Raw genomic sequence first — 461373 nt, 5'->3', positions numbered from 1 at the left:
CTAAGATCACCAGCGGCGGCAAGAAGGTCTGCGATGCGCAATTGAAACTGCGCACCATGCCGTTTTCCGAGGTGCCGCTCGGCGATATCGTGAAGAAACGTGCCGGCGAGATCGGGCTTCTCGAAGCGATCGCGGCGCAGGGAGTGATTGGATGAGCAAGGCTGCAAACGACGTCGTCATCTCGGGCATCGGCATCGTCACCTGTCAGGGCGTCGGCAAGGATGCGCATATCGCGCTGCTTTCGTCCGCAAGCAGCCCGAAGGCGATCGTCGAGACCGAGAAGTTCAAGCCCTACCCGGTGCATCCGCTGCCCGAGATCGACTGGTCACAGCAGATCGCCAAACGCGGCGACCAGCGGCAGATGGAGAACTGGCAGCGCATCGGCGTTTTCGCCGCCGGCCTTGCGCTCGACGATGCCGGCTTCAAGGACGATATCGAGGCCTGCGGCACGATGGATATGATCGTGGCGGCCGGCGGCGGCGAGCGCGATATCAATGTCGACACATTGATCGTCGATGAGGCGCTGAAGCGCAATGACCGCGAATTGCTGCTAAACGAGAAGCTGACGACCGAGCTGAGGCCGACTCTGTTCCTCGCCCAGCTTTCCAACCTGCTCGCCGGCAATATCTCCATCGTGCACAAGGTTACCGGTTCGTCGCGCACCTTCATGGGCGAGGAAGCAGCCGGCATATCCGCCGTCGAGACCGCCTTCTACCGCATCAAATCAGGCGAATCCTCGCATGCACTTGTTGGAGGCGCCTTCGCGGCCGAGCGGCCTGACATGATCCTGCTCACCGAGGCGATCGGCGCTCATGCGCGCGGCGACTGGGTGCCGCTCTGGTCGCGCAAGCTGAGCGACGGCGGCGGTATGATCACCGGTTCGGCAGGCGCCTTCCTGGTGCTGGAATCGCGCAAACACGCTGGAGCCCGCGGCGCCCATATCTATGCCGTCATCGACGCGGTCGAGGGCGACCGCGGCAACCGCAATTCCGGCAATCTCGAAGTTCGGCTGGAGCGGCTTTTGGCACCGGCTGCAGGGCTTGCCACTGAGAGCACGGCGATTTTTTCCGGATCGACCGGCATGCACGATCTTGCCGCTCGCGAGCGGGCGGTGCTCGAACATCAATTGCCCGACGTTGCGATCCGCGGCTTCGGCGGGGTCACCGGCCATACGATCGAGACGCAGTTCACGCTCGGTCTGGCGCTCGCAGCCCTTGCCGTCGATGGCAAGGTCAAGGTTCCGCCCTTCGATGCCGCCCATGAGGCGCCGATGCGGGCAGGCGCCACCGCCGCCGTCGTGACCACGGTCGGACACCAGCGCGGCGAGGGCGTTGCCGTTCTTTCCGCAGATGCGTGAGGAGTGAGAGATATGACAGCTTCCGTTTATAGAGATCACCTTGGCCGTCCGATCGTGGCTGTTACCGGCATGGGCATCATCACCTCGCTCGGTCAGGGCCTCAGCGACAACTGGGCAGCGCTTTCGTCTGGCACGTCGGGCATCCACGAGATCAACCGCTTCCCGACCGAGGGCCTGTCGACGCGGATCGCCGGCACCGTCGATTTCATCGGCATCCCGGTGCCGAACGCCGTCGAGCGCTCCTATGCCTTTGCCCGCGAAACGACGATCGAGGCGCTCGCCGATGCCGGCCTTTCCGGCGATTTCAACGGCCCGCTATTCCTCGCCGCTCCGCCGATCGAGCCGGAGTGGAGCGCGCGCTTCGAACTTGCCGACCGTTCGCCGGGCTCCGACCATCCGGGTGACGCTTATGAGCGATTCCTGACGGCGCTGCGCCAGCGTCCGGACCCGGCCTTCCATGAGGCAGCACTGTTCGGCGCTATTTCCGAGCGCCTTGCCGACCGGTTCGGCACCCGCGGCCTGCCCGTGACGCTGTCGACCGCCTGCGCCTCCGGCGTCACGGCGATCCAGCTCGGCATCGAGGCAATCCGCCAGGGCCGCACGGATCGCGCGCTGACGGTCGCGACCGACGGGTCGCTGAGTGCCGAAGCTCTGATCCGCTTCTCGCTGCTCTCAGCCCTTTCGACGCAGAACGATCCGCCGCCCAAAGCTTCCAAGCCATTCAGCAAGGATCGTGACGGCTTCGTCATCGCCGAAGGTGCTGCGACCCTGGTGCTGGAATCGCTGGAATCAGCAGTCGCCCGCGGCGCCAAAGTGCTCGGCATCATGAAGGGCGCCGGCGACAAGGCCGACAGCTTCCACCGCACCCGGTCTTCGCCCGATGGCGGCCCGGCAATCGCGACGATCCGCGCGGCGCTTGCCGATGCCGGCATCGACGAGAGCGGCATCGGTTACATCAATGCGCACGGCACCTCGACGCCGGAGAACGACAAGATGGAGTATGGGGCGATGTCCGCCGTCTTCGGCGAACGGATCGTCGGCATTCCGGTTTCGTCGAACAAGTCGATGATCGGCCACACGCTGACGGCGGCGGGCGCCGTCGAGGCAGTGTTCTCGCTGCAGACGATGTTGACCGGAACGCTGCCGCCGACCATCAACTACAACAACCCCGATCCTTCGATCGTTCTCGATGTCGTGCCGAACAAGAAGCGGGAAGCTCAGGTTTCAGCCGTGCTTTCCAATTCCTTCGGCTTCGGCGGGCAGAATGCCAGCCTTGTCATGGCGCTCGAACCGGCTTAAGCGGTTCCCGACAATTTTTATGACAAGAAGAACGCCTTCAAGGCGAGGGATTTTGCCATGCGCGCTTTGCAACTGATCGACGACCGCAAGCTTGAGATCACCGATCTGCCGGAACCGGATGCCCCAGGTGCCGGCGAGGTGACGCTGCGCGTCAAGGCGGTGGCGCTCAACCATATCGACGTCTGGGGCTGGCGCGGCATGGCATTTGCCAAGCGCAAGATGCCGCTGGTCATCGGTGCGGAAGCTTCCGGCGTCGTCGAAGCGATCGGACCGGGCGTCGCGAATGTGCTGCCGGGCCAGCTGGTGGCGATTTATGGCGCGCGCACCTGTGGCCTCTGCCGCCCCTGCCGCGAAGGCCGCGACAATCTCTGCGAACATGTCTCCGGCGTGCACGGCTTCCATCTTGACGGCTTTGCGCAGGAGAAGGTCAACCTGCCGGCGCGCCTGCTGGTGCCGGCCCCTCCCGGCGTCGACGCGATCGGCGCGGCGCTAGCGCCCGTCACCTTCGGCACGGTCGAGCACATGCTGTTCGACAATGCCAAGCTTGAGCCGGGCGAGACGATCCTCGTCCATGCCGGCGGCTCCGGCATCGGCACGGCGGCGATCCAGCTTGCCAAAAAGATCGGCTGCACCGTCATCACCACAGTCGGTTCGGACGACAAGATCGAGAAGGCCAAGGCGCTCGGCGCCGATCACGTCATCAACTACCGCACCGACCGCTTCGAGGGCGTGGTGCGCAAACTCACCAAGAAGAAGGGCGTCGACGTCGTCTTCGAACATGTCGGCAAGGACACCTGGGCGGGCTCGATGCTCTGCATGAAGCGCGGCGGGCGCCTCGTCACCTGCGGCTCGACCTCGGGTGTTTCCACAGAGATGAACCTGATGATGCTGTTCCAGCAGCAGCTGAAGCTCTTCGGCTCCTTCGGCTGCCGCATGGAGAACATGGCGGATGCGATGCAGAAGATGGGCCGCGGGCTCGTCCATCCCGTCATCGATACCGAGGTCAGCTTCAGCGATATCGACCGGGCGCTGGAGCGGATGGAATCGCGGCAGATCTTCGGCAAGATCATCCTGAAGATGGATTGACCGCGTGAAACTGTTCATCACCCGGATCGTTCTGGCGCTCAGGAATTTCCAGCAATGGCTGGTGGCGCAGGTGATGTTCGGCTTCCTGAATTTCCTGAAGCTGTTTCCGGCCGACGGCGCGATCCGCTTCGCCGACAGGATGATGCGACGCCTCGGCCGGCTGACCAGCCGCCACAGACTGATGCTGACCAATCTGCGCAACGCCTTCCCTGAGAAGAGCGAGGCCGAGATCGAGGAGATCGCGCTCGCCAGCTGGGGCAATATGGGCCGGCTTGCCGCCGAATACGTCTTCCTCGACCAGCTGTTTGACTATGATCCCGAAAAATCGGAGCCGGGCAGGGTGGAGGTGTCGGGCGTCCCGATCTTCCTCGACCTGCGCGATAATCCGCGACCCTTCATCGTCTTTACTGGCCATACCGCCAATTTCGAGCTTTTGCCGGTGGCGGGTGCTGCCTTCGGGTTGACGGTGACGGTGCTCTTTCGGCCGCCGAACAATCCTTATGTCGCCAAGAAGGTGTCCGACTTCAGGAGCGCGCGCATGGGCAAGCTGGTGCCGTCGCATGCCGGCTCGTCCTTCGCGCTTGCCCGTCAGCTGGAAGCGGGCCAGGGCGTGGGCGTGCTGGTCGACCAGAAATTCCGCAAGGGGCTGAAGGGCACCTTCTTCGGACGCGAGGTCAAGACCAATCCGCTGCTGCCGAAGCTGGTGCGCCAGTTCGACTGCGAGGTCTATCCGGCGCGCTGCATCCGGCTGCCGCGAAATCGCTACCGGCTGGAAATCGAGCCGCGGCTGGATATGCCGCGCGACGCCGTGGGTAATCTCGACCTGCCGGCCGCCGCCCAGTTGCTCAACGACAAGGTAGAGAGCTGGGTGCGTGAATATCCGGACCAGTGGCTCTGGTATCACGACCGTTGGCAGATCAAGCAGACGCTCGCGCCTTAGAACAGAATGATCTAAAATAATAGTTTGAGCGTGATGTCTGGCGAAAACCGCTCACACTTTCGGCATCATGCTGCAAAAACGCCCACCCTCATTTATCAGCGGTGAAAAGCGGCAGGTGCTCTCGGATTGAAACTGAGGGCGCTTCATGTTACTCGTCACCACCAAGCCGCGAATAATGTCTACCGGAAGGCGCATTTTTGGGAAATGCAGCCATGTGAGGTTTCGGACTCGTCTCTTGGGACAATGGGAGTGGAGTCGTCTTGCTGGAGCTTTTTCGAGCTTTTTCTTTGCGTTGCGTGCAAATCGAGGAAGCCATACGCCTGGGCGACGACCGGCGCGTCACGGCGCTCGACCGTCATGTCGAGCCGCTGGTCGAGGCAATCCTCGCCTGCCGGGCAGTTAATCTGCTCGAAGTTTACATGCAGCTGCAGTTTGTGAGCCATCTGATCAGCCAGGATGCCGACGACAGCGCCAGCGTCACGGAGCACACGTCGGTGCTTTCCTACCTGCTCGACCGTTATTTCGGGGCGCATGGGCCGGACTGGCGCGTGCCTTCGCCGCAGGATGTGCGCATCGAGCCGCCGCCGGCCTATGTGCCGGATACCGATAACGGTCAGTTCCTCAACGCGGTGATCCTCGAGAGCCTGCCGGATCGCGTGGCGGTGCTGACCAGGGACTATCGCTACCTCTATTCCAATCCAGCCAACAGCACCCATCTCAACAGGAAGCCGATGGAACTCATCGGCCGCCACCTTTCCGAATTCATCGGCGAGGAGCGGTTTGCCGAATGCGCCAAGCACAAGCTCGACGCCTGTTTTGCCGGTGATCAGATCGACTATACCTATGAGCGCTCAGACAGCAGCGGCGGGTCGCGGCAGGTGCGCTGTCGCATGTCGCCGCTGCGCGATGCGGGCGGCACGGTGATCGGCGCCCTGCTCGTCATGGAAGATCTCGATCGGCTGTCGCAGGCTGCCTGATCCCGGTCGGCGGCCTTAGGCAGCCTGACCAACTCGGCTACCTTGGGTAGTCTGGTTAAGCAGCCGCCCAGACGGCGAGCTCGTAACCATCGCGGTCGAGGAAGTGGAAGCGACGGCCGCCGGGAAAATCGGTGATCGGCCGGCAGATCGTGCCGCCAGCTCTTTCGACTGAGGTCAGCACTTCTTCCAGATCATTGGCATAGACGACGACCAGCGGGCCGCCCCCCGTCCGCACCGGTCCGAAATCGGTAAAGCCTCCCTTCAGCCGGCCATCGTCGAATTCGCAATAGTTCGGGCCGTAATCGGTGAAACGCCAGCCGAAGGCCGAGCCGTAAAAGGCTTTGGCGGCAGCGATGTCGGCGACGTTGAATTCGACATAGTCGATGCGGCGATCGTGGTTTTCTGTCTTCTCGGCCATCTATCTCTCCATCAGGGCTTTCAGCATGGCGAGGTCCTTCTCGACATGGGCGGCATCGGCGGAAAACTGCGCGTCGGTCATGCCGGGCAGACGCAGCAGCGTGAACATGACCTCGCAGCCATCGCCGTTCGGCACGATGCGCAGCGCATTATAGACCCTGAGGCCGGATTCGATCGTCACCGTATGATCGATCACGCCGAATTCATTGGCAGGCACGAAGCTCACCTTGACGCTGCCAAGAGCGCCGTGGGCGATCCAGTCGGCGCCGTGCCGTTCGAGGCCGGTCGCAAGGCCGGAAGCCCAGAGCGGCATGTTCTCCGGTTTGCCGGCGAAGTCATAGACGTCGCGCCAGTCGCGCTCGATAGACAGGTGGATGATTTTCGCAGGCATTGTCGTCATCGGCTGCAGGTCCCTGTCATTTCGTTTCGTCAGAATAACGAACCGGCCGGCAGCGTCTTGAACAAAACGGTCAGTCGGCTCTTTGCCGCAAGCTGAGCTGGTCGAGAATGACCGCGGGCGTCAGCGTCGAGAGCTCGCCGACCTCGCGCGTCATGTGGGACTGATCGGCAAAGCCCGCTTCGAGCGCAAGACGGGCAAGCGGCATCGTCTCCGACCTGCGGCAGAGGTCGAGGAAACGCTGGAACCGGTGGATCCGTTCCAGTGTCTTTGCGCCATAGCCGAAATGGTGGTGGCAGCGGCGCCGCAACTGCCTTTCGCTCATGCCGAGCCTGTCGAGCAGACCGGACGCCGGGCGAGTGCTGTTGGCGGCGGCGAAGATCATGGCGGCGTCGCGGGCGGGCTCCTCCGCATCGCGCGCGGCCTCTTCGAGCAGGCGGCCAAACAGCGCCGTCGCGGCCGAGGGGTCGGGACTATCCGCAAGCTGCGCTTCGAATTCGGCGGTGTCCTTCCGGCCGATGTCGGCAAGGGGCACCGAGCAGCCGACCAGCGCCGAGAGCGGCGTCTTCAGCCAGGGTGCTGCGGCGCCGGGCGCAAAACGTGCGCCAATGACAGTCGCGCCCGGCCGAATGACGGGAAAGGCCGCCGCCCTGTCGGGGCCGGCGACGACCAGCCGGCCCTCGATCCAGAGGAGATCGCAATAGCCGTCCGGCACGATCGCCACCATTGCCGGCGGTCCGTCATGCAGCGCATGCGACCAGAGTCGGCTGAAATGGCGTCGCAGCGCCGGCGGCGGCATAGACTCACGGTAGCAGCCGGCGCGGGCCGCCAGGAGAGCCGTCTCTTTTCGTTTTCCCGATGCCAATGCGATATCTCCCGAGGCACTGATGATACCATGAGATAGGGCATTGCGGGCGGGACGCGCGAAAAACTTGCGGCTTCCGGATTGGGCGGGCGCCGGCGAGTTGTCGGACAAGCGAGGGAATTGCAAGCCTCATTTCATTGGCATTTGCGAACCGATTAGACCCTTGCGAGACTTGCCGTTTGACCGAGACAGTGCCACAACACCGGTCCAAATGACACATCGGAGGTTTGTCGTGGAAAAGGCAGAAATCGGACTGATCGGCCTTGCGGTCATGGGCTCCAACCTGGCGCTCAACATCGCGGAGAAAGGCAATAAAATTGCGGTGTTCAACCGCACGCCGGAGAAAACCGACGAATTCTACGAAAGCGCCGGCGATCTGAAAAAGCAGATTATTCCCTGCAAGACCATCGAAGAGTTCGTCGATGCGATCCGCCCACCGCGTCCAATCATCATCATGATCAAGGCGGGCGAGCCCGTCGACCAGCAGATGGAGCTGCTGCGTCCGCATCTCTCCAAGGGCGACATCATGATCGATGCAGGCAACGCCAATTTCCGCGACACCGTCGCCCGCTTCGACCGGCTGAAGAATACCGATCTGACCTTCATCGGCATGGGTGTTTCCGGCGGCGAAGAAGGTGCGCGCCATGGCCCGTCGATCATGGTCGGCGGCACCGAAGAGTCCTGGAAGCGCGTCGAGAAGGTGCTGACATCGATTGCTGCCCGCTACAATGACGAGCCCTGCGTCGCCTGGCTTGGCAATGACGGCGCCGGCCATTTCGTCAAGACCATCCACAACGGCATCGAATATGCCGACATGCAGATGATCGCCGAAATCTATGGCATCCTGCGCGACGGCCTCGGCAAGAGCGCCTCCGAAATCTCCGGCATCTTCGGCGAATGGAACAAGGGCCGGCTGAACTCCTACCTGATTGAAATCTCCGAGAAGGTGCTTGCGGCCACCGATCCTGTCTCCGGCGGACCGATGGTCGACATGATCCTCGACAAGGCCGGCCAGAAGGGCACCGGCAAGTGGTCGGCGATCGAGGCGCAGAACATGGGCATTCCGGCAACGGCGATCGAAGCCGCGGTCGCCGCCCGCAGCCTCTCCTCGATGAAGTCGCAGCGTGAAGCCGCTGAGAAGATCTTCGGCACGCAGGCTGTGTCCTTCCCGATCGCTTACGGCCCCGAGCTCAATAAGGATCTGGAACTGGCGTTGTTTGCCGCCAAGATCGGCGCCTATGCGCAGGGCTTCGCGGTGATGGCGGAAGCATCGCGCGAGTTCAACTGGTCGCTGCCGATGCCGACGATCGCCCGGATCTGGCGCGCCGGCTGCATCATCCGCTCGCAGTTCCTCGACGAGATCACCTCGGCCTTCACCAAGGCACCTGACGCTGCCAACCTGATCGTCACGCCGGCTTTCTCCGACATGGTTAAGGAATCGATCCCGGCGCTGCGCCGCGTCGTCGGTGCCGCGATTGCCGCCGGCCTGCCGGTTCCGGCACTGACCTCGGCGCTGACCTATTTCGATGCCTATCGCCAGGGCAGGGGAACGGCAAACCTCATCCAGGCACAGCGCGATTTCTTCGGCGCCCACGGCTTCGACCGCTTGGACGGCAAGGATTTCCACCACGGCCCCTGGGGCAGCGGTGCCTCGACCTTCTGAGGTTCAGCCAGATTTTCAAGGAGAGGCCCGGCCACTGCGCTGGGCCTTTTTGCTGAGATGCCGCGGCCGAGAAACCGGAGATCTAAGTGACGAGCATTCGGATAGCCGCCGCGCAGACGCCGGAATTTCGCGAGAATGTTGGGGCGGCCTTGGATTATGCCCGCGGCATCGCCGCTCGTGCCGAGGACGAGGGTGTTGTCCTACTGGTCTTTCCCGAAGGTTTTCTCCAGGGCTACCTGACCGATGAGGCATCTGCGCGGCGCGTTGCCCTCGATCTCGCATCGGCCGAGTTCGCGGCGATACTCGATCGGTTGCCGAAGTCGGGACCGGTGCTGGTCATAGGGCTGATCGAGATCGATGACGGGCAATTGTTCAACACTGCCGTCGTCGTCGAGCGCGGCGTTCTCCTCGGCCGCTACCGGAAGGCCCACCTGCTACGCGGCGAACAGGCTTTCGAGGCAGGAAAGGAGAGCCCGCTCTTTGCGATCGGTGCCCTGCGCTTCGGGATCAACATCTGTTACGACACGAATTTTCCCGAAGCAGCGGCAAAGGTCGCCGCGTCTGGCGCGTCGCTGATCGTATGCCTCTCCAACAACATGATGCCACGGGAAAAGGCGGAAATATTCAAGCAGACGCATAATGCCGTTCGCGGCGAAAGATGCCGCCAGACAGGTCTGTGGCTGATATCGTCCGACGTAACGGGTGAGCGCGATGGGCGCATCGCCTGGGGACCGACGGCGGTGCTGGACCGGCAAGGGCAAGTCGTGGCGCAACTGCCGCTGGAGGAGCCCGGCTTGCTGGTCTTCGACTTTCCTGCATAGCACCTGTGAACTATGGCGCTTGAGGATTGATAGAGATGCTCATCCGATACGAAACGCCTGATGATATCGATGCGATCCATGATCTGACCTCGACCGCATTCAAGCCGATGCCCTACAGCGACGGTACGGAAGCGGAGATTGTCCGAAGACTTCGCGCGAAGGGCGATCTCAAAATATCGCCGGTAGCAGAGGAGGACGGCGAGATTCTCGGCCATGTGGCGTTTTCGCCGGTGACGATCGAGGGCGCGAATGATGGCTGGTTCGGGCTGGGGCCGATATCGGTCAAGCCGGAGAGACAGCGGCAGGGTATCGGCAAGGCGATGATTGCACGGGGTCTCGAATTGTTGAACGAGATGGGCGCCAGCGGATGCGCCCTGATCGGCAGTCCCGAGATATATAGCCGCGTCGGTTTCAGCAGCGACGGACAACTGAAGTATCTCGGCCTCGATACGCGGCTCGTGCAGAGGATTGTCTTTCGGGGATCACCACCAAGCGGGACGTTGCAATTCGCCCCGGCATTTGAAAGCTAGAATATTCCGTTCAACGGTCGAAACTCCAAACCCAACTTGACAGAGAAGGCGACGACATGTCCGAAGCGGGCACGGTGACCATTCGAACCGAGCGTCTCAAGCTCCGCATGCCTGATATCGGCGATTTCGTCGCCTATGCTGAGATCATGGCCTCGCCGCGATCGGTCGGAATGGGCGGCCCGTTCGATCTGCGCGCTGCTTGGGGAATGTTCTGTCACGACGTCGCTCTGTGGCAGCTTTTCGGGCACGGAGCGCTGACGATCGAGCTCGGCGAAACCGGCGAATGCGTCGGTCAGGCGGGATCAATCACGGACCACTCTTTCCTGAGAAGGAACTGGGCTGGTTCGTCTATGAGGCATACGAAGGCAGAGGCTATGCGACCGAAGCGGCGCTCGCGCTGCCCAACTGGGCCTTCGCGACGCTCAAGCTGCCGTCGCTCGTCAACTATATCGCTCTCGGCAACGCGGCATCCGTTGCCGTTGCGGAGCGGCTGGGCGCGCGTCTCGATCCCGCAGCACCCCGAACGGAGCCTGCCGATCTCGTTTACCGTCACCTCGCGTCCTGAAACGCGGAACATGGTCTTGGGCGCACTGCGATTGGTTGCAGACGTCTCAGTTCTTACATGTTGATCAGCTACTGCTCAATTCAAAGTGCTACAGCGTCCTTTGCGCGTCTGAAAAGACGCTCGGCGCTGTAGGATATCGGGCTCGGCAAGAGATGGGGATATCGCATGACAGGCGAGAAGCGGGAACACTGGGACGAGGTCTACCGCACGAAATCTGCCGACAGCGTCAGCTGGTATCAGCCGATGCCCGGGCCTTCCTTGCGGGCGCTTGACGAGCTGCAACTGCCGGCCACGGCCTCGCTGATCGATGTGGGCGGCGGCGCATCGAGCCTTGTCGACTGTCTTGTCGAGCGCGGGTGGTCCGACCTCACCGTCCTCGACATCGCCGCGCCGGCGCTCGAAGTCGCCAAGGCGCGGCTGCGGGATGAAGCCGCCCGCATCGCCTGGGTGGTTGCCGACGTCACGTCATGGCAACCCGACCGCCACTACCATGTGTGGCACGACCGCGCCGTTTTTCACTTCCTCACCGAGCCCGAGCAGCGGCTGGCCTACCGCCGCGCGCTCGAAAGCGGCACAGCGCCAGGCAGCGTCGTGATCATCGCGACTTTCGCGCCGGACGGGCCGGAACGGTGCAGCGGCTTGCCGGTCCAGCGTTACGACGCGGTGGCGCTTACGACCGAATTCTCGTCCACCTTCGCGCTTCAGCGTGACTGGCGGGAGGAACACACGACACCCGGCGGTGGCCGGCAGTCGTTCCAGTGGTGCGTTTTTCGCAGGCCCTAAACCCTTTTTGAGAAGGCGGGCGGCTGAGCAACACATCTAACGATGTCGTCTACTGCTGCCTCGTTTCCCGAGAGAGGCAGTCGAGGATGAAATCCGCGCGGTCGGCGACCACGATTTTCGGCAGCGTGACAACGTCGTAGCCGAGCTTCGGATAGACGGCGGCAAGTCGATCATATTCGGCGACCGCCTCGTCGAAGCCATGGCGCCGCTCGGGGTCGGTCGTATAGATTTCGGGCCACGGCGGCGTGAGAAAAACCCTCGGGTGATAGCGGTGGGCGGCGCTCAATTTTTCCAGGACCGGTTCTCCAGTCAGGTGCTGCAGCGCTGCCGCCGCATCGATCAGCCCGCGATCGAAGAACGTCCAGCCGGCCTGCTCACGCGCCGTCGTGTAGTCAGCCATCGCCATCTCGATTGCGCGGCGGGCAAAGGCCGCCATGTCGACCCAGGGCAGGGCTGCGCAGTCGCCCTCGAGTTCCTGTTTGACGATTCGCCGGCCGGGCTCTTCGATGATGGCATGACCGCGGGCGGCAAGTTCTGCAAGCAGTGTCGATTTTCCACCGCCGGAACATCCCGAAATCAAGATCAGCCTGTTCATGATCAAGCTCGCGTCTCAGGCGGTCCGGCAGGCGCGCGCCAGGCCGTGGTCCACCAGTCGGTCGATGATTTCGGCATAGGTGACGCCGCTTGCCGCCATGGCCTTGGAATACATGCTGATATCGGTAAAGCCGGGGATGGTGTTGATTTCATTGACGAGGAATCGCATGTCATCCGTCAGGAAGAAGTCGATGCGGGCCATGCCGTCGCAGCCAACGGCTCTGAAGGCTTTTGCGGCCACGTCGCGCATGGCGGTCTCGATCTCCTGCGGCAGTTCGGCCGGCACTTTCAGCGCCGCACCTTTCTCGTCGACATATTTGGCATCGTAGCTATAGAAGCCGTGGCTCTCCGCCGGCACGATTTCGCCCGGCCGGGAGACGAAGAGTTCTCCTGCTGGATCTTCCAAGACGCTGAATTCGATCTCACGGCCGCGCACGAATTCCTCGGCGAGCAGCGTGCGATCGTGGCGGAAAGCCTCAGCAAGGGCGGGCGCGAATTCCTGGCTGGCATGGACCTTGGCAACGCCGACCGACGATCCCTGGCGCGCAGGCTTGATGAAGAGCGGCAGGCCGAGCTCACCTTCCAGGGCTGCCAGTGAAGGGGCGGCACCTTCATGGATCGTCACCGCGCGCGCCACCGGCAGGCCCGCCGCCCTCAGCAGGCGCTTGGCGATGTCCTTGTCGAGCGCTGCGGCGGAGCCGAGGATGCCGCAACCGGCGAGTGGAACGCGAGCCACTTCCGCCGCGCCTTGTACCGATCCGTCCTCGCCATACTGGCCGTGGAGGACGGGAAACAGGATGTCGACCTTTGGCAGGTCATGCGGCGCCCCATGAGCTGGGATTGCCAGCACGCGGCCGCGCCCACCCGGCACCAGGCAGATTTCCGTGCCCGATGAAGGCGTCGCCAGTATGCCGTCCTCGAAACTGCTCAGCAGCCATTGCCCCTCGCGGGTGATGAATACAGGGATGGCGTCGTATTTTTCGGGCTTGAGCGCGCCCATGACGTTGGTAGCTGAGAGCACAGAAACTTCATGCTCGGCCGAGCGGCCGCCGAAGAGCACGGCAATGCGCAGCCTGTTTGGGGATGGGGTCATGAAAGCCTCCGAAACGATCTGGTTTTGTTGAATAGGTCAGGCGTCGATCGATATGCCGCGATTGGCGAAGAAACGGTCGAAGACCGCAAGCGGCAGAGTCACATCGGCCTGGCTCGCTTCGTCGTGGCCGGACGGGTTGTGAAAGCGAATCGTCTCCTGCGAGGCTGACGTCACCAGCACCAGGTGTCCGCCTTTCGACGGTGGTTCTCGCTCCGGCCAGCGGATGCCTGAGTTCACCGAGGCGATAAAGAACGGCTGCTTCGACAGCAGCCCGAGAATGGCCGATGTCTCGACGCCGATGATCGTCTCCGCGCTAAGTCCGAAGCGGTCGGCTGCCAAGCGGACGAAGGGCGCGTAAATCAGCCCTTTGATCGAGGCATCGATCTCGCTGACGACATAACCGCCAAAGGCAGTGCAGGCGCGGGCAAGTTCGAGTGTCGGATGGATCTCGCCGCGGGCGGCAAGGATCATCTTCAGGCAGGCCATGCCGCAGACATTGACCGCCCAGCGCGCATATTCCTCGATAGTCGCGGCTCCCGAATGGCGCCAGAGCGGATCGCTGAGCAAGGCCTGCGATCCCTGGGCAAGCACCGGCAACGTCATGCCCGGTGTTTCCCACTGGCTAAAATAGGGCACACCGTTTTGCTGCATCCTGTCGATTCCCCTGTGGCTTGTCTCTGAGATGGCGGGCAATCTGGGCTTTTTCGAGCCGATGCGGCACACCCTGATCATCTAGTCGCTGGCGCCATCCGTCCACCGCGCTATCCATGCGGTGACGCGGCGCGGCGAGGCAGTCATCCGAAGATCGCGGCGGTGCTCCGATCAGCTGGTAAGAAACCTGGCGGATCTGAACGGAGCTTTTCGTGCAAATACACTCTTGGCATGAGCGATCTTATCGGGCACTCTTGGCTTGTGACTATGGCAACTCAAGCACCAATCGCCCGCAGAAGCGGTACACGACTTATGACCACGGCCTCCTGATCGGAGCCGGGTCGACGCTGTCGTTTGCTTTCCGTTTATTTGCCTGAGTTACCATCCATGGACATCAGATCGTTTCCCAAGCCGTATTGTGCTTTTTCCGTTCTGCAGGCGGTAATGAGATTGCTTGCTGCAACTCCGCACGTGCTTCGACTTAGCCGCGGCTGCCGGACGTCACCGGAGCACCGGCAGCTGTAGCTGCTCCTGAACCAAAGAACGCCTCCATTTTTCAGGACACGCCGCCGCAAAGCCGGCCGGCGCCAGGAGTAATTCATGCCTTATGATCCCACAAAGATCGAACCGAAGTGGCAGGCCTATTGGGCGGACCACCATATCTTCCGAGCGGAAATCGATCCGGCCAGACCGAAATTCTACGCACTCGACATGTTTCCATATCCGTCCGGTGCGGGCCTGCATGTCGGCCATCCTCTCGGCTATACGGCCACTGATATCATGTGCCGATACAAACGCATGCGCGGCTTCAATGTCTTGCATCCGATGGGATGGGACAGTTTCGGCCTGCCGGCGGAGCGCCACGCGATGCGGACTGGCGTGCATCCCGATATCACGACGAAGCGCAATATCGAGACGTTTCGCGGGCAGGTGCGGAGGCTGGGCTTCTCCTATGACTGGAGTCGTGAGTTTGCCACGACCGACCCCGCTTATGTGCGCTGGACGCAGTGGATCTTCCTGAAGCTGTTAGAGAAGGGCCTCGCCTATCAGGCGGAGGTCGCGGTCAACTGGTGCCCGGCCCAGAACGCGGTGCTTGCCGACGAGGAGGTCAAGGACCGGCGTTATGTCGAGACCGGCGATCCCGTCATTCGGCGCAGGATGCGCCAGTGGATGCTGCGCATCACGGCCTATGCCGATCGGCTGCTGCAGGGATTGGACGGCCTCGACTGGCCCGAAAACCTGAAAACCATGCAGCGCAACTGGATCGGACGCTCCGAGGGCGCCGAAATCCGGTTTCCGCTCGAGCACGGCAAAGAGGTCATCACCGTCTTCACGACGCGCCCCGAGACCCTGTTCGGAGCAAGCTATATCGTGCTCGCGCCGGAGCATCCAGCAGTTGCCGCCATCGTCGAGCCGGAAATGCGCGAGGCGGTGGCCGCCTATATTGCCGAGGCCGAAGGATTGGAAGAGACGGCGCGGGCCGATGCCGGGCGCGAGAAGACGGGCGTCTTCACCGGCGCCTATGCGATCAACCCTGCCAACGGAGCCCGGCTGCCGGTTTGGGTGGCCGATTACGTGCTGGCTGGCTACGGCACCGGCGCCCTGATGGCGGTGCCGGCTCATGACGCGCGCGACCACGCTTTTGCCCATGCGCACGAGCTGCCGCTTATTCGCGTGATCGACAGCGAGGACGATATCGAAAAGGCGGCTTATGAGGGCGAGGGGACGATAGTCAACTCCGGCTTCCTGAATGGTCTGGCCTCGCCGGAGGCTAGGAAAGCTATGATCGCTTGGATGCAGGCGAGCGGCGCAGGCTGGCCTAAGGTCATCTATCGCCTGCGTGACTGGTTGTTCTCCCGCCAGCGCTACTGGGGCGAGCCGATCCCGGTGCTGCATCTGGCGGACGGCTCGGTGATGCCGCTGCCCGAGGAATGCCTGCCCCTGCTGCCGCCTGAACTGGACGACTACGCTCCGACGCCGGATGGCGAACCGCCGCTTGCCCGTGCGCAGGCCTGGGTCGAAACGATCGTGCCGGGCACCGACATTCCGGCACGGCGGGAGACCAACACGATGCCGCAATGGGCGGGCTCCTGCTGGTATTATCTCAGATTCCTCGATCCGGAGAACACCAGCGAACCCGTCGGGCGCGAAGCCGAGCGCTATTGGATGCCGGTCGATCTCTATGTCGGCGGCGCCGAACACGCGGTCCTGCATCTGCTCTATGCCCGCTTCTGGCACAAGGTGCTTTACGACATCGGCGTCCTTTCGACGGAAGAGCCGTTCCAGCGGCTGTTCAACCAAGGCATGATCCTTGCTCATTCCTACCGCGACGCGGCAGGCCGGTATTACGAGCCGTCTTCCGTCGTCGGCGAGGAGGGTAGATGGTTCGCTGGGTCGGTCGAAGTGCAGCGCGCCGTCGAGAAGATGTCGAAGTCGCAGCTGAACGTTGTTAATCCCGACGATGTCGTCCATCAGTTCGGGGCCGACGCCTTGCGCCTGTACGAAATGTTCATGGGACCTCTGGACGCGGCAAAACCCTGGCAGACCGCTGGCGTGATCGGCGTGCGTCGGTTTCTGGAGCGTGCCTGGCGTATTGTCTGCGACGAGAGCGACGGATTGTCTCCAGTGGTGCTGGAGGTGGCTCCCAGCCCGCAGCTTCTGCGCTTGCGCCACCAGACGGTGAAGGCCGTGACGGCGGATATCGAAGCAATTCGGTTCAATACCGCGGTTTCCCGGCTGATGGAACTGGCCAACGCACTGACGTCGGAAGCAGCGCGTCCGCGCGAAGTGGTGGAGACATTCGTGCTGTTGCTCGCACCCTTTGCGCCTCACATTGCGGAGGAGTTGTGGAGCAAGCTTGGTCACGGGGAAACACTGACATGGGTTTCCTGGCCCACCTTCGATCCTGCAATGATCGAGATGGAGACCCGCGAATATGTCGTGCAGATCAACGGCAAGGTTCGCCACCGCTTCGAAGCCGCCGCCGATCTCGGCGAGGCGCTGCTTGCAGCAGCGCGATCCGAACCTTCCGTCATGGCCTTACTCGACGGCAAAACGGTGGTCAAGGAAGTTCTGGTCCCGGGGCGACTGGTGAATTTCGTCGTCGACGACCTGTGATGATCCAAAGCTGATCGTCGAGATTTGGGCCCGACGATCCGTTCCCTCAACCGACCGCCTACCTGCTGCTCTCCGGCCAGGTCGGCTGGCTTACGCTCTGCAGCAGTTCCGGTTCGACGCCGTCGATGCGGGCGATGACGGCTTTGGCCATTTCGCGGCCGGCTTGGCGCACGTCTTCCTGGGCGGTGATGATCTCGGGGCGGATCCAGTTCAGGATCGGCACCGATTGCTTGGAGACCATGTCGAGATCGCGACCGAGTGCCTTGCCGGCGGCCTCGATGCCGGCATTGACGGCGATTGCAGCACTGCCGGCCGAACAGACGATGCCGTCAGGGGCGTTGGCCGAGCGCATCATCACCTCGACGATGTCGCGGATGTCGGCGAGCGGTGCGTCGGTGTTGACGCGCAACGGCACTTCCTCGGCGCCGTAATCATGCAGGCCGGTCTGGAAGCCGATGCGGATGTGGGCGTAGTAGGTGAGCTTGCTCGGCGGCTGCAGCAGGGCGATGCGGCGCCGGCCGCGCTTGACGAGCTTTTCCACGGCCTGATGGGCGAAGGCCTCGTTGTCGAAATCGTGGAAGGGGTGCGTGAGACCCGCATCGGTGCGCCCATGCGTGGCAAAGGGCATGCCGCGCTCGCTCAGCAGCTTTACGCGCGGATCGTCCGGCTCGATGCGGGAGATGATGACGCCGTCGGCCGAGCCGGTATCGAGGATATAGCGCACCGGCAGCATCGGGTCCTTGCTGTGGGAATGCGGCGTGATGACGATATGATAGGGCGTGCCGGATAGCACCTCGGAGATGCCGAAGACCATCTGGCTCGAGAAGCCCATGATCTCCTCGTCGATGCTGAGAACAAGGGCGATGACGTTGGTCTTGCCGGTGCGCAGGCGCACACCTGCCCTGTTCGGCTGGTAGCCGAGCTGGCGGGCGACCATGCGCACGCGCTCCTTGGTTTCCGCCCCAATATCCGGCGCATCCTTCAGCGCGCGCGACACCGTCGTCACGCCAAGGCCGGTCATGAAGGCGATCGTCTTCAACGTCGGGCGCTCGCGCGCTGCCGGCGTCGATGCCGCGTTCCCGAAATTTCCCTTGTTTTCCATCCCTTTAGGCCGTCCTGCGCGAATTGGTGACGCTTATAGAGGCTTTTTCCAGCGTCGTAAGCCCGCCGCATGCCAAAATCGCACCTCCCTGAGGAATGCAATCTGTAACGATACAGTAGAAATGTCGAGTGCTTTTTGTTGTGTGCATTGCAGCATCATACGCATAGGTTGAATCGCCAATTCGTGCTCTGTTTTTTTGCGATTGCGAAGAGGCTAAATCGCTCGGCTAAATTTATCATGTAAAATTATTGTGTAAATTCAATAGCTAAATTGAAAACGCATGTGCGAGAGCGGCCGACTGAATATCGCTTCAGGGGATGCGGCGCCTCTGATGGAAACAGCCAAAAGTAGCAATTCCCGTTATCGCGGAAAAATTTGCCTGCGGGCAGTTGCGTGGAGAAATCGATTGATCTAAGTTTTTCCGGCAACGTTTCAGTGAGGGAGGAGAACTCATGAAAATCCGTATATTGGCGACCATGCTTGCCGCCTCGGTCGCGCTTCCGTTCGGCGCCGCCAACGCCACCGATCTCGAAGTCACGCACTGGTGGACTTCGGGCGGTGAATCCGCTGCCGTCGCCGAGCTGGCAAAGGCATTCGACGCCACCGGCAACCACTGGGTCGACGGTGCTATCGCCGGTTCCGGCGGCACTGCCCGTCCGATCATGATCAGCCGCATCACCGGCGGCGATCCGATGGGTGCCACTCAGTTCAACCATGGCCGCCAGGCCGAGGAACTCGTTCAGGCCGGCCTGATGCGCGATCTGACCGACGTGGCGACCGCCGAGCACTGGAAGGATATCATTCGTCCGTCGAGCCTGCTCGATTCCTGCACCATCGACGGCAAGATCTACTGCGCTCCCGTCAACATCCACTCCTGGCAGTGGCTGTGGCTTTCGAACGCTGCCTTCAAGAAGGCCGGCGTCGAAGTTCCGAAGAACTGGGATGAGTTCGTCGCTGCGGCTCCGGCTCTCGAAAAGGCCGGCATCATTCCGCTCGCCGTCGGCGGTCAGCCGTGGCAGGCGACAGGCGCTTTCGACGTGCTGATGGTCGCGGTTGCCGGCAAGGATACCTTCAACAAGGTCTTCAAGGACAAGGATGCGGAAGTTGCCGCCGGTCCTGAAATCGCCAAGGTGTTCAAGGCGGCCGACGACGCTCGGCGCATGGCCAAAGGCAGCAACGTCCAGGATTGGAACCAGGCCACCAACCTTGTCATCACAGGCAAGGCCGGCGGCCAGATCATGGGCGACTGGGCACAGGGTGAGTTCGCGCTCGCCGGTCAGAAGGCCGGTACCGACTATACCTGCCTCCCGGGCCTCGGCGTGAACGAGATCATCTCGACCGGCGGCGACGCCTTTTACTTCCCGCTGCTGAAGGACGAAGAAAAGTCCAAGGCGCAGGCGGTGCTTGCCAAGACCCTGCTCGATCCCAAGACCCAGGTTGCCTTTAACCTGAAAAAGGGTTCGCTGCCGGTTCGCGGCGACGTCGATCTCGCTGCCGCTAACGACTGCATGAAGAAGGGTCTCGACATCCTGGCCAAGGGCAACGTGATCCAAGGCACCGACCAGCTGCTTTCGGCCGACAGCCAGAAGCAGAAGGAAGACCTTTTCTCCGAATTCTTCGCCAATCCGTCGATGACGCCGGAAGACGCTCAGAAGCGTTTCGCCGGGATCATCGCTTCTGCTGACTGATCAGCAGATTCGCTGCCCTTGCGGTCCGGCTCCCATGGGGCCGGATCGTTCCGGACGGTCGGTGATGGTCCGGCGGGCGGCGGCGTCTCTCTGGTATCTTCAGCAGGTTTCAGAGGTGGAGACGACAGGCGGCGCCTTGCCGTTCTGTTAGTTGTCGCAGTTGCGATTGAGGAGAAGTGTTTATGACGGGTCAAGCGCGAGCAGGCCGGCCAAACAAGTTGCTGCGCAATCTGAATGCCAAGATTGCGTCCATCCCGATGATCCTGACAGCGCTGGTGATCTTTGTCGGCGGCACGTTTTGGACGATCTTTTATTCTTTCACAAATTCCAAGCTCCTTCCGCGGCTGAGCTTTGTCGGATTCGATCAGTACCAGCGCCTCTGGGCGGCACCCCGCTGGGTGACAGCGATCGAGAATCTGGCTGTCTACGGCATCCTCTCGCTGATCTTCAGCCTGGTCATCGGTTTCATGCTCGCCGCGCTGATGGACCAGAAAATCCGCTTCGAAAACACCTTTCGCACCATCTTTCTCTATCCCTTCGCGCTGTCCTTCATCGTGACCGGCCTCGTCTGGCAATGGATTCTGAACCCCGATTTCGGTATTCAGGCGGTGGTCCGCTCGATCGGGTGGACGAGTTTCACCTTCAATCCGCTCTATACGCCTGAAATCGTCATCTACGGCATTCTCATTGCTGCGCTGTGGCAGGGAACGGGTCTCGTCATGTGCCTGATGCTTGCCGGCCTGCGTGGGATCGACGAGGACATCTGGAAAGCGGCGCGCGTGGACGGCATTCCGATGTGGAGGACCTATCTCTTCATCGTCATCCCGATGATGCGGCCGGTCTTCATCACGACGATCGTGATCATCGCCTCCGGCATCGTCAAGGTCTACGACCTCGTGGTCGCGCAGACATCGGGCGGGCCGGGCATCTCTTCGGAAGTGCCGGCGAAATATGTCTACGACTACATGTTCCAGGCGCAGAACTTGGGGCAGGGCTTTGCTGCCTCGACCATGATGCTCGTCACAGTCGCGATCATCATCGTTCCATGGGCTTATCTGGAATTCGGCGGAGGGCGCAAACGTGGCTGATATAGAAACGCTCAACACGGTTGTTGCCGGGATGGACGCCGTTGCACCAAAACTCGGCGAAGGCCCCAGCGGCCCCCGGCCACGCCCGGCACTGTCGGCGCGCAACATCATGCTCTACGGCACGTTGATCATCGCAGCGCTTTACTATCTGCTGCCGCTCTATGTGATGGTGGTGACTTCGCTGAAGGGCATGCCGGAAATCCGGCTCGGCAACATCTTTTCGCCGCCGGTGGAGGTCACCTTCGAACCCTGGGTGAAAGCCTGGGCGCAGGCCTGCACCGGCCTCAACTGCGATGGCCTGTCACGCGGTTTCTGGAATTCGGTGCGCATCACGGTGCCGTCGGTCATCATCTCGATCGCGATCGCCTCGGTGAACGGCTACGCGCTGGCCAACTGGCGCTTCAGAGGCTCTGAGCTTTTCTTCTCAATCCTCATCATCGGGGCATTCATTCCCTATCAGGTCATGATCTATCCGATCGTCATCATCCTGCGCGAAATCGGCATCTACGGCACACTGACCGGCCTCGTCATCGTGCATTCGATCTTCGGTATGCCGATCCTGACGCTGCTCTTCCGCAATTATTTCGTGTCGCTGCCGGAGGAACTGTTCAAGGCGGCGCGTGTCGACGGGGCGGGCTTCTGGCAGATCTTCCTGCGGATCATGCTGCCGATGTCGCTGCCGATCTTCGTCGTCGCGATGATCCTGCAGGTGACCGGCATCTGGAACGACTTCCTGTTCGGCGTGGTCTTCACCCGGCCGGATACCTATCCGATGACCGTGCAGCTCAACAACATCGTCAATTCCGTCCAGGGCGTGAAGGAATACAACGTCAACATGGCGGCAACGATCCTGACGGGTCTCGTGCCGCTCATCGTCTACTTCGTGTCGGGACGGCTTTTCGTCCGCGGCATCGCCGCCGGCGCAGTGAAGGGTTGATCTCATGAATATGAATGCAAGCGTCTCCATCAAGGATCTGTCCCTGAACTTCGGTGCGGTGAGCGTGCTGAAGGATCTCAACCTCGACATCAATGACGGCGAATTTCTCGTGCTGCTCGGCTCGTCCGGCTGCGGCAAGTCGACCTTGCTGAATTGCATCGCCGGCCTGCTTGATGCCTCGGAAGGGCAGATCTTCATCAAGGGCAAGAACGTTACCTGGGAAGAGCCTAAGGACCGCGGCATCGGCATGGTGTTCCAGTCCTATGCGCTCTATCCGCAGATGACCGTCGAGAAGAACCTGTCCTTCGGTCTTCGCGTCGCCAAGGTGCCGCAGGCAGAGATCGACAAGCGGGTGGCGCGTGCCTCCGAAATCCTGCAGATTCAGCCGCTGCTGAAGCGCAAGCCGGCCGAGCTTTCCGGCGGCCAGCGCCAGCGCGTGGCGATCGGCCGGGCACTGGTGCGCGATGTCGACGTTTTCCTGTTCGATGAGCCGCTGTCCAATCTCGACGCCAAGCTCCGCTCGGAGCTGCGCGTCGAGATCAAGCGCCTGCACCAGTCGCTGAAGAACACGATGATCTATGTCACCCACGACCAGATCGAGGCGCTGACGCTTGCCGACCGCATCGCCATCATGAAGAGCGGCATCATCCAGCAGCTCGATGATCCGACGACGATCTACAACAGGCCGCGCAATCTGTTCGTCGCCGGTTTCATCGGCTCGCCGTCGATGAATTTCCTGCACGGCGAGCTGGTCAAATCAGGCGGCGGCATTGCCTTTTCAGCCAACGGCGTCATTTTCTCGCTCGCTGCCTACGACGCTAGCGAGATGCTACAGCCCGGCCGCAAGGTGGTGCTCGGCGTTCGTCCAGAACACATCAAGGTCAACGAGAATACCGGCGGCGAAGAACATGACGCCACCGTCGATATCGAGGAGCCGATGGGCGCGGACAATCTGCTGTGGCTGAAACATGCCGGTCACACGATGTCGGTACGTGTCAACGGCGCACGCCGCTTCAATGTCGGAGCCAAGGTTAAGCTCAGCTTCGACATGACGGTCGCCTCGGTCTTCGACGCCGAAAGCGAGCTGCGTCTCTAGAAGGTTCTGCGGGCGGGGCGAGTTCGGCGAGAGGGCCAACTCCACTCTCGTCATCCTCGGGTCAAGCCCGAGGATGACGAGAGTGAGGCGGCCGGAAGGAGCCCTGACGAACGACAACTACCGGACGACGACCAAACGCCGTCTCTTTCAAAATCATAAATCGGAAACGATATCGTGACGCATCGATCAACTACTCCCAACATCGACCTTTCCGGTTCGTGGCAGCTTGCCTCCGTCGACGGTGAGATCCGCACGGCGATCATGCTGCCGGGCGACGTGCACACGGCGCGCTCACCGGGCAGGACTGATCCCCGATCCCTATTTCGGCCGCAACGAGGAAAAGGTGCAGTGGGTCGCCGAGCGCGAATGGGCGGTCGAGCGCAGCTTCACGCTTCAGGAGGTCCAGGGCGACTGGTATCTCGATATCGACTATCTCGACACGGTCGCCAGCGTCCACGTCAACGGCTTCCTGGCACTCGAAGCCGATAACAGCTTCCGCCGCTATCGGCCCGATGTCTCCAGCATGCTGAAATCAGGCGACAACAGCATCCGCATCGTCTTTGCCTCCAACATCGCCGTCGGCGCTGCGCGACAGAAGCAGCAGCCCTTCTACATTCCCTACAGCACGGGCAACTCGCCGATCCCCGACGGCAACATGCTGCGCAAGCCGCAATGCCATTTCGGCTGGGACTGGAATATCGCCATTGCGCCGCTCGGCCTTTACGGGATGATCGCGCTGAAGAAGCTCGAAACCGCGCGCATCGAACATGTGGTCACCCGCCAGACCCACAATAACGACGGCTCGGTGGACCTCAAAGTGACGGCGACGCTGTTTTCCAAGGGGCCAGACATTGCCCAGGTCTATTTCGAGCTCGACGGCGAGCGCGTGCGCCTGGATGTCGGTGTCAATGGCGAGACCCATGTCAACCACCTCTTCCATATCGACAATCCACGCCTCTGGTGGCCCTCCGGCAGCGGCGAGCAGGCGCTCTACAGGCTTTCCGTCGAGTTGCCGACCGATGAGGTGACCAAGCAGATCGGTCTTCGCACCGTCGAGCTGATCACCACGCCGGATGCGTCAGGCAGCCGCTTCGCCTTCAAGGTCAACGGCCGCGAGATTTTCTGCCGCGGCGCCAACTGGATCCCGGCCGACGCGCTGTTTTCGCTGTCTTCGCCTGAGAAGACCGAGGATCTGCTGCAATCGGCCAAAGCCGCCAATATGAACATGATCCGCGTCTGGGGCGGCGGCTTCTACGAGCAGGATCATTTCTACGATCTCTGCGACCAGCTGGGCCTCATGGTCTGGCAGGACTTCATGTTCGCCTGCAACCTCTACCCCTCGACCGAGGACTTCCTCGACAATGTAACGATCGAGGTCGATTACCAAGTGCGCCGGCTTTCCTCGCATCCGTCGATCGCGCTCTGGTGCGGCGACAACGAGCTGGTCGGGGCGCTGACCTGGTTCGAGGAATCGAGGAAGGACCGCGACCGCTATCTCGTCTCCTATGATCGGCTCAACCGCACGATCGAGCAGGCCGTGAAGAAGGCGCTGCCCGGCGCGCTCTGGTGGCCGTCGAGCCCGGCGTCCGGCTATCTCGATTTCGGCGATGCCTGGCATGCCGACGGTTCCGGCGACATGCATTACTGGTCGGTCTGGCACGAGAACAAGTCGTTCGACAATTACCGTTCGGTGCGTCCGCGCTTCTGCTCGGAATTCGGCTTCCAGTCCTATACCTCGCTGCCTGTGATCAGGACCTATGCCGAGGAGAAGGACATGAACGTCGCTTCCCCCGTCATGGAGCTTCACCAGAAGAATGCCGGCGGCAACGAGCGCATCGCCGCCACGATGTTCCGTTATTTCCGCTTCCCCAAGGATTTTCCGAACTTCGTCTATCTGTCCCAGATCCAGCAGGGGCTGGCGATCAAGACGGCGGTGGAATACTGGCGGTCGCTCAAACCCCATTGTATGGGTACGATCTACTGGCAGCTCAACGACACCTGGCCGGTGGCATCCTGGTCGAGCCTCGATTACGGCGGCCGCTGGAAGGCGATGCACTACCTCGTCAAGCGCTTCTTCCAGCCGGTCGCGGTCGCTGCCATTCCTTCCGATGACAGAGAGACGATCCGCCTCTCGCTGGTCAATGACACGCTTGCCGATGTCAGCGTTGATCTTGCAGTCTCGATCCTGACGGTAAAGGGCGAACGCCGGCACCTGAAGGACGTGCAGGCTGTGTGTTCGCCGGATGCGGCCGTCACTGCCACGAGCATTGACGTCTCCGATATTCCCGAGGGAACGCTGCTTGCCTGGCACTTCACCGCGTCGAACGGTACGGGCGGCGAGGGGCATTACGTCAACGGCACATACAAGGCGCTGGAGCTGGAGCCCTCGGGCCTGACAGTTACCCACGAATATGTCGAGGAGAATGGTTCCGTCGACATCAACGTCACCGCTAGTGGACTTGCGCTTTTCGTGATGATCGAAACCGAGACCGACGGCAAATATTCCGACAACGCCTTCGATCTTGCGGCCGGCGAGAGCCGCCGCATCACCTTTACCCCGGCACGGCCGCTTGATCGTGGCGCGCTTCCGGAGTTCCGGTTCTACGACCTGTATTCCTGCCAGTCGGCGGATTGATCTTGCAAGAATGGGCACGAGGCCCAAGGAGAACATGATGACGAAACTCAGCTACCAGCTCTATAGCGCCCGCAACTTCCAGCCCTATTCTGTGATTTTCGAAAAGCTCGGCAAGGCTGGCTATGCCGAAGTCGAAGGCTTCGGCGGCATCTATGCCGATCTCGACGATGCCGGGCTGAAGAGCCTTCGCGCCGATCTCGACAAGAATGGCCTGGTCATGGCGACCGGCCATTTCAGCCCTGATTTTCTGGAGAAGGAAGTTCAGAAGTCGCTTGATATTGCCAAGATCCTCGGCATGGATTCGATCTATGCGCCACATCTGGCGGCCGAAGAACGCCCGTCCGACGTTGCCGGCTGGGTCGCCTTCGGCAAGCGCCTGCAGGAGATCAGCAAGCCTTATAAGGCTGCCGGCTACGAATTCGGCTGGCACAATCATGATTTCGAATTCTTCAAGCTGCAGGACGGCTCGCGGCCGATCGAGCACATCTTCGAAGGCGCGCCCGATATTTCCTGGGAAGCCGACATTGCCTGGGTTATCCGCGGCGGCGCCGACCCCTTCGCCTGGATCGAGAAGCTTGGGTCCCGCATCACCGCCGTGCACGTCAAGGACATCGCGCCGGCTGGCGAGGCGACGGATGAGAGCGGCTGGGCCGATGTCGGTCACGGCAAGGTCGAGTGGGCCAGGCTGATGACGGCGTTGCGCGCCACCAAGGCCAAGCACTACGTCGTCGAACACGATAACCCGAATGACATCGATCGCAACATCAGCCGCTCGATCGCATCCTTCCAGACCTACTGAGGCTTCATCATGACCAAGGAACTTGGCGTCGGCATCATCGGATGCGGCAACATCTCCACCACTTACTTCTCGCTGGCACCGCTCTTCAAGGGGTTGAAGGTGCTCGCCTGCGCCGATATCAACGTGCAGGCGGCCGAGGCGCGGGCCGAGGAATATGGCGTCAAAGCGCAGACGATCGACGAGCTTCTCGTCAATGACGAGATCGACGTCATCGTCAACCTGACGATCCCGGATGCGCATTTCCGGGTATCGAAGGCGATCCTCGAGGCCGGAAAACACGTCTATTCCGAAAAGCCGTTGGTGCTTTCGCTCGAAGAGGGCGAGGAGCTTCGTCGCATCGCCAAGCAGAAGAACCTCGCCGTCGGCTGCGCCCCCGACACGTTCCTCGGCGGCGCCCATCAGCTCGCCCGCAAGTTCATCGACGACGGCGGCATCGGCCGGGTGACATCGGGCGCCTGTTACGTGATGAGCCCCGGCATGGAAATGTGGCATCCGAACCCGGATTTCTTCTTCCTGGCGGGGGGCGGCCCGATCCTCGATCTCGGCCCATATTACATCGCCAATCTGATCAACCTGATCGGCCCGGTCAAACGGGTGGGCGGCATGACCTCGATGGCGTCGCCCACCCGCACGATCACCAGCGCGCCGCGCAATGGCGAGATCATCCCAGTCAAGACGCCGACGACGATCCAGGCGCTGCTCGAATTCGTCAACGGCGCCACGGTGACGCTGACGGCAAGCTGGGATGTGTGGTCGCACCGCCATGCCAATATGGAACTCTACGGCACCGACGGTTCGCTCTACGTTCCGGATCCGAACTTCTTCGGCGGCGTGGTTGAGGCAAGCGGCCGTGACAAGGACATCAAGCCGCTCGATGCCTGGGAGCATCCATTCGGCAAGATCAACCAAGAAAACCCGAGCGGATCGCGCGCCAACTACCGCACCGCCGGCTTGGCCGACATGGCGATGTCGTTGATCGAGGGCCGCGATGCGCGCTGCTCGCTCGACCGCACGCTGCACGGCGTCGACGTCATGAAATCGATCCTGAAATCGGGCGAAGAGGGCCGTTTCATCGACCTGACCACGACCTGCACGCAGCCGGCCGCGCTTGGTATCGAAGAGGCGCAAGCGCTCTTGAAGTAGAGAGCACGCGCGCCTTGGGCTTGGCGTATCGGCGCGCTTGCTACAATAGTTTCGTCAACCGTGGGCCTGTCCCACGGCTGTGCTGTTCGCGCCGATGGCTGCCCCTCACCCTAACCCTCTCCCCGTAAAGACGGGGAGAGGGGACGCGCCAAACGCAGCGTCGAGGTTGAGGAAGGCGGCGCGGCTTGTCCCTTCGCCCCGTTTACGGGGAGAAGGTGGCGGCAGCCGGATGAGGGGCGGGTGTCGGCAATCTCTTGGGCGATAATGTCGCACGACGAACCTTATAGCTATTTTATCAAGGAGACATTCGGATGAGCTGGCAACCGGCCGCAGACCGCTATTCGAAAATGAAATATAACCGCACGGGCCGTTCCGGCCTGAAGCTGCCGGCCGTCTCGCTCGGCCTCTGGCACAATTTCGGCGGCGACACGCCGCATGACCGCAAGATCGATATGTGCCGCACGGCCTTCGACCTCGGCATCACCCATTTCGACCTCGCCAACAATTACGGCCCGCCGCCCGGCAGTGCCGAAACTGCCTTCGGCGAAATCCTGCGCACCGAATTCGTCGGGCTTCGCGACGAGCTGATCATCTCCTCCAAGGCCGGCTATGACATGTGGCCTGGCCCTTACGGCGAATGGGGCAGCCGCAAGTATCTGATCGCCTCCTGCGACCAGAGCCTGAAGCGGATGGGCCTCGATTATGTCGACATCTTCTATTCGCACCGCTTCGACCCGGAAACGCCGCTGGAAGAGACCTGCGGCGCGCTCGATCATATCGTCCGTTCCGGCCGAGCGCTCTATGTCGGCATCTCCTCTTACAATTCGCAGCGCTCGCGAGAAGCCGCCGCAATCCTCAAGGAGCTTGGTACGCCGTGCCTGATCCATCAGCCGAGCTATTCGATGCTCAACCGCTGGGTCGAGGACGACAGGCTGCTCGATACGCTGGATGAGATCGGCATGGGCTCGATCGTCTTCTCGCCGCTTGCCCAGGGCATGCTGACAACGAAATATCTCGGCGGCATTCCCGAAGACAGCCGCGCGGCGCAGAACCACTTTCTCAAGCGCGACTACATCCGCCCCTCGATCATCGACAATATCCGCAAGCTCAACGAGATCGCCGAAAGGCGCGGCCAGACGCTGGCGCAGATGGCGATCGCCTGGGTGTTGCGCGGCGGCCGCGTGACCTCGGCGCTGATCGGCGCCAGCCGCTCGTCGCAGATCGTCGATTGCGTCAAGGCGCTCGACAATCTCGATTTCAGCGTCGAGGAACTTGCCGAGATCGACGTTTATGCCCGCGAGGCCGACATTAACCTCTGGGCCAAGTCGGCCGAACGCGACTAGTCATCTCAGGCCCGGAGGCAAGTCTTCCAGGCCTTTTTCTGCTATAATCTGACGTACGTACAGCAAAAAGCACCGCTGGTCGGAGGAGACCCTGTCATGATCCGCAACCCCATCCTGCCCGGGTTCAACCCCGATCCGTCGATCTGCCGCGTCGGTGCGGATTATTACATCGCCACCTCGACCTTCGAATGGTATCCCGGCGTGCAGATCCACCATTCGCGCGACCTGGTGAACTGGACGCTGGTGCGCCGGCCGCTGGAGCGGCGATCACAGCTCGACATGCGCGGCAATCCGGATAGCTGCGGCATCTGGGCGCCGTGCCTGTCCTATGCCGACGGGCAGTTCTGGCTGGTCTATACCGACGTCAAACGCTACGACGGCAATTTCAAGGATGCGCCGAACTACATCGTCACGGCACCTACGATCGAGGCCGATTGGTCCGAGCCGGTCTATGTCAATTCCTCCGGCTTCGATCCCTCGCTCTTCCACGACGATGACGGCCGGAAATGGTTCGTCAACATGCAGTGGAACCACCGCACCGAAAGCTATGGCGGCTCGCCGAAATCGCCGGCCTTTGACGGCATCCTGCTGCAGGAATGGGATCCGGCGACAAAGGCGCTGAAGGGTCCGATCAAGAACATCTTCGCCGGCAGCCCGCTCGGCCTCGTCGAAGGACCGCATCTCTTCAAGCGCAACGGTTGGTATTACCTGACCACGGCCGAGGGCGGCACCGGCTACGACCACGCCGTCACCATGGCGCGGTCGCGTGATATCGACGGGCCCTATGAGATGCATCCGAACATGCATCTCATCACCTCCAAGGATCATCCGGGCGCAGTGCTGCAGCGAGCAGGGCATGGCCAATATGTCGAGACGCCGGAGGGGGAGGCCTATCACACCCATCTTTGCGGCCGGCCGCTGCCACCGAAACGGCGCTGTACGCTGGGGCGCGAGACGTCCTTACAGAAATGCGTCTGGCGCGACGATGACTGGCTCTATCTTGAAAACGGCACCTCAGTGCCCGATGTCGATGTGCCGGGCCTCTTTGGCGCGGTGCCGGTGGAAAAGCCGATGCGCAGCGAATACAGCTTCGATGGCGGCACGCTGCCCGCCGATTTCCAATGGCTGCGGACGCCAGAGCCCGCGCGCATCTTCAACCTGACGGATCGTCCCGGCCATCTGCGCCTGATTGCGCGCGAAAGCATCGGCTCCTGGTTCGAACAGTCGCTGGTTGCCCGCCGCCAAGAGCATCACAGTTTTCGCGCCGAGACCGTGATCGAGTTCTCGGCCGACACCTATCAGCAGGTGGCGGGGCTGACGCATTACTACAACCGCCACAAATTCCACGCCGTCGCCGTGACGCTGCACGAAACACTCGGCCGCTGCGTGACGATCCTCTCCTGCAACGGCGACTACCCGAACGGACGGCTGAGCTTTCCCTCAGAAAGCGGCGTGGCGATTGCCGCCGAGGGCCGTGTCCAGCTCGCCATGGAAATCCGGGAGAACGACCTGCAATTCTTCTGGCAGACCGAAGGCAAGGGCGCCTGGCAGCCGATCGGCCCGGTCCTCGATGCCGGCGTGATCTCAGACGAGGGCGGACGCGGCGAACACGGCTCCTTCACCGGCGCTTTCGCCGGCGTGTTTGCCTTCGATACGTCAGGCCGGGCGAAGATCGCGGATTTTGACTGGTTCAATTACGACGAGCTGTGAGGAGCGCCCCTGGTCGCATTCATCCGCGGTGGACCACGGAAAGGATGAGGTGCGGAACGAAAAAAAGAAAGCCGGCGCAAGGCCGGCTAAGACGAACGCGGCTGAACAGGGGATACTGGCCGGTTCCAAGCACTTCGTGACTGAACAATAACTTTCTCTACATGCCGAGGCAGCAAAAATGGGCGCAACGAGAACACCCGGAAACGGCTCCGCAAAGGAGTGGGCGGCGGGGCGGATGCCGGTGCTGACCTCGGCTCTCTTATCGGGCACGAAGATCACCGGATGATGACATCTGAAGCCGGTCGCAGCCTTTCTTTCGCCGGCCAACCGCTTCGGCAGGCCTAACTGTGTTCGCAGCGCGCGAATGCAGTGTTCATGGGCTTAAGGATGTTAAAGCGTTACAAAGGGACTATATAGCGGGCCGAAGTAACCTCCGAGAATCCGCAAGAGTCCTGCATGGCCCCCATCATTTCCGTTCAAAATCTTACCAAGACCTACGCCAATGGGTTCGAGGCCCTGAAGGGCATCAATCTCGACGTCGAAAAGGGTGAGATTCTGGCGCTGCTCGGGCCGAACGGCGCGGGCAAGACGACGCTGATCTCGATCATCTGCGGCATCGCCAATCCGAGCGGCGGCCGGGTGCTGGTCGCCGGCCACGACGTCGTGAAGGATTTCCGCGCCACCCGCGGGATGATCGGGCTGGTGCCGCAGGAGCTGACCACCGATCAGTTCGAAACGGTGTTCAATACGGTGAGCTTTTCGCGCGGTCTGCACGGCAAGAAAGCCAATCCTGCCCATATCGAGAAGGTGCTGCGCTCGCTCTCGCTCTGGGAGAAGAAGGACAATATGCTGCGCCAGCTCTCAGGCGGGATGAAGCGGCGGGTGCTGATCGCTAAGGCGCTATCCCATGAGCCGGATATTCTTTTCCTCGACGAGCCGACCGCCGGCGTCGACGTGGCGCTGCGCAAGGACATGTGGCATGTCGTCGAAGAGCTTCGGGCCTCCGGCGTCACCATTATCCTGACCACCCATTATATCGAAGAGGCCGAGGAAATCGCTGACCGCGTCGGCGTCATCAATGGCGGCGAATTGCTGCTCGTCGAGGACAAGGCGGCGCTGATGGCCAAGCTCGGCCGCAAGCAGCTCATCCTCGATCTCACCGAACCGCTCAACCGGCTGCCGGATTGTTTTGCCGGCAATGGACTGACGCTGGAGGCAGACGGCAACCGCCTGACCTATGATTTCGACACTGACGACGAGCAGGAAAGCATTGCAGCTCTGCTGACCAGGCTCGGCGAGAACAATATCCATTTCAAGGATCTCTCGACGCGGCAAAGCTCGCTCGAGGACATCTTCGTGGCGCTGGTGGGAGCGAGCAAATGAACGTCGAGGCCGTCAAATCCATCTATTTCTTCGAGATGGCGCGCACGCGCCGCACGCTGCTGCAGAGCGTCATCTCGCCCGTGATCTCAACCTCGCTCTATTTCATCGTCTTCGGTGCCGCTGTGGGATCACGTATTCAGGAGGTGGAGGGCGTGTCCTACGGCGCCTTTATCACGCCCGGCTTGATTATGCTGACGCTGCTTGGCCAGTGCATCAGCAACGGCTCCTTCGGCATCTATTTCCCGAAATTCACAGGCACGATTTACGAGGTGCTTTCGGCGCCGGTGGCGATGACTGAGATCCTGCTCGGTTATGTCGGGGCTGCGGCGACCAAGGGCATGATCATCGGCTTCATCATCCTCCTGACTGCCAATCTCTTCGTCGACGTCAGGATCGAGCATCCCTTCATGATGATCCTATTTTTCTTGTTGACGGCGATCACCTTCAGCCTGTTCGGCTTCATGATCGGCATCTGGGCCGGTAATTTCGAGCAGCTGAACCTCATTCCCATGCTGGTCGTGCCGCCGCTGACCTTCCTCGGCGGGAGCTTCTATTCCGTCAGCATGCTGCCGCCGTTCTGGCAGGCGGTCAGCCACCTCAACCCGGTGCTCTATCTCGTCAGCGGCTTCCGCTGGAGTTTTTACGGGATCGCCGACGTCAACCCGGCGATCAGCCTGGCGATGATCACGGTGTTCCTGGTGATCTGCCTGGGAACGCTCGGCTGGGTATTCAAGACCGGCTACCGGCTGCGGAACTGAGCTGGCCCTGAAGAACGCCGCAATTTCAACATGAAAGATTGCTCAGCAAGACGTCATCGGTCATGGGGCAATCAATGGTCAGCAGCAATGTGCTTGGATGTCTCGCAATCGCCTCCATCCATTGCCTAGCCCCGCAGCAAAGTCGGTCGCAGGAGGCCGCCGACCCCATCAAGGTTACCTTTGCTGTGGTGGTCGAGGGAACGGAGCCTGTTTCTGCCGAGGTGTCATGCCTTCCAGTTCAGCTGCCAGATCCGGTCCTCGCCGTAAAGCGGCGGAGCCGCAACTAGTCGCGCATGCGGAGTTCGTCGGTCCGCATCTGCAGCGAGCCCAGCGTTTCCAGGAAGCTCATGCCGAGCAGGCTCTGGTCGAGCCGGCCGTCTTCGGCGACGCTGGCTGCGACATTGTTACGGATGATCGGGCCGATCGCCACCTGGTCGAGGGTGACGGGTGCCGCCCGGCCGCGGCCGTTGGCGGTCATGACCGTCATGGAATAGGTGAGGCGGGAGAGATCGATGCCGATCCGTTCGGCATCTTCGCGCGACAGCGCCACCATGCTGGCGCCGGTGTCGACGAGCATCTCGATCGTCTGGCCGTTGACCGCAACATCGGCTTCGAAATGGCCGTTCAGCAGCTTGTGCAGAATGATCTCCTGGCCGCCCTCGCTTGTCGTGACGACGACGGCGCGGCCGGGAACGAGGCCGGCGAGCAGCCTGTTGCCGACGCCGAGCGCTTCCTGGCGATAGAGATAGACGGTCACGAGTGCCAGGATGATGACCAGCCAGATCATCATATGTCGCATCGTTTCGCCGACGCTGCGCCGGCTCGCCCAGATGCCGGCCGATAGCATCAGCGCGATCGGCAGCAGGTAGACGACACGGCCGAAGTCATCAGTCTGCAGGCCGACGATGCGGCTGCTGTCATTGTTGACGATCAGCACGGCAAGGCCGATGCCGATTACGACGAGGAAGACGGTCAAACGAATCATAAAGGCCGCTCCGGCCCGGCGACGAGGCTTGATTTCATATGGTTCGACACCGTGGCGGCGCTTCCGAGCCTTGCCGGCAGCAGTGCCATGATCCGTCTTCGCTCGGTGTCGGAGTAGCTCATCCAACTGCCGATTTCCTCAAGGGTCCGGCCGCATCCGGCGCAAAATCCGGTGGCGGAAACGAGGGAGCAGAGGTGAATGCAGGGTGTTTGCATGAAGGATATATCGGAATTTCAAAGAGCCGTGGCAAGGGCGCAAAGAGTGGCGATCTCGCAAATCTGCTGCGTCGCGCCCAGCGTATCGCCGGTGTGGCCGGCAAGCTTGCGGCGGATGAAAGCGGTGAAGGCAAGACCTGCGATACCGGTGGCGAGCAGGCTTGCGATGAGCGGCCGCAGGCCGAAAGCCGGCCAGATCAGAAGCGCTGCGACGAGGCCGGCCGAGGCGAGCGCAAACTGCATCGCCGCCTCGTCCGGCTGGCCGGTCGAGGCGGCGACGCCATCGGCCTTTGCCGGCGGCAGCCGTTGCCAGTGCCAGGCGATGGCGCCGCGACTGAGGGCCGCGACGGCGGGAATGGCAAGGACGGCAGCGAGCGGCGAGGAATGGCCGGCGATAGCGGCAAGCGCGGCTGCGCGGATCGCGAAGGAGAGGATCAGCGCTATCGCGCCATAGGTGCCGATCCGGCTGTCCTTCATGATGAGGAGGCTCTGCTCGCGGCTCTTGCCGCCTCCAATGCCATCGGCCGCATCGGCCAGGCCGTCCTCGTGCAGCGCCCCGGTGACGATGACCTGAACGGAAAGCGCGATCAGGGCCGCCATCAGCGGATCGGCGCGCAGCCCCAAAAGCAGGAGGAGGGCGAGTGCGGGGACGAAACCGATGACGATGCCTGCGAGGGGAAAGGCGCGCACCAGCCGGCCAAGCCTGCCGTCATAGCCTTTGAACAGCGATTGCGGCAGGGGAATGCGGCTGAGGAAGGCGACGGCGCGGGCGGTATCGACCGCATGATCCTTGATCTTCATTCTACTTCGTTCCGGCCGGAGGCCTCGGCTTATGGTCGCGGCGGCGCTTTTGGAGTTGTTCGCCTCGTCCGCCCGCTTTAAGAGAGTTGCCACCCGCAAGGAAGCTGATTTGCGTGGAAAAGACAAGAATACCCGGATTCATAGGAAAACCGCACAAATGAGCGTTTCAGGCCTGCCGTTCGACGATTTCCGTATCCTGCTCCGCGACCTGCCGGGGCCGGATGCCCGCGCGCTGGTGGCTGCCCGCGAACGCGACGCGCAGCTGACCAAGCCGCCGGGCGCGCTCGGACGGCTCGAGGAGATTGCCTTCTGGCTTGCCGCCTGGACGGGCCGCACACCCGCCGTCAATCGGCCGCTGGTGGCGATATTTGCCGGCAATCACGGTGTCACCAAACAGGGCATCACGCCCTTTCCGGCCACGGTGACGCAACAGATGGTCGAGAACTTCGCGGCCGGCGGCGCTGCGATCAATCAGATCTGTGTTGCCTATGATCTCGGGCTGAAAGTCTTCGACCTGGCGCTCGATTATCCTACCGGCGACATTACCGAGGAGGCAGCGCTTTCCGAGCGCGATTGCGCCGCGACCATGGCCTTCGGCATGGAGGCGATCGCCGGCGGCACCGACCTGCTTTGCATCGGCGAGATGGGCATCGGCAATACGACGATTGCGGCGGCGATCAACTATGCGCTCTACGGCGGTTCGGCGCGCGACTGGGTGGGACCCGGCACCGGTTCGGAAGGCGAGATGCTGGAGCGCAAGATCGCGGCGGTGGAAAAGGCGGTGGCACTGCATGGTGACCATCTCGATGATCCGCTCGAGATCATGCGCCGGCTCGGCGGCCGTGAGATCGCGGCGATGGCCGGCGCCATTCTTGCCGCCCGCATGGAGCGCATCCCGGTACTGATCGACGGTTATGTCGCGACCGCGGCGGCGGCGATCCTGAAAGCCGCCAATCCATCCGCCCTCGATCATTGCCTGATCGGACATGTCTCCGGCGAGCCCGGACATTTGCGCTCGATCGAGATGCTCGGCAAGACGCCGCTTCTGGCGCTCGGCATGCGGCTCGGCGAAGGCACCGGTGCGGCGCTTGCCGCCGGTATCGTCAAGGCGGCTGCTGCCTGTCATTCCGGCATGGCGACCTTCGCTCAGGCCGGTGTGTCGAATAAGCATTAAGACCGCGGTGGGCGCCGTCGATCCGTACGCGTTCGCTTGCGCGCCTCAAGTGGATTCGGTATTTGCGTATTCGCTCATCAAAGAGGAGACGGCAAAGCCTCTCCTTGTCTGTGATGCAACGGGAAGAGGAGAGGGCATCTTGACGAAGCCTGCGGTGACGAAAGAGACCGGACTTCGGCATTTCATCGCCGCCGCCAGCTACTCTTGGGCGGGCTTCCTGCGGGTGCTGAAAGAGGCGGCCTTCCGCCAGGAACTCGGTTTCTTCGCCGTTTCGATCGCGGCGTTGGCGCTGGTGGGAGCGACTGCGGGCGAGATCGTCGTCGCGGTGCTTCTGTTTCTCGGGCTCTTTTCGATGGAGGCGATGAATACCGCCGTTGAAGAGGTGATCGACCGGATTTCGCCCGAGATTTCAATCGTCGGCAAACATGCCAAGGATCTCGGCTCCTTCGCGGTGACCTGCATGATCGCCGCCTGCAGCCTCTATCTCGGCTTCGTCCTCAGCAAGCACATGTTCTTTGAATCCGGATGATTTCACGCTGGATCGGCCTGAAGTCATCCGGATCCAGGTCTAAAAATTGGAGCATGATGTTGCCCGAAAACCGCTCACAGTTTTCGGCATCATGCTTTAGCTGAATCAGGCAAAACTCTTGCGTTTGCGCGCGACGGCCTGAGCCTCCTCGACGGCCGGCAGGCTCTGGAGCACGCGCTTGGCAGGCAGGATGGCGATAACTTCGGTGCCTTCGCGCAGCTTCGATTTCAGCAGGAACTGTCCGTCATGCTTGGCAAGGATCGCCTGGACGATCGGCAGGCCGAGGCCTGTACCCTGTTCGGCGCTCTTGATGGCGATCGAGCCCTGGCCAAAGGCCGACAGGACGACGGGAATCTCTTCTTCCGGAATACCGGGGCCGTTGTCCTTGATCGAGATGTACTGTCCGCCGCCAGCTGTCCAGCCGACCTTGACGTGGATCTCGCCACCCTGCGGCGTGAACTTGACCGCATTGGAGAGAAGGTTGAGCACCACCTGGCGCATCGACTTCTCATCCGCCCAGATGGCCGGCAGCTGCCGCTCGAACTGGTCCGAAATGGCAATGTTCTTGGCGCGGGCGCGCAGCTGGACCATGCCGATGCAATCTTCGGTGATATCGAGCAGCGAAATCGCCTCTTCGCTCAGTTCGTATTTGCCAGCCTCGATGCGCGACAGGTCGAGGATCTCGTTGATGAGATCGAGCAAATGCTGGCCGGAGCGGTGGATATCGCCGGCATATTCCTTGTAGGTCGGATTGGCGAGCGGTCCCATGACTTCGGCCGACATCACCTCCGAAAAGCCGAGGATGGCGTTGAGTGGGGTCCTGAGCTCGTGCGACATGGAGGCAAGGAAGCGCGACTTGGCGAGGTTTGCCTCCTCGGCGCGGCGGCGAGCCTCGTCCGACATCGATTTCGCCACTTCCAGCTCGGCGATCAGGTCGTCCTTCTCCGACTGATAGGAGAGAATCCTGAGGTTCGACTTGAAGAGCCGATCGCTGATATAATTGAAGAAGACAAGGGTGGTGGTGAAGGCCCCGGTCAGGCTGATCTCGAGGAGGTCGCGTGACAGGCCGCTCTTGGCGGCGAGTGCCAGGACCGCAGGTGAAAAGGCAGCGAGCACGGCCGGCGTCAGCATGAAGTTCGACATCGCCGTGACGGAGAGCGCAATCAGCAACGTCGCGCCCTTATAAAGAATGAAGCTCGACGGCGCGCAGGTGTCGCAGCCCTGCAGCGCAAAGACGGCCCAGCAGCAGCCGAGGAGGAACTGGCCGGAGAGCAGCAGCCGGCGCCATTTGCGGGCGCTGTCGGAGGTAATCTCCTGCCGGCGCGCGCGCCTTGCGAGCAGGATATTGCCGGCGTGGCAGGTGAGCGTCAGCAGCGCCCAGAAGAGCAATTGCGTATCTTCAGTGAAATAGACGCCAAGCGCGGTGATGATGACGACGAAGAGCGGCATGATCGTCGCGCTCTGCAGCACCGACGCCACATACATCTTGAGCACGTCAAGATCGAAGGAGGAATTGGACGCGTGACCGGACTGAAGACGTTCGCGCGTCTGCCGCACGGCCTTGGAAACGGCCTTGTTGCGGTGGCTGCGCGACCTGTCGACGATGATCTTGTCGGTCGATGTGCTTACGCCGGTACTCATGTGCACGTTGAAACTTCATCCCAGGGTGGATAAGAGCTTAACCGACAATTCTTAAGAAGATGTTTGCCATCTTTGCCAAGGATTTGTTTTTTAAGGAGGCGAAAGCGTGACAAGGGGCCTGCGCCTGATTCGCGACGGCGTGACCGCTTTTGCTCTGCTGGCGCTCGTGGCGCTGATTGCCGCCAAGCTCAACGATGCAGCAAAAATCGAGCATACCGGCGCCTTTCATGCTGCCGACGGCGACAGTCTGACATTGGGAGACGAACGTCTGCGCCTCGAAGGCGTCGATGCGCCGGAGCTCAACCAGAGCTGCGAGCGGGCGGGGAAAGCCTGGGCCTGCGGGCGCGCGGCGCGCGCGGCGCTGCAGGAGATGGTGCTGGCATCGGGAACACTCTGTCAGGGCAGCCGGCGTGACCGCTACGACAGGCTGCTCGTCATCTGCCGGAGCGGGGCAGGCGGCGACATCAATGCCGCCATGGTGCGCGAGGGCATGGCCATTTCCTATGGCGATTATGGCAAAGAGGAGGCCGAGGCGAGAGCTCGGAAGGCGGGCCTCTGGGCCGGAACTTTCGAGCGGCCGCGCGACTTGCGCGATCATGCGCGCCAGAGGTCTGGTTTCGACGGCGCCTTGCGCTTCATCGCGCAGATCGTCGGATGGGAGTAAAGTCATGACCGACGAAGCCATGCTGGAGACGCTCCGGCGGGAGATCGCCTCCTGCCGGATCTGTCGTGACGCACCGGCGAAAGGCCCCGAACACCGGCTGCCGCACGAGCCGCGGCCGGTGGCGGTGATCTCGTCGAGCGCGCGCATCCTGATCGCCGGGCAGGCGCCGGGACTTCGGGTGCATGAGAGCGGCCTGCCATTCGACGATGCCTCGGGCGACCGGTTGCGGTCATGGCTAGGCGTTGACAGGGCAAGCTTCTACGACCGCGGGCGATTCGCCATCGTGCCCATGGGCTTCTGCTTTCCTGGCTATGACGACAAGGGCGCCGATCTGCCGCCGCGGCGCGAGTGCGCGCCGTTCTGGCGGCAAAGAGTGATCTCAGCCATGCCGCAAATCGAACTGGTGCTGGTCATCGGCCAATATGCGCAGGCCTGGCATATGGCCGGTGAAAGGCGGGACAATATGACCGAGACGGTGCGAGCATGGCGTGACTGTCTTCTGTCCGACCGATCGCCGGCCGTGCTGCCGCTGCCGCATCCGAGCTGGCGCAACAGCGGCTGGCTGAAGCGCAATCCCTGGTTTGAGAAAGAATTGCTCCCGGTCTTGCAGGAACGGGCGAAAACGCTGCTTTCCTGAAACAAAATTCTTTTAGTTGCGCGGAATCGAGTTATACAAAGAAAATAATTCGAAAGGACTGTTGTGCGCATGGACCGCCTCGACCGAAAAATACTGCGTCTTCTGCAAGAAGATTCGACGCTCGCCGTTGCCGATCTTGCCAAGAAAGTGGGTCTCTCGACGACGCCATGCTGGCGGCGCATCCAGAAGATGGAAGAAGACGGCGTCATCAAGCGCCGAGTCGCCATCCTCGATCCGGAAAAGGTCAATACCAAGGTCACCGTCTTCGTGTCGATTCGCACTGCCACCCATTCGATCGAATGGCTGCGCCGCTTTTCCGAGGTGGTCGCCGAATTCCCCGAAGTGGTCGAATTCTACCGGATGAGTGGCGATGTCGATTATCTCTTGCGAGTCGTCGTACCCGATATTGCCGCCTATGACGCCTTTTATAAGCGGATGATCGCCAAGATCGAGATTCGCGACGTTTCCTCCGCCTTTGCGATGGAGCAGATCAAGTATTCGACGCAGCTGCCGCTCGACTACATGATTCTCGATAATGCCAAATCCAACGAGGATTGAGGTCAAGCGTGCGGCCGTGACCGCACGCGAGACTGCAAAGTCCAGCGCGGCCTCATACCAGGCGTGAGTCTGCGACCTCGGATATGCCCGTTGGAGGCGACTTGTGACATCCTGGCCGCACGTGGGAATGCCAGTTAGGAAGGCCGAGTTTGGGATGTGCGGTCCCCCGACTGAAAAAAGCCTCAAAAATAGCGAAAAAACGCTCAAATCGAACTAATTTCCTGGAAAAATGAATAGCCTGGTAAGGATTCTGGGGTTATAGTCGATGAAACCAGTGGGTGATATGTCATAATTTTGTCTCATTGGTATCGAATTCAGAACACTATGTTCTAAACCGCCACCTTGTTTGTGCTTGTTAGCCGGCGGTAGAGTTTATGTGCTTCACCAGTATGTTCGACGGGGTCGGACGGTGGAGAATTTGACAATGGGGTGTAGCGTGTGCGGCTTGCGATGGAGGATTTCCGTCGCGGAGCTGTTTTGCATGTTTTTTGTATAAATATTTGAAATTGTTGTATAAAGATCACGTTGCCGGGGAAAGTAGCCCGTGAGAACCCATCTGGCGTGTATCGAGAATTGCTTGATAGAGCCTTGTATGTGATGACGGTTTGGCGGTTCGATCGATCCGCACGCCGAGATGGCTGTTCAAACTGGGCCGGCTTCAAATCGACTACCCGATCTGAAGCCAGCCCCGATCGACAAAGGAATGGATTGGTAAATGAACATCAGAATGGTTTTGCTTGCATCAGCAGCAGCATTTGCTGCATCGACGCCGGTTCTTGCAGCTGACGCTATTGTTGCTGCTGAGCCGGAACCGGTTGAATATGTTCGCGTCTGCGACGCTTACGGCACCGGCTACTTCTACATCCCGGGCACCGAAACCTGCCTCAAGATCGAAGGCTACATCCGTTTCCAGGTCAACGTTGGCGAAGATGTCGGCGGCGATTCGGATTGGGATGCCGTCACCCGCGGTCAGGTTCAGTTCACGGCCAAGAGCGACACCGAATATGGTCCGCTGACCGGCGTCATCGTCATGCAGTTCAATGCTGACAATGCCACCGATCAGGAAGCCATCCTCGACTCCGCTTACCTCGACGTCGCGGGCTTCCGCGCCGGTCTGTTCTACAGCTGGTGGGACGATGGTCTCTCTGGCGAAACCGACGACATCGGTTCGGTCGTAACGCTGCACAACTCGATCCGCTATCAGTATGAAAGCGGCACCTTCTACGCCGGCCTCAGCGTCGATGAACTGGAAGACGGCGTTTACCAGGGTACCTTTGCTCCCGGCGTCATTCCCGGCACCACCGTCTTTACTGCGGACGATGGTCCGAACAATGTCGGCGTTGCCTTCGGCGTTGGCGGCAAGGCTGGTGCGTTCAGCTACCAGGTCACTGGCGGCTGGGACGTCGACAACGAAGACGGCGCTATCCGTGCAATGGGTACGGTTGACATCGGTCCCGGCACGCTCGGCCTCGCCGGCGTATACTCTTCCGGCCCGAACTCGTACTACTCCTCGGCTGAATGGGCTATCGCTGCCGAATACGCTATCAAGGCAACCGACAAGCTCAAGATCACCCCGGGCGTTCAGTACTACGGCAACTACTTCGGCGGTGGCACGGAAGTTCCGGAAAACTTCGACGGTCTCGGCGATGCTTGGAAGGCTGGTCTGACGGTTGATTACCAGATCGTCGACAACTTCTACGCCAAGGCTTCGGTTCAGTGGCTCGATCCGGAAGACGGCGACGACACCACGACGGGCTACTTCCGTCTGCAGCGTTCGTTCTAATCCACTTGGTAGATATGCTCCCGGTCTTCGGACCGGGAGCACTTAAATCAGTTTCTGATCCGAGTGACCTCCGATCAGCTACGGGGACGGGTCCGGTCTTCCCTGCCGGACCGTCCTTGCAGCGTTTTTGACGCACAGTCTTCAAGGCAGTCTTTCTGGATCGTCTTTTCAGGTGAGCCGAACGGGTACGTTTTGTATCGTATGTCGGCATTTTGTTAGCCTCGGCTATTGAGGCACCCCGTTTTCAATTTTTCAACCGAGCTGGATCGGCCGAGATATTGCCGTGCGGACGGCTGTCGATTGATTGACTTCGTCCGCATCGGCGAGCTTGCCGCAACGGGTCGTGAAAAGAAAATCCAATGCCGACAATGTGATTACAGCTTTTTGGGAGAGAGGATGCAACCTTTGCTGAGGGCTGGCATTAATTCACACTCTCGGATAGCTTGTTCTTATGGACGATCTCAACGACTACTATTATTTCGCCGCTGTCGTCTCCAGCGGCGGTTTCGCGTCTGCAAGTCGCGATCTCAAAATACCACGTTCGAAACTCAGCAGGCGGGTCAGCCGTCTCGAGGATGGGCTTGGCGCAAGGCTTATAGAACGCTCGACGCGTCACTTCCGGGTGACAGAGATCGGCCAAGCTCTTTACGAAAGATGCCGGACCGTCCTGCAGGAGGCCGACCGCGCCAAGTCGATCGTCACCGAGGCCCAATCCGATCCGCAAGGCGTGGTGCGGATGGGGTGCCCGCTCGCTCTCGTCGACATCTCGGTCGGGGGCATCCTGCCTGAATTCCTGGAACGTTACCCGAAGATCAAGCTGCAGATCATCGGCTCCGAGCGGCGCGCCGACCTCATCAACGAACGGATCGATCTCGAGGTGAGAGCGACCAACGAGCCGGAGACGCAGACGAGCCTGACGATGCGCAAGCTCGACCGGGCGCGACGCATCCTGGTCGCAAGTCCCTCGCTCGTCGAGCGTACAGGCAGTTTGAATTGTGTTGACGAGCTCGCCGACCTTCCGACGCTGGCAATGACGTCATGGGTGTCGTTCCACACGTGGGAACTGGTCGGTCCGAATGACGCCAAACAGGTGATTCGTCATCAGCCGCGGCTCACCTGTCGCAGCATGACCGCCATCCTCGACGCGGCCCGGGCCGGTCTCGGCTTCGGGCTCCTGCTCGAAAGCGCCTGCGAGGCCGATCTCCAGGCTGGCAAGCTGGTGCGGGTGCTGCCGGAATGGCAGTCGGAGGAGAGCCAGTTCTACATCGTTTTTACGACGGCCAAGGGCATGCCGCCGGCGGTGCGGGTGCTGATCGATTTCCTGGTCGAAAAATCCAGGCAGCATTGACGAAGAGGCGAGGGGCTTCAGCTAAAGCGCGTTGCCATCCGTTCAGATTCGCTTCTCGCGCTTTAGGGCGTTATTTTACGCATGTCGTTATCGCGAAACCGCTGTTGAGTTTTGCGCGACATGCTTTGGGCGCTGACATCCGCCTTATCTCAAGCGCGTCAGCAGCTTTTCGCCGGCCAGTTCCCTGACGGCATCCTTGCCGATCCAACGGGCGGTTTTATCAGGGCTTTCCGCCAGGGCCCTTGCGAGTGCCAGCGCCGGCGCATGGCAGGCCAGATTGCGCTTGCCGACATTGCGCAGCGCCCAATTCACCGCTTTGCGCACGAAGTTTCGGGGGTCGCCGGAATGAGTCTTGATCAGCGGCAACCAGGCAAGAATGGTGGCGTCGGGGTCCTTTTTCCGGTGGACGGCACCGCCGGCAATCATGGCGAAGGCTGTGCGTCGGACGAATTCGCGCTCGTCGGCAGCGAATTCCCAGATGAGCTTGTCCAACCGGGCCTCGACAAAGAGATCGGCGGCGCAATCGACGATCTCCCAGGAGTTGAAATCATCGGCCCAATTTTGGGCTTCTTCTGTCGTCAACCGCTTCGGCTCGGCTGTGTAGAGGGCAAGCAGGCGGGCTTCGCGAATATCGCTTCTCCAGAGCTGCATTGCCCTGACGTGATCCTTCTTCGCCACCCTGGCGACCGCCCTGATATCGGGATTGGAGATACCGAGGGCGCGATCGGTGACGATGCCGAAGCGCGCCATGCCGGCAATATTCTCCTCCGAGCGCAGCGTTTCGAGATGCGCGATCAATTCGGCCGCATCGGAGGAGGGGCCGATCATTTCTCCAGGCGGGCAAGCAGCGAGGATGTATCCCAGCGATTGCCGCCCATTGCCTGCACGTCGCCATAGAACTGGTCGACGACGGCGGTGACCGGCAGTTTGGCGCCGTTGCGGCGGGCTTCGGTGAGCACGATGCCGAGATCCTTGCGCATCCAGTCGACCGCGAAGCCGAAGTCGTATTTGCCTGCGTTCATGGTCTTGTGGCGGTTTTCCATCTGCCAGGAGCCGGCTGCACCCTTGGAGATCACCTCGACCACCTTTTCTATATCGAGGCCGGCGCGCTTGCCGAAATGCAGCGCTTCGGCAAGTCCCTGGACGAGGCCGGCGATGCAGATCTGGTTGACCATCTTGGTCAACTGGCCCGAGCCTGCCGGCCCCATCAGACCGACCATGCGGGCATAGGCTTCGATGACAGGCCTGGCGCGTTCGAAGACGGCCTCGTCGCCGCCGCACATGACGGTCAGGACGCCGTTTTCAGCGCCGGCCTGGCCGCCGGAGACGGGTGCGTCGATGAAATCGACACCTTTCTCCTTTGCCGCCGCATAAAGTTCGCGGGCGACCTCAGCGCTGGCGGTGGTGTTGTCGATCAGCACCGTACCGGACTTCATGCCGTGTAAGGCGCCGTTCTCGCCCAATGTCACCGATCGGAGATCTTCATCGTTGCCAACGCAGACGAAGACGAAATCGGCGCCAGCGGCGGCCTCGGCCGGAGTAGGGGCCGATTTGCCGGAGAATTTCTCGGCCCAGGCGGCGGCTTTTGCCGGCGTGCGGTTATAGACGGTGACATCGTGGCCGCCTTTCGTCTTCAAATGCCCCGCCATGGGGAAACCCATGACGCCGAGACCGATGAACGCGACTTTTGCCATATGTCCTATCCTTTTCCTCAAGTGCAGGCCCGAGGATTAACCGAAACGGCGCGAGCAGAAAAGCCCGTGAAGACGGACTTCCTTGCGATTGACGCATATGAGGCTGGCTACCGTTGGCCGAGCCCTAGATTGGAGGGAAGGCATTATGTTCCGGGGGTGACATGAGCGAATTCCGACGATCAAGCCACGGTGCAAAGGCCGCAACGGAATGCAGGCGATGCTTATTCCATCGCAGCAGATGGTCGCAAAGCAGATTCGATCGGCACCGGAAAGTGTCCTCACCGAAGTCGGCCTCCTCCGCCGCCGTCTTGCCGCTCAATATGGGGCGGACGCCTGTTGTCCGGTGACCGTGCAGCGGCAGTTGCGTGTGATCGCCGAGCTGTCCTTCGGCGCGCTGGAGAAGGGCGAGCCGGTTTCGACGGTTACGCCCTATTGGCGCATGATCGATCCCGCAAGCCTGCTTGCGAAGCGTCTTGCCGGCGGCCCACCTTCATCCGCGAGCGGCTGGCCGCGGAAGGTCGGGAGTGAGCCGGGATTGTCGGCAGTATAGGGGGACGCGCGAAAAAATTCCGCTCAAGGGCGATTTCCGGGCCGCAAAATTTCAGCAAGGGCGGAATCTTGCAAATAAAGTTGGCGATAAAATTATAGATTTAATCATCATGGCATTCATCACTGACAGGGTCGACCAGCCAAAAACAGGCCCGGCACCACCAAAAAAGGGGAAAGTCATGATTTCACGTCGACAAACGCTCGGGCTTTTCGCAGCCGCTGCGACCACGGCAATCCTGCCGGCTGTCCGGCCGGCACGCGCTGCCGCCACCGAATTCCGTATCGGCTGGCAGAAGAACGGCGTGCTGGCGCTCGCCAAGCGTCGCAGCGCACTTGAAAAGCGGCTTGCCGATCACGGCATTACCGTCAGCTGGTCGGAATTCACCTCCGGCCCGCCGCTTCTCGAAGCGCTGGGCGCCGGCGCTCTCGATTTCGGCGCGACCGGCGATGTGCCGCCGCTCTTTGCCCAAGCGGCCGGCGGGCAGCTCTATTATGTCGGTCTCTACAAGGGCAGCCCGGCAGCCTCGGCTATCCTCGTGCGCAAGGATTCGTCCATCAAGACGCTTGAAGACCTCAAGGGTAAAAAGGTCGCTTTCAAGCGCGGCTCCAGCGCGCATAATGTAACCGTCAAGGTTTTGCGCAAGGCAGGCCTGAAGCCCGAAGACGTCGAGCAGCTCGATCTTTCGCCGCCGGATGCCGCCGCTGCGTTCAAGAATGGCAGCATCGACGCATGGTCGATCTGGGATCCTTATCTGGCGATTGCGGAAGCTGATCCGGAGACACGTATCCTAACGACCGCTGAAGGAATTGTCGATTCCTATAGCTTCTTCCTTGCCAATCGCGATTTCACCGATGCCAACGGGCAAGTGGTCGTCGACGTGATCGATGAGCTCGCCAAGGTCGGGAAGTCGGCACAGAGCAATCTCGACGAAACGGTCGAGGAGCTTTCCGAAATTACCGGCGTGCCGGCCGACGTGACGCGCGTGACATTGACGCGTAAGGGCGCCGATCTCGGCAGCGTCTCGACCATCACCGATGCCGCCGCCGCCTATCAGCAGGCACTCGCAGACGAATTCCATGGGCTCGGCATCCTGCCGAAGAAGCTCGCAACCGGCGATATCGTCTGGCGTCCCAAGGCGAGCTGATTTTCCGCCCGGTGCCAAGATTTCCGCGAGGCGGCATGGAGAGGGCCTCCATGCCGTTAAACCGGAAAAATATTCTCCAAAACGGATTACAATAGCAAATTGACATTGTCGATATAATTACTGGTCTATGTCAGTATCCTCTCGATCGGAGCGGATACCGAAAAGTATCGGCCAGCCGCCATCCGATCGACAGGGACATTTCAGATGCTCACGCACAGTCAGACAGCCGGCCTTACTACAGCCTCCGCTACCACCACCATGATCCTCCCAAGCATCCGTGCGGCGGCGTTATGCGGGCAGACGGTCTGTGCGTCGTCACGTGCAGAGAGCCATCTCGACCGCGAATTCCGTAGCTAAAGGACCGTCTTCCATGACCACCACCTCCCAAACAGGCACATCTGAGCCCATCAATTTCCTCTGGTTCATCCCGACATCGGGCGACGGCACCTATCTCGGCTCCTCCGAGCTCAACCGCGCGCCGGAAATCGGTTACCTTACGCAGATCGCCCAGGCCGTCGACCGGCTCGGCTATTCCGGCGTGCTGCTGCCGACCGGGGTTGCCTGCGAGGAGTCCTTCGTGACGGCGGCAGCCCTTGCCGCCAAGACCGAGAAGCTGCAGTTCCTGGTGGCAATCCGCCCCGGCACGGCGTCGCCTGCCTATTACGCGCGTCTTGCAACGACGCTCGATCGTATCTCCAATGGCCGGCTGCTGCTCAACATCGTCGTCGGCGGCAGCCCAGCGGAGCTCGCCGGCGATGGCATCCATCTCGAGCATGACGAGCGCTACGCCCATGCCGAAGAGTTCTTCACCGTCTTTGAGGAACTGCTGGAAAAGGGAACGGCAAGCTTCGACGGCAAATACATCAAGGCGACCAATGCGCGTCTCGGCTTTCCCTCGGTGCAGAACCCGCGCCCGCCGCTCTATTTCGGCGGTTCGTCGGATGCCGGCATCGATTTCTCCGTCGGCCGTGTCGACAAGTACCTGACCTGGGGCGAGCCGCCGGCACAGGTTGCCGAGAAGATCGCCTACGTGCGCAAAGCCGCCGGCGAACGCGGCCGCGAGGTGAGCTTCGGTATTCGTCTGCACTTCATCGTGCGCGAAACCGATGATGAGGCATGGGAGGCCGCCGAGCGGCTGATCCGCCATCTCGACGACGATACGATCCGCGAGGCGCAGGAGCGCTTCGTCCACGAGTCCGACTCGGTCGGCCAGAAGCGTATGGCCGCCCTTCATGGCGGGCGCCGCGACAAGCTCGAAGTCTCGCCGAACCTCTGGGCCGGTGTCGGCCTGGTGCGTGCCGGTGCGGGCACGGCGCTTGTGGGATCGCCGAAGACGGTGGCTGCGCGCCTTCGCGAGTATCAGGAGATCGGCATCGATACGGTGATCGGCTCCGGCTATCCGCATCTCGAAGAGGCCTATCGCGTCGCCGAACTGCTTTTCCCCGAGCTCGGCATTACCCGCAACCAGCAGCGCCTTGGTTTCAACAACGAGTTCGGCCGCAAGCAAGTCTTCGCAGGCGGAAGCCATGGCGGCAATCTGAAAGTCGTCTCCGGCTCCTGATCTCGAACGAAGACGCAGAGCGTGACGCCGTCGCAAGCCGCTTAGGGCTTGCGACATCCTGCTCCCGATAAGCGCGAGGACAATGCATGTCGACTTTCGATACTCCCTTTATACGGTCGGTCACTTCCGAAAAGGCCGGGAAGGCGGGGTTCCGCCTGCCACTGCCCGGCCTGGAGAAGCTGACGCCCTATCTGGTGCCGGTGGCGACCGTGGCGTTCTGGCAGCTTGCCTCCTCGGCCGGCTGGATCTCGTCGCGCATCATGCCGTCGCCGGCCGATGTCGGCCTCGCCTTCTGGTCGACGACGGTTTCCGGCCAGTTGCCGAAGGACGTGCTGGTGAGCGCCGGCCGCGCCTTTGCCGGCCTTCTCGTCGGCGGTTCGATCGGCTTCCTGCTCGGTATCGCCAATGGCGTATCGCGTATTTCCGAGCAGCTGACGGATACCACGCTGCAGATGCTGCGCACCATTCCGCACCTGGCAATGATCCCGCTCGTCATCCTGTGGTTCGGGATCGGCGAAGAATCGAAGCTGTTTCTCACCTCGCTCGGCGTGCTCTTCCCCGTTTATCTCAACACCTATCACGGCGTGCGCAATGTCGATCGCGATCTGATCGAGATGGGCAAGGTCTATGGCATGGGCAACTGGACGCTCTTCCGCAAGGTGATCTTTCCAGGCGCGCTGCCGTCGATCTTCGTCGGCCTGAGATATGCGCTCGGCATTATGTGGCTGACGCTGATCGTATCGGAATCGATCGCAGCATCCTCAGGCATCGGCCACATGGCCAACAATGCCCGCGAATTCATGATGACTGATGTCGTCGTGCTCGCCCTCGTCATCTATGCCGTGCTCGGCAAGCTTGCCGATGTCATCGCCCGGATTCTTGAGAGGCGGCTGCTCGCCTGGAACCCGGTCTATCAGAAATAGGAGAGACGCCATGACATCGATCGCGCATGAGCGTTTTCACGCCGTCGCCGACGAGCCCGCTTATACGCGCGAAAGCGCGCCCGCGGGCGGTCGTAGTGCGCCCGCGGCGATCAGCCTGACGGGGCTTGAAAAGAGTTTTGGGGCCAACCGCGTGCTGCGCGGCATCAATCTGCTTATTCCGGCCGGCCAGTTCGTCGCCGTGATCGGCAAGAGCGGCTGCGGCAAGAGCACGCTGCTGCGCATCCTGATGGGCCTCGACGAGCCGAGTGCCGGCGCGTTGCATTTCGAGGATGCCGATGGCGCGCAGGTGAGGCCGAACGCGCGTATCGTCTTCCAGGAGCCGCGGCTGCTGCCCTGGCTCAGCGTCGCTGACAATGTCGTTGTCGGGCTCGGAGACGGCATCGACAACCGGGCTGCGGCGAAGGCGGCTGAGTCCGTGCTTGCCGAAGTCCAGCTCGGCGAAAAAACCGGGGAGTGGCCGGCGCGGCTCTCCGGCGGGCAGCGGCAGCGCGTGGCACTGGCGCGGGCGCTGGTGAGCCGGCCGGGCGTGCTGGCGCTCGACGAGCCGCTCGGCGCGCTGGATGCGCTGACGCGGATCAGCATGCAGGAACTCATCAACCGTGTCTGGCGCGAACTCGGCTTCACCGCCGTGCTCGTCACCCATGATGTCAGCGAGGCGGTGCATCTCGCCGACCGGGTCGTCGTGCTCGACGAGGGGCGGATCGCACTCGATCTTCCCATTCCCTATCCGCATCCGCGCCGGCACGGCCATCCTGGCCTTGCCGAGCTGGAGGGCCGACTGCTTGCCGCGATCCTCGGCACCGACAGCGGCGGTTGATCCCAAGGCTATTCGCGACGCTACATGACCTCGGCATAGACGAGGCGTGTCGGTACGAGCATGCATCACCAATGGCGAAGATGTATAGCCGCATGGGTATGAGGGAATCAGCCGTCTCTGTCGAGATGCGGCTGCGGCACGCGTCAAAATCAGCAACAATAGTTTCCCTAGCTCGCCCCACGTCCAGCTTGACACACTCATACCTTCGTGGCTATACGTTAATCTATAGCCAACAGGATATGGATTGTAGATGTCGGACACCCAAGACGTGCTGTTCAGAACGCTCGCCGATCCGACCCGGAGGGGTCTTTTCGAACGGCTGTGCCGCGAAGGAGAAAAGACGGTCGGGGCTCTGACGGCTCGGGCCGGGGTCTCGCAACCGGTCGTCTCAAAACATCTCGGAATCCTGAAACAGGCCGGATTGGTGCGTGATCGTCACGAAGGTCGCCAGACGCATTACAGCGCGCAGCTCGGTGCGCTGGCGCCGCTGGTCGACTGGACAAGTGAGATGGCCGGCTTTTGGCAAAATCGATTTGACCAGCTGGAAGATCTACTGAAAAGGATGGACCAATGACCGAAATATCTACCGAGACTCGTTCCATCGTCGTCGAACGAGAAATCCCCTTTCCGCCGGAAAAGATCTGGCGCGCGCTCACCCAGCCACATCTGATCGCGGACTGGCTGATGAAGAACGACTTCGTGCCGGTCGTGGAACACCGTTTCAAGCTGAGCGCGGATTGGGGCTCTGTCGATTGCCAGGTCCTGGAAGTCGAGCCGAACAAAACCCTATCTTACACCTGGGCTGCCTATGATCTCGCGAGCGTCGTCACCTGGACTCTCACGCCCACAAGCGCGGGCACGCAGCTGCGTATGGAGCAGTCGGGCTTCCGACCGGATCAGCGGCAGGCCTACGGGGGCGCCAGGAGCGGGTGGGAGCGGTTCTTTGCAAATCTCGAGCAGGTCCTGGCGCGGATAGAGTGAGGCCGCGCCCAAACGGATCACGCCATCCGCTTCGTCTCGTTTTCGCAGGAGGCTCCGTTGAATTGGAATAACCGGCTTCGGCAGATCCACCGTTGGCTGTCCATTGCCTTTACGCTAGCCGTCATAATTAATATCATCGCGATGGTGCAGGAGAAATTATCCGTCTGGGTGGGGATCATGGCGCTGCTGCCGCTGACCTTGCTCCTGCTCACTGGTCTCTACTTGTTCGCGCTGCCGTATGCCACCAAGTGGCGCAGCGCGGGACGCAGCGGAGGGTAAGAGTGAAGGCAATGTCCGGGAAGACATCCAAGACCGCAGCGAAGGTTACGAAGAAGACAGCTGCCACGCCGGATACCGCTGGGCCGACCCTTCTCTCGGGCGGCAACCCTCAGATCGCCAAGGGCTACGGCGACGCTCCCGTGCAAGCCTACATCGCCGCCATGCCGGGCTGGAAAAGCGACATCGGGCATCGCCTCGATGCGCTCATCACGCGCACGGCGCCGGGGGTGTATAAGGCCGTGCAATGGAACTCGCCGCTCTATGGCATGGAAGGGCAGGGCTGGTTCCTCGGTGTCCATTGCTTCGCGAAATACATCAAACTCGCTTTCTTTCGTGGCACGTCGCTCAGTCCCATCCCGCCCGGCGAGTCGAAGCAAAAGGAAGTGCGTTACTTCCACATCCATGAGGAAGACCAACTCGACGAGGCTCAGCTCGCCGCCTGGGTGGAGCAAGCCAGCCAATTGCCCGGTGAACGAATGTAAGCGGATGCGTCGATTTAAAGCGTTAGAGCGTCCTTTGTGCGTCCAAAATGACGCACGGTGCTATAGGTCATCAGCACTTAAGGGATGGAGGAGCGATATTGATGAAGAGAGCCATGGCAACCATGAAGAAGAGCGGCACCAGCGAAGAGAAAGACGGAGACTCTCCTTCTCGTTTGATCGACGCGAGAATCGAGGAGTTGAGTGATTGGCGAGGCGAGACGCTCGCCCGGGTCCGAACTCTGATCCGGCAGGCCGAGCCCGACGTGATCGAGGAATGGAAGTGGAGAGGCGTTCCGGTCTGGGAGCACGCCGGCATCATCTGCACCGGCGAGACCTACAAAAGCGTGGTGAAGCTGACCTTCGCCAAAGGCGCATCGCTGGAGGACCCTTCAGGCCTCTTCAACTCCAGCCTTGACGGCAATACCAGGCGCGCCATCGACTTCCATGAGGGCGATGAGATCAACGAGCAGGCACTGAAGGCGCTCGTTTGCGCCGCCGCCGCACTCAACACATCAACGCGGGCTGCCGCTCGCACCGCCGGCGCCCGAAAAAAACCTAGCAGCGCTTGAGTTTGGCAATATCGCCTGAAACGCGTCGCACCGAACTTGATTTGGCGACATGTGTCAGTGGATCGGGCTTTCCTCGCGCTCGAGGAAGAGTTGCAGATTGTCGAGGCCGATTTCGGTGCCCTGGAGGCGAGCGCCGTTGTCAGCGTAGCCGTCGAGGAAGACCACCTGTTCGATGAAGACCATTTTCGTGCCGCCGGGTTCGGCTTCAAAGGCGACGGTTGTCAGCGATGCGGAGATGCGGCTTTCCCCAAGCTTCATCTCATAGGCATAGATGATGCGGGCATCGGGCACGATATCGATGTAATGGGCATCATAGGCGTGCAGAAGGCCGTCAGTATCGGCGACGTAGTTCCGTTCCGTGCCACCGGGGCGGAAATCGAGCTCGTAGTCCAGCGGCACCCATTCGCCGTGGCAGGCGAACCATTGGCGTTTGGCCTCTGGCGCCGACCAGGCGCGGAAAACGCGGGCGACGGGCGCCTTCAGGTGACGCTCGATGACGAGAGTGGCGTGTTCGGCGGATGGTGTCGTCATTCGGGAAATGTCTCCGGTTCATCAGCAAGAAATTGGTCGAGGCGGTCGAAGGTGGTGGTCCATTGGATCTTTCGCTGTTCCACCCAGCGCTCCACGGTGGCAAGCGCGTCCTGCTGCAGGCGGTAGGTGCGCACGCGACCGGCCTTTTCGGAAAGGACAAGACCGCTTTCCTCCAACACCTGCAGATGTTTCAGCACCGTCGGCAGGGCAACGGCAAGCGGCGCCGCCAGTTCGGTGACGGAGGCGGGGCCGCGACCGAGCCGGTCGATCATACCGCGGCGGCTGCGGTCGGAGAGCGCGTGGAACATGCGGTCGAGATCCGCCTGGCTTTCGATCATCCGGCCGCATCCCGAAAGCGCGCCGGAAGCCTTTCCTTATAGGGATAGAATTTGAAGTAGGGGCGTGCCTCTTCCAGCACCCGTCGAAAGGATGGCCGGGCGAGCAGCCGATCGTAATAAGCATGAAGGTTTGGCTGCTCCGAAGTGAAGGGCATCAGCGTCTCGGCATAGAAGAGCGCTGGGGCCGCTGCGCAATCGGCCACGGTCAAGCCGTCGCCTGATATCCATTGCTTGTCGGCGAGCTGCTTTTCAATCATTGCATAGGCGGTGGCGAGTGTCGCCTTGGCGGCGGCCACTTCGGTTTCGTCTGCCGTGCCCTCGGGGCGCCGACGATTGCTGACCAGCGTCTGCATCGGTGCCTGGACATAGAGATCGAAGAAGCGGTCCCAGAGACGGACCTGCAGCGCCCGGTCGATCTCCAGCGGCAGCAGGCGAACGGGGCCGGGATAATATTGCTCGAGATATTCGATGATGATCGATGTCTCGGGAATGGTGCTGTCGCGCGCCTCGTCCCGCAGCAGCGGCATCTTGCCGATCGGCCAGAAGCGAAAGAGATCGGCGCGCGAGGCTTCGTCGGAAAGATCGACGATGCGATTGTCGAAAGGGGTAGCGTTTTCATAAAGCGCGATCAGCACTTTGTGGCAGAAGGAGGCGAGCGGATGCCCATAAAGCACGAGCGACATGCGGCGACCTTTCCTATCGTTGCGGTAAACTTTACCGATCGACTAACTATCTGGTCGCGACACATTTTGCAACAAATACTTCGCCAATCGTGCAAGTATTCCGTCAGCCAATATATCAGGTGTCGGCGTCAGCCAATATACCGGGCGATCACCAGATGGCCGGGTGTCGGCTGGCCGTCTTCCATGCGCACGTTGATATCCGATATTTCGACGAGTTCGAAACCCGTGGCCGTCAGGCGTTCTCTCACATAGGCGTCGGCATGGGAGAAGCGCTGGTGCGGGCCGACCATATAGGCGCGGCCGGCGAGTATTTCCTCGGGCAGGGTTTCCGAGGAGAAGATGAATAGGCCGCCCGGCGTCAGGTTCTCGGCGGCGCCGAAGAACAGCGGTTCGAGCGCGCCGAGATAGGGCAGCACATCGGTGGCGGCGATGATGTCGAAGGCTTCCTCGTCGTTGTCGTCGAGGAAATCTTCGACCTCGGCGACGAACAGCGTCTCGTAGAGATCCTTCTCATGGGCGATCTCGACCATCTTCTCCGATATGTCGATGCCGGTCATATCGGCGCAGAGGTCGCGTAGCGCGCCGCCGGTGAGGCCCGTGCCGCAGCCGAGATCGAGCAGCCGCTTGAACGGTCCAAGCTTCAGCGCCTGCAGGCGCTGGCGCACCAGCATCGGCACATGATAGCCGAGCTGCTCGACCAGCACGTCCTCGAAAACCTCGGCATGCTGGTCGAACAAGGTCTCGACATAGGCGTCGGGCGCTTTGACCGGCGTTTCGCCGCGGCCCATCGCGGCAATGCGCACGGCCGCACCGCCGTGATCGTCGGGATCGATTGCCAGGACTTCCTGATAGGCTGCAACGGCGGCATCGACATCGCCGGCCTTTTCCAGCGCCAGCGCGCGGTTATAGGCCTCGCCAAGAGCTTCTTCGTCGATCTTCTTTGCCATCGCAGTCCGTCGTCCTTTTGTTTCAGGCCGTCCTTTTGTTTCAGGCATGCGTCTAAGACGGCTTTCGATGTTTTGCAATGGCGCGATTGCGGGCGCAGAATAGCCGAAAAGAAGACCAAGGGAGGAAAGGCCATGAAAACGGAGCCAGAGAGGATATCATCGGCAAGGGAAGAAGATGCCGGCCGGGCATTCCTGCTGCCTAGTACACCAGGCGAGATCACCAACACGCTCAGCCATTATTACCGCGGTGAACTCGGGCGGATGACGAGCTGGCGCGACCGCATCGACCGGACGTCCAACTGGGCGATCACCGTGGTCGCCGCACTCCTCTCGGTGTCGCTGTCGACACCGACCTCGCATCACGGGGTGCTGCTGTTCGGGATGATGCTGGTGACCCTGCTTCTGATGATAGAGGCGCGGCGCTACCGCTTCTTCGATATCTATCGCGCCCGCATTCGCCAGATCGAGCGCTGCTATTTCGCGCAAATCCTGGCGCCCGATGCCAATGCCGGCAGCGAATGGGCGGTGGTGGTCGCCAGCAGCCTGCGCAAGCCGCGCTTCCTGCTCAGCTATCAAGAGGCGATGCACCGCCGGCTCAAACGCAATTACGGCTGGATGTATTTCATCCTGTTGCTCGCCTGGTGCCTGAAGATCTCGACGCCGAAACTGCAGACGGAAGGCATGCCGGCGTTGCAGGCGCAGTCATGGAGCTACGTCATCGACAATGCCGCACTCGGGCCGGTTCCCGGCCTTGCGGTCATTGCCATCGTCGTCGCCTTCTATCTCGGCATTCTCGGTTTCGCGCTTCGCCGGGATCGCGACGAAGGCGAATTCGGCCATGGCGAGGCGCATGTCTGACGCGGTCAGAACATATCGCCTGAACCGTTCATACTTTTCGGCATTATGCTCCAGAGCCGATCAGTGCAGGATGAACTCGCCCTTCAGTGCCCGCCACTCGGTTGGCGAGATCAGCTTGCGGTGGATGTAGCGCACCGAATGCAGTGGCCCGTCCAGCTTCTCTTCCCAGAATTTCAGGAAGCCGCGCATTTCGGGAAAGTCGGGGGCGAGGTCGTAATCCTGCCAGACATAAGTCTGCAGGATCACTGGGTGGTCCGGCAGATGATAGAGGATCTGGGCGGTCGTCAGACCATAGCCCTTCAGTTGTTTTTCCATGTCCTTGTGCATCGTATTCCACTTCTTCTTGTTCCCACTCGCGCGCTTATTAGCGCTAGATGATATGGAAACATGCGAGTGGTTAACGGAAGCTTTACAGATACTTCGTAAAAGGACAATTTATTTTTAATATCAATCGTTTGGCAGCAGCATTCCGAGAGTGCTGCCAACTGGCTCTTGTTTGATGAATGCCGTTGTCCCAAAGCCGCGACACAGTTTTCGGCGTCACGCATCAGCGCTTGAGATGCCGGGTCAGGCGGCGCTCGAACCAGGCCCAGAGATGACGCAAGGCCTCGACGATGGTGAGATAGAAGATCGCCGCCCAGAGATAAGTCTGGTAGTCGAAAGTGCGGGAGAAGGCATAGCGGGTTTCGCCCATCAAGTCGAGCACCGTGATAATGGCGACGACCGCCGAGCCCTTGATCAGAAGGATGATCTCGTTGCCGTAAGGGCGAAGTGCGACGATGAGAGCCTGCGGCAAAATGATCTTGCGGAAGGCGATGAACTTGTGGATGCCGAGAGCGGCGGCCGCCTCGTGCTGGCCATGCGACACGCTTTCGATGGCGCCGCGCAGGATTTCCGCCTGGTAGGCCGCGGTATTGATGGTCATGGCAAAGAGGCCACAATACCAGGCATCGCGGAAGAACCACCAGATACCGACGGACTCAAGCTGCGGCCGGAATACGCCGAGGCCGTAATAGACCAGGAACAGCTGGGCAAGCAGCGGCGTGCCGCGGAAGAAATAGATGTAGCCGTAGGCCAGCGCATTCAGCAGACGGTTCTTTGACATGCGCGCCACGGCAAGCGGCAGCGATAGGATGGCGCCGCAGATGACGGAAATGAAAACGAGGCTCAGCGTCACCCCGAGGCCGTGGAGGTAACGCGGCCCGTAGCGGATGAATTTTTCCGGATCCCAGCCATTGATGACGGAAATGACGAGAAGTGCTGCGAGCACAGCCCAGATGGCCACGAGAATATAGCCGGCCATGCGGGCCGGCGTCATCGGCTTCATCACCGCACGGGGCGCGGGCTGCGGTTGGATCAGCGTTTCGGCGTAGCTCATCGACGGATCTCCGAACGCTTGGCCCAACGCTCGACATAGACGAGCAGAAAGGAGGAGAGGATGGCGAGCACCAGATAGAGACAACAGGCCAGACCATAGAAAAAGAAGGGTTCTTTGGTCACCCGCACCGCGACGCTCGTCTGGCGCAGGATATCGGCAAGGCTGATGATCGAGACGTAGGAGGTGTCCTTCAGCAGCACCATCCAGAGGTTCGTCAGGCCCGGCAGCGCGATGCGCACGAGTTGTGGCAGGACGATGAGGCGTAGCGTACGGCCGCGATGCAGCCCAAGCGCGTCGCCTGCCTCATATTGACCCTTGGGAATGGCGCGGAAGGCCGATAGCAGTACTTCCGAACAGTAGGCGGAGAAGACGACCGAAAGCGCGATGACGCCGGCGAGGAAGGCGTTGATCTCGATCGGCGGCCCATAATAACCGACGAAGCTCAGCAGAGACTGGATCAGCATCTGCATGCCATAGTAAATGATGAAGAGCGTCAGAAGCTCCGGCAGGCCGCGGAAGATCGTCGTGTAGATGCCGGCCGCCAGCCGCAGCGGCTTTTCCTCCGACTGCTGGCCGAGCGCCACCAGGAAGCCGATGGCGAGGCCGATCGGCAGGGTGACGATCGCCACCGAAACGGTGACCTGCAGGCCAAGCGCGATCTCGTCGCCCCAGCCGGTATCGCCACAGGCAAGGATCGTCGACCGACCCAACCAAGTGAAGATGCCAACGGGTCCGCACAGCGGATCGAAAATGTGCACAATCCAGCTCCAGAAGGAGCCCAGCGCGGAAAATAATCCGCCCATGCGAGAATTCCCCTCACGGCTTTTGCCGTTTTGATCTTGCCATCTTTGTCAAACAAAAATGGCGGAAGAGCAAGCCTTCCGCCATTACCTTCATCGGCCAGATAACGATTTTCTTATTCGCCGTAAACGTCGAAGTCGAAGTACTTGTCCTGGATCTTCTTGTATTCACCGCTGGCGCGGATCGCAGCGATCGCCGTGTTCAGCTTTTCCTTCAACGGGTCGCCCTTGCGGATGGCAATACCTGCGCCGTTGCCGTTGATTTCCTTGTCGACCGGCAGGATCGTCAGGATCTTGCAGCAGGCGCCGGCGTCGGACTTGACCCATTCGGAAAGAACGACGACGTCGTCGATGACGGCGTCGACACGGCCGCTGGCAACGTCGAGCTTGTATTCGTCAGCAGTCGGATAGAGCTTGAGCTCGGTGTCGGCGAGATGCTTCTCGGCGTAGTTGGCGTGCGTCGTGGAGGTCTGCGCGCCGATCACCTTGCCCTTGAGGCCGGCGACGTCCGATATCGTCGAATCCTTCGGCACGGCAATGGCCGGCGGGGTGTTGTAGTACTTGTTTGAGAAGTCGACGAGCTTCAGACGCTCCGGCGTGATCGACATGGAGGAGACGATCATGTCGAACTTCTTGGCGTTGAGCGCCGGGATGATGCCATCCCAGTCGGTGCTGACGAAGGTGCATTCGGCCTTCATCTCAGCGCACAGCGCCTTGGTGATGTCGATGTCGAAGCCTTGGATCGTGCCGCTGGCGTCGACGAATTCGAAGGGCGGATAGGTCGAATCGGTGCCGATCACATATTTCTCGCCATCGGCCATGGCCGATCCGGCAAAAAGGGACATCGCCGCGATCGAGGCTGCCGCGAAGATACGGGTAGGGTTAAGCATGAGGATCCTCTCTGTTGGTAGCCGTCGCTCCTTTTTCTGTTGGGCTGACGGCGCAGTTCAACGGTGCTGAGACCGCCTTGCGGCGATAATCAGACTTTTTTTCATGGAATTGCAACACAAATCCCATCGCAATTGGGCGGTGCAAATAGCAGGGGAGATGAACGTCGGCAGACTGCAACATTCACGCGAGGTTAATCCGCGGCTTCCTAGAACTGGAACAAATCGGCGGCTCGGCGATTGCCATTTCGCCGTTCCGCCTCATTGCGACGTTAGGGGCGGAAGCAGGGCCTGTCGGCCTTCAGGAAGCTCAAACAGGATCGAGGAAACCCGATGGGCAAGAAATCAAGTTTGTTTGCGAGCGCAGCCTTCCCGCTGCTATCCCTCTCGCTGGCGCTGCAGCCGGCATCGGCAATGGCCGCCGCGCGCGACGTCACGACTCAGGCTCAGTCCGTACGGCAAGTCGAGCAAGGCAGTTTCGAGGTGGCGCAGGATGCGCCACAGGATGCGCCTTCCGAGGAGGAGTTGCTGAAGAAGAAGCGCAAGCAGAAGGAAGAGGCTCCGGCCGAAAAGGCGCCGGCCGCCGAGCAGCCGAAGGAGGCGCCCGCCGAGAAGCCGAAGGCCGAGCGCAAGGAGGCGCCGGCGCCCGAACCCAAGGCAGAGCCGGAACCGCCGAAGGCCGAAGCGCCGAAGGAAAAACCCGCCCCGCAGGCCGAAAGCAAACCCGAGCGGAAGGCCAAGCAGGAAGCCCAACCCGAGGCCAAGCCGGAGGCCGCGCCGCAGCAGGAGCAGCCGGTAACGCAGGAGAAGCCGAGAAAGCCGAAGAAGCAGGCCGAGCCGGAGGTTCAGCCGCAGCCCGAACAGCAGCCGGCGGCAAAGGAAGCGCAGCCGGAGACGGAGCAGGCGCAGCCGGAAGCCAAGCCGGAAGGCGGCAAGCGGGCCAAAGGGCAGGACAAGGCCCAAGGCAAGGATAAAGGCAAGGGCAAGGCCGAGACTGCGGCTCCCGAAGCCGTGACGCCGGCCGAGGAGCAGGCCAAACCCGAAGTCAAGCCGGAGGCAAAACCCGCCGCCGAAGCACCGGCTGAGAAGAAGCCGGGAAAGGGCGAAACGGCAGTACCCGCGGCTAAGCCGACCGAAGGCAAGGCAACTGAAGATAAGGCAACCGAAGGCAAGCCGACCGAAGGCAAGCCGACCGAAGATAAGGCGGCGGTACCAGAGGCCGCACCCGCCGAAAAGCCGAAGGACGGCACCGCGGCAAAGCCTGCCGGTCAACAGCCCGCCGGCGAACAGCCGGCTGCGCCCGCGACTGACACTGCGCAGCCACTGCCCGATGCCAAGGGCGGCCAGCAGGTGGAGCAGGCCATTCCGGCGCCGGAAAAGGTTTCACCCGAAGAGCTGGAGCGCCGCAAGAAGATTGCTGCGGATCCGGCCAAGAGCAACGAGACCGTCGTGCTGCCGGTCGAAAACGGTGCGGCGGTGCTCGACAGCGACAAGGATGCCGACCGCAGCAAGGGCCGGGAAGGGCGCCGCGACCGCGACAAGATGCGCGCCGAGACCCAGGAGGTGAAAATGCCGACCTCGGATGCGGATGCTCAGGCCGCCACCGGCGCCAAAGCGCCGGCGCCGGTCAAGCTCGAAGCGGTGACCAGCGAGAAGGGCAGAAAGCTTGAAGAGCGACCGCAATTCGTCCGTCCTGACGGCGCGCAGGTCAGCGACAGCCATGACGACAACCGCGTCATCATCCAGTACGCCAACAGGACGATCGTGCGCGGCGACGACGACAGGCGCTTCCTGCGCGACGGCGAGCGGCCGAGCTACGAGGAGCTTTCGGGCGACCGCTACCGCGAGACGATCGTGCGGCCGGAAGGCTATCGCATCGTGACGATCCGCAACCGCTACGGTGACATCATCCAGCGGTCGCGCGTCGATGCCCGCGGGCGCGAGCATGTGCTCTATTATTCGCAGGACCTCTACGACGATCCGGACCGCGACTATTTCGAGGATCCGGGTGCCGACCTGCCGCCGATGCGGCTGCGCGTACCACTCAACGATTACATCATCGATACTCGCAGTGACCCGGACCGGGATTATTACGAGTTCCTGAGCGAGCCGCCCGTCGAGCCGGTGGAGCGTGTCTACTCGCTTGACGAGGTGAAGTATTCGGCCCGTATCCGCGACAAGGTGCGCCGCATCGACCTCGACACCATCACCTTCGCGACCGGCAGCGCCGATATCCCGATGACGCAGGCGCGCACCCTGCGCAAGGTTGCCGACGCGATCAGCCAGGTGCTGAAAAAGGATCCGAGCGAAACCTTCCTGATTGAGGGTCATACGGATGCCGTCGGAACCGATCAGAGCAACCTGGTCCTCTCCGACCAGCGGGCGGAATCAGTCGCGAACGTGCTCTCCGACGTCTACGGCATCCCGCCGGAGAACTTGGCGACCCAGGGCTATGGCGAGCAATATCTGAAGGTCAACACGTCAGGCCGCGAACAGGAAAATCGCCGCGTCACCATCCGCCGCGTGACGGCGCTGGTTCGGCCGGTGGCTGCCAACCAGTAAATATCGTTGCCCCTCTCCATTATGGGGAGGGGCATTCCGTTCTTGCGTCTCTTCTTCCGATCGGTGATCGGAAGTCAGATGGGATGGTCACTCGCCAGCTTGCTTGGCGGCCGTTTCAATGGCGTCGGCGACCTTTTCCGGCTGCGATGCGAAGACGGCGTGACTTGCCTTGATTTCAGTCACGCCGCTGCCGGCACGTTTTGCCATGTCACGTTCCAGCTCGGGGTTGATGGAGCGATCCTCGGTGGCGATGATCGACCAGCTTTTCTTGGTCCGCCACGCAGCCTGATTGATCTTGGCAGAGAACGCCTGCTTTGCGGCGAAGACCTGTGACTTTGCCATGAAATCGGCTTCGGCTTGTGGAAGGTCGGCTGCGAAATCCGCGGCGAAGGCGCCCGGATCGAGATAGAGATATTTGCCGTCCTTCGTTTCCTTTATATCCATGCTGCCGGCGGGCTTCGAGCTGGCGAGGCTGAGCAGGCTTTCGCCCTTGTCAGGCTGGAATGCCGCAACATAGACCAGGCCCGCGACCGCGGGATCGTTGCCGGCTTCGGTGATCACCATGCCGCCGTAGCTGTGGCCGACGAGCAGGACCGGTCCATCCTGAAGGTCGAGGACCCGCTTGGTCGCCGCCACATCGTCGTCGAGCGAGGTGATGGGCTGTTGGACGATGGTGACGTTGAAGCCGCGCTTCTCGAGAATGTCCGTCGCCTTGCGCCATCCCGAACCGTCGGCCAGCGCGCCGTGGACGATCACGATGTTCTTGACCGCGGCAGCCTCCGCCGCGAGTGCGATGGCGGTCGTGGCAAACGCAAGGGCTGCGGTGAAAATAAGACGTTTGTTCATGGGTATCACTCCTTTGGGTCGTTGTTGATGATTGGGATAGTGGTGCGTTTCAGGTTCAGCCGAATGTGAAGGCATAGGCCTGCACGCCGGGTTCGAGGAAGCGGATCTCGAAGTTTCGGGCGGCGACCGTGCCGGACTGGCGGACGAGCTGGTAAAGCCTGGTCGCGGTCACCGTGCCGTTGCCGTCGGCATCGACGTCTGACCCGTGGTCGAGCCCCGGCGCCTTGCCGTCGATCTTCACCTGGAAGCGGATCGGCTTGTCGCCGGCGCCAGGCCCAAGAACGAGATGCAGATCGCGGGCGCTGAAGCGATAGGTGATGCCGCCGCCCGGCTGATCAAGCGTCGCCTGATCCCGGCCGACGATCCAGGTTCCAGACAGGCCCCAGCCATTGAGGCCGGGTTCGGCGATCGAATAGTTTTTCGCCGTGTCTGCCTGCAGCCCTTCTGGAGAGGTGAAGTTCGCCGCCTGTTCGTAGCCGAGATAGGTTTCGCCGGAGCGGATATTGCCGAGATCAGGACCTGCTTCCACGCCCCTGGCATCCGGCACGACCGGCGCACTTGCCGTCGTTTGGCTGCCGGCTTCGCGCAGCAGGTCCTGAATGGCCTTTTCGGTCCTGTTGTAATTGCCTTCGCCGAAATGGTGGTAGCGGATCTGGCCCTTGGTATCGATCAGATAGGCGGCAGGCCAGTAGCTGTTTTCGAAGGCGCGCCAGATGCTGTAGTCATTGTCGATCGCCACGGGATAGCCGATCTGGAAGTCGCCGATCGCCTTCTTGACGTTGTCGATCTTCTTCTCGAAGGCAAATTCCGGGGCGTGGACGCCGATCACCACGAGACCCTGATCCGCATATTTTTCGGCCCAGGCCCTGATATAGGGGAGCGTACGAATGCAGTTGATGCAGGAATAGGTCCAGAAGTCGACCAGCACGACCTTGCCTCGCAGCTGTCCCGTGGTGAGAGGCTCAGAGTTCAGCCATTCGACCGCGCCTTCGAGCGAAGGGGCGGGGCCTTCGACTGGCAAGTCGCTACGAAAGGGCTTCTTCGCGTCAGCTGCGGCAATCATCACCTCGTTGTTCGCCAGCTCGGAAGATGCGCCACTCAGCGGCTTTGCATGCAGCCTGTCGAGCACGGCCTGTTCCAGCGATGCAGTGCTGGCGTAGGAGAGCCGGGCGAGCAGACTGGTATCGAGGCCGAGCGCGATGACGGCGACGCCTGCCAGTACGGCAGCGCCGAGTACCTGGCGAATCCGGTCGCCAAACCCGAGGGAGCGCTTCATGGCGGCAAAGAGCTTGCCGCCGACAACCAGGGCGACCGCAAGCGAACTTGCAGCACCAGCGGCATAAGCGATCAGCAGCAAGGTCGTCTGCAGATTGGCGCCCTGCAACGCAGCTCCGGTCAGCACGAGGCCGAGGATTGGACCGGCGCAGGGGGCCCATAGCAGGCCGGTGGCGACGCCGAGAAGAAGCGCGCTCTTCACGGTAGTGGTGCCGCGCCCGCCGCCGGTGGCGTTCATAAGATTGTTGCCAAGGTCGACGACTGGTCGGGCAAGCGTGCTTGCGAAACGCGGCGAAAGCAGACTGGCGCCAAAGAGCGCGAGCAGGACAATGGCGGCAAGGCGGCCATATTCGTTGGCGCGAATGGCCCAGCTGCCGCCGACCGCGGCCAGTGTGGCGACCAGCGCGAAGGTGGTGGCCATGCCCGCCAGCATCGGCAGCGTACTTCTGACGAAGGGCTGCCCGGCGCGGGCGAAGACGAAGGGGAGGATGGGGAGGATGCAAGGGCTGAGCATCGTCAGCGCGCCTCCGAGATAGGCAATGATCAGAAGTGTCATCATCGTTTCCTTTGAAACCGATTGATCGGGCTCTGGACGGCGATGGGGCCTGAACCAGCAACGGCGGGGATATGGCCGGGCCGACGTATCCCCGGTGTGTCCGGTTCTGCGGGAAAATGTATCGAAGTGTTGCAGCCGACCGGCGGCGATACAGAGCGACACAAAGTGCCGGTGCGGCGGCGGAGAGCGGTGAAAACGGCTGCGGGCGAACCTATGTGTCGCTCCGGCGGCGCGATTGTATCAAACTGTATCCTGACGGCCGGAAGCTACATGCATATTCAAAATCGACGACTCGCGACATATCAGGGATACATGCGAAGCGCCTTTTCGGGACCGAGATCCATTCGACAGGAGAGACCGATGTCAGAGCAAATCAACCATCACCGCCGCCGTTTCTTCGGCATGACGGCAGTCGCCCTTGCGGCGGTCGAGTTCGGCGTGGCCGGCACGGCCGCCGCCCAGTCGGCGCCCGCCGCATCCCTGCCTGATGTAAAGGCCGGAACCAACACGTCCTTCGAAGCGCTGAAACAGGTCAAGGCAGGTGTGCTCGACATCGGCTATGCCGAGGCGGGGAAGGCGGATGGCCCTGTCGTATTGCTGCTGCATGGTTGGCCCTATGACATCTACAGTTTCGTCGATGTCGCACCGCTGCTTGCCTCGGCAGGCTACAGGGTGATTGTGCCTTATCTGCGCGGTTACGGGACGACGCGCTTCCTGGACGACGGCACACCTCGCAACGGCCAGCCGTCAGCGCTCGCCGCCGATATGATCGCGCTTCTCGATGCGCTCGATATCGAGAAGGCCGTGATTGCCGGTTACGACTGGGGCGGGCGGACCGCCAATATCATGGCGGCGCTCTGGCCCGAGCGCTGCAAGGCGATGGTTTCGGTGAGCGGGTACCTGATCGGCAGCCAGGAGGCCAACAAGAAGCCGCTTCCGCCGAAGGCCGAACTTGCCTGGTGGTATCAGTTCTATTTTGCCACCGAACGCGGTCGTCAGGGATACGAGAGCAACACCCATGATTTCGCAAAGCTCATCTGGCAAACGGCATCGCCGAAGTGGAATTTCGACGATGCGACATTCGACAGATCGGCCGCTGCCTTCGACAATCCCGACCACGTCGCCATCGTCATTCACAATTATCGCTGGCGCCTGGGGCTTGTTGAAGGTGAGGCCAAGTACGATGCCTACGAGACGACGCTCGCCGCAACGCCTGTCATTTCGGTGCCGACCATCACCATGGAGGGCGATGCAAACGGCGCACCGCATCCCGAGCCTTCCGCTTATGCCGGAAAATTCTCCGGAAAATACGAGCATCGCACGATTGGCGGCGGCATTGGCCACAATCTGCCTCAGGAAGCGCCGCAGGCTTTTGCGCAGGCGGTCATAGACGTCGATCGCTTCTAGGTCGACGATGCCGGTTGCAGAGCCGCGTTGCTCCGGCCGGCGGAATATGCGTAGCTCGCGTCTGTCGCTTCGGCCGGGAACGAAGCGACCGGCGCGGCCGCTTCTATCGTTGGGGAATAGGAAATATGGATCATGTCGATCATATCCTGATCGTCGATGACGATCGCGAAATCCGCGAGCTGGTATCGGGCTATCTTGAGAAGAATGGGTTGCGCACCAGCGTTGCCGCGGACGGGCGGCAGATGCGCAGTTTTCTCGAAGCCAATGCCGTTGACCTGATCGTGCTCGATGTGATGATGCCCGGTGACGACGGGCTGGTGCTCTGCCGCGAGCTTCGCGCCGGCCGGCACAAGGCGATCCCGATCCTGATGCTGACGGCCCGCACCGACGAAATGGACAGGGTCCTCGGACTGGAAATGGGCGCCGACGACTATCTTCCCAAGCCCTTTGCTGCGCGTGAGCTTCTTGCCCGCATCAAAGCGGTGCTGCGGCGGACGCGCATGTTGCCGCCCAACCTGCAGATCAGCGAGGCCGGACAGTTGCTGACTTTCGGCGCCTGGCAGCTCGATACGGTCGCGCGGCATCTCCTCGACAGGGAAGGGACGGCGATTGCGCTCAGCGGCGCCGAATACCGTCTGCTCCGGGTCTTCATCGATCATCCGCAGCGAGTGCTCAATCGCGACCAGCTTCTGAGCCTGACGCAGGGCCGTGACGCCGATCTCTTCGATCGATCGATCGATCTCCTGGTCAGCCGCCTTCGTCAGCGGCTGGGCGACGATGCGCGCGAACCGACCTATATCAAGACGGTGCGCAGCGAAGGTTATGTGTTTTCGATTCCGGTCGAAATATCGGAGCCGCGCCGATGAAGGCGGCAATCCCATTGCGTTCGGGCCTGACGTGGCCGAGCACACTGCGGTCGCGGATCTTCCTGATCCTGCTGATCGGACTTGCCTTGGCCTACGGTCTGTCCTTCAGTGTGCTCTATATGGAGCGCACCATGTCGGCCAAGGCGGTGATGCTCGGCACGCTGGAAAACGACGTGGCAACATCGATCGCGGTTCTCGATCGGCTTCCTCCCGCGGAACGCGGCGACCTGCTCGACCGGCTGAGCCGCGGCAATTATCGTTTCGTGCTCGGACCCGGCCTTCCCGGCGTGCCTGACACATCAAGCAAAGGGGCGGAGATCTCAGGAAAGATCGAGGAGGCGATCGGGCACCGCTTCCCAATCCGTATCGAACGAATTCCTGGCGATGTGAACCGATTGCAGGCGCATCTGACGCTGAGCGACGGAAGCCCTTTGACAATCGACGTCACACCGAAGGGCGTCATGCCGATCGCCGCGTGGCTGCCCTATGTCTTCGTCGTCCAGATGGCGCTGCTCATCCTCTGTACCTGGTTTGCGGTTCGCCAGGCGATCCGGCCGCTTGGCGAGCTTGCCGCCGCCGTCGATGCACTCGATCCGAACAAGGACGGTCCGGCTTTGAGCGAGGCGGGGCCGAGGGAGGTCGCGCATGCGGCGCTGGCTTTCAACGCGATGCGGGAAAGGATCGCCCATTATCTCGAAGAGCGCGTCCAGATATTGGCGGCAATCTCGCATGACCTGCAGACGCCGATCACCCGCATGCGGTTGCGCGCCGACATGGCGGAGGAGTCGCCGGAGAGGGACAAGCTGGTGCATGATCTCGGCGAGATCCAGCGCCTCGTCCAGGACGGCATAGCCTATGCGCGCAGTGCGCACGGCAATGGCGAGAAGAATGCCCGCATTGACCTTGCCTCCTTCATCGACAGCATAGCCTACGACTACCAGGACATTGGAAAGGCCGTCACCGTCGTCGGCCTGGCTGAGGGTGCCGCTTTCACCAAGCCGCATGTCCTTCGCCGCATTCTGTCGAACTTCATCGATAATGCGCTGAAGTTTGCCGGCGCCGCCGAGATCAACGTCGAGCGCAGCCCAGAAAACGATATCGTCATCACGATTATGGACCGTGGGCCTGGAATCCCCGACGATATGCTCGATGCCGCCATGCAGCCATTCTTCCGGCTGGAGCAATCCCGAAACCGGGAGACCGGCGGCACCGGTCTCGGCCTTGCGATCGCCCAGCAGCTGACGGCCAAGATCGGTGGGTCGCTCCGGCTCTATAATCGTGCCGGCGGCGGTCTGGCGGCGGAAATCACCATTCGTTGACGTCGGCGGTCCGCAAAATTCGAGATGTTTGTATGCAAGGATGTCTTCGATATCGGATGCTACATTTTGTGACATTTCGGGCGATTTCGGAAACATGGCGGATATATCCGTCGGCCAAACCACACTCCTTCAACCCGGCCGCGCAGCGCGGCCAGTCGCGTGCAGCGACGCAACACAAGGAGTGTTCCATGACAAAGATCGACAAGGTTCTCTATACCGGCAAGACCCACACGACGGGCGGGCGCGACGGGCGCGTCGCATAGCGACGACGGGCAGCTTGATATCAAGCTTTCGCCTCCGGGCGGCAACCGTGCCGGCACCAATCCCGAACAGCTTTTCGCCGCCGGCTGGTCTGCCTGCTTCATCGGCGCGATCGGCATTGCTGCGGCTAAGCAGAAGATCAGGCTTCCCGCAGATCTTGGCGTCGATACCTAGGTCGATCTCGGGGCGACCGACGGCGACTATTTCCTGCAGGCTCGCCTCAAGGTCAGCCTGCCGGGCATCGAAGCGGATCTGGCAAGGGCGCTTGTGGATGAAGCGCACCGCACCTGCCCCTATTCGAAAGCAACCCGCGGCAATATCAATGTCGAATTGAGCATTGCCTGACTGATGGGATCGATCGCCAAAGGAAACATGACGAGGCCGGTCGGGCCTCGTCGATGGAGGAACTAAATGAGACTGATGATCATCTGCATTCTGGGGGCGACGATTTTCGCAGCGCCCTGCATCTACGATGTAAGCTCACAGGAGCCGTCGCCGCTTGCCGGCCTCGTGACGGCGGCATCCGCAGCTTCATCCTCAGGAGAGCGGCCGCCGCTCCAGCTGCTCTTTTAGATCACCCGGGAGAAAGACAGTGAAACTCTATCAGAACGAAATTTCCTCGGCGACATCCCGAGTCCGCGTCGCGCTCGCCCTGAAAGGACTGACGGCCGAAGCGCTGCCGGTCACCATTCTCGGCGAAGATTCCGAGAGCCGGCAGGCCGGATATCGCAGTGTCAATCCGCAGGGACTCGTGCCAGCCTTGCTGACGGATAGCGGCGTTCTCCTCACCCAGTCACTGGCGATCGTCGAATATCTCGATGAGCTTCAGCCTAGACCGCCATTGCTGCCTGATACAGCGGAAGATAGGGCGCTGGCGCGGTCGATCGCGCTTGCGATCACAGCCGAAATCCATGCGTTGTTGCCGCCACGCATCGGCCTGCATCTTCGCGCCACGTTCCAGGCTGATGCCGATGCCATCATCGCCTGGGATCGTCATTGGGTGGGCGAGGGAATGGCGGCTGTCGAGACGATGATCGCCGGCCGCAGGCAAGGGATCTTCGCCGTCGGCGATCGCCCGAGCATTGCCGATATCTTTCTGTTCCCGCAGTCGATCGGCGCCCGTCGCCTCGGCTTCGATCTCACCCGATGGCCCAATATCGCCGAGATTGTCACCAAGCTGGAGGCGATACCGGCTTTTCGGGATAATGCGCCGGCACCGAGACGATGATGCAATCGATGAAGAAGCGGCCGCAGGTGACTGTGGCCGCTCGCTTCTCTTGTTCGGATGAGAAGTCGCCTTGACGCCCGTTTGCCGCTTTTAGCGGTCGACCCTTGCCTGTAGATGCGCGGGATAACGATCGCCTTCCACCTTGATCGTGGCGAGCGCGCTTTCGATGCTGGCGAGATCCTCGGCCGTCAGTTCCACCTCAGCGGCCTGGATGTTCTCCTCGAGGCGATGCAGCTTGGTGGTGCCGGGGATCGGTACGATCCAGGGCTTCTGCGCCAGCAGCCATGCCAGAGCCACCTGGGCCGAGGTGGCCTTCTTGCGCGCGGCAATCTCCGCCAGAAGATCGACGAGCACCTGGTTGGCCTTTCGCGCCTCCTGAGAAAAGCGCGGCACGACGTTGCGGAAATCCTTGCTGTCGAAGGTGGTCGTCTCGCTGATCGCGCCGGTGAGGAAGCCCTTGCCGAGCGGGCTGAAGGGCACGAAACCGATGCCGAGTTCTTCCAGCGTCGGCAGGATTTCCTGCTCAGGCTCGCGCCACCACAGCGAATATTCGCTCTGCAACGCCGCCACCGGCTGGACGGCATGGGCGCGGCGGATCGTCCGGGCGCCTGCTTCCGAGAGGCCGAAATGCCTGACCTTGCCTTCAGCGATCAGTGCCTTGACCGTGCCGGCGACATCCTCGATCGGAACATCGGGGTCGACTCGATGCTGGTAGAAGAGATCGATGACATCGGTCTTCAAACGCTTCAACGCCTGGTCGGCCACCGTCCGGATCTGCTCCGGCCGGCTGTTCATGCCGCTCTGGCCGCCATTGGCATCGAAGTTGAAACCGAATTTCGTAGCGATCACCACCTCCTCGCGGAAGGGCGCGAGCGCTTCTCCCAGAAGCTCCTCGTTCTTATAAGGGCCATAGGCCTCGGCCGTGTCGAAGAAGGTCACGCCGCGTTCAAACGCCCGCCGAATCAGTGCTGTCGCTTCCTGAATATCCGTCGCCGGGCCATAACCATAACTCAGCCCCATGCAGCCGAGACCGATGGCCGAGACTTGAAGTCCGCTCTTTCCAAGTTCACGCTTCTGCATAGACGTTTCCCTTGCTAACCTTGGTATTGCGTGTCGGTGACATGCTCCATCCAGTCGACAACCTTGCCGTCGAGCTGCTCCTGGATGGCGATATGGGTCATTGCCGTCGTCGGCGATGCGCCGTGCCAATGGCGTTCACCCGGTGCGAACGAGACGACGTCGCCGGCGCGGATTTCCTCGACGGGGCCGCCTTCGCGCTGAACACGGCCGCAGCCGGATGTGACGATCAGCGTCTGGCCGAGCGGATGAGTATGCCAGGCGGTACGGGCGCCGGGCTCGAAGGTGACGCTGGCGCCAGCCGCGCGTGCGGGGTTGGTAGCGGTAAACAGCGGGTCGACATGCACGCTGCCGGTAAACCAATCGGCCGGTCCTTTGGCCGAAGGCTGCGAACCGCTTCGCTTGATCTCCATCTTAGTTTTCCTTTCAATGTCGGGGCGGACATGTCCACTCAAGTAGCAAGGTATTTAGCGCGTGCGCCTGGTCGCGATTAGATGGTATAAACGGCAAGAACCCATGAGAAATTTTCATCAATGCCGCGCCCCGTCGTCAATGACCTCATCGCCTTCCTCGCCATCGCGCGCGCTCAAAGCTTCACCAAAGCGGCGGGCAAGCTCGGTGTGTCGCAATCGGCACTCAGCCACACCATCCGCGGGCTCGAGGAGCGGCTTGGATTGCGATTGCTGACACGCACGACGCGCAGCGTCGCGCCGACGGAGGCCGGCGAACGCCTGCTCCTCTCCATAGGGCCGCGGCTCGACGAGATCGAGAGCGAGCTGGCTGCCTTGAGCGCGTTGCGGGAGAAACCGGCAGGCACCATTCGCATCAATGCCGGCGAGCATGCGGCGGATGCCGTCCTCTGGCCCGCCTTGGAAACGCTCTTGCCCGATTATCCTGATGTCAATGTCGAGATCATCGTCGACTACGGTCTGACTGACATCGTCGCCGAGCGTTACGATGCGGGGGTGCGGCTTGGAGAACAGGTGGCGAAGGACATGATTGCGGTGCGTATCGGCCCCGACATGCGCATGGCCGTGGTCGGCGCTCCGGCCTATTTCGACACCAGGCCAAAGCCGATGACGCCGCAGGACCTCACGGATCACAATTGCATCAATCTGCGTCTGCCGACCTATGGCAGCGTTTATGCCTGGGAGTTCGAGAAGGACGAGCGCGAACTTAGGGTTCGCGTCGAAGGGCAATTGGTTTTCAACAATATAGCGCTGCGGCTGAACGCAGTACTGGCAGGCATGGGGCTCGCCTACATGCCGGAGGACTTGGTCGAGGCACATCTTGCCGACGGGCGGCTGGTGCGAGTCCTCGAAGATTGGTGCCCACCGTTTTCCGGCTATCATCTCTACTATCCGAGCCGCAGACATACGTCGCCGGCATTCGCCCTCGTCGTCGATGCGCTTCGATATCGGGGTTAGATCGCCGATCCCAGCCCCGGATCAGCACGTCGGGATCATACGAGCTTGACTATTTGACATTCCGTCGGTCGCCACTAATTCCCGGTATAAACCGAAGGAAACAATGAATGAATACTGCGATACCTGCCATGAAAGCCCGGACTGGAGTGTCCGGTTTGGACACAATTCTGGCAGGGGGCCTTTCGCCAGGGCACGTGTTTCTCCTGGAGGGAAATCCAGGGGCGGGCAAGACAACGATTGCGCTGCAGTTCCTGATCGAGGGTGCGCGGCTTGGCGAGCAGGGGCTCTACGTCACCCTTTCCGAAACCGAGAGTGAACTCCGCGCCGGTGCCGCATCGCACGGCATGGTGATCGACGGCAATATCGAGGTCTTCGAGGTCGTGCCTCCGGAAAGCCTGCTGGATGCCGACCAGCAGCAGAGCCTGCTTTATTCATCAGACCTAGAACTCGGAGAGACGACAAAGGAGATCTTTGCCGCTTTCGAGCGGATTAAGCCAAGTCGCGTGGTTCTCGACAGCCTGTCGGAGATAAGGCTTCTAGCTCAAAGCTCGCTGCGCTACCGCCGCCAGATCCTTGCGCTCAAACACTACTTTGCCCGGCAGGGGGCGACAGTCCTTTTGCTCGATGATCTGACGTCCGACGTGCTTGATAAAACTGTGCATAGCGTCGTTCACGGAGTCATCCATCTTGAGGAGATGGCGCCGAGCTATGGCGCTGAGCGCCGCCGCCTCAGGATCACGAAATACCGTGGGCAAGCTTTCCGCGGCGGTTTCCACGATTTCACCATTCAAACTGGCGGCGTCGTTGTCTTTCCACGTCTCGTCGCCGCCGAACATCGCTCGAGTTATGTCCGCGACGAGTTATCCTCAAATATTCCGGAACTGGACCTCCTATTAGGCGGTGGGTTGGAGAGAGGTTCCAGTACGCTTATCCTCGGTCCATCCGGTACCGGTAAGAGTACTTTCTCATTCCAATTCTTGGTCGCGGCTGTTGCGCGTGGCGAGAGAGCGGCGGCCTTCATCTTCGACGAAGAGCTTGGCCTGCTTTTTACGCGGCTCAAGGCGCTCGGAATCGATCTCGAGACGCTCAGGAGCAGCGGCCTAATTCACATTGAACAGCTCGACGCCGCTGAACTGTCACCAGGTGAATTCGCGCATCGCGTGCGCGAGTGCGTGGACGAGTCGAATGCCAAGACCGTCATCATCGATAGCATCAACGGCTATCAAGCATCCATGCCGGATGAAAATTCGCTGATCCTTCACATGCATGAGTTGCTTCAATATTTGAACAGGCAAGGCGCCAATACCTTCCTTACCGTTGCACAGCATGGGCTTGTCGGCGACATGAAGGCGCCTGTCGACGTGACCTATCTTGCGGACACAGTCATACTGCTGCGCTACTTCGAGGCTGCGGGGAAGGTGCGGCGAGCGGTCTCGGTGATCAAGAAGAGAACTGGGCTGCATGAGGATACAATCCGAGAGTATCGTATCAACAGTTCCGGGCTGACGTTCGGGGATCCTCTGGTCGGGTTCCAAGGTGTGCTTCGCGGCGTTCCCGAATTTGTTACCGGCGCAGAGCCACTCCTATCGACTGATGGCGGGGGTCGCGGCAATTCCTAACTCCGTAAAGCCGAAAGCATTGATCTATGCTCCCGCCGGACGCGATGCCCAGGTGGCGGTATCGCTAATCGAAGAAGCCGGCCTATCATCGATTGCGGCTGCCGACCTGAATGTCTTTGCCTCTTCACTGAAAGATGACATCGCACTTGGCGTGCTGACCGAAGAGGCCGTTCGCTGGAGCGATTTGAAGCCGATTGCCGCCTGGGTGTCCGCCCAGCCAAGCTGGTCGGATCTGCCATTCATCGTGCTTACCACGCGCGGCGGCGGGCCTGAACGAAATCCGGCCGCTGCGAGGCTTTCCGAGGTTCTCGGCAATGTCACCTTCCTGGAAAGGCCGTTCCATGCGACCTCCTTCATCAGTATTGCGCGGACCGCATTAAAAGGGCGCCTGCGCCAATATGAGGCTCGAGCTCAGCTCGAGGCTTTGGCCGAGGGCGAGCGACGGCTGCAGACGGCGCTTGCAGCCGGTCGTCTTGGGGCGTGGGAGCTGGAGCTATCCTCGATGGCCTTATCAGCCTCGGCCACCTGCAAAGCGGTTTTCGGCCGCAGTCCGGATGAGGACGTCACACGCGACGACCTCATCGCAAGCATCCACCCCGACGACCGGGATCTTGTGCTGGAACGCCTGCGCCGGACGATTGATACTGGACGTGACTATTCGATCGAGCACAGGACGATCTGGCCGGATGGATCGCTGCATTGGACCGAGGTCCATGCGCAGCTCTATTCCGACAGATATGGTTCCGCCAGGAAACTCGTCGGCGTCTGCTCCGATACTACCGCCCGCAAGACCATCGAGGAAAATCTAAGACGGCTCAATGAAAACCTCGAAGAGCGTGTGCGGGAACGGACCAAAGAAGTTAACGCCGCTCACCAAACGCTGCTCGAGGAAGTCGCCCAGCGTGAAAGGGCCGAGGAGCAGCTTCGCCAATCGCAAAAGATGGAGGCGATCGGCCAGTTGACCGGCGGCGTTGCCCACGATTTCAACAATCTGCTAATGGTCGTTCTTGGAAATCTGGAGCTGCTCGGCAAGCATGTTGTCGGAGATGCCAAGGCGACGCGTCTGGTCGATGGGGCGCTTCAGGGGGCGCGGCGCGGGGCGGCGTTGACGCAACGGCTGCTGGCTTTTGCCAGACAGCAGGATCTGCAGGTCAAGCCCGTCGATCTGACCGAGCTGGTCTCCGGCATGAAAGACCTGCTGCGGCGCTCGGTTGGATCCTCGATCAGCATCGAAATCAATGTGCCGACAAGCCTGCCGCCGGCACTGGTCGATGCGAACCAGCTCGAATTGGCGCTGCTCAACCTGGCGGTCAATGCCCGCGATGCGATGCCGGACGGAGGGACGCTGTCCATCTCGCTGCGCGAGGAAAATGTTGCCGGCGATAAGGGTGATCTCGGCGAGGGCCCCTATCTTGTTTTGGCGGTGGCCGACTGCGGCACCGGCATGGACGCGGAGACCCTGAAGAAGGCCGTCGATCCGTTCTTCTCGACCAAGGAACTCGGAAAGGGCACGGGCCTGGGCTTATCGATGATCCATGGACTTGCCGTTCAGCTCAATGGCGCACTTCGTCTGACAAGCGAGCTTGGGGTGGGAACGACTGCGGAATTGTGGCTTCCGGCGACGGCCTGGCGAACAGAGGTGCTGGCCGAGTCGGAGGTGACTGTTGAGCAAGCCGCATCCAGACTGAAGATCCTCTTGGTCGATGACGACGCCTTGATCGCCATGAGTTCGGTCGACATGCTTGAAGATCTCGGCCACGAGGTCGTCGAAGCAAATTCCGGCTCGCAGGCACTGGACCTGATCAGCAGCGGTCAGCATTTCGACCTTGTCATCTCTGACTATTCGATGCCTGGTATGACCGGCGCGCAGCTTGCCCAGGCCGCGCGGGACATTTATCCGGCGTTGCCGATCGTGCTGGCGACAGGTTACGCCGATCTTCCCTCTGGCACCGATATCGATCTACCGAGATTGGCAAAGCCCTATAATCAGGCTCAGCTCGCCAAGGAAATCGCCAAGGCGATGGCACGCGAAACGGCTCCGCTTCCTAGATCCGGCGGCGGCGACGCAGGTGGTTCAAAGCCTCGCCTGTCCAAGGCCAACGATGTCAGTGATGAAATCGGCGATGGCGCCTGTGTCGTCTAGATCGAAGACCGGCAGGGCCGTATCGATTACGGCATGATCGGCGGCGATGGCGCAGATATGGGGATCGCTCGGCGCCAGCGGTTCGCGATTGGCGGCCTCCAGGCGGCGGGCCTCGATCTTCGGGATCGGCTCACGCTTGTAGCCTTCGATCAGCACGAGGTCGCAGGGGGCGAGGCGGGCGAGGATCTCCTCGAACTGAGGTTCAGGCGCGCCGCGCAGCTCGTGCATGATGGCGTAGCGGGTGCCGGAGACGATGGCGACCTCGTGGGCGCCGGCCTGGCGGTGGCGGTAGCTGTCGGCCCCGACCTTGTCGATGTCGAAATCATGATGGGCGTGCTTGATCGTCGAGATCCTGTAGCCGCGGCGGGTGAACTCCGTCACCAGCCGGACGGCGAGACCCGTCTTGCCCGAGTTCTTCCAGCCGGCGATGCCGAAGATTTTCGGTGCGGTCATCCGCGAAGGGCCTCCAGCCAGCGTTCCGCCTCGACGAGATCGTCGGGCGTGTTGATGTTGAAGAAGGGATCGAGCAGGCTGGCACGAGTCGGATGCAGCGGGAACGCCACTTCCGTTACGTCATGCCGTAACAGGAAGTCACGCACACGCCGCTTCTCGTCGCTGGCGATCCAGGCCTCGAGATCGGCGGCCAGCGTCACCGGCCAAAGCCCGAAGACGGGATGGCTGCGGCCCTCGGAGACGGCAATGGCGATTTGCGAGGGGTGTTCGACCGCTGCGGTAAGCCGGGCGACGAGATCGGCCGGGAAGAACGGGCAATCGACCGAGACCGTCACGACATGGGTGATCGAGGGAAGGCCGGCGGCATAGGCCATCGCCGCATGGATGCCGGCCATCGGCCCGGCCTTGCCGGGAAAACGGTCGGGAACGACAGGCACGTCCCCGGCGGCGGCATCGGCATTGACGGCAACGAGCAAGGCCTGCTGCGAGAGCCGGGTCAACACATGGCGGAGCAGGCTCTCGGTCCCAAGCATCACGCCTGCCTTGTCGCGGCCCATGCGCTGCGAGCGGCCGCCGGCCAGCACGACGCCTGCTATGTGAGATTTATCCAACGAGAATTCAGCCATCATCCTTCCTCAGCCATCATCTGCTTCAGACGGGCGCGCGCGGCGCGGATTCCTGCGCAATCGGCGACACACGGCGCTTAGCCTCACGATAGAATGTATAGAGGCCGGAGGCGATGACGATCGCAGCCCCGACGAGCGTCCAGCTGTCAGGCACTTCGGCGAAGAAAATGAAGCCGAGCAGAGAGGAGAAGATCAGGCTGGTATAGCGGAATGGCGCGACGAAGGAGATTTCGCCGGTGCGCATGGCGAGGATGACCGACTGGTAGCCGACGAGCACCAGCACCGATGCGAGCACGAGATGCCCAAGGGCGTTAGCGCTGACCGGCTGCCAGCCGCCGAGCACCGGGATGAGGAGCGCGCCGAAGAACGAGGCTGATATGGCTGTGATGACGGTTATCATCAGCGAGGGAATCTCCGGACTGATGCTCCGGGTGGCGAGATCGCGGCCGGCCGTCGTCAACACGGCGGCGACGCAGAGGAGGGCGGCGGCAGTGAATCCCTCAGGGCCGGGGCGGATGATGATCATCACGCCGACGAGGCCGACGAGGATCGCCGACCAGCGCCGCCAACCGACCGGCTCGCTGAAGAAGAGCGCCGCACCGAAGGTGACGACCAACGGCAGCGATTGCAGGATCGCCGAGGCATTGGCGATCGGCATCATGCCGAGCGCGGTGATATAGGTGACGGCGGAAAGCGTCTCGCAGATGATCCTGAAGATGATCATCGGCTCTAGCATGATGCGCCAGGAACGCAGCGCGCCCATTTTCCAGGCGATCAGATAGACAAGCAGGCTGGTGAAGAGGCCGCGCAGGAACATGATCTCGCCGGCGTTCATATAGGCGATCACCGATTTGGACAGAGCGTCGCTTGCAGAAAAGCCGGCCATCGCCATGCTCATACAGATGGCGCCCTCAGTATTGCGTGACCGCGGCATGAAGAGATTCCCGTTACCTGTGCGCTCCTTTTAATCGCGAAGATTCATCAAGGGAATCGGATGAATGTCACACAAAGCATAAATCGATGATGCGGTGCACAATGGTGCTGACGTCGACGCAGGCGCGTCGGTGGAGATCGCGACAAATCACCGTTTGATAAGGTGAATTCCGATACTTCCAGCGCAGCGATCAAGGTTCAAACCTGTCCCGCGGTGGCTGACGCTCAGACCGACATCGTCGGTCGTAAGCGGTTTTTCTTTTCCTGCGCGGGAAACGGGTGGCTGCATCGCCTGATGTTTGAGATCTCAGATGCCGCAAAACGAAGGAGAAACCGACATGACACTTCTGAATGGCAAGATCGCCATCATCACCGGCGCAAGCTCCGGCATCGGCCGCGCGGCGGCGAAACTCTTTGCGTGGGAAGGCGCCAAGCTCGTGGTCACCGGCCGGCGACAGGACGCGCTTGATGCCGTCATTGCCGAAATCGAGGCGGAAGGCGGGCAGGCCGTCGCCATATCAGGCGATGTCAGGGACGAGGCGCTGCAGGCAAGGCTTGTCGAGACGGCGGTCTCGCGCTTCGGCGGGCTCGATATCGCCTTCAACAATGCCGGCGTCATTGGCGAGATGGGGCCGGTGACAGGGCTTTCGCTGGAGGCATGGCGCGAGACGATCGAGACCAACCTCACCGCCGCCTTCCTCGGCGCCAAGCACCAGGCGGCGGCAATGGGAGCGCGCGGGGGATCGCTGATCTTCACCTCGACTTTCGTCGGCCACACCGCCGGAATGCCGGGCATGGCCGCTTATGCCGCCGGCAAGGCGGGGCTTATCGGCCTCGTGCAGGTGCTCGCCGCCGAACTCGGGAGGCAGAACGTTCGCGTCAACGCACTGCTGCCCGGCGGCACAGACACGCCAATGAGCATCACCAACGCGCCGGACGCCACGCCGGAACTGCTCGCCTTCGTGGTGGGACTGCATGCGCTGAAACGCATGGCGCAACCCAAAGAGATCGCCAATGCAGCGCTCTTCCTGGCCTCCGACATGTCGAGCTTCGTGACCGGCACGGCGATGCTGGCGGATGGCGGGGTTTCGATCAGCCGGACTTGAGGCGGACAAACGAAGTGCCGTCAGAGTCATCACTGCGGCACGTTCTTTGTTGCGGCGGCCTATGCCGCCGCAACAAAGGCATCGATCAGGCGACTTCGCGGACGTCTTTTGCCGCCTGGCGTTCGAGATAGGCAACCAGATCCTCGATGGTGACGAGCAGGAGGTTATGGCGTTTTGCAAAAAGGATGAGGTCGGGGAGCCGCGACATGGTTCCGTCGTCATTGGCGACTTCGCAGATGACGCCGGCCGGGGTCTTTCCGGCGAGGCGGGCGAGATCGACGGCAGCTTCGGTGTGGCCTGGACGGCCGAGCACGCCGCGGGGGTTGGCGCGCAACGGGAAGATATGGCCGGGGCGAGCGAAATCGGAGGGCTTTGTGCGATCGTCGACCAGGGCGCGGACAGTCGCGGCGCGATCGGCTGCCGAGATGCCGGTCGTTGTGCCCTTGAGATAGTCGACCGAGACCGTGAAGGCGGTTTTGTGCGATTCCGTATTGTTGGGCACCATCAGCGGGATATCGAGCGCATCGAGACGCTCGCCTTCCATGGCGATGCAGACGAGTCCGCGAGCATGGGTCATCATGAAGGCGATTGTTTCAGGTGTGACCGCTTGGGCGGCGACCACGATATCGCCCTCGTTTTCCCTGTCCTGGTCGTCGACGACGACGACCATCTCACCACGGGCAATGGCTGATATGGCATCTTCAATTCTTGCGATAGTCATGCTGTCTGGCCTTTCAAGGGTTATGTCAGCGGGCTGACATGGTCTGCTCGGCTCAATCCGTGAGCGAGCCTTCTTCCCTTGGGCGAACAAACGTCAGCCGACTCCGGGAGGGAGTACGACTGCCCGTGTTGTCCTCTTCCATCCGGACTATACCGTCGGCTCCGGCATCTCACCGGATCTGCTGACCTTCAGGCAATTCAAAGTGCTGCAGCGTCCTTTACGCGTCTGAAAGACGCGCGGTGCTGTAGTGCCGGAAGCGCTCGCGGGCTCCAAGATTGCTCCTGATACCGCCGGTGGGGAATTACACCCCGCCCTGAGAACATTGCAAAGATAGGATCAAAAACAGGCCGGTGGCAAGGTCACTCGACCGGCAAAAATGCAAAGCTGCCCTAACGCCGATGGACACACTGTTCACACGGAGGCGACGACCGTGTCGCCTTCCGCGCTTGTTCCATGCATGTCGTTGTGCCAAAACCGCTGCACACTTTTAGCCGACCTGCATCAGGACATGATCAGGCCACCGTCGACATTGATCGTCTGGCCGGTGATATAGGCGGCATCCTCGCTGGCGAGGAAGGTCACCAGGCCGGCGACGTCTTCGCCGGAGCCGGCCCGTTTCATCGGGATGCCCTCGACCCATTCCTTCATCAATTCGCCGGGAGCGTAGTTGCCGAGCAGCTTGCCCCAGGCCTGGTCGTTATAGGCCCACATGTCGGTCTCGATGATGCCGGGGCAGAAGGCGTTGACCGTGATCTTCTCGGTCGCGACTTCCTTGGCCAGGCTCTGGGTGATGCCGACGACCCCCATTTTCGAGGCGGCGTAATGCGGCGTGTAGATGAAGCCGTCACGGGCCTGGCCGGAAGCGGTGTTGATGATGCGGCCGCCGCGCTTGTGCTTGCGCATTCTTGATATCGCCTCCTGGGCGCACAGGAAGACCCCCTTGGTGTTGACGGCCATGACCTTGTCCCACTCATTTTCGGTCAGATCCTCGATGCGGGCAATGGTGATGACGCCGGCATTCTGGATCGAGACGTCGACCGAGCCGAATTCCCTCTCGGCGGCATCGTAGAGGGCGGTGACGCTCGCCTTGTCGGTGACGTCGCCGATGAAGGAGATCGCCTTGCCGCCTTCGGCCCGGATCTGTTCGGCAACGCCGTGAACCAGGTCCTCGTTGGCCGAGACGACGAGATTGGCGCCCTCGCGCGCAAATCGTCTAGCGATGGCGGCGCCGATGCCGCGGCTACCCCCGGTAATGACGACGGTCTTCTGCTCAAAGCGTTTCATGCTCTTTCCTTGTCCATCGATAAACAGCAAATCTGGGTGCGACCTACCGTGCGATCATTATTGGATCTCAACCGCTTGTCGCGAATTCAGGCAGTCTTGAGCGCCGATGACGGCCCGAGCCCTCATTCCGTTCGATCAGCGCGAAGGGCGGGCAGACGACGATATCGCACGCCGTCATACCCGTTAGTCCCTTCAGCGCCTCGATCTCAGCTAGGGAGGAAGCGAGACCGGTCACTTTCCAGCGGCGGTAATGAGCTTTCTCATCACCAGCAGCAGAAACCGCCGTCGACGAGAAGATCGACGCCGGTCACGAAACTTGCCGCATTCGACAGCAGGAACACAGCCGGACCGACCATCTCGTCGACTGTTGCCATGCGCTGCATCGGCGTCTGCTCTTCGAAGAGCTTGGTCTGGTGGACCATCTCCGGGCGGGTGTTCATGGGCGTTGCCGTGTATCCGGGGGAGATGGTGTTGACGCGAATGCCGCGGTCGACCCATTCCATCGCCATAGACTTCGACATATGGATCACGCCCGCCTTGGAGGCGTTATAGTGCGCTTGGTTCAGCCCCCGGTTTACGATCACACCCGACATAGAGGCGATGTTCACGATGGAGCCGCGTCCGTTCTTCAGCATGGCGCGGGCCTCGGCCTGGCAGGAAAGAAAGATGCCTTTGAGGTTGATATCCATCAACGTCTGATATTGGTCCTCCTCCATCTCTTCCGCCGGGTTCGCGTTAGCGATGCCTGCAGCGTTCACAGCAAGCGTCAGCGCGCCGAGATCCGCTTCGGTCCGTGCTACGGCCTCTCCAAGGGAAGATTTGCTCGTGACATCCGCCGCGATCTGGATCGAGCGGCGACCGGCGGCGCGAATATGTTCAGCCGTCTTGACCAGTCCGTCGTCGGTTCGGCGGTCGAGCAGCGCCACGTCGGCGCCGCATTGCGCAAGGCCGATGGCAATGTGCTGACCAATGCCGCTGCCGGCTCCGGTAACGATGGCAACCTGGCCGCTGAGATCGAAAAGCTTCGGGGCGTTCAGAGTGATGTCGGACACCGCTCTTCCTTTCTCTGTCTGTTTAGATGGTCGCTAGCTCCATGACCGAAACGTCGTTTGCCTGGTCACGATTGAGAATCCCCGCCTGCTTGCCTTGCGCAAGCACGAGAATGCGATTGGAGACTCCAAGAACTTCTTCGAGGTCAGAGCTTACGACGATGACCGCGACGCCCTGTTTGGCAAGATTGACGATGATGTCGTAGATGCCCGCTCGGGCGCCGACGTCGATGCCCCTCGTCGGTTCGTCGAGCACGACGACCTTGGGATCGCGCATGAGCCACTTCGCGATCACGACCTTCTGCTGATTGCCGCCGGACAGGTCCGAGGCGTACTGTTCAGCACGGCCCTTTACGCCGAACTTGGCAACTGCTTTTTCTGCAAAGGAGCGTTTGACGCGCGGCGTGATCCAACCGCCGCCGAGTTTGTCAAGATTGGCATAGATAATGTTCTCGCTGATCCGGTGCCCGACGATCAGGCCCTGCTCCTTGCGGTCTTCCGGAACCATCACGATACCCTTGGCGATCGCGTCCGCCGGATCGCGCAGCCTCAGTTCCTCGCCTTCCAGCTTGATCGAACCAGCACTGATTGGATCTGCTCCCGAAATCGCACGCACCAGTTCGGTGCGGCCGGCGCCGACCAATCCGGCGATGCCCAGAATTTCCCCGGCGCGGACCTCGAAGGTAACGTTACGGAACGCGTTGTCCGGCGAGCTCAACCCGGACACCTGGAGTACCGGACGATCTGTCGGAACCGGCAGGGTAGGGAACAAGCGGTCAAGCGGGCGCCCGACCATGCTCTCGACAATCGTTCGCACCGGGGTGGCGCTGTCGGAGAATTCCTGCACCCGCTCGCCGTCACGAAGAACGACGATCCGGTCGGTTATCTGCTTGATCTCTTCCATGCGGTGGGAAATATAGACGATGCCGACGCCTTCTGAGCGAAGCTTCCGAACCTGTTCGAAGAGAGCTTCCGTCTCCGCTCCGCCAAGGGCGGCTGTCGGCTCATCGAGGATCAGGAGTTTTGCGTTGAGAGCCAGCGCCTTGGCGATCTCGATGAGTTGCTGATTCGCCGTGGAAAGGCCGGCGACCGTCCGCGTTGCAGGAATGCGAAGGTTCAAGCGAGCGAGCTGGTCCTGGGCCCGGCGAACCATCTGGGCGCGGTCGACGACGCCGTTCTTCATCGGCCAGCGTCCGATGAAGACGTTTTCCGCGATCGACAGCTGCGGCAGCAGCTGCAGTTCCTGATGTATCAGGACAACGCCCTTGTCGATGGCTTCCCTTGGAGTGGCCGGGGCATAAGGCTGCCCCAGCCATGTCATTGATCCTTCGGAGGGCGAGCGTGACCCGGCAATGATGCCCGACAACGTCGACTTGCCCGCTCCGTTTTCACCGAGAAGTGCAACCACTTCGCCGGGGTAAACGTCCAAGCTGACATCCTTCAGAACCTGGAGTGGCCCATACCATTTGGATATGCCCCTCAGGGAAAGAACGGGATCAGTCATTGGCACACCTCCTCAAGACCTCGACTTCATTACGGATGGCTGGCGATGAAGCCTGCGACGTTTTCCTTGGTTGTCAGCGTGGCGTCCATAAGCTGCACCGGCGGTACTTTTTCTCCGGCGACAAGCTTGGCGGCATTTTCGACCGCATCGCGGCCCATCTTCTGCGTCTGCTGTGTCGCCGTTACGTTGAAGACGCCCTTGCTCAGCGCTTCGAGAGCCGCTGTGTCGCCATCGAAGCCGCCGACCACGATCTTCTGCGACGGATTGGCGACCTTGATCGCCTGGGCGGCGCCAAGTGCGAGGCCGTCGGCCTGCGCGAACACGATGGAAACGTCAGGATTTGCCTGCAGCATATTCTGCATGATCTGGAAGCCTTCGTCCTGGCTCCAGATGTTTGAGAACTGTTCGGCGACAACCTTGACGTCCGGATATGCCTTGAGAGATTCAGCGCAGCCCTTCGAGCGGTCGACTTCCGGCGTCGTGCCCTTCTGGCCGTGGATGATGACCATCTTCCCCTTGCCGCCGGCTTCCTTCAGGATGTAGTCGCAGACGGCCTTGGCAGACGCGACGGAATCCGTTGCAAGGAAGGTATCGCCGGGTGCTCCCTCGGCGTTGCGGTCGACGTTCACGACCGGAATACCGGCGCTCTTTGCGAGTTTGACCGGAACGGTCGCAGCCGCCGCGCCGGCCGGAATGTAGATCAGCGCGTCGATTTTCTGGGTCAGAAGATCCTGGATCTGGTTGACCTGCGTCGGCCCGTCGCCCTTCGCGTCGACGGTGATGACTTCGATGCCGCGCTTCTTGGCTTCGGCTTCGACCGATTGCTTGATCTGGTTGAAAAAGTTTGCCTGAAGGTTGGCAACGGCCAGGCCGAGCTTCTTCAGTTCCGCCGCGTGTACGGGGCCGAGCGTGAGGCCGAGCAGTGCAGCGGACGCGAGCATGGTGCGCGCTATTTTCATTATATTTTCCTCCGTTGTTTGATGGAACCCTCGGGTATGTCCTCCCCCTCGGGGTATTGATCCGCCCCAAATTTTGGGGCGGAATTCCGGGTCTGCCAACGCGGCGGACCCCGCTCGTCAGGCGCGACGCCGACGAATAGTCTCTGCGCCGACCGCGAGCACGATGACGATGCCGATGATCACCTGCTGCAGGAACGGCGAGACGTTGAGAAGGTTGAGACCGTTGCGAAGCACACCGATGATAAGAACGCCGATCAGCGTTCCACCGATGCCGCCCGCGCCGCCGGAGAGCGAAGTCCCGCCGATGACGACCGCAGCGATGGTGTCCAGTTCATAGCCCAGACCACTGGACGGCTGGACGGAATCCAGCCGTGCGGCGAGCACGATGCCTGCGAGCCCCGCAAGGACGGCACTGACGACATAGACGGCTATCGTCACGAGCGGGACGTTGATACCAGCCAGGCGCGCGACTTCGGCGTTTCCGCCCACCGCATAGAGCATGCGACCTTCGGACCGGAAGTGCAGGAAAAGCCACGCGGCAAGAACAACCGCAAGCATGAGGAATACCGTGGCAGTCATGATGCCGAAATGGCGATCGATGGCTAGCATCATGAACCAGTCGGGGAATCCGACGATCTGCTGACCGTCCGTGATCATGTTTGCAACGCCGCGAGCCGCGGACATCATCGCAAGAGTGGCAATAAAGGCTGGAACCCGGAACTGCGTCACCAGAAGTCCTACGATCAGGCCTGATACCGCTGAGGCGATGAGAGCAAAAGCGATCCCGACGGGCAGCGGTAGGCCGGCGACGTTGGCGGTCCAGCCCATGACCATCATCGCGAGCGCGAGTGCCGAGCCGACGGAAAGATCGATGCCGCCGATCAGGATGACGAACGTCATTCCCACCGCCATGATGCCGAGAACAGTGATCTGGTCGAGGATGTTGAGGCCGTTTCGAACCGAAAGAAACGTATCTGTGCTGAGGCTCAGAAAGACGCACAGTGCGAGCAGTCCGACGAGGGGGCCGGTAGCTCCCTTGAGCTTGCTCAGCCAAGCTCCGGACGAAAGCCTCTGTTCATTGATATCGAGCGCCACCATTGCTCCTCCCTATGCGTAGGCTTGTATCCGATATTTGCTCAGGGTAGAATAATTATTCATGCCTGCTGGAAAATTCATTAACAACTTGCTATCCGGCTGTCAATAAGCTTTCTTCGGGCATGTGCTCTTAGGAGCGTCTTAAGGGGCTTGACTAATCGGCTTGTTGTGCAAAAATATTGATAATTGAATATTTATGCACGGAGGAATTTATGGATCTGAGAGAACTTGAGCGCATCGCCCGCCAGGTCCGATTGCGCGATCTCCAGGCGGTCTTTGAAGCGGGCGCCGGCCATATTGGCGGCGAGATGTCGGTCATCGACATTTTGACGGCTCTCTATTTTCGTGTGCTGAATGTCTGGCCGGATCAGCCCAAACATCCCGACCGCGACAGGTTCGTTCTTTCTAAGGGGCATACGGCATGCGCGCTGTATGTAACGCTCGCAAAACGCGGCTTCATCGCGGAGGATGAGATTTCCTCCTTCTTGAAGCCGCATTCGAGGCTGAACGGGCATCCAAATTGCAACAAGGTTCCTGGCGTCGAAACGAATACCGGGCCGCTCGGCCACGGTCTTCCGGTCGCAGTAGGAATGGCGATAGCCGCCAAGCTCTCAGGCGCGAAATATCGCACCTATGTCGTCACCGGCGACGGTGAGATGCAGGAGGGCTCAAACTGGGAAGCGATCATGGCGGCAGCTCAGTTCAAGCTCGATAACTTGACGTTGATCATCGATCACAACAGGTTCCAGCAGGGCGCTGCCCTGGCCGAAACCAACGATCTCGCCCCGCTTCGTCCGAAGCTTGAAGCGTTCGATTGGGAAGTTAGCGAAATCAACGGAAACAATATGAGCGAAATCGTTCCGGCTCTCGAACACCGCGGGTCAAGACCGCATTGCATCGTTGCCCATACCAACAAGGGCCATGGAATATCGTTCATGCAGGACCGGGTCGACTGGCACCACAAGGTACCGAGTAAGGAACAATACGAAATTGCGTTGGCAGAATTGTCGGAGGCACTGTAATGAATGCGCCAATAAACCCACCCAAGCTCTACGATTGCCGCGACGCATTCGCTGCTACGCTTGACCGGCTGGCAGCCGAAAACGAAACCATCGTTGCCGTCTGCAACGACTCCGTGGGTTCCTCCAAGCTCGGCGGCTTCAAGGCGAAGTATGCAGAGCGCCTCGTCAATGTCGGCATCGCAGAGCAGAACATGGTGGGGGTTGGAGCAGGCCTCGCCAACGGCGGACGCCTTCCATTCGTGTGCGCCGCCGCTCCGTTTCTCACGGGACGGTCGCTGGAGCAGATCAAGGCCGATATTTCGTATTCGAATGCCAACGTCAAACTGGTCGGCATTTCTTCCGGAATGGCGTATGGCGAACTCGGCCCGACCCATCACTCGATCGAAGACTTCGCCTGGCTGCGGGTTCTGCCTAATCTTCCGGTCATTGCGCCTTGTGACCGCATCGAAACGGCTGCTGCGGTTGAGTGGGCCGCGGCCTACAACGGCCCCTGTTTTCTGCGTCTGTCTCGTGTGGGTGTGCCGGATCTCCTTCCGGAGGGTCACAAGTTCGAACTCGGCAAGGCAAATCTCCTTCGCCAGGGTTCCGACGTCACCCTTATCGCCAATGGCACTTTGACTCATCGCATCTTGAAGGCTGCCGAGATCCTCGCAGACCGCGGCATCAACGCCAGGGTGCTCAATCTTGCAACGGTTCGTCCGATCGACGAGGAGGCTATCATAGCAGCGGCGAAGGAAACCGGAGCGATCGTCACAGCCGAAGAGCATTCGATCTTTGGCGGGCTCGGTTCCGCGGTAGCCGAAGTGGTGGTCGACAATGCCCCGGTCCCGATGAAACGTCTCGGAGTTCCCGGGGTCTATGCCCCGACCGGTTCGGCAGAGTTTCTGCTCGACGAATTCGGAATGGCGCCGTCCGCAATCGCCGACGCCGCGCAGTCGTTGATCAGGCGCAAGTAAAATCGCGCGACTTTTGTTCTTATGCAATTCCGGACGGAAAACCGCTTGGCACTTTTCCTGGAATTGCTCTAGCCGGGACGCTTTTTGTCGCCTCGGCCGCCACCTGATCTGGGGAGGATAGAATGCGGGCAATTCTGGCAATCGACCAGGGTACGACCAATTCAAAGGCAGTTCTGGTTTCCGAAAACGGAGAAATCGTCGGCAGAGGTTCGGCTGCTGTCGGCATTTCCTATCCGAAGCCTGGTTGGGTCGAACAAGACCCACGCAGGCTCTACGCATCGGTCCGCGAAGCGATCGACGCCTGCCTGAAGGCCAGTCCCGATGTGGCTATCGAGGCGGTGGCCATTTCCAACCAGCGCGAATCTGTCACTGCCTGGGACGCCAAAACGGGAGACGCGCTTGGACCGGTGGTAAGCTGGCAGTGCCGTCGTACGGCACAGGATTGCGAGCGTCTCATTGCCGAAGGCCACCTTGACCGTGTGCAGGCGCTCACAGGCCTGCCATTGGATCCGATGTTTCCGGGTTCGAAATTCCGATGGCTGCTCGACCGTATTCCGGCCGGGCGATCGGTGCGGCTGGGAACGGTCGACAGTTGGCTCGTCCACTGCCTGACCGGCGGGCGTCGGCATGTTTGCGACGCTTCCAATGCCGCCAGGAGCCAGTTGTTCGATCTCCAGGAGCAGAGATGGAGCGATGAACTTGGCGAGATCTTCGGCGTCGATATCGCGCTCTTGCCCAAGGTGCTCGACAGTTCTGCCGATTTCGGCCGAACGCAAGGATTGCCTGGGGTGCCGGATGGCACTCCGATCATGGCGGCGATCGGAGACAGCCACGCAGCCCTGTTCGGTCATGGAGCATTCAAGCCGGGCGACGGAAAGGTGACCTTTGGAACCGGCTCTTCGGTCATGACGACGCTGCCGCGATTCATTCCCCCACGCAACGGCGTCACAACCACCGTCGCATGGCGTATCGAGGGAAAGCCGACTTTCGCTTTCGAAGGCAATATTCTCGTCTGCGCCGCCAGTCTTCCCTGGATGGCGGAGATTCTCGGCTTGGCGGATGTGGCGGCCCTTGTCGAACTTGCGGCGAGCGCTGAGCCGGGCGGACCTGGCTTCGTGCCGGCATTCGTGGGACTGGGCGCACCCTATTGGAAGTCCGACGTCCGTGCTCTGTTCTCCCAGATCAACTTCAATACGACACGTGCGCAAATGGCTCGGTCGGTCACAGACTCCATCGCTTTTCAGGTGCATGACGTGATCGCGGCCATGCGGGCACAGAGCGGCGGCGCGCTTGGCGCGCTCTATGTGGATGGCGGACCGAGCCAGAACCGCTTTCTGATGCAGTGTGTCTCGAACCTCATCGAACATCCGGTGATCCAATGCGAAGCACCCGAGGCGTCAGCTTTGGGCGCTGCTTACCTGGCGGGGCTTTCGCTCGGCCTATGGAGCGATCTTCAGACCGTCGCGGAGTTGCCGCGAAACACTGAGATCATTGAGCCGCAACCCGTGGATCGCGCGCTGCTTCTCGATACCTGGAATGATGCGCTTGCCCGCTCGACGGTCCGCGAAACAAAGGCTAAAGGTGAATAAAAATTCACTCTGGGAATAGCGATGACTCGCCTTAACGAACTCCGCCTGATTTCAAGGGTCGCCCAGATGTACCATATGGAGGGACGGCGACAGGCGGAGATCGCACAGCACCTTCGCCTGTCGCAGGCGACGGTGTCGCGCATGCTTAAGCGTGCCGAGGCCGAAGATATCGTGCGAACCAGCGTGATCCCTCCCGCCGGCACCTACAGCGAGCTCGAGGGCGCGCTTCGCGAGAAATACGATCTGCCGGAGGCGATCGTCGTTGAGTGCACGGAAGATCGGGACGGAGCGATCATGGCCCGTATCGGCGAGGCAGCGGCTCATCTCTTGGAGGTGACCCTTGCGCCAGGGGAGATCATCGGCGTTTCGAGTTGGAGCCAGACCATTTTCAAGATGGTCGAGAACATTCATCCTCAGAAGAGCGCTCAGGCGAAATACGTCGTCCAGACCCTTGGAGGCATGGGGGATCCTTCAGTGCAGACGCATGCGACGCAGCTTACCACGCGGCTTGCACGGCTGACCGGCGCCGAGCCGAAACTGCTTCCCGTGCAGGGCGTTACCTCGTCCAGAGAGGCAAAGCTTCTGATGCAGGCCGACCCGTTCGTCCGCGAGACGATTGACCTGTTCGGCAGCATAACGCTTGCGATAGTCGGAATCGGAGCAGTCGAACCGTCCGAACTTCTCGCACGGTCCGGCAACATCTTTTCGTCCCGCGAACTGTCTGATCTCGCGGAAGCGGGAGCCGTCGGCGATATCTCCCTTCGCTTCTTCGATAAAAACGGCAAGCCGGTCAAGACACCCCTGGACGACCGAGTCATAGGCCTTCCACTTGAGGATCTCGAACGAGTGGACCGGGTCATTGCTCTTGCCGGCGGGTCCAAAAAGACCGACGCGATTGCAGGGGCGCTCCGCGTGGGAGTCATCGACATGCTTGTTACGGACAAGTTTACCGCGCAGCGATTGATTAGCTGACGAGCAGACTGTTGCCAGCCTCAATGCGCCGTCCCATCCACAATCACATGGTCGTACTCCATCGAGCATTTCTCGACCCGGGCCTCGACCCTGTAGATCTCGCGCAGCATCTCGGCGGTGACGACATCCCTTGGGGTGCCGCAGGCGTGCATGCGACCGTTGGCGATGACGAGGACCTTGTCGGCAAAGCGCAGTGCCTGGTTAAGATCGTGGATGGCGATCAGCACGATCATGCCCTTGGCGCGGGCCTGTCGGCGCATGAAGTCGAGGACCTCGACCTGGCGGTGGAGGTCGAGCGCGCTTGTGGGTTCGTCCATCAGCATGATCTCGGGTTCGCGGACCAGCGCCTGGGCGATCGAGACGAGCTGGCGCTGGCCACCGGAAAGCGCGCCGAGATCGCGGAAGGCGATGGCTGACATATCAAGCGCCTTCATGACCTCGTCGATGAAGCGCAGGTCGCTGTCGCTGACGGCCCAGGACTGACCCTGCTTGCGGGCGAGCAGGATGGATTCGTAGACCGTCAGCACCGCGTTGGCCGAGGTATCCTGCGGCATGTAGCTGATGGCGTTTTTCGTTTTCGATCCTTCGACGACGACATGGCCCGGCCCTTTGAGCAGACCGGTGATGCGCTTGAAGAGCGTCGACTTGCCGGCGGCGTTCGGGCCGATCACCGCGACGACCTCGCCCGATGTCATCATTGGCGTCGTCACGTCTTCGACGAAGAGTTTGCGGCCGTGATAGGCGCCGACCGATTGCAACTGAAGCGCTACCATGACCGGCTCCTGTTCGAGAGGATGAGCGAGAAGAAGAAGGGCACGCCGACCAGTGCGGTGATGATGCCGATCGGAAAGATGACGCCGGGGATGATCGACTTCGAGACGATCGAGGTCTGCGACATCAATAGCGCGCCCGACAGGATCGAGCCCGGCAGAAAAAAGCGCTGATCCTCGCCAAGAATCATGCGTGATATATGCGGCCCGACCAGGCCGACGAAACCGATGGTGCCGACGAAGCTGACGGGGACTGCGGCAAGCAGCGAGACCACCAGCATGGTCTGCAGCCGGATGCGGCGGACATTGACGCCGAAGCTTGCGGCCTTGTCCTCGCCAAGCCGGATCGCCGTCAGCGCCCAGGCGTTGCGGGCAAAGAGCGGCAACGCGATCAGCAAGACGGCGAGCGTCACCCAGATTTTCGGCCATGTGGCCTTGGTGAGGCTGCCCATCGTCCAGAAGACGACGGCCGACAGCGCCTGTTCTGAGGCGAGATATTGCAGGAAGGCGAGGGCCGCATTGAAGGTGAAAACGAGGGCAATGCCGAGCAGCACCACCGTCTGCACCGAGACGCCGCGGGCCTGCGAGACGAAATGGATGAAGAGCGTGGCGATCAGCGCCATGATGAAGGCATTGACCGGCACGAGCAGGCCGGCTGCAACAGGCAGAAGCGGAACGCTGGTGACGATCGCCAGCGCTGCGCCAAAGCTTGCCGCCGCCGAAATGCCGAGGGTGAAGGGGCTGGCGAGCGGATTGGCGAGGATCGTCTGCATCTGTGCGCCGGCGACGGAGAGCGAGGCGCCGACGACGATCGCCATCACCGCAACCGGCATGCGGATGTCCCAGACGACGGCCCGCACCTGATCCGAAACGGAGGAGGGGTCGAGGAGGGCGGCCACGACCTCACTTAGGCTGTAGCGGGCCGGGCCCCAGGCGAGATCGACGGCAACGGACAGGCAGAGTGCTGTCGTCATGGTGGCGAGGATCAGCAGCTTGCGCCGGGCGAGGGCACGGTAGCGCTCCCTCCCAGCTTCGGCTTCGATCGATAGTGCGGCGATCTCTGCCATTTCGGATTACCGACCCGCCTTGGCGTCGACCCAGTAACCCGGCTGGTAGGCGACCGGCAGGAATTTTTCGTGGAATTCCTTGAAGGTGGCATCCGGATCGAGATCGGCAAAGAGGTTGGGATGAAACCACTTGGCCAGTTGCTGAACGGCAACGAACTGATAGGGGCTGGTATAGAACTGGTGCCAGATCGCATGGACATTGCCGCCGGCAACCGCCCTGGAGCCGGTAAAAGCAGGGTTTTCCATCAGCGTGTTCAGCGACTTGCGGCTGTCGTCAAAGGTGGCGACGGCATTCGGGCCGACATTCACATAATCCTTGGCATTCTTGGTCTGGCTCCAGTTGGAGCCGGTGACGACGATGACATCGGGATTGGAGGCGACAACCTGCTCGGCATTGATCGAGCCGGTATAGCCCGGCAGGAAATCGGAGCCGAGATTGTGGCCGCCAGCCCAATCGACCATCAGGCCGAAATTATCGGGACCGAAGGTGCCGCAGCATTCCACGAGGCCGGCGGCGCGGTACATGAACACATTCGGCTTTGGCGGATTGGCCGCCTTCAGTCTGTCGGTGACGCGGGCCATCTGCTCTTTCCAGAAGCTGGCGACGGCTTCGGCGCGGTCCTCATGGCCGAAGATCTGGCCGAGGATCTTCAGGCTCGGCTCGGTGTTGGCGAGAATGTGCTCGCGGAAATCGATATAGACGATCTTCACGCCGATGCCGCTGAGCATCTCCTCGAGCTTCACCTCGTCGGCCGCCGTCTTGTTGCCGATCGGCAGCAGCAGCACGTCGGGATGCAGCTTGACGACCGTCTCGGTCTGCAGCGTGCCGTCCGTCAGGTTGCCGAGGAAGGGCAGGTCCTTGCCCTTGGGGAACTTCTCGACATAGGCGTTAAAACCGTCCTTGTCGGTGGTCCAGAGATCGTTGCGCCAGCCGACGATCTTGGCGAAGGGATCTTCCTTCTCGATGGGTGCTACGGCATAGAGCATGCGACCTTCCCCTAGGATCACACGCTCGACCGGCTTGTCGAAGGTCACTTCGCGGCCCGCGACATCCTTGACCGTGAAGGATTGCGCCCAGGCCGAAAGCGGCATCAAGCCGGCAATCGCAGCTGCGGAAACTGCGAGCATTTTCACGAAATTCATCTGGAAATTCCCCTGACGTCTGAATAATGTCCGCAGGCATAAGAAATATGACTTTGTGAATCAAGTTATATGTTTTAGAGCATTTCCAAACTGATCCGATGCCGGGGTGCCTCAGATGAATTCGATGAACACGAACTACTCCATCCGCGACGAAATCCGCGACTTTTGGTCGGAACGGGCGGCAACCTTCGACCAGAGCGTCGGCCATGAAATCTTTTCGGAAGCGGAGCGGAAGGGTTGGCAGCGGCTGATCCGAAAACATCTGGGCGAGGGCCAAGGGCGCGCTGCCCTCGATCTCGCTTGCGGCACCGCCGTCATCTCACATCTGATGCATGGTGCCGGCTTTGCGGTCACCGGCCTCGACTGGTCGGATGCGATGCTGGCGCAGGCACGCGCCAAGGCGAAGAAGCGCGGCACCGATATCCGCTTCGTCGCCGGCGACGCCGAAAACACCATGGAGCCCAAGGACAGCTACGACGTGATCACCAACCGCCATCTCGTGTGGACGCTGGTGGACCCGGCTTCAGCCTTCAAGGAATGGTTCTCGGTATTGAAGCCGGGCGGCAAGGTGCTGATCCTCGACGGCAATATGGGTAAGGAAACCTGGGTCAAGGGCCTGCAGAAGCTCTGGACGAAGGTGACCGGCAAACCGCCGGCGAGCCACATGTCGCCGGAGATGATGGCGCGGCACCAGAAGATCCGCTCACGCGTGCATTTCTCCAGCCAGATGGCGGCCGAAGCAGTCGTCGATCTTTTGCGCCAAGCCGGTTTTACGGATATCGTCATCGACCGCAAACTCGCCGACATCCATTGGGCGCAGGCGCGCAAGATGCCGTTCCTGCGCGGGCTGGAGCGCATGGTGCAGGACCGGTTTGCGATTTGTGCGCGTAAGCCTTGGTGATTGGCGCTGAAGGGCGAGGCGTGCTCCCTCTTCTCCCCAGCGGGGAGAAGGTGGCCCGCAGGGTCGGATGAGCATCTGTGTTTGGTGTCAAGGTGGATTTGGTGTCCAGATGCGGTTTTTGGTGATGAGGGTGTTTGCCAGGACGATGAGCTTTCTCATGACGGCGACGAGGACGACCTTATTGGGTTTTCCGACTTTCTTCAGCCTTGCGGCGAAGCGTGCGAGGTCCGGGTTGTGACGAGAGGCGGACAGGGCGGCCATGTAGATGGCGTTCCTGGGTGCTGGGCGTCCGCCCCTGATGGAGCGATGTCCGGCCCGCTCGCCACTTTCGCAGGCAATCGGCGCAAGGCCGGTCAGCATGGCGGCCTGCTTGCCGGAGCAGGCGCCAAGTTCGCAAAGGCCAGCGATCAGGCTTGCGGCGGTGACGGCTCCGATGCCAGGAATGGAGATGAGGATGTCGAGGCGGCGGCGCATCTCGAGATCGGCGCAGATGCTGCGCTCGATCTCGGCGTCCAGTCTTGCGATATGGGTGTCGAGCGCGGCAAGCCGGCGCGTCAGTTCCTTGCGCAGGAAAGCGGTCACGGCCGTCTTCATCCGGTTGGACAGGGCGGTGCGTTCGCCATTGGCGGCAGATCGGGCATTGACCAGTTCCTGCAGGGTTTCCAGCGCTTGGTCCGGCGGTGGGGTCTGTGCGGGCTTGAGGGCTTCTCCCATGATGGCCAGAAACCGCGCATCGAGCCGATCGGTCTTGGCGAGAAAGCCGCAGGCTTTGGCAAACAGCCGGGCGCGCAGCGGATCGACGACCGACACGTAAAAGCCATCGGCATGCAGCGAGCGCTGGACGGCGCGATGCCACTTGCCGGTCGCTTCCATGACGATACGCAGCGCCGAGCGCGGCATCTGGTCAAGCGCATCGAGCTCCCGCTTGAGGCGGCGCAGGCCGGCCGTGTCGTTGGTCACCCGAAAACTGCGGCCGAGAGGATGCAGATGAATGTCCAGCCACTCTTTACAGACATCGATGCCGACATAAACTGTCGCCATCGCGGTGCGTTCGGACGATACCTTGCCTTGCATACGGGACCTGCTCCCCACTATCTGTTCAGGACAAACGCGAAGGACGGGCGGACCAGGCTCATCCCCGGTTCACGCCAAGGGGGTTACGGTCCCGCCCGTCCGACCCCTGGGGGATGGCCATCCCCCAGGGGTCGCACCCATCATCAACGGATGCAGTTTGAACATGCAAGGGGGCCACTCGGCACAGCGTTGATTGCCCTTCGCTTGCGCTCAGCGCATTCGCGGCTTCGCCGCTCACCCCCTTCATCTGCCCTAAAGGGCATCTTCTCCCCGCTGGGAGAATAGGGAGCAAGCCGCACCGTACCCCGGCCCTTCGCATGGCTCTGGGCGTTCGGCGCTGCAATCGATTCACTGGATCGATTGCTCCCGCTTTGCGGGACCGCTTCTCACCCTCCGGTGACACTCATATGCCTGGCCACCGCCGGGCGATTGTGTGTGCGGTCGATGATGAAGTCGTGGCCTTTGGGTTTGCGGGTGATGGCCTCGTCGATGGCGGCGTGGAGGAGGGCGTCGTCTTCGGTGGCGCGGAGTGCGGCGCGGAGATCGGCGGCGTCGTTCTGGCCGAGGCACATATAGAGCGTGCCGGTGCAGGTGAGGCGGACGCGGTTGCAGCTTTCGCAGAAATTATGGGTCATCGGGGTGATGAAGCCGAGGCGGCCGCCGGTTTCTTCGACCCTGACGTAACGGGCCGGGCCGCCGGTCTGGTAATCGATGTCCGCAAACGTGAACTGCTCTTCGAGATTAGCGCGCAGCTTTGAAAGCGGCAGGTACTGGTCGGTGCGGTCTTCTTCGATTTCGCCCATCGGCATGGTTTCGATGACGGTCAAATCCATGCCGCGGCCATGGGCGAAGCGCAGAAGCTCCGACATCTCGGCATCGTTGAAATCCTTCAGCGCCACGGCGTTGAGCTTGATCTTCAGCCCGGCTTTCTGAGCCGCGTCGATGCCTTCCATGACCTTGGCGAAATCACCCCAACGGGTGATCTTGCGGAACTTGTCGGGGTCGAGCGTATCCAGCGAGACGTTGATCCGGCGCACGCCGCAATCATAGAGCTCCTCGGCATGGCGCGAAAGCTGTGAGCCGTTGGTGGTCAGCGTCAATTCGTCGAGGCCGGCACCGATCTTCTGGCCGAGCTGGCGAACCAGATACATGATGTTCTTGCGCACCAGCGGCTCGCCGCCGGTCAGCCTGATCTTGCTGACACCCTTGGCGATGAAGGCGGAACAGAGCCGGTCGAGCTCTTCCAGCGTCAAGAGATCCTTCTTCGGCAGGAAGGTCATATTCTCAGCCATGCAATAGGTGCAGCGGAAATCGCAGCGGTCGGTGACGGAGACACGGAGATAGGTGACCGCCCGCCCGAAGGGGTCGATCATCGGGTGCGCACCTGCCACCAGCGGCGATGCATTGCCTATCGTTCCAACTCTGGTGTTCACCTGTATCTCCGTACTCCCATCAATGTGGACATATGCTATTGTCGCGTCAAGGGAAACAGCCCGCGCGAGCATACCAATTTCAGCTTGCGCCGAAAAAGATCAGCGCCTACTCCTCGCATGAGAAGAGGACAAAATGATGAGCGATATCTGGCCGACCGAACTTCGCGTCTCGAAAGACAGGCAGCGGCTGGTGGTAACCTTCGATGACGGTCAGAGCTTCGACCTGTCGGCTGAGCTCTTGCGCGTTCTGTCGCCCTCGGCCGAGGTGCAGGGCCACGGGCCAGGACAGAAGGTGACGGTGCCGGGCAAACGCAATGTCGCGATCATCTCGATGATGCCGACCGGCAATTACGCGGTCCGCATCGGCTTCGACGACATGCACGATACCGGCATCTACACCTGGAACTATCTGCGCGAACTCGGTGAACGGGGTGCTGAGCTATTTTCCGCCTATGAGGATGAGCTCCGCGAAAAGGGCATGAACCGCGATACGGCGGAAAAGCCGCGCTGAGCGCCGCTACACTTTCAATCCACGCATAATCCAGCCATCGGGGGCCATATGGCGAAGACGAACGGAAAGAACTGGCTGCGCGCCAAGGGCAGCGCCAGCGGCAGCAAGGTGACCTTTCTCGAACTGTTCTTCGACCTGGTCTTCGTCTTTTCGATCTCGCAGCTCTCGCATGCGCTCGCCGCCCACTACACGCCGCTCGGTGCCGCCGAAGCGGCGCTGATGACCTTCGCCGTCTGGTGGGTGTGGATCTTCACCGCCTGGGTGACGAACTGGCTCGATCCGGACAAAATGCCGGTGCGCGGCATGCTGGTGGCGCTGATGATGCTCGGGCTGCTGCTGTCTGCCTCCATCCCCGAGGCCTTCGGCGACAAGGGGTTGCTATTTGCCGGCGCCTATGTGGCGATGCAGGTCGGGCGCTCGCTGTTTACGACCTATGCGATGACGCGCGTCGACCGCCCCAACACGCTGAATTTCGTCCGCATCAGCACCTGGCTCGTGGTTGCCGGGGTCTTCTGGATTGCTGGCGGGCTGCTCGAGCATGAAGCCCGGCTGATCGCCTGGGTGATTGCGCTGGCGATCGAATATGCCGGGCCGGCCGCGGGCTTTGCCGTGCCCGGGCTCGGGCGCTCGACGGCGCGGGACTGGGACGTTTCCGGCGCGCATATGGCCGAACGCTGCGCGCTCTTTGTCATCATCTGCCTCGGCGAAGCGATCCTCGTTTCCGGCCGAACCTTTTCGGAGCTGCCGTTCTCCGGGCTGACCAGCGTCGTCTTCGTCACCGGCTTCGTCGGCACGGTCGCCATGTGGTGGCTCTATTTCCGCTTCGGCCACGGGCGCGCCGCCCACCGCATCGAGCATGAAGAGACGCCGGGCAGCTTGGCGCGTCTGGCCTTCACCTATGGCCATATCCCGATCCTTGCCGGCATTATCGTCCATGCAGTGGCGGTCGAGTTCATGTTCTCGCATCCGCACGAGACCGGCAATCTCGGTATCGCCGCGGCCGTGCTCGGCGGCTCCGGCCTGTTCCTGATCGGCAATCTCTGGTTCAAGGGCGCGACCAGCGGCCAGCTGCCGCTATCGCATCTTGCCGGCCTGGTCCTTCTGATCCTGCTCGCCTTCGCCGCACCTTTCATCGAGGTTTATCTGATGGGCATTCTGGCGACGCTCGTGCTGATTATCGTCGCCGCTTGGGAATATCGCTCGCTGACCGGTACGGCGGCGGCGCCGACGCTGCATTGAACATCAGTCCTCGTCACGCAGATCTTTCAGCAGCATGGTGATGATCCGCTCCATCGAATCGGCGGTCGCCGTGCATTGCTCTATCGGCTCGTCCGACAGAACGCGGTCGATGAGGCCGGTCTGGATTGCCATGGCTTCTTCACTCAGCTTTCGACCGTCCGGCGTCAAATAGAGGCGCAGCACGCGCTTGTCGCGCTCGTCATCGCGGCGGAGGATCAGACCGCGCTTCTCCATCTGCGGCAGCAGCATGCTCATATTGGAGCGGCCGACCAGCAGCTTGCGCGCCAGCTCCTGCTGGGAGATGCCCTCGAAACGATAGAGATTGACAAGGATATCGAGGTGCGGCGGCTTGATGTCGAGATCGGCAAGCGAGCGGGCAAGAGATTGTTGCATCAGCTGGCAGGCGCGAGCCACCGCGATCCAGCTGCGAAAACGCGGATGATCCCAGGGAAGGGATTGATTTTTGTTCATCGTTGTACTTTATTGTTCAGTGTTGAACAGTCTTTTGGAATCCCACTATGGCAAACTTTGCGCTTGACGTCACCCGCCTCGGGTTTTCGGCTCTGCAGGCGATTTCGCCCGATCTGGCAGGCAGAGCGGCGTTCCAGCTGTTTTGCCGGACGCCATCGGCAAAGCCGAAGGGAGCAAAGGCGAAGGCAGCGCATGCGGCGGGTGCGGCCCGGCTTGCCGGCGCCGAATGCTTCACCCTCAGGCTTGCCGGCGGGCGCCAAGCGCATGCCTACCGGCTGAACGGCGGAGCGAGAGGCAAGCGCCAGCGCTATCTGGTGACCCATGGCTGGGGATCGAGCGCGGCATATATGGCCGAACTCGTCTCGATGCTTGCGGCAACGGGCGCGGAGGTCGTGGCACTCGATTTTCCCGGCCACGGCCGTTCCGGCGGGCGCTTCCTGCATATGGGGCTCGCGGTCGAGACGATCGCGGCGGCCGAGGAGCGCTTCGGCGCCTTCGATGCGACGATCGGTCATTCCTTCGGCGGCGCGGCGCTCATGGTCTCGGCAGCGGAGCTGCTGCCTCGCGTGGCGCCTGTCAGCGGTGAGCGCCTGGTGCTGATCGGTGCGCCGAGCGAGATGGGCTGGCTGTTTACCGACTTCGGCCGGATGGTCGGTCTTCGCTCTGCGGCGCAAGCGGCACTGGAGAACGAGGTCCACCGAGTCACCGGACGGAGGCTTGAAGACTTCGACGCCGGCGAAGCGGCGGGCGAGATCGGCCGCCCGGTGCTCGTCATCCATGCCGAGGACGACAAGGAGGTGTCGCCTCTCCATGCCAGGCGCTATGGCGCGGCGGGAAGGGGCGTTCGGCTGTTCTGGGCGAACGGCTTCGGCCACCGGCGCATCGTCGGCGCCGCGCCGGTTCTTGCCGCGATCGCGGCGTTTCTCGACGGCAATCGGGAAGCTGGTGAAGCGCCTGATGAAAACATCAAAAATGATGCGGAGATCATTCCGTTTTTTGAGCTTCCGGCAAGGCGCGCAGCATTGTAGCGTCCGTCGCGAAGATCAAGCCGCGGCGGGACGCCTCATGAAAATCATCAGCAGCATCGAAGAGCTCAATACGATCTATGGCGCCGGACTTTCGCCGGCCTCCGTCACCAAGGTGACGAAGCAATTGACCCCGCTCTATCGGGAGATGATCGCAATCTCGCCGTTCGCGGCGCTTGCGACCGTCGGGCCGGAAGGGCTCGATTGTTCGCCGCGCGGCGATCTTGGCGGCGTTGTGCGCGTCGCCGACGACGAGACGCTGCATTTGCCGGATTGGCGCGGCAACAACCGGGTCGATTCGCTCTCCAACATTGTGCGCGATCCGAGACTGGCGCTGATGTTCCTGATCCCCGGCTCGAACACGACGATGCGCATCAACGGCCGCGGCGTCGTCTCCGATGATGATGCGCTGCTTTCAAGTTTCGAGATGGACGGCAAACATCCGCGCACCGTGGTCGTGATTTCGATCGACGAGGTCTATTTCCAATGCGCGCGCGCTGTGATGCGGGCCGAGCTCTGGAATGGAGAGCACTTCGCCGATCCAGCGAAGCTGCCGACGCCCGGGCAGATGCTGAAGGCCGCGGCCGGCGATTTCGACCAGGAAACCTACGACCGGGAATGGCCGGGGCGGGCGGCAAAGACGATGTGGTAGGGTGTGGCACTGAGAAGCGAGTGTCGGCTAAACCTTCTGCTGGCGTTGCAGCTTGCTCCCTCTTCTCCCCTCGGGGAGAAGGTGGCCCGAAGGGTCGGATGAGGGGGGCGCACGGCACTCCATCCATTGTTACCCTTCGCTTACGCTCAGTGCATTCGCTCCTGTCGTCGCTCAGCCCCCTCATCCGCCTGCCGGCACCTTCTCCCCGCTGGGGAGAAGAGAGACATGGCGCCGCCTTGCGCCATTCTCATCCGTTGTGGATCGGTCAAGGCACGCACGGCGACTGATTTCAGGTCTTGTAGATCAGCCAGCTCTTGGTGAAATCCTTTTGCATGCCATCCTGATAGAGGATGGTGCAGTTGCGGCCGGCATTCTTGGCGCCGTAGAGCGCGATGTCGGTCTTGCTGTAGAGTTCGCCGGCATCATCGGCATTGGAGGCCATGCAGATGCCGATCGAGACGGTGACCGGACCGTAATTCACCCGCGTGCGGGAATTCTTGAAGGGCGTCGTCTCCAGTGTGCGACGAATGCGCTCGGCGATCGCGGTGACTTCCTCGGGCGTATTGCCATCGACAATGAGGGCGAATTCCTCGCCGCCGGTGCGGGCGACGAAGACGTCGCGGCGGACATTGCTGCGGATCACGGAGGCGACGGTGGCGAGCACCTTGTCGCCGACGGGATGCCCGTAGGTGTCGTTGATCTTCTTGAAATTGTCGATGTCGCAGAGCAGCAGCGCCGTCACTGGTCGCATGCTCGAATTGTCGAAGATGGCGGCGAGGCGGTCGTCGAAGGCGCGGCGGTTGGAAAGCCGCGTCAGCGAGTCGGTGTTGGCGATGCGCTTGTATTCGTCGAGTTCCTTGCGGACTTGATCCATCTCGTGCGAGCGCTGGACGACGTCCTCAACGGTACGTTCGCCATGCGCCATGGTGTCACCGGTCGCCTGGCTCAGGAGATCGATGGCGTTTTCGATCAGTTCGACGCTGGCATTGCTCTTGGAGGTGATGCGCTTGTGCGTCTCGCCGAGCAGCCTGGTATAGCTTTCGAGCGAGCTCTGCTCCTGCCTCAGGATCCGCAGCAGGCCGTCGAGTTCGCCTGATATGCGCGTATGGGCATCGTCGAAGACGCGGGCCGGGCTGTGGGTGAAGTACTGCGCGCCGAGAGCATCGAGTTCGGCCTGAGTCACCTGGCCCCCGAGGGCCGCGAGCTCGCGGGTGAGAGCTGGATTGGAGCCGATATAGGCCTCGTAGAAGAGTTCGTAATTGCGCGGTATCGGCGCAACGCCCATGGAGCGCATGGCATAGGTGATCTGACCCGCAACGTCGGGAATTTGCACCTTGGGCGCGACAGCCGTATTCATCCGGCGAACTCCTCATGTATTCAAAGGCAATATTCTATTTGTTAGCTTAAATTTCTTGGGAAAAGATTAAAGCGATATATACCAAAGATTACATACGATAAATGCCGCATAGGGCAATACTTCGATCAGGCCTATGATTCTCCACGGAAAAACGTATTTTTAGTGAGACAGTGCATACTCGCTGGGCGGGAGCGGTGTCTGAAAAACTTACAGTTCTTCTGTGCCGGAGAGCGTATTCATCTTGTCGACAGCTGGTTTTGGTCGTTTCGTATTGCAGCGCCGATATTTCGCAATGATATTTCCTGGGCAGCGGACGCGATCGCAGCTCGCAAACCAGGGCGGGAGATGATGGAAACGTCGCGCTCTATTTCTTTCACCATCCTCGCCCTTACCGTTTTCGCCGCTGGGGCCTTGCTTCTGGAGCACACCGGCTTCTCCGCCGAGGCTTTCCGCGCGGATATCCTGGCAAGGGTCGATGACGCGCAGAACACAAGCGCGTCGGATAAGGCGTCGGCTCGGTAAAGCAGGCGGCAAGGCAGCCCGCCACTCACCCCAAATTTAGCTCCTGGAAAAAATCATTGCCCTTGTCGTCGATGACGATGAAGGCAGGGAAGTCTTCGACGTCGATCTTCCAGACGGCTTCCATGCCTAGCTCGGGATATTCGAAGACTTCGACCTTGCGGATACAGTCCTGGGCAAGACGGGCGGCGGGGCCGCCGATCGAGCCGAGATAGAAGCCGCCATGTTTCTTGCAGGCCTCGCGCACGGCGCGCGAACGGTTGCCCTTGGCGAGCATAACCATCGAGCCGCCGAAGGACTGGAACTGGTCGACGTAGCTGTCCATGCGCCCGGCCGTCGTCGGGCCGAAGGAACCGGAGGCGTAACCGGCAGGCGTCTTGGCAGGACCGGCATAATAGACCGGGTGGTTCTTCAGGTAATCCGGCATGCCTTCGCCCTTTTCCAGCCGCTCGCGGATCTTGGCATGAGCGAGGTCGCGGGCAACGATGATGGTGCCGGTCAAGGACAGCCGCGTCTTGACGGGATGCCTGGAGAGTTCGGCAAGCACGTCGGCCATCGGCCGGTTGAGATCGATGCGCACTGTCGATTCCGACAGTTTGGCCTCGTCGATCTCAGGCATGTATTTCGACGGATCGGTTTCGAGCTGCTCGATGAAGATGCCATCGCGGGTGATGCGGCCCTTGGCTTGGCGATCGGCGGAACAGGAGACGCCGAGACCGATCGGCAGCGAGGCGCCGTGGCGGGGCAGGCGGATGACGCGCACATCATGGCAGAAATACTTGCCGCCGAACTGGGCGCCGACGCCCATTTGCTGCGTCAGTCGGTGGATTTCCTTCTCCATCTCGATATCGCGGAAGGCGTGGCCGCTCTCGGACCCTTCGGTCGGCAGCTCGTCGAGATAGCGGGTGGAGGCGAGCTTGACCGTTTTCAGGTTCATCTCGGCCGAGGTGCCGCCGATGACGATCGCGAGATGATAGGGAGGACAGGCTGCCGTCCCTAACGTCAGGATCTTCTCCTTGAGGAAGTCGATCATGCGATCGTGCGTCAAGAGCGAGGGCGTGCCCTGGTAGAGAAAGGTCTTGTTGGCCGAGCCGCCGCCCTTGGCGACGAAGAGGAATTCATAGGCGTCGGTGCCTTCCTCGTAGATGTCGATCTGGGCCGGCAGATTGTTCCTGGTATTCTTCTCCTCGAACATTTTGACCGGCGCGAGCTGCGAGTAACGCAGGTTCTTCTTCTCATAGGCATCCATGACGCCGCGGGCGAGCGCTGCCGTATCCTCGCCTTCGGTCCACACCCTGCGGCCCTTCTTGCCCATGATGATCGCCGTGCCGGTATCCTGGCACATGGGCAGCACGCCGCCGGCGGCGATATTGGCGTTCTTCAGGAGATCGTACGCGACGAAACGGTCATTGTCCGTGGCCTCGGGGTCGTCGAGGATCGAGGCAAGCTGCTTCAGATGGCCGGGGCGCAGCAGATGGTTGATATCGGCAAAGGCGGTTTCGGCAAGCAGGCGGATGCCTTCCGGCTCGACGGTCAGGATCTCCTGGCCCTTGAACGTATCGACTGAGACATGGTCGCCACTGATCTTGCGATAGGGGGTGGCATCCTTGCCGAGGGGGAAGAGATCGTCAGCCATCGAAGTGACCTTTCTGGTGGGGCGTCGCTAGATTGGAACCGGTCTAAATCCGCTGCCCGGCAAATGCAATCGGGATGGGCCGGAGTTCGGCCACGGCCGCGTCGTACTTGCGTAGCCGGTGCATTGCGTGCGGTTGATAAGACGAAGCGTCGAAATCGGCGATAGCCTCGAAAACGACGACGCCAAGTTGCCTTCGGTTCAATGCCCGTTCATAGTCCCAGCGGCGTTAACTTGCTGGAGCTTCCGATGACGAATGCAAAGCCAACTGCTAACGACGACCTCTTCATTTCCTTCGAGCATGACCCGATCAGCGGGAATCTGCTGTCCAACGATAGCGATCCTGAGGGGGCGACCCTTTATCTTCGCTCTTTCGACGGTGTCCGGGTCGATGCGAAACACGGTTTGACGCAGGAAACGATCATAAGAGGGGACTACGGCACCTTCACCGTGCGGCCCGACGGTCATTTTACCTACGAGCTGGATTACACGCTCGACGTGGTGAAGAACCTGCGGGCGCACGAACAGCTGATCGAAAAGATCAGCTACAAGATCTCCGATGGCGCAGGCGGGACGGATGTCGGCGTTTTCACCCAGGCGATCGACGGCGTCAACGAAGAGGACAAATACCACGAAGTCCTTGACTTCGATGATCTTGGCGTCACATCGAGGGCAGATAATTTCTCCCTCCCTGACTATCGGGGCTTTGCGCTCTCGGTGAACGGCAGTCACGAGTTCACGCTTCTGAACGGGTATGTCTATGACACTATCCCAGGCGTCGACGCTATCACCGAAGACGGTTTCAGCGATACCGTTCTCTCCCCAGGCTCGGCGCCCGTAACCTTGAAATTGGTCGATGGCGGGGACTTCACTTTTCAGGGCGTTTCAATCGCCGAATTGTCGGCATCGCCGTTTCACCTCACGCTGACTGCCCTGAACGACGGCTTGATCGTCTATCAGCATGAACTCGAGATCACCGACCCCAATCTCGAGGTCAGCATCGAAGACATCGATGAAATCCGGTTTGATTTCATGGGCAACTCGGTGGTGATGGATAATTTTTCGCTGTTGGTCTGACGCTTGCCGGGTATGGCGAGGGTTGCCGGCAGACGGATGTGGGTTTTTTCTGCGTTGGCAGGACAGCAACTCGGTCCGATATATCTTGCTCCGGCTGAGGAGATAGGGCACGGCGTTGCTACACGTCTCTTCTCCCCAGCGGGGAGAAGTGCCGGAGCGCTAGCGAGGCGATGAGGGGGTGAGCGGCAGAGCCGCGAATGCTCGGAGCGCAAGCGAAGGGCAATGAACGGTGTGCCGTGCGGCCCCCTTGCATCCGCCTGCCGGCACCTTCTCCCCGCTGGGGAGAAGAGGGAGCGAGATGGGAGGCAGCAGACCACCTCAACCATCCTGCTTAGGCCCGATCATCGTTTCAGGACGCACGATCGCGTCATACTCTTCCGACGTCACCAGGCCGCTGGCGAGGGCTTCTTCCTTCAGCGTCGTGCCGTTCTTGTGCGCTGTCTTGGCGATCTTGGCGGCTGCGTCGTAGCCGATCTTCGGGGCAAGTGCGGTCACCAGCATCAGCGAGCGTTCGAGGCCGGCCTTGATATTCTCTTCGCGTGCCTCGATGCCGACCACGCAATTGTCGGTGAAGGAGACGGCGGCGTCGGCGAGCAACTGCACCGACTGCAGGAAATTATAGGCCATCATCGGATTGTAGACGTTGAGCTCGAAATGGCCCTGGCTGTCAGCGAAGGTCAGCGCCGCGTTGTTGCCGAAGATATGGATGCAGACCTGCGTCAGCGCCTCACACTGGGTCGGATTGACCTTGCCGGGCATGATCGAGGAGCCGGGCTCGTTTTCCGGCAAGGCCAGCTCGCCGAGGCCGGCGCGCGGGCCGGAACCGAGCAGGCGGATATCGTTGGCGATCTTGAAGAGGGCGGCAGCAGCCGCATTGATGGCGCCATGGGAAAAGACCATGCTGTCATGCGAGGCGAGCGCCTCGAACTTGTTCGGCGCGGTGACAAAGGGCATGCCTGTGATGGCAGCGATCTCTTCGGCGACCTTTTCGGCAAAACCGACCGGCGCGTTGAGGCCGGTGCCAACGGCAGTGCCGCCTTGGGCGAGTTCGCAGAGGTCGGGCAGGGTCATTTCGATGCGCTTGATGGCGGAGCCGACCTGAGCGGCATATCCCGAAAATTCCTGGCCGAGCGTCAACGGCGTCGCATCCTGGGTGTGGGTGCGGCCGATCTTGATGATGTGGCTGAACTCGGTGACCTTCATGTCGAGGGCGGCATGCAGGTGCTTCAGGGCTGGCAGCAGGTGATGGGCGATCTGCTCGGCGCAGGCGATGTGCATGGCCGTCGGATAGGTGTCGTTGGACGACTGGCTCATATTGACGTGGTCGTTCGGATGCACCGGCTTCTTGGAACCCATGACGCCGCCAAGCATTTCTATTGCACGATTGGAGATTACTTCGTTGGCATTCATATTGGACTGTGTGCCCGAACCGGTCTGCCAGACGACCAGCGGAAAGTGGTCGTTCAGCTTGCCGTCGATCACCTCCTGGGCGGCGTCGCCGATCGCTTTGCCGAGGGCAGGATCGAGTTGGCCGAGCGACACGTTGGCGCGGGCGGCTGCCTGTTTGACGATGCCGAGCGCACGCACGATCGACAGCGGCTGCTTTTCCCAGCCAATCTTGAAATTGCCGAGCGAACGCTCGGCCTGGGCGCCCCAATATCGGTCGGCCGCGACGTCGATCGGGCCAAAAGTATCGGTTTCAGTGCGGGTTGCGGTCATCGGCCTTGCCTTCCCTTTGGCTGCTGTTTTCGGGCATTTCCGAAAGATGAGGTCTTATAGGTTGGAAAGCCCGGTAAGAAAACTGCACGTCGTGCAAAATATTGAAAGCGGAAGTCATGTTTGCCCTGGCCTGGCGGCGTGCTTTTTCGGCCACTTTGGATATTTTATGCGCCGCGGCGTTTTCGCTGCACTGGTCTGCCGGGATAAATTCGGTAAAAAATTAACTAATAATTTCATTATTTTGTGTGAACTGCTGCGCGGCGCTGTGCAGGATCTCCGTCACATAGAATTGAGTCCGCCGGCGCTGGCGGCGCAGGCCGGTTTCTGATCAATGAGCCGGACGTTGCTTGAGTTTCGCGGGATTTGAGCTGAGAACAGCATGACACCGGGACTGGAATATATATGACCTTCGTTTTTAAAAGCGCGGTATCCGCGTTGACAATTTCCTGCGGCATGGCTGTGATGAGCGCCGCTCCCGCGCATGCTTACACACTGATGGATATGCTGCGCGGCGACAGGCAGCGGACCCAGAGCACCATCTTCATGGACCAAATGCCGCCCGGCCGTGTAGGCCAGCGCGGCGGCATCGGCGGATCGCTCGGCGGGCTCGACCCTGAGGCGCCGCTGCCGAAGGTGAGCGGTCCGCGTTATTATACCTACAAAACCGAGACGCTGCAGTTCGTCGATACGGGCAAGTTCGCCGATCCCGTCGTCACCGGCGCAGTCGCCGATGTTTCGGGCAGCGGCGATTCCAGCGCCGAACCCGCCGTACAGCGCCGTTTCCTGGCGCAGGCCAAGGTGCGCGCCAATGCCGACGTCGCAAAGGCGCTCGAAGCCTATTACGGCGACAGCCGCAATCCGCTCGTCTGGGTCGAGGGCAACCGGATCAACGACCGCGCCAAGTCGGCGATGTCAGTTCTTGCCGATGCGGCCGTCGTCGGCCTCGACCCAGAAGATTACGCCGTCCAGGCTCCTGATATCGACCCGGCCAATCCCGATCCCGCCTTCCGCGACCGGGCGCTGACACAGTTCGAACTCGAACTCTCCGCCAAAGTGCTTGCCTTTGTGCAGGATACGGTGCGCGGCCGCATCGATCCGAACAAGATCTCCGGCTATCACGACTTCCAGCGCAAGGTGGTCAATCTGGCCCCGGTGCTGAAGCTTGCCCGCATGAGCCCCGATGTCGGTGCCTACATCGCCAGTCGCTCGCCTGATAGCCCGCAGTTCCTGGCGCTCAGGGCGGAGCTTGCAAAGCTTCGCGCCGTCGATGGCGGCAATGAGGAGCGAATCGTCGTTTCGCTCGACAATTTGCTGAGGCCTGGCGACAGCTCGCCCGAGATTGCCAATATCGTCAAGGCGATCGGCAAGCACGGCTCCGAAACGTTGAGGACCGATCATGCGGCAACGCTTGCTGCTTACGCAGGCAGCAGCGACTATTCGCCTGATATCGTTTCGCTGGTCGAGGACTTCCAGAAGGAGCGCGGGCTGAAGCCCGATGGCGTTATCGGCCAGGCGACCGTGCGCGCCATGACCGGCGGCGACACCAATGCGTCGAAAATCGACAAGCTCGTCGTCGCTATGGAGCAGGCGCGCTGGCTGCCGGAAGATCTTGGTTCCCGCTACGTTATGATCAACCAGCCCGCCTACATGGTCTACTACCACAATGACGGCAAGGAACAGCTGTCGATGCGCGTGGTGGTCGGCGGCAAGAACAACCAGACCTATTTCTTCGACGACGAGATCGAGACGGTGGAATTCAACCCTTTCTGGGGCGTGCCGCAGTCGATCATCATCAACGAGATGCTGCCGAAGCTGCGCTCGGATCCGAACTATCTCGACCAACTCGGTTATGAAGTCGAGGTGAACGGCCATGCCGTCGCCTCTTCAAGCGTCGACTGGTACGGCTCGACCGATAACGTCTCGGTGCGCCAGCCGCCGAGCAGCGACAATGCGCTCGGCGAACTCAAGATCCTGTTCCCGAACAGCCACGCGATCTACATGCACGACACGCCGTCGAAGAGCTTCTTCAAGCGCGACATGCGGGCGCTGAGCCACGGTTGCGTGCGCCTTGCCGATCCGCGTGCGATGGCGGCTGCGGTGCTCAGCACGACGGTCGACGATGTCGCCAAGCAGATCGCCAGCGGGCAGAACCATGCGGTGCGCGTGCCGCAGAAGATCCCGGTCTACGTCTCCTACTTCACGGCTTGGCCGAATAAGGACGGCGTCGTGGAATATTTCGACGACGTCTACGGCCGCGACGCTTATGTCGACAAGGCCTTCGACGCGACGACGAAGGCGCGTGGGGCGCAGATCTGACGCTAGTTTCTATGGAATTTTGCGGGCGGTCTTCGGGCCGCTCGTTTTGTTTTTTGGCCGCGAGCACAGAAACAAAGTAGAGAGGGCGTACCGTGGCACCCCCCTCTGCCCTGCCGGGCATCTCCCCCACAAGGGGGGAGATCGGCAAGCGGCCCGACCTCCGGCCCGTCTTCCGCTTCGCCGGTTGCGACGATGATTGTTTGGAGAAGCCGGCGCGCCCATCAAATCTCCCCACCTGTGGGGGAGATGCCCGGCAGGGCAGAGGGTGCCACACTGTAAGCCAGCAGAAAGTAAGGAACGGCTAGGCCTCAGACGGCAACCTTCTCGGCGTATTCCCGTAACAGCCTTTCCACCAGTTCCGATGTCAGCTCATCGAAATGGGTGATGATAACATCCGGATCGAGGCTCGAAACCGGCACGTCGGAATAACCGAACGGCACGGCAATCGAGGGCACGCCGGCATTCTTGGCCACGGCGATGTCGTTGATGCTGTCGCCAATCATCACCGTGCGCGCGATGTCGCCACCGGCGCGTTCGATGGTGCCAGTGAGGTGGCAGGCGTCGGGCTTGCGCACGGGAAAGGTGTCGCCGCCTGATATCGCGTCGAAATATTGGGTGAGGTCGAGCTTTTCGAGCAGGCCGAGCGCCAGGCTCTCCATCTTGTTGGTGCAGACGGCGAGGCGGTAACCCTTTGATTTCAGCCGGTCCATCGCGGCGACTAGGCCCGGATAGGGCTCGGTGCGGCCGGGCATGTTGCCGGCATAATGGGCGATGAAGCGCTCCATCAGTGCCGACAGGGCGTCGCCTTCAAGCGGATGGCCGCGCAGCCGGCAGGCGCGCTCTATCATCACGCGCGCGCCCTGGCCGACGAGATGGGTGAGGTCGTCGTAGCTGACCGGTTCGAGATCAAGGGCCGAGATCGTATGGTTCAGGCTCTCGACCAGGTCCACATGGGTATCGAGGAGGGTGCCGTCGAGATCGAAGACGACAAGCGCTGGGGGAGCGGGGGCAGGGGTCAAGGGCATGTCTCTTTGAGCGATGGTCGGCTTGAGGAGCGATGGATCGTCCTGGGGAACAATGGATCGTCCCTGGGGAACGATGGATCGTCCCTGGGTAGGCGATCGCGCGGCGGAAAGCAACGTCCGGCGATGGCTGGGAAGGCCGCAGGCCTCTGTTTCGGCTTTTCATTTTCCGTGATGATTTTGACTTTCGTTTGCCAGGCGAGCCGTGTAAACAGCACATCCAACGCAATATCAGGAGCTGGCGGCGCATGGATGCCCGCGAAATGAAGATCAAGGCCGCCGAGGCCGCACTCGCCCATGTCGAAAGCGGGATGCGTCTCGGAATCGGCACCGGCAGCACGGCGGAAGAATTCGTTCGCCTGCTGGCGGAGAAGGTCGCGGGCGGCTTCAGGGTCGAAGGCGTCCCGACGTCCGAACGAACCGCGCGACTCTGCGTCGAACTCGGCGTGCCGCTGAAGTCGCTCGACGAGCTGCCGGCGCTCGACCTGACGATCGATGGTGCCGACGAGGTCGATACGGGGCTCAGGCTGATCAAGGGCGGCGGCGGTGCGCTGCTGCGCGAAAAGATAGTCGCAGCCGCCTCCGAGCGGATGATCGTCATTGCCGACGAGAGCAAGCTTGTGGAAATGCTCGGCGCCTTCGCGCTGCCGATCGAGGTCAATCCGTTCGGGCTCGTCTCGACGCGCATCGCGATCGAAAAGGTCTCGGCCCGGCTCGGTCTCTCGGGTGAACTTAATCTGCGCCAGTCGGGTGACGGAGAGTTTACCACGGATGGCGGCCATCACATCATCGATGCATCTTTTGGCCGCATTCCTGATGCAGAGGCGCTTTCGAGCGAGCTGAATTCCATACCCGGCGTCGTCGAACACGGGCTCTTTATCAATATGGCGGCACTTGCGATCATTGCCGGTCCTGCGGGTGTGCGTACACTGCAGGCAAACAGATAACAGGAGCATATACTCATGATGAACATTGCAGGTCTTGGCCGTCTCGCCGCTGCGACCGTCGTTCTTTCCGGGCTTGCCTTCGGCTCCGCCGTTAAGGCGCAGGAAGTCTCCGAGGAGCAGTTGAAGGCGTCTCGCGCGGCGATCGACGCCATTGGCGCCACTGCCCAATTCGACAATATCCTGCCCGGTCTCGCCGAGCGCCTGAAGGCCGGCCTTATCCAGGATTCGCCGAATTACCAGGACATCATTTCGTCGACGGTCGACGCGCAGGCGCTGGCGCTGGCGCCGCGCCGCGGCGATCTGGAGAAGGAGGCTGCACTCACCTATGCCAAGACCTTCACCATCGATGAGCTGAAGGCGATCGCTGACTTCTATAATTCCGACGTCGGCAAGAAGCTGCTGCGCGACGGTCCGGTCGCTTCGCGCGAGACGGCGAAGGCTGCCGACATCTGGGCGCAGGGCATTTCCCGCGACCTGGAAAAGCAGAGCAACGCCGAGCTTTCCAAGGTCATCAAGGCGCCGCCGCCGGCAACCGACAGCCCCGCCGCTCCGGCTCCCGCACCGGCTGCCCAGCAGTAAGGCTTGCCCATCAAATTTGCGAAAGCCCGGCATCGTCCGGGCTTTTTTGCTATGATGCGGCAAATGCTGCCGGCGATGTTTCAGGTGATTGCAGATGTCCGATCATGATAAGGCCGTCCGAGTGCGAATATCCGGCAAGGTCCAGGGTGTCGGTTTTCGCTATTGGACACGCGATGAGGCGGTACGGCTCGGTTTGACCGGCTGGGTTCGCAATGAAGAGGACGGCGCTGTCGTCGCTGTGATCGCAGGATCCGACAGCGCCATCTCGACGATGATCGAGCGTTTCAGGCGCGGGCCTTCGGGGGCGTCGGTTTCGGGCGTCGAGACGGGAGCAGCCCAGCTTGAAAAGATCCCGACGGATTTCCGCATTACCCGCTGACAGCAACAATCGCTAGAGCATGATGCCGAAAAGTGTGTGCGGTTTTCGGACGACATCGTGCTCTACTTCTTTGATGTAGATCAGGATTCAGATTTCAGGCCGATGGGGCCTAAAATCATCCCGATCTAGGCATCTGCAATTGGCATCGGATGTGCGCCGGAACTCAGTCCCTAGGCGTTCGGGTTCTTTGCAAGTTGCCACACACCCTCCTCATCCGGCTCCACGCGCTTGTTGCCGCGGTAGAAGATCGGCAGTCTCGTCTTCTTGTCGATCGAGAAACGGCTCGGCGTGTATTTTTCGTCCTCATGGCCCTGAATGGCAAGGCCAAGCGCTTCCTTGAATTTGCCAGCCCTGCACAGGTTGGCGAAGAGAGTTTGATCCATTTTTTGCTCCGGCATTCTTTTCCATCCCATGGATTGCCTGCCAGCCTTCGGCGACCGGTCAATCGCAGCCGTTTACAACGAAGATTCGGCGATGGGAACGGGATGACGCAGGAGCGGGCTTTTGTTTTCGTGATGATCGCCCCTATATCAGGGACATCCTTCCTACGATTCCCTTCCGGAGCTCCTCATGTCTTCCTACGACTACGACCTCTTCGTCATCGGCGGCGGCTCCGGAGGCGTGCGCGGCGCGCGTGTCGCCGCCTCGCTCGGCAAGAAGGTGGCGATCGCCGAAGAATACCGCTACGGCGGCACCTGCGTGATCCGTGGCTGCGTGCCGAAGAAGCTCTTCGTCTACGCCTCGCAGTTCCATGAGCATTTCGAGGATGCAGCGGGCTTCGGCTGGACGGTCGGCCAAAGCAGCTTCGACTGGAAGAAGCTGGTGGCAGCCAAGGATGTTGAAATCGCCCGTCTGGAAGGCCTCTACAAGAAAGGTCTCGCCGGCGCCAATGCCGAAATTCTGGAAACGCGCGCAGAGCTCGTCGATGCCCATACGATCCGGCTGCTGAAGACTGGACAGACGGTGACGGCCAAGACGATCGTGATCGCCACCGGCGGACGGCCGAACCCGCATGCAGCCCTTCCCGGTCACGAACTCTGCATCTCCTCCAATGAGGCCTTTCATCTCGAAGAGCTGCCGAAATCGATCGTCATCGCCGGCGGCGGCTATATTGCCGTCGAATTCGCCAATATTTTCCATGGCCTCGGCGTCGAGACGACGCTGATCTATCGCGGCGCCGAGATCCTGTCGCGCTTCGACGAGGATCTGAGACGCGGGCTGCACGAGGCTATGGTCGCCAAGGGCATCCGCATCCTCTGCCACGACACGCTGCAGAAGGTTTCGAAGGGTGAGGACGGGCTCATTCTGGAGACGCTGAACAACGGCACGCTGCAGGCCGGCGTCGTCATGCTGGCGCTCGGGCGCGATCCGAACACCGAAGGCCTCGGCCTCGAGGCGGCCGGCGTCGCCGTCAACGAACGCGGCGCCGTTATTGTCGATGAATATTCCCGCACCAATGTCGAAAACATCTATGCGCTCGGCGACGTCACCAACCGGGTACAGCTGACGCCAGTGGCGATCCACGAGGCGATGTGCTTCATCGAGACCGAATACAAGAACAATCCGACCCGGCCGGACTACGAGCTGATCCCGACCGCCGTCTTCTCGCAGCCGGAGATCGGCACTGTCGGCCTCTCGGAAGAGGATGCGGGCAAACGCTACGGCGAGCTCGAGGTTTACCGCGCCCAGTTCCGGCCGCTGAAGGCAACGCTTTCCGGCCGGGCCGAGCGGATGATCATGAAGCTGATCGTCGATGCGGCGAGCCGCAAGGTGGTGGGCGCCCATATCCTCGGCCACGACGCCGGCGAGATGGCGCAGTTGCTCGGCATCACGCTGAAGGCCGGCTGCACTAAAGACGATTTCGACCGTACCATGGCGCTGCATCCGACCGCCGCCGAAGAGCTCGTGACCATGTATGCGCCGAGCTATCGGATCCGCGACGGCAAGCGGCTTTGACCCGCGGCGGGCTTTAGCTCTTTGTTTTATGCATGTCGTTGACCCGAAACAGCAGCACACTTCCGGCGACATGCATTAGGTGCGCCGTGCGTCCTTTCGAACGTACAAAGGACGCTCTAACTTTCTGAATCTACGCATCGGCCCGAAAATCGATTTCGATTTTCGGGCCGATGCGCTAGCTGGTGATGCGCGGCGCTCGGATGACCTTCAGGAAAAGCGCCTTCATCGCATCGGCGATACCTTGGGTCGGCGTCACCTCGAAATAGAGGCCAGGCGAAGCGCATGCCTGCATCTTCGTCGGAATCTCGCTCTGGAAGGGGCTGATCCATTTGTTGTACCAATCGTTGCTCGGTAACGGCAGGTAGGTGGTGTAGAGCACGGCGATCTTGACACCGCGATCCTTCAACGGCTTGCAGAAGGAGGTGTCGATCGGTTCCTGACAGCGGCCGCCGGTCGTCTTCTTGGTGCATGTCGACGGCTTGTAACTGTCGCCGACGCCATCGGAAACGAAGAACAAGATCTCTTCGGGGCTGATATTCGACGTGCCGTCACCGGCCGGATCGATGATGGTATTCATCTGGGTCAGGGCGCTATCGAAGCTCGTGAGCTGGTCCTGGTTGTAGTTCTGGTAGGGAATGGTCATCAGATCGACGGCGTCGGTGTAGTTCTTCACCTTCGTCAGGTCGGATGTGGGGCTGGAGATCGTCGTCAGCTTAGCGTCTTCGGCCTTGGTGCCGAAAGTATAGACGCCCATGCGGAACTGGTCGCTGCTGACGCGTTCGGTCTTGGCCGTATCGGTCAACGCCTGAGTTGCCTGGCGCACGACGTCGATGCGCATGGCGACGCCGAGGCTCTTGGCGATAGTGTAGTTGTTGGTGCTCTGGTCCATCTGATGGCAGGCGAAGGCGCAGCCTGTTTTGGCCTGCAGTTTGGAAACATCGGTCGCGGTTGCGCCGACGCCCATGGAAGGCGTGTTGTCGAGCAGGATGTAGAAATCCATGAAGGCGGCGGTTTGATATTCAGCCGTCGCAACGCCCGAGATCGTGATCGAGTCCCGGCCGAGGATGCGCATGAAGGTGGTGGGCACCGTCGCGCTGAAGGAAACCTGCGAGTTCAGCTTGTTGGCAGTCTTGATGACGTCGATGCCGAGATCGACATGAACGTCGGTCAGCTCGCCGGACATTTGAGACATGAAAATGCTACGGGCGTCGTCTTTGCCGAGCGAGATCGTGCCGTTGCCGCTCATGGTCATGGCGGCCGCGACCGCGCCGGATTTCTCGGCGATCGAACCGACGGCGGCGGCATCGGCGGCGGTATAAAGCTGTGTCCTCAGGCTGAGCGCATGGGCGAAATCCACGGCCATGCCGGCCGCGCCGAAGAGCGGCACCACCAGCAGCGCCGTCATGATGCCAAAATTGCCCGAGCGGTCCGATATGAACCCGGGCGGAAGGATCGCCATGCCATGTCCCCGATGTTGAAACTCTTTGCGGTTCTACATTGAAAGTCTAAAATATGGGGAAATCGACATGGTATATGCGGGTTTAACCAGACAGCGGCGAGCGGCGGCGGTGAGGCGACAACTGTCGGCGATTGGTCTTTGCAAGCCGGATCTAAAGGTCTATAAGCCGCCGCATATTGAGGGCATCCTGAGGTATGGATGTGAGAACAGGTGAGTGAGATGGCAGACAATTGGACCCCGAGCAGCTGGCGGCAAAAACCGATCCTGCAGGTTCCCGACTATCCCGACGCGGCCGCTTTGGCGGCAACGGAAGCCACGCTCGCCAGCTATCCGCCACTTGTCTTTGCAGGTGAAGCGCGCCGCCTGAAGAAGCATCTCGCCAATGTCGCCGAAGGCAACGGCTTCCTGCTGCAGGGCGGCGACTGTGCCGAGAGCTTCGCCGAGCACGGTGCCGACAATATTCGCGATTTCTTCCGGGCTTTCCTGCAGATGGCGGTCGTGCTGACCTTCGGCGCGCAACTGCCGGTTGTCAAGGTTGGCCGCATCGCCGGCCAGTTCGCCAAGCCGCGTTCGTCGAATGTCGAGAAGCAGGGCGACGTCACGCTGCCGGCCTATCGCGGTGACATCATCAACGGCATCGAATTCACCGAGGAGTCGCGCATTCCGAACCCAGAGCGCCAGGCCATGGCTTATCGCCAGTCGGCGGCGACGCTGAACTTGCTGCGCGCCTTTGCGATGGGCGGTTACGCCAACCTCGAAAACGTGCACCAGTGGATGCTCGGCTTCGTCAAGGACAGCCCGCAGGGCGAGCGCTACCGCAAGCTTGCCGACCGCATCAGCGAAACCATGGATTTCATGAAGGCGATCGGCATCACCTCGGAAAACCATCCGGCTCTGCGCGAGACCGATTTCTTCACCAGCCACGAGGCGCTGCTGCTCGGCTACGAAGAAGCGCTGACCCGCGTCGATTCCACCTCGGGCGACTGGTATGCGACGTCCGGCCACATGATCTGGATCGGCGACCGCACGCGCCAGGCGGACCATGCGCATGTCGAATATTGCCGCGGCATCAAGAACCCGATCGGCCTGAAATGCGGCCCGTCGCTGCAGGCCGACGACCTGCTGCAACTGATCGACATCCTGAATCCTGCCAACGAGGTCGGACGCTTGACGTTGATCTGCCGCTTCGGCCATGAGAAGGTCGCCGACAGCCTGCCGAAGCTCATTCGCGCCGTCGAGCGCGAGGGCCGCAAGGTCGTCTGGTCCTGCGATCCGATGCACGGCAACACGATCACGCTCAACAACTACAAGACCCGTCCCTTCGAGCGGATCCTGTCGGAAGTCGAAAGCTTCTTCCAGATCCACCGCGCCGAAGGCTCGCATCCGGGCGGCATCCATATCGAGATGACCGGCAAGGACGTGACCGAGTGCACCGGCGGCGCCCGCGCGGTCTCCGCAGAAGACCTGCAGGACCGCTACCACACGCATTGCGATCCGCGCCTCAACGCCGACCAGGCGCTGGAGCTTGCCTTCCTGCTTGCCGAGCGCATGAAGGGCGGGCGCGACGAAAAGCGCATGGTCGCCAACGGCTGAGATCAGTCTGAAATGAATGACAAAAAACCCGGCGCGATGCCGGGTTTTTTGTTGATAGCTGCCCCTCTAGCCCTCTCCCCGTAAACGGGGCGAGGGGACGTGCCAAACGCAGCGTCGAGTTTGGGGGAAGCGGGTGCGGCATGTCCCTTCGCCCGTTTACGGGGGTCCGAAGGACGGGTCGAGACCCGTGGCTCGACCCTGGTCGGTGCCGGCAGGCGGATGAGGGGCTGACACAGACGCTCATATACTCGCCTGGACGCTGTGCAGGTTGGCGTAGACGCCGTCTTGCGCCATCAGCTCGTCATGGGTGCCCTGTTCGACGATGCCATCAGCCGTCAGGACCAGGATGCGGTCGGCGTGGCGGACGGTCGACAGGCGGTGAGCGATGACCAGGGTGGTTCGCCCGCTTGCCAGGCTGAGCAGTGCCTGCTGCACCGCCCGTTCGCTTTCGTTGTCGAGCGCGCTGGTCGCTTCGTCGAAGATCAGAATCTGGGGATTCTTGAGGAAGGCACGGGCAATGGTGAGGCGCTGTCGCTGACCGCCCGAGAGCTTGACGCCGCGCTGGCCGATATCGGTGTCATAGCCCTGAGGCAGGGCGATGATGAAGTCGTGCGCATTGGCCGCGCGCGCGGCCGCTTCCAGTTCGGCATCGCTGGCCTCCGGCCGGCCGTAGCGCAGGTTTTCCGCCACCGTGCCGGCAAAGAGGTAGACATCCTGCTGCACCACGCCGACATGGCGGCGGAGCGAAGTCAGCGTCACGTCGCGGATATCGGTGCCATCGATACGGATCGCGCCAGCCTCGACATCGTAGAAGCGCGGTATCAGCGAACAAAGCGTGCTCTTGCCGACCCCCGAGGGGCCGACCAGGGCGACGAACTCCCCGGGGGCGATGGTGAGCGATAGCTGCTCGAGCACCCGCGGGCCATCGCCCTCGTAGCCGAAGGCGACGTCGGAAAAACGGATCTCGCCCGTTGGCGCCGGCATCGGACGGGCGGCCGGCCGGTCCGTGATATCGGGGGCGATCTCCAGGATCTCCATGGCCCTGATGAAACCGGTGTAGCCCTCCTGCCAGAGGCGCACGAAATTGGCGAGCCGCTGCACCGGATCGACCAGCACGGCGACACAGAGCAGAAAGGTCAGCATATCGGAGACGGTCAGTTCCGCCGTCAGGATGCGCAGGCCACCGATGACGATAACGATTATGGTGATGAGCTGGGCGAAAGTTTCGGTGCCGACCGAAAACCAGGCCTCGCTGCGATAGCCCTCGGCGCGGCTTTGCAGGAAGCGCCGGTTCTGCTCGGCGAAACGTTCCTTCTCCAGCGCCTCGTTGGCAAAGGACTGGACGACGCGAATTCCCGAAAGAGCATCCTCGACGCGCTCGTTGACGGCGGCGACCTGCCGTTTGCTGGCTTCGAGCGCGCGGTTCATCCGCCGGTTGAAATAGAGCGCATAGGCCACCGCCACCGGGGTGAGCAACAGGATCAGGGCCGCCAATGGCGGATCGATGAAGAACAGCACCAGCATGGCGCCACCATATTTGAGCACGGCAATGGAAAGATCCTCGGGGCCGTGGTGAAAGAGCTCGCCCAGCCACAGGCTGTCATTGGTGATGCGGCTCATCAACTGGCCGGTGCGCTGCTGGTCGTAGAAGCTGAACGAGAGCTTCTGGCAGTGCTCGAAGAGTTCCTGCCGCACCGTGGCCTCGATGCGGGCGCCCATCACGTGGCCGCGATAGTCGACGAAGAAGATGGCAACGATCTGGACCGCCAGAACGGCCAACATGATGCCGCCCATCGCAAGGATTTGTGCGAAGGCCTGCGGCGCATCGGGCAGAGCGAGAAGACGGCTCGTGACGATGTTGGCGCAGAGCGGCAAGGCAACCGCCGTGCCAGCGACGAGGATGGCACAAAGCAGATCCGCCAGCAGCAAAGGCAGATGCGGGCGATAGTAGGAGAGGAATTTGCGCATGCGCGACCAGCGCCGCCTGCGGTCTGCGGCATTCGCGTCGTCGCGGAAGAGTTTCGGGAAGCGATTATGAGGTCGCGAGCTTTTCCTCGCGCGAGAGAACGAAATGTTCATGAAGCTGAATGTCCTTGTGGGGGATGTTTCCTTTCTGTTCGGACAGGATCGCTCTCATGTCAGTCTCCCGAGGGTCGGATGAATTGCTCCATAAGTATCGCCGACAATGGTGGTCGATTCAATGCTGTGATGCGAAGAGCCCTGCGGGTGTTGTCGACCAGCAACAGGGGTAATCGCTCCGGCCAAATATGCACAAGGTCGACGACCCTCAAGATTTTTGATTTCGTTGAACGGAATGGATTTGACGCCGCGGGCGATCGGCGGCAACATCCCGTCATAAACGGGAGGGCGACCATGACCGAACGGCATACAGGCGGCTGCCTTTGCCGCGCCGTGCGATTTTCGACGACGACGAAGCCAGGACCTGTCGTCGGTTGTCACTGCTCGCAATGCCGCCGGCAGACGGGGTTTTACTACGCTGCGGTCAACGTGGCCCGCGCGGCTCTTTCGGTTGATGGCACTGAGGCGGTCCGCTGGTACCGGTCGAGCGAAGAGGCGCAGCGCGGCTTCTGCTCCAATTGCGGCTCCGCGCTGTTCTGGCAGGCGGACGGATCGGCGGAAGTTTCGGTCATGGCAGGCGCCTTCGACACGCCGAGCGGCCTGGCCTTCGGCCATCATATCTACTGTGCCGACAAGGGCGATTTCTACGAGATAACAGATGGCCTGCCGCAATATGCGGTGAATCCGGTTTAGCCCTTGGCAGCGAATTCGGCGCTGAGGCGGGCAACGTCCTCGCGCAGCGCCGTCAGTTCGGTCAGCACGCGCATGTCGATCTTCTGGTGCAGAGAGAGCACTTCGAGCTCGGCCTTGAGATTGACCTCGTAATCCTTGGCGGCCTCGAAGCGGTCGCGTTCGGCCTGGCGGTTCTGCGACATCATGATGATCGGCGCCTGGATGGCGGCGAGCATCGACAGGATCAGGTTCAGGAAGACGAAGGGATAAGGGTCGAAGGCGCCGCTCACCAGAATGATGGTGTTGATCACCGTCCAGGCGGTGAGGAAGACGAAGAAGGCGATGATAAAAGACCAGGAGCCGCCGATGCGGGCGATGCTGTCGGCGATACGCTCGCCGAAGGAGGCCTCGGCTGAGAAGGCGGCGTTGACGTCGGTCGAGATGACCTTGCGTTGGTGCGCTTTCGCCAGCACGCGCTTTTCGACGTCGCCGAGTTCGTCGGCCGGTTTGTCGAAATGATGGTGCACGAATTCCGAGAGATTAGACATGGCCTGTTTCCGATACCCGTTATCGATGCGGTCGCTTCCGGCGCAAGTATTCCGCTCCGGAGGTAAATTGCAATGCGCATCAATGCCGCGTGGCGCCATGCGCAATCCGTTCATAAAAATTTCGTCACCGCGGGGCGCCGCTTTTGGCACCAACATGTTGCGGTCGCGAAAGGCGCAGGCTAAACAAATGACATGACAGAGGAAAACGCCCTTTCTGATATTTTCCGCATCGCCATCGGCCAGCTCAATCCGACGGTCGGCGATGTCGCCGGCAATCTCGCCAAGGCGCGCGAGGCGCGTTTTGACGCGGGACGGGAGGGCGCGCATCTGCTCGTCCTGACGGAGCTTTTCATCTCCGGCTATCCGCCTGAAGATCTGGTGCTGAAGCCCGCCTTCATTCGCGCCTGCTGGAAGGCGGTCGAGACTCTCGCGGCCGATACCGCCGATGGCGGGCCGGGCGTCATCATCGGCTTTCCCCGGCAGGACGAGACCGGCCGCTACAATTCGGTCGCCGTGCTCGACGCCGGCAAGGTGATCGCGGTGCGCGACAAGATCGACCTGCCGAATTACGGCGAGTTCGACGAGAAGCGCGTCTTCGACCAGGGCGCCATGCCGGGGCCGGTGAATTTCCGCGGCGTGCGCATCGGCATTCCGATCTGCGAGGATATCTGGGGCGATCTCGGCGTCTGCGAGACGCTGGCCGAAAGCGGGGCCGCGATCCTGCTGTCGCCGAACGGTTCTCCCTATTATCGCGGCAAGGTCGATATCCGCCATCAGGTGGTGCTGAAGCAGGTGATCGAGACCGGACTGCCGCTGATCTATGCCGCCCAGCTCGGCGGCCAGGACGAACTCGTCTTCGACGGGGCGAGCTTCGCCTTCAATTCCGACAAGTCGCTTGCCTTCCAGATGAGCCAGTTCGAGACGGCGCTAGCGGTGACGACATGGAAGCGCGGCGAAAGCGGCTGGCATTGCGACGAAGGGCCGATGGCGCATATCCCTGAAAGCGAGGAGGCCGATTACCGCGCCTGCCTGCTCGGCTTTCGCGACTACGTCAACAAGAACGGCTTCAAAACCGTGGTGCTCGGCCTTTCCGGCGGCATCGACTCGGCGATCTGTGCGGCAATCGCCGTCGATGCGCTGGGCGAGGAGCGGGTGCGCACCGTCATGCTGCCCTATCGCTATACTTCCGAGGATTCGCTGAAGGATGCGGCCGATTGCGCCAAGGCGCTCGGCTGCCGCTACGACATCGTGCCGATCGAACAGCCGGTGACGGGTTTCAGCAGTGCGCTCGCCAGCCTTTTCGAAGGCACGGGCAGCGGCATCACCGAGGAGAACCTGCAGAGCCGGGCGCGCGGCGTCATCCTGATGGCCGTCTCGAACAAGTTCGGCTCGATGGTGGTGACGACGGGCAACAAGTCGGAAATGTCGGTTGGCTACGCCACGCTTTACGGCGACATGAACGGCGGCTTCAACCCGATCAAGGACCTCTACAAGATGCAGGTCTATGCGCTTTCCCGCTGGCGCAACGAAAACGTGCCGCCGGATGCGCTGGGGCCGTCGGGCGAGGTAATCCCGCAGAATATCATCGACAAGGCGCCGTCGGCCGAGCTGCGTCCCGACCAGAAGGATCAGGATTCGCTGCCGCCCTATCCCGTGCTCGACGATATCCTCGAATGCCTTGTCGAGAAGGAGATGGCGGTCGAAGAGATCGTCGCCCGCGGCCATGACGTGGCGACCGTCCACCGGGTCGAGCACCTGCTCTATCTCGCCGAATACAAGCGCCGGCAATCGGCGCCGGGTGTTAAGATCACCAAGAAGAATTTTGGCCGCGACCGGCGTTATCCGATCACCAACCGTTTTCGGGATCGCTAGCGCAATCGAGATCGCTAACGCAATCGAGATCGCTGACGGCAGCAATTCAAAGCGTTACGGCGTCCTGCGTCTGGAAAGATGCGCGGCCTTGCAAGATTTTCGGGAGGAAACATGCGCAGTTCGGTTGAGATCTACAATGTCAGGACGGGCAGGGCCCGCGAGGTCTGGCAGACGGACAGGCTGGTCGAGGCGCCGAACTTCTCGCCGGATGGTTCCTACCTGCTTATGAACGGCGACGGGCTGCTCTATCGCCTCCCGCTCGATGGCGGCGAGGTGGTCAAGGTCGATACCGGCTTTGCCATCAACTGCAACAATGATCACGGCATTTCGCCCGATGGGACTGAAATTGTCATCTCCGACAAGACCGAATTCGGCAAGTCGGCGATCTATATCCTGCCGATCGAAGGCGGCACGCCGCGGCTCATCACGCAGAACCTGCCATCCTACTGGCATGGCTGGTCGCCGGACGGGCGCCAGCTTGCCTATTGCGGCATCCGCGACGACCTCTTCGATATCTACACCATCTCCGTCGATGGCGGCGCCGAAACGCGGCTGACGCATGGCGAGGGACGCAATGACGGACCGGATTATTCCGCCGACGGCCAATGGATCTATTTCAATTCCAGCCGCACCGGGCTGATGCAAATCTGGCGCATCCATCCCGATGGCACCGGGCTCGAGCAGGTGACATCGGACAATCAGGGCAATTGGTTCGCCCATCCATCGCCTACCAATGACAAGGTGCTGATCCTGTCCTACGACCCTTCGGTGTTCGACCATCCGCGCGACCTCGATGTGCGGCTGCGGCTGATGGACATGGACGGCGGCAATCCGAAGACGCTGTTCGAACTCTTCGGCGGGCAGGGCACGATCAATGTGCCCTGCTGGTCTCCTGATGGCGAGGAATTCGCCTATGTCAGGTATTTTCCGGTGAGATCTTGAGACTGGCGCACCGCCATTTTATGATGGGGTGGTGGGTATTTGATGATATCGCGAGACCGCCTACTCGAACACTTTGCTTGGAATCGTTTCAGAAACGGGCTGTCTTTTAACGCCAGCGGCGGCCACCAGCCAGAACAGTCCACCAGCAGCAAAGCCGAATACAGCTGTCACTGCGAGCGATTTGACGGTCTCTAGCAATCCCCACCATGTCATCATGCCGTTTGGTAAGTGATGTGGTCACCAGCATAAGCCTCGTCAGGGCCGAAAAATGCAACTAGGCACATCCAGGGGAAGGTCGCAACAAAGGCTCCAACCATCGCGCAATTTGCAAGGGGCGGCCCTACACGTCGCCTGAAGTAGAATAGCAATGGAATCCCCAACACAGCAGTTGGCGGATACGCACCAATGAGCGCGACGGCCTGAGTTGTTCGGATAACGCGCTCGGTCATATCCGGCAGGCCCTGATACAGTGGGCTGTAAACAGCGTATGCGAAGGACGCGATTTAGGGAACTACGATCAACGCAATCGTTACTCTCCACCAAGGTGGAGATGGAAGAGTTTTTACAGGCATGCGTCCCCTATCGAAAAAGTTTATTCGGCAGGATTGCACGTCACAGTGTGAGTAACAACGTCGCGCCCGGCCTCATCTTCGAATTGCTGATGCGCACGCTTTTGAGGGGTGGGTGATTGGGGGCTCCCAAGTTTGATTGCAGTAGCTGCCTCTAGCTCCGTGTAACTTGCCGAAGCGGACGGGGTATTCTATTTCAAGATGAGCTGTGGCTTTATTCATCTTCCTAATTGTGGGGGAAATATTGTGACCTGAATATCAGTGCTATTCTGGCTGGTAACGACGCCCAATGCTCCAACCCGCTCTTTTGGCATCCGCGAACATGAGGATGAACCTGGAGGTATAGACTTGCTGGCTGTCTTGAGATGCGCGTGGACGCTGCGTGGTTTCACGGTCGCCGGCTCCTTGGTGGCAATGGGTTTCACGCTCGCAGGTTGTTCATATCTTTTTGTCCGTGGCGTCGAGGGAAGCTACCTCGCAACGGGTACTCCGGTGCTCGGAAAGGTGACTGCGAGGGACGAGAGTGAGGAGATGGGGGGGACGATTGAGATCGGCTCGGCCGAAAGGCAGCAATGCAAGGGTCGCTACAGCGTATCGCAGGTGAAGACGAATTTCCGGAAGCTTGAGACCGGCGAGCGAACCTACCGCGGGAAGATCTACTGTCTGGATGGTCGAGCAGGGGCGTTTGAACTCATATCGAAGGATAAGGGGAAAACCGGCTCGATTACCGGCGAAATCAATGGCGAGGCATTTCAACTCGATATGTTCGGATCGAAGAGCCGTGAGTGCATGACGGAAGAATGCAGATGGGGCTTGAAGTGGACTTACGAAAAAGAGCGCGACGACATGCGTACCTATTACAGGGTCGCGACTGAACACGAGCCCGATTCAATGCATCCATGGCTCTATTAAATCTACTCCTATTCCGCGTGCCGGTGATCCGGTCCCGAGCTCCGCCCATGATGGCGGGGCGGTGGGTTAGTAACCCCACGCTGGTTGGGGATCGGCGACTTCGCGTATGATTGGACGAGAAATCTGATATTGGCCTTGGTTCCAACCAGCCTACCGGTACCAACAGCAGCGCCATAGTAATTGTTATAGCCGACCTCGCTGTTGGCAATTGCGGCGAACTTAGCGCCCATCGCGAGCGGCATTGCGGCCAGCGCCACGAATGCGACGACAGGCCCGAGCACCGGCGTAGTGGTGACGATCGATTGAGCACCGTTGATAGCCGCCTCCACAAGACGAAGGTATTTTCCGACCAAGCCGGCTCCGACGACAAATGACGTGCCCGCGAAATATGCGCCTGTGTCGGCCCATCTGGTCGCTCCATCATCAGACACCTGCATTTGGCGGCTGTGGCTCGTTGGGATGAATGGGCATGAACTGGCGGTCACAGCCAACGGCAGTGTCGCCATCGGCGTCCCGTGAGATAACCGGGTTGCCCCCACCGCCCTGTAATGGGCGGCGGGTTTCTGCCCGCTGCGTTTAATGCTGACTATCAGGCTGCGACGGCTGCCTTGCGCCGGGCGCGGGCGGACTGCGCCAGGTCTTCCAGCGTCGCCACCGACATATCCCAGTCGATACAGCCGTCGGTGATGGACTGGCCGTAAACCAGCGGCTTGCCGGGAACGAGGTCCTGGCGGCCGGCGACGAGGTTGCTTTCGATCATCATGCCCTTAATGTCGCTGTTTCCGGCGGCAATCTGGGCGGCAACGGATCTGACGACGAGCGGCTGGTTCATCGGGTCCTTGCCGCTGTTGGCATGGCTGGCATCGATGAGGATGCGCGGGGCCACGCCGAGCTTGACGGCTTCGCTCGTGACGGATTCGACATCGGCCGTCTCATAGTTCGGCCGCTTACCGCCGCGCAGGATGATGTGGCAGTCCTCATTGCCTGTCGTCGAGGCGATTGCTGCCTGTCCGTCTTTGGTCACTGCTGGGAAGTGATGCGGCTGCGAGGCGGCGAGGATGGCGTCGAGCGCGACGCGCACACCACCATCGGTGCCGTTCTTGAAGCCGATCGGGCAGGAAAGGCCGGAGGCAAGCTGGCGGTGGACCTGGCTTTCGGTCGTGCGCGCACCGATCGCGCCCCAACTGACGAGATCGGCAATATATTGCGGCGTGATGGTGTCGAGGAATTCGCAGCCGGCCGGAAGGCCCATGGCATTGATATCGAGCAGCAGTCGTCTCGCAATCCTCAGCCCTTCCTCGATGCGGTAGCTGCCGTCGAGATGCGGGTCATTCATCAGGCCCTTCCAGCCGACGGTCGTGCGGGGTTTTTCGAAGTAGACGCGCATGACGATCTCGAGATCGCCGGCGAAGCGGCGGCGCTGTTCCGCCAGCCGTTCGGCATATTCACTGGCGGCAACGGGATCGTGGATGGAGCAGGGGCCGATGACGACGATCAGGCGGTCGTCTTCGCCTCGGAGAATCTTGTGGACCGCGTTGCGGTTGCTGGTCACGGTCTTACTGACATCAGCATTGCGGGGAATTTCCGCGATGATATCGGCGGGTTTGGTCAGCGGGGTGATTTCGACGATGCGCAGATCGTCAATGGTATCAGACACGGTATGGCTCCTGTTTGGTCATACCGGCGGAACAAAAAAGCCGCCAGGTAGACTAGCGGCTGTTCGGGTTGTCGTCGCGTCGAATTCAGTTACGCATGGACCCGCATCCGCTGAGAGTAGCGGTACCAATAAAATCGCGAGGCGCAGATTGATGTGATCGACATGAGAGGTATGTAGTGTCACGGCGACGCGTTGTCACGCGGAATTTTCCGCCTGAAAATCCGGCGTTCCCCGAGATGGCAACGGCTTCTGCGGAAGGGACACCCCCGGCGAGGCAAGAAGCGCGTCGCACTCGATCTCGTGCAGGCGACGCGCTCTAAGCTTTGTTTAAACCTGTCGCCCTAAAGATGCTTCCGGGCGACGGTCGTTCGCACTGTTCCAGAAGACTCAGTTCCTGAGATCACAGGGCGTCGACGTTCACGCCGACGGTGATGGCGCCGATCGGGGTTCCCTTGTCGTCTGATATCGTGACGCTTGCCTGCGACTGCAGTGTCTGGGTCGACTCATCCTTTTCGATCTCGTCGACGAAGACGGCGTCCTTGCCGGCTCCGAAGGACTTCTGGAACTTGGCCTCGTCGCCCTGCCAGTAATCCGATGTGGTGTCGCTTTGACCGACATTCAGGCCTTTTGTATCCATGACGAAGATTTCCGTGATCTTGCCGCCGGAAGCCTCCTTCTTCCCCTGAAGGAATTTCGACAGTGCGTTGTTGAGCACATCATCGATCATCGAGTGGTCTGAGCCATCGACTTCGGCACGCCACTTCTTGTCAAGGGCGTCGACATCAGCAGCATTGAGATTGGCGTTGGCAGCGTTCTGCGCCTTGATAGCCTCGATGATGGCGGGGTCGTTAAGCCAGGGCTTTACATCGCTCGTCACGTAGTCGGAGATCGGGGCAAGCTTGGCATCCTGTGCCATGGATACGCCGATCGGCATGGCAAATGCGGTGCAGGCCAAAAGAAATGCGGGCACGATTTTCTTCATAGGCGTTTCCTTCCTGATTATAGGTTGCTGAGAACTAAGGCTTATCGGATGCAGTCGACGTCAGAACTCCTCCCAGGCACCGGGAGCAGCGGCAACGGCGGCATTACCTGCATGACGCTGCGTGAAGGCTCTAGTATCGGGACGAGCTTGGCGGGCGGCTTGAATGGGTTTGGGCTGGCTGGCGGTAGACGCACCGACTACGAACCTACCGGCCGAGTCCTGCAACAGGCGTCCTTGCGACAGCAGTTCGTGGCAAGCTGCGTTGGTTTCCTCGACCATTGCCGCGTTCTGCTGTGTCGTCTGATCCATCTGGTTGATCGCGCTGTTGATTTCCTGCAGGCCCGTCGCCTGTTCGCGATAGGATTGGACGATGGAAGCGATGCTATCGCTGATGCGGTTGATCTGCTCCTCGATCTTCAGCAGGGCGTCACCAGTTTCGTTCACCAGCCCGACGCCCGCGGCAACTTCCTGGCCGGATACGTTGATCAGGTTCTTGATTTCCTTTGCGGCATTTGCCGACCGCTGGGCGAGTTCACGCACTTCCTGCGCGACGACAGCAAAACCCTTGCCGGCCTCGCCGGCGCGCGCCGCCTCGACACCGGCGTTCAGCGCCAGCAGGTTCGTCTGGAAGGCGATTTCGTCGATGACGCCGATAATGCGGCCGATCTGGCTCGAGGAGGTTTGAATCCGGTCCATCGCGCCGATTGCATCGCGCACCACCGTCGCCGAGACATGAGCGCTCCGCTTTGTCTCCTCGACCAACTGCCCGGCATTTTCAGCCCGTTGCGACGATGTTCTGACCGTGGTGGTCACCTCATCCAGTGCCGCAGCGGTCTGTTCCAATGCTGCTGCCTGTTGCTCGGTCCGCCTGGCGAGTTGATCCGCGGAGTTCGCCAGCTCGCTGGAGCCGGTTTCAACCGCCACGGAAGCGGTCTTTATCTCTGTCAGAGCGGCCGCGACCGCATCGACCATGTTGTTAAAATCCTGCCGCAATTTATCGAATTCGGGACCGAGATCGGCCAATTGTATCGAGAAATCGCCGGCGGCAAGCTTTTCCAATGCATTTGCGAGAGAGGTCATGACCAGCCGCTGGGTGTTGCTGGCTTCTTCGGTGAACAATACATTGCGCGCCCGTTCGGCGTCGAGCGAAGCGCTCTGCTCGGCAGCGGCCTGCTCTCTCTCGACCTTCGCAATCGCCTCGTGGCGGAAGACTTCCAACGCGCGTGCCAGAAAGCCGATCTCGTCGCCATTTTCCCTGTAGGTGACGGGAGAGGCCAGGTCGCCTTTCTGCAACGCGCTGATTCTCTCACTGAGTATCCTGATGGGCCGGCCAACGAGGCTGCGCATGGCGAGAAGGAAGGCAACGACGGCTATGGCGGTGATCGCGGACTGCGTGAGCAGCGAAATGAGAACTTTCTGCCTGACTTCGGAAGCGATTTTTTCGACGGACCAGTTCGTGACGACGTAACCGGTGGCCTTGCCCGACTTATCCAGCGGGAGCGGCGCGATGATCGTCACGACGCCGGCAGATATTCTACCGTCATCGATGGTCGTCTTTTCCGGTTTCGCGCTCAGGCTCTTCGCCAGATCGGTTGGTGCCGGCAAACCACTGACGCCATCGCGCGCCCAGGTATCGACGGCGGCAGGTTCGGCGTTGAATGCGGCAAACTGCACGAGATCGAGCGAGGGGTCGTCGCGGTAGAGCGAATAAGCCTCTCGAACGGCGTTCGCCTTCCCCCATTTCACGCCGCCCGCTGCCAGAGAGGCAAATTGCTCGGCATCCTTGGACCAGTTCGCCTTGGCGCCATCGATCAAGGCCCGGGTTTCGTACATCCAGGTATAGGTGGCGAAAGCGGAAATGCCGCAGAGGTTCACGGCAACGATAATCGCCGCCAGCTTGGCGGTCAGAGGCATCGTTTTCAAAAATTGGAACATTCCGCGGCGGCCTAGAATTGCGGCTCAGTCGGACATGTTCCGGACTGGCGTATCAATACGGGCATCGACGCTGACGGTCACATCATGAGCCCTCATGCCCATGTCCTGATAGCAACCCAAAACGCGTAAACGCAGTGTGTATTTGATGTGTGAATAAATCATAAAGTAGAATGGGTGCTGGGGTACATGCGGGTCGTTTCACCCTGGCGCCTGCGGGCGCCAAGCCCAGCGAACCGGCGGGTACTGTCGTATCGTGCTGGACGGTGGAGGGATGGAGATACGCTGGGCAACGGCATTGATCGCGGTTGCCTGGCTGCTGTCGGCGTCATCGACATCGCCGAAGGCCATGCAGCGTGTCGGCGGCGTGCGGGCCGCCTTGCCGCCACCGCGCTTTCCTGAAATAGATGCGCCGTCAGGTGCCCGCCGGTAAGGCGGGAGAATCGGGAATCCGGTGCAAAGCCGGAACGTGCCCAACGCTGTAAGGCCGACGTTTGCCGCTTATCACGCCACTGGCTTCTTGCCGGGAAGGCTGCGGCAGACGGATGACGCCCAGTCAGAAGACCGGCCTGGCTAGATAGACCGATCCGCGCGGACGGCGGGGCGGTTGCGTTGTTGGGGATTTGACGATGCGACCCTTTGATGAGGATGCCCTTTCGGCGGCGTCCGGTTTTTCCTTGGCCGAACGCGAGGCCGTCTATCATGCGATCATGACGCGGCGCGACGTTCGCAGCCAGTTCCTGCCTGATCCCTTGCCAGACGATGTCGTGGAGCGTCTGTTGACGGCCGCCCATCACGCGCCGTCGGTTGGTTTCATGCAGCCGTGGAATTTCATTCTGGTGAAAAGCCCGACTGTGCGGGCGCGCGTCCGGAATGCCTTTGCCAGCGCCAACGAGGAGGCGGCGCTGATGTTCGAAGGCGAACGGCGGCAGGCATATCGTTCGCTTAAGCTCGAAGGCATTACGGAGGCGCCGCTCGGGATCTGCGTGACCTGCGATCCCACCCGCGGCGGCAGCGTGGTGCTGGGGCGTACGCACAATCCGAGGATGGATAGCTATTCCACAGTCTGCGCCATCCAGAACCTCTGGCTTGCCGCGCGGGCGGAAGGGGTCGGCGTCGGCTGGGTCAGCATCTTTCATGAAGGCGACCTGAAGAGCATTCTCGGCATACCCGAGCATATCGAGGTGGTCGCCTGGCTCTGTGCCGGTTTCGTCGATCGGCTCTATGACGAGCCGGAACTCTCCGTCAAAGGCTGGCGGCAGCGGCTGCCGCTTGAGGAACTCGTCTTTCATGATGGATGGGGACGAAGCGAGCCCTAAATAAAGTGCGTCGCATCGAAGACGCATGTCGTAGTCCCAAAACCGCCGCGCGGTTTGGGTGGCTTGATTGATATCACTGCTGTTGTTGTGGTTGCGGGCCCGGCGTTGCCGGATTGGTGAGGTCGATCGAGCCCTGATCGCCGGCGAGAAACTGGGGGCCGACCTGACGGACGCGGTTCTGCGTCGGATCGTAGGGGCGCTCGGGAACGGATGGTTGCGGCGCAGCTGCGGCATCCTTCGCCGGGGGATTGGTGCGGATAGTGGTAATGGAGCTCTGCTGCGGTGGTTCGCTCACCACCTGCTTGCCGCGCATCTCCTCATAATAGGCGGTGAGATTGCAGGCGCAGGAGGACTTTTCCCCGGGCGTGCGGTTCTTGTAGGCAAAGGCATTTTTCATGGCGCTGTAGGGCGTGCCCGTTGCGACCGAGATCATGTTCGAGGCTTCGGTGCTCGTCACGTCACGATAGAACAGTTCGGTCTCGATGCCCGGGCACATCTTGGCGCAGGTCTGTGCGTCGCGGCCGAAATCGACCGATGTGGCGTTCGAACTGATCGGAAAGAAGCCGCCGTCACAGCTGCGCACGCACATGGTGCTGACCGGCGAGAGCATTTCGGCCCGCGGCACGCCGTAACGCGGATCGACCTCTTCACCGCCGCCGAGCGGAATAAAGGTGTCGGTGCGCATCGCCTGTTCTTCGACGCTCGGGGCGAGGTCGTCGGCGCTGCGATCGCTCGGGGCATAGAAGTTTTCGCTGTTGCAGCCATTGCGGTCGAGAGCGGCGGTCAGCTCGCGGCGCGCGTCCTCATTGCCGTCGGTCTGGTTGCGCAGCTCGTCACGGCGGTCCTGGAGATAGCGGATGTTGTCGATCATCCGGGCTTCGGACTGCGACAGCTCGGCGCAATAATCGGCATTTTCGCCGCCGATGACGACCATGCTGCCCGAGGTGCAGCCGTTGCCGCGCAGCTCGTTGCGGACCTTGCGCAGCTCGAGGTTCTGCTCGGCCATGGCGCTGGCATATTGGCGCGCTTCCGGACCGTTGGTATTGCCGATCGACCGCGGCAGGTCGGCGAGGCGGCCACGCAGATCCTCACAGATAGTAATGGACTGCCCGGCAGCGGGCGCTGCGAAGACAAGGAAGAGGGCAAGAGACAGGTTTCGGCGTTTCACGGCGTCGTCCCGGAATGAGCAAAGAATCGATCGGTCACTGTCGGCGTCCATCCGCCGCGCCTTGCCTCTTAGCTTGTTTCTCTTAATAAGCTTGGAGATATTCCTAGCGTATTTTCGGGATTTTATCCAGCGGACAGCCAAAGACCCAGTGTTCGATTATGAAGAAGCTGCCGATGGTAATCAACGAGGCCAAGTGCCCACTCCAATCTCCTGGGGCGCTTGAGAAACGTACTCATATCCGGACGCTGAAAATGACAGGAATTGCCAATGAACTCAGCTCCCGCAACGATAGTCGGGCTGCCGGAAACCCAACACGGCTTCCACGTCTTCGTGGACGGCTGTTATGAACCCGGTTCTGGGCACGGAGGTTGGGCATTCGTCGTTTATTGCGATGCCGCGGAAATTGCGTCCGGCTTCGGTGGCGCGGAAGATTCCGCCAATAATTCGATGGAAGTGATGGCCGTCCTCAAGGCTGTGGTTTGGATCAACAGCGAGGCAAGCGGCGAGCCCGCGACCATCTGGTCGGATTCCATCTACGCCATCAAAGGCTGCAACAGCTGGCGACATATCTGGAAGAACAACGGCTGGAAGAAAAGCAGCCCGAATGGGAATGCGCGAAGGCGAACGATCGCCAATGCGGAACTCTGGAAGGCGGTCGATCTTCAACTATCCCAGAATGGCCTGGTGACCATTGCCTGGTGCAAAGGCCATTCCGGCATTGCCGGCAACGAGCGCGCGGATGCGCTCGCGGATAAAGGACGTCTGTCGATACGGAGTGCCTGGTAGGGCATCATGACATGTGTCGGAGCGGCTTCAGGGGCCGCTCGTACTATCCCACGCCCCGGGCCTCATATCTGCTCGATATCAACCGGCTGCAGATGCTCGGGACAAGCCCGAGCATGACGAAAGAGGCGTTGCCGGCTTTGTCGGCAGTCTGAGCCGGCTCAAGCCGGTTGCGATGCCTCGACGACGGCGAGTGCCGCCATATTGACGACGCCGCGGGAGGTGACCGAGGGGGCGAGAATGTGGGCGGGCAGGGCGGTGCCGAGCAGGATCGGGCCGACATGCAGGCCGTCGGTCATCGACTTGACCACACCGAGGGTGATGTTGGCGGCGTCGAGGTTCGGGAAGACCAGGAGGTTCGCCTCGTCGTGCAGGGTCGTGTCCGGCATGACGCGCTTGCGCAGCGCTTCGGTGATGGCGCTTTCGCCGTGCATCTCGCCGTCGACCTCGAGGTCGGGCGCGGCTTCGCGCACGAGCTGCAGGGCGTTGCGCATCTTCGTGGCGCTTTCGGACTCACGCGAGCCGAAGTTGGAATGCGAGACTAGCGCGGCGCGCGGCGTGAGGCCGAAACGGCGGATTTCCTCGGCCGCCAGCACCGTCGCCTCGGCAACCTCCTCGGCAGTCGGATTGAAGGTGACGTAGGTGTCGGTGAAGAAGGTGGCGCCGCGCTGCGAAATCATCAGGCTGAGTGCGGAGAAATCGCGGACATTCTTGCGCTTGCCGATGATCTGGCGGACGTCGCGCAGGTGCTTCTCGTAGCGGCCTTCGAGGCCGCAGATCAGCGCATCGGCCTCGCCGCGCCTCAGCGCCAGCGCGCCGATGACGGTGGTGTTGGTGCGTACGATCGTGCGGGCCGCTTCCGGGATGACGCCGCGGCGGCCGACGAGGGAGAAATAGAGATCGACATATTCGCGGAAGCGCGGATCGTCTTCCGGGTTGATGACCTCGAAATCCTGCAACGGCCGAATGCGCAAGCCGTAGCGCTTCAGGCGCGTCTCAATGACTTGCGGGCGGCCAATCAGGATCGGTTCGGCAAGGCCTTCCTCAAGCAGCACCTGGGCGGCGCGGAGCACGCGCTCGTCCTCACCTTCGGAGAAGATGACACGCTTGCGCTCTGCAGCCTTGGCCGCGGTGAAGATCGGCTTCATGACGAAGCCGGAGCGGAAGACGAAGCGGTTCAACTGGTCGAGATAGGCGTCGAAATCCTGGATCGGGCGGCGCGCGACGCCGCTCTGTTCGGCGGCCTTGGCAACGGCAGGCGCGATGCGCAGGATCAGGCGCGGATCGAAGGGCGAGGGGATCAGGTAGTCGGGGCCGAAGACCGGAGTTTCACCGGAATAGGCGCGGGCGGCGACATCGGACGGCTCTTCGCGGGCAAGGGCTGCGATGGCGCGCACCGCCGCCATCTTCATTTCCTCGTTGATCGTCTCAGCGCCGCAATCGAGCGCGCCGCGAAAGATATAGGGAAAGCAGAGGACGTTGTTGACCTGGTTGGCGAAATCCGAACGGCCGGTGCAGATCATTGCGTCGGGGCGGGCGGCACGGGCGAGATCGGGCATGATCTCCGGCGTCGGATTGGCGAGCGCCATGATCAGCGGCTTGTCGGCCATCTGCGCCAGCAGCTCGGGTTTCAGCACGCCGGCGGCCGAAAGGCCCAAAAAGACGTCGGCGCCGCCGATGTTTTCGGCGAGCGTGCGCGTATCGCTCTTCTGGGCGTAGATGGATTTCCATTCGTCCATCAGCTCGACCCGGCCCTCATAGACCAGGCCTTCTAGATCGTGGACCCAGATGTTTTCGCGCTTCGCCCCGAGAATGACCAGCAGGTTGAGGCAGGCAAGGGCGGCAGCACCGGCGCCGGAGGCGACGATCTTGATGTCGGCGATGTCCTTGCCGGCGAGTTCCAGCCCGTTCAGGATCGCGGCGGCAACGATGATCGCCGTGCCGTGCTGGTCGTCGTGGAAGACCGGGATTTTCATCTTCTCGCGCAGGCGCCGCTCGACCTCGAAACATTCCGGCGCCTTGATGTCCTCAAGATTGATGCCGCCGAAAGTCGGCTCCAGCGAGGCGATGGTCGAAACCATCTGGTCGACGGCTGCGGCGTCGATCTCGATGTCGAAGACGTCGATGCCGGCGAATTTCTTGAAGAGCACGGCCTTGCCCTCCATGACCGGCTTGGAGGCAAGCGGGCCGATATTGCCGAGGCCGAGCACGGCGGTGCCGTTGGAGATGACGGCGACGAGATTGGCGCGCGAGGTATATTCGGCCGCCATTTCGGGATTGTCGCGGATGGCAAGGCAAGGGGCGGCAACGCCCGGCGAATAGGCGAGCGCCAGGTCGCGCTGGTTGCCGAGCGGCTTGGTCGCCTGGATCTCCAGCTTGCCGGGGCGGGGATAGCGGTGGAAGAAAAGCGCCTGCTCGTCGAGATCGCCGCTCGTCAAGTTCTTTTCCGTCTTCGATTTTTCCAGGTGATCCATCGCCGCCTCCGTGCACGTCTTTTGAGCTCCCTCCATACATCAATCGGCTACGGGCGACAGTATGGAAATGCGGGGTGGCTCAAGTTTTCGCAAAGGGTCAAATGGCACACCCGCTCTGCCCGCGAATCAGAGGGGTCGTCGGACCAATTCGATTGCGATCGTTTCAGTTAGCTAATCCTTCTGGAAGCTTGTCTGGCCGCGGCAACGGGCGCAAAATGCCGGCCGCGACGGTGCGGGGCGCCGGTCGCATGGAGGAAACCATGGACAATTTGAACCTGACGACCCTGCAAAGGGGTCAGACGATGGTCAATGACGTGGCCATCGATGCCTTTGCCGCCGGATTTCGCGGCAGTCTTCTGACCAGTAAGGACGTGGATTACAACGAGGCGCGGGCGATCTGGAATGCAATGATCGATCGCCGGCCGGGGCTGATCGCGCGCTGCGCAGGTGCTGCGGATGTCGTGCGGGCGGTGCGGTTTGCGCGTGACAATAATCTGCTCGTTTCGGTGCGCGGCGGCGGCCACGGCATCGCCGGCAATGCCGTCTGCGAGGGTGGCGTCGTCATCGACCTGTCGGCGATGAAATCGGTGCGGGTCGATCCGCAGACGCGGCGCGCCAGGATCGAGCCGGGCGCAACACTTGCCGATGTCGACAAGGAAACGCTGGCCTTCGGGCTGGCGCTGCCGACGGGCATCAATTCGACCACCGGCATCGCCGGGTTGACGTTGGGCGGTGGCTTCGGCTGGCTGACCCGCAAATTCGGGCTGACGATCGACAATCTGCTTTCGGTAGATGTGGTGACGGCCGACGGCGAGTTGGTCAAGGCGAGCGAGACGGAAAAACCCGACCTCTTCTGGGCGCTACGCGGCGGCGGCGGCAATTTCGGCGTCGTGACCTCGTTCGAGTTCAAGCTTAACCCTCTCACCACGGAGGTTCTCGCCGGGCTGGTCGTACATCCCTTCGCCGATGCGGAAACGGTGCTCAAGGAGTACCGGCAGGCGCTGGAGGCGGCACCTGACGAACTGACCTGCTGGGTGGTGATGCGCCAGGCGCCGCCGCTGCCGTTCCTTCCCGCCGAATGGCACGGAAAGGAAATCGTCGTGCTGGCGATGTGTTATTGCGGAGACATCGCAGCGGGAGAAAAGGCGACGGCCAGATTACGTGCGATCGGAAATCCGATTGCCGACGTCGTCGGCCCGGTGCCGTTCGCCGGCTGGCAGCAGGCGTTCGACCCGTTGCTCACGCCAGGTGCGCGCAATTACTGGAAGAGCCAGGATTTCGCCTCGCTTTCGGATCCGGCGATCGACGTCCTGCTCAATGCCGTGCGCAAGCTGCCCGGCCCGGAATGCGAGATCTTCATCGGCCATGTCGGCGGTGCGGCCGGGCGTGTTCCGACCGAAGCCACCGCGTTTCCGCAGCGCAGCTCGCATTTCGTCATGAATGTGCATGCGCGCTGGCGGGAAGCCGGGATGGACGGAAGCTGCACCGGCTGGGCGCGTGAGCTTTTCGAGGCAACCAAGCCGCATTCGGTCGGTACCGCCTATATCAACTTCATGCCGGAAGACGAAACCGATCGGGTCGAAATAGCATACGGGACCAACTACCACCGCCTTGCCGAAATCAAGCTGCGCTACGATCCGAACAACCTGTTCCGCATGAACCAGAACGTCAAACCCGTGGCGGCCGTGCGCGCCGCCTGACGGGGTGGCGAAATCAAGGCCTTGAATCACTCCGTCGCGCGCTTGCTCAACGCGCGGCGGCACGAGGTTCTGGCGCTCGTAGCATAATGTCCTTGGCCGGTGACATGCCGATCGTTTCGGTCCGGCGTCGCTACCTGCCGGGCTTCGGCGTGATCGTCACGTCCGCGCCATAGGCATCGCGCAGTTCGCCTTCCTGTCCCGGCTGCCGGTCGGCGGCCTGATGCAGCAGGATCGACTCGTATCCTTGCGAGCGCGTCCCCTCGATCAGGGTGATATCGGCGTTTCCGGGATTGTCGGAGTGCTCGAACCATTCGACAGGGCGGTGCAGGAAATTCATTTCGACCGCCCGGTTGGTGACGCCATGACCGACGATCACGACGTTGTGGTCGCTATTTTCGGCATCGTGCATGACGGTCTGGAGGAACAGGCGCACCCGCTGGGCCACATCCGCCCGGCTTTCGCCATCCGGCGGCCGTGCGTAGAACTTGGCGCTGTTGCTGCGCAGCCTCGCCCATCTTTCGAACTCTTCGGGAAACTTCCGCTTCTGTTCGGCGCGGTCGTAGATTTCGGTGAAGAGACCGAAATCCTGTTCGCGCAGCAGATAGTCTTCCCTGATATCGCCGATGAAGCTTGCCGGCAGGGCTTCGAGCAGCGCATCCTTGCTCTGCCGCGTCCTCAGAAAGGGCGAATACCAGATATGCAGCTTGCCGAAACCCGCGCTCGGCAGTGCTTGCAGATAGGAGGCGATCACGCCGCCTGCTTCGAGCGCCTGCCGATGGCCCCACTGCGTCAGCGGCACATTGTGATCGCCGAATTGGCGGTAGGCCTGTTCGTTGATGTTGCCGAGGGATTCGCCGTGGCGAACGAGAAAGAGACGCATCAGCCATCCCGCATTGTCGGATATGGAATCGCCGTCATCATGAACGCCCTGAATGCGCACGGCAACCTCGTCAGTGGGCTTGGCGGCGACGGGCGTGCTGCACGCGCGGCGACGGCCAGGCGGCCGCGCGGAATGGACGGGTTGCAGGGCTTTTCCCCAGCTTGTCATCTTCCTGAAACACGAGTCTGGTTTTGGAAGGCTAGATGAAAGATGGGACATGAGCGGCAGCTCGTGAAAGACATGATGGAACCCAGACATTTCCGCACGCTCTTCATTTCCGATGTCCATCTCGGCTCGAAGGCCGCGAAGGCCGACTTCCTGCTGGATTTCCTGCGCCACCACGAGGCCGATACGATCGTGCTCGTCGGCGACATCGTCGACGGTTGGCGCCTGAAGCGCAGCTGGTACTGGCCGCAGGTCTGCAACGATGTCGTCCAGAAGCTGTTGCGCAAGGCGCGCAAGGGCACGCGCGTCGTCTATATTCCCGGCAATCACGACGAATTCCTGCGCGCCTTCCCGGGCATGCATTTCGGCGGCATCGAAGTCGTCGAGCGCATGATGCTTGACGGCGCCGACGGCAAGAAATACCTGATCCTGCACGGCGACGAGTTCGACATCGTCGTCCGCAACGCCCGACTGCTGGCCTATCTCGGCGACTGGGCCTATGACACGGCGATCCGCATCAACGTCATCCTGGCGGCGGTGCGCCGCCGGCTTGGCATGCCCTACTGGTCATTCTCGGCCTGGGCGAAGCTGCAGGTCAAACATGCGGTCAATTTCATCGGTGAATTCGAGCGCGTCGTGGCCGAGGAAGCCCGCAAAAACGGCGCCGACGGGGTGATCTGCGGACATATCCACCATGCCATCATCCAGGACATGGACGGCATCCGCTACATCAATACCGGCGATTGGGTGGAAAGCTGCACGGCGGTCGCCGAGCACGAGGATGGCACGTTCGAACTGATCACCTGGCGGGCGCTTGCCAGTAGCGTGCCGGCGCTTGCCGCCATCGAAATGCATGATGAGGGCGAACTGGCCCCGCAGGCCGCTTGATTCTGGCGGCGGCGCATCCGCGTTTGCGCTTTACAGCGCCGCGCGTCTTTTCAGACGCGTATAGGACGCCGCAAACACTTAAGATAAAACAGTAGGTATTTGGCCGTTACCGTTTGGCGACAGGCCTTGTTTATTTTCTAAAACGTTTCAGAACGGCTATTTCTCGCAATAGTCGCCTCCAGGGTGGTGTGTTAGGACAGCGTCCAGTTTCCTGCAGGTCCACCTATGATTCCCGCTCAAAATTCCCCGACGGGTGAGGGAGCGCCGCCGCGTTTCCGGCTGCTCAGCGCGCTTTCCTATTGCGCGCCGCTGCTCGTCAACGGCATCGTCCTGCCGTTCTTTCCCGTCTGGCTCGCAACCCACAGCTTCAGCGACCACGAAATCGGCATCATCCTTGCCATACCGATGGTGGTTCGCGTGCTGGTGGCGCCTGTCGTCGCCATGATCGCCGACCGCTTGAAGGAGCGCGCCGACGTGCTGCTTTGGTCGGGCGGCATGTCGCTGCTGACGGCGATCGCGCTCTTCTGGACGACGACCTTCTGGCCCGTGGCGATCATCTATGCGCTGCAGGGCGCCACCTTCGCGCCCTATGTGCCTATCGTCGAATCGATCGTCATCTCAGGTGTGCGCCGCTGGGGGCTCGATTACGGGTCGATGCGCGTGTGGGGCTCGATCGCCTTCATCGTCTCGACGCTGGTTGGTGGCCAGATGATCAGCCGATGGGGCGGCGGGATGGTGCTTGATGTCATGGTGTTCGGCTTTATCATGACCGTTGTCATGGCGATCTTCTGTCCGCGCATCGGGCCGACGCGGCGCCGCGGCCAGCCGATCAACATTCCGGCCGCCACCGGCAGCGGCCTGCGCGAGCCGCACCTGCTGCTGCTTTTGATCGGCGTCGCCATCCAGCAGTCGAGCCATGCGGTGCTCAACGCTTTTTCCTCGATCTATTGGCATCAGCTCGGCTTCTCCGGCACTGAGGTCGGGCTGCTCTGGAGCGCCGGCGTCGCTTCGGAAGTGACGGTGTTCTTCCTGTCGAAGCGTCTCAACCGTCGCTTCGACGCCTGGACGCTGATCCGCTTCGGCTGCGCCATCAGCGTCTGCCGCTGGATCCTGTTTCCGATGAATACCGGTTTTGCCGGTTTCTTCCTGCTGCAATGTTTCCACGGCTTTACCTACGCCTTCGTGCATACCGGCGTGCAGCGGCGGATCATGGCGACGGTTCAGGAAACGCAGGAATCATCAGCGCAGGGCGCCTATTTCTTCTATGTCGGCATGGCGATGGCGCTGATGACCCTGGCGTCGGGTTATCTCTACGCCTGGCTCGGCGTTGTCAGCTATTACGTCATGGCGCTGATCGCGTTTTCCGGCCTCTGCCTCGTCATCTCAGCCTATTACCTTCAACCCCAGAGGGTGCTTTCGGGCGGAAAGACCAGCGAAGCGGCGTAGCGCAGGCCGGGTTCGCGGTCGCGGGCCAGCAGCAACGGGCCGTCGAGATCGACGAAATCGGCATTTTGGGCGAGCAGAACGGCGGGCGCCATGGCAAGCGAGGTACCGACCATGCAGCCGATCATGATGCTGAATCCGAGCCGTTCGGCCTCGACCTTCATCGACAGCGCCTCCGTCAGTCCGCCGGTCTTGTCGAGCTTGATATTGATCGCGTCGTAGCGGTCGGCGAGGCTCGCGAGATCGCCGGTATGGTGGACGCTCTCGTCGGCGCAGACGAGGAGCGGGCGGTTGATTTCGGCGAGCAGCCCATCGCGGCCAGCCGGCAGCGGCTGCTCGACGAGGGCGATGCCTGCTTCTGCGGCAATATGGAGATGACGCTCCAACACGGCCTCCGGCCAGCCCTCATTGGCGTCGAGAATGATGGCGGCGTCGGGCGCGGCGACGCGGACGGCGCGGATGCGGCTTTCATCGTCGCCGGTGCCGACCTTGACCTTCAGCAGGGCGCGGCCGGCATGCTCGCGCGCCTGGGCGGCCATCACCTCCGGCGTGCCGAGCGAGATGGTGTAAGCGGTGGTGAGCGGCTGCGGAGCGGCAATGCCGAGGCGGGCGGCGACGCTGTCTCCTGTCTGTTTTGCCTGGAGATCCCAGAGGGCACAATCGACGGCGTTACGGGCCGCGCCCGGCGACATGGCCGATAGCAGGTCGCTGCGCGAAATGCCGGCCTCGATCAGCGGTCGCGCCGCGTCGATCTGGGCGAAAACGCTCTGCATGGTCTCGCCGTAGCGGCGGTAAGGCACGCATTCGCCGCGCCCCTGCGCACCCTTTTCGACAAGCGTGCAGGTGATCACTTCGGCCTCGGTCTTTGCCCCGCGCGAGATAGTGAAGGTCCCGGCAATCGGAAAGGAATTCATCTGGATATCGAGGGTGCGCGGCATTATTGCTCTCCTACGAGCATGGAAATTGCACGGTGCTTCTGTATATTGACGCGCCGGGCGACGAACGATCTGCTTCGCGAGTCGGCAATGTCGCTATAAGCCTTGAAAGACACAAGTATCTTGAACGCCGAGAATCGCAACGCCGCCTCCCTTGATGTGGACGACCAGGCTGATGGCTCGGGACAGCGTGTGCGTCTTCAAGGAAATTGGCGCAGCGCCTACATCCATCTGGTGCTGCGCGATTTCGAAAAGCTGCTGCAGAAAAAGACCGGTGACTTGACCGTAGACCTCTCGGACGTTTCGGATATTGACACCGCCGGCATCTGGCTGCTGTGCCGGCTGAAGAAACAAGAAGAGGCGAGCGGCCGGGTGGTTCGCTTCGAAGGCACCAATCCGCATATCGACGAAATGCTGGAGATGTTTTCCGAGGAGCCGGCCAAGCCCGAGCCGGAGCAGACGGAGAAAGTCTCGCTTATTGCGCGCATCTTCGCGCCGATCGGCAAAATGACCTATGAGATCTGGGACAATTTCGCTGCCGCCATGTATATCCTCGGCTCGGCGGTGCGCGGCGCCCAGATGAAATTCGGCCGCGGCAGCGGCGTTTCACCGGCCTCAATCGTCAACCAGATCGACCATATGGGCGTTCGCGCCGTCCCGATCATCCTGCTGATGTCGTTTCTGATCGGGGCGATCATTGCCCAGCAGGGCGCCTTTCAGCTGCGCTACTTCGGCGCTGAGGTTTTTGTCGTCGATCTCGTCGGCATCCTGCAATTGCGCGAAATCGGCGTGCTTCTGACCTCGATCATGATCGCCGGCCGCTCGGGCAGCGCGATCACCGCCGAAATCGGCTCGATGAAGATGCGCGAGGAGATCGACGCGCTGAAGGTGATGGGGCTGAACCCGATCGGCGTGCTGATCTTCCCGCGGCTGGTGGCGCTGACCATTGCGCTGCCGCTTTTGACGGTGCTGGCAAATTTCGCTTCGCTGGGAGGGGCTGCCGCTGTCGCCTGGGGCTATTCCGGCATCACCTTCGCCAACTTCCTGTCGCGCCTGCACGAGGCGGTGACGCTGTCGACCGTGCTGTCGGGCATGATCAAGGCGCCGTTCATGGCGCTGGTCATCGGCATCGTCGCCGCCGTCGAGGGGCTGAAGGTGGGCGGCAGCGCGGAATCGCTCGGCCAGCATGTCACGGCCTCGGTGGTGAAGGCGATTTTCGTCGTCATCCTGATGGACGGGCTTTTTGCGATGTTCTATGCAGCGATCGACTTCTAGCATGGCGAATCGCGTGGACGAGAAACCGATCGATACGGAAGACAAGGACGAAAGGGACATCGTGCTGTCGGCGCGCGACGTCACCGTCGGCTTCGGCTCCAAGGTCGTGCTCGACAATCTGAACCTCAATATCTACCGCGGCGAGATCCTCGGCTTCGTCGGCGCGTCGGGCACCGGCAAATCGGTGCTGATGCGCACGGTGCTCCGGCTGCTGCCGCGCCGCTCCGGCACGATCAAGATCCTCGGCCAGAATTTCGACGAACTCGACGAGCCGCAGCGCAACGCGCTCGACATGCGGCTCGGCGTGCTGTTCCAGCAGGGAGCACTGTTTTCGTCGCTGACGGTCAAGGAAAACATCCAGGTGCCGATGCGCGAATATCTCGACTTGCCGACCTCGCTGATGGATGAGCTGGCGCATCTGAAGATCCGTATGGTCGGGCTTGCAGCCGATGCCGCCGACAAATATCCCTCCGAACTGTCTGGCGGCATGATCAAGCGCGCAGCCCTTGCGCGCGCGCTCTCACTCGATCCGGAACTGGTCTTCCTGGACGAGCCAACCTCCGGCCTCGACCCGATCGGCGCGGCCGAATTCGACGAACTGATCGCCAGCCTGCGCAATAGTCTGGGATTGACCGTGTATATGGTCACGCACGACCTCGACAGCCTGTTTTCGGTCTGCGACCGTATTGCCGTGCTCGGAAAGAAGCGAGTAATGGTGGAAGGCACGATCGACGACATGCTGGCCTATGACGATCCGTGGGTGCAGGCCTATTTCAAGGGCAAACGCGCGCGGTCGATCGTGCCGCAGAACGCTACTGCCGCGCGGCACGACAGCAGCGGAAAGTGACCGGATAAGATGGAAACCAAAGCCAATTACACGATTGTCGGTTTTTTCACCGTGCTGGTGATCGCGGCTGCCTTCGGCTTCGTCTACTGGATGGCCGAATATGGCCGCGGCGGCCCGATGACGGAACTGATCGTGCGTATTCCGGGCTCGGCCAACGGCCTCAGCGTCGGCTCGCCGGTGCGCTTCAACGGCATCCAGATCGGCTCGGTGCAGACTTTATCGATCGATGCCGACGATCCGCAATATTCACTGGCCTTCACCCAGGTGCGCACCGATGCGCCGATCTACCCCTCGACCAAGGCCGCCCTTGAAATCCAGGGCTTGACGGGCGCCGCCTATATCGAACTGTCAGGCGGCCGGAAGGGCGAGGAAAGCATCCTCCAGCATGCGATCGACAACGGCAAACGCGCCGTCATCGTCGCCGACCAGTCAAGCGTCACCAATCTTCTGGCAACCGCCGACAAGATCCTCGATCGTGCCAACGACGCGGTTGGTGAACTTCAGGGTTTCATCGAAGATTCGCGCGGGCCGCTGACCGAGACTTTCAAGAATGCCGAGACGTTCTCGGATGCGCTTGCCAAGAATTCCGGCAATATCGACTCCTTCCTGCAGAGCGTGGGTGAACTCTCCAATACGGTGAAGGCGGTCTCCGGTCGTGTCGATTCGACGCTGCAAGCGGTCGAAAAGCTGGTCAAGGCGGTCGATGCACAGAAGATCGACAACATCGTCTCCAATGCCGAGAAGATTACCGCCAATGTCGCCGATGCTTCGGGCGACCTCAAGGGCGCGATCCAGAAGTTCGACGAGACGGCCACCACCTTCAACGATTTCGGCAAGCAGGCGCAGGCGACACTCGACCGCGTCGATACGCTCGTTGCCCAGATCGATCCCCAGAAGGTGAAGGGTTCGGTCGACGATATCGCGCAGGCGACCAAGGATGCGCGCGTCGCCGTCGCCTCGATCCGCGATGTCGCCAACACGGTTTCCGCGCGTCAGAAAGATATCGACCAGACGATCCAGGACGTGTCGCAGCTTTCCAACAAGCTGAATTCGGCCTCGACCCGCATCGACGGCATTCTCATCAAGGTCGATGCGCTGCTCGGCACCGACAATACGCAATCGCTGTTCACTGAGGCGCGCGATACGCTGGAATCCTTCAAGAAGGTGGCGGACAACCTGAATTCGCGCATCGGGCCGATCGCCGACAATCTGCAGAAATTCTCGAGCGGCGGCTTGCGCGACGTGCAGACTCTCGTCAACGACATGCGCGGAACCGTGAGCAATCTGAACGACACGATCACCAACTTCGACCGCAATCCGCAACGCCTGATCTTCGGCGGGGAAACGGTCAAGCAATATGACGGCCGGACGCGGCGTTAAACTGGGGAAGTCAGGGGTAGCCGAATATGGTCGCATCGCATCTGTCGTCACGCCGTTCTTGGATCAGGGGAACGGTGATCGCACTGCCGCTGACGGCGCTGATCCTTTCCGGGTGCGGCACCGCGGCCAAGAACGATACCTATGACCTGTCCGCCGCCGTCGACGGGGGTGGACCCGCAGCCAAATCTCGCCAGATCTTGATCGCCAGCCCGACGGCGCTGAGAGCGCTCGACAGCGAGCAGATCGTTATCCGTGTTTCGCCGTCAGAAATCCAATATCTCTCGAAGGCGCAGTGGGGCGACAAGCTGCCGCGCATAGTGCAGTCGAAACTGGTGGAAGCCTTCGAGAACTCCGGCAAGCTCGGCGGCGTCGGCATGCCGGGGCAGGGGCTGGCGATCGACTACCAAGTCGTTACCGATATCCGCTCCTTCGAGATCGATGCTTCGAACGGCAACCAGGCGGTGGTCGAGATCTCCGCCAAGATCCTCAACGACCGCAACGGCTCGGTGCGCGCCCAGAAGGTGTTCCGCGCCATGGCGCCGGCCGGCGGCGGCAATGACGGCTTCGTCAAGGGCCTCGACCGCGCCTTCTCCACGGTCGCCAGCGAAATCGTCAGCTGGACGCTGAAGACCATCTAAGCTTGCGGGCTAAGCTTTCGGGCTACTTCGTCGGTTGCGAATCCGTCATCGTCGTTCCCGGCTGGCTGCCGGGTGTCGTGGAAGCTGTGGCGGTCGATGACGACGACAGAGCGCTGTCCAGCAGGCTTGCCATCTTGTCGTCGCGTATGCTCGCGGTCTTTTCGCCCATGACGACGCCGACCACGCGGCGGCCATCCTTCAACGCCGAGGTCACGACATTGTAGCCCGATGCGTCGGTGTAGCCGGTCTTGATGCCGTCGACGCCGTCATAGCGATACATGAGGTTGTTGTGGCCGCGCAGCTTCATGCCGCGGAACTGGAAGCCGCGCATCGAGAAGAGCTTGAACTCCTCGGGAAAGTCCCGCATCAGCGAAACACCAAGTGTCGCCATATCACGCGCCGTGGTGACTTGCTCAGGATCGGGAAGGCCCGACGGATTCTTGAAGACCGTGTCCTTCATGCCGAGCTGGCGTGCCTTGTCGGTCATCGCCTTGGCGAAAGCCTGTTCGGAGCCGCCAAGCTGCTCGGCGATCGCCACAGCAGCGTCGTTGGCGGACAGCACCACAATTCCTTCGACCGCTTCGCGCAGCGTCACCTTACGGCCGGCCCCGACAGCGAGCTTGAAGGGCTCCTTGCTCTCGGCATTTTCCGACATTGTGAGCTTCTGGTCCCAGTTGAGGCGTCCGTCATGCAGGGCCTCGAAGGCGAGATAGAGCGTCATCATTTTGGTCAGTGACGCCGGATAGTTCAGATCGTCCTGATTGGAACCTTCGAGGACCTGGCCGGACTGCGCATCGACGACGAAACTTGCCTGGCCGGCCTCAGCCAGCGTGACGGCGCCCATCAGGAAAGCAGAGGAGAGCGCGGTGGCAAGGAGCCTGGATGTCGTCTTGGTCATCAATGTTGCTGTCTCTATCGTTTGGTTATGAGCTTGAACGCAAGGGGATTAAAAAGGTTTGTGACGGAATGAAGGAACGGGGGCAACAAAAAAGGGTCATCCACAGATGATCCCTTTTGTCTCACCATGTCCTTCGACCGACGTCCGGCTCGCTGCGGCCGTTTGACAATGTCCGGCTGGGCACGTAGAGAATTTCGCCATGAGCACGAAGCGCGCGCCCATCTCCCGTCATATCAGCACCTGCCCGCAGGTTGCGATCTTGCGCGCTTTTGACGGACGAGGTCTCCGCGTCCTGCTGTGACGTACGGGCGCTATCGGCGTCCGGCGCGCTGCTGGACGTAAAGCCCCTCACCACGTCAATCAAGGCTGCCAGGGAGACAGGCACCGTGCTCAATATTTATCATGTCAATTCGCTCGTCCATTGGGAGGAGCGCGAGATCCATCTGCGCGATCATATGATCGGCTTCTTCTCACAAGAAGTCCGCAGTTTTCTCAGATCCGTCAATCCGGCCTGGGATGTCAGGAGGGTCGAGGCGCCGGCGCTGATGCCGCGGTCACTTGTTTCAAGCGCCTATTCGAAAGCCGATATCTGGGTCCAGGAGCAGCTCTCCACCAGCGATACCGCGCTGGTGCTGAGACCGGAGACCACGCCGTCGACCTACATCTATATGCAGCATATTCTCGGCAATCACACCAAGACACGGCTGCCGCTCTGCGTCTGGCAAGCCGGCAGATCCTATCGTCGCGAGCAGGAACAGCCGACCAAACACATGCGGCTGAAGGAATTCTGGCAGCTTGAATTCCAATGCGCCTTCACGGCCGATAGCGGTAACGACTATCACGCCGCATGCCTCGATCCGGTCCGTCGGATGATCGCATCGCTGATCCATCTGCCGACGCGGATCGTACCTTCCGACCGGCTGCCGGGCTATTCCGAGGTGACGATGGATATCGAGGTCGACAATGGCGACAAGTGGATGGAGGTCTGCTCGATCTCGCGACGCACGGATTTTCCGCAGCCTTACCGGTCGCAGCCGAAGAAGGGAGCTGCCTTCGACCACGACGTGCTCGTGCTTGAGATCGCCATCGGTCTCGATCGGTGCATTTATAACTGGAGCATAGCCGCCGATCGGTGAGATATCGGAATCCGGTGCTGCCAGGCGGTCCCGGTTCTCATGTGGTCTGAGAATTTATGAAAACTCGATCTCGGCGGCGAGGCGGATTTCTACCGTTGCCTTGCCGGCATCGAAACCATCGAGCGTTTCATTGTGATGGGCAATGATCTCGGAGAAGGTGAAGGTCGCTGTGTCGCCGGTCATGTGACCATCGGCAATCAACGTCACATCATATCCGAGCGACACGGCTCGCCTGACTGTGGTGTCGACACAGAATTGCGACATGCATCCACCGACGACGAGGTGAGTGATTGATCGCTCGTGCAGGCATTCGGCAAGATCGGTCTCGAAGAAGGAGTCGGCGCTTTTCTTGCGCACAACGACCTCGGCCTGCCTTGGCGCGATCTCGTCGCGCAGGGCCCAACCCGGCGTGCCGACCGCCAACCGATGGCCAACGTCGCCGTCATGCTTAACGAGCACGACCTGCGCGCCCGCCTGCCGAGCTTTTTCTTGCAACACTGCCAAGCGCGCAACGGTCTCGTCGAGTGCGGTATCGACGTAAGGCTGCCGCTCAGGCGAGGCTTTGCCGGCGAGGATCGCGTTCTGCACGTCGATGATCAGAAGGGCCTTGGTCATTTCGGGGAGGTTTCCGTAACTGGACGGTGGATGGTTTCGTTCGGAATGCTTTGCTTTTGTATATCTGCAGAGAGGCCTGGTCACGCTCGCAATATAGAACGAAAGCCGCCTGACACGTGTTCAAGCGGCTTTCCAAACCGCAGGTCCCAGTCAGGCTCAGCCGAGCCTGCCTGCGGCATGAGCGAGCATGGTGTAGACCTTGCCCGTATCCGAGGTGAGGTAGGACTGCGTCACCGTCCGGTTCGGGTCGGTGCGGGCGACGTCGGCGAGCAGCTTTTCGAAATCACCGATATAGCGGTCGACGGCGGTGCGGAATTCCGGTTCGCGGTCGTATTTGCGCTTGATCTCGTCGAAAGTCTGCTGGCCCTTCAGCGTATAGAGGCGACGAGTGAAGACGTCGCGCTCGCCGCGCTGATAACGGCGCCAGAGATCGACCGAGGCGTCGTGGTCGATGGCGCGAGCGATATCGACCGAGAGCGAGTTCAGCGATTCGACGACGTGCCGCGGATTGCGGCTATCGCTGTTGCTGCGCGTCGCAGGGGCGGCGGTTTCCGCTTGGCGGGCCGGGGCGCGGGCAGGCGCTTCGTCGGCGGCCTCGTCACGCGATGCGCCGCGCAGGAGATCGCTGATCCAGCCGCCGCCTTCGGCGCGCGCCGGTTCCTGGCGGGCTGGCTCCTGGCGAGCGGGGGCAGGCTGCGGCGTGGCGCGCGGAGGGGCGGCAGCCGGCGCAGACGGTGCAATCGTTCCGCGCAGGCCCGTCGCTTCAAGCGGCGGCGGCGCTGCCGGCTGCGGCGGCTGGGCTGCGACCGGCTGGGTGGGACGCGGGGCCGGCTGCGCCTGAGCAAGCGTGCGGGTGACAGGTTCGGAGATCTCAAGCTGCTGGCTGGAGCGGCCGACGAGCTGGGAGATATCCTGCAACGCCTTGATCTGCTCGGCGACCGCCCGGCGCATGGCCGAGGCGCTTTCCTTGGCTTCCTCGGGAAGATCGAAGGCGCCGCGCTTCAGTTCGGCACGGGTCGCGTCGAGTTCACTGCGGATGTCGGCGGCAGAGCGGCGGATATCTTCGGTGGCGCCGGAGAAGCGGCCGACTGCATCGTCGATCGCCTCGCGCAGCGCTTCCCGCATGTGCTGGGCGGCACCGTCGGAGGCGCGGCCGGCTTCGCCGAGCATGCGCTCGACGTCCGACAGCGAGGCGGTGAGACCGCCGCGAATGCGATTGGAGAGATCGCCGGAACGGCGTTCGACATTGGCGAAAGTGCCGTCGATCGTCGTATTGGCCTCGTCGCCGGCGCGGGTGATCGCCTCGCGCATCGTTTCTGCCGCTTCCTGGGCGCGCTTCTCGGTTTCGGTGAGAATGCGGCCAATGTCAGCAAAGGAGGATTGCACGCCTTGGCGCAAATTGCCGGTGACCTGGCTGGAGCGCTGTTCTGCCCGCTCGAACACGGTCTCGATCATGCCGCCGAGGCCTTGCATGGTCTTTTCGATCTCGGCGGAGCGCTGGACGAGGCCGACAGAGAGTGTCTGCAGCGCGCTCTCGCGTTCCTCGAGCGTCGAGGCGAGGTTGGACTGGGCGGCGCCGAGAAGCTGCGAGGCCTGGGTCAGGACCTTGGAGTGTTCGTCGAAGCGGCCGATGATGCCGCCGACCTGCGCCAGCGTCTGGCCCGAGATGTCGGAGAGGCGGTCGATCTTGCCTTCGAGAAGCCTGGTGGAGGCGGAGACCATCTCGGCGGCCTTGGTGGCGGAGTCGGCAAACCGCGTAGTGGTATCGCCGAGACGACCGTCGACGCTGGTCAGCTGCTCGGCGGCGCGGTTCATCATCATCGCCATCGCCGCGCTGCTTTCCGACATGCGCTGGACGAGGCCGTTGACGTTGCCGACCAGGCTGTTTTCGATGGCGCTGACGGCATTGGCGACATTCTCGGTGCGGGCGGCAACTGCGCTGGCGAGCGCTTCGTTTTCGGCGCGCAGACGGTCTGCGCTGAGGTTGGCTGCGGCGGTGATGCGGGCGGCGGCCTGCTCGCCGGCATCAGTGTAGCGGTCGATGATCGGGCGGGCCGTCTCGTCGAGGATGCGCGTCAATTCGACCGAACGGCCTGATAACATCGAGTTGAGGTCGCGGGTGCGCTCCTCGAGCGTCGAGCGGATCGAGTTGCCGCGCGCTTCGAGCGCCCGGTCGATCTCGGAGAACGTCGTATCGATCTCGCGGGCTCGCTCCTCGAGATTGGTGCGAATGGCGCTGCTGCGCGCTTCGAGCGCCCGGTCGACATCCGCCATGGTTGCGGAAATCTCACTGCCGGCGCCCGTGAGCGTCGAGCGGATGGCGTTGCCGCGTGACTCCAGAGACTGGCTGGCATCCGACAGCACCTTGGAGATGGCATTGACTTGCGTGCCGACGATGGTCTCAGCCTCGGCGACTTTGTTGACGATGGCGTTGCCGGCTTCCGAGAAGGTTTGGGCAACGGCAGCGGCCTGGCTTGCCAGCCGGTTCTGAGCTTCGGCGACGCGGGTGACGATCTGCGACGAGCGCTCATCCATGGTGCGGGTGAATTCGTCGCTTTTCACATTGAGATCCTCGGCGAATTGCTGGCCTGTCTTGCCAAGCAGTTCGGTGGTTCTCGTCGCTTCGCCTTCCATTCCCTGGGCCGCGTCGGCAACCGCACTGCGCAGCGTCGAGGCGAGACCAGCGGCCTTGCCTTCGATGGTCCGGTTGACGGCATCGAGGCCGACGGTCAACGCACGGTCCATGGTGGAGAGGCGTTCCTCGATGCGTTCATTGCCGCGGTCGAGCGTTTCGGCGAGGCTCGCGGTTCGGCCATCGATAGCGCCGGTCAGGCTGGTGGTGCGGCTGTCCAGCGTCTCGGCCAGATTGGCGGTGCGGCTGTCGATCGCCTGAGTGAGGTTTGCGGCGCTGCCTTCGAGCGTCGCCGAGATGCGCTGTGTGGCGTCGTCGCTGAGCGCGCCGAGACGAGAGACGCCGTCGGCAAGCACGCCGGACAGCTGGCCGCTGGCCGCTTCGACCTTTTCGGCAACACCGCCGACGCCGTCGCGGATGCGGGTCTCGATCGCCGCAAGACCGGCTTCCACACGCGATCCGGTTTCATCAAAACGGCCCGTCAGGTTTTCGACCGACCGATCGAGACGGGTGGACAAATCCTGGGTGGAGCTCGAAATCGCACTTGCCGCCTCCTGGAAGCGGCCGGCGATCTGGCCGGCGCCGGCATGCATGCGATCTTCCAATCTCTGGGCGCCGGCATCGATCGCCTGGCGGATTGCGGCTTCACGGTGCTCCAGCGACAATTCGAGCATGCCGACGCTCGTCGCCACCGAGGTGCCGATGCTGGTCGCCTGTTCGGCCAGCGTATCGCTGATCAGCGCATGGGCCTGGTTCAGCGATAGGTCTATGGCGTTGGCGCGGTCTTCGAGCGTCGTGCGGATGCGCTCATGGGCCGAGGCAAGCCCGCCCTCGATGCGCGCCGCGGCTTCGTCGGCGAGGCCGCCGAGCCGTGTATGTGCATCGGTCAGACGGCCTTCTATACGGCCGGTCAAGCCGCCGACGAGGTCCTCGAAGCGGGCGCCGCCGGCATCGAGAACGCCCGAGAGGGCGGCGCTATGTTCGGAAAGCGCATTTTCGAGCCGCTGCTGATTGTCGGTATAGGCGGTGCGGATCGCATCGGTCTTGTCGGAGAAGGCACCGGCGACTCGTGCCTCGGCACCGGAGACGGCCTCCATGATGGCGTTGCTGCGGGCTTCGAGCACGCTGTCGAAGCGGCTCTGGTTATCGTCGAGCGAAATGGCGAGCGCCATGGTCTTTTCATCGAGCGTATCGGTGAGCCGGTCGTGGGTTGCAGTCACGGCGCCGATGATTGCGGCGGTGCGGTGCCCCAATGCTTCCTCGAGGCGGGCCTGGCCTTCGCGCAGCGAAGTGGCGAGGGCGGCGGCCTTCTGGTCGAGTACACCGTTCAGGCCAACATGCGTGCCGGAAACCGCATTGGTGATCGCATCGGCGCCTGTTGTCAGCGTCTCCTCGAGACGGCTCTGGCTCTCGTTCAGCGAGATGGCAAGCGCCATCGCCCGGTCGTCAAGTGTCTCGGACAGGCGGTCGTGGGTGGCAGAGACCGCATTCAGGAAGGATTCCGAGCGGCTCTCCAGAGTATCCTGCAAGCGGCTCTGGCCCTCGTTCAGGGAGGCGGCGATCGCCGTCGCCTTTTCGTCGAGCGTTTCCGAGAGACGGTCGTGCGTGCCGGACACGGCCTTGAGGAAGGCTTCGGAGCGTGCTTCCAGCGTGTCTTCGATCCGCGACTGGCTCTCGTTGAGCGAGATGGCGAGCGTCATCGCCTTCTCGTCCAGCGTCTCGGACAGACGGTCATGCGTGCCGGAGACCGCATTCAGCAGGGCTGCCGAACGGGTTTCCAGCGTGTCTTCGATACGCGTCTGGGTTTCGTTGAGCGAGATGGCGAGTGCCATCGCCTTTTCGTCCAGCGTCTCGGAGAGGCGATCATGGGTGCCGGAGACGGCGTTCAGCAGCGCCGCGGAGCGGGTTTCGAGCGTATTCTCGATACGGGCATGGCCTTCGCTCAGCGAGGTGGCAAAAGCTGCCGCCTTGCTGTCCAGCGTCTCGGAGAGACGGTCATGGGTGCCGGAGACGGCGTTCAGCAGAGAGGCTGAACGGGTTTCAAGCGTCTCCTCGATACGGGCCTGGCTCTCGTTCAAGGACATGGCCAGCGCCATCGCCTTCTCGTCGAGCGTCTCGGCAAGACGGTCGCGCGTGCCGGATACAGTGTTCAACAGTGCCTCGGCGCGTGTTCCAAGCGCATCCTCGATGCGGGCATGGCGCTCGTCGAGCGAGGTCGTCAGGGCCGCCGCCTTGCTGTCCAGCGTTTCCGACAAACGATCATGCGTGCCAGACACGGCGTTGAGTAAGGCCTCGGAGCGCGTCTCAAGTGTATCCTCGATGCGGGCATGGCTCTCGTTCAGAGAGATGGCAAGCGCCATCGACTTTTCATCGAGCGTCTCGGCAAGACGGTCATGGGTGCCGGAGACGGCATTGATGATGGCGTCGGAGCGGGTTGCCAGCGTTTCCTCGAAGCGGCTGTGATGGGTGGTCAGCGCCTCGACCAATGTGCCGCCGCGCTCTGCCATGACGCTGTCGATGCGGCCGTGGGCCGTGCCGAGCGCCTCGCTGATTTCGGCCGCACGCGCAGCAAGCACGCCGCTGAGCTCCTCGGCGCGACCGCCGAAGGCAGCGGTCACCTGTTCTGTGCCAGCGGCAACGGCAGTCGTCAGATCGGTGGTGGTGGTGCGCAGCGTGTCGCGGAATTCTGCCGAGCGCGTCTGAAGGTTGTTCTGCAGTTCGGAGGTGCCTGATGCAAGGGTCAGCGCGATTTCAGAAGTCGCGCTCTGCAGCGCAGAGGACAGTTCACCGGTGCGGCTGGTGAGTGCCGTGGTGATTTCATCTGCGCGGCTGCCGAGCGTGCTTTCCAGCACTTCGTGGCCGGTAGCGAGCGCGGTGGCGAGCGCCAGCGACTGGTCTGATAGCGACGAACCAAGCCGGTCGATGCCGGAATTCAGGATGCCGTCGATCGAATCCGAGCCGCCGGTCAGCGTCTCGTTGATACGAGCGAGGCTTTCCATCAGCTTGGTGTCGAGCGAGCCGGTTCGCTTGTCGAAGGCGCTGGTGAACTCGGCGACGCGTTCGTCGAAGGCGGTCGACAGTTGGGCGACGGTCGTCTGCAGCCGCTCCTCGAAGAAGCCGGAGCGCACATCGAGATCCATGACGGCGTCGTCGGCGGTGGTCTGCAGGCTCTGGCGGAAGCTTGCGCCTTTTTCGTCGAGCGCGCTGTTCAGCTTCGACAGCACGTCGTCAAGCGTGCCGCCGATGGTACGTTCGCCTGACGTCAGGCTCTCGTTGATCTCGCGGGTGCGGGCGATCAGGATCTCGTTGAGCTGGTGCGTGCGCTCGTTCAGCGCCGCATTCAGCTTCTCGGTGCTGCTGTCCATGGTCGAGGCGCGCGTTTCGAACTGGCTGAGCAGTCTTTCGCCATGGTCGTTGAGATTGACGGAGAGCGCTTCGAGGCGGTTGTCGAATTCTGTGGCGAGCGCAAAACCCGATGCGTTCAGGGTCTGCAGCAGGGTATCTGTCTTGGCAGAGAGCAGGCTGCCCATCGACTGCAGGGCGCTGTCCGATTTTTCCAGGATCGTCGCGGCGCGCGTATCGATCAGCGAGGCGAAGGCTTCGCCGGATGTGGCAAGCCGCACCGCGATCTCTTCGGTCGCCAGCGACAGCTCTTCCTTCAGCTGGTCGTGCACACTCCCGATCGAGGTGCGGATACGATCGGCATGGTTGACGATCGCCTCACGCTCGGAGCCGAGTTCGTGGACGAGGCCGCGCACGCGCAACTCGTTGTCGGCATAGGAACGTTCAAGCGCATTGACTTCGGAATGGACGAGCGTTTCCAGCTCGGAGGCACGCGCGATGGTGCGCTCGATGCCCTCGTTCATGGCCGAGACCTCACGGCGCACGGCCTGGCCGACGGTCATGATGCGCTCGGAGGCGATGGTTTCCGGCTCTGCCAGGCGCAATGCCACCTCTGCCATGGAACGGGCGGCGTTGCGCATGTCCTGGGCGCGGGAGATCATGATGGCGAAGGCGTAGAACATCATCACGGGAACGATGATGCCGACGAGGCCGGCGATGACGCCGGGCAGGGCGACGAGGTCGGCGAGCGAACGGATCTGCCAGATCTGCGGAGCATAAAGCAGCGACATCAGGCCAAGGCCGGCCATGACCCAAAGCACGGAAAACAAGGTGGCGGTGCGCACCGCCGAGCGGCTGGAGGCGCCGTCAAAGGATTTCAGGATCGAGGCGGGCGTATTGCGGCTGGCATCGTTGGCGGGCGTGAAGGCCGGACCCCTGGAAGTCTGCTCGCCGGCGGCACCGCGGCGGCTGCGGCGCTGCGCTTCGTCCTGAGCCTGCTGATTACGCGCATTCGATGGATCAGACACATTAGCCTCCGGGGCCTGGGGCGCGTCGCCGCGGCGAGACGGTACGTTATCCTTGCTAAAGTCGATCTGGAGCGCCTCGTCCAATGCCTTGAACGCCTTGTCCTCAATTGACTCGTTGTATTTGTTGTTCGCCATTCGGGTATGCCTCGTTACTGTCAGCCGGCCCAACCGCGCATCCCTGGCTTCCGCCTCACCCGGGAACAACTTTGCCGCTCCAGCCTTCCATCCCAACGAAGGACGGATAAGCATGTCATTTCAGAGTAGATAGCCGCTTTTTCAAACGGAAGGTATCAAAACACTACCATTATCCACTCGCTCGGCAAAGGCGCGTACCATAAACCCGCTCCACCAGTATCGTAGTGACACATCTGAGGTCCTCACACAATTAATGAAGGCTTGAGATTCACGGCTCGTTAACCCGTTGTTAACATCTTTGAATCCGAGGCATCGCTTAAAAACCAATAATTTAGGGATATTTAACGGACGTTAACCATATGGCGAGATTTCCGCCCTGAATGTGCCCGAATTTAACGTGATGGCCACTCTCCGGACGCAGAACTGTTGCAACTGCGGACGATAGAGACGGGAGAATTGGCAATGGCAGCCCAGATGGCAGCATTGAACATCGTATTCGAGGCGCCGGATAATGCAAAGGGACCGTGTCCTTCGAAGGTCCGGCCGATCGATCTGGTCCATCTCGCAAAGCAGACGATGGGCGACAAGACGTTGGAAATCGAAGTCCTTCAGATGTTTGCGCGCCAGGCCCGTGCCTGCCTCCAGGATATTGCAAGCGGCGAAACCATCCGTATTGGCGCAGCCGCGCACCGGCTGAAAGGTGCGGCAAGCTCCGTCGGCGCGTTCCGCGTGTCGCAGACGGCGGAAGCCGTCGAGGAAACCGGCGGTGATGCCGGCGCGACGGCAGCGCTCGGCGCTGCCGTTATCGACGCCGAGAATTTCATCCTGAAGCTCTGCCGCGGCTGATCTCTAGGTCTTCACCGACGCAGGTCGCTGTGCCAAAACCGCCGCATATTTTTGGGCGATATGCCTGAGGTACCGTTCGAACGAGGCCCGTTGTTCCATTGCGGAACCACGGGTCTTTTTGCGACGTCCCTGATGACGCTTTGAAGACGGCGGGCGAAGGCCCGATCTGCGAGGCTGTCGCGGATTTCCCAATGTTGACTGACGCGTCGAATTGTCGGAAGAAAATCCGCCCATCCACCTGAAGACCGGAAATAGTTCTGATGCCCAAACTTACCATCGTCGCCTTCGACGGCACGCGCTTCGACCTCGACGTCGACCAAGGCTCCACCGTGATGGAGAATGCCGTGCGCAATTCGGTGCCCGGCATCGAGGCCGAATGCGGCGGCGCCTGCGCCTGCGCGACCTGTCATGTCTATGTCGACGAGGAGTGGACGGAGAAGGTCGGCCAGCCGGAAGCGATGGAAGAGGACATGCTCGACTTCGCCTTCGATGTACGCCCGACCTCGCGGCTGTCCTGCCAGATCCGGATGAAGGCCGTCTATGACGGGCTCGTGGTGCACGTGCCGGAACGCCAGGCCTGAAGCGCAGCGCTTCAAACGTCGCCGAAAAATTCGATATCAAAAAAGACGCCTCGCGCGCTAGAGCGAGCGAGGCGAGGCGGGCGCATTACCTACGGATGAGGGAGGAACATCCGCGGCTTCGGAACGCGCCAGGAGAACCCAGCGATGAAAGTGCAGATGCCGTACCTGAACTTTCGAATGTGTTCATATTAACGCGTTCCGGTTGAGTCTGCCAGGATGAAAAATGACCATTCAATCGCTGGGGAGGGTGCAAGTTTCGCACAAGTTTCGTTGTGCAGCTAAGGTTTTCCGCTCGCAACAAGACTGAAAAAGCCTTATTTTGCGCCGGCTCGACCATTGATTCGATTGTTCAGCAACCTCAACATGCGCTTCTGAAAATTGACCGCCTCGACCCGGTCGAATCGCGCCTGCTGCCGGTCGTGCTCCTCTATACCGCGAGCTGATTCGCCGGAGACGAGTTCCTGCATGGCTTCGCAGCTGCGCTGCTGCGGCAGCGCCCGGATGGCGCGCTCCATGGCGCGGGCCTGATCGCGGGCGATCTCGGCATGGCGCTCCTCGTGGCGCTTGATATCGCTCGACAGAGCGTCCCAGATCATCGACAGCTCCTTGCTGGCGCCCTTGCGGCTGCTCCAGCGCGGCAGGATGATCTGGGTGTGAACCGTGACCTTGACGTTGCCGACGCGGCAGCGCCCGTTATCCTGAATGTAGGTTGCCTCGCCGCCGAAGCGGATCTTCGTGGCGCCGGGATGACGCGCCGAAGAGCCGCTCGCTGTCGGCCCGCGCCGGCTGAGTTCGCGGTCGAGCTCATCCGCGGTTTTGCCGCGAATGTCGAAATAAGAATAGCTTTTCGATGCGATCACTTCGGCTGCCACGGGGCTGCAGAGGGAAAGAGCAATGGAAAAGGCGATAGGAAGGACCATATAACGCACTGCAAGCGGCATTCTGAACGCAACCCGTGTTGAAATCGACGGGAGCTTGGGGCATAGCCACCACAAGCGCAATATCGGATGGCGCTTTTTTCGTCTCCAATGGGATAAGTCTGGTGACAGGGCTCGAAGGCAGATTGTGGCGTGTCGGCCATGGCCGAGAGATCGAACTCGGCCGTCGTTCGACGATCATGGCGATCATCAACGTGACGCCGGACTCCTTCTCCGACGGCGGACGCTTTGAAACCGTCGATGCAGCAGTCGAACAGGCGTTGCGGGCGGTGAGCGAGGGTGCCGGGATTGTCGATATCGGCGGTGAATCGACCCGGCCGAACGCAGCAACCGTCAGCCCTTCCGAGGAGCAGGCGCGCGTGCTGCCCGTCATAGAGGCGCTGCGCGGCCGCACCAAGGCGCTGATTTCCATCGACACCTATCGCGCCGAGACGGCGCGGCTGGCAATCAGTGCCGGCGCCCACATCGTCAACGACGTCTTCGGGCTGCAGAAGGAGCCCGATATCGCCGATATAGCCGCGGTGACCGGAGCCGGACTCTGTATCATGCACACCGGTCGCGACAGGGTAAAACTTGTCGATGTGATCGCCGACCAAGTGCATTTCCTCGAGCGGTCGCTTGCGATCGCCGCTTCGTCAGGCGTCAACAGCGATCGCATCGTGCTCGATCCGGGCTTCGGCTTCGCCAAGGAGACTGCGGAAGAAAACCTGGAACTGATGGCGCGGTTTTCCGAACTTTCCCGCTTCGGTCTGCCGCTGCTCGCCGGTACGTCGCGCAAACGTTTCCTCGGCGCGGTGACGGGGCGTGAGGCGCAGGACAGGGATGCTGCGACGGCTGCGACCAGCGCGCTGCTCAGACTTCAAGGGGCTGCGGTTTTCCGCGTGCACAATGTCGCAATCAACAGGGATGCGCTTGATATCGCCGATGCTATGCTCAATGCGCGCCAGGAATTCGAGAGGAAGCGGCCGACATGACCACCTACACGATTACGCTGCAGAACTGCGCCTTCTTCGCGCGCCACGGCGTGCATGACGAGGAGGAGTTCCTTGGCCAGCGCTTCTTCGTCGATGCCGAGCTCGATGTCGTCGCCGGCGAGGCGCTGGAAAGCGATTCGATCAACGATACCGTCAATTACGGTGTCGCCTTCACCGTGATTGAGCAGATCGTCACGGGCAAACGGCGCTACCTGATCGAAGCACTGGCGCTCGATATCGCCAAGGGGCTCTGCGAGACATTCCCGCAGGTGCGGCGGGCGAAGATCACGGTGCGCAAGCCGAACGCGCCGGTCCCTGGCGTGCTCGATTTCGTGCAGGTGAGCGTTGAGCATTTTGCCTGAGGCCGCATTGCAATCCGCCACACTCGGTCTCGGCGGCAATATCGGCGATCCCGTAAAGGCGATGGCGGCCGCGCTGCAGAGGCTGGACGGACGGGACGACTGTCGGGTTACGGCGGTCTCGCGGCTCTATCGCACGCCGCCCTGGGGCAAGACGGACCAATCCTTCTTCTTCAACGCCTGCGCCGCCGTCGAGACCAGGCTGGGGCCTGAGGCTTTGCTCGATGTCTGCCTGTCGATCGAACGCGAAATGAAACGCGAGCGCATCGAGCGCTGGGGGCCGCGCACGCTCGATATCGACGTGCTGACCTATGGCGATGTGGTCCAGGACGCGCCGCGGCTGGAACTGCCGCATCCGCGCATGACCGATCGCGGTTTCGTGCTGATGCCGCTTGCCGATATAGCGCCGGGTCTGCTCGTCAGGGGCAGGGCGGTGAGTGAGTGGCTGTCGGATGCGGAGGTGACCGGAATCGAGGTCGCAGACGATAGTCGCGACTGGTGGCTGAGCGCCTGAAGCAAGGGGACCTGAAACGCAAAACGGCGGGAACCCGCCGCTTCAGGAAAATCCGCTGTAGGATTTGCCTACTCGATGGAACCGACGGCCATCTCGTCGACCTGGCGGGTCAGCGTCAGGCCGATGACCGGCACCATCTGGCTTTCGACCTTGACCGAAACGGTGACGTTCATCGTCTTGTCGTCGCGCACGCGGGCGATCATTGCGCCATTCAGCTTGGCGCGGTTGATGCCGACGACGACGGTATCCTCGGAGACGGCGCCGGAGACGACGTCAAGGCCCTTGCCGGCGGCGCCGTCGAGGAACTTGCCCTTGTAGGTCGAGCCCGACTGCGAGATGACGGCGGTCATCGGCTGCTTGAAGACGCCGACGCGGCAGGTGCCGTCGAGTTTGATGCCGGCGCTGCTGTCGCCTGTGGGCTCACCGATCAGGTTGCAGGTGAATTTCGTGCCCTTATATTTGCCGGCGACGATTTCGCCGGGGCCCTTCCATGAGCCGGCGACGGAATCGAAGAAGGCCTTGTCACGGGTTGCAGCAGTGGCTGCCGGAGCGACATCTGCGACGGGAGACAATGCCGCGGCGGCCAAGCCGCATACGATGAGAAACTTGCGCGAATACATGGATTTTCCTTGGCAAACACCACTCACGAACTGGCTGCAAGTTTTGCCGAAGAATGGTTAATCCTTCCTTTCAATTGTGCCGAAATGCGAGGCGGCGTAAGGCTTTCGTGCGACGGCGATTTTAAACTCCCGTCACTAGATCATTGAATCTGTTGAAACTTCTCTGGCATTACGCAGGGAGTCGAAAGCTGCGGAATCGCTGTTTCGTTCAAGGATTGTTGCCGCGCGGCGACATGGACGGGGTGAGATCGCCGATGAAATCACCGATTCCCGGCCGCTTCAGGGCGCGGAAGGCGAGCGGACGGCAGAGATCCATTGCCGCGATTCCAATGCGGGCAGTCATCAGCCCGTTGATGACGCCTTCACCCAGTCGGGCTGAGAGCTTGGACGCCAGTCCATGGCCGAGCACTTGCTGCACCAGGCTGTCGCCGACGGCGATCGAGCCGGTGACGGCCAGATGCGCCAGCACGTCGCGCAGCAGGCGGAACATGCCGAGCGTGCCGGGACGGCCGCCGTAAAGCTCGGCCATGGCGCGAATGAGGCGCACGGCCTCATAGAGCACGTAGAGCAGGTCGACCACGGCGCGCGGGGTGACGGCGGTGACGATCGAGACGCGCTTGGAGGCATTGACGATCAGGGCGCGGGCCTTGCGGTCGAGCGGAGCGAGCAGTTCGCGTTCGGCCAGCGCGATCAGATGCGGGGGATCGATGACCTCGCCCTCGGTCGCCTTCAGCGTCGCACGGCCCTTTGACGTCTCGGGATTTGCCGAGAGCAGCGCAGTCAGCTGGGCGACGACGGCGCGCGCCTTGGCCGGCCGAGTCTCGAGGATCGCCGCCTCGGCCTCGGCCTTGATCTTCTGGACGGCGGCAAGGCGCATCATGCCGATGGTTTCGCGGATGGCGAGGGCGAGTACGGCGAGAATGCCGACCGCCAGCACGGCAAGGGCCGCATAGCCCAGCCAGTCGGCGCGGGTGAAGAGATCGCGGATCAGGCTATCGGTCCAGAGGCCGATGGCGAGCGACAGCAGGATGCCGAAGGCGCCGGCGGCGATCTTGCCGAAGGAGGTCCGCCGCTTGCGCGGTGCTGCAACGGGGACCGCGCTCAGATCCTTGTCGGGATTGAGGAAGGGATCGTCCTCATCAGGCGTCACGACGATATGCTCCGAGAAGCTTTCCGGCTTGCGCCGCTCACCTCCTTGCCGGCCGTTGTCACGCCGCTCGGTGGCTTCGTCCTCATAGCTGAAGGCGGCGGGCGCGCGGCGCGGCGGATCGGACGGGGGCTTGCTCATGCGAGACGGTCTCCGAACAGAAACTGCATGGCACGGTCGAGGCGAATATGCGGCACCGACAGCTTGATGCCGCCGCCGGTTTCCTCAAGATGCGGCGGGCGGAACCTGACGACATTGACATCGGGCAGCTGCACACTGGTTACACGCGAGGCGATGCGGTCGAACAGGCTTTCCGGATCCTCCGGCAGGTCGCCGGGAAAGATCGCGGTCTTTCTCTGGCCGTCGAAGCGCTCGCCGGCAATGGCTTCGCCCTCCATCGGCGTACCGACGATGACCGGCAGTTCATGGCCGTCACGCTTGACGGTCGCCTCGCGGGTGGCCCGCACGGAGGCAAGCGCCATGACGTCGATGCCGGCGCCGGCGATGCCGATGCGGTCGATGGCGCGGTCCACCAGGCGGCGGGTCAGCGCGTCGAGCCGGTCGTGGCTTTCATGGTGGAGATGATCGGCCTTGGTGGCGGCAACCAGTACGCGGTCGATGCGCCGCCCGAGCAGGGAGGAGAGCAGCGAATTGGTGCCGGGGCGGAAGCAGGCAAGCACGTCGGTCAGCGCGCGCTCCAAATCCTGCACGGCTTCGGGGCCGCGGTTCATCGCCTGCAGCGCATCGACCAGGACGATCTGGCGGTCGAGGCGGGCGAAATGCTCGCGGAAGAAGGGTTTGACGACGACGGATTTATAGGCCTCGTAGCGCCGCTCCATCATCGTCCAGAGCGAGCCGCGGCCGGGACGTCCGTCCGGCGGCAGAGCCAGCGGTGCAAAGGTCAATGCTGGCGAGCCGTCGAGATCGCCGGGCAGGAGCAGGCGGCCAGGCGGCAGGGTGGAAAGCGAGCGTTCGTCGGCCTTGCAGGCTTTGAGATAATCGGCAAAAGCGGCGGCGAGGTCGCGGGCGATCATCTCGTCGGCGCCGGCATGGATGTCAGTGGCGCGCGTCAGCGCCAGCCATGGGCGCGACAGCTCGGAGCGGACGCCGGTTTCGGCAAGTGCCAACGTTTCCTCGCTGAAGGTGCGGTAATTCTTGCCGAGCAGCGGCAGGTCGAGCAACCATTCGCCGGGATAATCGACGATATCGATCGACAGGCGGCCGGGCGAAAACAACCGGTTCCAGCCGCTGGCGCTCTGATAATCCAGCGTGATGCGCAGCTCGGAGATGGCGCGGGTCGAATCCGGCCAGATACGGTCCTTCACCAGCGCGCGGATATGGTCCTCGTACTGGAAGCGCGGCACGGCATCATCCGGCTGCGGTTCCAGCCGCACCGCCGAGACGCGGCCGGATTGGACCGGCTCGAACAGCGGCAGTCGGCCGCCATGCAGCAGATTGTGAACCAATGAGGAGATGAAGACCGTCTTGCCGGAGCGGGAGAGCCCGGTAACGCCGAGCCGCACGGTCGGATTGACGAGGCCGCTCGCCCGGTCGGCGAGATTGTCGAAGGCGATGCGGGCGTCATCGGCAAAGGATGTCAGTCGTGGCGGCAAGGCGCAATTCCGGTTGGTGACTGACGGCAATATAGGAAGGGCGCGCCGCCCGCGAAAGAAGCGGCGCGAAAGTCTTCAGACGACCACGAAATCGGTGAGGCGCCAGACGGCGGCGGAAGCGTCGTAATCGACGACGGCAAGGCCTGCCGTCGGGAAGCCGCCGGGAAGGGCGCCTGCCATAGCCTCGTGACCGATCAGCGCCTCCAGCGCCTGCTCCATTGTCGGATTGTGGCCGACCAGCATGACAGCAGCCTCGTCCTGCGAATCGATGATCTCGAGATAGTTGTCGACCGTGGCGTTATAGAGCGCGTCGACATAACGAACTTCGAGCGTAAGGCCCATCGCCCGGTACACCGCATCGGCGGTATCGCGGCAGCGCAGCGCCGTAGAACTGATCAGAAGATCGGGACGGTAGCCCTTGTCGGCGGTCTTATCGGCGATGATTTCGGCATCGCCGAAGCCCTTTTCGTTGAGCGGCCGGTCGAAATCGCGCTGCCCGGGTTCGGCCCCGGCGGCCTCGGCGTGACGCAGCAGATAGACGCGGTTGGGCGGAGGCAGGGGTACGGTCATGGCCAATCCAAGATCCAGCGGGCCTTTTCAGTAGCGGTTGCAATCGGCCGGCGTCAACCGTCAGCGCTGCTCCAGCTGCCCAAAACGCGGCCGATAACACGGCGTTTTGAAGGCGAAGCAAAAAACGCAGGCCGGAATAATGATGAGAAAATAGTCTCTTAGCCGAAAACTGTGACAGATTTAAAAATCTGTTTACCTGTCGTATTTGGCTTGAATCGCGGCTAGCGCTTGGGATATACACCCCGCCAGATGAGATGTTCTTCAGGAGAATCGCGTTGAGTGAGAAGATCGATCTTAGCAATTACGTTCCCTCGGAAGAGGAAGAGTTCATGAACGTAAACCAGCGTGCCTATTTCAGGGCCAAGCTGGTTGCATGGAGAAATGATATCCTTAGAGAAGCGCGCGAGACACTCGACCATCTGGCCGAGGAAAGCGCAAACCATCCTGATCTCGCTGACCGAGCGTCGTCGGAAACAGATCGGGCGATCGAACTTCGCGCCCGTGACCGGCAGAGAAAGCTGATTTCCAAAATCGATGCGGCACTGCAGCGCATCGAAGACGGCACCTACGGCTATTGCGAGGAAACCGGCGAACCGATCGGCCTCAAGCGCCTCGACGCCCGCCCGATCGCGACACTGTCGATCGAGGCGCAGGAGCGTCACGAACGCCGCGAAAAAGTCTATCGCGACGAATGAGAGTTTTCATGCAGGCATGAGAGCAGAATAGGCGCCGCGATCCGATCGCGGCGCCTTTTACAATTACGGTGCGCTTCCGGTCGCCACAGACCTCCACCATTGCTCCCGGCCGGTCTCGGCGGTGACGTCGACTGCAAGCTTGGTGCCGTTCTTGATCCGCCGCCGCAAAACGTCGGCTCGATTCGAATCCGTCCGTAGCATGCCACCATCGTGAAGAGCTTGTAGCCGGGTGCGTGAAACTTGCAACTCGGACGCCAGCAGGCGGTCGAGGCGCGTGCTTGATGGAAACGGGACCATCAGTTCGATTTCCAGTCTCGTCCAATTGGCAATGTCCTGCTGCATCTCTTTTGCGATTTCAAATTCGGCAAACTCGTCGACGCGTTGCGACTTGCGCCTGAGAGCTTCGAGGTTGAACGCTTCTGCCCGGATCCAATCCGGATCGTTGGACTGTAATGCCTCGAAGACTGTGGGATCGATATCGCGAACATTGCGACGCTCGAAGATCGGACGGTTCCACGTCTTTTCGCAGGTCGAGCATTTGTAGATAAGCCAGGCATCGAGCGTGCGGCCATTGGCGTTGAGCCGGATCTTGTCACTGCATCGGAAAGCTCTGAGGCCCCCGCAGCCACTGCATACAATCCAGGGCTGGGGCGCTGTTTTCGGTAGAATGGTCCATCGGACCCGAAGGGTATTGCACATATCGTGTTGGTCTTCCGTTCGGAAGTCCACCAGGATGGTGCTTGAGAAAACCCCTACGGGCGCGGTGTGGCGATGTTGTGGGCGACTGAAGAGCTGAGACAGCGGAGCTGCACATGGCACATTGTAACAATGCCAGACCGGTCTCTCGCCACCACCCGATGAACGTGTTCATACGCCGTCAGCGTGTCGCTGTCCGGCAGTACGGGTGAAACTGGAGTGAGACCGGTATTTACTTAGGCAAAGTATGACCTCGACGCGCCAATGCTCTTCAACCGAAGCGATAACAAATTATCAGCACAAGATGGAGCCCCCTGACACATCGGGAACTGAAAGTCGCCGCATTGCGGCTTTTATGCAACTTGAAGCCGGACTGCGTTTCCGCTCACTTGTCGCGGTTGACGCTCATCTCGCCGAAGATGCGGGCGACTTCCTTTTGCAGATCGGTATCGGCGCCGGTGATCGGGGCCATTTCCGGATCGCGGCGCGGCAGGTTTCCGGGGTGCGGCGCTCCGTGCCGGGGCGCCTGGTTTGCCGGCGCCGGCACGATGCGTTCAGCCGTCAGATTGTTCGACATTTCCTGTTCCAGCACCCGCTGGAAATCAAGACGGCTCGCTGCTGCCGACTGCGTAGCCGAATCGTCTTCGGCGCTACCAGGTGCGGCGCGTGCGGCCGCCGGCATCTCCTGGACAGGCGGGGCGGAGACCTCGGGTTCGATGCGGTGCTGCGGCAGCACGCGCTGACGGGCGGCTTCGAGGATCTCGGCGGCACTTGAGGTATCGTGGAACGGTGCGGGCTGCGCCGCTGGGGGAGCGGCGGGACGCTCCGGCGGGCGTGGCTGGGGCGGGGCAGCACGAAGATTGTCGCGTTCGACGGCCGACAGCGGAGCAGTCACCGGCTCTGCCGGAAGAGGGCTCGTGACCACCGGCGGTGCCACGGCCGGCTGGACAGGCGGTTGGGTCGATGGCTCTGGGCGCGGGCGCGGCTCTGGCGAAGCCGGCGCAGCGAAAGAGGGCTCGGCGGCGGGCTCGACGCGGGCTGCGACCGGTGGGCGCGGTGGCGAAACCGGTGGCGTTTCCTGTGGCATTTCCGGCGGCGCGACGGATATCGGCCGCTGCTCGACGGGTTGCGGGCGGCTGGCGCCGTCCGGCTGTTCGGCCGCTGCCGGCAAGATACGGCTTTCGATGACGATATCGCTCGGGCCGCCGATCATGATCAGGTGCTCGACGTCGTCGCGGCGCACCAGCACCAGCCGGCGACGGGCATCGACGGCTGCGGCATCCAGCACCTGCAGGCGCGGCTGGCGATTGCGGCCGCCGCGCACGAAGGGCGAGGGCGCCCGGCTGCGGATCACCCAGAGCACGATGATGAGCACGAGAAGCGCCAGACCGACGCCACCGGCCGCAAGCAGGAAACGGCTGCCATAAGCTCCGACAACATCATCCAACATAGTCACTTACTCCATTTCGCATTCGGCACATATTGACGACTTTTCCGTTCCTTAGGCAAGGGCCGCCGGTGCTGTCCAGTCACGGGAGAACGCGATTTCGTGTTCCGCTGCTTGGCACCCGGCGACCTTGCGCACGGGTGGCAGCGTTGGCTTCCGGGGCAGATGGCGCTGTTGCCTGTGAATTCAAGCAGTCTTGCCGGCTAGCGGTGTTTTTGCCGACGCGGCAAATTGCTAAGAAGGTAAAGAGTGCCTGATTCCTGCTTCGTGTTCGTGCTACGAAGCAGGAGGGCTTATGTGAGGAATATATGACGAAACCGCGTCAGGCCGACGACTATAACGCACCGCTTGTGGATCGTGGGGGGCGTTCTGGCACGGTCTTGCGCATTCTTCTGCTGGCGCTCGTGCTGATCGCGGCTGCCGGCGCCTTCGTTTTCTTCAAAAAATCGCTCGACAACGAGGTCGTGCTTGGCGGTCTCGGCGTGCTCGCCATGGTCGGCATCTTCTTCCTGGTATCCTCGGTCATCGGCTTCATCGAGGTGATGCCGCAGCGCCAATCCGACAGCCTGGCGCGCGCTTTCCTCAACAGCCATCCCGATGGTACACTGATCACCGACGAAAAGGGCCGGATCATCTATGCCAATGCCGCCTATGGCGCGCTGACCGGCGCGCGCAAGGCGACCGAGGTGCAGACGCTGGAAACGTTGCTGTCGCGCCACCGCGAATCCAACGAGGCGCTCTACAGGCTGGTCAACGGCCTGCGCGAGGGCAAGGAAGGCCGGGAGGAATTTCGCCTGCTGCGCGCCGTCGGGCCTGGCGGCAACAGCTCCGGCGCGCATTGGTACCGGCTGAAGGCGCGGCTGCTGCGGCCGGAGGAGAACGGCGGCAAACCGCTGCAGATCTGGCAGATCACCGACATCACCACTGAGCGCGACGACCAGGAGCGCTTCTTCAAGGAATTGCAGAACGCGATCGATTATCTCGACCACGCGCCGGCCGGCTTCTTTTCCGCCGGCAGGAAGGGTGAGATCTTCTACCTGAATGCGACGCTTGCCGAATGGCTGGGCCTTGACCTCACCAAATTCGTACCGGGCTCGATGACGATCGGCGACGTCGTGGCGGGCGAGGGACTGGCGCTGATCCAGTCGGTGCAGGCCGAACCGGGTCTCAAGAAGACCGTGACGCTCGATCTCGACCTGCGCAAGAGCAACGGCCAGAGCCTGCCGGTGCAGATCGTCCATAGCGTCACCTCGATGCGCGACGGCGCGCCCGGCGAAAGCCGGACGATCGTTTTGGCGCGTGAAAAGAGCGATGCCGCCGGCCAGTCCGCTTCGGCCGCCGCCATGCGCTTCACGCGCTTCTTCAACAATACGCCGATGGCGATCGCCTCGGTCGACGGCAACGGGCGCATCTTGCGGACCAATGCGCCGTTCCTGAAGATGTTCTCCGGCGTGGTTTCGCGCGATGATCTCGAAAAGGCGCCGCATCTTGAAACCATCGTGCAGGAGAGCGACCGGCCGCAGCTGGCCGCGGCGCTGGCGGCGGCCAAGGACCGGCAGGGCGACATCGCGCCCCTCGACACCCGCACGCCGACCGACGAGGCGCGCTATTTCCGCTTCTATGTCAATGCCGTCATCGACCAGAGCGACGAGGCGCCCGAGGAGGCGGCGATCGTCTATGCCGTCGAGGTGACCGAGCAGAAGGCGCTGGAAGCGCAGATGGCGCAGACGCAGAAGATGAATGCTGTGGGAACGCTTGCCGGCGGCATCGCGCATGATTTCAACAACGTGCTGACGGCGATCCTGCTTTCCGCCGACCACCTGTTGCTGCAGGCGCGGCCGGCCGATGCCAGCTTTGCAGACCTGATAGAGATCAAGCGCAACGCCAACCGCGCCGCCGTGCTGGTGCGCCAGCTGCTCGCCTTCTCGCGCAAGCAGACGATGCGGCCTTCAGTGCTGAACCTCACCGATGTCGTCGGCGACTTGCGCATGCTGGTCGACCGGCTGCTTTCCGGCACCAATGTCAAGCTCGACGTGCAATATGGCCGCGACCTCTGGCCTGTCAAAACAGACCTTTCGCAGTTCGAGCAGGTGCTGATCAATCTCTGCGTCAATGCCCGCGACGCAATGCCCGACGGCGGCACGCTGACACTCCGCACCCGTAATCTGACCGCCGCCGAGGTCTCGGCTTTCAACTATTCCTACATGCCGGCCGAGGACATGGTGCTGGTCGAAGTCGCCGATAACGGCACCGGCATCGCGCCTGAGATCATGGACAAGATCTTCGAGCCCTTCTTCACCACCAAGGATGTCGGCAAGGGCACGGGACTTGGCCTCGCCATGGTCTACGGCATCGTCAAACAGTCGGGGGGCTATATCCAGCCGGAATCCGAAGTCGGCAAGGGGACAACCTTCCGCGTCTTCCTGCCGCGCCACATCCCGGAGCCGGCAGTGGCGGCAGAAGCGGGTTCGATCGACGGCGCCATCGCCGGCGCCGAAGTGGTGCCGCTGCCGGTGTCGCCGCAGCAGCCGGAAGACCTGACCGGATCGGCCGTCATCCTTCTCGTCGAAGACGAGGAGGCGGTGCGCCGCGGCGGCAAACGCATGCTGGAAACGCGCGGCTATACCGTGCACGAGGCGGGCTCGGGCGTCGAGGCGCTGGCCATCTTGGAAGAACTCGACGGCAAGGTCGACATCGTCGTCTCCGACGTCGTCATGCCCGAAATGGACGGCCCGACGCTGCTGCGCGAGCTGCGTAAGACCTATCCCGACATGAAGTTCATCTTCGTCTCGGGTTATGCCGAAGATGCCTTCGCCCGCAATCTGCCGCCGGAGGCGAAATTCGGATTTTTGCCGAAGCCGTTTTCACTGAAGCAGCTAGCTGTTGTGGTCAAGGAGACGTTGGACGGGTGAGGGGCGGTGGGCGTCGGAGGGCACGTTGTGCCGTGCCGCACCCCCCTCTGCCCTGCCGGGCATCTCCCCCACAAGGAGGGAGATCGGCTGGGCGCGCCGGCTTCCCCAACCAAATATTCATTGCAGCTCGGCGAGACGTTGATGTGATGCGAAGATCTCGCAGCTTGTCGTCTCCCCACTTGTGGGGGAGATGCCCGGCAGGGCAGAGGGGGCTTACACGGCATGCCCGTTTTGAAGGCCATGCTGGCCCCAGCCCCATCACCGCTCATTCACCCAGCGCCACCGCAATCTCAGCCGCAAGCCGCGCATTATTCTCAACCAACGCAATATTGGTCTTGAGGCTCTGGCCGTCGGTCAGGTCGAAAATGGTTGAGAGCAGATAGGGTGTGACCGCCTTGCCGGTCACTTCGTCGCGTTCGGCGCTATCAAGCGCCCGCTCGATATAGATTTCCATCTCCTCGCGCGCGATCTCGTCGGCCTCCGGCACGGGGTTGGCAACGAGCATGCCGCCGTCGACGCCGAGCTGCTCGCGCACCGTCTGGAAATTGGCGATGGCGGCCGGGCTGTTCAGCGACAGCGGGCTGCGGATGCCCGAGGAGCGCGACCAGAAGGCGGGGAATTCCTCGCTCTCATAGGTGACGACAGGCACGCCGCGGGTTTCCAGCACTTCCAGCGTCTTCGGAATGTCGAGGATCGCCTTGGCGCCGGCACAGACGACGATGACGCCGGTGCGGGCGAGTTCCTCGAGATCTGCTGATATATCGAAGCTTTCCTCGGCGCCGCGATGCACGCCGCCGATGCCGCCTGTGGCAAAGACGCGGATGCCGGCGCGCGCCGCCGCGATCATCGTAGCCGCAACTGTGGTGGCGCCGGTGCGGCGCTCGGCGATGGCGAAGGCGAGATCGGCGCGCGACACCTTCATCACTTCGGTCGCCTTGGCGAGTTGCTCCAGTTCTCCGGCTTCAAGGCCAATATGCAGCGTGCCGTGAATGACGGCGATCGTTGCCGGCACCGCACCCTGTTCGCGGATGATCGCCTCGACGCTGCGGGCCATCTCGATATTGCCGGGATATGGCATGCCGTGGGTAATGATCGTCGATTCCAGTGCCACCAGTGGCGCGCCGCGCTGCTTGGCGCTGGCGACTTCTTTCGAATAGGCGATCGGCAGAAGAGGGGAGATGGGCTTGGTCATGGTCTTGTCCTGTGATCGACAGAGCATGATGTCGAGGTGCGAGCGGTTTTCGGACGACATCATGCTCAACTATTTAATTGGCCGCTTCAATGCAGAATTCTGACCTTCGGAACAAGGGCAAGCGCCTCATTCAGCAGATCGGGCGTCAGATTTTCGTTGACGGCATGCCGCGACTGGACGGTCAGGGTGGCGGCTGCGGTGCCGTGACGAACGGCTTCTTCGAGCGGCAGGCCTGATATCAAGGCGGCGAGCGTGCCGGCCGCAAGACTATCGCCGGCACCCGTGACATCGGCGACGGTGTCGGCGATCGGCGGCTGCAGTGTTACGGCGCGGCCCTCGCAAAGTGCGACGAGCTCGCGCTGACCGCGAGTAACGACGGCGTTCCGGATGCCGATCTCGTTCAGCAAAGGTGGCCAGCCGGCGGCGTCTTCCGGCAGTGCACCGGCAAGGGCGGCGGCTTCAGCCTCATTCAGGAACAGGTAGTCGATATTCCTGATGCAGGGTTTCAGCCTGACGACCTTGGCCGGCGAGATGGCGATTGCCGCAACGGGCTTGCCTAGCGAATGCGCCTTTGCGACGATCGCCGCGACCGTCTCTTCCGGCAGGTTGGCGTCGAAGAGGATGAAATCATGCGCGGCGAAGGCCTCTCGCACCCAGCGGATGGAGAGACGCCGCGGCACGAAGAAGCGGTAAAGATCCATGTCGGCAAGGGCGATCACCAAATTGCCGTCCTTCTCTATGATCGCCGTGTAGCTCGGCGTCTTGCGGTCGAGGAAGACGAAGGGCCGGTCGTCGATGCCGGCGAAATCGGCAGCTTCTCCAACCGTCTCGCCCATCGGATCGCCGCCGCGCGGCGAGATCATAGTCACCTGAAAACCGAGCCTTGAGAGGTTGCGCGCCGCATTGAAGCCGCCGCCGCCCGGCTCCTCGAACCATGTGCCGGGATTGCTGGCGCCAGGCGCCGTCTCGCCGGAGATGCGGCCGCGCCGGTCGATATGGGCGCCGCCGAGAACAAGAATCTTTTTCTTCATCCGATCCGCTCTCCCGATGCCCGAAGGACGAATCGATACAGCGCGCCCTTCCGCGGCCGAGTCGGCATTTCTGGCCTAAGCCGTTGCTTTTTATCGATAAAACAAATGCAGAACACGTGTCGTTTTACCTTTTTCTTTCAACTGTTTGATCGCCTATTGCGAGAATGGAACAAATGAAGTACAAACTCGACATTGCTAGAGCGGCTTCAATAACCTAAAGGTGGATGGGATGTCTCAGAATTCATTGCGGCTGGTAGAGGACAAATCGGTGGACAAAAGCAAGGCGCTTGAAGCGGCACTCTCACAGATAGAGCGGTCGTTCGGCAAGGGCTCGATCATGAAACTCGGCTCCAACGAGAACGTTGTCGAGATCGAGACGATCTCGACCGGCTCGCTTGGCCTCGATATTGCGCTCGGCGTCGGTGGCCTGCCGAGGGGCCGCATCATCGAAATCTACGGACCGGAAAGCTCCGGTAAGACGACGCTTGCACTGCAGACGATTGCCGAAGCGCAGAAGAAGGGCGGCATCTGCGCCTTCGTCGATGCCGAACATGCGCTCGATCCCGTCTATGCCCGCAAGCTTGGCGTCGACCTGCAGAACCTGCTGATCTCGCAGCCCGATACCGGCGAGCAGGCGCTCGAAATCACCGATACGCTGGTGCGCTCCGGCGCGGTCGACGTTCTCGTCGTCGACTCCGTCGCGGCCCTGACGCCGCGCGCCGAAATCGAAGGCGAGATGGGCGACAGCCTTCCCGGCCTGCAGGCACGACTGATGAGCCAGGCGCTGCGCAAGCTCACCGCTTCGATCTCGAAGTCGAACACCATGGTGATCTTCATCAACCAGATCCGCATGAAGATCGGCGTCATGTTCGGTTCGCCGGAAACGACGACGGGCGGCAATGCGCTGAAATTCTATGCCTCCGTGCGCCTCGACATCCGGCGCATCGGCGCGGTCAAGGAGCGCGAAGAGGTGATCGGCAACCAGACCCGCGTCAAGGTCGTCAAGAACAAGATGGCGCCGCCCTTCAAGCAAGTCGAGTTCGACATCATGTACGGCGAGGGTGTTTCCAAGACCGGCGAACTGGTCGATCTCGGCGTCAAGGCCGGCATCGTCGAAAAGTCGGGCGCCTGGTTCTCCTATAACAGCCAGCGCCTCGGCCAGGGCCGCGAAAACGCCAAGACCTTCCTGCGCGACAATCCGGATCTCGCCCGCGAGATTGAACTGTCGCTGCGTCAGAATGCCGGCCTGATTGCCGACCGCTTCCTGCAGAATGGCGGACCGGACCCGGATGATGGCGACTCCGCCGCGGAAATGTGATTTTCACGCTCGGTTCTTTCAAACATCAAAGCCGGCCGCATTCCCTGATGAGAATGCGGCCGGCTTTGTTTGTCTGCTGGACAGTGGCGGAGGCGAACGTTAAAAGCCGATGGATTTGTATTTACCTGCCTCCGGCAGCATTGAAGGGCATAGCATGAGCGGCGTGAACGATATCCGGTCGACCTTCCTCGACTATTTCAAGAAGAACGGCCACGAGATCGTTCCGTCGAGCCCGCTCGTGCCGCGCAACGACCCGACGCTGATGTTCACCAATGCCGGCATGGTGCAGTTCAAGAACGTCTTCACCGGCCTCGAAAAGCGTCCCTATTCGACGGCGACGTCTTCGCAGAAATGCGTGCGAGCCGGCGGCAAGCACAACGACCTAGACAATGTCGGCTATACTGCACGCCACCTGACCTTCTTCGAGATGCTCGGCAACTTCTCCTTCGGCGACTATTTCAAGGAGAATGCGATCGAGCTTGCCTGGAAGCTCGTCACCGAAGGCTTCGACCTTCCGAAGAACCGCCTGCTGGTGACCGTCTATTCCGAGGACGAAGAAGCTGCGACGCTGTGGAAGAAGATCGCCGGCTTTTCCGACGACAAGATCATCCGCATCCCGACATCCGACAATTTCTGGCAGATGGGCGATACCGGCCCCTGCGGCCCGTGCTCGGAAATCTTCATCGACCAGGGTGAGAATGTTTGGGGCGGCCCTCCGGGCTCCCCGGAGGAAGATGGCGACCGGTTCCTGGAGTTCTGGAACCTCGTCTTCATGCAGTTCGAGCAGACCGAACCCGGCGTTCGCAACCCGCTGCCCCGCCCGTCGATCGATACGGGCATGGGCCTGGAGCGTATGGCCGCCGTTCTGCAGGGCGTTCAGAGCGTGTTCGACACCGATCTCTTCCGCACGTTGATCGGCACCATCGAGGACACGATGGGCGTCAAGGCGGAAGGCAGCGCCAGCCACCGCGTCATCGCCGACCACCTACGTTCCTCGGCCTTCCTGATCGCCGATGGCGTGCTTCCGTCGAATGAGGGCCGTGGTTATGTACTGCGCCGCATCATGCGCCGCGCCATGCGCCATGCACAGCTGCTCGGCGCCAAGGAACCGCTGGTCTACAAGCTGCTGCCGACGCTGGTGCAGCAGATGGGCCGCGCCTATCCGGAACTGGTGCGCGCCGAGGCGTTGATCTCGGAAACGCTGAAGCTGGAGGAAAACCGCTTCCGCAAGACGCTGGAACGCGGCCTGTCGCTTCTGTCGGACGCGACGACGGATCTTTCCAAGGGCGACATGCTGGATGGTGAGACCGCCTTCAAGCTCTACGATACCTACGGCTTCCCGCTCGATCTGACGCAGGATGCACTGCGTGCCCGTGAGATCGGCGTCGACATCTCCGGCTTCACCGATGCGATGCAGCGCCAGAAGGCCGAAGCCCGCTCGCACTGGGCCGGTTCCGGCGAGAAGGCGACGGAAACCGTCTGGTTCGAGCTCAGGGAAAAACACGGCGCAACCGAATTCCTGGGCTACGACACTGAAACGGCTGAAGGCGTCGTGCAGGCGATCGTCAAAGAAGGCGCGGTTTCGACCGAGGCCAAGGCCGGCGACAAGGTGCAAATCGTCGTCAGCCAGACGCCGTTCTACGGCGAATCGGGTGGACAGATGGGTGATACCGGCGTGATCTCGTCCGACCACGGCAAGATCGAGATTTCAGATACGCAGAAGAGGGGCGAAGGCCTGTTCGTGCATCAGGGTACTGTCGTCGACGGTGTGGTCAGGGACGGCGACGCCGTCGTGCTGACGGTCGATCATGCCCGCCGGTCGCGGCTGCGCGCCAACCACTCTGCGACCCACCTGCTGCATGAGGCGCTGCGCGAAGTGCTCGGTACTCATGTGGCGCAGAAGGGTTCGCTGGTGGCGCCCGAGCGCCTGCGTTTCGACGTTTCGCATCCGAAGCCGATGTCGGCCGAGGAACTGAAGATCGTCGAGGACATGGCAAACGAGATCGTGCTGCAGAATTCGCCGGTTACCACGAGGCTAATGAGCGTCGACGATGCGATCGCCGAAGGCGCGATGGCGCTGTTCGGCGAGAAATACGGCGACGAGGTCCGTGTCGTTGCGATGGGCGAGGGCGTGCGCGGCGCCAAGGCCGGCAAGCCCTATTCGATCGAACTCTGCGGCGGCACGCATGTCGGGGCCACCGGCCAGATCGGCCTGATCCGCGTTCTCGGCGAAAGCGCCGTCGGCGCCGGCGTCCGTCGCATCGAGGCCGTCACCGGCGAGTCGGCACGCGAATATCTGGCCGAACAGGACGAACGCGTGAAGGCGCTCGCCGCCTCGCTGAAGGTGCAGCCCGGCGAAGTGCTGTCGCGTGTCGAAGCGCTGATGGACGAGCGCCGCAAGCTCGAAAAGGAACTGGCTGACGCCAAGCGCAAGCTCGCCATGGGTGGCGGGCAGGGCGGCTCGGTCGATGCCGTGCGCGAAGTCGCCGGCATCAAGTTCCTCGGCAAGGCGATTTCGGGCGTCGATCCCAAGGATTTGAAAGGTCTTGCCGATGACGGCAAGACCAGCATCGGATCGGGCGTCGTCACGCTGATCGGCGTTTCCGACGACGGCAAGGCAAGTGCCGTCGTCGCGGTAACGCCGGATCTGGTGCAGCGCTACAGCGCCGTCGATCTCGTCCGCATCGCCTCGGCCGCCCTCGGCGGCAAGGGTGGCGGCGGCCGCCCGGACATGGCGCAGGCCGGCGGCCCCGACGGCTCGAAGGCCGACGAAGCGATCGAGGCGGTTGCCGTGGCACTTGCCGGCTGAACTGCCGGTTCACCAGTGATTTTCGAAAGGCGGAGGCTCGGCTTCCGCTTTTTTCGTTCTCTGATTCAAAGCCCAGAGCCAATTTCCGCAGGATTTGTCAAATCGGACTATGGTTCTCTCAAGCCGATCGATTTGCACGAGGTTCCGACATGAATGGCGAAACGGCATGGGTACTTTATGAAAACCGTCTGAGACGGGTTTCGGCCTATATTCACGACCACCTCGACGAGGAGCTGGATATGGAGCGGCTTGCCGAGATCGCCTGCATGTCGAGCTATCACTGGCACAGGATCTACCGGGCGATCTACGGTGAGACGCTGGCGGCCACCGTCAAGCGGCTCAGGCTGCATCACGCGGCGGGCGAGATCGTCCGCACGGAGCTTGCCGTCAGCGAAATTGCGAAGCGATCAGGCTATCCCAATCTCCAATCCTTCAATCGTATCTTCAAGTCGGTCTACGGCATGCCGCCGGCGCGCTGTCGGAAAGGGGGAAGCCACACAGCCTTTGAACCCTCACCCAACGGAAAGACCAAAGTCATGTTAAACGTTACCATACGTGAGATCGGACCGATCGAGCTGATCGGTGTGCTTCATACCGGTTCCTACATGCATATCGACAAAGCCTTCGAGACGCTGTTCGGCACGCTTTACGCCCGCGGCCTTGCCAAGCCCGAGATGCGGATGATCGGCATCTATCTCGACGATCCCGATATCGTGCCGGAGGAAAAGCTGTCGCTCGATCGCCTGCGTCACCGGCGCTGCCGACGTGCCGGCGGCGGCGCCGTTCGAGCGGCGCACGATCGACGGCGGCGATTATGCGGTGCTGCGCCACAAGGGTCCCTATGCCAATATGCCCAAGTCTTATCAATGGCTCTTTGCAGAATGGCTGCCGAAATCCGGTCGGCAGCTGAAGGACAGGGTCATGTTCGAGGAGTATCTCAACAATCCGCGCGAGGTGCCGCCGACCGAGCTTCTGACGGACATTCACATGCCGCTTGTCTGACGGCGGATATCCCCGGCGCGGTCTGGCAGCCGCGCCGGTTTCAGGGTCAAGCGGCCTGCATCGTCTTGCCTGCCTCGTTGTCCAACTCATTCGCGCGCTTGTAGGCCTCACGCTCGCTGATGCGGCCGAAATAGTCGACGAAGGCCTGGCGCTTTTCGATGCTGCCGAAACCAAGGCCCCAGCCGATATGGGCGCCGACATAGACGTCGGCGGCGGTGAAGCGCTCGCCGGCGACATAGGTCGAGCCCGAGACCGCCATTTCAAGCGTGTTCATGACATCGCCGAAACCGCCGCAGCCGGCCATGCGCAGGCGTTCCTTCGGAATTTCGAAGCCGAGCGCCTTCATCGTCACCGCCGATTCGAGCGGACCGGCGGCAAAGAACATCCAGCGGTAATAGCGGGCGCGCTCCTCCGGCCTCGGCGCCAGGGCCTTTTCGGGGAAGGTCTCGGCGAGATAGGCGCAGATCGCCGCGCATTCGGTGACGATGGTATCGCCGTGGCGGATTGCCGGCACCTTGCCCATCGGATTGACCGCGAGATATTCCGGCGCCTTCATGGTCTCGCCGAAGGTCAGGAGTTCGGTGCGATAGGGCTGGCCGATCTCCTCCAGCATCCAGCGCGCGATGCGGCCGCGCGACATCGGGTTCGTATAGAATACCAAATCTTCAGTCATGAGATCCTCCTCGTGTTCCCGTTATTCTGCGGCCTTGCCGTTCCCCGGAATCAATAGTGCGGCGGGGCCCTTGTGCAACCCCAGGCCTTTAAAGCGTCTTGCGGTACTGGATGAAACCCGAGCGCTCGGCGATCCTGTCGTAGAGCCGGCGGGCCGTTGCATTCGTTTCGTGCGTCATCCAATAGAGTCGGCCTGCACCGTTTGCGCGGGCAAGATCGGCGACGGCCTCGATCAATGCGGCACCGGTGCCGAGCCCGCGGTGGCTGTTGTCGACATAGAGATCTTGCAGATAGCAGGTCCATTGCGGCAGCCAGCAGGAGCGGTGAAAGATGGCATGGACGATGCCGACAAGATGGCCGTCTTCGTCGAAGGCGCCCAGCGCATGCATCGGTTCGTCAGGATCGTGGAAACGAGCCCAGGTGAGATCGGTGGTTTCGGGCGGGATGACCACTTCGTAGAAGCGCTGATAGGCCTCCCACAAGGGTTCCCAAGCGGCGCGGTCCGAGGATTCGAGCGGTCGCAGGATGGCCGTCATCGGTTCATTCTCCCAAAATGAAAACGGCGGGGAAATCCCCGCCGCTTCGATGTTATCTCGGAAAGGCCGGCTTACGCCATGGCATTCTGCAGGTTCTGGTCGATCTTGTCGAGGAAGGCAGTGGTCGAGAGCCACGGCTGGTCGGGGCCGATCAGCAGCGCCAGGTCCTTGGTCATGAAACCGGATTCGACGGTGTCGACGCAAACCTTTTCGAGCGTCGCGGCAAAGCGGGCAAGCTCGGCATTGTCGTCGAGCTTGGCGCGATGCGCCAGGCCACGGGTCCAGGCGAAGATCGAGGCGATCGAGTTCGTCGAGGTTTCCTGGCCCTTCTGGTGCTGGCGGTAGTGGCGGGTAACCGTGCCGTGAGCGGCTTCGGCTTCGACCGTCTTGCCGTCGGGCGTCAGCAGAACCGAGGTCATTAGGCCGAGGGAGCCGAAGCCCTGAGCGACGGTGTCGGACTGGACGTCGCCGTCATAGTTCTTGCAGGCCCAGACGTAACCGCCCGACCACTTGAGCGCCGAGGCGACCATGTCGTCGATCAGGCGGTGTTCGTAAGTGATGCCGGCTTCCTTGAACTGATCCTTGAATTCGCTCTCGTAGACTTCCTCGAAGATGTCCTTGAAGCGGCCGTCATAGGCCTTGAGGATGGTGTTCTTGGTCGACAGATAGACCGGCCACTTGCGCATCAGGCCGTACATCATCGAAGCACGCGCGAATTCGCGGATCGATTCGTCGAGGTTGTACATGGCCATGGCAACGCCGGCGCCCGGTGCGTTGAAGACTTCCTTCTCGATGACGGTGCCGTCTTCGCCGACGAACTTGATCGTCAGCTTGCCCTTGCCGGGGAACTTGAAATCGGTGGCGCGGTACTGGTCGCCGAACGCGTGGCGGCCGACGACGATCGGCTTGGTCCAGCCGGGAACCAGGCGCGGCACGTTCTTGCAGATGATCGGCTCGCGGAAGATGACGCCGCCGAGGATGTTGCGGATCGTGCCGTTCGGGCTCTTCCACATTTCCTTGAGGTTGAATTCCTTGACGCGGGCTTCGTCCGGCGTGATCGTCGCGCACTTGATGCCGACGCCGTATTTCTTGATGGCGTTGGCGGCGTCGACGGTGACCTGGTCGTTGGTGGCGTCGCGGTTTTCGACCGAGAGGTCGAAATAGTCGATGTCGAGGTCAAGATACGGATGGATCAGCTTATCCTTGATGAGCTGCCAGATGATGCGCGTCATTTCATCGCCGTCGAGATCGGCGACGGGATTGGCGACCTTGATCTTGTTCATGTATCTGCCTCGTTCGAGCTTGGATGGGGACGGGGTCCCAGGTGGGTAACGTGATGAGGAGCGCTATAGCATTGTGAACCGGGAACGCAAAGCTGCAACCGGTTTCGGAATGCGTTTTTGCCGCCATTGCCAAGTGTCAGATTTCGGCTAGTGTCCGGCCCAACTGCTGCCCCGGAATATTCGACCATGAAGACAATCGCCGTTGTTATCGCAAGCCTTATCGCCTTTTCCGGCAAGGGTCACGCCGCCGACATCATTGCTCCCGTGAAGGAGATCATGGAGGCGACCAAGAGCAACTGGGCCGACAATAACAGCGACTGGACCGACATCTTCGATGCGAGACGCCTCGACCATCTCTACAGCCGCGATTTCGTCGCGAAATACCAGGCGGCGGCGCAGTTTCCCGCCATCGACGACGACGGCATTTCGCCCTTCGACTACGACGTCATCGTCAACGGCCAGGATGCCTGCCCGCTGGAGGATCTGACGATGGCGGCAGCGCCTGTGGTCGACGGCGTAGCGGAGGTGGCCGTGCGCTTCAAAAAATCCGCCTGCTCGGACGCTGCTGACGCCAAGGACTATACGACCGTTCATTTCCTCGTGGTCGAAGAAGGCGGCAAACCCGTCATCGACGATATTGTCACCGAGAATATCGAAACGCAGGCACGCGATTCCCTGAAGGCGACAATGGCGCTGATTGCCAAGGGCCAATAGGCGAGCGACATTCAAGAGCATCGGGATTCGATCTCGGGCGGTTTGATTTCCGCTCTTGCGGCGGTATCTGTTGATCCCTGGGCGGCATGAGGGGCTTTTGCATTTGTTTTCCGGTTTTCAGTTCCGCGACTGGCTGCTTGCCAACGATCCGGCGCTTTCGCGCCTGCGTATGGCATCGCGGGTGACGCTGACGATCGTTTTCTCCTTTTTGGTCCTCCTCGCCATCCAGATGTTCATCGTACCGTTGCCGACGGCGGCTTTCGGCCTTGGCATCGTGCTGTCGATCGAGGGTGGGGTGGCGGTTCGCGACAAGGGCAATACGCGACAACTGGTGACGCGGCTCTTCGGTTGCGTCGCAAGCCTCGGCGTCGTCGCCATCGCGGCGGGCCTCGAGGATCGCCGTTTTCTCTCCGATCTCGTCTTCCTGGTGGTGATCGCGCTCGCATCGGCGGGCCGCGTTTTCGGGCCCCGCGGTTTTGCGATCGGCATGTTCGCCTTCACCTCCTATTTCATGGGGTCTTATTTCCGGCCTTCTCTTGCCGAGCTGCCTGATGTGGCGATCGGCCCCGTTGTTTCGGTGCTCTTCGGGCATCTGGTGAGAGCTGTGCTCCTGCCGGATGATTGGCGGCGCGACCTGCTGCGCTCGCTCGAAAGCGTGCGCGGCCGGATCAACCAGATACTCTTCAAGCTCGCCGCCCTAGCCGGTGACGCCGAGATCGGCGAAGCCGACAGGCAGGAGCTGCGCCAGCTGGAAGACCGGTTGAAGGAAGTGGTGCTGATGGCCGAAACCTTCATTCCGCGCCCGGCCGGCGGGGTTTTCGATGCCACCGCCGATCCCGCCGCGGAGCTGGCGATCCGGCTCTTCGATGCGCATCTTGCCGCCGAGAGTGCGATCGTGCTGAGCTTCCAGAGCCAGCCGCCCTTCGCACTCGTCCATGCGGTGATCGAGGCGGATGCGGCCGAGCTTGCAGCCTATAGCGCCATGGCGGAAGCCATCAGGGACGAGCCGCAAGGCGAAACCGTGCGGGCGCTTCTCTGGCTCGGCGAGGCGCGGCAGCAGCTAACGCAGGCGATCGGCGAGGGGCAGACCTCCGGCTTTGCCGGCATCGATGCCGTCAGGGACACTGCGCAGTCTGAAAAGATCGACTTTTCCTTTGCCAATCCGCTGCTGCGGTCGGCGCTGCAGATCACGCTCGCCTCGGCGCTCGCCATGGGCTTCGGTCTGCTTCTGTCGCGCGAACGCTGGTTCTGGGCGGTGCTTTCCTCCTTCCTCGTTTTCACCAACACCAATTCGCGCGGCGACACGGCGATGAAGGCGCTGTCGCGCTCGCTCGGCACGGTGTTCGGCATCGCGATCGGCCTTGTGCTGGCGACGCTGATTTCGGGGCAGCTGGCGATCGCCATTCCGGTTGCGGCCGTCTGCATTTTCCTCGCCTTCTATTTCCTGCAGGTTTCCTACGCGACGATGACCTTCTTCATCTCGATCGTGCTTTGCCTGGTCTATGGCATGACCGGCGTGCTGACGCTCGACCTGCTGCAGCTGCGCATCGGGGAGACCATGATCGGCGCGGTGGCCGGAACGGCAGTCGCCTTCCTGGTCTTTCCGGCCCGCACCCGGGGTGCGCTCGATGCGGCACTTGCCCGCTGGTTCCAGGCGCTGGAGGACCTGCTGAACGCGATCGGTGAGGGCAAGAGCGGCTTCGAGTTGATCGCCCTGTCACAGAAGATCGATGCCTGCTACCGCGACGTGACGGTGGCCGCCAAGCCGCTCGGCTCGTCCTGGTCGGTGGTGACGCGGCCGGGCCAGATCCGCCAGACGCTGGCGATCTTCCTCTCCTGCACTTATTGGTCGCGCATCCTGGCGAAGAGTTCCACAGCGCCGGCCGAGGCCGACGCACTGAAGAGGCTGATCGCGACGGATCTGGCGCTGATGAAAGATGCGGCCGCGCAAGGCTCGACCGCTTTCTTCATCGAGCGCAAGGCATCGCGGACGACAGGACGGCATCTGCCGCTGTCGCGCGAGGGCACCAGGCTGGGGCTCGAAATGATCGGTTCGGCGCTGGAAAGGCTCTATCCGCAGGCTGACGTCTTGCCGTTTGCACCGGGCGAGGTTATTGCGCGCTCGAAACAGGGATAGAACCATGGCAGGCACGAACAGCGAGCGTCAACTTCTGGCCGAAGGGCCGGCCATCATTCTGGTCGAGCCGCAGATGGGCGAGAATATCGGCATGGTGGCGCGTGCCATGGCGAATTTCGGCCTTGCAGAACTGCGCCTCGTCAATCCGCGCGACGGCTGGCCGAACGAGAAAGCCTTGGCGACTGCCTCCAAGGCCGATCACGTCATCGAGGCGACAAAGGTCTACGATACGCTGGAGCAGGCGGTCGCCGACCTCAATTTCGTCTATGCGACGACGGCGCGCGAGCGCGACGGTTACAAACCGGTGCGTTCGCCTGTCATCGCCGCCGAGACGCTCCGGGCGAGGTTTCGCGCTGGCGAGGGCACCGGCATCCTCTTCGGGCGCGAGCGCTGGGGGCTGACCAACGAGGAGGTGGCGCTTGCCGACGAGATCGTCACCTTTCCCGTCAATCCGGCCTTCGCCTCGCTGAACATCGCCCAGGCGGTGCTGCTGATGTCCTATGAATGGATGAAATCAGGCATGGAGGATCTCGGCGCCGTGCCCTTCCAGGCGATGGGGCAGACACCTTCGACCAAGGAACAGCTGTTCGGCCTGTTCGACCAGCTGGAGGAGGCGCTCGATGTGCGCGGTTATTTCCACCCTGCCGGGAAAAAGCCGAAAATGGTCGACAATCTACGCGCTGTTCTATCCCGCCGGGCTTTCACGGAGCAGGAAATCAGCGTGCTGCGCGGCGTCATCTCCTCCCTCGACCGCTTCTCGCGCAAGAGCCCGCGCGGTGGCCGGTTCCCCATAGCGGCCAAGGAAACACCGCCCGATGACAGCGCCGACGCATGAGCTGAAACCCGTCCTCGTCTTCGATTCCGGCATCGGCGGGCTCACCGTCTTGCGCGAGGCGCGTGTGCTGATGCCGGAACGCGGTTTCATCTATGTCGCCGACGATGCCGGCTTTCCCTATGGCGGCTGGGAGGAACAGGCGCTGAAGGAACGGATCATCGGGCTTTTCGGCCGGCTGCTCGAAGAGCACGATCCCGAAGTCTGCATCATCGCCTGCAACACCGCCTTCACGCTGGTTGGCGCCGATCTCCGCGCCGCTTTTCCCCAGATGACCTTCGTCGGCACCGTGCCGGCGATCAAGCCGGCGGCGGAGCGTACGCGCTCCGGCCTCGTCTCGGTGCTCGCGACGCCGGGCACAGTCAAGCGCGCCTATACCCGCGATCTCATCCAGTCCTTCGCCCAGCAATGCCATGTGCGGCTCGTCGGCTCGGAGAACCTTGCGCGCATGGCGGAAGCCTATATTCGCGGCGACGCCGTCTCCGACGACGCCGTGCTTGCCGAAATCGACCAGTGTTTCGTCGAGAAGGACGGCCGAAAGACCGATATCGTCGTGCTCGCCTGCACGCATTATCCCTTCATGGCCAATCTTTTCCGGCGGCTTGCGCCCTGGCCGGTCGACTGGCTCGACCCCGCCGAAGCGATCGCGCGGCGCGCCCGCACGCTGGTGCCGCTGGTTGCAGACGCTGTGCATCCCGACAATGTTGACTTCGCGGTGCTCACCTCGGGCGATCCCGATTTTGCGACCCGGCGGCTGATGCAGGGATTCGGCTTGAGGGCGTAGCTCGGCGAAGAAGCGCGATCACGGCGCTGGATCAGTTTCTCGGATGAAGCCAGGAATTGTCCTGTGGGTTGGCGAAATCCAGTCCTGAAAAACCGCGCATTCTTTGATAGACGGGGCGATGCCGTTTCGGAAGAATGGCGCTTCATTCATGTGAGTCTCTTCGTCGCGAGGATATGCATTGCAGGTTGGCATCGATATGGGATTGGCGTCCGGCAGCCCGGCGACGCTCGATATCGAGGAGCTGCTGGCGACCCGTCTGCTCGTGCAGGGCAATTCCGGATCGGGCAAGTCGCATCTACTGCGCCGCCTGCTCGAGCAGTCGGCGCAATGGGTGCAGCAGGTCATCATCGATCCAGAGGGTGATTTCGTCACCCTCAGCGACAGGTTCGGCCATGTCGTGGTAGATGGTGAACGCACAGAAGGGGAGTTGGCGGGCATCGCCAACCGCATCCGTCAGCATCGCGTTTCCTGCGTGCTGACGCTCGAAGGCCTCGATCTCGAAGACCAGATGCGCGCCGCCGCCGCCTTCCTCAACGGCATGTTCGATGCCGATCGCGAATACTGGTATCCGGTTCTCGTCGTGGTCGACGAGGCGCAGATGTTTGCGCCGTCGGTCGGCGGCGATGTCTCGGAAGATGCGCGCAAGATGTCGCTCGGCGCGATGACCAATCTGATGTGCCGCGGGCGTAAACGCGGCCTTGCCGGCGTGATCGCGACGCAGCGGCTTGCCAAGCTCGCCAAGAACGTCGCCGCTGAGGCCTCGAACTTCCTGATGGGCCGCACCTTTCTCGATATCGACATGGCGCGCGCTGCCGACCTGCTCGGCATGGACCGGCGCCAGGCCGAGATGTTCCGCGACCTGAAGCGCGGCAATTTCGTCGCCCTCGGACCGGCGCTATCGCGCCGGCCGCTGCCGATTCAGATCGGCGCGGTGGAGACCTCGGCGCGCTCTTCCAGCCCGAAGCTGATGCCGCTGCCGGATGCGCCTCAGGATGTCGAGGATCTGATCTTCACGCCCGATCCGGAGGAATTCCAGCGGCCGCTGGTGCGCCGTGCCCCGCCGGCGCCGCGGCCGACGACCGATATTCTGGCCGAACTCTCGCGCTCGACGCCGGCGGCATCGGCGGTACCTGCCGAGGCGAGGGCGAGCCAGGCGGAAGTCTCCGCCGAGGAGCGGAAGGAGCGCCTGGCTGGCGTGCTTGCCGAAATCCTCGACGATCCCACCTCCGCCTTCCGTACCGATTCGGTGCTCTACCAGGATTTTCTGGTAAGGCTGCGCATGCGTCGCGTGCCGGGACCGCCGATCGCGCTGCCGGATTTCCGCCGGCGTGTGGCGATCTCACGTTCCGGCGTCGACGCAACGACAGCTGCGACCGATGCCTGGGCGACGGCGCTGTCGCTGTCTTCAGGTGTCACCGACGACCTGCAGGGCGTCTTCCTGATGCTCGCCAAGGCCGCCGTCTGCGGCGAGCCGTGCCCGTCGGACGCCCGCATAGCCCGCGCCTACGGCACCCACTCCGCCCGTCGCGCGCGGCGCCTGCTCGGCTATTTCGAGGAGCAGGGCATCATCGTCGTGCACGCCGATTTTTCCGGCAAGCGTATCGTCGCTTTCCCGGACATGGACTGCCAGACGGCGCCGGGCGACGCCAACGCGCCTGATGCTGGCGGGGACCAACCGCTGGCGGCGGAATAGTGGCGCTTTCCGGGTTTGCCGCTGTTGACATTTTCATGACGGCCCTCTAAAGACCGCCGCAAGCACCGGGCAGCAATGTCCGGTGTTTCATTTGACATGTCCCGTGGATCGTTTCTGTTCGCTAACCGGAACATCCTGTCGGATCTCGGCAGAGATCAGAGGAGGGCGTGTTTCCTTCGTGCGGTTTGGCAACAAACCGTCTTAAACCTTTGAAAGGAAATACGATGAGCAAGCGCGAATCGTCCAAGTACAAAATTGACCGCCGTATGGGCGAAAACATCTGGGGCCGTCCGAAGTCCCCGGTGAACCGCCGCGAGTACGGCCCGGGCCAGCACGGCCAGCGCCGCAAGGGCAAGCTCTCGGACTTCGGTGTGCAGCTGCGCGCCAAGCAGAAGCTCAAGGGCTACTACGGTGACCTGCGCGAAAAGCAGTTCCGCGCGATCTTCGCCGAAGCCGACCGCCGCAAGGGCGACACCTCTGAAAACCTGATCGGCCTCTTGGAATCGCGCCTCGACGCGATCGTCTATCGCGCCAAGTTCGTTCCGACGGTCTTTGCTGCCCGTCAGTTCGTCAACCATGGCCACGTCTCGGTCAACGGCGTACGCGTCAACATCGGTTCCTACCGCTGCAAGGCCGGCGACGTCATCGAAGTTCGCGAAAAGTCGAAGCAGCTGGTGATCGTTCTGGAAGCCGTCAGCCTCGCCGAGCGCGACGTTCCCGACTACATCGAAGTCGATCACCATAAGATGGTCGCAACCTTCGGCCGCGTCCCGACACTCAGCGACGTTCCGTTCCCGGTCGTCATGGAACCGCACCTGGTCGTCGAATTCTATTCGCGTTAATGCATTGGTCTCGCAGTCGAAACCGATTGCGAGACAACAGCATGCGTCGATATACGGAAAGCCGCTCTTTCGAGCGGCTTTTTTGCGATCTGGAGAGAAGCAATGGCAGATTTGCAGGCGACCCTCGATAGCATCTACGCCGATATCCAGCCGCGGATCGGCGAGGGCAAGGTCGCGGACTATATTCCCGAGCTCGCCAAGGTCGACCCGAAGCAGTTCGGCATGGCGATCGTCACCGTCGACGGCAGGGTCTATCGTGTCGGCGATGCCGATATCGCCTTTTCGATCCAGAGCATATCGAAGGTCTTCATGCTGACGCTGGCGCTGGGCAAGGTCGGCGAGGGGCTGTGGAAGCGCGTCGGGCGCGAACCTTCCGGATCGGCTTTCAACTCTATCGTCCAGCTCGAACACGAGAGCGGCATCCCCCGCAACCCCTTCATCAATGCCGGCGCCATCGCCGTCAGCGACGTCGTCATGGCCGGCCATGCGCCGCGTGAGGCAATCGGCGAGCTGCTGCGTTTCGTGCGCTATCTTGCCGATGACGAGTCAATCACCATCGACGACAAGGTGGCGCGCTCGGAAACGCAGACCGGATATCGCAATTTCGCGCTTGCCAACTTCATGCGCGCCTACCGCAATCTCGACCATCCCGTCGATCACGTGCTCGGCGTTTATTTCCATCAATGCGCCTTGTCGATGAGCTGCGAGCAGCTGGCCCGCGCCGGGCTGTTCCTGGCGGCGCGCGGCAGCAATCCGACGACCGGCCATTCGGTGGTCTCGCCGAAGCGGGCGCGTCGCATCAATGCGCTGATGCTGACCTGCGGCCATTACGATGGCTCGGGTGACTTCGCCTATCATGTCGGCCTGCCCGGCAAGAGCGGCGTCGGCGGCGGCATCTTCGCGGTGGCGCCGGGCATTGCCTCGATCGCAGTGTGGTCGCCGGGGCTGAACAAGGTCGGCAATTCGCAGCTCGGCGCCGCGGCGTTGGAAATGCTCGCAGCGCGCACCGGCTGGTCGGTTTTCGGCGATTGACGCTGTGTTGCCAGGCGGGTTTCTGCTAGAGCAAGTGTGGAATTTCTGTAGGACGAAGCAATGAATATCGCAGCCAATATCGCCGATGAGTTGGAGAGTGGCGAAGCCGACACCAGCGGCCATGCGCTGTTTGCCGATGCGCCGCGTTCCGTCTCTTTCAACAAGCTGCGCAAGCGGCTGCTGCGGCAGGTGCGCCAGGCCTTCGACGATTTCGATATGCTGAAGGGCCAGAAGCGCTGGCTGGTCGGCCTTTCCGGCGGCAAGGATTCCTACGGGCTGCTCGCGCTGCTGCTCGATCTCAAATGGCGCGGGCTGTTGCCGGTCGAACTCATCGCCTGCAATCTCGACCAGGGCCAGCCGAACTTCCCGAAACACGTGCTGCCGGACTATCTCACCAAGATCGGCGTTCAGCACCGGATCGAGTATCGCGATACCTATTCGATCGTGAAGGAGAAGGTGCCTGAAGGCGCCACCTATTGTTCGCTCTGTTCGCGGCTGCGCCGCGGCAATCTCTATCGTGTCGCGCGGGAAGAGGGTTGCGATGCGCTGGTGCTCGGTCATCACCGCGAGGACATTCTCGAAACCTTCTTCATGAATTTCTTCCATGGCGGCCGGCTCGCCTCGATGCCGGCGAAGCTTCTGAACGACGAGGGCGATCTGATGGTGCTGCGGCCGCTGGCCTATGCAGCTGAGGACGACCTCGCGAAATTCGCCGTCGCCATGCAGTTTCCGATCATCCCCTGCGATCTCTGCGGTTCGCAGGACGGGCTGCAGCGCAATGCGATGAAGGACATGCTCGCCGATATCGAGCGGCGGATGCCGGGCCGCAAGGATACGATGCTGCGGGCGCTGTCGCATGTGAACCCGTCGCATCTGCTCGACCCGAAACTCTTCGACTTTTCCACCCTTGGTGTCACCGATCCTTCATGAAAAGCCAGCTAAGCAGGCTGCTCATTATATGACGGACAGGATTTCGCATGACTATTTCAGATCAGGATATTCTCTTTCTCGGCGATTGCGTCAGGGAGGCGGCGCGCGCCGAAATCATGCCGCGTTTCCGCAATCTCGACGCTGCCGATGTTTCGGAAAAGACGTCGGCAATCGATCTGGTGACGCAGGCTGACCTGCTTGCCGAACAGCGGATCACCGCGGCGCTGAGAGAGCGCTTTCCCGCAGCACTCATCGTCGGCGAGGAGGCTTATGACGCCGACCGGTCCGTCGTGCCGGCCCTTGCCGATGCCGAGCTCGCCTTCGTCATCGACCCTGTCGACGGGACGTTCAATTTCGCCGCCGGGCTTCCTGTCTTCGGGACCATGTTGGCGGTGACCGTCAGGGGCGAAACGGTCGCCGGCATTATTCACGATCCCGTTCTCGGCGACACAGTGACCGCGATCAGGGGGGCAGGCGCCTTTCTGAAACGTCGGGACGGGCAGTCGACAAAGCTGAAGGTCGCCGAGCCTGCTAGCCTGAACCAGATGGTCGGTGGCCTGTCATGGAGCCACATGGACGAACCGGATCGCGCGCGTATCTGCGCCAACATGGCGAAGATCCGCATGACCTTCGCCTTCAACTGCTCGGCCTACGAATATTGGATGGTCACTTCCGGCAAGATGCATTTCATCGGCCATGCGAAGCTGATGCCCTGGGACCACCTGGCCGGCGTGCTCGCGCATCAGGAGGCCGGCGGCCATACGGCGAAATTCGACGGCACGCCCTATCGCCCCGGCGAGACGACGGGTGGGATCATCTCCGCGCCAGACCGGGAGAGCTGGCAGCTCATTCGGCGCGAGATCGTCGGCATCTGATTCAAGCTTCTCCTGAGAGACCTAAGCGTGAGGATTTGACATGACTTCGACTGTCGACGTGACCGTTCTGGCCGATCTGCTGCGCCGCGCGGCGAAGGCGGAGATCCTGCCGCGATTTCGTCGGCTTGGTCAGGACGACGTGCGCGCCAAGAGCGAGGCCACCGATCTCGTCACCGAGGCCGATGAGCAGGCCGAGCGGATGATCAAGGCGGAAGCTGCGCAACTCTGGCCGAGCGCGCTGTTCCTTGGCGAAGAATCGGTCGCGGCCGATCCTGATTTGCTCGGCAGCCTCGAACATGCCGATCTCGCGATCGTCGTCGATCCGGTCGACGGCACCTTCAATTTCGCCGCCGGCATCCCGGCCTTCGGCATCATGGCATCCGTTATCTCCGGCGGCGAGACGATTGCCGGCATCATCTATGATCCGATGGGCGACGACTGGGTGATGGCGGAAAAGGGCGGCGGTGCCTGGCTGCGGCGGCCTGATGGCGGCGCCGAGCGGCTGTCGGTCGCAGCGTCCGTCGAACTGGAGCACATGGTCGGCATGGCCTCGACCGGCTACCTGCCGAAGGAAAAGCGCCGCGAAGTGCTCGCCAACCTCGCCAAGGTGCGCTTCCTCACCAATTACCGCTGCGCCGCCCACGAATACCGCACCTTTGCCGGCGGTCATGTGCATTACCTCATGTACAACAAGCTGATGCCCTGGGATCACCTTGCCGGCACGTTGATCTCGCAGGAGGCAGGCGCCTATGCGGCGCGCTTCGACGGCTCGCCCTACCTGCCGCATCATCTCGACGGCGGGCTGCTGATTACCCCCGACAAGGCCTCCTGGGACGTGCTGCGGCGTGAGGTCTTCACGGTTTGAACGCATAGAAACCCGACAGATCGGGTCCGCGATGACAGAGCCATTAATTGCCGGTCTGCAAAAGCTTCATTTTGTTGCCATGGATCAGAAGCGCGCTGAGTGTGCCCGTTTCACAGGCGCCTGTGTCCAAATTGATTCTGTGCTGGTTGCCAAGAGCAGCCTCAGCGACTGGTGTATGGCCGTGAATGACAGCCAGACCATCTTCATACGGCCCTTCCGAAGACAGCCAGGGCTCGCGAATCCATGCGAGCGTGTCGGCGGTCTGGCTTTCTATAGATATGTTGGGGTCTAATCCTGCATGAACAAAGAGCAGCTTTCCGAACTGCAGCTTTAGGGGCAAAGAATGTAGCCATTCAATAAGCTGCTTACCCAAGTGCTTTGCTACCGGCTGTTCCCACCGACCATTGGGATCGACGCCCAATTCCTCGAAGAACTCTGCGCCGCCATTTTTCAGCCAGCGCTCCATCATTTCGGCGTCCGGCATTTCGAGCAGTTGAAGCAGGCGGTGTTCATGATTGCCAATGAGCGTGTGGCTCTCTATGCCTGCGATGCCTTCCATTGCCAGCTTCAGGGCGCGCAAGCTTTCCGGACCGCGATCGATTAGATCGCCCAAATGGACACAGTGAGCGGCATCTGGCGAGATCAGGTCAATTTCTCTGGCGATGCTGAAATGAATCTCCGCCAGAAGATCGGCACGTCCGTGAACGTCGCCTATTGCACACACAGCAACAGCTGGATCGATCTCGCGAATAGCGGGCAACCATTCGGAGTGAGCAACGGCCATTTCGTTCGTCCTTGCCTAGAACAGGATGATTTTAGGCCTGTTCGGCCTAAAATCTGAATCCTGTTCTAATTTAAATAGTTAGAGCATGATGTCGTCCGAAAACCGGTCACACTTTTCGGCATCATGCTCTGGTGTCTTCTGAAAGGGCATACCGAAAATCGTTATCGTGGCAAGGCCACCCGACCGTCCTGAGGTTCGCAGAGCGTCGCAAAATCAGTCTTTTGCGACGCTTCCCATTTCAGAAATGAGCAGCACCCGAATCGAGCTGCGGGCTGTCGCCGGGGTGAGTGAACAGCTTGCCGTTTTGCGCCCAGAGGGTGGCTGCGATCGTCACCGCGCCGAAGAGCGCGAAGCCGCCGAAGAGCGGCTGCACCGTGCCGTTGAACATCTGGCCGACCAGGCCGCCGAGGATGGCGCCGGCCGTCGTCGAGACGAAGCCGGTGATGGCGGTTGCCGTGCCGGCGAGATTGCCCATCGGCTCGAGGCTGATCGCGGTGAAATTGGTGGCGATCACGGCAAACATCATCAATACGATGGTGAAGATGCCGTAGGCGACGGCGAAATCCGGCTTGCCGGCCAGTGCGAGGAAAAAGCCGACAGCCGACAGCGCCGTGAAGATCAGCAGGGCGGCGTGCGAGATGCGACGCATGCCGAATTTGCGCACGAAGAATCCATTGGCGAAATTGGCGACGGCGATGCCGCCGGCGGTGGCCGCAAAGGCGATCGGCAGCCAGTCGCCAAGGCCGTAGACCTCGCCGAACACCTGCTGCACAGAGATCACATAAGCGCTGATGACGCCGGTGAACATGGTGAGGCCGATCATATAGCCGCAGGTGATGCGGTTTGTGAGCACGGTCTTGAAGCCATCGACGACAGAGCCGACCGACAGCGGCAGCCGTTCTTCCGGCGGCAGCGATTCCTTCAGCCGCAGGAGAGCCCAGACGAACAGGATGGTGGCGATGATGCCGAGCAGGATGAAGATCCAGTGCCAGTTGGCATAAAGGATGATGAGCTGGCCGACGGAGGGGGCAACGATCGGCACGATCATGAAGACGATCATCACATAGGACATGACGCGGGCCATTTCGCGGCCACCGAAGCAGTCGCGTACCATGGCCATGGTCGTAATGCGCACAGCAGCACCGCCCACACCCTGAACGAAGCGCATGACGAGCAGCATTTCGAAGCTGCCGGTTGCTGCGGCGGCAAACATTCCGACAACATAGCAGGCGAGGCCGCCGAGCAGGATGTTGCGGCGGCCGAACGTATCCGAAAGGCTGCCGAAGAAGATCTGCGAGACGCCGAATCCCAAGAAGAACACGCCGATGATCAGCTGCGCGTCGTTGGTATTGGTGACGCCGAGAGAATGGCCGATATTGGGCAAAGCCGGCAGCATGCTGTCGATTGCCATGGCGACGCTGGCGGTCATGATGGCAATGGTGACGACGAATTCGCCAAAGCCCATGCCGATGCGGCCGGAGCCCTGGTTTTCCTGGTGCGGTTTATGCGACGGCGTCATGTAATTGAGATTCCGAATGCGAGGGAGGCCGGCCGTTCAGACGGCCGGGTTCTGCTGTTGGAAGAGGCGGCCCTTCTCGGCGATCAGCACAAAGACAAGGCCAATGATCGACACAAAGAAATAACCCGCGACCATCGGCAGCGCGGTGCCGTCGAAGGCCTGGCCGATGCCGGCGCCGATGAGGGCGCCGCCGACCGTGCTCATGAATCCGAGGACCGAGGAGGCGGTGCCGGCGACGTGGCCGAGCGGCTCCATGGCGAGCGAATTGAAGTTTGACCCGATCCAGCCGAACTGGAACATGGCAAGGCCGAAGAACGAGATGAACAGTGCGAAGGGCATCGGCTCAGTGCTGGCCATCTGGACGATCAGCCAGATGGCGTTGATGGCGATGAAGCCGATGAGCGAGCCGTGCGACAGCCGGCGCATGCCGAGCTTGCCGACAAAGCGTGAATTGAAGAAGGACGACAGCGACATGAAGATCGCCACGCCGGCGAAGGCGAAGGGGAAATAGACGCCGAGATCGTAAATGCCGACATAGACCTGCTGGGCCGAATTGATGAAGCCGAACAGCGCGCCAAAGATGAAGGTGCTGGCGATGGTGTAGCAGAGCGCGACGCGATTGGTCAGCACCAGCTTGAAGGCGCCGAAGATCGAGCGGGCGGTGAAGGGACGGACATTGGCGGGATGCAATGTTTCCGGCAGGCGGAGATAGGCCCAGACGGCAATACCAGTCGCCATGGTGGCTATGAAGAGGAAGATCAGGTGCCAGTTCCCGAAGAACATGACGATCTGGCCGGTGCCGGGCGCAATGACCGGTACGATCATGAAGACCATCATGATCAGCGACATGACTTCGGCCATCTGCCGGCCGCCATAGATATCGCGAACGATGGAGACGGTGATGACGCGGGTTGCGGCCGAACCGACGCCCTGCACGAAGCGCAGGGCGAGCAACCCTGCAAAGGACGGCACGAAGACGATACTGATGGCGGACAGGATATAGATGACGAGACCGATCAAAAGCGGCGTGCGGCGACCGAAACGGTCAGAGAGCGGCCCGTAGAACAGCTGGGCACAGCCGAAGCCGAGCAGATAGGTGGAGACGACGAATTGCCGGTGATTTTCGCTCTCGACGCCGAGGCTGGCGCCGATCTGCTGCAAGGCCGGCAGCATGATGTCGATCGCCAGAGAGTTGACGGCCATCAGGAAGGCGGCGAGCGCGATAAATTCTCGCTTGCCCATGGGCAGGCGGCCCGCGGACACGGCTTGTGATGAATCTGTCACAATGAAATTCCCATAAACAGGCTAAGGCGCTGCTTGCCGCAGCGCCTCGGACTCAAGATACAGATTTGGAAACCGGGCGGACGCCCGGTGACCGGTCAGGAGGCGGCGCGCACCGCGATGCCGTTTTCCTGGAGGTGCTGCTGCAGTTCACCAGCCTGGAACATTTCCCGGACGATGTCGCAGCCGCCGACGAACTCGCCCTTTATGTAAAGCTGCGGGATTGTCGGCCAGCTGGAGTATTCCTTGATGCCCTGGCGGATTTCCGAATCGGCGAGCACGTTGACGCTCTTGTAGTCGACGCCGATGTAATCGAGAATTTGCACGACCTGGCCGGAGAAACCACACTGCGGAAACTGCGGCGTGCCCTTCATGAAGAGGACGACGTCGTTGCTCTTGATTTCGTTGTCGATGAATTCGTGAATACCGCTCATGGGACCTAATCCTTTCAACAGGCGGGTTAAAGGCCCACCGTTTCAATCGTTGCCTTTAAATAGCATGCGACAGCAGGAATTCCAGCCGCCCGAACCAAAAAAAGACCAATTCGGGCAGGCCGTTGCCGGGTTGTTGCCGTCGCGTTACGGTTAGTGGGCGAGATAGATCTGAATCTGCTCGATTTCAGCATCGGTGAAGTGGCTGAAATCCCATTGTGAAACCTGCGTCATCACGCCGAGATCGCGGTCGCCGACACCCTTGCCGGTGCGCAGCAGCGTCTTGAAATCGGCAGCCGAATAGGATTGCGCCAGGGGCTTAAGCGCCGGTGCCAGGAACGCTTCCGACTGCTTTGCCGTATCGAGATTGTGGCAATGGCTGCAGTCGGTCCTGAAGGCATATTCGCCGATATCGGCCGGACGCGTGGCGGCAGGGGTGATGACGGCGGGCACCAGATCGGCTTCGAAGGGGATTTTGTCGAGCGCCAGGCCGATTCGCCCGAGCGGTCCCCATTGCGTCGTTCCCACCAACGCGTCGGGAAGCTGCTTCAGACTGCGCAGCCAGGCAATGATCGCCGCCATGTCGTCATCGGTGATATTGGCGAAGTTGCTTGCCGGCATGATGAAGACACCGGTGCCGTCTTTCTTGATGCCGTGGCGGATGAGGCGCACGAGTTCAGCATCGCTGTACATGGGCACGAAGCGGGTCAGGTTCGGCGCGACGATGCGGCCGACGCCCGGCTCGTCGATGAGCACGTTGCCGGCATCGTGATGACAGCCGCCGCACATCAGCGTACGGGCGCGGCGTTCGGCTTCTTCCGCAGACAGCGTCGTCTTGACGGTGAAATCGGCCGCTGCGACGTCATAGGTCCTGGAGAGACGCATCTCCGACAGGGCGTATACGCCGGCAACGGCGATGAGACAGATCGCGACGATGGCCGCGAGAATGATTTTCACGATGCGCATCGTCGCTTCATGCCCCCAATAGCGCCGCAGAACTCGTCCGAAAACTGCTCACATTTTCATTGCACCTCAACTACGGCGTTGACGGCTGCGGCCGGCGGCGGTGCGGCGCTTGCTGACTTGTTTGCGGGGAGGCTTGGGTTTGGCCGAGATCGTCTTGCGCGCAGCTGTGGTCGTCGCGGCGGGGCGTGTCTTACGCCTCCTGCGCTTCGTCGTGGCGCGGCCGGTGGTTTTCTTCAGGATCTCCTTCAGCACGCTGTCGACGACGCCCGATATCAATTCTTTGACTAGGTCGGCCACAAAACCCCTCCGTTCGTGGTGGAATCGACATGGATGCTATTGAATTCCGGAAGAGTTCGGTTAGCAAGACGGCTTCGAGATCATAGCTGCCTTTTTTGCCGATATCAGCGGCACAGCAGCCGGATCGCAGCAACATGCCGGCCATTTGCCCGGCCGGAAGAGCGGAATGAAACTGATCGAGAAGCGGGTCGTCCTGCATTTCCCGGGCTTCGAGCCGCTTGACGGCGTTGCTCACAGGGCGCGCTACGAGCGTTCGGCGAGGCAGAGTGCAGCCGTTTGGGGCTATTCGGTGGAGACAGGGGCAGCGGACGGGAGGAGCGATCCGGTCAGTTTCGTGGTCACGACGGGTGAGAAGGCTACAGCGCCGGAGGCAGGGGCCGGATCCCCCGGCTGGCAGACGAAGAGCCGGATCCATATGGTCGATCACGATGCACTGGTGCGCAGACTGCGTGCCGGCAACACGCTGAGCCAGATCATAGCGGGCTTCCGAAGCTGCGCCGAGATCATGCTCGAAGGCGGGATGCGGGGCTATTTCCGCCATGCCTGGCGCTTCGGCCTGTTCTTCCTTTTCCCGTTCCTGCTGACCGCGCTGGCGATCGCGCTGACGGCGCAGATCGCCATCCTGCCCTATGCTCTTAGCTTTTCGTCGTGGCACATGCTCTGGAGCGGGCCGCTGGCGCTTTGTTTCTTCATCTTCGCCTTCCTGCCGTTTTCCGAGCGTTTCCATACGCTGCATCTCTTTGCCGATTGGAAAATGGCCGTGGCGCTCGGCCGTATGGACCGGGCCGATTTCAACAGCTGGCTGGAAGACCGGGCCGCTGGCGTGCGCAAGGCGCTTGACGAAGAGGTGGACGAATATGTGATTTCCTCGCACAGCATGGGATCGAGCGTCGCCGCCCATGTCGTCGGCATATTGCTGGAAAGAGAGCCGGAGATATTCAAAGGCAAGCGCGTGGTGTTTGCCACCCTCGGCAGCGCCATCCTGCAATGTGCGCTCATGTCATCGGCAAAGCTGCTTCGCGCCCGTGTCGGGCTGATCGCCCGCTGTCCCGAGATTTCCTGGCTCGATGTGCAGTGCCTGACGGATTCGATCAATTTCTACAAGGTGCCGGTCGTCGCCGTCTCCGGCCATGCGGATGCGCCTCAGGCGAAGATGATCCTGATCCGCGTCAAGCAGATGCTGACGCGCGAGCACTACCGTAAGATCCGCACGGACCAGCTGCGCGTCCACCGGCAATATGTGCTTGGGCCGGATTTGCAGGCGCCCTTCGACTTCACACTTTTGACATCCGGGCCGATGCCGGCCTCGGTCTTTGCCGATCCCGACGAAAAGAGAATGGCCGGCTGAGGGCCGGGCATCGTCCGTCCGGATTGCGTCGGCTCTATTCCGGCGCCGAGGTCTGCAGCGCCAGCGCATGCAACACGCCGCCCATATTGCCCTTCAGCGCCTCGTAGACCATCTGGTGCTGTTGCACGCGGCTCTTGCCGCGAAAGGCTTCGGCGACGACTTCGGCGGCGTAGTGATCGCCGTCGCCCGCCAGATCGCGGATCGTCACTTTGGCACCGGGAATCCCAGCCTTGATCATGTCTTCGATATCGCCGGGTTTCATGGCCATGATCGTTACTCCTTGCGCATCATTCCGCAGCGGCAAGTTCGCCGCGGCCTTCCATGAAGTCAGGGAACCATGATTCATGGGCATCGCGCAATTGCTGAATCGGCAGCGAGATGAGATCGCCGACGACGAGCGCCGTTCCTCCGACCGTGCCGAGGCGGCGGAAAGGAACGCCGCCACCTTCTGCATTGACGCAGACGAAATCGGCAACATCGGCAGGCAAGGTGAGGATGTAGCGCGCCTGATCCTCACCGAAGAGCAGCGCATGTGGTGCACCTCTGCCTTCGCTCAGATCGATCGTCAGGCCTTTGCCCGAGGCCATCGCCATTTCGGCGAGCGCCACGGCAAGGCCACCCGAGGAGATGTCGTGGCAAGCGGTCGCCTGGCCGTTGCGGATGACGGAGCGAACGAAATCGCCATTGCGGCGCTCGGCAAACAGATCCACCTCCGGTGCCGGACCTTCGCGGCTGGAAAGCACGTCTCTCACATAGACGGACTGGCCGAGATGGCTGCCGTCGACGCCGATCATGATCACCTTGTCGCCGTCGTTGGCAGTGCCGATACGAGCCATCTTGCGCCAGTCCGGCAGCAGGCCGACGCCTGCGATCGTCGGGGTCGGCAGAATGGCGACGCCGTTGGTCTCGTTGTAAAGCGAGACGTTGCCTGACACGATCGGGAAATCCAGCGCGCGGCAGGCCTCGCCGATGCCCTTCACGGCCTCGACGAGCTGGCCCATGATCTCGGGCTTTTCGGGATTGCCGAAGTTCAGATTGTCGGTAGCGGCGAGCGGTTCGGCGCCTGTCGCGGTGATGTTGCGCCAGCATTCGGCGACCGCCTGCTTGCCGCCTTCGAAGGGGTCTGCCTCGACATAACGCGGGGTGACGTCGGAGGAGAAAGCGAGCGCCTTGGAGGGATGGCCGTCGACGCGCACGACCCCGGCATCGCCGCCCGGAAGCTGCAGCGAATTGCCCTGGATCAGCGTGTCGTATTGCTCATAGACCCAACGGCGGCTCGACTGGTTGGCGGAGCCGACGAGTTGCAGCAACGCCTGGCCATAATCCTCGGGTGCGGCGACAAGATTGGCGGGCAGGGGGGCATGCTTGCCGGATTCGCGCCAGGGGCGATCATATTCCGGCGCCTGGTCGCCCAGATCCTTGATCGGCAGGTTGGCGACTTCCTCGCCCTGGTGCATGACGCGGAAGCGCAGATCGTCGGTCGTCCAGCCGACGATGGCAAAATCGAGGCCCCACTTGACGAAGATCGCCTTGGCTTCCTCTTCCTTCTCCGGCTGCAGCACCATGAGCATGCGCTCCTGGCTTTCCGACAGCATCATCTCGTAGGCCGTCATCCTCTCTTCGCGCACCGGCACCTTGTCGAGTTCGAGCAGGATGCCGAGATCGCCCTTGGCGCCCATCTCGACGGCCGAGCAGGTGAGGCCGGCCGCACCCATGTCCTGGATGGCGATGACGGCGCCGGTCTGCATCAGCTCGAGGCAGGCTTCCAGCAGGCACTTCTCGGTGAAGGGGTCGCCGACCTGAACGGTCGGGCGCTTCTCGTCGATCGATTCGTCGAATTCGGCCGACGCCATCGTCGCACCGCCGACGCCGTCACGGCCGGTCTTGGCGCCGAGATAGACGACCGGAAGACCGACGCCCTTGGCTTCGGACAGGAAGATGGCGTTGGACTTCGCAATACCGGCGGCAAAGGCGTTGACGAGGATGTTGCCGTTGTAGCGGGCGTCGAATTCGACCTCGCCGCCGACCGTCGGCACGCCGAAGGAATTTCCGTAGCCGCCGACGCCGGAGACGACGCCGGAGACGAGGTGGCGGGTCTTCGGATGATCCGGTTCGCCGAAGCGCAGCGCGTTCATCGCGGCGATCGGGCGCGCGCCCATGGTGAAAACGTCGCGCAGGATGCCACCGACGCCGGTCGCAGCCCCCTGATAGGGCTCGATATAGGAGGGGTGGTTGTGGCTCTCCATCTTGAAGACGACGCAATCGCCGTCATCGATGTCGACCACGCCGGCATTTTCGCCTGGGCCGTGGATGACGCGCGGCCCCTTGGTCGGCAGCGTGCGCAACCATTTCTTCGAGGATTTGTAGGAGCAGTGCTCGTTCCACATGGCCGAGAAGATGCCGAGCTCGGTAAATGTCGGTTCGCGGCCGATCAGATCCAGAATGCGCTGGTACTCGTCCGGCTTCAGGCCATGGCTTGCGATGAGTTCCGGCGTGATCGGGATGGTGTTTGGAATGGTCATGAGCGGAAAGTCCCTGGCGCGTTTTGCGCTGTCTTTAGCTTATGTAGCGGCGACGCGCGACAGGAAAATGCCCGCCGTCAACAGAGGGCGGGCAGACCTATCCAAAAGAGCAACCACTCAGAACTTGTAGCCGACCTGCAAGCCGGCGCGCGTCATGCCGTCGTTCGGCCCGTCGCAGAGATCGGCGTGCGAGGAATGGGCGAACTGGGCCATGACATTCCAGTGGGCGTTGAAACGATAGCCGGCGCCTAGGTATTCGTGGAAGAGGACGCGACAGCCGAGTTCCGGGCCGTCATCATCGCCCTCGAGATCGCCGGTATGGATGACGCCGCCGAAGCCGGCTTCGGCAAAGAGCTTCTCGTTGAAATCGACCGTCCAGGTGAAACCGGTGAAGAACTGAGTGGCTTCGCCCGACGTACCGATCGAGGTGCCGAGATGGACGCGGGGATGCAACAATTTTTGCTGCCAGCCGACCGCCGTGTCGTAGCCGAAAGGATCGAAGAGAGCGGTAATTTCGGGAAAGACGCCGTCTTCCCTGGAGTGGCCCGATTGCACCGAGGCCGAAGCGCCGAAGCGTAATTCATCAAATATCTGCTCGCCTGCACTTGCGAGCCGGCTACCGCTGCCACTGACGCTATACCCAACAATAGCAGAGCGACTTTTCCGAAGTCGATCGTCATATGCTGTCCTTTGATTCCCTCACCTGAGGGGATGACAAGAGGTAGCATGACGGTTCGAGGGGTAAAGCGGCAGGACCCTGGCGAGATGATTTTGACGTGTATTTGCAACACATCATATTTCGCCATCATAGGCGGAGCCGCCATTTTCCAGCAGCCGGCGCAGGATCATCAGTCCCGAGATCAGTTCCTGCCCTGTCTTCGGCGAGGAGAAACCGACGCGAACGCGATGATAGGGCCTCTCTCCCCGCGCCGCCTTGAACTCGTCCTCGTCGTCGACGAGCACGCCATCGCGGAAGGCGGCATTCTTGAAGGTGCCCGACATCCAGGGCTCCGGCAGTTTCAGCCAGAGGAAGGGCGCGTGCGGGTGCGATTCGAAATCGAAGCCCTGCAACTGTTCGCGGGCGAGCCGGACCCGCCGGGAGAGTTCCTCGACACTTGCCTTGCGGATCTCGTGCGCCATTCCGCTTTCGACAAGGCGCGCGCAGGTCTCCGCCAGGATGAAGGGCAGGCCGCCGGTGATCATCCTGTGCGTCACTTTGATGCGCTGGGCAAAATGCGGCGGGCAGGCGACCCAGCCGCCGCGCACGCCAGCGGCGACCGCTTTCGACAGGCCGTTGACGAGGAAGGTGCGATCAGGCGCAATCGAGGCGAGCAGCGGCGTGTCGTCGTCGGCCATGCCGCCGTAGAGGTCGTCCTCGATCAGCCAGACGCCGTGCTTCCTGGCGATTATAGCGATTGCAGCGCGCCGGTCATAGGGCATGATCGCCAGCGTCGGATTGTGGACGGTCGGCATCAGGAAGGCGATCTTCGGATGCTGCTGCTGGCAGAGCCGCTCGAAATCCTCGGGGATCACGCCGAGCTCATCGGAATCGACCGTCAGCGTGCGGCGGCCGAGAAGGCGGGCGCTACGGCTGACCTGGGTATAGGTGAGATCCTCGAAGACGATCTTGTCGCCCGGCGCCGAGACGGCGGCGACGACTGATATCGCCGCCGCATGAGCGCCGAGAGTCGGCACGATGTTTTCAGCGTCCGGCGTCCAGCCGCTGCGGGCAAGCCACAGGCGGCCGGCCTCAAACCAGTTGCGCGGGAAACTCCGGGAATAGGAAGAGATTTCGGATAGATGCTGCACGCCGATCTCGGCAAGGATGCCCGCTATGACCTTGCCCTGGCCGAGATCCGGCGCGGCTGTCGTGTCGAAGCGGATCTTGTTGGCCGGCGCATCCTGGATGCGGGTGCCGCCGAGCGAGACGGTCAGCGGATCGATTTGCTCTCCGGGCGGCGTCTCAGAGCGGTTCAGCACATAGGTGCCGCGCCCCACTTCGCCGGCGACCAGGCCGCGCTCATGTACCAGCGCATAGGCACGGCCGATCGTGCCGATCGTCACGCCGATATCATAGGCGAGGTTGCGCTGCGGCGGCAATTTGCTGCCGGCGGGCAAGGCGCCGCTTGATATGGCGGATTCGATGCTGTCGGCAAGCCGGAGATAGACCGGACCGGAACCGCGGGAAATGTCGGGAAGCCAATTTGTCATGGTGACAATTGTATATATTGGCACATTGTACCCGTCAAGAGTAAGGACAATCCAACGGACGAACCGAGAGGATTCATGGAATGTCTGCCTTGCCTGAGATCAATATGCCAATTGTACCGATTGTCTCTTATGAGGACAGGAGGCAGGTCGTCTTCCCCGACGCGCCTGCCGAGGCGACGACGCGCCTGGACCGGATCTGGTCCGCAGTTCTTCTCTGGCATCAGAAGCGGGAAGGCCGGCGTGCGCTGAGAGGGCTGACGGCGACCGAACTCAAGGATATCGGGGTGTCGCAGTCAGATGCAGCGCGCGAAGTCGGCAAGTCGTTCTTTTGGGACTGAAACGTGCTTTCGGAACTGACCGGGTCGGTCAGTTGCAGGCCTTGTTGCCACCTGACCAGCGGTTAAGGTCGGTGGTGATGCGGCCGGCGACCGGTTCCGACATCATCGGACCGAAGGCCTGCAGGCGCGACGGGCTTCCCTCGGCCTGCACGACGAGCAGCGGCCGGCTCTCCGGGCTGCCCTTGTGGACAAGCAGGATGCGCGGCCGGCCGGAGAAGGAATTGAGCTCCGGCGCGAGCTTATAGGCTGCAAAGGCCGGATCGCCCGATTTGAACCAGCAGGCATTGGCGCCGAGCGCCACGCGTTCCATGGTCGGCAGCGCGGCGCGGTTCGGGCCTGTCGGCGCCGGCGTCTGGCAGGCTGCGACCATGGTTGCGACAGCGGTAAACAGGGCGGCGTTTGCGAGGCGAGGGCGCATCAATCGTGCTCCAGATCCGGACGGAGGATTTTTGGGTGCATGCCGTTGCCCACGACCGCTGTGTTTTGGGCAAGGCACTGGCTCAGGCGGCGATGACGTCGAGCGCCGAGGCGAAGAGGCCACGGCCGTCCGAGCCGCCATGGGCAGCTTCGATCAGGTTCTCGGGATGCGGCATCATGCCGAGCACATTGCCCTTTTCATTCATGACAGCGGCGATGTCGTTGATCGAGCCGTTCGGATTGGTGCCCTCGGCATAACGGAACACCACCTGGCCATTGCCTTCGATCGCGGCCAGCGTCGCTTCCTCGGCGAAATAATTGCCGTCGTGATGGGCAACCGGGCAGCGGATGACCTGGCCCTGCGCGTAGGCGCGGGTGAAGTCCGTCTCGGCGTTGACGACTTCGAGCTTGATCTCACGGCAGACGAATTTCAGCGAGGAATTGCGCATCAGCGCGCCGGGCAGCAGGCCGGCCTCGACGAGGATCTGGAAGCCGTTGCAAACGCCGAGCACCTTCACGCCCTTTGTAGCCTTGTCGATGATCGCCTGCATGACCGGCATGCGGGCGGCGATCGCGCCGCAACGCAGGTAATCGCCATAAGAGAAGCCGCCGGGGATGACGATCAGATCGACGTCGGGGATCTCTGTTTCCGTCTGCCAGATCGTCACCGGCTGCTTGCCGGAGATCTTGGTCAGGGCGGCGATCATGTCGCGGTCACGGTTGAGGCCCGGAAGTTGAACGACGGCTGATTTCATGGGGTCCCTGCGTCTAACGAAAGATACTGAACTGGAATGCTTTCGGCGAGCCATACTCCATTGTCGGAGACAAAGAAAGAATGACCCTCTGAAAACATGCGGGCCGCGTCCACACGCAGGATGAGATGTTCACCCTTACGGCGGGCTGCGACCATTTTTGCCGTTTCGACATCCGCCGACAGATGAACGTGGTGCCGCTGCATCTTCTTCAAGCCTTCGCGCTCGATCGACTGCCAATTCGTCAGAGACGTGCCGTGAAAAAGAGCGGCGGGCGGTTCAACCTGGTTCAATGCGAGATCGACGTCGACGCTATGACCTTGGTTTGCGCGAATTCTGCCATCGGCGATCGTGAAACGCTTCTTCGGATTGTTGTCGACAATCTCGATAATATCGGCGCGGGAAACATTGTATTTCGACGCCAACACCTTTTCGAGCTCATCGAACGACACCCAACCCTCGCTATCAAGCGTCAAACCCGCGGCATCAGGCGCATGACGTAAAACATAGCTCATATACTTGGAGACTTCCGTCTCCAGCTTTGCTTTCATCATGACGCCAAATCCTCAAAGTCCACCGGACGACGGGTCTGTGATCGTCAGTCGATCGCGATTGCGTAGTTCTCGATCACCGTGTTGGCGAGCAATTTTTCGCACATGGCCTTGAGGTCGGCCTCGGCCTTGCCCTTGTCGGCTCCTTCCAGCTCCAGGTCGAAGACCTTGCCCTGTCTTACATGGCCGACGCCCGAGAAGCCGAGGGCGCCAAGCGCACCCTCGATAGCCTTGCCCTGCGGATCGAGAACGCCGTTTTTCAGCGTGACGGTGACACGAGCCTTGATCACTTTGTCTTTCCTGCCTTACTTGACGAGAACCGGGCCGGTGCCGCGCACAGGCTCGTTTTCATTGATGATGCCGAGACGGCGCGCAACTTCGGAATAGGCTTCGAGCAGCCCGCCGAGGTCGCGGCGGAAGCGATCCTTATCCATCTTCTCGTGGGTTTCGATATCCCAGAGCCGGCAGCTGTCCGGCGAGATTTCGTCGGCGAGGATGATGCGCATCATATCGCCTTCGAAGAGGCGGCCGCATTCGATCTTGAAATCGACGAGCTGGATGCCGACGCCGAGGAAGAGGCCGGTCATGAAGTCGTTCACGCGGATGGCAAGCGCCATGATGTCATCGAGTTCAGCGGGGTTTGCCCAGCCGAAGGCGGTGATGTGCTCTTCGGAGACCATCGGATCGTCGAGCGCGTCGGACTTGTAATAGAATTCGATGATCGAGCGCGGCAGCACGACGCCTTCGTCGATGCCAAGGCGCTTGGCGAGAGAACCGGCCGCGACATTGCGCACGACGATCTCCAGCGGGATCATCTCTACTTCCTTGATCAACTGCTCGCGCATGTTGAGCCGGCGGATAAAATGAGTAGGGATGCCGATCTTGTTCAGATGGCTGAAGATATATTCGCAGATGCGGTTGTTGAGGACGCCCTTGCCATCGATGACTTCGTGCTTCTTCTTGTTGAAGGCGGTGGCATCGTCCTTGAAGAACTGGATCAAAGTGCCCGGTTCCGGGCCTTCATACAGAATCTTTGCCTTGCCCTCGTAGATACGGCGGCGACGGTTCATCGTGGTCATTCTCTATTGTTGGCGCTCTTGGGATAGCGCGAGTGGATCGATCTCGTGGCGTCCCCTTAAAGGAAAAGAGAGGGTTTCACAATCCGCCTGTCGCTCCTTCCCTGGTTTCCAGATTTCGTGGCCCCGGTTTCCAGATTTCGCGGTCCCGGTTTCCGATTTTACGGAATACTGCCAAGAGAATCGAATGAATTCGCGAGAGGAGTTTAGCGCCTTTTCCTCTACGGTGGAATGAAGGCGAAATGGCGGGCCGCTTATGCAGGTTTTTATTTGGCGGCTCTGCCTGGCAGCGCGCGGCGAAGCTGCGTCTGCAGCGCGCGAGCGGCGGTTTGCCCGTGGCGCCAGCTTCCGGCGCGGATGAAGGAGGGGATCTGCATGGCCGGCATCGGCCGGGCGAGCGCGTAGCCCTGCAGCGTGTCACAGTCGAGTTCTTCGAGAATCCGGATATGATCCGCCGTTTCGACACCCTCGGCGATGACGAGGATATCAAGCGAGCGGCCGATATCGATGATCGAGCCGACGAGTTTGCGCTGCTCGGCCGATTGCGGCAGCATGCGGATCAGCTCGCGGTCGATCTTCAGCGTCTTCGGGCTCAATCGCAGCAGGCTGACGATCGAGGCATGGCCAGTACCGAAATCGTCGATCTGGATGTCGATGCCGAGCTTGCGCAGCTTTTTCAGGTTGGCGGCCACCGCCTCGTCGCAATCGTCGAGCGAGATCGATTCCAGCAGTTCGAAGGAGAATGTGCCGGGCTTGATCTTCAAGGCGCGAAGCTTCTTGCCCAGATCGGGATCGGCGAGCCGCCTGGCGGAGACGTTGACCGATATCTTCGGAATCGGTAGCCCGTCCTTCAGCCACGCCTTCCTGTCGGCAATGGCGCGCTCCAAGATGAGGGCGTCGATAGTCGAGACGACGTCGAGATCCTCGGCGATATCGAGGAAGCGGTCGGGCGTCAGCAGCCCGTGCACCGGGTGCTGCCAGCGGGCAAGCGTTTCGACACCGGTGACATCCAGCGTGCGGGCATCGAACTGCAGCTGGTAGAAGGGCACGAATTCGTTGCATTCGAGGCCGACCAGGATCTCGTCGGCGAGATGCTTGGCGGAAATGATATCGCGGCGGGCCGAGGCCGAGAAGAATTCGAAGCGATTGCGGCCGAGGCCCTTGGCGCGATAGAGGGCGATATCGGCGTCGAGCAGTATCTGCTTGGCGTCGAGCTTCGGTCCGCTGTCGATGGCGATGCCGACGCTGGCGCCGAAACGGCAGTCGTGCCCCTCATATCTGACCGGTTTGCGCAATTCGCGGATAAGACGTTCGGCAAGGCCGCCGATCTTCTTCGACGCGGGATCGACGGCGCAGAGGATGACGAATTCATCACCGCCAATGCGAGCGACAAAATCGGCGGCGCGGACGGAATTCCTCAGCACGCTGGCGGCATGCTGCAGCATGGCGTCGCCGGCCCGATGGCCGAGCGTGTCGTTGATCTGCTTGAAGCGGTCGAGATCGATATGCAGGATCGCCAGTGCCGCGCCCTTGGCCTGGCATTCGGCCGAACGCTCGCCCAGCATCTTGTCGAGATAGCGGCGGTTCGGAAGGCCGGTGAGGTAATCGTGCAGCGCCAAGTGCTCGATGCTCTCCTTGGCGGCTTCGAGCTCGCGGTTGCGCGCCTCGGCCAGATCCTTGGCGCGCTGCAGCTCGTTGCGGAGCGCGACTTCCTCGGTGACGTCCCAGTTGGCGCCAATCAGCTTGCGGTGGCCGTTGCCATCGATGAAGAAGGCCGAGCGGGCGCGGATGACACGTTCGACGCCGTCGCCGCGGATGATGCGGTATTCCTGCTGGAAATCGCGGCCGCTTTCGACGCTGCGATCGGATAAGCCAAGCACGCGCTCGCGATCGTCGGGATGCAGGCTTTTCGCCCAGGCGTCGCTGGCGATCTGGCGCGAGGCGCCCTGCAGCCCGTAAATGGCGATAAGGCGATCGTCCCATTCGACGCTATCATGCTCGATATCGGCCTCGAAGACGCCGATGCGGGAAACCTCCAGCGCCAGATCGAGCCGGCGCGACAAACGCGACAGCGTCTCCTCGGCCTGCTTGCGGGCGGTGATATCCGTATCCGTGCCGATGATGCGCGTCGGCACGCCGTTCTCGTCCCATTCGACGCAGGCGCCGCGACACTCGATCCAGACCCAGTGACCGTCCTTGTGACGCTCGCGATATTCGAAGATCTGGTAATCGGGATCGCCGGCGTTCTGTCGGTCAATAGCGTGGACGACGAAATCGCGATCGTCGGGATGGACGAGCTGCAGCCAGGCGTCGTAATCGCCGTCGGCTTCCTCGTCGGGCGCCATGCCGCGAATGGTTTTCCATGTCGGCGAGTAATATTTCGTGTCGAGACGGTAATTGTGATCCCATACGCCAAGGCCGGAGCCAACGAGCGCATGGTTCCAGCGGCTTTCGCGCTCGGCCGGATCGGAATCGTCGGCTGCTCCATTGCCGATGCCTGTCTCGGCCGCTGCGGCATAGCCGTGCGGATCACCGGCCTCTGGATGGGCTTTCTTCACGGGCATTCTCGCTTACTTCACCTCGGTGCAGTCTGCTGTCATTCCATTAAGAAAGACTTAGAAAGCACTTGCTCAACAAGCGGGATGGCGCCTTTTCCTCGATTAGGCAGGGAGCCGGCCGAGGAACTGGGCAAAGACCATGGTGCCTTCGGGCCATGGGCCGTGACCGGAATCGGCATTGATATGACCGGCCTCGCCGGCATCGACGAGGAAGGAGCCCCAGCTGCTGGCGACATCGTCGGCATGATCGTAGCTGCCGAACGGATCGTTGCGGCTGGCGACGGTGATCGACGGGAAGGGCAGCGGGTCGCGCGGATAGGGGCCGAATGTCATCAGGTGTTTCGGGCGGATGTCGGGATTGGCGACATCGGGCGGGGCGACGAGAAAGGCGCCGGCCACGGGCTTGCGGAAATGCGGGATGGCGTGGATCACCGAGGGTACGCCCAGCGAGTGGGCGACGAGAACGACCGGACGGGTCGAGGCGTTCACCTCCTCGGCGATGCGGGCGATCCAGTCCTCGCGCACCGGCTTCGTCCATTCGGCCTGTTCGACGCGCCGCGCCGTGCTGAGCTTTGCCTCCCAGCGGCTCTGCCAGTGGCCCGGGCCGGAATTGGTGTAACCGGGGATGATGAGGATATCTGCGTCTGAGGCTTTCATGATGCCGCCGATGTGAGAAAGCTGGTCCAAGATGTCAAGAGGGGAATGTCAAGGGAGGGAGCGACACGGGCCGTGAAAGTTGCTATATTCCTCCAGTGCCGGTTGCGGATTTCGTGTCGGCTTGCCCGCCGATGCTGTCCGCCGCCGATCAGGTCTCGGCTGAGGAGGAGAAAGCCATGGCGGCATTTCACGTCATGACGGGTGCAAGCGAAAGCTTCGCGCGGCCCGTTGTCAATCGCATCGGTATCGCTGACGTTTTCGACGCGCTGAAGCGCGGATATGAAGATTTCATGGAGAAACCGTCCCATTATGTGTTCCTGTGCCTGATGTACCCGATCGCCGGCGTCTTCCTGACGCTATGGACCTCGGGCGCCAACCTTTTACCGATGGTCTTCCCGCTGATGGCGGGTTTCGTGCTGATCGGCCCGATCGCGGCGATCGGCCTCTATGAGATCAGCCGCCGGCGCGAGGCCGGCCTCGACGCGTCGTGGACGCATGCACTCGAGGTGCGCCATTCGCCGGCGCTGCCGTCGATTGTGGGGGTCGGGCTGATGCTCTTGGGCCTCTTCGTCGTCTGGCTGGTGACGGCGCAGACGCTCTACATCAACCTGCTCGGCGAGGTCTTTCCGCGCAGCATGGCGGATTTCTTCCGCCAGGTCTTCGGCACGTCAGAGGGCATGCAGCTGATCATCTGGGGCAATCTCATCGGCTTCGTCTTTGCGCTCGTCGTGCTGGCGATAACCGTCATCACCTTTCCACTGCTGCTCGACCGCGATGTCGGGGCGGTGGCGGCCGTCACAGCGTCGATCCGCGCGACGATTCTCAATCCGGTGCCGGTGCTGCTCTGGGGCCTGATCGTCGCCGCGCTGCTCGTCATCGGCACGATCCCGGTCTTTGCCGGGCTTGCGCTCGTCATCCCGATCCTCGGCCATGCGACCTGGCATCTCTATCGCAAGCTGATTGCGCGGGAAGCGACCGCATAACCACGGCCTTGCCTGCGGCGAATTCCGGACCCCCGGGGGAATATCGGATCCCTGGGGGAACCTCGAACCTGCCTCGGAGTTTGTTTAGCCGAGAGCGTGATGTCGTCGACATCATGGTCCGGAGGCCTCGAGGGAGGATTGCAGAGGTGACGATGAAGCATCTGTTCGCCCAGTTCGCAACAAAGGTATCGGAATGGGCGGGCAAACCCGTCATCTTCATCCTGGCACTGATCGTGGTCGTTATCTGGGCGGCACTCGGCCCCTTCTTCGACTATTCGGAAACCTGGCAGCTGATCATCAATACCGGCACGACGATCATCACCTTCCTGATGGTTTTCGTGCTGCAGAACGCCCAGACGCGCGACACGCGGGCGATCCAGGCCAAGCTCAACGAAATCATCCTGACCAGCCATGCCGAGAACCGTTTCATCGGCATCGAGAATCTCGAGGAGGAGGAGCTGAAGCACCTCAACCACCTGGTCGCCAAGGCCGCAAAGGGCAGGGGCGAGACGGAGGCCTGCAGGACATCGGAGGCAGCGAATGCGGCACCGCCGAAAAAGGCGGATGCACCTAAGCGCTCTGTGGCTGCCAAGGCGTCGAAGCAGAAGCAGCGGCCACTTGAGAAAAATTGAATCGCTAAATACAGTTCCAAGACGATGAGTTCGTATTGCGTAGGGAAGATGGTCGATTCCGAACTAAGAGAGCCCAGACTGAGCTGTTCTTTCAGGCCTATCTGCTTGGAATAACGGTTGGTCATCTGCCATTTTTCTTCGGAGATCTGGCCATGGGCACTTTGATCGCGAAGTTTATTTTCTCGCTTCCCTTCATTTTTATATTGTTTATTTCCTATCGTATTAAATATATCGAAATGAATTCGCGGGCGTGTTTCTGGGCGTTTATTGTTTTATTGGCACGCTGTCTTTGATTGCAGCAGTGTTTCTGTCGTTGTCTGGTTTCGGAGAAAAAGAGCTCGTCTTTTTGTTGTTCGTTTTGGCCTACTGCCTTCCTTCTATCCTCGTCGACTGTATCGCGTTCCCAATTATGTTGAGGCTGCGGGTAAGGAGAAACCAGCTAATAAATAACAACAGCGAGATATGTTGAAGACGGCGCCGAGCAGGGGCGCCGTCACTGCGTTGACCGCGACCCTCAAGCCGTCCCAAAGACCCGGCGGAAGATCGTATTGACATGCTTGGTATGATAGCCGAGGTCGAACTTCTCCCGAATATCCTCTTCCGACAGTGCAGCGCGGACCTCCGCATCCGCCAGCAGCTCTTCCAGAAAATCCTTGCCCTGTTCCCAGACCTTCATGGCGTTGCGCTGCACGAGGCGATAGGCATCCTCGCGGGAGGTGCCGGCCTGGGTCAGCGCCAGCAGGACGCGCTGCGAGTGGACGAGGCCGTGGAATTTGTTGAGGTTCTTTTCCATATTTTCGGGATAGACCAGCAGCTTTTCGATGACGCCGGCGAGCCGCGAAAGTGCGAAATCCAGCGTCACGGTGGCATCGGGGCCGATCATGCGCTCGACCGAGGAGTGGGAGATATCGCGCTCGTGCCAGAGGGCGACGTTTTCCATTGCCGGCATGGCGTAGGAGCGGACCATGCGGGCGAGGCCGGTCAGGTTTTCGGTCAGAACCGGGTTGCGCTTGTGCGGCATGGCAGAGGAGCCCTTCTGGCCAGGCGAGAAATATTCCTCGGCTTCCAGCACCTCGGTGCGCTGCAGGTGGCGGATCTCGGTTGCCAGCCGCTCGATCGACGAGGCGACGACGCCGAGCGTGGCGAAATACATCGCGTGGCGGTCGCGCGGGATGACCTGTGTCGAGACCGGCTCGGCCTTCAAGCCGAGCGCTTCGGCGACATGTTCTTCGACGCGCGGATCGATATTGGCGAAGGTGCCGACGGCGCCCGATATGGCGCAGGTCGCGACTTCCTCGCGGGCGGCGACGAGGCGCTGGCGGCAGCGCTCGAATTCGGCATAGGCGAGCGCCAGCTTGACGCCGAAGGTGGTGGGCTCGGCATGGATGCCGTGCGAACGGCCGATGGTGACGGTGTCCTTGTGTTCGAAGGCGCGGTTTTTCAGTGCTTCGAGCAGCCGGTCGATATCGGCAAGCAGGATGTCGGTGGCGCGGACCAGCTGAACGTTGAAGCAGGTGTCGAGCACGTCGGACGAGGTCATGCCCTGGTGGACGAAGCGCGCATCCGGGCCGACGATCTCGGCGAGATGGGTGAGGAAGGCGATGACGTCATGCTTGGTGACAGCCTCGATCTCATCGATGCGGTCGACATCGAAGGTGGCGGCGCCGCCTTTTTCCCAGATCGTCTTTGCCGCCGATTTCGGGATGACGCCGAGTTCGGCCAGCGCGTCGCAGGCATGCGCCTCGATCTCGAACCAGATGCGGAACTTGGTTTCGGGAGACCAGATGGCGACCATTTCGGGCCGGGAATAACGCGGGATCATGGGCGGCTGCCTTCACTTCGAGAGGTTTGTTAGCGCCCCTGTAGCAAAGACGGGCGGCAATCTCAACGCATGCGTTTGGCAAGATGATAGCTGCTTGCGACAAGACAGACGAGGCCGAGCGGCAGGAAGAGGCGCAGGCCGATCACCAGGAACTGGTAGACGGCGCTGATACTGGTGAAGACGAACTGGAAGGCCCAGACGATACTGCCGAAGGGCGCGTGCCAGCGCGAATAGAAGATCCGGTATTCCATGGCGAAGAGGAAGGCGGTCATCAGGATCGTAGCTGCGGTCAACGTCACGAAAAAAGCGGCAAAACGCGCTTCCGGCGGCCTGCCATAGGCAAGGAAGCGGGCAACCGGCAGGGCGAACGGCCAGGCCAACAGGCCGCCGGCGAAATAAAGTGCTGTCACCTCGGCAAGGCGGCCCGTCTGCAGGCCGTTGCGCAGGTAAAGGCCGAGCATGGCGGCGGCGAGCATCTGCATGCCCCAAAGCAACGCGCCGGCGATCAGATCGGGGTAGGGCGGCCATGCAGCTCTTAGACGATCTATCCGGGGGCGATCCATGCTTAGGGATGAACAGGAACGGCGATCCAGCGGCCGTTCCTTGTCGCATCGAAGGCCAGGACGAGGGCGATGTGAACCTGGTTTCCGCCTTCCGGCTGATAGACCACCGCGCCGCCGATCCGGTATTCGACCGAGCACGTGCGCTCGGCCGGAACCGTGCTGGCCTGGCGCGCCGCCTGCCGGTTCGGAGCGCCTTCCTTTTCGATCATCTGCAGGCTGAAGCCGATGACGCGTTTATCGATCGCGGCGCAATCCTTCGGCGTCGGCACCGGCATCTCGCCGAGCGAGAGCGTATAGGGCGCCTTCGGCGGACCGTCGGTCGCAAGCGTCGTGTAGCGGATCGTCTTCGAAGGCGAGCCGAGTTCGGTCGGTGGATTGAAGGCGGCGATCAGGCCGGGATTGGTCAACAGATCGTATTTGTCCATCTGGCTGCGCGCCGCCGTCAGGTTCTGCCGCCGCGCCTTGGAGAGATTGGCGTCCTTATCGGTCAGTTCGGTGCGGAAGGGTGTGCCCTCGAGATAGTGGCCGTCTTCGGTATCGACGAAATAAGTGTTGGAGTAGGGGACGCTCTGCTTGATGCCGAATTCCTGGAATCCGAAAACCTTGCCGTCAGCGGAAAAACCGATCGGCTGGATATTGGCGATGTCGCCGGCAAGTGACAGGCCGGGCAGGCCGGCAAATGCTGCGGCAATGATGCCGCCGATGATGAGACGCTTCTTCATGCTCGTGCCCCTTCGGCTGCCTGACGCAGATCGGCGACGGTCCGGCGGTAATCCTCGACCGTATCGCCCTTGAAAATTGCCGAGCCGGCGACGAGGACGTTGCCGCCCGCCCGCGCGATATCAGGCGCCGTTTCCACCGTGACGCCGCCGTCGACCTCGAGTTCGATCGGCCGATCACCGATCAGTGACTTCGCCGCCGCGATCTTCTTCGCCATCGCCGGAATGAACTTCTGCCCGCCGAAACCGGGATTGACCGACATGATCAGGATGAGGTCGACATCGTCGAGCACGTTCTCGATGGCGCTGAGCGGTGTCGCCGGATTGATCGTCACGCCGACCTTCTTGCCGAGGTTGCGGACAGTCTGCAGCGAGCGGTGCAGATGCGGTCCGGCTTCGGTATGGACGGTGATGCGGTCGCAGCCGGCCTTGGCGAAGGCTTCGAGATAGTCGTCGACCGGCGAGATCATCAGGTGGCAGTCGAACGTGGCTGATGTATAGGAGCGCAACGACTTGATGACATCGGGGCCGAAGGAGATGTTCGGCACGAAATGCCCGTCCATCACGTCGAGATGGATCCAGTCGGCGCCGGCGGCCGTCACGTCGCGCACCTCCTCGCCGAGCCTGGCGAAATCCGCTGCGAGGATCGAGGGGGCAATGCGAATGGGCAGCGTCATCAAAACTACTCCGTATAGGGCGCGCGATTTCACTGCGGCGCCAGAATTCAAAGCTGGCGGCCGCTGCTCATTGCGTCGGCGCCGCAGGTGGAAAAAAGCCGTTGCCCCGCCATTCGAGCAGGCGGTAGGGATTTTGCGAAAGTTCATGCGCACCGGTGAAGGCAATAGCGCCGACCGGCGTCTGGAATGTCGTGCCGAGAAGCGTCTCCTGGAGGGGCTTGCCCGCCGCAACGGCGGCTTGCCCGGCCTGGCCGGCAATGAGGGCGGCGGCCAGCGACGGCAGGACATAACCTTCCGGCTCGACGCCTTTGGCATGCAGCGCGCCGGCAGCAGCCGTGCCTTCCGGCAGGGTAGCGTATTCGGGCAGGGCGACGGCGCGCACGCCTGAATTCAGCGGCAGCGGCTGGTCGGCAGCGCGCATGGCATCGCCGCCGAGGATGGAAAGCTGGATGTTCTCGGCCTTGGCGTCGCGGGCGATGACGGCGACGTCGTTGCGGTCGCCGCCGATGAAGACCCTGGTGGCGCCGGCCCGTTTCAGGCGGCGGACCAGGGCAATCTGCTGCTCCTGTCCCGGACGGTAGGTATCGGTAAAGACCGGCTTCAGGCCGTTCTGCTCCAGCGCATTGCGCACCGATTCCGTTAGTTCGCGGCCATGAATGGTGCCGTCCTCGATCAGGGCGATCGGATCGGCGGCCCAGTCCTTCAGGATCACCTCAATGATCTTTGCTGCCTCGGCGCCGTCGGCGGGCGCCGCCCGGAAGAGCGGCCAGCCGTTCTTCAATGCATCCTCCATCAGGATGCGGGAGCGCACGGAGACGGTGATCGCGGGAATGCTGGCGTCCTTCAGCTTCGGCAGCGCGCCTTCGAGCGTTTCGCTGCAGAGAAAGCCGATCGCGACCTGCACCTTGGCGCTGACAAGCGCGTCGGCAACCGCAGCACCGCTATTGTCTTCGCAGGTCTCGTTGATGGCGACCAGAGTATTTCCCGACTGCTGGATCTCGAAGCCGGCGCCCGAGGCAATCTGGGCGCCGAGGAGGGCGAGCGGGCCGTTCTGAGGAGCGACGACGCCGATCGTCACGCCAGCCGCATGGCTTTCAGCCGCCGCTCCCAGCAGCGCCAGAAAAGCTGCTATGCCACGCAGGTTGATCATGAAAGGCGGACATCCCTAGCCATCGTCCATGCCCTTTTATCCGCAAGGCCGCGATCGTCAAAGAAAAACAAGCGCAACACGGCGCTTTTCACCGGTCCTATTGTAGAAAAGGTAACCGATGCTCGCCATATTGGCGCGATGGCAAAACAATCCAGGCAAAAAGCGCGCGCACGGAGAAGCAGGTGTTGAACAGGCAGCATATCGACCCCGGCCTGTATCGCGACGCCATGAGCCGTTATGCCGGCCATGTACAGCTCGTGACGACGGCGATGGAAGGCGTGCGCCGCGGCGTTACCATTACCGCCGCCTGCTCGGTCTCGGACAATCCGGCCTCGGTGCTGATCTGCCTCAACAACACCAATCCGAAAAACGAGATCTTTTTCCGCAGCGGCGTCTTCGTGCTGAACACGCTCGGCGCCCATCACCAGGCCGTTGCCGACGCTTTCTCCGGGCGCACCCCGCTTTCCAATGACGACCGCTTCGCCAGCGCCCGTTTCGACACACTCGTCACCGGCGCGCCGGTTCTCTTCGATGCGCTCGCCGCCTTCGATTGCCGGGTGACCGACATCAAGGAAATGCCGACGCACAATGTCGTCTTCGGTGAGGTCGCGGCCGTCCGCTTCAGCGAAAAACACCCGGCGCTCATCTATATGAACCGGGATTATCACGCGCTGTGATTTTCGCAGCGATCGAGATTTCAAGGGGATAGAGGATGGACAATGCCGGGATCGAGGAAATGTTTCAGGGGCTCGGGCCAGTCACGATCAAGCGCATGTTCGGCGGTAAAGGCATCTATCATCTCGGACGGATTATCGCGCTTGAAGTGCGCGACGAAATGCTGTTGAAGGCCGACGAGACGAGCGCGCCTGAATTTGCCGCCGCCGGAGCCACGCAATGGACCTATGAGGGCAAGAAGGGCAGGCCGGTAAAAATGCCCTACTGGTCGATCCCCGACGAGGCCTATGACGATCCCGATCTAATGGCGAAATGGGTGCGGCTTGCCTATGAGGCGTCGCTTCGCGCCGAATAGCTATTCGCCCCATGCTGCAGGCAAGGCTGCTATCGCGGCCTTGGTGAAGGCCGACAGCGGCTCGGGCAAATTGGTCAGGGGAAACCAGCCGAAATCCGAAAGCTTGTCCGGTTCGGTCAGTTGCGGCTCGCCCTCGATGTCGCGGGTGACATAGAGCAGAGAGATCCAGTGCTGGCGGTCGGCGTCGATGATCTGCTCGGTCATGCCGAGCCGTTCGACACGGCCGATCACGAGGCCGGTTTCTTCCTCGGCCTCGCGGCGAGCGGCTTGCTCCGCCGGCTCCATGTGATCGACCTTGCCGCCGACAATATTCCAGTAGCCGGCTTCAGGTGCGCGCAAGCGCTTGTAGAGAAGGATTTTGGCGTCGCGCAGAATTACCAGGCCTACGCCGAAGCCCGGAAAATCAAGGCCGGGCCTGCCCATTGGATGTTCAGGCCTTGGCGCTGCCGGCGATCAGCATGAAGGCCGGGATATCGTCGCCGAAGCCGACCGGGGTCGGGCCGTCGTCGTGGTCGCGATGACGGCGGCGGTCGCGGCTGTCATCATTTGCCGGGTAAGGCCGACTGTTACGCGCATTGTTCTGCGGCTTCTGCTCTGCTTTGCGCTCGTTCTTCACGATGTCGGCCTTTACTGGTGCTGCTTCAATCACGTCGACGCCATTATCCTGTATGTCGTTGTCAGATTTATGACTCGCGGCGGCGCGATTGCCGCGTCCGCGTCCACGATCCTTGTCGCCATTCTCTCTCGGCGCACGATCCCGGCCTGCACCATCTCTGGCGCCACGCTCGCGGCTGTTGCGGCGCGGGCGTTCGCTGTCCCGGCTGTCTTCTGCCGGCGGCGGCAGCGACGTCAGGTCACCGCTCAGCCATTCGACCTTTTCGCCGATCAGCTTCTCGATGGCATCGACGAACTTCGTGTCGCGCTTGGTGACGAGCGTAAAGGCGGCACCCGAGCGGCCGGCACGGCCGGTGCGGCCGATGCGGTGGACGTAATCCTCGGAATGGATCGGTACGTCGAAATTGAAGACGTGGCTGACATCAGGGATATCGAGGCCGCGGGCGGCGACGTCGGAAGCGACCAAAAGCTGGAGGTTGCCGTCACGGAAGCTCTGCAGCGTCATCGTGCGGGAACGCTGGTCCATGTCGCCATGCAGGGCGCCGACCGAGAAACCATGGCGTTCGAGCGAACGGAAGAGATCGGCGACATCCTTCTTGCGGTTGCAAAAGATGATGGCGTTCTTGAGCTCGGTCTGGGCGCGGACGAGTTCGCGCAGGACGGCGCGCTTTTCGTAATCCTTGCCGTGCGAGGCGACGAAACGCTGCGTCACGGTCGCTGCGGCGGAAGCCGGCTTTGCGACCTCGATGCGCTCGGGGTTCTGCAGGAAGCGGTCGGCGAGCTTCTGGATCTCCGACGGCATGGTTGCCGAGAAGAACAGCGTCTGGCGGGTGAACGGGATCATCTTGGCGATGCGTTCGATATCGGGGATGAAACCCATGTCGAGCATGCGGTCGGCCTCGTCGATGACAAGGATCTCGACGCCACTCATCAGGAGCTTGCCGCGCTCGAAATGGTCGAGCAGGCGGCCGGGCGTGCAGATCAGCACATCGGCGCCGCGCTCGAGCTTGCGGTCCTGGTCTTCGAAGGAAACGCCACCGATCAGGAGGGCGACGTTGAGGCGGTGGTTCTTGCCGTATTTCTCGAAATTCTCGGCGACCTGAGCGGCGAGTTCGCGCGTCGGTTCGAGAATCAGCGTGCGGGGCATGCGCGCACGCGCACGGCCCTTTTCGAGAAGCGACAGCATCGGCAGCACGAAGGATGCCGTCTTGCCAGTGCCGGTCTGCGCGATGCCGCAAATATCGCGGCGCTCGAGCGCAAACGGGATGGCTCCCGCCTGAATAGGCGTGGGGATCGTGTAGCCCGCATCCGTAACAGCGGATAGCACTTTTTGGCTCAAGCCAAGGTCAGCAAATTTCGTCAAAGGGAAAACTGTTTCCATTCAGGTTCGGCCGAACTCTGAACGAGTCGGCGGGATTGCATGCCGCAATGCAGCGCGACATAGCCCCGAATGGCCGGCAAGTCAAGAATTAGAGACGCCGCACCCATTGCAGAGTGAAGCGTTGGTTACCGGGCAGGAGTTACTTGATATAGGTGGCGAGTTTAAGGCCGGCATTCATGAAATATACTGGATCGACGGCATTGCCGTCCTGTCGCACTTCATAGTGCAGGTGGGTGCCCGTCGAGCGGCCGGTGCTGCCGGCAAGGCCGATGACGTCGTTGCTATCGACTGTGTCGCCGACCTTGACCAGAACCTCAGACATATGCCCGTAGCGCGTCGAGATGCCGTTGCCGTGATCGACCTCGACCATGTTGCCGTAGCCGCCGGTCCAGCCGGCCGAAATCACCTTGCCGGGCGCTGTCGGGCGGATCCTTTCGCCCGGCGAAAAGCGGAAGTCGATGCCGGAATGGAGCGCGAGGCGGCCGAGGAACGGATCACGGCGGTTGCCGAAGGGGCTGGTCACGTCCTTGCCGATAGCGGGATTGCGGAACGGCAGGGATTCGGCGGTGCTGCGCACTGCCTCGAGCCGGGTCAGTGCGCCGTCGAGCGCAACCAGCGAATTGTTGAAGCCGTCGTTGCTTTCAGGCTCGACATAGGGGCCGCCGACCGCATCGTCATCGTCTTTCTCGGCAGCGCTCTCGGGCATCGGAATCTTGAAGCGGGTCAGCACGGTCTCGATGGCGTTGGCGGCATTGCCGGCATCGCTCGTCAGCTGTTCGACCCGGCTGCGCTGATCCTGTTCGACATCTTTCAGCGATAGCGTCACCTTGGAGAAGATGCGGTCGGCACGGTCGCCGACCGTATCAGTGGCCGGCACATAGGCGAGCGTCGAGTTGTCCGGTGTCGCATCGGCGGGCGCGCCGCTCGCCAGTTGTTTCTCGATCGCCTCGACGCCGCCACGGTTAAGCGATGCACGCTTGTCCTTGCTATCGGGCGCATAAGACTGAACCGGGGAAGTCGGCGCGGGCAGGGCGCCGTCTTTTTCCGTCAGGCCGGAGCTTTCGGCCCGGTCGAGCAGATTGTCGAGTTTGCCATGGCGCGAGGTGAGCGCCATTTGCTGCTCCATCAGCTTGTCGACTTTGTCTTCGACCACCTGCTGATCGAGAAGCTGGCGGGAGGTGATGCGGTCGACCTGCGCGCGGAGGGCGGCGATGCGGTCTTCATAGTCGTGCTGCATGCGCGCCTGGCGGGCCATGGTGGCGCCGATCAGATCGTCGCGCAGCACGAGATAGGACGTGGCCAGGAGATAGCCGATCGAGAAGACGCCGACGAAGCAGAGGGTCAGCGCAGCCATCCACGGCCGGACCGTCATATGGCGGACCTTGTCGCCGCTTGCCAGGATGAGGATATGTTCCTGCGCCCGTCTGCCGAATACCCGGTGCTGATGTCCGCTGTTCACGCAGGCTCTCCCGATTGATGCTCTACGCCTCTTTCGGAAATTAGACACCGTTATGGTTAATGAATGCTTTCATTGTCGCCGGCGCATCATAAATTTCAGTGACTTCAAGCGTGGCTGATCGATGCGAGCGAGCGGTAGAAGGACGGCGTCAGCCCAGCCTCGGCGCGGGCAAGATCGTTGAAAGGCGGCTTCAGCGGTCCGCGGAAATTCGCCCGCACCAGCTCCTGGAAGGCTTTTGCAGGGTCGCGCTTCTCGCGGGCGCAGAGGAAGCGGAACCATTTGGCGCCGACGGCGACATGGCCTTTCTCGTCGTTGTAGATGACGTCGAGGACATCGGCACTTTCGAGATCGCCGGTCTGGCGCATCTTCGCCTGCAGCGACGGCGTGACGTCGAGGCCGCGGGCCTCCAGGATCAACGGCACGACGGCGAGCCTTGCCGTCAGATCGTTGCGGGTCGAATGGGCGGCCTGCCAGAGCCCGTCATGGGCGGGCAGATCGCCGTAATCGGCGCCGAGATCGTTGAGCCTGGCGCGCACCATGCGGAAATGCTTCGCCTCCTCGAAGGCGACCTGCATCCAGCCGTCGAAAAAGGAATTCGGCACCTGCTCGGTCGCGAATCGTGCGACGATGTCGAGCGCCAGATCGACGGCGTTGAGTTCGATATGGGCGATGGCGTGGAGCAGCGCGATCCGCCCTTTGAGCGTATGCAGCGAGCGCTTCTCCACCTGGGTCGGCGGCGTCAGCACCGGTTTCTCGGGACGGCCGGGCCTGTCGGGCAGCGCCGCATCGAGCGGCGAGCGCAGCGACACCCGGCGGGTGAACCAGCGGGTGGCGCTTTCCTGCGCAAGTGCCGTCTTGCGGTCGAGATCGGCCGAACAGATCGCATCGATGGCGCCGCCGCGCAGCGAGGTTATCGTGAGATCGCCGGTCACGCCGCCAGGTTCCTCACGGCCTCGAGCACGGTTTCTGCATGGCCCTGCACCTTCACCTTCTGCCAGATGGTGGCGATCGTGCCGTCCTGGCGGATCAGGAAAGTGGTACGCTCGACACCCATGAAGTTGCGGCCATACATGCTCTTTTCCTTCCAGACGCCATAGGCCTGCAGCGTCGTCTTTTCCTCGTCCGAGGCGAGCGCCACCGAAAGACGGTGCTTCTTGATGAACTTGTCATGGCAGGCGGCCGAATCGGGCGACATGCCGATGACGGCGGCACCCGCCGCTTCGAACTCGGCTGCCAACGCGGTGAAAGCCAGTGATTCGGCGGTGCAGCCCGTGGTGTCGTCCTTGGGGTAGAAGAACAGCACGAGCGGTTTGCCGTGGAATTCGGCCAGCGAAACGCGGCCGCCGCCGTCGCGGGGAAGGTTGAAATCAGGGGCAGAGACGCCGATGCTGGGAACCGCCATTGGGAAAACCTTTCTTTTGCCGGGTTTGTGGATGACACTTACTCTCCCCGAATTATATAGTGGACGGATACCCGTCCAGCATGGCCGGGTTCAATTCTTCAGTTAAGGGAGAGCCCAAGGGCGCATGTCAGCCATCCGCGGCGAAAAGGTCACGTTTCGCAAGAAGGATATCGTTGCGCTGGACCGCTTGCCGTCCGCCCAGGCCGAGGATCCGATCATCGTTCATTGCCCGCCGCCGCGTTCGCCGATGCGCCGCACGGTGAAGCTGAGCTCAGGATTTCTGGGACTGATCCTGCTTATTCTTGCTGCCATCGTTTTCACCGTCGAGAGCGGCCTATTCGACAAGCCGCTGTCGCAGCAGGCGCAGGCGGCGCTGAATGGCGTGGCCGGACCGCGCTACCGCGCCGAGGTCGGTTCCACCGTCATCCGCTTCACCTCGGATTTCCGGCTGGCGCTTGAAGCGCGCAACGTCAACATGATCGACCAGGAGAGCGGCCAGCACCTGTCGACGACGGGTTCGGTGCGCCTGGGGCTCGATCCGCTGCAGCTTTTCCGCGGCCGGATCGCAGTGACGGACATCGAAGCGGAGGATATCGCGCTCGATACCGCGCTTTTGCCCTCCGGCAATCCCGTCAAGCTCGATGATCTGCGCATCGACGCCGTGCCGGCGGCGATGGAGAAAATCTTCTCGCAGTTCGACATGTTCGATAGCATCGTGACGCGCGGCTCGACGAATTCGATGCGCATCTCCGGCATCGACATCAAGCTTGCCGATACCGCCAACGGTCCGCTGTCGCTGGTCATCGACAATCTCGTCTTTGCCCATGCCGGCCCATCCTCGCTGCAACTGACCGGCGAAGTCGCGCTGAACGGCGAAGTGGCGGAGCTCGATGTGCTGGCCGAGAAGGAAGACGGCCACGTGTCGAAGGTCGTTGCGACGCTGAAGCATGCCGACCTCACGCCCTTCGGGCTGAAACGCAACGATCAGGGCGCAATACGGCAGGGGCTCAGCGCCTTTGCCGACCTCACGGTGTCGGCCACCAGAGGGCGCGATGGCGTGCAGCCGGCGCTTGCGGCGACGCTCGACATCGATCCCGGCCTGATCTATGCCGACGGCGATCCGCAGGAGCTGTCGGGCGGGCAAATCAATCTCGTCTATGATTTCGCCAAGCAGACGATCGAGATCGCCCGATCGAACGCCCGGTTCGGCGCGACGACGCTTCCCATCAATGGTGCGCTGATCGATCTCGACAAGCTCGACTCGCAGGCCGGCAAGGGCTTCGGCATCGACCTGCTCGTCAGCGGCGGCACGGCAGCCCCCGGCGGCTCCGGCGAGCCGACGCTCTCCTTCGACGTCCAGGCGACGGGGCGCTACATGGTCGCCGGCCGTGAATTCCAGTTTCCCAACATAACCGCTTCCAGCCCGCTCGGTGCGCTCTACGGGTCCCTGCACGTCAAACTCGGCGACAAATCGCCGGAAATCAGCTTCGCCGGCCAGTCGGCGCAGTTGCAGACGACAGCGATCAAGCAGCTCTGGCCGTTCTGGATGGCGCCCAAGGTGCGCACCTGGGTGCACGGCAATCTCTTTGGCGGCACCGTCACCAACGCCACCATATCGGTCTTCATTCCCTTCGGCAGGCTGGATGAGGCAGCCGGCGGCAAGGGATTGAAACTCGATGCCAACCAGATCCGCATCGGCTTCGACATTGCGGGAGCGCGGATGAATGTCGCCGGCGACATTCCGCCGATCCGCGACACGTCAGCGCATTTCGACCTGAGCGGCCCGGTTGCGACGATCGCGATCAAGAACGGCACGTCCTATTTCCCGTCCGGCCGGTCCGTCGGTCTCGGGCAGGGGACGTTCATCTTGCCCGCCACCTACGATAAGCCGCTGATGGCCGATATCGATCTCGCGGTGTCCGGCCCGGCGGATGCCGTCGGCGAACTTCTGACCTACAGGCCGATCCGGGTGCTGCAGCGCGCCGGCTTTACGCCCGACGATCTCAAGGGCCGGATCGAGGCGAATGTGAAGGCCCATTTCGGCCTGCTCTCCTCGCAAAACCCGCCGCCTGCCGAATGGACAGCGGCAATGAAGCTCACCGACGTCGATCTTGCCAAGCCGTTTTCCGGCCGAATGATCAGCAATCTCGACGGCACGCTGAACGGCAATCCGAAACGGATCACGCTCGACGCCAAGGCCCAGATCGACGGTGTCCCGGCCGATATCGATTTTACCGAACCGGTCGAGGCATCCGATACAGCGGCGCGGCAGCGGGTGATCACCGCGACGCTTTCCGAGGACCAGCGCAACAAGCTGATACCCGGCCTTTCCGGCATCGTCGCCGGCAGCGTGAAGATGGTGCTGACGCGGATCGACGACGGCCGGCAGGACGTCCAGCTCGACCTCACCAAGTCGCTGCTCGAATTGCCTTGGATCGGCTGGTCTAAAGGCAGCGGCATCGCCGCCACGGCCGAGTTCGAAACGTCAGGCCCGGCCGACAATACCCAGATCATGAACTTCCGCCTGAAGGGCGACGGTTTCGGTGCCAGCGGATCGTTGAACATCGGCAAGGGCGGGCTGATCTCGGCCGATTTCGATAGCGTCAAGCTCTCCTCGCTCGACGATTTCGCCCTGTCGGTGAAACGCAGCAAGGGCAATTTCGACGTCTCGGTCTCCGGCGACAGCGCCGATGCGCGGCCAGTCATCCAGCGGTTGAAATCGGGCTCGGGTAACGATGGTGATGGGGATGCCGGCGACACCGGCGTATCGGTGCGCGCCAGGCTGAAAAACGTCATCGGCTTCAACGACGAGAAAGTCGGCAATTTCCAGGCGCAAATATCACTGCGCGGCGACAAGCTGCAGACGCTCAATTTTTCCGCCGTTACCGATAGCGGCGAGGCGGTGGTCAGCCAGATGCAGGACGGCGGCGTCATCAACATCACCAGCGGCGATGCCGGCGCGGTATCGCGTTTCGCCGATCTCTACCAGCACATGCAGGGCGGCCTGCTCAATCTGGCGATCCGGCTGGGGGCGGAGGGCGGCTGGGACGGCTCCCTCGATGTGCGCCGCTTCGCGATCGTCAACGAACAACGGCTGCGCTCGATTGTCTCGACGCCCGTTGGAAGTGAGCAGCGCAGCCTCAACGAGGCCGTCAAGCGCGATATCGATACCTCGTCGCAGCGCTTCCAGCGCGGCTTTGCCCGTGTCGTTTCGCGCAATGGCATGGTCGGCATCGAAAACGGCGTGCTGCGAGGCGACCAGATCGGCGCAACCTTCCAGGGCATCGTGCGCGACCGCAAGGGCAACATGGACATGACCGGCACCTTCATGCCGGCCTACGGCCTCAACCGCCTCTTTGCCGAACTGCCGTTGATCGGCGTTATCCTCGGCAATGGCAGCGACCGCGGCCTCATCGGCATCACCTTCAAGCTGACAGGCAAGTTCGACCAGCCGAACCTGCAGATCAACCCGCTGTCGATCATCGCGCCGGGTGTTTTCCGGCAGATCTTCGAATTCCAGTGAGGCGGGAAGCGGTCACGGCAGTGGTCGTGGCGTGACGTAGCTAAATCTCTCTCCGCCTGAGGAGATAGTCGAGACCGCCGACGCGATACCAGCGATAAGCGTAGGCATCGAGCACGACGATATGAAATCCTTTCCCGTTTGCCTTGCTGCTCGCGCCATCGGCAATATCGATCAACTGTCGTCCGTCTTCACCGATGTCGGGATCGAAGGTCACTTCCGTCGGCTGCGGGTGCAGGTTATGCAGGATCAACACCGAATTGCCGCGCCAGTCATAACGAAGCGCCAGCACGCCATCGTTGCCGGTGTCGATCACCGAAAAATCGCCCCAGCCGATCTCAGGGGCTTCTTTGCGCATCCGGATCATCCGCTCGGTCCAATTCAGCAGCGAATTGGGATCGCGCCGCTGTGCAGCAACATTGACATGCTGGAAACCGTAGGGGCCGTCCTTGATGACCGGCGAGATCGGCTTTTGACTTTTGGTGAAACCGCCCTCCGGTTCGGTCGACCACTGCATCGGGGTGCGTGCGCAATTACGCTCCGGCAGACAAAGGTCATCGCCCATGCCGATTTCGTCGCCGTAGCGGATGACAGGCGTTCCAGGCAGCGAAAACAATAGGCTGTAGGCCATTTCGATCCTGCGGCGGTCGCCACCGAGCATCGGCGCCAAGCGACGACGAATGCCTCTGTCGTAGAGCTGCATGTCCTTTTCAGCTCCGAAGGCTGCAAATACCGCGCCGCGTTGTTTTTCCGTCAGCCGACCGAGATCCAGTTCATCATGGTTGCGGAGGAAGAGGCCCCATTGCGCGGTCGCTGGGCGCGGCTTTGTGGCGTCCAGGGCCTTCTTGAGCGGGCGCGTATCGGCGCTGGCGAAGGCATAAAACAGCGCTTGATTGACCTGGAAATTGAACATCATCTGCATGCGGTCACCGTCATCGCCAAAATATTCGAAATTGTCCTTCGGCAGGATATTGGCCTCCGCCAGAATGATTGAATCGCCCAGGCGCCACTGCAGGAATTCGCGAAATTTCCTCAGCATGTCGAACTGCTCTACAGGCTTGGTAACGTCGGCGCCTTTCGTCGCGATGATGAAGGGAGCGGCATCCATCCTGAAACCGGAGACGCCGAGCTGAATCCAGAAGCCCATGATCTTGAGGATTTCCGCCTGCACCTCGGGGTTCGACGTATTGAGATCGGGCTGATGATCGTAGAAGCGGTGAAAATAATAGGCCTTGGCTTTGTCGTCATGGGTCCAGGTCGTCTTCTGGACGCCGGGGAAAACCATGCCCTGATCGGCATTCGCCGGCTTTTTCTCGGACCAGACGTACCAGTCGCGATAGCGCGAGCGCGGATCGCTCCTGGCGTCCTGGAACCAGGGATGGTCCTTGGACGTATGATTGATCACCAGATCGATCAGCACCCGGATACCGCGCTGCTTGGCGCCGTGGGTGAATTCGACGAAATCGCCGAGCGAGCCATAACGCGGGTCAACATTGTAATAGTCGGAGACGTCGTAACCATCATCGCGACCGGGCGAGGCCTGGAACGGCATGAGCCAGATCGCCGTCACGCCAAGGCCGGAGAGATAGTCGAGACGCCGCATCAGGCCTGGAAAATCACCCACGCCGTCACCGTTCGCATCCATGAAGGTCTCGACGGACAGGCAGTAGATGATAGCGTTTTTATACCAGAGGTCGTTGATCATGCCGGCGCTCCAATCCACAGGTCGCAAATCCCGGCGGGCGGAAAAGGTTCCGACAAAGTATTCGTTATGCGGGTCGTGGCGCTTCGCAGTAGAGAAATGCGTGGGCTCCGCCACGACAAAGCCAATTCCAAGCCAGGCTGACAAATCCGGCATTGATGCTTTGCCTATTTTAGGAAAATCTGATGTACTATACTGTCCCGGCCAGGAAGCAACGGCCGGTGCAATGTCGGAGGATGCCATGCAGTGCGCCCGGACAGTTTCTTTCGCATCGGCCGCGATGATGGCCGTCACGATTGCCGACGTGTCGCTTTCCGCGGAAAAGGGCGTACGGCTGAAATCGCAGGAGGCGGTGATCCGTTCCGACCACGTCCTGATGGTCCCTCTAGACGCGGAAATGACGCCGCCGATCTTCTCGATCAGCTGGTGGTCGCGGGTGAAGCCCGCTTCAAGCGTCGATCCACCCGGCTATCTTCTTAAGAAACCAGACGAGATGACCCGAAATGCCGGCGTTGAGCTGAATGATCTTGCTCGCCGGCCCGAATAGTGAGGCAAAGAAGAAGCCGGCGCAGGCGCCGGCTTTGATATCGGTTCGGAATTGAAGCCGCTTACGCCGCGCGGCGGATCAGGATGTGCTTCTTCTTGCCGAGCGAAAGCTTGATGACGCCGTCGGTCGTGATTTCGCCGCTGCCGATCATCTTGCGCTCGTCGCTGACCGCCTCGTCGTTGATGCGGACGGCGCCGCCCTGGACGTGACGGCGGGCTTCGCCGTTCGATGAGGCAAGGCCGGCGCGAACGATCAGCGACAGCAGGCCGATGCCGGCGTCGAGCTCGGAGGCGGGCACGTCGACCGACGGCAGGTTTTCCGAGAGGCCGCCTTCCTCGAAGGTCTTGCGCGCCGTTTCGGCGGCCTGTTCAGCGGCCTCGCGACCGTGCAGGATTGCCGTTACCTCGGTCGCAAGGATCTTCTTGACCTCGTTGATCTCCGAACCGCCGAGTGCCGAGAGACGGGCGATTTCATCCATCGGCAGCGTGGTGTAGAGCTTCAGGAAGCGCGAGACGTCGGCATCCTCGGTGTTGCGCCAGTACTGCCAGAAATCGTAAGCCGAGAGCATGTCAGCATTCAGCCAGACAGCGCCCGTCGCCGACTTGCCCATCTTGGCGCCCGACGATGTCGTCAGCAGCGGCGATGTCAGCGCATAGAGCTGCGGTGTGCCCATGCGGTGACCGAGATCGATGCCGTTGACGATATTGCCCCACTGGTCCGAACCGCCCATCTGCAGGCGGCAGTCGTAGCGCTTGGCAAGCTCGACGAAGTCGTAGGCCTGGAGGATCATGTAGTTGAATTCCAGGAAGGACAGTGACTGTTCGCGGTCGAGACGCGTCTTGACGCTGTCGAAGGACAGCATGCGGTTGACCGAGAAGTGCTTGCCGACGTCGCGCAGGAATTCGAGATACTTCAGCGAGCGCAGCCATTCGGCATTGTTGATCATCAGCGCGTCCTTGGGACCGTCGCCGTAGTTCAGGTAGTTGGAGAAGACGCGCTTGATCGAGGCGATGTTGCTTTCGATCGTATCGACGGTCATGAGCTGGCGCGCTTCTTCCTTGAAGGAGGGATCACCGACCATGCCGGTGCCGCCGCCCATCAGCGAGATGGCGCGGTGACCGGTCTTCTGCATCCAGTGCAGCATCATGATCTGGATCAGCGAGCCGGCATGCAGGCTGGGCGCCGTCGGATCGAAGCCGATATAGGCCGTCACGGTTTCCTTGGCGAACAGGTTATCGAGGCCGCTTTCATCGGAGACCTGATGAATGAAGCCGCGCTCTTTCAGCGTGCGGAGGAAATCGGACTTGAACTCGGACATGGCCTTCGTCTCTTGATATCTGCGCTCGCCCATCCGGCCTCGCGCAAGTTCGTTGTTGTTGATCTGTCGCGGCGCGTTTAGCACTGTTTTTATCAAAGTGCATCCGGGAATCGCGGGAAGGAAGCCTCATGGATGTCATCAGGACCGCGATCGGTCTGATGAGCGGCACGTCGATGGACGGAATCGACGTCGCGCTGATCAGGACCGACGGCCGCGGCTTCATCGAGCGCGGGCCGTTCATGGGCGTGCCCTATGACGCCGATTTTCGCGGTCGGCTCAAACGGGCGCTGGAAATCGCATGTCTGCTGAGCGACAGGAGCCAACGACCCGCCGAGCTTCGTGACATCGAGCTTGAACTTACCCTGCGGCATGCAACTGCCGTAACGGCATTCCTGGAGCGTTTCGGGCTTTCCGCCGCTGGCGTCGATGTTCTCGGCTTCCATGGCCAGACGGTGCTCCATCGCCCTGATGAGGCACTGACGATCCAGATCGGCGATGGGCAGGAACTTGCGAAGAGAACTGGGATATCGGTGGTCTACGACATGCGCGCCAACGACATGGTCCATGGCGGGCAGGGCGCGCCTCTGGTGCCGGCCTATCACGCCGCACTTGCGGGAAAATTCCAGCAGCAGGGACAGGCGGTCTGCTTCGTCAATATCGGCGGCATTTCCAATCTGACCTTTATCGGCACCGACGGCCGGATATCGGCCTTCGACAGCGGTCCGGGCAATACGCTGATCGACCAGTGGGTGGAGATGCAAACCGGCAGAACCTATGATCCCGGCGGCGAGATCGGTGGGCGCGGCAAGGTCGTGGCCGGCCTGGCGGAGCGTTATCTGCAAAGCCAGTTCTTCCGCGGCAATATCCGCCGGTCGCTGGACCGCGGCGATTTCGCGCCGCTTCGGCCGGAGGAGGCGAGCCTTGAAGACGGCGCCCGGACGCTGGCGCATGTCGCGGCTGCCTCGATCATCAAATCTGCCGGCTTCCTGCCCGAGACCCCAGCGATCTATATCGTCTGCGGCGGCGGGCGGCTGAATGCCACCGTGATGGCGGAGTTCTCGGCCATGGCCGGAGGGCTGGGATCGAGAATATTGAGCGCCGAGGAGGCGGGCTTTGACGGCGATGCGATCGAGGCCGAGGCCTGGGCCTATCTCGCCGTCCGCTCGCTGCACGGGCTGCCGCTGACATTTCCCGGCACGACAGGGGTGGCCGCCCCGGTCAGCGGCGGCGTCATCGTGGAGGCATGATGTCGGAGACGGTCATTCTCAAGACGTCCCGGATGCGCTTCGTCATGTGGGACGAAGGCGATGCTGCCCTGGTGCAGCAGCTGCATTCGACGATGGCGACGACTCGATATCTGTCCGGCAATGCGCCGTGGAGCCTGGAGAAGGCTGAAGAGCGGCTGCGCGGCTGGTTCGGGGAGCAGGCGCGCGACGGCACGACCAAATACAAGCTCCTGGCCGAAGATGGTCAGTTTCTCGGCCGTGCCGGGATCTCAAAGTTCAGGAACGAGCAATTCGAACTCGGCTACTCCCTGCGCGAGGAGGCGTGGGGCAAAGGCCTGGCAACGGAAGCGGCGAGCGTGCTGGCTGACTGGTTCTTCGAAAGGCAGTTTGCGCAGGGCTTCATTGCCTTCACGCATCCCGACAACATCGCTTCGCAGCGTGTGCTGAGGAAGATCGGCATGCGCGAAAGCGCGCCGATCCTCATCGATGGAGTGCTGGACTCGGCTTTCGAGCTCACCGCCGAGATGCGGCCGGCAAAGCCTGAGAGCCTTTCCTGACCAGGAAAGGCCTCTAACTCTTTACAGCGACCGGCCGGACGTTGGATTCGCGTCCAGCCTGATGGCCATCCTCGACGCCCCTGACCTGGGCGATGAAGGAGAACTTCTTGCGAAGGCCAAGAATGGGCTTCTCGATGAAATGCCAGGACAGCACCGCAACGGCGAGAGCCGATGGCAGACCGACGAGATAGAGCGCCAGCGCACCATATTTCGGATAGAGGAAAACCGACGGGAACGAGCTGATCCAGATCTGCAAAAACGGGTCGTGATAGAGATAGACGCCGTAGGAGTAGTCGCCTTTCCTGAAAAAGGCCGGGATGGGCACCTCGGACAGGCCGACGAAGACGGTGATGTAAACGAGAGAGGTGATGACCAGGGGCCGGTTCATCACCGACTCCGTCGCCCGGCTGTCCAGGGTGAGGATAGCAACGATGCAAACCAGGCAGGCGGCGGCGAACAGCCATCGGGAATGCGGAATGACCGCTTTGAACTGAAAGGCGACGATGCCCATCATGAAAGCCGTTATCAGCTGGGAACCTCGGCTCATGAACAGGAAGCGCGCGATCGGCTTGATTGTATCAGGCAACAGATGGGGCATCTTCTGCACAATAAGGCCGATGACGATGTAAGCGATCGTCACCGCGAGCAGCTTGTAGCGCGTCTTGACGATGGCGGTGATCATCAGGAACGACATGATGATGTAGCAGAAGATTTCCCAGGGAACCGTCCAGAGAGCGCCGTTGACGCGCTGGCTCGGATTATCCTGGAAGACGCCCGGCAGCTCGTAATGGATCCAGCCGACGATATTCAGGAAGTATTTGAAAAACCGCTGATCGGTAAAATATTCGGCGTGGTACACGACCGTAATGATCGGCCCGATAATCAACGAGCAGACGACGATATCGACCGCAAGGGCCGGGACGATGCGCAAGCCTCGGTTGATCAGGAAATTCCGGAGGCTCAGGCGCTGTGCGCTGCCGGCGATCAGAAATCCGCTCAAAGCGAAGAACATCGGAACAAGAGCGTATTCAGTAAACCAGAATACCGACCCCCTGATGAAGTCAGTGTTCTCGGTTAACAAAAAGGAATGGGTCAATACGATGGAAAAGGCGAGCCCTATTCGAAGAAAATCGAACCCCGGACCAATACCCCTATACTTATCCAGGACTTCCCCGAACGACTTGGTCATTGCGGACCTCGCTTTTGTTAGGATCGCGAGGACCCTACCGCACTGCAATATGGATTGCAACTCGATAGGTGATCTGTTCTGGCACATCCGGCCCGGTTGTGTTCCGGGCCGTCACGGCATCGATGACGCCTGGATTTCGTGGTGTCAGCGGATCCGCTTGGCGGCCGGTTCCGGCACCAGTTCGCCGTTGAGGCGCCGGTCGAGATAGTCCTCGCATTCGCCCATCAGCGTTTCCACCTGGCCGTTGAAGAAGTGGTTGGCGTTGGCAACTGTGCGATGGGTAATGAGGATGCCCTTCTGGGTCTTCAGTTTCTCCACAAGGCCATTGACATCCTTTTCCGGCGCCACCTTGTCGGCCTCACCGTTGATGATCAGGCCGGAAGACGGGCAGGGCGCCAGGAAGGAAAAGTCGTAGGTGTTCGGCTGCGGGGCGATCGACATGAAGCCTTCGATCTCCGGCCGGCGCATCAACAACTGCATGCCGATCCAGGAGCCGAAGGAATAACCGGCGACCCAGCAGGTCTTGGAATCGGGATGCAGGCTCTGCACCCAGTCGAGCGCCGAGGCGGCATCCGAGAGTTCGCCCGCGCCGTGGTCGAATTCACCCTGGCTGCGGCCGATGCCCCGGAAGTTGAAGCGCAGCGTCGTGAACCCGCGCTTCTGGAACATGTAGAAGAGCTGATAGACGATCTGATTGTTCATCGTGCCGCCGAACTGCGGATGCGGATGCAGAATCAGGGCGATGGGCGCGCTTTTTTCCTTGGAGGGCTGGTAGCGGCCTTCAAGACGGCCGGCTGGGCCGTTGAAAATAACTTCGGGCATTGGTACTCCGGGTTTTATTTCGCGTTCGCGCTGCGTTGGACGACAACATGACTTGACTAGTGTTGTCAGCTTTTCTAAAACGCAGTTTAGAACAATTCGAAACTTGCATGGCGATCCACGCATCGTGGAACGTGTCATAAGGCAAGCCCGGCGGAAATTTCAAGAAAAATGAACCGCGGCCGCTGAAGCAAGCTCGTCAAGCGCAGGACTGAAGATCATGGCGCCGCCACGCCTTTATCTCGACTGGAATGCCACAGCGCCGCTGCACCCCGCAGCACGCGCGGCGATCATGCGCGCCATGGACGTGTTTGGCAATCCGAACAGTGTGCACGGAGAGGGTCGCGCGGCGCGTGCCGCCATCGAAGGCGCACGACGCAAGGTGGCGGCATTTGCCGGCACAGATGCCGGCAATGTGGTCTTTACCAGCGGCGCGACCGAGGCCGCCAATCTGGTGCTGACGCCGGATTTCCGCATGGGCCGCACGCCGCTTCGGCTTGGCCATCTTTATTTTTCGGCGATTGAGCATCCCGCGGTGCGCGAAGGCGGCCGCTTCGCCAGGGAGAGTATGACGGAGATCCCGGTGACGGAAGCCGGTGTCGTCGATCTCGACGCACTCTCCAAGCTGCTCGATGCGCATGACAAGGCCGCCGGCCTGCCGATGGTCGCCGTCATGCTCGTCAACAATGAGACCGGCATCGTCCAGCCGGTTGAGGCGGCGGCAAAGATCGTCCACGCCCATGGCGGCCTCTTCGTGGTCGATGCCGTGCAGGCTGCCGGCCGCATCCCGCTTGACATCGAAAAGATCGGCGCCGATTTCATTATTGTTTCCTCGCACAAGATCGGCGGGCCGAAGGGGGCCGGCGCGCTCATTGCGCGCGGTGAGGCGCTGATGCCCAGGCCGCTGATCCAGGGTGGCGGGCAGGAGCGGGGTCACCGCTCAGGGACACAGAATTCGCTGGCGCTGATCGGCTTCGGCGCAGCGGCAGAAGCCGCGGCCGACGGACTCGAGGCGCGCAATGCGGCCATCGGTGCGCTACGCGAGCGCTTGGAAGCCGGCATGCGTGAGGCGGCAGCCGATGTGATGATCCACGGCGAGGGCGGCGAGCGAGTCGCCAATACGGTCTTCTTCACTCTGCCGGGGCTGAAGGCCGAGACCGGACAGATCGCTTTCGATCTCGAAGGCGTTGCCCTTTCGGCAGGCTCGGCCTGCTCATCCGGCCGGCTCGGCGAAAGCCATGTGCTGACGGCGATGGGCCGTGACGCCAAGCTCGGGGCACTGCGCATCTCGCTTGGCTTTTCGACAACGGAAGAGGATATCGACAGGGCGATTGCGGCTTTCGCGAAGATCGCCAACCGACGCAGGTCGGCTGGCGAGGCCGTTTGCCCCGTGCCAAAACTTGCGGAAACGCAAATTTCCGCTTGCCATTCGGGCTGAAAAGTCCCTTTTGGCCTCTTACATGAGGGGTAAGGTAATTGCCCCAACGCTACAAGCTGCCGGACCTTGTATCCGGCGAGATTGGAGAATGAGATGGCTGCCGTGCAGGAAACAATCGACCGGGTGCGCCTGATCGATGTGGATCAGTACAAATACGGTTTCGAGACCGTCATCGAGATGGACAAGGCGCCGAAAGGCCTGTCCGAGGATATCATCCGCTTCATTTCGGCCAAGAAGCAGGAGCCGGAATGGATGCTGGAATGGCGTCTCGAGGCCTATCGGCGCTGGCTGACGCTGGAAGAGCCGACCTGGGCGCGCGTCAACTATCCGAAGATCGATTTCAACGACATCTATTATTACGCCGCACCGAAGAGCACGCCGGGTCCGAAGTCGCTCGACGATGTCGATCCGGAGCTGTTGAAGGTCTACGAAAAGCTCGGCATCCCGCTGCGTGAGCAGGAGATCCTTGCCGGCGTCGAGAAGCCGAAGATCGCCGTCGACGCCGTTTTCGACAGCGTCTCGGTCGTTACCACCTTCAAGGCAGAGCTGAAGAAGGCCGGCGTGATCTTCATGTCGATCTCGGAAGCAATCCGCGAATATCCCGATCTCGTCCGGAAATATCTCGGCTCGGTCGTGCCGACCTCGGACAATTATTATGCGACGCTGAATTCGGCTGTATTCACCGACGGTTCCTTCGTCTTCGTGCCGAAGGGCGTTCGTTGCCCAATGGAGCTGTCCACGTATTTTCGCATCAATGAGAAGGGCACTGGCCAGTTCGAGCGCACGCTGATCATTGCGGAAGAGGGCGCCTACGTCTCCTATCTCGAAGGCTGCACGGCGCCGCAGCGCGATGAAAACCAGCTGCATGCCGCCGTGGTCGAGCTGGTTGCGCTCGACGATGCCGAGATCAAATATTCGACGGTGCAGAACTGGTATCCCGGCGACAAGAACGGCAAGGGCGGCATCTACAACTTCGTCACCAAGCGCGGCGATTGCCGGGGCGACCGCTCGAAGATTTCCTGGACGCAGGTCGAAACCGGCTCGGCGATCACCTGGAAATATCCGTCCTGCATCCTGCGCGGCGATGACAGCCGCGGCGAATTCTACTCGATCGCCGTTTCGAATGGCCATCAGCAGATCGACAGCGGCACCAAGATGATCCATCTCGGCAAGAACACGTCGAGCCGCATCGTCTCCAAGGGCATCGCCGCCGGCGTTTCCAACAACACCTATCGCGGCCAGGTCTCGGCTCACCGCAAGGCATCGAATGCGCGCAACTTCACCCAGTGCGATTCGTTGCTGATCGGCGACAAGTGCGGCGCCCATACCGTGCCCTATATCGAGGCGAAGAATTCGACGGCGCAGTTCGAGCATGAGGCGACAACCTCAAAGATCTCCGAGGACCAGCTGTTCTACTGCCTGCAGCGTGGCATCCCGACCGAAGCGGCGATCGCCCTGATCGTCAACGGTTTCGTCAAGGAAGTGCTGCAGGAACTGCCGATGGAATTCGCCGTCGAGGCGCAGAAGCTGATCAGCATCTCGCTAGAAGGCTCGGTCGGCTGACATGGAAACTGCGCAGTTTATTGATCAGGTGGCCACACCGATTGGCGTGGCGGTTGCCAGTCTTTTCGTTTTTCGCCGCAAACGGCCGAACGCGGAGAGAATGAGCTGGATAATGAGCATTGCGGGAGCCGCCATGGTGCTTATTGCCTTTGTGGCACTTAAGCGCCTCTTATAAACTGATCTTCACATCCACTTTTGTACAGACGCTGGGTCGCTTGTGCCCGAGTACACAGGAAAAACGAAATGCTTGAAATCAAGAACCTCCATGCCCGCATCGCCGAAGACGGCACCGAGATCATCCGTGGCTTGAACCTGACCGTGAAAGCCGGCGAGGTTGCCGCGATCATGGGGCCGAACGGCTCCGGCAAGTCGACGCTCTCCTATGTGCTGTCCGGCCGCAGCGATTACGAAGTCACCGAGGGTGACATTCTCTACAATGGCGAGAGCATTCTCGAGCTTGATCCCTCCGAACGCGCCTCCAAGGGCATCTTCCTCGCCTTCCAGTACCCGGTCGAAATCCCGGGTGTTGCCACCATGCAGTTCCTGAAGGTGGCGATGAACGAGCAGCGCAAGGCGCGCGGCGAGGACGAGCTGACGACGCCGGACTTCATGCGCCGCGTCAAGGATGCCGCCGGCAAGCTGCAGATCAATACCGAGATGCTGAAGCGGCCGCTGAACGTCGGGTTCTCCGGCGGCGAGAAGAAGCGCGCCGAGATCCTGCAGATGGCGCTGCTCGAACCGAAGCTCTGCGTGCTCGACGAAACCGATTCCGGGCTCGACATCGACGCGCTGAAGATCGTCGCCGACGGCGTCAACGCGCTGCGTTCGCCGGACCGCGCGGTCGTGGTCATCACCCACTACCAGCGCCTGCTCGACTACATCGTGCCGGATACCGTCCACGTGCTCTACAAGGGCCAGGTGATCAAGTCGGGCGACAAGACGCTGGCGCATGAGCTGGAAGCCAACGGCTATGCCGACATCATCGGCACGGCGGCCTGAGTTTCGGGTGGAAAGGACGACGTCCATGAATATGCAGACGACGAGCCGCCTGACTGCGGCCGAGACGGCGCTGATCGAGGCCTTCAATCAGCAGATCGGTGAGCTGCCGGGCAATGGTGCGGTAACAGCACTGCGGGACCGGCTTCTCGACGATCTGAAGAAAGCCGGCCTGCCGACGCGCCGGATCGAGGCCTGGCACTATACCGACCTCAAGAATCTTTTGCGCACTGTGCCGTCGCAGGCGGGTGATGCCGGCTCGGACGCTTTGGAGCCGATCATTGCTGATGCCACGGTGCTGGCGGTGATTCAGGGCCATTCCAACCAGAAGGCTGCCGCTGACGGTCTTGGCGTTTCGCCCTATTCCGAACGTCTGCTCGACGGCTCCGCCGCGGACGGCCTGAATGCGCTCGGCAGCGACGACGCGGTCGGCCGCATCAATGGCAGCTTCGTGCGCGACGGCTATGTCGTCGACGTGCCTGCCGATACCGAGCTTGAAAACCCGCTCGAAATCCAGTTCATCCATGCCGGTGGGCAGACGCACACGCGTCTTCCTGTTTCCTTCGGCGCAAACGTCAAGGCGACCGTCATCGAGCGTCACCTTGCGGTGACTGGCGACGCAGCCTTTGTGTCTCACGTCAGTGACATCGTTGTCGGCGAGGGCACGGAGCTGACCTGGATCATATTGCAGCAGCAGGGAGCCGACGATACGCATCTCGGCCAGATCCGCATCGATCTCGGCGCCGACGCCAAGCTTCGGCTTTTCGTCATCAATGCCGGCGGCAGGCTGGTGCGCCAGGAGCTCAACATCAAGGTGACGGGCGAGGGCGCAGACCTGACGCTGCGCGGCATCAATCTGCTCGGCGGCGACACGCATACCGATGTGACGATGGTGCTCGGCCACGACGTGCCGAATACCGGCTCGACCGAAGTGATCCGCAACGTCGTCTTCGACCGCGCCAAAGGTGTGTTCCAGGGCATGATCCGGGTCGCGCCCGATGCGCAGAAGACCGATGCCAAGATGGCCTGCAACACGTTGCTGATGTCCGACGATGCCGAATTCTCGGTCAAGCCCGAACTCGAAATTTTCGCCGACGACGTCCAGTGCGGCCATGGCGCCACGGTGACCGATATCGACGCCAACCATCTCTATTACATGATGGCGCGCGGCATTCCGGAGAACAAGGCGCGGGCGATGCTCGTCAACGCCTTCGTCGCCGAAATCGTCGAGGAACTGGAAGATGAGGACCTGGTCGAGGCGCTTGAAGGCGTGATTTCGGCCTGGCTCGAAAAGCACGCCTGATCGGATATATCAAATGGACAAGATCGTGCCGGCCACGCAATACGACGTCGAAGCCATCCGTCGGGATTTTCCGATCCTGGCGGAGAAGGTGTATGGCAAGCCGCTGGTCTATCTCGACAACGGCGCATCAGCGCAGAAGCCGCAGGTGGTGATCGACGCCATCTCGCATGCCTATAGCCATGAATATGCCAATGTGCATCGTGGCCTGCACTATCTCTCGAATGCAGCGACGGATGCCTATGAGGCAGCGCGCGAGAAGGTCCGTCGCTTCCTCAATGCGCCTTCGGTGAACGACATCGTCTTCACCAAGAATTCGACGGAAGCGATCAACACCGTTGCCTATGGCTGGGGCATGCCGAAGATCGGTGAAGGCGACGAGATCGTGCTGACGATCATGGAGCACCATTCCAACATCGTGCCCTGGCACTTCATCCGCGAGCGGCAGGGGGCCAAACTCGTCTGGGTGCCCGTTGACGACGAGGGCGCCTTCCATATCGAGGATTTCGAGAAAAGCCTGACGGAGCGCACCAAGCTCGTTGCCATCACCCATATGTCGAATGCGCTCGGCACCATCGTTCCCGTCAAGGAAGTCTGCCGGATCGCGCACGAACGCGGCATCCCGGTGCTGATCGACGGCAGCCAGGGCGCCGTGCATCTGCCTGTCGACGTGCAGGATATCGATTGCGACTGGTACGTCATGACCGGTCACAAACTCTACGGCCCGTCGGGCATCGGCGTGCTCTACGGCAAGAAGGAGCGGCTTTTCGAGATGCGGCCGTTCCAGGGCGGCGGGGAGATGATCTTCGAGGTCGCCGAGGATATGGTCACTTATAACGACCCGCCGCATCGCTTCGAGGCCGGCACGCCGCCGATCGTGCAGGCGATCGGGCTCGGTTACGCGCTCGACTACATGGAGAAGGTTGGCCGCGAGGCGATCGCCCGCCATGAGGCCGATCTTGCCGCCTATGCGATCGAGCGGCTGAAATCCGTTAATTCGCTGCGCGTCTTCGGGACGGCACCCGACAAGGGAAGCATCTTTTCCTTCGAGCTTGCCGGTATCCATGCCCATGACGTCTCGATGGTGATCGACCGGCAGGGTATTGCGGTCAGGGCCGGCACGCATTGCGCCATGCCGCTCTTGAAACGCTTCGGCGTCACCTCCACATGCCGTGCATCCTTCGGCATGTACAATACCCGCGCCGAGGTCGATGCCCTGGCCGATGCGCTTGAATATGCGCGCAAGTTCTTTGCTTGAGGAGTGTCCGTGATGAGCCTGGACGAAAGCGAACAGAAGATCGACGTGCGCGAAGGCATCGTGCATTCCAGCATTCCGGCCGATGAACTGGCGCGGCTGAGCGACGACGTCATCAGCGCGCTGAAGACCGTCTACGATCCGGAAATTCCAGCCGACATCTTCGAGCTGGGTCTGATCTACAAGATCGACATCGAAGAGGACCGGATGGTGAAGATCATGATGACGCTGACCGCACCCGGGTGCCCGGTTGCCGGCGAGATGCCCGGCTGGGTCGAAAATGCCGTCGGTGCCGTCGAAGGCGTGTCCGGCGTCGAGGTAGCCATGACCTTCGATCCGCCGTGGACGCCGGATCGTATGTCCGAAGAGGCGCAGGTCGCCGTCGGCTGGTACTGAGAGGATCGGTATTGATCCGTTTACCTCGGACGACTACATTTGAATCACGATGCACCGGATCTTGACCCCGGTTGCGGAAGGAGAATGAGCCGATGGGCTTTGCAATCATGAGCATGACGGACGGTGCCGCGGCCCGCGTCAAGGCGATCGTCGAGAACTCAGGATCGGATGCCAAAGGCATTCGCGTCGGCATCAAGAAGGGCGGCTGCGCCGGGATGGAATATACCATTGACCTGGTGACCGAGCCCAATGCCAAGGACGATTTGATCGAGCGCGACGGCGCCAAAGTCTGGGTTGAGCCGTCGGCAGCCCTTTATCTGCTCGGCACCGAAATGGGTTTCGAGACGACGACGCTGCGCTCCGGCTTCACCTTCACCAATCCGAACCAGACCTCGGCCTGCGGCTGCGGTGAATCCGTCGAACTGAAGCCTGCCGATCTGGCGGCCCTTGCCGTCCAGCGCCAGGTCGAGCCGGCGCACTCCTGATAGTCGCGCCCTTCAGGCTGGCGGGAAAATCTCAGCCAGCCAATTCTCGATGAAATCGGGGCGTGCTCAGTCGCGCTTGATGCTCATAAGCATTTCCCACATGTCGGCGCCGGTTTCGAAGACCACGGCGTTCGCCTTTTAGCTCTGCTCGGCTTCGATCAGATCGGTCAGCTCGGTGGCCGGATCGACATCGGATGCCGTCGGGCTGACGATGGCCTGGACGCCGCCTGACACAACGGAGGTGAGGCTGGTGTTCAGCCTGGCATAGCCCGGCGTGCTGCTATTGGCGATGTTGTTGGCAATTGCGCCGACACGCGTCGTCTGTGCTCGCATCCCCGAAAGAGCAGTGCTCGCAATGCCCATCAGCCGTTTCCCCAGAACTGGATGGTAACCTTGTAGCTGCGAGGGTTTAGGAAATGCTGAAGGCATTGCATTAGCAAAGACCTATAGCTGAGCGCGTCTTGCCGTCCATCTGTTTCGGATCGGCACGGAAGGATATCGGAGGGGCGCAGAACCATGGACAGCGTCGCTATCGCGTCGCCACCCAGTCGTGCCAATCGTTTTCGTTGCCGTTGAACACGTTGAGGTCGATCTTGCCGTCAACGCCTTCGGAAAGGCCGGAGCCGGAATACTGCCAGAACAGCCACTTGCGGCCGGGGTACACATTGGAGGGATGAGCGGCCACCGAGCGCAGCCAGAAGGGATAGTCGAGCATTTGGCCCTTCAAATTATCGCGGTAGAAGTCCGGCGCCGTGTAGATGATTGGGCGTTGGCCGTAATGGCGTTCCAGCTTGTCCATGAAAACCTGCATCTTTTCCCGGACGCGGGCGGGGGAAATGCGCCGCTTGCAGCTCGATTCGCCGTTCCATTCGACGTCGATAACAGGCGGAAGGGCATTTGCTTCCCTGGGCACGTTGCGGATGAACCAGTCGGCCTGTTCGCCGGCGGTCCGGCACCAATAAAAGAAATGATAGGCGCCGTGTTTCAGGCCGGCTTCCTTGGCCCGGCGCCAGTTCTTCTTGAACATCGGATCAAGATGGTCGCCGCCGTCCGTGGCCTTGATGTAGACGAAATTGGCGCCTTGCCTGCGCAGCGTCTCCCAGTCGATCTCGCCCTGCCAGCGCGACACGTCGACGCCGTGCACGGCAAGCTTTCGCGGCGAGGTGGAGCCGAAGTTGATGGGCTTGGCATCACGGAAGCGGTGGCCGTAAATCTGCCCGCGTGTCGGCGATCTCGCGGCGACATCGGGCATTGCATCGCCCGCGGGATTGGCCGGCATCAGCAGGGCGACCGGCTTCTCCGTCGGCAGCGGCATCCCGACCGGCCTGTCTGCGGGCACGAGCGCCTGCGGCTCGGGAACTTGTCCTGCCCAGCTCAACGCCTGCTGTGGCGGGCTTGCCTGCGGCGCAGGATCACCAACAGCGGCGGCAGGGATCGGGCCGCTCGGCTGCGCGATGGCATTGGTCGTTTCCGGCGATGGCACGTTGCCCAGCACATCTTCGGCGCCAGAACTGGCAGCGCATCCCGACAGGAGCAGGGCGGCGAGGAGGATTGCTGGCACGGCCGAGGGACGCATGAGAACCTGCACGCAAAACAAGGGACCAGCGGTGATCCATGTTGATGGAAGCCGCCTTTCTGAATTGCTAACAGAGACTTGCTAAGAAAGGTTAAATTTGATCCTTCTGCCCCAGAAGCGGCAAGCCCCTCCCAACTCGTGGGAAGGGCTTGCCGAATGGCTGCTACTCCGCCGCCTCGGCGTAGCTTTCCACCGGCGGGCAGGTGCAGATCAGGTTGCGGTCGCCATAGACGTTGTCGACGCGGTTGACCGGCGACCAGTATTTGTCGACGCGGAAGGCGCCGGGCGGGAAGCAGGCCTGTTCGCGGCTGTAAGGACGATCCCATTCGCCGACGAGATCTTCCACCGTGTGCGGGGCGTTCTTCAGCGGGTTGTTCACCTTGTCCATGCGGCCATCCTCGATGGCGCGGGCTTCCTCGCGGATCGCCAGCATCGCCTCGCAGAAACGGTCGAGTTCGGCCTTGGTCTCGCTTTCCGTCGGCTCGATCATCAGCGTGCCGGCGACCGGCCAGCTCATGGTTGGCGCGTGAAAGCCGCAGTCGATCAGGCGCTTGGCGACGTCGTCGACCGTGACGCCCGCGCTGTCGACCAGTGGGCGGGTGTCGATGATGCATTCATGCGCGACGCGGCCGGTCTCCGATTTGTAGAGCACGTCATAGGCGCCCTTCAACCGGGCGGCGATATAGTTGGCGTTGAGGATCGCCACCTTGGTTGCCTGCGTCAGGCCTTCGCCGCCCATCATCAGGCAATAGCTCCAGGAGATCGGCAGGATCGAGGCCGAGCCGAAGGCGGCGGCTGAAACCGCACCCGAACGCCCGTCGGTTTCGGGATGGCCGGGCAGATAGGGTGCCAGATGCGCCTTGACGCCGATCGGGCCCATGCCGGGTCCGCCGCCGCCATGCGGAATGCAAAAGGTCTTGTGCAGGTTGAGATGCGAAACGTCGGAGCCGATGTCACCGGGGCGGGACAGGCCGACCATGGCATTCATGTTGGCGCCGTCGAGATAGACCTGGCCGCCATGCTCATGCACGAGATCGCAGATTTCCTTGACGGTCTCCTCGAAGACGCCATGCGTCGAAGGGTAGGTGATCATGCAGCAGGCGAGGTTCTCGGCGTGCTGCTCCGCCTTGGCGCGGAAATCGTCAAGATCGATATCGCCGTTTTCGCGCACCTTGACGACGACCACCTTCATGCCGGCCATCTGGGCCGAGGCCGGGTTGGTGCCGTGTGCCGAGGTCGGGATCAGGCAGACGTCGCGATGGCTATCGCCATTGGCGATATGATAGTTGCGGATGGTCAGCAGGCCGGCATATTCGCCCTGCGCGCCGGAATTCGGCTGCATGGAGAAGGCGTCGTAGCCGGTGACGGCGCAGAGCTTTTCGATCAGGTCGTCGATCATCTCGCGGTAGCCGAGTGCCTGATCAGCCGGCACGAAGGGATGGATGTCGGAAAATTCCGGCCAGGTGATCGGCAGCATTTCCGCCGTCGCGTTGAGTTTCATCGTGCAGGAGCCGAGCGGGATCATCGAGCGGTCGAGCGCCAAGTCGCGATCGGAAAGCCGGCGGATATAACGCGTCATCTCGCTTTCGGCGCGGTTCATGTGGAAGATCGGATGGGCGAGGTAATCGCTGGTTCTGAGCAGGCCCTTCGGCAGGCGATAGGAGGGCTCGAAATCGGCAATGGTGAAATTGCCGCCGAAGGCGCGCCAGACGGCTTCGAGCGTCGCCGGCCGGGTGCGTTCGTCGAGGCTCATGCCGATTTTCGTTTCGCCGACCTTGCGCAGATTGACGCCTTCGGCGACGGCGGCACGCATGATCAGACCCTGCATGTGGCCGACGTCGACGGTGATGGTGTCGAAGAAGGTGTCGGGTTCGACCTTGTAACCGAGCTTTTCCAGCCCCTTGGCCATCAGCACGGCCTTCTGGTGCACCTGCTGGGCGATCGCCTTGATGCCCTTCGGGCCGTGGAAGACGGCATACATCGAGGCCATGACGGCAAGCAGCACCTGGGCGGTGCAGATGTTCGACGTCGCCTTCTCGCGGCGGATATGCTGTTCGCGGGTCTGCAGCGACAGGCGATAGGCGCGATTGCCGCGGGCATCGACGGAAACGCCGACGAGGCGGCCGGGCATGGAGCGCTTGATGGTATCCTTGACCGACATATAGGCTGCATGCGGGCCGCCGTAGCCAACCGTGACACCGAAGCGCTGCGAGGAGCCGACGGCGATATCGGCACCCATTTCGCCGGGCGATTTCAGCAGCGTCAGCGCCAGGATATCAGCGGCGACCACGGCAATGGCGCCGGTCTGGTGCAGGCGCGAGATCAGGCCAGTGAAATCATGCACGTGACCGTGCGTGCCGGGATACTGGAAGATCGCGCCGAAGACGTCGACGGGATCGAGATCGGTGAAGGGATTGCCGACGATGACGCTCCAGCCGAGCGGCTCGGCGCGGGTGCGGATGAGGGAGATGGTCTGCGGATGGCAGTCTGCATCGACGAAGAAGGCCTTCGCTTTCGACTTGGCGACGCGCTCGGCGATCGCCATGCCTTCGGCGGCGGCGGTTGCCTCGTCGAGCAGCGAGGCGTTGGCGACGTCGAGGCCGGTCAGGTCGCAGATCATCGTCTGGTAGTTCAACAGCGCTTCCAGGCGGCCCTGGCTGATCTCCGGCTGATAAGGCGTATAGGCGGTGTACCAGGCGGGGTTTTCCAGGATGTTGCGCTGGATGACCGGCGGCGTGATGGTGCCGTAGTAACCCTGGCCGATCAGCGAGACCAGCACCTTGTTCTTGTTGGCGGTCTCGCGCAGCTTGTCGAGCGCCTCGCGCTCGGTCATCGGCGCGCCCCAGACGAGCGGCTCCTTCTGGCGGATCGAGGGCGGCAACGTCGCGTCGATCAGGCCGTCGAGGCTGTTATAGCCGATCACCTTCAGCATGTCGGTCATCTCGGCCGGCGAGGGGCCGATATGACGGCGATTGGCGAAATCGTAGGGCTGATAGTCGGTGAACTGGAATTCTGTCGGCGTCGTCATTACGCAGTGAGCTCCTTGTAGGCCGCCTCGTCGAGCAGGCCATCGGCGTCGGCAGCATTTGCAAGCTTCAGCTTGAAAAACCAGCCGGCGCCCTGAGGATCGGAATTGACCAGCGACGGATCTGCAACGATGGCCGGATTGACCTCGGTGATCTCGCCATCAAGCGGACAATAGACGTCGGAAGCAGCCTTGACGGATTCAACGGTTGCGGCATTGCCGTTCTTGGAGAAGGTCGCGCCGACTTCCGGCAACTCGACGAAAACCAGGTCGCCGAGTTGATCGACGGCATAGTTGGTGATGCCGACCGTCGCAACGCCGCCTTCGATCTTCAGCCATTCGTGTTCTTCGGTAAATTTCAGCATTGTTCGTCCTCTCTGGAAAAGGTTTAGCGTTTGTAGGTCGGTGTGACGAAGGGCAGGGCGCTGACGGTGATCGGCAGATATTTGCCGCGCACCTCGGCGTAGACGAGCGTGCCTGGCGCAGCGTGGGAGACCGGCACGTATCCCATGGCGACGGGGCCTTCGACGCTGGGACCGAAGCCGCCCGAAGTGACGTCGCCGATTTCGACCTTGCCCTCAGCATCGGCATAGAGCTTGGCATGGCCGCGCACCGGCGCCTTGCCTTCCGGCTTCAGGCCGACGCGGCGGCGCGCGGCGCCGTTTTCGAGTTCGGACAGGATGCGGCCGGAGCCCGGGAAGCCGCCGGCGCGCGCACCGTTGCCGCGCCTTGCCTTCTGCATGGCCCATTCCAGCGCTGCCTCGACCGGCGAGGTGGTCGTATCGATGTCGTTGCCATAGAGGCAGAGACCGGCTTCGAGGCGCAGCGAATCGCGGGCGCCGAGGCCGATCGGCTGGACATCGGGATGTTCGAGCAACCGCATGGTGACATCTTCGGCCTTGTCTGATGGAATCGAGATCTCGAAGCCGTCCTCGCCGCTATAGCCGGAGCGCGAGACCAGACAGGAAACATCGTGCAGGCGGCAGTGGCGCACGTCCATGAATTTCATTGCCGCGACATCGGCCCAGAGTTCGGCAAGAACCTCGACCGCGCGTGGTCCCTGAAGCGCGATCAACGCGCGGTCGAGGACGGTGACATCACACTGGTCGCCGATATGGGCCTTGAGATGGGCTACATCAGCTTCCTTGCAGGCGGCATTGACGACGACGAAAAGGTGGTCGTCGAGATGGGTGATCATCAGGTCGTCGAGAATGCAGCCGGTATCGTCGGTGAAGAAGCCGTAGCGCTGGCGGCCTTCGGCAAGGCCAAGGATATCGACCGGCACCAGGCTTTCGAGCGCTAGCGCCGCATCTTCGTAGCTGCCCGATTTCGCCTTCACGATGACCTGGCCCATATGGGAGACATCGAAGAGACCGGCTTCGGCGCGGGTGTGAAGATGTTCCTTCATCACGCCGGCGGGATATTGCACCGGCATGTCATAGCCCGCGAACGGCACCATGCGGGCGCCAAGCGAAAGATGCAGGGCATGCAGCGGGGTTTTCTTCAGGGCAGCAGTATCGTCCAAAAGACGCCTCCGGGGTTTGCGCCTTCCCCAGAAGGCGCGGGCTCAAATCTGAAGGCGCGGTTGCGCACTTCTCTCCTGAGCCCCCTCTGTCCCTGTGCCTGAGATTGTTATCCCTTCGGCGAGCGTTTCGAGAACGCTTCTCTCCAGAGTTCCGTCTGCCCCTTGCTGGTCCTTTTGCCTGAGAGTTTCCGGGGCGGTTGCTCCTTCGGCACCGGCAAAAAACGCACCGGCTTCTCCCAACAAGGTTGGCGCAATTATCCGGTGGGTGCAGCACTTGGCAAGACCAAATGTCGTGACCGGGCAAATTTTTGTCGTCTTATTCCCAGCAAGCGTTGATCTCAGGCAAATCTGCTTTTGCATTCCGTGCTAAAACCGGCTATCGCGGCCTTCTGTTGAAGGGGATCTCATGCGGCAGACCGGACTGAAAGCGACGCTCTTCCTGCGCATGCTTTGCGCATTGAGCCTGCTTTTGCTCGGCCTTGCCCATCAGGCGCCGCAGGCTGTCGCTGCCGAAGGCTACGATGCCGCGGCCTATGTGCTGCCCGACGGCACCTTCGCCTCGCTCTGCGTCACCGTCAAGGATGCCGACGGCAAGACCATTGCCTTCAAGCCGAATTGCGAAGCCTGCCGGCTGTCGGTCTCCACCATCCTGCCGACGCCGGATGCGGACTCTTGGCTCGAGCGCGAACTCGCTGCGCTGATCAACGCGCCGATCGAAACATCGGCCGTTTCAGGCGCAAGCGCCGTCTGGCGGCCGAATTCGCGCGCGCCTCCCATTCTCGTCTGATCTTCCTCCACCGCCTATGATTCAGCATGCCGGTCCGCCCGAGAAAATACCGCGGCCGGCGAGGAGATATCCGATGAAGACCATCAAGACTTTTGGCAAGACATTCGGCAAAACGCTAGGGCTTGCCGCCCTTCTTTCCGCAACCGCCATTGCCGGCGCCGAGGCCCATGTGAGCTTCCTCGACAAGCAAGCGACGCAGGACAGCACCATTCTCGCCACGCTGCAGGTGCCGCACGGCTGCGACGGCAAGGCGACCACGGAAGTGCGGGTCAAGCTGCCGGAAGGCTTCGTCTTCGCCAAACCGCAACCGAAAGCCGGCTGGGAGCTCGAGGTGATCAAGGGCGACTATCAGAAGACCTACGACAATCACGGCGACAGGGTGAACAAGGGCGCGATCGAAGTGCGCTGGAAGAACGGCAATCTCGCCGACGATTTCTACGACACTTTCGTCATCCAGGGGAAAGTATCAGGCGTCGAGGCCGGCACCTCGCTCGCCTTTCCGGTGACACAGATATGCGGCGATATGGTCACGGCCTGGGACCAGGTGGCAAAAGAAGGCGGCGATGCGCATGGGCTGAAAAGCCCGGCACCGCTTTTGAAGGTCATGGCCGGCGAAGACCACGGTCACGACCATGAGGATATGGCCGGCATGGACATGTCCGGTATGAACATGAGCGGGACGGCGGGCATGGGCGCTGCTACACCGGTTGTCGAAACGGTCAAGGCCGGCGATCTCGAAATCTCCGGCGGGTTCGCCAAGGCAATGCTGCCCGGCCAGCCGGTCGGCGGCGGCTTTTTCACAGTGAAAAACAACGGCAAGACGGACGATCGCTTGCTGTCCGTGACGTCGCCTGTATCAGGCGAGGTTCAGATCCACGAGATGGAGACCAAGGATAACGTCATGCGGATGCGCCAGCTGAAGGACGGTGTCGCCATCGCCGCGGGCGAGACGATCAAGCTTGAGCCCGGCACCCTGCATCTGATGTTCCAGAAGGTGAAGACGCCGTTCAAGCAGGGCGACACGGTGCCTGTGACGCTGACCTTCGAAAAGGCCGGCAAAGTCGATCTGGTCCTGCAGGTGCTCTCCGCCCAGGGCAAGTGAGAGGCCATTCAAAGTGCTACAGCGTCCTTTGCGCGTCTGAAAAGACGCGCGGCGCTGTCGTTAAATCAGAAAAGCCCGCGACTGTAACCGCAGTCGCGGGCTGTCGTTTGGAAGGCGATCGCCTCAGAAGTCTTCGTAGGATCGCAGCGCCTGTTTCAGGCCGGCCTGCGGCTGGCGGTTGCCCTTGGCCATCAGGTCGAGTGCCACTTCGGTCGACTGGATGATGCTGGAGGGCTCGTCTATTTCCTCAGTGCCTTCGGGCTTCAACTGCCGGTCGGCAACGCGCCGTGCGTCGCGCGCCGCAGTGCTCGTCGCGACACGCTGCGGGATTCGCAGCGACTCGAAAGCAATGGCGGCGGTATTGGCCGATACGGACAGGAGCTGGGTCATGCCAATCACCGTATCGGCGTGATCTTGGTGCCTTCATAAGAAAATCATTGGCATTTTACAAAATGGTAAGAATTCATATGAGCTCGATTGGAATCACTTTCACAACGCGGTAAATCCGGCTCATGATCCAGGCTCTCCTTGTCGCCTTCGGCGGCGCTATCGGTTCCGTTCTCAGGTATTATGTCGGCCGGTGGGCGCTGAAACTGATGGGGCCGGCATTCCCCTGGGGCACGCTTACCGTCAATGTCGTCGGCTGCTTCGTCATCGGCGTCTTCGCAGAACTGATCGCGCGGAAATTCAACGCCTCGGTGGAATTGCGCCTCCTGCTGATCACCGGCTTCCTTGGCGGCTTCACTACCTTCTCGGCCTTCTCGCTGGACGCCATCTCGCTGTTCGAGCGCGGCGAGACCGTCGCCGGGGGTATTTATATCGCTGCGAGCGTCGGATTTTCAATGGCGGCCGTCATAGCCGGGCTCGCCACCATGCGCGCTTTGGCCTGATTTCGATTCCGGTTTCCGTTTTGCGTGAAAATGCTCTAAAGGCTGCGGCAAGAACGCCGGCTCGGCCTGCGCTGCAATTTCCGAAAGATTTCTTATGGCTGGCATAGAACATATCAAGATTGAACCTGACGAAGCGGGCATGCGGCTCGATCGCTGGTTCAAGGTGCACTTTCCGGGGCTCGGCTTCGGTCCGCTGCAGAAGCTATTGCGCTCCGGCCAGGTGCGCGTCGACGGCGGACGTGTCAAATCGGATGCGCGCGTGCAGCCCGGCCAGACGGTGCGCGTGCCGCCGCTCGACGTCGATGCGAAGCTGAAATCCGGACCGATCGCCGGCAAGGATCTCAAGCATTCGACGGATTTCGAGCTGCTGTCGCGCATGGTGCTGCATGAGGACGAAAAGGTAATCGTGCTCAACAAGCCTCCTGGTCTTGCGGTGCAGGGCGGCTCGGGTGTGGCCAGGCATATCGACCAGATGCTCGAAGCCTGGACCAGCCCGAAGGGCGAGAAGCCGCGGCTCGTTCACCGTCTCGACCGCGACACATCGGGTGTTCTCGTCATCGCCCGCACACGCGGCGCAGCACAGAAACTGACGGCCGCCTTCCGCGAGCGCGATACCAAGAAGACCTACTGGGCGCTGGTCAAGGGTGTGCCGCGCAAACACGAGGACAAGATCTCGACCTGGCTTGTCAAGGAGCCGACGATCGACGGCGACCGCATGCGGATCGCCAAACACGGCGAGGACGGAGCAGATCACGCCGTTTCCTTCTATCGCGTGCTCGAAACCGCCGCCCAGAACCTCGCCTGGTTGGAGATGGAACCCTATACCGGCCGTACCCATCAGCTGCGTGTGCACGCGCTGCATATCGGCCATCCGATCATCGGCGACCCGAAATATTTCGACGACGATCCGAATTGGGATTTTCCAGGCGGCGTCCAGAAGAAGCTGCATCTGCACGCACGTCGCATCGACATCCCGCACCCCTCCGGCGGGCGCCTGCGCGTCACCGCGCCGCTGCCGTCGCATATGGTGCAGACCTGGAACCTTCTCGGCCTCGACCTCGCCGGTGCCGAAAGGGACGCCGAATGAAACTGGCGCTTTTTGATTGCGACGGCACACTGGTCGATAGCGCCGGTCTGATCCACGAAACCATGCGCAGGACCTTCGACAAGTTCGGCAAGCCGGAACCGCGCTTTGAAGACACCAAGGCCATTATCGGCCTGTCCCTCGATATCGCGATTGCCCGCATGCTGGGCAGGCCACATGTTGAGCAGGAAGACGTCGACATGACGGCGCATTACAAATCGCTGTTCTCGATCGTGCGTCAGGATATCGATTACAAAGAGCCGCTGTTTCCCGGCATCGGCGAGATGATCGATGCGATCATCGGGCGCGACGACCTGCTGATCGGCGCGGTCACGGGTAAATCCCGCCGCGGGCTCAATCTCGTGATGGAGACGCATGGTTTCGACAAGCATTTCATCGTCGCACGCACCGCCGACGATTGCCCGTCCAAACCGCATCCGGCCATGGTGACGGAATGCTGCGATGAAACCGGCATGAATGCTGCCGACACCATTGTCATCGGCGATGCGGTTTACGATATGCAGATGGCAAAGGCTGCCGGCGCCAAGGCAATCGGCGTTGCCTGGGGCTATGCCAGCGTGGATGAGCTGATCGCCAACGGCGCTGATGCGATCGCCTACCATCCGAACGAGATATTGCGTCATTTTTCCTGAGGTGAGCCCATGCGCGATTTGCTGAACGACCTTTCCGAAGGCCTGAGCCATCCCGATCCCATCCGCCGCGCGCAGATCCAGATGAAGAAGCCGCTGCCGAAGCGTTTCTATACCGATGTCGCCGTTGCCGAGCACGAGGGCGGTTTTGCGATTACGCTCGACGGCAAGATGGTGCGCACACCGGCGCGGCAGGTTCTCGCCGTGCCGACCGAGGCGCTGGCGCGGCTTGTCGCTGCCGAATGGCAGGCGCAGGGCGAGGAGATCAATCCTATGAGCATGCCGGTGACGCGGCTCGTCAACACCGCACTCGACGGCGTTGCCGCCAATGCGCAGGCGATCTTCGAAGATATTCTGCGCTTTTCCGCCAGCGACCTCATCTGCTACCGCGCCGAGGAGCCGGAACTGCTGGTCGAGCGCCAAGCCGAGCGCTGGGATCCGGTGATCGACTGGGCGGCGAATGATCTCGGCGCCCGGTTCATCCTCGTCGAAGGGGTGATGCCGCATGAGCAGCCGCGCGAGGCGACGGCCGCCTTCGCCGTCACACTCGCGAGATATGATAACCCGATGGCACTTGCCGCGCTCCACACAGTCACCACGCTGACCGGCTCGGCGATCCTGGCGCTCGCCTTGGCCGAGGGCCGGGTGACGGTGGAGGAGGCCTGGTCGCTGGCCCATCTCGACGAAGACTGGACGATCGAGCATTGGGGCAGCGACGAGGAAGCCGAGCAGCGGCGTGCCAAGCGCTTTGCCGAGTTCAAAGCCGCAGCGGATGTTTTTTTCGCCCTAAGCGCCTGAAACATATTGCCTTCCAATGCATTATGACGAAGTCTGCGACTCCAACGGGGTGGTGCGGGATTTTGCAATGAATTGGCTGAGGTCGTGTTTTTGCCGGGCGACACTCATCTGTGTCGCGCTCACGGCCTGCGGCAGCCTCTCGGCCACCAAGCCGGCGGCGCCGGTCTATGATGTGCGCAGCGCCGTCGTTCTCTCCGGCCCTAACATGCCGGCCGAGCTGCTTTCCGGCGTCAACGATCGCGTCAACGCGGCGATCAACGCTACCGTGCGCGACACCGTGCTGCCGCGGGTGGTGCTGACGATCCGCGTGGTTTCCGTCCAGAAGGGCCTCGGCTTCCAGAAGGACCGCAACGTCGCCAAGATCAGCATCGATGCGGCCTCGGTCGAAGACGGCTCGGTCATCGCCGTCAGTGCCTTCGACGTGACCAGCATCGCCGCCGATCCCAAGCTTGCCGACGAGATTCTGGCCGATGACGTCGCGGCAAGGATACGCTCGGTTTTCTCACTCAGCGGGCGCGGCGCTAAATAATTGGAGCATGATGTTGCCCGAAAACCGCGCACACTCTTCGGCATCTTGCTCTAGCGCATAATCTAACCGCCGGATTGCCGCCCGCAGCGGCGAGGGAGATCGCATGAAGGAAATTCTCGAGGAACTGGAACGGCGCCGGGGCATTGCCCGCCTCGGCGGCGGCGAGGCGCGTATCGACGCCCAGCATAAGCGCGGCAAGCTGACGGCGCGCGAGCGCATCGACCTCTTCCTCGACGAAGGCTCGTTTGAGGAGTTCGACATGTTCGTCGAACACCGCTCCACCGATTTCGGCATGGATAAGAGCCGTATTGCCGGCGACGGCGTCGTCACCGGCTGGGGCACGGTCAACGGCCGAACGGTGTTCGTCTTTGCCAAGGACTTCACCGTGTTCGGCGGCTCGCTATCGGAAGCGCATGCCGAGAAGATCATGAAGGTGCAGGACATGGCGCTGAAGAACCGCGCGCCGATCGTGGGTATTTATGATGCGGGCGGCGCCCGTATCCAAGAGGGCGTGGCGGCTCTCGGCGGTTATGCGGAGGTATTCCAGCGCAATGTGCTCGCCTCCGGCGTCATACCGCAGATCTCGGTGATCATGGGTCCCTGCGCCGGCGGCGATGTCTATTCGCCTGCCATGACCGATTTCATCTTCATGGTGCGGGACACCTCCTACATGTTCGTTACCGGTCCCGATGTGGTGAAAACCGTCACCAACGAGACGGTGACGGCGGAAGAACTCGGGGGCGCTATCGTGCATACGGTTCGCTCGTCGATTGCCGACGGCGCCTACGACAATGATGTCGAAACCTTGCTGCAGGTGCGCCGGCTGATCGATTTCCTGCCGCTTTCGAATACCGCGCCGCTGCCCGAGATCGAATGCTATCAGTCGGTGACGGAGGTCGACATGTCGCTCGATACGCTGGTGCCGGCGAGCTCCAACAAGCCTTACGACATCAAGGAACTGATCCGGAAGGTGGCGGACGAGGGGGATTTCTTCGAGATCCAGGCGAGCTTTGCCAAAAACATTGTCTGCGGCTTCGGCCGCGTCGAAGGCTCCACCGTCGGTGTCGTCGCCAACCAGCCGATGGTGCTGGCCGGCGTTCTCGACAGCGACGCCTCGCGCAAGGCGGCCCGGTTCGTGCGCTTCTGCGATTGCTTCAACATTCCGATCGTCACCTTCGTCGACGTGCCGGGCTTCCTGCCAGGGACGGCGCAGGAATATGGCGGCCTCATCAAGCACGGCGCCAAGCTGCTCTTTGCCTATGCCGAGGCGACGGTGCCGAAGCTCACCGTCATCACCCGCAAGGCCTTCGGCGGCGCCTATGACGTGATGGCGTCAAAGCATCTTCGCGGCGACCTCAACTATGCCTGGCCGACGGCGCAGATCGCCGTGATGGGCGCCAGGGGTGCTGTCGAGATCATCTTCCGCAAGGATATCGCCGATCCCGAAAAGATCGCCGCGCATACGAAAATGTATGAGGACAGGTTCCTCTCGCCCTTCGTCGCCGCCGAGCGCGGTTATGTCGATGAGGTGATCATGCCGCACTCGACCCGCCGGCGGCTGGCGCGCGGTCTAAAGATGCTGCGCAACAAGGATCTCGCCAATCCGTGGAAGAAACACGACAACATTCCGCTTTGACGGCTGGCCGACGAATAAAACTGTCCGCTCAGGTGTTTAGCTGTCGAAAAAGTGAACGGCCGTCAGCGATCCGTGTGTTCAATCCCTGCGGAGGACAGGCTAACGCTCGACTCTCATTGTTTTAAAGGAGAGGTTTAATGTCAACTTTCGAGCGTCTTTCTGCCTATCGCCCCTATGGGCTGGCCGCTCTCAGAATCATCACCGCGCTGCTGTTCATCGAACACGGCACGATGAAGCTTTTCGCTTTCCCGGCTGCGCAGATGGCCGGCCCGTTGCCGCCGCTGATGCTTTTCGCCGCCCTTCTTGAGCTGATCGGCGGTATCCTCATTCTCGTCGGCCTGCTGACGCGGCCTGTCGCCTTCCTGCTGGCCGGCGAAATGGCGGTCGCCTATTTCATGGCGCATGCCCCGAACAGCTTCTTCCCGGCCGTCAACCAGGGCGACGCCGCGATCCTGTTCTGCTTCGTTTTCCTCTACCTGTTCTTCTCCGGTCCCGGCGCTTTTGCCGTCGATAACCGCAAGGCAGCCTGAACGATACACTGAGGGGCGTCGGCGACGCCCCTCAACCTCACATCAGGCGGTAAGCTTGAGACCGGCGATGCCGGCGACGATCAGCGTGATGCAGGCAAGGCGGGAGACACTTGCCGGATCACCAAGCAGCCAGATGCCGAGACATACGGTGCCGACCGTGCCTATGCCGGTCCAGACCGCATAGGCAGTGCCGATCGGCAGATGCTTCACCGCCAGGCCGAGCAGCACGATGCTGATGACCATCGATATGACGGTCAGCGCCGTCGGCAGCGGCCGGGTGAAGCCACCGGTATATTTAAGGCCGATTGCCCAACCACATTCGAAAAGACCGGCGAGAAATAGCAGAAACCAGGCCATGCGACTCTCCTTGTTGAAGAGCGAGGCCGTCCCCGCGACAGTTGCATCCTGGAGGATGCCGCAGTCGTCTGCGATGAAGCCTATATGCGTGAGGAAGCGGCGGTGTTCAAGATCGGAATCGGCACAGCTGCCATGCCGGCCGCTTCTTGTCGCTTACAGCGCCGCGCGTCGTTCAGACGTGCAAAGGACGCTATCGCACCTTTAGTTGCTGCATCACGGCTGCCCGTCAGCCTCCGCGGCAAGGCTTTTGGCGCGGCGGCAGAGGCGATCGAAGGTTTCGAGGAAGCGTGAGCGGTCTTTCGGGCTGAAGGCGGCGTTGTAGCCCTTGCTCTCGCCGGTTTCGCGCAGGTGCGCGCCGAGATCGCGCATGGCGCTTGCCATGCCGATATTGGTCTCGTCGAAGACGCGCCCTGTGGGTCCGCTGACGAAGGCGCCGGTCGCGACGCAGCGCACGGCGAGCGGCACATCGGCGGTGACAACGACGTCGCCCGTGCCGGCGCGTTCAGCGATCCAGTTGTCGGCGGCATCGAAGGCGTTGGAGACGATGATGTTGCGGATCATCGGATCGCGCGAGGGGCGCAGGCCGGAATTGGCAACGAAGGTAACTTCGAGGCCGTGGCGTTCGGCTACCTTCAGGATTTCCGGCCTTACCGGGCAGGCATCGGCGTCGACATAGATCAAAGGCTGTTTACCTCACTCAGGGCACGAGGCCGAAAAGTGTGCGGTTTTCGCAAGACATCATGCTCTAATTCTTTGATTTAGATCCGGACCTAAAAACTTCCGGATCCAATGCCGACGCCTGATACGCGCGGTTTACTCACGAGTCCAGATTTCGCTCGAAACCTTTTCCGAGCCGCCATAGGTCCAGACACCCTGCCAGCTGCCGTCCGGCTGCTCGAAATACATGGCGATGCCGAAATTCTCCTTGGAGACGTAACCGACGGAGATCGCCGTGTCCTCGTCGCTTGCCGGACCCATTTCGAAACGATCGCCACTGAATTTTGCGCCGAGGCCGGTGCCGATCGACTCGTTCTTGCCGATCATCCAGTCGACGATATAAGTCTCGCCGTTGCGAAGCACCTTGACGGTGCCCCGATACTCGCTGCCGTCCTCGCTGGTGCCGGCGACCTTGTAGGAACCTGTGGGGTCCGCAAGTGCGATGGCGGGCAGTAACACAAATGCGCAAGCCGAAATAACAGTCCGAAAGATCATAGGGTCCCCTTTGCCAAAGCATGAGTGCCAAGCACCGAAGCGGTAACACGAAAGGGCTTCACACTTGGTGAAGCCCTTTGCAGATCCGGCCAGTTATTTTTGGGGTAGCGGGCAGTTTTACTTCAAGCCCGCAGTCTTTATGGCAGTGTTTAGTACAAGACCACGCAGCGGATGCTCTTGCCCTGGTGCATCAGCTCGATGCTTCTGTTGATGTCTTCAAGCGGCGTCGTTGTGGGTGATTATCGGCTCGGTTTGGCTCTTACCTCGCAAGTACCAGGCGACGATCTTCGGCAGTCGGCCGGTGACAAGATGGAGGTCTCCTGGCCGGCGCCGGCCTGCCGATGACCACTGACTTGGGCAAGCCCCGACGCGAAGGTCGACGAACTCGGCTCAAGCGAAAACAGCCATTCGCCCGGTCTCTTCCTCTCAGGCGAATTCCATGATCACGGCATCGACGGCCAGGCTTTCGCCGGCCGCGGCATTGATCTTCGAGACGACGAGATCGCGGTCGGCGCGCAGCACGTTCTCCATCTTCATCGCTTCGACGATCGCAAGCGTCTCACCGGCCTTGACCTCCTGGCCCTCGGCAACTGCGATGGCGACGACGAGGCCGGGCATCGGGCAGAGCAGGAGCTTGGAGGTATCGGGCGGCAGCTTTACCGGCATCAGCCTGTCGAGTTCGGCATGACGCGGCGAAAAGGCCTTGGCAATCACCGAAAGCCCCTGCCAGTCGATACGCAACCCGTTTAGAACGGGGCGAATCTGCGCGGCAATGTCGCGACCTCCGACCTTGCCGCTCCAGACTGGGTCGCCGGGTCTCCAATCGGTGACAACGCTGTTGTTCTCGCCCTCGATCGCGATGTCCATATCGAAGGGGATGGTGACGAGACCGTCGAGCAATCGTGCCGCGACGTACTTGTCGCCGATCTTGACCATCCAATCTTCGCGCAACGCGCCCGATGCGGCGCGCAGGCGATCGGCGAAACGTTCGCGGCGGTTCGTCTCAATCAGCGAAGCGGAGAGGGCAATGCTCGCAAGCACGGCTTCTTCCGCCGGGTCCGGTTTCATCGGCGCAAAACCATCGGGATATTCCTCGGCGATGAAGCCGGTGGACAGCCGGCCTTCGCGCCAGCGCGGATGTTTCATCAGCGCCGACAGGAAAGGAACATTGTGCTCGATGCCATCGACGACGAAGCCGTCGAGCGCCCGGCCCATGGCGTCGATCGCCTCAAGCCGTGTCGGCGCCCAGGTGCAGAGCTTGGCGATCATCGGATCGTAATACATCGAAATCTCGGCACCCTCGAAGACGCCGGTATCGTTGCGGAGGACGACATTGCCGGTCCTGCCTTCCGCCGGCGGGCGGTAACTTGTCAGGCGGCCGATCGAGGGCAGGAAGTTGCGGTAGGGATCTTCGGCATAGAGCCGGCTCTCGATCGCCCAGCCGTCGAGCCTGACATCCTCCTGGGTGAGGGGAAGGGGCTCTCCCGCTGCGACCCGGATCATCTGCTCGACAAGATCGATGCCGGTGATGAGTTCGGTTACGGGATGTTCGACCTGCAGGCGGGTGTTCATTTCGAGGAAATAGAAATTGCGGTCGTGGTCGACGATGAATTCGACCGTGCCGGCGCTCTGGTAGTCGACGGCCTTGGCCAGCGCCACCGATTGCTCGCCCATCGCTTTGCGGGTGGCATCATCGAGGAAGGGCGAGGGCGCCTCTTCCGCCACCTTCTGGTTCCGCCGCTGGATCGAGCATTCGCGTTCGCCGAGGTAGACGACATTGCCATGCGCGTCGGCCAGCACCTGGATCTCGATATGGCGGGGTTCGACGACGAACTTCTCGATGAAGACGCGGTCGTCGCCGAAGGAGCTTTTCGCCTCGGAGCGGGCACGCTCGAAGCCGTCGCGCACTTCTGCCTGGTTCCATGCAATGCGCATGCCCTTGCCGCCGCCACCAGCCGATGCCTTGATCATGACGGGATAACCGATCCCGCCAGCGATCACCTCCGCATGGGCCGCATCCTCGATGATGCCAAGATGGCCAGGCACTGTGGATACACCGGCGGCATTGGCGAATTTCTTCGATTCGATCTTGTCGCCCATCGCCATGATGGCCTTCGGCTTCGGGCCGATGAAGACGATGCCCTGTTTTTCCAGTTCGGCACAGAAGGAGGCGCGTTCGGACAGGAAGCCGTAACCGGGATGCACCGCCTCGGCGCCCGTCGCCTTGCAGGCCGCGATGATCTTTTCGGCAGCCAGATAACTCTCCGACGCTGCGGCCGGGCCGATATGAACAGCCTCGTCGGCCATCTCGACATGCAGCGCGTCCCGATCCGCATCCGAATAGACCGCGACGGTCAGAATGCCCATGCGGCGCGCAGTCTTGATCACGCGGCAGGCGATTTCGCCGCGATTCGCGATCAGGATTTTCTTGAACATCGAGACTCCACCCAGAAATGCATTCCGGAGTTTTACGCATAAAACACCGGAACGCACAATCAGGCTTGCGGAGCGTCAAGCGACAGCGGCTTCCGAGACGGGTTCCTCGTCGACGATGCGCAGCCAGCGGCTGCGCCGCGGCTCGGCATAGTCGCGCAGCTTGACGGCGGCCATGATCCCCGCCCAGTGCGGATGATTGGCGCAGGCCAGAGTTGCTTGCTCGATCTGCTGGAGCACACCATATTCGACCGACGAGACGGGGATAACGCCGCCTTCGGCGACGCTTCTAAAGATGCGCATCGTGAAATCGATGTCCTGGCGGGTGATGGCCCGGCGATCGACGGCACGCGACAGCTTGTAGCCACCGATATTGTCGGTGATCGCCAGGCGGAGCTGATCGAGGGCGAGCGCTCTCAACTCGCCCGGGACATCGGCCGAGATCTCCATGACGTGAAGAATGAGCTCGAGTTCCAGCGCCGAGTTGACGACACTATCGGTCGTAAACATGCGCATGATCCAGGCGACGTTGATTTCATCAAGCGAGCCTTGCGGATAGGTATAATGAACGATGAAGCCGGCGAGCTGCTCCACGAAAAAAGCGTTCCAAGCGGCACATTTTTCAGGGCAGGAATTATTGAGCGCCAACATCGCCACGACATCGTCGGATGTCCGGATGCCCTCCGGAAAAGCATGTTTGCGCAGCAGCACTATATCTTCGGCCGTCAGCCGATGCTTGCCGGCCACCACACAGGCCGGAAAAGCGAGACGAAATTCGCTCATGTTTTAACTCCAGGCTTCATCATGAAACCGGAGACAATTTTAGCGCCGGCGAATTGACGATCCCTCAAGAAGAGGAGTTAACCCGACATTCCCGAGGTCAGGAAGATTTTAACGATTGCGCCTGCAGCCGCTCGCGCCAGATGATGAAGAGGCCAGAGGCAACGATGATGAAGATGCCGATCCATTTGGAAAAGCTCGGGAAATCGTTGAACAGCGCATAACCGAGAACGGTCGCCGAGATGATCTCGAAGTACTGGAACGGCGCAAGCAGCGACAGCGGCGCGAGCCGGAAAGCCCGGACCACCAGCATATGCGCATATCCCGAGATCGAGCCGAGGGCGAGAAGCAGGACAAGGCCGAGCATGGAGGAGGGCAGGGAGACGGTAAAATCGGCATTGCCGGAACTGCTGCCGACGAGAAGGGCAGCCGCCATGAAGACCGTTCCGCCGATGCCGGCCATTGTCTGCATGGTCAGCGGCGAATCGGCCTCGCCGATGGCGCGGTTGAGGAAGAGATAGAGCGAGAACAGAAAGGCGCAGGCGACCGGCAGCAGCGCCTTCAAGCCGAAAATTTCGTAGCTTGGCTGAATGACGATCATGGCGCCGGCGAAACCGACGACGATCGCTGTCCAGCGCCGCCAGCCGACCTTGTCGCCGAGAAACAGCGCCGACAGGGCGGTCAGCATGAAGGGCTCGACGAAATAGATGGCGAAGACATCGGCGAGCGGCATGTATTTGACGGCGACGAAGAACAGCAGGCTTGCAGCACCGTGCAGCACACCGCGCAGCAGGTTCATCCATGGCCGTTTGGCCGAGAGCGCCTTCAGCCCGAAAAGGGCGAAAAGAATCGGCAGGGTGCAGGCAATCTGGAAGAAGAATCGGTAGAAGGTCACCTGACCCGGCGACATCGCCTCGAAGGTCGCCATATATTTGGCGATCGCATCCATGGTCGGCAGGATGAGCATGGCGCCGGACATGATGGCCATGCCCTGCAGGGGATTTTGATGGGACGCTGACATGGCCGCTGATTCTTGCGAGGATGACGCCATCAACCATGAGAAGGCCGGGCGATCAAGCCGAGCAATCGCAAATGGCTTCGAGGTGAAAACGAAATCTTCGCTTAGAAAGCGTTTCCCCGAAGGGAAATGGTGCGGTCGAGAAGACTCGAACTTCCACGGGTTGCCCCACAGCGACCTCAACGCTGCGCGTCTACCAATTCCGCCACGACCGCATCGTGGTAGGTGCCGATTTGCGTCGGCGGGGCAGCATGTAGCAAAAGCATCTGGGGTGCACAAGGGCGATATGACAGTTTTTTTGAAAACCGGTCACAGCATTTGAATTGGCCCCGAAACGGGTCCATATAGCTGTCCGGCCGCCCCTATTTCACAGGCATTTCGGGGAGAGCGGCAAGGAATGGCCATGCTTCGCACCGATCTCGAATTCTCCATGCTTCCCCAACTCGGCACGCGGCCGGTCCGTTGGCGCATCGCCGATGGCCTCATTCCCTATGAGGAGGCGGTGGAGACGATGGAGCGCGAGGTGGCGGTGATATCAGATGGCGGTGATGAGCTCGTCTGGCTCGTCGAACATCCGCCGCTCTATACTGCCGGCACCAGCGCCAATAAGAGGGACCTCGTCCAGCCGGACCGTTTTCCGGTCTTTGCGACCGGGCGTGGCGGTGAATACACTTATCATGGGCCCGGCCAGCGCGTCGCCTATGTCATGCTCGATCTGAAGAGGCGGCGTCAGGACGTGCGCGCCTTCGTTGCCGCCCTTGAAGATGTCGTCATCCGCACGCTCGACATGATGAATGTGCGCGGTGAGCGACGTGAAGATCGCGTCGGCGTCTGGGTGCGCCGGCCGGAAAAGCCATTGCTGGCCGATGGGACGATGGCCGAGGACAAGATCGCCGCCCTCGGCATAAGACTGCGGAAATGGGTGACCTTCCACGGACTGTCGCTCAACGTCGATCCCGATCTCGATCATTTCGGCGGCATCGTGCCCTGCGGGATATCGGCCTATGGCGTGACCAGCCTCGTCGATCTTGGCTTGCCGGTGATGGTGGCTGATGTCGATATCCGGCTGCGCACCGCCTTCGAAGCGGTTTTCGGCGAAACGACCGGCGAGACCTGACTGATCGCGGCGACCGGGGCAATTTGTATCGGAAAGAAAGGCTGGTTTCGGCTGTTTCTAGGGGAACAATGCTTCGTGGAAGCTTTGGCGGTCGCGTGGCGTTGAGGTCGCTGTCGAGGAACCCTTGGACGTTCGAGTCTTTCTACAGTCAGGCTCGGCAATCGCTTCACCATCAGATCTGAGCCAGCGTTTTAACCGATAATTAGCGGCGGAAATATATAGGACATCACAGCAGTGTGAATATGGAAGTCCGAGGACAATGAGAAAAAAAGCAGCGGCAAGCTGGTCGTTCCTCGATGTGTATTTCGTTGTCGATATTATCGAGAAGGTTCTCATCGGTTATTTCTTCGTTGGGATCGTCATGCGGGTCCTGCCGCAGATGCAGGACGATCGCGCGATCATCGACTGCCTGCTGATCGTTTCGGAGGGAGCTGCCGCATTCCTCATCCTGACCCGCCGGCCGACGAGAAATGCGTCGCTACGCTTCTTCGACTGGACGGTTACCGCCATTGGCACGATCTTTCCGCTGCTTGCCGCGCCCTCCGCGACACAGCCGCTAGCGCCGCTCGCATTCTGCGGGACGGTGATGGCGCTCGGTTTCATCTTGCAGATATCGGCAAAGCTGACATTGCGGCGAAGCTTCGGCCTGGTGCCGGCCAATCGCGGCGTCAAGATCGGCGGGCCTTACAAATTTATCCGCCACCCGATGTATGCGGGATATCTGATGACACACATCGGCTTCTTCCTGGCTCATCCGAGCCTTTGGAATTTCGCCATCTATGCGACGGCCCTGGCCGCACAATGTTTCCGCCTCCTGGCGGAAGAAGGTCTGCTCAAGCAGGATCCTGCTTACGAGGCTTTCATGGCCACGACCCGTTACCGGCTCGTTCCATTGGCATTCTAAGACGACATAAAGATGGATTGAAAAGAAAGGGCCGGTTTCCGGCCCTTTCTTTTGTCGGATCCCTTTCTTTAATCGGATCCAGGTCTTCTATCGGTTCAATGCGTCGCGCGACATGCTTCGGTGCGGGAGGCGCCGCTGTCGGCACCTTTGGTGTGGGAGCCCTTCGGGCCGATCATGCTGTGGCATGGGGGCAGCGGCGTGATGCTGGCCGTTGCGGTCTTGTCGACGGCAGGGGCTGCCATGGCGCTCGGTGCAAAACCATCGCTGTCATTGGTATAGTCGCTGGAATAGGCCGGGGCCTTGCGGCTGCTGTAGTGGACCGGGGCCGGTTTCGACGTCGGGCTCGGCGCGAAGCCGTCGCTGTCGTTGGTGTAGTCATCGGAATAGGTCGGCTGGGCGAAGGCAGCGCCTGCAAGGCTGACGGCGAACAGGGAAGCGGCAAGGGTAAATTTGATGCGCATGGGTCTATCTCCTCAATCTGTTGTTGAATTCCACAACATAAACTAACCCTCGGCAAACACGAGTTCGCGCCCCAATTCAGGCAATTTTGTGATAAAAAGGCGACGCAGCCGCGACCTTTTGTCCAAATGAAATCACGGTGTTATCAACGAAATTGACGTTCGCGTTACAAAACCTGCCTAAGTAAAACGGCAAAATACGGTACCTCAAAAGCCGTATCGGGCTACAATCTGGAATTGTTAACTTTTGGTAATGTAACAGGCGGGCGGGAGGGATCGGCGCCTTCCGCCGATTGTCCGTATGCGTGACGCTAGTCCTCGTTCGGGATATGCGCGTCGACACCGGTCAGCTGCAGTTTGTTGCGCACATGATGGACACCGTCGACCGAAAGCGCGGCGAGTTCGACCTTGCGGGCGATGCCGATCGTTTCCACCGAACCTTCCAGGGTGACGACGTGACCGTCTGCATGAACCTCGATGCTGTCGATATCGACATCAGGGATGTTTTCGAGATTGTCGTTCACCCGCGCTTCCAGCTCGTCACTTTCATCGCGTTCGATCGTATCGGCGCGCAGCGAATCCTTCAGGCGGTTCTCGTTGCCGTCCTCATCCGTGCCGTCTATCCGGAAGCCCTTGTTGGGATCGCTGTCGAAATTGGCCGCAGTCTCGCCGTAAGGGCCATTATCCGGGCCGCCGGTGCCGGCGCCGCTGTCATCGGCATAGGGCCAGCCGTCATCGAGGTTGCGTTCTTCGAGGTCGCGATAATCCTCTTCACGGGAAAGCTCAGGCTTTTCCCGGGAAATCGGGGTTTTGTCACCGATCCTTGCCATTGCAGTCGCTCCTTTCTTGCTTTTGCTGGAAACGCCGGCAGCGGCGAATGGTTCGGTGCGGACGGCGATTTGTCAGCCGTGATTGTCAGTTGTGATTGTTAACTCTCGGCCCTCTCCCATTTCTTCACGAGACGGTCGCGCTTCAGCCGCGAGAGGCGCTGCAGCCAGAAAATGCCATCGAGCTGGTCGACTTCGTGCTGGATGCAGATGGCAAGGAAATCTTCGGCACCGTCCTCGTGCACGGCGCCCTCGGCATCCTGATAGCGGAAGCGGATTGCTCGCGGGCGCGTCACCTCGTCGGTCGCGCCAGGCATGGATACGCTGCCTTCGGTATGGCTCACCGTCTCCTTCGAAAACCAGGTGATATGAGGATTGACATAGAGGCGCACGCCGTCGGCCTTGTCGAGTTCCAGCACCGTGACACGGCTGAAGACACCGATATGGGCGGCAGTGATGCCGACGCCGGGGGCTGCGCGCATCGTCGCCAGCAGATCGTCGGCAAGCGTGGCGAGCGAGGAATCGAAGGCCGTCACCGGCGCGCAGACAGTCTTCAGGCCCGGATGTGGATAGCGCAGAATCGGACGGATGGGCATGGGGCAGGCTTCCTCTGCTTGGACGGGTGAGGAAACTATCGCCGGCCGCGGGCCTTGTCATTACGAAGCGCGGTTTGCCGCTTTACGACACCGGTGCTTTGGGCTAGCAGGGGCCAAGAATTCCGGCCGCGGGAGCCTCGCGCTGGATTCACTTATCCGCTTGTTGATAATGTGTTTTCGGCCAACATTTGCGAATGCGGCGCGGCAGTCGTTGAAATTCGAACCAGATGCGAGGGCGGCAGATGACGACGACCGATGGGGAAGACCGCATTCGCAGGCGTCCTGATGACGAGGAAGCCGATATCTACGACGAGGACGGCAATGTCCGCGGCGATTTCCTGGCGCTTGTCGGCGCCGCAATCGCCGATCGCGACACGCTGTTCCTGCGCCAGAATGTCGCCCGGCTGCACGAATCCGAAATAGGCGATCTGCTGGAGGCGATCCAGCCGGATCAGCGCCTGGCGCTGGTACGCCTGCTCGGCGACGATTTCGACATGACGGCGCTGACCGAAGTCGACGAGGCGATCCGCCGCGAGATCGTCGACCAGATGCCGAACGACCAGATCGCCGCCGCGATCGGCGAGCTCGATTCGGACGACGCCGTCTACATTCTCGAAGACCTCGATAAGGAAGACCGGGAAGAAATTCTCGCCCAGCTGCCGTTCACCGAGCGGGTGCGGCTGCGCCGGGCGCTCGATTATCCCGAAAGTTCGGCCGGGCGCCGCATGCAGACGGAATTCGTCGCCGTGCCGCCGTTCTGGACTGTGGGACAGACGATCGACTACATGCGCGACGAGGAGGATCTGCCCTATTCCTTCTCGCAGATCTTCGTCATCGACCCGACCTTCAAGCTGCTCGGCGCCGTTGATCTCGATCAGATCCTGCGCACCAAGCGGCAGACGAAAATCGAGCAGATCATGCGCGAGACGAACCATCCGGTTCCAGCCGAGATGGATCAGGAGGAGGCTGCCCAGCTCTTCGAGCAGTACGACCTTCTCTCGGCCGCCGTCGTTGATGAGAACGGCCGGCTGGTCGGCGTGTTGACAATCGACGACGTCGTCGACGTCATCCACGAGGAGGCGGACGAGGACATCAAGCGCCTCGGCGGCGTCGGCGACGAAGAGCTTTCGGACAATGTGCTCTCGACGGTGCGTTCGCGCTTCCTGTGGCTTTTGATCAACCTTGGCACGGCGATGCTGTCGGCCAGTGTCATCGGGCTGTTTGACGGCTCGATCGAGAAGATGATTGCGCTTGCCGTGCTGATGCCGATCGTCGCCTCGATGGGCGGCAATGCCGGCACGCAGACGATGACGGTGACGGTGCGCGCGCTCGCGACCCGCGATCTCGACATCTACAATGCCGGCCGCATCATCCGCAGGGAGGCGGGCGTCGGCATCCTGAACGGCATCGTCTTCGCGACGATCATGGGCGCCATCGCCGGGATCTGGTTCCAAAGTTACCAGCTCGGTGCGGTGATCGCAGCGGCGATGGTCATCAACCTGATGGCAGCCGCTCTTGCCGGCATCCTTCTGCCGCTGCTGCTCGACAAGATGGGCGCCGACCCGGCGATCGCCTCTTCCGTCTTCGTCACGACAGTGACCGATTGTACCGGCTTCTTCGCCTTTCTCGGCATCGCTACCTGGTGGTTCGGCATCTGAACGGCCAAAAATTGACTATTACGTAAAAGTCAATATTATCGTCTGTCCGACGACGGGGAACACATGCCGGTGAACAAATATTATAGCATAACGGAACTGACGCGCGAATTCGGGGTCTCGACGCGCACGCTCCGCTTCTACGAGGACGAGGGACTGATCCATCCGGAGAGGCGCGGGCGCACCCGTCTGTTCCGGCAGGCCGACCGGCGCCTCATCGGGGAAATCCTCCGCGGCCGGCGCATCGGTTTCACCATCGCAGAAATCCGCGAGATCATACAGGTCTACAAGGAGCCGCCGGGCGAACTCGGCCAGCTGAAGCTCCTGATGAAGCGCGTCGACGAGAAGCGCGACGACCTGCGCCAGAAGCGCAAGGATATCGACGACACGCTGGCGGAACTCGACTCTATCGAAGAGACCTGCCTCGGCCGCCTCGCCGAAATCGGCGTCACCACCTGAAAAGCGGCTACGGGGTTGCCAACCTCTATTGTGCCTCGGCGCTGCATTCGGCGGCGATCGTCTGGACCCGCTCGTCGTTCCGAATATCGATCTTTCCCGCCTGCAACGGCGTGAACAGGGCTTGGGCCTGCAATTTGTCCAGCGTGCACTGGCAGAAGCCACGGCAAAGCGCTTCGCCTTGCTGCATGACGCAAGAGGCGTTGCATTGCCTTAGGTAAGTCGCGAGCGGATCCGGCGCCTGCGGCGGGACGACGAGGGAAAGCCCATAGGCGATGCCGATCAACACCGGCTGATGGATGAGATAGAAAGCAAGGCTGTGGCGGCCGAGCCTTGCCGGCCACCAGGAACCGGTGCCAATGGCGGCAAGCCGCTGGGGCAGCCTGGTTTTGATGGCGATCGAGGCGATACTCAATCCAGCGAGGAAGGGCACTGCCCAGGGAAATAGCGGGACGTAGTCGTTAGAGCGTTCCGGCGTAACGGCAAGGCCGATCCAAGCGAGATATCTGGGATCGAAGAAGGATGAGCGAAGCAGGCCGGGCGGCCCGAAATTGTCGGTGATCCAGGCGGCAAAGAGCGCGAGCGTGGCGATGAGCGTGAAGGCGAGCGGCAACCTCAAAAAAACGACGCCGATAAGCGTGAGCACCGCGATACAATGCAGGATGCCGAAATAGATCCACTCGTTCGGCATCGCGATGCGCGTGGCGATCGAGATCAGCGCGGCTGCCGCGGCGATCATGCCGAAGCGCTTCCAGTAGGAGGGCCAGCGAATCTCGGGCGTGCTCGAGAGCACCAGGCTGATGCCGACGATGAAGAGAAAGGTCGTGGCGATCGCCCGGGCATAGATCTTCAGCCAGCCGGTTTCGGCCGTGCCCGGCGCGAGATAGCCCATGAACTCCATGTCCCAGCTGAAATGGTAGCTCGCCATGGCGATCAGCGCGACGCCGCGCGCCGTATCCAATAGACCGATGCGCGGCGGTTTTACCGCCGCATCGGCTTTCGTTGCCGGCAATATCATCAAAGTCCCTCGGGCAAATCATTTCCGCCGCTCGACGGACTATCGCGGCCAATAGCAGAAAGGTGGAGATTTGAAGGCGGACCGGCATCCATGATCGCCAGTCGCGCCTGCGAGAAAAATTGCCGGCGTGTCAGCACGAAGATGACGATCGCCGTCGTCATCATGAAGACATAGGGGTTGATGAACCAGCCGAGATAGCCGATCGACAGGAAGATCGCCCTGAGCCCCTCGTTGAAATTGCTGCCGGCAATAACGTTCATGCGGATGACGCGTTCGGCCGCCCGCTCGGCGGCGATGACGTCGCGCTCGCTGTCGCGCATCATCGGGATCGAGCCGAAGAGAATTGTGCAGTAGTTGAACAGTCGATAGGACCAGCCGAATTTGAAGAAGGCGTAGCCGAAAAGCGCTGCCAGCCCACCGACCTTCATCTCGAAGACGGCATGGCCGCCATGGAAGACGAAGGGCAGGTCGGCGAAGACGGCATCGACCTTCTCCGTCGCGCCGAGCAAAGCAAAGCAGCTGCCGATCGCGAAGATCGAGGTCGAGGCAAAGAAGGCGGTGCCGTTCTGCAGGCCGGCCATGATCTGCGTGTCGATCATCTTCAGGTCGCGGCGCAGCGAATTGTAGATCCACTCCCGGCGCCGTTCGGTCATCGCATGGGTCAGGCTGGTGCGTCCGAAGAAGGTGCGGCCGTGGAGCAGCCAGGAATAGCCCATCCAGACAAAGGCAAAGAAAGTCAGAGCGATATAATCCGCCGTCGTCATCAGTGATTCGGTCTCCGCATGAACGCGACCACTATGCCGCAAGTCGGATTATGCTGCATGGCCGAGTTCGGCGGCTTTACGCGAGTTTGGCCATGCGGCAGTTCGGCATAATCGAGCCGTCGGGAAACGACAAGGCTTGGCGGATAGCCGACCGGCATCTTCTGGGCCTAAATGAAGCAATGCGGTGATCCGTCAGCCTGGGGATTAGGGATGGAACCCAAAGAACGAGAAAAGGACGGCGCTACCCCTCCCGCGCCTCAATCATCCCCACCCGCGTCGCATGCCGGCCGCCCTCGAAACGAGCGGTCGGGAATGCATCGACGATATCGAGCGCCAGCCCTTCGCCCACCACGCGCACGCCAATCGAAAGCATATTGGCATCGTTGTGCTGGCGGATCATGCGGGCTGAGAACGGGTCTGCGCAGACGCCGCAACGGATGCCCTTTACCTTGTTCGCCGCCATCATGATGCCTTGGCTGCTACCGCATAAAATGATGCCCAAAGCGGCAATCGCCGGAGGCGACAAGACGCGCCGCCGCTTGGCCGTGGTGAGGATAGTGTGTGCTCTCCGGCGTTTTCGGTCCGATATCGACCGCTATCCAGCCTTGCGGCGCGATATGACCGGCAATAGCCTGCCGGAGCTGAATGGCGGCGTGGTCGCTGAAGAGGGCGATGCGGTTGGTGGCTGTCATGGAGAAGTGGTTCCGTTTTCCAAAGCAATTTGCCGTCTTGACGATGCATGCTCGCGCCGCACCAGTCTAGAGGTGCGCGAGCAGGGCGTCGTGTTAACCGCTTGTAAAGTCGTGATGGCCAATTGTTCAGGACTGAACCTGAACTCCGAATTCACAAGTGACCCATGAGTCGGCCGGATTACATCCCGAGTCTCGATGGCCTGCGCGGTGTCGCTGCGCTTCTGGTCGTTGGAGCCCATATTGGCCTTATCTTTCCGATCACAGCTCCGCATCTCGTGACGATGGGCGACGAAGCTGTCGGTCTATTTTTTGCTCTCAGCGGCTTCCTGATGGCTCATCTCTACGGCTCACGGCCGGTTACGAGAGAAAATGTGCTGGATTTTCTGGTGAGCCGCTTTGCCCGCATCTATCCGGTTTACCTGGCGGCTGTCATTCTCGTGGCGATGCTGTCGAGCATGCAAAATCTGGATTTTATTCAGCCGATCGTTAGTGGCACGGACTTTGTACGTCATATCTTTCTTCTCGGCTCGAGTGGTGTTTTCTGGTCGATACCACCCGAGATCCAGTTCTATCTGCTCTTTCCTGTCCTGTGGCTTTGCTTGGCCCAGCCGCACCGCTATAGCGGCATAATTGTGGGCCTCACCGTGGCCGTCGTCGTGGATGGCCTGGGAGGATTGCCAGGCCCGGGAATCCTGCTCGTCTCCAAGCTCCCTTACTTTCTGTTCGGCGCACTTGCCGGAATGATGCATTCCTACTGGAACAGCTGGATTCCATCTGCCCTCACAGGCATTTTAACGCTCTTCGCTCTGGCGGTGTTTTTCACGTACCGGCATATCTTGCCCGGCTTTTCCCCGGAATTTTGGAGCCTGCAAAGTGCGGTGGCCGCGGCCGTCATTGTCGGGCTCGTCGCTCGACAGCCTCCCATCGCAGCCCGTGTCCTGGCAGCTGGGCCGGTACGGTTTTTCGGAAAGATCAGCTTTTCACTTTACCTTTTCCATGTGCCCGTCATGTTCCTAGCGCGTCTGACTTTTGATGCATTGATGCCGGAGTCGGCGCTCATCATGGTGACGCTTTTCGTTGCGGCAGTCGGGGCATGGTTCATCCACGAGACGATCGAGGTTCCAGGCCGAAGGTGGCTGGTCCAGCTATGGCAGGATAATCGCTCGCGTCTGGTTTGGCGCGAGACTCCAGTTGGCCAAATGAACCGCGCTATCCTCGACCTGCAGGAGATCGAAAAACGCCTGCTGAACGGGGCAACGTCAACCATGGTCGATCAACGACAGATCTCGACGACGTCCACCCCACCGGATGGAGCTGACGGCACGGTCATTCAAGATGATCGTAACGAGAAGCTTCGCGCATAGCGCAGTTGCCGCTCGTCGTCATTGACTTGGTATTGCGCTCAGAGTTCTTGGGCCAGTCCGATGAGAAGCCCTTCAGGCCCGCGGATGTAGCAGAGCCGATACGTGTCTTGATAGTCCACGACTTCGCCTACGAGCTGCGCGCCGCGCTTGCGCAGCCTATCAAGCGTCTCATTGATGTCGTCAACGGCGAACATGACGCGGAGGTAGCCGAGCGCGTTGACCGGGGCGTTGCGGTGATCTGCGACGACAGGCGGCGTGAGAAAGCGGGAGAGCTCGAGCCGGCTATGGCCATCCGGTGTGCGCATCATGGCAATCTCGACATGCTGATTGCCCAGTCCAGTGACACGTCCGGCCCATTCTCCCTCAATCGTGGCCCGCCCTTCGAGCTCGAGGCCGAGCTCGCGAAAGAAATCAATCGTCTCTTCGAGGTCATCGACGACGATTCCTACGTTGTCCATCCGTTTGAGCGCCATGTGTCCAATCTCCCAATCTGCAAGGTTCTAGCATCGACGTCAGCAGGACATTGAGAGTCGGTGCAGACTGTCAAGATAAAGGCAACCGGTTCTTCCTCCGCCTAGGCTTCATTGAATGCAGCAATCATTGGTAAGGCGGACCGCTTGGTTTAGCGCGTGACCCCCGAAAATCGGATTCGATTTTCGGAAGGGATTATGCGCACACTCAAAGTGCCAGCGCGTCCTATGGGACACGCGGCGCTCCAGTGCGCAGCCGGAATGTCGCACCAGCTCCATGCGATGTCGGTGTGCTGCACGGATTCGAAACCGACCTCGCTTAAGCTTGCATCCTCATATTCAGAAGGCGCACCCATGTTTCTCTCGGTATTTGATGTCTTCAAAATCGGTGTCGGGCCGTCGAGTTCACACACGATGGGTCCGATGTCGGCCGCCAACCGGTTCCTGGAGCTGATCCTGTCGAACGAATGGCCGCGCCCGTCATCGGGCGCGCAGGTCACGGCCATCAAGGTCAGCCTGCACGGCTCGCTCGCCCATACCGGTATCGGCCACGGCACGGGCAGGGCTGTCATTCTCGGATTGATGGGCGAGGTGCCCGACAGCGTCGATCCCGACAGGATGGACGGCATCGTCGACACGGTGGAGCGCACCGGCCGCATCACGCCGGATGGGCATCCCGCGTATCAGTTCCAGCCGAAAACCGACTTGGTCTTCGACAAGAAACAGCCATTGCCCGGCCATGCAAACGGCATGGTTTTTTCCGCCTATGACAGGGACGGCCGGCTGCTCGTCAAGCGCGTCTATTATTCGGTCGGCGGCGGCTTCGTCGTCACCGACACCGAGCTGGAACAGATGCGAGCGAAGAAGAACGCGGCCGGCGGCACGCGCGTACCCTATCCCTTCTCCACCGCCAAGCAGATGCTCGAAATGGCGGAGCGCTCCGGGCTGTCGATCGCGCAGATGAAGCGGGCGAACGAGGAGAGCCAGCGCTCACGCGAGGAGCTCGATCAGGGGCTCGATCGCATCTGGGAGGCGATGCGGTCCTGCATCGAGCGCGGCCTCAAGGTCGATGGCATCATGCCCGGCGGCCTCAACGTCAAGCGCCGCGCCCGCAGGATTCACGACAAGCTGGAGGAGGAGTGGCGCAGCAACCGCGTCAACCCGCTGCTCGCCAATGATTGGCTGAGCGTCTATGCGATGGCCGTCAACGAGGAGAATGCAGCCGGCGGGCGTGTCGTCACGGCGCCGACCAACGGGGCGGCCGGCGTCATTCCGGCAACGATCCGCTACTATGAGCATTTCCACGAGGACTGGGACCAGAACGGCATCCGCGACTACCTGCTGACGGCCGCTGCCATCGGCGGCATCATCAAACACAATGCCTCAATCTCGGGCGCCGAGGTCGGCTGCCAGGGCGAGGTCGGCTCGGCTGCGGCGATGGCCGCCGCGGGCCTTGCCGCCGTCATGGGGGGCACGCCGGAGCAGATCGAAAACGCTGCCGAGATTGCGCTCGAACATCATCTCGGCATGACCTGCGATCCAGTCGCGGGCCTGGTGCAGGTTCCCTGCATCGAGCGCAACGCGCTCGGCGCGGTCAAGGCGGTCACTGCGGCATCACTTGCCGTCAAGGGCGACGGCCAGCATTTCGTGCCGCTCGATGCCTGTATCGAGACGATGCGCCAGACCGGCCACGACATGAGCGAGAAATACAAGGAGACCTCGACCGGAGGTCTTGCGGTCAACGTCGTTGAATGCTGAGTTTGTGGACGCTTGACGTTGCAGCACCATGCGTCCTTTCAGACGCGCAAAGGACGCTTGTAACACTTTGAACTGCTGCATAATTTCATCCTTAGATCGATTCCGGTCTAAGAATAAAATTATGCTCGAGGTGCTTGACGCTCGCTGCCAAAAGGATTTCAACGGCGGCATGGCATTGCATCTCATCAAACTCTGCGTCGGCGCCGACTCGATCGACGATCTGCGCGAATGGGTGGCGGAACGCTCGCTGCGCGCCATTGCCGCCGGCCTCGAGCCGCATTCGGTGCATACGACGCGCATGGCGCCGAAACGCATGGAGGAATTGCTTGACGGCGGCTCGCTCTACTGGGTGATCAAGGGGCAGGTGCAGGCCAGGCAGAAGCTGCTCGGCATCGAGACCTTCACGGACGGCGAGGGCATCTCGCGCTGCCGCCTGATGCTCGGCCCGGAGGTCATCGAGACGGCCGTGCAGCCGAAACGTCCCTTCCAGGGCTGGCGTTATTACACTGAAGATGACGTGCCGCGCGACCTGACAAGTCTTGGCGCCGGCATTGCCGAAATGCCCGCTGATCTTCGCCGCGAACTCACGGACCTTGGTCTGCTCTAATCCCCGGAAATCGAAGCGGACTTCCGGAAAGGTTTATGCGTGGGTTGAAGGTGACGGCGTGCCCCGTTCGGGCACGCGGCACTCCGCAGCTCAGCGCAGGCGCAGCTGCACCGGCGCGCTGCCGCCGGGGGATGTCACATGCAGGTGGATGCGGGCTTCGGGTTGGGAGTAGCGCCAGGCGCGCGCACCATGGCACAGCAGCAGATTGATAAGATCCCGGGTCTTCGGAGACTTCGCCTTCGGTCGTTGCAGGCCAATCTCGGCAAGGCGCAAAGCCGCCTCGTGCAGCGGATGCAGAGATGAGCGCCCCTTGGCCGCCATGCGGCGGTCTGAAGGCATTCCTGGAAAATTCTCATTAATCGCCATTGTTTTCCCCGTACGCAATACTGATCGAGTTCAAGAATGGTGGCCGGAAACGCAAACACCGATTCCGGCCGTCACCAATGCCGCCGGCGATTTTGCAGGCAGCATCGAATAGCTCATTGGGCAGCCGCCCAGCACTTGATGCCGGCCTTCTTCAAGGCCTTGCAGGCGTTGACGGCATCGCGCTGATCGTCGAAGCCGCCAAAGCGAGCGCGGTAAAGCTGATCACCACCAGCGGCGTAGGCGACCGCGAAGGGCTTCGCCGAGGCCAGCGCTCTACCGCCCTTGCTCTTGGCGCTCTCTAGGAGATCCATGGCCATCTGCCGGTTCGGCGAGACGCCGACCTGCACAACCCAGCCGCTGGGACCATCGCTGGTTGAAGCGGCGCCAGTCGAAGCGGGAGAAGTGGGAGTGGTCGAGGCGGTGGTGACCTCATCGACCGAGGTATCGCCCTGTTCCGGCGGCATATAGGCGGGCGCCGGCGTCGGCACGGCGACCGATGCCTGCTGCTTGAAGGTCATCGTCTTGACTTTGGTCGGCGCCGGCATCGGCTGGGCTACCAGCGGATTGTCGGATTTCGACTGAGCGGTCTCGGCGTAGGCAACCTCGGTCTCGGCGGCCTGATAACGCGCATCCGGCAGCGGGCCTTTGTGCGGCAGGCTGAGATCGGCGGCTGCGGCCGAAACTGGCGGCTGCGCTGCGGTGATCGTCTTTGCGATCTGCTGTTGGGCCATTTGCGGCTGAACTTTCTGCTGGACCTTCTGCGGCTGGACCGGAGCGGGTGTCTCGATCATCGCCGGGGCAGGGGCTGCCTGGGCAATCAGCGCCGACGACCCGCCGCGGCTCGATGCCTTCGGCAGATAGGTGGCGATCAGATTGCGCATCTGGGCATCGCGGGCGGGCGTCGAGGCGCCGCCGAGCACGACGCCGACGATCGACTTGCCGTCTACCTGCACCGAGCTCACCAAATTGAAACCGGCAGCGCGCGTGTAACCAGTCTTGATCCCGTCGACGCCGCGCACCGAACCGACCAGGCGGTTGTGGCTGCGGATCGTGCGGCTGCCGAACTTGAAGGCGCGAGTGGAGAAATAGCCGTAATATTGCGGGAAATGCTGGCGAAGGGCGATGCCGAGGCGAGCCTGATCGCGCGCCGTCGTCATCTGCGCCGTATTCGGCAGGCCGTTGGCGTTGCGATAGGTGGTGCGCGTCATGCCAAGCGCATGCGCCTTGGCGGTCATCAGCTGGGCGAAACGATCCTCGCTGCCGCCGCCCAGCATTTCGCCGAGCGCGGTTGCGGCATCATTGGCCGACAGGGTAACGAGACCGAGAATGCCCTGCTCGACGGTGATCGTGCCGCCGGCGCGGACGCCGAGCTTGGTGGGCGCCTGGGCTGCCGCATGAGCGGAGAAGGGGACGGGCGTATCGAGGCGAATGCGGCCCTGCTCCAATGCCTCGAAGGTCATGTAGATGGTCATCATCTTGGTCAGGGAGGCGGGGTATTGCAGCCGGTCGGCATTCTCGCTGTAGAGAACGTTGCCGGTCTTGGCGTCGACGACGATGCCTGCATATTTCGAATTCGCCGCTTCTGCGTCGGCATTTACCGAATCGACCAGGACGATCGTGACGGCCACCGAAAGGATCGCCAGCAGCTTTGCCAGAAAATTGCCGGATCGGGACGATGATACGGAGGAGGCTGACCTTGACACTATTCCACTCTTCTCTTGCATTTCAGATATTTGGCATTTCAGATTTTGGCAGGAACCGCACACCTCCCGCCGCACAGCTCGTCTTCTAAAATTACCGGCTGGGCGTTACCAATCCGTTTATGATGAATCGTTTATTTCGCTGTCCGGGGAGCATTTTAGGGTGTTGTCGCAGAACGGTTCACAAGACGCGTTTCCACAAAGGTGCGGATAGCGGCATCAATATGTTCCCAGTCGTCGAGATGGCTGCTCGAAAAGCGGTAGAGAACGCTGAGATCCCTGCCGACCTTGATATCGCGTTGACAATCTCCGCTCGCCGCCTTGTCCGGGGCTGAAGGCAAAATGCAGCGCACGACGTAATTCGGCCCGCCCTCGACGGGCGCCGTCAGCAGTACCTCGTCGCCATAACCCGCATCGGCGCGAAGACGATGCAGCGTCAGGCGGTTGCGGAAGGGCTCGGCCGGTCCTTCGATCAGATGCGAATAGATCGGTTCCAGCCGCCCGGACATGTCGCGCGACATGGTGCTCTGGGTAACCTGCAGGAAGATCAGCCCGGAGGATTGGGCGACATCGTCGAACCGAAGGTGGTTTTCCTTGCCGTAACCCTGCATCTCAGGCCAGGCGAGGTAGAGATCGACGCGTTCGGCGGCGCCTTCATGCCTCTGGCTCGGAAAGCGGATGGCGTTCTCGGGGAATTTCACGGTGTCGCGGCCGATGGCCAGCATGATTTCAACCGTGCTGTCGGTGTTGCCGGCAAGCGAGATGTGCCGGCCGAACCAACGGCCGCCGATGCTGATGACAACTGTCAGGACCGCCAGGACAGCGATCGCCGCCATCGTGCGGAGGAGAAATCTCATGGAAAAAAGCGGCTGCTCGTCGGGTGCGCTGCGCGCGGCATGGCTCATGGCGGTTCTTCGCGTTTCGGTCCGCCGCAGGAAGAACATGAGCCGCCGGTGCCGATGATGAAACTCATCGTCATGATCGAGCCGGCAGGGTTAACAATTCGCTAAGATGCTGGTGAGGTAAGGCTGTAAAAGAGGGCGAGCCGTTCCCGGGACAGCGGGAACGGCTCTTGGGCACCGGTCGGGGACGGGATGCGGGGACTGACCGGGCCGCAGGCTGGCAGCCGGCTAGAACAGGATAATTTTAGGCCGGTCGGCCGAAAAATCTGAATCCAGTTCTAATTAGACAGTTAGATGTTAGAGCATGATGTCGTCCGAAAACCGCTCACACTTTTCGGCATCGTGCTCTAACCGGCAGGCTGTTCCTACTTGACGCTACCGACCGCGACAGCGCGGCCGTCCTGAAGCTTCGACCAGCGGGCCGGATCGTCGGCGGACTGGCGCTTCAAATAGGTGTATTCGGTATCCGACCACAGCAGCACCTTGTTGCGCATGTTGTCGAGGATGAAGTCGCCGTGATCGGTGCGAACCGTCAGTACGGCATGGCCTTCGCCATTCGGCTGCAGCACGACGGTGATCAGCGTGTCGGAGGGTGAGAAACCGTCGTCGATCAACATCTTGCGCTTCAGCAGGGCGTAATCCTCGCAATCGCCGACGGTGCGCGGATACGCCCAGTGCTCCTCGACACCGTAGATCTGCTCGTCCGTCATCGGCTGGATCGTCGAGTTGACGGTGTAGTTGACCTTGAGAATTTCCTTCCAGCGATCCTCGGTGAGGATGGCCGGTCCGGCATCGCCGCCAACTTCGACGCATTCCGTCGGATTCGCCTTGCAGAATTCGTAATGGCCGATCGGCGGGCTGGCATTGCCTGCCAGGGCCATGCTGGCGGGCATCGCCTGTCCCGAACCCGCCATGGCCATCATGATGGCTCCGGCCAGAAGGCCGCCTTTCAGGATATTCGCGCTTGTCATTGCCGTCTCCCCGTAAGTTGAGGTGACAATGGCACAGACGTTTTTATCTCACGGAAAATTACGCAATAGAATTAAAGGCTTAGTTGATTCAAATGCCGATAAAACTTGGCTAAAAACAAACTTGAATGCGACTAAAATTCGATGCGGATTTGTCTCGAATTCGATTAAAATTGTAATCCACGCAACAAGGCTTTCGCCCGCGAAAAGGTTGCGTTGCCGTCCTCATGTTAAGGATTTTCGTTGAGCCGGTTAACTTCCGGCGGCCGGCCGGCGACGTGCGGTCGACCGTCGACGCCGCCGGGATCGACCGATTCGACCGGTTCAAAAGCAGAATGTCGCTCAGATCGCCGATTCCGACGGGAAAATTATTTTTGAGGAAAATCGCGAAAGCGATCGGTGGCGGCGACGATCGCCGCGCTCATATCGGGATTTGAGGTGGAATGGGCAGCATGCGGAAGGATGCTGAGCTCGCTTTGCGGCCAGGCGCGGGCGAGTTCCCAGGCAGTGACAAGCGGCGCCTCGATGTCGAACCTTCCCTGCAGCAGGATGCCGGGAATGCCGGTGAGCCGCGTGGCATTCTTCAAAAGTTGGGCGTCCTCCAGCCAGGCGCCGTTGCTGAAGTAGTGGGTGATGATGCGGGCGCGCGTCAGTAAATAGGTGGGGTCGGCCCAGCGGCGCGGCAGGCCTTGGGGATCGGCGAGCAGAATCGAGGCCGCCTCCCAATCATGCCAGTCGCGCGCCGCCTTGAGGCGCGTTTCCGGGTCCGGATCGTTGAGGAGACGATGACAGGCGGCCACCATGTCCTCGTCTCCTCCCTGAATCGCTGGGGCAGCCGCCTGGCGGAAACGGTGCCATTCTTCCGGAAAGAGCGGCGCCATGCCGCGATAGAGCCAGTCGATTTCCGAGCGCCGGGTGGTGGTCACGCCTGCGATGACGATCGCCGCCACCCGCTCCGGATGGGTTTCGGCATAGGCGAGCGCCAGCGTCGAGCCCCAGGAATTGCCGAAAAGGAGCCAGGTGTCGATGCCGAGACCGGCGCGCAGCCGTTCGATATCGGCAACGAGATGCCAAGTGGTGTTGAGGGAAAGATCGGTTTGCGGATCGGCAGCGCTCGGCAGGCTGCGGCCGCAATTGCGTTGGTCGAACAGAATGATTCGATAGGCTTCAGGGTCGAAATAGCACCTCGCCATGGTCGAACAGCCGGAGCCAGGGCCGCCGTGCAGCACCAGTGCCGGGCGGCCCGCCGGATTGCCGCAGGCCTCCCAATAGATCAGATTGCCGTCGCCCGTATCGAGCAGGCCGTGATCATAGGGTTCGATTTCGGGATAGAGAGCTGACATGGGCGCACCTGCGATCGAGCCGGGCCTTATCCGTCATATCCGTGACGAACGAATGACGAGCGAGGGCGAGGCATTTTCGAACGCAAAATCACTGCACATTTTGGGCGACCTCATTGGGCGCAGATCGGTGTCGCAGCTTGTTCCACTCATAATATTATCTGCCGACTGGGTGGAACGACTTGCGACAGGATTTCGCGCCTGCTTTCCAAAGCCCGATTCGTTGCCGCTTGCAAATCTCTTGCCGTGACGTGCAGGCCTTTCAACACGACCTGACCGGGTGCGCCGGACCTGGCAATCGCCTTCGATGAACGTCCGTCGAGAATTGCACCCCGCCGCGGAACCCCGGCAAGGCAGCGCCATCTTCCGGAGCTTTTAAAGGAATTCGCGCAACGTCTCGCGGGACTGGATCGACAGGAATTCGATTGCCACACCTTCGACGAAGTGGCGTACGACGCGACCGCGCATGTTGCCGAGCCGCACCGCCGTTCCGATCGAAGGGCGCATTTCGACGTCGACGGCAGCGCCCGACAGCGAAAGGTCCATGATGCGGCAGAAATAACGCGTGCCGTCCTCGAGCGTCAGCTCGGTCTTCGTGTCACGTGGGGTCAGGCGGTCGTGGCGCCGATCTTCCGGCAGGCCGAGTTCATGCTTGTTGGCAAGCCAGGTGAGCTGGGCCGCGAGCTTCTCGCGTTTCCGGTCGGTGGCGTTGATCGACATGGTGAAGCCGCGGCCATCGATCGTCTGGACATAACCTTCGACACGGCCGAGATGGTCGATATAGGCGACGACGCGTTCGTTGGCGCGCGGCCGGCCGGGGCAGGTGACGTACATGTCGCCAGGCGACATGTCGATCACCATGCATTCGAATTCCTCGTAGTTCGCAAGCATCAGCCGGCCCTGCATATTGATGGGCACGCGCTGGAAAACGCCCTGTTCAGGGCGCGGCGCAGGTCGTTGCGTCTGAGCTGGCTGGAACGAGTGCATCAAAGGGCTTCTTCATGAAAATCGCAGAGACCGATCTTTACCTGCAATCCATTAACAGAAGGTTGTTTCGCGCCGTCCCGACATAGCGGAAAACGAGTATATCCGGTGTCCTAAAATGGGACCCTCAGCGCGCCTCCACGCTCAGCAGCTGCGACACCATGCGGCGCATGACCTGGCCGAAATGGATGCTTTTGCCAGCGACGATCTTGTTGATCGGTCGCAGCTCGGCCGGTGCTGCATTGGCGAACTTTCCGGGGAGCAGGCGGCTGCGGTCGAGCGCCAGGAATTCGAGCGGTACGATCTCCAGCCAGCTCGCCGCCGCTGTCGGCGCGATCGCGCCGAGCAGCCGGTCGCAGGCCCCGTCCGGCGAACGCAGCGGCATCATGATAATCTCGAAGGAGGCCTGATGACCGACGGTGCTATAGCCGGTGGCGTTGAACAGGGCCGGCATGGCATGATCCATGACGCCCATCGCCGTGCGTTCGATGTCCGTGTGCTGACCATTTGCCCAGAGAGACGAAAAACGTTCGCTGCGCAGATCACGCCCGAAGAGATCGCAGATGCGGGTGCCGGCCAGCCGGAAACCGATGTCTCCGCCGTCGCGCCTCTCAAGAATGAACAGATTCTGGAGCAGGTGGGGGACGGCGGAGGGCTCGACCTGTGATTTCAGCGGCGCATCGGCAGCGCCGCGGATACGGTTCCAGTAGTCAAAAATTTCGATGGTCGTTTGCACACGCATTTCACACCAACCTGTCTCATTCCGGAGCATTTTCGGGCAGTCATTGCCCGTACAGACTCTACCTTGCGGATTTCATGCCAAATCACGGCGGTTAAGGTTAAGAGATGGTTTCGGTTGAGATGCAGTGCCTGTCGTGACACTGTCCCGCATCGCTTCGACTTTCGGAGTTCAGCACAACCTGCCCGGGCCCAAGTCTTTCCTTGAGCTCCCGGTCCGCCGCCCGGCACTTCGGGCGGCTTTTTTTTTAACAGGCGCTCCTGTATGGCTGTGGCCTCAACGAGGCAAAACACAGATGAATGAGCAGACGGCCGAGCCGCATAAGGCGCCAGAACCTCCCGAGGTCCAGCCGCCGGCACGGCCACCGCGCGAACCGGTCTTTAATCTTCCACCGGCACTGCTCTTCAGCCTTTGCCTGCTGGCCGTGATTTATGCGGTGCAGGAACTCGTGCTGTCCGACGATGCGCTGAACTGGCTGTTCTTCACCTTCGGCTTCGTTCCCGCCCGTTATGTGATTCCGCTGTCGCAGCAAGGACCGGAGCTGTTCTGGACGCCGGTCACCTATTCGCTGCTGCACGGCAGCGTCCAACATATCCTCTTCAACGCCTTCTGGCTGATGGCCTTCGGTGCGCCGGTCGTGCGCCGCATCGGGACGCTACGCTTCGTGCTCTTCTGGGTTTTTTCCGCCATTGCATCAGCCGCCCTGCACGCGATCCTGAACTGGGGGGACGTGTCGGTGCTGATCGGCGCGTCGGGCGTGATCTCCGGGCTGATGGGCGCCGCCTGCCGATTCGCCTTTCCGGCCGAACGACGGCCGATGGCACCGGCGCATCTCAACCCCCGGCTTTCCATCGTCGAGGCGCTGAAGAGCCGCACCGTCATCATCTTCATGCTGCTCTGGCTGGTCGGCAATGCGCTGATCGCCGTCGGCATCCCTCTCGTCGGCGATAGCGACCAGCCGATTGCCTGGGACGCACATATCGGCGGCTTCGTCTTCGGCTTCCTGCTGTTTTCGCTGTTCGATCGGGCGCCGCGCCCGCCTGTGATGGAACCCGCCGGAACGGAGAAGGATATGTTGCAATCCTGAGCCGGGCAGTGCACGATCTACCTATCCGCGATGGGGGGAGAAACCGCCGCGGATGCCTGTGACAAGTGTTTCACGGACATAGGAGGTTCGAATGACCAGTTCAGTCAAAGCAATCCTCGACCTGAAGGGCAGGGACGTCGTCACCGCCGGGCCGAACACCACCGTCGCCGAGGCTGCCGCCATCCTCAGCAAGAAGAAGATCGGCGCCATCGTCGTCGTCGGCATGGAGAACCGGATTTCAGGCATGTTCACCGAGCGCGATCTCGTGCATGCGATCGCCAAACACGGCAAGGACGGCTTGGACCAGGCGCTGGCCAAGGTCATGACCGCGAAGGTCTACCGCTGCCATGAGGAGACGACCGTCAACGAGCTTATGGAGCTGATGACCAGCCGCCGTTTCCGTCACGTGCCGGTGGAAAGCAACGGCAAGCTTGCCGGCATCATTTCGATTGGCGACGTGGTGAAATCGCGCATCGCCGAAGTCGAGCGTGAGGCCGAGGAAATCAAGGCCTATATCGCCGGCTGAGGTTTTCGCCGGCCATGCTCGACCGATGTCGTTGTCGCAAAACCGCTGCAGGCTTGTGGACGGCCTGCATCAGGGGTGGCTGGCGTAGACTTCCTGCATGCGCTTGATCTCGGGGAGCCTGGCTCTGGCTTCCTCGTAGCCGCGTTCGATCGCCTCGCCAGCCCGGTGAAATTCGGAAAGGCCGATATAGCTGAGACGCGGCTGCAGCGAAATATCAGGCGGGTCGCCGGCAAGGCGGGCGCGGGCAATCCTGTCCTGGATGATGTTGAAGGCCTGCACCATGACGCCGGTCATGCCGAGGCGCGCATAGGGCGCTTCTTCCTGTTTCTGCACTTCCTGGGCCGACAGGCTGGCATTGTGCCGGACGACGGCCGAGCGGCCGTAGAGATCGTAATTGAGATTGACGGCGACGACGAGCGGCTGCTCGTAGGCGCGGCAGACGGAGACGGGGACGGGATTGACCAGTGCGCCGTCTACCAGCGTGCGGTGATTGCTGCGCACCGGCTCGAAAATGCCAGGCAGGGCATAGGAGGCGCGTAGCGCCGTAATCAGCGAACCATTGGCGATCCAGACCTCGTGACCGGTATTGACCTCGGCCGCGACCGCAACGAACGGCCGATCGAGATCCTCGACGTTCAGGCCTTCGAGATGTTCCTGCATGCGCTTGGTCAGCCGCATGCCGCCGAACAGGCCACTGCCGCCGATGGTGAGATCAAGGAGACTTGCGATGCGGCGCATTGTCAGCGAGCGCGCGAAGCTTTCGAGTTCATCGAGTTTGCCGGCGAGATAACAGCCACCGACCAGCGCGCCGATCGAGGTGCCGGCAATCATGCCGATCTCGACCCTTGCCTCGTCGAGCGCGCGCAGCACACCGATATGGGCCCAGCCGCGGGCAGCGCCGCCGCCGAGTGCCAGCGCGATCTTGATTTTCTTTTGAGGCGCCGGAGGTGGGAGCATCTCGAGCGTCGTCGACATATCGGAACCGGAACCCTCGCCTTCAGAGCTTTGACGATGCAGACTCCAGCTCAGCATGGCGCTCTCCCCTCCCAGCAGAACACTTGGTTCCCGATAGTGTGCCCGATCAGTTTCCAAATGGTATATAGAAGCTGTTTCTGGCGCAATAAGGAGCAAATGCCGGGAAATTCTGGCTATTTTCCGTAGACATCATGCGGATCGAAATGAAGCTCGTCGTCGACGATATCAAGCATCGGCTTTCCGTCTCGAAGCGTGATCGTCCGGTAGAAGCAGGAGCGGCGGCCGGTGTGACAGGTGGCGTCGTGGCCGGCGACCTCGACCTTCAGCCAGATAGCGTCCTGATCGCAATCTGTGCGGATTTCTTTGACCGTCTGGAGATTGCCCGAGGTCTCGCCCTTCTTCCAGAGCTTGCCGCGCGAACGGCTGAAATAATGCGCCGTGCCGGTCTGGATGGTCAGCGCCAGCGCCTGGGCATTCATATGCGCCACCATCAGCAGCTCGCCATCGCCGGCGTCGGTGACGATCGCGGTGATCAGGCCACGGTCGTCGAAACGCGGCGTGAAATCGCCGGCGTCTTCCAGCGCCGACTTGTCCTCGGATGGTTGATTGAAGATCAGTTGACTCATCGCGGCCCTCCTGAGGGAGCCGGTGTCAGCGGCTCCGCACCATGGTCATGAAACGGGCCTGATCGGCCGGCTCGGTCTTGAACGTTCCCGTAAACGTCGTCGTCAACGTGGTCGAGCCCTGCTTCTGAACGCCGCGCATCGCCATGCACATATGTTCGGCCTCGATCAGCACTGCGACACCGCGCGGATTCAGCGTATCGTCGATTGCCCGGGCGATCTGGGCGGTCATCGTTTCCTGGGTCTGCAACCGGCGGCCATAGATCTCGACGACACGGGCAATCTTCGACAGGCCGAGCACACGCCCGTCCGGCATGTAGGCAACGTGGGCCTTGCCGATGATCGGCACCATGTGATGTTCGCAATGCGAGTAGAACGGAATATCCTTGACGAGGACCATGTCGTCGTAACCGGCGACCTCCTCGAAGGTGCGGCCGAGCACGTCTTCCGCCGCCATGTCGTAACCGGAAAAAAGCTCGCGGTACGATTTGACGACGCGGGCCGGCGTTTCGAGCAGGCCTTCACGCGTCGGGTCGTCGCCGGCCCAGCGCAACAGAACGCGAACGGCTTCCTCCGCCTCCTGCTGGGAGGGGCGATCCGAGTCGCGGTTCGTCTGCGGAAAGTTTTTTACGATGGCGTCCATGAACAATGGTCTCCTGGTCCGCACCGCGGACCCATCTGTCGGAATCGCCACTGGTCATCCCATGCGGGAATTCATGCACCTTTGGCAGGCTCCGGGGCTTTCAGGGCACATTCAGCCCGTCCGGCACGGTTTCCCAATCAAACTTACACGAGGCCATTGCATTTTCATGGCCTTCGAACGACATACATATAGGAAGACGGCCATTATATGTAAGTATCCTCAGACGACACGGTGTGTTTTTTGTTTTGACGACAAAAACACCCCCTGCAGAGGCCGATCCGCAGCGATTTTGGAGCGGAAATCCAGTATGGACGACATCTATAACAGCAAAATCCTCGAATTCGCCGGCAATATTCCGTTGACCGGCACGCTTGATGATGCCGATGCGACCGCCCTGGCCTATTCCAAGCTCTGCGGCTCGAAGGTGCGGATCTGGCTGAAGATGGACGGGGATACCGTGACCGGCTTTGCCCATGACGTGAAGGCCTGCGCGCTCGGACAGGCTTCGTCTTCGATCATGGCCCGCCATGTCGTCGGCGCCACATCGGGCGAATTGCGCCAGGCGCGCCAGGACATGCTTGCCATGTTGAAGGCGGACGGGGCCGGGCCTCAGGGACGCTTCGAAGACATGCGTTATCTGCTGCCGGTGCGCGACTACAGGGCCCGCCATGCCTCGACGATGCTGACCTTCGATGCGGTCGTCGATGCGATCGGGCAGATCGAGGCGAAACGGGCGGAAGTTGTCGAGGCATAACCGAGATGTGCGAATTCTGCGCCCCGCAGGCTGACGATGAGGATGACGGCGGCGCCGCCGGACCCGAAAAGCCGCGCGAAAAGGCCGCACGCACCTCCCGCAACTATGCCGGTCCGTTCCGCAAGACCCCCGACCGTCTGCTCGGCATGGGGCTCGTCCGCCTCTACCAGCTGACGCTGTCCGGCTTCATCGGCAATTCCTGCCGCCATATCCCGACCTGCTCCGAATATGGCTACGAGTCGATCGCCCGCCACGGCCTTTGGGCCGGCGGCTGGATGACGCTGTTTCGCGTCGGCCGCTGCGGCCCGGGCGGCACCAGCGGCCTCGACCAGGTGCCGGAGATGCTCGGCGACAGCTTCCGCTGGTGGACGCCGTGGCGTTATCTCGCCCTCGGACGCAAGAGAGGCTGACCGCCGTGACGATGCCCGGCGAATACAGGCGTGCATCGGAAGACTTTGACCATTATCTCGATGATATCAGAGCCGATACGCTGATCGACAGCCGAAATGTGGTCTACATCATGACCCAAGGGGTCTTTCAGACGTTCCGCCGCCGCCTCGATGTGGCAGACGCGCTCCGGTTCGCCGATGTGCTGCCGCCGGTGCTGCGTGCGATCTTCGTCGCCGACTGGAATCCCGACGAGGCCAAACGGTCCTTCGAGGATCGTGCGCCGATGACGCGGGAGGTGCAGTCACTGCGCGGTGACCATAACTTTTCCCCCGACACAGCCATCCGAGACGTGGCGATGGCTGTGCGAAAACATGTCGACGCCGCCGCATTCGACAGAGTGCTGAAGACCTTGCCCGACGGCGCAGAGGAGTTCTGGCAGCCATGAGCACCTTCATCGCCCTTCTGCACAGCATTGTCCTGGCGCCCGACCGCCGCGTCGTCATGCAGGATTTGCGCGCACTTGCCGAAGAGCTCGGTTATCGCGAGCCGCGCACGCTGGTTTCCACAGGCAATCTCGTCTTCGAGGCCGACGAGATGCGGCCGCACGAACTCGAAGTAGCCCTCGAGGAGGGGTTTGAAGAAAAGTTCGGCAAACATGTCGATATCATCGTGCGCAGCGACTGCACCTGGATGGCGCTTTGCAGCACCAATCCCTTCAAGGACGGCAATGGTGACCAGGTCATCGTCCGGGTGATGCGCCTGCCGGTCGACCCCAAGAAGGTGGAGGCGCTGAAACCGCTGATGACGGAGGGACAGCGCATCGCCGTCGTCGGCGGCGATCTCTGGATCGATTTCGCCGGCAAGCCGAGCCAGTCCAAGCTGCTTTCGGCGCTGACCACCAAGCGGCTCGGCGTCGGTACGATGCGCAACTGGAACACCGTGCGTGGGCTGACTGAAATGATCATATAGCCCGGGCTTCGTCTTTACTCAGACAGCAAATCTGGCTATCAGGCGGCTGCGCATTCAGCTCCGCGGAGGCGCTTTCATGTCAACCACCCGCATTCGTTGGCGGGACTGGACAAGGAGAATTTCGATGTCCCAAGCTATTTCCCTGACATTTCCCGATGGTTCCGTGCGCGGCTACGATGCCGGCGCAACCGGCCGGGATGTCGCTGAATCCATTTCCAAGTCGCTCGCCAAGAAGGCAGTGGCCGTTGCTATCGACGGCACCGTGCGCGACCTTTCCGACCCCGTGACGACGGGCAGAATTGAGATCATCACCCGCAATGACGACCGCGCGCTGGAACTCATCCGCCACGACGCGGCGCATGTCATGGCGGAAGCCGTTCAGGAGCTGTGGCCCGGCACCCAGGTGACGATCGGCCCGGTCATCGAAAACGGTTTCTACTACGACTTCGCCAAGAACGAGCCCTTCACACTCGACGATCTGCCGAAGATCGAAAAGAAGATGAAGGAGATCATCGGCCGCAACGCCGCCTTCACCAAGCAGGTCTGGTCGCGCGAAAAGGCGAAACAGGTCTTCGCCGACAAGGGCGAGCAGTACAAGGTCGAACTCGTCGACGCGATCCCGGAAGGGCAGGATCTCAAGATCTATTACCAGGGTGACTGGTTCGACCTCTGCCGCGGTCCGCACATGGCCTCGACCGGTCAGATCGGCAACGCCTTCAAGCTTTTGAAGGTGGCCGGCGCCTATTGGCGCGGCGACAGCAACAATCCGATGCTGAGCCGCATCTACGGCACGGCCTTCGCCGAGCAGTCGGAGCTCGACAACTACCTGCACATGCTTGCCGAAGCCGAAAAGCGCGATCACCGCCGCCTCGGCCGCGAGATGGATCTCTTCCATTTCCAGGAAGAGGGGCCGGGCGTCGTGTTCTGGCACGGCAAGGGCTGGCGTGTATTCCAGACGCTGGTCGCCTATATGCGCCGCCGGCTTGCCGGCGATTATCAGGAAGTCAACGCGCCGCAGGTGCTCGACAAGTCGCTGTGGGAAACCTCCGGTCACTGGGGCTGGTATCGCGACAACATGTTCAAGGTAACGGTTGCCGGCGACGATACCGACGACGACCGCGTCTTCGCACTGAAGCCGATGAACTGCCCCGGCCATATCCAGATCTTCAAGCACGGGCTGAAATCCTACCGCGAGCTGCCGATCCGGCTTGCCGAATTCGGCAATGTCCACCGTTACGAACCGTCGGGCGCGTTGCACGGGCTGATGCGCGTGCGCGGCTTCACGCAGGACGATGCCCACATCTTCTGCACCGACGAGCAGATGGCCGCCGAATGCCTGAAGATCAACGATCTGATCCTTTCGGTCTACAAGGATTTCGGCTTCGACGAAGTCACCATCAAGCTCTCGACAAGGCCGGACAAGCGCGTCGGTTCGGACGAGCTCTGGGACCGTGCCGAAGACGTGATGATGGGCGTGCTGGAGACGATCCAGCAGCAGTCCAACAACATCAAAACCGGCATCCTGCCGGGCGAGGGCGCTTTCTACGGGCCGAAGTTCGAATATACGCTGAAGGATGCGATCGGCCGTGAATGGCAGTGCGGCACGACGCAGGTCGACTTCAACCTACCGGAACGTTTTGGCGCCTTCTACATCGACAGCAACTCCGAAAAGACGCAGCCGGTGATGATCCACCGCGCCATCTGCGGCTCGATGGAACGCTTCCTCGGCATCCTGATCGAGAACTTCGCCGGCCACATGCCGCTCTGGGTATCACCGCTTCAGGTGGTGGTCGCAACGATTACCTCGGAAGCCGATGCCTACGGGCTTGAAGTGGCCGAGGCGCTGCGCGAGGCCGGTCTCAACGTCGAGACCGACTTCCGTAACGAGAAGATCAACTACAAGGTCCGCGAGCATTCGGTCACCAAGGTTCCTGTCATCATCGTCTGCGGCAGGAAGGAAGCCGAGGAGCGCACGGTCAACATCCGTCGCCTCGGCAGCCAGGAACAGGTTTCGATGGAGCTTGACGCTGCCGTCGAGAGCCTTGCCCTTGAAGCGACACCGCCCGACATTCGTCGCAAGGCCGAAGAAAAAAAAGCCAAGGCGGCCTGAAATAAGCCGGATTTGACAGCGCCGGGCGTGGCGCTGTCAGAAATCCGATATGCAACCGCAATATAGCCACCGTGAACGTACGACGCCGTCTTCTCGATGGTGTCGCCGTGCTGCGTCGTCATGAGACGCAGCTGATCAAACGAAACCAGTAAAGCTAAAATCAATCGAGGCTGGTGTCGTCGCCGCCCTGCGGCACGAGCTGTTCGTAGGAGGGCAGTGGCGCCACCGGGGCCGGCTGGACGCCTGGCGGGGGCGGCGTGCCGACTGGCACTTGTTGCACCGTGCGGGCAGCATCCACCGGTGGCTGCGGCTGCTGGTCCTTCATCAGAACCTCGACATCGGTGTTCCTGCCGGCGACGACGGTGAAATCGCGCTGGTAGATCTTGTCCTTGTTGCGGGCGACGGCGGAATATCCGCCTTCGGCGAGGACCATGGTCGGGAAGGCACTGACACTTTCGCCGACGCTGTCGCCGGCCGCGGTCAGAATTGACCATGCCGTATCGGCGATCGCCTCGCCGCCGGCATCGGAGACCAGCTTGAAGGTGATCTGCGCGGCGCGATGCTGAATCGTCGCCTCGGTCAGCTTGCCGGCCTCGACCTGGATGTCGGCGCGGATCACGGCGTTGACGCTGCCATATTCGGAAACGATGTGATAGGTGCCGGCATTGAGGCGGACGATGGTATTCGGCGAGACATCGGCCATGACGAGGCCGCGCTCGCCATCGTCGCGCACTTCCGAAGAATAGATCGAGAAGCTCAACTGGTCGGGGCGGATGCGGGCGTCGGTGCCGGAGACGGCATTGAGCAGCAGGCCGCCGGCATCGAGCACCATCACCTGCTTGTCGACCTCGCCTTCAGCGGGCACGGTCAATTTCTTGGTGACGCCGGCGCGGCCGAAAGAGACGTTGACGAAATAATCACCGGGGGCGAGCTGGAAGGCGGCAGGTCCGCCCTTGGCGCTGGCGATCAGCGGCAGCTTGCCGTCGGCTCCGGCGATCGGGCTGAAGACGTACCAGGAGAGGCCTTCCTCAACCGGCGCGCCGTCCGCCGTCAGCTTGGCCTCCATCGGGACGTCGTGCAGCTTGACCCCTTCGGGCACCGTGCCGGGCGCGATGAAGGCATCGAGCTTCGGCATCTTCGGCGTCGATTCAAGCTGTTTGAATCCCTTGAAGGCATCTTGAGCGCCGGCGCCGAGGGGCATCAATACCATCAGGGCAATGGCAAGGCCGATGCGTGCAAAAGGCAAAATGCCAAACATCTGTTTCGTGAACCGATTGACTTCTGAAATCGCAAAGGCCACTTCAAGACCAACGCGGTGGCAAATTCAAGACCCACCCTTTGCAGCAGCATAAATAATGAGAGCCTCTCCCGCATGAAATCCGATATCAAGCTGATCGACTACCTCGCCGTGCGCCGCTCCATCCCCGCTTTCCAGATGTGCGAACCAGGCCCCGAGAAGGCCGAGATCGAGGAAATCCTGCGTCTTGCCTCGCGTGTTCCCGATCACGGCAAGATCGCCCCCTGGCGCTTCATCGTCTATCGCGGAGAGCAGCGCGTGCGTCTCGGCGAGGAGCTTCTGACGCTGGCACTTCATTCAAAACCCGACCTTTCCGAAGAGATGATCGAGGTCGAGCGCAGCCGTTTCACCCGCGCGCCCGTGGTCGTCGCCGTCGTCAGCAAGGCGGGGCCGCATATCAAGATCCCGGAATGGGAGCAGTTGATGTCGGCAGGCGCGCTTTGCTTCAATGTCATTCTCGCCGCCAACGCCAACGGTTATGTCGCCAACTGGCTGACGGAGTGGTTCGCCTATGACAAGCGCGCCTATCCGCTGCTTGGCGTCCGGCCTGATGAAAGGGTGGCGGGCTTCATCCATATCGGCTCGACGACATTTCCGGCAATCGAGCGGCCTCGGCCGGAGCTTGGCGACACCGTGACCTGGGTCGGCGGAGACGATTGATGTTCTATACCACCGATAGCAACCGGCATGGGCTTGCGCATGATCCTTTCAAGGCGATCGTGTCGCCGCGCCCGATCGGCTGGATCGGTAGCAAGGGCAGGGACGGCTCGATCAATCTCGCGCCTTATTCTTTTTTCAATGCCGTTGCCGATCGGCCGAAGCTGGTGATGTTTTCTTCCGCCGGAAGCAAGCACAGCCAGCGCAATGCGGCCGAGACCGGCGTCTTCACCTGCAATTTCGTCAGCCGCGATCTCGCCGAGAAGATGAACCTTTCCTCGGCGGCGCTGGCCTACGGCGACAGCGAATTCGATTTCGCCGGCCTGACGCCGAAGCAGGCCGAACTGATCGACGCGCCCTATGTCGGCGAGGCTTTCGCGGTGCTCGAATGCAAGGTGACCGAAATCATCGAGCCGAAGACGCTGTCGGGCGCGCCGTCCGAAAACGTCCTGGTCTTCGGCGAAGTGATCGGCATCCGCATCGACGAAGCGATCGTCAGGAACGGCCGCCTCGACATGTCGATTGCCCGGCCTCTCGCCCGCATGGGCTATATGGATTACAGCGATGGCAGCGATGTTTTCGAGATGGTCCGGCCGCAACTTCCACCAATTGAAGGCTAATCGCAAGGCATACAAAGGCTTAAGAAATATGGTGAACCAATCTTAAACCTTTTGCCGCTACGGTCGCAGCATTGAAAAGAGCGCGAAAGAATCGCGTTGAAGTGCTGGGGCGTCGCGTGATCGTAGAAGCTTTTCTTCGTTGGGTCGAAACGGCCAAGACAGGCGACCGGGCCCGGGCCGCAAGCGCTCTCGGGCGAGCCTATCTGCAGTCCGAAATGTCCGGCGACGAACGGGTGGCGGCCGAGATGGCGATGACCTTTCTTCTCGACGATCCGTCGCCGCGCGTGCGGCTTGCGCTTGCCGAGGCGATCGCCTGGTCGCCCAATGCGCCGCGCAGTCTGATCCTTTCGCTTGCCGAGGACCAGCCCGAGGTTGCCTGCCACGCGGTGACCTGTTCGCCGCTTTTGAGCGATGCCGATCTGGTCGACCTTGCCGCGCGCGGCAACGGCGCTACCCGCATGCTGATCGCGGCGAGGGCGCATGTGACTCGCCCGGTTTCCGCCGCCCTTGCCGAGGTCGGCGACGAAGAAGAGCTGCTCTGCCTGCTCGAGAACGACGGGGCGGCGATCTCCACTCCGTCGCTGAAACGCATCGCGGAGCGGCTTGGCGACTGCTGTGACATCCGTAACCTGCTTCTGGACCGCAGCGATCTTCCGGCCGATGCCCGCCAGCTGCTCACCCAGCATGTCAGCAATGCGCTGGTTAACCTGCCGCTGGCGCAGGCGGCGATCGGCCTGCAAAGGCTGGAACGGATCAGCCGCGAGGCGACCGAGGCTGCCATCGTTTCGATCGCCGGCGACGTCGCGCCGCGCGAAATACCCGATCTCGTGACGCATCTGCGCCTTAGCGGCCGGCTGACGCCGTCCTTCCTGATGCATACGCTCTGCGCCGGCAAGGTGGATTTCTTCGCCGGCGCGATCGTCGACCTGACCGCGTGCAGCGAGCGCCGCGTGCGTTCGATCCTGGCAACCGGGCGCATGCATGCCGTGCGTGCGCTCTATGAGTCCGCCGGCCTGCCCAGGGATATCAGCGTCGTCTTCGTCGAGGCGACGATGCTGTGGCGCGACGCCGCCAGAAAAGCGCCGGCGAGCGTGCTCGGCAATGTCTGCGGCCGTCTTCTCGAAAAATTCCGCCATCACGACGCGCATGGCGCGATCGGCGAACTGCTCGACATGGTGGAAAAGCTTAGTGTCATCGAGCAGCGACAATCGGCCCGCATCTATGCGGCGCTTGCGGCGGCCTAATCAGCTAGCCGCGTCGCCACCCAGGAATAGCTGGCGGAGACGAAATGCAATGGCTTGCTGAGTGTGTCTCTGACGCTTCTGCCCGAGGGCAGATGGGCGCGGACCTCGCCGGCGATGCCTTCAGCAAAACCGGCGATCCTTCCTGCTGGTTCCTCGGGCGCTGCGACAGCGACCTCGGGCGCCGCGGCGGGCATGGGCGCCGGCTTCGGCGGCTCGGCGACGGCGATGGCTTTCGGCGCCTCGCACACTGCGATCACCGAGGGATAGTTGACGTTCACATAAGTCTTCAGCCGTCGTTCGGCCTCGGCATCGCAGGCGGCAACGGTTTCCCAGCGTTTATCGACCGTCGCGACATAATTGCACTGGCTGATGGAATCGTCGCAGCCGAGAATGGTCATCGCGATCAGCAACGCTTGCATCTTCTGCTTCCTTGATTATTGAGCACTTCATCGTCTTAGAGGGAGCAATTCCAACCGAATGAAGGCAACGACATTAACTCTTCGTCATATCGGGGAAATTGTGCCCCGCGCCAGTAGAAGGAGCCAGCATGTCTGTCACCATTGCCCTGGAGCCGCCGCGCCAGGAGGGCGTCATCCGGCTTCTCGATCTTTCCGATGCCTATGCGCAATCGCTCTATCCGGCAGAAAGCAACCATCTGGTCGACCTCTCCTTACTGGAGAAACCTTCGGTGAGCTTCCTCGTTGCGCGTAACGGCGATGCGATCGTCGGCTGCTGCGCGCTGGTCGAGGCCGGCGATGGCACGGCGGAAATCAAGCGCATGTTCGTCGATCCCGAGGCGAGGGGGCTGAGGATCGCCAGTGGCCTGATGAATGCGCTCGAAGCAATCGCCGGGGAAAAGGGGCTGACGGCGATCCGGCTCGAAACCGGCATCTACCAGCCGGAGGCAATCGCGCTCTACCGCAAATACGGATATCGGGAAATCGAGCCTTTCGGCAGCTATCTGCCGGATCCGCTCAGCCTGTTTATGGAAAAGCGGCTGGGGTAACCCATCTGCGAAGCTATGTTCAGCCTTCGGCGACGCGCGGCATGGCCTTCGGCGAACCGGGGACTGGCGGCGGGGCCTGATCGTCGATAATGATCTGCGGTCCGCTTTCGCTCTTGTCGGCATTGCGGGCTTCGTGGATCCATTCGCGCCAGATGGCGACGATCAGCGCCATCAGCACCGGGCCGATGAAGATGCCGAGAAAACCCATCGTCTTGACGCCGCCGACAAGGCCGAAGAAGGTCGGCAGGAAGGGCAGCTTGATCGGACCGCCGACGAGTTTCGGCCGCAGCGTCTTGTCGACGATGAAGAGCTCGACCGTGCCCCAGACGAAGAGACCGATGCCGGCGACATGCGAGCCGCTCGCCAACAGATAGATGGAGACCAGCGAGAAGGAGAGTGGCGCACCGCCCGGTATCAGCGCCATCACGCCGGTCAGCACACCGAGCGTCACCGGCGAGGGCACGCCGGCAATCCAGTAGGCAAGGCCGAGCACTATGCCTTCGCCGATCGCGATCAGCGTCATGCCCATGACGGTGGAACTGATCGTCGCCGGCACGACGCGGGAAATGCGCTCCCAGCGGTTCGGCAGGATGCGCTCGCCGAGCATATCGATCTGCTTGGAGAAGGAGAAACCGTCGCGATAGACGAAGAACAACGCGATCAGCATGAAGAGCAGCGTCAGCAGCAGGTGGAAGGCGCCGCCGCCGGCCGCAAGTACGGCGCGGTAAATGTTGCCGATATTAGCGCCGCTGACCGCCTGGATGACTTCGCCGAGCGCGCCGGGACTGCCGATATATTTTGTCCAGACTTCATCGAGATAGGCGCCGGCCCAAGGCAATGCGACGATCCAGTCAGGCGTTGGGGCGCCGGCGCGGTTGGCGTGGATTGCCCAAGTGACCCAGGTGCGTACTTCGCCCGTCGTATAGGTCACAGCAAGCCCGATCGGGATGACCAGGAAAGTGATGATCATGATGATGGCGATGGTCGCGGCGATCGTCGTATTACCGCCGACGCGGGCAAGAAGCTTGCGGTAGAGTGGCCAACTGGCGAAGCCGATGACGAGGGCTGCGAGCACCGGCACGAGGAAGCCGTAGAAGAAATAGACGCCGGCAGCGACGACCAGGACCAGCAGCCAGCGCGCCGCCGAAATGGAGGGAATCAGCGGCGTGCGCGTCTGCGCCGACGATCCGAGCCATCGCGGTTCATGATTGCTTTTCTGACGGTCGAACACACCCACGCGCGCCTCTTCTTTTTCTTGTACTCTGGTTATGGGCCATCAACCCGGCGGTTTCAAGGTCCGCACCATGAAAGCGTATACAAAGCGTCGCTATTCGACCCTCAGACCCGGGCGTCTTACTGCTGCGGGCGGCTGAGAATCTTGAAGGCGTAGAATTGCGTCTTCTGGCTGGTCGAAAAATTATTATCGGAGCCGAGAATGAGAACATCGGTGCCGTCCTTGGCCTTGCCGAGCGACATGGCCTCGATATTGTCGGGAACGAGGCCGATCGCCCTCAAATCGAGGACCTGGCTCTTGCGGGCGGGACGACGCGCTGGTCGTTTTTGGCGAGGGACGCGATGGCGGATACATCGGTGGCGTCAGTCAGATCCATCATCATGATCTTGATGCTGTTGCCGAAGCCCTGGGCATAACTGCGCTCGACGGCGAGCAGGCGGTGATCGTCGAGGGCGAGCATCTCCGACATGCCGTTGTCATTGCCGCTGTCGGCCTTGGTGGCGGCCTGCGGGATCGGCGAGACCGGATAGACGTACTCGGCCTTCGGCTCGCCGGTGGCGCTGTCGTAACGGACGATGCGCGACAGGCTGCCTGACGTCAGCGAAGGGTTCGGGCCATCCTGGTAAAGGGCCGCTTCGACACCGACAAAAACGTCGCCTGAGGGCGCGATGGCAAGATCCTCGAAGGCGAGGTTGTCACGGATGCCGGTCGACTTGTCCGCGGTCGGCGCAAAGCCCTCCGGCAGCTTGAATTCGCGGACAAAGGAACCGTCCGGCGAAGCGACGCGGACGAAGGGCGGAAGCAGCGCCTTGCCGTCGCCTTCGCTGCCCCAATAGATGCCGTCCTTGCCGCGGCGGATCGATTCCGGATCGACGGTCCGGGCAGCGAAGGGCTCGCCGTTCTTATCTTTCAGCGTCACCTGCTTGACGACCGAAACGCCCTTGAGGCCCGAGGCATCGAGATCGACGTCGAGTTCGTAGAAGCGGGCCGGGCCTCTTTCCGAGCGGTCGTCGCTGATGGCGAGATAGTGGCCGGTGGCGGCATCGAAATCGAGGCCGGAAATGCCGCCGAATTCGACGCCGTTTTCCATGTGGCCGGTGGGAATGACGAATTCACCGAGATAGGAGAGCGAAATGCCGGCGGCACAATCGCCGAAGGGGCAGGCGGTCGCGAAGGTGGCCCCAATATCTGTGGTGCTGGCGGTGACGGTGCTGGACAGGAGAATGAAAGCGGCAGCCGCGAGAAAACGCTTGGTCATGACAAATATCCGGCAAGGGTTGAAAACGGTTCGACCGGCGCAAATGCTCCCAGGGGAAGGCGCGCCGACCGCTTCATGCGCCGGTTGTTTGACGGAGTTGTTACGGTTCTTCGTCAGTTCCGTGAAATCGTGAATACTAAAATGCGTGGCGACGAACCCGTGTCTGTCCGACCGCTCGGCGCGCTCGATGGCATACGCTAGATATCGAGATTCTCCGCGAAAGCCGCGCGATCCTGGATGAAGCGGAAGCGGGCTTCGGGCTTGGTGCCCATCAGATCGTCGACGGCGGCGCGCGTGCCTTCGAAATCGATCTCGTCGATCAGCACCTTGAGCAGGGTGCGCTTGGACGGATCCATCGTGGTTTCCTTGAGCTGAGCGGGCATCATTTCGCCGAGGCCTTTGAAACGGCTGATCTCGACCTTGGCCTTGCCCTTGAACTCCGTCTGCATCAACTCGGCGCGATGATTGTCGTCGCGGGCATAGGCGGATTTCGAGCCTTGGGTGATTTTGTAGAGCGGCGGCACGGCGAGGAAAAGATGGCCGCCACGCACCAGTTCCGGCATCTCCTGATAGAAGAAGGTGATGAGCAGCGAGGCGATGTGGGCGCCGTCGACGTCGGCATCGGTCATGACGATGATGCGCTCGTAACGCAGGTCTTCGTTGCGGTATTTCGACCGCGTGCCGCAGCCGAGCGCCTGGACGAGATCGGCGAGCTGCTGGTTGGCGCCGAGTTTTTCGCGGCCGGCGCTGGCAACATTGAGGATCTTGCCGCGCAGCGGCAGAATGGCCTGGTTGGCGCGGTTACGCGCCTGCTTGGCCGAACCGCCTGCCGAATCGCCCTCGACGATGAAGAGCTCGGCACCCTCGGCAGTGTTCTGCGAGCAGTCGGCGAGCTTGCCGGGCAGGCGCAATTTGCGCACCGCAGTCTTGCGGTTGACTTCCTTTTCCTTGCGGCGGCGCAGGCGCTCCTCGGCGCGTTCGATCACCCAGTCGAGCAGCTTGGCCGACTCGTTCGGGTTATCGGCAAGGTAATGGTCGAAGGGATCGCGCAGCGCGTTCTCGACGATACGCTGGGCCTCGACGGTCGCAAGCTTGTCTTTGGTCTGGCCGACGAATTCCGGCTCGCGGATGAAGACCGACAGCATGCCGACGGCCGAGATCATCACGTCGTCGGTGGTGATCTGCGCGGCGCGCTTGTTCTGCGTCAGCTCGGCATAGGCTTTCAGGCCCTTGGTCAGCGCGATGCGCAGCCCCGCCTCATGCGTGCCGCCTTCGGGCGTCGGGATAGTGTTGCAATAGGAATGCACCTGCGGATCGCCGCCATACCAGGTGATCGCCCATTCCATCGAGCCGTGGCCGCTGGTCTTCTCGGTCTTGCCGGCAAAGATCTCGCGGGTAACGGTGAACTCCTTGCCCATCGTCGCCTGGAGATAGTCCTTCAGGCCGCCGGGGAAGTGGAAGACGGCCTTGTCAGGCACCTCGGAACCTTCGGGCAGCACGCCCGTCTCGCAGCTCCAGCGGATTTCGACGCCGCCGAACAGATAGGCCTTCGAGCGCGCCATGCGAAAGACGCGGGCGGCATCGAACTTCATATGATCCCCAAAGATCTGGGGGTCGGGATGGAAGCGCACGCGGGTGCCGCGGCGATTGTGGACGTCGCCCAACTCTTCGAGACCGCCCTGCGGCAGGCCGCGGGAGAAGCGCTGGCGATAGAGCTTGCGATTTCGCGCCACCTCGACCTCGAGGTCGTCGGAGAGCGCGTTGACGACCGAAACGCCGACGCCGTGCAGGCCGCCCGAGGTCTCATAGGCCTTACCGTCGAATTTGCCGCCGGCATGCAGCTTGGTCATGATGACTTCGAGCGTCGACTTGCCCGGCACCTGCGGATGGTTCTCGACCGGAATGCCGCGGCCGTTGTCGGAGACGGTGAGATAACCCTCGAGGTCGAGATAGACCTCGATGAAATTGGCGTGGCCGGCGACCGCCTCGTCCATCGCATTGTCGATGACTTCGGCAAAGAGGTGGTGCAGCGCCTTTTCATCGGTGCCGCCGATATACATGCCAGGGCGCATGCGCACCGGCTCGAGGCCTTCAAGGACGCGGATCGACGAGGCGCCGTAATCATCCGAGTTCGAGGCGGCGGGCGCGGGACGTGCTGAGGCTCCGGCAGCAGGGGGTGCTGCGGCGACCGGCGCAGCCGGAGCCGACGGCCGTTCGGCGGGCGCCGCAGGCTTCTGCGCCTCCTCGCGTTTTTCAGAGAGGGGCATTCCGGAAAAGAGGTCGTTGCTATCGTCCATGGAGCCGTTCAGATCTTCATCCTGTCTTAGGTCTGGCTTGGGCGGGCATCCGCCGCCGACCCAAAATCACCGCATTTCATGCCACGTTTGCGAATCAGGCAGATTTTGCCAGAAAGCACATCTATACGCGACACCGCCTGTTTTGGCGGGCTTTTCCCAAATGATTTGCGTTGCCGGGTGCGGAATGGCAAGCGGCAGCAGGCTTCAGGAACCATCCGAATGCGAATGTCCACAAGTCATTGCACCATCTTGACGGCAATTGCGGCGTTTTTCTTGTCCGCGGCCATCCTGTCCGCTGTTGGCCCGGCGCAGGCAGCCGATGCTTTGCCGCCTTTCAAGGACGACCTGTTTTCGAAGCAGGCCGTGCTGCAGACGGGCGATGACGGCGCCTTCGAGGTCATCGACTATGACGAGATGCGAGATATCAACGGCCGCGATCAGGTCCCGCAGAAGCGGGTGCAGCAGAAATATGTGGCGCTCGCCATCCGCAAGACCCAAGCGGACGAGACGCTGTCTGTCGACGGTATCAAGCTCGATGTCACCAGGGTGGGACCGGCCGCGAATGCCGCCTTCACTGTGATTTTCGTCCATGGGCGCGACGGTGACCGGCGGCTCGGCGCCAATGACTATAGCTTCGGCGGCAATTTCAACCGGCTGAAGAACCTCGTCGCCGGCAATGGCGGCGTTTATTATTCGCCGACGGTCAAGGGCTTCGACAGCAACGGCGTTGCGGCGATCGCCGGCCTCATCCGATATGCCAGTGCGCAATCACCCGGTCGGCCGATCATCCTTTCCTGCGCCTCGATGGGCAGCCAGGTCTGCTGGGGCATTGCGCGTGACAGCGACAGCGTCAAGCGGCTGAAGGGCATGCTGATCATGAGCGGCGAGACCGATCCCGATTTCACCAGGAGCGCCCTCTACAAGGCGAAGCTGCCGCTCTGGTTCGCCCATGGCAGCCGCGATCCTGTCTATGCCGCCGCCGCCCAGCAAGCGCTGTTCGAAAGCCTGCACAAGGCAAAATATCCGGCGCGTTTCACGCTGTTTCAGACCGGCAATCACGGGACGCCAATCCGGATGATCGACTGGCGCAGGGTGTTGAACTGGATTCTCGCCGGCTAGAGCGCAGCGGGCCGATGCGTGAATTCAAAATGCTACCTCAGCGTGCCTGATAAGACGCGCGGCGCTATAGCGGACGATTTTCGGCAGAAATATGCGCGGGATCGCAGAGATTCCCCTTACGTCAAGGGCATGATGCTTTTCTTTGCTGCAAGCTTTTGATATTGCCCAAGGCATAAGCAGATTGTGGAAGGCCGGCATGACCCCTGACGTGCGCCCGCTTGTGGCGGGAAATTGGAAAATGAATGGCATGCGTGCCTCCCTGGATCAGATCAAGACGATCGCCGAGGGTGTTCGCCCGCCGCTGGCCGACAAGGTCGAAGCGCTGATCTGCCCGCCGGCGACGCTGCTCTATGTGGCGACGGCGCTGTGCACCGACAGCCCGCTGGCGATCGGCGCTCAGGACTGCCATCAGAACCCATCAGGCGCACATACCGGCGACATCTCGGCCGAGATGATTGCCGATTGTTTCGGCACCTATGTCATCGTCGGCCATTCCGAGCGGCGCACCGACCATGCCGAAACGGATCATCTGGTGCGCGCCAAGGCGGAGGCTGCCTTCGCCGCAGGGCTGACGGCGATCATCTGCATCGGCGAGACGGCGGATGAACGCCGGACAGGCCAGGCGCTCGACGTCATCAAGCGCCAGCTTTCCGCCTCGGTTCCGGACGGCGCCACCGCTGAGAGCACAGTCATCGCCTACGAGCCGATCTGGGCGATCGGCACCGGCGTAACGCCGACATCAGGTGATGTCGAAAAGGCGCATGCCTTCATGCGGGCAGAGCTTGCGGCCCGCTTCGGCGACGAAGGCCGGAAGATGCGTCTTCTCTATGGCGGCTCGGTCAAGCCGGCCAATGCCCATGAGCTGATGGGCATTGCCAATGTCGACGGCGCGCTGATCGGCGGAGCGAGCTTGAAAGCGGCCGACTTCCTCGCCATCTACCGGGCCTATGAGGCGCTGCTCGCCTGAGGCATTTTTTATTCCTGGGTTTATTCCCGAGTTTATTCCTGGCCGAAGGGCTTGGAATAGATGAAAGCCTCATGTAAAGAGCCGCCAGAATTCTTAACTTTGTCCGTCTCCAGGCGGGCAGGACTGGACCCATGCAGACCGTATTGATTGTCATCCATCTCATGATCGTGCTCGCCCTTGTCGGCGTCGTGCTCATCCAGCGCTCCGAAGGCGGCGGCCTCGGCATCGGCGGCGGTTCGGGCTTCATGTCGGCCCGCGGCACGGCCAATGCGCTGACGCGCACGACCGCGATCCTTGCGACCCTGTTTTTCCTGACCTCGCTCGGCCTCGGCATCCTGACGCGTTACGAGGGCCGTCCGAGCGACATTCTCGACCGCATTCCGGCAACAGGCGGCCAGGGCAACGGTATTCTCGATTCGCTCGGCGGCGCGCAGGCTCCGGCAACCCCGCCGGCCGGCAACGGCGTTCCGAGCAGCGGCGCGGCAGCACCCGCACCGCAGGCTCCCGCCGCTCAGGCGCCAGCAACTGGGGCGCCGGCAACTGGCACTCAGGCCCCGGCGGCCACCGCGCCTTCAACGACCGCTCCGGCAACGACTGCCCCGGCAACGCCCGCAGCTCCGGCCGCGCCGGCACCGGCTCAGCCCTCCGGCGTCCCGACGGGACAGTAAGCCGGTCTTCGACATAAACCGCCGGCAGGCCCTCGGGTCTGCCGGTTTTCTTTTGTTCAGATTCCTGCGCCACGCATCGAAAGTTCTGGAAAAGAATTTTTGGGCTGGTGGAATCGTTTTTGAAAAGGTATCCGGTGACTCCCATGGCGCGATACGTATTCATCACTGGCGGCGTGGTTTCCTCTCTCGGAAAAGGAATTGCGGCCGCGGCTCTCGGAGCGTTGCTGCAGGCCCGTGGATATCGGGTTCGGCTTCGCAAACTCGACCCCTATCTGAACGTGGATCCGGGCACGATGAGCCCGACCCAGCATGGCGAGGTCTTCGTCACCGACGACGGGGCGGAAACCGATCTCGATCTCGGTCACTACGAACGCTTCACGGGGCGTTCGGCGACCAAGACCGACAACATCACCACCGGCCGCATCTACAAGAATATCATCGACAAAGAACGGCGCGGCGATTATCTCGGCGCGACGGTGCAGGTCATCCCGCACGTCACCAACGAGATCAAGGATTTCGTCGTCGAGGGCAATGACGACTACGACTTCGTCATCTGCGAGATCGGCGGCACGGTCGGCGACATCGAAGCGATGCCGTTCATGGAGGCGATCCGCCAGCTCGGCAACGACCTGCCGCGCGGCACCGCCGTCTACGTTCACCTGACGCTGATGCCCTACATTCCGGCGGCCGGCGAGCTCAAGACCAAGCCGACGCAGCATTCGGTGAAGGAACTGCAGGCGCTCGGCATTCATCCCGATATCCTGCTGGTGCGGGCCGACCGCGAAATTCCGGAAGCCGAACGCCGCAAGCTCTCGCTGTTCTGCAACGTTCGCCCGTCTGCCGTCATCCAGGCGCTCGACGTCGCCAACATCTACGATGTACCGATAGCCTACCACAAGGAAGGCCTCGACGACGAGGTGCTCGCGGCCTTCGGTATCGAGCCGGCGCCGAAGCCGCGGCTCGACCCGTGGGAAGAGGTCTGCAACCGCATCCGCACGCCAGAGGGCGCGGTGACGATCGCGATCGTCGGCAAATATACCGGCCTCAAGGATGCCTATAAGTCGCTGATCGAGGCGCTGCATCACGGCGGCATCGCCAATCGCGTCAAGGTCAACCTTGAATGGATCGAGTCCGAGGTCTTCGAAAAAGAAGATCCGGCGCCCTATCTCGAAAAGGTGCACGGTATCCTCGTGCCGGGCGGCTTCGGTGAACGCGGTTCGGAAGGCAAGATCCACGCTGCCCGCTTTGCCCGCGAGCGCAAGGTGCCGTATTTCGGCATCTGCTTCGGCATGCAGATGGCGGTCATCGAGGCGGCGCGCAATCTCGCCGACGTGTCCGGTGCCTCCTCGACCGAATTCGGCCCGACGAAAGAGCCGGTGGTCGGCCTGATGACCGAATGGGTCAAGGGCAACGAGTTGCAGAAGCGCACGGCAGCCGGGGATCTCGGCGGCACGATGCGCCTCGGCGCCTACAAGGCGGCGCTGAAGAAGGGCACGAAGATCTCGGATATCTACGGTTCCACCGATATTTCCGAGCGTCACCGCCACCGCTACGAGGTCAATATCGACTACAAGGACCGGCTCGAAAACTGCGGCCTCGTCTTCTCCGGCATGTCGCCGGACGGCGTGCTGCCGGAGACGATCGAATATCCCGATCATCCCTGGTTCATCGGCGTACAGTACCACCCGGAACTGAAGAGCCGGCCGCTCGACCCGCATCCGCTGTTTGCCAGCTTCATCGAAGCAGCGACGGAACAGAGCCGCCTCGTCTGACGACTGACAGCCCCAGATCGCGTTGTTTCAGGCGCGATCTGGATAACATCCGTGCCTGCGCTAACTTGCCGGCATGACCCCTTCACGCAGCACCACCCTCTCACGCTTCATCGCAGCGCCGCGCGAGCGCATCTACCGCGCCTTCCTCGATGCAGATGCGGTCGCCACCTGGCTTCCGCCCGGTACGATGAAGGGCATCGTCCATGCCTTCGAGGGCAGGGAAGGCGGTGCCTTCAGCATGTCGCTCGTCTATCCCGACGACGAGGCATCGCAGCCGGGCAAGACCTCCGACAAGACAGACAAGTTCGAAGGCCGCTTTGCCAAGCTCGTGCCGGATGAACGAATCGTCTGGGCAACGGTCTTCGATTCCGAGGACGAGGGTTTTTCCGGCGAGATGACCGTCAGCACGATGTTGTCGCCTGTGGATGGAGGCACCGATGTGACGATGGTCTGCGACAATATTCCGTCCGGGATCCGCCTCGAAGACAATGAGGAAGGGTGCCGCTCGACGCTCGGCAAGCTGGCCGCCTTCGTCGGCGGTTGAGGATCGGCGGCAGGATATGCTGCCGCCGAATTCAACTTTCACGCAGCCGCCGGCAGCGGCCCGATATAGACCGAGCGTGGCCGGATCAGCCGGCCGTCGAGCGCCTGTTCGCGCGCATGCGCCAGCCATCCGACGGTGCGGCCGACCGCGAAGACGCCGGTGAAGGCCTCACGCGGAAAGCCGAGCGCTTCGAGCAACAGCGCGGTATAAAATTCGACATTGACGTCAAGCGGCCGGTTCGGCTTGCGCGCCTTCAGGATCGCCAGTGCAGTGGTCTCCACGGCTTCCGCCAGAGCGCCGCGGGCGCTGTTCACCTGGCCCGTTGAGATCAACGGCTTCAGCGCGCCCTTCAGCGCATCAGCGCGCGGATCGCGGACGCGATAGATGCGGTGGCCGAAGCCCATCAGCCTTTCGCCGCGGTCGAGCGCTTCCTCGATCCACGGATAAGCATTCTCCGCCGTTCCGATCGCATCCAGCATGTCGAGCACGGGACCGGGCGCGCCGCCATGCAGCGGCCCTTTCAGCGCGCTCACCGCCGCGAGTACGGAAGAGGTGAGGCCGGCCTGCGTCGAGGCAATGACGCGCGATGCGAAGGTCGAGGCATTGAGGCCATGGTCCGATATCGTCACGAGATAGGTGTCGAGTGCCGCTGTCTGCTCCCTGGTCGGCAATTTTCCAGTCAGCATGCGCAGGATATCGGCCGCCTGCGGCAGCGAGGCGTCCGGCGCGATCGGTCTTTTGCCGCGTTGCTTGCGAAGGATCGCCGGCAGGAAAACTGCGGGCGCAGCCAGAAGGCTGAGAGCGGTATCGAAATCCTCGCCGTCGGGAAGGCGGGCGATCAGCGCCCGCATCGCATCGACCGGAGGCAAAGCGAGCAGGGCGGCGTCAGCGGCCTTGATGTGGCCGAAAATCCTCGTTCGCGCCTGCGCCAACCAGTCGCGCAATTCCGCTTCGTCGAAGCTTTTTTCCATCAGCCCATCGAGCAATAGGGCGGCGACGCCTTCATAGGTGCCGTTTGCAATCAGGTGATCCAGCGATACGCCACGGATGATCAGTCGTCCCCCTTCGCCATCGACATCCGAAAGCTGCGTTTCGGCGGCAATGACATCTTCCAAGCCGTTTTTCATGTTGTTTCTCCTTTACGACCGGGATGATCCGACCTAGTTTCATTGACGTCAATCTTGACGCAATTGATCAATGTGAGGCTCCGATGCCGTGGCTGACCGCCGAGGAGGTGCTGCAGGCGCTGAAGACCAAGCCGCAAACGCTGTATGCCAACGTCAGCCGCGGACGAATCCGCGCCAAGCCCGATCCCGCCGACCCGCGCCGCAGCCTCTATCAAGCTACCGATGTACAGCGGCTTGCCGAACGCCATGCCGGCCGCCGCAAGACCGAAACGGTCGCCGCCGAGGCGATCCGCTGGGGCGATCCGGTTCTGTCGTCGGCAATCTCCACCATCATCGGCGGACGGCTTTTCTATCGCGGAAAGGATGCGGCCGGTTTCGTGGAAGCCGCGACGCTCGAGCAGACGGCGGAACTGCTCTGGAACGGCGCGGAAACACTCCCTGGTGGCAACGAGACCCGCCATGCCTCGCCGTCGCTTCAGGCGGCATTCCAGGCGCTGGCAGGGCGGGTGACATCGGATCTGCCATCGCTCGGCCGCTCGCAGGCAGCACTTCGCCGCGAAGCAAGCGGCGTCCTCCGCACCATCGCCGATGCACTGGCGCCGGGGCCTTTCGACCAGCCGCTGCATCTCAGGCTTGCGATAAGCTGGCAGCGGCCGGATGCCGCCGATTGCCTGCGCCGCGCGCTGGTGCTGCTTGCCGATCACGAACTCAACGCCTCGACCTTTGCGGCGCGGGTCACGGCATCGGCGGGGGCGGCCCTTTCGGCCGCCGTGCTGTCCGGTCTGGCGACGCTGACAGGGCCGCTGCATGGTGCCGCCTGGCAAGGCGTCGACGCCTTGATAGAGACCGCTTCCACCATTGGGGCGGAGAAGGCGATCCGCCGCACGCTTGCCCAGGGCAATCGCCTTTCGGCCTTCGGCCATCCGCTCTATCCGGATGGCGATGCCAGGGCCTTGGCGCTGCTGTCGCACTTCCCCCTGCCGCCGCAATTTGCCGAGGTCCGGAAAGTGGGCGAGGAGATGGTCGGCGAGAAGGTCAACGTCGATTTTGCGCTTGCCGCAATGGCCGCCGCCTTCGATCTCCCGAGGGAGGCGCCGATCATCATCTTTTCGCTCGCCCGTTCCGTGGGTTGGCTGGCGCATGCTATGGAGCAGATCGACAGCGGCGAATTGATCCGGCCGCGGGCGCGTTATGCAGGACCGACGCCTGAAACGGGCACCAAAACTTGAATTCCGCCTCCGATTGCGCTGGTTAGCTTTTTTGCCTAGGGAAATATCCGAATTCGGCTATCATGCTTCACATGGAAGAAGACGGTTGGCGGACGCTTTCGACAAGAGCCGTCCGCACGGTCAAGGGGACTTTCCATGAATATGACGTTTCGCAGCCAGCTTGCCGCCATACTCGCTGTCGGCCTCATTCCGCATGGGTCGGCCTTTGCGCAGTCTGCCGGCTGCACGGTATTGCGTGATGCCGGCGCCCGCCAGGTGCTGAGTTGTCCAGGCGGCGTCACTGTGACGGCAGAGGCCGGCGCTGCCTATAGCCTCGTCGACAGCAACCGTGACGGCAGCCCCGATTCGGCATCGCTGCGCCGCAAGGCCATCCTCGTCGATGTCGATAACACCCAGCACGCCGGTGGTTTCCAGGTCGTGACGCCGCAGGCGATCGCCGCCGTGCGCGGCACACAATGGGCTGTCGATGTCGCGGGCGGCAAGACCTCTGTGCTGGTCGTCAGGGGCAGCGTCGCGGTCCGCCGGCCGGCCGGCGAGGCAGTGGTGCTGTCGCCCGGCGAGGGCGTCGACGTCAGCGGCGGGACCGAACCTCTCGTCGTGCGTCGCTGGCCAGCGCCGCGCGCCGCCGCCCTTCTTGCCCGGCTCGGCCAATAAATCCCATGAACCATCGCCCGCTGACCGTGATCGCGCTGCTGCTCGCCGGTCTTTGGGGAGCTGCGCTCGGCTATACCAATCTCGATGCCGGAAGCGGCCTTCTCGACCGGATGGAGGCCTCGCTTGCCGATATCCGCAGCGCCATTGTCGGTGCGAAGACACCGCCTCCCGTCGTCTCGATCGTCGCGATCGACGACCGCACCGCTGGGGCGCACGGCTATCCGCTCGATCGGGCGACACTCGCGCGCCTCGCCGACGCGATCACCGCGTTGAAGCCGAAGGTCCTGGCGATCGATATTCTGCTGGTCGATCCGGGTCCGGAGGCGGGTGATGCGGCGCTGACATTAGCCCTTCGCCAGGGGCCGAGCGTGATTGCAGCCGCGGCCACTTTTGCGCAAAGCAGCCAGCGGGTCACCGATGTGGCCGAGGATCCGCTTGCCGCGATCCCGGAGGCAAACCAGCTGCTATTGCCGCTTCCCCGCTTTGCCGAGGCTGCCGCGGTCGGGATCGTCAATGTCGCAACCGACCAGACCGGCACACCGCGCTTCATTCCGCTGATCTCGCGTGCCGCAGACCGGCTGGATCCGGCTTTTCCGCTGCGTGCCGCATCGGTGGCGCTCGGCGTTGATCCCAGGATCGAACATGACGCCATCATGCTCGGAAAGCTGCGTATTCCCACCGATATCGGCCAGCGTCTGCCGGTGACCTTCTATGGCGGGCACGGCAGCATCGCCACCTTCAGCGCCGCCGATGCGCTGGACGGCAAGCTTTCGGCGGATGCGGTGGCAGGCCGGATCGTCGTCATCGGTTCGACTGTCACCGGCGGCGGCGACGTCTACCCGACGCCGTTCGATCCCGTCATGCCCGGCGTCGAGGTAATGTCGACGGCGATCACCCATCTCGTCACCGGCGATGGCATGGTGCGTGACCACAGGATGCGGCTGATCGATGCCGCCACCGCCGTCGGACTGCCGATCGTGCTCGTGTCGCTGGTCGCCTGGCGCCGGAGTGCGGCAGGCTATCTCATCATCGTGCTGACGCTGGTCCTCTGGGCGATGCTCAATCTGTCGGCCTATGCACATGGCTACTGGCTGAGTGCGGCGCTGCCGATCGCCGCAGCGCTGCCGCCGGCGCTGATCTTCGGGGCGGCCGAGCTCTGGCTCGACCGCGGCCGCGCCCGCCATTTTGCCGAGCAGAGCGCGCTGCTGCAGCGCATCGAGGCACCCGGCCTCGGCGAGTGGTTGGCGCGCGATCCGAATTTCCTCGCCGCGCCTGTGCGCCAGAACGCCGCCGTCATCTTCATCGATCTCTCGGGTTTCACCGGCCTCAGCGAAAATGTCGGGCCAGTAGCGGTGAGCGAGATGCTGAGCGGCTTCTTCGAACTGGTTGACGAGGAGGCGCGGGCCCATGGCGGCGCCATCACCAGCTTCATGGGCGACGGGGCGATGATCCTGTTCGGCCTGCCGGAGCCTGCCGATGACGACGCCGCACGCGCCGCTGCCTGCGCGGTCAGCCTCTGCGAGCGCACACGAGCCTGGCTTCAGGCGCATGCTGGCTTTGCCCCGAAGAAGATTGGCTTCAAGGTCGGCGCCCATTGCGGCCCGATCGTCGCATCGCGATTGGGCACCGGCGACCGGCAGCAGATCACGGCGGCGGGCGACACCATCAATGTCGGCAGCCGGCTGATGGAGGTCGCCGCCCGCCATGGCGTCGAACTGGCGCTGAGCGCCGAAATCGTCCGCGCCGCCGGTCCCGATAGCGTGCTCACGCAGTCCGGCCGCATGGAGGGACCGTTGGAAACGGCGCTGCGCGGCCGGGCAAGCCGCATCGACGCCTGGCTGTGGCGCAGCCGCACACTTTGACAATCGCCGCGGGAGGGGCTAGGAACGGCGCAAATACCCCGCCGGCTGGCTCCGGCCATGGCGCAGCAACGCGCCTGACAGCTCCGAAAGATCGAACTCATGACAGAATTCAACGGCGTCGTTCCGGCGATCGCCAAGGCGTTGCAGAAGCGCGGTTACGCCGAACTTACCCCGGTGCAGAAGGCGATGCTCGATCCGGCGCTCGCCGCTTCCGACGCGCTGGTCTCGGCCCAGACCGGCTCGGGCAAGACCGTCGCCTTCGGACTGGCGCTGGCGCCGACGCTGCTCGAAGGCAGGGAGCGCTTCGGCAATGCTGGAGCTCCGCTCGCCCTCGTCATCGCCCCGACGCGCGAACTTGCCCTGCAGGTGAAGCGCGAGCTCGAGTGGCTCTTTGAGATGACCGGCGCGGTGATCGCCAGCTGCGTCGGCGGCATGGACATCCGCAGCGAGCGCCGGACGCTCGAACGCGGCGCCCATATTGTCGTCGGCACGCCTGGCCGGCTCTGCGACCATATTCGCCGCAGGGCGCTCGACATGTCGGAACTGAAGGCTGCCGTGCTCGACGAGGCCGACGAGATGCTCGATCTCGGCTTCCGCGAAGACCTCGAATTCATCCTCGACGCGGCGCCGGACGAACGCCGGACGCTGATGTTTTCGGCAACCGTGCCGGCGGCGATCGCTAAGCTTGCCAAGAGCTACCAGCGCAATGCCGTGCGCATCAGCACCGCGGCCGAGGAAAAGCAGCATATCGACATTGAATATCGCGCGCTGATGGTTGCCCCGAGCGACCGCGAGAATGCGATCATCAACGTGCTGCGCTATTACGAGGCGACCAATGCCATCGTCTTCTGCTCGACGCGTGCTGCCGTCAACCATCTGACGGCGCGGTTCAACAACCGCAATTTCGCCGTGGTGGCACTGTCCGGCGAGCTGACGCAGAACGAGCGCACTCACGCGCTGCAGGCGATGCGCGACGGGCGCGCCCGTGTCTGCATCGCGACCGACGTTGCCGCCCGCGGCATCGACCTGCCGGGACTCGATCTCGTCATCCATGCCGACCTGCCGACCAATCCGGACACGCTGCTGCACCGCAGCGGCCGCACCGGCCGGGCCGGACGCAAGGGCATCAGCGCCATGATCGTGCCGCTGAATGCACGGCGCAAGGCCGAGCGCCTGCTCGAGAATGCCGGTATTTCGGCTGCCTGGGCGCGACCGCCCTCGGCCGAGGAGGTCAGCGAGCGCGACGACGAGCGGCTGCTTGCCGATCCGATCTTCAACGAAACGCCGCAAGAGGAAGAGCAGGGGCTGGTACAGCAGCTTCTCGCCAGCCACGGCGCCGAAAAGCTCGCCGCCGCTTTCTTACGGCTTTACCGCACCAATCATTCGGCGCCGGAGGACCTCATCGAGGTTACCGTACAGGACGAGCGCAGCCGCAAGCGCCGCGACAATGCCGAGCCCTACGAGCCGGCGCAGAAGGGACCGCGCGAGGATTTCGGCGCCAGCGTCTGGTTCTCCGTCTCGGTCGGGCGCAAGCAGAATGCCGAGCCGCGCTGGCTGATCCCGATGCTCTGCCGCAACGGCAATGTAACGAAGCGCGAAATCGGCGCGATCAAGATGCAGCCCGAGGAAACCTATGTGGAGATCGCCGCGGCGAGTGCCGAAAGCTTCCTGGCGGCGATCGGTCCGAACAAGGCGCTCGAACGCGGCATCCGCGTGACCAGGCTTTCAGGCACGCCGGATTTCAGCCGGGCGCCTGCGTCAAAACCCTATGCCGGCAAGCCATCCCGTGACGACCGGCCGGACGATTCGTTCCGTGGCGAGCGGCCGAAGAACAAGTTCGGCAAGGGTCCGGGCGGCGGATATGCTGCAGCCGACAATAGCGGCGGGGACAAACGGGATAGCAAGCCCTGGAGCAAGAAGCCGGGCAAACCCGCCTTCGATGGCCCGACGTCCGACAAGCCGAAATACGACAAGCCGAAATTCGAAGGCCCCAGATCCGAAGGCCCCAAATATGAGGGCAAGGGCGGCGGCGCACCGAAGAATAAGTCTTCAAAGAAGAAGCCCGGCTGATTTTGCCGGCAGCCCTTCGCTGGTCCGGCGGAGGGCTTTGGGTCTTATCCCTGAGGGAGGCAAGGATGGTGATGGAAACGGCGATTCTCAGCGTTCCGGTTTTCAGTGCGCTCTGCAATGAGGCCTTCCGGCTGCGGCGCGCCGTTTTCGTGCATGAGCAGAAGGTTCCCGAAGCCGAGGAATTCGATGCCGACGATCTCAGCGCCCATCATCTCGTCGCCGTCATCGCGGGCGAAGTATCCGGCACGCTGCGAGTCATCTACGCCGAAGAACATGTGAAGATCGGCCGGGTTGCGGTTGCCGGCCGATGGCGCGGCCAGGGCATTGCAGCAGCAATGATCGGGCGAGCGATGGAACTGCATCGCGGCGCGCGCCACAATCGCTTCTATCTCACAGCGCAGGCCGACAAGCTGCCGCTTTACGAGCGTTTCGGCTTCTTTGCCTATGGCGCGGAATTTCTTGACGGTGGCATGCCGCATCTTGCCATGAAGAACTACTGAGCTTCGTCGGCAGGAGCGGACGACCATGAAACGCCCGGGCACGCCGCAACCCGATCCCGCCGCCTTCATTCAGGCCAACCTGCCGATATCACCCGTTCCATCCATCCCCGAGATCCGGCTCCATACGGCAGGACCTGCGAGCGGGCTCTGGCGGCTTGCCGGTCGTGGAGAGGCCGATCCGCCGCCTTACTGGGCCTATCCCTGGGCCGGCGGCGCGGTGCTTGCCCGCCATCTGCTCGACCGGCCGGAAATTGTGCGCGGCCGCCGGGTGCTCGATCTCGGCGCCGGCTCCGGGCTCGTAGCCATTGCCGTGGCCAAGGTCGGCGCAGCCACGGTGACCGCTATCGACATCGATGCCAATGCCGTTGCCGCGATCTGTCTCAACGCGGCGATCAACGGCGTGGATATCGCGACCGTCGCCGCCGATATCATCGAGGCTCAGCCACCAGCGACTGACCTTCTCGTGGTCGGCGACCTGTTCTACGATCCCTCGCTAGCCTTGCGGGTGATGGCCTTCTTGCGGCGTTGCCAGGCCGCCGGTATCGAGGTGCTGATCGGCGATCCCGCGCGCGACTACCTGCCGCAGGGCGAACTCAGCCGGATCGCCACCCATGCGGTTGCGGATTTCGGCGGGGGCACTGGCGGTCGTGCCGTGCCGGCGGGCGTCTTTGCCCTCCGGCAAAGCTGAAGGCGAGATTATGCCAGGAGGTCGGGCCGCAACAGCATGACCGGGCAGGGCGCTCCGGCTGGCAATTCCGGCGCATGCGGCGGGCGGATGACGAGGCAATCGGCTGCGGCGAAGACCTTCATCATCGAGGAATCCTGCTTGCCGAAAGGTTCGGCGAGCCAATGATCGGCGGCGGATTTCGAGAGCTTCGCCCTGATATAGTCCTGCCGGTGGTCGTTGGCGCGCAGCGTGACAGCCGCCTCCACCGTTGCCTCGCGCCGCACCGGCGGCAGGAAGGCGAGCTTGCGGATCAGCGGCTCCAGGAAGAGCAGCGAACAGACGAGGCTCGAGACCGGATTGCCGGGCAGGCCGAGCACATGCGTCTCGCCGAAGCTGCCGACCATCAGCGGTTTGCCGGGGCGCATGGCGATGCGCCAGAAATCAAGCTGCATGCCGGCTTCGATCAGCGTGGCCTGCACCAGATCATGGTCGCCGACCGAAGCGCCGCCGAGCGTGACGATCACATCGACCTTGGCGCCCCGCGCCATGTCGATCGCCGCGCTGATCTTGGTCTTGTCGTCAGGCACGATGCCGAGATCGAGTACATCAGCGCCGGCTTTGCGGGCAAGGGCTGCAATACCAAACGTATTGGATGCGATGATCTGTGAAGGGCCGGGCGTGCTTCCAGGCGGCAGCAGTTCGTCGCCGGTTGCAAGGATGGCGATCAGCGGGCGGCGCAGCACCTCGACATCAGGCCGGTTCATGCCGGCGGCGACCGTCAGCCGCGAGAAATCAAGCACGGTGCCGGCCGACAACACGGCTTCGCCTTCGGCGAAATCCTGGCCCCTGGGACGCACATGCTGGCCCTGCCGCACAGGGAAATTGGTTCTGATGCCGCCTTCGATCTTCTCGGCATCCTCCTGCAGCAAGACGCTATCGGCGCCCGGCGGAACAGGCGCGCCGGTGAAGACGCGGACGGCTTCACCCTGGCTGACGCTTCCCTCGAAGCCATGGCCGGCGGAAGACATGCCGATGACCTTCAGCTCGGCGCCCGGCTCCGGCGCGTCTTCGCGGCGCAGCGCATAGCCATCCATGGCGGAGGCATTGAAGGGCGGTTGGGTCAGGCCGGCCGTCAAGTCGACGGCCAGGACGCGGCCCTCAGCCTCGGCAAGCGGCAGCGTCTCGGACGCAGCAATGGGCTTCGCGCTGGAGAGCAAGCGGTTCAGGGCCTCGGCAACCGGGAGAAGATTCATCTTGCCTCCGGATGACGGAAATCGCCGGATTTTCCGCCGGACTTTTCAAGAAGTCTGATGCCGCCGATCTCCATTGTCTTGTCGACCGCCTTGGCCATGTCGTAGATCGTCAGACAAGCGACCGAGACGGCGGTCAGCGCCTCCATCTCCACACCGGTCTTGCCGGTCAGCTTGGCGGTTGCCGTAACGCGCAGACCGGGCAGGGTGGTATCTTCCTCGATCTCGACCGTGACCTTCGTCAGCATCAGCGGATGGCAGAGCGGGATGAGATCGGCGGTGCGTTTTGCCGCCATGATGCCGGCAAGGCGCGCCGTGCCGATGACATCGCCCTTCCTGGCATCGCCTTGGCGGATGAGAGCGAGCGTTTCCGCCGCCATCTTCACATGTCCCTCGGCAATGGCGATGCGCACCGTCTCGGCCTTCTCGGAGACATCGACCATATGCGCCTCGCCCGAGGCCCCGATATGAGTTAGCTTTGGCTTTTGGCCGCTCATATCATTCGGCCGCGATAGCGGCTTCGCCAAAGAGCAGCGCGCGGGTGGCAGCGGCGACGTCGTCCTTGCGCATCAGGCTCTCGCCGACGAGGAAGGTATTGATGTCGACGGCCTGCAAGCGCTTGCAATCGGCGTGGGTGAAGATGCCGCTTTCGCCGACCAGCAGCCGGTCGTCAGGCACCATGGGCGCAAGCGCCTCGCTGACCGTCAGGCTGACCTCGAAAGTGCGCAGATTGCGGTTGTTGATGCCGATGAGCGGCGAAGAAAGTTTCAGTGCCCGCTCCATCTCCTCGGCGTCGTGGACCTCGACCAGCACGTCCATGCCGAGGCCGAGAGCTTCGTCTTGCAGGCGTTCGGCTTCATCGTCGGACAGCGAGGCCATGATCAGCAGGATGCAGTCTGCGCCCCAGGCGCGGGCCTCGTGCACCTGATAGGTTTCGAACATGAAATCCTTGCGCAGCGCCGGCAGCGCGCAGGCAGCACGGGCGGCTGTCAGAAATTCCGGCGCCCCCTGAAAGCTCGGCGTGTCGGTGAGCACCGAAAGGCAGGCGGCACCGCCGGCCTCATAGGCGCTCGCCAGCGACGGCGGATCGAAGTCCGGGCGAATGAGACCCTTCGAGGGGCTCGCCTTCTTGATCTCGGCGATCAGGCCGAAGCCGCCGGCATCACGCTTGGCAATGAGCGCCTTGTGGAAGCCGCGCGGCGCGGACTGGCCGGCTTGCATCGCCTTGAGATCGGCAAGCGACACTGTCGCCTTGGCAGCGGCGATCTCCTCGCGCTTGTAGAGTTCGATCTTCTTCAGGATATCGGTCATCGGGCAATCCTAGTCGATATCGTTGGAAACGGCGATGAGTTTGTCGAGGGCGAGCGCGGTGGAGCCACTATCCAGCGACTGCGTGGCCAGCGTCATGCCGTCGCGGATCGTTTCGACCTTACCCGCGATGACGAGCGAGGCGGCGGCATTGGCGAGCGAGATATCGCGATAGGCATTCTTGGCGCCGCCGAGCACCTCGCGAAGGGCTGCGGCGTTGGCGACACCGTCACCGCCCTTGATGTCGGCGAGCACGCAAGGGCTGACGCCGAAATCGGCGGGCGAGAGTTCAAAGGTGCGGATCTTGCCGTCTTCGAGTGCCGCGACTTTTGTAATGCCGGTCGTGGTGATCTCGTCGAGGCCGTCGCCATGGACCACCCAGACGCATTCGGAGCCGAGATCGCGCATGACTTCGGCAAGCGGCACCAGCCATTGCGGCGAGAAGACGCCGAGCAGCTGGCGGCGGACGCCCGCCGGACTGGAAAGTGGCCCGAGCAGATTGAAGATCGTCCGCGTGCCAAGCTCCACCCGCGAGGGGCCGACATGGCGCATGGCGGAATGATGCAGCTGCGCGAACATGAAGCCGACGCCGGCTTCGGCGATACAACGGGAGATGAGCTCGGGACCGACATCGAGCTTGACGCCGAGTGCCGCCAGATTGTCGGCCGCGCCCGATTTCGAACTCAGCGCCCGGTTGCCGTGTTTGGCGACGGGAACACCGGCGCCGGCGACGATCAGCGCTGCCAGCGTCGAGATGTTATAGGTGCCGCTGGCATCGCCGCCGGTGCCGACGATGTCGATCGCATCGGCCGGCGCCTCGACGGTCAGCATCTTCGAGCGCATCGCGGTCACCGCGCCGACGATCTCATCGACCGTTTCGCCGCGCACACGCAGCGCCATCAGGAAGCCGCCGATCTGCGAGGGGGTCGCCTGGCCCGACATCAGGATGTCGAAGGCGGCACGGGCCTCGTCACGCGTCAGCGGCTCGCGGCTTGCGGCCTTGGCCAGGAACGGCTTCAGATCGGTCATAAAGCCTCCTAGCGGACCGTCGCCTTTTCGGCGAGCGTCTGGTTGATCTGTGCCCCGTACTGCGTCTGCAGCAGGTTGACCATCTGATCGAGAATATCGTCGCCGGCGGCATTGGCCATGGCGGTGATCTGGGCATCGCGGTTGTTCAGTACATCGCCGGTCGGCTGGGTGTTGACCTCGGTGACATTCAGCAGGATCTGGGTCGAGGGATCGGCGCCGACAGCACTTGCGACCGTATCGACCGGGCCGGAAAAGGTGGCGGTGACGCCGGCGCGGCCGAGGACCGCATCATCGGTGGAGCGGGTGATGCCACTCTTGCTTTCGACGGCAATACCGAGCGGCGTAGCGATATCTGCAAGTGTCTTGCCCTTTTGCGCCTCGGCCTTCAATTCAGCGGCCTTTTTGGCGAGTTCGGCCTTCTGCTGCTCCGCCGTCCAGTCCTCGATGGCTTTTTCGCGCACCTCGGCCACCGGGCGCTCGCGATCCGGCGTGATTTCGCGGACATTGAACCAGACATAGCCGTCATTGCCGATCGAAAGCGGCGGCGCATCGACGCCGACCTCGGTCTTGAAGGCTTCGCCGAGCAGTTGCTGCTTGGCGGGGAGATCCTTGACCTCCTTGCCGTCCTTGTCGGCGCCGGTCATATCGACGGCGTCGACGGCCACTGCGGTGAGCTTCAGCTGGCCGGCAATATCCTCGAGCGTGGAACCGCCCGCGCGCAGATCCTCGATGCGATCGTGAATGTTGATTACTTCCTGAGAGGCGTTGGAGAGCGCCAACTGCTTGCGGATATCTTCCTTCACCTCGTCGAAATTCTTCGTCGTTTCAGGCTTGATGTTGGTGACGCGCAGGATGACGGGTCCGAAGGAGCCGTCGACGACAGGCGTCGTACCGCCGTCGCGCGAAACCGCAAAGGCGGCATCGGCAACGGCCTGGTCGGGAACCTTGTCTTTGGTGAATTCGCCGAGCAGCACGTCGCTTGCCGTCTTGCCCTGGTCGGAGACCAGTTGGTCGAAGCTGGTGCCGCTCTTCAGTGCGGTTTCGGCGGCGGCGGCGAGATCCTTGCTGGCGAAGGTCAGCTGTTCGATGGTGCGGCTTTCCGGTGTGCGATAGGTATCCTTGCTCTTATCGAAGGCTTCGTGGATCTGGTCGTCGGTGACGGTCGCCGCATCGGCGATATCGGCGGGCTGCAGCTTGAGGTAGACGAGCTTGCGGTATTCCGGCGCACGGTAGCGCTGCTTGACACCCTCGAACCACGTCGCCAGTACGTCGTCGGCGGGCGCCTTGATCGGCTCGATATTGGCGTTGGTGAGCAGCAGGTAATCGATACTGCGGCTTTCATCGCCATAGAGCTTCAGCGCGTCGACCAGCGTCTTCGGCGCCGTGAAGCCGTTGGAGATGGCATCGACGACCTGGCTACGGACTGCGACCTTGCTACGCTCCTTGATGTAATCGTCCTGGCGGATGCCGGCATTGCGAAGACGCGAGACGAAGAGTTCGCGGTCGAACTGGCCGTTGACGGCCTTGAAAGCCGGATCGTCGGCAATCAGCTGGGCGAGGCGATCCTGCGACAGGCCGAGGTTCATGTCTTCGGCGAGTTGGTCGAGCGAGGCGCCGGCGACGAGCTGGGCGAGCACCTGCTGCTCGATGCCGAAGGCGCGGGCCTGCTCGGGGGTGAGGCGGGTGCCGAACTGCTGGCTGACGCTTGCCACCTGGCGCTGATAGGCGAGGTGGAATTCGTTGACGTCCACATGCTGATCGCCGACGGTCACGACCGTGGTGCTGTTGCTGCCCGTGATCAGCGACCGGGAGACGCCCCAGATGCCGAAGGACGCGACCAGCAGAAGCATCAGCAGCTTGGCGACCCAGGTCTGAGCAGCTCTTCTCAGGATGTGGAACATAGAAACGCAAACCTCGCAGTATCATTGACCCGCGCGCGGGCGGACATTCGACGTTCCTTAAAACAAACCCGACAGGAAATGAAGGGTTTGTCGCGCGAAAAGCTGCACAAGGCGGCCGCTCCGCCGCCGCGGCGTTGCGGCGAACAAAAGATCGGCTCCGACGGAACCTTTCGGGCCACCATTTCGTTGAAGCGGCATCCCATGAAACAGGAGCAGACCATGGCAGAATTGAAAACCGCTTCCGCCGAATCCACCGCCGCGCGCGTCAAGGCTGATATAGCAGCAGACGATCTGTCGGCGCAGGTCGCAGCCCTTCGCAACGATCTTTCACGCCTGACGGAAAGCGTGGTGGCGCTGGGACAGGGGGCGAAGTCGGCCGTGACCGACGAGGCTTCGCTGATGACGGAACGGCTGCGCGATAAGGTGCGCGAAGAACCGCTCATGGCACTCGCGGTGACGGCAGGCATTGCCTACGTGTTCGGCATGCTCAGCCGCCGCTGAACGGGAATTCAGGCTGAGGAAAGGCCGGACGTCATGGACGCCCGGCTTTCAATATTTCCGAGGACAGCAAAAGCCACAGAGGCCAGCTTTTGCGACCGGTTCAACGGCGGATGACGCGCCCGATCGCGATCAGGATGCAAGCACCGACGAAACCGGTGATCAGATAGCCCAGCCAACCGGCAAGCGGCTGGATGTGCAACAGGCCCAGGACCCAGTTGGCGACGATGGCGCCGACGATGCCGAGCAATATGTTCATGAGCAAGCCCATGCTGCTGCTCATGACCTTTTCCGCCAGCCATCCGGCGATGCCACCGATGATGATGGCTGCAATCCAACCCACGCCTGCGTTTTCCATGGTTATCTCCCTCCTGGCAAAAACGAGTCACAGAATGCACGAAACGACAGGAAGTTCCACTCCCAGTTACTGAGACCGCTTGCAGGCTCAGTAACTTATGTGACTCACGGCAGCAGGGTGACCGGAGAGTGCAGCGCGTGGGCGGCAATCTGGAACAGGAGGCCGGCAATGGCCAGCATTGCGAAGCTGAACGGCATAATCAAGCTTTTGCTAAACATCTTTCCTCTCCCGTTTTGCGTAAAGCATAAGCGGAAGCTGACTGAGCGCAACAATATTGTTAACGGATAGTTAAGGCTGGCAATTAATTAATATTCAATACATTCACGGTTGTTGTAATACTTTCGGGTGACGAAACGTTTCTTCTGCAGCCTTGCCGTGTTAGCTGACGATCATCTGCGATCTTTGCGCTCCAGGCCTTCCGGTCTGCGACGGCTCGTCGACATTGACTACAGAAACAGTTGCACCCGAAGATGCAACTGCTTCTGCGGATCGCAGGCAAGCGGGCCGGAAACAGCCGGCGCTGTTCCGGTGATCACACGCCGCCGGCGGGCAATCAGGTTCGGTGAACGATCAGCATGAAGAAGAGGAAAGATGCCGTTGCGACCGTTGCGGCGAAGGCAATCTGATAATCCATGTCATTAACCCCGGTTTGGACAGCTCCCGTTAACGCCTGCGGCGTCGCGGGGTTCCATGCCGCCAGTTCGCGCCTGTTACCTGCGGATTGATTTTGCCGAAGAATGCGTCATCTTCCCTAGAACAGGATGATTTTAGGTCCAGTCAGTCTAAAATCCTGATCTAAATTGAGAGTTAGAGCATGATGTCGTCCGAAACGGCTGACACTTTTGGCATCATGCTCTGAAACGCCATCCAATCCGGGGAAAACATTTGATGTCAAAAGCTGCAATCGCCATCGCCTGCATCTGCCTGCTGACACTTTCGGGCTGCGGCAATACCGCATACGGGCTGAAGAAGGATGGACAGGAAGCGAGCCACGCAATGGACGACGCGACACATCGGGTGCTTTCCGCCGGCGCCAAGAAGTGATGCAGGCGACGGAATAAAAAGCCCGCCTGGGGTGAGGCGGGCTTAGGATAACAGGGAGAATGGACGGATAGACTCCGCCTCCACTAATTAAAGCACTTCCTTAATCGTGTGGCTTTACGTCATTCGACGTAACTGCGACCGGCAACGACCCGATGCGACCATGATTCGGAATCGAATCAGAGATACCGGGATCGAATCAATGATATTGGATCGGATCAGAAGTTGCCCCAGTTTTGGGCGCGGGCACGGGCGCGGATAATCCGGTATTCGCGACCGCCATAGAGCGAGCCGATTGTCAGCAGAAGTGTCAGGACGTCCCAGAAGATATGCATGGTGCCCTCTTAAGGTTGGACGGTCCCGCCGCCGATCGGTGAAGATATAATAGCAATCTTTCGGATGTGCTTATATGACAAGAAATCGGGATGAGCGGAGAAGCGGGCAGGGCGCTTCCGCAAGGGAGAGGCGGCATCGCCGCCTTGGAGCAGCAAAGTGAACAGATTACCGGACGGCGGCTCATGACGATTTTCACCGTCCGCCACATCACGTCCTATCGTTACGTCAGGGAGGTCGGTTTCGGCGAGCATCGCTTGATGTTTCGACCGCGCGACAGTTTCGACCAGCGGCTGATCGAAGCGTCGTTGACGATCTATCCTGAGGAAAGTCATGTGCGCTGGATCCACGATGTTTTCGGCAATTGCGTGGCGCTCGTCGATATTTCGAGGCCGGCGTCCGAGCTTCGTTTCGAAACCTGGATCACGCTTGATCATACGCCCCAGGTCGCGCTGGATCTTAAGGTGGACGACGAGGCGCTGACCTATCCATTCTCATACGACAAGGATGAGATTGCCGATCTGACGCCGGCGATGCAGCGCCATTATCCAGATCCGAACGACGAGGTCGGACGCTGGGCGCGCCAGTTCGTGCGCCTTGGGCGTCCAACCGAGACCGGGCATCTGCTGATGACGCTCTGTTACGCCATTCGGGAAAGCTTCGTCTATGCGCGGCGCCAGGAACATGGGACGCAGACGCCGGTCCAGACCTTGCTGCTTCGTTCCGGCACCTGCCGGGATTTCGCGCTTCTGATGATGGAGGCCGCACGCGTCCTCGGCCTCGCGGCACGGTTCGTCACGGGCTATGTTTATGTTCCCGACCGGGACGGCTCCACCGTGCTCGGGGGCGGCTCCACGCATGCATGGTGCCAGATTTATCTTCCAGGCGCCGGCTGGACGGAGTTCGATCCGACCAACGGGATCGTCGGTAACCGCGATCTCATTCGTGTCGCCGTTGCCCGCGATCCGCGCCAGGCAGTCCCGTTGAGCGGCAGTTATGACGGGCATGGGAAGGATTTCGACAGCATGACGGTGCAGGTGAACGTCACCACAAGGCCATATGGCTAGCCATGCGGTGACGGTCCCGGGCTTGCGGGAACCGGGTCGCGCGATCAGCGTTCCCTACTCACCTCTGCCAAAGCAGAGACGCGACAAGGAAGCCACAATGAAGATACGCGCAGGGTTTCATCTGGGCTACGAATGCACGCAGCCAACGCCGATGCTGCTCGTCCTCAATATTCACCCCTCCCGTCGTGCCGATCTTCTCAGCGACCAGATCCTGACATTCGACCGGCCGATCGAGGCCTGGAGCTATACCGATGTGTTCGGCAATGCCTGCAGCCGGATCGTCGCCCCGCCGGGACTGACAACGATCTCTACGGAATTCGAGATCTACGACAGCGGCCAACCCGACATCGTTCCCGACGATGCTGTCCAGCACGCAATCAATGACCTGCCCGACGATGTGCTGGTCTTCCTGCTCGGCAGCCGCTATTGCGACACCGACAGGCTTGCTGATTTCGCGTGGGCCAGGTTCTCGTCAACGCCGCTTGGCTGGGCGCGCGTCAAGGCGATCTGCGATTTCGTCCATGATCATATCACCTTCGATTACCTGAAGGCCGACGTCCTCAGGACCGCGCATGGCGGCTTCACCGACAAGGCGGGCGTCTGTCGCGACTTTGCCCATCTCGCCATCGCGCTTTGCCGATGCATGAATATCCCGGCCCGATATTGCACGGGCTATCTCGGCGATATCGGCGTTCCGATCGATCCCAATCCGATGGATTTCAGCGCCTGGTTCGAGGTGTTTCTCGGCGGTCACTGGCATACGGTCGATGCCCGCCACAACACGCCGCGCATCGGCCGGATCCTGATGGCGACCGGCCGCGACGCCACCGACGTCGCCATGTCGACGGCCTTCGGCCCGGCAACGCTTTCCCGCTTCGAGGTGATCACCGAGGAAGTACCGCAGGAGGCGGTGAAGGCCGACTGATCGCGGGATCGCGGGCGAGGGAAATTCTATGCCTTCTTCAAGCAGGCGGGCCGCCGAACCAATTCCGAAGGCGCATGATCGGCGCCCGGTATGAACATGCGAGTACCAGATGCCCGGAAGTCAATTGGACTCGAGCTTGCCGGTCCAGCGGTTTCGCCCCTTCCAATATGAGCATTCCGGGCAGGGCTCGCCGACCGGATAGTCGATTCCCTCCTCGTGGGGGCACCCGATGATTCCTTCCGCCATCACCACCGATTTCACCTCATTCTCGCGCAGGAATGCCGCGATCTCGGCGATAACGGTCTCGTCCATCCTGAGATCGCCGGTTTCGGCAAACCATCGGCGCAGATCGAGGGGATCCGCATGCAGCGCCGGCATGATGCTGACGGCGGCCTTGCTGGCGCGGCGGTTGTCGGGCCCATAAAAGGCGATCGTGCCCATGGGGTAACCGCGGTTACCGCGCTTGCTCTTTTTCTCGAGCCATTTCCGTGGTTGCCAGCCTAATTTCATCGTCGCTGCTCGCTTTTTCAGTGGTTTGTTATTCTATTATCCATCCTAATTCGCAGGGTAAAGTTCGGTAGCAATGAAAATGGGCCGAGGATATGGCGGGCAAGAGACAATGGATCAGGACACGGAGCGAGAAGCCGGCTCCGGCCGACAATCTTGAGAAGCAGGCGATTATCGCGGCCTGCGAAGCCTTCATTCGAGCTGTTCTGAAGCCGCGTTTCCTGCCTGAGATCCGGCCAACCGAATGGAACTACGTCGTCGATATCAGAGGCTCGTGGGCGGGAAATCGGTATCGGTTCATGCAGCGCTACAGATCCGGCTTTGAGAACAATCGCGGCGAGGAGTTCGATGCTCCCTTCGCCCGCATCGACCGCATGGGACCCGATCGGTTCGATATCTATTGGATGCGGCACACAGGCAAATGGTGGCGGCTTCATTCCGGCGTAACGCTTGCCGAGGCTCTGCGAATCCTCGAAACTGACGGCGTGCTGCATCCGGTCTGATCAAGACAGAACGGCGCCGCAGACTGCAACCGCCTTCGTCCACGATGAAATCTCGACCACCACGGCCATGAGCGAATATCAATATTACGAATTCCAAACGATCGACCGCCCCCTCAGCGGCGCGGATCGCCACTCTCTGCGGGAGCTATCGACCCGGGCGCGGATCACCTCCACGAGCTTCACCAATTCCTACGAATGGGGCGACTTCAAGGGTGACCCGGCCAACCTCATGGAGCGCTGGTTCGACTTGCACCTCTATCTCGCCAATTGGGGTACGAGGCGCCTGATGATCCGCTTGCCAAAGCGACTTGTCGACCAGCAACGCCTCGACGGATTTCTCAGCGCGGTCGATGGCGCCGATCTCACGACCTCAGGCGAAAACCTGATCCTCGACATAATATGCGAGGAAGTGGAATCCGACGCTGATTGGGAAGAGGGGCCGGGCTGAGCGGTGATCTCAGGCTTTTCTATCTCTTGTGGCTGATGGCTGTTCAGGCGGGGACGCTCGGGCCGGAGGAGGTGGCGCCACTGCCGGGGCTAGGCCCGATGACCGATGCGCTTGAAGCCTTCGCGCAATTCTTCGGTCTCGATGCCGACCTCGTTGCTGCGGCGGCAGAACGTCCGGCCGAGACGACATTGGCGGGCTCCATGGCATCGGATGCCGTCCGAAGTTTCGTCGCCGCCTTGCCCGACAGAGAGAAGACGATGATGCTTACCCGTCTGATCGGGGGCGATCCGCATGTGGCTAGCGAGCTGCAGAAAAGCGCCCGCGGCTTCTCCGCTGCGGCCTCCACAGCCAAACCGGCCGCCGCCCCGCCCACGGTTGCGGAACTGCAAGCCCATGCCGGCGAGATTCGCCATATCCGCGAGCGCAAGGAAAACGAGCGGCTGGCGGCAGAACGAAGAAAGCAGGAGGCAGAAGAGGCCCGCGCCCGCCGCGCGCGGCTCAACGCGATCATCCGACGGGGCGATGCTGTCTGGCGCGAGATCGAGACCGAGATCGAGCGCCGCAACGCCTCCGGCTATGATAGGGCCGCCAGACTGCTCGCCGACCTGAAGACGATCGCCGAACAAAATGGCGGCACTGCCGATTTCACCCGCCGCCTACATTCGATCCGTGAACGCCACGCTCAGAAGGGGCGCTTCATCGAGCGGTTGAACGCTTTCGGCTAGCCTGCGCGAGCGCAGCTCAGACCAAGGTCCGATCCATCCCGGACTTCATGCCCATAGCGACTCTCGGTTAATGCGATAGCTTCCTGCGCCATGTGCGGAGGTGTTCGGAGTTTTTGCTATGACTAAAATGATCGTTGCGGGGATGATACTGACGCCGCTTATCTTCTGGGGTTCTATTGGCGTTCTGATATACGCGTACTTCTCGTGAGGGCTGCCCGGCGAATCATCGACTGAGGTCGGCCGCGTCCCGCTTATCTGCCTATCTGAGTGACGGCGCTGAGGACGCGCGCTGTTTCCCGCAAGGATAACACCGGACTTCATCCCCGTGAGGAACGGCACCGGGACGTCTTCGCGACGCCGACGAGAGGACGGCCACGTGATCTCGTGGCAGCGACGTGACGTCAATCTGCCGCCCGACCCCATTCTTAAGTTAATGGCGGTCGCGTCCTGCTGCAGCCTGTATATCATCTCATCGTCGACGGAAAGGAGCAGGCGTGAGGTGCGGAGCGGGTTCGCAATACTCAATCAGCAATTCGGTGAGGACCCGTATCTTCCGTGCGGGATGCTGACCTGGCGGGCGGATGACATATGCAGCCGCCGGGGGTGGTGGATAATGCGTCATGACCGGCACAAGCGCGCCGGAGGCTATAAATTCATGGGTAAGGCAATCTGGCAGATAAGCGATCCCTAGTCCTGCTGCCGCGGCAGCGACCAGAGCCGGGCCGTTGTCGGCCTTAAATCGCCCCTGCGGACGAACCGTGATGATCTTGTCGCCATCCATGAGTTGCCAGGCTTCGGTGCCCTGCATGAGGGCCTCATGAGCGACGAGTTCCTCCGGCGTCTCGGGCGACCCATGCGCCTTGATGTAGTCCGGGCTCGCGACGAGCTTCCCATAGATCGGTCCGACGCGCCTTGCGATCAAGTTGGAGTCCTGAAGATAGCCAACCCGGATCGCACAATCATAACCCTCTGTGATGAGATCGACGAAGCGATCGCTGTAGCACGTGTGAATGTGGAGTTGGGGGTGGCGGCGCGCCATTTCCGCGAGGATGGGAGCGAAGTGACTCTGGCCGAAGGAAAGTGGCACGGCAACTCGCAAGCGGCCGCGAAGGTCACCGGCGGGTAGGATCGTTTCCCTAGCCACGTCGATCTCGGCGCAGACTCTCGCGGCATAATCTCGGAACGTGGCCCCTGCTTCCGTGAGAGCGGCGCCCCGGGTGGTCCGTACAAGAAGCTGGACACCAAGTTCCGCTTCAAGCCGGAAGAGCCGCCGACTGACGATCGACTTGGAAACGCCGAGCCGGAGCGCAGCCGGCGAAACTCCCCCGGCATCAGCCACTTCCACGAAGGTCTGCAGTTCTTCGATGTCCATTAGCGTTCCCCTTTTCGCGACACAGCTTGCCATTAAAGGGTGCTACCGCATCTCGAATAGGAACGGCAATACTGCTTCCAGGCAACGCCGCCCCCGGCGCATGTCTCCCGCAAAACCAATGCCGCTCATGGGCGGCAGCAAAGGAAGTAATAATGACCTTTCGTAATGGCCTTGCTTCGCTTCTTCGCCCCGAACATTCGGTACTCGTTCTGATCGACCACCAGCCATACCAACTCGCGAACCTGAACAGCCACGATCCGCATGCAGTGGTCAACAACTCGACCGCCCTGGCGAAGGCCGCCAAGGCCTTCGGTGTTCCCACCATCCTGACGAGCGTGATCGCCGATCGAGGCGGTCTGATCTTTCCGCAAATCACCGATGTGTTCCCCGGTCAGGAGGTGATCGACCGGACGTTCATCAATACCTGGGAGGATCGGAAGGTCGTGGACGCAGTCAAGGCGACCGGCCGGAAGCAACTGATCATCGCCGGCCTGTGGACCGAGGTCTGCGTCGCGATGCCGGTGATCCAGGCGCTCGGCGAAGGTTGGGATGTGACTGTTATCACCGATGCGTCGGGCGGCACGTCGGTCGAGGCCCATGAGGTCGCTATCCAGCGCATGATCGCGGCTGGCGCGAACATGATGACCTGGCTGGCATTGGCGTCCGAATGGCAGCGCGACTGGGCCCGGACCGAGCATGCCGCGGAGTTGACGGAGGTTCTCAAGCAGCACGTCGCTGGTAGCGGTATCGCGTACCTGTGGGAGCAGCAGCTGCTCAACACGCCTGTGCCTGGCAACGCAGGCTGATCTAAGCGGGGATGCAGAGATTTTCGAGCGACGCGTTGCGAAGGCTGATTGCTTATCGAGCCTCTTCATCCCCTCTCAATCGGAAGGCCGTCCGTCCCTGGATGCTCGCGGCGGGCATGATCGACTCAAGAACTAGGGCTTTGCAGTCCCTTCCAGCCCCTCTTGTGTTTGGAGCAGAACTTGCGAACGCATTCGAAGGTGTCGGGCTTATGAATCCTGAAGGAATGACCACCCGCGACCATACCAGCGGCGCCGGCGGTTATTCTGGAGCGCGCAGATGTTCATCGCAGGTTAATGCGGATTAACCCAGAATCGCAGCCAGAAAGGATGCGCCGATGAAGATGCTTTTTGCCTCACTTGCAGCCACGGTATTGGCTGCATCTTTCGCCCTGCCGCTAAGCGCCGCGCCGATCGTCGTGCCGAACGCAGTACATATACATACCCCCGACGTCGAGCAGATCAAACACCGTCGCCACGATAATGGACATGCGTATGGCCACTGGAAGAAACAGCGATACGCTTACCGCGACTGCCGGTATTACGGCTCGTGCTATCGTCCGCGGTATTACGGCAGCCGCGACTATTACGGCTATCGCGACGATTACCCCTATCGTCGTCGGTCAGGTGTGACCGTGTACTTCGATTTTTAGTCGGCAGTGCCACGGACACCAACGTTGGCGCCCCACAGCGCGCCTTCGGCCTTCACGAGTTCCGCTGCCATGAGATGAACGGGCGTCGGGCAGGGATGGGCATTATCGACAGTAGCCACAGAACGGTCGAAGGGCCGGGCGAATGCTCGCGCCGACCCTTCTTTGATTGCGTCAGCACGGTGCCAGTACATCCGTGGTCACCAGCAAAAGCCATCTGATAGATTGAATTTATGCGCCTCGTGAATTTTCGCAAGGATTAGGGGGTGCTGAATTAGGGCTAGATGAGGGAGGCGCAATAACCACGGGACGACGAGGAGTACGACACGCGCTCTGAGGGCTCCAGCTTCAATGCCGATCCGTCCAGTCGATCATCGGGGCGACAGCAAAACGGAAGCCCTACCACATCGCCGCGATGCCACTGAGATGGAACCTGCCGTTATGATAAGCTGTAGTTTCCGGGCAGAAATCGGAAATTACTCAACAAACTCAATGTGATGTGGCGGAAGAGGTGGGATTCGAACCCACGGTACGGTTTCCCGCACGCCGGTTTTCAAGACCGGTTCCTTAAACCACTCGGACACTCTTCCATCTGATTGAAAAGGTCGAGACACCAACATTCTGTTGATGTCTGTGAACCGGCCGTTGCTGCCGATTTGCTACCCAATCATTCGATGGCTGGCTTTCTAGCAGCTTTGAAAGCAGCGTCAACTTGCTCTGCAGCATTTGCCGGCGTCCCTGGCGCGACGTGCGAAAAAATTCGAGCGTGAGCCGAGGCAGGCCCGTTCCGCATGTTGGAAATGAATCGCGTTCTCCAAGGCTTGAGCGTTAACTGTATCGTTCTGGCGGAGGAAACAAGCCAGGGCCATGTATCTCACACGCTTCAGCTACACGCCCGAAACCTGGGCGCGAATGACCGAAAACCCTGAGGATCGCCGAGAGGCGGCGCGTAGTTACATCGAATCCGTCGGCGGAAAGCTGCATGGGTTCTGGTACGCCTTCGGCGAGCACGATGGTTGGAATCTGTGAGAGGCGCCTGATAACGTATCGATGGCGGCCGTCGCACTTGCGATCGGCGCAGGAGGCGGCTCAGTTCTATGGAGACCACCGTCCTCCTCAGCGTCGAGGATACGATCGAAGCCTTGGAAAAGGCGAAGACGATTCGATATCGTCCACCTGCAGCAAAGGTGGTGCGCCCACCGTTTCCATCCATGTTGAAGATAACGTTTCGCGTGTCTCATTCCCGGCGCAAGCTCTCTGTAAAATACGCCGGAGACATGAGATCTAGTTTCCGTCAGATCCAAGGCCCTTCGGACCGTTGAGTTGGTTCATATCCTCGCCGAGAGATCGAACCGCCTCCATCGTCACGGCGAGTGCCGACATCAGGATTGCGATGTCGTTGTCTTTATCCAGCTGGGAAAGCGCGCGAGATCGGGCGTGCAACTGCTGGCTGATCGTGTCGAGCTGCGTCACGGTTTTATCGTTCATGGTGATCCTCCAAAGGTCTACACGCTCAAAGCCCGCGGCGGACAATTCGTTCCCACACGGAAGGAAGCGCCGACCCCCTGCCGCTCGTCAAATACGCGCAGGCGGCCTTGTTCCAATATGGAGCCTCTGGGGCGTTCGGAAGCACCTGGACGTTCACCATATGCCCCGCATCGGCACGTTGATTTCTGGCCCTATTACGGCGATGGAATGGCAGGCGGGGAGGGTTTGCGTTAGTATTTTATAAACCATAATCATTAGAATTGTCCCTATCGCCGCGAAATTGTTCGTAAAATTGCCACGAACTTAGCAAGATTAAAGCCTCATTAGGCGGGCGGGAATAAGGCGTTGTTGGCCCAAGATGGGGCAAGGTTCCTTAACCATAACGATCTTTGAGCGGCGTGGGGCACATGAAACTGGAATACGGGGCGGCGTCTTTCGCAACGACAGCACGGTGGCTGGCGATCTCGGCGATGTGTGCGACGGTTGCGGCGTGTGGCACGACGCAGGCGGTGCCGAAGAAAAAGGCCCACGGCAAAGAATATTTCTCTGAATCCGAATATGGCGTCAAGGCGAGCCCGCGGGTCGCCACCGGCAACAACATCCCAAAGGGCGGCGGCCGCTACCTCGTCGGCAACCCTTACGAGGTGAAGGGCAAGTGGTACTATCCGAAGGAAGATTTCGCCTATAACAAGGTCGGCGTCGCCTCCTGGTATGGTTCGGCCTTCCACGGGCGCCTGACGGCGAACGGCGAAGTCTACGACCAGATGCATCTTTCCGCTGCGCATCCGACCTTCCCGCTGCCGAGCTATGCGCGCGTCACCAATCTCGAAAGTGGTTCCTCCGTCATCGTGCGTGTCAATGATCGCGGTCCCTATCACGAAGGCCGCATCATCGATCTTTCCAACAAGACGGCCGACATGCTGGATCTGCAGCACAGCGGCACCGGCAAGGTGCGCGTGCAATATGTCGGCCGCGCCCGCATGGACGGCCACGACATGCCCTATCTGATGGCCTCCTATTCGCCGAAGGGCAGCCGCATTCCCGGCGTCAATCCGGAAGGGCAGATCGCAACCGGCGTGATGGTCGCCTCCAACAGCCGCAAAATCACCCGCGATCAGCTGCAGAGTTCGGATGACTACGAGACGCCGGCCAACGTGCCGGTGCCGATGTCCGCGACCTCCTATGCCGGTTCGACGCCGAGCGCGCGCTACAATGCGGCACCAGCCGCCGCACCCACTCTGGCACCGGCTGCCCATGTTTTGGTGGCGCCATCAGCGCCGTCGTTCAACAATGGCGCTCAGGCGATGGACCAGATGGTCGTGCTGCCGGAGATCGGTCCGATGCCCTACGAGCGGCCCGAGAATTCGCTGGCGCTCGGCTATCAGAACGAAGAGCTGAAGACGGTGACCGTCGATCTCGCCTTCGATGCGGTGATGGTGCGCAATGACGGGCTGACGCAAGAGTCCATCCTTGCCGCGGCCAAGCGTCATCAGGCAAAGTTCGCCGCGCGCTGAACTGGCAATTGCATCGGATTTCCTCGCGTTCTAACCTCCTGAAATACGCCGCTCGATCAATGGAAATTGCGATGCTGAAGCCCGTGCTTCGCCTGCTTGCATGCCTCACGTCGCTCACCACCGGCGCATTTGCGGCCGATAGCGGTGCCGGCGGTTTCGCCACCAAGGCGGCGCAGGCCTATATGATCGAGGCCGCCACCGGCACGGTGCTTCTCGCCAAGAATGAGGACCAGGGCTTTTCGCCGGCTTCGCTCGCCAAGCTGATGACGATGGATCTCGCCTTCGAAGCGGTGACAAAGGGCCAGATCACGCTCGATACCGAATATCCTGTATCCGAATATGCCTGGCGGACGGGCGGCGCGCCGTCGCGGACGGCAACGATGTTTGCCAGCCTCAAATCACGCGTGCGCGTCGAGGACCTGATCAAGGGCGTCGCCATCCAGGGCGCCAATGACAGCTGCATCATCCTCGCCGAGGGCATGGCCGGAAGCGAGCAGCAATTTGCCGTGTCGATGACGCGGCGTGCCCGCGAGCTCGGCATGGAGAAGGCCGAGTTCGGCAATTCCACCGGCCTTCCCGATGGCAAGAGCAAGGTGACCGCACGCGAGATGGTGACGCTCGCTGCCGCCCTTCAGCAATCCTATCCGAATCTCTATCACTATTTTGCGCAACCGGATTTCGAGTGGAACAAGATCTTCCAGCGTAACCGCAACCCGCTGCTCGGGCTTGATCTCGGCGCCGACGGGCTGGCGACCGGCTTTACCGAGGGCGAGGGCTATTCGATCGTCGCTTCGGTCGAGCGCGACGGCAGGCGGCTGTTTCTGGCACTCGCAGGCATCGCCTCCGACAAGGAGCGGACGGAGGAGACCAAGCGGGTGATCGAGTGGGGACTGACGGCCTTCGAGAACCGGCAGATCTTCGCTGAGAAGGAAGTGATCGGTGCCGCCAGCGTCTACGGTGGCACGTCGCGCACCGTCGATCTCGTCGCCAAGGCGCCGGTCAGCGTCTATATTCCGATCAGCAATCCCGACCGGCTGTCGGCGCGCATCATCTATCACTGGCCGCTGACGGCGCCGGTCATGCCGGATACCCAGGCGGGCACGCTGAGGATTTTCGCCGGCAGCCGGCTGCTCAGGGAGGTGCCGCTTTATACGGTGCAGGCAGTCGGCGAGGGCTCGCTCAGCAGCCGGGCGGTCGACGCCATGCTGGAACTCGGCGAATCGCTGTTCTTCTCCTGGCTCTGGGACAAGTCCGCGCCCGGCTGAACATTCGGTTTCCAATGCAATTTGCCGGGAAAGGTGAATATGTCGCCGCGGCGAAAGGTTTTCCTCCATGATATCTTCGGATAGATAGAAGGAGCGGGGCGCGTGCGGCGCCTGGAATGCGGGAAGTTGTCATTGTCATCCGGTGCGGGATTGTTCGTTACGTTTGAAGGCGGGGAAGGCGCTGGGAAATCCACGCAAATCCGTCGCCTCGCCGAGGCGCTGAAGGGCGAAGGTCATGACGTGCTGGTGACGCGCGAACCCGGCGGTTCGCCGGGTGCCGAGGCCGTGCGCCACGTGCTGCTGTCGGGGGCTGCCGAGGCCTTCGGCACGCGGATGGAGGCGATCCTCTTTGCGGCGGCACGCAACGACCATGTCGAAGAGGTGATCCGGCCAGCCCTTGCATCAGGCAAGGTCGTGCTCTGCGACCGCTTCATGGATTCCTCCCGCGTTTACCAGGGCATCACCGGCAATCTCGAGCCCGATTTCATCGAGACGCTGCAGCGTATCGCCATCAACGGCGTCATGCCGGATTGTACCGTGATCCTCGATATCCCCGCCAGGGTCGGGCTGGAGCGGGCGCAGAAGCGCGCTGCCGCTGACGGTCCCGATCGCTACGAAAAAGAGCGGCTGGAAACGCACGAGAAACGGCGTGAGGCCTTTCTCGATATCGCCGCCCGAGAGCCCGAGCGCTGCCACGTGGTCAACGCCATGCAGACGGAGGAGGCGATCGCCGCCGAGATCCTGGCGATCGTCAAACAGCTGCTGTCGCCCGCGGGCCGCTTGCGAATGCCGGAAGCCGCCCATCATGAGTGAAGCCCATTATGAGTGAGGAAAGGCCCGGACTGCTCGACGGCGCCATCTGGCCGGGGGAAAATACCAGACTGTTCGGCCATGAAGAGGCGGAGGTGTTCCTTGCCCAGTCCTACCGGTCCGGCAAGGGCCACCACGCCATCCTGATCGAGGGGCCGGAAGGCATCGGCAAGGCGACGCTCGCCTTCCGTTTCGCCAATCACGTGCTCTCGCATCCCGATCCCGAGACAGCGCCGGAGACGATCGGCGATCCCGATCCTGCCTCTCCCGTCAGCCGGCAGATCGCCTCTGGTGCCTCGCATAATCTGCTACACCTTGCTCGGCCGGTAGACGAAAAGACCGGCAAGGTGAAATCGGCAATCACCGTCGACGAGGTGCGCCGCGCCGGCAAGTTCTTCTCGCAGACGTCTGGCACCGGCAACTGGCGGATCGTAATCATCGATCCTGCCGACGACATGAACCGCAATGCAGCCAACGCTATCCTGAAGATCCTGGAAGAACCGCCGAAGCGGGCGCTGTTCCTGGTGCTCTCGCACGCGCCGGGACGGCTGCTGCCGACGATCCGCTCGCGGTGCCTGCCGCTGAAACTGGCGCCGCTTACCGACGAAGCACTCGTCGCGGCCCTTGCCCATCTCGGCATATCAGGCGAGGGCGGAACGGTGCTTTCGGCCGCCAAAGGCAGCGTCGGCGAGGCGCTGAAACTGTTGAACTATGGCGGCGGCGACATCATCGCCGCCTATGACGAGATGCTTGCCGCCGAAGGGCCGACGGCTCGCAAGGCGATGCATCGGCTGGCCGACGCACTTTCGGGTCGGGAAAGCGACACGATCTTCGATTTCTTCGTCAGCCATGTCGGCGACGACATCATGAACCGCGCGCGCGCGGCGGCAGGCGCGGGGCAGATCGCCGCGGCAGAGCGGCTGGCGCGGCTCTATTCCGAGATCACCGAGCGGCTCACCATTTCAGATGGCTACAATCTCGACCGCAAGCAGACGATCATCAGCATTCTCGCCGATATCAAGCAGCCGGGCGTTTAAAGCGCGAAAGCGCTTTAATTCTCTGATTTATGCATGTCGTTATCCCAAAACCGCTGCACACTTTTGGGCGACATGCATTGTCAGCCGGTCAGCAGCTTACCTGCGACGACGGCAAGCGTGGCGGCAAGGACGATGCGGATAGTGCGTTCGTGCAGCCTCGGCGCCAGAAGGCTTCCGATGATGATGCCGGGGATGGAGCCGATCAACAGGGCAAGCAGCATCGGCCAGTCGATCTCGCCGATCAGCCAATAGCCCGTGCCGCCGATCAAGGTCAGCGGTACCGCATGGACGATATCGGAACCGACGATCTGGCGCACATCGAGCCTGGGATAAAGGATCAGCAGGATCGTCACCCCCAACGCGCCGGCGCCGACAGAGGTCAAGGTGACGAGGACGCCGAGAACGGATCCGAGAACGACGGTGAGGATGAGGATGGTCGTCGGCTTCGGCGGCGTGCGATCGCCGATGGCGCGGCGCGCCAATTCGAGGATCGGGCCCCGGAAGACCAGCATGATCGCGGTCATGACCAGAAGCCAGCCGAGCGCGGTGGTGATGGTATTGGTTACGCCGATGCTTTTGCGATCGACGCCAGCCAGCAGCCATAGCATCAGCAGGGCGGCCGGCAGGCTGCCGGCTGCGAGGCTGCCGACGATCTTCCAGTTGACGCGCCCATGCATGCCGTGAACGGCGGTGCCGGCCGTCTTGGTGATCGCCGCATAAAGAAGATCGGTGCCGACGGCGGTGGCGGGATGGACGCCGAAGAGCAGCACCAGCAGGGGCGTCATCAGCGAACCGCCACCAACGCCGGTGATGCCGACGAGCGCGCCCACGAACAGACCTGACAGCGAATAGAGCGGCTCGAATGTCAAACAAGCGCCCCTGACGGCGCGCGGCCACCACAAACCCGGCAAATGAAAACTGGCACTTCGTTCTTGTCCCGCCCTCTGTCTTATGACGGGTAGATTGGGTGAGAAGCTGAGTCAAGTTCATGCCCTCGCCGTCCCGGAAAACATCGGCAACTGGAAAGTTGAGGTTTCGCTTGACGGTGACATGCGCTAAGAGCGGCTGACCATTTTTATAGAGTTAGCCGGACATTGGCCGCCATGACAGACAAGACACCCTTCTACATCACCACCGCGATTTCCTACCCTAACGGCAAGCCGCATATCGGTCATGCCTATGAGCTGATCGCGACGGATGCGATGGCACGCTACCAGCGCCTCGACGGCAAGGATGTGTTTTTCCTCACAGGCACCGACGAACACGGCCAGAAGATGCAGCAGACGGCACGCGCCGAGGGCATCAGCGCGCAGGCGCTCGCCGACCGCAACTCTGGCGAATTCCAGGCGATGGCGACGCTGCTCAACGCTTCGAACGATGATTTCATCCGCACCACGCAGGAGCGCCATCACGAGACGTCGCGCAACATCTGGAAGCTGATGGCCGACAATGGCGACATTTACAAGGACAGCTATGCCGGCTGGTATTCGGTGCGCGACGAGGCCTATTACCAGGAAAACGAGACGGAGCAGCGCGCCGACGGCGTGCGCTACGGGCCGCAGGGCACGCCTGTCGAGTGGGTGGAAGAGGCAAGCTATTTCTTCAAGCTCTCCGAATACCAGGAGAAGCTGCTTGCGCATTACGAGGCGAACCCCGATTTCATCGGTCCGGCCGAGCGCCGCAACGAGGTGATCTCCTTCGTCAAGTCGGGCCTCAAGGACCTCTCGGTCTCACGCACGACCTTTGACTGGGGCATCAAGGTGCCGAACGATCCGGCCCATGTCATGTATGTCTGGGTCGACGCGCTGACCAACTACATCACCGCGACCGGCTATATCGAGGACAGGAACGGCCCTCGGGCGAAATACTGGCCGGCCGACGTGCACATCATCGGCAAGGACATCATCCGCTTCCACGCCGTCTACTGGCCGGCTTTCCTGATGTCGGCGAAGCTGCCGCTGCCGAAGCGGGTCTTTGCCCACGGCTTCCTGCTCAACAAGGGCGAGAAGATGTCGAAGTCGCTCGGCAACGTCGTCGATCCGGTCAATCTGGTGAACCATTTCGGCCTCGACCAGGTGCGTTACTTCTTCCTGCGCGAAGTCTCCTTCGGCCAGGACGGCAGCTATAGCGAAGAGGCGATCGGCACCCGCATCAACTCCGACCTCGCCAACGGCATCGGCAATCTCGCCAGCCGGTCGCTGTCGATGATCGTCAAGAATTGCGACAGCAAGATCCCGCAATGCGGCGCGCTCAGCGACGAGGACAGAGCGATGCTGGCTGAGGTCGACGCGCTGCACGCTTCGACCCGCGAAGACATGGGCAAGCAGCAGATCCATCGGGCGCTTGCCTCGATCATTTCGGTCGTTTCCGAGACCGATCGTTATTTCGCCGGCCAGGCGCCGTGGGCGCTGAAGAAGACCGATCCGGAGCGTATGGGCACCGTGCTTTACGTCACCGCCGAAGTCGTGCGCCAGATCGCCATCCTGCTTCAGCCCTTCATGCCTGAATCCTCGGCCAAGCTGCTCGATCTTGTCGCGGCAGCTGCAGACAAGCGCGATTTTGCTGCCCTCGGCGAAGCCGGTCGTCTGGTTGCCGGAACGGCCCTCGAAGCGCCGACGCCGGTCTTCCCGCGCTACGTGGCTCCGGAGGCTTAAGGCCGTGCTGATCGACACGCATTGCCATCTTGATTTTGCCGACTTCGAGGCGGAGCGGGACGAGATCGTCGCGCGCGCCCATTCGGCTGGTGTTGCGCAGATGGTGACGATCTCGACGCGGGTGCGAAAGCTCGAGACATTGCTTGCCATCACGGAGAAATATCCCTCGGTATTCTGCTCCGTGGGCACGCATCCGAACAATGCCGACGAAGAGCTGGATATCCAGACGGAAGAGCTGGTGCGTCTCGCCAATGCCCATCAAAAGGTGGTGGCGATCGGCGAGGCCGGTCTCGACTATTTCTATGACACGCAAAAGCCTGAGGACCAGCAGACCGGCTTTCGGCGCCATATTGCGGCGGCGCGCGAGACTCAGCTGCCGCTCGTCATCCACAGCCGCAGCGCCGACGAGGACATGGCTGATATCCTGACCGAGGAAAGCGGGAAGGGGGCCTTCCCCTTTATCCTGCACTGCTTCTCGGCAGGCCCCGAACTTGCCAAGACCGGAGTCGCGCTCGGCGGATACATCTCCTTCTCCGGCATTTTGACCTTCCCGAAATCGGAAGAGCTGCGAGAGATCGCCAAGACGCTCCCGCATGAGCGGCTGCTTGTGGAAACGGACGCGCCCTATCTGGCGCCGAAGCGCTGGCGCGGCAAGCGCAATGAGCCGTCCTATGTTGTTAACACGGCCGAGGTGCTCGCCGATACGATCGGCCTTTCCCATGAAGAGGTCGCGCGGATTACGACGGAGAACGCTTTCCGCCTGTTCTCGAAGATGCCGAGGATCTAGCGGCGTGCTCTACCGGCGGCGTTTCACCATTCTCGGCTGTTCGTCGTCACCGGGCGTGCCGCGCATCACCGGCGACTGGGGCGCCTGCAATCCCAACAATCCGAAGAACCGGCGCACGCGCGCCGCCTTCATGGTGCAGCAATTCGCACCGGATGGCGAGGTGACGACCGTCGTCATCGATACAGGGCCGGATTTCCGCGAGCAGATGATCAGGGCAGGTGTCGATCATGTCGATGCGGTGCTCTACACCCATCCGCACGCCGACCATATTCATGGCATCGACGATTTGCGCGGTTATTTTCACAATACGCGCCGCCGGGTGCCGATCTTTGCCGACCAATTTACGATGGACAGGCTGCGGGAAGCATTCGGCTATTGTTTGGAGACGCCGCCGGGCAGCAATTATCCGCCGATCGTGCTGCCGATCGTCATCGAAAATCTCGATGAACCTCTGGAAATCCACGGCCCTGGAGGCACGATCCCGTTTCATCCGCATATCCAGCAGCACGGGGATATCCACTCTCTCGGCTTCCGCATCGGCGATGTGGCTTATTGCAGCGATATCAGTGACTTCCCGCCGCAAACTGTCGAGAAGCTTAAAGATCTCGACGTGCTGATCATCGACGCGCTGCAATATAGCTATCATCCGAGCCATCTGTCGCTGGAACAGTCGCTCGACTGGATCGGCCGGCTGAAGCCGAAACAGGCGATCCTCACCCATATGCACACGCCGCTCGATTACGACGCGGTGATGGCTGAGACGCCGGATCATGTGGTGCCGGCGTATGACCAGATGAGCTTCGAGATCGAGGGCAGAGCCAGGGCCTGAGCCCCGGCACTGAGTGCAGGGTCACTGCATATAAGGCAGAACCTCGACCGCGCCGCGGTGGATCATGTCAAGCGAGACATAGAGGATGATCAGCAGACCGACATAGGCGATCCAGCGATGGTTGTTGAGCAAGCGGGCGATCAGGTTTGCGGCGATACCCATCAGCGCGATCGACAGGGCAAGACCGATGACCAGCACGCTCGGATGTTCGCGTGCAGCACCCGCAACGGCCAGAACGTTGTCGAGCGACATCGAGACATCGGCGATGACGATCTGGGTCGCCGCCTGCAAGAAGGTCTTTCTCGGCGCGCCTTCGGCACCCGCCGCTTCGTGGTTCTCGCCGTGACCGGCGCGAAGTTCGCGCCACATCTTCCAGCAGACCCAGAGCAGCAGCAGGCCGCCGGCCAGCAGCAGACCGACGATCGCCAGCAGATAGACAGCAACGCTGGCAAAGAGAATACGCAGTACGGTCGCGGCCAAAATGCCGACGATGATCGCCTTGCGGCGTTGCGTGGCCTCCAGGCCGGCAGCGGCAAGGCCGATAACCACGGCGTTGTCGCCGGCGAGAACGAGGTCGATAGCGATGACCTGCAGCAAAGCCGTCAGACCGGCTGCCGTAAAGATATCCATATGAATTGTCCCCAATGCGTCAAAGCCGTGCTAGCGTTTCGAAGGTTTGACGTCAACCGCTGAGGGATTTCGCAGCCGGCGCAATTTATGGCTCTGCGCATCTGATGGCAGGCGACGTAATGGAACCGCAGGCGATATGGCAGAGCATCGCAATTCCCGTGGAACATTCACCTCAGCCACCGGTTCTTCAGGTCAGGAAACCAGGCGTCAGCCAGCCTTCGGCCAGATATTGGCCAGACTTCGGATTGGCGGCTGGATCTGCACACCGAGAGGAGAGCCAAATGGGCAGCATTTACAATGATACCAACCCGGCCTTTTCAAGCCCGACGGGGCGCAGCAGTCTTGCCGCATTCTTCGACAGCCGATCGGAGGCTGAATCCGCCGTCTCCCGTCTTGAAGACGCGGGCGTGCCGGTTGCGAGAATAAGGCTGATGCCCGGATATGAGGCGGACAGAAAAAATGCCGGCGTCATGAGCGACGACCGCAGCGGCTTCTTCGACGCGCTGGCAGACTTCTTCTTCCCCGATGAAGATCGTGCGGTCTATGCAGAAGGGCTACGGCGAGGCGGCTTCCTCGTCCAGGTCAATGATATCGATGACGCACTTTATGAGACCGTCCACGATATTCTGGACGACGAAGGCAGTATCGATATGGATGAGCGGGCGGATCTCTGGTCGTTGGAGGACAGACAGCAAGGCGCGTCCAATACCGGCTTTGCCGGATCGACGCATGGCGGCAAAGCCTCGGAAGACCTCGCCGTGTCCGAGAGCGCATTCGACGATGCGCGCCCGGTGGCAATGCGGGACACCGCGCATGGAAGTGCCAAGGTGCGCGCCTATACCTTCCCCGACCCTGGCACCACGTCAACGGACGAAGCCAATCGCCAATCCCAAGGCCAATCCCAAACTCAATCGCAAGGCGGATCTCACCAGAGCCAGGGTTTCCAGCGCGACCATTGATATCAGGGGCCGGCTGCAATGCCGGGCCTCATTTCCCTCGCTCACCTATTCGAGGACATGTCGATGCAATCGTCCATCAACCGCCACGGCCTTCCGCCTGACCCCGACGAACTGATCGAGGAAGGCGATCCGCCCTTTGCCGATGCCGCGGAGCAGACCGCGCGTGAAAAGGCCGACGAGAGCCTGAACGCCCTGCAGCATGAAGTCAGGCTGCTGAATGCCCGCATCGGCGTGCTGCGCGAGGATGCAGAAGCGGCGCTGAAAGCCAAGGCGACATCGGTCGATGCAAGCGCCCATGTCCAGCTCGGCGACTATCCCTGGCTTAAACTTGCCGCGGCGATCGGTGCAACCTTCATTGCCGCCAGGCTGGTTCGGCGTCTTCCGCTCGGCGTGCTGCTTGCAGGATTTGCCGGTAATATCCAGGAGATGAGACGGCAGTGACGGACGTGAGTGCCCGATTGCCAACGCCGCCCTTCAGCGTGACATGCTTTAAAAGCTACCAGTGCGCCGAAGGAATCAATGAACCTGCACGGTGTCCGAAGGCATCGGCTTGGCAAGCTCTTTGAGAATCGCTTTTAGCGCATCGGCTGTCGCCTGCAGGCCGGATGACCGCGCAATTTTCAGTGCCGCCCTGCAGTGAGCAGATAATTCGTCCTGCTCCCCGTGATCATTCGTCGGAAATACGATGCCCGCATATTGCGACGGGTTTCCGGCTTCATCCCTGAAGCAGCGGCCGAAGGCAGCCACGGCTACTATTTGCCCGCTTCGATCAAATACACGATAATCACAGCGATACGGATTTCCTGTGATCACCGATTCTGAAATCGCCTTGGCCACAGATGGCTTGTCGTCCGGGTGAATCCGGTCGAGGTATCGTATGACCGGCAGCCCAGTGAGGGTCTGTTCCGGATCGAGCCCAAAGAGGTTTGCCAGCGCCGAATCCGCATAAACCTTGTCGGTCGCCAATTCCCAGGTGAATATGCCAGGCTCTTCGGCAACGGAAAATTCGGACGTGCCGATGCTGTCGACAAGGTTCATTCCGCATCCACATTCTGCGCGCCACTGCTGCTCGTCGATCAAATCGGCTCTTGAGAGAATACGACGTGCTCGACCATTTCGCCGCCGATCTTACTGCATAATTCTTCAAATCGGAATCGATTTAAGGATTCCTCGCTTGGAAGGAACCCACGCTTGATGGGTTCGATCTGTGCCGGATCAATGGTAAGCTTGCCACCGAAGCCCCACGCGAAAGGCGGCCCGAGACCGCCACATAAGCTCGCCACGCGCAGCCAGCAGCCGTCGTTTTCTTGACGCGCAGGGCGAAGGTGTGCTCCACCTCGGCTTCGACGCTCCAGAATGCGACGAAGCTGACAAGACCGGCGCGAAGGGTTGACGGAAATCATGAAAAAAATCGATCTCAATTCTGATCTGGGGGAAGGATTTGGACCCTGGCGCATGGGCGACGACAAGGCGATCCTTGACGTCGTCACCAGTGCGAACATCGCCTGTGGCGGGCACGCAGGAGATCCGGCAACCATGGTGGAGACGCTTACCCTTGCAAGCGAGCGGGGTGTCGTCGCCGGTGCTCATCCGGGCTTTGCAGATCGCGAAGGTTTCGGACGACGCCTCATCCCCTTGAGCATCCGGGAAGTGGAGCAGCTTGTGGCGACGCAGATAGGGGCGCTGATGGGAGCTGCGGCTCTGGCAGGCGCCCGAGTCCGTTACATCAAGGCGCACGGGGCACTCGCCAATTGGGCGGCGGACGAACGGCCGGTCGCCGACGCCATCATCCGCGCAACCCGAGCGATTTCGCCGGAACTTGCTATACTGGCGATCTCCGGGACAGAGCTTGAGCATGCGGCCCGCGATGCAGGAATGACCGTGTTCAGCGAGATTTTTGCCGACCGCGGCTACCTCTCCACCGGTCGGCTCGTCCCGCGCAACTTGCCGGGAGCGATGATCCATGATCCCGCGGAGGCAGCTTCGAGATTGATCGAGTACCTGTCCAGCGGCCTCATGCCGACGGTCGACGGCGTTCCGATCACTCTCGATGCGCACTCGATCTGCATTCACGGGGACAGCCCAGGAGCGCTCGCCATGGCCGTCCACGTGCGCAGGGAATTGCAAAAGGCTGGCATCGAGGTGGCACCATTCCTCCAACCGACAAAGGAAAACAGGTGATGGCAAAAGGCTATCTTATTGCCGAGGTTACCGTCACCGATCCGGACGCCTATGGGACCTGCACGCAGGCAGCGGATGCGGATTTCATTCTGATCGAAGGCGCCGGCTGATTTGTCACAGGAGCCGTCCGCATCCCCCTCCAGCGTTCCGAACTATCGTCCTGTGGGCGGCCACGCGGTGCTCGTCGAATTCGGCGCGACCATCGATAAGCGGATCCACGATCAGGTCGTCAAGCTGGATGCCGCCTTGAAGGCGGCACCCTTTGAAGGATTCGTCGAAGCCGTTCCGGCCTATGCCAGCATTCTCGTATGCTTCGATCCGCTCGTGGCCGATCACCGGACGACGGAAGCGGCCATTGCCGAGCTTCTGGCGGCTGAGGTTCCAGAGACGATCGGAGCGATGCGCGAAATCGAAGTCTGCTACGATCCTGATCTTGCGCCCGATCTTGCCGCCGTCGCCGAGGCGAGCGGATTATCGCTGGAAGACGTCATATCCGCCCATCTCTCTGGCGACTACAGCGTCTTCATGTACGGCTTCGCTCCAGGATACGCCTACCTCGCAGGCGTGCCCAAAGCCATTCAGCAGCCGAGGAAGCCTGCGCCTATTCGCGGCATCGCCGCCGGAAGCGTGCTGATCGCCGGTCCGCAATGCCTGGTGAGCACGCTCACCATGCCGACCGGCTGGTGGATCATCGGCCGCTCTCCGACGAAGATTCTCGACGCCGCTTCCGACGACCGTCCGTTCCTTTTCGACGTCGGCGACGCGGTGCGTTTCCGCCGCATATCGAGGGCCGAATTCGACGCGAGGTGCCCCGCATGAGCGAAGCTGTCCTTGCAATCAACTTCGCGGGTCCTCACGTCGCTGTCCAGGACGAAGGACGTCACGGATTGATGCGCTATGGCGTCCCGGCCTCCGGTCCGATGGACAGGACCTCGTTTGCCGCCGCCAACGCCGCCGTCGGCAATCCTGCCGGTCAGCCGGCAATCGAAGTCTCCATGGGCGGCCTGGTTCTCGACTGCCTGTCGGGGGAGGTTACATTCGCCGTCGCCGGAGGAGGCTTCATCGTCGAGCATGCCGGCGACAAGCGCGGCGCATGGATGGTCGCCACCTTGAGGGCAGGGGAGCGGCTGGCGATCCGTCCGGGATACTGGGGAAGCTGGACGTATCTGGCCTTCGCCGGTCATATCGAGGCGAAGACCTGGCTGGGCAGCATGTCGACTCACAGCCTGTCCGGGCTCGGCGGCGGGCGCCTTGCAGCCGGACAGACGCTCACTATAGCCGATCCGGACGTGCGGGATGATCGACATGGTCCGATCACATGTCCGGTCATCGCAAGACCGCGATCCGAGCTGCATGTGGTGGTCGGTCCGCAGGATCGGTTCTTCTCCAAAGAAACCTTGTCGAATTTCCTTTCGTCGCCTTTCCGCCTGAGCGACGCCTATGACCGCATGGGCGTACGCCTCCAAGGTCCGTCGCTTGCGCCAAGTGCGGCGCTGGACATGCCATCGGAAGCGATCGTGCGGGGCTCGGTACAGGTCGCCGGAGACGGTGTTCCCACCGTTCTGCTGGCCGACCACCAGACGACCGGAGGATATCCCAAGATCGCTACGGTGGTGGATTGCGATCTGGACGCCTTCGTTCAGCTGCGCCCACGCGACCATGTCGGTTTCCTGGCTGTGACGCCGCAGCAGGCGATCGAGCACATTCGGCTTCGGGCTTCGACGATGTCCCGTTACCTCGCGGCAGTCCACGACGGACCATGGGACGACCGAATATAGGCCTGTCGATCTGAAGTGCAGGGCGGCGATAGACGCTTGGAGCTGCCGTCAGCTCGAAGTACTGTTCAGGAAAATCCAGTTTGAGTTCGGGGGCACCATGGATTTTCTGAACATCGCGGCGATCGTCTTCTTCCTTCTCGTCTGGGTGGCCGTCGAGCCTTTGATGGCAGCGGGGTGGCCGAGGAAGAACGACAGCCTTTCCGTTGATATGGTGCGCATTCGCGCCGCCTGGATGCGGGAGGTGCTGACGCGAGACAACAACTTCATCGGCGATGCCGCGATCCTTGGGCACACGATCAATTCGGCGTCCTTCTTCGGCTCCGCCAATCTCATCGTCATCGTCGGGCTGAGCGGCGCGCTGTTCATGGAGCCGAACTATGGATCGGGTGGCCTGATCACGATGTTTGCGGCTCAGGACCCCGCGTGGTTTTTCCAGTGCAAGGTCCTCCTGATCATGGCGACGCTGCTGCGGGGACTATCCGATTTCATCTGGGCGGTCCGGCAGATCAACTACTGCCTGGCGGCGATCGGGGCGAGCCCATCCCGCGATGAGGAGAGGGACATTGCCGGCTGGACGAACGCCCTGACCCTGGTTTTGAACCCTGCACTTCGATCGTTCAGCGTCGGCGTCCGGTCTTATTACTTCACCTTCGCGGCCGCTTTCTGGTTTCTCGGGCCAATCCCTTTCGCTGTTGCGACCATCCTCAGCGTCGGCGTGTTGATCTGGCGTCAATCCTGGTCGGATGCTGCAAAAGGGATCATGGCCATACGGAAGCTGCTTGATTAGAGCATAGGGCGGTCACTTCGCTGCCTGGGAGGAGCCAGAACTCTTCTGTCAGGATATCCGGGAGGCCTTCAGAGGCTTGCGGTCTTGACGCCGTCTAGAACAGGATGGTTTTAGGCCGGGCCGGCCTAAAATCCGAATCCTGTTCTACATAGTTAGAGCATGATGTCGTCCGAAAACCGCTCACACTTTTCGGCATCATGCTCTTGCCTTTGGTTCGCGGTCTGCGTCCCCGAGACCGGTTCGTCGATTGACGTTGGTCGTGCAACGCTTCACAAAGTCCGAAGTTTCGACCAACCAGCAAAAGCGACGACACCGTCGCGGGGACCACGGCCACATGCGCATCATCGACGACCGTCATCCCCTCCGCAGAGTGTGCGCATTCCTGACGCTGGTACTTTCAACGCTTCTGCTCGCGAGCGCAAACCCCGCCTCGGCGGCTGAGCCGACCAATTCCTCGGCGCCGATCCGGGTTATTATCGAATTGCCGAATGATGATTCCGGACGAGCGCTGGTCAATCGGATCGTTCCGGGCAATCAGCGACCGGCGCAGCCGGTAGCAGTCTCGCAAGAGGCGGCACCGACGTCGATTGCAACATCGTTACAGGATTTGCGCCAGAGGTTGATCACACTCGTCGATGCCGTTCCGACCCTTCCCGGGCAGATACAGTCGGCGATCCGGGTCTTCCAGACGGATGATCGGATCGAACCTGTCGGCCTGATCTTGGCGGTCATACTCTTCGTCGCGGGCGGGTTCGTAGCCCAGCGCCTTGCCTGGTGGTCAGGGCGAGGGCTGCTCCATTTTGTGCTGAACGCACCTGCCGGCACCGTTCGGCAGCGGATCAAGCTCCACGCCGCCCGGCTTTCAATGGGTCTTCTCGCCTTGCTCGGTTACCTGATCGGAAGCCTCGGCGCGTTTATCCTCTTTCCATGGCCTGCCGTGTTTCGCGATATCGCGCTCATTCTGCTATCAGCCGCGCTCATGGTGCGCCTTGGCGTGCTTGTGGGCCGCATTGTCATCGCGCCAGGCGCCCGCCTGCCGCATATGCGGCTTCTGACGCTTGTCACGTCTCTTGCCTGGTTCTGGTACTACTGGCTCCTCGGAATCGTCGCAGTGCTGGCGGCTGGCTGGGCCACCATTGAAGTGATCGGGACGATCGGAGCTTCACCGATCTTGGCCGATCTCTTTACCGCAGCCTGGCTTGGTGTCGTATCAATCGCTTTGATCGTTATGATCTGGCTGCGGCACTTTCGTTCTGACGGGCCGCCCGTCAGCCGGCTGGTCTGTGTCGGCTTCAGCGCGAGCATCCTGCTATCGTGGCTGTTATGGGTATCCGGGCTCCGCGGTGCATTCTGGACAGTGGTTGTCATCACGCTTCTGCCGCCTACCGTTTCGGTGGCTCATGATATCATTCGTCGCATCATACAATCCGGCGACCAGCAGGCGGTGGAAGATCCGGCTATCGTCGGATGGTCTGCTGTCATCATGCAAACGTTGCGGAACGGCCTCATTGTGATCGCCGCGCTGCTCATTGCCCGCGCGTGGAATGTCAATCTCAGTGATCTCGCCGCAGCCGAAACGGTGACCACGCGTTTGATCCGAGCCGGAATCCGCATCGTTATCGTGCTGCTGGTGACCGACGTTATCTGGAAGCTCGCAAGCACGCTGATCGACAGCCAGATGGCGATGGCGTCGCGAAGCGAGCAGGGGGGACATCACGAGGGAGCCGATGCGCGCCGGCGTCAGCGGTTGAATACCCTCCTTCCCATTCTTCGCAATGTGCTGTTCCTGGCGATCGGTGCTGTCGGCTTCCTGATGATCCTGGATGCCGTTGGCATCCAGATCGGACCACTGCTGGCCGGCGCTGGCGTCGTTGGCATAGCCGTCGGCTTCGGCGCGCAAACACTCGTCAAGGACATCATCTCTGGCGTCTTTTATCTGTTCGACGATGCCTTTCGCATCGGCGAATACATCCAGGCGGCGAAATATAAAGGCACGGTCGAAGGTTTCTCGCTGCGATCGATCCGCTTGCGCCATCACCGCGGTCCGGTCACCATCGTTCCCTTCGGCGAACTCGGAGCGGTACAAAACCTCAGCCGTGACTGGGTCATCGACATCATCACGCTCACCCTGAATTATGACAGCGACCTTGAGGAGGTCCGCAAGACCATCAAACGCATCGGCGTTGAGCTTCTCGAGGATACCGAACTCGGGCCCAACATCATCGAGCCCTTGAAAATGCAGGGGATCGAGCAGATGGCGGATTATGGTGTGCAGATACGGCTGAAGTTCATGACGAAACCCGGCGAACAGTTCGGCGTTCGCCGAAAGGCGCTCGCCATGCTCAAGAAGACATTCGCAGAAAAAGGCATCCAGTTTGCAACGCCGACCGTCCATGTTTCCGGCGGTCCCGGCGATGCAGCGGCAACCGCTGCAGCCTCGGAGCTGCAAAGACCATCGAAAGTCATTCCGACACTTGAGGAATAGCAACGGCGAGCTTCCATCGAATCCCGTCAATGCTCAACAGTCTGACCCGGAAGTTGTCGCCAAGTGGGGGTCGTCCGAGACACGGGTTTCGAAAGAGTCTGTTGGGTGGGATCAGCTGTTCTATGAGTGCACGTCCGCGGATGAACATCGTCGATGTGCTGGATCGCCAAGATGCAAATTCGAGCCGGCCGATTTGAAAAGAATGGGTCTATGAGATGGATGATGAAGGTATGCCATTGTAATCAAAAGGCATTCTATAGTTCCATAATCTGTCTTATGCGATATGTATGTGTAGCCGCAAAGTTGAAGCGTCCTGTTTCTGCAAAGTTGGAATGTCACTCTCCCCGGGTTTGATGACCTGGGAGATTGCGGATGGGACTGATTACGATGAGCGAGCGTGATCTGCAGCGGATCGAGATTCTATCGAAAGTGATCGCCGGCCGGATGACGATGGTGTCGGCGTCACATGTGCTTGATCTGAGTACGCGCCAGGTGCGTCGTCTGCTGGAGCGGATCAACACGGGTGGTGCGGCGTCGATCCGGCACAAAGCGATCGGCCGGCCGTCGAACAATCGGATCAGTGACGGGGTTCGCGATTACGCCGTGACGTTGGTTCGCGAATGCTATGCCGACTTCGGTCCGACGCTGGCCGCCGAGAAGCTTGCCGAGCTCGATGGGCTGACGGTGTCGCGTGAGACGCTGCGGCAATGGATGACGGAGGCTGGGCTTTGGCTGTCGCGCAAGCAGCGCCGGACGTTTCATCAGCCGCGGCTGCGCCGCGAGGCTTATGGCGAACTCGTGCAGATCGACGGGTCCGAACATCGCTGGTTCGAGGATCGCGGCGACCCATGCTCGCTGCTGGTGTTCGTCGACGATGCGACGGGCAAGCTGATGCAGTTGCGCTTTGTGCGCTCGGAAAGCGCCTTCAGCTACTTTGAGGCGCTGGCGTTTTATCTGAAGCATCACGGCGCCCCAATCGCCTTCTATTCCGACAAGCATTCGGTGTTCCGGGTGGCGAAGAAGGATGCCAAGGGCGGCCAGGGCATGACCCAGTTCGGGCGGGCGCTTTGTGAGCTAAACATCGAGATTCTTTGCGCAAATTCGAGCCAGGCGAAAGGTCGCGTCGAGCGGATGAACCGGACGCTGCAGGATCGGCTGGTCAAAGAACTGCGGCTGGCGGGGATTTCCGGCATGGACGACGGCAACGCTTTCCTGTCCGGTTTCATCGAGCGCTACAATGCGCGATTTGCGATTGTCCCTACCCGGCCCGATAATCTGCATCGGCCGATGAATCTTGCGTCGGACCGGCTGAAGGACATTCTGTGCAAGCGTGAGCAGCGTTATGTCGGGGCGCAGTTGACGTTTTCGTTTGAACGCAAGCGGATCATGCTGGAGGAGACCGAGGTGACGCGTGGTTTGGCTGGTCGCTATGTCGAGACCTATGCCTATGCGGATGGTCGCTTGGATGTCCGGTGGAAGGGGCATTCCCTGCCCTACAGGACGTTCGACAAGGACCAGCGGGTGACGCATGCGGCGATCACCGAGAACAAGCGGCTCGGCGATGTGCTGGCCTACATCAAGGAGCGGCAGGATCAGTTGCCAACGCCGAAGGTGAAGACCAACAGCGAGAAGAACGGCTATGTGCCGCGTGCTCGTGGGCCCGGACGCCGGAAGGATTTCATGAACGATCCCGCCGTCATTGCCCGACGGCGACAAGCGCTCTCTGACCTCGATGCGGCGGAATGACTGGCTGCTCCAATTGTCAAAGCTAAAGCCCAAGGGAGCATCTCACCCGCCCCCTCCCTTCCCTTGCAACCCGGTCCAGCCGGTCCGGTCGGGGGCTGGTCGGCGGCGCTCGGCTGTCGCATTTCTAAATGGCTGACACCGCGCCCAAAGTGACATTTTAACTTTGCGCAACGGCGGACATTTCAATCCTGCCGCCACAGTATGTGTAGCCGCAAAGTTGAAGTGTCCTGTTTCTGCAAAGTTGGAATGTCACTCTCCCCGGGTTTTTTGATGACGGTGGAGATTGCGGATGGGACTGATAGCGATGAGCGAGCGCGACCTGCAGCGGATCGAGATTCTATCGAAAGTGATCGCCGGCCATATGATGATGGTGTCGGCGGCGCATGTGCTTGATCTGAGCGAGCGCCAGGTGCGACGGCTGTTGGAGCGGATCCGCACTGGTGGTGCGGCGTCGATCCGGCACAAGGCGATCGGTCGGCCGTCGAACAACCGGATCAGTGACGGTGTTCGAGATTACGCGGTGACGCTGGTTCGCGAACGCTATGCAGACTTCGGGCCGACATTGGCGGCCGTGAAGCTTGCCGAGCTCGATGGGCTGACGGTGTCGCGCGAGACGCATGGCCCCATCCACTGACCTAGTCCTGATTGGCAACCGCTGGCAAACTGCCTTCGTTCGAAAGACGGGATTCGGTCTGTCGGGCGGCGAAGACGAGGCGGCGCTTTGCGCGGATCGCGTGCCATTGTTGGTCGATCAGGACGCCGATGAGGATCACGCCACCCATGACAGCGAAATTCAGCGACGAGGGTATACCAAGGAGATTCACGAGATTCTGCAACTCCTGGAGCAGGACCGTTCCCAGCACGACGCCGACGATCGATCCCTCGCCGCCGCGGAGCGAAAAGCCGCCGAGCACGGCGGCGGCAATCGCGTAGAGTTCGTAGAACTGGCCATGGCTCGCCGGCGAGATCGAGCGCGTGTACATGGCGAAATAAATTGCCGATAGCGCCGTCAGCAGCCCGCAGATGACATAGGCCGACATCACCATGCGGCCGGTACGGATACCGGAATAGCGGGCCGCCTCCTCGTTCTTCCCGATCGCGTAAAGATAACGCCCGAAGACAGAGCGATGCAGCATGACCCACATGACCACGGCAATGATGACGAGTGCGGTGAAGGTGTTGGGAACGCCGTAAAACCGTCCGGCGGTCAGGAATTCGAGGTCAGGGAAATTTTGGCCGAAAGCAAAGCCCGCCGTTCCGTCGGCCGTATAGAAGCGCGCTGCCCCACGATAGATCAGGAGGCCGCAGAGGGTGACGACGAAGGGCTGCAGGTTGAGCCGGGTGATCAGCCAGCCGTGGACGGCACCGATGACGGCGCCGAGCGCGAGAATGAGCGGCAGCGCCAGCATCCATGACATATCCTGGACCGCGATGAAATCGACGAACAGCACGCCGAGAAGTGCGACGAGCGAACCCACGGAAAGCTCGATACCGCCGGTGATGATGACAAAGGCTTGGCCGATCGACAGGATGCCGAACAGGCCGATCAGGTTGGCAGTGTTGGCCAGGTTGATCGGCAGCAGGAAACGCGGGTTGATGATGGCGACGACGATGCCGACGACGACGATCAAAAGCAGCAGTCCTAGATCTTTTTTGATCATTCGAAATCCATCCCCGATACTTATTTCTATTGGCCGCAGCCGCTATTTTACCCTTTTGCCGACGGCAAGCAAAAGGACGCTTTCCTGGCTGATTTCGTCCTCTTCCAAAATGCCGGCGATCTGGCCCTCGTGCATGACGGCGATGCGGTCGGAAACGCCGATCACCTCTTCCATGTCGCTGGAGATCATCAGGACTGCGACGCCGGCATCGGCAAGCGCTCGCATCAGGCCGTAGATCTCATTCTTCGCGCCGATATCGATGCCGCGTGTCGGCTCGTCGAAGATCATCACCTTCGGGCTCATCGACAACCATCTGGCAAGCACCACCTTCTGCTGGTTGCCGCCGGACAGAGTGCCGGTTCGCGACGAAACGGAAGGCGCCTTGATACCGAGGCGAACGCGTTGTTTTTCGGCCGCCGCCCTCTCCCGCTCGGCAGAAAGCATGAAGCGGCTGGAGAGCTTGGGGAGATCGGCAAGGGTTATGTTCTGGGCGATCGGGAAATCAAGAAGAATGCCGTTGCGCTTGCGATCCTCCGGTACCAGGAAAATGCCACGAGCAACGGCGTCCCGGGCAGACCTGATCGCAATTTGCCGCCCGTCCTGCAGAATGGCTCCGCCGTAGCTACGGTCAATGCCGAAGAGTACCCTTGCAAGCTCGGTGCGGCCCGACCCCACGAGCCCTGCAAGTCCCATGATTTCTCCATACCGGATTTCCAGATCAACGGGACGGCCGGGATAGGCCTCGGTGCGCACGCCGCTAGCCTTCAGCGCAACCGAGCCGGGCGAGCGCTGCGGTTTTGCGGTCCGGGCCGCAAGCACCCGGCCGATCATCAGCTTGACCATCTGGTCGTGACCGATGTCTTTCTTGGCAAGCGTGCCCACAAGCGTGCCGTCGCGCAGGACTACGACCCGGTCTGCGACGCGCTCAACCTCGTGGAGGCGATGCGAAATGAAAACCACACTGATGCCATCGGCTTTCAGTGATTTGATAATGCTCAGGAGACGCTCGGTTTCGGCCAGCGGCAGGCTGGACGTGGGTTCATCGAAGATGACGAGCCTGGCGTTGATGGACAGCGCCTTGGCGATTTCCACCATCTGCTGCTCGGCAAGGGAAAGCGATGCCACGGGTGTGTCGGCGGAAAAATGAGCCCCTACCCGCTTCAAGAGCGGCTTCACCATGTCTCGCAGCCGATTGCGATCGACGAGCTTGAAAGGTCCGGCCTTCAGCGGCTCGCGGCCCAGGAAGATATTGGCAGCAACGTCGAGATTCTCAAAGAGATTGAGTTCTTGGTGAACGAAGGCGATGCCGGATGCGATGCTCGATTCCACAGTGAGGAAACGAAGCTCTGCTCCGTCGAGCAGAATCGCGCCTCGGTCGGGTGCTATCACGCCGCCGAGAATCTTCATCAACGTCGATTTTCCAGCTCCGTTCTCGCCGACGAGGCCGATGACCTCGCCCGGTATGATGTCGATCGACAGGCCCTCAAGCGCAACGACGCCCGGATAGGTCTTGCCAACGCCGGAAAGCGAAAGGAACGGCGTTGCAAGCGCGTCCGGTGACGGGAAGTCGGAGCTGTGGTTCATCGCCTGTCCATAGCTGCTAATGCTGTCGGCATGGGACGTCCCTCGCGGCAGCGGCGAGTGCCGCCGCCGCGACGGAGAGTTATTTTCCAGCCATGGCCTTCAGGCTGGCGGCATATTTGTCAACGTCATCCTTGCCGATGATTACCGTCGGTATGATGATCAAGCCGTTGCTAGGAACGCCTGACTTGTCGCCCTTGAGGTAGGCCGCCATCAGCTTCATGCCCTGATAGGCCCATTCGAACGGCTGTTGCACGACGGTCGCTGCGACCGTGCCTTCCTTGACGCCGCCGAGCGTGATCGGATCGTCATCAAAGCCGACGACGGTGATCTGGCCGAGTTTGCCGGCGTCGCGCAATGCCTCATAGATGCGCGGCGTATTGTAGGAGTAGAAACCGACCATGCAGGTGACGTCGGGGCTGGCCACCAGCGCGTCCTCGACGTTCTTCTTTGCGCGGGTCTGGTCGATATCGTCGCCGCGTACATCTGTCAGCTCGATCTTCGTGCCCTTCAGGCCGTCCTTCATGCCCTGGATGCGTTCCTTGGCATTGTCGGCGCCGAGCAGGCCAACGAAGCCGATGCATTTGCCGCCGTCCGGCATCGCTTTCTTGGCGATTTCGGCGGCCTGCATGCCGGCGTCGATATTCGATGAGCCGATATAGGCGACGCGGTTGGTCTGCGGCGCGTCGCTATCTGTGGTGAAGAGAGCAGTCTGCGATCCGATCTTGTTCAAGCCGTCCGTCTGGGTCTTGGGATCGACTGCGGAAACCATGATCCCCTTGACGCCGGCACTGACCAAGTCTTCCATAAGCCGTTGCTGAACGGCGACAGATGCCTGCTCAGGGTACTTCAGCTCCATCTGGTAGTCGGGCATCTCGCCCTGCGCCTTCTTCACGCCCGCCTCTGCGGCTTTCCAGAAGTCGGATGCACCGTTGACGACAAATGCGAGTGTCGGCTTGTCGGCAGCATGCGATACGGCAATCGGCGCCGCGCTCAGCATCAACCCGGCGAAAAACAAGGCTGCATTGCGTTTCAGCTGTTTCATAATACACCTCCCGAGGGGCCGCAGTTGCACGGGCCCGTTTCCGATTTACGGCCGGCCGGATGCGCGCCCCCTCCCAGGGCCGTCGCAAAGCGACGAGTGGCATAGGTTCCGATCGCTCCCTGACGGTATACAAGAAATTTAATTAGTAAATAGTATTATCAATGCAGATCAAAACATTTCATCGGGCAATGGCTGGGATGGCAATTTTGTACCGGCATTGCCAACAATCGATAGTGTTGCAACAATTCATGCAATTGCCAGCGCTTTCAGATAGATGCTAATATTAATTAGCAAAAACGACGATCAACAACCCTGAACGGCTATCCCAAGCAGAGACAGTTTCCACGAATGCGAAAGCCCAAGACCGAAAATAAGCCTGTGCGCGTGACGATGATGGACATCGCGGCGGCGGCTGGCTGCTCGCAGGCGGCCGTCTCCTTCGTCCTCAACGACACACCCGGCACCCGCATCTCACAGCAGACGCGTGATCGCGTATTGGAGGCGGCGCGCGCGCTCGGCTATATGGAGAAGACCTATACGACGAAGGCCTCTTATTCGGGACTGGACAACGTCATCGGTTTCGCCGTGGATCAACTGGCCACCAGCCCGGAAGCGATCGTTGCGATCGAAGGCGCGCGGCAAGCCTCCTGGAACGCCGGCAATGTCCTTCTGGTAACCCAAACGCTCAGTGATCCCGTGATGGAGCCGAAAGCAATCGAGGCGTTAACGAGCGGAGGCATATCGGCGCTCATATATATGACAATCTATACCCGCCAGGTGGAGCTTCCTTCCTATGTCCGCAAGCTTAATATCCCGACGGTCCTGCTGAACTGTTATACGGCGGACCATGCCTTTCCCGCCGTGGTGCCGAGCGAGATCGCGGGGGGGGCAGAGCTCCACCCGCCATCTGATCATGCACGGACACCATCGTATCGCGACGATCACCGGCGAAATCTGGATGCAGGCGGCGCAGGACCGGCTGACGGGATATCGCCGCGCGCTAGCGACCGCCGATATACCTTTCGATCCGGAATTGGTTATTGAAGGCGACTGGTCGGCCGGTGCCGGCTATGCCTCCACGATGAAACTGCTTGCTCTGAAAGAGCCGCCCACCGCGATCTTCTGCCAGAACGACCGCACTGCCATCGGGTGTTACGAAGCGCTCAAGGATGCAGGGCTTCGCATTCCCCAGGACATGTCGGTGGTGGGTTATGACGACGAAGAAATTGCGCGACATCTCGTACCCCCTCTGACGACCTCGGTCCTTCCACATCTTGCCATGGGGCAATGGGCAATCGAACATCTCAACCCGGAAAATACGCCCGGCAAGCGCTATCCCATTGCGAAGCTCGAATGCTCGCTCGTCAAGCGTCATTCCGTCGCCGCGCCGCGGGCCGAGGCGCGACAGATCCTCGATGGCGCATATACGTCGCCATAGCGTTCGCGCCGGGCCACTCATCCGCTGAGTGGAGCCCAGCTCGCTCGGAACCCCTGACCGGCGCACATTGGAGGAAGTGGTCGAAATCACTTCCCGAGCGATAGAACGGGCAGAGCTTGCCCTTTGGTCAATAGGCTTGCGAACGGATCGCCCTGCCCTTGCGTCGTCACTGACCGAACCACCGATCTCAAATAAGCTCAACCACAGATACAATCTACGCAGAGGCGACGTTGACGACGTGTAGATTTGGAGCTAGCTCTAGCGCCCATGAAAATCGCAATGGTTCTCGTAGTGGTGATATCGCGCATGGGCAGGACGGTCTGATCGTCCGGCAATAGCCACCCATGCGCCGAAAACTGGTCCCTGACGGGGCCTTTTTTTATGCCCCGTCGCACCCATCACCTCACTCACGACGGAACCCAGATATGACCGGCGAGAAAGCCAACTCTTCCCTTAACCCTTCTGATCGTCGCATGAACGGCGGCGAGATCGTTCTGCAAGCGCTGCGCGACAATAGTGTCGAACATATTTTCGGTTACCCCGGCGCAGCGGTGCTGCCGATCTATGACGAAATCTTCCAACAGGAGGACATCAAACATTTCCTGGTACGCCATGAACAAGGCGCCGGACACGCGGCCGAAGGCTATGCCCGCTCGACCGGTAGAGTTGGCGTCATGCTGGTGACATCGGGACCGGGCGTTACAAATGCGGTTACCGCACTGCAGAATGCCCTTATGGACTCCATTCCGATCGTCTGCCTCGCTGGCCAGGTGCCGACTAGTCTGATCGGCACGGATGCTTTTCAGGAATGCGATACGGTCGGCATCACTCGTCCCTGCACGAAGCACAATTTCCTGGTCAAACACGTCGACGATCTGGCCAAAACGATCCACCTGGCTTTCCGGATCGCGGCGGCCGGTCGGCCCGGCCCTGTTCTCGTCGACATGCCGAAGGACGTGCTGTTTGCCAGCGGAACCTACGTCGCACCTGACAAGGTAGCTCCCCCGCCGAGCTACCAGCCCGCAATGCGAGGCGATCAAAACGCGATCCGCTCGGCGGTCGTGTTGATGGCCGAAGCCCGACGACCCATCATCTATACGGGCGGCGGCATCATCAACTCCGGACCGGAGGCGTCGAGATTGTTGCGCGAGTTTATCGACCTCACCGGCTTTCCGGTAACGTCCACCATCATGGGGCTTGGGGCCTATCCGGCTACCGGGCCGAACTGGCTACGGGTCGCCGGACAAGACGGATCGCACGAAGCGAATATGGCAATTGGCGATTGCGATCTGATGGTCGCCATCGGCGCGCGGTTTGACGATTTTGCGATCTCGCGCGTCCATGAGTTTTCGCCTCGTTCGAAGAAGATCCAGATCGATATAGATGCCTCGTCGATCAACAAACGCGTTCCCGTCGATATCGGCGTTCAGGGCGACGCGGCGCATGTGCTGGCGGATATGATTCATGCCTGGCGGTTGCTCTCCACCATGCCCGACCAGAAGCGGTTGCGGGCGTGGTGGTTGCAGATCGATCATTGGCGAGCCCACCATTCGTTTTCCTACGAGCGGCTGGACCATGCAATCATGCCGCAACATGCCCTGGAGCGCCTGCATGCACTGACAAAGCCGCACGACCCGATCATCGCCACGGAGATCGGTCAGCAGATGTGGGTGGCGCAGTTCTTCGGTTTCGACAAACCCAATCGCTGGATTACCTCGGGGGGATTGGGGACGATGGGCTTCGGTCTTCCTGCCGCTCTGGGGGCGCAGCTCGCACATCCCGGGCGCCTTGTCATCGACATTGGCGGCGACGCGTCGGTGCAAACGACGATGAAAGAGCTGTCGACGGCCATACAGCATCAAGCGCCGATCAAGATTTTCGTCTTGAGCGATGAGCATCCGGGCATGGCGCAAGAATGGGATCCCATGCCGGATGGCAACGGTCGATCGTGCTCTTATTCGGCTTCGCTGCCCGATTTCGCCAAGCTTGCGGAAACCTATGGTGCCATCGGCCTTCGTTGCGAGAACCCGGCCGAACTCGACGTCAGGATCGAGGAGATGGTCGACGCGGACCGGCCGGCGCTCCTTCACTGCCGGGTTGCGAGGTTCGCCGGCACCGATCGGCAGTAAGGGCCGGTGATCGAACAGGGCAAAAGCAAGCCGTGCGATCCTGCGAACCGTAGTCATCGTCGATGCTGGCCAAGGACCTCATGATCGAGACTGGCGTCTCGATCATGTCTTTGTACCGTTCGATGGGATCGATTTTCTCCAGCCCGCAGACACGCCGACCCCCCTCCGATTCAAAGATACTGTGTCATGACTCTTTGTTTGAAAGCGCGGCCAAGTCCTCTTTAAGCCGCGCCGGTAAATCCATCCGTTCGTGAAGAATGCTCATGAGGCCGAGATCACCGTTCTCAAGCTCACGAAAGAATAGGTAGTGATGCTCATAGCGGCTGAAATAGGCCCGACGCCTGATGTCTGCGGGAACCGCCAGACGTTGCGGAAGCTGTCGCCAGATCAGCCGATCTTCGCATAAACGCTGCAAATAAACATGCAGCCCGAGAATGTACGCATCTGCCTGCTTTTCTCCCCACGCCTCGAAAGTGTCGCGCCAAATCTTGTCTTGCGCGGCGTCAGCGCGTGGATAAAACCGATAAGCTGCCATGCTCAGCGGCGCTTGTTGCGGCGGATAACGTCTTCAGCGGAAACGGCGACAAACTCGCTGTCGTCGGCACGCATCGCAGGTGCAAGTTCCTTTTGCAGGCCATCCCATGCCTCGTCGCGCGTTTGCAAATCGCGTCGGATCAGGGCGCGAATGTACTCGCTCGCATTCTCATAGAGACCGTCGTCACCGATCTGCTGTTGAATGTGGTCTTGCAGCGCGCCGCTGACCTTCACATGAATGCTGCCTGATGCCATCGGCTTACCCTTTTGCTCTCCTTCTATCGTGGGAAGCGTAGCATATATTGTCAATATTCATCACAAAGAATTTGATCGCGATATGGCCTTTCGAACCCGCTCGGCAGCATGGCTTTCTCAGGGATCATTTAAACAAGATCATCATCGTCGGTCCGCCGCTTGTTTAGCGCTTGCGGGCTCAGGGCAGCAGGTTCATGCTTGTTCCTGTTTTGAGGCCCGCTGGTTGCGGCTGAAATAGCCGTAACAGTTTGGGCTTTCGTGAGAAGCGTGCGATGGAGTGCGCCGGCTGCGGTTTCGATATTCAAAGCGGTTTTGCTTTCTGTCCGCGATGCGGCGCAAGGCAGCCGCTTTCCTGCGCCGCCTGCGGCAATCCCTGTCAGCCCGATTTTGCCTTCTGCCCCAAATGTGGCGCGCCGATTTCCGGTAAAGTCCAACCCGCAACAAAGCCTAAGATCGAGACGGTACTGTCTAAATCGGAGGGCGACGCCGACCGGCGGCCGGTAACCGTGCTCTTCGCCGATCTCTGCGGCTTCACGACGCTGAGCGAGCAGATCGACCCCGAAGTCATGCGGGTGCTGCAGAACGAATTGTTCGAAGAGATGACCCAGGCGGTCGAGGCCTATGGCGGCTTCGTCGACAAGTTCGTCGGCGATGCGCTGCTGGCGCTGTTCGGCGCGCCGGTCGCTCATGAGGACGATCCGGTCCGGGCGCTCGGTGCCGCACTCGATATGATCGGTCGGGCGACGCAGGTCGGCGAGCGCTGGCACGCCCGCGCCGGCTTGCCGCTGCGTCTGCATATCGGCATCAATAGCGGCCCTGTCGTTACCGGCGGCTTCGGTGCGGTCAGTACAAAATCCTATTCGGTGACCGGCGACACGGTAAACACCGCCCAACGCCTGCAATCCATGGCCGGCGAAAACGACATCCTTGTCGGGCCGCTGACCTATCGCCTCACCCGCCATGCGTTTGCCTTCGAGAGTCTCGGTGCGCAGGCGTTGCGCGGCAAAAGCGGAAACGTCCTTGTCCATCGGCTGACAGGGCTGTCGGAAGCGCCGCACACGGCGCGCGGGCTCGAGAGTCTCGGCCTTCAGGCGCCGATGATCGGACGGGATACGGAAATGTCGCGGTTGCTGACATGCCTCGATCTTGCCTGCGGTGGTGCTGCGCAGCTTGTCCGCCTGATCGGCGAAGCGGGCATCGGCAAGTCGCGGCTGGTCAATGAATTCGTCGCGATAGCCAGCAATGCCGCCCGTTTCCAAGGCCTCGCCATCCGCAAAGCGACCTGCTCTCCCCTCGGCGAACAATCCTATGGAACGCTCGGCGCGGTCGTGCGCAGCGCCTATGGCATCGGCGAGCGAGACGATCTCGACAGGGCGCGGCAATCGCTGGCAACAGGGTTCCGCGCGCTCGATCTGACGCAGGAGGAGGTCGAGGGACTTTTGCCGCTCTTTCTGCATGTTCTCGGCCTCGGCGATCCCGATGGCGCGTTGCGGCACATCGAGCCGGAGCAGCTGCGGCGGCAGATCTTCTATGCCGTCCGCACCGTCTTCGAGCGGCGGCTGGCGCAAGGTCCCCTGCTGCTTGTCATCGAGGATCTGCACTGGGCGGACGCTGCCTCGCTGGAAGTCCTTCGCTTCATGATGGACCGGCTGGAGCGCAGCCGGTTGATGCTGCTTGCGATCTACCGGCCGACATCGCAGACCGACCCACTGGACTCCAATCGTGTCAGCGTCACCGTGCAGCGTCTTGCCCCACTCTTTGCGGCCGACGGGCAGAAGCTGCTTGCTGCGTTTTTTGGCGAGAGCTATGCCAAGTTGCCGGTGACGATGCGCAAGCGCATCCTCGACCGCGCCGGCGGCAATCCGCTTTTCATCGAAGAAATCCTTCGGGTGCTGATCGACATGGGCACGTTGCACAATGACGGCCAGCGCTGGCATGTCGCAGCGGAAGACACGGATGTCGATATGCCGGTGAACCTGCAAGCCCTGTTGCTTGCCCGCGTCGATCGTCTGCCACAGGAGATCAGACGGCTGGCCCAAGAGGCGGCGGTGGTCGGCCCGAAATTCGATACCGCCCTGCTCCGCACCATCGCCACCGACCCAGCCGCCATCGATGCCGCATTGGATCATCTCTGCGATGCCAATATCATAGAGGAATTGCGTGGGCCGGATGCCGGCGGACCGCCGGGCTATCGCTTCAGCCAGACGCTGATGCATGACGTCATCTATCACAATCTCCTGCTGCAACGGCGCATGGAGCTTCATCAACGGATCGGCCGGGTTCTGGAACGTCAATATGGTGCAGCGCCCGACCGGCCCGAGCATCTGGCGCAGCTCGGCCATCACTTCAGCCTGACCACCGAAAAGGCCAAGGGCGCTACCTATCTGATGGCGGCGGGCGATCTGGCGCGCAAGGCCTACGCCAATGACGACGCAATGCGCCTCTACCGTCAGGCCCTTGCGGCCTTCGCAAACGAGGCGGAGGTGACATCGGAGCAATTGGCGCTGTTGGAGCGTCTTGCCGATCTCTGCGGCCCAGCGGGCCTGCGCGACGCCGCCTTGAACCATTATCAGCGAGCGCTGGCGATCCACCGCACCAAAGACGATCCTATTGCCGCAGCGAGGATATTGCGCAAGATCGGCCGTTTGCATCTCGATGCAGGACGCCGCGATCTAGCGGAGACACATTTGGCCGAAGCCGAAGCGATGATCGCAACGATCGATGCGCCGGTCGAACGTGCCCATGTCCTGCAGGAGCGCGGCCATCTGGCTTTCCGCATGGGGGATCAGGCCGCTGCCGCCGAGTGGGCGACGCAGGCGCTGCAATGCCTGCAAACGCTGCCGATCGACGGGACGACCGAGGCCGGACGGGAGACAGCGCGAGCGATGGCGGAGGCGCTGAATACCAAGGGTGCGGCCTTTGCGCGGCTCGGACGTCGCCGCGAGGCCGTACAGGAAGTGGAGCGCAGCCTCTCGGTTGCCGAAAAGGCCGATCTGCAAAGTGCCGCCTGTCGCGCCTATTCCAATCTCGGTGTTCTCTACACGATTGTCGATCCCGCCAACGCCATCAGAATCTGTCGGCGCGGTCTGGAGGTTGCGACCCGTATCGGCGATCTCAGCTTCCAGGCGCGCCTTCTCGCCAACCTCGCGGTTGCATGCTGTACCTTCACCGATCGCTGCGCCGCCGAGGGTGTACCGGCGGCGGAGAAGGCCGTCGAAATCGACCGGGCGCTTGATCAACGCGACCATCTCTCCGTGCCGCTGATCGTGCTGGGCCAGATTCATCAGTGCCACGGGCAGCCGAAGCTAGCTCATAAGTATTACGAGGAAGCCCTTGAGGTTGCGAAGGAAATTGATGAACCGCAACTGCTCTTTCCGTGCTATGATGGCTTGGCGACACTCAGCCTTGAGCATGACGACATGGACGAGGCGGAACGGTATTTCACGCTGGCGCAGGATGTGTGCATCCGCCACAACCTCGATCCAGGCACGCTCGTCGTCTTGCCGTTTCTCGACTGACCTGTCCTCGTTGCAGTGATCGCCGGAGATCGATTTGGCAAATCGATTCAAAAACATAAAGGGAGGAACGAAACATGCAGGAGAACCACGCCGCAAGACCATTGCAGCCGGGAGATCGCGCGCCGAACGTGGTGCTGGATGCGATCACCCGCCAGGGCAAGGTCGCCATCGACGATTTTCGCGGCCAGAAGCCGGTGCTCGTCGGGTTGTTCCGCGGATTGCATTGCCCCTTCTGCCGCCGGCAAATCGCCGCCATGGCCGAACTCACCGGCGCATTGCAGGAGAAGGGCATCGATAGCCTGACCGTCGTCAACACGCCGATCGAGCGCGCCCGCCTTTATTTCCGCTACCATCCGCTTCCCAATCTGCTGGCGGCCTCGGACCCGGAACGGGTATCGCACAGGGCCTTCGGCCTGCCGAATCTGCAGTTCACCGAAGATGAGAATGAGTGGCCGCGCAAAGTCAGCATGAACACGGTGATGTCGATGCGCATCGACATGCCGGGCGAGCTTCCAGCGCCTATGGACCCGATGGCGGCGTCGGAATTCCTCGACAAGGCGGACGGCTATGAGTTTACCGAGGATGACAAGCAGATGATCGCCACCGGCCACGGCCAACTCGTCGGCGAATTCCTGCTCGATCGAGATGGCGTCGTGCGCTGGTGTTTCACGGAAGTCGAGGAGGATGGCCGCCATATGTTCGGCGGTCCCGCCCCTCGGGAAGTGATGTCGGCAGCGTCGAACATGGCTGTTTGAAGCGAATGAGGCCGTGCTTGAAAGGTCGGGCGCTTGAACAAGGCGAGCCATTCCCGGTCCCGCATGATCGCCCTTATTCCATCCTGAACCTGGCGTGGCAGGTCGTGCAGGTCTGAAGCATGAGGTGGAACGCGTGTTCCGCCGGCATTGCCAGCAGCTCCTGCTCGTTGCGAACATGAGTGCCGAAAGGACCGCCGCCCATGGCCTCTCCGGGCTTCATGCGCATGCTGGCAGTCATCGGCCCGGGGTTGTTCTGCGCGGCGGCATCCAGTGCGACGGCGTAGTCGCGCAGATCGTTGGCGATGCGGTCGAACCGGTCGCGCTCTGCGAGGATGTTCGGCCTGGCCTTCGACTGCGGCCCGGTCTTCGACTGCAGATTGGCGGCCTCGGAGGCGAAATGTGCGGAGAGAACGCTCCCGGACTTGTCACGGATGGTGTCGGCCGCCCATTTGAACTCGCTGGCCTTATAGGCCGCCGGATCCTTGAACATGCCGGAGATTGTCTTCGCCGCGGCGGCCATGGCCTTCATGTCCGCCTGTCGACGGGAGACGAGGTCCTCCGCGGCTGGCGACGGAACCCCCGCCATCAGGACTGCTCCCACGATGGAGAGCAGTCCAACCTTCTTCATGTAAGCGGTCTGTTTCATAAACGCTGCGTTCCAAACCGAGCCATGCCAATTGCTTTCGGATATCCGTGGTTTCACCGGATATCCGTTCTCATCTGGGCAGGAAGAGGGCGGACGGAGACCGCCCTCCCCGATCACGCTGCCATCTTGCTGCAGCTATCGGCGCAGCGGCGGCAGGCGTCGACGCAGCTTTGCATGTCGCCCACCCGCTCGCAGTCTTCGGCGCACTGGCCGCAGATTTCTGCGCATTCCCGGCAGACATGCTTGTGGTGCTCCGAGCCGATCAGCATGAAGTGCGCAGAGGTCCGGCAGATCTCCGCGCAGGCCATCATCAGCTTGAAGTGCGAAGGCTTGGTATGTTCGCCGCCCAGTTCCAGGCAGTGGCCCATGGCCATCGACAGGCATTCGCTGTAGCAGGCGAGGCAGTTGTTGATGCAGGCTTTCATCTCGGTCGACATCTGATGCATGGCTCAATCTCCTATTTGGCTTCCTTGTCCACCCACTTGGACATCTCTTCGATCTCCTTTTTCTGGGCTTCGATGACCTTTTGGGCCATCTGCTTGGCCTCTTCATTGTCGCCGTACTTGAGTTCGACCTCCGACATGCTGATGGCGCCCATATGGTGGGCGATCATGCCGCAGACGAAGGAAATATCGGCGTCCTTCTTCATCATCCCCTGCATCATGTTCATGTGCATGTCCTTCATGCCGTCCATCGACGCCTTCTGGTACTCGGTCATGTCGCCCATCGGCATGCCGCCCGACATGTCCATCTTCGACATGTCGGTCTTCATGCTTTCGGACTTGCATTTCTCCGGATAGGCCATCGTCGACTTGGCGGAAGCGCCCGACGGCAGGATTGCGAAGGAGGCGGCGACTGCCGAGCACAAGGCAAGCTTGGTGAACGTCTTCATGTTTCGATCTCCGAAATCTGGTTGATTGTTTGGTCCGTGTCAGCCCGCCTGAAATCGGGGCGGCGGATCGATCGCACGGATCAGCAGGAGCGGCCTGTCGACGGACTGCGTCGCTTCATGCTTCCCCGGTTCAAAGCGCGGAGCCGCGACCTTCGCAAGTTCCGGAAGGATCGGACAGCAGTGCATCGTCGAACAGCACCCGGCCTGCATGCCGTGGGCGTGCCGCACATGGTGATCACGCTCGCCCACGACGGCACAGTGCTGGCTTGGAACGCTTCGCGCCGTGGCCATGCCGAAAGGATTCGCCGTCACCAGGAGAGCGACGACCAAAAGCTGAGCGTACAGGAAGATGCTTCCAAGTCTCATTCGGCTGGGTTCCCTTCCGGCGCCGAACTGTGCAGCAGCGGCATTGTTCCACAGTACCAGTGATCTGTGGCGGCCTTGCGTTTTGGCAACGGCCGATGAGGAAGCATTAACGATCGCCGGCTAGTCTGCGCCTCGCGCTCGGAAAAATTCGATGAAACCTGGTTATTCGCTAGCCCAGATAGGACTTCACTGGCTGATCGCCCTCCTGGTGCCGGTCCAGTATCTGACGGGCGGCAGCATCGAAAGAACCCACCACGCCGTCCACATGGGGATGACGCCATCGCCTTGGGACGTCGTCCAGCACCAGCTCCACAACTACGCGGGAATGGCGATTGGCCTGCTGATGGGCCTGCGGCTGGCTCTTCGTGTCCTTCACCCGCCCGAGACCGGCGCGCCCGGCACATGGACCGGGCGAGCCGCCGCGACGCTTCATCACGCCTTCTACGCCGCAATCATCGGACAGGCCTGCATGGGATTTGTCGCGAGCTACTTCTGGTTCGAGATCGCGCCGTACCACGTCGTCGGGTCGAAGATGATCCTGGCGATGGTGGCGCTGCATCTCGCCGCGGCGATCTGGCACACGCTCGTCGTCCGTGACGAGACAGTCGACCGGATGGTGTTCCCGCGCCGGAAGCGGTCAGCCGAGGATCTGTAACGTGGCGAATATCAGCACGACGCAGCGGCCGCTCATGGCTGAGAACACCAGGACTGAACGGGACGGGCGGTTCCGTGCCACATAAAGGACGCGAACATCGACGACAGATGAGTCGCAATTGAAATCGATCTGCTTTGCATGTAGTTCGAGGAGCATGGGCAATATGTACCGAATCGCAATGAGCAGGCTGCTCGTGATGATGCGGCTGGTGATCGTCGTATCACTGGCAGGGTACTCGCTGTCGAACGCCAGCGCCGCGATGCATGGCTCCTCCTTCCCCGAGGTGGCAGCGGTACTGTCCGAGTCCGATGCAATGCAGCATCACGATGGCCATGACATGACGAAGATGGCTGCTCATGACCATTCGCAGGGCGACGTCGGTGATGATGCAGATGGCGTATCGAAGCTGGTCAAGCAGGAATGCTGCAAGGATTTCTGCGGCGGGCTTGGCATCATTTGTGAAGGTCCCGACGTCGGCGGACCCATCGTGAATTCCATCCGGGAATTTATTGACGACCGGACGACACTTGGGGAACTTCCGACTCTCCACCGTCCCCCCAATATCTGAATAGAGACGCGCCCGCTCGATCGGGTCCAGTCGGTCGCCTGCCCCGCATTCGGGCGGGCGCACCGTAGGCTTTCTCTTATTCGGAAATTTCATAATGAAACCCTCGCTTTTCGTGGTGGGGCTGCCGCTTCTTGTCGGCGGCTGCGCATCCACGCTTCCTCCCGACGTGGTGGCGTCCCCCGCAGCGGTCGAACAGCCGTCCGCGCGCCCGGCCGCATACCGGTCGCCGATCTCGGGCTACGTCACCAGGCAGCCCGTCGATCCCAAGCCATGGCGTAGACAGAACGATCTGCAGTCTCCAGCGAATGGAGACGCCTCATGATCGAGCCAAGAAGAACATTGGTGGCGCTGATATTCCCGATGGTGTTGAGCGGCTGCGCCACAGACGCCGAGTATTCCAGCAAGGAAGCGGGCTTCACCGCCGTTTTCAACAAGACCGCCACTGTCACGGCGAAAGAGACCGTCTGGATCCAGAACCAGAACCAAGCCCGGTCGGCGGCCGCGCAGGTCAGAAGCCTGCTCGCGCGAAGGAAGACCCTCGACGTCGAAACATCCGTCCAGATCGCGCTGCTCAACAACAAGGGTCTGCAGGCCGCCTACGCCGATCTTGGCGACAGCGCCGCCGACGCCTGGCAGTCGACGATGTTCCTCAACCCGACCGTCTCCATCGGCACGACCGGCATGGGGACGCCGGAGCTGGGGGCGTTCAAGACGATCGAGGGAATGATCACGACGAACATCCTGGCGCTTGCCACGAGAAACAGGGATATCGCGATCGCCGACACTCGCTTTCGGCAGTCGCAACTGACCGCGGCCGTGAAGACGCTTCAGGTCGCTGCCGACACCCGGCGGGCCTGGATCGGCGCGGTCGCGGCCTGGGAGAACGTCGCGCAGCTCCAGCGTGCCCAGGCCGCGGCGGACGCCGCTTCCGAGCTCGCGGAGAAGCTGGGCGAGACCGGTGCGATGACCAAGGGCGCCCAGGCCCGCGAACATGTGTTTGTTGCTGAACTCGCCGGAGAGACAGCGAAGGCCCGGCTGGCGGCCCGTCTCGCCAAGGAGGAGTTGACGCGGCTGATGGGCCTCTGGGGCACTGACCTGGACTACCAGGTTCCCAACGGTCTGCCCCCGCTACCCAAGTCCGTCGCCAGGCGAGACACCATCGAGGCCGAAGCACTCCGAAATCGGATAGACCTCCAGGTCGCAAAGCTCGAACTCGAAGCCACTGCCAGGTCGTATGGCCTGACCGAAGCAACGCGCTATGTCACCGACCTCGAAATCCTGACGGGCTTCGAAACGGAACGGGAAATCGAGGACGACGAGAAGAAGACCAGGACGACCGCTCAGGTCGAACTGGAGTTCGCAATCCCGATCTTCGATACGGGCAAGGCCCGGATGCGCAAGGCAGAAGTCGCATATATGCGGGCCGCGAATCTGCTGGCGGAGAAGGCCGTCAATGTCCGTTCGGAGGCGAGATCGGCATACGAAGCCTACCGCTCGAACTACGATATCGCGCGGCACTACCGCAACGACGTCGTACCGCTTCGCACCAAGGTCGAGGAAGAATCCCTGCTGACCTACAATGGCATGATCTCGAACACGTTCGAGCTGCTCACCGACACCCGTGACAAGATCAACTCCATCCTGCTCTCCGTCAACGCAAAGCGCGAGTTCTGGCTGGCCGAAGCCAACCTCGCGCCTGCGATCTACGGCGGCGGCGCGACGAAGGTGTCGGCAGAGACCGAGGTCGCCGCTGCTTCCGAAGGCAGCGCTGGCGGCGGTCATTAAGAAAGGACACATCATGTTCAACAGACGACAACTTTTTGGAGCCAGCGCCGCTCTGCTCACCACAGCCGCCTGGACGAAGACGTCGGCGATGGGGCTGCCCGACGCACCGACAATGGAATCCGCGGACATGCAGCCGCCACTCCACTCGGCCTCAGGTCCGGACTATCAGCCGGTGGTCACCCTCAATGGCTGGACCCTGCCCCACAGGATGAACAACGGCGTCAAGGAGTTTCACCTCGTCGCCGAACCAGTCGAGCGCGAGATGGCCGACGGCATGACCGCCTATCTCTGGGGCTACAACGGACAGTCTCCGGGGCCGACCATCGAGGCGGTCGAAGGCGACCGCGTCCGCATCTTCGTGACGAACAAGCTGCCGGAGCACACGACGATCCACTGGCACGGGATGCTCGTGCCATCGGGCATGGACGGCGTCGGCGGGCTGACGCAGCCGCACATTCCGGTCGGCAAGACCTACGTCTACGAGTTCGACCTCGTGAAATCCGGCACCTTCATGTACCACCCGCATTCCGACGAGATGGTGCAGATGGCCATGGGCATGATGGGCTTCTTCGTTGTCCATCCCAAGGATCCGACGTTCATGCGCGTCGATCGCGACTTTGTCTTCCTGCTCAACGCCTACGACATCGATCCCGGCTCCTATGTGCCGCGGATCATGGAGATGACCGACTTCAACATGTGGTGCTGGAACAGCCGCGTGTTTCCGGACATCAGCCCGCTGGTCGTTTCCAGGAACGACAGGGTGCGGGTGCGGGTCGGCAACCTCACCATGACGAACCATCCGATCCACATGCACGGCTACGATTTCGAAGTGACATGTACCGACGGCGGCTGGGTACGGCCGGAGGCGCGGTGGCCCGAGGTGAGCATCGACATCCCGGTCGGCGCGATGCGTGCTTACGAGTTCGATGCCAAGTATCTCGGCGACTGGGCGATCCATTGCCACAAGTCGCACCACACGATGAATGCCATGGGTCACGACATCCCGACCTTCATCGGTGCGGAGAAATCGAAGGTCGCCGAGAAGATCAGGAAGCTGCAGCCGGAATACATGCCCATGGGTACCAAGGGCATGGCCGACATGGGCGAAATGGAAATGCCCATCCCCGAGAACACCGTTCCCATGATGACAGGCTGGGGGCCGCACGGCCCCATCGAAATGGGCGGCATGTTCTCGGTCGTGAAGGTCCGCGAGGGTATCTCGGCGGACGATTACTCCGATCCGGGTTGGTACGAAAACCCACCCGGGACCCAGGCTTGGGAATGGACTGGCGAATTGCCGGACGCGACCAAGGCCAAAGACGCGAAAACGCAAATCACGCCGAAACCGAAAAACGGTTGAGGCTCAACCTCCCACATCCAAAAAAGGATTTACGCATGAAGAATTATGTATTGGCACTGGCGCTGGTCGCCCTCGCATCGCCTGCCCTCGCCTCCGGCAATCACGCTGGCGGTCACGGTGAAAAAATGGCCATTGGCGAACCTGGCGATAAAGCCAAAGCAACGCAGACGATCCGCGTCACGATGAAGGAAACCGACGACGGGAAAATGCTGTTCACCCCCGCTGTGTTCAACGTCCGCAAAGGGCAGACGGTCAAGATCGCGATCAAGAATGCCGGAACCGTCGACCACGAATTCGTCCTCGATCAGGAAGATAAGATTCTGGAGCACAAGAAGGTCATGGAGAAGTTTCCGGAGATGGAACATGCCGACGCCAATTCCATCCGCCTTCCGGCCGGTCAATCCGGCGAGATCGTCTGGAAGTTCACCACCGACGGCGAGTTCAAGTTCGCCTGCCTGATCCCCGGCCACTACGAAGCCGGCATGCACGGCGACGTCACCGTCGCTGGGAAATAATCCGCAGAAAAGGAGCCAAGAACATGAAAACTGCCATGATCAAAATCAGCCTAGCCGCCCTGCTCTCTGCCAGCGCGGCCTTCGGCGCGTTCGCCCAGGAATTCACCAAGGGTGTCGTCAACAAGGTAGACATCAAGGCGAACAAGGTCACCATCAAGCATGAGGATCTGAAGAACCTCGACATGCCTGCGATGACGATGGTCTTCCGGGTCGAAGACCCGGCCCTGCTGGAAAGACTGAAGGAAGGCTCGAACATCGAGTTCGTCGCCGAACGCGTGAATGGCAAGCTGACCGTCACTGAAGTAAAATAATGGGCTCCTGCCGCCCGGCCCCGATCCGGGCGGCAGGACATCAAGGAGTGGAGACGATGTACAGGAGAAGCTTCATTGCAATAGCGGCATCCACCCTGGCGTTCTTTGGCAGAGGGGCACACGCCGCCGCGGAGGCGAAAATGACGGTCTACAAGGATCCCAGCTGCGGCTGTTGTCATGAATGGTCGAAGGCAATGGCGGCAGCAGGATTTTCGGTCGACGCCCGCGACACCGACGACCTTGCAGCGCTCAAGGCCCAGTTGGGTGTACCGGTCGAGGTGCAGGGGTGCCACACCGCCGTCATCGAGAAATACTACCTCGAGGGACACGTACCGCTCGAGGCCGTCCGACGCCTGTTGCAGGAGCGACCGCCAGTCCGAGGGCTGGCCGTGCCGGGCATGCCACCTGGCTCCCTGGGAATGGGCGACGATCCGCAGGCGTCCTATGCAGTGTATGCGGTCCCCTCGGGAACCGGCGCGCCATACGTGTTCATGGAGGTTCGTCCCCGGAAGGGCTGATGCCCTCGATCAATCAAGGCCGAGATGCCGCTCAGGAAACTGGAGCGGAGCAGAGCGCTGCCCAGAGATCATGCTTCCAGTCGGCTCCCGCCGGCGCCGACACGTCAACCATATAGTCGGCGGAATTGATCCGCACCATGGCGGGCGAAACGCAGCGCACGCTCGCCTCGTGTCTTCCTCCGTCCCGATAGATCACTGTCCCGCCACCGTCGAATTCCGAGAGTGTGATGACGACGTCGAAATCAAAGGCGGGATCGCGGGCAGGCCCGCCCCCGGCCAGACCGAGACTGACCGAGCGGCCGCTGCCGAACGAAGCGGTGTGGAAGACGACATGCCCAGACGCCGCCGACATCGATGCGGACTGCGCGCAAAGGATCAGAGACAGAAGGACTCGGCGCATTTCCCCTCCCGTGGTCAACGCATCCCGATCCTATCATATGCGCGGAGGCTCTGCGACGATGCAGAGCCTCGCGGGCAGGTCTTTATCGATGACGCGGGAGACGACCGCGGCCGGCCGTCTTTGAGGCGCGCCGGTGCTACTCGGGAAGACCGGCCTTGCGGTAACCATCGATGAAATGCGCAAGCGTCCGAGCGTCGCGAAATGGCTCGGTCGCAGCCCAGTGACGCGTTGAAAAACCCGGGTTGGCAACGAGGAACAGTTCGACCTCGGCGCGCGCCTCGTCGAGCCGGCCGAGCTGGGCAAGGCTTGCTGCCAGGAAACGGCGTGAGCTCGTGCGATAGGTCTCGTCGCTGCGCAGCGTCTCGACAGCGGCTTGGTATTGGCCGGCGGCATATTGCGCCTGGCCGAGCGCCAGATAGTACCAACTTGCCGGAAACGGGTTCAGCCGGAAAGCCTTGGCGATATGCTCAAGGCCCTCCCCGACCCGCCCAGCCAGGACCGTGATGTCGGATAATGCCGCAAAAGTGTCGGCCTCGTTCGGGTCGAGTTCGATCGCCTTGGCGAATCCCGCATCCGCCTCGGCAAAGCTGCGCTCATAGGCGAGCAGATAAGCCAGGACCCAGCGACAGCCGGCGTCATTGGGGTCGATCGCGACGGCCTTGCGCGCCAGCTCCAAAGCAAGGCTTCGGGTGGGTTGCGTTGGTCCGGCGGAATGCACCTCTCCCATCCAGTGGTTCATGGCAAGCCAGCGATAGGCCTCGGCATAGTCGGGATCGAGCGAAATCGCGCGCGTCAGCATCAGATGCGCTTCCCGCGCCGCAAGCGGCGTGTCATCCATCAGCCTGCGCGCCCGCACGCAGAGATCGTAAGCCTCGAGATTTTTAGGCCGGTTGCGCGGCGGCGGTGCGCGCAGCCGGCCGAGCAGCGCCTCGACGATCTTGGCCGTCACCTCGTCCTGAACGGCAAAGACATCGTCCAGGCTGCGATCGAAGCGTTCCGCCCATAGATGATCGCCACTTGCCGCATCGACCAGCTGAGCATTGATGCGCACGCGCGCCTCGACGCGTCTTGCGCTGCCCTGCAGCAGGTAGCGCACGCCAAGCTCCTCGGCGATCTCGCGCATATCCCTCACCTTATCCTTGTAGGCGAAGGCCGAGTTGCGGGCGATGACGAACAGGCCCTGTATCCTGGAGAGGTCTGTGATCAGGTCTTCGGTCAGCCCATCGGCGAAGGATTCCTGTTCGGGATCGTTGCTGATATTGACGAAGGGCAGCACTGATATCGATGGTTCGTCGGGCAGCGGCAGAGGTTTTCGCTTCACGCCGCCGAGCTGATTGATGGCGCCTATGAAGCGGTAGCCGACGCGCGGCACCGTGGAGATCCATTCACCGCCATCGATAGCCGGACCGAGCAGCTTGCGCAGCTGCGCGATCTGGACCGTGAGGTTGCCTTCCTCGACGATCCTGCCCGGCCAGGCCGCATCCATCAACTCGGCCTTGCCGAGGATTTCGCCGGGCCGCGCGACGAGTGCTGCAAGCAGCTTTACCCCGCGGTGGCCAACGGCAACGGGATCATCATTCCGAAGAAGCGTTCCCGCAGCCGGATCAAGCACAAACGGACCAAAAGCAAAGCGTGACCCCTGCATAGGGCGCATCCTAGAGTCTTTAAAGCTTGGATGGAACTGTTCGTCCGCTTAGGTCGCATGGTATCGACGGCATTTACGTGATTCCACGACATTGCGCCAACATTCGGCGGCTTCTGGCTGGGACGGAGCCACGTCTTGGCAAGGTCGCCTAGAGGCGAAATGCAGCACCATGCACTGCTTGCTCAGAGGAAGCAGGGTTTCAATATTGCCGGACGATGGCGCCGATCGCATTGACGAGAATGCGCGCGGCGGTTAGCGCCGACAGGCCGTCTATGTCGGCGGGAGGATAGAGTTCGACAAGGTCGAATCTCGCAATCCTCGCCCGCCTGCCGAGGCCAGCGATCAGATCGATCACCTCAGTGTAGGTGAGGCCGCCGGGAGTACGCGCCGCCACGCCCGGCATGATGCTGGGATCGATGCTGTCGCAATCGAGGGTGACGACGACCTGGGCTCCTTCCGGAATATGCTGGAGGGCAGCTTCGACGCCCTCAGCGTGAACCTCGCGAGCGGTCACGAAGCGGCTGCCATAGTCCTGAGCCGCCTCGACGTCGGTGGCGCGCGCGCCGCCGACGCTACGAAGACCGACTTGCACCATGCCGGCGACATGCGGCATCTCGCTCGCCCGACGCATCGGACTTGAATAGCCGTAGCGCTCGCCATGCACCTCATCGCGCCAGTCGATATGGGCGTCGATCTGCAGGACCCAGACCGGCCCTTGATCCGCAAAGCCAGCGAGGAAGGGAAAGGTCACGGAACAGTCGCCACCGAGCAGGATCGGGATAGCCGGCAATTTCAGCACCTCGCGCGTCTTCGCCTCGATCCGGGCCCGGTTGCCGGCATTATCGTGCATCGTGGTCTGGATGTCGCCGGCATCGATGCATGAGACCGGCCCACCGTCGAACAGCGGCCCTCCGAGATCGAAATCCCAGTGCTCGACGAGCGGGGCATCGTCCTGGCTCGCAGCGCGGATCGCATGAGGGGCCAGGGCGTAGCCGCTGCTGTCCTTGCCGGGATAGGTGCTGCCGTGAGCGGCTGCGAAGATCACCGCACGGGGCAAACGTCCATCGGCAAGGTGACAGGGTAGGCCGAGAAAGGAAGGTGAAGCGGTCATTCCAGATGGTCCTGATGATGTCCGGCGGAATTTTGGTGGTGATGGGTTGCGGTCGGGGCAAAATTTGATGCTGACCTGTTTAGTCGCTTTGGACGTTTTTGAGAACTTTTTGGAAATACTTAAGTACGACGCTCCACGCCTCCTGCAGAATTCATCCTCATTGAGGTTGAGGTTTACCCGGACCTTCAACCATACGGTCTGACGAGGGCATCTGCATGACTGCCGAAAGCATCACATCACCACGCGTGGATCGGATCCCCTGGGCCGCGATGGCGGGTATCATCGCGACCGTCACGGTGTTCGCCGTGGCGCAGGGGCTGACCTATCCGTTGCTGAGTTTCATCCTGGAGCGGCAGGGAACGACATCAGGCCTGATCGGCTTGTCGGCGGCGATGACGCCGCTGGGTTTCATCATATCAGCGTCGTTCATTCCGGCGCTTTCGCGGCGTGTCCGCGGAGGGCGGCTTGCGATCCTGTGTTCGATCCTGGCCGCTCTCACCCTGTTTGCAATTGCTTGGATGCAGGACGTATGGGCCTGGATGCTGCTGCGCTTCCTGCTCGGCTTCTTCGCCAATCCGCTTTACGTGATCAGCGAGACCTGGCTGATCTCGCTCACGCCGGCGCCACGCCGGGGCCGTATCATGGGCCTCTATTCATCGATCGTTTCGGCTGGATTCGCCATCGGCCCACTGTCACTCGGCCTTACCGGCGCCGAGGGTTGGCCACCCTTCATGATTGGTATAACGGCCTTCCTCCTCTGCGGCCTGATCGTGCTTGCGGTCGCCCCTCGTCTGCCCGGCATGCCTGATGAAGGCGAGGCAACATCGGTCGGCGGTTTCTTCCCACTGGCGCCGCTGATGTTGTTTGCGGTTTTCACGGCTGCCGGCTTCGAGCAGATCCTGCTTTCCCTGTTCGCGGTCTATGGCGCAGCGCTCGGCAGCGCCGAAGAGCGCATCGCGTCGCTCATCACCTGCTTCATCGCCGGTAATGCCGTGCTGCAGATTTTGCTCGGGCGCATCGCCGAACGGTTCGGCTCGACGCGGACGATGTCATTCTGCGTCCTGGCTTGTCTCACCGGCTGCCTGCTGCTGCCGCCGGTCTTCACCACCTGGCTGATCTGGCCACTGGTTTTCGTCTGGGGCGGGGTCTCGTTCGGGATCTACACCCTGTCGCTGATCCAGCTCGGCGAGCGGTTCACTGGCCAAGCCTTGATCGCCGGCAATGCGGCCTTCGCCTTGGTATGGGGTATCGGCGGCATTGTCGGCTCGCCGGCAACAGGACTGGCGATGCAACTGATCGGACATCAGGGGCTGCCATTATCCCTTGGCCTGCTCAGCTGTGCGCTGGTGGTGTTTCTGATAGCGAGGAGATGGCGGGGCTGATCGAGGCACTGGTTCGTGCCGCCTGCCCGGATTCATCTGCCGGCCCTTTCCGCAGAAGCATTGCCATTGAATGCATAATATGTTATATAACATCCAATACAAATGGAGATCGGCATGGTCGAGGATGTGGTCCGAACGCTTGGGTTTCTGTGCATGGGCAGCCGGCTGCGGCGCATCGGTGAGAGATTGCAGGCCGATACGCAGCAGGTCATCGACGAGGCCGGTCTCAGCATCCAAGCGGGCCAGTATCCGTTCCTTGCGGCGATCGACCGGGCCGGGCCGCTGACGATCGGCGAGCTTGCGCAGGCGGTGGGCATTACCCAGCCCGGCGCAACCCGAACCATCGGCCAGCTTCTCGAACTCGGTTACGTCGACATGCAGCCGGCACCGGATGATCAGCGTCGCAGATTGGTCTCGCTGACCGACAAGGGGCAGGATCTCATCGATCATTCAAAGAAGGTGATCTGGCCGCGCATCGCCGCCGCCGTTGCCGATCTCTGCGGCGATCTCGACGGACCGATCCTCGAACAGCTGGCCGCTATCGAGGACGGGCTTGCGGTGGCACCGCTTGCGCGCCGCAACGCCGCCAAGGAGGAACGATAATGCCTCATATCCTCGACCGGCCGATCTGGAGCGCGCTGGAGACCGCCCACACCGATCTTGCCGAAGGCGGCAAGTCCGCGCGGCGCTACCCACCTTCCATCGTTCCCTTCGCGGCGTCCGCCGACGATACGCCGGAGAGCCTCGACGCATTGGAGGACCTTCCTTTACCTGAGGAGAGCATGATCCTCGTCGAATCAGGTCCGATCGCCATTCCACCGGGTCTTGCCGTCGTCGCGGAAGCATCGCTGGTCCAGATGGTAGCCGAGCGGCCCCATGAGAGGCTTTCGGATTCCCGCATCCAGCCGCTCACCGAGGCCGATGCCGCCGACATGCTTGATTTGGCGACACTGACCAAACCCGGGCCGTTCACGTTGCGAGCCCAGAGCCTCGGCAGCTTCTGGGGTATCAAGAGTGAAGGCCGGCTGGTGGCGATGGCCGGGCAGCGGATGCGGCAAACAGGCTTCATCGAGCTCAGCGGCCTTTGCACCCATCCCGATTTCCAGGGACGCGGCCTCGGCACCCTGCTCTTCCGTTTCGTCGCCGGCGAGATCGCATCCTACGGCGACACGGCCTATCTGCATGCCTATGCGGCGAACACATCCGCCATTTCGCTTTACAAGACACACGGCTTCGCGCTTCGGTCGGAGATGAACATGCGCGTGGTCAAACGTCGTTCCTGAGCGTGGTCAACACCTATCGTACCACCGCCGGCAGCACTTCGAATTTCCAGAATTTTTCCGGGCTCAAATAGGCCGCGGCAAACGCGCGGATATCCCCGGCGGTGACCTTGCCGTAGCCGCTGAGACTATCGCGTATCCGGTCCAAACGACGCGAGTCCGTCTGGGCGTGGTGCAGATATGCGATCCAATATTCGTTGCTCTGCTGCTGATGCTTCAATGTCTCGATGATGGGTTCCCGGGCGCGCGCGAGCTCGTCTTCGGAGACATCATGCGACCGCAGATCATTGGCGGTCTCGTCGACAAGTGCATAGAAGCGCGCAACCTTTGCCGGGTCGGTCTCGACGTAGAAATATGCGTAGCCGTAGCCGGGAACTTCCCTTGAAAGTTCAACATCGCCCTGCAGGGCATAACTTGCTCCTTCTGCAATGCGAAACTGGTCGATCAACCTGTTTTGGAAAATCTGGGTGGCAATATTGGCGGTGAAGGACCGCGGCAGATCGGAGAGCAAATCGCCGATGGAAGCCCCTACGGCGGCGGCGGCATTATCTGCCCTGCCGCTATGGGTCTGTAAAACGGGTTTCTCGGTCGTTGCCGGAAAATGCACGTCGTCCCGAGCGTTGCTCGACCCCGTCTCCGGGCGCGGCGGCAATGCGCCAAAGGTTTCAGCCGTTAGGCGGATTGCGTCGTCCACCGTTACGTCGCCGACGATGGTGATGTCGATGGGACCATTGGACACCATAGGCCGGAACAGCGCCTCGAATTCATCTGGCTTGGCGGCGGACAACTGCGCGCGGTCGGGGAAGGTCCAGCGCGGGTCGCCGGAATGCACGAGACCTGCGAAATCGCGGCTGAAAACGCCGCTAGGCGACGCGTCATACTGATCGAGGCCGCTCAAATAGGCCTGCTGCACACGCTTGAACGCCTCGGGGCGATAGGCGGGATCGGAGGTATATGCGCTCATCAGCTGCAGCTGCGTCGCAAGATCTTCAGTCCGTGTACGACCGTCGAACCTAAAGGAACTGTCGCCGACCGAGAAGTCGACGCCGACAATGTTGGCCGTCAGCGCTTTCTGTATATCCTGGTAATCCATGGCCTTTACGCCAGACAGCACGACGGCCGGAGATGCCCAGATCGCGGCGGAACGGTCGTGCGGCAGGTCCAGCCGACCGCGGCCGATATCTTCGCGCACCAGCACTTCGTTGGCATGCAGCCTGGTTGGCTTGACGGTAAGCCGTGCGCCGTTGGAAAAGCGCACCATGGTCAAGCCGAGATCTTCAACCGCACGACGTTCGACCACAGCGCCCGGTTCGCCGAAATGGGTGTAGGGCCAGGCGACGTCAGTTGCACCGGATGGTGCCGAGACGGCAATGGCATTTGAAGCGTCATAGACTTGCCGAACCGTTTCGGCCCCGCCCTTAGGTGATTGGTCGGTCTGTAGCACGACCTGCGGACCGTTGCCGGAGAAAGCAGGCTGCAAGGCCCGATTGACCTCGTCCGCCGTGACGCCGCTCGTCATGGTCTCGAACATTGAGAGGTCTTCGGCGGGCGAGGTGAAGACTTGATCGTCATCGACGCTGCGAGCCAACATGGAAGCAATGTCGGTGGTCATCCGCGTGGCGGCTCCGGCCGCAGCAGCCTGCAGGGCCGAGCGATATTCGCGGATTTCGCGATCGATCTCCGCCTGCGCAACGCCGAACTCCTGGATTCGGCGCTGTTCCTGGTCAATGGCCGTGAGCGCCGCCTGCCATTTGTCCGGCTCCGAATTCGCCGCGATCAGGACGATATGGGCGGAATCGAGGAGATCCTGGGAGCCGACGTCCGCACTGATGAAAGGGGCATCCGCCTTGCTGGCCACGGCGCTCACCCGACGTTTGAGCACCAGAAAACCGAGATCCTCAATAAGCCCAGCGCGGCGCTTGGCGAAGGTGTCAGGCGCGGCATCATAGGGACGCGTCCAGGCGATCTGTATGCTGGTCATGCCGCCGGGAACGACGATGACCTCGGCGCTTCCGCCCTTCGTCACAAGCGCGCCAAGATCCGCTTTTGTCGGCGCCGGACCCACGGCCTTCCAGTCGCCGAAGCGCTGCCGGATTTCGACTTCCATGGCAGCGGGGTCGATATCGCCCACCACTATCAGCGTTGCCCGGTCAGGTCGGTAATTGGCCCGGTAATAATCACGGACGAGGTCCACGGGCGCATTGGTGATGATGTCGGCTTTACCGATCGGCGCGCGTATGGTCGCGCGCTGGCCGGCGAGCAGCGAATTCATGATTCCGAGTGACGCGCGATACTGCGGCGTGTCGCGCAGCCGCTCCTCCGACAGAATGACGCCGCGTTCGCGATCAAAAGCGCTGGCATCGAGGGTCAGCTCGCTCGCCGTTTCTCGCATCAGCATCAGGCCCGTCGAAATCGTGTCTGCATCGACCTCGGGCAGATCGAGCGCATAGACGGTCTCGTCATAAGAGGTATGGGCGTTGGTGTCCGGTCCAAAGGCCAAGCCCTTGCGCTGCAAGATACGGATCATCTCCCCTTCGGCGACATGTGTCGAACCCTTGAAGGCCATGTGCTCGAGAACATGCGCCAGGCCCTGCTGGTCGTCGTTTTCGTCGAGCGAACCGGAGCCAATGCGAAAGCGGATAGCTGCCTGTCCGGGCGGCGTGGCATTGCGCGTGATCGCAAACCGCATACCGTTGGCGAGCGTGCCGAAATGCACATCGGACTCGGCTTGGATGTCGCTTTGCGTTTGTGGCCAGGGCACCGACGGGGTGTCCGCATAGGCCGGCAACGCGAAGTTTGCAACGAGCGAGGCCGTCGCAAAAAACCACCACGCCGTGGAGCATTCCATTTTTTTGTGAGACATTCTTGTCCAAGTGATGAGAATGAAGAGGGTAGATGGCGTCAACCTTACTATTCCACAGGTTGCATTCCCCAGCAACTTCCATGTGTGTGAACAAATGAAATGAATAAGAAGTAGATAACTCTGCTTAGAACAGGATGATTTTAGGCCCGGTCGGCCTAAAATCTGAATCCTGTTCTCAATTAAAGAGTTAGAGCATGATGTCGTCCGAAAACCGCTCACACTTTTCGGCATCATGCTCTGAGTGTCAGACCAATGTCATCGAACCCGCCTAAAGGATTGCGCCTCGATGCTGTCACCAGGAGGCGCTTTCGATGGCGACGTTGGAGCAGGTCGCATTCCGGGCAGGATGCTCGCTGGCGACCGCAAGCCGTGTTCTCAACCGCAACGGCCCGGCCAGCGATCTGATGGTTCGCAAGGTGCGCCGTGCGGCTGCGGAACTCGGCTATCGCCCGGCCGGCCTGTCCACCGGGCGGCTCGGACGCAGGCCCGTGGTCGGCGTTCTGATCCCCAGCATCACCAATCCGGTCTTCGCCTCCTCGCTGTCGAGTATCCAGAACCGCATGCTGGTGGCCGGCCATGGCGTCTTGATCGCCCAGTCGAATTACGATCCGGCGCGCGAGGCCGATGCCGTCGCCGCATTGTTGAACGACCGGCCGACCGGGCTGATCCTCACGGTCTGCGATCCATCGACCAGCGAGGCGCTGCTTGCGAAGCTGCCGCCGACCGTGCTGCTCAACAACCTGCCGACAGCGCAGTTTCCGGCGGCCGTCACCGCCGATAACCGCGGCGCCGGCCGCGAGATCACGACATTCCTGATCAGCAAGGGCCATCGCCGCATTCTGTTTCTCTCCGGCAATTTCGCCGCCTCCGACCGCGCGCGGCTTCGCCACCGGGGTTATCTCGACGCCATGGCGGAAAGCGGGCTCGCGCCGCTCGATGCCGTGCAGATCCCCTTCGTCAGCGGCTATGACCAGCTCGATCTTGGCGTCACGATGAGCGCGCTTGCACCGACGGCGATCATCGCCTCCAACGATCTGCTAGCACTCGGCGTCATCGGCGCGCTGAAGCGCGAGGGGCTGTCGGTGCCTGGGGATGTTTCGGTCGCCGGCTTCGACGGCATCGCCATCGGCAGGCTGATCGATCCGCCGCTGACGACCATCGAAATGCCGGATGCCAGCATGGGCGCGACCGCTGCCTCGCTGCTTCTCGACATCGCCGAGAACGCCGCCCCCGCCCGCCATCTCGATGTCGCCTATACGTTGCGCCGCGGCGGCACGGTGCGTGCCATCTAAAGCTTGCGAAACAGGAAGGCCGCCACACGCGCGGCGTGGCGGCCCCTAACCTATTGCCCGATGAGGCGCTTAGCTGCGCGGCAGCATGTCCTCGACGTCAGCGGCTGCGTCGTCGAGTGCTTCCTTCGGTTCGGCCGACTGGTCGACGATGCGCGAGAGATTATCGACGATCGTCTGCGTGACTTTGACGCCATTCGAGCCGGGGAAGGCATACCACGGGATCATCACGGGCATTTGGCTGAGGCCTGCTTGGAATAGCGGGTTCTGCTTGTAGAAGTCGCCGAGATAATCGGCCGACTTTGCGGCAAGCTCGTTGTTCGGGACATAGCCGGTGCCGGGCACGACGACGGAAGCGCCATAGGGACCGGCGGCGAATTTGGCGAACTTCCAGGCGGCATCCTGCTTGGCGGCGTCATGCGTCAGAATAACGACCGCGTTGCCGCCGGTCGGTAGATGTCCGTTCGCCGGATCGATCAGCGGGATCTTGGCGGTGCGCAGATCGAACTTGTTGCCGACATTCTTGATCGTATTGCGCAGCGCGCCTGTCGTCTGGAACTCGAAGCCGACCTTGCCGGCTGCGAAAGCCTGCTCGCCGGCGGCCTTGGTGAACACAGGCATGCCGCCTTCGGTGACCAGGCGATGCAGGACCTCGACGGCCTTCTGGCCTTCCGGACCGTTGAAGGCGACCTTGCTTTCGTCGTCGCTCAGCATCTTGCCGCCGGCGCCGAAGAGCAGTGCCGAAAACATCCAGTCGTCGCCCTGCCAGCGGAAATCGATGCCGTCGACACCGTTGCCGAGCGCCTTGATCTTGCCGCCGAGCGCGATGACCTCGTCCCAGGTCTTCGGCGGATTTTCAGGGTCGCCGCCGGCCGCCTTCACGAGATCGGCGTTGTAATACATGATCGGGTTGGAGGTCGCGAAAGCGAGGCCCACCTGCTTGCCCTTGACCTGGGCGAGCTTGAGGATCGTGTCGGAAAAGCCCTGCTCGGCCATGTTGCCATCCTTCTGGACGAGCGGGCCGAGATCGACGGCGACGTCGCGCTCATCGAGCATGCGCAGGCGGTTGAGGCCGATGAAGGTGATATCAGGCATTTCGCTGGTGCCGACCTGGCGAAGGATCGTCTGGATGCCTTCTTCATAGGTGGCCGACGGGCTGGCAAACTGGATCTTGATGTCGGGATTTTCTTCCATGAACTTCTTCGAGATCGTGTCCATCACGTCCTTGAAGAAGCCCGGCATCGGGTAGTGAACCGTCAACGTCGTCTCGGCGTGCGCGGGAAGCGCGATTGCCATCGAGACGGCCGCTGCGGCGAGAAGCTGGGTGATATGTTTCATCGCTCGTTCTCCTGGGTTGAAACCGGTCAGCCTTTGAGACCGGTCATGGTGATGCCCTCGACGAAGCGCTTCTGCGCAAGCAGGAAGGCGATGACGAGGGGAAGGGTAATGATGAGGGTCGCCGCCATCAGCGCGCCGTAGTCGTCGCCGGCCTCGGCGGCGCGGAAATACATCAGGCCCAGCGGTGGTGTGGCATAGTCCTGCTTGCTGATGACGATCAGCGGCCAGTAGAGATCGTTCCAGTGCGCGACGACCGAGAAGATGGCGAAGGCGGTAACCGCCGGCCAGGCATTCGGCACGATGACGCGGGCGACGATGCCGAGTTCCGACATGCCGTCGAGACGCGCGGCATGGATCAGATCATCAGGCATGGCGCGGAAGAACTGCAGGAACATGAAGATCGCAAAGACCGAAATGGTGAAGGGCGCGACAAGGGCGGCATAGCTGTTGAGCAGCGCGGCGCGGTCGAAGGCAACATAGAGCGGCAGCGCGGTCGCATGGATCGGCACCAGAAGGCCGAGCATGACCAGCACCATCATGGCGCGGGCGGCGCCGAAGCGCAGCTTTGCCATGGCGTAGGCGCAAGGGATCGCCACCAGCACCTGGAAGAAGAAGATCAGCCCGCAGACGACGACGCCGTTCCACAAGAGCCGCGCCATCGGCACCCGGCTCAAGGCCTTGGCGAAATTCTCCGCATAGGTGAGATGCGCCGGGATCAGCGACAGCGACGAGGTGAAAATGTCGCTTTGGGCCTTGCCAGCCGTCGAGATCATGAAGACGTAGGGCGACAGAAAGATGATCGCGCCGAGCGAAAGCAGGGTCAGGCGGATGATCCTGCCGAGGGAAAAAGCGCTCGTCATCATGTGTAATGCACCCGGCGATCGAGAATGCGGTACTGCAGGAACATCAGCACCACCAGGATCAGCAGAAAGACCACCGTCATCGCCGAGGCATAACCGACGCGCAGATAGACGAAGCCTTCCTGGTAGATCGTGAAGAGCAGCACTTCCGACGCCTTGTTCGGACCGCCCTCGGTCAGCGTCTTCACGGTCTCGAAGACCTTGACTGAATTGGTGATGCTGATGGTGATGACGAAGAGCGTCGTCGGCCCGAGCATCGGCCAGGTCACCAGCAGAAAACGGTCGAGGGAGGATCTGGCGCCGTCCACCTCGGCGGCCGCATAGAGCTCGCGCGGGATCGCCGTCAGCCCGGCCAGGAACAGCACCATGTTGAAGCCGGCCGATTGCCAGACGCCGATGATCGACAGGCTGTAAAGCACCGTGCCGGAGCTGCCGAGCCAGTTCGGGCCGGGAATCCCGACGAGGGCGAGCAGTGCGTTGAGCGGCCCGATTGTGGGGTGGAACATGTATTGCCAGACGGTCGCCATGGCGACGATCAGCGAGGCGACCGGGAGGAAATAGGCAGTGCGGAAGAAGCTGCGCGCCTTCGTCTCGCTCTCGATCAGCATGGCGATGCCAAGGCCGAGAAGGATCGAAATTGGTGCGACGATCGCCGTATAGACCGTCGTATTCCACAGCGACTTGCGAAACGTGCGGTCGGTGATCAAGTGCGCGTAATTCTCGAAGCCGACGAAACGAAACTTGCCGTAGCCGAGTTCGAAATCGGTAAAGCCGAGCACGATGACTGATACAACCGGCAAAAGCACGAAGAGAGACAGCAGGATCATCGCCGGCATCACCAGCATCCAGGCGATACGGGCCTCGCTGCGCCGATGCGCAACGGCGGCATCGTACCCCACGGCCATGGAGACGATACTAGCCATGCGCCCTCTCCCGTTGAGAGTCGCCCGCAATCAGCCCGGCATCGCCTGTTGCAACGCTGCCGGCCAGCCGGCTGCCGTCCTCGGCAAAGATCAGCGTGCGACCGGGCGAAAGCCGCAGCCCGACCGGATCGCCGGCCGCGAGGCCCGAGGCTTCGGAGGGCTGAACCTTGGCGACGATAGTCTCGCCGATCGCGTCGAGCCGGCAATGGAGAATGACCTCGGAGCCCAGGAATTCGACGCGTTCAATCCGGGCGGCAAGGCCGTCATGCCGGCTCTTGGAGAGAAAAACGAATTCCGGGCGAATAGCGAGCGTGACCGGCGTCTTCCCGTCGGCTGCGTTTTCAAGCATCAGGCGCAGGCCGCCGCAGAGAATGACGCCGCCTTCGGCAAAGGCCGGCAGCAGATTGATGCGCGGCTGGCCGATGAAGCGAGCAACCTCGATATGGGCGGGATCATCGTAGATGACCTCAGGGCTGGCGATCTGCAGCAGCTTTCCGCCCATCATCACGGCGACACGATCGGCCATCGACAGCGCTTCCGCCTGATCATGGGTCACATAGAGTGTCGGCACGCCGGCGCGGCGATGCAGATCGACGATCTCGCCGCGGGCGTGGACGCGCAGGTTGGCGTCGAGGTTGGACAGCGGCTCGTCCATCAGGAAGATGCTCGGCTGGCGCACCATGGCACGGGCCAGCGCCACGCGCTGACGCTGGCCGCCCGACATCTGACCGGGCTTGCGGTCAAGCAGGTGGTCGATCTTCAGCGACGTCGCCATATCCCTGACGTCGCGGGCGATCGCCCTGCGGGTGGCGCGCTGGCCCGTATCAGCGACCCGATGAAGGGCAGCCGCTGCATTCTCGACAGCCGGCGCATCGCCAAGGGCACGGCGATATTTTCAGAGGCCGTCAGATGCGGATAAAGCGCGTAGGACTGAAAGACCATGGCGATGTTGCGGTCGGCGGCCGCAACGCCGGACATATCTCGTCCGCCGATCAGGATCTCGCCCCGGTCGGCGTGATCGAGGCCGGCAAGGACGCGCAACAGCGTGCTCTTGCCGCAGCCGGAAGGGCCGACCAGCGCGATGAATTCGCCTGCGGCGACATCCAGGCTGACGCCATTGAGGATCTGGTTGCCGCCGAAAGCCTTGCTGATGCCGCGAAGCGAGAGCGCGCTCATTCGGCGGGTTCCCGCTGCTTGAGCGCCTGGGGATAGACCTCGTGCACGACATCGTCGAGTACATGCGCAGTCATGCCGGGAACGGCGATGATCGTGCTTTCGACAGCAGTATCGAACTCGTGGACGACCGCGCCGATCAGGCGTTCACCCGGCATCTCGCGCTCCATCTTGTCGATAATGAAGGCGGCCGACGGACCCCATGTCAGCTGGGTATTGTCAAAGCGCCCCTGCCAGGCCCAGTGGAGATGGCCGCTTGCAAACAGCGCCACGTCATGGGCAGCGATCAGATCATAGAGCCGCCGGCGCTCAGACGGGCGAACACTCCAATATCCGGTATCGCCTTCATCTGGCGCGTCTACGAATAGCGGCTTGTGCGCAAAAAGCGCAACGCGTCGCCCTGCCCTGTCGGAAAGCGCCTGAGCTAGCCATTCGAACTGGGCGTCCTCCTCGTCATCCTCATGACCGAGAAGCAGCGAATTCAACCCGATGAAGCGCCAGCCGGCCGCATCCTCCAGCCAGCGGTCGTCGCCGGCAAGGCTGCGCCAGCGGGACAGCCTCTCGGCATTGACGGGCTGATCCGATCCCTTGAGGTGGCCGACATCGTGATTGCCGGGGACGATCAGCATCGGGATCGACACCTGGCGCATCAGATCCATCGAAAAGGTGATGTCTGCATCTTTGTCGGCGCCGTCGACGGTGAGATCGCCGGTATGAACGATCAGGTCTGCGCCAGTCTCTTCGATCCAGGTCAGAAGCGGTGCCCAGTTGCCGTTGAAATGCGGCTTGCCGGGACTGAAATGGGTGTCGGTGATCTGAATGATTTTCATGGGGCGCGCGTCTCCGAGACCTCGGCAGCGCGTCACGGGCGCTCCCTTCTCGTGCCCTCTCTAGAAGGCTCCCATGTCAATCACACAGCTGAGGTTTTCAGCTGTTTCTCAGTTTTGACATCAATCTGTCATGCAGACCGAGACAGCTCGTGAAAACCGGAGCAGCCTTGGCCGTGTTTGGAATTAAGAACATGCGGGCGCTTGCAACATTGCGTTGCAATCAGTGCCGTGGCGCGTTTGCGGGAATGGACGATACCGTTGCCGATACAGGGTCGCTTGCGGGAAAACTGTCCTCGAGGCCTTCATCGAGTTCCTCTTCCAGCGTTTGCCTATCGCCGGCCGAACGCGCGCTCGGCTGGCCGATCAGGCCCTTGCTGCCTTCGTCGAAATTGCCGTTGCTCAAGGCATCGTAACGGTTGATGCTGCCGTCTGCTTCGCCGCCGGCAAAGGCGGTCAGCTGAACCATCATGACCTTGGCGTGGTCGACCGCCGTCGTGTCGTCGAGCTCGCCATGGGAGTTGTCGATTTTGACGGAAATCGATTCTCCTCCCTCGCCCAGGAATTCGACAGTGAAGATGTCGCCGGCTTGTGTCACCCGAGTATCGATCAGCTGCATGGAAACCTCCTGTGTTCATGCACCTCAACGGCCATCCAGGTCCGGAGTTCCATTTCAATGCAAGCGGCCGGCCCTCGCGACGATTGACCGGCTCGGGAAGAAATAATGCGGATGCGAGCTCGTTCGGGGTTCAACAGGTCGCGTCCATGTCGAAGTCACCACTGTCGCCTGCTGAAAAACGCTCGTTCTGCGATATTCCGGCAGATCGGAAACCCGCATTGATATCGAGCTATTCGGAGGCGTTGCGCGAACTGGCCAGATCGGCCGAAGCGATCGGACGGGCCGACATGCTGCCAGCGCTGATTGAGGTGGCGGACGGCTTGGAGAGCATGGCAACCACGATTGCCGAGACAGAGGTCGGCGCCGAAGTGCTGGCGCACACAGCGCGGCTGTTCCGCGCGATCGAGGAATGCTGGCGTCGATGTCCTCGTCGTCAAACGTCCATTGAACGTTCCTGAGAACGATCGCGGCTGTCCGGATAGGCGAATGGCGATCTCCTTTGCCGAAGACCGGCATTTATGGTTAATTTATTAATAATTGCGGGATTATGAATGGAACCAGACAACCTTTCCAACTGTTGATGCTGCGCCGTGGAGGAACCCCGATGATCCTGAAAATCCTTGCACCCAAGATCGACGCCGATTGCCATGACACCGGCACCTATCCCGATGGGATCTTCGCCGAAAACCGGATCGATCTTTCCGCTCGCCGCGACGGCCGCAGTCGCTCGCCGCATGAGCGCGACTACGGCAATGACAGAAAAGTAGAAAATCTGCCGCTCGGCTTTGCCTGACCATACCGGACGTCGGAAGCGTCAGAGCCTGCGAAAGACCAGAACGCCCGATGCCGGCAGGACGGCATTCAGCACTCCCGCCGTTGCTCTGATTCTTCCGCCGCCATTACCGACGTTCCAACCGCCATATGTGCGAGCATCGCTATTGAAGATCTCCTCCCAGAGGTCGTCCCCCAGCCGTTCGCTGTGCAACCGATAGCCGTGTTCGAAGGGAGCGTCGTTCAGCGACCCCACGACAAGGAAATCCTCGCCGTCATTCCATCGATGAAACGCGATCACGCGATTTTCATCATGAACCAGGGGAATGGAGATGTTGCGGGAGCGAATGGCATCCTGGCGGATGCTGAGCGCGATCAGATCGCGATAACAGCTGAGCATCCCTGCCCCGTTGCCATCAGCTTCGCCGAGAATATTCTCCCGGTTCTCGAGGAAATCATTGTAGCGATAGGGCTTCTGGGCTCCGATTTCCTCGCCCATGAAAAACATCGGCGTCCCCGGTGATAGCAGCGTCATCGCAGCCGCGAAACGGGATCTCGCCTCTGCCCACGCCCTGGTCTCGCCGACAACAGGCGCGAAATTGACGGCGATAACAGCGGTCCGTGCCGATCCTTCACGATTGCCGCAATCGTCATGCGACTGATTGTAGACCACCTTGGATCGCGCGCTCGTCTGCAATGCGCCGGCAAGAGACGACATGGTCAGCGCCCGCTTGTCCCCGAAACCGGCATTCTTCAACAGCTGCGCCTGTGCGCCGCCGTGGTATTCGACGAGGTTGTGATGAAAATCGCCGTACCAGGTCGCATCGAAGCCGAGCCCGTTGCCGGTCAGGCTTGGCTCCGTCATCGCCGACCAGTCCGAATAATCCTCGGCCGTCAGGAAAAGCTGCGGCTTGATCAGCCGCATCGTGCGGGTCCACTGCTTCAGAAACTTGGCCCCGAAGGCAGCGGCGCGATCGGCGCGCCGGCCATCGGCATGCAGCACCGGATATTGATGGATCGAACTTGTCTGATCGAGCCGGAAACCATCGATATGGCAGACGGAGACGAGAAATGCCGCGCTCGAAATGAGAAGCTGGCGCACGGCTTCCTCGTCGAAGCGGGGCGCCCATCCCGTGGAGATGTTGTCGATATAGCCGCCTGTCGGGTCGGCGTAATCGCCGGGGCGTCCCTCGTACCAATAATAGATATTGCGGGTGTGATCGTTGGAATCGTAGGCCCATTGCGCCCGCTCGCCATCCGGATCGAAGTGGTTGTAGCAGACATCGAGGATGACGGCGATGCCGCGCTGGTGGCAGACCTTGACGAACATCTTCAGCCGGTCAGTACCGCCAGCCCCCTGGTCGGCGGCAAAGAAATGCGACGTGCCGTAACCCCAGTTGGCCCGCGTCTCGAATTCCGCAATCGGCAGCAGTTCCACAGCGTTGACGCCGAGCTCGGTAAGATGCTCGACGAAGGCAATGGCATCATCAAGCGTGCCGGGCGCGGCCTTACCGAAACCGAGGGCACCGACATGCAGTTCATAGATCACCAGATCCTCGAGCCGATCCGGAAGCTTTCGACCGCCGACGAATTCGTCGGCCCAGAACGCCTCGGCGACAAGCTCCTCCCCCGACGGCAGCACCACCCGCTTCGGGTCGCAGACCACCGAACAGCTTTGCGGTCCGTCCAATGCCGCCGGCGATCCGTGATAGGCGGCTCCATCCGGATCGAAGTCTCCGGCGCCGATCTGCATGAGGGACCAGATATCGGTGCGGTAGGCGAGCGATCCATCATCCCTGGTGATGCGGTACATATAGGGCGTGCCGACCATGCTGTCGAAATCGGAAAGGCCGTGGTCCTCGCCGGTTTCAACGCTCCAGAAACCATCAACGGTCCTGCGCATCCTGATGGTTGCGACCGCTCCGGTGCCGTCATCGGCGATGTAGCCAATGGCGGGATCGGCAAGCACGAGCGAGACGTCCCTGGCGTTCGGCGCCCAGACCGAAAAACGGATGCCGTCTGCACCGTCGCGCCTTTCAACCCGATTCGCCCCCAGACGGCCGATCCATGTCAGATAATAGGTCTGCGGCGCCATCCCCTGCTGGAGACCGAAGGAGCGTTGGCGACGCGTCGAGGCCTCGTCGTCCATTTCGGCGGCGATCGCCCAAAGGCTTGAAGCGCCGGGTCGATCCAACTCGATCCCCCAGCGAAAATGCGTGCCGATCTCGTCATCGGGAAAGGGAACCCGGATGACAAAGACATCATAGCCATCCTCGTCACGAGAGCGTTGCATTGGAACAGATGTCCACTCGTTCGAGGGGCGGCCTTGTTCGTCCCAACTGCCCCGGAGACGGACATTGTCGAACGCCATCGAGGGCAAGCCGCTACGAAACCGGAATTGAACATTGACGGTCATCGGACCCTCCAAAACCATGCCGGATTTCGCCGGACTCTGCCTATGAGCCGTCCCATTTGGGCATGATCAACCGGCCGGACGAAAAAATGCAAGCGCAGATTTCATAGTAAATGCAATCCGAAACGGGCCACATTCGGAACAATATACCATGGTTAACGAGGCAGCTCCGCACGATCCTCCTCGTGTATTAAATCGAATTGGTGGCAACAAATGGGGATTCATTCCCATTGCCAATTCCCTCGTAAACCGGGAGAAAAACTTATGGCTCAAGCCGTTAGAATAAACGATATTATTCGTTCCTTTGGAATTGACACGCATATCGACTACACCGACGGAAAATATTCCAACGTCGGAGAAGTTGTTAAGGCTCTCGACTATCTTGGCCTTGATACAGTTCGCGATCACGCCCCCAACTCCGCCTCCGATCCTAACGGCCAAACGCATCTCGGCGATGCCGCCGAAGCCGGCGTGCAATTCGTCTTCAGCGCCCAGCGGGAAGTCGACCCCGCTACCGTCACCCAGCGGCTGCACGATTTCGTGCAGGCCCATCCCGGATCGGTCGTCGGCATCGAAGGCCCGAACGAAGTCAACAACTGGCCGGTCAGCTATCAGGGCCTGAGCGGCCAGGCCGCAGCGGTCGCCTATCAGAAGGACCTGTCTGCCGCGGTCAACGCCGATCCCTTGCTGAAGAATATCCCCGTTCTCGGCTTTACCGGATATACGGTCGCGTCGGCCTCCGACTACACGACGATCCACACCTATGCGAAGGATGGCGACCAGCCATATTCATGGCTTTCCCGGGAATCCGGCGTTCAGCGCGCTGCCGATCCGGGCAAGCCGCTGGCGATCACCGAGACCGGTTACCACACCTCGCTCACCGCCGATACCAATGGCGGCTGGGAAGGCGTCAGTGAAGCGACGCAGGCAAAACTCCTGCTCAATACGCTGATGGACGGCGCCGCCCTCGGCTCGAAGCAGACATTCATCTACGAGCTGCTGGACGCCTATTCCGATCCGCAGGGCACCAATCAGGAAAAGCATTTCGGCCTTTTTCATCTCGACTATTCCGCCAAGCCGGCTGCGACGGCGATCCACAATCTGACCGAAATCCTTGCGGACGAAGGCGCTGCGAAGGCGAGCTTCAGCACGGGGACCCTCAATTATTCGATCGACGGTCTGCCGTCCTCGGCCCGCAGCCTGCTGACGGAAAAATCGGACGGAAGCTACCAGATCACCATCTGGAATGAGCCCGATATCTGGAACCAGTCCACTGATACCGCCATTCAGGCTGCGGACACGGCCGTCAAAGTCAATCTCGGCGCCTCGTTCGGCTCCGTGAAGGTCTTCGACCCGCTGACCGGAACGACGGCGATCAAAAGCCTCAGCAACGTCTCATCGCTGACGCTCGATGTCGTCGACCATCCCGTTATCGTCGAGGCAGCAGGCACCGGCGCCAGCACACCGCCGCCGGCCACCAACCATCTTTACGGCGGCACCGGCAACGACACCTTCACCGTGACCAATGCGAATCAAATCGTCGACGAAAGCCGGGGCGGCGGAACGGATACCGTCATGTCGTCGATCAGCTTCAGCCTCAAGGATACGGCGCATACGATCGGAAACGTCGAGAATCTGACGTTGACCGGCACCGCCAATCTGAACGGCACCGGAAATGGCCTGGTGAATGTTCTCGTCGGCAATTCCGGCAACAATATCCTCGATGGAAGCACCGGCGCCGACCACATGGCGGGGCGCGCCGGCAACGATACCTATGTGGTCGACAATGCCGGCGATTTTGCCGATGAAACAGCCGGATCCGGCAAGGACACCGTCAAGGCTTCGACTTCCTTCAGCCTGGCCGATCTGAAGCGCACGGCCGGAACGATCGAGAACCTTGCCTTGACCGGAACGGCCAATCTCAGCGCGACGGGCAACAACACGTCCAACGTGCTGACCGGCAACGACGGCAGCAACAGTCTCAATGGCGGCAAGGGCGCCGACCAGTTGAGCGGCGGGCTCGGCAACGACAAGCTGATCGGCAAAGCCGGCGCCGACATTCTGACCGGCGGCGGAGGCGCCGATTCCTTCGTTTTCGACGTTAAGCCCGACAATGTGAGCATCGACAAGATCCGAGATTTCTCCTCGGCGGCCGGCGACAAGCTGCTGCTCGACCATTCGATTTTCGCGGCACTCAGCCTATCCGGATTTTCGGATGAGAATTTCGTTGTCGGTACGAAAGCGCTCGAAGCTGACGATAGACTGATCTACGACCAGGCCAGCGGCATTCTATCCTTTGATGCGGATGGAAGTGCCGCGGGTGCGGCAATCCATATCGCCGATCTCGACAATTCTCCGGCGCTTCACTTCAAGGATTTCGTGCTGATCTGACCCGGCCAGGCCCGTCGCTATTCAGCAGCGGGCTGCCGCACCACGTGCATTTCTAAAGCGCGTCACGATCTTTCAGATTCGCTCCTTTCGCTTTAACTCTTTGTTTTGACGCATATCGTTGCCGCAAAACCGCTGCACGCTTTTGCGCGACATGCTTTAGCCTCCTCTTGCCGGCATGAAAATCCCGGCCACATTCTCCGTTGACTCCACTCGTGCCGCAACGGAGAAGCCTTTGCCCTGGATCGCCTATATCGCCCACCTTATCGCCGCAGCATTTCTGACCAACGGCATCCCGCATTTCGTCAACGGAGTGAGCGGCCGGCGCTTCCGCATCCCATTCGCGCAAGGGGCAAAGCTTGGCTCGCCGACAGCCAATGTCGTTTGGGGCTGGGCGAATTTCGTCATCGCCTTCCTGCTGTTTGCCAATGTCGGGCCGCTCTATATCGGCACGCCGGGCGATACGATCTTCATGGCAATCGGCATGCTCGTCACCGGCATGCTGCTCGCCCGCATTTTCGAGGGCAACGCCACATAGTAACTTGCATGATGATAGTCACTGCTATAGTGACATTAGCCATGCAACGGACGAGCTTCAGTGACTTCAAATGCCCGGCGGCGCGCGCGCTCGACAGCGTCGGCGACTGGTGGAGCATGCTGATCCTGCGCGACGCCTTCCAGGGGCTTTCGCGCTTCGACGAATTCCAGAAAAGCCTCGGCGTGGCGCCGAATATCCTGACACGGCGGCTGAAACACCTGACGGAAAAGGGGCTGTTCGAACGGCGGCTCTACCATCAGCGCCCTGCCCGCTACGAATATCGGCTGACGGACAAGGGCCGTGATTTCTTTCCTGTTCTGATGACCCTGTTTTCCTGGGGAAACCGGCACATTCGTGAGGAAGACCTTGCCTTTCTCTTGGGCGATGCCGCCTCCGGTAAAGAGCGTCAGGCGGTGCTGGTCGATGCGCGGACCGGCGAACAGGTGACACCCGAAAACACCAGCCTGCTTGCAGGCCCTGCCGCCGACGATGAGGTGCACGAGCGGATCGCCCGCATGCGCGCCTGGTATCTCGGCATCGACGCATAGAAAGGAAAAGGAAATGGATCGTATCGTTGTCACCGGAATGGGACTTGTCTCGCCACTCGGCACCGGCGTCGATCCCGCCTGGAAGCGCCTTCTCGACGGCGGTTCGGGGCTGAGGGTGCTGGCGGAGGATATCGTCGGCGAGCTCTCGGCCAAGGTCGGCGGCATCGTTCCCGGTATCGCAGAAGATGCTGAGGCCGGCTTCGATCCCGATCGTTACATCCCGCCGAAAGACCAGAAGAAGATGGACCGTTTCATCCACTTCGCCATGGCGGCGACGGAGGAAGCAGTAAAACAGGCCGGCTGGATGCCGACCGACGAAGCCGAGCGCCAGCGCACGGCAACGATAATCGCGTCGGGGGTTGGCGGCTTTCCGGCGATCGCCGAAGCGGTGCGGATCGGCGAAACGCGCGGCGTGCGGCGGCTGTCGCCCTTCACCGTGCCCGCCTTCCTCGTCAACCTCGCCGCCGGCCAGGTCAGCATCCGCTACGGCTTCAAGGGGCCGCTCGGGGCCCCGGTGACGGCGTGTGCGGCCAGCGTCCAGGCAATCGGCGACGCGGCGCGGCTGATCCGCTCCGGCGAAGCGGATGTGGCGATCTGCGGCGGTGCCGAGGCCTGCATCGACAAGGTGAGCCTCGGCGGCTTTGCCGCTGCACGTGCCCTTTCCACCGGCTTCAACGAGACGCCGGAGCTGGCGTCACGGCCCTTCGACACGGCCCGCGACGGTTTCGTCATGGGCGAAGGCGCCGGCATCCTGGTCATTGAGACGCTCGAGCACGCGCTTGCCCGCGGCGCCACACCACTCGCCGAGCTCGTCGGCTACGGCACGGCGGCAGACGCCTACCACATGACCTCAGGACCTGAAGATGGCGACGGCGCCCGCCGGGCGATTGACGCGGCACTGCGGCAGGCAAAGATCCCCGCCTCCGAGGTCAAGCATCTCAACGCGCATGCGACCTCGACGCCGGTCGGTGACAGAGGCGAGATCGCGGCGATCGGCACAATCTTCGGCCGCAATGGCGGCATTGCCGTCAGTGCGACCAAATCGGCGACGGGGCATCTGCTCGGTGCCGCCGGCGGGCTGGAGGCGATCTTCACCATCCTTGCGCTGCGCGACCAGATCGCGCCGCCGACCCGCAACCTGGATCAGGCCGATCCAGCCGCCGACGGCATCGATATCGTCGGCAAGACGGCGCGGCCGCTGGCAATGGACTATGCGATCACCAACGGTTTCGGCTTCGGCGGGGTGAATGCCAGCGCCCTCTTCCGGCGCTGGTCGTAAAGTCCGCTTTTCTTGCGCCAGAAATCGCCTACACTTCTGCCTGTCGGGGGATCGTTTCCCTGACAGAGCCGGAGATCAATCCATGCGCGCCTTCTTCGCAGTTCTCATCCTGTGTGCCGCATCCGCCCTCTCCTCCGTATCGGCCCGCGCCGAAGATCCGATCGACACGACGCGGACGATGATCGAGGAACAGATCAAGGCCTTCCTCAAGGACGATGCCGAGACCGCCTATTCCTTCGCCGCGCCCGGCATCAGGGCGATGTATCCCGATAAGAACCTGTTTTTCGCCATGGTGAAGAAGAGCTACGAGCCGGTCTATCACCCAGGCAATTATGCCTTCGGGCGCTGCCGCTCGATCGACAACGGCGCGCTGATCTATCACGAGGTGCTGATTTCGGGCCGCGACGGCAAGGACTGGACGGCGATCTACCAGATCACCCGCCAGCCGGACGGCAGCTACAGGATCAATGGCGTGCAGATCATGTCGGACGCGGACAGCAAGGGCATCTAACGCGCTGTCTCCTCTCTTCGACGGGACCCAATTGATTTACACGGCCTCGTTGCGCTAACGATTTAGAAATCCTCCTGGAGTAACAAACTACCAACGGAGGGTTGTTATATTGAACGCTGGCAAACAATTTTTCACAGCTCTTGAGGCGTTGCGAGGAATTGCGGCCGTCGTGGTCATGTTCCTTCATACCGGTGGCACGCTGGGTCCGATGCCGGCGAATATCGGTTACCTTGCCGTTGACCTCTTCTTTCTATTGAGCGGCGTCGTTCTTGCAAATTCATATGAGAGGCAACTGACGACGGGACAGATTTCGCCCGCCGGATTTCTGCTGCAGCGTATCATTCGGCTTTATCCTCTTTATCTTCTTTCGCTTCCGATTGGCCTTTTCAACTATGCACTTCAAAACGGGTTGGACTACTTCACCCTGGCAGGCCTTCTGCTGAAGGCGATCCTGTTCGTTCCAAGCACAAATCTTGAAAGTCTCTTTCCTTTCAATGGGCCTAGCTGGTCGCTCTTCTTCGAGCTCTGGGCGGGGATGTTGTTCTCCGTCCTTCTGACACGACTGTCACTCAGCAGCTTGCTCGCCATCGCCCTGGGGACTGCGGGCATCACCATGTGCGGGGCATTGGTCGGAGGCAACCTCGACATCGGCCACCAGCCTGGCTACTTCATATTTGGCTTTTCAAGGGTGCTGTTCTCGTTCTCGCTCGGGATCTGCCTCTACAGGCTCTATGATATCCAGAACCCGACTACGGCCAATAACGGCAACATTGTCGGCCTTTGTCTGTGTGGATGTCTGATCTTCATCACAGGCATATCGGCCAGCACGTTCTTCGGTTTCCCGTATTTTGATTTCTCAATATGCCTCGTGGTCTTTCCGGCCATTGTCTGGCTCGCGATGCGCACAAGGCAGACCGGTTTGGTCGAGCTGCTATTCCGTTGGCTGGGGAGGCTTTCCTATCCGATTTATATTCTACACGGGCCAATCTTCAGCCTGCTGCAGTCACTGCGGCAAAAGGGCTTTGACCTTCCGGCCTCTCCGGCATCAGGTATGGTCGTCGTGATAGCGATTTTCATTGCGGCTGGGATCGTTGCCATTCGCTTCGACGAGCCAGCGCGCAAAAAGCTCAAGACGATGGTTGCACCAAACCCGGCGTCTGCGGTCCCCTCGGCAAGCAACGCGGGAGCGGAGTAGCCTTACACCGGTTCGAGATCACCCCTCGCCCATTCCTCCTGTGTTTCCTCCATGAAATCGGCGAAGCGGCCTTCGGCGATCGCCTTGCGGATGCCCTGCATCAGTTCCTGGTAATAAGCGAGATTGTGCCAGGAGAGCAGCATGCCGCCGAGCGCCTCGTTGGAGCGGACGAGATGGTGCAGATAGGCACGCGAATAATCGCGCGAGGCCGGGCAGTTCGACTGTTCGTCAAGCGGGCGCATATCTTCGGCATGGCGGGCATTGCGGATATTGACCTTGCCGCGGCGGGTAAAAGCCAGACCGTGACGGCCTGAACGGGTCGGCATGACGCAGTCGAACATGTCGATGCCGCGGGCGACCGATTTCAGGATATCGTCCGGAGTGCCGACACCCATGAGGTAACGTGGCTTTTCCAGAGGAAGTACCGGCAGTGTCGTTTCCAGCATCTCCAGCATGACGTCCTGCGGTTCGCCGACCGCCAGGCCGCCGATCGCATAACCCTTGAGGTCAAGCTGGCTCAACGCCTCGGCCGAGCGGATGCGCAGCGCCGGGATATCGCCGCCCTGGACGATGCCGAACATCGCTTTGCCGGGCTGCTCGCCGAAGGCGACCCTGCAGCGCTCGGCCCAGCGCAACGACATTTCCATGGCGCGCTCGATCTCCTTCGGCTCGGCCGGCAGCGCCACGCATTCATCGAGCTGCATCTGGATGTCGGAGCCGAGCAGCCCCTGGATTTCGATGGAGCGCTCCGGCGACATATGGTGCAGGCTGCCATCGACATGCGACTTGAAGGTGATGCCCTGCTCGTCGAGCTTGCGCAGGCCGGATAGCGACATCACCTGGAAACCGCCCGAGTCCGTCAGGATCGGATGCTCCCAGCGAATGAGCTTATGCAGACCGCCGAGACGGGCGACGCGCTCGGCCGTCGGGCGCAGCATCAGGTGATAGGTATTGCCGAGGATGATATCGGCGCCGGTCTCGCGCACCTGGTCGAGATACATGGCCTTAACCGTGCCGACGGTGCCGACCGGCATGAAGGCCGGCGTGCGGATCTCGCCGCGCGGCATGGAGATCTGGCCGAGGCGTGCGCCGGCATCGGTCTTGTCAAGCGTGAATTGGAAGGTGTTGGTCATCTAGGCTTTCCGGAAGAGAAGGCTGGCATCGCCATAGGAATAGAAGCGGTAGCCCGCCTGAATGGCGTGGTCATAGGCGGCACGCATCGTATCGAGGCCCGAAAAGGCCGAGACCAGCATGAAGAGCGTCGAACGCGGCAGGTGGAAATTGGTCATCAGCATATCGACCGCCTTGAAGCGGTAACCAGGCGTGATGAAGATGCCGGTAGCGCCGGCCCAGGGCATAATCTCTCCGCTTTCCTCGGCGGCACTCTCGATGAGCCGCAATGAGGTCGTGCCGACACAGACGATGCGCCCGCCTCTTTCCCGCACGGCATTCAACTGGGCCGCAATCTCGGCGCTGACATAACCGCTTTCGAGATGCATCTTGTGATCGGCGGTATCGTCGGCCTTGACGGGCAGGAAGGTGCCGGCGCCGACGTGCAACGTGACGAAATGGCGTTCGATGCCGGCGCTATCGAGCGCATCGAACAGCCTGGGCGTGAAATGCAGGCCGGCTGTCGGCGCGGCGACGGCGCCTTCCTCACGGGCATAGATCGTCTGGTAGTCCTCGCGGTCGCGCTCGTCCTCGGGGCGCTTGGCGGCGATATAGGGCGGCAGCGGAATATGGCCGACGGCGGCGATCGCCTCGTCGAGCGCAGGTCCTGAGAGATCGAACAGCAGCGTCACCTCGCCGGCCTCGCCCTTTTCCTCGACGGTGGCATCGAGCGAACCGAGGAAACAGCTTTCGCCGGAATGGCCGAAGGAGATGCGATCGCCCTGTTTGATACGCTTGCCCGGCTTGGCGAACGCCTTCCAGCGGCTGGCGCCCACGCGCATGTGCAGCGTTGCGGAAACCTGCTGGCCGCCGGCGCCGTCGCGATGGCGGATGCCCTCGAGTTGGGCGGGAATGACCTTGGTATCGTTAAAAACCAACGCGTCGCCGGCCCGCAGGAACGACATGAGATCGCCGACGCGATGATCAGACAGGCGGCTTTCCGCATTCGGATCGACGACGAGCAGGCGCGCGCCGTCGCGCGGTTCAGCGGGCCTCAACGCGATGCGTTCATCGGGCAGGTCGAAATCGAAAAGGTCTACGCGCATCAGGGCACTTTCAGGCAAAGCGAAACCCGCCCCCGCGCAGCAATGCGCAAGGGCGGGTTTCAGCAGAAATCACAATCAGACGTCGGCGGCAACCCGCATGGAGACGATCGAGTCCGGATCAGAAACCGGCTCGCCGCGCTTGATCTTGTCGACATTGTCCATGCCTTCGATGACCTGACCCCAGACCGAATACTGCTTGTTCAGCCAGGGCGCGTCGGTGAAGCAGATGAAGAACTGCGAATTGGCCGAGTTCGGGTTCTGCGAACGGGCCATCGAGCAGGTGCCGCGCGTATGCGTGGTCGCCGAGAATTCAGCCTTCAGGTCCGGCTTCGAAGAGCCGCCCATGCCGGCGCGGCCGGGATTGAAGGTTTCCGAGCCCTTTTTGCCGAATTCGACATCTCCCGTCTGGGCCATGAAATCCTGGATGACGCGGTGGAAGACGACGCCGTCATAGGCCTTCTCGCGGGCGAGTTCCTTGATGCGGGCGACATGTTCCGGGGCGACCTGTGGCAAAAGCTGAATGACAACCTTGCCCTTGGTGGTTTCCAGAATGACGGTGTTTTCGGGATCCTTGATCTCGGCCATTTGCCTTCTCCTCTTGTTTCTCTCGTAACTTACTTCTTGCCCAGGGTGACCTTGATCATCCGGTCTGGGCTTTTGACTTCGCCGTTCTGGCCTTCGCCCTTCTTGATCTTGTCGACGTTTTCCATGCCGGAGACGACCTTGCCGACGACGGTGTACTGGCCGTTCAGGAAGGAACCGTCGGCGAACATGATGAAGAACTGCGAATTGGCGGAATTCGGATCCTGCGAGCGGGCCATGCCGACCGTGCCGCGCACGAACGGGGTCTTGGAGAATTCGGCCGGGATATCGGGCATATCCGAGGAGCCGGTGCCGGCGAGGCTGGCATCGAAGCCCTTTTCCATATTGCCGTATTTGACGTCGCCTGTCTGAGCCATGAAGCCGTCGATGACGCGGTGGAAGGCGACGTTGTCATATTCGCCCTTCTTGGCCAGCGCCTCGATCTGGGCGACATGCTTCGGCGCCACCTCAGGCATGAGCTGGATGACGACAGGGCCGTTCTTCAGCTGGATGGTGAGATAGTGATCGGCCGACTGGGCAAAAGCATCCCCCGCGAAGGAGGCGAGATACAACACGCCGGCAAATGCGAGATAAAAGAGTTTCATGTGAGCTCCATTGCGGCGGGTTCCGCCTAGTCTTTGCTTTGTTCTTACTAGTTTGAGCGCTTGGATGTGAGGGCCTGCAAGACGGCGGCCGGCACGAAAGCGCTGACATCGCCGCCCATGGCGGCGATCTGGCGGACCAATGTGGCGGTAATGGGCCGCGAGGCCGTGCCCGCCGGCAAAAAGATGGTCTGGATATCGGGCGCCATCGTCCGGTTCATGCCGGCCATCTGCATTTCATAATCAAGATCGGTGCCGTCGCGAAGACCGCGGATCAACAGCGTCGCGCCATGGGTGCGGGCGGCATCGACGACCAGATTGTCGAAGGCGACGACGGCGATGTCGCCGGTCTTGCCGGGCAGCGCCTCGGCCAGCGAACGGCGGATCAGCTCTGCTCTCTCTTCGAAGGAGAAGAGCGGCGCCTTGCCGGGATGGATGCCGATCGCGACGATGACCTTCTCGGCGACGTTCAGCGCCTGGACCAGAACATCCACATGCCCATTGGTGATCGGGTCGAAGGACCCCGGATAAAAAGCTGTCGTCATCTGGTCCGGCCGTTGGTTTGACGCCTTTTGTCACGGATGCCGGCTTGCCGCAAGTGATTTGGCCAGTCGTTCCGGACGACTGAACGGCGGATGAATGTGCCGTTCAAGGCGGTTTCAGACGGGATCTGCTTAACTTGGATCATCAAGGCAGCCGCTGCCATTCCGGCATCCGGCGCTCCCCGAAAGACCAAGTCCATGCTGATCGTGCTCGTTGCACTTGCCGTCGTTTTCTCTCTCGCCGCCGAGATGGTCTATGGCTATTTCGCCGATCAATACGAGGTGAGCTGGGTACGGCCGGAGCTCGCCGAGCATGCGGCGATCGTGCGCGCCCAGGGTCGGCTGCGCGAAGCTTCGAATCTGAACGCCAGATGAACGCGACATTCAAGGTCGCTTCAGATCGCCATTGGTAAACACCCGATCAACATCCGGCGGAACCATTTTCAGACGGATGCGTTCATTCAACCGATACATAGATGCGGCGCGGAAGGAATAAAAATGCCCGGCAAGATTACGATGATTAACGTGCTGTGGATGGTAATGGTCACGGGCATGCTGACCGCAACTGTCGCTCTCTATGATCAGAAGGTTGATACGTCCAAGGTTTATGGTCCCTATGCTTCGGCCCGGACGGCCGTGCTGGGCCAATACTGAGGGGCGAGAACGCAACTCCCCAGGAAAGGAATGCCTATGTTCACGATCTTGACAATGCTCACAGCCCTTATCAGCGTCATGTTCATCGTGTCTGTGGCCTCGACGATTTCAGCGCTCCGGCGCGAAGGCGAAGAGGTGAAGGCGCTGAACGAAAAACATAGAGCGTTCTGACATTCCTCTCTTCCCACCTTGAGCGACACCCTTCCGTCGCCAGGGCCAGTCAAAGCCGGATGCACCAGCGTCCGGCTTTTTCATTGGGCGTAGTCCTAAACCACTATCCGACTTGAAAAGAAAATGGCCCGCGTGAAAAGAAAAGGGCGGCTCGAAGCCGCCCCGTTCACTTGATCATTCCTCGGCAGGCCCGGCCGGATCGCCATCGGCAATCGGCGCCTCGCCGCCGCCACTTTCGGCAGCACCTTCGTCGGTAGTAGGGGCGCTTCCGGCGACCTCGACAGCCTCCTCCGTCTCCTCCTCCTCCGGCTCGCTGATGCGCTCGACCGAGACGACCTTCTCGTCCTTGGCCGTCGAGAAGATGGTGACGCCCTTGGTGGCGCGGCTGGCGATGCGGATGCCGCCGACCGGCACACGGATCAGCTGGCCGCCATCGGAGACCAGCATGATCTGGTCGCCGTCATCGACCGGGAAGGCCGCGACCAGCTCGCCGATCTCGGCGGTCTTGGACGTATCGGTGGCGCGGATGCCCTTGCCGCCGCGGCCGGAGATACGGAAGTCGTAGGAGGACGAACGCTTGCCGAAGCCCTTTTCGGAGACGGTGAGCACGAATTGTTCGCGTGCTCTCAGCTCTTCATAGCGCTCGTCGGAGAGCTGTCCCTCCTCGGTGACTTCTTCACCGACCAGCGCAATATCCTCTTCATCCACGCCCGTCGCCCGGCGTTCAGTGGCGGAACGCTTGAGATAGGCAGCGCGCTCCCACGGCTCGGCATCGACATGACCAACGATCGTCATGGAGATGATGCGGTCGCGATCGCCGAGATTGATGCCTCGCACGCCGATCGAGTTGCGGCCGGCAAAGACCCGGACATCGTCCACGGAGAAGCGGATGCACTGACCGAGTGCGGTCGTCAGCAGCACGTCGTCATGTTCGGTGCAGGTCTCGACGGAGAGGATTTCGTCGCCCTCCTCCTCGAGCTTCATAGCGATCTTGCCGTTGCGGTTGACCTGGACGAAGTCCGACAGCTTGTTGCGGCGGACCGTGCCGCGCGTCGTCGAGAACATGACGTCGAGATTGTCCCAGCTCGCCTCGTCCTCGGGCAAAGGCAGGATGGTGGTAATGCGTTCGCCGGGTGCGAGCGGCAGCATGTTGATCAGCGCCTTGCCGCGTGAGGTCGGCGTGCCGATCGGCAGGCGCCAGACCTTCTCCTTGTAGACGATGCCACGCGAGGAGAAGAACAGCACCGGCGTATGGGTGTTGACGACGAATAGCCGGCTAACAAAATCTTCGTCGCGGGTCGTCATGCCGGAGCGGCCCTTGCCGCCGCGGCGCTGGGCGCGGTAGGTGGTCAGCGGCACGCGCTTGATGTAACCGAGATGCGAGACGGTGACGACCATGTCTTCGCGGGCGATCAGATCCTCGTCGTCCATTTCGAGACCGCCATCGACGATCTCGGTGCGGCGCGGTGTGCCGAACTCGTCGCGGACAGCGATAAGTTCGTCCTTGACGATAGTCTGGATACGGACGCGCGAGGAGAGGATATCGAGGTAATCCTTGATTTCCTCGCCGATCTTGTTGAGTTCGTCGCCGATTTCGTCGCGGCCAAGGGCCGTCAGGCGGGCAAGGCGCAGTTCGAGGATGGCCCGGGCCTGCTCTTCCGAGAGGTTGTAGGTGAGATCCTCGTTAATGCGATGGCGCGGATCGTCGATCAGACGGATCAGGCTTTCGACATCTTCCGCCGGCCAGCGGCGGGTCATCAGCTCCTCACGAGCCGACTGCGGATCGGGCGCCTGGCGGATGACGCGGATGACCTCGTCGATATTGGCGACCGCAATGGCGAGACCAACCAACACATGAGCGCGGTCACGCGCCTTGCGCAGCAGGAACTTTGTTCTCCGGCTAACGACTTCTTCGCGGAAGGAGACGAAAGCGCGCAGCATGTCGAGCAGCGTCAGCTGTTCGGGCTTGCCGCCGTTCAGCGCCACCATGTTGCAGCCGAAGGAGGTCTGCAGCGGCGTATAGCGATAAAGCTGGTTGAGGATGACCTCGGCATTGGCATCGCGCTTCAGCTCGACGACGACGCGATACCCCTGGCGGTCGGATTCGTCGCGCAGGTCGGAGATGCCTTCGATGCGCTTGTCGCGCACCAGCTCGGCCATCTTCTCGATCATCGTTGCCTTATTCACCTGATAGGGAATCTCGGTGATGATGATTTGCTCGCGGTCACCGCGCATCGGCTCGATAGCGGCGACGCCGCGCATGATGACGGATCCGCGGCCGGTCTCATAGGCGGAGCGGATGCCGGCACGGCCGAGGATCTTCGCACCTGTGGGGAAATCGGGGCCGGGAATGATCTGCATCAGTTCCGGCAGTTCGATGGCCGGATCGTCGATCAGCGCGACGCAGCCGTCGATGACCTCGGAGAGATTGTGCGGCGGGATGTTGGTCGCCATGCCGACGGCGATGCCGCCGGCGCCGTTGACGAGCAGGTTCGGGAACTTGGCAGGGACCACGACCGGTTCGGACAGCGTGCCGTCGTAGTTGTCGCGGAAATCGACGGTTTCCTTGTCGAGATCGTCGAGCAGCGAATGAGCAGCCTTTTCGAGGCGGCATTCTGTGTAACGTTCGGCCGCTGGCGGATCACCATCGACTGAGCCGAAATTGCCCTGACCGTCGATCAGCGGCAGCCGCAGCGACCAGGGCTGCGCCATGCGGGCGAGCGCATCATAGATCGCGGAGTTGCCGTGCGGATGGAATTTACCCATCACGTCACCGGTGACGCGGGCGCATTTGACGTATTTCTTGTTCCAGTCGATGCCGAGCTCGGACATGCCGTAGAGGATGCGCCGGTGCACGGGCTTCAGGCCGTCGCGCACGTCGGGCAACGCGCGGCTGACGATGACGCTCATGGCGTAATCGAGATACGACCGCTGCATTTCCTCCATGATGGAGATGGGCTCGATGCCTGGCGGGAGCTTCCCGCCGCCGGGGGGTGTTTGCTCAGTCAAAACAGATCACGATCTCTTCTAGAATCACTGGAAGATTTATAGCGGAAAGCCTGTTGCCGCGCCAATTTCACAGCGCGTTTTGAACAGGCTTTTGCGGCTTAAAGAGGGTAAAACATGCAAGTTTCGCGGCCGGACCGGACAAATCCGCCGCGGGCCGCCGCGGGATATTTGCCAAATCGAAATCCCCGCTTCACAATCATTTGAACCACGCACCCATATGGGGTTCCGGAGAGCCGATGGCAAGCGCCGACCAATTGATCAACGCCTTCACGACGCTGCTCGTCACCATCGATCCACCGGGGCTTGCGCCGATCTTTCTGGGCCTGACGACAGGCATGAGCCGGACCGAGCGCAAGCAGGTGGCGCTGCGCGGCTCGGTCATCGCCTTCATCATCCTTGCCGTCTTCGCGCTGTTTGGCGCCGGCGTGCTAGGCGTGCTCGGAATTTCGATCGGCGCCTTCCGCATCGCCGGCGGCCTGCTGCTGTTCTGGATCGCCTTCGAGATGGTGTTCGAGAGGCGGCAGGAGCGCAAGGAGAAGGCGACCGAGGCGGCGATCACCAAGGATCATATCGAGAATATCGCCGTCTTTCCCCTCGCCTTGCCGCTGATATCAGGTCCGGGTGCGATCTCGGCGACGATCCTGCTAGCCGGCACGCTCGCCACCTCGATCGGGAAAGCCCAGCTGATCGGCGTCCTTGCCGCCAATCTGCTGCTGACCTTCGTCATGCTGCTCATCGCCGAAAGGCTGGACCGTTTCCTCGGCGTCACCGGCCGGGCCATCCTGACACGGCTCCTCGGCGTCATCCTGGCCGCCCTTGCCGCACAGTTCGTCGTCGACGGGGCTAAGTCGGCGTTCAATCTGATCAGCGCGACGCCGCACTGAAACGGCCGTAGACGATTGAGGCCGCGGTCTGAACGATCTGCCGCGAGAACAAAGAAGAGCATGACGCCGTTATGGACGTCATGCTCTCCAGTCTTTCACAAAACTGCGAAAGCCTAACGATCAGAACGGGATGTCGTCGTCGAGATCCCGCGAGAAGTTGCCGCCGCCGCCACCGCCGCGGCTGGGTGATGAGGAGGGAGCCGGGGCGCCGTAGTCGTCGCCATAATCGTTGCCGCCACCGGCGCTGCCACGGCCGCCGCTCGCACCGCCGCCTTCGCCGCGGCCGTCGAGCATCGTCAGCGTCGAACCGAAACCCTGCAGCACCACTTCCGTGCTGTAACGGTCCTGGCCCTGCTGGTCCTGCCATTTGCGGGTCTGCAGCTGGCCTTCGATATAGAGCTTGGCGCCCTTCTTCACATATTGCTCGACGACCTTGCAGAGGCCTTCGTTGAAGACGACGATCGCGTGCCATTCGGTCTTTTCGCGGCGCTCGCCGGAATTGCGGTCGCGCCAGGTCTCCGAGGTTGCAAGACGGATATTGGCGATCGGCCGGCCATCCTGAGTGCGGCGGATTTCCGGGTCCGCGCCGACGTTTCCAATCAGAATTACCTTATTCACACTACCAGCCATGCTTCTCACCCTGCCTGCCGCCCTGCCCGGCGGCGTTTAATCGATCGGCGCACCTTAAACCATCACGGACCGCCGATGCGCATGGGCGGCATTTAATCCACATGTTTATCCATCAGAACGCCGCATGCATCCATCAGGATTTTTGTTCTTTATTTGTTCTAGGTTATCCGTATGATCCTGTCAACAGAATCGAAAACCTTGAGCCCTTGCGGATATTCAGCCTCGACTCGCCCGTCGGCATCACTAAATAAGGGCTGTTATCCAGAAAACCAAAGCAGAGACGATGAGCGAACTGAAGACGATCTCCATCCGCGGCGCGCGCGAGCATAATCTCAAGAGCATCGATCTCGATCTGCCGCGTAACAAGCTGATCGTCATGACCGGGCTTTCGGGTTCCGGCAAATCCTCGCTTGCTTTCGACACGATCTATGCCGAGGGCCAACGGCGCTATGTCGAGAGCCTGTCGGCCTATGCCCGGCAGTTCCTCGAGATGATGCAGAAGCCCGATGTCGACCAGATCGACGGGCTGTCGCCGGCGATCTCGATCGAGCAGAAGACCACCTCGCGTAACCCGCGCTCGACGGTCGGCACCGTCACCGAGATCTACGACTATATGCGCCTGCTCTTTGCCCGCGTCGGCGTTCCCTATTCGCCGGCAACCGGCCTGCCGATCGAGAGCCAGACCGTCAGCCAGATGGTCGACCGTATCCTCGATTTCGGCGAGGGCACCCGGCTTTATATCCTTGCGCCGCTCGTGCGCGGGCGCAAGGGCGAATACAAGAAGGAACTGGCGGAGCTGATGAAGAAGGGCTTCCAGCGCGTCAAGGTCGACGGCCAGTTCTACGAGATCGCCGAGGCGCCGGTGCTCGACAAGAAATACAAGCACGACATCGACGTGGTGGTCGACCGCATCGTCGTGCGTTCGGATGTCTCGGCACGCCTGGCGGATAGTCTGGAGACCTGCCTGAAGCTCGCCGACGGGCTGGCGGTTGCCGAATTCGCCGACAAGCCGCTGCCGCCGGAAGAGACGTCGGCCGGCGGTTCGGCCAACAAGTCGCTGAACGAGACGCATGAACGCGTGCTGTTTTCGGAGAAATTCGCCTGCCCAGTCTCGGGCTTTACCATTCCCGAGATCGAACCCAGGCTCTTCTCCTTCAACAACCCGTTCGGCGCCTGCCCGACCTGCGACGGCCTCGGCGCCCAACAGAAGATCGATGCGGATCTGATCGTGCCCGAGCCCGAACGGACGCTGCGCGACGGGGCGATCGCGCCCTGGGCCAAGTCGACCTCGCCCTATTACAACCAGACGCTGGAAGCGCTCGGCAAACATTACGGCTTCAAGCTCGGCACCCGCTGGAACGATCTCTCCGACGAGGCCAAGGACGTCATCCTCAACGGCACCAACGACAAGATCGAATTCCATTATGCCGATGGCGCCCGCTCCTATACGACGCAGAAGAATTTCGAAGGCATCATCACCAACCTCGAGCGCCGCTGGAAGGAGACCGATTCCGCTTGGGCGCGCGAGGATATCGAACGCTTCATGTCGGCTGCCCCCTGCCCTTCCTGCAACGGATTCCGCCTGAAGCCGGAGGCGTTGGCGGTGAAGATCGACACGCTGCATATCGGCGAAGTGACCGCGATGTCGATCCGCGTCGCCCGTGACTGGTTCGAGACGCTGCCGGCAAGCTTCAACGCCAAGCAGAACGAGATCGCCGTGCGCATCCTCAAGGAAATCCGCGACCGGCTGCGCTTCCTCAATGACGTCGGCCTGGAATATCTCAGCCTGTCGCGCAATTCCGGCACGCTGTCGGGCGGCGAAAGCCAGCGCATCCGGCTTGCCTCGCAGATCGGCTCGGGGCTGACAGGCGTGCTTTACGTGCTCGACGAGCCGTCGATCGGCCTGCATCAGCGCGACAACGCCCGGCTGCTCGACACGCTGAAGCACTTGCGCGACATCGGCAACACCGTCATCGTCGTCGAACATGACGAGGATGCGATCCTATCGGCCGACGACGTGGTCGATATCGGCCCGGCAGCCGGCATTCACGGCGGCCAGGTGATCGCCCACGGCACGCCGCAGGATATCATGGACAATCCAAACTCGCTGACCGGCAAATATCTGTCGGGCGAGCTCGGCGTTCCGGTTCCCAATGAGCGCCGCAAGCCGAAGAAGGGCCGCGAGATCAAGGTAGTCGGGGCGCGTGGCAACAATCTCAAGAACGTCACGGCGTCGATCCCGCTCGGGGTGTTTACGGCGGTAACCGGCGTTTCCGGCGGCGGCAAATCCACCTTCCTGGTCGAAACGCTCTATAAATCGGCGGCAAGGCGCGTCATGGGCGCGCGTGAAAACCCAGCCGATCACGACCGCATCGACGGCTTCGAGCATATCGACAAGGTGATCGATATCGACCAATCGCCGATCGGCCGCACCCCGCGCTCGAACCCGGCGACCTATACCGGCGCCTTCACGCCGATCCGAGATTGGTTCGCCGGTCTGCCGGAGGCAAAGGCCCGCGGCTACCAGCCGGGCCGCTTCTCCTTCAACGTCAAGGGCGGACGCTGCGAGGCCTGCCAGGGAGACGGCGTCATCAAGATCGAGATGCACTTCCTGCCCGATGTCTACGTCACCTGCGACGTCTGCCACGGCAAGCGCTACAATCGCGAGACACTCGACGTCACCTTCAAACAGAGGTCTATCGCCGACGTGCTCGACATGACGGTGGAGGAAGGCGTCGATTTCTTCACGGCGGTGCCTGCCGTGCGCGACAAGCTGCAATCATTGAAGGATGTCGGCCTCGGTTATATCAAGGTCGGCCAGCAGGCGAATACGCTTTCGGGCGGCGAGGCGCAGCGCGTCAAGCTTGCCAAGGAACTGTCGAAACGCTCGACGGGACGCACGCTCTACATTCTCGACGAACCGACAACCGGCCTGCATTTCCACGACGTCGCCAAGCTGCTCGAAATGCTGCACGAACTGGTCAACCAGGGCAATTCGGTGGTGGTGATCGAACACAATCTCGAAGTCATCAAGACGGCCGACTGGGTGCTCGATTTCGGCCCCGAAGGCGGCGATGGCGGCGGCGAGATCGTCGCGACCGGCACGCCGGAAGCAATCGTCAGGGAAAAGCGGTCCTATACCGGACAGTTCCTGAAGGAATTGCTGGAACGGCGCCCGGTGAAGAAGGCGGTTGCGGCGGAATGACGATGAGGCCAGCGTCGCCCGATGATCTGGAAACGATCGCGACGCTGACAACAGCCGCCTATCGGCCCTATACCGAACTCTTCGGCGCTCCGCCGATCCCGGTGACGGAGGATTACGCGCCGCGGATCGAACGCGGCGAGGTCTGGCTGCGCGAGATCGGCGGGCAAACGGCCGGTCTGGCGGTCGTCGAACGGCATTCCGATCACCTCATGCTGTTCATCATCGCCGTTTCGCCGGCCTTTCAGGGTGCCGGACATGGGCTGGCGATGCTGCGCTGGCTGGAGGGCAAGGCGCGGGAATTGGCCGTGCCGGAGATCCGGCTCTACACGAATGCGCGGATGGAGCCGAATATCGCGCTCTACAGCGCCTTCGGATTTCAGGAAACGGGTCGCCGACCGAACCCTTATCGGCCAGGATGGACGCTCGTCTACATGACGAAAGAGATCAATGCGGCCTGAGCGGCTGCGAATGGGGAGGACGACATGACGAAATCCGGCACTATCCGCACCGGCATCGGCGGCTGGACCTTCGAGCCCTGGCGCGGGCATTTCTTTCCCGAGAGCCTGAAGCAGAAGGACGAGCTGAATTATGCCAGCCGCCAGCTGAAGGTTATCGAGGTCAACGGCACCTATTACAGCACGCAGAAGCCCGCGGTCTTTGCCAAATGGGCGGCTGACGTGCCGGACGGTTTCATCTTTTCGCTGAAGGCGACACGTTTCGTCACCAACCGGCGGGTGCTTGCCGAAGCCGGTGAATCGATGGAGCGGTTTCTGTCATCGGGCATTAGCGAACTCGGCGATCATCTCGGGCCGCTGCTCTGGCAGTTCGCGCCGACCAAGAGGTTCGATCCGCAAGATTTCGAAGCCTTCCTGAAGCTGCTGCCTGCAAAGCAGGACGGGTTGACGCTCCGCCACGTGGTCGAGGTGCGGCACGATTCCTTCAAGGTGCCGGAGTTCGTCGCGCTGCTGGCGAAATACGGCGTGGCGCCTGTTTGCGCCGAACATTTCGAATATCCGATGATCGCCGACGTCACGGCCGATTTCGTCTATGCGCGGCTGCAGAAGGGATCGGACGATATCCCGACCTGCTATCCGGAAAAGGACCTGAAGGCCTGGGCAGACCGGCTGGAGACCTGGGCCGAGGGCAAGGTTCCTGACGACCTGCCGCTGATCGATGGAGATCGCAAGGTGAAGGTCGAGCCGCGCGACGTCTTCGCCTTCATGATCCATGAGGGCAAGGTCAATGCACCGCATGGAGCAATCGCCCTGCAGCAGGCGCTGGCGAAATAGGCGAGGCTTGCCCGCCGATAGCCGCAAGCTTCATTTCTTCCCGTTCGCCAGCGCCTCTTTCCGTCGGCGCGGCAGGAGCGATTTGAGGTACCGCCATATCGGCGAGACGGCGTAGCCTGTGACCGGAATCGCGATCAAGCCGGCGACGCTACCGACGATACCCGCGCCTGCGGCCTCGACGACCCAGCGCAGCACCGATGCCAGAACGGGAACCGCATGCGCAGTCGCCTCGCCGGCCTCGTGGATCAGATGCGCAAGGCCGCTGATGCCATAGGCTTCGAGGCCATGAACGATGATGCCGCCGCCGACCCAGATCATGGCGGCCGTTCCGACGATGCCGAGCACTTTCAGAAAATAAGGCATGCCTGTGACAAGCCCCTCCCCGATCGAACGCAAGGCGGCGCCCATCGGAGATGCCGTCCGCACACGCGCCAGCATCAGACCCAGATCATCGGCTTTCACGATAAGCGCCACGCCGCCATAGACCATGATCGTGATACCCAGTCCAACAACGGCAAGGATGACGGCTTGCGTGAACATGCTGCCTGAGGGCACCGCGGCGAGCGTAATCGCCATGATTTCGGCCGACAGGATGAAATCCGTCTTGATTGCGCCAGCAACCTTCTCGTCTTCTAGCGATTTGGCATCGAGGCTTGTCGTCTCGAGTGCCGATTCATGGGCATGGGCTGCATGCGGCAGCACCAGTTCGTAGACTTTTTCCACACCCTCGTAGCAGAGATAAAGCCCGCCAATCATCAGCAGCGGCGTGATCGACTGCGGTGCGACAAGGCTCAGGATCAGTGCTGCCGGAAGCAGGATCAGAAGCTTGTTCTTCAGCGAGCCGAGCGTGATCTTGCCGATGATCGGCAATTCGCGTGCTGCCGAAAATCCGGTGACGTAGCGGGGTGTGACGGCCGCATCATCAATGACGACGCCGGCCGCTTTCGCGCCCGCCTTGGCAGCCTGGCCGGCAATATCGTCGAGCGACGCCGCAGCCACCTTGGCCAATGCCGCGATATCATCAAGTAGGGCGATCAGGCCAATACTCATTCGAGCCTCCGTCGAAAGACAGACTTACGCAAAAAAACGGAAAGCCCGTCAACGAGACGCGGAATCCTCCGGCCGGAAGATGCCACGCAAGGGTCGCGACGACAATGGCCGTCATTCAGCCGGCATTCAGACTGTGCCACAGTCAGACATGTCGGATGACGGTCCAGATTCTGCGTTCAAGGTGCAGAAGACCAGCAGCGGGCAGATCCGCCGCCGGATGGCGGCATCCGCCCTCCGAAAGGACGCGCAGCGACGTTTTAAAACGGCAATACTTCGGCAGCAAGCTCCTCTGCCGTCAGCCCTTTGCCGGCGCGTTGACCTGCCTCTCCATGCAGCCAGACGCCCGCAGCCGCGGCCTCGAAGGCCGGCAGGCCCTGGGCGAGCAATCCGCCGATGATGCCGGCAAGTACGTCGCCGGAACCGGCGGTGGCAAGCCAGACGGGAGCGTTGGTATTGATGAGCGCACGGCCGTCTGGCGCGGCGATGACGGTATCGGCGCCTTTGTAGATAATCGCGGCATTGGCGCGGCGGGCGGCGGCCAAGGCCTTGGCCACCTTGCCGAGCGCTTCGTCGCCGCCGATATCGGGAAAGAGCCGCGCGAATTCGCCTTCGTGCGGCGTCAGCACCAGCCGCGGCTCACCCTCGAAAAGATCAAACAGCTGTTGCGGATCGTCCTTGAACGAAGAGATGCCGTCGGCATCAAGCACCAGATGGCGATCGGCAAGGGCCGAGACGAAGCCGCGCGCCCTGGCGCCGATGCCGAAACCGGGGCCGAGGACGAAGGTCTGCAGCCGCTTGTCGGAGAGCCAGTCGCCAAGGTCGGCCTCGTCGTCGATGGCATGCAGCATGACGGCGGTGAGATGCGCCGCATTGGCGGTCATCGCCGCGCGGGGGGCGGCGATCGTCACCAGGCCGGCGCCGGCCTTCAGACCCGAGATCGCCGACATGCGCGCGGCACCCGTCTTGTCGGCCTCGCCTGAGAAGACGACCAGATGACCGCGCTTGTATTTGTGGGTTTCCAACTGCTCGACCGGCAACACGCGCTTCCAGGCATCCGGCGTGTTCTCGGCGATGGCACCCCCCGCTTCAGCCCTGACGATACGAGCGGGGATACCGATGTCGAAGACCTCCAATTCACCGCAAAGCTCCCTGCCTGGCATCAGCAGATGGCCGGGCTTGCGGGTCATGAAGGTGATGGTGTTGCAGGCCCGGAAGGCGGCACCCAGCACCTTGCCGGTGCGGCCATCGAGGCCGGAGGGCAGATCGATGGCGAGCACGGGAATAGCGGCCTGCGTGACGCGGCCGATCAGCGCGCGCACATCGGCCGACACCGCGCGACCAAGCCCCGCCCCGAACAGGCCATCGATGACGACGTCGCCGGTTTCGGGCCGATAGAGGTCGAGTCCTTGTCCCTCCAATGCGCAGCTCCTGCGGGCGCGGGCGGCATCGCCCTTCAGCCTCACGGGATCGCCGAGGTGGAAGAGCGCCACCCTCGCCCCGCTCTGCTGCAGATGACGTGCTGCGACATAGGCGTCGCCGCCATTGTTGCCGGGCCCGCAAAGCGCGACGAAGCGCAGCGCTCCGGGATGGAGGCGCAGAGCCGCGGCGGCAACCGCGGCGCCTGCCCTTTCCATCAGGGCGAAGGAATCGATGCCGGACGCGGCTGCGGCCGTATCGACGGCGGCCATTTCGGCCGGCGTGAGAAGAAGGTCGGACAGGTTTTTGATCATCACCCTATTCAATCAAAAAACGCCTAAAAAACAACCGCCTGAAATACCAAAGAGAAGAACGACATTTAAGCATTTGCCTATCTTTTCATCATCGCGAGAGGTGTATTCGCAGTTGCGAAAATACCTGACTTTTTCCGTTTCGGGTGTGATTTTGATCGGAGACAATGTTTTTTCATCCGTTCTGCCACCAAAACCACATAGAATTCCCCGCAAACGTGCCGGTTTTGACAGAATCGACGTCTTTTTTCGATAAGATGGATTTCAAACTGGCACGATATCTGCATCATATTCGGCGAGCGGGAAAATTCCTGCCATAACAGGAGAAGCGGAGAGACATTTTCTCATGAAAAAGATCGAAGCGATCATTAAGCCTTTCAAGCTGGACGAAGTGAAGGAAGCCCTTCAGGAAGTCGGCCTGCAGGGTATCACGGTCACGGAAGCCAAGGGTTTCGGCCGTCAGAAGGGCCACACGGAACTCTACCGCGGAGCCGAGTACGTCGTCGATTTCCTGCCGAAGGTAAAAGTCGAGGTTGTACTGGCCGACGAGAACGCGGAAGCCGTCATCGAAGCGATCCGCAAGGCGGCGCAGACCGGCCGCATCGGCGACGGAAAGATCTTCGTTTCCAACGTCGAAGAGGTTATCCGCATCCGCACCGGCGAGACCGGCATTGATGCCATCTGACCACTTTGCCAATCGCGCAAAGTCCGTTACCGTCATCGCCGAGCCACACCGTCATAGCAAATCGGAGGAAACTACTTAATGGCGACCGCAAGCGAAATTCTGAAGCAGATCAAGGAGAACGACGTTAAGTTCGTCGATCTGCGTTTCACCGACCCGAAGGGCAAGCTGCAGCATGTGACGATGGACGTCGTCTGCGTCGATGAAGACATGTTCGCTGACGGCGTGATGTTCGACGGCTCCTCGATCGGCGGCTGGAAGGCCATCAACGAGTCCGACATGGTGCTGATGCCCGACACCGAAACGGTGCATATGGACCCTTTCTTCGCCCAGTCGACCATGGTCATCGTCTGCGACATCCTCGATCCGGTCTCCGGCGAGGCCTATAACCGCGATCCGCGCGGCACCGCCAAGAAGGCCGAAGCCTACCTCAAGGCATCCGGCATCGGCGATACGGTTTTTGTCGGGCCGGAAGCCGAATTCTTCGTCTTCGACGACGTCAAGTACAAGGCCGATCCTTACAATACCGGCTTCAAGCTCGATTCGACCGAACTGCCGTCGAACGACGACACCGATTACGAGACCGGCAACCTCGGCCATCGCCCGCGCATCAAGGGCGGTTATTTCCCGGTCCCCCCCGTCGACAGCGCCCAGGACATGCGTTCGGAAATGCTGACTGTGCTCTCCGAGATGGGCGTCGTCGTCGAAAAGCATCACCATGAAGTCGCGGCCGCCCAGCACGAACTCGGTATCAAGTTCGATACGCTGGTGCGCAACGCCGACAAGATGCAGATCTACAAATATGTCGTTCACCAAGTGGCCAACGCCTACGGCAAGACGGCGACCTTCATGCCGAAGCCGATCTTCGGCGACAACGGCTCGGGCATGCACGTGCACCAATCGATCTGGAAGGGCGGCAAGCCGACCTTTGCCGGCGACGAATATGCCGGCCTTTCCGAGAGCTGCCTGTTTTATATCGGCGGCATCATCAAGCATGCCAAGGCGATCAACGCTTTCACCAATCCGTCGACGAACTCCTACAAGCGTCTCGTCCCGGGTTACGAAGCCCCTGTGCTGCTCGCCTATTCGGCGCGTAACCGCTCGGCTTCCTGCCGCATTCCGTTCGGATCCAACCCGAAGGCCAAACGCGTCGAAGTCCGCTTCCCGGATCCGACCGCCAACCCCTATCTCGCCTTCGCCGCCATGCTGATGGCCGGCCTCGACGGCATCAAGAACAAGATCCATCCCGGCAAGGCCATGGACAAGGATCTTTACGACCTGCCGCCGAAGGAACTGAAGAAGATCCCGACCGTCTGCGGCAGCCTGCGCGAAGCGCTTGAAAGCCTCGACAAGGACCGCAAGTTCCTGACGGCCGGCGGCGTCTTCGACGACGATCAGATCGATGCCTTCATCGAGCTGAAGATGGCTGAGGTGATGCGTTTCGAAATGACGCCGCATCCGGTCGAATACGACATGTACTATTCGGCCTGATCGGCTCAGAACATGGAAAGTCCCGGCTTGCCGGGGCTTTCGCCTCCCTGGTCATGAACGGCAAATGGTGAGGATGTGACGTTCATGTGACGAACTCGCGCAAAAATCTTGATTTGCGCGACACCAATCACCAAATTCGGTGATGAAAGGAAGTCGTACCATGAAAGAAAGAACAGCAAAGTTCAGTATCGGCGAAGTGGTTCGGCACAAGGTTTTTCCGTTTCGCGGCGTCATCTTCGACGTTGATCCGGAGTTCGCGAATACGGAGGAATGGTGGAATTCCATTCCCGCCGAGGTGCGCCCGAGCAGGGACCAGCCCTTCTATCACCTGCTCGCCGAGAATGACGAAAGCGAATATGTCGCTTATGTCTCCGAGCAAAACCTGATGAACGACGAAAGCGGCACGCCGCTTCGCAACCCGCAGATCTACCAGATTTTCGATCAGGCCCCGTCAGGGCAGTTCAAACCCAAGATGAGCTTCGCCCACTAACTCACTGGTGCCGATCGTTGAATCAAGGCCTCGCTTCTCCCGGCGAGGCCTTTTCTTTACGCGACAAAACCCGGCGTGAAGCCGGGTTTCTGTTTCAAAGGAGGTGACAGAATTACTGCGCCTTGGCTGCCTTCTGGGCGTCTTCCAGCTTCTTGCGGGCTTCTTCGGCCTTCTTCTGCATGCCTTCCTGGAGGCTGCGCTGGCTTTCAACGAGCTTGGATTCGGAAACCGGTTCGCCGTCATAAGCGCCGGTGAAGCCTTCAAGCGAAATCTTGATCGGGTTCGGGGCGCGGCGGAAGTTGATCGAGGTGAAGATCACGTCGCTGCCCTTCTTGAGGCTGGCGATCATCGCGTCGGTCAGCGGGATTTCAGCGGTGCACTTGTCCGGCAGGCAGACGGCGTAGTCGAGCTTCTGGCCTTTGCCGCCGTCGATCTGCATGAGGACGCCGGGAGGGACGAGGCGTGCCGTGGGAACCGAGACCTGCAGGAGCTTGCGGTTAATCTTGCCGGAAACCGAGATCAGGCCGACGGCCGTGACGAGCTGGCCGCCATTGGCGAGGATCAGGTTCTGGACAACACAGATGTCGTTGTCTTCCTGCTTGCTGCAGGTCTTGTACCAGCCGAGCTTCGGCGCTCCTGCGGCCTGTGCCGGGGCATCGGCCGGAGCCTGTGCCGCCGCATTCTGCGCGAAGGAGGAGACCGGAGCCGAAGCGCCGAACACCACTGCCAGAACGGACAGTGCTGCCCGCATTTTCTTTTCAGACTTGAACATCATAACGAATTCCGTCTCCTGATATCCGTTCGGGGCAACGTCTTGCCGCCCCAACCATCGGGTCGTTCGGCACTCCACCTCTTAAAAAAATAAGGCAAATGCATGACCCCTAAACTTCGGGTTCACCTGTTACATCGCAGCGTGCAAGATATCCAGCACTTCTTTGGCAATTTGACGCGCATTTCGTCGCGATGCCAAAGAAATCGCCGCTCCGTGTTGGAATCGGTCGACCCCATGATAATCTTGGCGTGAATCATGCCCCGTTTTCACGGATCAAGGATTGCCGAATGCTCCGTATCGTCGTCCCCCTCGTCCTCTCGCTGCTGTGCGGCACGGTCGCCGCCGAGCCGCTGCACGGCATCGCGATGCACGGCGAGCCTGCCCTGCCGGCTGATTACAAGCACTTCCCTTACGTCAATCCCGACGTGAAAAAAGGTGGCAAGATCACCTATGGCGTGGTCGGCACCTTCGACAGCCTCAACCCGTTCATCCTGAAGAGCATGCGCACGACGGCGCGCGGCATGTGGGATCCGGACTATGGCAATCTCGTCTACGAATCGCTGATGCAGCGCTCCAGGGACGAGCCTTTCACCCTCTACGGCCTGCTTGCCGAGTCGGTCGAATGGGACGACGATCGGAGCTTCATTCAGTTCAACCTCAATCCGAAGGCGAGATGGGCCGATGGCCAGCCGGTGACGCCGGAAGACGTGATGTTCACCTTCGAGCTGATGCGCGACAAGGGCCGCGTGCCCTTCGCCAACCGCCTCAACGTCGTCGCCAAGATGGAGAAGGTCGGCGAGCACAGCGTGCGCTTCACCTTCAACGACAAGGCCGACCGCGAGACGCCGTTGATTTTCGGTCTGTTTCCGGTGCTGCCGAAACATGCGATCGATCCGGCAACCTTCGACCGTTCATCGCTGACGCCGCCGGTCGGGTCCGGTCCCTACAAGGTGAAGACGGTGAAGCCCGGCGAGAGCATCACCTATGAGCGCGACCCCAACTACTGGGGCAAGGACATTCCCGCCAAGGTCGGCACCGACAATTACGACCAGATCACCGTCCAGTATTTCCTGCAGGATACGACGCTGTTCGAGGCCTTCAAGAAGGGCGATGTCGACATCTATCCGGATGGCAATCCCGGCCATTGGGCCAATGCCTATAATTTCCCCGCCGCCACCTCGGGGGCCGTGGTCAAGGACGTGTTCACGCCGAAATTGCCGAGCGGCATGCTCGGCTTCGTGTTCAATACGCGCCGGCCGATCTTTGCCGATCTCAAGGTGCGCGAAGGCCTGTCGCTGGTGTTCGATTTCGAATGGGCGAACAAGAACCTCTATTCCGGCGCCTACAAGCGCACGCAGAGTTTCTGGCAGAATTCCGAGCTGTCGAGTTTTGGCGTCCCCGCCAATGCGGCCGAGCTTGCCCTGCTCGGGCCGATCAAGGACAAAATTGCCCCGGAGATTCTCGACGGCACCTACAAGCTGCCAGTCACCGACGGCTCCGGCCGCGACCGCAATGTGCTGAAACAGGGCGTCGAGCTGCTGAAACAGGGCGGCTATACGATTCAGGGCGGCAAGATGCTCGATGCCTCCGGCCGCCAGCTCGCCTTCGAGATCATGACGCAGAATGCCGACCAGGAGAAGCTCGCCGTCGCCTACCAGCGTTCGCTGCAGACGATCGGCATCGCCGCTTCGATTCGCACGGTCGATGATTCGCAGTATCAGAGCCGGACGAACAGCTTCGACTACGACATGATCATGAAGTCCTACACGTCGTCGCTATCGCCAGGAAACGAACAGCTCGGCCGTTGGTCTTCGGCCGCGAAGACCCGCGAGGGCAGCGACAGCTTCGCCGGCGCTGCCGACCCCGATCTCGATACGCTGATCGATCACCTGCTCCGGGCGCGCTCGGCCGAGGATTTCACCGCAGCGGTGCGCTCCTATGACCGGCTGCTGCTGTCCAGCCATTACGTGCTGCCGCTCTATCATATGGATCAGCAATGGGTGGCGCGCAGCAAACGCATCGGCCATCCCGACACGGTGCCACTCTATGGCTACCAGCTGCCGCTCTGGTGGGATACGAGCGCCCAATAAGAACAGCCGAACCGCCCGGCTTACATGTCTCCCTTGGAGACCCATAGAAGGAAAATCATCATGGAGCGTATCACCATCGACGTCGTCTCGGATGTCGTCTGCCCCTGGTGCTATCTCGGCAAGGCGCGGCTGGAACTCGCCATCGCCGAGGTGCAGGACCAAATCGGCGTCGACATCAACTGGCGGCCGTACCGGCTCAATCCCGACTATCCCAAGGAAGGCGTCGACCAGAAGAAGGCGCTGGCCGAGAAGCTCGGCGGCGAGGAGCGCGTGGCGCAAGCGCACAAGATGCTCAGCGATTATGGCCGCGAGGTCGGCATTGCCTTTAATTTCGAGGCGATCAAGATCGGCCCGAACACGCTCGATGCGCATCGACTGATCCACTGGGCGATGATCGAAGGCCGCGAGAAGCAGGACAAGGTCGTTGACGCGCTGTTCAAGGCGAATTTCGAGGAAGGCCGCAATGTCGGCGACCATGCGGTGCTGCTCGATATCGCCGAAAAATCAGGCCTCGACCGCTCAGTCATCGCCTCGCTGCTTGCCTCCGATGCCGACCGCGATCTGATCGTCGCCGAGATCAAGGCGGCCCAGGAGATGGGCGTCAACGGCGTGCCGTTCTTCATCTTCGACCAGCAATATGCCGTCAGCGGCGCACAGACGCCCGACGTGCTGGCGAACGCGCTGCGCGATATAGCCAAGGCGAAGGCCGAGGCGCGGTCGGGGCTCAACTGACGTCGCCGAGCGCAGAACCGGACGTAGCGCACCTCGGCCTTCACAGGATTGGCGATGAAGACGCTAGAGGATGAAGCTGAAACGGTTCCTGACGGATGCGATGTTCGACAATGCTGTTTTTGAGCTGAGGTATTCGTCGCTAAAAAACTAACCTGCGCGAAACAATCGATGCTGGAGTTTTTATTCCGGCACCTTCGACGATTTGTGCAACTTGGTCATAAAAGCCTCGGGCCTGCTGGCTCGGTGGATACTTGCACACAATGTCTATTAACACAGCCCTGCCTTTGACGTCGGGATATGTTCTCAAAATCTCACCGCTCTCAACAAAGCCCAAATAGGTATTCAGTTTTTCCTGGAGTAACCGAAGGTGCTCACTATCACTTCCTGTCCATGCAAGGTGATCCGTGATGGTCAGCACTAGCTCGCCTGTCGCATTATCGACTCCGATGGCATCAATGATATTCGTTTCATCCAAAGCCATCGCAAGTTAGCTTCCTTACGGCCCGATTATGTCGATCGCGGCGTCGGTGAAAGGTGAAGATGGTCCTAAAGCGAAGCTGCGGGAATTCCGACTTGGCAACGGCCAGCTCAGCCCAGAATCGGAACGCAGCGCACCTCGGTCTTTACCGAATTGGCGATGAAACATTCGTCATGGGCGCGATGGTGCAGGGCTTCGAGCTCGCTCAGCGAGGGCTGCTTTTCACCGTTGAAGACGACATGCGGACGGAGGGTCACGACGGTCATGGCAAGGCGACCCTCGGCATTTTTCTCCATCACACCTTCGGCGGCATCAGTATAGCTGTCGACGCAAAAGCGCTGTTTGGCGGCGATCGACAGGAACCAGAGCATGTGGCAGCTGGAGAGCGAGGCGACGAAAGCTTCCTCCGGATCGACGGCATCTTCGGCCGAATAGGGCAACGGAACGACATGCGCGGAGGAAGATGCCTTCACCTCGATGCCGCCGTCGAACGTCCAGCGGTGGGCGCGGCTGTAGCGGTTGTCGGTGAAGGTCTCGCCGTTGCGCTGCCAGGCGATCGTTGCGCCGTATTTCGCCATTCCAACTTCCTCCGTTTACTTCGCGAATTCAGCCAGTTGCGTCATGATGACCGCTGCCCCCTGCAGGCGTTTTTCCGGCGTCGGCAGGTCTCGGGTCAGGAACAGGCTGTGGTCGGGACGGATCTTCGCCATCGTGCCCTGTTTGCCGATATAACCGACCAGGTTGGCCGGATTGGGGAATTCCTTGTTGCGGAACTGCACGACGACACCCTTCGGGCCGGCATCGAGTTTTTCGACATTGGCGGTGCGGCAGAGCGACTTGATGTAGACGATCTTCAGCAGATGCTGGACTTCGATCGGCATCGGGCCGAAGCGGTCGATCATCTCGGCGCCGAAGCCGTCGATCTCCTTGAGCTCGGTGATTTCGCCGAGGCGGCGGTAGAGCGCCATGCGCAGGTGCAGATCGGGAACGTATCCTTCCGGGATCATTACCGTCGTGCCGACGGAGATCTGCGGCGACCAGCCGGTGTCGTGGATCTCGTCGACACCCTTGACCTCGGCGACCGCCTCTTCCAGCATCTGCTGGTAAAGCTCGAAACCGACCTCCTTGATGTGGCCGGACTGCTCCTCGCCGAGCAGGTTGCCGGCGCCGCGGATATCGAGGTCGTGGCTTGCCAACTGGAAGCCGGCACCGAGCGTATCCAGCGACTGCAGCACCTTCAACCGGCGTTCGGCGGTGGCCGTCAGCACCTTGTTGACCGGCAGGGTGAAGAGCGCGAAAGCGCGCACCTTCGAGCGGCCGACGCGGCCGCGCAGCTGATAGAGCTGGGCAAGGCCGAACATGTCGGCGCGGTGGACGATCAACGTGTTGGCTGTAGGCACGTCGAGGCCGGATTCGACGATGGTTGTGGACAACAGCACGTCGTAGCGGCCTTCATAGAAGGCGTTCATGATGTCTTCGAGTTCGCCGGCCGGCATCTGGCCATGGGCGACGGCGACCTTCAGCTCCGGCACATCCGACTGCAGGAAGGCATGCACATCCTCGAGGTCGGCAAGCCTGGGGCAAACATAGAAGCTCTGGCCGCCGCGATAATGCTCGCGCATCAGCGTCTCGCGGATGACCAGGCTGTCGAAGGGCGAGATGAAGGTGCGCACCGCCATGCGGTCGACCGGCGGCGTGGTGATCAGCGACAGTTCGCGCACGCCGGTCATGGCAAGCTGCAGCGTGCGCGGGATCGGCGTTGCCGACAGCGTCAGCACGTGCACGTCGCTCTTCAGCTCCTTCAGCCGCTCCTTGTGCTTGACGCCGAAATGCTGCTCCTCGTCGATGACGAGCAGGCCGAGATTGGCGAATTTAATGCCGGCGCCGAGCAGCGCATGGGTGCCGACGACGATATCGGTCTTGCCTTCCGCCACCTCCTTCTTGGTCAGCGCCAGCTCCTTGGCGCCGACGAGGCGCGAGGCCTGCTGGATGCGCACCGGCAGACCGCGGAAACGATCGGAAAAGGTTTTGAAATGCTGGCGGGACAGCAGCGTCGTCGGCACGACGATGGCGACCTGGGCGCCGTTCATCGCTGCGACGAAGGCGGCGCGCAACGCCACTTCGGTCTTGCCGAAGCCGACGTCGCCGCAGACGAGGCGATCCATCGGCCGGCCGGCGCCGAGATCGGAGCGCACCGCCTCGATGGCGTTTTCCTGGTCCTCGGTCTCGTCATAGGGGAAGCGGGCGGCGAATTCGTCGTAAAGGCCTTCCGGCGTCGTCAGCATCGGCGCATGGCGCGTCAGGCGCTCGGCGGCGATGCGGATCAGCGCATCGGCCATATCGAGCAGGCGCTTCTTGAGCTTGGCCTTGCGCATCTGCCAGGCGCCGCCGCCGAGCTTGTCGAGCTGGGCTTCGGTGCCCTCGCCGCCGTAACGGGAGAGAAGATCGATGTTTTCGACCGGCAGGAAGAGCTTGGCCTCGTCGGCATACTGCAGCTCGAGGCAGGCATGCGGCGCGCCTGCGGCCTCGATGGTCCTGAGCCCGATGAAGCGGCCGATACCATGTTCGGCATGGACGACGATCGAGCCTTCGTCGAGGCCCGCGACTTCCGAGATGAAATCGGCGGCGCGCTTGCGGCGCTTGGAGCGGCGCACCATGCGGTCGCCTAATATATCCTGCTCGCCGATGACGACGAGGTCGCCGGCCTCGAAGCCGGCTTCGAGGCTGAGCACGGCAGCAGCCGCCTCACCTCTCGCCAGCGAGCCGACATCCTTCAGCGCCTCGATCGACTTGACCTTTTCCAGGCCATGTTCGTTCAGCACCTGCAGCAGGCGTTCCAGCGAGCCTTCGGTCCAGGCGGTGACGAGCACTTTCGCGCCGGCGGCGCGGCGATCGGCAATATGCTTGACGACGACGTCGAAGATATTGATGCGTTCGGCATCGCCGCCGCCTTCGGCATTCGAACGAGCCCAGCGCTGGCCCTGGCGGGCGTCGATGTTGACGACCCGCCGCGCCTCGCCCTCGTGCTCGTTAAAGGGGCTGATGCGGATCGCGCCGAGCGCATCGAGGGTTTTGACGAAAAGCTTGCTGTCGAGATAGAGCTGGCCCGGCGTCACCGGCTTGTAAGGCGTGCCCTGCGTCATCCCCTTGACCGGCTGGCCGGAATTCAGGCGGGCGTCGTAATAGTCAAAAACGAGCTTGGAGCGCTCTTCGGCTGCTTCGCGGACCGTATGATCGATGACGAACCGGAAGCCGCTCAAATAATCAAAGACGGTATCGAGCTTCTCGTAGAAAAGCGGCAGCCAGTGCTCCATGCCGGGGTAACGGCGGCCTTCGGAGACGGCGAGATACAGCGCGTCGTCACGCGTGGTCGCACCGAAAGCAGAGAGGTAATTCTTGCGAAAACGGCTGATCGTATCCGGGGTCAGCGTCACCTCGCTCATCGGGTTGAGATCGAGGGAGCGCACCTGCCCGATCGTGCGCTGGCTGGCCGGATCGAAGCTGCGGATGCTTTCCAGCGTGTCGCCGAAGAAATCGAGGCGGACCGGCTCTTCGGAACCCGGCACGAAGACGTCGAGAATGCCGCCGCGCACGGCATATTCGCCGACTTCGCGAACGGTGGCGACCCGCTCGAAGCCGTTGCGCTCCAGGCGGCCGGCGAGATCGTCCATGCGCAGCTGGTTACCGGGTCGGGCCGAAAAACTCAGGCTTTCGATGACATCCTGCGGCGCCACCTTCTGCAGCATGGCATTGGCGGTGACGAGCACGATTGCCGCATGCGGCTTCTTGCGATGGGCGATGAGGCCGCCGAGTGCGGCCAGCCGGCGAGCCGAGGTATCGGCGCTCGGCGAGACGCGGTCATATGGCAGACAGTCCCAGGCCGGCAAGGTGAGAACCGGAATGTCGGGGGCGACGAAGCCCAGCATCTGTTCGAGATCGGCCATGCGGTGGCCGTCGGACATGACATAGGCGACCGGCTCTCCCGTTCGCGCGAGCTCGGCGAGCAGCAGCGTTTCAAGGCCTGCCGGCACATTGCCGATCGTCAGCGGCTCGGCAATGGCCGCAAGCTTCTTCGCATCGAAACCAGGGATCATTCCGGCGTCCTGAGGGGCTTGTCAAAATCGGGCTTGTAGGCGGCGATGCGGGCAAACATCGGGGTCTGGAAACGCTCAGGCACCGGCCATGTTCCCATGATCCAGCGGACGAGATCATTGTCCTCTTCCGCCATGATCGTCTCGAACTCGTCGAGCTCGGCTTCCGACAGTCTGGCGACCTCGGCTTCGGCGAATTGGCCGAAGACCAGATCCATCTCGCGGATGCCGCGATGCCAGCAGCGGAAAAGGATCCGGCGGCGGCGCGGGTCGAGACCGGCACTGGTGAGCGTGACACCTGTCATGGCATTACCTTCCTGTTGATGCGCCTCTATAGACCCTGGAAAGCGGCTTGTCAGCCTTGCCAAGGCCGCATTGTTCATCGCATTTTGGCCGCATGCGCCCCGCCATTCTCGATCCGCTGTTCTCCCCTATTTCGGGCCTTCCGGGCGTCGGACCGAAGATCGCCGACCTGCTGGTCAAGCTGCTCGGGCGCGAGACGCTGGAGGATTGCCGGGTCATCGATCTGCTTTTCCACGCGCCCTTCTCGCTGATCGACCGGCGCAACCAGCCGGGCATCGCCCGCGCGCCACAGGGTGCGATCGTAACGATCACGGCGCGCGTCGACCGGCACCAAGTGCCGCCGCGCGGCAAAAGCAATATCCCTTACCGCGTCTTCCTGCATGATGAGACCGGCGAGCTGACGCTGGTGTTTTTCCGCGGACAGGCGGCGTGGCTGGAAAAGCAGCTGCCCGTTGACGCGGAGGTGACCGTCAGCGGCAAGATCGACTGGTTCAACGGCCGCGCCTCGATGGTGCATCCCGACTATATAGTCAGGGCCGACGAGACGGAGAGCCTGCCGCTGGTCGAGCCGATCTATCCGCTGACGGCAGGACTTTCACCGAAGACGCTGCGCAAGATCATCGACGCCGGCCTGCCGCGTTTTCCCGAGCTGCCGGAATGGATCGACCTGCCGTTGACAGAGAAACAGGGCCTGCCGTCGATCCGCGACAGCTTCCACATGCTGCACGAGCCGCGCGATCCAACCGATATCGACCCGCAGGCCCCTGCCCGGCGGCGGCTTGCCTATGACGAATTCCTCGCCGGCCAGCTATCGCTGAGCCTGGTGCGGCAGAGGCTGCGCAAGGTGGCGGGCCAGCCGGTGCATGCCACCGGCGCCATCAGCAGCAAGATCCTGAAGAGCTTGCCCTTCTCGCTCACATCAAGCCAAAACGAGGCAATCGCCGAGGTTTTGAAGGATATGGCCGGCAACGAGCGCATGCTGCGGCTGCTGCAGGGCGATGTCGGTTCCGGCAAGACGCTGGTGGCGCTGATGGCGATGGCAGCGGTGATCGAGAGCGGCGGCCAGGCCGTGCTGATGGCGCCGACCGAAATCCTGGCGCGGCAACATCACGCGACGATCTCGAAATTCACCGCAGGCGCCGGGCTCGGCGTCGAGGTGCTGACCGGGCGCACCAAGGGACGCGAAAGGGAGGAAATCCTGGAGCGCATCGGCTCGGGTGCTGCCCAGATCATCATCGGCACGCATGCGCTGTTCCAGGACAGCGTCGCCTACGCCAATCTGATGCTTGCCGTCGTCGACGAGCAGCACCGTTTCGGCGTGCATCAGCGCCTGCGGCTGACCGCCAAGGGCCTCTCGCCGCACATGCTTGTCATGACGGCGACGCCGATCCCGCGCACGCTGGTGCTCGCCGCCTTCGGCGACATGGACGTCTCCAAGCTCACCGAAAAACCGGCCGGTCGCAAGCCGATCCAGACGATCACCGTGCCGATGGAGCGGACCGGCGAAATCGTCGGGCGGCTGCAAAGCGCGATTGCCGAGGGCAAGAAGGCCTACTGGATCTGCCCGCTGGTCGAAGAATCCGAAGAGCTCGACCTGATGTCGGCCGAGGAGCGGCATGCGACGCTGGTCTCAGCGCTTGGCCCTGATGTCGGCCTCATCCACGGCCGCATGAGCGGACCGGAGAAGGACGCGGCGATGATGGCGTTCAAGAACGGCGAGACCCGGCTGCTCGTCGCCACCACCGTCGTCGAGGTCGGTGTCGACGTGCCGGATGCGACGATCATGGTGATCGAACATGCCGAACGCTTCGGCCTGGCGCAATTGCATCAGCTGCGCGGCCGCGTCGGGCGCGGCGACGAGGCCTCAACCTGCATCCTGCTCTACAAGGGACCACTCGGCGAGACCGGCCATGCCAGGCTTTCGATTATGCGGGAGACGGAGGATGGCTTCCGCATCGCCGAGGAGGACCTGAAGCTGCGCGGTGAAGGCGAATTGCTCGGCACACGGCAATCCGGCACGCCGGGTTTCCGCATCGCCAGCCTCGAGGCGCATGCCGACCTGCTCGAGATCGCCCGCAAGGATGCGGCTTACCTCATTGAGCGGGATCCGGAATTGACAACGGAGAGAGGAACGGCGGTCCGCACGCTGCTCTATCTTTTCCGCCGCGACGAGGCGATCCGTTTTCTTAGAGCGGGATAAAGCGCGCCGCGGCGCGCTTTAAGTCTTCCTTCCATGCATGTCGTTATCCCAAAACCGCTGAACACTTTTGGGCGACATGCATCATTCGGCCTTGGAAACTGCCACCGGCTTCGGCCGCGGCAAGTGCTTCTGCTTCGGCTCCGGCTGGGGGATTTCAGGAGCCACGAGACCGCCCGAAATCAGGAACTTGGCGGCATCCTCCGGCGACATGTCGAGCAAGACGATCTTCTCGCGCGGTACGAAGACGAGGAAACCAGCCGTCGGCACCGGCGTCGGCGGCAGGAAGACCGCGACCATATCCTGGCCCATCGCATTGAACTTCGAAGCGATTTCGCCTTTGGCGTCGGTGGCAACGAAAACCAGGGCCCAGAGACCGGGACTTGGATATTCGATGAGGCCGACTTTCTTGAAGGAGTTCGACTGCTCCTTCAGCACGGTTTCGAAAATCTGCTTCACGCTTCTGTAGATCGTCCGTACCAGCGGCATGCGCTGGACGACGGATTCGCCGAAACCGACGATGCTCTGGCCGATGAGGTTCTTGCCGAGGAAGCCGACGACGGTGATCAGGATAACGGCGGTCAGCAGGCCGAAACCGGGAATGGCAAAATTGAGATAGCTTTCCGGATTCCAGCGTGCCGGAATATAGGGCCTGACCCAGCTGTCCGACCAGTGGATGAAGGTCCAGGTCAGCCAGATGGTGATCGCGATCGGGGCGCAGATGATCAAACCTGCGAGAAAATTATTCCTCAGCCGGGTCGCGACCGGCATTCTGGCGGCGTTGTCGGCCATCGTTTCCAGATGAACTCCATCTCAGTCCTGGACAGGCCGGAACGCCGGCCCTTCCCCCTTGTCCGCAGACCAAAACTGCCAGAATTCTGGGCGTCGCACAATATGTTTCGGCGGCACGGTCGCGGCGTTACAGGCTTATTCCACAGTCACCGATTTCGCCAGATTGCGCGGCTGGTCGACGTCGGTGCCCATGAAGACGGCGGTGTGATAAGCGAGCAGCTGGATCGGCAGCGAGAAGATCATCGGCGCGATAATGTCGTCGACGACAGGCAGGGCGATCGTCGCCATGGTCGGCAGTTTCGAGGCAGCCGCACCGGCCTCGTCGGTGATGAAGATGATGCGGCCGCCGCGGGCTGCGACTTCCTGCATATTCGAGACGGTCTTTTCGAAGAAACGGTCGTAGGGGGCAATAACGATGACGGGCATGTTCTCGTCGATCAGCGCGATCGGTCCGTGCTTCAATTCGCCGGCGGCGTAACCCTCTGCGTGGATATAGGAAATTTCCTTGAGCTTCAGCGCGCCTTCCATGGCGAGCGGGAAACTGGTGCCGCGGCCGAGATAGAGCACGTCCTTGCACTTCGACAGCTCACGCGACAGACTTTCCATCTGCGGCTGGATCAGGTTCAGCACCCGGCTCATGATGCGCGGCATTTCGGCGAGATGGCGCACCAGCGCCCTCTCCTCATCGGCACTCACCGTGCCGCGCGCCTTGCCGGCGCCGATCGCCAGCGCTGCCAGCACGGCAAGCTGGCAGGTGAATGCCTTGGTGGAGGCGACGCCGATTTCGGGGCCGGCCATGATCGGGAAGACGGCGTCGGATTCACGCGCGATCGTCGATTCGCGGACATTGACGACGGCGCCGATCTTTAAGCCGTTTTCGCGGCAATAGCGCAAGCATGCCAGCGTATCGGCGGTCTCGCCGGACTGCGAGATGAAGAGCGCAGCCTGCGACGGCGACAGCGGCATTTCGCGGTAGCGGAATTCGGAAGCGACGTCGATCTCGACCGGCAGGCGGGCATAACGCTCGAACCAGTATTTGCCGACGAGGCCGGCGAGATAGGCAGTACCGCAGGCAGAGATGGCAAGGCCGGTCGCCACCTTGAAGTCGATCGCGGCGGCGTTGGCGCCGATGGTGTTCTCGGCGAAATCGACATAGTGACTGAGCGCGTGAGAGATCACCTCCGGCTGCTCGTAGATTTCCTTTTCCATGAAGTGGCGGTGGTTGCCCTTGTCGACAACATAGGCGGTCGCCTGCGAGGTCTGCCGGGCGCGCTTGACCGGCTTGCCGGCGAAATCGAGCACCGAGACACCATCCCGGGTGAGGACAGCGCAATCGCCGTCGACCAGATAGGTGATCTCGTTGGTGAAGGGCGAGAGCGCGATCGCATCCGAGCCGAGGAACATCTCGCCGCGGCCATAGCCGACGGCAAGCGGCGGGCCGGAACGGGCGGCCATGATCGTGCCGGGATCGGCCTTGAGCATGATGGCCAATGCATAGGCGCCGGTTACCCGGTTCAGCATCTTCAGCATGGCGGCGCGCGGCTCCAGGCCTTCGCGCAGGTATTTCGCCATCAGATGGGCGACCACTTCGGTATCGGTCTGGGTTTCGAAGACCGAGCCCTCTTCCGTCAGTTCGTCGCGAAGCTCGGAGAAGTTCTCGATGATGCCGTTATGGACGACCGCGACGCCCTCGACGAAATGCGGATGGGCATTGGTCTCGTTCGGAACGCCATGGGTCGCCCAGCGCGTGTGGGCGATGCCGACGGTGCCGGGCAGCGGTTCGCTGTCGAGGCGCTTTTCCAGATTGAACAGCTTGCCCTCGGCGCGGCGGCGATCCATCACGCCGTCATGGATGGTGGCGACACCGGCGGAATCGTAACCACGATATTCGAGACGCTTCAGCGCATCGACCAGGCGCCCGGCAACAGGCGCAGTTCCGACGATCCCCACAATGCCGCACATATAGTATCCCCATGAAGGCTTCGATGACGAGGCCAGTCCTAACGATTCCTGCTTATTTCTCAATCACCTCGGCGGTCACTTTCAATTTCCGCCGGTTACGCAAGGCCGGTCAGGCTTTCGCCTTCTTCGCCGCCTTGGTGGCAAGCGCACGCTCGCGCAGCAGCGTCGCACGGCCGGGCTTGATCTCCTGCCGAGCGCGGCCGAGCGCCAGCGCGTCGGCCGGAACATCGACGGTGATGACGCTGCCGGAGGCGATATAGGCGCCGTCGCCGATCGTCACCGGCGCGACCAGCGAGGAATTGGAACCGATGAAGGCGTTTTCGCCGATCACCGTCTCGCTCTTGTTGACGCCGTCATAATTGCAGGTGATCGTGCCGGCGCCGATATTGCTGCCGGCGCCGATGACGGCATCGCCGATATAAGTCAGGTGGTTGACCTTGGCGCCCTCGCCCAGCCGGCCGTTCTTGACCTCGCAGAAATTGCCGACTTTGGCGCCGCTGGCGAGATCGGCGCCCGGCCGCAGCCGCGCGAAGGGACCGACAGTCGCGCCCTGGCTGACATGGGCGCCTTCGATATGCGAGAAGGCGTGAATGACGGCGCCGCTGTCGATCACAGCACCCGGACCGAAGACGACATTCGGCTCGATCAGCGTGTCCTGGCCGATGACGGTATCGTAGGAGAGAAACACCGTTTCCGGTGCGATCATGGTGACGCCTGAAAGCATCATCTGGTGGCGGCGGCGCTCCTGCCAGAAGCGCTCGATGACGGCGAGTTCGGCCCGGGTGTTGCAGCCGGTCATCTCGATCTCAGGCGCATCGACCGCGGTGACGCGTCCGCCGAGCGAACGAGCGATCTCGACGAGGTCGGTCAGATAGAATTCACCCTTGGCGTTAGCGTTGCCGATGCGCGAGAGAAGATCGAGCGCCTTGCTACCGCTAATCGCCATCAGCCCGCTGTTGCACCATGTGACGGTGCGCTCGGCATCGGTCGCGTCTTTTTCCTCGCGGATGGCAATGAGTTCGCCGTCCTTGACGAGCAGGCGGCCGTAGCCGCTCGGCCGGTCGGTGTGGAAACCGATGACGACGACATCGCTGCCATCGGCAAGGGCCTGGCGGGCGGCCTTCAGCGGTGCGTCGGTCTGCAGCGGCACGTCGCCATAGGTGACGAGGATATCGTCATAGCCCTTGGCAATCGCTTCGCGCGCCGCCAGCACCGCGTGGCCGGTGCCGAGGCGTTCCTTCTGCAGGTAGGATTCGATGCTGATGCCGGCGACGCTTGCCGCCTTTGCCACGTCCTCGGCGTCACGGCCGACGACAAGGGCAACGGACGAGATGCCGGCAGAGGCGACTGCCTCGACCACGTGGGCGATCATCGGCCGTCCGGCGACCGGATGCAGCACCTTCGATTTCGAGGATTTCATCCGCGTGCTGTCACCGGCGGCAAGGATGACGGCAAGACAAGTGCGTTCCATGATTTGCTCCGCGAATCCGCGCCACGAGGCGGCTTTATCGCCTCATACTGCATAATTCCCTAAATCGGAATCGATTTAAGGATAAATTATGCAGCCATTCGAAGCGCTGCAGCGTCCTTTGCGCCTCTCGAAAAGATGCGCGGCGCTGCAGACAAGAACAGCCTTCACAAAGGTGAAATTGCGCTCGAAATCGACCCTGTGACGGGCTCGGAGCCGCGGGCCGCGAAGGCTTCATGCACATGATGGCGGCCGTCCAGGATGACGTCCTCCATCGCGCGGCGCGCAGCACTGCTATCGCCGGACACGATCGCATCGACGATGCGCATATGGGTGTCGGCGATATTGGCGAAGCCGTTTTCGGTTGGCGGCGTGCTCATCCGGAACATGCCGACGAGGGCTGCTTCAATGAGGCTGCCCAGTGTCCGCATGAAGGGATTATGCGAGGCTTCGGCGATCGCCAGGTGAAAACGAAGGTCGGCGAGTGCCAGGCTGTCGGCCGTATGACCAGCCGCCGCCATCTCGAGCGCCAGCCCGCGCAGCATCTCGATATCCTCGGCATTCGCCCGCTCGGCGACGAGCCCGGCGGCGAAGGGTTCGAATGCGAGACGAATATCGTAGAGCTGCAGCAGAAACTCTTCCGTCACGCCGTTGTCGAAGTGCCAGGCGATGATCTCGCTGTCGAACATGTTCCAGAGGTTCTTCTCGGTCACACGCGTGCCGACCCGCGCCTTGGCGACGACCATGCCCTTGGCGGCAAGCGTCTTCATCGTCTCACGCAAGACGGTGCGGGACACTTTGAAACGCTGCGCCAGTTCCGTATCGCCCGGCAGGATCGAGCCAACGGGATAGGTGCCGGCGACGATCGCCTTGCCGAGTTCGTCGACGACCTGGGCGTGGCTCGTCCGGGTTCTGCGCCCCGTCTTGCGTGTCTCGTCCAATTTGTAGCGCAAGCGATCCGTCTCCCCCTCAGGCGTACCTCTTGTTCAGACTGGAAACGAACAGGATGGCTTTCTGCATCAGGATGAATGCAAACAGCAGAAGGCCAATCAGGATCTTGGTCCACCAGCTCGACAGCGTGCCGTCAAAGGTGATGTAGGTCTGAATGAGCCCCTGGATCAGGATACCGATCAAAGTTCCCGCCACGAATCCCGCTCCTCCGGTCAGCAGCGTCCCCCCAATAACCACCGCCGCGATAGCATCGAGTTCGACGCCGACTGCTGCAAGAGAATATCCAGCAGAGGTGTACAGCGAAAAAACGATCCCGGATAGGCCTGCAAGAAATCCCGACAGCGCATAGATCTGGATTGTCGTGCGGCCGACCGGCACACCCATCAGCCGCGCCGTCTGCGCGCCGCCGCCGAGTGCATAGACGTTGGTGCCGAAGCGGGTGCGCTGGGCGATGAAGATGCCGACCGCAAAAACCAGAAGCATGATACCGCCGATCAGCGTCAGCCGCCCGCCGCCGGGCAGACGCCAATAGAGGCTCGTCAACGTCGAATAATATTCGTGATCGATCGGGATGCTGTCGATCGAGAGCACGAAGGCCATGCCGCGCGCCAGGAACATGCCGGCGAGTGTGACGATGAAGGCCGGCATTTCGAGATAGTGGATGATTGCGCCCATGACCGCGCCGAAGGCGGTGGTGATGACGAGCACAATCGTAAAGGCAAGCAGCGGATGGATCGAGGTCTTCTGCAGGATGACCGCGAGGAAGACGCCGGTGAAGGCAATGACCGATCCGATCGACAGATCGATACCGCCGGAGATGATGACGAAGGTCATGCCGACGGCGGCGATGCCGAGAAAGGCATTGTCGGTCAACAGATTGCCGATGACGCGCGTCGACAGAATGTTCGGATATTGCAGCGCGCAGCCGACATAGGCGAGCACGAAGATGACGACGGTCGCCAGCAGCGGCAGGTATTTGGAGTTCATTTCGGCTACTCCCTTCCGCTCTGCCGGCGGCTGGCGAAGATGGCGAGCGATTGCACCGCCGGCGACTGGATGACGAGGATGACGATAATGATGACCGCCTTGATGATCAGGTTGAATTCAGGCGGGAAGCCGGAAGACAGGATGCCGGTATTCACAGCCTGGATGATCATTGCGCCGATCAGCGATCCGAGAATGCTGAAGCGGCCGCCGAGCAGCGAATTGCCGCCGACGACGACGGCGAGGATCGCGTCGAGTTCCAGCCAGAGACCGGCATTGTTGGCATCGGCGCCCTTGATGTCGGCGGCGACGATGATGCCCGCGATCGCGGCACACAGCCCGCTCAGCATATAGACGGCCATCAGCAGCACCGGCGTTTGAATTCCAGACAGCGTGCTGGCGCGGCGATTGATGCCGACGGCCTCGATCAGCATGCCGAGTGCGGTGCGGCGGACGAGCAGGATGACGAGCAGGCCGACGAGAAACCAGATGACGACAGGCATCGGCAGCAGGGCCATGGAACCGCTGCCGAAGAAGGTCAGCCCATCATCGTTGAAGGTCAGGATAGCGCCCTCGGTGATCAGCTGGGCGATGCCGCGACCGGCGACCATCAGCACCAGCGTGGCGATAATCGGCTGGATATTGAGCACGGCCACCAGGAAACCGTTCCAGACGCCGCAGGCGATACCGATCGCCAATGTCAGGAAAATAGTGTAGGCCACTGAATTTCCTGAAACAATCGACGATGCAGCGACGGCGCCGCAGATAGCCACGACCGCCCCGACGGACAGGTCGATGCCCTTGGTGGCAATGACCAGCGTCATGCCGATCGCCAGCAGCGCCACCGGCGCGCCGCGATTCAGCACGTCGATGAGGCTGCCATAGAGGCGCCCGTTTTGAACCACGACATTAAAAAACTGCGGCGACGTTATGAAATTCAACAATAGAATGACAACGAGCGCGATCAATTGCGGCGCCAGGCGATAGGCCAGCGCATTCCGGGAGGACTTCATGCTTCCTCCGTCTTGTGCTCGGCGGCAGCGATGGCATCGACGATGCCGGCGGCGGTGATACGTTCGCCCGTCAATTCGGCGATATGCTGCCGGTCGCGAAGCACGATGATACGTGAGCTATAGGCGACAAGCTCTTCAAGTTCCGATGAAATTACGATCAATGACATGCCTTCGGCGCAGAGCTGTTCGATGAGCCGGATGATCTCGGCATGGGCGCCGACATCGATGCCACGGGTCGGCTCGTCGAGGATCAGAAACTTGGGATTGGTCGCCAGCCAGCGGGCGAGGATCGCCTTCTGCTGGTTGCCGCCGGAGAGCAGCCGGATCGGCTTTTCGCGGTCCGTGGTGCGGATATCGAGCGCCTTGATGTAGCGGTCGGCAAGGGCATTCTGCTCGGCGCGCGAGAGCGGCCGGGTCCAGCCGCGGCGCGCCTGCAGGGCAAGGGCGATGTTCTCCCTGATCGACAGGTCGCCGATGATGCCATCGGTCTTGCGGTCCTCGGGGCAGAAGCCGAAACCCTTTCCGATCGCGGCGCGCGGGCTGGAGAGCGTCACCGGCCGGCCGTTGATCGTGGCGCTGCCGCTGTCGGCGTGTTCAACGCCGAAGAGCAGTTCGGCGGTTTCGGTACGGCCGGAGCCGAGCAGCCCGGCGACGCCGACCACCTCTCCGGCGCGCACCTCAAGGTCGAAAGGCTTGACCTTGCCGCGTTTGCCGTAGCCTGAAAAACGATATCGAACCTCGCCTGCCGCAAGGCTGCGTTCCCTGACAGTCTCTTCGACATGCGCCAGTTCGCGGCCGAGCATCATGGCGATCAGGCCCTGGCGCGGCAGATCGACGGCATCACGGGTGCCGACGAGCTTGCCGTTGCGCAGCACGGTAATGCGGTCGCTGATCGCATAGACCTGCTCAAGAAAATGGGTGATGAAGACGATGCCCAGGCCGCGCTTCTTCAGGTCTTCGATGATGCGGAAGAGCAGCGCGACCTCCTGGTTGTCGAGACTTGCCGTGGGCTCGTCGAGGATCAGCACCTTGCCTGAGAGATCGACGGCGCGGGCGATGGCAACCACCTGCTGGACGGCGACGGAAAAACGGCCAAGTTCGGCGGTAACGTCGATATCGATGCCGTAACCGGTGAGCAGATCGCGCGCCTGGCGGTTCATCGCGCGCATGTCGGTCATGCCGAACCGTCTTGGCTGGCGTCCGAGAAAGAGATTTTCGGCGACGCTTAAATTGGCCAGCAGGTTGACCTCCTGGTAGACGGTGCCGATGCCGAGCTTCTGGGCGGCGAGCGTATTGGCCGGATTGATTTCCTGGCCGTCGAGCGCCAGGCTGCCCTCGTCACGATGATAGGCGCCGGTGATGCACTTGATCAGCGTCGACTTGCCGGCGCCGTTCTCGCCCAGCAATGCGTGCACCTCGCCTCTGCGGAGCGTGAAATCGACCTTATCCAGCGCCACCGCGCCGGGAAAGAATTTCGATATTCCGGAGGCCGCGAGAACGTTCTCGAAATCGTGAGTCATAAGGGTCAGTTTTCCTGATATTGACGGCAAAAGCCGCGCCGCGGCCGGACATGATGTCCCAAGGCGGCGAGGCAGTTCCGCACCGGTCCATGACGGGCCGGTGCGGTTCTACAGCGCCCCTCGTCTTTTCAGACACCGACGCTGTAGCGCTTTGAATTGCTGCATGATCTATCCTGAAATCGATTCAGACCTCAGGAATTATGCAGTGTCAAATCAGATCAGTAGCCCTGGCCCTTCTTCTCTTCGTAGACCTTCATCGGGTCGTCGGCAGGCGTGTAGAGCTTCGACTCGGTCTGGATCCACTTCGCCGGAGCCTTCTTGTCCTTCAGATAGGCTTCGAGCGCATCGAAGGCCGGACCTGCCATATTCGGCGTCAGCTCGACCGTGGCATTGGACTCGCCTTCGGACATGGCTTTGAAGATATCGGGCACGGCGTCGATCGAGACGACGAGGATATCCTTGCCGGGCTTCAGGCCGGCTTCCTTGATCGCCTGGATGGCGCCGACGGCCATGTCGTCGTTATGGGCGTAGAGAGCGCAGATATCCTTGCCGCCATTCTCGGCCTTCAGGAAGCTTTCCATGACTTCCTTGCCCTTGGTGCGGGTGAAGTCACCGGTCTGGCTGCGAACGATCTTGAGGTTATCGTGGCCGGCAAGGGCCTCTTCGAAGCCCTTCTTGCGGGCGATGGCCGGCGATGAACCGGTGGTGCCCTGAAGTTCAACGACATTGCACTTCTTGTCGCCGACGGTCTTGACCAGGAAGTCGCCTGCGACCTTGCCTTCATGGACCAGATCCGACGTAACAGCCGTCAGGTAGAGATCGTCGGGAGCCTTGATGGTACGGTCGAGAAGGATGACCGGAATCTTGGCTTCCTTGGCTTCCTTGAGAACGTCGTCCCAGCCGGTTTCGACGACCGGAGCAATGAGAATGGCATCGACGCCCTGAGCAATGAAGGAGCGCAAAGCCTTGATCTGGTTTTCCTGCTTCTGCTGCGCATCGGCAAACTTCAGATCGATGCCGCGCTTCTTGGCCTGCTCCTTGGTCACGGTCGTTTCAGCCGCACGCCAGCCCGATTCCGAGCCGATCTGCGAGAAGCCGACGGTGAGGCCGGCGGCCGAAGCCGAACCGAACATGCAGGCAGCCAGAATCGTGGCACTCAAAAGTGCAGTCTTCAATTTCATGATTTCCTCCCAATGCCGCATCTCGCGGCGCAGGGTCAAAAAATCATATAGTATTACTTTTGTAAATCGGAATCTTGGGATGCATTGCAGCAAAAAAGAGCGCCAAGGAAGGCGCTCTTCGCATTTGCGAGATAGCTGCGGGATTATTTACCCGGCAGCTTATCGTCGACACCTTCAACGTAGAAGTTCATGCCGAGCAGGGTGCCGTCATCGGCCTTCTCGCCGGCCTTCAGCCAGGGCGTTCCGTCCTGCTTGTTGATCGGTCCGGTGAAGGGATGCAGTTCGCCTGATTTGATCTTGGCTTCGGTTTCCTCGGCCATCTTCTTCACGTCATCGGGCATGTTGGTATAGGGCGCCATCTTCAGGATGCCGTCCTTCAGGCCGTCCCAGCTCTGCTCGGACTTCCAGGTGCCATCCAGAAGAGCATGAACGCGCTTGGAGTAGTAGGCCCCCCAAGTGTCAACGATTGCCGTCAGCTGAGCCTTCGGGCCTGCTGCGATCATGTCGGACGCCTGGCCGAAGGCGTGGATGCCGCGTTCTTCGGCAACCTGCATCGGCGCGGTCGTGTCGGTGTGCTGCGTCAAGACGTCGACGCCCTGGTCGACCATTGCTTTGGCGGCGTCGGCTTCCTTGCCGGGGTCGAACCAGGTGTTGACCCAGATGACCTTCAGCTTGAAGCTCGGATCGACCGACTTGGCGCCCTGCTCGAAGGAGTTGATGCCCATGACGACTTCGGGAATCGGGAAGGAGGCGATATAGGCTGCCCCGTGATTCTTCGAGGTTTTCGCGGCGATCTGGCCGAGGATGTAGCGGCCTTCATAGAAGCGCGAATTATAGGTCGCGAGGTTAGGGCCGGTCTTGTAACCGGTGCCATGTTCGAACTTGACCTTCGGGAACTTGGCGGCGACCTTCACCGTCGCATCCATAAAGCCGAAGGACGTCGTGAAGATCAGCTTGCAGCCGGAACGGGCAAGGCGCTCGATGGCGCGCTCGGCATCCGGGCCTTCCGGCACGTTTTCGAGATAAGGCGTATCGATCTTGTCGCCGAACTCGGCCTGGACCTGCTGGCGGCCGAGATCGTGGGCCTGCGAATAACCGCCGTCGGTATGCGAACCGACATAGACGAAGCAGACCTTCGTCTTGTCCGCGGCGTGAGCGGCGGATGAGATGCCGATCACGGCGGCAGCCGAGGCGGCAAGTGTGAATGCTAACTTCTTCATGGGAACCCCTGTTGGTTTGAAGTTATTGCGGAAACCCGTTTTTGTTGTTGCTTTATCGCTCCGGAACGAAGGCTTTTCCGAGCGACGCGGGCGTATTGATCAACGTCGTGCGGCGATTATGGGAAATGATGATGAGAACCACAATAGTCGCGGCGTAGGGCAGCATCGAAAGAAACTGCGAGGGAATGCCGAGACCGAAGGCCTGCGCGTGAAGCTGCAGGATGGTGACTGCGCCGAAGAGATAACCGCCGGCAAAGACCCGCCACGGCCGCCAGGAGGCGAAGACCACCAGGGCCAGCGTGATCCAGCCGCGGCCGGCCGACATGTTCTCGGCCCATTGCGGGGTGTAGACGAGCGAAAGCTGCGCGCCGGCAAGACCGGCGCAGGCACCGCCGAACATCACCGCCAGATATCGCGTGCGGATGACATGAATGCCGAGCGCGTGAGCCGAACCGTGATTATCGCCGATCGCCCTGAGCTTCAGCCCGGTCCGGCTGCGAAACAGAAACCAGCTGACGCCGACCACGAGCGCGATCGACAGGTAGAAGATCAGGTCCTGCCTGAAGAGAACATGGCCAACGACCGGAAGATCCGACAGGACCGGAATGACGATCTCTCCCAGCCGGATGCCGGGCATGCCGACATAGGCTTCGCCAAGCATGCCTGAGGCGCCGAGGCCGAGAAGGGTGAGCGCCAGACCGGTCGCCACCTGGTTCGCCACCAGGGTCAGCGTCAGGAAGGCAAACAGAAGAGAGAAAAGCGCGCCTGCCGCAATGCCGCAGACGATGCCGACATAGGGCGAGCCCGAGATCTGCGCGCCGGCAAAGGCGGCAACAGCGCCCATGATCATCATGCCCTCGACACCGAGATTGAGAACGCCGGAACGCTCGGCCACGAGTTCACCGAGTGCGGCGATGACGAGCGGCGTCGAGGCGGTGATGACAGTCAGCAGAATCGCTTCGAAGATGCTCATGCCACCCTGCCCCTTAGCCGCGACCAGACAATGCGGATTTTGTAATAGATCAGCGTATCGCAGGAGAGCACGAAGAAGAGCAGCAGGCCCTGGAAGACGCGGGTGACCTTGTCGGAAACGCCGAGCGAAAGCTGGGCCGCTTCGCCGCCGAGATAGGTCAGCGCCAGCACCAGGCCTGATGCGATGATGCCGAGCGGATTGAGGCGGCCGAGGAAGGCGACGATGATGGCGGTGAAGCCGTAGCCCGGCGAGATCGCCGGCTGCAAATGGCCAATCGAGCCCGAGACCTCGGCTATCCCGGCAAGGCCGGCAAGAGCGCCCGAGAAGAGAAAGCTGAACCAGATCATCTTCTTCGACGAGAAGCCGGCAAAGCGCCCTGCCCGCTCCGATTGGCCGAGCACGACGATCTCGAAGCCTTTCAGCGTATAGCGCAGCATGAACCAGACGCCGAATGCGGCGACAATGGCGAAGATGAAGGCCCAATGGGCGCGGCCGGACTCTTCCCATATCGCCGGCAGCACGGCCTCCGGTGCGAAATCATGGGAAACCGGAAAGTTGAAGCCCTTCGGATCGCGCCAGGCGCCGCGGATCAGCCAGTCGAGGAAGAGCTGGGCGATATAGACAAGCATCAGGGACGTCAGGATCTCGTTGGTGTTGAAATGCGCCTTCAGCAGCGCCGGAATGGCGGCAAAAAGCGCACCGCCAAGCGCGCCCAATATCAGCATCAGCGGCAGCACGAGCGGCGAATGCCAGTCGTAGAAGACAATCGGCAGATAGGAGCCGGTGATGGCACCGATGGTGAACTGGCCTTCGGCGCCGATATTCCAGTTGTTCGAGCGATAACAGACGGCCAGGCCGACGGCGATCAGGATCAGGGGCGCGGCCTTGATCGCCAGTTCGTGCAGCGACCAGACCTCGAGCAGCGGCTCGACGAAGAAGGCGTCGAGTGCGGCGATCGGGTCCTTGCCGAGCATGGCGAACATGATGGCGCCGAACACCAGCGTCAGGACAAGGGCCAAGAGCGGCGAGACGAAGGCGAAGAGTTTCGAGACGTCGGGACGTTTTTCGAGTTCAATGCGCATGGGGCGCCTCCGGAGCAGAGCCGCTCTCGTGCAGGCCGCCCATCAGCAGGCCGATCCTTTCCCGTGTCAGTTCGCCCGCCGGGAACGGGCGGGAAAGGCGGCCTTCGCAGATGACGGCAATATCGGTCGCCACCTCGAAGATCTCGTCGAGATCCTGGCTGATGACGACGACGGCCGAACCAGCTCTTGCGAGATCGACGAGCGCCTGGCGGATGCGGCTTGCCGCCCCGGCATCGACGCCCCAGGTCGGCTGGTTGACGACGAGCACCGCCGGCTGGCGGTCGAGCTCGCGGCCGACGATGAACTTCTGCAGGTTGCCGCCTGATAAGGAGCCGGCGGCCGGGTCATCGCCGCTCTTGCGGACATCCATCGCCTCGGAAATGCGTCTTGCGGCGGATTTCACCGCAGCGTGGCGGATGATGCCGAGCAGGCCCAGAAACGCCTTGCGGTCCGACTGGCTGCGGGCAAGGACGAGATTGTCCGACAGTTTCATGGCGGAGACGGCGGCATGGCCATGGCGCTCCTCCGGCACGAAGCCGGCGCCGAGAAGACGGCGGGCGGTAATACCCTGATTGCCCACGTGCTTCTTGCGGATGACGATCGCCTCGGCCGAGGCGACGGGATATTCGCCTGACAGTGCGTCGAAAAGCTCGCTCTGCCCGTTGCCCGCGACACCTGATATGGCGAGGATCTCGCCGGAGCGCACCGCCATCGACACATCACGCAGGGGCATGGCGAAGGGGGTGCGCGGCGCGACGGAAAGGTTGGCGACGGCAAGCTGCACCTCGCCTTTGTCGCTGCGCTCCGGATGCGTGACGGTCGCCACCTCGCTGCCGACCATCATGCGAGCGAGCGAAGCCGGCGTTTCCCGCTTCGGATCGCAGGCGCCGGTCACGCGGCCATGGCGCAGCACGGTGGCGCGATCGCAGATACGCTGCACTTCTTCCAAGCGGTGGCTGATATAAAGAACCGAACGCCCCTCGGCGCGCAGCTTGAACAGCGTCTCGAACAGCTTGTCGGCCTCCTGCGGCGTCAGCACCGAGGTCGGCTCGTCGAGGATGATGAGCTTCGGGTTCTGCAGCAGCGCACGGACGATCTCGATACGCTGGCGCTCGCCGACCGAGAGATCGGCGACATGGGCATGCGGATCGAGAGGCAGGCCGTAGGCGACCGACAGCGCTCTCGCCTCCTCGGCGATTTTGTCGATCGGGATGGCGTCATCGAGCGACAGGGCGATGTTTTCGGCAACCGTCAGCGCCTCAAACAGCGAGAAATGCTGGAAGACCATGCCGATGCCGAGCTTGCGGGCTTCCCCAGGCGATGTGATCGCCACCGGCTGGCCCTGCCAGAGGATATGCCCGTCCGTCGGCTCGAGAACGCCGAACAGCATCTTCACCAGGGTGGATTTGCCCGCACCATTTTCGCCGAGAAGCGCATGAATTTCGCCCGGCGCGATATCGAGATCGATTTCATTGCAGGCAGCAAAGCCACCGAAGAACTTCGTCAGCTTCTGAACCGATAATAACGCACCGGAATCCGGCACATTCAATGGCGACACGTTCCCCTCATTTCTTCTGCCAACCGGTCCGTTCGGATCTCATGGAATCAGCAGCGTCGTTCCTGTTGTTTTTCTTGTTTCCAGATCCGCGTGAGCCTGCCCAACGTCACGCAGCGGATAGGTTTGATTGATATTGATACGCACTTTGTTGCTTTGCACAATATCAAATAGCGCTTTCGCACTGTCGATCAGCTCCCTGCGCGCGGCGATGTAGGTGAAGAGTGTCGGCCGCGTCGCAAAGAGCGAACCCCTCTGCGCCAACATCGCCAAGGTGAAATTCTCGATCGGGCCGGAGGATTGGCCGAAGGAGGCAAAAAGGCCGCGCGGCTTCAGACAATCGAGCGACTGTGGAAAAGTATCCCGGCCGATCGAATCGTAGACGACATCGACGCCCTTGCCGCCGGTGATCTCACGAACACGGTCGACGAAGCTGTCGCTCTTGTAGTTGATCACATGGTCGTAGCCATGGGCGAGCGCCAGCTCGATCTTGTCTTCAGAGCCTGCCGTGCCGATGACGGTGGCGCCGAGCGCCTTTGCCCACTGGCCGGCGATCAAGCCGACCCCGCCGGCAGCCGCATGGAACAGCAGCACCGTCTCAGGGCCGACCTTGAAGGTGCGGTTCAAGAGATATTCGGTGGTCATGCCCTTCAGCATCATCGCCGCCGCCGTTTTAAGTTCTATGCCGTCCGGCACATGCACCAGATGACGCGCCTCGATATTGCGTTCAGCGCTATAGGCACCGTCGGCGCCGGCATAGGCGACACGGTCGCCAACCTTGAAATCCTCGACGCCGGGGCCGACCGACGTCACGGTGCCGGCGCCCTCCTTGCCGGTGACGAAGGGCAGATGCGGGGTCTTGTAGGTGCCGTTGCGGAAATAGACGTCGATGAAATTAAGCCCGACCGCCGCCTGTCTGATCTGCACTTCGCCCGCCGACGGCGGGGGAAGGTCGATCTCGACATAGTCGAAAACCTCCGGCCCGCCCGTCTTCGAAAATGAAACAGCCTGCGTTTTGGTCATCTTGCCTGTCCTATGCTTCGCGTCCAAGGGCGGGGAAGAATTGCAGCACCGCGCCGATGACGTAAAGATAGGCTCCGGTCACGATAAAGAGAATGAGCGCCCATTCGGGCGTGTCGAAATGCATCAGCAGCGAAAAAATGCCGAGCGCAGACCACAGGAAAAAGACGCCAAGATTGAGCGGGCGCAGCCTTTTGACCCGGACTGGGTGAAGGAAATTGATCGGCAGGAAGGTCAGCACCACCGAGACGATGACAACAGTGAGCGCCGTCGTGGCGCTGGCATCGATGACGAACAGCGTGAAGACGATCATGTTCCAGACGACGGGGAAACCGGAGAAGAAATACTCATCCGTCTTCATGCCAATATCGGCATAGTAGATGGCGCTGGAGACGACGATCATGCCGGCGGCGACGAAGGACCAGGGCTCGCCGATCATGCCGCTCTGATAGAGCGCGAAGGCCGGCAGAAGCACATAGGTGACGTAATCGATGATATTGTCGAGCGTATCGCCCGACCAGTTCGGCAGCACTTCCTTGACACGCACCTTGCGGGCGATCGGCCCATCTATGCCGTCGACGAGAAGGGCGAGACCCAGCCACCAGAACATGTCGATGAAGCGGTGCTCGGCGGCGGCAACGACGCCGAGAAAGGCAAGGAAGGAGCCGGAGGCCGTCAGAATATGGACGGAAAAGGCGCGCATCTCCGCATAAGGAACACGCTTGTAGTTGAAAATCTTCATATTCCCCGACCGCCCTATCGCGCTCGCCCCGGCAAGCATCTTTTTTTCACCACCATCGCCGGACCCTGTTGCTGAATCGGGTTCGACGTCGTAGGTGTTTGTTGTCGCATCATTTTTGCCGAAAACCGGCATCCGTTTCCGGCGTGCTGCTCTAATATGCATCCTTTGCCGGGCTTCGCCAGCGGGAAATACGACATTCTCCGCCCGCCTCCGGTCGGCCATTGAATCCTGACCATGACATGCATATTTCCCTTTAGAAGCGTCGCGTGGAATGGAATGCCTTTAATTCCGGCCGGATTTGTAATATCTCGCTCGCATTCGAAAGTTCATCCGACGAAACGGGATCCGCTACCGAAATGAACGCGCCTGCAAAGACCGAAGACTTCGCCTCGTCCATCCCCGCCGGCGTCTATGCCGAGACGGTGCTCGATGTCACGCACTATACCGACCGGCTCTTCCGCTTCACGATGACCCGGCCGCAGGGCTTCCGTTTCCGTTCCGGCGAATTCGCGATGATCGGCCTGATGGTCGAGGGCAAGCCGGTGTTCCGCGCCTATTCGATCGCCAGCCCCGCCTGGGCCGAAGAGCTTGAATTCTTCTCGATCAAGGTGCCGGACGGTCCGCTCACCTCCCATCTGCAGGCGATCAAGCCGGGCGACCAGGTGCTGATGCGCAAGAAGCCGACGGGCACGCTGGTGCTCGATGCGCTGACGCCCGGCCGTCGTCTCTACATGTTCTCGACGGGAACGGGCATTGCGCCTTTCGCCAGCCTGATCCGCGATCCCGAGACCTATGAGAAGTTCGAGGAAGTGATCCTCACCCATACGACGCGTGATGTCGCCGAACTGAAATACGGCTTCGACCTCGTGCATGAGATCCAGAATGACGAGTTGCTGAAGGAAGTCGTCGGCGACAAGCTGCGCCACTATGCGACCGTCACGCGCGAGGATTTCGAATATCGCGGCCGCATCACCGATCTGATCTCTTCCGGCAAGCTGTTCACCGATCTCGGCGTGCCGCCGCTCGACCCGGCGATCGACCGCGGCATGATCTGCGGCTCCTCGGCCATGCTGAAGGACACCAAGGAACTGCTCGAGAAGGCCGGCCTCAATGAAGGCGCCAACAGCAAGCCCGCCGAATTCGTCATCGAGCGCGCTTTCGTCGGCTAAAGCATTTCTAACAATCTGATCTGTCAACGGCTCCGGAAACGGAGCCGTTTCTACGCGTGGCTGAGATAATCGATCAGCAGCGCCGTGGTAGCGCGCGCCTCATCCGGCCTGCCCTGATGGATGGCGCGAATGACGGCGACATGCAGCGCGATGGCACGATCCATGCGCTCCGGGTTTGCCTTGGAGTACCAGAGGCGACGCGAATGCGTCTGCACCGGGCCGAGCGCTGCCGTGATGAAGCCGTTCGGGCAGGCATCTTCGAGGACTTCGTCGAAGGCCTTGTCGGCGGCAAAGAAGCCGGCGAGATCGGCGCTGACAGCGCATTCCTCCATCGCGCGGGCGCAGTCGAGGAGGCGCGCGCGCTGCTCGTCGCTCGCATGTTCGGCGACGAGTCTTGCCGCGATCGGCTCCAACTCGCGGCGCACCTGCATGACACTGCGATGATCCTCAGGCGCGATCTCGGCCACCTGCAGGCCGACGCGCGGCTTGACCAGGATCAGCCCCTGCCAAGCGAGCTTTTGGATCGCCTCGCGCACCGGCGTACGCCCATGGCCCGCCATATCGATCAGCTGCTTCTCAGTGACCAGCGCGCCGGGCTTCAACGCCAGCGTCACGATCAGATGCTCCAGCGCCAGATAGGCAAGATGGCTCTGTGACGTCTGCATGCAAACAACCGCTCCCCCACTGATATATCAAATCCTGGCATGCTGGAAACCGCACGGCAAGCCGTACTGATAAATGAATGGAGGGTCTCAAGATTGAGTGCTCCGAGGAAGGGGAGTTCTTCGTGGCAGCGCGGATCGGCGGTCCGCGCCATTGAATCTCGAACAGAATTTGACCCCTTGTCACCTTACGGTTGTCATGCGCCTGGCGAAATGCTTCGATGCTCCTCATGAACCGGTTTCATGGAGCTCGCAATGTCTCCCGACAACGTTGACCTTAATCTCCTGCGTCTTGGATGTGCTGATGCGGGAGAGGAGCGTTACGCGCGCTGCCGATCAATTGGGCCGGACCCAATCCGCGGTCAGTCACTCGCTCTCGAAGTTGCGCATCATATTTAAGGACGAGCTGTTCACACGCGACGGCGGATTGATGAGGCCCACGCCTCGCGCATTGGAGCTTATCGGGGACCTATCTGACTCTCTCGGAAAAATTCGCAGTTTGATTGGGCGGTATAATGTCTTCGACCCTGCAACGACAGAACGAAAGTTTCGCGTGGGGCTCACTGACTATCATGCGATGATCTTCATCCCAGGCCTTATTCGAGAATTCTCCAGACAGGCGCCATATGCGACCCTGAATGTCATACCCGCCAACCGGGCTGAAGCTGAAAGCGCAGACTACTTCCGCCAAGTCGACTGCACTTTGACGGGCGCGAGTCTGAAGGACGACCCCAACCTGACTAAAACCGAGCTCGGACAGGACAGAATCCTGTGCGCTGTTTGGAGTGGTAGCCAGATCGCCAGGTCTCCATTAGGTTTGGAGCAGTATCTTTCGGCATCTCACCTTCAAATTTCCGCCGATGGTCTATCTGAGGGTTTGGCAGATGGTGCACTTAAAGAGCGTGGGCTTAGGCGAAAGGTCGTCGCAACCATTTCAAACTACTTAGTGATGCCGTTGGCGCTCAGGGGGACGGACCTGATCACGCATTGTGGCGACGGCATTTTTCAGATTCTCGACGAAGCAAACGAGATTACACTTCTCTCGCCGCCCATACCCATTCCTTCCGTCAGCGCAAGTCTCGTGGTTCACCGGCAGATGGCTGCCGATCAGGGAATCCTTTGGTTGCGTCGCCTTATAACTGAACTGTATCACGCGGCTCAAATCAGCAAAAATGAAGCCATATTGGCAACCAACGTAATCGCGTGACGAGGAATGCCAACTAGGCGGTCAGTCTTGACGCATTTCATCCGGGTTACAGTGCTCTGATATTGTATGAATTTCATTCATAAATTGGATGTCGACAATCAATTTGACAGATTGGCCTTCAGCCAGTCACCCTCTTTGGCAGAATTCAAAAAAGGGGATCCTTCAATGCGAAATTTAATCGCCGGTATTCTCGGCGCGGCAATTGCCGCTTCTGCATATCCCGTTTGGGCGGGAACCTTGGACGATGTCAAAGCAAAGGGCTTCCTCACATGCGGAACGAATCCGGCAACGGCGGGTTTCAGCATTCCTGACAACGATGGGAAGTGGACAGGCTTCGTCGTCGACTACTGCCGCGCCGTGGCCGCTGGCGTTCTCGGCGATGCAACGAAGGTCAAGTTTATCCCGCTCAACGCCAAGGACCGGTTTACCGCGCTCCAATCCGGCGAGATCGACATCCTGGCTCATAATGCGACGTGGACGTCCTCGCGAGACACTTCCCTCGGCATCATCTTCGCTGGCACTTATTTTTATGATGGCCAGGGCTTCATGGTTCGCAAGTCGGAGAATATTCAGTCCGCCAAGGGTCTGGACGGCGCATCAATTTGCGTCTCGCAGGGGACTACCGCCGAATTGAATCTGGCCGACTATTTCCGCATCAACGGCATGACCTATAGTGCCGTCGGTTTTGCTGATGAAGAGGCTGTCATCAAGGCTTATGAGGAAGGACGTTGTGACGTTTTCTCCGCAGACACTTCGAGCCTGAACGCTGCGCGTATCCGTATGACGAAGCCCGACGAGAACGTCGTGCTCCCGGAAATCATTTCGAAGGAGCCGCTGGGGCCCGCCGTCCGCCAAGGTGACGACCAGTGGCTGAACATCGCCAAGTGGACTCTCAATGTCATGCTCGCCGCAGAAGAGTTCGGCATCACCTCGAAAAACGTCGACGAGATGAAAAATTCCGCCGATCCGAATATTCGCCGCCTCTTGGGCGTCGAAGGAAGCTTCGGCAAAGACGTCGGGCTCAGAGAGACCTGGTCTCAGGACATCATCAAGCAGGTTGGCAATTATTCCGACGTTTTCGAGCGTTCGATCGTCAAGGAATCTCCCTTGAAGATAGAACGTGGTGTGAATGCGCTCTGGAATGCCGGCGGCCTTCAATACGCACCTCCCATCCGTTGATACGAGGCCGCCAGGAGAATCGGCGGCCTCTTCCTAGTTGGGAGGAACCAATGGTTGACATTTCTCTGCCTATGCATGTGCGTAGCACCTTCTCTATCTATGACAAAAAGCTTCGCGGGATCGTCTATCAAGCTGCTTTGGCTGTAAGCTTGGCTGTGGTGCTCGCGGCGGTTACAACCCAAACTGTTTCGAACATGAAACGGCGCGGCATTCCTCTTAGCTTCGACTTCTGGAAACAGACTGCAGGCTTCCAGATCAATCAGACGCTGATCCCCTACGACACCCTGTCCACCTATGGACAGGCATTTTGGGTTGGCGTGGCAAACACACTCCTGGTCAGCGTAGTGGGAATCGTACTTGCCACAATCATTGGTTTCCTGATCGGCATTTCACGCCTTTCCAAAAACTGGATAGCAGCCAAGGTCGCGACCTCCTATGTCGAAGTCATTCGAAATATCCCGCTGCTGCTTCAGCTTCTGTTCTGGTACAACGCAGTCTTGAAGCCGCTGCCTGCGCCAAAGGCATCGATCTCCCTTCCCGGGGGAATCTACCTCAACAATCGCGGGATCATAATGCCCACGGTTGAGCTTCAGGCGGGCGCCGGCTGGGTAGGTGTGGCAATCGTCGCCGGGGTGGCTGTCGCGATTGCGTTCGGAGCCTACGCGCTGACGTTCCAGAAGCGAACAGGCAAGCAGCTTCCGGTCCTCCTTGTCACGATACTCGCTCTCGTCGGGCCGCCACTGCTTGCTTGTGTAGCCGTGGGCAGCCCCTGGACCTTCACCTATCCGGAGCTGAGGGGTTTCAACTTCCGTGGGGGCCAGCAGATCTACCCTGAGTTCGCGGCCCTGCTCATCGGCCTTTCTGTCTACACGGCGTCATTTATCGCGGAAATCGTTCGCGGTGGCATTCAAGCTGTTTCCAAAGGACAGACAGAAGCGGCCCACGCGCTCGGTCTCCCACAGGGCAAAACATTGCGACTGATTGTCATCCCGCAGGCTTTGCGGATCATCATCCCGCCTTTGACCAGTCAATATCTGAACTTGATCAAAAACTCGTCGCTTGCCGTCTTCATTGGTTATCCCGATCTCGTTCAGGTCTTTGCCGGCTCCGTACTCAACCAAACGGGGGCGGCGGTGCAGGTGATGGCCATAACGCTCGGGGTCTATCTCGTCATCTCCTTGAGCACATCGGCCGCCATGAACGGCTTCAACCAACGTTTTGCGCTCGTGGAGCGATAAGATGAATGAAACTCTTCATGTGCCGGCTGCATATCGATATGAATACATTCCTGCTGTCGCTCCGCCGCCCGGAATCCAGCCCGGCCCTATGACTTGGGCGCAGAAGAACCTGTTCTCCAGTCCCTTCTCATGCCTTTTAACCGTGTGTTTCACCGGGCTGGCGGTTTGGCTCGTTTGGCAATTCCTGAGCTTTGCCTTGATAAATGCCGTGTGGAGCGGTGACAGCGAAACCTGCCGTGCCAATCCAGACGGCGCATGCTGGTCGTTTGTCGCCGCTAAACTGAACTATCTACGGTACGGCGCATATCCGGCAACCGAGCGCTGGCGGGTCGACGTAACGCAGCTGATTGGTGCTGCCTTGGTCGGGTGGCTCCTATGGCGGAGCGCCCCATGTCGCAACATCGCAGCACTGCTGTTCTTCGGAATTTATCCCATTGTGGCGTTTGCGCTGCTTCGTGGTGTGGAAACGATTGGTCTGCCGGTCATAGACACAACGCTATGGGGCGGAATGATGATCACGCTCTTGATGTCCGTTGTAGGGATCGTGTTTTCGCTGCCGCTTGGGATCATCCTCGCACTCGGCAGACGTTCTGAGCTTCCAATCGTCAAGGCCGTCTGTGTCTTCTATATCGAGATTGTCCGAGGCGTACCCTTTATCACCGTGCTCTTCATGGCGAACTTCATGATGCCTCTGTTTGTGCCTGAGGCACTAACGCCCGATAGACTCTTGCGCCCAATGATTGGCACTGCCCTCTTCTCGGCGGCTTACATGGCGGAAGTAATTCGTGCCGGGCTGCAGGCTATCCCCAACGGCCAATATGAAGGGGCTCAGGCCCTGGGCGTCGGGTACTTCACGAGCATGAGGCTCGTCATCCTGCCTCAAGCGCTCGCGATCGTCATTCCCGGCATTGTTTCGACGTTCATTGGACTTTTCAAGGACACGACGCTCGTCGCGATCGTCGGCATAGCAGACTTTCTGCGAGCAGTCGAAACCGCCCGTATCGATCCGAACTGGGCGGGACCGACTATCTCGTCAACCGGTTATCTTTTTGCGGCGGTTATCTACTGGATCTTCTGTTTCGGGATGTCTCGCTATTCCATGTCCGTGGAAAGTCATCTCGCGCGCGCTCACAAATCATAGGAAGTGCGGATGTTGAACAATCCGAAGTAAACGCGCTGGCGACATCACAGCCGCCGCCGGGCAGTTCCTGCGACAAATCCTGAGGTGATTGTCCCGCTCTTTCAATGCGCGGCTTGCGCACACAAATACTAGGACTCAAACGATGACACAGTCCCATGCACCGGCGACCAGGAAACTGGGCGCCGAGGAGACGAATTTTGACGTTGTTCATGACCGCAGCCAATTCGGTTCGGCGAAATGGGCCAATCAGTGGGACGAATTCTCTCCCCGCGTCCAGGGCGACGGATTGATATCGCTCTGGACGGCCGACATGGATTTTCGTGCGCCGGAACCGGTGATTGCACGCCTGCGCGAGGCCGTTGATCACGGCATCTATGGCTATACCAAGCGCGATCCGCACCATTACGAAATCATAAAGTCCTGGTTCAAGCGCCGCCACGGCTGGGATGTGGATGTCGAGACGCTGCTTCCTGCTCCGGCAATCATGCCCTCCGTCGCAGCTATCTTGCGGACCTTTACCCAAGCCGGTGACGGCGTCATCGTCCAGGCACCAGTCTATTCTCCATATTTCCAAGTCGTCCGCGAGAATGGCAGGAAGCTCCTGATCAACCGCCTGAGACTTGCGAACGGTGCCTACGAGCTCGATCTGGAGGATTTCGAACGGCAAGCTGCGAACGGCGCCCGCGCGTTTTTATTGTGCAATCCGCACAACCCTGCCGGAAAGGCCTGGACACGTGAGGAGCTGAAGAGCCTTGACGCCATATGTGAGCACTACGGCATCCTGGTCATCTCCGACGACATTCACTGCGACATTCGACTAAGCGATCGTCCTCATATCGTATTCTCCTCTCTCGGTGACGCCGCGGCGGCAAAATCCTTCATCTGCACAGCACCGACCAAGACATTTAATTTGGCCGGTGTACCTGCGGCTACAGTTTCCGTCGCTGACCGGAAACGTCGCGAGGAGCTGTTCCAGGTCATGCAAGCATCGTTCATGCTGAACGCTCATTATTTCGGACGGCTGGCTCTTGAAGTCGCATATAGCTCGGGCGATCAATGGCTCGACAGCCTTACACCTTATGTTCGCGAGAACGTCGATCTCGTCTCGGGCGTAGCGGGCAACAATCTTCCGGGTATCACACCGATGCGACCCGACGCGTCATATCTGGTCTGGCTCGACGCGCGAGAGTTGGACGAAAAGGTGGAAGGAATCCATCGATTCTTCGTCGAACGGGCCGGGGTCAACCTCTACGATGGGCGCGTCTATGGGCCGGGTGGAGAAGGATTCATCCGCCTAAACGTCGGTTGTCCGCGCTCAGTCCTCAAGGAAGCGCTCGGGCGCATGGCACGCGCCCTCGCAGCGCTATAGCGCTTGCGGCGTCTCTTACTCGTGCCGCAGCGCCTCGATGGGGTTCAACTGCGCTGCCCTTCTCGCCGGGAAATAGCCGAAGATCATGCCGATCGCCGCGGAGAAGAGGAAGGCGACGGCGACCATCAGGGGGCTGAAGACGAAGGGTACTTTCAGCAGCGTCACGGCGCCAAAGCCGAGGCTCAAGCCAAGCACGATGCCGGTGATGCCGCCGAAGAGTGATAGCGCCACCGCTTCCACCAGGAACTGGGTCAGCACCTGGTTTTCGAGCGCGCCGATCGCCAGCCGGATGCCGATTTCGCGGGTGCGCTCAGTGACGGAGACCAGCATGATGTTCATGATGCCGATGCCGCCGACGAGCAGGCTGATCGCAGCGACGGCGCCAAGCAGGCCGGTCAGCAGCGTCGTCGTGCCGGTCATCGCCTCGGCGATCTGGGTCATGTCGTTGACGTTGAAATCGTCTTGGCGGCCGGGCACGATCTTGCGGCGCTCGCGCAGGAGATTTTCGACATCGGACTGCACCTTGGCTGTGGAGACGCCGTCGCGCGCCGAGATGATGATCTGCGGCACGTTGCTGTTACCGCTGATGCGCCGCTGGAACACCTTGACCGGCATGATGACGACATCGTCCTGATCGTTGCCCATGCCGGACTGGCCGCGCTTGGCAAGCACGCCGATGACGGGGCACGAGACCTTGCCGACGCGGATCTGCTGGCCGGTGGGGTCGGCGCTGCCGAAGAGCTGCGAGCGCACCGTTTCGCCAATGATGCAGCGCGCCTGGCCGCGTTCCTCGGCAGGGGTGAAATTGCGTCCAAGCGCCAGGTTCCAATCCTGCGCGATGAAATAATCATTGGTGGTGCCGGAGACGCTTGTCGAATGGTTCTGGCCGCCGAAAATCACAGTCGCGGTGGACTGGTTGAGCGGTGCCACCGCCCTCAGACCGGTGATCTGGTCGCGGATCGCCGCGACGTCCTTGATGCTGAAGCGCTTGGCCTCGGAACTCGCCCGGCCGGGGCCGAACTGGCCGGGACGGACGAACAGCATGTTGGTGCCGAGCCGCGACAGCTCGGTCGAGACTTGCGCGGTCGTGCCGTTGCCAATCGTCACCAGCGCGATGACGGCGGCAACGCCGATGACGACGCCGAGCACGGTCAGGAACGAGCGCAGCATGTTGCGGCTGATGGCGCGCAGCGCCAGCTTCAGCGTCTCAAAGAACATGATCCGACCTCCTCCGATGCTCGACCTCAGTCTCCAGCTTGCCGTCGACGAAACGCAGAAGCCGCTGCGCATAAGCGGCAATATCTGGCTCGTGGGTGACCATGACGATGGTGATGCCTTGCTCGCGGTTCAGCCGTGTCATCAGATCCATGATTTCGACGCTGGTCTTCGTGTCGAGATTGCCGGTGGGCTCGTCGGCAAGCAGCAAGGCCGGCTCGGTGACGATGGCGCGGGCGATGGCGACGCGCTGCTGCTGGCCGCCTGACAGTTCCTGCGTCTTGTGATGTTCGCGACCGGACAGCCCGACCAGCGCCAGGGCTTCGCGGGCCCTTTCGCGCCGCTCGCGCACCGCCATGCCGCGATAGATCAGCGGCAGTTCGACATTCTCGACGGCCGAGGTGCGCGACAGGAGGTTGAAGCCTTGGAAGACGAAGCCGAGCATGTGGCGGCGCAGCAGCGTCAGCTGGCTGCGGTCGAAGCCGCTGGTCGGAATGCCCTCGAAGATATAGTCGCCGGCGCTCGGCACGTCGAGACAGCCGAGAATGTTCATCGCCGTCGACTTGCCGGAGCCTGATGGGCCCATGATCGCGACGAATTCATGGGCGTTGATCGCGAGATCGACGTGGTCGAGCGCGCGGATCGCCGCCTCGCCCTCGCCATAGACTTTCGAGACCTGTCTGAATTCGATGAGCGGCGGGCTTGCCATCCGTCTCTCCGCCTAGTTCGCACGCGCCGTGGCGTCGATCACCAAAGCGTCGTCTTGCTTGATGTCGCCGGAGACGACCTGAGTGAACTGGCCGTCGGATGAAGCGACCTGGATGACAACAGGCACCGGGCGGCCGTTGCGCAGCACCCAGACGCGGCGCTGCGTGCCCGTCAGCGCCGAACCGGCATTGTTGTTCCGCTGGCGTGGCGGGCCGAAGATACCGAAAATGCCGCGGCTGCGCCTTTCCGCCTGCGCAGGCGCATAGCGCAGCGCGGCGTTCGGCACCATCAGAGTATCCTTGACGGCCTCGACGGTGACATCGGCCGTCGCCGTCATGCCGGGGCGCAGCAGCAGATCGGCATTGTCGACCGACAGGACCGCCTTATAGGTCACGACATTGTTGACCACTTCGGAGGCGAAGCGGATCTGCTCGATCTCGGCGGGAAATGTCCGGTCGGGATAGGCGTCGACCGTGAACTTCGCCTTCTGGCCGACGGCGATCTGGCCGACATCGGCCTCGTCGACATCCACCTGCAGCTCCATCTTCTTCAGGTCGCCGGCGATGGTGAAAAGGATCGGTGCCGAAAGCGAGGCTGCGACCGTGGCGCCCGGATTGACGGAGCGGGTGAGGATGACGCCGTCGATCGGCGAGATGATCTTCGCCTTGGCGAGATTGACTTCGGCGAGCTGCAGATCGGCTTCCGAGGCGAGGACCTCGGCCTCATTGATCTGTTTGGCGGCGACGGCGGAATCATATTTGTAGCTGGCATCATCAAGGCTCTGCTGGGTGGAGACGTTGCTCCTGACCAGGCTCTTCAACCGCTCGAGCGAGGTGCTTGCCGATTGCATATCGGCATCGGCCTTGACGACGTTCGCCTTGGCCGAATTGAGCTTGGCGCGCGAGCTCTTCACATCGGCCTCGAGCTTGTTGGTATCGAGAAGGGCGAGCACTTCGCCTGACTTGACCGTGCTGTTGTAATCGACGTTGACGTCGCGGACCGTGCCCGACAGCTCGCTCGATATATCCACCTGCTCGGTCGGCTGCACGGAACCGGTGGCGGTGACAAGCACCGTCAGATCGCCGCGTCTTGCCGGCTGGGTAGCATAACTTACTTCGCTTTGCCCACGGCCCACATAGAAATAGGCAGCAACTGCTGCGGCAGCGATGAGGATCAGCACGATGATCAGGCGTCCGCGCCAGCGGCTGCGCCTGCCCTGCCGTCCCGATGCAGCCAGGACCGCGGCGAGATCGGAGGCTGCGCCTGTCTTTGCTCCGGTTTCGCTGCCGCTTACGATTTTGTTCATGTCGTCCTCAATTCGTCAGTGGCCGCTTGCGGCCTCTGCGGCAAAATAATCATAGCGCAGATGAACCGGCGATTAGCGTTGCCGCCGAACTGGCACGGAATTGCAGATGGGTGAAATGAAATATTGGTAAGGAAAGTCAAGTTTCGGTGCGTTTGATCTCGATGGCGACGCGCTTTAGCGCCCGTCAGTTCGCATCCTCGGCAAATTGGCCCGCGCCGGGCAAGGGATGCAGCCACAGTTCGCGCCGCTTGATCCAGACTTCATAGCCAGGCGCAAGATCCGTCGGCGGGCTGTCAAGCGAGCCCAGACGGACTTCCGCCTCGTCATCCCTAAGGCAGAAAAGCCTGCTGCCGCAGACGGGGCAGAAGCTGCGGCCGGAGAAAGTGGCGACCTCGCCGCTGTGGGAGAAAGCCTGGCGCGGCCAGACCGCGAAGAAGGTGAACGCGGAGCCGCTCGATTTGCGGCAATCGGCGCAGTGGCAAAGGCCCGTGCGAAGCGGTTCGCCTTCCACCCTGTAGGCCACCGCCCCGCAAAGGCAGCTTCCGGTTCGGATCTTCATGTCGGACCGTCAGGCGTCGAGATTGGTCGGCAGGCCCGGCGGGCGCCGCTTTGCCGCCATCAACAGGTCGAGTTCGGTAGCCGACGGGCCGAACTTGTCGTAGAGGCGCCTTGCCTCCTTGTCATCCAACCGGTATTTCCTGGCAAATTCGCCGATGCTGTAGGGGCGGCCACGCAACACTCTTCGCGCCGGGGTCGCCGTATTCGGTGCGTCGGTCATGGTTTTCTCCTTTCGTCACGTCCCTTTTAAGGTAGAGCGAGCTGTCGGTTTGAAAAGAGCCGGCGAGCCGCATCGAAGCTTCCGGCGCGGGTGGATGCGGTTGTTTTCCTGGAACCTTTTCGCCGATATGCGCATTTCAGATCGAGGTTGCGGGCCGCGCCAAGCGGACGCGGCGGTGCTGGAGAATATCGGGATTTTTCCGCTTTCTCCCGATGGCCAACGAAATGGCAGGCGAGCTCCCTGCCCGCCCGGCCTGCTTCCTCGCTCCTCGGCTCGAGCTGCGATCACGAAATGTTAAAATGCGGAACGCATGTACCGGAGCGAGGTTGTCCACCCGAGGTCGACGTGGCCTCAGTTCAAAATCCAAGGAGAAACCAAATGGCAAACCAAGGTGGAACCCACGAACAGCACGTCAAGGCTGGACAGCAGAGTCACAAGAATGACTCCAATACCCGCAGCGCCTCTTCAAGCGGCCGCGACGCGCAGTCCAGCGGAACCCGCGGCGGCAGCCATGAGCAGCATGTAAAGGCTGGTCAACAAAGCCATAAGAACAGCCAATAATGTTGTGCTGATATGAAATTCGGCCCGCGCTGCGGCGCGGGCCTTTGTTTGTCCGGCTCATTGTTCCACGCATGTCGTTATCGCATAACCGCTGCACACTTTTGCGCGCCATGCTTTAGGACAAACGCCTGCCGTCCTCGCCGAAGAGGTGGAGTACCTCGGGGTCGAGATGCAGCGGCAGGCTGTCGCCCAATTTCATCCGCTGCTGGCCGGCAAAGACCGCAATCAGCTTTTTCCCGCCTGCATCGGCGTGGACGACGGTCTCCGAGCCTAGTTCCTCGACAAGAGTGACGCTTGTATCCAGCCGGCTTGCTGAGGCCGCATCGGCAAGGGTGATATGTTGCGGCCGGATGCCGATGCTGACCCTTTCGCCCGCCGGGCGTGCCTCCTTGGCAATGACGGAAAGGCGATGGCCGCCGACAGTTTCGACCTCGGCGAAACCGTCCTCGTGACCGACAACCGCGCCTTCGAGGAAATTCATGTGCGGCGCGCCAATGAAGCCGGCGACGAAGCGGTTGGCCGGCCTATTGTACAGTTCCAGCGGTGTTCCTATCTGCTCGATCCTGCCGCTTCTCAAGACGACGATGCGGTCGGCCAGCGTCATTGCCTCGACCTGATCATGGGTGACGTAGATCATCGTCGCCTTCAGGCGGGCGTGAAGGGCGGCCAGTTCGGCCCGCATGCTGACCCTGAGTTCGGCGTCGAGATTGGACAACGGCTCGTCGAGCAGGAAGGCATCCGGCCGCCGGACGATGGCACGGCCGATGGCGACGCGCTGGCGCTGGCCGCCGGAGAGCTGGCCCGGGCGGCGCTGCAGGAAAGGCTCGATCTCCAGCATGCGCGCGGCGTCGGTAATGCGCGCTTCGATCTCGGCCTTGGCCACCTTGGTGTTTTCGAGACCGAAGGCGAGGTTTTCCCTGACGCTCATATGCGGATAGAGCGCATAGGACTGGAAGACCATGGCCAAGCCGCGATCGGCGGCGCTGATAGCGGTAACATCCTTGCCGTCGATGGCGATGCTGCCGCCTGTGGGCTTGTCGAGGCCGGCGATCAGGCGCAGCAGCGTCGATTTCCCGCAACCGGAGGGGCCGACGAAAGCGACGAACTCGCCGTCGTTGACCTGAAGCGAGACATCGCGAATGACCTCGACGGCGCCGAAATTCTTGACGATGTTCCTGAGCTCGAGCCCGCTCATGCACTCTCCTGTTTCATATGGAAGCTGGCCTCTTTCAAATTATAGCTGGCCTATTTGAGCCCCGAGCCGGCAATGCCGGTGGTGATGAAGCGCTGCAGGAAGACGAAAATCAGCACGACCGGGATCATCGAGACGACGGTCATGGCGAGGATATAGTGCCATTGCACGTTGAGTTCGCCGGCATAGACGTTGAGGCCGACCTGCAGCGTATAGAGTTCCTTGCGCGAGAGCACGATCAGCGGCCAGAGGAAGTCGTTCCAGCGCCAGACCACCGAGAAGATCGCCAGCACGGCGAGAGCCGGCGCCGACAGCGGCAGGATGATGCGCCAGTAGATCTGCCATTCGCTGGCCTTGTCCATGCGCGCAGCGTCGAGCAATTCGTCGGGGATCGTCAGCATGTATTGCCTGAGCAGGAAGACGCCCGTCGGGGTGGCGACGGTCGGCAGGATGACGCCCCAGAGGCTGTCGAAGAGGTTCAACGTGCCGATGACGGAATAGAGCGGTACGACGATGACCGAGAGCGGCACCATCAGCGTTGCCAGGATCATCAGCATGACGGCGGTGCGGCCGGGGAACTGGTATTTCGACAGCGCGAAGGCGGCCATGGAATTGACGAGCAGCGTAATCGCCGTCGCCATGACGGTGACGAAGACGGAGTTGCGTAGGAACAGGAAGAAATCGAAGCGCTGGAAAGGTTCGGTGTAGTTGCCGCCGGCGAATTCGACCTCACGGACCGGCGTGCGGTCCTTGATATTGACCTTGACGATTTCACCCGGCTGTTTCGGATCGACCATCTGCCCCATGATGCCGATGCGGCGCACTTCGGCGAGCACACGCGTGCTGCCATCCGGCATTGCGACATTATAGAGCGGCAACGGCTTGTCGTAGCCCGGCACCACCGCCTGTTCGGTGACGTAGGGCAGGAAGGACGGCGGGAACTCGGCAAGGGCGGCCGGCGTCTTGAAGGAAGAGAAGACCAGCCAAACGGCGGGCCCGAACATCAGGAAGACGCCTGAGACCAGCCAGATCCAGGTGACGACATCGGTCCAATGCCAGCCTCGGCCGCGGCGGCGGAGCAGAAATGCAGAGACAGCGCTCATTGGCGTGCTCCCTTCTTCTCGTTGCGGCTACTGACGCCGAGCTGAACCAGCGTCAGGATGACGAGCACGATGCCCATCAGGATCGAGGCGGCAGAAGCCAGTCCCGGATTGCGCAGCGAACTCGCAAAGCCGGTCTCGTAGATATATTGGGTGATGTACATGGTGCTGGTGCCCGGCCCGCCGCCGGTCAACACGAAGACCTCGTCGAAGATCTGCACGGCGCGGATCAGCGCCAGCACCAGGACGACGATGAGGTTCGGCATCAGCAGCGGCAGGGTGATCCGCCGGAAGATGCGGGTGGGGCTCGCCTTGTCCATTGCCGCCGCTTCGTAGAGGTCCCGCGGGATTGCCTGCAGGCCGGCGAGCAGGATCAGCGCATAAAAACCCATATGCGCCCAGACCGAGACGAAGACGGCGAAGAAGAAGGCCCAGAAACGATCGCTGAGCCAGGAGATGGGTTCGAAGCCGAAGGGGCTCAACGCATAGTTCAACAGGCCCTCGCGCTGCAGGATCCATTTCCAGATCAGGCCGACGACGACGGGCGACAGCAGCACCGGGAAGAAGAAGACGGCGCGCCAGAAGCCGCGATTGGAAAGCTCGCGGTTGAGAATCAAAGCTGTGGCGAGCGCCGCAATCAGCATCGCTGTCACCTGGAAAACGACGAAGACGGCGGTGTTGCGCACGGCCGCCCAGAAAGTGTCGGCCGCGCAGGTCGAGGGATCGAGATACGAACGGCAATCGAAGAGAATGCGGTACTGGTCGGCGCCGACATAGGTCCTGTTCGGCAGGAAGATGGCGCTGCCGCCCGTCGTCGAATAGATGAAGTTGATGACCAGCGGCAAGAGCACGAAAACAGAAAAGATCAGCATGTTGGGCGCCAAAAAGACGCCCGCCATGCCATTCAGCCCCGTCAGCTTCTGCCAGGCGCGCATGGGAATGTCGATGAGCCCCATGACAAGCCGGACAGACGCCGAGAGTGCCTGCTGTAGACCGGTTTTCACCGGTGGTTCGGAAGAAACCGTCTTCGCCGTCATCTGCTTTTCCGTCAGTTGCCGGCGACCTTGGCCTTGATGTCTTCGTCGATGCGGGCATAGGCGTCGTCGAGCTTCATTTCACCGGCGATCACCTGGCTGATGCGTGCGACGATGGCGCTGTAATAGGCATCCGACCACTTCCAGCCCGGCAGCTTCATGGCCGGTGCCGCCGTCTGGCCGGCCGCTTCGACGAAGGCCTTCAGCGCCGCCTGCACATGCGGATTGTCGGTCTTGAAGTCCAGCTGGCCGGAGGCGACGCCTTTGTGCGCCGGGATGAACAGGCTGCGCTCGGCAAATTCCTTCTGCACATCGGCGCTTGCCAGGTAATCCATCACCTTGGCGACATCTTTCGGGTTCTTCGTGTACTTGACGGCCACCAGACCCGCACCACCCTGCATGCCGGAGCATGCCACCGGGCCGCAGGGGCTTCCCGTCACGACCCAGTCGAAATTATCGCCGATCTTCTGGGCGAAGCCCGAAACCTGCCAGCTGCCGGAATAAAGATAGGCGAGGCCACCATTGATGAAGTCCTCGGCAGCAGAGCGGTAGGTTGAGCCGGCAGCACTCACCCAGACGTCCTTGTTGATGATGCCCTCCTCGTTCCACTTGACGAAGCGGCTGAGGAAGTCCTTGGCGCCCTGATCGAGCGGCGCGGGCTTGCCGTCGGCGGCGATGTAGTTGGCGCCGTAGGAGATGTTCGGGCCGGAGACGCGGTGGCCGGAGCGGTCGATCGCCATGGCGAAGACCTTCTGGCTGTCGGCGACCTTCTTGGCTGCTGCCGCCCAGTCGTCCCAGGTGGCCTTCGGACCGGGAATTTCAACGCCGGCCTGCTCGAACAGTGTCTTGTTGGCGAAGCCCCCGGTCAGCGTCAGCTGCGTCATGAAGCCGGTAATGGCATTTGAGCCATCGGGACGCATCCAGTCAGCTTGGGCGCCGAAATTATCGTCCCAATATTTCGCGTCGGTGAGGTAGGGGCGCAGATCGAGCCAGTGCTGCGCCGGCGCCTTCAGGTTGGTGACACGGGCGATATCCGGCCCCTGCCTGGCTTCAAGCTGCACCGGCAGCTGTTCCTTGACGACATTGTAGGAGACTTCGTCGAGGATGACGTTGACGTCGGGGTTGGCCTTCGAGAAGCGCGAAAGCAGATCCTTGATCACCTCGCCTTCGCCGCCGTCGGAATACCACATGATGCGCACGTCGCCGGCATGGGCGGCAACGGAACTCAAGAGAACTGCAGCAAAAGCCGCGCCGATCGATTTCATTCTGGTCATTTTCTCCTCCTCTTGACCGATGAATTCCTGTGTCCGGCCGGTCCTCCACCTGCCGGACACGTCGTCTACGAGGCCGCGCGCCGAGGCTGCCTGCCCGGTATCTTCAGATGTACCGCGTCTCCCCGCACCGGCCAGTCCGTCGGACGAAGAATGCGGCCTTCGGCGCGCACGGTGCCGTTCTCTTCGAAGACGACCGGGCCATAATCCGGATCGATAACGATCAAGGCGCCCTCGTCGTCGCGGCGGGCCGAGAGCGTGGCGAAACGCGCCTGCATGCCGTCAAGATCAGCCTCGCGCCCGAGATCGGAGAGACGGACGATCCAGCGGCCCTTGCGGCCGGCCAGGCGCAGCTCGATATCCGTCGTCGGCCCTTGCCTTACCGGCTCCAGCGCACCGTTGCCGATCAGCATCGCAATGCCGTCGCCCGACCGGGCGAGCGCCAGATTGCCGTCAACCACCGTGTCATCGAAAGCCTCGAGCGGGAACCAGGCATGGGTGAAATCCGGCTGGCCCTCATGGATCTCGAAATCGAGGATCGCCAGATCGCGATACTGATGCACGCGCGGCAGCGTTCCACAGCCGCCCCAGAAGCTCGGCCGGCCATACCCGAACTGGATGGTTTCGCCGGGATGGTTAATCCAGATCTGCGCTTCCGGCCGGGTTCCCAGACGCAGATGCAGCACCGTCTCCTGGTAGCCCCAAGCGCCGGGACGATAATGGGCAATCGTGCCGAGCGCGGTGTCGCGGGTCTTATAGTGGTAGAGGGCGGCGAAACGGTTCTCGCCCTGGGAAAAGGTCCATTCCTGCGCATCGTCCGACTGGTGCGCGGCGATTTCGGCCAGCGCTTTTGGAAACCGCAGGCCATGATCGCGAATGCAGACGGCCAGCTGCGGCAAAGCGTGGACACGCCGGCCGTACCAGCCGCGGCCCCAGAGCAGCCGGGCGATGGCGGAGAGTTCGACCGATCGGCCGGGGCGCAGCGTATGTTCGTAGGAACGGCCCTGGCTGCCGGTCAGCATGCCGTGATGGGCCGAGCGGGCAACGATCTCCATCAGGCGGACGATGCTGGAACTTGCCCGGTTTCGGATCGTCTCATCCGACGCGCAGGCGGCAAGCGCCGTCAGCCCCTTGAGATCGATCGGGAAATAGGGAACGGAATTCCACTCGGCCATTTCCCAGCGCTCGAAGTGATCGAGCCAGGCGCGGACACGTTCTTCGCCGACCCGCATCTGCTCGGCGCCGGTGCGGCCGGAACGGACGAAGACGGCATCGGGGAAAAGTCTGCCACCGAGATAGGCAGCGGTATGGAAGAGAAGCGCGTGGTTTTCCGAAAAATACCACTGGACGTCGTTGCCGGGCTCATCCATCCAGTAGCGGTAATTGAGGACGGCGTGCTCGATCCTGTCGCGCAGCGCCGGTGATAGCAGATCGCTCCAGCGCGTATAGGCAAAGAGCAGCGGCACCAGCACGAAATCGGCGCAGTCGTGGCAATCCTCGATGACCGGCAGCATCGCCGAGATCATCGCCTCGGTTTCCTCGCCGCCCTGCCCGAGCGCAAGGCGCGCGAAAGCACAGACCGTATCGGGTTCTGAATGGGCGGCGACCTCGGCCAGCGCCTCGGCGACACGGTCCTCAAGGGCAGCGGGTGCCTCCCCCTGGCGCTCGGGATGACAGATCTCGACGCCGAGCGTGCGACTGAGCGAAAGCGCGCCTGTTGTGAAGGTGATCCGGAAATGGCGGAAATCGGCGGGCATATCAGCCGAGGTTCCGAGCGCCAGTTTCGTTGCTCCCGCTTCCAACTCGAAATCATAATCGAAGCGCTCGATCGACATGAAGTCGCCTTCGATCTCGACATGGCAGCTCAGCGCCACCGGCAGCGGCGCGGGGAAGATGATCGTCACATCCTCGCCGAGATAGGCGGTGCGGTCGAAGCGCATGCCTTCGAGTATGACCTCCAGCGCATCCGCATCACCGGCGGCAACGGGAACAGGCAGGGCAGTTTCAACTTCCGGCCCTTCGACATAATCCAGCTGGAAATAGAAACGGGCGTCGCGCTCGGCGAGATCGTCGAAATAGACGCGGATCTCGTTGAGGCCGGCGACCAGATCGACCTCGAAGAGCTGCTGGGCTTCGAGATTGCGCTCATAAGGCGCCATGAAGCCCTGCTCGCGGCCATTGACGAAGAGGATCGCGCCGCCGCAGGTCGACAAGCGAAGCGTGGCAGACCCCGCCGAGCGGGCATCGAGGAAGGTGCGCGCCCAGCAGCCGATGCGTGTCGGGCGAAACCAGAAGCCGGAAAGATCGACGCGCGGGGAGGCAAAAGGAAGCCACCACCGGACGGCCTCGAATTCGGCAGTCGGCTGCGGCCGTCGGCCGGAGAAGGATTTTTTGAATTCGGTGCGGCAGGGATATTCATGCGGGATGAAATTCTTCGTCTTGGTGACGAAGAAGAACGGATCCATGCTGCCTTCCATCGGACGATCGGCGACGTCGTAGCGCTGCTGCCACAGATGGGCGAGCTGCCAGTAGACGATCGGGCTGGCCTTCGCCGTTGAACGGCGGAGATGGGATTGCTGCTCAGCGGTCATGCTTCAGCCCGCTCAAGCCTTGGAACGCCGGGTAAAACACCGACGCTTGGACTGGCCGTCTAGCCACATTTCAAAGCCTCCCTGCTCTGCCGCTTGTCGCGGACTCCTCAAGGACAATTGTGCATAGGCATTCCATTTGCGCAATCTGAAAGATTTTTGCATAGTAGCTGGGAGCGAGGAGACGACATGGCGGCGGAAGAGAAAAAAAGCAGGCGGACACGCCTCGACGACATTGCTGCCAGATGCGGCGTCTCGATCAGCACGGTGTCTCGTGCGCTGGCCGGCGAAAAGGGCGTCAGGCCGGAGATCCGCAAGCTGGTGCTGGAAACGGCAAGCGCCGTCAGCTACGCGCTGCCGGCGAGCGTTGCCGGCAAGAAGGTCATGCTCGTCGCCTCCGGCGCGGCAATGATCGACTATGTCCGCAACCAGTTCACGCTCTATGTGCTCGAAGGATTGAACGCGCGTGCCGCCGTCCTCGGCGTCGAACTGGCGATACGGCCGGTCGCCGACAACGGGGATGAGGTCCGCGTCCTCGCCGAGATGCGGGATGATCCCAGCTTCGGCGGCATGCTGATCCTGACCGTCGACGAAGAGGACATGCTGGCGGCGGCCGCTGATCTCGGAAAGCCCGTCGTGCTGGTCAACAGCGACGATCCCTATATGCGGCTTTCGAGTGTGACGCCCTGCAATCGCTCGGCCGCCTTCATCGCCGCCGAGCGGCTGATCAAGGCCGGGCATGAACGCATCCTGTTCATGCTGAGGCCGGGACGGCGGACGATCGAGCGGCGCCTCGAAGGCTGGCGCGATGCCCTGCAGCACCATGGGCTGGCCGCCGATGCCGATCTGGTGCTCGAGGTTGAAGACTGGCTGCCGGAACTCGGCGCCGAAGCGGTCACCCGTCTTATCCGCGAGAAAGGCCTCTCCTTCACCGCCATCCTGACGGCTGGCGACAGTCTGGCCAACGGCGCGGTGCGCGGATTGCAGGCGATGGGTTATGCTGTGCCGCAGGACATCTCGGTGATGGGCATAGACGACCTGCCACAGTCGGCCTTTCTCAATCCGCCGCTATCGACGGTGCATATTCCGATGCGCGAACTCGGCGCCACCGCGCTCGATCTTTTGCGCGACATGATGCTCGGCCTTGCGGCCCCACGGCGGCGGGTCGAGCTTGCCTGCCATCTCGTCCAAAGGGGCAGCGTCGCGGCGGTCAGGCATGTCGGTGCCGTGACGGCTCGCTGAGGACACGCGATATCTCGGCCAAGAGATCGCAGAGACCGCCCCTCATCCGGCTGCCGCCACCTTCTCCCCGCTCGCGGGGCGAAGGGACCCCCCGCCGCAACCTCTCCGTTCCCCTCCCTCCACCTCTCGTGTGGCATGTCCCCTCGCCCCGTTTACGGGGAGAGGGTTAGGGTGAGGGGCAACCATTAGCGCAAACCGGACAATTCCACGCCACCGCGATCGAGGATATCAAGCCTCGATAAAGCTCGCTTCGAACAGTTCGCGCGCATAGGCATCATGCGTGGTGCCGGCCTGCAGATCCGCTTTGGTGAGCTCATCCACAAAGCAACCGTTCTTCATGATCAGCACCCGGTCGCACATATGGGCGATGACTGCGAGGTCGTGGCTGACAAGCAGATAGGTCAGGCCCTTTTCCTCGCGTTGATCGGCCAGCAGGTTGAGGATTTCGGCCTGGACCGAGACATCGAGCGCCGATGTCGGCTCGTCGAGCAACAGGATGGGCGGCGACAGGATCAGGGCCCGGGCGATTGCCACCCGCTGCCGCTGGCCGCCGGAAAGCTCGTGCGGAAAACGGTTTGCGAAGCTCGCCGGCAAACCGACCTGGATCAATGCCTTTTCGACCTTGGACCAGATCTCGGAATGGCCCATGGCGCGCAGCGGTTCCGCCAGGGCGGTGCCGATACGATGGCGCGGATGCAGGGATCCGTAAGGATCCTGAAAAACCATCTGGGCGAATTTCAGCTCCTCGCGGGAGCGCTTCTTGCCGATCGGTTTGCCGCCAAGCTCGATGTGACCGGTCCAACCGGCCTCCATGCCGGCGAGGCAACGCAGCACCGTCGATTTGCCGCATCCGGATTCACCGACAATGCCAAGGGTCTCCCCCTGGCCAACCTGAAAAGTGATGCCCCTGACGACATGGTTGCTTGATTTGCCGGAGGCAAAGACGACATCGAGGTCACGCACATTGATCATTGCGCCATCTCCAGATCGAGTTTCGTCCTGTCGAGGACCGCAAGCCGGCGAACCGGGTTCCTGGGGTCGGGCAGCGCGGCGATCAGCCCGCGGGTATAGGGATGACTGGCGTCCTCGAGCCTGGTCAGCGTTTCCACGATCCGGCCGGCATACATGACGATGATGCGCTCGCAAAAGGCTGCCACCATGCGTATGTCATGGCTGATCAAAAGCAGCCCGGAATTGTTCTCGCGGACCAGTTCATCGAGCAACAGCAGCACGTCCTTGCGGACGCTGACATCAAGCGCCGAGGTCGGCTCGTCGGCGATGACAAGCTTCGGCCGCGCCAGCAGCATCATGGCGATCATCACGCGCTGGCCCATGCCGCCCGAGATCTGATGCGGATAAAGCGCCATGACCCGCTCTGGATCGCTGATGCGCACGCGCTCCAACATGGCGCGGGCCGCCTCATGCGCCTGTTTCTTATGAAGACCGAGGTGAAGGCGGGCAGCTTCGGCGATCTGCTTGCCGATCGAGAGCACCGGATTCAGCGAATAGCGCGGATCCTGCATGATCAGCGCGACATCCTTGCCGCGAAGCGCTCCCATCTGACGTTCGGTCTTTGAAAGCAGCGAACTGCCGGCGAGATCCAGACGCTCGGCCGAGACCACTGCGGCCGGCGGCAGAAGCCGCATGATGGCGCGACCGGTCGTCGATTTGCCGGAGCCGGATTCTCCGACGATCCCGACGCGTTCGCGCCCGACGTCGAAACTGACATTGGAGACGGCGGGCACGGCGCCTCGGCCGAAACGGACGCTCAAACCTTCGACGGAAAGAACGGGCTGCAGATCACGATCTTGCATGGCGAGGATCCAGAATGTCGCGCAGAGCATCTCCGGCGATGTTGAAGGCAAGGCTGGTGAGGAGGATGGCGATACCCGGCATCACGGCAACCCACCAATAATCGAGCATGAACTTGCGGCCGCTGGAGATCATCGCGCCCCATTCCGGCGCCGGCGGCTGGGCGCCAAGCCCGAGAAAGCCAAGCGAAGCGGCCGTCAGAATGATACCCGCCATGTTGAGCGTCAGGCGAACGATGACGGACGGGACGCACATCGGGGCGATATAGAGGAGAAGAATGCGCATCGGCGAGGCGCCATAAAGGCGGGCGGCGACCACATAATCGGCGTTTCTGACGACAAGCGCCTCGGCGCGCGCGAGTCTGGCAATCGGCGGCCATGCGGTCAGCGAGATCGCGATGATTGCGGTGGTCAATCCGGCGCCGAGTGCCGCAGCAAAAGCCAGAGCCAGGATCAGTGACGGGAACGACAGAACGATATCGGTGGCGCGCATCAGCAGCGCATCGGTGCGCCCGCCGAAGAAGCCGGCGACAACGCCGATCAACAGGCCGATCGGCCCAACGATCAACGAGATCGACAGCACGGTCTGGATGGTGATGCGCGTGCCGAAGATGAGCCGGCTCAAGATGTCGCGGCCGAATTCGTCCGTGCCTGCCAAGTGCGCGAGGCTCGGCGGCTGCAACGCATCGCCAAGCGCCTGTATCGCCGGATCGTAAGGCGCCAGCAGCGGCGCGAAGATCGCGATCAAGCAAAGCAGACCGAGGATGACAAACCCTCCAAGACCAAGCGGCTCGGCCGCCAATTTGCGGCCGGCGCGCGCAAACGACGCCGCGACACGGGTCGACATACTTGGAGGGCGGATCTGAATTTCGCTGCGGATAACATCGCTCATCGGGCGGCCTCCCGCATGCGCGGATCAAAGACGGCGTAAGCGACGTCGGCCAGGAAGTTCAACAACATGAAAATGAATCCCACAATGATGGTGCCGGCGACGATGGCGTTCATGTCGCCGATCATCAGCGCGTTGGTCATGTACTGGCCAATGCCCGGCCAGGAGAAAACGATCTCGGTCACGACAGCGCCTTCGAGCAGACCGCCATAGGAAATGGCGAGAATGGTGATCAGCTGCACCGCAATGTTCGGCAGGACGTGGCGCCAGATCGTGCCGAGCGGGCTCACACCCTTGGCTCGGGCCGCGATGACATAATCCTGGCTCAACTGCTCCAGGGTGAAGCTGCGCGTCATGCGGGTGATGTAGGCCATCGCCGCATAGGCAAGGATGACGGCTGGCAGAATGATATGGCCGAGCGCATTCCAGAAGATTTCCGTCTCGCCCTGCAGCAGGCTGTCGATCAACAACAGCCCGGTTTGCGGCGTGACGAGGCCTTCGTAAAAGACATCGATCCGACCCGGCCCACCGACCCAATTGAGGCCGGCGTAGAAGATGACGAGGCCGACGATGCCGAACCAGAAAACCGGGATCGAATGACCGACGAGCGCGACCACGCGCGCCGTCTTGTCGATGAAGCTGTCGCGAAAGAGTGCTGCGACCAGCCCCAGAGGGACACCGACGAAGGTCGAAATGATCACCGCCAGCGTTGCCAGTTCGAATGTCGCCGGAAACGCCTGGGCAAGATCCGAAGAGACGGGATTGCCGGTGAGGACGGCCGTGCCGAAATCGCCATGCGCCAAGCCGTTCAAGTAGAGGAAAAACTGCTGATAGATCGGCAGATCGAGCCCCAGGCGCGCCCGCATCGCCGCATAGGCAGCGGGATCGGCGAGCTCGCCGACGATTGCGCCGACCGGATCGGTGGGCAAGACGCGGCCGATCACGAAGGTCACACATAAGAGGATGAACAGGCTGACCAGCAAATGCGCCAGGCGTCGGCCAAATTCGGCTACGGAGAGTTCCTTCATGATCGGCTGTCCTGGGAGTATTACTGGGTTTCGACCTTGGTCACGTTCTCGAGACGCGTCAGCTGAGACGGATGCCCCACATATCCCTCGACCTTGCTATTGAGGACGATCGGCTCAAAGCGCTCGAAGAGCGGAAGCACCGCCGGCTTCTGTTCGACGAACATCTTCTGCATCTGAACATAGAGTTCGCCACGTTTCTTGGCGTCCGGCTCCATCGATGCTTTGGCCGTCAGGGCCGTGAGTTCCGGGATGTCCCAGGCCGAGCGCCAGACAAAATTGCCGGCATTGTTGGCTTCCTTCGAGTTGTCGGGATTGGAGGAAAACTGCTCCATCGAGCCGAGCACGTTCGGCATGTAGGCGCTGGTCTGCGGAATCAGCAGATCGAAATCCCTGGCGCGATGGGCGGCGATGATTTCCGAACCGTTGCCCTGCTGGATGTCGATCTTGATGCCGATCTGGGCCAGCGATGCCTGGATGGCGGTAGCCAGATCGATGCGCGGCGTTTGCGCGATGGTCTTCAGCGTCAGCGAAAAGCCGTCCTTGAAGCCTGCCTCGCTCAGCAGCTGCTTGGACTTTTCGACATCGAGATGCCAATCGGGGTTGGGGATGGCATATTCGAAATTCTCCGGAACGGGAACGTTTCTCGCCCGGCCGTAAGGGCCCATGATCGTCTTTTCGATGCCCTTGTAGTCGATGCCGTAGGCGATGGCTTCGCGAACCTTCGGATTGGCGAGGTATTTGTTGCCGGCATTCATCGATAGGACGTAAAAGCCGCCCGTCGGAATACGCTGGATGGCAAATCCCTTCTTGGTCTGGAATGTCGCGAGATCCGATGCGGTCAAGGCGCTGGCAATATCGATATCGCCGCGTTCGAGCATCAGCCGCTCGACCTGGCTTTCAGGCACATGCCGGACGATGACGCGGCGCATCTTCGGCACGCCGGCCATATAGTCCTTGTTGGCGTCAAGGATCACCAGTTCGTTCGGAGACCAGCGATTGAGGGTGAACGGACCGGAGCCGGCAGAATGCGTTCGCATCCAGGCATTTCCGTAGTCGCTGTCGACGGCATGGCTCTCGACCTCGACGCTGTCGACCACGCTGGTGGTCGTCGTCGTCAGCCGATAGAGCAGAAGCTCTGCCGTCACCTGGTCGGAGAGATCGATCCGCACCGTCTGATCGTCGACGGCCTTGACGAGCTTTTCGACATTGTCCTTGTCGTAGCCGACG

Annotated in this window: 429 protein-coding genes, 2 tRNA genes, 17 pseudogenes and 3 riboswitches (2 of these 451 cut by a window edge); of the genes and pseudogenes, 234 read left to right on the top strand and 214 right to left on the bottom strand. The window is 61.4% G+C overall.

Annotated features, from left to right (window positions below; genetic code table 11):
- The 6 genes from N2600_RS12350 to N2600_RS12325 all read left to right on the top strand — a co-directional run.
- On the top strand, positions 1-155 hold the end of the coding sequence (locus N2600_RS12350) for a 3-hydroxyacyl-ACP dehydratase FabZ family protein (protein ID WP_003540474.1). 328 nt of this gene lie to the left of the window's left edge; 155 of the gene's 483 nt are visible here — the last part of the coding sequence; the start codon falls outside the window, past its left edge; it ends in the stop codon at positions 153-155.
- Entirely contained in the window at positions 152-1357 is a 1206-nt protein-coding gene (locus tag N2600_RS12345; RefSeq protein ID WP_260111013.1) for a beta-ketoacyl-ACP synthase, read from the top strand. The genes N2600_RS12350 and N2600_RS12345 overlap by 4 nt, the downstream gene beginning before the upstream one ends.
- A 12-nt stretch (positions 1358-1369) precedes the next feature.
- Positions 1370-2656 (top strand): beta-ketoacyl-ACP synthase, encoded by a 1287-nt coding sequence (locus N2600_RS12340; protein ID WP_260111012.1) that lies wholly within the window; start codon positions 1370-1372, stop codon positions 2654-2656.
- 57 nt (positions 2657-2713) lie between these two features.
- Entirely contained in the window at positions 2714-3742 is a 1029-nt protein-coding gene (locus N2600_RS12335; RefSeq protein WP_018074608.1) for a zinc-binding dehydrogenase, read from the top strand.
- 4 nt (positions 3743-3746) lie between these two features.
- Positions 3747-4682 (top strand): lipid A biosynthesis lauroyl acyltransferase, encoded by a 936-nt coding sequence (locus N2600_RS12330; RefSeq protein ID WP_260298827.1) that lies wholly within the window; start codon positions 3747-3749, stop codon positions 4680-4682.
- Between the two features lie 260 nt (positions 4683-4942).
- A complete protein-coding gene (locus N2600_RS12325; protein ID WP_017964659.1) occupies positions 4943-5659 on the top strand; it encodes a PAS domain-containing protein in 717 nt (238 codons plus the stop codon).
- A 55-nt stretch (positions 5660-5714) separates the two neighbouring features.
- Here the strand turns inward: N2600_RS12325 and N2600_RS12320 are convergent, their stop codons facing one another.
- From N2600_RS12320 to N2600_RS12310, 3 genes are all read right to left on the bottom strand, one after another.
- Positions 5715-6077: a VOC family protein gene (locus N2600_RS12320; RefSeq protein WP_017964658.1), complete on the bottom strand. Its 363-nt coding sequence runs from the start codon at positions 6075-6077 to the stop codon at positions 5715-5717.
- The gene (locus N2600_RS12315) at positions 6078-6476 is read right to left on the bottom strand and encodes a polyketide cyclase (RefSeq protein WP_017964657.1); all 399 of its coding nucleotides are present in this window, start codon (positions 6474-6476) and stop codon (positions 6078-6080) included.
- 70 nt (positions 6477-6546) lie between these two features.
- Positions 6547-7338 carry a helix-turn-helix domain-containing protein gene (locus N2600_RS12310; protein WP_260298826.1) on the bottom strand — a complete coding sequence of 264 codons (792 nt, stop codon included), beginning with the start codon at positions 7336-7338 and terminating at the stop codon, positions 6547-6549.
- Between the two features lie 211 nt (positions 7339-7549).
- Here N2600_RS12310 and gndA point away from each other — a divergent pair, with 211 nt between their 5' ends.
- From gndA to N2600_RS12285, 5 genes and pseudogenes are all read left to right on the top strand, one after another.
- Positions 7550-9001 (top strand): NADP-dependent phosphogluconate dehydrogenase, encoded by a 1452-nt coding sequence (gene gndA, locus N2600_RS12305; protein ID WP_172643630.1) that lies wholly within the window; start codon positions 7550-7552, stop codon positions 8999-9001.
- Between the two features lie 86 nt (positions 9002-9087).
- On the top strand, positions 9088-9822 hold the full coding sequence (locus N2600_RS12300; RefSeq protein WP_222387539.1) for a carbon-nitrogen hydrolase family protein: 735 nt from the start codon (positions 9088-9090) through the stop codon (positions 9820-9822).
- 35 nt (positions 9823-9857) lie between these two features.
- Positions 9858-10352, top strand: a complete 495-nt coding sequence (locus N2600_RS12295; protein WP_260298825.1) for a GNAT family N-acetyltransferase — start codon at positions 9858-9860, stop codon at positions 10350-10352.
- Positions 10353-10408: 56 nt separating this feature from the next.
- Positions 10409-10917 (top strand): annotated as a pseudogene (locus tag N2600_RS12290) (GNAT family N-acetyltransferase).
- Between the two features lie 165 nt (positions 10918-11082).
- Positions 11083-11700, top strand: coding sequence for a class I SAM-dependent methyltransferase (locus N2600_RS12285; protein ID WP_260298824.1), 618 nt, complete (start codon positions 11083-11085; stop codon positions 11698-11700).
- Positions 11701-11749: 49 nt separating this feature from the next.
- Here N2600_RS12285 and N2600_RS12280 read toward each other — a convergent pair whose 3' ends face one another.
- The 3 genes from N2600_RS12280 to N2600_RS12270 are packed head-to-tail and all read right to left on the bottom strand — an operon-like array spanning position 11750 to position 14038.
- A complete protein-coding gene (locus N2600_RS12280) occupies positions 11750-12295 on the bottom strand; it encodes an AAA family ATPase (RefSeq protein ID WP_260298823.1) in 546 nt (181 codons plus the stop codon).
- 15 nt (positions 12296-12310) lie between these two features.
- Entirely contained in the window at positions 12311-13387 is a 1077-nt protein-coding gene (locus N2600_RS12275; RefSeq protein ID WP_170255699.1) for a D-alanine--D-alanine ligase family protein, read from the bottom strand.
- Between the two features lie 36 nt (positions 13388-13423).
- Positions 13424-14038 carry a C39 family peptidase gene (locus N2600_RS12270; protein WP_222387534.1) on the bottom strand — a complete coding sequence of 205 codons (615 nt, stop codon included), beginning with the start codon at positions 14036-14038 and terminating at the stop codon, positions 13424-13426.
- 600 nt (positions 14039-14638) lie between these two features.
- Between N2600_RS12270 and leuS the strand changes: the two genes are divergently transcribed.
- Entirely contained in the window at positions 14639-17155 is a 2517-nt protein-coding gene (leuS, locus tag N2600_RS12265; RefSeq protein WP_260298822.1) for a leucine--tRNA ligase, read from the top strand.
- Between the two features lie 58 nt (positions 17156-17213).
- On the opposite strand, the gene N2600_RS12260 is transcribed toward leuS, so the two are convergent.
- Positions 17214-18257, bottom strand: coding sequence for a LacI family transcriptional regulator (locus N2600_RS12260; RefSeq protein WP_222387533.1), 1044 nt, complete (start codon positions 18255-18257; stop codon positions 17214-17216).
- A gap of 452 nt (positions 18258-18709) precedes the next feature.
- Between N2600_RS12260 and N2600_RS12255 the strand changes: the two genes are divergently transcribed.
- The 11 genes and pseudogenes from N2600_RS12255 (at position 18710) to N2600_RS12205 (ending at position 32837) form a co-directional block, all read left to right on the top strand.
- Positions 18710-19945 carry an ABC transporter substrate-binding protein gene (locus tag N2600_RS12255; RefSeq protein WP_222387532.1) on the top strand — a complete coding sequence of 412 codons (1236 nt, stop codon included), beginning with the start codon at positions 18710-18712 and terminating at the stop codon, positions 19943-19945.
- Positions 19946-20127: 182 nt separating this feature from the next.
- On the top strand, positions 20128-21033 hold the full coding sequence (locus N2600_RS12250) for a carbohydrate ABC transporter permease (RefSeq protein WP_018480776.1): 906 nt from the start codon (positions 20128-20130) through the stop codon (positions 21031-21033).
- Complete coding sequence (locus N2600_RS12245) at positions 21026-21970, top strand: carbohydrate ABC transporter permease (RefSeq protein ID WP_222387531.1); 945 nt, start codon at positions 21026-21028, stop codon at positions 21968-21970. The genes N2600_RS12250 and N2600_RS12245 overlap by 8 nt, the downstream gene beginning before the upstream one ends.
- Before the next feature lie 4 nt (positions 21971-21974).
- The gene (locus N2600_RS12240; protein WP_170255704.1) at positions 21975-23066 is read left to right on the top strand and encodes an ABC transporter ATP-binding protein; all 1092 of its coding nucleotides are present in this window, start codon (positions 21975-21977) and stop codon (positions 23064-23066) included.
- Between the two features lie 174 nt (positions 23067-23240).
- Positions 23241-25701 (top strand): annotated as a pseudogene (locus N2600_RS12235) (beta-mannosidase).
- Between the two features lie 37 nt (positions 25702-25738).
- Positions 25739-26500 (top strand): sugar phosphate isomerase/epimerase family protein, encoded by a 762-nt coding sequence (locus N2600_RS12230; RefSeq protein WP_260298821.1) that lies wholly within the window; start codon positions 25739-25741, stop codon positions 26498-26500.
- 9 nt (positions 26501-26509) lie between these two features.
- Positions 26510-27643 carry a Gfo/Idh/MocA family protein gene (locus N2600_RS12225; protein ID WP_260298820.1) on the top strand — a complete coding sequence of 378 codons (1134 nt, stop codon included), beginning with the start codon at positions 26510-26512 and terminating at the stop codon, positions 27641-27643.
- 311 nt (positions 27644-27954) lie between these two features.
- Entirely contained in the window at positions 27955-28986 is a 1032-nt protein-coding gene (mgrA, locus tag N2600_RS12220; RefSeq protein WP_162117694.1) for an L-glyceraldehyde 3-phosphate reductase, read from the top strand.
- A gap of 96 nt (positions 28987-29082) precedes the next feature.
- Complete coding sequence (locus N2600_RS12215) at positions 29083-30696, top strand: glycoside hydrolase family 43 protein (protein WP_260298819.1); 1614 nt, start codon at positions 29083-29085, stop codon at positions 30694-30696.
- Between the two features lie 456 nt (positions 30697-31152).
- Positions 31153-32079 (top strand): ABC transporter ATP-binding protein, encoded by a 927-nt coding sequence (locus N2600_RS12210; RefSeq protein WP_260298818.1) that lies wholly within the window; start codon positions 31153-31155, stop codon positions 32077-32079.
- The gene (locus N2600_RS12205) at positions 32076-32837 is read left to right on the top strand and encodes an ABC transporter permease (protein ID WP_260298817.1); all 762 of its coding nucleotides are present in this window, start codon (positions 32076-32078) and stop codon (positions 32835-32837) included. Before N2600_RS12210 ends, N2600_RS12205 begins: the two co-directional genes overlap by 4 nt.
- Positions 32838-33120: 283 nt before the next feature.
- Here the strand turns inward: N2600_RS12205 and N2600_RS12200 are convergent, their stop codons facing one another.
- From N2600_RS12200 to N2600_RS12190, 3 genes are read right to left on the bottom strand one after another with little or no spacing between them, the layout of a single operon-like run.
- Entirely contained in the window at positions 33121-33822 is a 702-nt protein-coding gene (locus N2600_RS12200) for a TIGR02281 family clan AA aspartic protease (RefSeq protein WP_260110997.1), read from the bottom strand.
- Positions 33819-34037: a DUF1289 domain-containing protein gene (locus tag N2600_RS12195; RefSeq protein WP_222387522.1), complete on the bottom strand. Its 219-nt coding sequence runs from the start codon at positions 34035-34037 to the stop codon at positions 33819-33821. The genes N2600_RS12200 and N2600_RS12195 overlap by 4 nt, the downstream gene beginning before the upstream one ends.
- An 18-nt stretch (positions 34038-34055) precedes the next feature.
- Positions 34056-34838: an adenosylcobinamide-GDP ribazoletransferase gene (locus tag N2600_RS12190; RefSeq protein ID WP_260298816.1), complete on the bottom strand. Its 783-nt coding sequence runs from the start codon at positions 34836-34838 to the stop codon at positions 34056-34058.
- A gap of 157 nt (positions 34839-34995) precedes the next feature.
- On the opposite strand from N2600_RS12190, the gene cobT reads away from it, so the two are divergent.
- Complete coding sequence (gene cobT, locus N2600_RS12185) at positions 34996-36012, top strand: nicotinate-nucleotide--dimethylbenzimidazole phosphoribosyltransferase (RefSeq protein ID WP_222387521.1); 1017 nt, start codon at positions 34996-34998, stop codon at positions 36010-36012.
- A 139-nt stretch (positions 36013-36151) separates the two neighbouring features.
- On the top strand, positions 36152-36541 hold the full coding sequence (locus N2600_RS12180) for a diacylglycerol kinase (protein WP_260298815.1): 390 nt from the start codon (positions 36152-36154) through the stop codon (positions 36539-36541).
- A gap of 105 nt (positions 36542-36646) precedes the next feature.
- Here the strand turns inward: N2600_RS12180 and N2600_RS12175 are convergent, their stop codons facing one another.
- Complete coding sequence (locus N2600_RS12175) at positions 36647-38182, bottom strand: sensor histidine kinase (RefSeq protein WP_260111045.1); 1536 nt, start codon at positions 38180-38182, stop codon at positions 36647-36649.
- Positions 38183-38288: 106 nt separating this feature from the next.
- On the opposite strand from N2600_RS12175, the gene N2600_RS12170 reads away from it, so the two are divergent.
- From N2600_RS12170 to N2600_RS12150, 5 genes are all read left to right on the top strand, one after another.
- Positions 38289-38846 (top strand): thermonuclease family protein, encoded by a 558-nt coding sequence (locus N2600_RS12170; RefSeq protein WP_260110994.1) that lies wholly within the window; start codon positions 38289-38291, stop codon positions 38844-38846.
- Between the two features lie 4 nt (positions 38847-38850).
- Positions 38851-39483: a uracil-DNA glycosylase family protein gene (locus N2600_RS12165; RefSeq protein ID WP_017964626.1), complete on the top strand. Its 633-nt coding sequence runs from the start codon at positions 38851-38853 to the stop codon at positions 39481-39483.
- Positions 39484-39552: 69 nt separating this feature from the next.
- Entirely contained in the window at positions 39553-40041 is a 489-nt protein-coding gene (locus N2600_RS12160) for an Lrp/AsnC family transcriptional regulator (protein ID WP_003540387.1), read from the top strand.
- 715 nt (positions 40042-40756) lie between these two features.
- Complete coding sequence (locus N2600_RS12155) at positions 40757-41824, top strand: porin (protein ID WP_260110993.1); 1068 nt, start codon at positions 40757-40759, stop codon at positions 41822-41824.
- Positions 41825-42275: 451 nt separating this feature from the next.
- Positions 42276-43172, top strand: coding sequence for a LysR substrate-binding domain-containing protein (locus N2600_RS12150; RefSeq protein ID WP_260110992.1), 897 nt, complete (start codon positions 42276-42278; stop codon positions 43170-43172).
- Positions 43173-43316: 144 nt separating this feature from the next.
- Here N2600_RS12150 and N2600_RS12145 read toward each other — a convergent pair whose 3' ends face one another.
- Both N2600_RS12145 and N2600_RS12140 read right to left on the bottom strand, forming a co-directional pair.
- Positions 43317-44000 carry a DNA alkylation repair protein gene (locus tag N2600_RS12145; RefSeq protein ID WP_260110991.1) on the bottom strand — a complete coding sequence of 228 codons (684 nt, stop codon included), beginning with the start codon at positions 43998-44000 and terminating at the stop codon, positions 43317-43319.
- Positions 43997-44866 (bottom strand): NAD(P)-dependent oxidoreductase, encoded by an 870-nt coding sequence (locus tag N2600_RS12140; protein ID WP_260110990.1) that lies wholly within the window; start codon positions 44864-44866, stop codon positions 43997-43999. Before N2600_RS12140 ends, N2600_RS12145 begins: the two co-directional genes overlap by 4 nt.
- Before the next feature lie 208 nt (positions 44867-45074).
- Between N2600_RS12140 and N2600_RS12135 the strand changes: the two are divergent.
- The 10 genes and pseudogenes from N2600_RS12135 to N2600_RS12090 all read left to right on the top strand — a co-directional run bounded on the left by N2600_RS12135 (position 45075) and on the right by N2600_RS12090 (position 52193).
- Positions 45075-45394, top strand: a pseudogene (locus N2600_RS12135) (hypothetical protein).
- A 200-nt stretch (positions 45395-45594) separates the two neighbouring features.
- On the top strand, positions 45595-46560 hold the full coding sequence (locus N2600_RS12130) for an aliphatic sulfonate ABC transporter substrate-binding protein (protein WP_260110989.1): 966 nt from the start codon (positions 45595-45597) through the stop codon (positions 46558-46560).
- A 370-nt stretch (positions 46561-46930) separates the two neighbouring features.
- Positions 46931-48121, top strand: coding sequence for an FMNH2-dependent alkanesulfonate monooxygenase (gene ssuD / locus N2600_RS12125; RefSeq protein WP_017964620.1), 1191 nt, complete (start codon positions 46931-46933; stop codon positions 48119-48121).
- Between the two features lie 86 nt (positions 48122-48207).
- Positions 48208-49044 carry an aliphatic sulfonate ABC transporter permease SsuC gene (gene ssuC / locus N2600_RS12120; RefSeq protein WP_260110988.1) on the top strand — a complete coding sequence of 279 codons (837 nt, stop codon included), beginning with the start codon at positions 48208-48210 and terminating at the stop codon, positions 49042-49044.
- 10 nt (positions 49045-49054) lie between these two features.
- Entirely contained in the window at positions 49055-49882 is an 828-nt protein-coding gene (locus N2600_RS12115) for an ABC transporter ATP-binding protein (RefSeq protein WP_017964618.1), read from the top strand.
- Positions 49883-50132: 250 nt separating this feature from the next.
- Positions 50133-50456: an ArsR/SmtB family transcription factor gene (locus N2600_RS12110; RefSeq protein ID WP_017964617.1), complete on the top strand. Its 324-nt coding sequence runs from the start codon at positions 50133-50135 to the stop codon at positions 50454-50456.
- Positions 50453-50863, top strand: a complete 411-nt coding sequence (locus N2600_RS12105; protein ID WP_017964616.1) for an SRPBCC family protein — start codon at positions 50453-50455, stop codon at positions 50861-50863. The genes N2600_RS12110 and N2600_RS12105 overlap by 4 nt, the downstream gene beginning before the upstream one ends.
- A gap of 57 nt (positions 50864-50920) precedes the next feature.
- Positions 50921-51142: a hypothetical protein gene (locus N2600_RS12100; RefSeq protein WP_017964615.1), complete on the top strand. Its 222-nt coding sequence runs from the start codon at positions 50921-50923 to the stop codon at positions 51140-51142.
- A gap of 11 nt (positions 51143-51153) precedes the next feature.
- A complete protein-coding gene (locus N2600_RS12095; RefSeq protein ID WP_260298814.1) occupies positions 51154-51624 on the top strand; it encodes a DUF1801 domain-containing protein in 471 nt (156 codons plus the stop codon).
- A gap of 101 nt (positions 51625-51725) precedes the next feature.
- On the top strand, positions 51726-52193 hold the full coding sequence (locus tag N2600_RS12090; protein WP_260298813.1) for a DUF1801 domain-containing protein: 468 nt from the start codon (positions 51726-51728) through the stop codon (positions 52191-52193).
- Positions 52194-52247: 54 nt separating this feature from the next.
- Here N2600_RS12090 and N2600_RS12085 read toward each other — a convergent pair whose 3' ends face one another.
- From N2600_RS12085 to N2600_RS12070, 4 genes are all read right to left on the bottom strand, one after another.
- Complete coding sequence (locus tag N2600_RS12085) at positions 52248-52724, bottom strand: SRPBCC family protein (protein ID WP_017964612.1); 477 nt, start codon at positions 52722-52724, stop codon at positions 52248-52250.
- Complete coding sequence (locus N2600_RS12080; RefSeq protein WP_017964611.1) at positions 52721-53062, bottom strand: ArsR/SmtB family transcription factor; 342 nt, start codon at positions 53060-53062, stop codon at positions 52721-52723. Before N2600_RS12080 ends, N2600_RS12085 begins: the two co-directional genes overlap by 4 nt.
- Complete coding sequence (locus N2600_RS12075) at positions 53059-53745, bottom strand: glutathione S-transferase family protein (protein WP_017964610.1); 687 nt, start codon at positions 53743-53745, stop codon at positions 53059-53061. Before N2600_RS12075 ends, N2600_RS12080 begins: the two co-directional genes overlap by 4 nt.
- 128 nt (positions 53746-53873) lie before the next feature.
- Positions 53874-54692 carry a class I SAM-dependent DNA methyltransferase gene (locus tag N2600_RS12070; protein ID WP_026154181.1) on the bottom strand — a complete coding sequence of 273 codons (819 nt, stop codon included), beginning with the start codon at positions 54690-54692 and terminating at the stop codon, positions 53874-53876.
- Positions 54693-54824: 132 nt separating this feature from the next.
- Between N2600_RS12070 and N2600_RS12065 the strand changes: the two genes are divergently transcribed.
- Positions 54825-55550 (top strand): DUF2270 domain-containing protein, encoded by a 726-nt coding sequence (locus N2600_RS12065; RefSeq protein WP_017964608.1) that lies wholly within the window; start codon positions 54825-54827, stop codon positions 55548-55550.
- A gap of 60 nt (positions 55551-55610) precedes the next feature.
- On the opposite strand, the gene N2600_RS12060 is transcribed toward N2600_RS12065, so the two are convergent.
- The 4 genes from N2600_RS12060 to N2600_RS12045 all read right to left on the bottom strand — a co-directional run bounded on the left by N2600_RS12060 (position 55611) and on the right by N2600_RS12045 (position 58618).
- On the bottom strand, positions 55611-55877 hold the full coding sequence (locus N2600_RS12060) for an usg protein (protein WP_017964607.1): 267 nt from the start codon (positions 55875-55877) through the stop codon (positions 55611-55613).
- A 220-nt stretch (positions 55878-56097) separates the two neighbouring features.
- Positions 56098-56928: an ABC transporter permease gene (locus tag N2600_RS12055; RefSeq protein WP_017964606.1), complete on the bottom strand. Its 831-nt coding sequence runs from the start codon at positions 56926-56928 to the stop codon at positions 56098-56100.
- Positions 56925-57731 (bottom strand): ABC transporter permease, encoded by an 807-nt coding sequence (locus N2600_RS12050; RefSeq protein ID WP_017964605.1) that lies wholly within the window; start codon positions 57729-57731, stop codon positions 56925-56927. Before N2600_RS12050 ends, N2600_RS12055 begins: the two co-directional genes overlap by 4 nt.
- A gap of 113 nt (positions 57732-57844) precedes the next feature.
- A complete protein-coding gene (locus N2600_RS12045; RefSeq protein WP_017964604.1) occupies positions 57845-58618 on the bottom strand; it encodes a transporter substrate-binding domain-containing protein in 774 nt (257 codons plus the stop codon).
- A 330-nt stretch (positions 58619-58948) separates the two neighbouring features.
- Here N2600_RS12045 and N2600_RS12040 point away from each other — a divergent pair, with 330 nt between their 5' ends.
- Entirely contained in the window at positions 58949-61177 is a 2229-nt protein-coding gene (locus N2600_RS12040; RefSeq protein ID WP_260298812.1) for an OmpA family protein, read from the top strand.
- Positions 61178-61264: 87 nt separating this feature from the next.
- Here the strand turns inward: N2600_RS12040 and N2600_RS12035 are convergent, their stop codons facing one another.
- Positions 61265-62023: an alpha/beta hydrolase gene (locus N2600_RS12035; RefSeq protein WP_017964602.1), complete on the bottom strand. Its 759-nt coding sequence runs from the start codon at positions 62021-62023 to the stop codon at positions 61265-61267.
- A gap of 55 nt (positions 62024-62078) precedes the next feature.
- Entirely contained in the window at positions 62079-63854 is a 1776-nt protein-coding gene (locus N2600_RS12030) for a cytochrome c biogenesis protein DipZ (RefSeq protein WP_260298811.1), read from the bottom strand.
- A 360-nt stretch (positions 63855-64214) separates the two neighbouring features.
- On the opposite strand from N2600_RS12030, the gene N2600_RS12025 reads away from it, so the two are divergent.
- The 6 genes and pseudogenes from N2600_RS12025 to maiA all read left to right on the top strand — a co-directional run bounded on the left by N2600_RS12025 (position 64215) and on the right by maiA (position 68935).
- Positions 64215-65261, top strand: coding sequence for an alpha/beta fold hydrolase (locus N2600_RS12025; RefSeq protein WP_222294624.1), 1047 nt, complete (start codon positions 64215-64217; stop codon positions 65259-65261).
- Positions 65262-65386: 125 nt separating this feature from the next.
- Positions 65387-66127 (top strand): response regulator, encoded by a 741-nt coding sequence (locus N2600_RS12020; RefSeq protein WP_170261080.1) that lies wholly within the window; start codon positions 65387-65389, stop codon positions 66125-66127.
- Positions 66124-67446: a sensor histidine kinase gene (locus tag N2600_RS12015; RefSeq protein ID WP_260298810.1), complete on the top strand. Its 1323-nt coding sequence runs from the start codon at positions 66124-66126 to the stop codon at positions 67444-67446. The genes N2600_RS12020 and N2600_RS12015 overlap by 4 nt, the downstream gene beginning before the upstream one ends.
- A 188-nt stretch (positions 67447-67634) precedes the next feature.
- A pseudogene (locus N2600_RS12010) lies at positions 67635-68052 on the top strand (organic hydroperoxide resistance protein).
- 66 nt (positions 68053-68118) lie between these two features.
- Positions 68119-68280, top strand: coding sequence for a hypothetical protein (locus tag N2600_RS12005; protein ID WP_172643366.1), 162 nt, complete (start codon positions 68119-68121; stop codon positions 68278-68280).
- Between the two features lie 19 nt (positions 68281-68299).
- Positions 68300-68935, top strand: coding sequence for a maleylacetoacetate isomerase (gene maiA / locus N2600_RS12000; protein WP_260058874.1), 636 nt, complete (start codon positions 68300-68302; stop codon positions 68933-68935).
- 90 nt (positions 68936-69025) lie between these two features.
- On the opposite strand, the gene N2600_RS11995 is transcribed toward maiA, so the two are convergent.
- Positions 69026-70015, bottom strand: a complete 990-nt coding sequence (locus N2600_RS11995) for an aldo/keto reductase (protein ID WP_260298809.1) — start codon at positions 70013-70015, stop codon at positions 69026-69028.
- A 14-nt stretch (positions 70016-70029) separates the two neighbouring features.
- Positions 70030-70425 (bottom strand): (R)-mandelonitrile lyase, encoded by a 396-nt coding sequence (locus tag N2600_RS11990; RefSeq protein WP_260298808.1) that lies wholly within the window; start codon positions 70423-70425, stop codon positions 70030-70032.
- A 120-nt stretch (positions 70426-70545) separates the two neighbouring features.
- On the opposite strand from N2600_RS11990, the gene N2600_RS11985 reads away from it, so the two are divergent.
- The 3 genes from N2600_RS11985 (at position 70546) to N2600_RS11975 (ending at position 75201) form a co-directional block, all read left to right on the top strand.
- Positions 70546-71439, top strand: a complete 894-nt coding sequence (locus N2600_RS11985; RefSeq protein ID WP_260298807.1) for a LysR family transcriptional regulator — start codon at positions 70546-70548, stop codon at positions 71437-71439.
- A gap of 107 nt (positions 71440-71546) precedes the next feature.
- Positions 71547-73058 (top strand): ATPase domain-containing protein, encoded by a 1512-nt coding sequence (locus N2600_RS11980; RefSeq protein ID WP_017964592.1) that lies wholly within the window; start codon positions 71547-71549, stop codon positions 73056-73058.
- Positions 73033-75201: a hybrid sensor histidine kinase/response regulator gene (locus N2600_RS11975; protein ID WP_260298834.1), complete on the top strand. Its 2169-nt coding sequence runs from the start codon at positions 73033-73035 to the stop codon at positions 75199-75201. The genes N2600_RS11980 and N2600_RS11975 overlap by 26 nt, the downstream gene beginning before the upstream one ends.
- On the opposite strand, the gene mobB is transcribed toward N2600_RS11975, so the two are convergent.
- Genes mobB through N2600_RS11960 form a run of 3 tightly spaced genes read right to left on the bottom strand, consistent with a single transcriptional unit; the run spans position 75133 to position 77214 of the window.
- Entirely contained in the window at positions 75133-75654 is a 522-nt protein-coding gene (gene mobB / locus N2600_RS11970) for a molybdopterin-guanine dinucleotide biosynthesis protein B (protein WP_017964590.1), read from the bottom strand. The genes N2600_RS11975 and mobB overlap by 69 nt on opposite strands.
- On the bottom strand, positions 75651-76280 hold the full coding sequence (mobA, locus tag N2600_RS11965) for a molybdenum cofactor guanylyltransferase MobA (RefSeq protein WP_020486094.1): 630 nt from the start codon (positions 76278-76280) through the stop codon (positions 75651-75653). Before mobA ends, mobB begins: the two co-directional genes overlap by 4 nt.
- Positions 76281-76305: 25 nt before the next feature.
- Positions 76306-77214 (bottom strand): DMT family transporter, encoded by a 909-nt coding sequence (locus tag N2600_RS11960; RefSeq protein WP_260298806.1) that lies wholly within the window; start codon positions 77212-77214, stop codon positions 76306-76308.
- Between the two features lie 337 nt (positions 77215-77551).
- On the opposite strand from N2600_RS11960, the gene N2600_RS11955 reads away from it, so the two are divergent.
- Positions 77552-78319, top strand: coding sequence for an SDR family oxidoreductase (locus tag N2600_RS11955; RefSeq protein ID WP_162117735.1), 768 nt, complete (start codon positions 77552-77554; stop codon positions 78317-78319).
- A gap of 85 nt (positions 78320-78404) precedes the next feature.
- On the opposite strand, the gene ribB is transcribed toward N2600_RS11955, so the two are convergent.
- From ribB to N2600_RS11925, 6 genes are all read right to left on the bottom strand, one after another.
- Positions 78405-79040 carry a 3,4-dihydroxy-2-butanone-4-phosphate synthase gene (ribB, locus tag N2600_RS11950; RefSeq protein ID WP_162117736.1) on the bottom strand — a complete coding sequence of 212 codons (636 nt, stop codon included), beginning with the start codon at positions 79038-79040 and terminating at the stop codon, positions 78405-78407.
- A 126-nt stretch (positions 79041-79166) separates the two neighbouring features.
- A riboswitch (FMN riboswitch) is annotated at positions 79167-79365 on the bottom strand.
- Positions 79366-79541: 176 nt separating this feature from the next.
- Positions 79542-80324: a glucose 1-dehydrogenase gene (locus N2600_RS11945; protein WP_260298805.1), complete on the bottom strand. Its 783-nt coding sequence runs from the start codon at positions 80322-80324 to the stop codon at positions 79542-79544.
- Between the two features lie 263 nt (positions 80325-80587).
- Positions 80588-81376: an SDR family oxidoreductase gene (locus N2600_RS11940; RefSeq protein WP_260298804.1), complete on the bottom strand. Its 789-nt coding sequence runs from the start codon at positions 81374-81376 to the stop codon at positions 80588-80590.
- A gap of 22 nt (positions 81377-81398) precedes the next feature.
- Positions 81399-82877 carry a sugar ABC transporter ATP-binding protein gene (locus N2600_RS11935; RefSeq protein ID WP_170282214.1) on the bottom strand — a complete coding sequence of 493 codons (1479 nt, stop codon included), beginning with the start codon at positions 82875-82877 and terminating at the stop codon, positions 81399-81401.
- A gap of 29 nt (positions 82878-82906) precedes the next feature.
- Positions 82907-83836, bottom strand: coding sequence for a sugar ABC transporter substrate-binding protein (locus N2600_RS11930; RefSeq protein WP_170261055.1), 930 nt, complete (start codon positions 83834-83836; stop codon positions 82907-82909).
- A 117-nt stretch (positions 83837-83953) separates the two neighbouring features.
- Positions 83954-84934: an ABC transporter permease gene (locus tag N2600_RS11925; protein WP_017964581.1), complete on the bottom strand. Its 981-nt coding sequence runs from the start codon at positions 84932-84934 to the stop codon at positions 83954-83956.
- A 209-nt stretch (positions 84935-85143) separates the two neighbouring features.
- Between N2600_RS11925 and N2600_RS11920 the strand changes: the two genes are divergently transcribed.
- The 4 genes from N2600_RS11920 to N2600_RS11905 all read left to right on the top strand — a co-directional run bounded on the left by N2600_RS11920 (position 85144) and on the right by N2600_RS11905 (position 89470).
- The gene (locus N2600_RS11920; RefSeq protein ID WP_260298803.1) at positions 85144-85953 is read left to right on the top strand and encodes a transketolase; all 810 of its coding nucleotides are present in this window, start codon (positions 85144-85146) and stop codon (positions 85951-85953) included.
- Positions 85953-86909 (top strand): transketolase family protein, encoded by a 957-nt coding sequence (locus N2600_RS11915; protein WP_260298802.1) that lies wholly within the window; start codon positions 85953-85955, stop codon positions 86907-86909. The genes N2600_RS11920 and N2600_RS11915 overlap by 1 nt, the downstream gene beginning before the upstream one ends.
- A 122-nt stretch (positions 86910-87031) precedes the next feature.
- A complete protein-coding gene (locus tag N2600_RS11910; RefSeq protein WP_260298801.1) occupies positions 87032-88498 on the top strand; it encodes an FGGY family carbohydrate kinase in 1467 nt (488 codons plus the stop codon).
- A 21-nt stretch (positions 88499-88519) separates the two neighbouring features.
- Positions 88520-89470 carry a sugar-binding transcriptional regulator gene (locus N2600_RS11905; protein ID WP_017964577.1) on the top strand — a complete coding sequence of 317 codons (951 nt, stop codon included), beginning with the start codon at positions 88520-88522 and terminating at the stop codon, positions 89468-89470.
- A gap of 20 nt (positions 89471-89490) precedes the next feature.
- On the opposite strand, the gene N2600_RS11900 is transcribed toward N2600_RS11905, so the two are convergent.
- From N2600_RS11900 to N2600_RS11890, 3 genes are read right to left on the bottom strand one after another with little or no spacing between them, the layout of a single operon-like run.
- Entirely contained in the window at positions 89491-90243 is a 753-nt protein-coding gene (locus N2600_RS11900) for an ABC transporter ATP-binding protein (RefSeq protein WP_260298800.1), read from the bottom strand.
- A complete protein-coding gene (locus N2600_RS11895; RefSeq protein WP_260298799.1) occupies positions 90237-91307 on the bottom strand; it encodes a FecCD family ABC transporter permease in 1071 nt (356 codons plus the stop codon). The genes N2600_RS11900 and N2600_RS11895 overlap by 7 nt, the downstream gene beginning before the upstream one ends.
- 6 nt (positions 91308-91313) lie before the next feature.
- Positions 91314-92450, bottom strand: a complete 1137-nt coding sequence (locus N2600_RS11890) for an ABC transporter substrate-binding protein (protein ID WP_260298798.1) — start codon at positions 92448-92450, stop codon at positions 91314-91316.
- A gap of 115 nt (positions 92451-92565) precedes the next feature.
- Between N2600_RS11890 and N2600_RS11885 the strand changes: the two genes are divergently transcribed.
- On the top strand, positions 92566-93351 hold the full coding sequence (locus tag N2600_RS11885; protein ID WP_260298797.1) for a class I SAM-dependent methyltransferase: 786 nt from the start codon (positions 92566-92568) through the stop codon (positions 93349-93351).
- A gap of 87 nt (positions 93352-93438) precedes the next feature.
- Here the strand turns inward: N2600_RS11885 and N2600_RS11880 are convergent, their stop codons facing one another.
- Both N2600_RS11880 and moaA read right to left on the bottom strand, forming a co-directional pair.
- Complete coding sequence (locus N2600_RS11880) at positions 93439-94425, bottom strand: IS110 family transposase (protein WP_260298796.1); 987 nt, start codon at positions 94423-94425, stop codon at positions 93439-93441.
- A gap of 386 nt (positions 94426-94811) precedes the next feature.
- Complete coding sequence (gene moaA, locus N2600_RS11875; protein ID WP_260298795.1) at positions 94812-95858, bottom strand: GTP 3',8-cyclase MoaA; 1047 nt, start codon at positions 95856-95858, stop codon at positions 94812-94814.
- 136 nt (positions 95859-95994) lie between these two features.
- Here moaA and N2600_RS11870 point away from each other — a divergent pair, with 136 nt between their 5' ends.
- Both N2600_RS11870 and N2600_RS11865 read left to right on the top strand, forming a co-directional pair.
- Positions 95995-96369, top strand: a complete 375-nt coding sequence (locus N2600_RS11870) for a gamma-butyrobetaine hydroxylase-like domain-containing protein (RefSeq protein ID WP_222385192.1) — start codon at positions 95995-95997, stop codon at positions 96367-96369.
- A 48-nt stretch (positions 96370-96417) separates the two neighbouring features.
- Positions 96418-97608, top strand: coding sequence for a low temperature requirement protein A (locus N2600_RS11865; RefSeq protein WP_222385191.1), 1191 nt, complete (start codon positions 96418-96420; stop codon positions 97606-97608).
- 3 nt (positions 97609-97611) lie between these two features.
- On the opposite strand, the gene N2600_RS11860 is transcribed toward N2600_RS11865, so the two are convergent.
- Positions 97612-98079 carry a MarR family winged helix-turn-helix transcriptional regulator gene (locus N2600_RS11860; protein WP_170261041.1) on the bottom strand — a complete coding sequence of 156 codons (468 nt, stop codon included), beginning with the start codon at positions 98077-98079 and terminating at the stop codon, positions 97612-97614.
- Positions 98080-98126: 47 nt separating this feature from the next.
- On the opposite strand from N2600_RS11860, the gene N2600_RS11855 reads away from it, so the two are divergent.
- Positions 98127-99107, top strand: coding sequence for an alpha/beta hydrolase (locus N2600_RS11855; protein ID WP_260298794.1), 981 nt, complete (start codon positions 98127-98129; stop codon positions 99105-99107).
- Between the two features lie 37 nt (positions 99108-99144).
- On the top strand, positions 99145-99756 hold the full coding sequence (locus N2600_RS11850) for a pyridoxamine 5'-phosphate oxidase family protein (RefSeq protein WP_260298793.1): 612 nt from the start codon (positions 99145-99147) through the stop codon (positions 99754-99756).
- Between the two features lie 289 nt (positions 99757-100045).
- Here the strand turns inward: N2600_RS11850 and N2600_RS11845 are convergent, their stop codons facing one another.
- Entirely contained in the window at positions 100046-101113 is a 1068-nt protein-coding gene (locus N2600_RS11845) for a GGDEF domain-containing protein (protein WP_260298792.1), read from the bottom strand.
- 348 nt (positions 101114-101461) lie between these two features.
- On the opposite strand from N2600_RS11845, the gene N2600_RS11840 reads away from it, so the two are divergent.
- A complete protein-coding gene (locus N2600_RS11840) occupies positions 101462-101635 on the top strand; it encodes a hypothetical protein (RefSeq protein ID WP_260298791.1) in 174 nt (57 codons plus the stop codon).
- A 25-nt stretch (positions 101636-101660) separates the two neighbouring features.
- On the opposite strand, the gene N2600_RS11835 is transcribed toward N2600_RS11840, so the two are convergent.
- The gene (locus N2600_RS11835) at positions 101661-103268 is read right to left on the bottom strand and encodes a fumarate hydratase (protein ID WP_260298790.1); all 1608 of its coding nucleotides are present in this window, start codon (positions 103266-103268) and stop codon (positions 101661-101663) included.
- A gap of 246 nt (positions 103269-103514) precedes the next feature.
- Here N2600_RS11835 and N2600_RS11830 point away from each other — a divergent pair, with 246 nt between their 5' ends.
- A complete protein-coding gene (locus tag N2600_RS11830; protein ID WP_064250759.1) occupies positions 103515-104342 on the top strand; it encodes an Ig-like domain-containing protein in 828 nt (275 codons plus the stop codon).
- A 318-nt stretch (positions 104343-104660) separates the two neighbouring features.
- On the opposite strand, the gene fumC is transcribed toward N2600_RS11830, so the two are convergent.
- On the bottom strand, positions 104661-106061 hold the full coding sequence (gene fumC / locus N2600_RS11825; protein ID WP_260298789.1) for a class II fumarate hydratase: 1401 nt from the start codon (positions 106059-106061) through the stop codon (positions 104661-104663).
- 61 nt (positions 106062-106122) lie between these two features.
- Here fumC and N2600_RS11820 point away from each other — a divergent pair, with 61 nt between their 5' ends.
- Positions 106123-106389 (top strand): hypothetical protein, encoded by a 267-nt coding sequence (locus tag N2600_RS11820; protein ID WP_170281214.1) that lies wholly within the window; start codon positions 106123-106125, stop codon positions 106387-106389.
- 74 nt (positions 106390-106463) lie between these two features.
- Complete coding sequence (locus tag N2600_RS11815; RefSeq protein WP_260298788.1) at positions 106464-108377, top strand: L,D-transpeptidase family protein; 1914 nt, start codon at positions 106464-106466, stop codon at positions 108375-108377.
- Between the two features lie 308 nt (positions 108378-108685).
- Here N2600_RS11815 and N2600_RS11810 read toward each other — a convergent pair whose 3' ends face one another.
- Entirely contained in the window at positions 108686-109402 is a 717-nt protein-coding gene (locus N2600_RS11810; protein ID WP_260298787.1) for an HAD family hydrolase, read from the bottom strand.
- A 245-nt stretch (positions 109403-109647) separates the two neighbouring features.
- Between N2600_RS11810 and rpiA the strand changes: the two genes are divergently transcribed.
- The 3 genes from rpiA to N2600_RS11795 all read left to right on the top strand — a co-directional run bounded on the left by rpiA (position 109648) and on the right by N2600_RS11795 (position 111304).
- Positions 109648-110346, top strand: coding sequence for a ribose-5-phosphate isomerase RpiA (gene rpiA, locus N2600_RS11805; RefSeq protein ID WP_017964560.1), 699 nt, complete (start codon positions 109648-109650; stop codon positions 110344-110346).
- A gap of 15 nt (positions 110347-110361) precedes the next feature.
- A complete protein-coding gene (locus tag N2600_RS11800) occupies positions 110362-110925 on the top strand; it encodes a DUF2059 domain-containing protein (protein ID WP_260298786.1) in 564 nt (187 codons plus the stop codon).
- A 94-nt stretch (positions 110926-111019) separates the two neighbouring features.
- Positions 111020-111304 (top strand): acylphosphatase, encoded by a 285-nt coding sequence (locus N2600_RS11795; protein ID WP_170255749.1) that lies wholly within the window; start codon positions 111020-111022, stop codon positions 111302-111304.
- A 170-nt stretch (positions 111305-111474) separates the two neighbouring features.
- Here the strand turns inward: N2600_RS11795 and N2600_RS11790 are convergent, their stop codons facing one another.
- The gene (locus N2600_RS11790; protein ID WP_026154177.1) at positions 111475-111687 is read right to left on the bottom strand and encodes a hypothetical protein; all 213 of its coding nucleotides are present in this window, start codon (positions 111685-111687) and stop codon (positions 111475-111477) included.
- A 187-nt stretch (positions 111688-111874) separates the two neighbouring features.
- Here N2600_RS11790 and gor point away from each other — a divergent pair, with 187 nt between their 5' ends.
- Positions 111875-113260, top strand: coding sequence for a glutathione-disulfide reductase (gene gor / locus N2600_RS11785; protein WP_260298785.1), 1386 nt, complete (start codon positions 111875-111877; stop codon positions 113258-113260).
- A 175-nt stretch (positions 113261-113435) separates the two neighbouring features.
- On the opposite strand, the gene N2600_RS11780 is transcribed toward gor, so the two are convergent.
- Complete coding sequence (locus tag N2600_RS11780) at positions 113436-114719, bottom strand: TadE/TadG family type IV pilus assembly protein (RefSeq protein ID WP_260298784.1); 1284 nt, start codon at positions 114717-114719, stop codon at positions 113436-113438.
- Positions 114720-114938: 219 nt separating this feature from the next.
- On the opposite strand from N2600_RS11780, the gene N2600_RS11775 reads away from it, so the two are divergent.
- Positions 114939-116312 (top strand): class II 3-deoxy-7-phosphoheptulonate synthase, encoded by a 1374-nt coding sequence (locus tag N2600_RS11775; RefSeq protein ID WP_260298783.1) that lies wholly within the window; start codon positions 114939-114941, stop codon positions 116310-116312.
- 240 nt (positions 116313-116552) lie between these two features.
- On the opposite strand, the gene N2600_RS11770 is transcribed toward N2600_RS11775, so the two are convergent.
- Positions 116553-118391, bottom strand: a complete 1839-nt coding sequence (locus N2600_RS11770) for an ABC transporter ATP-binding protein (protein WP_222385179.1) — start codon at positions 118389-118391, stop codon at positions 116553-116555.
- Positions 118392-118685: 294 nt separating this feature from the next.
- Here N2600_RS11770 and N2600_RS11765 point away from each other — a divergent pair, with 294 nt between their 5' ends.
- On the top strand, positions 118686-119084 hold the full coding sequence (locus N2600_RS11765) for a GFA family protein (protein WP_222385178.1): 399 nt from the start codon (positions 118686-118688) through the stop codon (positions 119082-119084).
- On the opposite strand, the gene N2600_RS11760 is transcribed toward N2600_RS11765, so the two are convergent.
- Positions 119081-119611 carry a DUF1003 domain-containing protein gene (locus N2600_RS11760; protein WP_222279334.1) on the bottom strand — a complete coding sequence of 177 codons (531 nt, stop codon included), beginning with the start codon at positions 119609-119611 and terminating at the stop codon, positions 119081-119083. The genes N2600_RS11765 and N2600_RS11760 overlap by 4 nt on opposite strands.
- A 192-nt stretch (positions 119612-119803) precedes the next feature.
- Between N2600_RS11760 and N2600_RS11755 the strand changes: the two genes are divergently transcribed.
- From N2600_RS11755 to N2600_RS11745, 3 genes are all read left to right on the top strand, one after another.
- On the top strand, positions 119804-121483 hold the full coding sequence (locus N2600_RS11755; RefSeq protein ID WP_260298782.1) for an NAD+ synthase: 1680 nt from the start codon (positions 119804-119806) through the stop codon (positions 121481-121483).
- A 111-nt stretch (positions 121484-121594) separates the two neighbouring features.
- Complete coding sequence (locus N2600_RS11750; protein WP_260298781.1) at positions 121595-122425, top strand: TolB family protein; 831 nt, start codon at positions 121595-121597, stop codon at positions 122423-122425.
- A gap of 917 nt (positions 122426-123342) precedes the next feature.
- Positions 123343-123906, top strand: coding sequence for a hypothetical protein (locus N2600_RS11745; protein WP_260298780.1), 564 nt, complete (start codon positions 123343-123345; stop codon positions 123904-123906).
- Between the two features lie 8 nt (positions 123907-123914).
- On the opposite strand, the gene N2600_RS11740 is transcribed toward N2600_RS11745, so the two are convergent.
- The 4 genes from N2600_RS11740 to N2600_RS11725 all read right to left on the bottom strand — a co-directional run bounded on the left by N2600_RS11740 (position 123915) and on the right by N2600_RS11725 (position 128480).
- Positions 123915-124412, bottom strand: coding sequence for a hypothetical protein (locus tag N2600_RS11740; RefSeq protein ID WP_260298779.1), 498 nt, complete (start codon positions 124410-124412; stop codon positions 123915-123917).
- An 83-nt stretch (positions 124413-124495) separates the two neighbouring features.
- Positions 124496-125563, bottom strand: a complete 1068-nt coding sequence (locus tag N2600_RS11735; RefSeq protein ID WP_260298778.1) for a 3-deoxy-7-phosphoheptulonate synthase — start codon at positions 125561-125563, stop codon at positions 124496-124498.
- A gap of 400 nt (positions 125564-125963) precedes the next feature.
- Positions 125964-126545 carry a hypothetical protein gene (locus tag N2600_RS11730; protein WP_260298777.1) on the bottom strand — a complete coding sequence of 194 codons (582 nt, stop codon included), beginning with the start codon at positions 126543-126545 and terminating at the stop codon, positions 125964-125966.
- A 60-nt stretch (positions 126546-126605) separates the two neighbouring features.
- Entirely contained in the window at positions 126606-128480 is a 1875-nt protein-coding gene (locus N2600_RS11725) for a methyl-accepting chemotaxis protein (protein ID WP_260298776.1), read from the bottom strand.
- Between the two features lie 271 nt (positions 128481-128751).
- Between N2600_RS11725 and N2600_RS11720 the strand changes: the two genes are divergently transcribed.
- Together N2600_RS11720 and bluB are read left to right on the top strand one after the other, a co-directional pair.
- The gene (locus tag N2600_RS11720; protein ID WP_222385171.1) at positions 128752-128910 is read left to right on the top strand and encodes a hypothetical protein; all 159 of its coding nucleotides are present in this window, start codon (positions 128752-128754) and stop codon (positions 128908-128910) included.
- Positions 128878-129064, top strand: a riboswitch (cobalamin riboswitch). Its footprint overlaps the gene before it by 33 nt.
- A 42-nt stretch (positions 129065-129106) precedes the next feature.
- Positions 129107-129796 (top strand): 5,6-dimethylbenzimidazole synthase, encoded by a 690-nt coding sequence (gene bluB / locus N2600_RS11715; protein WP_170261020.1) that lies wholly within the window; start codon positions 129107-129109, stop codon positions 129794-129796.
- 73 nt (positions 129797-129869) lie between these two features.
- Here the strand turns inward: bluB and N2600_RS11710 are convergent, their stop codons facing one another.
- On the bottom strand, positions 129870-130964 hold the full coding sequence (locus tag N2600_RS11710) for a DUF2865 domain-containing protein (RefSeq protein ID WP_170261018.1): 1095 nt from the start codon (positions 130962-130964) through the stop codon (positions 129870-129872).
- A gap of 251 nt (positions 130965-131215) precedes the next feature.
- Between N2600_RS11710 and N2600_RS11705 the strand changes: the two are divergent.
- A pseudogene (locus N2600_RS11705) lies at positions 131216-131750 on the top strand (ribonuclease H family protein).
- A gap of 158 nt (positions 131751-131908) precedes the next feature.
- Here the strand turns inward: N2600_RS11705 and N2600_RS11700 are convergent.
- Positions 131909-134221 carry an NADP-dependent malic enzyme gene (locus N2600_RS11700; RefSeq protein WP_222385169.1) on the bottom strand — a complete coding sequence of 771 codons (2313 nt, stop codon included), beginning with the start codon at positions 134219-134221 and terminating at the stop codon, positions 131909-131911.
- A gap of 260 nt (positions 134222-134481) precedes the next feature.
- On the opposite strand from N2600_RS11700, the gene N2600_RS11695 reads away from it, so the two are divergent.
- Positions 134482-135921 (top strand): FAD-binding oxidoreductase, encoded by a 1440-nt coding sequence (locus N2600_RS11695; protein ID WP_260110953.1) that lies wholly within the window; start codon positions 134482-134484, stop codon positions 135919-135921.
- 130 nt (positions 135922-136051) lie between these two features.
- Here the strand turns inward: N2600_RS11695 and N2600_RS11690 are convergent, their stop codons facing one another.
- Positions 136052-136801: a histidine phosphatase family protein gene (locus tag N2600_RS11690; RefSeq protein WP_260298898.1), complete on the bottom strand. Its 750-nt coding sequence runs from the start codon at positions 136799-136801 to the stop codon at positions 136052-136054.
- Between the two features lie 210 nt (positions 136802-137011).
- Here N2600_RS11690 and N2600_RS11685 point away from each other — a divergent pair, with 210 nt between their 5' ends.
- Both N2600_RS11685 and N2600_RS11680 read left to right on the top strand, forming a co-directional pair.
- Complete coding sequence (locus N2600_RS11685; protein ID WP_017964536.1) at positions 137012-137854, top strand: UDP-2,3-diacylglucosamine diphosphatase; 843 nt, start codon at positions 137012-137014, stop codon at positions 137852-137854.
- A 225-nt stretch (positions 137855-138079) separates the two neighbouring features.
- Entirely contained in the window at positions 138080-139300 is a 1221-nt protein-coding gene (locus N2600_RS11680; RefSeq protein WP_170281231.1) for an MFS transporter, read from the top strand.
- On the opposite strand, the gene dgcA is transcribed toward N2600_RS11680, so the two are convergent.
- Complete coding sequence (gene dgcA / locus N2600_RS11675) at positions 139252-140235, bottom strand: N-acetyl-D-Glu racemase DgcA (RefSeq protein WP_260298775.1); 984 nt, start codon at positions 140233-140235, stop codon at positions 139252-139254. The two genes, N2600_RS11680 and dgcA, sit on opposite strands and share 49 nt — an antisense overlap.
- 102 nt (positions 140236-140337) lie before the next feature.
- On the opposite strand from dgcA, the gene N2600_RS11670 reads away from it, so the two are divergent.
- From N2600_RS11670 to N2600_RS11655, 4 genes are read left to right on the top strand one after another with little or no spacing between them, the layout of a single operon-like run.
- Positions 140338-141507 carry an MlaE family lipid ABC transporter permease subunit gene (locus N2600_RS11670; protein ID WP_222385167.1) on the top strand — a complete coding sequence of 390 codons (1170 nt, stop codon included), beginning with the start codon at positions 140338-140340 and terminating at the stop codon, positions 141505-141507.
- A gap of 1 nt (position 141508) precedes the next feature.
- Complete coding sequence (locus tag N2600_RS11665; RefSeq protein WP_170255769.1) at positions 141509-142354, top strand: ABC transporter ATP-binding protein; 846 nt, start codon at positions 141509-141511, stop codon at positions 142352-142354.
- A gap of 9 nt (positions 142355-142363) precedes the next feature.
- Positions 142364-143734: an MlaD family protein gene (locus N2600_RS11660; protein ID WP_017964531.1), complete on the top strand. Its 1371-nt coding sequence runs from the start codon at positions 142364-142366 to the stop codon at positions 143732-143734.
- A gap of 26 nt (positions 143735-143760) precedes the next feature.
- On the top strand, positions 143761-144372 hold the full coding sequence (locus N2600_RS11655; RefSeq protein ID WP_017964530.1) for an ABC-type transport auxiliary lipoprotein family protein: 612 nt from the start codon (positions 143761-143763) through the stop codon (positions 144370-144372).
- A 22-nt stretch (positions 144373-144394) separates the two neighbouring features.
- Here N2600_RS11655 and N2600_RS11650 read toward each other — a convergent pair whose 3' ends face one another.
- Positions 144395-145270 (bottom strand): D-alanyl-D-alanine carboxypeptidase family protein, encoded by an 876-nt coding sequence (locus N2600_RS11650; protein ID WP_170255771.1) that lies wholly within the window; start codon positions 145268-145270, stop codon positions 144395-144397.
- Positions 145271-145656: 386 nt separating this feature from the next.
- Between N2600_RS11650 and N2600_RS11645 the strand changes: the two genes are divergently transcribed.
- A complete protein-coding gene (locus N2600_RS11645; RefSeq protein WP_260298774.1) occupies positions 145657-146406 on the top strand; it encodes an aminoacyl--tRNA ligase-related protein in 750 nt (249 codons plus the stop codon).
- A 54-nt stretch (positions 146407-146460) separates the two neighbouring features.
- Here N2600_RS11645 and N2600_RS11640 read toward each other — a convergent pair whose 3' ends face one another.
- Together N2600_RS11640 and N2600_RS11635 are read right to left on the bottom strand one after the other, a co-directional pair.
- Positions 146461-147021: a cysteine hydrolase family protein gene (locus tag N2600_RS11640; RefSeq protein ID WP_260298773.1), complete on the bottom strand. Its 561-nt coding sequence runs from the start codon at positions 147019-147021 to the stop codon at positions 146461-146463.
- A 156-nt stretch (positions 147022-147177) separates the two neighbouring features.
- Positions 147178-154158 carry an apolipoprotein A-IV repeat region-like domain-containing protein gene (locus tag N2600_RS11635; protein WP_260298772.1) on the bottom strand — a complete coding sequence of 2327 codons (6981 nt, stop codon included), beginning with the start codon at positions 154156-154158 and terminating at the stop codon, positions 147178-147180.
- 462 nt (positions 154159-154620) lie between these two features.
- On the opposite strand from N2600_RS11635, the gene N2600_RS11630 reads away from it, so the two are divergent.
- Both N2600_RS11630 and N2600_RS11625 read left to right on the top strand, forming a co-directional pair.
- Positions 154621-155004 carry an Hpt domain-containing protein gene (locus N2600_RS11630; protein ID WP_017964526.1) on the top strand — a complete coding sequence of 128 codons (384 nt, stop codon included), beginning with the start codon at positions 154621-154623 and terminating at the stop codon, positions 155002-155004.
- 260 nt (positions 155005-155264) lie between these two features.
- Positions 155265-155585: a 2Fe-2S iron-sulfur cluster-binding protein gene (locus N2600_RS11625; protein WP_003540151.1), complete on the top strand. Its 321-nt coding sequence runs from the start codon at positions 155265-155267 to the stop codon at positions 155583-155585.
- A gap of 314 nt (positions 155586-155899) precedes the next feature.
- Here the strand turns inward: N2600_RS11625 and N2600_RS11620 are convergent, their stop codons facing one another.
- Positions 155900-156526, bottom strand: coding sequence for a DUF922 domain-containing Zn-dependent protease (locus N2600_RS11620; RefSeq protein ID WP_170255775.1), 627 nt, complete (start codon positions 156524-156526; stop codon positions 155900-155902).
- A 101-nt stretch (positions 156527-156627) separates the two neighbouring features.
- Here N2600_RS11620 and folP point away from each other — a divergent pair, with 101 nt between their 5' ends.
- Genes folP through folK form a run of 3 tightly spaced genes read left to right on the top strand, consistent with a single transcriptional unit; the run spans position 156628 to position 158370 of the window.
- Positions 156628-157497: a dihydropteroate synthase gene (folP, locus tag N2600_RS11615; protein WP_170281238.1), complete on the top strand. Its 870-nt coding sequence runs from the start codon at positions 156628-156630 to the stop codon at positions 157495-157497.
- Positions 157494-157859 (top strand): dihydroneopterin aldolase, encoded by a 366-nt coding sequence (gene folB, locus N2600_RS11610; RefSeq protein WP_017964523.1) that lies wholly within the window; start codon positions 157494-157496, stop codon positions 157857-157859. Before folP ends, folB begins: the two co-directional genes overlap by 4 nt.
- A complete protein-coding gene (gene folK, locus N2600_RS11605) occupies positions 157852-158370 on the top strand; it encodes a 2-amino-4-hydroxy-6-hydroxymethyldihydropteridine diphosphokinase (RefSeq protein ID WP_260298897.1) in 519 nt (172 codons plus the stop codon). Before folB ends, folK begins: the two co-directional genes overlap by 8 nt.
- 68 nt (positions 158371-158438) lie before the next feature.
- Here folK and N2600_RS11600 read toward each other — a convergent pair whose 3' ends face one another.
- The 4 genes from N2600_RS11600 to N2600_RS11585 form a co-directional block, all read right to left on the bottom strand.
- A complete protein-coding gene (locus N2600_RS11600; RefSeq protein WP_017964521.1) occupies positions 158439-158990 on the bottom strand; it encodes a hypothetical protein in 552 nt (183 codons plus the stop codon).
- 208 nt (positions 158991-159198) lie between these two features.
- Positions 159199-160278, bottom strand: coding sequence for a YcjF family protein (locus N2600_RS11595; RefSeq protein ID WP_260298771.1), 1080 nt, complete (start codon positions 160276-160278; stop codon positions 159199-159201).
- On the bottom strand, positions 160275-161750 hold the full coding sequence (locus N2600_RS11590) for a YcjX family protein (protein ID WP_260298770.1): 1476 nt from the start codon (positions 161748-161750) through the stop codon (positions 160275-160277). Before N2600_RS11590 ends, N2600_RS11595 begins: the two co-directional genes overlap by 4 nt.
- Before the next feature lie 75 nt (positions 161751-161825).
- Complete coding sequence (locus N2600_RS11585) at positions 161826-162320, bottom strand: SixA phosphatase family protein (protein ID WP_170255780.1); 495 nt, start codon at positions 162318-162320, stop codon at positions 161826-161828.
- Positions 162321-162595: 275 nt separating this feature from the next.
- Here N2600_RS11585 and dksA point away from each other — a divergent pair, with 275 nt between their 5' ends.
- The gene (dksA, locus tag N2600_RS11580) at positions 162596-163015 is read left to right on the top strand and encodes an RNA polymerase-binding protein DksA (RefSeq protein WP_017964517.1); all 420 of its coding nucleotides are present in this window, start codon (positions 162596-162598) and stop codon (positions 163013-163015) included.
- Between the two features lie 63 nt (positions 163016-163078).
- Here the strand turns inward: dksA and N2600_RS11575 are convergent, their stop codons facing one another.
- Both N2600_RS11575 and N2600_RS11570 read right to left on the bottom strand, forming a co-directional pair.
- Positions 163079-163834, bottom strand: coding sequence for a DUF1062 domain-containing protein (locus N2600_RS11575; RefSeq protein WP_260298769.1), 756 nt, complete (start codon positions 163832-163834; stop codon positions 163079-163081).
- A gap of 262 nt (positions 163835-164096) precedes the next feature.
- Complete coding sequence (locus N2600_RS11570; protein WP_260298768.1) at positions 164097-165167, bottom strand: flagellar biosynthetic protein FliO; 1071 nt, start codon at positions 165165-165167, stop codon at positions 164097-164099.
- Positions 165168-165466: 299 nt separating this feature from the next.
- On the opposite strand from N2600_RS11570, the gene cckA reads away from it, so the two are divergent.
- Complete coding sequence (gene cckA, locus N2600_RS11565) at positions 165467-168070, top strand: cell cycle histidine kinase CckA (RefSeq protein ID WP_260298767.1); 2604 nt, start codon at positions 165467-165469, stop codon at positions 168068-168070.
- Between the two features lie 265 nt (positions 168071-168335).
- On the opposite strand, the gene N2600_RS11560 is transcribed toward cckA, so the two are convergent.
- Both N2600_RS11560 and N2600_RS11555 read right to left on the bottom strand, forming a co-directional pair.
- Complete coding sequence (locus N2600_RS11560; RefSeq protein ID WP_026154171.1) at positions 168336-169262, bottom strand: pseudouridine-5'-phosphate glycosidase; 927 nt, start codon at positions 169260-169262, stop codon at positions 168336-168338.
- A gap of 86 nt (positions 169263-169348) precedes the next feature.
- The gene (locus tag N2600_RS11555) at positions 169349-170293 is read right to left on the bottom strand and encodes a carbohydrate kinase family protein (protein WP_222294807.1); all 945 of its coding nucleotides are present in this window, start codon (positions 170291-170293) and stop codon (positions 169349-169351) included.
- 229 nt (positions 170294-170522) lie between these two features.
- Here N2600_RS11555 and recA point away from each other — a divergent pair, with 229 nt between their 5' ends.
- The 3 genes and pseudogenes from recA to N2600_RS11540 all read left to right on the top strand — a co-directional run bounded on the left by recA (position 170523) and on the right by N2600_RS11540 (position 175422).
- Positions 170523-171611 (top strand): recombinase RecA, encoded by a 1089-nt coding sequence (gene recA, locus N2600_RS11550; RefSeq protein ID WP_003568997.1) that lies wholly within the window; start codon positions 170523-170525, stop codon positions 171609-171611.
- A gap of 154 nt (positions 171612-171765) precedes the next feature.
- On the top strand, positions 171766-174420 hold the full coding sequence (alaS, locus tag N2600_RS11545; RefSeq protein WP_222385156.1) for an alanine--tRNA ligase: 2655 nt from the start codon (positions 171766-171768) through the stop codon (positions 174418-174420).
- Positions 174421-174569: 149 nt separating this feature from the next.
- Positions 174570-175422 (top strand): annotated as a pseudogene (locus N2600_RS11540) (AraC family transcriptional regulator).
- A gap of 46 nt (positions 175423-175468) precedes the next feature.
- Here N2600_RS11540 and N2600_RS11535 read toward each other — a convergent pair.
- The 3 genes from N2600_RS11535 to N2600_RS11525 all read right to left on the bottom strand — a co-directional run bounded on the left by N2600_RS11535 (position 175469) and on the right by N2600_RS11525 (position 177913).
- Complete coding sequence (locus N2600_RS11535) at positions 175469-176095, bottom strand: glutathione S-transferase family protein (RefSeq protein ID WP_017964509.1); 627 nt, start codon at positions 176093-176095, stop codon at positions 175469-175471.
- Positions 176096-176183: 88 nt separating this feature from the next.
- Positions 176184-176630: a GNAT family N-acetyltransferase gene (locus tag N2600_RS11530; protein WP_017964508.1), complete on the bottom strand. Its 447-nt coding sequence runs from the start codon at positions 176628-176630 to the stop codon at positions 176184-176186.
- Positions 176631-176701: 71 nt separating this feature from the next.
- The gene (locus N2600_RS11525) at positions 176702-177913 is read right to left on the bottom strand and encodes an NADP-dependent isocitrate dehydrogenase (protein WP_222385155.1); all 1212 of its coding nucleotides are present in this window, start codon (positions 177911-177913) and stop codon (positions 176702-176704) included.
- A 186-nt stretch (positions 177914-178099) separates the two neighbouring features.
- On the opposite strand from N2600_RS11525, the gene N2600_RS11520 reads away from it, so the two are divergent.
- The 10 genes from N2600_RS11520 (at position 178100) to N2600_RS11475 (ending at position 188617) form a co-directional block, all read left to right on the top strand.
- A complete protein-coding gene (locus N2600_RS11520) occupies positions 178100-178627 on the top strand; it encodes a hypothetical protein (protein WP_222385154.1) in 528 nt (175 codons plus the stop codon).
- A 97-nt stretch (positions 178628-178724) separates the two neighbouring features.
- Positions 178725-180764 (top strand): FUSC family protein, encoded by a 2040-nt coding sequence (locus N2600_RS11515; RefSeq protein ID WP_260298766.1) that lies wholly within the window; start codon positions 178725-178727, stop codon positions 180762-180764.
- Positions 180765-180768: 4 nt separating this feature from the next.
- Positions 180769-181599 carry an RNA methyltransferase gene (locus N2600_RS11510; protein ID WP_222385151.1) on the top strand — a complete coding sequence of 277 codons (831 nt, stop codon included), beginning with the start codon at positions 180769-180771 and terminating at the stop codon, positions 181597-181599.
- Positions 181580-182380: a glutamate racemase gene (gene murI, locus N2600_RS11505; RefSeq protein ID WP_222385150.1), complete on the top strand. Its 801-nt coding sequence runs from the start codon at positions 181580-181582 to the stop codon at positions 182378-182380. Before N2600_RS11510 ends, murI begins: the two co-directional genes overlap by 20 nt.
- 178 nt (positions 182381-182558) lie before the next feature.
- Complete coding sequence (locus N2600_RS11500) at positions 182559-184073, top strand: ATP-binding protein (protein WP_260110937.1); 1515 nt, start codon at positions 182559-182561, stop codon at positions 184071-184073.
- A gap of 224 nt (positions 184074-184297) precedes the next feature.
- On the top strand, positions 184298-184915 hold the full coding sequence (gene rpsD / locus N2600_RS11495; RefSeq protein ID WP_017964499.1) for a 30S ribosomal protein S4: 618 nt from the start codon (positions 184298-184300) through the stop codon (positions 184913-184915).
- 102 nt (positions 184916-185017) lie between these two features.
- Positions 185018-185947, top strand: coding sequence for a glutaminase (locus N2600_RS11490; RefSeq protein ID WP_130682789.1), 930 nt, complete (start codon positions 185018-185020; stop codon positions 185945-185947).
- A 60-nt stretch (positions 185948-186007) separates the two neighbouring features.
- Positions 186008-186877 (top strand): tRNA 2-thiocytidine(32) synthetase TtcA, encoded by an 870-nt coding sequence (gene ttcA / locus N2600_RS11485; protein ID WP_260298765.1) that lies wholly within the window; start codon positions 186008-186010, stop codon positions 186875-186877.
- 47 nt (positions 186878-186924) lie between these two features.
- Positions 186925-187752, top strand: a complete 828-nt coding sequence (locus tag N2600_RS11480) for an inositol monophosphatase family protein (RefSeq protein WP_017964496.1) — start codon at positions 186925-186927, stop codon at positions 187750-187752.
- Between the two features lie 40 nt (positions 187753-187792).
- The gene (locus tag N2600_RS11475) at positions 187793-188617 is read left to right on the top strand and encodes an inositol monophosphatase family protein (protein ID WP_260298764.1); all 825 of its coding nucleotides are present in this window, start codon (positions 187793-187795) and stop codon (positions 188615-188617) included.
- Between the two features lie 43 nt (positions 188618-188660).
- On the opposite strand, the gene N2600_RS11470 is transcribed toward N2600_RS11475, so the two are convergent.
- The 6 genes from N2600_RS11470 to N2600_RS11445 all read right to left on the bottom strand — a co-directional run bounded on the left by N2600_RS11470 (position 188661) and on the right by N2600_RS11445 (position 193895).
- Positions 188661-189401, bottom strand: a complete 741-nt coding sequence (locus N2600_RS11470; RefSeq protein ID WP_260298763.1) for a metallophosphoesterase — start codon at positions 189399-189401, stop codon at positions 188661-188663.
- A gap of 238 nt (positions 189402-189639) precedes the next feature.
- Positions 189640-190920, bottom strand: coding sequence for a multidrug effflux MFS transporter (locus N2600_RS11465; protein ID WP_260298762.1), 1281 nt, complete (start codon positions 190918-190920; stop codon positions 189640-189642).
- Between the two features lie 36 nt (positions 190921-190956).
- Complete coding sequence (locus N2600_RS11460) at positions 190957-192162, bottom strand: multidrug effflux MFS transporter (RefSeq protein WP_032985091.1); 1206 nt, start codon at positions 192160-192162, stop codon at positions 190957-190959.
- A 137-nt stretch (positions 192163-192299) separates the two neighbouring features.
- Positions 192300-192635, bottom strand: a complete 336-nt coding sequence (gene grxD / locus N2600_RS11455; RefSeq protein ID WP_017964491.1) for a Grx4 family monothiol glutaredoxin — start codon at positions 192633-192635, stop codon at positions 192300-192302.
- Between the two features lie 150 nt (positions 192636-192785).
- Complete coding sequence (locus N2600_RS11450) at positions 192786-193598, bottom strand: c-type cytochrome (protein ID WP_260298761.1); 813 nt, start codon at positions 193596-193598, stop codon at positions 192786-192788.
- A gap of 66 nt (positions 193599-193664) precedes the next feature.
- Positions 193665-193895 carry a hypothetical protein gene (locus N2600_RS11445; RefSeq protein ID WP_260110934.1) on the bottom strand — a complete coding sequence of 77 codons (231 nt, stop codon included), beginning with the start codon at positions 193893-193895 and terminating at the stop codon, positions 193665-193667.
- A 166-nt stretch (positions 193896-194061) separates the two neighbouring features.
- On the opposite strand from N2600_RS11445, the gene N2600_RS11440 reads away from it, so the two are divergent.
- Positions 194062-195243: a hypothetical protein gene (locus tag N2600_RS11440; RefSeq protein WP_260110933.1), complete on the top strand. Its 1182-nt coding sequence runs from the start codon at positions 194062-194064 to the stop codon at positions 195241-195243.
- A gap of 34 nt (positions 195244-195277) precedes the next feature.
- On the opposite strand, the gene N2600_RS11435 is transcribed toward N2600_RS11440, so the two are convergent.
- From N2600_RS11435 to N2600_RS11420, 4 genes and pseudogenes are all read right to left on the bottom strand, one after another.
- Positions 195278-195511, bottom strand: a complete 234-nt coding sequence (locus tag N2600_RS11435) for a BolA/IbaG family iron-sulfur metabolism protein (RefSeq protein WP_003540079.1) — start codon at positions 195509-195511, stop codon at positions 195278-195280.
- Between the two features lie 19 nt (positions 195512-195530).
- Positions 195531-197765 carry a phosphoribosylformylglycinamidine synthase subunit PurL gene (gene purL / locus N2600_RS11430; protein ID WP_260298760.1) on the bottom strand — a complete coding sequence of 745 codons (2235 nt, stop codon included), beginning with the start codon at positions 197763-197765 and terminating at the stop codon, positions 195531-195533.
- Between the two features lie 117 nt (positions 197766-197882).
- Positions 197883-198445: pseudogene (locus N2600_RS11425) on the bottom strand (acyloxyacyl hydrolase).
- Positions 198446-198557: 112 nt separating this feature from the next.
- Complete coding sequence (locus tag N2600_RS11420) at positions 198558-199976, bottom strand: aminotransferase-like domain-containing protein (protein WP_222385137.1); 1419 nt, start codon at positions 199974-199976, stop codon at positions 198558-198560.
- Between the two features lie 80 nt (positions 199977-200056).
- On the opposite strand from N2600_RS11420, the gene N2600_RS11415 reads away from it, so the two are divergent.
- A complete protein-coding gene (locus N2600_RS11415; RefSeq protein ID WP_222385136.1) occupies positions 200057-200314 on the top strand; it encodes a DUF1127 domain-containing protein in 258 nt (85 codons plus the stop codon).
- A gap of 28 nt (positions 200315-200342) precedes the next feature.
- Here the strand turns inward: N2600_RS11415 and N2600_RS11410 are convergent, their stop codons facing one another.
- From N2600_RS11410 to N2600_RS11380, 7 genes are all read right to left on the bottom strand, one after another.
- On the bottom strand, positions 200343-200732 hold the full coding sequence (locus N2600_RS11410; protein ID WP_222385134.1) for a hypothetical protein: 390 nt from the start codon (positions 200730-200732) through the stop codon (positions 200343-200345).
- An 82-nt stretch (positions 200733-200814) separates the two neighbouring features.
- On the bottom strand, positions 200815-201486 hold the full coding sequence (gene purQ / locus N2600_RS11405) for a phosphoribosylformylglycinamidine synthase subunit PurQ (RefSeq protein WP_260110929.1): 672 nt from the start codon (positions 201484-201486) through the stop codon (positions 200815-200817).
- Positions 201483-202037: an RNA 2'-phosphotransferase gene (locus tag N2600_RS11400; protein ID WP_017964480.1), complete on the bottom strand. Its 555-nt coding sequence runs from the start codon at positions 202035-202037 to the stop codon at positions 201483-201485. The genes purQ and N2600_RS11400 overlap by 4 nt, the downstream gene beginning before the upstream one ends.
- Before the next feature lie 44 nt (positions 202038-202081).
- Complete coding sequence (purS, locus tag N2600_RS11395; RefSeq protein WP_012757626.1) at positions 202082-202324, bottom strand: phosphoribosylformylglycinamidine synthase subunit PurS; 243 nt, start codon at positions 202322-202324, stop codon at positions 202082-202084.
- A gap of 15 nt (positions 202325-202339) precedes the next feature.
- Positions 202340-203104, bottom strand: a complete 765-nt coding sequence (gene purC, locus N2600_RS11390; RefSeq protein ID WP_003540062.1) for a phosphoribosylaminoimidazolesuccinocarboxamide synthase — start codon at positions 203102-203104, stop codon at positions 202340-202342.
- Between the two features lie 272 nt (positions 203105-203376).
- Positions 203377-205674, bottom strand: coding sequence for a putative bifunctional diguanylate cyclase/phosphodiesterase (locus N2600_RS11385; RefSeq protein ID WP_222385131.1), 2298 nt, complete (start codon positions 205672-205674; stop codon positions 203377-203379).
- 96 nt (positions 205675-205770) lie between these two features.
- Positions 205771-206325, bottom strand: a complete 555-nt coding sequence (locus N2600_RS11380) for an RBBP9/YdeN family alpha/beta hydrolase (RefSeq protein ID WP_170261483.1) — start codon at positions 206323-206325, stop codon at positions 205771-205773.
- Positions 206326-206501: 176 nt separating this feature from the next.
- Here N2600_RS11380 and N2600_RS11375 point away from each other — a divergent pair, with 176 nt between their 5' ends.
- Together N2600_RS11375 and N2600_RS11370 are read left to right on the top strand one after the other, a co-directional pair.
- Complete coding sequence (locus N2600_RS11375; RefSeq protein ID WP_222385129.1) at positions 206502-207308, top strand: DUF2189 domain-containing protein; 807 nt, start codon at positions 206502-206504, stop codon at positions 207306-207308.
- Positions 207309-207460: 152 nt separating this feature from the next.
- Positions 207461-207940 carry a low affinity iron permease family protein gene (locus N2600_RS11370; protein WP_222385128.1) on the top strand — a complete coding sequence of 160 codons (480 nt, stop codon included), beginning with the start codon at positions 207461-207463 and terminating at the stop codon, positions 207938-207940.
- Positions 207941-208454: 514 nt separating this feature from the next.
- Here N2600_RS11370 and purB read toward each other — a convergent pair.
- The 5 genes from purB to N2600_RS11345 form a co-directional block, all read right to left on the bottom strand.
- Positions 208455-209762 carry an adenylosuccinate lyase gene (purB, locus tag N2600_RS11365; protein ID WP_222385127.1) on the bottom strand — a complete coding sequence of 436 codons (1308 nt, stop codon included), beginning with the start codon at positions 209760-209762 and terminating at the stop codon, positions 208455-208457.
- 62 nt (positions 209763-209824) lie between these two features.
- On the bottom strand, positions 209825-210325 hold the full coding sequence (locus N2600_RS11360) for a hypothetical protein (protein WP_222385125.1): 501 nt from the start codon (positions 210323-210325) through the stop codon (positions 209825-209827).
- A 2-nt stretch (positions 210326-210327) separates the two neighbouring features.
- Positions 210328-211047 carry a DUF2259 domain-containing protein gene (locus tag N2600_RS11355; protein ID WP_222385124.1) on the bottom strand — a complete coding sequence of 240 codons (720 nt, stop codon included), beginning with the start codon at positions 211045-211047 and terminating at the stop codon, positions 210328-210330.
- Positions 211044-211721 (bottom strand): ribulose-phosphate 3-epimerase, encoded by a 678-nt coding sequence (gene rpe / locus N2600_RS11350; protein ID WP_222385123.1) that lies wholly within the window; start codon positions 211719-211721, stop codon positions 211044-211046. The genes N2600_RS11355 and rpe overlap by 4 nt, the downstream gene beginning before the upstream one ends.
- 67 nt (positions 211722-211788) lie before the next feature.
- Positions 211789-212871 (bottom strand): ABC transporter substrate-binding protein, encoded by a 1083-nt coding sequence (locus tag N2600_RS11345; RefSeq protein ID WP_222385122.1) that lies wholly within the window; start codon positions 212869-212871, stop codon positions 211789-211791.
- A 182-nt stretch (positions 212872-213053) separates the two neighbouring features.
- On the opposite strand from N2600_RS11345, the gene N2600_RS11340 reads away from it, so the two are divergent.
- The gene (locus N2600_RS11340; RefSeq protein ID WP_222385120.1) at positions 213054-213548 is read left to right on the top strand and encodes a flavin reductase; all 495 of its coding nucleotides are present in this window, start codon (positions 213054-213056) and stop codon (positions 213546-213548) included.
- A 35-nt stretch (positions 213549-213583) separates the two neighbouring features.
- Complete coding sequence (locus tag N2600_RS11335) at positions 213584-213901, top strand: TfoX/Sxy family protein (protein WP_222385119.1); 318 nt, start codon at positions 213584-213586, stop codon at positions 213899-213901.
- Here N2600_RS11335 and N2600_RS11330 read toward each other — a convergent pair whose 3' ends face one another.
- The 5 genes from N2600_RS11330 to N2600_RS11310 all read right to left on the bottom strand — a co-directional run bounded on the left by N2600_RS11330 (position 213902) and on the right by N2600_RS11310 (position 218758).
- Positions 213902-214324: an NUDIX domain-containing protein gene (locus N2600_RS11330; RefSeq protein WP_222385118.1), complete on the bottom strand. Its 423-nt coding sequence runs from the start codon at positions 214322-214324 to the stop codon at positions 213902-213904.
- A gap of 7 nt (positions 214325-214331) precedes the next feature.
- Positions 214332-215897: a DEAD/DEAH box helicase gene (locus N2600_RS11325; RefSeq protein WP_260298759.1), complete on the bottom strand. Its 1566-nt coding sequence runs from the start codon at positions 215895-215897 to the stop codon at positions 214332-214334.
- Between the two features lie 139 nt (positions 215898-216036).
- Positions 216037-217356: a peptidoglycan DD-metalloendopeptidase family protein gene (locus N2600_RS11320; RefSeq protein WP_222385115.1), complete on the bottom strand. Its 1320-nt coding sequence runs from the start codon at positions 217354-217356 to the stop codon at positions 216037-216039.
- Positions 217357-217460: 104 nt separating this feature from the next.
- Positions 217461-218288: a ferritin-like domain-containing protein gene (locus N2600_RS11315; RefSeq protein WP_222385114.1), complete on the bottom strand. Its 828-nt coding sequence runs from the start codon at positions 218286-218288 to the stop codon at positions 217461-217463.
- Positions 218285-218758 carry a peroxiredoxin gene (locus N2600_RS11310; RefSeq protein ID WP_170255815.1) on the bottom strand — a complete coding sequence of 158 codons (474 nt, stop codon included), beginning with the start codon at positions 218756-218758 and terminating at the stop codon, positions 218285-218287. The genes N2600_RS11315 and N2600_RS11310 overlap by 4 nt, the downstream gene beginning before the upstream one ends.
- Positions 218759-218882: 124 nt before the next feature.
- Between N2600_RS11310 and N2600_RS11305 the strand changes: the two genes are divergently transcribed.
- Positions 218883-222281, top strand: coding sequence for a YhdP family protein (locus N2600_RS11305; RefSeq protein WP_260298758.1), 3399 nt, complete (start codon positions 218883-218885; stop codon positions 222279-222281).
- Between the two features lie 40 nt (positions 222282-222321).
- On the opposite strand, the gene N2600_RS11300 is transcribed toward N2600_RS11305, so the two are convergent.
- On the bottom strand, positions 222322-223983 hold the full coding sequence (locus N2600_RS11300; RefSeq protein ID WP_260298757.1) for an alpha-amylase family protein: 1662 nt from the start codon (positions 223981-223983) through the stop codon (positions 222322-222324).
- A 223-nt stretch (positions 223984-224206) separates the two neighbouring features.
- Here N2600_RS11300 and N2600_RS11295 point away from each other — a divergent pair, with 223 nt between their 5' ends.
- Entirely contained in the window at positions 224207-224527 is a 321-nt protein-coding gene (locus N2600_RS11295) for a hypothetical protein (protein WP_162117076.1), read from the top strand.
- A gap of 61 nt (positions 224528-224588) precedes the next feature.
- Here N2600_RS11295 and tyrS read toward each other — a convergent pair whose 3' ends face one another.
- Positions 224589-225845 carry a tyrosine--tRNA ligase gene (gene tyrS, locus N2600_RS11290; protein WP_260298756.1) on the bottom strand — a complete coding sequence of 419 codons (1257 nt, stop codon included), beginning with the start codon at positions 225843-225845 and terminating at the stop codon, positions 224589-224591.
- Positions 225846-225973: 128 nt separating this feature from the next.
- Between tyrS and N2600_RS11285 the strand changes: the two genes are divergently transcribed.
- Together N2600_RS11285 and N2600_RS11280 are read left to right on the top strand one after the other, a co-directional pair.
- Positions 225974-227092 (top strand): anhydro-N-acetylmuramic acid kinase, encoded by a 1119-nt coding sequence (locus tag N2600_RS11285; RefSeq protein ID WP_260298755.1) that lies wholly within the window; start codon positions 225974-225976, stop codon positions 227090-227092.
- A complete protein-coding gene (locus N2600_RS11280; RefSeq protein ID WP_260298754.1) occupies positions 227089-227628 on the top strand; it encodes a GNAT family N-acetyltransferase in 540 nt (179 codons plus the stop codon). The genes N2600_RS11285 and N2600_RS11280 overlap by 4 nt, the downstream gene beginning before the upstream one ends.
- A gap of 13 nt (positions 227629-227641) precedes the next feature.
- Here the strand turns inward: N2600_RS11280 and N2600_RS11275 are convergent, their stop codons facing one another.
- Positions 227642-228817: an acyltransferase family protein gene (locus N2600_RS11275; RefSeq protein ID WP_162117079.1), complete on the bottom strand. Its 1176-nt coding sequence runs from the start codon at positions 228815-228817 to the stop codon at positions 227642-227644.
- A gap of 144 nt (positions 228818-228961) precedes the next feature.
- Positions 228962-229639 carry an alpha/beta hydrolase gene (locus tag N2600_RS11270; protein WP_003559715.1) on the bottom strand — a complete coding sequence of 226 codons (678 nt, stop codon included), beginning with the start codon at positions 229637-229639 and terminating at the stop codon, positions 228962-228964.
- A gap of 217 nt (positions 229640-229856) precedes the next feature.
- Here N2600_RS11270 and N2600_RS11265 point away from each other — a divergent pair, with 217 nt between their 5' ends.
- The 8 genes from N2600_RS11265 (at position 229857) to sufA (ending at position 237069) form a co-directional block, all read left to right on the top strand.
- Positions 229857-231074, top strand: coding sequence for a cysteine desulfurase family protein (locus N2600_RS11265; RefSeq protein ID WP_260298753.1), 1218 nt, complete (start codon positions 229857-229859; stop codon positions 231072-231074).
- 93 nt (positions 231075-231167) lie between these two features.
- On the top strand, positions 231168-232637 hold the full coding sequence (sufB, locus tag N2600_RS11260; protein ID WP_260298752.1) for a Fe-S cluster assembly protein SufB: 1470 nt from the start codon (positions 231168-231170) through the stop codon (positions 232635-232637).
- Between the two features lies 1 nt (position 232638).
- Positions 232639-232812: a hypothetical protein gene (locus tag N2600_RS11255; RefSeq protein WP_158081411.1), complete on the top strand. Its 174-nt coding sequence runs from the start codon at positions 232639-232641 to the stop codon at positions 232810-232812.
- Positions 232813-232880: 68 nt separating this feature from the next.
- The gene (gene sufC / locus N2600_RS11250) at positions 232881-233636 is read left to right on the top strand and encodes a Fe-S cluster assembly ATPase SufC (protein ID WP_170255823.1); all 756 of its coding nucleotides are present in this window, start codon (positions 232881-232883) and stop codon (positions 233634-233636) included.
- Between the two features lie 25 nt (positions 233637-233661).
- Positions 233662-234936: a Fe-S cluster assembly protein SufD gene (gene sufD, locus N2600_RS11245; RefSeq protein ID WP_170255824.1), complete on the top strand. Its 1275-nt coding sequence runs from the start codon at positions 233662-233664 to the stop codon at positions 234934-234936.
- A 13-nt stretch (positions 234937-234949) separates the two neighbouring features.
- Complete coding sequence (locus tag N2600_RS11240; RefSeq protein WP_170255825.1) at positions 234950-236191, top strand: cysteine desulfurase; 1242 nt, start codon at positions 234950-234952, stop codon at positions 236189-236191.
- A 12-nt stretch (positions 236192-236203) separates the two neighbouring features.
- A complete protein-coding gene (locus N2600_RS11235) occupies positions 236204-236584 on the top strand; it encodes an SUF system Fe-S cluster assembly protein (protein ID WP_170255826.1) in 381 nt (126 codons plus the stop codon).
- A 92-nt stretch (positions 236585-236676) separates the two neighbouring features.
- Positions 236677-237069 (top strand): Fe-S cluster assembly scaffold SufA, encoded by a 393-nt coding sequence (gene sufA, locus N2600_RS11230; protein WP_260298751.1) that lies wholly within the window; start codon positions 236677-236679, stop codon positions 237067-237069.
- A gap of 66 nt (positions 237070-237135) precedes the next feature.
- Here sufA and N2600_RS11225 read toward each other — a convergent pair.
- The 5 genes and pseudogenes from N2600_RS11225 to gcvT form a co-directional block, all read right to left on the bottom strand.
- Positions 237136-237432, bottom strand: a pseudogene (locus N2600_RS11225) (flagellar basal body protein).
- A 166-nt stretch (positions 237433-237598) separates the two neighbouring features.
- On the bottom strand, positions 237599-238645 hold the full coding sequence (locus N2600_RS11220; RefSeq protein WP_260110913.1) for a glycoside hydrolase family 25 protein: 1047 nt from the start codon (positions 238643-238645) through the stop codon (positions 237599-237601).
- Positions 238646-238808: 163 nt separating this feature from the next.
- Positions 238809-241673, bottom strand: a complete 2865-nt coding sequence (gene gcvP, locus N2600_RS11215; RefSeq protein WP_260298750.1) for an aminomethyl-transferring glycine dehydrogenase — start codon at positions 241671-241673, stop codon at positions 238809-238811.
- Complete coding sequence (gcvH, locus tag N2600_RS11210) at positions 241673-242035, bottom strand: glycine cleavage system protein GcvH (RefSeq protein WP_017964444.1); 363 nt, start codon at positions 242033-242035, stop codon at positions 241673-241675. The genes gcvP and gcvH overlap by 1 nt, the downstream gene beginning before the upstream one ends.
- Before the next feature lie 23 nt (positions 242036-242058).
- Entirely contained in the window at positions 242059-243195 is a 1137-nt protein-coding gene (gene gcvT / locus N2600_RS11205; protein WP_260298749.1) for a glycine cleavage system aminomethyltransferase GcvT, read from the bottom strand.
- 156 nt (positions 243196-243351) lie between these two features.
- A riboswitch (glycine riboswitch) is annotated at positions 243352-243444 on the bottom strand.
- A gap of 157 nt (positions 243445-243601) precedes the next feature.
- Between gcvT and N2600_RS11200 the strand changes: the two genes are divergently transcribed.
- Both N2600_RS11200 and N2600_RS11195 read left to right on the top strand, forming a co-directional pair.
- Complete coding sequence (locus N2600_RS11200) at positions 243602-243982, top strand: hypothetical protein (protein ID WP_222385096.1); 381 nt, start codon at positions 243602-243604, stop codon at positions 243980-243982.
- Positions 243983-244055: 73 nt separating this feature from the next.
- On the top strand, positions 244056-245084 hold the full coding sequence (locus N2600_RS11195; RefSeq protein ID WP_260298748.1) for a DUF1775 domain-containing protein: 1029 nt from the start codon (positions 244056-244058) through the stop codon (positions 245082-245084).
- A gap of 123 nt (positions 245085-245207) precedes the next feature.
- Here N2600_RS11195 and N2600_RS11190 read toward each other — a convergent pair whose 3' ends face one another.
- A complete protein-coding gene (locus N2600_RS11190; protein ID WP_222385094.1) occupies positions 245208-245474 on the bottom strand; it encodes a hypothetical protein in 267 nt (88 codons plus the stop codon).
- Between the two features lie 122 nt (positions 245475-245596).
- On the opposite strand from N2600_RS11190, the gene crcB reads away from it, so the two are divergent.
- From crcB to N2600_RS11155, 7 genes are all read left to right on the top strand, one after another.
- Positions 245597-245974: a fluoride efflux transporter CrcB gene (gene crcB, locus N2600_RS11185; RefSeq protein ID WP_170278152.1), complete on the top strand. Its 378-nt coding sequence runs from the start codon at positions 245597-245599 to the stop codon at positions 245972-245974.
- A 94-nt stretch (positions 245975-246068) separates the two neighbouring features.
- Entirely contained in the window at positions 246069-247061 is a 993-nt protein-coding gene (locus tag N2600_RS11180) for an RluA family pseudouridine synthase (protein WP_017964438.1), read from the top strand.
- A complete protein-coding gene (locus tag N2600_RS11175; protein ID WP_260110910.1) occupies positions 247058-247711 on the top strand; it encodes an HAD-IA family hydrolase in 654 nt (217 codons plus the stop codon). The genes N2600_RS11180 and N2600_RS11175 overlap by 4 nt, the downstream gene beginning before the upstream one ends.
- Positions 247712-247720: 9 nt before the next feature.
- The gene (locus N2600_RS11170; protein ID WP_260110909.1) at positions 247721-248506 is read left to right on the top strand and encodes an ATP12 family chaperone protein; all 786 of its coding nucleotides are present in this window, start codon (positions 247721-247723) and stop codon (positions 248504-248506) included.
- Positions 248507-248573: 67 nt separating this feature from the next.
- On the top strand, positions 248574-249035 hold the full coding sequence (locus tag N2600_RS11165; RefSeq protein ID WP_260110908.1) for a hypothetical protein: 462 nt from the start codon (positions 248574-248576) through the stop codon (positions 249033-249035).
- Positions 249036-249138: 103 nt separating this feature from the next.
- Positions 249139-250671 (top strand): acyl-CoA carboxylase subunit beta, encoded by a 1533-nt coding sequence (locus N2600_RS11160; protein ID WP_170278150.1) that lies wholly within the window; start codon positions 249139-249141, stop codon positions 250669-250671.
- A gap of 137 nt (positions 250672-250808) precedes the next feature.
- Positions 250809-251201 (top strand): DoxX family protein, encoded by a 393-nt coding sequence (locus tag N2600_RS11155; RefSeq protein ID WP_003559672.1) that lies wholly within the window; start codon positions 250809-250811, stop codon positions 251199-251201.
- Positions 251202-251243: 42 nt separating this feature from the next.
- On the opposite strand, the gene sugE is transcribed toward N2600_RS11155, so the two are convergent.
- The 7 genes from sugE to N2600_RS11115 form a co-directional block, all read right to left on the bottom strand.
- Complete coding sequence (sugE, locus tag N2600_RS11150) at positions 251244-251558, bottom strand: quaternary ammonium compound efflux SMR transporter SugE (protein ID WP_260110906.1); 315 nt, start codon at positions 251556-251558, stop codon at positions 251244-251246.
- Positions 251559-251771: 213 nt separating this feature from the next.
- Positions 251772-252239, bottom strand: a complete 468-nt coding sequence (locus tag N2600_RS11145) for a YaiI/YqxD family protein (protein ID WP_260298747.1) — start codon at positions 252237-252239, stop codon at positions 251772-251774.
- 132 nt (positions 252240-252371) lie between these two features.
- Positions 252372-252770, bottom strand: a complete 399-nt coding sequence (locus tag N2600_RS11140; protein WP_222385090.1) for a hypothetical protein — start codon at positions 252768-252770, stop codon at positions 252372-252374.
- A gap of 426 nt (positions 252771-253196) precedes the next feature.
- Positions 253197-255206 (bottom strand): acetyl-CoA carboxylase biotin carboxylase subunit, encoded by a 2010-nt coding sequence (locus tag N2600_RS11130; RefSeq protein ID WP_260110905.1) that lies wholly within the window; start codon positions 255204-255206, stop codon positions 253197-253199.
- A gap of 75 nt (positions 255207-255281) precedes the next feature.
- Entirely contained in the window at positions 255282-255986 is a 705-nt protein-coding gene (locus N2600_RS11125; protein WP_260298746.1) for a hypothetical protein, read from the bottom strand.
- A gap of 97 nt (positions 255987-256083) precedes the next feature.
- Entirely contained in the window at positions 256084-257034 is a 951-nt protein-coding gene (locus N2600_RS11120; protein ID WP_017964428.1) for a DMT family transporter, read from the bottom strand.
- 97 nt (positions 257035-257131) lie between these two features.
- A tRNA-Leu gene (locus N2600_RS11115) sits at positions 257132-257216 on the bottom strand.
- Between the two features lie 182 nt (positions 257217-257398).
- On the opposite strand from N2600_RS11115, the gene lipB reads away from it, so the two are divergent.
- Together lipB and N2600_RS11105 are read left to right on the top strand one after the other, a co-directional pair.
- Entirely contained in the window at positions 257399-258118 is a 720-nt protein-coding gene (lipB, locus tag N2600_RS11110) for a lipoyl(octanoyl) transferase LipB (protein WP_260110903.1), read from the top strand.
- A gap of 259 nt (positions 258119-258377) precedes the next feature.
- Positions 258378-259022: a methyltransferase family protein gene (locus N2600_RS11105; RefSeq protein ID WP_222294846.1), complete on the top strand. Its 645-nt coding sequence runs from the start codon at positions 258378-258380 to the stop codon at positions 259020-259022.
- A 95-nt stretch (positions 259023-259117) separates the two neighbouring features.
- Here N2600_RS11105 and N2600_RS11100 read toward each other — a convergent pair whose 3' ends face one another.
- The 3 genes from N2600_RS11100 to N2600_RS11090 all read right to left on the bottom strand — a co-directional run bounded on the left by N2600_RS11100 (position 259118) and on the right by N2600_RS11090 (position 260903).
- Entirely contained in the window at positions 259118-259483 is a 366-nt protein-coding gene (locus N2600_RS11100) for a hypothetical protein (RefSeq protein ID WP_222385086.1), read from the bottom strand.
- A gap of 308 nt (positions 259484-259791) precedes the next feature.
- Entirely contained in the window at positions 259792-260310 is a 519-nt protein-coding gene (locus N2600_RS11095; protein ID WP_260110902.1) for a BON domain-containing protein, read from the bottom strand.
- A 98-nt stretch (positions 260311-260408) separates the two neighbouring features.
- Positions 260409-260903 (bottom strand): peptide deformylase, encoded by a 495-nt coding sequence (locus tag N2600_RS11090; protein WP_260110901.1) that lies wholly within the window; start codon positions 260901-260903, stop codon positions 260409-260411.
- A gap of 242 nt (positions 260904-261145) precedes the next feature.
- Here N2600_RS11090 and mgtE point away from each other — a divergent pair, with 242 nt between their 5' ends.
- Entirely contained in the window at positions 261146-262561 is a 1416-nt protein-coding gene (gene mgtE / locus N2600_RS11085; protein ID WP_260110900.1) for a magnesium transporter, read from the top strand.
- A 63-nt stretch (positions 262562-262624) separates the two neighbouring features.
- Positions 262625-263017, top strand: coding sequence for a MerR family transcriptional regulator (locus tag N2600_RS11080; RefSeq protein ID WP_018072195.1), 393 nt, complete (start codon positions 262625-262627; stop codon positions 263015-263017).
- A gap of 25 nt (positions 263018-263042) precedes the next feature.
- On the opposite strand, the gene N2600_RS11075 is transcribed toward N2600_RS11080, so the two are convergent.
- The 3 genes and pseudogenes from N2600_RS11075 to rpiB form a co-directional block, all read right to left on the bottom strand.
- Positions 263043-264032 (bottom strand): heparan-alpha-glucosaminide N-acetyltransferase, encoded by a 990-nt coding sequence (locus N2600_RS11075; RefSeq protein ID WP_260298745.1) that lies wholly within the window; start codon positions 264030-264032, stop codon positions 263043-263045.
- Positions 264032-264796 carry a DUF599 domain-containing protein gene (locus N2600_RS11070; protein ID WP_017964420.1) on the bottom strand — a complete coding sequence of 255 codons (765 nt, stop codon included), beginning with the start codon at positions 264794-264796 and terminating at the stop codon, positions 264032-264034. Before N2600_RS11070 ends, N2600_RS11075 begins: the two co-directional genes overlap by 1 nt.
- 241 nt (positions 264797-265037) lie before the next feature.
- A pseudogene (rpiB, locus tag N2600_RS34460) lies at positions 265038-265488 on the bottom strand (ribose 5-phosphate isomerase B).
- A 164-nt stretch (positions 265489-265652) separates the two neighbouring features.
- Between rpiB and N2600_RS11055 the strand changes: the two are divergent.
- Positions 265653-266852, top strand: a complete 1200-nt coding sequence (locus N2600_RS11055; RefSeq protein ID WP_260298742.1) for an acyltransferase family protein — start codon at positions 265653-265655, stop codon at positions 266850-266852.
- 38 nt (positions 266853-266890) lie between these two features.
- Here N2600_RS11055 and N2600_RS11050 read toward each other — a convergent pair whose 3' ends face one another.
- Positions 266891-267325: a VOC family protein gene (locus tag N2600_RS11050; protein WP_222294851.1), complete on the bottom strand. Its 435-nt coding sequence runs from the start codon at positions 267323-267325 to the stop codon at positions 266891-266893.
- A 351-nt stretch (positions 267326-267676) separates the two neighbouring features.
- On the opposite strand from N2600_RS11050, the gene N2600_RS11045 reads away from it, so the two are divergent.
- Together N2600_RS11045 and N2600_RS11040 are read left to right on the top strand one after the other, a co-directional pair.
- Positions 267677-269080, top strand: a complete 1404-nt coding sequence (locus N2600_RS11045; protein WP_260298741.1) for an L-serine ammonia-lyase — start codon at positions 267677-267679, stop codon at positions 269078-269080.
- A gap of 169 nt (positions 269081-269249) precedes the next feature.
- The gene (locus N2600_RS11040) at positions 269250-269687 is read left to right on the top strand and encodes a DUF1489 family protein (protein WP_026154161.1); all 438 of its coding nucleotides are present in this window, start codon (positions 269250-269252) and stop codon (positions 269685-269687) included.
- A 90-nt stretch (positions 269688-269777) separates the two neighbouring features.
- On the opposite strand, the gene N2600_RS11035 is transcribed toward N2600_RS11040, so the two are convergent.
- From N2600_RS11035 to N2600_RS11005, 7 genes are all read right to left on the bottom strand, one after another.
- Entirely contained in the window at positions 269778-270053 is a 276-nt protein-coding gene (locus tag N2600_RS11035) for a hypothetical protein (RefSeq protein WP_170261440.1), read from the bottom strand.
- Between the two features lie 113 nt (positions 270054-270166).
- A complete protein-coding gene (locus tag N2600_RS11030; RefSeq protein WP_260298740.1) occupies positions 270167-271777 on the bottom strand; it encodes a D-alanyl-D-alanine carboxypeptidase in 1611 nt (536 codons plus the stop codon).
- A 134-nt stretch (positions 271778-271911) separates the two neighbouring features.
- Entirely contained in the window at positions 271912-272697 is a 786-nt protein-coding gene (locus N2600_RS11025) for a hypothetical protein (protein WP_222385076.1), read from the bottom strand.
- Between the two features lie 323 nt (positions 272698-273020).
- The gene (locus N2600_RS11020) at positions 273021-273626 is read right to left on the bottom strand and encodes a transglutaminase-like cysteine peptidase (RefSeq protein WP_222385075.1); all 606 of its coding nucleotides are present in this window, start codon (positions 273624-273626) and stop codon (positions 273021-273023) included.
- Positions 273627-273991: 365 nt separating this feature from the next.
- Complete coding sequence (gene pip, locus N2600_RS11015) at positions 273992-274966, bottom strand: prolyl aminopeptidase (RefSeq protein WP_260298739.1); 975 nt, start codon at positions 274964-274966, stop codon at positions 273992-273994.
- Between the two features lie 372 nt (positions 274967-275338).
- A complete protein-coding gene (locus N2600_RS11010; RefSeq protein ID WP_017964411.1) occupies positions 275339-275950 on the bottom strand; it encodes a PilZ domain-containing protein in 612 nt (203 codons plus the stop codon).
- A gap of 124 nt (positions 275951-276074) precedes the next feature.
- The gene (locus N2600_RS11005) at positions 276075-276719 is read right to left on the bottom strand and encodes a PAS domain-containing protein (protein WP_260298738.1); all 645 of its coding nucleotides are present in this window, start codon (positions 276717-276719) and stop codon (positions 276075-276077) included.
- Between the two features lie 262 nt (positions 276720-276981).
- Between N2600_RS11005 and N2600_RS11000 the strand changes: the two genes are divergently transcribed.
- Both N2600_RS11000 and N2600_RS10995 read left to right on the top strand, forming a co-directional pair.
- A complete protein-coding gene (locus N2600_RS11000; protein WP_260298737.1) occupies positions 276982-277773 on the top strand; it encodes a rhomboid family intramembrane serine protease in 792 nt (263 codons plus the stop codon).
- Positions 277774-277864: 91 nt separating this feature from the next.
- Positions 277865-278299 (top strand): CBS domain-containing protein, encoded by a 435-nt coding sequence (locus N2600_RS10995; RefSeq protein ID WP_017964408.1) that lies wholly within the window; start codon positions 277865-277867, stop codon positions 278297-278299.
- A gap of 69 nt (positions 278300-278368) precedes the next feature.
- On the opposite strand, the gene N2600_RS10990 is transcribed toward N2600_RS10995, so the two are convergent.
- The 3 genes from N2600_RS10990 to folE all read right to left on the bottom strand — a co-directional run bounded on the left by N2600_RS10990 (position 278369) and on the right by folE (position 280540).
- Positions 278369-279331, bottom strand: coding sequence for a patatin-like phospholipase family protein (locus N2600_RS10990; RefSeq protein WP_017964407.1), 963 nt, complete (start codon positions 279329-279331; stop codon positions 278369-278371).
- Positions 279332-279447: 116 nt separating this feature from the next.
- On the bottom strand, positions 279448-279900 hold the full coding sequence (gene hisI, locus N2600_RS10985; protein ID WP_260298736.1) for a phosphoribosyl-AMP cyclohydrolase: 453 nt from the start codon (positions 279898-279900) through the stop codon (positions 279448-279450).
- Between the two features lie 25 nt (positions 279901-279925).
- Entirely contained in the window at positions 279926-280540 is a 615-nt protein-coding gene (gene folE, locus N2600_RS10980) for a GTP cyclohydrolase I FolE (RefSeq protein ID WP_017960561.1), read from the bottom strand.
- A 307-nt stretch (positions 280541-280847) separates the two neighbouring features.
- On the opposite strand from folE, the gene N2600_RS10975 reads away from it, so the two are divergent.
- The 5 genes from N2600_RS10975 to thrS all read left to right on the top strand — a co-directional run bounded on the left by N2600_RS10975 (position 280848) and on the right by thrS (position 284763).
- Positions 280848-281294 carry an iron-sulfur cluster assembly scaffold protein gene (locus N2600_RS10975; protein WP_260298735.1) on the top strand — a complete coding sequence of 149 codons (447 nt, stop codon included), beginning with the start codon at positions 280848-280850 and terminating at the stop codon, positions 281292-281294.
- Between the two features lie 5 nt (positions 281295-281299).
- A complete protein-coding gene (gene yidD, locus N2600_RS10970) occupies positions 281300-281704 on the top strand; it encodes a membrane protein insertion efficiency factor YidD (RefSeq protein WP_222294856.1) in 405 nt (134 codons plus the stop codon).
- Complete coding sequence (locus N2600_RS10965) at positions 281701-282129, top strand: DUF2267 domain-containing protein (RefSeq protein WP_260111128.1); 429 nt, start codon at positions 281701-281703, stop codon at positions 282127-282129. Before yidD ends, N2600_RS10965 begins: the two co-directional genes overlap by 4 nt.
- Positions 282126-282653, top strand: coding sequence for a DUF1697 domain-containing protein (locus N2600_RS10960; RefSeq protein WP_170282317.1), 528 nt, complete (start codon positions 282126-282128; stop codon positions 282651-282653). Before N2600_RS10965 ends, N2600_RS10960 begins: the two co-directional genes overlap by 4 nt.
- A gap of 124 nt (positions 282654-282777) precedes the next feature.
- Entirely contained in the window at positions 282778-284763 is a 1986-nt protein-coding gene (thrS, locus tag N2600_RS10955) for a threonine--tRNA ligase (protein WP_260298734.1), read from the top strand.
- Between the two features lie 160 nt (positions 284764-284923).
- On the opposite strand, the gene N2600_RS10950 is transcribed toward thrS, so the two are convergent.
- A complete protein-coding gene (locus N2600_RS10950; RefSeq protein ID WP_260110885.1) occupies positions 284924-286021 on the bottom strand; it encodes a hypothetical protein in 1098 nt (365 codons plus the stop codon).
- A 114-nt stretch (positions 286022-286135) separates the two neighbouring features.
- Here N2600_RS10950 and N2600_RS10945 point away from each other — a divergent pair, with 114 nt between their 5' ends.
- From N2600_RS10945 to N2600_RS10935, 3 genes are all read left to right on the top strand, one after another.
- Entirely contained in the window at positions 286136-286720 is a 585-nt protein-coding gene (locus tag N2600_RS10945) for a nitroreductase family protein (protein WP_222294861.1), read from the top strand.
- Positions 286720-287337 (top strand): flavin reductase family protein, encoded by a 618-nt coding sequence (locus N2600_RS10940; RefSeq protein WP_222385067.1) that lies wholly within the window; start codon positions 286720-286722, stop codon positions 287335-287337. The genes N2600_RS10945 and N2600_RS10940 overlap by 1 nt, the downstream gene beginning before the upstream one ends.
- A 101-nt stretch (positions 287338-287438) precedes the next feature.
- Positions 287439-288581, top strand: a complete 1143-nt coding sequence (locus N2600_RS10935; protein ID WP_260298733.1) for a DUF2336 domain-containing protein — start codon at positions 287439-287441, stop codon at positions 288579-288581.
- Here the strand turns inward: N2600_RS10935 and N2600_RS10930 are convergent.
- A complete protein-coding gene (locus N2600_RS10930) occupies positions 288578-289000 on the bottom strand; it encodes a hypothetical protein (RefSeq protein WP_222385065.1) in 423 nt (140 codons plus the stop codon). The two genes, N2600_RS10935 and N2600_RS10930, sit on opposite strands and share 4 nt — an antisense overlap.
- 128 nt (positions 289001-289128) lie before the next feature.
- Here N2600_RS10930 and N2600_RS10925 point away from each other — a divergent pair, with 128 nt between their 5' ends.
- Positions 289129-289587 (top strand): GNAT family N-acetyltransferase, encoded by a 459-nt coding sequence (locus N2600_RS10925; RefSeq protein ID WP_222385064.1) that lies wholly within the window; start codon positions 289129-289131, stop codon positions 289585-289587.
- A 19-nt stretch (positions 289588-289606) separates the two neighbouring features.
- On the opposite strand, the gene N2600_RS10920 is transcribed toward N2600_RS10925, so the two are convergent.
- The 3 genes and pseudogenes from N2600_RS10920 to parE all read right to left on the bottom strand — a co-directional run bounded on the left by N2600_RS10920 (position 289607) and on the right by parE (position 294376).
- Positions 289607-290824, bottom strand: a complete 1218-nt coding sequence (locus N2600_RS10920) for an AI-2E family transporter (RefSeq protein ID WP_222385063.1) — start codon at positions 290822-290824, stop codon at positions 289607-289609.
- A gap of 116 nt (positions 290825-290940) precedes the next feature.
- Positions 290941-292079 (bottom strand): annotated as a pseudogene (locus N2600_RS10915) (esterase-like activity of phytase family protein).
- A gap of 197 nt (positions 292080-292276) precedes the next feature.
- Entirely contained in the window at positions 292277-294376 is a 2100-nt protein-coding gene (gene parE / locus N2600_RS10910; protein ID WP_260298732.1) for a DNA topoisomerase IV subunit B, read from the bottom strand.
- Between the two features lie 219 nt (positions 294377-294595).
- On the opposite strand from parE, the gene N2600_RS10905 reads away from it, so the two are divergent.
- From N2600_RS10905 to N2600_RS10885, 5 genes are all read left to right on the top strand, one after another.
- Entirely contained in the window at positions 294596-295495 is a 900-nt protein-coding gene (locus tag N2600_RS10905) for an alpha/beta hydrolase (protein ID WP_260298731.1), read from the top strand.
- Between the two features lie 196 nt (positions 295496-295691).
- Positions 295692-296462, top strand: coding sequence for a triose-phosphate isomerase (tpiA, locus tag N2600_RS10900; protein WP_132609359.1), 771 nt, complete (start codon positions 295692-295694; stop codon positions 296460-296462).
- A 131-nt stretch (positions 296463-296593) separates the two neighbouring features.
- Positions 296594-297130 carry a preprotein translocase subunit SecG gene (secG, locus tag N2600_RS10895; RefSeq protein ID WP_072638396.1) on the top strand — a complete coding sequence of 179 codons (537 nt, stop codon included), beginning with the start codon at positions 296594-296596 and terminating at the stop codon, positions 297128-297130.
- 143 nt (positions 297131-297273) lie between these two features.
- Positions 297274-298902: a CTP synthase gene (locus N2600_RS10890; RefSeq protein WP_222385059.1), complete on the top strand. Its 1629-nt coding sequence runs from the start codon at positions 297274-297276 to the stop codon at positions 298900-298902.
- A 73-nt stretch (positions 298903-298975) separates the two neighbouring features.
- Positions 298976-299446 (top strand): SRPBCC family protein, encoded by a 471-nt coding sequence (locus N2600_RS10885; protein ID WP_222385058.1) that lies wholly within the window; start codon positions 298976-298978, stop codon positions 299444-299446.
- A 38-nt stretch (positions 299447-299484) separates the two neighbouring features.
- Here the strand turns inward: N2600_RS10885 and N2600_RS10880 are convergent, their stop codons facing one another.
- Positions 299485-300573: a citrate synthase/methylcitrate synthase gene (locus N2600_RS10880; protein WP_222385057.1), complete on the bottom strand. Its 1089-nt coding sequence runs from the start codon at positions 300571-300573 to the stop codon at positions 299485-299487.
- Positions 300574-300656: 83 nt separating this feature from the next.
- Here N2600_RS10880 and N2600_RS10875 point away from each other — a divergent pair, with 83 nt between their 5' ends.
- The 6 genes from N2600_RS10875 to N2600_RS10850 all read left to right on the top strand — a co-directional run bounded on the left by N2600_RS10875 (position 300657) and on the right by N2600_RS10850 (position 307576).
- A complete protein-coding gene (locus tag N2600_RS10875) occupies positions 300657-301802 on the top strand; it encodes a citrate synthase (RefSeq protein WP_222385056.1) in 1146 nt (381 codons plus the stop codon).
- A 135-nt stretch (positions 301803-301937) separates the two neighbouring features.
- A complete protein-coding gene (locus N2600_RS10870; RefSeq protein WP_222385055.1) occupies positions 301938-302456 on the top strand; it encodes a FecR domain-containing protein in 519 nt (172 codons plus the stop codon).
- Positions 302457-302461: 5 nt separating this feature from the next.
- A complete protein-coding gene (locus tag N2600_RS10865) occupies positions 302462-304318 on the top strand; it encodes a CHASE2 domain-containing protein (RefSeq protein ID WP_222385054.1) in 1857 nt (618 codons plus the stop codon).
- A 99-nt stretch (positions 304319-304417) separates the two neighbouring features.
- Positions 304418-306388, top strand: a complete 1971-nt coding sequence (locus N2600_RS10860) for a DEAD/DEAH box helicase (RefSeq protein ID WP_222385053.1) — start codon at positions 304418-304420, stop codon at positions 306386-306388.
- 65 nt (positions 306389-306453) lie between these two features.
- Entirely contained in the window at positions 306454-306888 is a 435-nt protein-coding gene (locus N2600_RS10855) for a GNAT family N-acetyltransferase (protein ID WP_222385052.1), read from the top strand.
- A gap of 25 nt (positions 306889-306913) precedes the next feature.
- Positions 306914-307576 carry a class I SAM-dependent methyltransferase gene (locus tag N2600_RS10850; protein WP_222385051.1) on the top strand — a complete coding sequence of 221 codons (663 nt, stop codon included), beginning with the start codon at positions 306914-306916 and terminating at the stop codon, positions 307574-307576.
- 8 nt (positions 307577-307584) lie between these two features.
- Here the strand turns inward: N2600_RS10850 and N2600_RS10845 are convergent, their stop codons facing one another.
- Genes N2600_RS10845 through N2600_RS10825 form a run of 5 tightly spaced genes read right to left on the bottom strand, consistent with a single transcriptional unit; the run spans position 307585 to position 313043 of the window.
- Entirely contained in the window at positions 307585-308808 is a 1224-nt protein-coding gene (locus N2600_RS10845; RefSeq protein WP_222385050.1) for a molybdopterin molybdotransferase MoeA, read from the bottom strand.
- Complete coding sequence (gene moaC / locus N2600_RS10840) at positions 308805-309302, bottom strand: cyclic pyranopterin monophosphate synthase MoaC (protein ID WP_260298730.1); 498 nt, start codon at positions 309300-309302, stop codon at positions 308805-308807. The genes N2600_RS10845 and moaC overlap by 4 nt, the downstream gene beginning before the upstream one ends.
- 1 nt (position 309303) lies before the next feature.
- The gene (trpC, locus tag N2600_RS10835; RefSeq protein ID WP_222385048.1) at positions 309304-310116 is read right to left on the bottom strand and encodes an indole-3-glycerol phosphate synthase TrpC; all 813 of its coding nucleotides are present in this window, start codon (positions 310114-310116) and stop codon (positions 309304-309306) included.
- A gap of 9 nt (positions 310117-310125) precedes the next feature.
- On the bottom strand, positions 310126-311142 hold the full coding sequence (gene trpD, locus N2600_RS10830) for an anthranilate phosphoribosyltransferase (protein ID WP_222385047.1): 1017 nt from the start codon (positions 311140-311142) through the stop codon (positions 310126-310128).
- An 8-nt stretch (positions 311143-311150) separates the two neighbouring features.
- Positions 311151-313043 carry a peptidylprolyl isomerase gene (locus N2600_RS10825; RefSeq protein WP_260298729.1) on the bottom strand — a complete coding sequence of 631 codons (1893 nt, stop codon included), beginning with the start codon at positions 313041-313043 and terminating at the stop codon, positions 311151-311153.
- Positions 313044-313262: 219 nt separating this feature from the next.
- Between N2600_RS10825 and N2600_RS10820 the strand changes: the two genes are divergently transcribed.
- Positions 313263-313544, top strand: coding sequence for a hypothetical protein (locus N2600_RS10820; RefSeq protein WP_026154158.1), 282 nt, complete (start codon positions 313263-313265; stop codon positions 313542-313544).
- Between the two features lie 100 nt (positions 313545-313644).
- On the opposite strand, the gene N2600_RS10815 is transcribed toward N2600_RS10820, so the two are convergent.
- Complete coding sequence (locus N2600_RS10815; protein WP_162117140.1) at positions 313645-313899, bottom strand: GlsB/YeaQ/YmgE family stress response membrane protein; 255 nt, start codon at positions 313897-313899, stop codon at positions 313645-313647.
- 888 nt (positions 313900-314787) lie between these two features.
- On the opposite strand from N2600_RS10815, the gene N2600_RS10810 reads away from it, so the two are divergent.
- The 3 genes from N2600_RS10810 (at position 314788) to N2600_RS10800 (ending at position 317265) form a co-directional block, all read left to right on the top strand.
- On the top strand, positions 314788-314943 hold the full coding sequence (locus tag N2600_RS10810; RefSeq protein WP_017964370.1) for a hypothetical protein: 156 nt from the start codon (positions 314788-314790) through the stop codon (positions 314941-314943).
- A gap of 515 nt (positions 314944-315458) precedes the next feature.
- Positions 315459-316340, top strand: coding sequence for a transglutaminase family protein (locus tag N2600_RS10805; RefSeq protein ID WP_260298728.1), 882 nt, complete (start codon positions 315459-315461; stop codon positions 316338-316340).
- 97 nt (positions 316341-316437) lie between these two features.
- Positions 316438-317265 carry a transglutaminase-like domain-containing protein gene (locus tag N2600_RS10800; protein ID WP_222294879.1) on the top strand — a complete coding sequence of 276 codons (828 nt, stop codon included), beginning with the start codon at positions 316438-316440 and terminating at the stop codon, positions 317263-317265.
- A gap of 120 nt (positions 317266-317385) precedes the next feature.
- On the opposite strand, the gene N2600_RS10795 is transcribed toward N2600_RS10800, so the two are convergent.
- Positions 317386-317706 (bottom strand): hypothetical protein, encoded by a 321-nt coding sequence (locus tag N2600_RS10795; RefSeq protein WP_260298727.1) that lies wholly within the window; start codon positions 317704-317706, stop codon positions 317386-317388.
- Positions 317707-317867: 161 nt separating this feature from the next.
- Between N2600_RS10795 and N2600_RS10790 the strand changes: the two genes are divergently transcribed.
- On the top strand, positions 317868-318275 hold the full coding sequence (locus tag N2600_RS10790) for a DUF3024 domain-containing protein (protein WP_017964365.1): 408 nt from the start codon (positions 317868-317870) through the stop codon (positions 318273-318275).
- 67 nt (positions 318276-318342) lie between these two features.
- A pseudogene (locus N2600_RS10785) lies at positions 318343-319448 on the top strand (hypothetical protein).
- A 469-nt stretch (positions 319449-319917) separates the two neighbouring features.
- Here the strand turns inward: N2600_RS10785 and N2600_RS10780 are convergent.
- Positions 319918-320820 carry a LysR family transcriptional regulator gene (locus N2600_RS10780; protein WP_260298726.1) on the bottom strand — a complete coding sequence of 301 codons (903 nt, stop codon included), beginning with the start codon at positions 320818-320820 and terminating at the stop codon, positions 319918-319920.
- A 152-nt stretch (positions 320821-320972) separates the two neighbouring features.
- Between N2600_RS10780 and N2600_RS10775 the strand changes: the two genes are divergently transcribed.
- Together N2600_RS10775 and N2600_RS10770 are read left to right on the top strand one after the other, a co-directional pair.
- Complete coding sequence (locus tag N2600_RS10775; protein ID WP_260298725.1) at positions 320973-321626, top strand: hydrolase; 654 nt, start codon at positions 320973-320975, stop codon at positions 321624-321626.
- A 335-nt stretch (positions 321627-321961) separates the two neighbouring features.
- The gene (locus tag N2600_RS10770; RefSeq protein WP_017964360.1) at positions 321962-322276 is read left to right on the top strand and encodes a hypothetical protein; all 315 of its coding nucleotides are present in this window, start codon (positions 321962-321964) and stop codon (positions 322274-322276) included.
- A 497-nt stretch (positions 322277-322773) separates the two neighbouring features.
- Here the strand turns inward: N2600_RS10770 and N2600_RS10765 are convergent.
- Positions 322774-322863, bottom strand: a tRNA-Ser gene (locus tag N2600_RS10765).
- A 277-nt stretch (positions 322864-323140) separates the two neighbouring features.
- Here N2600_RS10765 and N2600_RS10760 point away from each other — a divergent pair.
- Positions 323141-323457: pseudogene (locus N2600_RS10760) on the top strand (GYD domain-containing protein); the annotation flags it as partial.
- A gap of 100 nt (positions 323458-323557) precedes the next feature.
- On the opposite strand, the gene N2600_RS10755 reads toward N2600_RS10760, so the two are convergent.
- Positions 323558-323761 carry a hypothetical protein gene (locus N2600_RS10755; RefSeq protein WP_260298724.1) on the bottom strand — a complete coding sequence of 68 codons (204 nt, stop codon included), beginning with the start codon at positions 323759-323761 and terminating at the stop codon, positions 323558-323560.
- Positions 323762-324168: 407 nt separating this feature from the next.
- On the opposite strand from N2600_RS10755, the gene N2600_RS10750 reads away from it, so the two are divergent.
- The 4 genes from N2600_RS10750 to N2600_RS10735 all read left to right on the top strand — a co-directional run bounded on the left by N2600_RS10750 (position 324169) and on the right by N2600_RS10735 (position 328387).
- Positions 324169-325275, top strand: coding sequence for a septal ring lytic transglycosylase RlpA family protein (locus tag N2600_RS10750; RefSeq protein WP_222385040.1), 1107 nt, complete (start codon positions 324169-324171; stop codon positions 325273-325275).
- A 71-nt stretch (positions 325276-325346) separates the two neighbouring features.
- The gene (locus N2600_RS10745) at positions 325347-326540 is read left to right on the top strand and encodes a D-alanyl-D-alanine carboxypeptidase family protein (protein WP_260298723.1); all 1194 of its coding nucleotides are present in this window, start codon (positions 325347-325349) and stop codon (positions 326538-326540) included.
- Between the two features lie 132 nt (positions 326541-326672).
- On the top strand, positions 326673-327353 hold the full coding sequence (tmk, locus tag N2600_RS10740) for a dTMP kinase (RefSeq protein WP_017964352.1): 681 nt from the start codon (positions 326673-326675) through the stop codon (positions 327351-327353).
- An 8-nt stretch (positions 327354-327361) separates the two neighbouring features.
- Complete coding sequence (locus N2600_RS10735; protein WP_260110863.1) at positions 327362-328387, top strand: DNA polymerase III subunit delta'; 1026 nt, start codon at positions 327362-327364, stop codon at positions 328385-328387.
- An 80-nt stretch (positions 328388-328467) separates the two neighbouring features.
- Here N2600_RS10735 and N2600_RS10730 read toward each other — a convergent pair whose 3' ends face one another.
- On the bottom strand, positions 328468-329256 hold the full coding sequence (locus N2600_RS10730) for a sulfite exporter TauE/SafE family protein (RefSeq protein ID WP_260110862.1): 789 nt from the start codon (positions 329254-329256) through the stop codon (positions 328468-328470).
- A 234-nt stretch (positions 329257-329490) separates the two neighbouring features.
- Between N2600_RS10730 and metG the strand changes: the two genes are divergently transcribed.
- Genes metG through N2600_RS10715 form a run of 3 tightly spaced genes read left to right on the top strand, consistent with a single transcriptional unit; the run spans position 329491 to position 332657 of the window.
- A complete protein-coding gene (metG, locus tag N2600_RS10725; RefSeq protein WP_260298722.1) occupies positions 329491-331041 on the top strand; it encodes a methionine--tRNA ligase in 1551 nt (516 codons plus the stop codon).
- 4 nt (positions 331042-331045) lie between these two features.
- Entirely contained in the window at positions 331046-331828 is a 783-nt protein-coding gene (locus N2600_RS10720; protein ID WP_260298721.1) for a TatD family hydrolase, read from the top strand.
- A 4-nt stretch (positions 331829-331832) separates the two neighbouring features.
- The gene (locus tag N2600_RS10715) at positions 331833-332657 is read left to right on the top strand and encodes an MBL fold metallo-hydrolase (protein ID WP_017964346.1); all 825 of its coding nucleotides are present in this window, start codon (positions 331833-331835) and stop codon (positions 332655-332657) included.
- Positions 332658-332678: 21 nt separating this feature from the next.
- Here the strand turns inward: N2600_RS10715 and N2600_RS10710 are convergent, their stop codons facing one another.
- A complete protein-coding gene (locus N2600_RS10710) occupies positions 332679-333287 on the bottom strand; it encodes a TerC family protein (protein WP_017964345.1) in 609 nt (202 codons plus the stop codon).
- Positions 333288-333568: 281 nt separating this feature from the next.
- On the opposite strand from N2600_RS10710, the gene N2600_RS10705 reads away from it, so the two are divergent.
- Both N2600_RS10705 and N2600_RS10700 read left to right on the top strand, forming a co-directional pair.
- Entirely contained in the window at positions 333569-334246 is a 678-nt protein-coding gene (locus N2600_RS10705; protein ID WP_260298720.1) for a hypothetical protein, read from the top strand.
- A 63-nt stretch (positions 334247-334309) separates the two neighbouring features.
- Entirely contained in the window at positions 334310-334687 is a 378-nt protein-coding gene (locus N2600_RS10700) for a hypothetical protein (protein WP_026154153.1), read from the top strand.
- A gap of 75 nt (positions 334688-334762) precedes the next feature.
- On the opposite strand, the gene N2600_RS10695 is transcribed toward N2600_RS10700, so the two are convergent.
- Positions 334763-335284, bottom strand: a complete 522-nt coding sequence (locus N2600_RS10695; protein ID WP_260298719.1) for a PAS domain-containing protein — start codon at positions 335282-335284, stop codon at positions 334763-334765.
- A gap of 363 nt (positions 335285-335647) precedes the next feature.
- On the opposite strand from N2600_RS10695, the gene N2600_RS10690 reads away from it, so the two are divergent.
- The 8 genes and pseudogenes from N2600_RS10690 to N2600_RS10655 all read left to right on the top strand — a co-directional run.
- Positions 335648-336427, top strand: a complete 780-nt coding sequence (locus N2600_RS10690; RefSeq protein ID WP_260298718.1) for a LamB/YcsF family protein — start codon at positions 335648-335650, stop codon at positions 336425-336427.
- Entirely contained in the window at positions 336427-336537 is a 111-nt protein-coding gene (locus N2600_RS10685; RefSeq protein ID WP_260058599.1) for a DUF1330 domain-containing protein, read from the top strand. The genes N2600_RS10690 and N2600_RS10685 overlap by 1 nt, the downstream gene beginning before the upstream one ends.
- Position 336538: 1 nt before the next feature.
- Complete coding sequence (locus N2600_RS10680) at positions 336539-337246, top strand: 5-oxoprolinase subunit B family protein (RefSeq protein WP_260298717.1); 708 nt, start codon at positions 336539-336541, stop codon at positions 337244-337246.
- Positions 337234-338205 (top strand): 5-oxoprolinase subunit C family protein, encoded by a 972-nt coding sequence (locus tag N2600_RS10675; protein ID WP_260298716.1) that lies wholly within the window; start codon positions 337234-337236, stop codon positions 338203-338205. The genes N2600_RS10680 and N2600_RS10675 overlap by 13 nt, the downstream gene beginning before the upstream one ends.
- A gap of 97 nt (positions 338206-338302) precedes the next feature.
- Complete coding sequence (locus tag N2600_RS10670; protein WP_260298715.1) at positions 338303-338992, top strand: DUF599 domain-containing protein; 690 nt, start codon at positions 338303-338305, stop codon at positions 338990-338992.
- Between the two features lie 334 nt (positions 338993-339326).
- The gene (locus tag N2600_RS10665) at positions 339327-341477 is read left to right on the top strand and encodes a mechanosensitive ion channel family protein (RefSeq protein WP_260298714.1); all 2151 of its coding nucleotides are present in this window, start codon (positions 339327-339329) and stop codon (positions 341475-341477) included.
- Positions 341478-341849: 372 nt separating this feature from the next.
- Positions 341850-343223 (top strand): ISNCY family transposase, encoded by a 1374-nt coding sequence (locus N2600_RS10660; protein ID WP_260298713.1) that lies wholly within the window; start codon positions 341850-341852, stop codon positions 343221-343223.
- Between the two features lie 289 nt (positions 343224-343512).
- A pseudogene (locus N2600_RS10655) lies at positions 343513-343839 on the top strand (helix-turn-helix domain-containing protein); the annotation flags it as partial.
- A 19-nt stretch (positions 343840-343858) separates the two neighbouring features.
- Here the strand turns inward: N2600_RS10655 and N2600_RS10650 are convergent.
- The 3 genes from N2600_RS10650 to N2600_RS10640 all read right to left on the bottom strand — a co-directional run bounded on the left by N2600_RS10650 (position 343859) and on the right by N2600_RS10640 (position 347510).
- Entirely contained in the window at positions 343859-344884 is a 1026-nt protein-coding gene (locus tag N2600_RS10650; protein WP_260298712.1) for an ABC transporter permease, read from the bottom strand.
- 42 nt (positions 344885-344926) lie between these two features.
- A complete protein-coding gene (locus N2600_RS10645) occupies positions 344927-346468 on the bottom strand; it encodes a sugar ABC transporter ATP-binding protein (RefSeq protein WP_260298711.1) in 1542 nt (513 codons plus the stop codon).
- Positions 346469-346547: 79 nt separating this feature from the next.
- On the bottom strand, positions 346548-347510 hold the full coding sequence (locus N2600_RS10640) for a sugar-binding protein (protein WP_017964330.1): 963 nt from the start codon (positions 347508-347510) through the stop codon (positions 346548-346550).
- Between the two features lie 348 nt (positions 347511-347858).
- Between N2600_RS10640 and N2600_RS10635 the strand changes: the two are divergent.
- A pseudogene (locus N2600_RS10635) lies at positions 347859-348948 on the top strand (LacI family DNA-binding transcriptional regulator).
- Positions 348949-349373: 425 nt separating this feature from the next.
- A complete protein-coding gene (gene ilvB / locus N2600_RS10630; protein WP_260298710.1) occupies positions 349374-351077 on the top strand; it encodes a biosynthetic-type acetolactate synthase large subunit in 1704 nt (567 codons plus the stop codon).
- A 184-nt stretch (positions 351078-351261) separates the two neighbouring features.
- Here the strand turns inward: ilvB and N2600_RS10625 are convergent, their stop codons facing one another.
- Positions 351262-351612, bottom strand: a complete 351-nt coding sequence (locus tag N2600_RS10625) for a type II toxin-antitoxin system RelE/ParE family toxin (RefSeq protein WP_222383980.1) — start codon at positions 351610-351612, stop codon at positions 351262-351264.
- A 2-nt stretch (positions 351613-351614) separates the two neighbouring features.
- The gene (locus N2600_RS10620; RefSeq protein WP_162117165.1) at positions 351615-351866 is read right to left on the bottom strand and encodes a ribbon-helix-helix domain-containing protein; all 252 of its coding nucleotides are present in this window, start codon (positions 351864-351866) and stop codon (positions 351615-351617) included.
- Positions 351867-352138: 272 nt separating this feature from the next.
- Between N2600_RS10620 and N2600_RS10615 the strand changes: the two genes are divergently transcribed.
- Together N2600_RS10615 and N2600_RS10610 are read left to right on the top strand one after the other, a co-directional pair.
- Positions 352139-355384 carry an adenylate/guanylate cyclase domain-containing protein gene (locus tag N2600_RS10615; RefSeq protein WP_260298709.1) on the top strand — a complete coding sequence of 1082 codons (3246 nt, stop codon included), beginning with the start codon at positions 352139-352141 and terminating at the stop codon, positions 355382-355384.
- Positions 355385-355458: 74 nt separating this feature from the next.
- The gene (locus N2600_RS10610) at positions 355459-356139 is read left to right on the top strand and encodes a peroxiredoxin-like family protein (protein ID WP_222383978.1); all 681 of its coding nucleotides are present in this window, start codon (positions 355459-355461) and stop codon (positions 356137-356139) included.
- A 73-nt stretch (positions 356140-356212) separates the two neighbouring features.
- Here the strand turns inward: N2600_RS10610 and N2600_RS10605 are convergent, their stop codons facing one another.
- The 3 genes from N2600_RS10605 to copM all read right to left on the bottom strand — a co-directional run bounded on the left by N2600_RS10605 (position 356213) and on the right by copM (position 357677).
- Entirely contained in the window at positions 356213-356785 is a 573-nt protein-coding gene (locus tag N2600_RS10605; protein ID WP_222383977.1) for a cytochrome c, read from the bottom strand.
- Positions 356786-356898: 113 nt separating this feature from the next.
- Complete coding sequence (locus N2600_RS10600; protein WP_162119667.1) at positions 356899-357231, bottom strand: four-helix bundle copper-binding protein; 333 nt, start codon at positions 357229-357231, stop codon at positions 356899-356901.
- An 11-nt stretch (positions 357232-357242) separates the two neighbouring features.
- On the bottom strand, positions 357243-357677 hold the full coding sequence (gene copM, locus N2600_RS10595; RefSeq protein ID WP_222383976.1) for a CopM family metallochaperone: 435 nt from the start codon (positions 357675-357677) through the stop codon (positions 357243-357245).
- A gap of 228 nt (positions 357678-357905) precedes the next feature.
- Between copM and N2600_RS10590 the strand changes: the two genes are divergently transcribed.
- The 9 genes from N2600_RS10590 to N2600_RS10550 all read left to right on the top strand — a co-directional run bounded on the left by N2600_RS10590 (position 357906) and on the right by N2600_RS10550 (position 363755).
- The gene (locus N2600_RS10590; RefSeq protein WP_260298708.1) at positions 357906-358106 is read left to right on the top strand and encodes a hypothetical protein; all 201 of its coding nucleotides are present in this window, start codon (positions 357906-357908) and stop codon (positions 358104-358106) included.
- A gap of 88 nt (positions 358107-358194) precedes the next feature.
- Positions 358195-358698: a cytochrome b gene (locus N2600_RS10585; protein WP_260298707.1), complete on the top strand. Its 504-nt coding sequence runs from the start codon at positions 358195-358197 to the stop codon at positions 358696-358698.
- A 154-nt stretch (positions 358699-358852) separates the two neighbouring features.
- Positions 358853-359266 carry a hypothetical protein gene (locus N2600_RS10580; protein WP_311319300.1) on the top strand — a complete coding sequence of 138 codons (414 nt, stop codon included), beginning with the start codon at positions 358853-358855 and terminating at the stop codon, positions 359264-359266.
- A 94-nt stretch (positions 359267-359360) separates the two neighbouring features.
- Entirely contained in the window at positions 359361-359588 is a 228-nt protein-coding gene (locus N2600_RS10575) for a hypothetical protein (RefSeq protein ID WP_017964317.1), read from the top strand.
- Entirely contained in the window at positions 359585-361051 is a 1467-nt protein-coding gene (locus tag N2600_RS10570) for a TolC family protein (protein ID WP_260298705.1), read from the top strand. Before N2600_RS10575 ends, N2600_RS10570 begins: the two co-directional genes overlap by 4 nt.
- 13 nt (positions 361052-361064) lie before the next feature.
- Positions 361065-362411 (top strand): multicopper oxidase family protein, encoded by a 1347-nt coding sequence (locus tag N2600_RS10565; RefSeq protein ID WP_260298704.1) that lies wholly within the window; start codon positions 361065-361067, stop codon positions 362409-362411.
- 35 nt (positions 362412-362446) lie between these two features.
- A complete protein-coding gene (locus tag N2600_RS10560) occupies positions 362447-362926 on the top strand; it encodes a cupredoxin domain-containing protein (RefSeq protein ID WP_003539697.1) in 480 nt (159 codons plus the stop codon).
- 23 nt (positions 362927-362949) lie between these two features.
- Positions 362950-363237, top strand: coding sequence for a copper-binding protein (locus N2600_RS10555; RefSeq protein ID WP_222383970.1), 288 nt, complete (start codon positions 362950-362952; stop codon positions 363235-363237).
- A 56-nt stretch (positions 363238-363293) separates the two neighbouring features.
- Positions 363294-363755: a DUF411 domain-containing protein gene (locus N2600_RS10550; protein ID WP_260298703.1), complete on the top strand. Its 462-nt coding sequence runs from the start codon at positions 363294-363296 to the stop codon at positions 363753-363755.
- A 31-nt stretch (positions 363756-363786) separates the two neighbouring features.
- Here N2600_RS10550 and N2600_RS10545 read toward each other — a convergent pair whose 3' ends face one another.
- Complete coding sequence (locus N2600_RS10545; RefSeq protein ID WP_260298702.1) at positions 363787-364155, bottom strand: hypothetical protein; 369 nt, start codon at positions 364153-364155, stop codon at positions 363787-363789.
- Between the two features lie 136 nt (positions 364156-364291).
- Positions 364292-365800, bottom strand: a complete 1509-nt coding sequence (locus tag N2600_RS10540) for a winged helix-turn-helix domain-containing tetratricopeptide repeat protein (protein WP_260298701.1) — start codon at positions 365798-365800, stop codon at positions 364292-364294.
- A 68-nt stretch (positions 365801-365868) separates the two neighbouring features.
- Between N2600_RS10540 and N2600_RS10535 the strand changes: the two are divergent.
- A pseudogene (locus N2600_RS10535) lies at positions 365869-365952 on the top strand (glycerol-3-phosphate 1-O-acyltransferase PlsY); the annotation flags it as partial.
- A 47-nt stretch (positions 365953-365999) separates the two neighbouring features.
- Here the strand turns inward: N2600_RS10535 and N2600_RS10530 are convergent.
- Complete coding sequence (locus tag N2600_RS10530) at positions 366000-366911, bottom strand: agmatinase (RefSeq protein ID WP_260298700.1); 912 nt, start codon at positions 366909-366911, stop codon at positions 366000-366002.
- Positions 366912-367126: 215 nt separating this feature from the next.
- Between N2600_RS10530 and N2600_RS10525 the strand changes: the two genes are divergently transcribed.
- The 3 genes from N2600_RS10525 to N2600_RS10515 all read left to right on the top strand — a co-directional run bounded on the left by N2600_RS10525 (position 367127) and on the right by N2600_RS10515 (position 369576).
- On the top strand, positions 367127-368293 hold the full coding sequence (locus tag N2600_RS10525; RefSeq protein ID WP_260298699.1) for an MFS transporter: 1167 nt from the start codon (positions 367127-367129) through the stop codon (positions 368291-368293).
- A 114-nt stretch (positions 368294-368407) separates the two neighbouring features.
- Positions 368408-368896, top strand: coding sequence for a MarR family winged helix-turn-helix transcriptional regulator (locus N2600_RS10520; RefSeq protein ID WP_222383965.1), 489 nt, complete (start codon positions 368408-368410; stop codon positions 368894-368896).
- Positions 368896-369576 carry a GNAT family N-acetyltransferase gene (locus tag N2600_RS10515; protein WP_260298698.1) on the top strand — a complete coding sequence of 227 codons (681 nt, stop codon included), beginning with the start codon at positions 368896-368898 and terminating at the stop codon, positions 369574-369576. Before N2600_RS10520 ends, N2600_RS10515 begins: the two co-directional genes overlap by 1 nt.
- Positions 369577-369589: 13 nt before the next feature.
- Here the strand turns inward: N2600_RS10515 and N2600_RS10510 are convergent, their stop codons facing one another.
- Positions 369590-372436 (bottom strand): M16 family metallopeptidase, encoded by a 2847-nt coding sequence (locus tag N2600_RS10510; RefSeq protein ID WP_260298896.1) that lies wholly within the window; start codon positions 372434-372436, stop codon positions 369590-369592.
- Positions 372437-372747: 311 nt separating this feature from the next.
- Here N2600_RS10510 and N2600_RS10505 point away from each other — a divergent pair, with 311 nt between their 5' ends.
- Complete coding sequence (locus tag N2600_RS10505) at positions 372748-373728, top strand: substrate-binding domain-containing protein (RefSeq protein WP_222335192.1); 981 nt, start codon at positions 372748-372750, stop codon at positions 373726-373728.
- 69 nt (positions 373729-373797) lie between these two features.
- Here the strand turns inward: N2600_RS10505 and N2600_RS10500 are convergent, their stop codons facing one another.
- The 6 genes and pseudogenes from N2600_RS10500 to N2600_RS10475 form a co-directional block, all read right to left on the bottom strand.
- Positions 373798-375063, bottom strand: a complete 1266-nt coding sequence (locus N2600_RS10500) for an ABC transporter substrate-binding protein (RefSeq protein ID WP_018069549.1) — start codon at positions 375061-375063, stop codon at positions 373798-373800.
- Positions 375064-375089: 26 nt separating this feature from the next.
- On the bottom strand, positions 375090-375926 hold the full coding sequence (locus tag N2600_RS10495) for a carbohydrate ABC transporter permease (protein WP_162119268.1): 837 nt from the start codon (positions 375924-375926) through the stop codon (positions 375090-375092).
- Positions 375923-376846, bottom strand: a complete 924-nt coding sequence (locus tag N2600_RS10490; protein WP_222279532.1) for a carbohydrate ABC transporter permease — start codon at positions 376844-376846, stop codon at positions 375923-375925. The genes N2600_RS10495 and N2600_RS10490 overlap by 4 nt, the downstream gene beginning before the upstream one ends.
- Positions 376839-378022 (bottom strand): annotated as a pseudogene (locus N2600_RS10485) (ABC transporter ATP-binding protein). The gene N2600_RS10490 and the pseudogene N2600_RS10485 overlap by 8 nt, the downstream one beginning before the upstream one ends.
- Positions 378019-378849: a metallophosphoesterase family protein gene (locus tag N2600_RS10480; RefSeq protein ID WP_222335193.1), complete on the bottom strand. Its 831-nt coding sequence runs from the start codon at positions 378847-378849 to the stop codon at positions 378019-378021. The pseudogene N2600_RS10485 and the gene N2600_RS10480 overlap by 4 nt, the downstream one beginning before the upstream one ends.
- Before the next feature lie 220 nt (positions 378850-379069).
- The gene (locus N2600_RS10475) at positions 379070-379465 is read right to left on the bottom strand and encodes a hypothetical protein (protein WP_017960454.1); all 396 of its coding nucleotides are present in this window, start codon (positions 379463-379465) and stop codon (positions 379070-379072) included.
- Positions 379466-379611: 146 nt separating this feature from the next.
- On the opposite strand from N2600_RS10475, the pseudogene N2600_RS10470 reads away from it, so the two are divergent.
- Together N2600_RS10470 and N2600_RS10465 are read left to right on the top strand one after the other, a co-directional pair.
- Positions 379612-379913, top strand: a pseudogene (locus N2600_RS10470) (hypothetical protein).
- A 156-nt stretch (positions 379914-380069) separates the two neighbouring features.
- Entirely contained in the window at positions 380070-380258 is a 189-nt protein-coding gene (locus N2600_RS10465; protein WP_026154148.1) for a hypothetical protein, read from the top strand.
- 21 nt (positions 380259-380279) lie between these two features.
- Here N2600_RS10465 and N2600_RS10460 read toward each other — a convergent pair whose 3' ends face one another.
- Complete coding sequence (locus N2600_RS10460) at positions 380280-382652, bottom strand: alpha-amylase family glycosyl hydrolase (protein WP_222335194.1); 2373 nt, start codon at positions 382650-382652, stop codon at positions 380280-380282.
- Positions 382653-382913: 261 nt separating this feature from the next.
- On the opposite strand from N2600_RS10460, the gene N2600_RS10455 reads away from it, so the two are divergent.
- The 6 genes from N2600_RS10455 (at position 382914) to N2600_RS10430 (ending at position 389108) form a co-directional block, all read left to right on the top strand.
- Positions 382914-385040: a calcium-binding protein gene (locus tag N2600_RS10455; protein WP_260298696.1), complete on the top strand. Its 2127-nt coding sequence runs from the start codon at positions 382914-382916 to the stop codon at positions 385038-385040.
- A gap of 232 nt (positions 385041-385272) precedes the next feature.
- Positions 385273-385575, top strand: a complete 303-nt coding sequence (locus tag N2600_RS10450; protein ID WP_222335196.1) for a hypothetical protein — start codon at positions 385273-385275, stop codon at positions 385573-385575.
- A gap of 41 nt (positions 385576-385616) precedes the next feature.
- Positions 385617-386123, top strand: a complete 507-nt coding sequence (locus tag N2600_RS10445; RefSeq protein WP_222383958.1) for a winged helix-turn-helix transcriptional regulator — start codon at positions 385617-385619, stop codon at positions 386121-386123.
- A gap of 13 nt (positions 386124-386136) precedes the next feature.
- Positions 386137-387402 (top strand): beta-ketoacyl-ACP synthase II, encoded by a 1266-nt coding sequence (gene fabF / locus N2600_RS10440; RefSeq protein WP_017964292.1) that lies wholly within the window; start codon positions 386137-386139, stop codon positions 387400-387402.
- Positions 387403-387484: 82 nt separating this feature from the next.
- Positions 387485-387913: a DUF4864 domain-containing protein gene (locus N2600_RS10435; RefSeq protein WP_222383956.1), complete on the top strand. Its 429-nt coding sequence runs from the start codon at positions 387485-387487 to the stop codon at positions 387911-387913.
- Positions 387914-388022: 109 nt separating this feature from the next.
- Positions 388023-389108 carry an acyltransferase family protein gene (locus tag N2600_RS10430; protein WP_222383955.1) on the top strand — a complete coding sequence of 362 codons (1086 nt, stop codon included), beginning with the start codon at positions 388023-388025 and terminating at the stop codon, positions 389106-389108.
- 2 nt (positions 389109-389110) lie between these two features.
- On the opposite strand, the gene tgt is transcribed toward N2600_RS10430, so the two are convergent.
- The 5 genes from tgt to coaD form a co-directional block, all read right to left on the bottom strand.
- Positions 389111-390241, bottom strand: a complete 1131-nt coding sequence (tgt, locus tag N2600_RS10425) for a tRNA guanosine(34) transglycosylase Tgt (RefSeq protein ID WP_260298695.1) — start codon at positions 390239-390241, stop codon at positions 389111-389113.
- Positions 390242-391324: a tRNA preQ1(34) S-adenosylmethionine ribosyltransferase-isomerase QueA gene (gene queA / locus N2600_RS10420; protein ID WP_017964288.1), complete on the bottom strand. Its 1083-nt coding sequence runs from the start codon at positions 391322-391324 to the stop codon at positions 390242-390244. It lies immediately after the preceding gene.
- Between the two features lie 75 nt (positions 391325-391399).
- Positions 391400-391909, bottom strand: a complete 510-nt coding sequence (locus tag N2600_RS10415) for a peptidylprolyl isomerase (RefSeq protein WP_003559389.1) — start codon at positions 391907-391909, stop codon at positions 391400-391402.
- A 29-nt stretch (positions 391910-391938) separates the two neighbouring features.
- Positions 391939-392511, bottom strand: a complete 573-nt coding sequence (locus N2600_RS10410) for a peptidylprolyl isomerase (protein ID WP_017964287.1) — start codon at positions 392509-392511, stop codon at positions 391939-391941.
- A gap of 47 nt (positions 392512-392558) precedes the next feature.
- Positions 392559-393053, bottom strand: coding sequence for a pantetheine-phosphate adenylyltransferase (gene coaD, locus N2600_RS10405; protein WP_017964286.1), 495 nt, complete (start codon positions 393051-393053; stop codon positions 392559-392561).
- A 90-nt stretch (positions 393054-393143) separates the two neighbouring features.
- Between coaD and N2600_RS10400 the strand changes: the two genes are divergently transcribed.
- The 3 genes from N2600_RS10400 to N2600_RS10390 all read left to right on the top strand — a co-directional run bounded on the left by N2600_RS10400 (position 393144) and on the right by N2600_RS10390 (position 393875).
- Positions 393144-393425: a hypothetical protein gene (locus tag N2600_RS10400; protein ID WP_222383953.1), complete on the top strand. Its 282-nt coding sequence runs from the start codon at positions 393144-393146 to the stop codon at positions 393423-393425.
- 123 nt (positions 393426-393548) lie between these two features.
- Positions 393549-393704, top strand: a complete 156-nt coding sequence (locus N2600_RS10395; protein WP_003539654.1) for a hypothetical protein — start codon at positions 393549-393551, stop codon at positions 393702-393704.
- 36 nt (positions 393705-393740) lie between these two features.
- Entirely contained in the window at positions 393741-393875 is a 135-nt protein-coding gene (locus N2600_RS10390) for a hypothetical protein (protein WP_260298902.1), read from the top strand.
- Between the two features lie 174 nt (positions 393876-394049).
- Here the strand turns inward: N2600_RS10390 and gyrA are convergent, their stop codons facing one another.
- Positions 394050-396884: a DNA gyrase subunit A gene (gene gyrA / locus N2600_RS10385; protein ID WP_017964284.1), complete on the bottom strand. Its 2835-nt coding sequence runs from the start codon at positions 396882-396884 to the stop codon at positions 394050-394052.
- Positions 396885-397120: 236 nt separating this feature from the next.
- Here gyrA and N2600_RS10380 point away from each other — a divergent pair, with 236 nt between their 5' ends.
- Positions 397121-397768 (top strand): MarC family protein, encoded by a 648-nt coding sequence (locus tag N2600_RS10380; RefSeq protein WP_017964283.1) that lies wholly within the window; start codon positions 397121-397123, stop codon positions 397766-397768.
- A gap of 120 nt (positions 397769-397888) precedes the next feature.
- Here the strand turns inward: N2600_RS10380 and N2600_RS10375 are convergent, their stop codons facing one another.
- Positions 397889-398398: a single-stranded DNA-binding protein gene (locus N2600_RS10375; RefSeq protein ID WP_222383952.1), complete on the bottom strand. Its 510-nt coding sequence runs from the start codon at positions 398396-398398 to the stop codon at positions 397889-397891.
- A 283-nt stretch (positions 398399-398681) separates the two neighbouring features.
- Here N2600_RS10375 and uvrA point away from each other — a divergent pair, with 283 nt between their 5' ends.
- Genes uvrA through N2600_RS10360 form a run of 3 tightly spaced genes read left to right on the top strand, consistent with a single transcriptional unit; the run spans position 398682 to position 402892 of the window.
- On the top strand, positions 398682-401603 hold the full coding sequence (gene uvrA / locus N2600_RS10370) for an excinuclease ABC subunit UvrA (protein ID WP_222383951.1): 2922 nt from the start codon (positions 398682-398684) through the stop codon (positions 401601-401603).
- Positions 401600-402061 (top strand): GNAT family N-acetyltransferase, encoded by a 462-nt coding sequence (locus N2600_RS10365; protein WP_260110827.1) that lies wholly within the window; start codon positions 401600-401602, stop codon positions 402059-402061. The genes uvrA and N2600_RS10365 overlap by 4 nt, the downstream gene beginning before the upstream one ends.
- 24 nt (positions 402062-402085) lie before the next feature.
- The gene (locus tag N2600_RS10360) at positions 402086-402892 is read left to right on the top strand and encodes a DUF72 domain-containing protein (RefSeq protein ID WP_222383949.1); all 807 of its coding nucleotides are present in this window, start codon (positions 402086-402088) and stop codon (positions 402890-402892) included.
- Between the two features lie 30 nt (positions 402893-402922).
- On the opposite strand, the gene N2600_RS10355 is transcribed toward N2600_RS10360, so the two are convergent.
- Together N2600_RS10355 and N2600_RS10350 are read right to left on the bottom strand one after the other, a co-directional pair.
- Positions 402923-403942, bottom strand: a complete 1020-nt coding sequence (locus N2600_RS10355) for a DUF808 domain-containing protein (protein WP_260110826.1) — start codon at positions 403940-403942, stop codon at positions 402923-402925.
- 257 nt (positions 403943-404199) lie between these two features.
- Positions 404200-405672, bottom strand: a complete 1473-nt coding sequence (locus N2600_RS10350; RefSeq protein WP_222383947.1) for an NAD(P)H-hydrate dehydratase — start codon at positions 405670-405672, stop codon at positions 404200-404202.
- Positions 405673-406015: 343 nt separating this feature from the next.
- Between N2600_RS10350 and N2600_RS10345 the strand changes: the two genes are divergently transcribed.
- The 3 genes from N2600_RS10345 (at position 406016) to hspQ (ending at position 408332) form a co-directional block, all read left to right on the top strand.
- Positions 406016-406354 carry a P-II family nitrogen regulator gene (locus tag N2600_RS10345; protein ID WP_015339877.1) on the top strand — a complete coding sequence of 113 codons (339 nt, stop codon included), beginning with the start codon at positions 406016-406018 and terminating at the stop codon, positions 406352-406354.
- A gap of 78 nt (positions 406355-406432) precedes the next feature.
- Positions 406433-407842 carry a type I glutamate--ammonia ligase gene (glnA, locus tag N2600_RS10340; RefSeq protein ID WP_017964276.1) on the top strand — a complete coding sequence of 470 codons (1410 nt, stop codon included), beginning with the start codon at positions 406433-406435 and terminating at the stop codon, positions 407840-407842.
- Between the two features lie 160 nt (positions 407843-408002).
- Positions 408003-408332, top strand: a complete 330-nt coding sequence (gene hspQ / locus N2600_RS10335; protein ID WP_222383946.1) for a heat shock protein HspQ — start codon at positions 408003-408005, stop codon at positions 408330-408332.
- A 112-nt stretch (positions 408333-408444) separates the two neighbouring features.
- Here hspQ and N2600_RS10330 read toward each other — a convergent pair whose 3' ends face one another.
- Positions 408445-409107: an invasion associated locus B family protein gene (locus N2600_RS10330; RefSeq protein ID WP_222383945.1), complete on the bottom strand. Its 663-nt coding sequence runs from the start codon at positions 409105-409107 to the stop codon at positions 408445-408447.
- A gap of 284 nt (positions 409108-409391) precedes the next feature.
- Here N2600_RS10330 and N2600_RS10325 point away from each other — a divergent pair, with 284 nt between their 5' ends.
- Together N2600_RS10325 and N2600_RS10320 are read left to right on the top strand one after the other, a co-directional pair.
- Positions 409392-411194, top strand: coding sequence for an extracellular solute-binding protein (locus N2600_RS10325; RefSeq protein ID WP_260298694.1), 1803 nt, complete (start codon positions 409392-409394; stop codon positions 411192-411194).
- A gap of 60 nt (positions 411195-411254) precedes the next feature.
- The gene (locus tag N2600_RS10320; RefSeq protein ID WP_162118611.1) at positions 411255-411926 is read left to right on the top strand and encodes a DsbA family oxidoreductase; all 672 of its coding nucleotides are present in this window, start codon (positions 411255-411257) and stop codon (positions 411924-411926) included.
- Positions 411927-412065: 139 nt separating this feature from the next.
- Here N2600_RS10320 and N2600_RS10315 read toward each other — a convergent pair whose 3' ends face one another.
- From N2600_RS10315 to N2600_RS10300, 4 genes are all read right to left on the bottom strand, one after another.
- Positions 412066-412407, bottom strand: coding sequence for a DUF6572 domain-containing protein (locus N2600_RS10315; protein WP_260298693.1), 342 nt, complete (start codon positions 412405-412407; stop codon positions 412066-412068).
- A gap of 107 nt (positions 412408-412514) precedes the next feature.
- Positions 412515-412982 carry an OsmC family protein gene (locus N2600_RS10310; protein ID WP_260110822.1) on the bottom strand — a complete coding sequence of 156 codons (468 nt, stop codon included), beginning with the start codon at positions 412980-412982 and terminating at the stop codon, positions 412515-412517.
- 15 nt (positions 412983-412997) lie between these two features.
- The gene (mfd, locus tag N2600_RS10305; protein ID WP_260298692.1) at positions 412998-416498 is read right to left on the bottom strand and encodes a transcription-repair coupling factor; all 3501 of its coding nucleotides are present in this window, start codon (positions 416496-416498) and stop codon (positions 412998-413000) included.
- Positions 416495-416800: an FAD assembly factor SdhE gene (locus N2600_RS10300; protein ID WP_012757428.1), complete on the bottom strand. Its 306-nt coding sequence runs from the start codon at positions 416798-416800 to the stop codon at positions 416495-416497. The genes mfd and N2600_RS10300 overlap by 4 nt, the downstream gene beginning before the upstream one ends.
- A gap of 92 nt (positions 416801-416892) precedes the next feature.
- Here N2600_RS10300 and recG point away from each other — a divergent pair, with 92 nt between their 5' ends.
- A complete protein-coding gene (gene recG, locus N2600_RS10295; RefSeq protein ID WP_260110820.1) occupies positions 416893-418998 on the top strand; it encodes an ATP-dependent DNA helicase RecG in 2106 nt (701 codons plus the stop codon).
- Positions 418999-419079: 81 nt separating this feature from the next.
- Here recG and N2600_RS10290 read toward each other — a convergent pair whose 3' ends face one another.
- From N2600_RS10290 to pcsA, 14 genes are all read right to left on the bottom strand, one after another.
- Positions 419080-419787 carry a DUF502 domain-containing protein gene (locus N2600_RS10290; RefSeq protein WP_260110819.1) on the bottom strand — a complete coding sequence of 236 codons (708 nt, stop codon included), beginning with the start codon at positions 419785-419787 and terminating at the stop codon, positions 419080-419082.
- A 135-nt stretch (positions 419788-419922) separates the two neighbouring features.
- Positions 419923-421749: a glutamine--fructose-6-phosphate transaminase (isomerizing) gene (gene glmS, locus N2600_RS10285; RefSeq protein ID WP_260298691.1), complete on the bottom strand. Its 1827-nt coding sequence runs from the start codon at positions 421747-421749 to the stop codon at positions 419923-419925.
- A 109-nt stretch (positions 421750-421858) separates the two neighbouring features.
- Positions 421859-423220 carry a bifunctional UDP-N-acetylglucosamine diphosphorylase/glucosamine-1-phosphate N-acetyltransferase GlmU gene (gene glmU, locus N2600_RS10280; RefSeq protein ID WP_222279564.1) on the bottom strand — a complete coding sequence of 454 codons (1362 nt, stop codon included), beginning with the start codon at positions 423218-423220 and terminating at the stop codon, positions 421859-421861.
- A gap of 164 nt (positions 423221-423384) precedes the next feature.
- A complete protein-coding gene (locus N2600_RS10275) occupies positions 423385-424170 on the bottom strand; it encodes a FadR/GntR family transcriptional regulator (protein ID WP_170258081.1) in 786 nt (261 codons plus the stop codon).
- A 16-nt stretch (positions 424171-424186) separates the two neighbouring features.
- Entirely contained in the window at positions 424187-425155 is a 969-nt protein-coding gene (yjfF, locus tag N2600_RS10270) for a galactofuranose ABC transporter, permease protein YjfF (RefSeq protein ID WP_222279566.1), read from the bottom strand.
- A gap of 5 nt (positions 425156-425160) precedes the next feature.
- Positions 425161-426165 (bottom strand): ABC transporter permease, encoded by a 1005-nt coding sequence (locus tag N2600_RS10265; protein ID WP_222279568.1) that lies wholly within the window; start codon positions 426163-426165, stop codon positions 425161-425163.
- Complete coding sequence (ytfR, locus tag N2600_RS10260) at positions 426162-427685, bottom strand: galactofuranose ABC transporter, ATP-binding protein YtfR (protein WP_222279571.1); 1524 nt, start codon at positions 427683-427685, stop codon at positions 426162-426164. Before ytfR ends, N2600_RS10265 begins: the two co-directional genes overlap by 4 nt.
- 218 nt (positions 427686-427903) lie before the next feature.
- Complete coding sequence (gene ytfQ / locus N2600_RS10255; RefSeq protein WP_017964262.1) at positions 427904-428866, bottom strand: galactofuranose ABC transporter, galactofuranose-binding protein YtfQ; 963 nt, start codon at positions 428864-428866, stop codon at positions 427904-427906.
- Between the two features lie 143 nt (positions 428867-429009).
- Complete coding sequence (locus N2600_RS10250; protein ID WP_170262549.1) at positions 429010-430086, bottom strand: BMP family ABC transporter substrate-binding protein; 1077 nt, start codon at positions 430084-430086, stop codon at positions 429010-429012.
- A gap of 52 nt (positions 430087-430138) precedes the next feature.
- A complete protein-coding gene (locus tag N2600_RS10245; RefSeq protein ID WP_017964260.1) occupies positions 430139-431059 on the bottom strand; it encodes an ABC transporter permease in 921 nt (306 codons plus the stop codon).
- Positions 431056-432141, bottom strand: a complete 1086-nt coding sequence (locus N2600_RS10240) for an ABC transporter permease (protein WP_260110816.1) — start codon at positions 432139-432141, stop codon at positions 431056-431058. Before N2600_RS10240 ends, N2600_RS10245 begins: the two co-directional genes overlap by 4 nt.
- Positions 432131-433699 carry an ABC transporter ATP-binding protein gene (locus tag N2600_RS10235; protein WP_260110815.1) on the bottom strand — a complete coding sequence of 523 codons (1569 nt, stop codon included), beginning with the start codon at positions 433697-433699 and terminating at the stop codon, positions 432131-432133. The genes N2600_RS10240 and N2600_RS10235 overlap by 11 nt, the downstream gene beginning before the upstream one ends.
- A 39-nt stretch (positions 433700-433738) precedes the next feature.
- Complete coding sequence (locus N2600_RS10230; protein ID WP_222383932.1) at positions 433739-434719, bottom strand: quinone oxidoreductase family protein; 981 nt, start codon at positions 434717-434719, stop codon at positions 433739-433741.
- 10 nt (positions 434720-434729) lie between these two features.
- On the bottom strand, positions 434730-435458 hold the full coding sequence (gene pcsA, locus N2600_RS10225) for a phosphatidylcholine synthase (RefSeq protein ID WP_222383931.1): 729 nt from the start codon (positions 435456-435458) through the stop codon (positions 434730-434732).
- A gap of 356 nt (positions 435459-435814) precedes the next feature.
- Here pcsA and N2600_RS10220 point away from each other — a divergent pair, with 356 nt between their 5' ends.
- Positions 435815-436627: a ferredoxin--NADP reductase gene (locus tag N2600_RS10220; RefSeq protein WP_017964255.1), complete on the top strand. Its 813-nt coding sequence runs from the start codon at positions 435815-435817 to the stop codon at positions 436625-436627.
- 50 nt (positions 436628-436677) lie between these two features.
- On the opposite strand, the gene N2600_RS10215 is transcribed toward N2600_RS10220, so the two are convergent.
- Positions 436678-437292 (bottom strand): GntR family transcriptional regulator, encoded by a 615-nt coding sequence (locus N2600_RS10215; RefSeq protein WP_260298690.1) that lies wholly within the window; start codon positions 437290-437292, stop codon positions 436678-436680.
- A 301-nt stretch (positions 437293-437593) separates the two neighbouring features.
- Here N2600_RS10215 and N2600_RS10210 point away from each other — a divergent pair, with 301 nt between their 5' ends.
- The 5 genes from N2600_RS10210 to N2600_RS10190 all read left to right on the top strand — a co-directional run bounded on the left by N2600_RS10210 (position 437594) and on the right by N2600_RS10190 (position 443423).
- Complete coding sequence (locus tag N2600_RS10210) at positions 437594-438496, top strand: LysR family transcriptional regulator (protein ID WP_260298689.1); 903 nt, start codon at positions 437594-437596, stop codon at positions 438494-438496.
- A gap of 165 nt (positions 438497-438661) precedes the next feature.
- Entirely contained in the window at positions 438662-439675 is a 1014-nt protein-coding gene (locus tag N2600_RS10205) for an amino acid ABC transporter substrate-binding protein (RefSeq protein WP_260298895.1), read from the top strand.
- 50 nt (positions 439676-439725) lie between these two features.
- Positions 439726-440913: an amino acid ABC transporter permease gene (locus tag N2600_RS10200; RefSeq protein ID WP_017964251.1), complete on the top strand. Its 1188-nt coding sequence runs from the start codon at positions 439726-439728 to the stop codon at positions 440911-440913.
- Between the two features lies 1 nt (position 440914).
- Positions 440915-442054 (top strand): amino acid ABC transporter permease, encoded by a 1140-nt coding sequence (locus tag N2600_RS10195; RefSeq protein ID WP_026154142.1) that lies wholly within the window; start codon positions 440915-440917, stop codon positions 442052-442054.
- Between the two features lie 142 nt (positions 442055-442196).
- Entirely contained in the window at positions 442197-443423 is a 1227-nt protein-coding gene (locus N2600_RS10190; protein ID WP_017964249.1) for a MalY/PatB family protein, read from the top strand.
- Between the two features lie 15 nt (positions 443424-443438).
- On the opposite strand, the gene N2600_RS10185 is transcribed toward N2600_RS10190, so the two are convergent.
- From N2600_RS10185 to N2600_RS10165, 5 genes are all read right to left on the bottom strand, one after another.
- On the bottom strand, positions 443439-444641 hold the full coding sequence (locus N2600_RS10185; protein WP_017964248.1) for an ABC transporter permease: 1203 nt from the start codon (positions 444639-444641) through the stop codon (positions 443439-443441).
- Positions 444631-445347, bottom strand: a complete 717-nt coding sequence (locus N2600_RS10180; RefSeq protein ID WP_017964247.1) for an ABC transporter ATP-binding protein — start codon at positions 445345-445347, stop codon at positions 444631-444633. The genes N2600_RS10185 and N2600_RS10180 overlap by 11 nt, the downstream gene beginning before the upstream one ends.
- A 12-nt stretch (positions 445348-445359) precedes the next feature.
- Positions 445360-446652, bottom strand: coding sequence for an efflux RND transporter periplasmic adaptor subunit (locus N2600_RS10175; protein WP_017964246.1), 1293 nt, complete (start codon positions 446650-446652; stop codon positions 445360-445362).
- Positions 446653-446836: 184 nt separating this feature from the next.
- Positions 446837-447211, bottom strand: coding sequence for a GFA family protein (locus N2600_RS10170; RefSeq protein ID WP_017964245.1), 375 nt, complete (start codon positions 447209-447211; stop codon positions 446837-446839).
- A 9-nt stretch (positions 447212-447220) separates the two neighbouring features.
- A complete protein-coding gene (locus N2600_RS10165) occupies positions 447221-447430 on the bottom strand; it encodes a hypothetical protein (protein ID WP_017964244.1) in 210 nt (69 codons plus the stop codon).
- A 378-nt stretch (positions 447431-447808) separates the two neighbouring features.
- On the opposite strand from N2600_RS10165, the gene N2600_RS10160 reads away from it, so the two are divergent.
- Positions 447809-447991 (top strand): hypothetical protein, encoded by a 183-nt coding sequence (locus tag N2600_RS10160; protein ID WP_017964243.1) that lies wholly within the window; start codon positions 447809-447811, stop codon positions 447989-447991.
- 115 nt (positions 447992-448106) lie between these two features.
- On the opposite strand, the gene N2600_RS10155 is transcribed toward N2600_RS10160, so the two are convergent.
- From N2600_RS10155 to N2600_RS10135, 5 genes are all read right to left on the bottom strand, one after another.
- On the bottom strand, positions 448107-449186 hold the full coding sequence (locus tag N2600_RS10155) for an ABC transporter ATP-binding protein (RefSeq protein ID WP_017964242.1): 1080 nt from the start codon (positions 449184-449186) through the stop codon (positions 448107-448109).
- 50 nt (positions 449187-449236) lie between these two features.
- On the bottom strand, positions 449237-450286 hold the full coding sequence (locus N2600_RS10150) for a carbohydrate ABC transporter permease (RefSeq protein WP_017964241.1): 1050 nt from the start codon (positions 450284-450286) through the stop codon (positions 449237-449239).
- A complete protein-coding gene (locus tag N2600_RS10145; RefSeq protein WP_017964240.1) occupies positions 450283-451320 on the bottom strand; it encodes a carbohydrate ABC transporter permease in 1038 nt (345 codons plus the stop codon). Before N2600_RS10145 ends, N2600_RS10150 begins: the two co-directional genes overlap by 4 nt.
- A gap of 11 nt (positions 451321-451331) precedes the next feature.
- Positions 451332-452591, bottom strand: a complete 1260-nt coding sequence (locus N2600_RS10140) for an ABC transporter substrate-binding protein (RefSeq protein ID WP_260110806.1) — start codon at positions 452589-452591, stop codon at positions 451332-451334.
- A gap of 65 nt (positions 452592-452656) precedes the next feature.
- Positions 452657-455179, bottom strand: coding sequence for a hypothetical protein (locus N2600_RS10135; RefSeq protein WP_260298688.1), 2523 nt, complete (start codon positions 455177-455179; stop codon positions 452657-452659).
- 186 nt (positions 455180-455365) lie between these two features.
- On the opposite strand from N2600_RS10135, the gene N2600_RS10130 reads away from it, so the two are divergent.
- A complete protein-coding gene (locus N2600_RS10130; protein ID WP_260298687.1) occupies positions 455366-456418 on the top strand; it encodes a LacI family DNA-binding transcriptional regulator in 1053 nt (350 codons plus the stop codon).
- Positions 456419-456646: 228 nt separating this feature from the next.
- Here N2600_RS10130 and N2600_RS10125 read toward each other — a convergent pair whose 3' ends face one another.
- The 5 genes in view from N2600_RS10125 to N2600_RS10105 are tightly spaced (at most 20 nt apart) and all read right to left on the bottom strand, a layout consistent with a single transcriptional unit that may run on beyond the window.
- The gene (locus tag N2600_RS10125; protein WP_017964236.1) at positions 456647-457390 is read right to left on the bottom strand and encodes an ABC transporter ATP-binding protein; all 744 of its coding nucleotides are present in this window, start codon (positions 457388-457390) and stop codon (positions 456647-456649) included.
- Positions 457387-458232 carry an ABC transporter ATP-binding protein gene (locus N2600_RS10120; RefSeq protein ID WP_017964235.1) on the bottom strand — a complete coding sequence of 282 codons (846 nt, stop codon included), beginning with the start codon at positions 458230-458232 and terminating at the stop codon, positions 457387-457389. The genes N2600_RS10125 and N2600_RS10120 overlap by 4 nt, the downstream gene beginning before the upstream one ends.
- On the bottom strand, positions 458219-459121 hold the full coding sequence (locus N2600_RS10115) for an ABC transporter permease (RefSeq protein WP_017964234.1): 903 nt from the start codon (positions 459119-459121) through the stop codon (positions 458219-458221). The genes N2600_RS10120 and N2600_RS10115 overlap by 14 nt, the downstream gene beginning before the upstream one ends.
- Positions 459118-460146 (bottom strand): ABC transporter permease, encoded by a 1029-nt coding sequence (locus N2600_RS10110; RefSeq protein WP_222330031.1) that lies wholly within the window; start codon positions 460144-460146, stop codon positions 459118-459120. The genes N2600_RS10115 and N2600_RS10110 overlap by 4 nt, the downstream gene beginning before the upstream one ends.
- Before the next feature lie 20 nt (positions 460147-460166).
- Positions 460167-461373, bottom strand: the 3' portion of a protein-coding gene (locus N2600_RS10105) for an ABC transporter substrate-binding protein (RefSeq protein WP_260298686.1). 389 nt of this gene lie beyond the right edge of the window; 1207 of the gene's 1596 nt are visible here — the last part of the coding sequence; its start codon lies beyond the right edge, outside the window; it ends in the stop codon at positions 460167-460169.

This window comes from Rhizobium sp. WSM1274, assembly GCF_025200775.1.
GTDB lineage: Bacteria > Pseudomonadota > Alphaproteobacteria > Rhizobiales > Rhizobiaceae > Rhizobium > Rhizobium leguminosarum_I.
Note: the sequence above shows the minus strand (reverse complement) of the source record. Positions and strands in the feature narration are given on the sequence as shown.

Coding starts and splice junctions, on each gene's coding strand:
- N2600_RS12345 (WP_260111013.1), top strand. CDS start 152: ATGAGCAAGGCTGCAAACGACGTCGTCATCTCGGGCATCGGCATCGTC.
- N2600_RS12340 (WP_260111012.1), top strand. CDS start 1,370: ATGACAGCTTCCGTTTATAGAGATCACCTTGGCCGTCCGATCGTGGCT.
- N2600_RS12335 (WP_018074608.1), top strand. CDS start 2,714: ATGCGCGCTTTGCAACTGATCGACGACCGCAAGCTTGAGATCACCGAT.
- N2600_RS12320 (WP_017964658.1), bottom strand. CDS start 6,077: ATGGCCGAGAAGACAGAAAACCACGATCGCCGCATCGACTATGTCGAA.
- N2600_RS12315 (WP_017964657.1), bottom strand. CDS start 6,476: ATGACGACAATGCCTGCGAAAATCATCCACCTGTCTATCGAGCGCGAC.
- gndA (WP_172643630.1), top strand. CDS start 7,550: ATGACACATCGGAGGTTTGTCGTGGAAAAGGCAGAAATCGGACTGATC.
- N2600_RS12295 (WP_260298825.1), top strand. CDS start 9,858: ATGCTCATCCGATACGAAACGCCTGATGATATCGATGCGATCCATGAT.
- N2600_RS12285 (WP_260298824.1), top strand. CDS start 11,083: ATGACAGGCGAGAAGCGGGAACACTGGGACGAGGTCTACCGCACGAAA.
- N2600_RS12280 (WP_260298823.1), bottom strand. CDS start 12,295: ATGAACAGGCTGATCTTGATTTCGGGATGTTCCGGCGGTGGAAAATCG.
- N2600_RS12275 (WP_170255699.1), bottom strand. CDS start 13,387: ATGACCCCATCCCCAAACAGGCTGCGCATTGCCGTGCTCTTCGGCGGC.
- N2600_RS12270 (WP_222387534.1), bottom strand. CDS start 14,038: ATGCAGCAAAACGGTGTGCCCTATTTTAGCCAGTGGGAAACACCGGGC.
- leuS (WP_260298822.1), top strand. CDS start 14,639: ATGCCTTATGATCCCACAAAGATCGAACCGAAGTGGCAGGCCTATTGG.
- N2600_RS12260 (WP_222387533.1), bottom strand. CDS start 18,257: ATGGAAAACAAGGGAAATTTCGGGAACGCGGCATCGACGCCGGCAGCG.
- N2600_RS12255 (WP_222387532.1), top strand. CDS start 18,710: ATGAAAATCCGTATATTGGCGACCATGCTTGCCGCCTCGGTCGCGCTT.
- N2600_RS12250 (WP_018480776.1), top strand. CDS start 20,128: ATGACGGGTCAAGCGCGAGCAGGCCGGCCAAACAAGTTGCTGCGCAAT.
- N2600_RS12240 (WP_170255704.1), top strand. CDS start 21,975: ATGAATATGAATGCAAGCGTCTCCATCAAGGATCTGTCCCTGAACTTC.
- N2600_RS12230 (WP_260298821.1), top strand. CDS start 25,739: ATGACGAAACTCAGCTACCAGCTCTATAGCGCCCGCAACTTCCAGCCC.
- N2600_RS12225 (WP_260298820.1), top strand. CDS start 26,510: ATGACCAAGGAACTTGGCGTCGGCATCATCGGATGCGGCAACATCTCC.
- mgrA (WP_162117694.1), top strand. CDS start 27,955: ATGAGCTGGCAACCGGCCGCAGACCGCTATTCGAAAATGAAATATAAC.
- N2600_RS12215 (WP_260298819.1), top strand. CDS start 29,083: ATGATCCGCAACCCCATCCTGCCCGGGTTCAACCCCGATCCGTCGATC.
- N2600_RS12210 (WP_260298818.1), top strand. CDS start 31,153: ATGGCCCCCATCATTTCCGTTCAAAATCTTACCAAGACCTACGCCAAT.
- N2600_RS12205 (WP_260298817.1), top strand. CDS start 32,076: ATGAACGTCGAGGCCGTCAAATCCATCTATTTCTTCGAGATGGCGCGC.
- N2600_RS12200 (WP_260110997.1), bottom strand. CDS start 33,822: ATGATTCGTTTGACCGTCTTCCTCGTCGTAATCGGCATCGGCCTTGCC.
- N2600_RS12195 (WP_222387522.1), bottom strand. CDS start 34,037: ATGCAAACACCCTGCATTCACCTCTGCTCCCTCGTTTCCGCCACCGGA.
- N2600_RS12190 (WP_260298816.1), bottom strand. CDS start 34,838: ATGAAGATCAAGGATCATGCGGTCGATACCGCCCGCGCCGTCGCCTTC.
- cobT (WP_222387521.1), top strand. CDS start 34,996: ATGAGCGTTTCAGGCCTGCCGTTCGACGATTTCCGTATCCTGCTCCGC.
- N2600_RS12175 (WP_260111045.1), bottom strand. CDS start 38,182: ATGAGTACCGGCGTAAGCACATCGACCGACAAGATCATCGTCGACAGG.
- N2600_RS12165 (WP_017964626.1), top strand. CDS start 38,851: ATGACCGACGAAGCCATGCTGGAGACGCTCCGGCGGGAGATCGCCTCC.
- N2600_RS12160 (WP_003540387.1), top strand. CDS start 39,553: ATGGACCGCCTCGACCGAAAAATACTGCGTCTTCTGCAAGAAGATTCG.
- N2600_RS12155 (WP_260110993.1), top strand. CDS start 40,757: ATGAACATCAGAATGGTTTTGCTTGCATCAGCAGCAGCATTTGCTGCA.
- N2600_RS12150 (WP_260110992.1), top strand. CDS start 42,276: ATGGACGATCTCAACGACTACTATTATTTCGCCGCTGTCGTCTCCAGC.
- N2600_RS12145 (WP_260110991.1), bottom strand. CDS start 44,000: ATGATCGGCCCCTCCTCCGATGCGGCCGAATTGATCGCGCATCTCGAA.
- N2600_RS12140 (WP_260110990.1), bottom strand. CDS start 44,866: ATGGCAAAAGTCGCGTTCATCGGTCTCGGCGTCATGGGTTTCCCCATG.
- N2600_RS12130 (WP_260110989.1), top strand. CDS start 45,595: ATGATTTCACGTCGACAAACGCTCGGGCTTTTCGCAGCCGCTGCGACC.
- ssuD (WP_017964620.1), top strand. CDS start 46,931: ATGACCACCACCTCCCAAACAGGCACATCTGAGCCCATCAATTTCCTC.
- ssuC (WP_260110988.1), top strand. CDS start 48,208: ATGTCGACTTTCGATACTCCCTTTATACGGTCGGTCACTTCCGAAAAG.
- N2600_RS12115 (WP_017964618.1), top strand. CDS start 49,055: ATGACATCGATCGCGCATGAGCGTTTTCACGCCGTCGCCGACGAGCCC.
- N2600_RS12110 (WP_017964617.1), top strand. CDS start 50,133: ATGTCGGACACCCAAGACGTGCTGTTCAGAACGCTCGCCGATCCGACC.
- N2600_RS12105 (WP_017964616.1), top strand. CDS start 50,453: ATGACCGAAATATCTACCGAGACTCGTTCCATCGTCGTCGAACGAGAA.
- N2600_RS12095 (WP_260298814.1), top strand. CDS start 51,154: ATGTCCGGGAAGACATCCAAGACCGCAGCGAAGGTTACGAAGAAGACA.
- N2600_RS12090 (WP_260298813.1), top strand. CDS start 51,726: ATGAAGAGAGCCATGGCAACCATGAAGAAGAGCGGCACCAGCGAAGAG.
- N2600_RS12085 (WP_017964612.1), bottom strand. CDS start 52,724: ATGACGACACCATCCGCCGAACACGCCACTCTCGTCATCGAGCGTCAC.
- N2600_RS12080 (WP_017964611.1), bottom strand. CDS start 53,062: ATGATCGAAAGCCAGGCGGATCTCGACCGCATGTTCCACGCGCTCTCC.
- N2600_RS12075 (WP_017964610.1), bottom strand. CDS start 53,745: ATGTCGCTCGTGCTTTATGGGCATCCGCTCGCCTCCTTCTGCCACAAA.
- N2600_RS12070 (WP_026154181.1), bottom strand. CDS start 54,692: ATGGCAAAGAAGATCGACGAAGAAGCTCTTGGCGAGGCCTATAACCGC.
- N2600_RS12065 (WP_017964608.1), top strand. CDS start 54,825: ATGAAAACGGAGCCAGAGAGGATATCATCGGCAAGGGAAGAAGATGCC.
- N2600_RS12060 (WP_017964607.1), bottom strand. CDS start 55,877: ATGCACAAGGACATGGAAAAACAACTGAAGGGCTATGGTCTGACGACC.
- N2600_RS12055 (WP_017964606.1), bottom strand. CDS start 56,928: ATGAGCTACGCCGAAACGCTGATCCAACCGCAGCCCGCGCCCCGTGCG.
- N2600_RS12050 (WP_017964605.1), bottom strand. CDS start 57,731: ATGGGCGGATTATTTTCCGCGCTGGGCTCCTTCTGGAGCTGGATTGTG.
- N2600_RS12045 (WP_017964604.1), bottom strand. CDS start 58,618: ATGCTTAACCCTACCCGTATCTTCGCGGCAGCCTCGATCGCGGCGATG.
- N2600_RS12040 (WP_260298812.1), top strand. CDS start 58,949: ATGGGCAAGAAATCAAGTTTGTTTGCGAGCGCAGCCTTCCCGCTGCTA.
- N2600_RS12035 (WP_017964602.1), bottom strand. CDS start 62,023: ATGAACAAACGTCTTATTTTCACCGCAGCCCTTGCGTTTGCCACGACC.
- N2600_RS12030 (WP_260298811.1), bottom strand. CDS start 63,854: ATGACACTTCTGATCATTGCCTATCTCGGAGGCGCGCTGACGATGCTC.
- N2600_RS12025 (WP_222294624.1), top strand. CDS start 64,215: ATGTCAGAGCAAATCAACCATCACCGCCGCCGTTTCTTCGGCATGACG.
- N2600_RS12020 (WP_170261080.1), top strand. CDS start 65,387: ATGGATCATGTCGATCATATCCTGATCGTCGATGACGATCGCGAAATC.
- N2600_RS12015 (WP_260298810.1), top strand. CDS start 66,124: ATGAAGGCGGCAATCCCATTGCGTTCGGGCCTGACGTGGCCGAGCACA.
- N2600_RS12005 (WP_172643366.1), top strand. CDS start 68,119: ATGAGACTGATGATCATCTGCATTCTGGGGGCGACGATTTTCGCAGCG.
- N2600_RS11995 (WP_260298809.1), bottom strand. CDS start 70,015: ATGCAGAAGCGTGAACTTGGAAAGAGCGGACTTCAAGTCTCGGCCATC.
- N2600_RS11990 (WP_260298808.1), bottom strand. CDS start 70,425: ATGGAGATCAAGCGAAGCGGTTCGCAGCCTTCGGCCAAAGGACCGGCC.
- N2600_RS11985 (WP_260298807.1), top strand. CDS start 70,546: ATGCCGCGCCCCGTCGTCAATGACCTCATCGCCTTCCTCGCCATCGCG.
- N2600_RS11980 (WP_017964592.1), top strand. CDS start 71,547: ATGAATACTGCGATACCTGCCATGAAAGCCCGGACTGGAGTGTCCGGT.
- N2600_RS11975 (WP_260298834.1), top strand. CDS start 73,033: ATGGCGGGGGTCGCGGCAATTCCTAACTCCGTAAAGCCGAAAGCATTG.
- mobB (WP_017964590.1), bottom strand. CDS start 75,654: ATGACCGCACCGAAAATCTTCGGCATCGCCGGCTGGAAGAACTCGGGC.
- mobA (WP_020486094.1), bottom strand. CDS start 76,280: ATGGCTGAATTCTCGTTGGATAAATCTCACATAGCAGGCGTCGTGCTG.
- N2600_RS11960 (WP_260298806.1), bottom strand. CDS start 77,214: ATGCCGCGGTCACGCAATACTGAGGGCGCCATCTGTATGAGCATGGCG.
- N2600_RS11955 (WP_162117735.1), top strand. CDS start 77,552: ATGACACTTCTGAATGGCAAGATCGCCATCATCACCGGCGCAAGCTCC.
- ribB (WP_162117736.1), bottom strand. CDS start 79,040: ATGACTATCGCAAGAATTGAAGATGCCATATCAGCCATTGCCCGTGGT.
- N2600_RS11945 (WP_260298805.1), bottom strand. CDS start 80,324: ATGAAACGCTTTGAGCAGAAGACCGTCGTCATTACCGGGGGTAGCCGC.
- N2600_RS11935 (WP_170282214.1), bottom strand. CDS start 82,877: ATGACTGATCCCGTTCTTTCCCTGAGGGGCATATCCAAATGGTATGGG.
- N2600_RS11930 (WP_170261055.1), bottom strand. CDS start 83,836: ATGAAAATAGCGCGCACCATGCTCGCGTCCGCTGCACTGCTCGGCCTC.
- N2600_RS11925 (WP_017964581.1), bottom strand. CDS start 84,934: ATGGTGGCGCTCGATATCAATGAACAGAGGCTTTCGTCCGGAGCTTGG.
- N2600_RS11920 (WP_260298803.1), top strand. CDS start 85,144: ATGGATCTGAGAGAACTTGAGCGCATCGCCCGCCAGGTCCGATTGCGC.
- N2600_RS11915 (WP_260298802.1), top strand. CDS start 85,953: ATGAATGCGCCAATAAACCCACCCAAGCTCTACGATTGCCGCGACGCA.
- N2600_RS11910 (WP_260298801.1), top strand. CDS start 87,032: ATGCGGGCAATTCTGGCAATCGACCAGGGTACGACCAATTCAAAGGCA.
- N2600_RS11905 (WP_017964577.1), top strand. CDS start 88,520: ATGACTCGCCTTAACGAACTCCGCCTGATTTCAAGGGTCGCCCAGATG.
- N2600_RS11900 (WP_260298800.1), bottom strand. CDS start 90,243: ATGGTAGCGCTTCAGTTGCAATCGGTCGGCGCCTATCACGGCCGCAAA.
- N2600_RS11895 (WP_260298799.1), bottom strand. CDS start 91,307: ATGGCAGAGATCGCCGCACTATCGATCGAAGCCGAAGCTGGGAGGGAG.
- N2600_RS11890 (WP_260298798.1), bottom strand. CDS start 92,450: ATGAATTTCGTGAAAATGCTCGCAGTTTCCGCAGCTGCGATTGCCGGC.
- N2600_RS11885 (WP_260298797.1), top strand. CDS start 92,566: ATGAATTCGATGAACACGAACTACTCCATCCGCGACGAAATCCGCGAC.
- N2600_RS11880 (WP_260298796.1), bottom strand. CDS start 94,425: ATGCAAGGCAAGGTATCGTCCGAACGCACCGCGATGGCGACAGTTTAT.
- N2600_RS11870 (WP_222385192.1), top strand. CDS start 95,995: ATGAGCGATATCTGGCCGACCGAACTTCGCGTCTCGAAAGACAGGCAG.
- N2600_RS11865 (WP_222385191.1), top strand. CDS start 96,418: ATGGCGAAGACGAACGGAAAGAACTGGCTGCGCGCCAAGGGCAGCGCC.
- N2600_RS11860 (WP_170261041.1), bottom strand. CDS start 98,079: ATGAACAAAAATCAATCCCTTCCCTGGGATCATCCGCGTTTTCGCAGC.
- N2600_RS11855 (WP_260298794.1), top strand. CDS start 98,127: ATGGCAAACTTTGCGCTTGACGTCACCCGCCTCGGGTTTTCGGCTCTG.
- N2600_RS11850 (WP_260298793.1), top strand. CDS start 99,145: ATGAAAATCATCAGCAGCATCGAAGAGCTCAATACGATCTATGGCGCC.
- N2600_RS11845 (WP_260298792.1), bottom strand. CDS start 101,113: ATGAATACGGCTGTCGCGCCCAAGGTGCAAATTCCCGACGTTGCGGGT.
- N2600_RS11840 (WP_260298791.1), top strand. CDS start 101,462: ATGGAAACGTCGCGCTCTATTTCTTTCACCATCCTCGCCCTTACCGTT.
- N2600_RS11835 (WP_260298790.1), bottom strand. CDS start 103,268: ATGGCTGACGATCTCTTCCCCCTCGGCAAGGATGCCACCCCCTATCGC.
- N2600_RS11830 (WP_064250759.1), top strand. CDS start 103,515: ATGACGAATGCAAAGCCAACTGCTAACGACGACCTCTTCATTTCCTTC.
- fumC (WP_260298789.1), bottom strand. CDS start 106,061: ATGACCGCAACCCGCACTGAAACCGATACTTTTGGCCCGATCGACGTC.
- N2600_RS11815 (WP_260298788.1), top strand. CDS start 106,464: ATGACCTTCGTTTTTAAAAGCGCGGTATCCGCGTTGACAATTTCCTGC.
- N2600_RS11810 (WP_260298787.1), bottom strand. CDS start 109,402: ATGCCCTTGACCCCTGCCCCCGCTCCCCCAGCGCTTGTCGTCTTCGAT.
- rpiA (WP_017964560.1), top strand. CDS start 109,648: ATGGATGCCCGCGAAATGAAGATCAAGGCCGCCGAGGCCGCACTCGCC.
- N2600_RS11800 (WP_260298786.1), top strand. CDS start 110,362: ATGATGAACATTGCAGGTCTTGGCCGTCTCGCCGCTGCGACCGTCGTT.
- N2600_RS11795 (WP_170255749.1), top strand. CDS start 111,020: ATGTCCGATCATGATAAGGCCGTCCGAGTGCGAATATCCGGCAAGGTC.
- N2600_RS11790 (WP_026154177.1), bottom strand. CDS start 111,687: ATGGATCAAACTCTCTTCGCCAACCTGTGCAGGGCTGGCAAATTCAAG.
- gor (WP_260298785.1), top strand. CDS start 111,875: ATGTCTTCCTACGACTACGACCTCTTCGTCATCGGCGGCGGCTCCGGA.
- N2600_RS11780 (WP_260298784.1), bottom strand. CDS start 114,719: ATGGCGATCCTTCCGCCCGGGTTCATATCGGACCGCTCGGGCAATTTT.
- N2600_RS11775 (WP_260298783.1), top strand. CDS start 114,939: ATGGCAGACAATTGGACCCCGAGCAGCTGGCGGCAAAAACCGATCCTG.
- N2600_RS11770 (WP_222385179.1), bottom strand. CDS start 118,391: ATGAACATTTCGTTCTCTCGCGCGAGGAAAAGCTCGCGACCTCATAAT.
- N2600_RS11765 (WP_222385178.1), top strand. CDS start 118,686: ATGACCGAACGGCATACAGGCGGCTGCCTTTGCCGCGCCGTGCGATTT.
- N2600_RS11760 (WP_222279334.1), bottom strand. CDS start 119,611: ATGTCTAATCTCTCGGAATTCGTGCACCATCATTTCGACAAACCGGCC.
- N2600_RS11755 (WP_260298782.1), top strand. CDS start 119,804: ATGACAGAGGAAAACGCCCTTTCTGATATTTTCCGCATCGCCATCGGC.
- N2600_RS11750 (WP_260298781.1), top strand. CDS start 121,595: ATGCGCAGTTCGGTTGAGATCTACAATGTCAGGACGGGCAGGGCCCGC.
- N2600_RS11740 (WP_260298779.1), bottom strand. CDS start 124,412: ATGGCGACACTGCCGTTGGCTGTGACCGCCAGTTCATGCCCATTCATC.
- N2600_RS11730 (WP_260298777.1), bottom strand. CDS start 126,545: ATGAAGAAAATCGTGCCCGCATTTCTTTTGGCCTGCACCGCATTTGCC.
- N2600_RS11725 (WP_260298776.1), bottom strand. CDS start 128,480: ATGTTCCAATTTTTGAAAACGATGCCTCTGACCGCCAAGCTGGCGGCG.
- N2600_RS11720 (WP_222385171.1), top strand. CDS start 128,752: ATGGAGATACGCTGGGCAACGGCATTGATCGCGGTTGCCTGGCTGCTG.
- bluB (WP_170261020.1), top strand. CDS start 129,107: ATGCGACCCTTTGATGAGGATGCCCTTTCGGCGGCGTCCGGTTTTTCC.
- N2600_RS11700 (WP_222385169.1), bottom strand. CDS start 134,221: ATGGATCACCTGGAAAAATCGAAGACGGAAAAGAACTTGACGAGCGGC.
- N2600_RS11695 (WP_260110953.1), top strand. CDS start 134,482: ATGGACAATTTGAACCTGACGACCCTGCAAAGGGGTCAGACGATGGTC.
- N2600_RS11690 (WP_260298898.1), bottom strand. CDS start 136,801: ATGCGTCTCTTTCTCGTTCGCCACGGCGAATCCCTCGGCAACATCAAC.
- N2600_RS11685 (WP_017964536.1), top strand. CDS start 137,012: ATGGGACATGAGCGGCAGCTCGTGAAAGACATGATGGAACCCAGACAT.
- N2600_RS11680 (WP_170281231.1), top strand. CDS start 138,080: ATGATTCCCGCTCAAAATTCCCCGACGGGTGAGGGAGCGCCGCCGCGT.
- dgcA (WP_260298775.1), bottom strand. CDS start 140,235: ATGCCGCGCACCCTCGATATCCAGATGAATTCCTTTCCGATTGCCGGG.
- N2600_RS11665 (WP_170255769.1), top strand. CDS start 141,509: ATGGCGAATCGCGTGGACGAGAAACCGATCGATACGGAAGACAAGGAC.
- N2600_RS11660 (WP_017964531.1), top strand. CDS start 142,364: ATGGAAACCAAAGCCAATTACACGATTGTCGGTTTTTTCACCGTGCTG.
- N2600_RS11655 (WP_017964530.1), top strand. CDS start 143,761: ATGGTCGCATCGCATCTGTCGTCACGCCGTTCTTGGATCAGGGGAACG.
- N2600_RS11650 (WP_170255771.1), bottom strand. CDS start 145,270: ATGACCAAGACGACATCCAGGCTCCTTGCCACCGCGCTCTCCTCTGCT.
- N2600_RS11640 (WP_260298773.1), bottom strand. CDS start 147,021: ATGACCAAGGCCCTTCTGATCATCGACGTGCAGAACGCGATCCTCGCC.
- N2600_RS11635 (WP_260298772.1), bottom strand. CDS start 154,158: ATGGCGAACAACAAATACAACGAGTCAATTGAGGACAAGGCGTTCAAG.
- N2600_RS11630 (WP_017964526.1), top strand. CDS start 154,621: ATGGCAGCCCAGATGGCAGCATTGAACATCGTATTCGAGGCGCCGGAT.
- N2600_RS11625 (WP_003540151.1), top strand. CDS start 155,265: ATGCCCAAACTTACCATCGTCGCCTTCGACGGCACGCGCTTCGACCTC.
- N2600_RS11620 (WP_170255775.1), bottom strand. CDS start 156,526: ATGCCGCTTGCAGTGCGTTATATGGTCCTTCCTATCGCCTTTTCCATT.
- folB (WP_017964523.1), top strand. CDS start 157,494: ATGACCACCTACACGATTACGCTGCAGAACTGCGCCTTCTTCGCGCGC.
- N2600_RS11600 (WP_017964521.1), bottom strand. CDS start 158,990: ATGTATTCGCGCAAGTTTCTCATCGTATGCGGCTTGGCCGCCGCGGCA.
- N2600_RS11595 (WP_260298771.1), bottom strand. CDS start 160,278: ATGAGCAAGCCCCCGTCCGATCCGCCGCGCCGCGCGCCCGCCGCCTTC.
- N2600_RS11585 (WP_170255780.1), bottom strand. CDS start 162,320: ATGACCGTACCCCTGCCTCCGCCCAACCGCGTCTATCTGCTGCGTCAC.
- cckA (WP_260298767.1), top strand. CDS start 165,467: ATGACGAAACCGCGTCAGGCCGACGACTATAACGCACCGCTTGTGGAT.
- N2600_RS11560 (WP_026154171.1), bottom strand. CDS start 169,262: ATGACCAAGCCCATCTCCCCTCTTCTGCCGATCGCCTATTCGAAAGAA.
- N2600_RS11555 (WP_222294807.1), bottom strand. CDS start 170,293: ATGAAGAAAAAGATTCTTGTTCTCGGCGGCGCCCATATCGACCGGCGC.
- recA (WP_003568997.1), top strand. CDS start 170,523: ATGTCTCAGAATTCATTGCGGCTGGTAGAGGACAAATCGGTGGACAAA.
- alaS (WP_222385156.1), top strand. CDS start 171,766: ATGAGCGGCGTGAACGATATCCGGTCGACCTTCCTCGACTATTTCAAG.
- N2600_RS11535 (WP_017964509.1), bottom strand. CDS start 176,095: ATGACTGAAGATTTGGTATTCTATACGAACCCGATGTCGCGCGGCCGC.
- N2600_RS11530 (WP_017964508.1), bottom strand. CDS start 176,630: ATGACGGCCATCCTGCGACCGCTCGAATCCTCGGACCGCGCCGCTTGG.
- N2600_RS11525 (WP_222385155.1), bottom strand. CDS start 177,913: ATGAACAAGATCAAGGTCGCCAATCCCGTCGCCGATCTCGACGGCGAT.
- N2600_RS11520 (WP_222385154.1), top strand. CDS start 178,100: ATGAAGACAATCGCCGTTGTTATCGCAAGCCTTATCGCCTTTTCCGGC.
- N2600_RS11510 (WP_222385151.1), top strand. CDS start 180,769: ATGGCAGGCACGAACAGCGAGCGTCAACTTCTGGCCGAAGGGCCGGCC.
- murI (WP_222385150.1), top strand. CDS start 181,580: ATGACAGCGCCGACGCATGAGCTGAAACCCGTCCTCGTCTTCGATTCC.
- rpsD (WP_017964499.1), top strand. CDS start 184,298: ATGAGCAAGCGCGAATCGTCCAAGTACAAAATTGACCGCCGTATGGGC.
- N2600_RS11490 (WP_130682789.1), top strand. CDS start 185,018: ATGGCAGATTTGCAGGCGACCCTCGATAGCATCTACGCCGATATCCAG.
- ttcA (WP_260298765.1), top strand. CDS start 186,008: ATGAATATCGCAGCCAATATCGCCGATGAGTTGGAGAGTGGCGAAGCC.
- N2600_RS11480 (WP_017964496.1), top strand. CDS start 186,925: ATGACTATTTCAGATCAGGATATTCTCTTTCTCGGCGATTGCGTCAGG.
- N2600_RS11475 (WP_260298764.1), top strand. CDS start 187,793: ATGACTTCGACTGTCGACGTGACCGTTCTGGCCGATCTGCTGCGCCGC.
- N2600_RS11470 (WP_260298763.1), bottom strand. CDS start 189,401: ATGGCCGTTGCTCACTCCGAATGGTTGCCCGCTATTCGCGAGATCGAT.
- N2600_RS11465 (WP_260298762.1), bottom strand. CDS start 190,920: ATGACGCCGTCGCATAAACCGCACCAGGAAAACCAGGGCTCCGGCCGC.
- N2600_RS11460 (WP_032985091.1), bottom strand. CDS start 192,162: ATGGGCAAGCGAGAATTTATCGCGCTCGCCGCCTTCCTGATGGCCGTC.
- grxD (WP_017964491.1), bottom strand. CDS start 192,635: ATGAGCGGTATTCACGAATTCATCGACAACGAAATCAAGAGCAACGAC.
- N2600_RS11450 (WP_260298761.1), bottom strand. CDS start 193,598: ATGCGCATCGTGAAAATCATTCTCGCGGCCATCGTCGCGATCTGTCTC.
- N2600_RS11440 (WP_260110933.1), top strand. CDS start 194,062: ATGAAACTGATCGAGAAGCGGGTCGTCCTGCATTTCCCGGGCTTCGAG.
- N2600_RS11435 (WP_003540079.1), bottom strand. CDS start 195,511: ATGGCCATGAAACCCGGCGATATCGAAGACATGATCAAGGCTGGGATT.
- purL (WP_260298760.1), bottom strand. CDS start 197,765: ATGACCATTCCAAACACCATCCCGATCACGCCGGAACTCATCGCAAGC.
- N2600_RS11420 (WP_222385137.1), bottom strand. CDS start 199,976: ATGACAAATTGGCTTCCCGACATTTCCCGCGGTTCCGGTCCGGTCTAT.
- N2600_RS11415 (WP_222385136.1), top strand. CDS start 200,057: ATGTCTGCCTTGCCTGAGATCAATATGCCAATTGTACCGATTGTCTCT.
- N2600_RS11410 (WP_222385134.1), bottom strand. CDS start 200,732: ATGCGCCCTCGCCTCGCAAACGCCGCCCTGTTTACCGCTGTCGCAACC.
- purQ (WP_260110929.1), bottom strand. CDS start 201,486: ATGAAATCAGCCGTCGTTCAACTTCCGGGCCTCAACCGTGACCGCGAC.
- N2600_RS11400 (WP_017964480.1), bottom strand. CDS start 202,037: ATGATGAAAGCAAAGCTGGAGACGGAAGTCTCCAAGTATATGAGCTAT.
- purC (WP_003540062.1), bottom strand. CDS start 203,104: ATGAACCGTCGCCGCCGTATCTACGAGGGCAAGGCAAAGATTCTGTAT.
- N2600_RS11385 (WP_222385131.1), bottom strand. CDS start 205,674: ATGCCCGTGAAGAAAGCCCATCCAGAGGCCGGTGATCCGCACGGCTAT.
- N2600_RS11380 (WP_170261483.1), bottom strand. CDS start 206,325: ATGAAAGCCTCAGACGCAGATATCCTCATCATCCCCGGTTACACCAAT.
- N2600_RS11375 (WP_222385129.1), top strand. CDS start 206,502: ATGGCGGCATTTCACGTCATGACGGGTGCAAGCGAAAGCTTCGCGCGG.
- N2600_RS11370 (WP_222385128.1), top strand. CDS start 207,461: ATGAAGCATCTGTTCGCCCAGTTCGCAACAAAGGTATCGGAATGGGCG.
- purB (WP_222385127.1), bottom strand. CDS start 209,762: ATGATCCCGCGTTATTCCCGGCCCGAAATGGTCGCCATCTGGTCTCCC.
- N2600_RS11360 (WP_222385125.1), bottom strand. CDS start 210,325: ATGGATCGCCCCCGGATAGATCGTCTAAGAGCTGCATGGCCGCCCTAC.
- N2600_RS11355 (WP_222385124.1), bottom strand. CDS start 211,047: ATGAAGAAGCGTCTCATCATCGGCGGCATCATTGCCGCAGCATTTGCC.
- rpe (WP_222385123.1), bottom strand. CDS start 211,721: ATGACGCTGCCCATTCGCATTGCCCCCTCGATCCTCGCAGCGGATTTC.
- N2600_RS11345 (WP_222385122.1), bottom strand. CDS start 212,871: ATGATCAACCTGCGTGGCATAGCAGCTTTTCTGGCGCTGCTGGGAGCG.
- N2600_RS11335 (WP_222385119.1), top strand. CDS start 213,584: ATGGACAATGCCGGGATCGAGGAAATGTTTCAGGGGCTCGGGCCAGTC.
- N2600_RS11330 (WP_222385118.1), bottom strand. CDS start 214,324: ATGGGCAGGCCCGGCCTTGATTTTCCGGGCTTCGGCGTAGGCCTGGTA.
- N2600_RS11325 (WP_260298759.1), bottom strand. CDS start 215,897: ATGGAAACAGTTTTCCCTTTGACGAAATTTGCTGACCTTGGCTTGAGC.
- N2600_RS11310 (WP_170255815.1), bottom strand. CDS start 218,758: ATGGCGGTTCCCAGCATCGGCGTCTCTGCCCCTGATTTCAACCTTCCC.
- N2600_RS11305 (WP_260298758.1), top strand. CDS start 218,883: ATGTCAGCCATCCGCGGCGAAAAGGTCACGTTTCGCAAGAAGGATATC.
- N2600_RS11300 (WP_260298757.1), bottom strand. CDS start 223,983: ATGATCAACGACCTCTGGTATAAAAACGCTATCATCTACTGCCTGTCC.
- N2600_RS11295 (WP_162117076.1), top strand. CDS start 224,207: ATGTCGGAGGATGCCATGCAGTGCGCCCGGACAGTTTCTTTCGCATCG.
- tyrS (WP_260298756.1), bottom strand. CDS start 225,845: ATGTCCGAGTTCAAGTCCGATTTCCTCCGCACGCTGAAAGAGCGCGGC.
- N2600_RS11285 (WP_260298755.1), top strand. CDS start 225,974: ATGGATGTCATCAGGACCGCGATCGGTCTGATGAGCGGCACGTCGATG.
- N2600_RS11280 (WP_260298754.1), top strand. CDS start 227,089: ATGATGTCGGAGACGGTCATTCTCAAGACGTCCCGGATGCGCTTCGTC.
- N2600_RS11275 (WP_162117079.1), bottom strand. CDS start 228,817: ATGACCAAGTCGTTCGGGGAAGTCCTGGATAAGTATAGGGGTATTGGT.
- N2600_RS11270 (WP_003559715.1), bottom strand. CDS start 229,639: ATGCCCGAAGTTATTTTCAACGGCCCAGCCGGCCGTCTTGAAGGCCGC.
- N2600_RS11265 (WP_260298753.1), top strand. CDS start 229,857: ATGGCGCCGCCACGCCTTTATCTCGACTGGAATGCCACAGCGCCGCTG.
- sufB (WP_260298752.1), top strand. CDS start 231,168: ATGGCTGCCGTGCAGGAAACAATCGACCGGGTGCGCCTGATCGATGTG.
- N2600_RS11255 (WP_158081411.1), top strand. CDS start 232,639: ATGGAAACTGCGCAGTTTATTGATCAGGTGGCCACACCGATTGGCGTG.
- sufC (WP_170255823.1), top strand. CDS start 232,881: ATGCTTGAAATCAAGAACCTCCATGCCCGCATCGCCGAAGACGGCACC.
- sufD (WP_170255824.1), top strand. CDS start 233,662: ATGAATATGCAGACGACGAGCCGCCTGACTGCGGCCGAGACGGCGCTG.
- N2600_RS11240 (WP_170255825.1), top strand. CDS start 234,950: ATGGACAAGATCGTGCCGGCCACGCAATACGACGTCGAAGCCATCCGT.
- N2600_RS11235 (WP_170255826.1), top strand. CDS start 236,204: ATGAGCCTGGACGAAAGCGAACAGAAGATCGACGTGCGCGAAGGCATC.
- sufA (WP_260298751.1), top strand. CDS start 236,677: ATGGGCTTTGCAATCATGAGCATGACGGACGGTGCCGCGGCCCGCGTC.
- N2600_RS11220 (WP_260110913.1), bottom strand. CDS start 238,645: ATGCGTCCCTCGGCCGTGCCAGCAATCCTCCTCGCCGCCCTGCTCCTG.
- gcvP (WP_260298750.1), bottom strand. CDS start 241,673: ATGACGACGCCGACAGAATTCCAGTTCACCGACTATCAGCCCTACGAT.
- gcvH (WP_017964444.1), bottom strand. CDS start 242,035: ATGCTGAAATTTACCGAAGAACACGAATGGCTGAAGATCGAAGGCGGC.
- N2600_RS11200 (WP_222385096.1), top strand. CDS start 243,602: ATGCGGCAGACCGGACTGAAAGCGACGCTCTTCCTGCGCATGCTTTGC.
- N2600_RS11195 (WP_260298748.1), top strand. CDS start 244,056: ATGAAGACCATCAAGACTTTTGGCAAGACATTCGGCAAAACGCTAGGG.
- N2600_RS11190 (WP_222385094.1), bottom strand. CDS start 245,474: ATGACCCAGCTCCTGTCCGTATCGGCCAATACCGCCGCCATTGCTTTC.
- crcB (WP_170278152.1), top strand. CDS start 245,597: ATGATCCAGGCTCTCCTTGTCGCCTTCGGCGGCGCTATCGGTTCCGTT.
- N2600_RS11180 (WP_017964438.1), top strand. CDS start 246,069: ATGGCTGGCATAGAACATATCAAGATTGAACCTGACGAAGCGGGCATG.
- N2600_RS11175 (WP_260110910.1), top strand. CDS start 247,058: ATGAAACTGGCGCTTTTTGATTGCGACGGCACACTGGTCGATAGCGCC.
- N2600_RS11170 (WP_260110909.1), top strand. CDS start 247,721: ATGCGCGATTTGCTGAACGACCTTTCCGAAGGCCTGAGCCATCCCGAT.
- N2600_RS11165 (WP_260110908.1), top strand. CDS start 248,574: ATGAATTGGCTGAGGTCGTGTTTTTGCCGGGCGACACTCATCTGTGTC.
- N2600_RS11160 (WP_170278150.1), top strand. CDS start 249,139: ATGAAGGAAATTCTCGAGGAACTGGAACGGCGCCGGGGCATTGCCCGC.
- N2600_RS11155 (WP_003559672.1), top strand. CDS start 250,809: ATGTCAACTTTCGAGCGTCTTTCTGCCTATCGCCCCTATGGGCTGGCC.
- sugE (WP_260110906.1), bottom strand. CDS start 251,558: ATGGCCTGGTTTCTGCTATTTCTCGCCGGTCTTTTCGAATGTGGTTGG.
- N2600_RS11140 (WP_222385090.1), bottom strand. CDS start 252,770: ATGATCTTTCGGACTGTTATTTCGGCTTGCGCATTTGTGTTACTGCCC.
- N2600_RS11130 (WP_260110905.1), bottom strand. CDS start 255,206: ATGTTCAAGAAAATCCTGATCGCGAATCGCGGCGAAATCGCCTGCCGC.
- N2600_RS11125 (WP_260298746.1), bottom strand. CDS start 255,986: ATGAGCGAATTTCGTCTCGCTTTTCCGGCCTGTGTGGTGGCCGGCAAG.
- N2600_RS11120 (WP_017964428.1), bottom strand. CDS start 257,034: ATGGCGTCATCCTCGCAAGAATCAGCGGCCATGTCAGCGTCCCATCAA.
- lipB (WP_260110903.1), top strand. CDS start 257,399: ATGGCCATGCTTCGCACCGATCTCGAATTCTCCATGCTTCCCCAACTC.
- N2600_RS11105 (WP_222294846.1), top strand. CDS start 258,378: ATGAGAAAAAAAGCAGCGGCAAGCTGGTCGTTCCTCGATGTGTATTTC.
- N2600_RS11100 (WP_222385086.1), bottom strand. CDS start 259,483: ATGCGCATCAAATTTACCCTTGCCGCTTCCCTGTTCGCCGTCAGCCTT.
- N2600_RS11095 (WP_260110902.1), bottom strand. CDS start 260,310: ATGGCAAGGATCGGTGACAAAACCCCGATTTCCCGGGAAAAGCCTGAG.
- N2600_RS11090 (WP_260110901.1), bottom strand. CDS start 260,903: ATGCCCATCCGTCCGATTCTGCGCTATCCACATCCGGGCCTGAAGACT.
- mgtE (WP_260110900.1), top strand. CDS start 261,146: ATGACGACGACCGATGGGGAAGACCGCATTCGCAGGCGTCCTGATGAC.
- N2600_RS11080 (WP_018072195.1), top strand. CDS start 262,625: ATGCCGGTGAACAAATATTATAGCATAACGGAACTGACGCGCGAATTC.
- N2600_RS11075 (WP_260298745.1), bottom strand. CDS start 264,032: ATGATATTGCCGGCAACGAAAGCCGATGCGGCGGTAAAACCGCCGCGC.
- N2600_RS11070 (WP_017964420.1), bottom strand. CDS start 264,796: ATGACGACGGCGGATTATATCGCTCTGACTTTCTTTGCCTTTGTCTGG.
- N2600_RS11055 (WP_260298742.1), top strand. CDS start 265,653: ATGAGTCGGCCGGATTACATCCCGAGTCTCGATGGCCTGCGCGGTGTC.
- N2600_RS11050 (WP_222294851.1), bottom strand. CDS start 267,325: ATGGCGCTCAAACGGATGGACAACGTAGGAATCGTCGTCGATGACCTC.
- N2600_RS11045 (WP_260298741.1), top strand. CDS start 267,677: ATGTTTCTCTCGGTATTTGATGTCTTCAAAATCGGTGTCGGGCCGTCG.
- N2600_RS11040 (WP_026154161.1), top strand. CDS start 269,250: ATGGCATTGCATCTCATCAAACTCTGCGTCGGCGCCGACTCGATCGAC.
- N2600_RS11035 (WP_170261440.1), bottom strand. CDS start 270,053: ATGGCGATTAATGAGAATTTTCCAGGAATGCCTTCAGACCGCCGCATG.
- N2600_RS11030 (WP_260298740.1), bottom strand. CDS start 271,777: ATGCAAGAGAAGAGTGGAATAGTGTCAAGGTCAGCCTCCTCCGTATCA.
- N2600_RS11025 (WP_222385076.1), bottom strand. CDS start 272,697: ATGTTCTTCCTGCGGCGGACCGAAACGCGAAGAACCGCCATGAGCCAT.
- N2600_RS11020 (WP_222385075.1), bottom strand. CDS start 273,626: ATGACAAGCGCGAATATCCTGAAAGGCGGCCTTCTGGCCGGAGCCATC.
- pip (WP_260298739.1), bottom strand. CDS start 274,966: ATGTCAGCTCTCTATCCCGAAATCGAACCCTATGATCACGGCCTGCTC.
- N2600_RS11010 (WP_017964411.1), bottom strand. CDS start 275,950: ATGCACTCGTTCCAGCCAGCTCAGACGCAACGACCTGCGCCGCGCCCT.
- N2600_RS11005 (WP_260298738.1), bottom strand. CDS start 276,719: ATGCTCCGGAATGAGACAGGTTGGTGTGAAATGCGTGTGCAAACGACC.
- N2600_RS11000 (WP_260298737.1), top strand. CDS start 276,982: ATGAATGAGCAGACGGCCGAGCCGCATAAGGCGCCAGAACCTCCCGAG.
- N2600_RS10995 (WP_017964408.1), top strand. CDS start 277,865: ATGACCAGTTCAGTCAAAGCAATCCTCGACCTGAAGGGCAGGGACGTC.
- N2600_RS10990 (WP_017964407.1), bottom strand. CDS start 279,331: ATGCTGAGCTGGAGTCTGCATCGTCAAAGCTCTGAAGGCGAGGGTTCC.
- hisI (WP_260298736.1), bottom strand. CDS start 279,900: ATGAGTCAACTGATCTTCAATCAACCATCCGAGGACAAGTCGGCGCTG.
- folE (WP_017960561.1), bottom strand. CDS start 280,540: ATGGACGCCATCGTAAAAAACTTTCCGCAGACGAACCGCGACTCGGAT.
- N2600_RS10975 (WP_260298735.1), top strand. CDS start 280,848: ATGGACGACATCTATAACAGCAAAATCCTCGAATTCGCCGGCAATATT.
- yidD (WP_222294856.1), top strand. CDS start 281,300: ATGTGCGAATTCTGCGCCCCGCAGGCTGACGATGAGGATGACGGCGGC.
- N2600_RS10960 (WP_170282317.1), top strand. CDS start 282,126: ATGAGCACCTTCATCGCCCTTCTGCACAGCATTGTCCTGGCGCCCGAC.
- thrS (WP_260298734.1), top strand. CDS start 282,778: ATGTCCCAAGCTATTTCCCTGACATTTCCCGATGGTTCCGTGCGCGGC.
- N2600_RS10950 (WP_260110885.1), bottom strand. CDS start 286,021: ATGTTTGGCATTTTGCCTTTTGCACGCATCGGCCTTGCCATTGCCCTG.
- N2600_RS10945 (WP_222294861.1), top strand. CDS start 286,136: ATGAAATCCGATATCAAGCTGATCGACTACCTCGCCGTGCGCCGCTCC.
- N2600_RS10940 (WP_222385067.1), top strand. CDS start 286,720: ATGTTCTATACCACCGATAGCAACCGGCATGGGCTTGCGCATGATCCT.
- N2600_RS10930 (WP_222385065.1), bottom strand. CDS start 289,000: ATGCAAGCGTTGCTGATCGCGATGACCATTCTCGGCTGCGACGATTCC.
- N2600_RS10925 (WP_222385064.1), top strand. CDS start 289,129: ATGTCTGTCACCATTGCCCTGGAGCCGCCGCGCCAGGAGGGCGTCATC.
- parE (WP_260298732.1), bottom strand. CDS start 294,376: ATGGACGATAGCAACGACCTCTTTTCCGGAATGCCCCTCTCTGAAAAA.
- N2600_RS10905 (WP_260298731.1), top strand. CDS start 294,596: ATGCGAATGTCCACAAGTCATTGCACCATCTTGACGGCAATTGCGGCG.
- tpiA (WP_132609359.1), top strand. CDS start 295,692: ATGACCCCTGACGTGCGCCCGCTTGTGGCGGGAAATTGGAAAATGAAT.
- secG (WP_072638396.1), top strand. CDS start 296,594: ATGCAGACCGTATTGATTGTCATCCATCTCATGATCGTGCTCGCCCTT.
- N2600_RS10890 (WP_222385059.1), top strand. CDS start 297,274: ATGGCGCGATACGTATTCATCACTGGCGGCGTGGTTTCCTCTCTCGGA.
- N2600_RS10885 (WP_222385058.1), top strand. CDS start 298,976: ATGACCCCTTCACGCAGCACCACCCTCTCACGCTTCATCGCAGCGCCG.
- N2600_RS10880 (WP_222385057.1), bottom strand. CDS start 300,573: ATGAAAAACGGCTTGGAAGATGTCATTGCCGCCGAAACGCAGCTTTCG.
- N2600_RS10875 (WP_222385056.1), top strand. CDS start 300,657: ATGCCGTGGCTGACCGCCGAGGAGGTGCTGCAGGCGCTGAAGACCAAG.
- N2600_RS10870 (WP_222385055.1), top strand. CDS start 301,938: ATGAATATGACGTTTCGCAGCCAGCTTGCCGCCATACTCGCTGTCGGC.
- N2600_RS10865 (WP_222385054.1), top strand. CDS start 302,462: ATGAACCATCGCCCGCTGACCGTGATCGCGCTGCTGCTCGCCGGTCTT.
- N2600_RS10860 (WP_222385053.1), top strand. CDS start 304,418: ATGACAGAATTCAACGGCGTCGTTCCGGCGATCGCCAAGGCGTTGCAG.
- N2600_RS10855 (WP_222385052.1), top strand. CDS start 306,454: ATGGTGATGGAAACGGCGATTCTCAGCGTTCCGGTTTTCAGTGCGCTC.
- N2600_RS10850 (WP_222385051.1), top strand. CDS start 306,914: ATGAAACGCCCGGGCACGCCGCAACCCGATCCCGCCGCCTTCATTCAG.
- N2600_RS10845 (WP_222385050.1), bottom strand. CDS start 308,808: ATGAATCTTCTCCCGGTTGCCGAGGCCCTGAACCGCTTGCTCTCCAGC.
- moaC (WP_260298730.1), bottom strand. CDS start 309,302: ATGAGCGGCCAAAAGCCAAAGCTAACTCATATCGGGGCCTCGGGCGAG.
- trpC (WP_222385048.1), bottom strand. CDS start 310,116: ATGACCGATATCCTGAAGAAGATCGAACTCTACAAGCGCGAGGAGATC.
- trpD (WP_222385047.1), bottom strand. CDS start 311,142: ATGACCGATCTGAAGCCGTTCCTGGCCAAGGCCGCAAGCCGCGAGCCG.
- N2600_RS10825 (WP_260298729.1), bottom strand. CDS start 313,043: ATGTTCCACATCCTGAGAAGAGCTGCTCAGACCTGGGTCGCCAAGCTG.
- N2600_RS10820 (WP_026154158.1), top strand. CDS start 313,263: ATGGCAGAATTGAAAACCGCTTCCGCCGAATCCACCGCCGCGCGCGTC.
- N2600_RS10815 (WP_162117140.1), bottom strand. CDS start 313,899: ATGGAAAACGCAGGCGTGGGTTGGATTGCAGCCATCATCATCGGTGGC.
- N2600_RS10810 (WP_017964370.1), top strand. CDS start 314,788: ATGTCAAAAGCTGCAATCGCCATCGCCTGCATCTGCCTGCTGACACTT.
- N2600_RS10805 (WP_260298728.1), top strand. CDS start 315,459: ATGACGATTTTCACCGTCCGCCACATCACGTCCTATCGTTACGTCAGG.
- N2600_RS10800 (WP_222294879.1), top strand. CDS start 316,438: ATGAAGATACGCGCAGGGTTTCATCTGGGCTACGAATGCACGCAGCCA.
- N2600_RS10795 (WP_260298727.1), bottom strand. CDS start 317,706: ATGGGCACGATCGCCTTTTATGGGCCCGACAACCGCCGCGCCAGCAAG.
- N2600_RS10790 (WP_017964365.1), top strand. CDS start 317,868: ATGGCGGGCAAGAGACAATGGATCAGGACACGGAGCGAGAAGCCGGCT.
- N2600_RS10780 (WP_260298726.1), bottom strand. CDS start 320,820: ATGGACATCGAAGAACTGCAGACCTTCGTGGAAGTGGCTGATGCCGGG.
- N2600_RS10775 (WP_260298725.1), top strand. CDS start 320,973: ATGACCTTTCGTAATGGCCTTGCTTCGCTTCTTCGCCCCGAACATTCG.
- N2600_RS10770 (WP_017964360.1), top strand. CDS start 321,962: ATGAAGATGCTTTTTGCCTCACTTGCAGCCACGGTATTGGCTGCATCT.
- N2600_RS10755 (WP_260298724.1), bottom strand. CDS start 323,761: ATGAACGATAAAACCGTGACGCAGCTCGACACGATCAGCCAGCAGTTG.
- N2600_RS10750 (WP_222385040.1), top strand. CDS start 324,169: ATGAAACTGGAATACGGGGCGGCGTCTTTCGCAACGACAGCACGGTGG.
- N2600_RS10745 (WP_260298723.1), top strand. CDS start 325,347: ATGCTGAAGCCCGTGCTTCGCCTGCTTGCATGCCTCACGTCGCTCACC.
- N2600_RS10735 (WP_260110863.1), top strand. CDS start 327,362: ATGAGTGAGGAAAGGCCCGGACTGCTCGACGGCGCCATCTGGCCGGGG.
- metG (WP_260298722.1), top strand. CDS start 329,491: ATGACAGACAAGACACCCTTCTACATCACCACCGCGATTTCCTACCCT.
- N2600_RS10710 (WP_017964345.1), bottom strand. CDS start 333,287: ATGGATATCTTTACGGCAGCCGGTCTGACGGCTTTGCTGCAGGTCATC.
- N2600_RS10705 (WP_260298720.1), top strand. CDS start 333,569: ATGGGCAGCATTTACAATGATACCAACCCGGCCTTTTCAAGCCCGACG.
- N2600_RS10700 (WP_026154153.1), top strand. CDS start 334,310: ATGCAATCGTCCATCAACCGCCACGGCCTTCCGCCTGACCCCGACGAA.
- N2600_RS10695 (WP_260298719.1), bottom strand. CDS start 335,284: ATGAACCTTGTCGACAGCATCGGCACGTCCGAATTTTCCGTTGCCGAA.
- N2600_RS10690 (WP_260298718.1), top strand. CDS start 335,648: ATGAAAAAAATCGATCTCAATTCTGATCTGGGGGAAGGATTTGGACCC.
- N2600_RS10685 (WP_260058599.1), top strand. CDS start 336,427: ATGGCAAAAGGCTATCTTATTGCCGAGGTTACCGTCACCGATCCGGAC.
- N2600_RS10670 (WP_260298715.1), top strand. CDS start 338,303: ATGGATTTTCTGAACATCGCGGCGATCGTCTTCTTCCTTCTCGTCTGG.
- N2600_RS10665 (WP_260298714.1), top strand. CDS start 339,327: ATGCGCATCATCGACGACCGTCATCCCCTCCGCAGAGTGTGCGCATTC.
- N2600_RS10660 (WP_260298713.1), top strand. CDS start 341,850: ATGGGACTGATTACGATGAGCGAGCGTGATCTGCAGCGGATCGAGATT.
- N2600_RS10650 (WP_260298712.1), bottom strand. CDS start 344,884: ATGATCAAAAAAGATCTAGGACTGCTGCTTTTGATCGTCGTCGTCGGC.
- N2600_RS10645 (WP_260298711.1), bottom strand. CDS start 346,468: ATGAACCACAGCTCCGACTTCCCGTCACCGGACGCGCTTGCAACGCCG.
- N2600_RS10640 (WP_017964330.1), bottom strand. CDS start 347,510: ATGAAACAGCTGAAACGCAATGCAGCCTTGTTTTTCGCCGGGTTGATG.
- ilvB (WP_260298710.1), top strand. CDS start 349,374: ATGACCGGCGAGAAAGCCAACTCTTCCCTTAACCCTTCTGATCGTCGC.
- N2600_RS10625 (WP_222383980.1), bottom strand. CDS start 351,612: ATGGCAGCTTATCGGTTTTATCCACGCGCTGACGCCGCGCAAGACAAG.
- N2600_RS10620 (WP_162117165.1), bottom strand. CDS start 351,866: ATGGCATCAGGCAGCATTCATGTGAAGGTCAGCGGCGCGCTGCAAGAC.
- N2600_RS10615 (WP_260298709.1), top strand. CDS start 352,139: ATGGAGTGCGCCGGCTGCGGTTTCGATATTCAAAGCGGTTTTGCTTTC.
- N2600_RS10610 (WP_222383978.1), top strand. CDS start 355,459: ATGCAGGAGAACCACGCCGCAAGACCATTGCAGCCGGGAGATCGCGCG.
- N2600_RS10605 (WP_222383977.1), bottom strand. CDS start 356,785: ATGAAACAGACCGCTTACATGAAGAAGGTTGGACTGCTCTCCATCGTG.
- N2600_RS10600 (WP_162119667.1), bottom strand. CDS start 357,231: ATGCATCAGATGTCGACCGAGATGAAAGCCTGCATCAACAACTGCCTC.
- copM (WP_222383976.1), bottom strand. CDS start 357,677: ATGAAGACGTTCACCAAGCTTGCCTTGTGCTCGGCAGTCGCCGCCTCC.
- N2600_RS10590 (WP_260298708.1), top strand. CDS start 357,906: ATGGTGATCACGCTCGCCCACGACGGCACAGTGCTGGCTTGGAACGCT.
- N2600_RS10585 (WP_260298707.1), top strand. CDS start 358,195: ATGAAACCTGGTTATTCGCTAGCCCAGATAGGACTTCACTGGCTGATC.
- N2600_RS10580 (WP_311319300.1), top strand. CDS start 358,853: ATGGGCAATATGTACCGAATCGCAATGAGCAGGCTGCTCGTGATGATG.
- N2600_RS10575 (WP_017964317.1), top strand. CDS start 359,361: ATGAAACCCTCGCTTTTCGTGGTGGGGCTGCCGCTTCTTGTCGGCGGC.
- N2600_RS10570 (WP_260298705.1), top strand. CDS start 359,585: ATGATCGAGCCAAGAAGAACATTGGTGGCGCTGATATTCCCGATGGTG.
- N2600_RS10565 (WP_260298704.1), top strand. CDS start 361,065: ATGTTCAACAGACGACAACTTTTTGGAGCCAGCGCCGCTCTGCTCACC.
- N2600_RS10560 (WP_003539697.1), top strand. CDS start 362,447: ATGAAGAATTATGTATTGGCACTGGCGCTGGTCGCCCTCGCATCGCCT.
- N2600_RS10555 (WP_222383970.1), top strand. CDS start 362,950: ATGAAAACTGCCATGATCAAAATCAGCCTAGCCGCCCTGCTCTCTGCC.
- N2600_RS10550 (WP_260298703.1), top strand. CDS start 363,294: ATGTACAGGAGAAGCTTCATTGCAATAGCGGCATCCACCCTGGCGTTC.
- N2600_RS10545 (WP_260298702.1), bottom strand. CDS start 364,155: ATGCGCCGAGTCCTTCTGTCTCTGATCCTTTGCGCGCAGTCCGCATCG.
- N2600_RS10540 (WP_260298701.1), bottom strand. CDS start 365,800: ATGCAGGGGTCACGCTTTGCTTTTGGTCCGTTTGTGCTTGATCCGGCT.
- N2600_RS10530 (WP_260298700.1), bottom strand. CDS start 366,911: ATGACCGCTTCACCTTCCTTTCTCGGCCTACCCTGTCACCTTGCCGAT.
- N2600_RS10525 (WP_260298699.1), top strand. CDS start 367,127: ATGACTGCCGAAAGCATCACATCACCACGCGTGGATCGGATCCCCTGG.
- N2600_RS10520 (WP_222383965.1), top strand. CDS start 368,408: ATGGTCGAGGATGTGGTCCGAACGCTTGGGTTTCTGTGCATGGGCAGC.
- N2600_RS10515 (WP_260298698.1), top strand. CDS start 368,896: ATGCCTCATATCCTCGACCGGCCGATCTGGAGCGCGCTGGAGACCGCC.
- N2600_RS10510 (WP_260298896.1), bottom strand. CDS start 372,436: ATGTCTCACAAAAAAATGGAATGCTCCACGGCGTGGTGGTTTTTTGCG.
- N2600_RS10505 (WP_222335192.1), top strand. CDS start 372,748: ATGGCGACGTTGGAGCAGGTCGCATTCCGGGCAGGATGCTCGCTGGCG.
- N2600_RS10500 (WP_018069549.1), bottom strand. CDS start 375,063: ATGAAACATATCACCCAGCTTCTCGCCGCAGCGGCCGTCTCGATGGCA.
- N2600_RS10495 (WP_162119268.1), bottom strand. CDS start 375,926: ATGATGACGAGCGCTTTTTCCCTCGGCAGGATCATCCGCCTGACCCTG.
- N2600_RS10490 (WP_222279532.1), bottom strand. CDS start 376,846: ATGGCTAGTATCGTCTCCATGGCCGTGGGGTACGATGCCGCCGTTGCG.
- N2600_RS10480 (WP_222335193.1), bottom strand. CDS start 378,849: ATGAAAATCATTCAGATCACCGACACCCATTTCAGTCCCGGCAAGCCG.
- N2600_RS10475 (WP_017960454.1), bottom strand. CDS start 379,465: ATGCAGCTGATCGATACTCGGGTGACACAAGCCGGCGACATCTTCACT.
- N2600_RS10465 (WP_026154148.1), top strand. CDS start 380,070: ATGATCCTGAAAATCCTTGCACCCAAGATCGACGCCGATTGCCATGAC.
- N2600_RS10460 (WP_222335194.1), bottom strand. CDS start 382,652: ATGACCGTCAATGTTCAATTCCGGTTTCGTAGCGGCTTGCCCTCGATG.
- N2600_RS10455 (WP_260298696.1), top strand. CDS start 382,914: ATGGCTCAAGCCGTTAGAATAAACGATATTATTCGTTCCTTTGGAATT.
- N2600_RS10445 (WP_222383958.1), top strand. CDS start 385,617: ATGCAACGGACGAGCTTCAGTGACTTCAAATGCCCGGCGGCGCGCGCG.
- fabF (WP_017964292.1), top strand. CDS start 386,137: ATGGATCGTATCGTTGTCACCGGAATGGGACTTGTCTCGCCACTCGGC.
- N2600_RS10435 (WP_222383956.1), top strand. CDS start 387,485: ATGCGCGCCTTCTTCGCAGTTCTCATCCTGTGTGCCGCATCCGCCCTC.
- tgt (WP_260298695.1), bottom strand. CDS start 390,241: ATGACCAACACCTTCCAATTCACGCTTGACAAGACCGATGCCGGCGCA.
- queA (WP_017964288.1), bottom strand. CDS start 391,324: ATGCGCGTAGACCTTTTCGATTTCGACCTGCCCGATGAACGCATCGCG.
- N2600_RS10415 (WP_003559389.1), bottom strand. CDS start 391,909: ATGGCCGAGATCAAGGATCCCGAAAACACCGTCATTCTGGAAACCACC.
- N2600_RS10410 (WP_017964287.1), bottom strand. CDS start 392,511: ATGAAACTCTTTTATCTCGCATTTGCCGGCGTGTTGTATCTCGCCTCC.
- coaD (WP_017964286.1), bottom strand. CDS start 393,053: ATGACGACAGCTTTTTATCCGGGGTCCTTCGACCCGATCACCAATGGG.
- N2600_RS10400 (WP_222383953.1), top strand. CDS start 393,144: ATGAATGTGCCGTTCAAGGCGGTTTCAGACGGGATCTGCTTAACTTGG.
- N2600_RS10395 (WP_003539654.1), top strand. CDS start 393,549: ATGCCCGGCAAGATTACGATGATTAACGTGCTGTGGATGGTAATGGTC.
- N2600_RS10390 (WP_260298902.1), top strand. CDS start 393,741: ATGTTCACGATCTTGACAATGCTCACAGCCCTTATCAGCGTCATGTTC.
- N2600_RS10380 (WP_017964283.1), top strand. CDS start 397,121: ATGGCAAGCGCCGACCAATTGATCAACGCCTTCACGACGCTGCTCGTC.
- N2600_RS10375 (WP_222383952.1), bottom strand. CDS start 398,398: ATGGCTGGTAGTGTGAATAAGGTAATTCTGATTGGAAACGTCGGCGCG.
- uvrA (WP_222383951.1), top strand. CDS start 398,682: ATGAGCGAACTGAAGACGATCTCCATCCGCGGCGCGCGCGAGCATAAT.
- N2600_RS10365 (WP_260110827.1), top strand. CDS start 401,600: ATGACGATGAGGCCAGCGTCGCCCGATGATCTGGAAACGATCGCGACG.
- N2600_RS10360 (WP_222383949.1), top strand. CDS start 402,086: ATGACGAAATCCGGCACTATCCGCACCGGCATCGGCGGCTGGACCTTC.
- N2600_RS10355 (WP_260110826.1), bottom strand. CDS start 403,942: ATGAGTATTGGCCTGATCGCCCTACTTGATGATATCGCGGCATTGGCC.
- N2600_RS10350 (WP_222383947.1), bottom strand. CDS start 405,672: ATGATCAAAAACCTGTCCGACCTTCTTCTCACGCCGGCCGAAATGGCC.
- N2600_RS10345 (WP_015339877.1), top strand. CDS start 406,016: ATGAAAAAGATCGAAGCGATCATTAAGCCTTTCAAGCTGGACGAAGTG.
- glnA (WP_017964276.1), top strand. CDS start 406,433: ATGGCGACCGCAAGCGAAATTCTGAAGCAGATCAAGGAGAACGACGTT.
- hspQ (WP_222383946.1), top strand. CDS start 408,003: ATGAAAGAAAGAACAGCAAAGTTCAGTATCGGCGAAGTGGTTCGGCAC.
- N2600_RS10330 (WP_222383945.1), bottom strand. CDS start 409,107: ATGATGTTCAAGTCTGAAAAGAAAATGCGGGCAGCACTGTCCGTTCTG.
- N2600_RS10325 (WP_260298694.1), top strand. CDS start 409,392: ATGCTCCGTATCGTCGTCCCCCTCGTCCTCTCGCTGCTGTGCGGCACG.
- N2600_RS10320 (WP_162118611.1), top strand. CDS start 411,255: ATGGAGCGTATCACCATCGACGTCGTCTCGGATGTCGTCTGCCCCTGG.
- N2600_RS10315 (WP_260298693.1), bottom strand. CDS start 412,407: ATGGCTTTGGATGAAACGAATATCATTGATGCCATCGGAGTCGATAAT.
- N2600_RS10310 (WP_260110822.1), bottom strand. CDS start 412,982: ATGGCGAAATACGGCGCAACGATCGCCTGGCAGCGCAACGGCGAGACC.
- mfd (WP_260298692.1), bottom strand. CDS start 416,498: ATGATCCCTGGTTTCGATGCGAAGAAGCTTGCGGCCATTGCCGAGCCG.
- N2600_RS10300 (WP_012757428.1), bottom strand. CDS start 416,800: ATGACAGGTGTCACGCTCACCAGTGCCGGTCTCGACCCGCGCCGCCGC.
- recG (WP_260110820.1), top strand. CDS start 416,893: ATGCGCCCCGCCATTCTCGATCCGCTGTTCTCCCCTATTTCGGGCCTT.
- N2600_RS10290 (WP_260110819.1), bottom strand. CDS start 419,787: ATGGCCGACAACGCCGCCAGAATGCCGGTCGCGACCCGGCTGAGGAAT.
- glmS (WP_260298691.1), bottom strand. CDS start 421,749: ATGTGCGGCATTGTGGGGATCGTCGGAACTGCGCCTGTTGCCGGGCGC.
- glmU (WP_222279564.1), bottom strand. CDS start 423,220: ATGGAACGCACTTGTCTTGCCGTCATCCTTGCCGCCGGTGACAGCACG.
- yjfF (WP_222279566.1), bottom strand. CDS start 425,155: ATGAACTCCAAATACCTGCCGCTGCTGGCGACCGTCGTCATCTTCGTG.
- N2600_RS10265 (WP_222279568.1), bottom strand. CDS start 426,165: ATGAAGTCCTCCCGGAATGCGCTGGCCTATCGCCTGGCGCCGCAATTG.
- ytfR (WP_222279571.1), bottom strand. CDS start 427,685: ATGACTCACGATTTCGAGAACGTTCTCGCGGCCTCCGGAATATCGAAA.
- ytfQ (WP_017964262.1), bottom strand. CDS start 428,866: ATGAAATTGAAGACTGCACTTTTGAGTGCCACGATTCTGGCTGCCTGC.
- N2600_RS10250 (WP_170262549.1), bottom strand. CDS start 430,086: ATGAAGAAGTTAGCATTCACACTTGCCGCCTCGGCTGCCGCCGTGATC.
- N2600_RS10245 (WP_017964260.1), bottom strand. CDS start 431,059: ATGAGCATCTTCGAAGCGATTCTGCTGACTGTCATCACCGCCTCGACG.
- N2600_RS10240 (WP_260110816.1), bottom strand. CDS start 432,141: ATGCGCATTGAACTCGAAAAACGTCCCGACGTCTCGAAACTCTTCGCC.
- N2600_RS10230 (WP_222383932.1), bottom strand. CDS start 434,719: ATGACCAAAACGCAGGCTGTTTCATTTTCGAAGACGGGCGGGCCGGAG.
- pcsA (WP_222383931.1), bottom strand. CDS start 435,458: ATGAAGATTTTCAACTACAAGCGTGTTCCTTATGCGGAGATGCGCGCC.
- N2600_RS10220 (WP_017964255.1), top strand. CDS start 435,815: ATGAACGCGCCTGCAAAGACCGAAGACTTCGCCTCGTCCATCCCCGCC.
- N2600_RS10215 (WP_260298690.1), bottom strand. CDS start 437,292: ATGCAGACGTCACAGAGCCATCTTGCCTATCTGGCGCTGGAGCATCTG.
- N2600_RS10210 (WP_260298689.1), top strand. CDS start 437,594: ATGCGGGAGAGGAGCGTTACGCGCGCTGCCGATCAATTGGGCCGGACC.
- N2600_RS10205 (WP_260298895.1), top strand. CDS start 438,662: ATGCGAAATTTAATCGCCGGTATTCTCGGCGCGGCAATTGCCGCTTCT.
- N2600_RS10200 (WP_017964251.1), top strand. CDS start 439,726: ATGGTTGACATTTCTCTGCCTATGCATGTGCGTAGCACCTTCTCTATC.
- N2600_RS10195 (WP_026154142.1), top strand. CDS start 440,915: ATGAATGAAACTCTTCATGTGCCGGCTGCATATCGATATGAATACATT.
- N2600_RS10190 (WP_017964249.1), top strand. CDS start 442,197: ATGACACAGTCCCATGCACCGGCGACCAGGAAACTGGGCGCCGAGGAG.
- N2600_RS10185 (WP_017964248.1), bottom strand. CDS start 444,641: ATGTTCTTTGAGACGCTGAAGCTGGCGCTGCGCGCCATCAGCCGCAAC.
- N2600_RS10180 (WP_017964247.1), bottom strand. CDS start 445,347: ATGGCAAGCCCGCCGCTCATCGAATTCAGACAGGTCTCGAAAGTCTAT.
- N2600_RS10175 (WP_017964246.1), bottom strand. CDS start 446,652: ATGAACAAAATCGTAAGCGGCAGCGAAACCGGAGCAAAGACAGGCGCA.
- N2600_RS10170 (WP_017964245.1), bottom strand. CDS start 447,211: ATGAAGATCCGAACCGGAAGCTGCCTTTGCGGGGCGGTGGCCTACAGG.
- N2600_RS10165 (WP_017964244.1), bottom strand. CDS start 447,430: ATGACCGACGCACCGAATACGGCGACCCCGGCGCGAAGAGTGTTGCGT.
- N2600_RS10160 (WP_017964243.1), top strand. CDS start 447,809: ATGGCAAACCAAGGTGGAACCCACGAACAGCACGTCAAGGCTGGACAG.
- N2600_RS10155 (WP_017964242.1), bottom strand. CDS start 449,186: ATGAGCGGGCTCGAGCTCAGGAACATCGTCAAGAATTTCGGCGCCGTC.
- N2600_RS10150 (WP_017964241.1), bottom strand. CDS start 450,286: ATGAGCGCTGTCTCTGCATTTCTGCTCCGCCGCCGCGGCCGAGGCTGG.
- N2600_RS10145 (WP_017964240.1), bottom strand. CDS start 451,320: ATGACGGCGAAGACGGTTTCTTCCGAACCACCGGTGAAAACCGGTCTA.
- N2600_RS10140 (WP_260110806.1), bottom strand. CDS start 452,591: ATGACCAGAATGAAATCGATCGGCGCGGCTTTTGCTGCAGTTCTCTTG.
- N2600_RS10135 (WP_260298688.1), bottom strand. CDS start 455,179: ATGACCGCTGAGCAGCAATCCCATCTCCGCCGTTCAACGGCGAAGGCC.
- N2600_RS10130 (WP_260298687.1), top strand. CDS start 455,366: ATGGCGGCGGAAGAGAAAAAAAGCAGGCGGACACGCCTCGACGACATT.
- N2600_RS10125 (WP_017964236.1), bottom strand. CDS start 457,390: ATGATCAATGTGCGTGACCTCGATGTCGTCTTTGCCTCCGGCAAATCA.
- N2600_RS10120 (WP_017964235.1), bottom strand. CDS start 458,232: ATGCAAGATCGTGATCTGCAGCCCGTTCTTTCCGTCGAAGGTTTGAGC.
- N2600_RS10115 (WP_017964234.1), bottom strand. CDS start 459,121: ATGAGCGATGTTATCCGCAGCGAAATTCAGATCCGCCCTCCAAGTATG.
- N2600_RS10110 (WP_222330031.1), bottom strand. CDS start 460,146: ATGAAGGAACTCTCCGTAGCCGAATTTGGCCGACGCCTGGCGCATTTG.